The sequence below is a fragment of the Azoarcus sp. KH32C genome, from assembly GCF_000349945.1.
In the GTDB taxonomy this organism is placed as follows: domain Bacteria; phylum Pseudomonadota; class Gammaproteobacteria; order Burkholderiales; family Rhodocyclaceae; genus Aromatoleum.
Genome location: NC_020516.1, coordinates 3,314,630 through 3,766,740 on the forward strand (window position 1 = coordinate 3,314,630; position 452,111 = coordinate 3,766,740).

Annotated in this window: 427 protein-coding genes, 10 tRNA genes, 1 pseudogene and 1 other annotated feature (1 of these 439 cut by a window edge); of the genes and pseudogenes, 177 read left to right on the forward strand and 261 right to left on the reverse strand. The window is 63.9% G+C overall.

From position 1 onward, the window contains the following. Positions 1-71: 71 nt before the first annotated feature. Positions 72-959, reverse strand: a complete 888-nt coding sequence (locus AZKH_RS14605; protein ID WP_015436557.1) for a DMT family transporter — start codon at positions 957-959, stop codon at positions 72-74. 110 nt (positions 960-1,069) lie between these two features. Between AZKH_RS14605 and nadC the strand changes: the two genes are divergently transcribed. After that, entirely contained in the window at positions 1,070-1,918 is an 849-nt protein-coding gene (gene nadC / locus AZKH_RS14610) for a carboxylating nicotinate-nucleotide diphosphorylase (RefSeq protein ID WP_015436558.1), read from the forward strand. A 92-nt stretch (positions 1,919-2,010) separates the two neighbouring features. Here nadC and thrC read toward each other — a convergent pair whose 3' ends face one another. The 3 genes from thrC to AZKH_RS14625 all read right to left on the reverse strand — a co-directional run bounded on the left by thrC (position 2,011) and on the right by AZKH_RS14625 (position 6,211). Further along, complete coding sequence (gene thrC, locus AZKH_RS14615; protein WP_015436559.1) at positions 2,011-3,456, reverse strand: threonine synthase; 1,446 nt, start codon at positions 3,454-3,456, stop codon at positions 2,011-2,013. A gap of 97 nt (positions 3,457-3,553) precedes the next feature. Beyond that, positions 3,554-4,864, reverse strand: a complete 1,311-nt coding sequence (locus tag AZKH_RS14620) for a homoserine dehydrogenase (RefSeq protein WP_015436560.1) — start codon at positions 4,862-4,864, stop codon at positions 3,554-3,556. 45 nt (positions 4,865-4,909) lie between these two features. Next, on the reverse strand, positions 4,910-6,211 hold the full coding sequence (locus AZKH_RS14625; RefSeq protein WP_015436561.1) for a pyridoxal phosphate-dependent aminotransferase: 1,302 nt from the start codon (positions 6,209-6,211) through the stop codon (positions 4,910-4,912). Positions 6,212-6,387: 176 nt separating this feature from the next. Between AZKH_RS14625 and AZKH_RS14630 the strand changes: the two genes are divergently transcribed. From AZKH_RS14630 to AZKH_RS14665, 8 genes are all read left to right on the forward strand, one after another. Next, on the forward strand, positions 6,388-6,765 hold the full coding sequence (locus AZKH_RS14630) for an Mth938-like domain-containing protein (protein ID WP_015436562.1): 378 nt from the start codon (positions 6,388-6,390) through the stop codon (positions 6,763-6,765). Positions 6,766-6,868: 103 nt separating this feature from the next. Then, complete coding sequence (locus tag AZKH_RS14635) at positions 6,869-7,330, forward strand: peroxiredoxin (protein WP_015436563.1); 462 nt, start codon at positions 6,869-6,871, stop codon at positions 7,328-7,330. 51 nt (positions 7,331-7,381) lie between these two features. Further along, positions 7,382-8,788, forward strand: a complete 1,407-nt coding sequence (locus AZKH_RS14640) for a PhoH family protein (RefSeq protein ID WP_015436564.1) — start codon at positions 7,382-7,384, stop codon at positions 8,786-8,788. A gap of 124 nt (positions 8,789-8,912) precedes the next feature. Then, complete coding sequence (locus tag AZKH_RS14645) at positions 8,913-10,811, forward strand: DUF294 nucleotidyltransferase-like domain-containing protein (protein WP_015436565.1); 1,899 nt, start codon at positions 8,913-8,915, stop codon at positions 10,809-10,811. Beyond that, the gene (locus AZKH_RS14650; RefSeq protein WP_015436566.1) at positions 10,808-11,452 is read left to right on the forward strand and encodes a 3'-5' exonuclease; all 645 of its coding nucleotides are present in this window, start codon (positions 10,808-10,810) and stop codon (positions 11,450-11,452) included. Before AZKH_RS14645 ends, AZKH_RS14650 begins: the two co-directional genes overlap by 4 nt. A 17-nt stretch (positions 11,453-11,469) precedes the next feature. Further along, a complete protein-coding gene (locus AZKH_RS14655; protein ID WP_015436567.1) occupies positions 11,470-12,009 on the forward strand; it encodes a C40 family peptidase in 540 nt (179 codons plus the stop codon). A 180-nt stretch (positions 12,010-12,189) separates the two neighbouring features. Next, positions 12,190-15,690 carry a PAS-domain containing protein gene (locus tag AZKH_RS14660; RefSeq protein ID WP_015436568.1) on the forward strand — a complete coding sequence of 1,167 codons (3,501 nt, stop codon included), beginning with the start codon at positions 12,190-12,192 and terminating at the stop codon, positions 15,688-15,690. Further along, complete coding sequence (locus AZKH_RS14665; protein WP_015436569.1) at positions 15,683-17,287, forward strand: response regulator; 1,605 nt, start codon at positions 15,683-15,685, stop codon at positions 17,285-17,287. The genes AZKH_RS14660 and AZKH_RS14665 overlap by 8 nt, the downstream gene beginning before the upstream one ends. Before the next feature lie 9 nt (positions 17,288-17,296). Here AZKH_RS14665 and AZKH_RS14670 read toward each other — a convergent pair whose 3' ends face one another. The 3 genes from AZKH_RS14670 to ligD are packed head-to-tail and all read right to left on the reverse strand — an operon-like array spanning position 17,297 to position 21,891. Beyond that, entirely contained in the window at positions 17,297-18,130 is an 834-nt protein-coding gene (locus AZKH_RS14670; protein WP_015436570.1) for a tetratricopeptide repeat protein, read from the reverse strand. Between the two features lie 14 nt (positions 18,131-18,144). Next, positions 18,145-19,014, reverse strand: a complete 870-nt coding sequence (locus AZKH_RS14675) for a Ku protein (RefSeq protein ID WP_015436571.1) — start codon at positions 19,012-19,014, stop codon at positions 18,145-18,147. 15 nt (positions 19,015-19,029) lie between these two features. Beyond that, positions 19,030-21,891: a DNA ligase D gene (gene ligD, locus AZKH_RS14680; RefSeq protein WP_197538726.1), complete on the reverse strand. Its 2,862-nt coding sequence runs from the start codon at positions 21,889-21,891 to the stop codon at positions 19,030-19,032. On the opposite strand from ligD, the gene AZKH_RS14685 reads away from it, so the two are divergent. Next, positions 21,854-22,567, forward strand: coding sequence for a DUF72 domain-containing protein (locus AZKH_RS14685; RefSeq protein WP_015436573.1), 714 nt, complete (start codon positions 21,854-21,856; stop codon positions 22,565-22,567). The two genes, ligD and AZKH_RS14685, sit on opposite strands and share 38 nt — an antisense overlap. Positions 22,568-22,628: 61 nt before the next feature. Here the strand turns inward: AZKH_RS14685 and acnB are convergent, their stop codons facing one another. Then, on the reverse strand, positions 22,629-25,226 hold the full coding sequence (gene acnB, locus AZKH_RS14690) for a bifunctional aconitate hydratase 2/2-methylisocitrate dehydratase (RefSeq protein WP_015436574.1): 2,598 nt from the start codon (positions 25,224-25,226) through the stop codon (positions 22,629-22,631). A 313-nt stretch (positions 25,227-25,539) separates the two neighbouring features. Here acnB and AZKH_RS14695 point away from each other — a divergent pair, with 313 nt between their 5' ends. After that, positions 25,540-25,926, forward strand: a complete 387-nt coding sequence (locus tag AZKH_RS14695; protein WP_015436575.1) for a YchJ family protein — start codon at positions 25,540-25,542, stop codon at positions 25,924-25,926. A 30-nt stretch (positions 25,927-25,956) separates the two neighbouring features. On the opposite strand, the gene AZKH_RS14700 is transcribed toward AZKH_RS14695, so the two are convergent. Then, entirely contained in the window at positions 25,957-26,175 is a 219-nt protein-coding gene (locus AZKH_RS14700) for an RNA-binding S4 domain-containing protein (protein ID WP_015436576.1), read from the reverse strand. 108 nt (positions 26,176-26,283) lie between these two features. Here AZKH_RS14700 and AZKH_RS14705 point away from each other — a divergent pair, with 108 nt between their 5' ends. Further along, positions 26,284-27,123 carry a DUF4922 domain-containing protein gene (locus AZKH_RS14705; protein WP_015436577.1) on the forward strand — a complete coding sequence of 280 codons (840 nt, stop codon included), beginning with the start codon at positions 26,284-26,286 and terminating at the stop codon, positions 27,121-27,123. Positions 27,124-27,129: 6 nt separating this feature from the next. On the opposite strand, the gene AZKH_RS14710 is transcribed toward AZKH_RS14705, so the two are convergent. From AZKH_RS14710 to AZKH_RS14730, 5 genes are read right to left on the reverse strand one after another with little or no spacing between them, the layout of a single operon-like run. Beyond that, the gene (locus AZKH_RS14710) at positions 27,130-27,483 is read right to left on the reverse strand and encodes a YkgJ family cysteine cluster protein (protein WP_015436578.1); all 354 of its coding nucleotides are present in this window, start codon (positions 27,481-27,483) and stop codon (positions 27,130-27,132) included. Positions 27,484-27,494: 11 nt separating this feature from the next. Beyond that, positions 27,495-27,866, reverse strand: a complete 372-nt coding sequence (locus tag AZKH_RS14715; RefSeq protein WP_255345476.1) for a YkgJ family cysteine cluster protein — start codon at positions 27,864-27,866, stop codon at positions 27,495-27,497. A gap of 4 nt (positions 27,867-27,870) precedes the next feature. Then, positions 27,871-28,596, reverse strand: a complete 726-nt coding sequence (locus AZKH_RS14720; protein WP_041657376.1) for a UPF0149 family protein — start codon at positions 28,594-28,596, stop codon at positions 27,871-27,873. Positions 28,597-28,627: 31 nt separating this feature from the next. Beyond that, complete coding sequence (locus AZKH_RS14725) at positions 28,628-29,332, reverse strand: tRNA (guanosine(46)-N(7))-methyltransferase TrmB (RefSeq protein ID WP_015436581.1); 705 nt, start codon at positions 29,330-29,332, stop codon at positions 28,628-28,630. Between the two features lie 35 nt (positions 29,333-29,367). Next, positions 29,368-30,357, reverse strand: coding sequence for a tRNA-dihydrouridine synthase (locus AZKH_RS14730; RefSeq protein WP_015436582.1), 990 nt, complete (start codon positions 30,355-30,357; stop codon positions 29,368-29,370). 140 nt (positions 30,358-30,497) lie between these two features. On the opposite strand from AZKH_RS14730, the gene rpmE reads away from it, so the two are divergent. Together rpmE and AZKH_RS14740 are read left to right on the forward strand one after the other, a co-directional pair. Beyond that, positions 30,498-30,716 (forward strand): 50S ribosomal protein L31, encoded by a 219-nt coding sequence (rpmE, locus tag AZKH_RS14735; protein ID WP_015436583.1) that lies wholly within the window; start codon positions 30,498-30,500, stop codon positions 30,714-30,716. A gap of 207 nt (positions 30,717-30,923) precedes the next feature. Next, entirely contained in the window at positions 30,924-32,591 is a 1,668-nt protein-coding gene (locus AZKH_RS14740) for a glycosyltransferase family 39 protein (RefSeq protein WP_041656221.1), read from the forward strand. 35 nt (positions 32,592-32,626) lie between these two features. Here AZKH_RS14740 and orn read toward each other — a convergent pair whose 3' ends face one another. Continuing rightward, positions 32,627-33,178, reverse strand: coding sequence for an oligoribonuclease (orn, locus tag AZKH_RS14745; protein WP_015436585.1), 552 nt, complete (start codon positions 33,176-33,178; stop codon positions 32,627-32,629). A 77-nt stretch (positions 33,179-33,255) separates the two neighbouring features. On the opposite strand from orn, the gene AZKH_RS14750 reads away from it, so the two are divergent. Continuing rightward, positions 33,256-34,512 carry a M48 family metallopeptidase gene (locus tag AZKH_RS14750; RefSeq protein ID WP_015436586.1) on the forward strand — a complete coding sequence of 419 codons (1,257 nt, stop codon included), beginning with the start codon at positions 33,256-33,258 and terminating at the stop codon, positions 34,510-34,512. 52 nt (positions 34,513-34,564) lie between these two features. After that, the gene (gene rsgA, locus AZKH_RS14755; RefSeq protein WP_015436587.1) at positions 34,565-35,479 is read left to right on the forward strand and encodes a ribosome small subunit-dependent GTPase A; all 915 of its coding nucleotides are present in this window, start codon (positions 34,565-34,567) and stop codon (positions 35,477-35,479) included. Between the two features lie 93 nt (positions 35,480-35,572). On the opposite strand, the gene AZKH_RS14760 is transcribed toward rsgA, so the two are convergent. Both AZKH_RS14760 and AZKH_RS14765 read right to left on the reverse strand, forming a co-directional pair. After that, on the reverse strand, positions 35,573-36,754 hold the full coding sequence (locus AZKH_RS14760; RefSeq protein ID WP_015436588.1) for an acetyl-CoA C-acyltransferase family protein: 1,182 nt from the start codon (positions 36,752-36,754) through the stop codon (positions 35,573-35,575). A gap of 19 nt (positions 36,755-36,773) precedes the next feature. Then, the gene (locus tag AZKH_RS14765) at positions 36,774-37,700 is read right to left on the reverse strand and encodes a CobD/CbiB family protein (RefSeq protein WP_015436589.1); all 927 of its coding nucleotides are present in this window, start codon (positions 37,698-37,700) and stop codon (positions 36,774-36,776) included. Positions 37,701-37,914: 214 nt separating this feature from the next. Here AZKH_RS14765 and AZKH_RS14770 point away from each other — a divergent pair, with 214 nt between their 5' ends. The 6 genes from AZKH_RS14770 (at position 37,915) to AZKH_RS14795 (ending at position 41,642) form a co-directional block, all read left to right on the forward strand. Then, on the forward strand, positions 37,915-38,700 hold the full coding sequence (locus AZKH_RS14770) for a class III extradiol ring-cleavage dioxygenase (protein ID WP_015436590.1): 786 nt from the start codon (positions 37,915-37,917) through the stop codon (positions 38,698-38,700). A gap of 78 nt (positions 38,701-38,778) precedes the next feature. Next, the gene (locus AZKH_RS14775; RefSeq protein ID WP_015436591.1) at positions 38,779-38,982 is read left to right on the forward strand and encodes a hypothetical protein; all 204 of its coding nucleotides are present in this window, start codon (positions 38,779-38,781) and stop codon (positions 38,980-38,982) included. A 138-nt stretch (positions 38,983-39,120) separates the two neighbouring features. Then, positions 39,121-39,561 (forward strand): thioredoxin TrxC, encoded by a 441-nt coding sequence (gene trxC, locus AZKH_RS14780; RefSeq protein ID WP_015436592.1) that lies wholly within the window; start codon positions 39,121-39,123, stop codon positions 39,559-39,561. A gap of 108 nt (positions 39,562-39,669) precedes the next feature. Beyond that, positions 39,670-40,131: a D-aminoacyl-tRNA deacylase gene (dtd, locus tag AZKH_RS14785; protein WP_015436593.1), complete on the forward strand. Its 462-nt coding sequence runs from the start codon at positions 39,670-39,672 to the stop codon at positions 40,129-40,131. Positions 40,132-40,212: 81 nt separating this feature from the next. Beyond that, on the forward strand, positions 40,213-41,265 hold the full coding sequence (locus AZKH_RS14790; RefSeq protein ID WP_015436594.1) for an HD domain-containing phosphohydrolase: 1,053 nt from the start codon (positions 40,213-40,215) through the stop codon (positions 41,263-41,265). 26 nt (positions 41,266-41,291) lie between these two features. Next, a complete protein-coding gene (locus AZKH_RS14795; protein ID WP_015436595.1) occupies positions 41,292-41,642 on the forward strand; it encodes an Hpt domain-containing protein in 351 nt (116 codons plus the stop codon). Between the two features lie 6 nt (positions 41,643-41,648). Here the strand turns inward: AZKH_RS14795 and AZKH_RS14800 are convergent, their stop codons facing one another. Further along, positions 41,649-43,883: a PAS domain-containing hybrid sensor histidine kinase/response regulator gene (locus AZKH_RS14800; protein WP_015436596.1), complete on the reverse strand. Its 2,235-nt coding sequence runs from the start codon at positions 43,881-43,883 to the stop codon at positions 41,649-41,651. A 142-nt stretch (positions 43,884-44,025) separates the two neighbouring features. Between AZKH_RS14800 and AZKH_RS14805 the strand changes: the two genes are divergently transcribed. Further along, positions 44,026-44,337, forward strand: a complete 312-nt coding sequence (locus AZKH_RS14805; protein ID WP_015436597.1) for a hypothetical protein — start codon at positions 44,026-44,028, stop codon at positions 44,335-44,337. A gap of 50 nt (positions 44,338-44,387) precedes the next feature. Further along, positions 44,388-45,035 (forward strand): leucine efflux protein LeuE, encoded by a 648-nt coding sequence (gene leuE / locus AZKH_RS14810; protein ID WP_015436598.1) that lies wholly within the window; start codon positions 44,388-44,390, stop codon positions 45,033-45,035. Between the two features lie 9 nt (positions 45,036-45,044). On the opposite strand, the gene AZKH_RS14815 is transcribed toward leuE, so the two are convergent. After that, entirely contained in the window at positions 45,045-45,581 is a 537-nt protein-coding gene (locus AZKH_RS14815; protein WP_015436599.1) for an Lrp/AsnC family transcriptional regulator, read from the reverse strand. 121 nt (positions 45,582-45,702) lie between these two features. Here AZKH_RS14815 and ipdC point away from each other — a divergent pair, with 121 nt between their 5' ends. Then, positions 45,703-47,322 (forward strand): indolepyruvate/phenylpyruvate decarboxylase, encoded by a 1,620-nt coding sequence (ipdC, locus tag AZKH_RS14820; RefSeq protein WP_015436600.1) that lies wholly within the window; start codon positions 45,703-45,705, stop codon positions 47,320-47,322. Positions 47,323-47,370: 48 nt separating this feature from the next. On the opposite strand, the gene AZKH_RS14825 is transcribed toward ipdC, so the two are convergent. After that, positions 47,371-47,766 carry an Hsp20/alpha crystallin family protein gene (locus AZKH_RS14825; protein WP_015436601.1) on the reverse strand — a complete coding sequence of 132 codons (396 nt, stop codon included), beginning with the start codon at positions 47,764-47,766 and terminating at the stop codon, positions 47,371-47,373. Positions 47,767-47,783: 17 nt separating this feature from the next. Beyond that, the gene (locus AZKH_RS14830) at positions 47,784-48,227 is read right to left on the reverse strand and encodes an Hsp20/alpha crystallin family protein (protein WP_015436602.1); all 444 of its coding nucleotides are present in this window, start codon (positions 48,225-48,227) and stop codon (positions 47,784-47,786) included. Between the two features lie 149 nt (positions 48,228-48,376). On the opposite strand from AZKH_RS14830, the gene AZKH_RS14835 reads away from it, so the two are divergent. Genes AZKH_RS14835 through AZKH_RS14845 form a run of 3 tightly spaced genes read left to right on the forward strand, consistent with a single transcriptional unit; the run spans position 48,377 to position 50,637 of the window. After that, positions 48,377-49,360: a DnaJ C-terminal domain-containing protein gene (locus AZKH_RS14835; RefSeq protein ID WP_015436603.1), complete on the forward strand. Its 984-nt coding sequence runs from the start codon at positions 48,377-48,379 to the stop codon at positions 49,358-49,360. 3 nt (positions 49,361-49,363) lie between these two features. Further along, positions 49,364-49,672 carry a chaperone modulator CbpM gene (locus tag AZKH_RS14840; protein ID WP_015436604.1) on the forward strand — a complete coding sequence of 103 codons (309 nt, stop codon included), beginning with the start codon at positions 49,364-49,366 and terminating at the stop codon, positions 49,670-49,672. A gap of 8 nt (positions 49,673-49,680) precedes the next feature. Further along, a complete protein-coding gene (locus AZKH_RS14845; protein WP_015436605.1) occupies positions 49,681-50,637 on the forward strand; it encodes a zinc metalloprotease HtpX in 957 nt (318 codons plus the stop codon). A gap of 35 nt (positions 50,638-50,672) precedes the next feature. Here AZKH_RS14845 and AZKH_RS14850 read toward each other — a convergent pair whose 3' ends face one another. Continuing rightward, entirely contained in the window at positions 50,673-52,175 is a 1,503-nt protein-coding gene (locus AZKH_RS14850) for an NYN domain-containing protein (RefSeq protein WP_015436606.1), read from the reverse strand. 145 nt (positions 52,176-52,320) lie between these two features. Between AZKH_RS14850 and AZKH_RS14855 the strand changes: the two genes are divergently transcribed. The 3 genes from AZKH_RS14855 to AZKH_RS14865 all read left to right on the forward strand — a co-directional run bounded on the left by AZKH_RS14855 (position 52,321) and on the right by AZKH_RS14865 (position 55,124). After that, a complete protein-coding gene (locus AZKH_RS14855) occupies positions 52,321-53,436 on the forward strand; it encodes an NAD(P)/FAD-dependent oxidoreductase (RefSeq protein WP_015436607.1) in 1,116 nt (371 codons plus the stop codon). A gap of 92 nt (positions 53,437-53,528) precedes the next feature. After that, positions 53,529-54,350 (forward strand): ATP-binding cassette domain-containing protein, encoded by an 822-nt coding sequence (locus AZKH_RS14860; RefSeq protein ID WP_015436608.1) that lies wholly within the window; start codon positions 53,529-53,531, stop codon positions 54,348-54,350. 3 nt (positions 54,351-54,353) lie between these two features. Further along, on the forward strand, positions 54,354-55,124 hold the full coding sequence (locus AZKH_RS14865; protein WP_015436609.1) for an ABC transporter permease: 771 nt from the start codon (positions 54,354-54,356) through the stop codon (positions 55,122-55,124). 21 nt (positions 55,125-55,145) lie between these two features. Here the strand turns inward: AZKH_RS14865 and mgtA are convergent, their stop codons facing one another. Next, positions 55,146-57,707, reverse strand: a complete 2,562-nt coding sequence (mgtA, locus tag AZKH_RS14870; protein WP_015436610.1) for a magnesium-translocating P-type ATPase — start codon at positions 57,705-57,707, stop codon at positions 55,146-55,148. 213 nt (positions 57,708-57,920) lie between these two features. Between mgtA and AZKH_RS14875 the strand changes: the two genes are divergently transcribed. Then, positions 57,921-58,463, forward strand: a complete 543-nt coding sequence (locus tag AZKH_RS14875) for a M48 family metallopeptidase (RefSeq protein WP_015436611.1) — start codon at positions 57,921-57,923, stop codon at positions 58,461-58,463. 9 nt (positions 58,464-58,472) lie between these two features. Here the strand turns inward: AZKH_RS14875 and dbpA are convergent, their stop codons facing one another. Together dbpA and AZKH_RS14885 are read right to left on the reverse strand one after the other, a co-directional pair. After that, positions 58,473-59,930, reverse strand: a complete 1,458-nt coding sequence (gene dbpA, locus AZKH_RS14880; RefSeq protein WP_015436612.1) for an ATP-dependent RNA helicase DbpA — start codon at positions 59,928-59,930, stop codon at positions 58,473-58,475. Then, positions 59,927-60,412 carry a hypothetical protein gene (locus AZKH_RS14885; protein ID WP_015436613.1) on the reverse strand — a complete coding sequence of 162 codons (486 nt, stop codon included), beginning with the start codon at positions 60,410-60,412 and terminating at the stop codon, positions 59,927-59,929. The genes dbpA and AZKH_RS14885 overlap by 4 nt, the downstream gene beginning before the upstream one ends. A gap of 206 nt (positions 60,413-60,618) precedes the next feature. Here AZKH_RS14885 and fliD point away from each other — a divergent pair, with 206 nt between their 5' ends. Then, positions 60,619-61,458 (forward strand): flagellar filament capping protein FliD, encoded by an 840-nt coding sequence (gene fliD / locus AZKH_RS14890; protein ID WP_015436614.1) that lies wholly within the window; start codon positions 60,619-60,621, stop codon positions 61,456-61,458. Positions 61,459-61,727: 269 nt separating this feature from the next. Here fliD and AZKH_RS14895 read toward each other — a convergent pair whose 3' ends face one another. After that, positions 61,728-62,636, reverse strand: a complete 909-nt coding sequence (locus AZKH_RS14895; protein WP_015436615.1) for a LysR substrate-binding domain-containing protein — start codon at positions 62,634-62,636, stop codon at positions 61,728-61,730. A gap of 138 nt (positions 62,637-62,774) precedes the next feature. Between AZKH_RS14895 and aspA the strand changes: the two genes are divergently transcribed. The 4 genes from aspA to AZKH_RS14915 all read left to right on the forward strand — a co-directional run bounded on the left by aspA (position 62,775) and on the right by AZKH_RS14915 (position 68,393). Then, positions 62,775-64,205, forward strand: a complete 1,431-nt coding sequence (gene aspA, locus AZKH_RS14900) for an aspartate ammonia-lyase (RefSeq protein ID WP_015436616.1) — start codon at positions 62,775-62,777, stop codon at positions 64,203-64,205. A 61-nt stretch (positions 64,206-64,266) separates the two neighbouring features. Further along, positions 64,267-65,586 carry a dicarboxylate/amino acid:cation symporter gene (locus tag AZKH_RS14905; protein ID WP_015436617.1) on the forward strand — a complete coding sequence of 440 codons (1,320 nt, stop codon included), beginning with the start codon at positions 64,267-64,269 and terminating at the stop codon, positions 65,584-65,586. An 88-nt stretch (positions 65,587-65,674) separates the two neighbouring features. Then, complete coding sequence (locus AZKH_RS14910) at positions 65,675-67,129, forward strand: aspartate/glutamate racemase family protein (protein WP_015436618.1); 1,455 nt, start codon at positions 65,675-65,677, stop codon at positions 67,127-67,129. Between the two features lie 538 nt (positions 67,130-67,667). Beyond that, positions 67,668-68,393, forward strand: a complete 726-nt coding sequence (locus tag AZKH_RS14915) for a hypothetical protein (RefSeq protein WP_156822117.1) — start codon at positions 67,668-67,670, stop codon at positions 68,391-68,393. A 31-nt stretch (positions 68,394-68,424) separates the two neighbouring features. Here AZKH_RS14915 and AZKH_RS14920 read toward each other — a convergent pair whose 3' ends face one another. The 14 genes from AZKH_RS14920 to AZKH_RS14985 form a co-directional block, all read right to left on the reverse strand. Then, positions 68,425-69,462 carry a U32 family peptidase gene (locus tag AZKH_RS14920; protein WP_015436620.1) on the reverse strand — a complete coding sequence of 346 codons (1,038 nt, stop codon included), beginning with the start codon at positions 69,460-69,462 and terminating at the stop codon, positions 68,425-68,427. 1 nt (position 69,463) lies between these two features. Further along, on the reverse strand, positions 69,464-70,357 hold the full coding sequence (locus tag AZKH_RS14925) for a hypothetical protein (protein WP_015436621.1): 894 nt from the start codon (positions 70,355-70,357) through the stop codon (positions 69,464-69,466). Then, positions 70,354-71,049, reverse strand: a complete 696-nt coding sequence (locus AZKH_RS14930; protein ID WP_015436622.1) for a S8 family serine peptidase — start codon at positions 71,047-71,049, stop codon at positions 70,354-70,356. Before AZKH_RS14930 ends, AZKH_RS14925 begins: the two co-directional genes overlap by 4 nt. Then, positions 71,046-72,764, reverse strand: coding sequence for an ABC transporter ATP-binding protein (locus AZKH_RS14935; protein ID WP_041656227.1), 1,719 nt, complete (start codon positions 72,762-72,764; stop codon positions 71,046-71,048). The genes AZKH_RS14930 and AZKH_RS14935 overlap by 4 nt, the downstream gene beginning before the upstream one ends. A gap of 182 nt (positions 72,765-72,946) precedes the next feature. Then, positions 72,947-74,035 (reverse strand): quinohemoprotein amine dehydrogenase subunit beta, encoded by a 1,089-nt coding sequence (gene peaD, locus AZKH_RS14940; RefSeq protein WP_041656228.1) that lies wholly within the window; start codon positions 74,033-74,035, stop codon positions 72,947-72,949. A 3-nt stretch (positions 74,036-74,038) separates the two neighbouring features. Further along, a complete protein-coding gene (qhpC, locus tag AZKH_RS14945) occupies positions 74,039-74,359 on the reverse strand; it encodes a quinohemoprotein amine dehydrogenase subunit gamma (RefSeq protein ID WP_015436625.1) in 321 nt (106 codons plus the stop codon). Continuing rightward, the gene (peaB, locus tag AZKH_RS14950) at positions 74,356-75,783 is read right to left on the reverse strand and encodes a quinohemoprotein amine dehydrogenase maturation protein (RefSeq protein WP_015436626.1); all 1,428 of its coding nucleotides are present in this window, start codon (positions 75,781-75,783) and stop codon (positions 74,356-74,358) included. Before peaB ends, qhpC begins: the two co-directional genes overlap by 4 nt. Before the next feature lie 17 nt (positions 75,784-75,800). After that, positions 75,801-77,399: a quinohemoprotein amine dehydrogenase subunit alpha gene (peaA, locus tag AZKH_RS14955; RefSeq protein WP_015436627.1), complete on the reverse strand. Its 1,599-nt coding sequence runs from the start codon at positions 77,397-77,399 to the stop codon at positions 75,801-75,803. A 61-nt stretch (positions 77,400-77,460) separates the two neighbouring features. Further along, positions 77,461-78,963 (reverse strand): aldehyde dehydrogenase family protein, encoded by a 1,503-nt coding sequence (locus AZKH_RS14960; protein WP_015436628.1) that lies wholly within the window; start codon positions 78,961-78,963, stop codon positions 77,461-77,463. A 46-nt stretch (positions 78,964-79,009) separates the two neighbouring features. Beyond that, positions 79,010-79,495: a TerB family tellurite resistance protein gene (locus AZKH_RS14965; protein WP_015436629.1), complete on the reverse strand. Its 486-nt coding sequence runs from the start codon at positions 79,493-79,495 to the stop codon at positions 79,010-79,012. A gap of 16 nt (positions 79,496-79,511) precedes the next feature. Beyond that, positions 79,512-80,480 (reverse strand): YCF48-related protein, encoded by a 969-nt coding sequence (locus AZKH_RS14970; RefSeq protein ID WP_015436630.1) that lies wholly within the window; start codon positions 80,478-80,480, stop codon positions 79,512-79,514. A 12-nt stretch (positions 80,481-80,492) separates the two neighbouring features. Continuing rightward, positions 80,493-82,856 (reverse strand): RND family transporter, encoded by a 2,364-nt coding sequence (locus AZKH_RS14975; RefSeq protein WP_015436631.1) that lies wholly within the window; start codon positions 82,854-82,856, stop codon positions 80,493-80,495. Positions 82,857-82,929: 73 nt separating this feature from the next. After that, positions 82,930-84,738, reverse strand: a complete 1,809-nt coding sequence (locus AZKH_RS14980; RefSeq protein WP_015436632.1) for a DUF1302 domain-containing protein — start codon at positions 84,736-84,738, stop codon at positions 82,930-82,932. A 26-nt stretch (positions 84,739-84,764) separates the two neighbouring features. After that, positions 84,765-86,144, reverse strand: a complete 1,380-nt coding sequence (locus AZKH_RS14985) for a DUF1329 domain-containing protein (RefSeq protein ID WP_041656230.1) — start codon at positions 86,142-86,144, stop codon at positions 84,765-84,767. 278 nt (positions 86,145-86,422) lie between these two features. On the opposite strand from AZKH_RS14985, the gene AZKH_RS14990 reads away from it, so the two are divergent. Next, on the forward strand, positions 86,423-87,466 hold the full coding sequence (locus AZKH_RS14990) for a helix-turn-helix domain-containing protein (protein ID WP_015436634.1): 1,044 nt from the start codon (positions 86,423-86,425) through the stop codon (positions 87,464-87,466). 22 nt (positions 87,467-87,488) lie between these two features. Here AZKH_RS14990 and AZKH_RS14995 read toward each other — a convergent pair whose 3' ends face one another. After that, positions 87,489-89,591 (reverse strand): methyl-accepting chemotaxis protein, encoded by a 2,103-nt coding sequence (locus AZKH_RS14995; RefSeq protein WP_231874416.1) that lies wholly within the window; start codon positions 89,589-89,591, stop codon positions 87,489-87,491. Positions 89,592-89,778: 187 nt separating this feature from the next. Between AZKH_RS14995 and AZKH_RS15000 the strand changes: the two genes are divergently transcribed. The 7 genes from AZKH_RS15000 (at position 89,779) to AZKH_RS15030 (ending at position 96,204) form a co-directional block, all read left to right on the forward strand. After that, entirely contained in the window at positions 89,779-91,041 is a 1,263-nt protein-coding gene (locus AZKH_RS15000) for an HD-GYP domain-containing protein (protein WP_015436636.1), read from the forward strand. Positions 91,042-91,103: 62 nt separating this feature from the next. After that, positions 91,104-91,964, forward strand: coding sequence for an HDOD domain-containing protein (locus AZKH_RS15005; protein WP_015436637.1), 861 nt, complete (start codon positions 91,104-91,106; stop codon positions 91,962-91,964). Positions 91,965-92,091: 127 nt separating this feature from the next. Continuing rightward, positions 92,092-92,307, forward strand: a complete 216-nt coding sequence (locus AZKH_RS15010) for a YdcH family protein (protein ID WP_015436638.1) — start codon at positions 92,092-92,094, stop codon at positions 92,305-92,307. Positions 92,308-92,330: 23 nt separating this feature from the next. Further along, on the forward strand, positions 92,331-93,635 hold the full coding sequence (locus tag AZKH_RS15015) for an O-acetylhomoserine aminocarboxypropyltransferase (RefSeq protein ID WP_015436639.1): 1,305 nt from the start codon (positions 92,331-92,333) through the stop codon (positions 93,633-93,635). A 4-nt stretch (positions 93,636-93,639) separates the two neighbouring features. Continuing rightward, on the forward strand, positions 93,640-94,449 hold the full coding sequence (locus AZKH_RS15020; protein ID WP_015436640.1) for an alpha/beta fold hydrolase: 810 nt from the start codon (positions 93,640-93,642) through the stop codon (positions 94,447-94,449). 63 nt (positions 94,450-94,512) lie between these two features. After that, on the forward strand, positions 94,513-95,322 hold the full coding sequence (locus AZKH_RS15025) for a DUF2189 domain-containing protein (RefSeq protein WP_015436641.1): 810 nt from the start codon (positions 94,513-94,515) through the stop codon (positions 95,320-95,322). 12 nt (positions 95,323-95,334) lie between these two features. Next, complete coding sequence (locus AZKH_RS15030; RefSeq protein ID WP_015436642.1) at positions 95,335-96,204, forward strand: HDOD domain-containing protein; 870 nt, start codon at positions 95,335-95,337, stop codon at positions 96,202-96,204. On the opposite strand, the gene AZKH_RS15035 is transcribed toward AZKH_RS15030, so the two are convergent. The 5 genes from AZKH_RS15035 to AZKH_RS15055 are packed head-to-tail and all read right to left on the reverse strand — an operon-like array spanning position 96,198 to position 101,198. Continuing rightward, a complete protein-coding gene (locus tag AZKH_RS15035; protein WP_041657381.1) occupies positions 96,198-96,686 on the reverse strand; it encodes a hydrogenase maturation protease in 489 nt (162 codons plus the stop codon). The two genes, AZKH_RS15030 and AZKH_RS15035, sit on opposite strands and share 7 nt — an antisense overlap. Continuing rightward, positions 96,679-98,142, reverse strand: coding sequence for a Ni/Fe hydrogenase subunit alpha (locus AZKH_RS15040; protein ID WP_015436644.1), 1,464 nt, complete (start codon positions 98,140-98,142; stop codon positions 96,679-96,681). The genes AZKH_RS15035 and AZKH_RS15040 overlap by 8 nt, the downstream gene beginning before the upstream one ends. A gap of 7 nt (positions 98,143-98,149) precedes the next feature. After that, positions 98,150-98,704 carry a nickel-dependent hydrogenase small subunit/hydrogen dehydrogenase delta subunit gene (locus AZKH_RS15045; protein WP_015436645.1) on the reverse strand — a complete coding sequence of 185 codons (555 nt, stop codon included), beginning with the start codon at positions 98,702-98,704 and terminating at the stop codon, positions 98,150-98,152. Further along, entirely contained in the window at positions 98,701-99,405 is a 705-nt protein-coding gene (locus tag AZKH_RS15050; RefSeq protein ID WP_015436646.1) for a 2Fe-2S iron-sulfur cluster-binding protein, read from the reverse strand. Before AZKH_RS15050 ends, AZKH_RS15045 begins: the two co-directional genes overlap by 4 nt. Continuing rightward, positions 99,402-101,198: an NAD(P)H-dependent oxidoreductase subunit E gene (locus tag AZKH_RS15055; protein ID WP_015436647.1), complete on the reverse strand. Its 1,797-nt coding sequence runs from the start codon at positions 101,196-101,198 to the stop codon at positions 99,402-99,404. Before AZKH_RS15055 ends, AZKH_RS15050 begins: the two co-directional genes overlap by 4 nt. Positions 101,199-101,529: 331 nt before the next feature. On the opposite strand from AZKH_RS15055, the gene AZKH_RS15060 reads away from it, so the two are divergent. The 8 genes from AZKH_RS15060 (at position 101,530) to AZKH_RS15095 (ending at position 112,525) form a co-directional block, all read left to right on the forward strand. Further along, on the forward strand, positions 101,530-104,415 hold the full coding sequence (locus AZKH_RS15060; RefSeq protein WP_015436648.1) for an adenosylcobalamin-dependent ribonucleoside-diphosphate reductase: 2,886 nt from the start codon (positions 101,530-101,532) through the stop codon (positions 104,413-104,415). 330 nt (positions 104,416-104,745) lie between these two features. Then, the gene (locus AZKH_RS15065; protein WP_015436649.1) at positions 104,746-105,651 is read left to right on the forward strand and encodes a glutamate/aspartate ABC transporter substrate-binding protein; all 906 of its coding nucleotides are present in this window, start codon (positions 104,746-104,748) and stop codon (positions 105,649-105,651) included. A gap of 107 nt (positions 105,652-105,758) precedes the next feature. Beyond that, positions 105,759-106,841 (forward strand): type II asparaginase, encoded by a 1,083-nt coding sequence (locus AZKH_RS15070; protein WP_015436650.1) that lies wholly within the window; start codon positions 105,759-105,761, stop codon positions 106,839-106,841. Positions 106,842-106,929: 88 nt separating this feature from the next. Beyond that, positions 106,930-107,667, forward strand: a complete 738-nt coding sequence (locus AZKH_RS15075; protein ID WP_015436651.1) for an amino acid ABC transporter permease — start codon at positions 106,930-106,932, stop codon at positions 107,665-107,667. After that, complete coding sequence (gene gltK, locus AZKH_RS15080; RefSeq protein WP_015436652.1) at positions 107,668-108,357, forward strand: glutamate/aspartate ABC transporter permease GltK; 690 nt, start codon at positions 107,668-107,670, stop codon at positions 108,355-108,357. Positions 108,358-108,402: 45 nt separating this feature from the next. Further along, positions 108,403-109,131: an amino acid ABC transporter ATP-binding protein gene (locus AZKH_RS15085; RefSeq protein WP_015436653.1), complete on the forward strand. Its 729-nt coding sequence runs from the start codon at positions 108,403-108,405 to the stop codon at positions 109,129-109,131. Between the two features lie 173 nt (positions 109,132-109,304). Next, positions 109,305-111,182, forward strand: coding sequence for an ATP-binding protein (locus AZKH_RS15090; protein WP_015436654.1), 1,878 nt, complete (start codon positions 109,305-109,307; stop codon positions 111,180-111,182). Beyond that, on the forward strand, positions 111,179-112,525 hold the full coding sequence (locus AZKH_RS15095; protein WP_015436655.1) for a sigma-54 dependent transcriptional regulator: 1,347 nt from the start codon (positions 111,179-111,181) through the stop codon (positions 112,523-112,525). The genes AZKH_RS15090 and AZKH_RS15095 overlap by 4 nt, the downstream gene beginning before the upstream one ends. Positions 112,526-112,565: 40 nt before the next feature. Here the strand turns inward: AZKH_RS15095 and AZKH_RS15100 are convergent, their stop codons facing one another. The 26 genes from AZKH_RS15100 to AZKH_RS15225 form a co-directional block, all read right to left on the reverse strand. Beyond that, positions 112,566-113,162 (reverse strand): NUDIX domain-containing protein, encoded by a 597-nt coding sequence (locus tag AZKH_RS15100; protein ID WP_015436656.1) that lies wholly within the window; start codon positions 113,160-113,162, stop codon positions 112,566-112,568. Further along, complete coding sequence (gene nuoN / locus AZKH_RS15105; protein ID WP_015436657.1) at positions 113,140-114,708, reverse strand: NADH-quinone oxidoreductase subunit NuoN; 1,569 nt, start codon at positions 114,706-114,708, stop codon at positions 113,140-113,142. The genes AZKH_RS15100 and nuoN overlap by 23 nt, the downstream gene beginning before the upstream one ends. 35 nt (positions 114,709-114,743) lie before the next feature. Beyond that, positions 114,744-116,225: an NADH-quinone oxidoreductase subunit M gene (locus tag AZKH_RS15110; protein ID WP_015436658.1), complete on the reverse strand. Its 1,482-nt coding sequence runs from the start codon at positions 116,223-116,225 to the stop codon at positions 114,744-114,746. A 69-nt stretch (positions 116,226-116,294) separates the two neighbouring features. Further along, positions 116,295-118,319: an NADH-quinone oxidoreductase subunit L gene (gene nuoL / locus AZKH_RS15115; protein ID WP_015436659.1), complete on the reverse strand. Its 2,025-nt coding sequence runs from the start codon at positions 118,317-118,319 to the stop codon at positions 116,295-116,297. Positions 118,320-118,331: 12 nt separating this feature from the next. Continuing rightward, positions 118,332-118,640 (reverse strand): NADH-quinone oxidoreductase subunit NuoK, encoded by a 309-nt coding sequence (gene nuoK / locus AZKH_RS15120; RefSeq protein WP_015436660.1) that lies wholly within the window; start codon positions 118,638-118,640, stop codon positions 118,332-118,334. Between the two features lie 42 nt (positions 118,641-118,682). Further along, positions 118,683-119,285, reverse strand: a complete 603-nt coding sequence (locus tag AZKH_RS15125) for an NADH-quinone oxidoreductase subunit J (protein WP_041656232.1) — start codon at positions 119,283-119,285, stop codon at positions 118,683-118,685. A 31-nt stretch (positions 119,286-119,316) separates the two neighbouring features. Continuing rightward, entirely contained in the window at positions 119,317-119,802 is a 486-nt protein-coding gene (gene nuoI / locus AZKH_RS15130) for an NADH-quinone oxidoreductase subunit NuoI (RefSeq protein ID WP_015436662.1), read from the reverse strand. 10 nt (positions 119,803-119,812) lie between these two features. Further along, a complete protein-coding gene (nuoH, locus tag AZKH_RS15135) occupies positions 119,813-120,862 on the reverse strand; it encodes an NADH-quinone oxidoreductase subunit NuoH (protein WP_015436663.1) in 1,050 nt (349 codons plus the stop codon). Beyond that, on the reverse strand, positions 120,862-123,201 hold the full coding sequence (gene nuoG / locus AZKH_RS15140) for an NADH-quinone oxidoreductase subunit NuoG (RefSeq protein ID WP_015436664.1): 2,340 nt from the start codon (positions 123,199-123,201) through the stop codon (positions 120,862-120,864). The genes nuoH and nuoG overlap by 1 nt, the downstream gene beginning before the upstream one ends. Further along, positions 123,201-124,514: an NADH-quinone oxidoreductase subunit NuoF gene (gene nuoF, locus AZKH_RS15145; RefSeq protein ID WP_015436665.1), complete on the reverse strand. Its 1,314-nt coding sequence runs from the start codon at positions 124,512-124,514 to the stop codon at positions 123,201-123,203. The genes nuoG and nuoF overlap by 1 nt, the downstream gene beginning before the upstream one ends. Beyond that, a complete protein-coding gene (nuoE, locus tag AZKH_RS15150) occupies positions 124,511-124,990 on the reverse strand; it encodes an NADH-quinone oxidoreductase subunit NuoE (RefSeq protein WP_015436666.1) in 480 nt (159 codons plus the stop codon). The genes nuoF and nuoE overlap by 4 nt, the downstream gene beginning before the upstream one ends. A gap of 51 nt (positions 124,991-125,041) precedes the next feature. Next, positions 125,042-126,295 (reverse strand): NADH-quinone oxidoreductase subunit D, encoded by a 1,254-nt coding sequence (locus AZKH_RS15155; RefSeq protein ID WP_015436667.1) that lies wholly within the window; start codon positions 126,293-126,295, stop codon positions 125,042-125,044. Continuing rightward, the gene (locus AZKH_RS15160) at positions 126,288-126,893 is read right to left on the reverse strand and encodes an NADH-quinone oxidoreductase subunit C (RefSeq protein ID WP_041656234.1); all 606 of its coding nucleotides are present in this window, start codon (positions 126,891-126,893) and stop codon (positions 126,288-126,290) included. Before AZKH_RS15160 ends, AZKH_RS15155 begins: the two co-directional genes overlap by 8 nt. Positions 126,894-126,904: 11 nt before the next feature. Beyond that, positions 126,905-127,381 (reverse strand): NADH-quinone oxidoreductase subunit B family protein, encoded by a 477-nt coding sequence (locus tag AZKH_RS27310; protein ID WP_018992218.1) that lies wholly within the window; start codon positions 127,379-127,381, stop codon positions 126,905-126,907. A 3-nt stretch (positions 127,382-127,384) separates the two neighbouring features. Further along, positions 127,385-127,759, reverse strand: a complete 375-nt coding sequence (gene ndhC / locus AZKH_RS27315) for an NADH-quinone oxidoreductase subunit A (RefSeq protein WP_015436671.1) — start codon at positions 127,757-127,759, stop codon at positions 127,385-127,387. Positions 127,760-127,852: 93 nt separating this feature from the next. After that, positions 127,853-127,937 (reverse strand) — tRNA-Leu (locus tag AZKH_RS15175). 65 nt (positions 127,938-128,002) lie between these two features. Next, the gene (secG, locus tag AZKH_RS15180; RefSeq protein ID WP_015436672.1) at positions 128,003-128,365 is read right to left on the reverse strand and encodes a preprotein translocase subunit SecG; all 363 of its coding nucleotides are present in this window, start codon (positions 128,363-128,365) and stop codon (positions 128,003-128,005) included. A 13-nt stretch (positions 128,366-128,378) separates the two neighbouring features. Further along, entirely contained in the window at positions 128,379-129,146 is a 768-nt protein-coding gene (gene tpiA, locus AZKH_RS15185) for a triose-phosphate isomerase (protein ID WP_015436673.1), read from the reverse strand. 198 nt (positions 129,147-129,344) lie between these two features. Beyond that, positions 129,345-130,223, reverse strand: a complete 879-nt coding sequence (pstB, locus tag AZKH_RS15190) for a phosphate ABC transporter ATP-binding protein PstB (RefSeq protein ID WP_015436674.1) — start codon at positions 130,221-130,223, stop codon at positions 129,345-129,347. Continuing rightward, positions 130,217-131,140, reverse strand: coding sequence for a phosphate ABC transporter permease PstA (gene pstA / locus AZKH_RS15195; RefSeq protein ID WP_015436675.1), 924 nt, complete (start codon positions 131,138-131,140; stop codon positions 130,217-130,219). The genes pstB and pstA overlap by 7 nt, the downstream gene beginning before the upstream one ends. Positions 131,141-131,149: 9 nt before the next feature. Further along, entirely contained in the window at positions 131,150-132,109 is a 960-nt protein-coding gene (gene pstC, locus AZKH_RS15200) for a phosphate ABC transporter permease subunit PstC (RefSeq protein ID WP_041656240.1), read from the reverse strand. Positions 132,110-132,166: 57 nt separating this feature from the next. Further along, positions 132,167-133,159, reverse strand: coding sequence for a PstS family phosphate ABC transporter substrate-binding protein (locus tag AZKH_RS15205; RefSeq protein ID WP_015436677.1), 993 nt, complete (start codon positions 133,157-133,159; stop codon positions 132,167-132,169). A gap of 166 nt (positions 133,160-133,325) precedes the next feature. Beyond that, positions 133,326-134,687 (reverse strand): phosphoglucosamine mutase, encoded by a 1,362-nt coding sequence (gene glmM / locus AZKH_RS15210; RefSeq protein ID WP_015436678.1) that lies wholly within the window; start codon positions 134,685-134,687, stop codon positions 133,326-133,328. 51 nt (positions 134,688-134,738) lie between these two features. After that, positions 134,739-135,584, reverse strand: coding sequence for a dihydropteroate synthase (folP, locus tag AZKH_RS15215; RefSeq protein ID WP_015436679.1), 846 nt, complete (start codon positions 135,582-135,584; stop codon positions 134,739-134,741). Between the two features lie 69 nt (positions 135,585-135,653). Beyond that, positions 135,654-137,549: an ATP-dependent zinc metalloprotease FtsH gene (ftsH, locus tag AZKH_RS15220; protein WP_041656241.1), complete on the reverse strand. Its 1,896-nt coding sequence runs from the start codon at positions 137,547-137,549 to the stop codon at positions 135,654-135,656. 131 nt (positions 137,550-137,680) lie between these two features. Next, complete coding sequence (locus tag AZKH_RS15225; RefSeq protein WP_041656243.1) at positions 137,681-138,304, reverse strand: RlmE family RNA methyltransferase; 624 nt, start codon at positions 138,302-138,304, stop codon at positions 137,681-137,683. A gap of 39 nt (positions 138,305-138,343) precedes the next feature. Here AZKH_RS15225 and AZKH_RS15230 point away from each other — a divergent pair, with 39 nt between their 5' ends. Then, on the forward strand, positions 138,344-138,814 hold the full coding sequence (locus AZKH_RS15230) for a YhbY family RNA-binding protein (RefSeq protein WP_015436682.1): 471 nt from the start codon (positions 138,344-138,346) through the stop codon (positions 138,812-138,814). Between the two features lie 54 nt (positions 138,815-138,868). On the opposite strand, the gene greA is transcribed toward AZKH_RS15230, so the two are convergent. From greA to AZKH_RS15255, 5 genes are all read right to left on the reverse strand, one after another. Then, positions 138,869-139,345: a transcription elongation factor GreA gene (gene greA / locus AZKH_RS15235; RefSeq protein WP_015436683.1), complete on the reverse strand. Its 477-nt coding sequence runs from the start codon at positions 139,343-139,345 to the stop codon at positions 138,869-138,871. Then, the gene (gene carB, locus AZKH_RS15240) at positions 139,342-142,569 is read right to left on the reverse strand and encodes a carbamoyl-phosphate synthase large subunit (protein ID WP_015436684.1); all 3,228 of its coding nucleotides are present in this window, start codon (positions 142,567-142,569) and stop codon (positions 139,342-139,344) included. Before carB ends, greA begins: the two co-directional genes overlap by 4 nt. A 53-nt stretch (positions 142,570-142,622) precedes the next feature. Continuing rightward, positions 142,623-143,765 (reverse strand): glutamine-hydrolyzing carbamoyl-phosphate synthase small subunit, encoded by a 1,143-nt coding sequence (carA, locus tag AZKH_RS15245; protein WP_015436685.1) that lies wholly within the window; start codon positions 143,763-143,765, stop codon positions 142,623-142,625. Positions 143,766-143,929: 164 nt separating this feature from the next. Next, positions 143,930-144,736, reverse strand: a complete 807-nt coding sequence (gene dapB / locus AZKH_RS15250; protein WP_015436686.1) for a 4-hydroxy-tetrahydrodipicolinate reductase — start codon at positions 144,734-144,736, stop codon at positions 143,930-143,932. A 25-nt stretch (positions 144,737-144,761) separates the two neighbouring features. Beyond that, a complete protein-coding gene (locus AZKH_RS15255; protein ID WP_231874417.1) occupies positions 144,762-145,343 on the reverse strand; it encodes an outer membrane protein assembly factor BamE in 582 nt (193 codons plus the stop codon). Between AZKH_RS15255 and fur the strand changes: the two genes are divergently transcribed. Further along, positions 145,297-145,734 (forward strand): ferric iron uptake transcriptional regulator, encoded by a 438-nt coding sequence (gene fur / locus AZKH_RS15260; RefSeq protein WP_041656246.1) that lies wholly within the window; start codon positions 145,297-145,299, stop codon positions 145,732-145,734. The two genes, AZKH_RS15255 and fur, sit on opposite strands and share 47 nt — an antisense overlap. Before the next feature lie 32 nt (positions 145,735-145,766). Here fur and recN read toward each other — a convergent pair whose 3' ends face one another. Together recN and AZKH_RS15270 are read right to left on the reverse strand one after the other, a co-directional pair. Further along, the gene (recN, locus tag AZKH_RS15265) at positions 145,767-147,437 is read right to left on the reverse strand and encodes a DNA repair protein RecN (protein ID WP_015436689.1); all 1,671 of its coding nucleotides are present in this window, start codon (positions 147,435-147,437) and stop codon (positions 145,767-145,769) included. 22 nt (positions 147,438-147,459) lie between these two features. Further along, positions 147,460-148,344: an NAD kinase gene (locus AZKH_RS15270; RefSeq protein WP_015436690.1), complete on the reverse strand. Its 885-nt coding sequence runs from the start codon at positions 148,342-148,344 to the stop codon at positions 147,460-147,462. Between the two features lie 84 nt (positions 148,345-148,428). Between AZKH_RS15270 and hrcA the strand changes: the two genes are divergently transcribed. The 4 genes from hrcA (at position 148,429) to AZKH_RS15290 (ending at position 152,143) form a co-directional block, all read left to right on the forward strand. Further along, positions 148,429-149,457 carry a heat-inducible transcriptional repressor HrcA gene (gene hrcA, locus AZKH_RS15275; RefSeq protein ID WP_041657390.1) on the forward strand — a complete coding sequence of 343 codons (1,029 nt, stop codon included), beginning with the start codon at positions 148,429-148,431 and terminating at the stop codon, positions 149,455-149,457. Between the two features lie 32 nt (positions 149,458-149,489). Then, on the forward strand, positions 149,490-150,587 hold the full coding sequence (gene hemH / locus AZKH_RS15280) for a ferrochelatase (protein ID WP_015436692.1): 1,098 nt from the start codon (positions 149,490-149,492) through the stop codon (positions 150,585-150,587). Position 150,588: 1 nt separating this feature from the next. Then, complete coding sequence (locus AZKH_RS15285; protein ID WP_015436693.1) at positions 150,589-150,984, forward strand: phage holin family protein; 396 nt, start codon at positions 150,589-150,591, stop codon at positions 150,982-150,984. A 94-nt stretch (positions 150,985-151,078) separates the two neighbouring features. Further along, a complete protein-coding gene (locus AZKH_RS15290) occupies positions 151,079-152,143 on the forward strand; it encodes a hypothetical protein (RefSeq protein ID WP_015436694.1) in 1,065 nt (354 codons plus the stop codon). Between the two features lie 16 nt (positions 152,144-152,159). Here AZKH_RS15290 and AZKH_RS15295 read toward each other — a convergent pair whose 3' ends face one another. Further along, positions 152,160-153,524: a serine/threonine-protein kinase gene (locus tag AZKH_RS15295; RefSeq protein ID WP_041656247.1), complete on the reverse strand. Its 1,365-nt coding sequence runs from the start codon at positions 153,522-153,524 to the stop codon at positions 152,160-152,162. 172 nt (positions 153,525-153,696) lie between these two features. Here AZKH_RS15295 and grpE point away from each other — a divergent pair, with 172 nt between their 5' ends. The 3 genes from grpE to dnaJ all read left to right on the forward strand — a co-directional run bounded on the left by grpE (position 153,697) and on the right by dnaJ (position 157,569). Beyond that, a complete protein-coding gene (gene grpE / locus AZKH_RS15300) occupies positions 153,697-154,278 on the forward strand; it encodes a nucleotide exchange factor GrpE (protein WP_015436696.1) in 582 nt (193 codons plus the stop codon). A 115-nt stretch (positions 154,279-154,393) separates the two neighbouring features. After that, positions 154,394-156,331 carry a molecular chaperone DnaK gene (dnaK, locus tag AZKH_RS15305; protein ID WP_015436697.1) on the forward strand — a complete coding sequence of 646 codons (1,938 nt, stop codon included), beginning with the start codon at positions 154,394-154,396 and terminating at the stop codon, positions 156,329-156,331. Positions 156,332-156,444: 113 nt separating this feature from the next. Further along, positions 156,445-157,569: a molecular chaperone DnaJ gene (gene dnaJ, locus AZKH_RS15310; RefSeq protein ID WP_015436698.1), complete on the forward strand. Its 1,125-nt coding sequence runs from the start codon at positions 156,445-156,447 to the stop codon at positions 157,567-157,569. Between the two features lie 56 nt (positions 157,570-157,625). Here dnaJ and cysS read toward each other — a convergent pair whose 3' ends face one another. Beyond that, positions 157,626-159,011: a cysteine--tRNA ligase gene (gene cysS, locus AZKH_RS15315; RefSeq protein WP_041656249.1), complete on the reverse strand. Its 1,386-nt coding sequence runs from the start codon at positions 159,009-159,011 to the stop codon at positions 157,626-157,628. A 204-nt stretch (positions 159,012-159,215) separates the two neighbouring features. Between cysS and AZKH_RS15320 the strand changes: the two genes are divergently transcribed. The 5 genes from AZKH_RS15320 to AZKH_RS15340 are packed head-to-tail and all read left to right on the forward strand — an operon-like array spanning position 159,216 to position 163,420. Next, entirely contained in the window at positions 159,216-160,313 is a 1,098-nt protein-coding gene (locus AZKH_RS15320; protein WP_041656251.1) for a nuclear transport factor 2 family protein, read from the forward strand. Beyond that, entirely contained in the window at positions 160,310-161,521 is a 1,212-nt protein-coding gene (locus AZKH_RS15325; RefSeq protein WP_015436701.1) for a murein L,D-transpeptidase family protein, read from the forward strand. The genes AZKH_RS15320 and AZKH_RS15325 overlap by 4 nt, the downstream gene beginning before the upstream one ends. A 40-nt stretch (positions 161,522-161,561) precedes the next feature. Further along, positions 161,562-162,143 (forward strand): peptidylprolyl isomerase, encoded by a 582-nt coding sequence (locus AZKH_RS15330; RefSeq protein ID WP_015436702.1) that lies wholly within the window; start codon positions 161,562-161,564, stop codon positions 162,141-162,143. A gap of 16 nt (positions 162,144-162,159) precedes the next feature. After that, positions 162,160-162,654 carry a peptidylprolyl isomerase gene (locus AZKH_RS15335; protein WP_015436703.1) on the forward strand — a complete coding sequence of 165 codons (495 nt, stop codon included), beginning with the start codon at positions 162,160-162,162 and terminating at the stop codon, positions 162,652-162,654. A gap of 37 nt (positions 162,655-162,691) precedes the next feature. After that, complete coding sequence (locus AZKH_RS15340; RefSeq protein ID WP_015436704.1) at positions 162,692-163,420, forward strand: UDP-2,3-diacylglucosamine diphosphatase; 729 nt, start codon at positions 162,692-162,694, stop codon at positions 163,418-163,420. Between the two features lie 186 nt (positions 163,421-163,606). Here AZKH_RS15340 and purF read toward each other — a convergent pair whose 3' ends face one another. The 23 genes from purF to fdxA form a co-directional block, all read right to left on the reverse strand. Beyond that, positions 163,607-165,133, reverse strand: a complete 1,527-nt coding sequence (purF, locus tag AZKH_RS15345; RefSeq protein WP_015436705.1) for an amidophosphoribosyltransferase — start codon at positions 165,131-165,133, stop codon at positions 163,607-163,609. 10 nt (positions 165,134-165,143) lie between these two features. Then, positions 165,144-165,635 carry a CvpA family protein gene (locus tag AZKH_RS15350; RefSeq protein WP_015436706.1) on the reverse strand — a complete coding sequence of 164 codons (492 nt, stop codon included), beginning with the start codon at positions 165,633-165,635 and terminating at the stop codon, positions 165,144-165,146. 19 nt (positions 165,636-165,654) lie between these two features. Then, a complete protein-coding gene (locus tag AZKH_RS15355) occupies positions 165,655-166,443 on the reverse strand; it encodes an SPOR domain-containing protein (protein ID WP_015436707.1) in 789 nt (262 codons plus the stop codon). An 8-nt stretch (positions 166,444-166,451) separates the two neighbouring features. Then, entirely contained in the window at positions 166,452-167,729 is a 1,278-nt protein-coding gene (gene folC / locus AZKH_RS15360) for a bifunctional tetrahydrofolate synthase/dihydrofolate synthase (RefSeq protein WP_015436708.1), read from the reverse strand. A 17-nt stretch (positions 167,730-167,746) separates the two neighbouring features. After that, positions 167,747-168,616 (reverse strand): acetyl-CoA carboxylase, carboxyltransferase subunit beta, encoded by an 870-nt coding sequence (gene accD / locus AZKH_RS15365; RefSeq protein ID WP_015436709.1) that lies wholly within the window; start codon positions 168,614-168,616, stop codon positions 167,747-167,749. After that, positions 168,613-169,428: a tryptophan synthase subunit alpha gene (gene trpA, locus AZKH_RS15370; protein ID WP_041656253.1), complete on the reverse strand. Its 816-nt coding sequence runs from the start codon at positions 169,426-169,428 to the stop codon at positions 168,613-168,615. Before trpA ends, accD begins: the two co-directional genes overlap by 4 nt. A 41-nt stretch (positions 169,429-169,469) precedes the next feature. Next, on the reverse strand, positions 169,470-170,681 hold the full coding sequence (trpB, locus tag AZKH_RS15375; protein ID WP_015436711.1) for a tryptophan synthase subunit beta: 1,212 nt from the start codon (positions 170,679-170,681) through the stop codon (positions 169,470-169,472). Beyond that, complete coding sequence (locus tag AZKH_RS15380; protein ID WP_015436712.1) at positions 170,668-171,291, reverse strand: phosphoribosylanthranilate isomerase; 624 nt, start codon at positions 171,289-171,291, stop codon at positions 170,668-170,670. The genes trpB and AZKH_RS15380 overlap by 14 nt, the downstream gene beginning before the upstream one ends. After that, a complete protein-coding gene (truA, locus tag AZKH_RS15385; protein ID WP_015436713.1) occupies positions 171,292-172,086 on the reverse strand; it encodes a tRNA pseudouridine(38-40) synthase TruA in 795 nt (264 codons plus the stop codon). It lies immediately after the preceding gene. Beyond that, positions 172,083-172,682, reverse strand: a complete 600-nt coding sequence (locus tag AZKH_RS15390; protein WP_231874418.1) for an energy-coupling factor transporter transmembrane protein EcfT — start codon at positions 172,680-172,682, stop codon at positions 172,083-172,085. Before AZKH_RS15390 ends, truA begins: the two co-directional genes overlap by 4 nt. Before the next feature lie 83 nt (positions 172,683-172,765). After that, on the reverse strand, positions 172,766-175,576 hold the full coding sequence (locus tag AZKH_RS15395) for a FimV/HubP family polar landmark protein (RefSeq protein WP_015436715.1): 2,811 nt from the start codon (positions 175,574-175,576) through the stop codon (positions 172,766-172,768). 237 nt (positions 175,577-175,813) lie between these two features. After that, positions 175,814-176,947 carry an aspartate-semialdehyde dehydrogenase gene (asd, locus tag AZKH_RS15400; protein ID WP_015436716.1) on the reverse strand — a complete coding sequence of 378 codons (1,134 nt, stop codon included), beginning with the start codon at positions 176,945-176,947 and terminating at the stop codon, positions 175,814-175,816. A gap of 29 nt (positions 176,948-176,976) precedes the next feature. Then, positions 176,977-178,029, reverse strand: a complete 1,053-nt coding sequence (gene leuB / locus AZKH_RS15405) for a 3-isopropylmalate dehydrogenase (protein ID WP_015436717.1) — start codon at positions 178,027-178,029, stop codon at positions 176,977-176,979. 37 nt (positions 178,030-178,066) lie between these two features. Continuing rightward, entirely contained in the window at positions 178,067-178,705 is a 639-nt protein-coding gene (leuD, locus tag AZKH_RS15410) for a 3-isopropylmalate dehydratase small subunit (protein WP_015436718.1), read from the reverse strand. Between the two features lie 84 nt (positions 178,706-178,789). Then, positions 178,790-180,199 (reverse strand): 3-isopropylmalate dehydratase large subunit, encoded by a 1,410-nt coding sequence (gene leuC, locus AZKH_RS15415; protein ID WP_015436719.1) that lies wholly within the window; start codon positions 180,197-180,199, stop codon positions 178,790-178,792. Between the two features lie 90 nt (positions 180,200-180,289). Then, the gene (locus AZKH_RS15420) at positions 180,290-181,105 is read right to left on the reverse strand and encodes a M48 family metallopeptidase (RefSeq protein ID WP_015436720.1); all 816 of its coding nucleotides are present in this window, start codon (positions 181,103-181,105) and stop codon (positions 180,290-180,292) included. Beyond that, a complete protein-coding gene (locus AZKH_RS15425; protein WP_015436721.1) occupies positions 181,102-182,259 on the reverse strand; it encodes an MFS transporter in 1,158 nt (385 codons plus the stop codon). The genes AZKH_RS15420 and AZKH_RS15425 overlap by 4 nt, the downstream gene beginning before the upstream one ends. Positions 182,260-182,344: 85 nt before the next feature. Beyond that, the gene (gene aroC / locus AZKH_RS15430; protein ID WP_015436722.1) at positions 182,345-183,478 is read right to left on the reverse strand and encodes a chorismate synthase; all 1,134 of its coding nucleotides are present in this window, start codon (positions 183,476-183,478) and stop codon (positions 182,345-182,347) included. Between the two features lie 97 nt (positions 183,479-183,575). Continuing rightward, positions 183,576-183,890 carry an acetolactate synthase small subunit gene (gene ilvN, locus AZKH_RS15435; protein ID WP_015436723.1) on the reverse strand — a complete coding sequence of 105 codons (315 nt, stop codon included), beginning with the start codon at positions 183,888-183,890 and terminating at the stop codon, positions 183,576-183,578. A 3-nt stretch (positions 183,891-183,893) separates the two neighbouring features. Continuing rightward, a complete protein-coding gene (gene ilvB / locus AZKH_RS15440; RefSeq protein ID WP_015436724.1) occupies positions 183,894-185,561 on the reverse strand; it encodes an acetolactate synthase large subunit in 1,668 nt (555 codons plus the stop codon). A 266-nt stretch (positions 185,562-185,827) separates the two neighbouring features. After that, on the reverse strand, positions 185,828-187,495 hold the full coding sequence (locus AZKH_RS15445) for a long-chain-fatty-acid--CoA ligase (RefSeq protein WP_015436725.1): 1,668 nt from the start codon (positions 187,493-187,495) through the stop codon (positions 185,828-185,830). A gap of 212 nt (positions 187,496-187,707) precedes the next feature. Further along, positions 187,708-188,157, reverse strand: a complete 450-nt coding sequence (locus tag AZKH_RS15450) for a CBS domain-containing protein (protein WP_015436726.1) — start codon at positions 188,155-188,157, stop codon at positions 187,708-187,710. Between the two features lie 118 nt (positions 188,158-188,275). Continuing rightward, positions 188,276-188,599 (reverse strand): ferredoxin FdxA, encoded by a 324-nt coding sequence (gene fdxA / locus AZKH_RS15455; protein WP_015436727.1) that lies wholly within the window; start codon positions 188,597-188,599, stop codon positions 188,276-188,278. Positions 188,600-188,868: 269 nt separating this feature from the next. On the opposite strand from fdxA, the gene trxA reads away from it, so the two are divergent. Both trxA and rho read left to right on the forward strand, forming a co-directional pair. Continuing rightward, positions 188,869-189,195, forward strand: coding sequence for a thioredoxin TrxA (gene trxA / locus AZKH_RS15460; RefSeq protein WP_015436728.1), 327 nt, complete (start codon positions 188,869-188,871; stop codon positions 189,193-189,195). 141 nt (positions 189,196-189,336) lie between these two features. Further along, positions 189,337-190,596, forward strand: coding sequence for a transcription termination factor Rho (gene rho, locus AZKH_RS15465; RefSeq protein WP_015436729.1), 1,260 nt, complete (start codon positions 189,337-189,339; stop codon positions 190,594-190,596). A gap of 87 nt (positions 190,597-190,683) precedes the next feature. Here the strand turns inward: rho and AZKH_RS15470 are convergent, their stop codons facing one another. The 14 genes from AZKH_RS15470 to phaC form a co-directional block, all read right to left on the reverse strand. After that, positions 190,684-191,535 (reverse strand): 3-hydroxybutyryl-CoA dehydrogenase, encoded by an 852-nt coding sequence (locus AZKH_RS15470; protein ID WP_041657394.1) that lies wholly within the window; start codon positions 191,533-191,535, stop codon positions 190,684-190,686. 165 nt (positions 191,536-191,700) lie between these two features. Continuing rightward, a tRNA-Asp gene (locus AZKH_RS15475) sits at positions 191,701-191,777 on the reverse strand. Positions 191,778-191,840: 63 nt separating this feature from the next. After that, positions 191,841-191,916 (reverse strand) — tRNA-Glu (locus tag AZKH_RS15480). Positions 191,917-191,932: 16 nt separating this feature from the next. Further along, positions 191,933-192,008, reverse strand: a tRNA-Ala gene (locus AZKH_RS15485). Between the two features lie 96 nt (positions 192,009-192,104). Next, a tRNA-Asp gene (locus AZKH_RS15490) sits at positions 192,105-192,181 on the reverse strand. Between the two features lie 64 nt (positions 192,182-192,245). Further along, positions 192,246-192,321 (reverse strand) — tRNA-Glu (locus AZKH_RS15495). Positions 192,322-192,342: 21 nt separating this feature from the next. Continuing rightward, positions 192,343-192,418 (reverse strand) — tRNA-Ala (locus AZKH_RS15500). An 81-nt stretch (positions 192,419-192,499) separates the two neighbouring features. Continuing rightward, positions 192,500-193,906 carry an FAD-binding oxidoreductase gene (locus tag AZKH_RS15505; RefSeq protein WP_015436731.1) on the reverse strand — a complete coding sequence of 469 codons (1,407 nt, stop codon included), beginning with the start codon at positions 193,904-193,906 and terminating at the stop codon, positions 192,500-192,502. A gap of 15 nt (positions 193,907-193,921) precedes the next feature. Then, positions 193,922-194,869: a patatin-like phospholipase family protein gene (locus AZKH_RS15510; RefSeq protein ID WP_015436732.1), complete on the reverse strand. Its 948-nt coding sequence runs from the start codon at positions 194,867-194,869 to the stop codon at positions 193,922-193,924. Positions 194,870-194,887: 18 nt separating this feature from the next. Beyond that, positions 194,888-196,222 carry a 30S ribosomal protein S12 methylthiotransferase RimO gene (rimO, locus tag AZKH_RS15515; RefSeq protein WP_015436733.1) on the reverse strand — a complete coding sequence of 445 codons (1,335 nt, stop codon included), beginning with the start codon at positions 196,220-196,222 and terminating at the stop codon, positions 194,888-194,890. A gap of 48 nt (positions 196,223-196,270) precedes the next feature. Continuing rightward, a complete protein-coding gene (phaR, locus tag AZKH_RS15520) occupies positions 196,271-196,915 on the reverse strand; it encodes a polyhydroxyalkanoate synthesis repressor PhaR (RefSeq protein ID WP_015436734.1) in 645 nt (214 codons plus the stop codon). A 124-nt stretch (positions 196,916-197,039) separates the two neighbouring features. Further along, positions 197,040-197,780: a beta-ketoacyl-ACP reductase gene (locus AZKH_RS15525; RefSeq protein WP_015436735.1), complete on the reverse strand. Its 741-nt coding sequence runs from the start codon at positions 197,778-197,780 to the stop codon at positions 197,040-197,042. A 224-nt stretch (positions 197,781-198,004) separates the two neighbouring features. Beyond that, a complete protein-coding gene (locus AZKH_RS15530) occupies positions 198,005-198,745 on the reverse strand; it encodes a beta-ketoacyl-ACP reductase (protein WP_015436736.1) in 741 nt (246 codons plus the stop codon). A gap of 136 nt (positions 198,746-198,881) precedes the next feature. Then, positions 198,882-200,624: a class I poly(R)-hydroxyalkanoic acid synthase gene (gene phaC, locus AZKH_RS15535; RefSeq protein WP_015436737.1), complete on the reverse strand. Its 1,743-nt coding sequence runs from the start codon at positions 200,622-200,624 to the stop codon at positions 198,882-198,884. A 123-nt stretch (positions 200,625-200,747) separates the two neighbouring features. On the opposite strand from phaC, the gene AZKH_RS27695 reads away from it, so the two are divergent. Then, positions 200,748-200,972 carry a hypothetical protein gene (locus tag AZKH_RS27695; RefSeq protein WP_015436738.1) on the forward strand — a complete coding sequence of 75 codons (225 nt, stop codon included), beginning with the start codon at positions 200,748-200,750 and terminating at the stop codon, positions 200,970-200,972. 35 nt (positions 200,973-201,007) lie between these two features. On the opposite strand, the gene pgeF is transcribed toward AZKH_RS27695, so the two are convergent. Both pgeF and rluD read right to left on the reverse strand, forming a co-directional pair. Next, positions 201,008-201,745 carry a peptidoglycan editing factor PgeF gene (gene pgeF / locus AZKH_RS15545; RefSeq protein ID WP_015436739.1) on the reverse strand — a complete coding sequence of 246 codons (738 nt, stop codon included), beginning with the start codon at positions 201,743-201,745 and terminating at the stop codon, positions 201,008-201,010. After that, a complete protein-coding gene (rluD, locus tag AZKH_RS15550) occupies positions 201,742-202,704 on the reverse strand; it encodes a 23S rRNA pseudouridine(1911/1915/1917) synthase RluD (RefSeq protein ID WP_231874419.1) in 963 nt (320 codons plus the stop codon). The genes pgeF and rluD overlap by 4 nt, the downstream gene beginning before the upstream one ends. A 13-nt stretch (positions 202,705-202,717) precedes the next feature. Here rluD and AZKH_RS15555 point away from each other — a divergent pair, with 13 nt between their 5' ends. Next, a complete protein-coding gene (locus AZKH_RS15555) occupies positions 202,718-203,515 on the forward strand; it encodes an outer membrane protein assembly factor BamD (RefSeq protein WP_041656256.1) in 798 nt (265 codons plus the stop codon). Between the two features lie 19 nt (positions 203,516-203,534). Here the strand turns inward: AZKH_RS15555 and AZKH_RS15560 are convergent, their stop codons facing one another. From AZKH_RS15560 to AZKH_RS15615, 12 genes are all read right to left on the reverse strand, one after another. Then, positions 203,535-204,980: a mannose-1-phosphate guanylyltransferase/mannose-6-phosphate isomerase gene (locus tag AZKH_RS15560; RefSeq protein WP_015436742.1), complete on the reverse strand. Its 1,446-nt coding sequence runs from the start codon at positions 204,978-204,980 to the stop codon at positions 203,535-203,537. Positions 204,981-205,056: 76 nt separating this feature from the next. Further along, positions 205,057-205,518 carry a sigma factor-like helix-turn-helix DNA-binding protein gene (locus AZKH_RS15565; protein WP_015436743.1) on the reverse strand — a complete coding sequence of 154 codons (462 nt, stop codon included), beginning with the start codon at positions 205,516-205,518 and terminating at the stop codon, positions 205,057-205,059. A gap of 86 nt (positions 205,519-205,604) precedes the next feature. After that, positions 205,605-206,534, reverse strand: coding sequence for an ABC transporter permease subunit (locus AZKH_RS15570; RefSeq protein ID WP_015436744.1), 930 nt, complete (start codon positions 206,532-206,534; stop codon positions 205,605-205,607). Then, the gene (locus AZKH_RS15575; protein WP_015436745.1) at positions 206,524-207,342 is read right to left on the reverse strand and encodes a taurine ABC transporter ATP-binding protein; all 819 of its coding nucleotides are present in this window, start codon (positions 207,340-207,342) and stop codon (positions 206,524-206,526) included. The genes AZKH_RS15570 and AZKH_RS15575 overlap by 11 nt, the downstream gene beginning before the upstream one ends. A gap of 40 nt (positions 207,343-207,382) precedes the next feature. Continuing rightward, positions 207,383-208,411 (reverse strand): taurine ABC transporter substrate-binding protein, encoded by a 1,029-nt coding sequence (gene tauA / locus AZKH_RS15580; protein WP_015436746.1) that lies wholly within the window; start codon positions 208,409-208,411, stop codon positions 207,383-207,385. Between the two features lie 210 nt (positions 208,412-208,621). Next, positions 208,622-210,058: an FAD-binding oxidoreductase gene (locus tag AZKH_RS15585; protein WP_015436747.1), complete on the reverse strand. Its 1,437-nt coding sequence runs from the start codon at positions 210,056-210,058 to the stop codon at positions 208,622-208,624. Between the two features lie 32 nt (positions 210,059-210,090). Continuing rightward, positions 210,091-210,510, reverse strand: coding sequence for a nuclear transport factor 2 family protein (locus tag AZKH_RS15590; RefSeq protein WP_015436748.1), 420 nt, complete (start codon positions 210,508-210,510; stop codon positions 210,091-210,093). A gap of 166 nt (positions 210,511-210,676) precedes the next feature. Then, positions 210,677-211,483, reverse strand: a complete 807-nt coding sequence (locus tag AZKH_RS15595; protein ID WP_172642495.1) for a thiazole synthase — start codon at positions 211,481-211,483, stop codon at positions 210,677-210,679. Between the two features lie 34 nt (positions 211,484-211,517). Then, on the reverse strand, positions 211,518-211,727 hold the full coding sequence (thiS, locus tag AZKH_RS15600; RefSeq protein ID WP_015436750.1) for a sulfur carrier protein ThiS: 210 nt from the start codon (positions 211,725-211,727) through the stop codon (positions 211,518-211,520). A gap of 10 nt (positions 211,728-211,737) precedes the next feature. Continuing rightward, entirely contained in the window at positions 211,738-212,781 is a 1,044-nt protein-coding gene (locus AZKH_RS15605) for a YeiH family protein (protein WP_041656258.1), read from the reverse strand. An 80-nt stretch (positions 212,782-212,861) separates the two neighbouring features. After that, the gene (xsc, locus tag AZKH_RS15610; RefSeq protein ID WP_015436752.1) at positions 212,862-214,673 is read right to left on the reverse strand and encodes a sulfoacetaldehyde acetyltransferase; all 1,812 of its coding nucleotides are present in this window, start codon (positions 214,671-214,673) and stop codon (positions 212,862-212,864) included. Between the two features lie 264 nt (positions 214,674-214,937). After that, positions 214,938-216,365 (reverse strand): amino acid permease, encoded by a 1,428-nt coding sequence (locus tag AZKH_RS15615; RefSeq protein WP_041656260.1) that lies wholly within the window; start codon positions 216,363-216,365, stop codon positions 214,938-214,940. A 207-nt stretch (positions 216,366-216,572) separates the two neighbouring features. Here AZKH_RS15615 and AZKH_RS15620 point away from each other — a divergent pair, with 207 nt between their 5' ends. The 4 genes from AZKH_RS15620 to AZKH_RS15635 are packed head-to-tail and all read left to right on the forward strand — an operon-like array spanning position 216,573 to position 220,048. Beyond that, on the forward strand, positions 216,573-217,547 hold the full coding sequence (locus tag AZKH_RS15620) for an AAA family ATPase (protein ID WP_015436754.1): 975 nt from the start codon (positions 216,573-216,575) through the stop codon (positions 217,545-217,547). Further along, a complete protein-coding gene (locus tag AZKH_RS15625; protein WP_015436755.1) occupies positions 217,547-219,289 on the forward strand; it encodes a cobaltochelatase CobT subunit in 1,743 nt (580 codons plus the stop codon). The genes AZKH_RS15620 and AZKH_RS15625 overlap by 1 nt, the downstream gene beginning before the upstream one ends. Before the next feature lie 41 nt (positions 219,290-219,330). Further along, positions 219,331-219,684 carry a Lin0512 family protein gene (locus tag AZKH_RS15630; RefSeq protein ID WP_041656261.1) on the forward strand — a complete coding sequence of 118 codons (354 nt, stop codon included), beginning with the start codon at positions 219,331-219,333 and terminating at the stop codon, positions 219,682-219,684. Next, positions 219,677-220,048: a Lin0512 family protein gene (locus AZKH_RS15635; protein ID WP_015436757.1), complete on the forward strand. Its 372-nt coding sequence runs from the start codon at positions 219,677-219,679 to the stop codon at positions 220,046-220,048. Before AZKH_RS15630 ends, AZKH_RS15635 begins: the two co-directional genes overlap by 8 nt. Here the strand turns inward: AZKH_RS15635 and AZKH_RS15640 are convergent. Further along, on the reverse strand, positions 220,045-222,789 hold the full coding sequence (locus AZKH_RS15640; RefSeq protein WP_015436758.1) for an EAL domain-containing protein: 2,745 nt from the start codon (positions 222,787-222,789) through the stop codon (positions 220,045-220,047). The two genes, AZKH_RS15635 and AZKH_RS15640, sit on opposite strands and share 4 nt — an antisense overlap. Before the next feature lie 302 nt (positions 222,790-223,091). Between AZKH_RS15640 and AZKH_RS15645 the strand changes: the two genes are divergently transcribed. Then, positions 223,092-224,357 (forward strand): GTP-binding protein, encoded by a 1,266-nt coding sequence (locus AZKH_RS15645; protein ID WP_015436759.1) that lies wholly within the window; start codon positions 223,092-223,094, stop codon positions 224,355-224,357. An 80-nt stretch (positions 224,358-224,437) separates the two neighbouring features. Here the strand turns inward: AZKH_RS15645 and AZKH_RS15650 are convergent, their stop codons facing one another. The 11 genes from AZKH_RS15650 to AZKH_RS15700 all read right to left on the reverse strand — a co-directional run bounded on the left by AZKH_RS15650 (position 224,438) and on the right by AZKH_RS15700 (position 241,798). After that, the gene (locus AZKH_RS15650; protein ID WP_015436760.1) at positions 224,438-224,719 is read right to left on the reverse strand and encodes a hypothetical protein; all 282 of its coding nucleotides are present in this window, start codon (positions 224,717-224,719) and stop codon (positions 224,438-224,440) included. A 73-nt stretch (positions 224,720-224,792) separates the two neighbouring features. Beyond that, positions 224,793-225,665 carry a hypothetical protein gene (locus tag AZKH_RS15655; protein WP_015436761.1) on the reverse strand — a complete coding sequence of 291 codons (873 nt, stop codon included), beginning with the start codon at positions 225,663-225,665 and terminating at the stop codon, positions 224,793-224,795. After that, positions 225,662-227,938, reverse strand: coding sequence for a hydantoinase B/oxoprolinase family protein (locus tag AZKH_RS15660; protein ID WP_015436762.1), 2,277 nt, complete (start codon positions 227,936-227,938; stop codon positions 225,662-225,664). Before AZKH_RS15660 ends, AZKH_RS15655 begins: the two co-directional genes overlap by 4 nt. Before the next feature lie 45 nt (positions 227,939-227,983). Further along, complete coding sequence (locus tag AZKH_RS15665; protein ID WP_015436763.1) at positions 227,984-230,119, reverse strand: hydantoinase/oxoprolinase family protein; 2,136 nt, start codon at positions 230,117-230,119, stop codon at positions 227,984-227,986. A 53-nt stretch (positions 230,120-230,172) separates the two neighbouring features. Then, positions 230,173-230,574 carry an acetone carboxylase subunit gamma gene (locus AZKH_RS15670; RefSeq protein ID WP_015436764.1) on the reverse strand — a complete coding sequence of 134 codons (402 nt, stop codon included), beginning with the start codon at positions 230,572-230,574 and terminating at the stop codon, positions 230,173-230,175. A gap of 5 nt (positions 230,575-230,579) precedes the next feature. Further along, positions 230,580-232,517, reverse strand: a complete 1,938-nt coding sequence (locus AZKH_RS15675; RefSeq protein ID WP_015436765.1) for a hydantoinase/oxoprolinase family protein — start codon at positions 232,515-232,517, stop codon at positions 230,580-230,582. A gap of 414 nt (positions 232,518-232,931) precedes the next feature. Then, positions 232,932-234,971 (reverse strand): sigma-54-dependent Fis family transcriptional regulator, encoded by a 2,040-nt coding sequence (locus AZKH_RS15680; protein ID WP_015436766.1) that lies wholly within the window; start codon positions 234,969-234,971, stop codon positions 232,932-232,934. A 402-nt stretch (positions 234,972-235,373) separates the two neighbouring features. After that, positions 235,374-236,678 (reverse strand): DUF1329 domain-containing protein, encoded by a 1,305-nt coding sequence (locus AZKH_RS15685; RefSeq protein ID WP_015436767.1) that lies wholly within the window; start codon positions 236,676-236,678, stop codon positions 235,374-235,376. Positions 236,679-236,697: 19 nt separating this feature from the next. Further along, the gene (locus AZKH_RS15690) at positions 236,698-238,218 is read right to left on the reverse strand and encodes a DUF1302 family protein (protein WP_015436768.1); all 1,521 of its coding nucleotides are present in this window, start codon (positions 238,216-238,218) and stop codon (positions 236,698-236,700) included. A 122-nt stretch (positions 238,219-238,340) separates the two neighbouring features. Next, positions 238,341-240,749, reverse strand: coding sequence for an RND family transporter (locus tag AZKH_RS15695; protein ID WP_015436769.1), 2,409 nt, complete (start codon positions 240,747-240,749; stop codon positions 238,341-238,343). 32 nt (positions 240,750-240,781) lie between these two features. Continuing rightward, entirely contained in the window at positions 240,782-241,798 is a 1,017-nt protein-coding gene (locus AZKH_RS15700; protein WP_041657402.1) for a YCF48-related protein, read from the reverse strand. Positions 241,799-242,470: 672 nt separating this feature from the next. Between AZKH_RS15700 and AZKH_RS15705 the strand changes: the two genes are divergently transcribed. The 5 genes from AZKH_RS15705 (at position 242,471) to ggt (ending at position 248,670) form a co-directional block, all read left to right on the forward strand. Beyond that, a complete protein-coding gene (locus AZKH_RS15705) occupies positions 242,471-243,193 on the forward strand; it encodes a CoA transferase subunit A (RefSeq protein ID WP_015436771.1) in 723 nt (240 codons plus the stop codon). A gap of 3 nt (positions 243,194-243,196) precedes the next feature. Further along, positions 243,197-243,832, forward strand: a complete 636-nt coding sequence (locus tag AZKH_RS15710) for a 3-oxoacid CoA-transferase subunit B (protein ID WP_015436772.1) — start codon at positions 243,197-243,199, stop codon at positions 243,830-243,832. 157 nt (positions 243,833-243,989) lie between these two features. After that, a complete protein-coding gene (locus tag AZKH_RS15715; protein ID WP_015436773.1) occupies positions 243,990-245,153 on the forward strand; it encodes an acetyl-CoA acetyltransferase in 1,164 nt (387 codons plus the stop codon). Then, on the forward strand, positions 245,150-246,697 hold the full coding sequence (locus AZKH_RS15720) for a class I adenylate-forming enzyme family protein (RefSeq protein ID WP_015436774.1): 1,548 nt from the start codon (positions 245,150-245,152) through the stop codon (positions 246,695-246,697). Before AZKH_RS15715 ends, AZKH_RS15720 begins: the two co-directional genes overlap by 4 nt. A gap of 140 nt (positions 246,698-246,837) precedes the next feature. Beyond that, complete coding sequence (ggt, locus tag AZKH_RS15725) at positions 246,838-248,670, forward strand: gamma-glutamyltransferase (protein WP_015436775.1); 1,833 nt, start codon at positions 246,838-246,840, stop codon at positions 248,668-248,670. An 18-nt stretch (positions 248,671-248,688) separates the two neighbouring features. Here the strand turns inward: ggt and pta are convergent, their stop codons facing one another. Next, the gene (gene pta, locus AZKH_RS15730) at positions 248,689-249,729 is read right to left on the reverse strand and encodes a phosphate acetyltransferase (protein ID WP_015436776.1); all 1,041 of its coding nucleotides are present in this window, start codon (positions 249,727-249,729) and stop codon (positions 248,689-248,691) included. Positions 249,730-249,968: 239 nt separating this feature from the next. Here pta and AZKH_RS15735 point away from each other — a divergent pair, with 239 nt between their 5' ends. After that, on the forward strand, positions 249,969-250,808 hold the full coding sequence (locus AZKH_RS15735; protein ID WP_015436777.1) for an IclR family transcriptional regulator: 840 nt from the start codon (positions 249,969-249,971) through the stop codon (positions 250,806-250,808). 6 nt (positions 250,809-250,814) lie between these two features. After that, positions 250,815-252,026, forward strand: a complete 1,212-nt coding sequence (locus tag AZKH_RS15740; protein ID WP_015436778.1) for a lytic murein transglycosylase — start codon at positions 250,815-250,817, stop codon at positions 252,024-252,026. Positions 252,027-252,045: 19 nt separating this feature from the next. Here AZKH_RS15740 and AZKH_RS15745 read toward each other — a convergent pair whose 3' ends face one another. From AZKH_RS15745 to AZKH_RS15765, 5 genes are all read right to left on the reverse strand, one after another. Then, complete coding sequence (locus AZKH_RS15745) at positions 252,046-253,785, reverse strand: diguanylate cyclase domain-containing protein (protein WP_015436779.1); 1,740 nt, start codon at positions 253,783-253,785, stop codon at positions 252,046-252,048. A 7-nt stretch (positions 253,786-253,792) separates the two neighbouring features. After that, complete coding sequence (locus tag AZKH_RS15750; RefSeq protein WP_231874420.1) at positions 253,793-254,830, reverse strand: extracellular solute-binding protein; 1,038 nt, start codon at positions 254,828-254,830, stop codon at positions 253,793-253,795. Positions 254,831-255,171: 341 nt separating this feature from the next. Then, positions 255,172-255,248: transfer RNA gene (locus AZKH_RS15755), tRNA-Arg, on the reverse strand. A 133-nt stretch (positions 255,249-255,381) separates the two neighbouring features. Next, a tRNA-Arg gene (locus AZKH_RS15760) sits at positions 255,382-255,458 on the reverse strand. A gap of 3 nt (positions 255,459-255,461) precedes the next feature. Continuing rightward, a tRNA-Ser gene (locus tag AZKH_RS15765) sits at positions 255,462-255,551 on the reverse strand. Positions 255,552-255,756: 205 nt separating this feature from the next. Here AZKH_RS15765 and mltF point away from each other — a divergent pair. Continuing rightward, a complete protein-coding gene (mltF, locus tag AZKH_RS15770) occupies positions 255,757-257,163 on the forward strand; it encodes a membrane-bound lytic murein transglycosylase MltF (protein WP_231874421.1) in 1,407 nt (468 codons plus the stop codon). Between the two features lie 27 nt (positions 257,164-257,190). On the opposite strand, the gene serS is transcribed toward mltF, so the two are convergent. Beyond that, positions 257,191-258,474: a serine--tRNA ligase gene (gene serS / locus AZKH_RS15775; RefSeq protein ID WP_015436782.1), complete on the reverse strand. Its 1,284-nt coding sequence runs from the start codon at positions 258,472-258,474 to the stop codon at positions 257,191-257,193. Positions 258,475-258,740: 266 nt separating this feature from the next. Between serS and AZKH_RS15780 the strand changes: the two genes are divergently transcribed. Further along, a complete protein-coding gene (locus AZKH_RS15780; RefSeq protein ID WP_015436783.1) occupies positions 258,741-259,004 on the forward strand; it encodes a hypothetical protein in 264 nt (87 codons plus the stop codon). Between the two features lie 20 nt (positions 259,005-259,024). Here the strand turns inward: AZKH_RS15780 and AZKH_RS15785 are convergent, their stop codons facing one another. The 4 genes from AZKH_RS15785 to AZKH_RS15800 all read right to left on the reverse strand — a co-directional run bounded on the left by AZKH_RS15785 (position 259,025) and on the right by AZKH_RS15800 (position 264,121). Then, on the reverse strand, positions 259,025-260,353 hold the full coding sequence (locus tag AZKH_RS15785) for a replication-associated recombination protein A (RefSeq protein WP_015436784.1): 1,329 nt from the start codon (positions 260,351-260,353) through the stop codon (positions 259,025-259,027). Positions 260,354-260,366: 13 nt separating this feature from the next. Then, positions 260,367-261,008: an outer membrane lipoprotein chaperone LolA gene (gene lolA / locus AZKH_RS15790; RefSeq protein WP_015436785.1), complete on the reverse strand. Its 642-nt coding sequence runs from the start codon at positions 261,006-261,008 to the stop codon at positions 260,367-260,369. Then, complete coding sequence (locus AZKH_RS15795) at positions 261,005-263,329, reverse strand: DNA translocase FtsK (RefSeq protein ID WP_015436786.1); 2,325 nt, start codon at positions 263,327-263,329, stop codon at positions 261,005-261,007. The genes lolA and AZKH_RS15795 overlap by 4 nt, the downstream gene beginning before the upstream one ends. Before the next feature lie 120 nt (positions 263,330-263,449). Beyond that, positions 263,450-264,121: a Crp/Fnr family transcriptional regulator gene (locus AZKH_RS15800; RefSeq protein WP_015436787.1), complete on the reverse strand. Its 672-nt coding sequence runs from the start codon at positions 264,119-264,121 to the stop codon at positions 263,450-263,452. Positions 264,122-264,351: 230 nt separating this feature from the next. On the opposite strand from AZKH_RS15800, the gene trxB reads away from it, so the two are divergent. Next, positions 264,352-265,305: a thioredoxin-disulfide reductase gene (gene trxB, locus AZKH_RS15805; RefSeq protein ID WP_015436788.1), complete on the forward strand. Its 954-nt coding sequence runs from the start codon at positions 264,352-264,354 to the stop codon at positions 265,303-265,305. A gap of 7 nt (positions 265,306-265,312) precedes the next feature. After that, positions 265,313-266,377, forward strand: a complete 1,065-nt coding sequence (locus tag AZKH_RS15810; protein WP_041656267.1) for a Smr/MutS family protein — start codon at positions 265,313-265,315, stop codon at positions 266,375-266,377. 34 nt (positions 266,378-266,411) lie between these two features. On the opposite strand, the gene AZKH_RS15815 is transcribed toward AZKH_RS15810, so the two are convergent. Together AZKH_RS15815 and AZKH_RS15820 are read right to left on the reverse strand one after the other, a co-directional pair. Next, the gene (locus AZKH_RS15815; RefSeq protein ID WP_015436790.1) at positions 266,412-266,750 is read right to left on the reverse strand and encodes a P-II family nitrogen regulator; all 339 of its coding nucleotides are present in this window, start codon (positions 266,748-266,750) and stop codon (positions 266,412-266,414) included. Positions 266,751-266,824: 74 nt separating this feature from the next. After that, on the reverse strand, positions 266,825-268,450 hold the full coding sequence (locus tag AZKH_RS15820; protein ID WP_015436791.1) for an NAD+ synthase: 1,626 nt from the start codon (positions 268,448-268,450) through the stop codon (positions 266,825-266,827). A 166-nt stretch (positions 268,451-268,616) separates the two neighbouring features. On the opposite strand from AZKH_RS15820, the gene AZKH_RS15825 reads away from it, so the two are divergent. Then, positions 268,617-269,027, forward strand: coding sequence for a hypothetical protein (locus AZKH_RS15825; protein WP_015436792.1), 411 nt, complete (start codon positions 268,617-268,619; stop codon positions 269,025-269,027). A 72-nt stretch (positions 269,028-269,099) separates the two neighbouring features. Here AZKH_RS15825 and ppa read toward each other — a convergent pair whose 3' ends face one another. Next, a complete protein-coding gene (ppa, locus tag AZKH_RS15830) occupies positions 269,100-269,627 on the reverse strand; it encodes an inorganic diphosphatase (RefSeq protein ID WP_015436793.1) in 528 nt (175 codons plus the stop codon). Between the two features lie 633 nt (positions 269,628-270,260). Here ppa and AZKH_RS26375 point away from each other — a divergent pair. Beyond that, the gene (locus AZKH_RS26375) at positions 270,261-270,596 is read left to right on the forward strand and encodes an energy transducer TonB (RefSeq protein ID WP_015436794.1); all 336 of its coding nucleotides are present in this window, start codon (positions 270,261-270,263) and stop codon (positions 270,594-270,596) included. Positions 270,597-270,601: 5 nt separating this feature from the next. On the opposite strand, the gene AZKH_RS15840 is transcribed toward AZKH_RS26375, so the two are convergent. Both AZKH_RS15840 and AZKH_RS15845 read right to left on the reverse strand, forming a co-directional pair. Then, positions 270,602-270,811, reverse strand: a complete 210-nt coding sequence (locus AZKH_RS15840) for a heavy-metal-associated domain-containing protein (protein ID WP_015436795.1) — start codon at positions 270,809-270,811, stop codon at positions 270,602-270,604. Positions 270,812-270,847: 36 nt separating this feature from the next. Beyond that, positions 270,848-273,253: a heavy metal translocating P-type ATPase gene (locus tag AZKH_RS15845; protein WP_015436796.1), complete on the reverse strand. Its 2,406-nt coding sequence runs from the start codon at positions 273,251-273,253 to the stop codon at positions 270,848-270,850. Positions 273,254-273,370: 117 nt separating this feature from the next. On the opposite strand from AZKH_RS15845, the gene AZKH_RS15850 reads away from it, so the two are divergent. Continuing rightward, positions 273,371-273,826, forward strand: a complete 456-nt coding sequence (locus tag AZKH_RS15850) for a MerR family transcriptional regulator (protein ID WP_015436797.1) — start codon at positions 273,371-273,373, stop codon at positions 273,824-273,826. On the opposite strand, the gene AZKH_RS15855 is transcribed toward AZKH_RS15850, so the two are convergent. Further along, positions 273,827-274,534, reverse strand: coding sequence for a sulfite exporter TauE/SafE family protein (locus tag AZKH_RS15855; protein ID WP_015436798.1), 708 nt, complete (start codon positions 274,532-274,534; stop codon positions 273,827-273,829). It lies immediately after the preceding gene. 136 nt (positions 274,535-274,670) lie between these two features. Continuing rightward, positions 274,671-276,062 (reverse strand): oxygen-independent coproporphyrinogen III oxidase, encoded by a 1,392-nt coding sequence (gene hemN / locus AZKH_RS15860; protein ID WP_015436799.1) that lies wholly within the window; start codon positions 276,060-276,062, stop codon positions 274,671-274,673. Between the two features lie 133 nt (positions 276,063-276,195). Between hemN and fnr the strand changes: the two genes are divergently transcribed. Next, a complete protein-coding gene (fnr, locus tag AZKH_RS15865) occupies positions 276,196-276,933 on the forward strand; it encodes a fumarate/nitrate reduction transcriptional regulator Fnr (RefSeq protein WP_041656268.1) in 738 nt (245 codons plus the stop codon). 60 nt (positions 276,934-276,993) lie between these two features. On the opposite strand, the gene AZKH_RS15870 is transcribed toward fnr, so the two are convergent. Together AZKH_RS15870 and AZKH_RS15875 are read right to left on the reverse strand one after the other, a co-directional pair. Then, positions 276,994-277,389 carry a SirB2 family protein gene (locus tag AZKH_RS15870; RefSeq protein WP_015436801.1) on the reverse strand — a complete coding sequence of 132 codons (396 nt, stop codon included), beginning with the start codon at positions 277,387-277,389 and terminating at the stop codon, positions 276,994-276,996. 3 nt (positions 277,390-277,392) lie between these two features. Continuing rightward, positions 277,393-278,622: an NnrS family protein gene (locus tag AZKH_RS15875; protein ID WP_015436802.1), complete on the reverse strand. Its 1,230-nt coding sequence runs from the start codon at positions 278,620-278,622 to the stop codon at positions 277,393-277,395. Positions 278,623-278,727: 105 nt separating this feature from the next. Here AZKH_RS15875 and AZKH_RS15880 point away from each other — a divergent pair, with 105 nt between their 5' ends. Further along, the gene (locus AZKH_RS15880) at positions 278,728-279,417 is read left to right on the forward strand and encodes a Crp/Fnr family transcriptional regulator (protein WP_015436804.1); all 690 of its coding nucleotides are present in this window, start codon (positions 278,728-278,730) and stop codon (positions 279,415-279,417) included. 94 nt (positions 279,418-279,511) lie between these two features. Here the strand turns inward: AZKH_RS15880 and AZKH_RS15885 are convergent, their stop codons facing one another. Then, positions 279,512-281,149, reverse strand: coding sequence for an alpha/beta hydrolase (locus AZKH_RS15885; protein WP_015436805.1), 1,638 nt, complete (start codon positions 281,147-281,149; stop codon positions 279,512-279,514). A 489-nt stretch (positions 281,150-281,638) separates the two neighbouring features. Between AZKH_RS15885 and AZKH_RS15890 the strand changes: the two genes are divergently transcribed. Beyond that, the gene (locus AZKH_RS15890) at positions 281,639-282,082 is read left to right on the forward strand and encodes a universal stress protein (RefSeq protein ID WP_015436806.1); all 444 of its coding nucleotides are present in this window, start codon (positions 281,639-281,641) and stop codon (positions 282,080-282,082) included. An 18-nt stretch (positions 282,083-282,100) separates the two neighbouring features. Here the strand turns inward: AZKH_RS15890 and AZKH_RS15895 are convergent, their stop codons facing one another. From AZKH_RS15895 to AZKH_RS15950, 12 genes are all read right to left on the reverse strand, one after another. Then, positions 282,101-282,337, reverse strand: coding sequence for a hypothetical protein (locus AZKH_RS15895; protein ID WP_015436807.1), 237 nt, complete (start codon positions 282,335-282,337; stop codon positions 282,101-282,103). Between the two features lie 23 nt (positions 282,338-282,360). After that, entirely contained in the window at positions 282,361-282,873 is a 513-nt protein-coding gene (locus tag AZKH_RS15900; protein ID WP_041657416.1) for a FixH family protein, read from the reverse strand. A 14-nt stretch (positions 282,874-282,887) separates the two neighbouring features. Then, positions 282,888-284,318, reverse strand: a complete 1,431-nt coding sequence (ccoG, locus tag AZKH_RS15905; RefSeq protein WP_015436809.1) for a cytochrome c oxidase accessory protein CcoG — start codon at positions 284,316-284,318, stop codon at positions 282,888-282,890. A gap of 88 nt (positions 284,319-284,406) precedes the next feature. After that, positions 284,407-285,309: a cytochrome-c oxidase, cbb3-type subunit III gene (gene ccoP / locus AZKH_RS15910; protein ID WP_015436810.1), complete on the reverse strand. Its 903-nt coding sequence runs from the start codon at positions 285,307-285,309 to the stop codon at positions 284,407-284,409. A 3-nt stretch (positions 285,310-285,312) separates the two neighbouring features. Then, positions 285,313-285,492: a CcoQ/FixQ family Cbb3-type cytochrome c oxidase assembly chaperone gene (locus tag AZKH_RS15915; protein WP_015436811.1), complete on the reverse strand. Its 180-nt coding sequence runs from the start codon at positions 285,490-285,492 to the stop codon at positions 285,313-285,315. A gap of 17 nt (positions 285,493-285,509) precedes the next feature. After that, a complete protein-coding gene (gene ccoO / locus AZKH_RS15920; RefSeq protein WP_015436812.1) occupies positions 285,510-286,142 on the reverse strand; it encodes a cytochrome-c oxidase, cbb3-type subunit II in 633 nt (210 codons plus the stop codon). A gap of 15 nt (positions 286,143-286,157) precedes the next feature. Then, positions 286,158-287,582 (reverse strand): cytochrome-c oxidase, cbb3-type subunit I, encoded by a 1,425-nt coding sequence (gene ccoN, locus AZKH_RS15925; RefSeq protein WP_015436813.1) that lies wholly within the window; start codon positions 287,580-287,582, stop codon positions 286,158-286,160. A gap of 379 nt (positions 287,583-287,961) precedes the next feature. Then, the gene (gene ccoS, locus AZKH_RS15930; protein WP_015436814.1) at positions 287,962-288,168 is read right to left on the reverse strand and encodes a cbb3-type cytochrome oxidase assembly protein CcoS; all 207 of its coding nucleotides are present in this window, start codon (positions 288,166-288,168) and stop codon (positions 287,962-287,964) included. A gap of 7 nt (positions 288,169-288,175) precedes the next feature. Beyond that, positions 288,176-290,659 (reverse strand): heavy metal translocating P-type ATPase, encoded by a 2,484-nt coding sequence (locus AZKH_RS15935; protein WP_015436815.1) that lies wholly within the window; start codon positions 290,657-290,659, stop codon positions 288,176-288,178. A gap of 147 nt (positions 290,660-290,806) precedes the next feature. Further along, positions 290,807-291,574, reverse strand: a complete 768-nt coding sequence (locus AZKH_RS15940) for a 3-hydroxyacyl-CoA dehydrogenase (protein WP_015436816.1) — start codon at positions 291,572-291,574, stop codon at positions 290,807-290,809. 126 nt (positions 291,575-291,700) lie between these two features. Next, positions 291,701-292,306, reverse strand: coding sequence for a CoA pyrophosphatase (locus AZKH_RS15945; protein ID WP_015436817.1), 606 nt, complete (start codon positions 292,304-292,306; stop codon positions 291,701-291,703). Between the two features lie 9 nt (positions 292,307-292,315). Next, the gene (locus AZKH_RS15950; protein WP_041656270.1) at positions 292,316-292,984 is read right to left on the reverse strand and encodes a TIGR02281 family clan AA aspartic protease; all 669 of its coding nucleotides are present in this window, start codon (positions 292,982-292,984) and stop codon (positions 292,316-292,318) included. Between the two features lie 139 nt (positions 292,985-293,123). Here AZKH_RS15950 and AZKH_RS26940 point away from each other — a divergent pair, with 139 nt between their 5' ends. Then, entirely contained in the window at positions 293,124-293,678 is a 555-nt protein-coding gene (locus AZKH_RS26940) for a GspH/FimT family pseudopilin (RefSeq protein WP_083903087.1), read from the forward strand. Positions 293,679-293,686: 8 nt separating this feature from the next. Here the strand turns inward: AZKH_RS26940 and AZKH_RS26945 are convergent, their stop codons facing one another. Continuing rightward, a complete protein-coding gene (locus AZKH_RS26945; protein ID WP_083903089.1) occupies positions 293,687-294,745 on the reverse strand; it encodes a sensor histidine kinase in 1,059 nt (352 codons plus the stop codon). Positions 294,746-294,931: 186 nt separating this feature from the next. On the opposite strand from AZKH_RS26945, the gene AZKH_RS15965 reads away from it, so the two are divergent. Genes AZKH_RS15965 through AZKH_RS15980 form a run of 5 tightly spaced genes read left to right on the forward strand, consistent with a single transcriptional unit; the run spans position 294,932 to position 299,183 of the window. Next, positions 294,932-295,348: a type IV pilin protein gene (locus tag AZKH_RS15965; protein ID WP_015436820.1), complete on the forward strand. Its 417-nt coding sequence runs from the start codon at positions 294,932-294,934 to the stop codon at positions 295,346-295,348. 1 nt (position 295,349) lies between these two features. After that, a complete protein-coding gene (locus tag AZKH_RS26950) occupies positions 295,350-295,871 on the forward strand; it encodes a GspH/FimT family pseudopilin (protein WP_015436821.1) in 522 nt (173 codons plus the stop codon). Then, on the forward strand, positions 295,865-296,584 hold the full coding sequence (locus tag AZKH_RS15970; RefSeq protein ID WP_015436822.1) for a prepilin-type N-terminal cleavage/methylation domain-containing protein: 720 nt from the start codon (positions 295,865-295,867) through the stop codon (positions 296,582-296,584). The genes AZKH_RS26950 and AZKH_RS15970 overlap by 7 nt, the downstream gene beginning before the upstream one ends. 8 nt (positions 296,585-296,592) lie before the next feature. Then, positions 296,593-297,864: a hypothetical protein gene (locus AZKH_RS15975; protein ID WP_015436823.1), complete on the forward strand. Its 1,272-nt coding sequence runs from the start codon at positions 296,593-296,595 to the stop codon at positions 297,862-297,864. A 23-nt stretch (positions 297,865-297,887) separates the two neighbouring features. Further along, on the forward strand, positions 297,888-299,183 hold the full coding sequence (locus AZKH_RS15980) for a hypothetical protein (RefSeq protein WP_015436824.1): 1,296 nt from the start codon (positions 297,888-297,890) through the stop codon (positions 299,181-299,183). A gap of 79 nt (positions 299,184-299,262) precedes the next feature. Here the strand turns inward: AZKH_RS15980 and AZKH_RS15985 are convergent, their stop codons facing one another. From AZKH_RS15985 to AZKH_RS16015, 7 genes are all read right to left on the reverse strand, one after another. Continuing rightward, positions 299,263-299,460, reverse strand: a complete 198-nt coding sequence (locus tag AZKH_RS15985; protein ID WP_015436825.1) for a YjfB family protein — start codon at positions 299,458-299,460, stop codon at positions 299,263-299,265. An 18-nt stretch (positions 299,461-299,478) separates the two neighbouring features. After that, positions 299,479-299,964 carry a YajQ family cyclic di-GMP-binding protein gene (locus AZKH_RS15990; protein ID WP_015436826.1) on the reverse strand — a complete coding sequence of 162 codons (486 nt, stop codon included), beginning with the start codon at positions 299,962-299,964 and terminating at the stop codon, positions 299,479-299,481. Between the two features lie 12 nt (positions 299,965-299,976). After that, entirely contained in the window at positions 299,977-300,300 is a 324-nt protein-coding gene (locus AZKH_RS15995) for a pyrimidine/purine nucleoside phosphorylase (RefSeq protein ID WP_015436827.1), read from the reverse strand. A 14-nt stretch (positions 300,301-300,314) separates the two neighbouring features. Then, a complete protein-coding gene (locus AZKH_RS16000; protein WP_015436828.1) occupies positions 300,315-300,545 on the reverse strand; it encodes a DUF2788 domain-containing protein in 231 nt (76 codons plus the stop codon). An 11-nt stretch (positions 300,546-300,556) separates the two neighbouring features. Then, positions 300,557-301,786: an argininosuccinate synthase gene (locus AZKH_RS16005; protein WP_015436829.1), complete on the reverse strand. Its 1,230-nt coding sequence runs from the start codon at positions 301,784-301,786 to the stop codon at positions 300,557-300,559. A 76-nt stretch (positions 301,787-301,862) separates the two neighbouring features. Further along, a complete protein-coding gene (gene argF / locus AZKH_RS16010; RefSeq protein WP_041656276.1) occupies positions 301,863-302,786 on the reverse strand; it encodes an ornithine carbamoyltransferase in 924 nt (307 codons plus the stop codon). A gap of 10 nt (positions 302,787-302,796) precedes the next feature. Next, complete coding sequence (locus AZKH_RS16015) at positions 302,797-303,969, reverse strand: aspartate aminotransferase family protein (RefSeq protein WP_015436831.1); 1,173 nt, start codon at positions 303,967-303,969, stop codon at positions 302,797-302,799. A gap of 361 nt (positions 303,970-304,330) precedes the next feature. On the opposite strand from AZKH_RS16015, the gene AZKH_RS16020 reads away from it, so the two are divergent. Beyond that, a complete protein-coding gene (locus AZKH_RS16020; RefSeq protein WP_015436832.1) occupies positions 304,331-304,615 on the forward strand; it encodes a DUF3579 domain-containing protein in 285 nt (94 codons plus the stop codon). Between the two features lie 122 nt (positions 304,616-304,737). On the opposite strand, the gene rpsT is transcribed toward AZKH_RS16020, so the two are convergent. Further along, positions 304,738-305,004: a 30S ribosomal protein S20 gene (gene rpsT / locus AZKH_RS16025; RefSeq protein WP_041656278.1), complete on the reverse strand. Its 267-nt coding sequence runs from the start codon at positions 305,002-305,004 to the stop codon at positions 304,738-304,740. 112 nt (positions 305,005-305,116) lie between these two features. Between rpsT and murJ the strand changes: the two genes are divergently transcribed. After that, on the forward strand, positions 305,117-306,652 hold the full coding sequence (gene murJ, locus AZKH_RS16030; protein WP_015436834.1) for a murein biosynthesis integral membrane protein MurJ: 1,536 nt from the start codon (positions 305,117-305,119) through the stop codon (positions 306,650-306,652). 87 nt (positions 306,653-306,739) lie between these two features. Further along, entirely contained in the window at positions 306,740-307,369 is a 630-nt protein-coding gene (locus tag AZKH_RS16035) for a YbhB/YbcL family Raf kinase inhibitor-like protein (protein ID WP_015436835.1), read from the forward strand. A gap of 8 nt (positions 307,370-307,377) precedes the next feature. On the opposite strand, the gene AZKH_RS16040 is transcribed toward AZKH_RS16035, so the two are convergent. The 7 genes from AZKH_RS16040 to AZKH_RS16070 all read right to left on the reverse strand — a co-directional run bounded on the left by AZKH_RS16040 (position 307,378) and on the right by AZKH_RS16070 (position 312,479). After that, positions 307,378-308,634 carry a 6-phosphofructokinase gene (locus tag AZKH_RS16040; protein ID WP_015436836.1) on the reverse strand — a complete coding sequence of 419 codons (1,257 nt, stop codon included), beginning with the start codon at positions 308,632-308,634 and terminating at the stop codon, positions 307,378-307,380. A gap of 82 nt (positions 308,635-308,716) precedes the next feature. Then, entirely contained in the window at positions 308,717-309,370 is a 654-nt protein-coding gene (adk, locus tag AZKH_RS16045; RefSeq protein WP_015436837.1) for an adenylate kinase, read from the reverse strand. Positions 309,371-309,433: 63 nt separating this feature from the next. Beyond that, entirely contained in the window at positions 309,434-310,210 is a 777-nt protein-coding gene (gene kdsB / locus AZKH_RS16050) for a 3-deoxy-manno-octulosonate cytidylyltransferase (protein WP_015436838.1), read from the reverse strand. A 2-nt stretch (positions 310,211-310,212) separates the two neighbouring features. Further along, positions 310,213-310,404, reverse strand: coding sequence for a Trm112 family protein (locus tag AZKH_RS16055; RefSeq protein WP_015436839.1), 192 nt, complete (start codon positions 310,402-310,404; stop codon positions 310,213-310,215). Continuing rightward, on the reverse strand, positions 310,385-311,398 hold the full coding sequence (gene lpxK / locus AZKH_RS16060) for a tetraacyldisaccharide 4'-kinase (protein ID WP_015436840.1): 1,014 nt from the start codon (positions 311,396-311,398) through the stop codon (positions 310,385-310,387). The genes AZKH_RS16055 and lpxK overlap by 20 nt, the downstream gene beginning before the upstream one ends. Before the next feature lie 38 nt (positions 311,399-311,436). Beyond that, positions 311,437-311,856: a biopolymer transporter ExbD gene (locus AZKH_RS16065; RefSeq protein ID WP_015436841.1), complete on the reverse strand. Its 420-nt coding sequence runs from the start codon at positions 311,854-311,856 to the stop codon at positions 311,437-311,439. A gap of 11 nt (positions 311,857-311,867) precedes the next feature. Continuing rightward, positions 311,868-312,479, reverse strand: coding sequence for a MotA/TolQ/ExbB proton channel family protein (locus AZKH_RS16070; protein ID WP_015436842.1), 612 nt, complete (start codon positions 312,477-312,479; stop codon positions 311,868-311,870). Positions 312,480-312,783: 304 nt separating this feature from the next. Between AZKH_RS16070 and xseA the strand changes: the two genes are divergently transcribed. From xseA to AZKH_RS16100, 7 genes are all read left to right on the forward strand, one after another. Then, positions 312,784-314,160 carry an exodeoxyribonuclease VII large subunit gene (gene xseA / locus AZKH_RS16075; RefSeq protein ID WP_083903091.1) on the forward strand — a complete coding sequence of 459 codons (1,377 nt, stop codon included), beginning with the start codon at positions 312,784-312,786 and terminating at the stop codon, positions 314,158-314,160. A 156-nt stretch (positions 314,161-314,316) separates the two neighbouring features. Beyond that, positions 314,317-314,904, forward strand: coding sequence for a superoxide dismutase (locus AZKH_RS16080; protein WP_015436844.1), 588 nt, complete (start codon positions 314,317-314,319; stop codon positions 314,902-314,904). A 170-nt stretch (positions 314,905-315,074) separates the two neighbouring features. Then, positions 315,075-316,085, forward strand: a complete 1,011-nt coding sequence (locus AZKH_RS16085) for a sulfate ABC transporter substrate-binding protein (RefSeq protein WP_015436845.1) — start codon at positions 315,075-315,077, stop codon at positions 316,083-316,085. A 27-nt stretch (positions 316,086-316,112) separates the two neighbouring features. After that, on the forward strand, positions 316,113-316,796 hold the full coding sequence (locus AZKH_RS16090; RefSeq protein WP_015436846.1) for an alpha/beta hydrolase: 684 nt from the start codon (positions 316,113-316,115) through the stop codon (positions 316,794-316,796). Positions 316,797-316,925: 129 nt separating this feature from the next. Next, positions 316,926-317,105, forward strand: a complete 180-nt coding sequence (locus tag AZKH_RS27320; RefSeq protein WP_015436847.1) for a hypothetical protein — start codon at positions 316,926-316,928, stop codon at positions 317,103-317,105. 339 nt (positions 317,106-317,444) lie between these two features. Further along, positions 317,445-317,858, forward strand: a complete 414-nt coding sequence (locus AZKH_RS16095) for an FIST N-terminal domain-containing protein (RefSeq protein ID WP_015436848.1) — start codon at positions 317,445-317,447, stop codon at positions 317,856-317,858. A gap of 4 nt (positions 317,859-317,862) precedes the next feature. Then, complete coding sequence (locus tag AZKH_RS16100; RefSeq protein WP_015436849.1) at positions 317,863-320,163, forward strand: bifunctional diguanylate cyclase/phosphodiesterase; 2,301 nt, start codon at positions 317,863-317,865, stop codon at positions 320,161-320,163. Here the strand turns inward: AZKH_RS16100 and AZKH_RS26955 are convergent. Beyond that, on the reverse strand, positions 320,046-320,927 hold the full coding sequence (locus AZKH_RS26955) for an EAL domain-containing protein (protein ID WP_015436850.1): 882 nt from the start codon (positions 320,925-320,927) through the stop codon (positions 320,046-320,048). The two genes, AZKH_RS16100 and AZKH_RS26955, sit on opposite strands and share 118 nt — an antisense overlap. 219 nt (positions 320,928-321,146) lie before the next feature. Between AZKH_RS26955 and cysT the strand changes: the two genes are divergently transcribed. The 7 genes from cysT (at position 321,147) to tal (ending at position 327,955) form a co-directional block, all read left to right on the forward strand. Further along, positions 321,147-321,986 (forward strand): sulfate ABC transporter permease subunit CysT, encoded by an 840-nt coding sequence (gene cysT, locus AZKH_RS16110; RefSeq protein WP_041656282.1) that lies wholly within the window; start codon positions 321,147-321,149, stop codon positions 321,984-321,986. Further along, complete coding sequence (gene cysW / locus AZKH_RS16115) at positions 321,986-322,909, forward strand: sulfate ABC transporter permease subunit CysW (protein WP_015436852.1); 924 nt, start codon at positions 321,986-321,988, stop codon at positions 322,907-322,909. Before cysT ends, cysW begins: the two co-directional genes overlap by 1 nt. After that, the gene (locus AZKH_RS16120; RefSeq protein WP_015436853.1) at positions 322,906-323,994 is read left to right on the forward strand and encodes a sulfate/molybdate ABC transporter ATP-binding protein; all 1,089 of its coding nucleotides are present in this window, start codon (positions 322,906-322,908) and stop codon (positions 323,992-323,994) included. The genes cysW and AZKH_RS16120 overlap by 4 nt, the downstream gene beginning before the upstream one ends. Continuing rightward, positions 323,991-324,935, forward strand: coding sequence for a CysB family HTH-type transcriptional regulator (locus AZKH_RS16125; RefSeq protein ID WP_015436854.1), 945 nt, complete (start codon positions 323,991-323,993; stop codon positions 324,933-324,935). The genes AZKH_RS16120 and AZKH_RS16125 overlap by 4 nt, the downstream gene beginning before the upstream one ends. Positions 324,936-325,005: 70 nt before the next feature. Next, a complete protein-coding gene (gene cysK, locus AZKH_RS16130; protein WP_015436855.1) occupies positions 325,006-325,983 on the forward strand; it encodes a cysteine synthase A in 978 nt (325 codons plus the stop codon). A gap of 122 nt (positions 325,984-326,105) precedes the next feature. Further along, positions 326,106-326,771 (forward strand): pseudouridine synthase, encoded by a 666-nt coding sequence (locus AZKH_RS16135; RefSeq protein WP_015436856.1) that lies wholly within the window; start codon positions 326,106-326,108, stop codon positions 326,769-326,771. 104 nt (positions 326,772-326,875) lie between these two features. Further along, on the forward strand, positions 326,876-327,955 hold the full coding sequence (tal, locus tag AZKH_RS16140; protein ID WP_015436857.1) for a transaldolase: 1,080 nt from the start codon (positions 326,876-326,878) through the stop codon (positions 327,953-327,955). Positions 327,956-327,979: 24 nt separating this feature from the next. Here tal and AZKH_RS16145 read toward each other — a convergent pair whose 3' ends face one another. The 14 genes from AZKH_RS16145 to AZKH_RS16210 form a co-directional block, all read right to left on the reverse strand. Then, on the reverse strand, positions 327,980-328,279 hold the full coding sequence (locus AZKH_RS16145) for a DUF3135 domain-containing protein (RefSeq protein ID WP_015436858.1): 300 nt from the start codon (positions 328,277-328,279) through the stop codon (positions 327,980-327,982). A gap of 145 nt (positions 328,280-328,424) precedes the next feature. Next, positions 328,425-330,332, reverse strand: coding sequence for a chemotaxis protein CheA (locus AZKH_RS16150; RefSeq protein WP_015436859.1), 1,908 nt, complete (start codon positions 330,330-330,332; stop codon positions 328,425-328,427). A gap of 53 nt (positions 330,333-330,385) precedes the next feature. Beyond that, positions 330,386-331,249 carry a protein phosphatase CheZ gene (gene cheZ, locus AZKH_RS16155; RefSeq protein WP_041656283.1) on the reverse strand — a complete coding sequence of 288 codons (864 nt, stop codon included), beginning with the start codon at positions 331,247-331,249 and terminating at the stop codon, positions 330,386-330,388. Between the two features lie 35 nt (positions 331,250-331,284). Beyond that, the gene (cheY, locus tag AZKH_RS16160; protein ID WP_015436861.1) at positions 331,285-331,686 is read right to left on the reverse strand and encodes a chemotaxis response regulator CheY; all 402 of its coding nucleotides are present in this window, start codon (positions 331,684-331,686) and stop codon (positions 331,285-331,287) included. Between the two features lie 41 nt (positions 331,687-331,727). Further along, positions 331,728-332,678, reverse strand: coding sequence for a chemotaxis protein (locus tag AZKH_RS16165; protein ID WP_015436862.1), 951 nt, complete (start codon positions 332,676-332,678; stop codon positions 331,728-331,730). Between the two features lie 24 nt (positions 332,679-332,702). After that, positions 332,703-333,656, reverse strand: coding sequence for a chemotaxis protein (locus AZKH_RS16170; protein ID WP_015436863.1), 954 nt, complete (start codon positions 333,654-333,656; stop codon positions 332,703-332,705). Between the two features lie 172 nt (positions 333,657-333,828). After that, the gene (locus tag AZKH_RS16175; RefSeq protein WP_015436864.1) at positions 333,829-334,407 is read right to left on the reverse strand and encodes a CheB methylesterase domain-containing protein; all 579 of its coding nucleotides are present in this window, start codon (positions 334,405-334,407) and stop codon (positions 333,829-333,831) included. Between the two features lie 34 nt (positions 334,408-334,441). Beyond that, positions 334,442-335,416 carry a CheR family methyltransferase gene (locus AZKH_RS16180; RefSeq protein WP_015436865.1) on the reverse strand — a complete coding sequence of 325 codons (975 nt, stop codon included), beginning with the start codon at positions 335,414-335,416 and terminating at the stop codon, positions 334,442-334,444. A gap of 2 nt (positions 335,417-335,418) precedes the next feature. Continuing rightward, positions 335,419-336,153, reverse strand: coding sequence for an Hpt domain-containing protein (locus AZKH_RS16185; protein ID WP_015436866.1), 735 nt, complete (start codon positions 336,151-336,153; stop codon positions 335,419-335,421). 13 nt (positions 336,154-336,166) lie between these two features. Next, positions 336,167-337,228 carry a flagellar motor protein MotB gene (gene motB, locus AZKH_RS16190; protein ID WP_015436867.1) on the reverse strand — a complete coding sequence of 354 codons (1,062 nt, stop codon included), beginning with the start codon at positions 337,226-337,228 and terminating at the stop codon, positions 336,167-336,169. 52 nt (positions 337,229-337,280) lie between these two features. Then, positions 337,281-338,135, reverse strand: a complete 855-nt coding sequence (gene motA, locus AZKH_RS16195; RefSeq protein ID WP_015436868.1) for a flagellar motor stator protein MotA — start codon at positions 338,133-338,135, stop codon at positions 337,281-337,283. A 154-nt stretch (positions 338,136-338,289) separates the two neighbouring features. Then, complete coding sequence (flhC, locus tag AZKH_RS16200; RefSeq protein ID WP_041657432.1) at positions 338,290-338,835, reverse strand: flagellar transcriptional regulator FlhC; 546 nt, start codon at positions 338,833-338,835, stop codon at positions 338,290-338,292. Positions 338,836-338,885: 50 nt separating this feature from the next. Then, the gene (gene flhD / locus AZKH_RS16205) at positions 338,886-339,206 is read right to left on the reverse strand and encodes a flagellar transcriptional regulator FlhD (protein WP_015436870.1); all 321 of its coding nucleotides are present in this window, start codon (positions 339,204-339,206) and stop codon (positions 338,886-338,888) included. A gap of 194 nt (positions 339,207-339,400) precedes the next feature. Next, the gene (locus AZKH_RS16210) at positions 339,401-341,404 is read right to left on the reverse strand and encodes a diguanylate cyclase (protein ID WP_015436871.1); all 2,004 of its coding nucleotides are present in this window, start codon (positions 341,402-341,404) and stop codon (positions 339,401-339,403) included. 182 nt (positions 341,405-341,586) lie between these two features. Here AZKH_RS16210 and AZKH_RS16215 point away from each other — a divergent pair, with 182 nt between their 5' ends. Both AZKH_RS16215 and guaD read left to right on the forward strand, forming a co-directional pair. Further along, a complete protein-coding gene (locus AZKH_RS16215) occupies positions 341,587-342,138 on the forward strand; it encodes an NUDIX hydrolase (protein ID WP_015436872.1) in 552 nt (183 codons plus the stop codon). Between the two features lie 6 nt (positions 342,139-342,144). Then, positions 342,145-343,437 (forward strand): guanine deaminase, encoded by a 1,293-nt coding sequence (gene guaD, locus AZKH_RS16220; RefSeq protein WP_015436873.1) that lies wholly within the window; start codon positions 342,145-342,147, stop codon positions 343,435-343,437. Between the two features lie 18 nt (positions 343,438-343,455). Here the strand turns inward: guaD and AZKH_RS16225 are convergent, their stop codons facing one another. The 6 genes from AZKH_RS16225 to AZKH_RS16250 all read right to left on the reverse strand — a co-directional run bounded on the left by AZKH_RS16225 (position 343,456) and on the right by AZKH_RS16250 (position 352,779). Further along, complete coding sequence (locus tag AZKH_RS16225) at positions 343,456-345,444, reverse strand: acetoacetate--CoA ligase (protein ID WP_015436874.1); 1,989 nt, start codon at positions 345,442-345,444, stop codon at positions 343,456-343,458. A 19-nt stretch (positions 345,445-345,463) separates the two neighbouring features. Next, on the reverse strand, positions 345,464-346,138 hold the full coding sequence (locus tag AZKH_RS16230) for a glutathione S-transferase family protein (RefSeq protein WP_015436875.1): 675 nt from the start codon (positions 346,136-346,138) through the stop codon (positions 345,464-345,466). Between the two features lie 16 nt (positions 346,139-346,154). Then, positions 346,155-347,843 (reverse strand): AMP-binding protein, encoded by a 1,689-nt coding sequence (locus AZKH_RS16235; RefSeq protein ID WP_041656285.1) that lies wholly within the window; start codon positions 347,841-347,843, stop codon positions 346,155-346,157. A gap of 135 nt (positions 347,844-347,978) precedes the next feature. After that, positions 347,979-349,985, reverse strand: coding sequence for an acetyl/propionyl/methylcrotonyl-CoA carboxylase subunit alpha (locus AZKH_RS16240; RefSeq protein WP_015436877.1), 2,007 nt, complete (start codon positions 349,983-349,985; stop codon positions 347,979-347,981). A gap of 14 nt (positions 349,986-349,999) precedes the next feature. Beyond that, on the reverse strand, positions 350,000-351,607 hold the full coding sequence (locus AZKH_RS16245; protein WP_015436878.1) for a carboxyl transferase domain-containing protein: 1,608 nt from the start codon (positions 351,605-351,607) through the stop codon (positions 350,000-350,002). Beyond that, positions 351,607-352,779, reverse strand: coding sequence for an isovaleryl-CoA dehydrogenase (locus AZKH_RS16250; RefSeq protein ID WP_015436879.1), 1,173 nt, complete (start codon positions 352,777-352,779; stop codon positions 351,607-351,609). The genes AZKH_RS16245 and AZKH_RS16250 overlap by 1 nt, the downstream gene beginning before the upstream one ends. Positions 352,780-352,911: 132 nt before the next feature. On the opposite strand from AZKH_RS16250, the gene AZKH_RS16255 reads away from it, so the two are divergent. Continuing rightward, a complete protein-coding gene (locus AZKH_RS16255; protein ID WP_015436880.1) occupies positions 352,912-354,000 on the forward strand; it encodes an AraC family transcriptional regulator in 1,089 nt (362 codons plus the stop codon). Positions 354,001-354,026: 26 nt separating this feature from the next. Here the strand turns inward: AZKH_RS16255 and AZKH_RS16260 are convergent, their stop codons facing one another. The 3 genes from AZKH_RS16260 to AZKH_RS16270 all read right to left on the reverse strand — a co-directional run bounded on the left by AZKH_RS16260 (position 354,027) and on the right by AZKH_RS16270 (position 356,277). Continuing rightward, entirely contained in the window at positions 354,027-354,542 is a 516-nt protein-coding gene (locus AZKH_RS16260; RefSeq protein WP_015436881.1) for a lipocalin-like domain-containing protein, read from the reverse strand. Between the two features lie 131 nt (positions 354,543-354,673). Beyond that, complete coding sequence (locus AZKH_RS16265) at positions 354,674-356,005, reverse strand: DUF3422 family protein (RefSeq protein WP_015436882.1); 1,332 nt, start codon at positions 356,003-356,005, stop codon at positions 354,674-354,676. A gap of 74 nt (positions 356,006-356,079) precedes the next feature. Then, on the reverse strand, positions 356,080-356,277 hold the full coding sequence (locus AZKH_RS16270; RefSeq protein ID WP_041656286.1) for a hypothetical protein: 198 nt from the start codon (positions 356,275-356,277) through the stop codon (positions 356,080-356,082). A 13-nt stretch (positions 356,278-356,290) separates the two neighbouring features. Here AZKH_RS16270 and AZKH_RS27325 point away from each other — a divergent pair, with 13 nt between their 5' ends. Both AZKH_RS27325 and gcvA read left to right on the forward strand, forming a co-directional pair. Then, positions 356,291-356,458, forward strand: a complete 168-nt coding sequence (locus AZKH_RS27325; RefSeq protein WP_156822119.1) for a hypothetical protein — start codon at positions 356,291-356,293, stop codon at positions 356,456-356,458. Positions 356,459-356,474: 16 nt separating this feature from the next. Further along, positions 356,475-357,404 (forward strand): transcriptional regulator GcvA, encoded by a 930-nt coding sequence (gene gcvA, locus AZKH_RS16275; protein WP_015436883.1) that lies wholly within the window; start codon positions 356,475-356,477, stop codon positions 357,402-357,404. Between the two features lie 26 nt (positions 357,405-357,430). Here gcvA and AZKH_RS16280 read toward each other — a convergent pair whose 3' ends face one another. Continuing rightward, positions 357,431-358,507: an ornithine cyclodeaminase gene (locus AZKH_RS16280; RefSeq protein ID WP_015436884.1), complete on the reverse strand. Its 1,077-nt coding sequence runs from the start codon at positions 358,505-358,507 to the stop codon at positions 357,431-357,433. A gap of 138 nt (positions 358,508-358,645) precedes the next feature. Here AZKH_RS16280 and AZKH_RS16285 point away from each other — a divergent pair, with 138 nt between their 5' ends. The 12 genes from AZKH_RS16285 to AZKH_RS16340 all read left to right on the forward strand — a co-directional run bounded on the left by AZKH_RS16285 (position 358,646) and on the right by AZKH_RS16340 (position 373,935). After that, on the forward strand, positions 358,646-359,077 hold the full coding sequence (locus AZKH_RS16285; protein WP_015436885.1) for an Lrp/AsnC family transcriptional regulator: 432 nt from the start codon (positions 358,646-358,648) through the stop codon (positions 359,075-359,077). A 258-nt stretch (positions 359,078-359,335) separates the two neighbouring features. Then, positions 359,336-360,562, forward strand: coding sequence for an imidazolonepropionase (gene hutI, locus AZKH_RS16290; protein ID WP_015436886.1), 1,227 nt, complete (start codon positions 359,336-359,338; stop codon positions 360,560-360,562). Further along, the gene (gene hutG, locus AZKH_RS16295) at positions 360,552-361,499 is read left to right on the forward strand and encodes a formimidoylglutamase (protein WP_015436887.1); all 948 of its coding nucleotides are present in this window, start codon (positions 360,552-360,554) and stop codon (positions 361,497-361,499) included. Before hutI ends, hutG begins: the two co-directional genes overlap by 11 nt. A gap of 51 nt (positions 361,500-361,550) precedes the next feature. Further along, complete coding sequence (gene hutU, locus AZKH_RS16300; protein WP_015436888.1) at positions 361,551-363,242, forward strand: urocanate hydratase; 1,692 nt, start codon at positions 361,551-361,553, stop codon at positions 363,240-363,242. 1 nt (position 363,243) lies between these two features. Next, positions 363,244-364,815: a histidine ammonia-lyase gene (gene hutH / locus AZKH_RS16305; RefSeq protein WP_015436889.1), complete on the forward strand. Its 1,572-nt coding sequence runs from the start codon at positions 363,244-363,246 to the stop codon at positions 364,813-364,815. Positions 364,816-364,902: 87 nt separating this feature from the next. After that, complete coding sequence (locus AZKH_RS26960; protein ID WP_015436890.1) at positions 364,903-366,900, forward strand: ATP-binding protein; 1,998 nt, start codon at positions 364,903-364,905, stop codon at positions 366,898-366,900. A 169-nt stretch (positions 366,901-367,069) separates the two neighbouring features. Then, positions 367,070-368,224 (forward strand): amino acid ABC transporter substrate-binding protein, encoded by a 1,155-nt coding sequence (locus AZKH_RS16315; RefSeq protein WP_041656289.1) that lies wholly within the window; start codon positions 367,070-367,072, stop codon positions 368,222-368,224. 9 nt (positions 368,225-368,233) lie between these two features. Further along, entirely contained in the window at positions 368,234-369,871 is a 1,638-nt protein-coding gene (locus AZKH_RS16320; protein ID WP_015436892.1) for an ATP-binding protein, read from the forward strand. A gap of 51 nt (positions 369,872-369,922) precedes the next feature. After that, complete coding sequence (hutC, locus tag AZKH_RS16325) at positions 369,923-370,636, forward strand: histidine utilization repressor (protein WP_015436893.1); 714 nt, start codon at positions 369,923-369,925, stop codon at positions 370,634-370,636. Positions 370,637-370,779: 143 nt separating this feature from the next. Beyond that, on the forward strand, positions 370,780-371,865 hold the full coding sequence (pdhA, locus tag AZKH_RS16330) for a pyruvate dehydrogenase (acetyl-transferring) E1 component subunit alpha (RefSeq protein ID WP_015436894.1): 1,086 nt from the start codon (positions 370,780-370,782) through the stop codon (positions 371,863-371,865). Continuing rightward, positions 371,858-372,838 carry an alpha-ketoacid dehydrogenase subunit beta gene (locus AZKH_RS16335; RefSeq protein ID WP_041656290.1) on the forward strand — a complete coding sequence of 327 codons (981 nt, stop codon included), beginning with the start codon at positions 371,858-371,860 and terminating at the stop codon, positions 372,836-372,838. Before pdhA ends, AZKH_RS16335 begins: the two co-directional genes overlap by 8 nt. After that, a complete protein-coding gene (locus AZKH_RS16340) occupies positions 372,835-373,935 on the forward strand; it encodes a dihydrolipoamide acetyltransferase family protein (protein WP_015436896.1) in 1,101 nt (366 codons plus the stop codon). The genes AZKH_RS16335 and AZKH_RS16340 overlap by 4 nt, the downstream gene beginning before the upstream one ends. Before the next feature lie 167 nt (positions 373,936-374,102). Here the strand turns inward: AZKH_RS16340 and AZKH_RS16345 are convergent, their stop codons facing one another. Beyond that, positions 374,103-374,897, reverse strand: coding sequence for an alpha/beta hydrolase (locus tag AZKH_RS16345; RefSeq protein ID WP_197538727.1), 795 nt, complete (start codon positions 374,895-374,897; stop codon positions 374,103-374,105). 106 nt (positions 374,898-375,003) lie between these two features. Then, positions 375,004-375,207: a hypothetical protein gene (locus AZKH_RS16350; protein ID WP_015436898.1), complete on the reverse strand. Its 204-nt coding sequence runs from the start codon at positions 375,205-375,207 to the stop codon at positions 375,004-375,006. Between the two features lie 277 nt (positions 375,208-375,484). Between AZKH_RS16350 and AZKH_RS16355 the strand changes: the two genes are divergently transcribed. Then, positions 375,485-375,958, forward strand: a complete 474-nt coding sequence (locus AZKH_RS16355) for a C-GCAxxG-C-C family protein (RefSeq protein ID WP_015436899.1) — start codon at positions 375,485-375,487, stop codon at positions 375,956-375,958. An 8-nt stretch (positions 375,959-375,966) separates the two neighbouring features. On the opposite strand, the gene AZKH_RS16360 is transcribed toward AZKH_RS16355, so the two are convergent. Beyond that, the gene (locus AZKH_RS16360; RefSeq protein WP_015436900.1) at positions 375,967-376,380 is read right to left on the reverse strand and encodes a VOC family protein; all 414 of its coding nucleotides are present in this window, start codon (positions 376,378-376,380) and stop codon (positions 375,967-375,969) included. Positions 376,381-376,659: 279 nt separating this feature from the next. Here AZKH_RS16360 and AZKH_RS16365 point away from each other — a divergent pair, with 279 nt between their 5' ends. The 8 genes from AZKH_RS16365 (at position 376,660) to AZKH_RS16400 (ending at position 381,198) form a co-directional block, all read left to right on the forward strand. Continuing rightward, positions 376,660-377,286 carry a cytochrome b/b6 domain-containing protein gene (locus AZKH_RS16365; RefSeq protein ID WP_015436901.1) on the forward strand — a complete coding sequence of 209 codons (627 nt, stop codon included), beginning with the start codon at positions 376,660-376,662 and terminating at the stop codon, positions 377,284-377,286. Then, positions 377,283-378,044, forward strand: coding sequence for a molybdopterin-dependent oxidoreductase (locus AZKH_RS16370; RefSeq protein WP_015436902.1), 762 nt, complete (start codon positions 377,283-377,285; stop codon positions 378,042-378,044). Before AZKH_RS16365 ends, AZKH_RS16370 begins: the two co-directional genes overlap by 4 nt. A 36-nt stretch (positions 378,045-378,080) precedes the next feature. After that, positions 378,081-378,353 (forward strand): pentapeptide MXKDX repeat protein, encoded by a 273-nt coding sequence (locus AZKH_RS16375; RefSeq protein WP_041656292.1) that lies wholly within the window; start codon positions 378,081-378,083, stop codon positions 378,351-378,353. Between the two features lie 54 nt (positions 378,354-378,407). Beyond that, positions 378,408-378,680 (forward strand): hypothetical protein, encoded by a 273-nt coding sequence (locus AZKH_RS16380; RefSeq protein ID WP_015436903.1) that lies wholly within the window; start codon positions 378,408-378,410, stop codon positions 378,678-378,680. Positions 378,681-378,717: 37 nt separating this feature from the next. Then, a complete protein-coding gene (locus AZKH_RS16385; RefSeq protein WP_015436904.1) occupies positions 378,718-379,578 on the forward strand; it encodes a patatin-like phospholipase family protein in 861 nt (286 codons plus the stop codon). A gap of 181 nt (positions 379,579-379,759) precedes the next feature. Continuing rightward, positions 379,760-380,080 carry a type II toxin-antitoxin system RelE/ParE family toxin gene (locus AZKH_RS26965; RefSeq protein ID WP_015436905.1) on the forward strand — a complete coding sequence of 107 codons (321 nt, stop codon included), beginning with the start codon at positions 379,760-379,762 and terminating at the stop codon, positions 380,078-380,080. Next, on the forward strand, positions 380,077-380,406 hold the full coding sequence (locus AZKH_RS16395) for an addiction module antidote protein (RefSeq protein ID WP_041656293.1): 330 nt from the start codon (positions 380,077-380,079) through the stop codon (positions 380,404-380,406). The genes AZKH_RS26965 and AZKH_RS16395 overlap by 4 nt, the downstream gene beginning before the upstream one ends. A 15-nt stretch (positions 380,407-380,421) precedes the next feature. Then, positions 380,422-381,198: a hypothetical protein gene (locus AZKH_RS16400; RefSeq protein WP_015436907.1), complete on the forward strand. Its 777-nt coding sequence runs from the start codon at positions 380,422-380,424 to the stop codon at positions 381,196-381,198. 21 nt (positions 381,199-381,219) lie between these two features. On the opposite strand, the gene AZKH_RS16405 is transcribed toward AZKH_RS16400, so the two are convergent. The 8 genes from AZKH_RS16405 to AZKH_RS16440 form a co-directional block, all read right to left on the reverse strand. Further along, complete coding sequence (locus AZKH_RS16405) at positions 381,220-383,325, reverse strand: D-(-)-3-hydroxybutyrate oligomer hydrolase (RefSeq protein WP_156822120.1); 2,106 nt, start codon at positions 383,323-383,325, stop codon at positions 381,220-381,222. 167 nt (positions 383,326-383,492) lie between these two features. Beyond that, positions 383,493-384,506 (reverse strand): HD domain-containing phosphohydrolase, encoded by a 1,014-nt coding sequence (locus tag AZKH_RS16410; protein ID WP_015436909.1) that lies wholly within the window; start codon positions 384,504-384,506, stop codon positions 383,493-383,495. 3 nt (positions 384,507-384,509) lie between these two features. Beyond that, positions 384,510-387,935, reverse strand: a complete 3,426-nt coding sequence (locus AZKH_RS26380; protein WP_015436910.1) for a response regulator — start codon at positions 387,933-387,935, stop codon at positions 384,510-384,512. Beyond that, the gene (locus AZKH_RS16420) at positions 387,932-388,522 is read right to left on the reverse strand and encodes a YfiR family protein (RefSeq protein WP_015436911.1); all 591 of its coding nucleotides are present in this window, start codon (positions 388,520-388,522) and stop codon (positions 387,932-387,934) included. The genes AZKH_RS26380 and AZKH_RS16420 overlap by 4 nt, the downstream gene beginning before the upstream one ends. Beyond that, positions 388,522-390,393: a TonB-dependent siderophore receptor gene (locus AZKH_RS16425; protein WP_172642472.1), complete on the reverse strand. Its 1,872-nt coding sequence runs from the start codon at positions 390,391-390,393 to the stop codon at positions 388,522-388,524. Before AZKH_RS16425 ends, AZKH_RS16420 begins: the two co-directional genes overlap by 1 nt. Positions 390,394-390,452: 59 nt before the next feature. After that, positions 390,453-390,839: a hypothetical protein gene (locus AZKH_RS16430; RefSeq protein WP_015436913.1), complete on the reverse strand. Its 387-nt coding sequence runs from the start codon at positions 390,837-390,839 to the stop codon at positions 390,453-390,455. A 150-nt stretch (positions 390,840-390,989) separates the two neighbouring features. After that, complete coding sequence (locus AZKH_RS16435) at positions 390,990-391,628, reverse strand: response regulator transcription factor (protein WP_197538729.1); 639 nt, start codon at positions 391,626-391,628, stop codon at positions 390,990-390,992. A gap of 1 nt (position 391,629) precedes the next feature. Further along, complete coding sequence (locus AZKH_RS16440; protein ID WP_083903097.1) at positions 391,630-393,006, reverse strand: PAS domain-containing sensor histidine kinase; 1,377 nt, start codon at positions 393,004-393,006, stop codon at positions 391,630-391,632. 42 nt (positions 393,007-393,048) lie between these two features. On the opposite strand from AZKH_RS16440, the gene AZKH_RS16445 reads away from it, so the two are divergent. Further along, entirely contained in the window at positions 393,049-394,698 is a 1,650-nt protein-coding gene (locus AZKH_RS16445; protein ID WP_015436916.1) for a glycosyltransferase family 39 protein, read from the forward strand. Between the two features lie 22 nt (positions 394,699-394,720). Here AZKH_RS16445 and AZKH_RS16450 read toward each other — a convergent pair whose 3' ends face one another. Further along, positions 394,721-394,993 (reverse strand): hypothetical protein, encoded by a 273-nt coding sequence (locus AZKH_RS16450; protein ID WP_015436917.1) that lies wholly within the window; start codon positions 394,991-394,993, stop codon positions 394,721-394,723. A gap of 152 nt (positions 394,994-395,145) precedes the next feature. Between AZKH_RS16450 and AZKH_RS16455 the strand changes: the two genes are divergently transcribed. Genes AZKH_RS16455 through AZKH_RS16465 form a run of 3 tightly spaced genes read left to right on the forward strand, consistent with a single transcriptional unit; the run spans position 395,146 to position 400,354 of the window. Beyond that, complete coding sequence (locus AZKH_RS16455) at positions 395,146-395,982, forward strand: phosphate/phosphite/phosphonate ABC transporter substrate-binding protein (protein WP_015436918.1); 837 nt, start codon at positions 395,146-395,148, stop codon at positions 395,980-395,982. 30 nt (positions 395,983-396,012) lie between these two features. Further along, the gene (locus AZKH_RS16460) at positions 396,013-399,219 is read left to right on the forward strand and encodes a response regulator (protein ID WP_015436919.1); all 3,207 of its coding nucleotides are present in this window, start codon (positions 396,013-396,015) and stop codon (positions 399,217-399,219) included. Between the two features lie 34 nt (positions 399,220-399,253). After that, positions 399,254-400,354 carry an HD domain-containing phosphohydrolase gene (locus tag AZKH_RS16465; protein WP_015436920.1) on the forward strand — a complete coding sequence of 367 codons (1,101 nt, stop codon included), beginning with the start codon at positions 399,254-399,256 and terminating at the stop codon, positions 400,352-400,354. Here the strand turns inward: AZKH_RS16465 and AZKH_RS16470 are convergent. Genes AZKH_RS16470 through AZKH_RS16485 form a run of 4 tightly spaced genes read right to left on the reverse strand, consistent with a single transcriptional unit; the run spans position 400,302 to position 402,372 of the window. After that, a complete protein-coding gene (locus AZKH_RS16470; RefSeq protein WP_197538730.1) occupies positions 400,302-400,838 on the reverse strand; it encodes a hypothetical protein in 537 nt (178 codons plus the stop codon). The two genes, AZKH_RS16465 and AZKH_RS16470, sit on opposite strands and share 53 nt — an antisense overlap. A gap of 23 nt (positions 400,839-400,861) precedes the next feature. After that, positions 400,862-401,356, reverse strand: coding sequence for an SRPBCC family protein (locus tag AZKH_RS16475; RefSeq protein WP_015436922.1), 495 nt, complete (start codon positions 401,354-401,356; stop codon positions 400,862-400,864). 14 nt (positions 401,357-401,370) lie between these two features. Further along, on the reverse strand, positions 401,371-402,003 hold the full coding sequence (locus AZKH_RS16480; RefSeq protein WP_015436923.1) for a hypothetical protein: 633 nt from the start codon (positions 402,001-402,003) through the stop codon (positions 401,371-401,373). A gap of 3 nt (positions 402,004-402,006) precedes the next feature. Next, positions 402,007-402,372 (reverse strand): quinol oxidase, encoded by a 366-nt coding sequence (locus AZKH_RS16485; protein ID WP_197538731.1) that lies wholly within the window; start codon positions 402,370-402,372, stop codon positions 402,007-402,009. Positions 402,373-402,756: 384 nt separating this feature from the next. On the opposite strand from AZKH_RS16485, the gene AZKH_RS16490 reads away from it, so the two are divergent. Continuing rightward, positions 402,757-403,347 (forward strand): chromate transporter, encoded by a 591-nt coding sequence (locus AZKH_RS16490; protein WP_015436925.1) that lies wholly within the window; start codon positions 402,757-402,759, stop codon positions 403,345-403,347. Then, positions 403,344-403,892, forward strand: a complete 549-nt coding sequence (locus AZKH_RS16495; RefSeq protein WP_015436926.1) for a chromate transporter — start codon at positions 403,344-403,346, stop codon at positions 403,890-403,892. The genes AZKH_RS16490 and AZKH_RS16495 overlap by 4 nt, the downstream gene beginning before the upstream one ends. A gap of 7 nt (positions 403,893-403,899) precedes the next feature. Here the strand turns inward: AZKH_RS16495 and AZKH_RS16500 are convergent, their stop codons facing one another. Further along, positions 403,900-405,330 carry an aldehyde dehydrogenase family protein gene (locus AZKH_RS16500; RefSeq protein ID WP_015436927.1) on the reverse strand — a complete coding sequence of 477 codons (1,431 nt, stop codon included), beginning with the start codon at positions 405,328-405,330 and terminating at the stop codon, positions 403,900-403,902. Between the two features lie 193 nt (positions 405,331-405,523). Here AZKH_RS16500 and AZKH_RS16505 point away from each other — a divergent pair, with 193 nt between their 5' ends. The 3 genes from AZKH_RS16505 to AZKH_RS16515 are packed head-to-tail and all read left to right on the forward strand — an operon-like array spanning position 405,524 to position 406,788. Further along, complete coding sequence (locus AZKH_RS16505) at positions 405,524-405,787, forward strand: hypothetical protein (protein ID WP_015436928.1); 264 nt, start codon at positions 405,524-405,526, stop codon at positions 405,785-405,787. Between the two features lie 39 nt (positions 405,788-405,826). Further along, positions 405,827-406,225, forward strand: a complete 399-nt coding sequence (locus AZKH_RS16510) for a RidA family protein (protein ID WP_015436929.1) — start codon at positions 405,827-405,829, stop codon at positions 406,223-406,225. Positions 406,226-406,233: 8 nt separating this feature from the next. Then, positions 406,234-406,788, forward strand: a complete 555-nt coding sequence (locus AZKH_RS16515) for a dihydrofolate reductase family protein (protein ID WP_015436930.1) — start codon at positions 406,234-406,236, stop codon at positions 406,786-406,788. A 4-nt stretch (positions 406,789-406,792) separates the two neighbouring features. Here AZKH_RS16515 and puuE read toward each other — a convergent pair whose 3' ends face one another. The 5 genes from puuE to AZKH_RS16540 form a co-directional block, all read right to left on the reverse strand. Continuing rightward, the gene (gene puuE / locus AZKH_RS16520) at positions 406,793-407,722 is read right to left on the reverse strand and encodes an allantoinase PuuE (protein WP_041656301.1); all 930 of its coding nucleotides are present in this window, start codon (positions 407,720-407,722) and stop codon (positions 406,793-406,795) included. A gap of 27 nt (positions 407,723-407,749) precedes the next feature. Continuing rightward, a complete protein-coding gene (locus tag AZKH_RS16525; RefSeq protein WP_015436932.1) occupies positions 407,750-409,231 on the reverse strand; it encodes an NCS1 family nucleobase:cation symporter-1 in 1,482 nt (493 codons plus the stop codon). 64 nt (positions 409,232-409,295) lie between these two features. Then, positions 409,296-410,372, reverse strand: a complete 1,077-nt coding sequence (locus AZKH_RS16530) for a porin (RefSeq protein ID WP_015436933.1) — start codon at positions 410,370-410,372, stop codon at positions 409,296-409,298. Positions 410,373-410,525: 153 nt separating this feature from the next. Further along, positions 410,526-411,269, reverse strand: coding sequence for an aspartate/glutamate racemase family protein (locus AZKH_RS16535; RefSeq protein ID WP_015436934.1), 744 nt, complete (start codon positions 411,267-411,269; stop codon positions 410,526-410,528). 35 nt (positions 411,270-411,304) lie between these two features. Continuing rightward, positions 411,305-412,057: a GntR family transcriptional regulator gene (locus tag AZKH_RS16540; RefSeq protein ID WP_051071690.1), complete on the reverse strand. Its 753-nt coding sequence runs from the start codon at positions 412,055-412,057 to the stop codon at positions 411,305-411,307. Positions 412,058-412,398: 341 nt separating this feature from the next. Between AZKH_RS16540 and AZKH_RS16545 the strand changes: the two genes are divergently transcribed. The 8 genes from AZKH_RS16545 (at position 412,399) to AZKH_RS16580 (ending at position 419,458) form a co-directional block, all read left to right on the forward strand. After that, positions 412,399-413,859 carry an NCS1 family nucleobase:cation symporter-1 gene (locus AZKH_RS16545; protein WP_015436936.1) on the forward strand — a complete coding sequence of 487 codons (1,461 nt, stop codon included), beginning with the start codon at positions 412,399-412,401 and terminating at the stop codon, positions 413,857-413,859. Between the two features lie 61 nt (positions 413,860-413,920). Beyond that, positions 413,921-414,955 carry an allantoicase gene (gene alc / locus AZKH_RS16550; protein ID WP_015436937.1) on the forward strand — a complete coding sequence of 345 codons (1,035 nt, stop codon included), beginning with the start codon at positions 413,921-413,923 and terminating at the stop codon, positions 414,953-414,955. 8 nt (positions 414,956-414,963) lie between these two features. After that, positions 414,964-415,467, forward strand: a complete 504-nt coding sequence (locus AZKH_RS16555; RefSeq protein WP_041656302.1) for an ureidoglycolate lyase — start codon at positions 414,964-414,966, stop codon at positions 415,465-415,467. Positions 415,468-415,866: 399 nt separating this feature from the next. Then, positions 415,867-416,544, forward strand: coding sequence for a FadR/GntR family transcriptional regulator (locus AZKH_RS16560; protein WP_015436939.1), 678 nt, complete (start codon positions 415,867-415,869; stop codon positions 416,542-416,544). A gap of 25 nt (positions 416,545-416,569) precedes the next feature. Then, complete coding sequence (locus AZKH_RS16565) at positions 416,570-417,391, forward strand: transporter substrate-binding domain-containing protein (RefSeq protein WP_015436940.1); 822 nt, start codon at positions 416,570-416,572, stop codon at positions 417,389-417,391. Between the two features lie 24 nt (positions 417,392-417,415). After that, positions 417,416-418,084 carry an amino acid ABC transporter permease gene (locus AZKH_RS16570; RefSeq protein ID WP_015436941.1) on the forward strand — a complete coding sequence of 223 codons (669 nt, stop codon included), beginning with the start codon at positions 417,416-417,418 and terminating at the stop codon, positions 418,082-418,084. Then, positions 418,084-418,737: an amino acid ABC transporter permease gene (locus AZKH_RS16575; RefSeq protein WP_015436942.1), complete on the forward strand. Its 654-nt coding sequence runs from the start codon at positions 418,084-418,086 to the stop codon at positions 418,735-418,737. The genes AZKH_RS16570 and AZKH_RS16575 overlap by 1 nt, the downstream gene beginning before the upstream one ends. After that, positions 418,724-419,458: an amino acid ABC transporter ATP-binding protein gene (locus AZKH_RS16580; protein WP_015436943.1), complete on the forward strand. Its 735-nt coding sequence runs from the start codon at positions 418,724-418,726 to the stop codon at positions 419,456-419,458. Before AZKH_RS16575 ends, AZKH_RS16580 begins: the two co-directional genes overlap by 14 nt. Here the strand turns inward: AZKH_RS16580 and AZKH_RS16585 are convergent. Further along, positions 419,433-421,013, reverse strand: a complete 1,581-nt coding sequence (locus tag AZKH_RS16585) for an AarF/ABC1/UbiB kinase family protein (protein ID WP_015436944.1) — start codon at positions 421,011-421,013, stop codon at positions 419,433-419,435. The genes AZKH_RS16580 and AZKH_RS16585 overlap by 26 nt on opposite strands. A 358-nt stretch (positions 421,014-421,371) precedes the next feature. Next, positions 421,372-422,034: a GntR family transcriptional regulator gene (locus AZKH_RS16590; RefSeq protein WP_015436945.1), complete on the reverse strand. Its 663-nt coding sequence runs from the start codon at positions 422,032-422,034 to the stop codon at positions 421,372-421,374. Between the two features lie 288 nt (positions 422,035-422,322). Here AZKH_RS16590 and AZKH_RS16595 point away from each other — a divergent pair, with 288 nt between their 5' ends. The 4 genes from AZKH_RS16595 to AZKH_RS16610 all read left to right on the forward strand — a co-directional run bounded on the left by AZKH_RS16595 (position 422,323) and on the right by AZKH_RS16610 (position 426,010). Next, a complete protein-coding gene (locus AZKH_RS16595) occupies positions 422,323-423,675 on the forward strand; it encodes a C4-dicarboxylate transporter DctA (protein WP_015436946.1) in 1,353 nt (450 codons plus the stop codon). A gap of 45 nt (positions 423,676-423,720) precedes the next feature. Continuing rightward, positions 423,721-424,755, forward strand: a complete 1,035-nt coding sequence (alc, locus tag AZKH_RS16600) for an allantoicase (RefSeq protein WP_015436947.1) — start codon at positions 423,721-423,723, stop codon at positions 424,753-424,755. Positions 424,756-424,763: 8 nt separating this feature from the next. Next, positions 424,764-425,294 (forward strand): ureidoglycolate lyase, encoded by a 531-nt coding sequence (locus AZKH_RS16605; RefSeq protein WP_051071691.1) that lies wholly within the window; start codon positions 424,764-424,766, stop codon positions 425,292-425,294. A 200-nt stretch (positions 425,295-425,494) separates the two neighbouring features. Continuing rightward, entirely contained in the window at positions 425,495-426,010 is a 516-nt protein-coding gene (locus AZKH_RS16610; RefSeq protein WP_015436949.1) for an AmiS/UreI family transporter, read from the forward strand. A gap of 11 nt (positions 426,011-426,021) precedes the next feature. Here AZKH_RS16610 and AZKH_RS16615 read toward each other — a convergent pair whose 3' ends face one another. Together AZKH_RS16615 and AZKH_RS16620 are read right to left on the reverse strand one after the other, a co-directional pair. Beyond that, positions 426,022-426,372: a GFA family protein gene (locus tag AZKH_RS16615; RefSeq protein ID WP_015436950.1), complete on the reverse strand. Its 351-nt coding sequence runs from the start codon at positions 426,370-426,372 to the stop codon at positions 426,022-426,024. Positions 426,373-426,438: 66 nt separating this feature from the next. Continuing rightward, positions 426,439-427,518, reverse strand: coding sequence for a TrkA family potassium uptake protein (locus AZKH_RS16620; protein WP_015436951.1), 1,080 nt, complete (start codon positions 427,516-427,518; stop codon positions 426,439-426,441). Between the two features lie 307 nt (positions 427,519-427,825). Here AZKH_RS16620 and AZKH_RS28030 point away from each other — a divergent pair. Then, positions 427,826-427,969, forward strand: a pseudogene (locus AZKH_RS28030) (hypothetical protein); the annotation flags it as partial. A 10-nt stretch (positions 427,970-427,979) separates the two neighbouring features. After that, positions 427,980-428,342, forward strand: a complete 363-nt coding sequence (locus AZKH_RS16625; protein WP_015436953.1) for a hypothetical protein — start codon at positions 427,980-427,982, stop codon at positions 428,340-428,342. A 7-nt stretch (positions 428,343-428,349) separates the two neighbouring features. On the opposite strand, the gene AZKH_RS16630 is transcribed toward AZKH_RS16625, so the two are convergent. Next, positions 428,350-428,721 carry a hypothetical protein gene (locus tag AZKH_RS16630; RefSeq protein ID WP_015436954.1) on the reverse strand — a complete coding sequence of 124 codons (372 nt, stop codon included), beginning with the start codon at positions 428,719-428,721 and terminating at the stop codon, positions 428,350-428,352. A gap of 130 nt (positions 428,722-428,851) precedes the next feature. Here AZKH_RS16630 and AZKH_RS16635 point away from each other — a divergent pair, with 130 nt between their 5' ends. Beyond that, positions 428,852-430,483, forward strand: a complete 1,632-nt coding sequence (locus AZKH_RS16635) for an AAA family ATPase (protein ID WP_015436955.1) — start codon at positions 428,852-428,854, stop codon at positions 430,481-430,483. A gap of 2 nt (positions 430,484-430,485) precedes the next feature. Then, positions 430,486-431,259: a general secretion pathway protein GspB gene (locus AZKH_RS26975; protein WP_015436956.1), complete on the forward strand. Its 774-nt coding sequence runs from the start codon at positions 430,486-430,488 to the stop codon at positions 431,257-431,259. A 9-nt stretch (positions 431,260-431,268) separates the two neighbouring features. Here the strand turns inward: AZKH_RS26975 and AZKH_RS16650 are convergent, their stop codons facing one another. Then, positions 431,269-431,433, reverse strand: a complete 165-nt coding sequence (locus tag AZKH_RS16650) for an FmdB family zinc ribbon protein (RefSeq protein WP_015436957.1) — start codon at positions 431,431-431,433, stop codon at positions 431,269-431,271. 49 nt (positions 431,434-431,482) lie between these two features. Then, a complete protein-coding gene (locus AZKH_RS16655; protein ID WP_015436958.1) occupies positions 431,483-432,388 on the reverse strand; it encodes a LysR family transcriptional regulator in 906 nt (301 codons plus the stop codon). 101 nt (positions 432,389-432,489) lie between these two features. On the opposite strand from AZKH_RS16655, the gene AZKH_RS16660 reads away from it, so the two are divergent. After that, positions 432,490-432,963 carry a TerB family tellurite resistance protein gene (locus AZKH_RS16660; RefSeq protein ID WP_015436959.1) on the forward strand — a complete coding sequence of 158 codons (474 nt, stop codon included), beginning with the start codon at positions 432,490-432,492 and terminating at the stop codon, positions 432,961-432,963. 23 nt (positions 432,964-432,986) lie between these two features. Here AZKH_RS16660 and AZKH_RS16665 read toward each other — a convergent pair whose 3' ends face one another. Then, on the reverse strand, positions 432,987-433,313 hold the full coding sequence (locus tag AZKH_RS16665; protein WP_015436960.1) for a DUF2917 domain-containing protein: 327 nt from the start codon (positions 433,311-433,313) through the stop codon (positions 432,987-432,989). Positions 433,314-433,521: 208 nt separating this feature from the next. Between AZKH_RS16665 and AZKH_RS16670 the strand changes: the two genes are divergently transcribed. Further along, on the forward strand, positions 433,522-434,949 hold the full coding sequence (locus AZKH_RS16670; protein ID WP_015436961.1) for a PLP-dependent aminotransferase family protein: 1,428 nt from the start codon (positions 433,522-433,524) through the stop codon (positions 434,947-434,949). 25 nt (positions 434,950-434,974) lie between these two features. Here AZKH_RS16670 and AZKH_RS16675 read toward each other — a convergent pair whose 3' ends face one another. From AZKH_RS16675 to AZKH_RS16685, 4 genes are all read right to left on the reverse strand, one after another. Then, positions 434,975-435,355, reverse strand: a complete 381-nt coding sequence (locus AZKH_RS16675) for a VOC family protein (protein WP_015436962.1) — start codon at positions 435,353-435,355, stop codon at positions 434,975-434,977. Positions 435,356-435,371: 16 nt separating this feature from the next. Further along, on the reverse strand, positions 435,372-435,851 hold the full coding sequence (locus AZKH_RS26980; protein ID WP_015436963.1) for a GNAT family N-acetyltransferase: 480 nt from the start codon (positions 435,849-435,851) through the stop codon (positions 435,372-435,374). An 11-nt stretch (positions 435,852-435,862) separates the two neighbouring features. Beyond that, positions 435,863-436,462, reverse strand: a complete 600-nt coding sequence (locus AZKH_RS16680; protein ID WP_197538732.1) for an acyloxyacyl hydrolase — start codon at positions 436,460-436,462, stop codon at positions 435,863-435,865. Between the two features lie 85 nt (positions 436,463-436,547). Continuing rightward, positions 436,548-437,210 carry a dihydrofolate reductase family protein gene (locus AZKH_RS16685; RefSeq protein ID WP_015436965.1) on the reverse strand — a complete coding sequence of 221 codons (663 nt, stop codon included), beginning with the start codon at positions 437,208-437,210 and terminating at the stop codon, positions 436,548-436,550. Positions 437,211-437,432: 222 nt separating this feature from the next. Here AZKH_RS16685 and AZKH_RS16690 point away from each other — a divergent pair, with 222 nt between their 5' ends. After that, positions 437,433-437,627 (forward strand): type II toxin-antitoxin system VapB family antitoxin, encoded by a 195-nt coding sequence (locus AZKH_RS16690; RefSeq protein WP_015436966.1) that lies wholly within the window; start codon positions 437,433-437,435, stop codon positions 437,625-437,627. Next, positions 437,624-438,025 carry a PIN domain nuclease gene (locus AZKH_RS16695; protein WP_015436967.1) on the forward strand — a complete coding sequence of 134 codons (402 nt, stop codon included), beginning with the start codon at positions 437,624-437,626 and terminating at the stop codon, positions 438,023-438,025. The genes AZKH_RS16690 and AZKH_RS16695 overlap by 4 nt, the downstream gene beginning before the upstream one ends. A gap of 91 nt (positions 438,026-438,116) precedes the next feature. Here the strand turns inward: AZKH_RS16695 and AZKH_RS16700 are convergent, their stop codons facing one another. The 3 genes from AZKH_RS16700 to AZKH_RS16710 form a co-directional block, all read right to left on the reverse strand. Then, complete coding sequence (locus tag AZKH_RS16700; RefSeq protein ID WP_015436968.1) at positions 438,117-438,344, reverse strand: hypothetical protein; 228 nt, start codon at positions 438,342-438,344, stop codon at positions 438,117-438,119. A gap of 224 nt (positions 438,345-438,568) precedes the next feature. Next, the gene (locus tag AZKH_RS16705; protein WP_015436969.1) at positions 438,569-439,216 is read right to left on the reverse strand and encodes a hypothetical protein; all 648 of its coding nucleotides are present in this window, start codon (positions 439,214-439,216) and stop codon (positions 438,569-438,571) included. A 241-nt stretch (positions 439,217-439,457) separates the two neighbouring features. Beyond that, positions 439,458-440,069, reverse strand: coding sequence for a cold shock and DUF1294 domain-containing protein (locus AZKH_RS16710; protein ID WP_015436970.1), 612 nt, complete (start codon positions 440,067-440,069; stop codon positions 439,458-439,460). A gap of 198 nt (positions 440,070-440,267) precedes the next feature. Between AZKH_RS16710 and AZKH_RS16715 the strand changes: the two genes are divergently transcribed. Continuing rightward, positions 440,268-441,347 carry an IS110 family transposase gene (locus AZKH_RS16715; RefSeq protein ID WP_015435937.1) on the forward strand — a complete coding sequence of 360 codons (1,080 nt, stop codon included), beginning with the start codon at positions 440,268-440,270 and terminating at the stop codon, positions 441,345-441,347. A gap of 386 nt (positions 441,348-441,733) precedes the next feature. On the opposite strand, the gene AZKH_RS26990 is transcribed toward AZKH_RS16715, so the two are convergent. Further along, a complete protein-coding gene (locus tag AZKH_RS26990) occupies positions 441,734-442,333 on the reverse strand; it encodes a DUF4145 domain-containing protein (RefSeq protein ID WP_015436971.1) in 600 nt (199 codons plus the stop codon). A gap of 126 nt (positions 442,334-442,459) precedes the next feature. After that, positions 442,460-443,682, reverse strand: a protein-coding gene (locus tag AZKH_RS16720) for an IS3 family transposase (protein ID WP_156822060.1) whose coding sequence is annotated in 2 segments (ribosomal slippage) — positions 442,460-443,400 and positions 443,400-443,682 — 1,224 coding nt in all. Because the reading frame shifts where the segments join, the coding sequence is not laid out codon by codon here. Continuing rightward, positions 443,288-443,404 (reverse strand) — a sequence feature (AL1L pseudoknot). (Overlaps the previous gene by 117 nt.) A 154-nt stretch (positions 443,683-443,836) precedes the next feature. Here AZKH_RS16720 and AZKH_RS16730 point away from each other — a divergent pair. Beyond that, on the forward strand, positions 443,837-444,922 hold the full coding sequence (locus AZKH_RS16730) for an IS110 family transposase (protein WP_041656309.1): 1,086 nt from the start codon (positions 443,837-443,839) through the stop codon (positions 444,920-444,922). A 299-nt stretch (positions 444,923-445,221) separates the two neighbouring features. Here the strand turns inward: AZKH_RS16730 and AZKH_RS27330 are convergent, their stop codons facing one another. Further along, positions 445,222-445,500, reverse strand: a complete 279-nt coding sequence (locus tag AZKH_RS27330; RefSeq protein ID WP_156822121.1) for a hypothetical protein — start codon at positions 445,498-445,500, stop codon at positions 445,222-445,224. A 600-nt stretch (positions 445,501-446,100) separates the two neighbouring features. Here AZKH_RS27330 and AZKH_RS16735 point away from each other — a divergent pair. Then, on the forward strand, positions 446,101-447,186 hold the full coding sequence (locus AZKH_RS16735; protein WP_041656311.1) for an IS110 family transposase: 1,086 nt from the start codon (positions 446,101-446,103) through the stop codon (positions 447,184-447,186). 284 nt (positions 447,187-447,470) lie between these two features. Here AZKH_RS16735 and AZKH_RS27335 read toward each other — a convergent pair whose 3' ends face one another. Next, complete coding sequence (locus tag AZKH_RS27335) at positions 447,471-447,881, reverse strand: hypothetical protein (RefSeq protein ID WP_015436974.1); 411 nt, start codon at positions 447,879-447,881, stop codon at positions 447,471-447,473. Positions 447,882-447,997: 116 nt separating this feature from the next. After that, positions 447,998-448,393: a hypothetical protein gene (locus AZKH_RS27340; protein ID WP_015436975.1), complete on the reverse strand. Its 396-nt coding sequence runs from the start codon at positions 448,391-448,393 to the stop codon at positions 447,998-448,000. A gap of 129 nt (positions 448,394-448,522) precedes the next feature. Between AZKH_RS27340 and AZKH_RS16740 the strand changes: the two genes are divergently transcribed. Then, positions 448,523-449,539 (forward strand): integron integrase, encoded by a 1,017-nt coding sequence (locus AZKH_RS16740; protein ID WP_051071692.1) that lies wholly within the window; start codon positions 448,523-448,525, stop codon positions 449,537-449,539. Positions 449,540-449,581: 42 nt separating this feature from the next. Here the strand turns inward: AZKH_RS16740 and leuA are convergent, their stop codons facing one another. Beyond that, positions 449,582-451,279 (reverse strand): 2-isopropylmalate synthase, encoded by a 1,698-nt coding sequence (leuA, locus tag AZKH_RS16745; protein WP_015436977.1) that lies wholly within the window; start codon positions 451,277-451,279, stop codon positions 449,582-449,584. A 169-nt stretch (positions 451,280-451,448) separates the two neighbouring features. Between leuA and AZKH_RS16750 the strand changes: the two genes are divergently transcribed. Together AZKH_RS16750 and AZKH_RS16755 are read left to right on the forward strand one after the other, a co-directional pair. Further along, positions 451,449-451,919 (forward strand): Lrp/AsnC family transcriptional regulator, encoded by a 471-nt coding sequence (locus AZKH_RS16750; RefSeq protein WP_015436978.1) that lies wholly within the window; start codon positions 451,449-451,451, stop codon positions 451,917-451,919. Between the two features lie 58 nt (positions 451,920-451,977). Continuing rightward, on the forward strand, positions 451,978-452,111 hold the 5' portion of the coding sequence (locus AZKH_RS16755; RefSeq protein ID WP_015436979.1) for a response regulator transcription factor. 502 nt of this gene lie beyond the right edge of the window; the window shows 134 of its 636 coding nt (coding positions 1-134); the start codon lies at positions 451,978-451,980; its stop codon lies beyond the right edge, outside the window.

Here is a 452,111-nt window from a genome sequence, read left to right on the forward strand (position 1 = left end):
TAACAGGATACAATGGCCCCGCGACGGAAACACGTCTTTCCCGCCCCAGGAAGAAAATTAACCGTTCCAACTTAGCGGACACCCAGCGTACGCGGTCGCAGTTTCAGGAAACCGGTGGCAAGTCCGGTTCCCCCCAGGATGACCGCGCAGCCGGCGATCATGTTCGAGGTGACGACCTCGTCGAGAAGCAGAGCCCCCCACAACATGCCGAATACCGGGATGAGGAAGGTCACGGCGATCGCGCGGGCCGGACCGATGTTGGCGATGAGCCTGAAATACAGCACGTAGGCGATGCCGGTGCAGCCCACCGCCAACAGGATCACCGCCAGCCACGCCTCGCGGCCGGGATGGCCCGCAGGCCACAACCACACGGCGAAGGGCGCAAGCAACAACGCTGCGTAGAGCTGACTGCCGGTTGCGATCGCCATCGGATCGACACCGGTCAGATAGCGCTTCGTGAAATTCGCCGCGATCCCGTAGTTGAGCGTTGCCGCAAGGCAGGCGAGCACGGCCCAGCCCGAGCCGCCGGCACGAAACGATGCCTTACCCCATACCAGCAGGACCACGCCCAGAAGTCCCAACAGCAGGCCGACCATGGACGTCGGCGACAGCCTGTCCTTCAGCCACAGCCAGGCGACGAGTGCCGCGAACAGCGGCGAAGTGGCGTTCACGATCGAGGCGAAGCCCGCCGTCACCGACAAGGACGCCCAGGCGTACAGGACAAACGGCAGTGCCGAATTCGTCAGGCCGACGAACAGGAGCGCGCCGGCCCGCTCTTTCAGCAATCGTGTATGCCCGCGCCACGCGAGCACCGGCAGCAGCACGGCGGCGGCCAGTCCGACACGCAGCTCGATCAGCGGAACCGGCCCGAACAGCGGCGCCGCAATGCGCATGAACAGGAAGGAACCGCCCCACAGGGCGGCGAGGATCAACATTTCCGAGAAATCGCGGGTCTTCAACGGGGGCCGTCCGTGGGGAACTCGATGACCGGCGCAATCGTGCCAGATTCGCCCCGACGACGGGAGCGAACGGCTAAAATTCCACTTTTGCCAGACGCAGGCACGTCCTCATGAAACTCTCCCAGCAACTTCGCATCGAGATCCAGCGCAATGTAGCAAGCTCACTCGCCGAGGACGTCGGCACGGGCGACCTGACCGCCCGCCTCATCCCGGCCGAGACCGACGCGCGCGGCCGCGTCATCACCCGCGAGGAGGCCGTGATCTGCGGTACGGCCTGGTTCGACGCCACCTTCGCCGCGCTCAGCCCGTCTGCGACGATCATCTGGCATGTGCGCGACGGTGAGCGGGTGAGTGCCGGACAGGTACTGTGCGATGTGGTTGCAACGGCGCGCATCCTGCTGACCGCAGAGCGTACCGCGCTCAATTTCCTGCAGCTGCTGTCGGGTACCGCGACGGCGACGCGGCGCTTCGTCGATGCGGTGGCGGGCACGGGCGCGAAGATCGTCGACACGCGCAAGACCCTTCCCGGCCTGCGCCTCGCACAAAAGTACGCGGTCGCGGTTGGCGGCGGCACGAACCACCGAATTGGCCTCTATGACGGCATCCTGATCAAGGAAAACCACATCATCGCCGCCGGCAGCATTGCCAAGGTCATGGAACAGGCACGGGCGATCGCTCCGTCAAATGTCTTCATCGAAGTCGAAGTCGAAACGCTCGACGAACTCGAAGAGGCACTCGCCGCCGGCGCCAAGATGATCCTGCTCGACAACATGAGCCTCGAGCAAATGCGCAAGGCGGTCGAAATGACCGCGGGCCGCGCCGAACTCGAAGCCTCCGGGGGCGTGAATCTGGAAAAGGTTCGCGCGATCGCCGAGACCGGCGTGAACCGTATCTCGATCGGCAGCCTCACGAAGGACGTCCGGGCGCTGGATCTCTCTCTGCGCCACATCGAGGAATAAGCCGCAGGTTCTACAAAAAGCAGACGCCCCCGGGATTTCTCCACGGGGGCGTCGGACCGGGAAACAAAGGCGTCCGGCTGGACGCCTCACCTTTACCCGGCGACGTGCCGGACGACGAACTGCTTCACCGCGGCGACGTCCGGAGCCATCACTTCGACTCGCTGCGGCAAGGCCTCGATGCCTTCCAGCTGTGCAGGCCGCTCCGGCTCGCGTCCCAGGGCCTCGCGGATCGTCTCGGCGAACTTCACCGGCAGGGCCGTTTCAAGCACCAGCAGCGGCACCCCCGCCGGCACGCTCCCGGCGCAATCCCATGCCACCTTCACACCGTCCGCAGTGTGCGTATCGATCATCGCACCGTACTGCTCGAACACCTGACGGATGGTCGCCAGACGGTCGGCATGCGAGCTACGCCCGGACGTGAAGCCGAAGTTGTCGAGACGCGAAAACTCCGCAGAACCCGACAGGTCGAAAGCGCCGCCAGCATCGACGGACTTCCACAGCTCGGCGACTTTGGCCGGATCGCGGCCGACGAGATCGAAGATGAAGCGTTCGAAGTTCGACGCCTTGGAGATGTCCATCGACGGGCTCGACGTTACGTGCGTCTCGGCCGCCTTGCGCGGGCGATACACACCGGTACGGAAGAATTCGTCGAGCACGTCGTTCTCGTTCGTCGCCAGGATCAGGCGCGAGATCGGCAAGCCCATCTGGCGCGCAATGTGCCCGGCGCAGATGTTGCCGAAGTTGCCCGAGGGCACGCAGAACGCGATCTGCTGGTCGTTGGAGCTCGTGCCGGCGAAATAGCCCTTGAAGTAATAGACGATCTGCGCCGCGACGCGCGCCCAGTTGATCGAATTGACGGCGCCGATCTTGTACTTCGCCTTGAACGCCGCGTCGTTCGACACCGCCTTCACGATGTCCTGCGCATCGTCGAACATGCCGGTGACGGCGATGTTGTAGATGTTCTCGTCCTGCAGCGAGTACATCTGCGCGCGCTGAAATGCGCTCATCTTGCCGTGCGGCGACAGCATGAACACGCGCACGCCGTGCTTGCCGCGCATCGCGTATTCGGCCGCCGAGCCGGTGTCGCCGGAGGTCGCGCCGAGGATGTTGATCTGCTCGCCGCGCTTGTCGAGGACGTACTCGAACAGGTTGCCGAGCAACTGCATGGCCATGTCCTTGAACGCCAGCGTCGGGCCGTTCGAAAGCTCCAGCAGCCCGAAGCGGCCCTTTTCCAGCCAATGCACCGGCGTGATGTCGGCCGCATTGTCGCCGGGACGCGCGAAGCAGTAGACGTCGGCGGTGTAGGTCTTGTCGCAGATCGCTTTGAGGTCTGCCGGCGGAATGTCGGTGATGAACTTCGACAGGATCTCGAAGGACAGCTCGGCATAGGACAGCCCACGCCAGGCATCGAGCTCGGCGCGCGAGATCTGCGGATAGCTTTCCGGCAGATAGAGGCCGCCGTCGGGCGCGAGACCACCGAGCAGGATGTCGCAAAACTCGGGGCGAGCGGCATGGCCGCGGGTCGACAGGTACTTCACGGAATCTTCCTTCAACTGAGCGGGGACATTCCCCAAGGGGAAGCCGGGCAGCGTTCGGCCAGAGAAGCTCGGCGCGCCGCCCGGTCAGGCATGACGATTACTGCAGGCCTTCCATGCGCAGACGGACGATCTTGCCGGCGACCACCGGAAGCGCCTCGATGCTCGCAATCGCGGCGTTGGCGTTCTTTTCCAGCGTCGAATGCGTCAGCATGATGATGTCGGTCTGAGACGCACCTTCGGCCGCTTCCTTCTGCAGCAGCGCCTCGATCGAGATGTCGCTGTCGGCGAGAATGCGCGTGATGTCCGCGAGCACGCCCGGCTTGTCGTCGACGCGCATGCGAAGGTAGTAGGAGGTTTCGACCTCCTCGATCGGCAGGACCTTCAGGTCGCGCACCTGGTCCGGCTGGAACGCGAGGTGCGGCACGCGATGCTCGGGGTCGGCGGTGTGCAGGCGGGTAACGTCGACGAGGTCGGCGATCACGGCCGAAGCGGTCGGCTCGGCGCCGGCGCCCTTGCCGTAGTAGAGGGTCGTGCCGACGGCGTCGCCGTAGACCATGACCGCGTTCATCGCACCTTCGACGTTGGCGATCAGGCGCTTCTCGGGGATCAGGGTCGGGTGCACGCGCAGTTCGACGCCGTTGTCGCGCATCTTCGCGATACCCAGCAGCTTGATGCGGTAGCCCAGTTGCTCGGCGTAGGTGATGTCCTCGGCTTCGAGCTTGGTGATGCCCTCGACGTAGGCAGCGTCGAACTGCATCGGCACGCCGAACGCGATCGCGCTCATGATCGTCGCCTTGTGCGCCGCATCCACGCCTTCGATGTCGAAGGTCGGGTCCGCTTCGGCATAGCCCAGCGCCTGCGCTTCCTTGAGCACGTCGGCAAAGGGCAGACCCTTGTCGCGCATTTCGGACAGGATGAAGTTCGTCGTGCCGTTGATGATGCCGGCGAGCCACTGGATGCGGTTCGCGGACAGGCCTTCGCGCAACGCCTTGATGATGGGGATGCCGCCGGCGACCGCGGCCTCAAATGCGACCATCACGCCCTTCTTCTGCGCGGCAGCGAAGATCTCGTTGCCATGCACGGCGAGCAGCGCCTTGTTGGCGGTGACGACGTGCTTGCCGTTCTCGATCGCCTTCAGCACCAGTTCGCGCGCGACGCCGTAGCCGCCAATCAGTTCGACGACGATATCGATTTCCGGGTCGGCCACGACCGAAAACGCGTCGTCAGTCAGCGTGACGCCCTCGCCGGCGATGCGGCGGGCGAGCTCCAGATTCTTGTCGGCCACGGTGGTAATCCGAATCGGGCGACCGGCGCGACGGGTAATTTCTTCCTCGTTGCGCTTCAGAACGGTGAACGTACCGCCGCCGACGGTACCAATGCCCAGCAGGCCAACATTGATCGCTTTCATAAGAGCTCGTTGAGTAGTGACTACGTGGTTGAAACGGGGCACCGTTCAGGTGCCATGACGCTTTCGGTAATGCTCGAGGAAGCGGGCGATACGGCCGATCGCGTCGCGCAGGTCGTCCTCGTGCGGCAGGAACACCAGCCGGAAGTGGTCCGCATGCGGCCAGTTGAAGCCGGTGCCCTGCACGAGCAGCACGCGCTCCTCTTCCAGCAGTTCTGCGATAAAGGCCTGGTCGTCCTCGATCGGATAGACCTTCGGATCGAGCCGCGGGAACATGTACAGCGTCGCCTTCGGCTTCACGCAGCTGACGCCGGGGATCTCGGTGATCAGTTCGTACGCCAGATCGCGCTGGCGCCGCATCCGGCCGCCCTCACTGACGAGGTCGTCGATGCTCTGGTAGCCGCCGAGCGCGGTCTGGATCGCATACTGGCCGGGGACGTTCGCGCACAGGCGCATCGAGGCGAGCATGTTCAGTCCCTCGATGTAGTCCTGCGCATTGCGCTTGTCGCCGCATACGACCATCCAGCCGGCACGGTAGCCGCACGAACGGTAGTTCTTCGACAGGCCGTTGAACACGATCGTCAGGACGTCTTCAGACAGCGAGGCGAGCGAGGTGTGCTTCTCGCCGTCGTACAGCACCTTGTCGTAGACCTCGTCGGCATACAGGATCAGGCCATGCTCACGCGCGATCTCGACGATGCCGCGCAGGATGTGGTCCGGGTACAGCGCGCCGGTCGGGTTGTTCGGGTTGATGACGACGATCGCGCGCGTATTCGGCGTGATGCGTGCACGCATGTCCTCGAGGTCGGGCAGCCAGCCCTCGGCCTCGTTGCACAGGTAGTGCACGGGCGTGCCGCCGGAAAGGCTCACCGCCGCGGTCCACAGCGGATAGTCGGGCGCCGGCACCAGCACTTCGTCGCCGGCATTGAGCAGCGCGTTCATCGCCATCACGATCAGCTCGGACACGCCGTTGCCGATGTAGATATCCTCGATATCCACACCCTTGATGTGCTTCTGCTGGGTGTAGTGCATGATCGCCTTGCGCGCGGCGAAAATGCCCTTCGAATCGGAATAACCTGCCGAATTCGGCAGATTCCGGATCATGTCCATCTGGATTTCTTCGGGCGCGTCGAAGCCGAACGCGGCAAGATTGCCGATGTTCAGCTTCATGATCTTGTGCCCCTCGTCTTCCATCTGCTTGGCACGCGTCAGGACCGGGCCGCGGATGTCGTAGCAGACGTTGGCGAGCTTTGCGGACTTGCGGACTACGGCGCCGGCGCGCGCCGCTTCCGGCGCAGAATGCGTTTCGGGTAAAGGGGAAGCCACCCGTAGCTTGGGCTCGACGCTCATCGCAGTACGTCCTTTCTTTCGCATTATCGACACTCCGCACCGCGCCATCGACGCGCTGGGAAACTCATCCGCGCCGCCACATCCGCTCAAGGCGTCGGGTGGGCTGGGAATCCAAAAGAAGGTATCTTATCCAACCCTGTACCCCCCGGCAATTTCGCCGCCTACGCCGCGCCGCCATGAAACTGAATCTCGACGTCAATCCGAACCTCAATCTCGTAACCGGGTATGGGGCCGACCACCTGATGATCAACAAGGTCCGTCATGACGGCAACCTGCTGGTGACGAGCGACCGCATCGTCACCGGGTGGGCGCAGGGCGGATTCGATGCGCTCAGGCCCGAGGACTTCGAAGCCGTTCGCGCTCTGGCGGTCGAAATCGTGATCATCGGCACCGGCGCCCGCCAGCGCTTCCCGCGCCCCCAGATCATGCGCCCGCTGATCGACGCGCGCATCGGTTTCGAGGTCATGGACTTCGCTGCGGCCTGCCGCACGTACAACATCCTGGCATCCGAAGGGCGGTCAGTCGCCGCCGCCCTGCTCTTCGACCCCGCCTGAATCCGGCAATACGTCGCATTCGCGCGTCAATCGCACGCCGGCCGATTGTCAGCCGGCCGCGTCCTCCGCTACGCTGCGCATATGTCCTTATGCCGGAGAAGCGATGACTGCCGACAGCATGCCCAGCCCCGACTTCGAACTCCCCGCGACGGGCGGCCAATCCGTGTCGCTTGCCGGGTTGCGCGGCCGGAACGTGGTGTTCTACTTCTACCCGAAGGACAACACGCCCGGTTGCACCAACGAAACCATGGATTTCCGCGACCACCACGACGCCTTCCAGGCCGCCGGCTGTGCCGTCTTCGGCATCTCGCGCGACAGCCTGAAATCGCATGAAAACTTCAAGGCCAAGCTCGGCCTGCCCTTCGAACTGATTTCGGATACGGAGGAACTCGCCTGCAACGCCTTCGGCGTGATCAAGATGAAGAACATGTACGGCAAGCAGGTTCGCGGCATCGAACGAAGCACCTTCGTGATCGGTGCCGACGGCCGCATCCTGCGCGAATGGCGTGGCGTGAAGGTTCCGAGCCACGCCAAGGAAGTGCTGCAGTTCGTACAGAGTCTCTAAGAAAACCCGGCCGAAACGGCCGTCACCGAGGTCAATACGGAGGTTCACTTCATGGTCAAGCGCGCGCCCAGCTCAACGAAGACCAAACTCTTTGTCCTCGACACCAACGTGCTGATGCACGATCCGACCAGCCTGTTCCGCTTTGAAGAGCACGACGTCTACGTGCCGATCATGACGCTGGAGGAGCTCGACAACAACAAGAAGGGCATGTCGGAAGTGGCGCGCAATGCGCGTCAGGCCAGCCGAACGCTTGATGAAGTCGTGTCCTCCAGCGAGCACGACATCGCGACCGGGATCGATCTGGCTGCGCCCTCGCACGACCTTGCAACCGGCAAGCTGTTCCTGCAGACCGAGGCGATCAACGTGCAGCTGCCGGCTGCGCTGCCCACTGCCAAGGGCGACAACCAGATTCTCGGCGTGATGATGCATCTCGCCGAACGCACTCCCAAGCGTCCGGTGATTCTCGTCTCCAAGGACATCAACATGCGCATCAAGGCCCGCGCGCTGGGCCTGGACGCGCAGGACTACTTCAACGACAAGGTTCTCGAGGATACCGACCTCCTCTACACCGGCTGGCTGGAGCTGCCCGTCGACTTCTGGGACAAACATGCCAAGGGCATGAAATCATGGAAGGAGAACGGGCACACCTACTACCAGATCGAAGGCCCACAGAGCGCCGATCTGATGGTCAACGAGTTCATCTACCAGGACGGAGAGAACCCGCTCAACGCCTGGGTGAAAGAACGCAACGGCCGCAGCGTGCTGATCGAGACCGTTACCGACTACGGACACAACAAGAACAACGTGTGGGGGATCACGGCGCGCAACCGTGAGCAGAACTTCGCGTTGAACCTGCTGATGAACCCCGAGATCGACTTCGTCACCCTGCTCGGCCAGGCGGGCACCGGCAAGACGCTGTTGACGCTCGCGGCGGGCCTGACCCAGGTCCTCGAGACCAAGCGCTACTCCGAAATCATCATGACGCGCGTCACGGTGCCGGTCGGCGAGGACATCGGCTTCTTGCCGGGCACCGAGGAAGAAAAAATGGCGCCGTGGATGGGGGCGCTGGAAGACAACCTGGACGTCCTCAACGGCACCACCGGTGAAGGCGGCGACTGGGGCCGTGCGGCGACGCGCGACTTGATCCGCTCGCGGATCAAGGTGAAGAGCCTCAACTTCATGCGCGGGCGCACCTTCATCAACAAGTTCCTGATCATCGACGAGGCGCAGAACCTGACGCCGAAGCAGATGAAGACGCTGATCACGCGCGCGGGCCCCGGCACCAAGGTGGTATGCCTTGGCAACATCGCGCAGATCGACACGCCTTACCTTACAGAAGGCAGTTCGGGCCTGACTTTCGTCGTCGATCGCTTCAAGAGTTGGCCGCATTCGGGCCACATCACGCTCCAGCGCGGCGAGCGCTCGCGCCTCGCAGACCACGCGGCAGACGTGTTGTAGGCGTCGAGGGACGATTACGGGGCGTCGGCAGCATCGACGCTTCGTAACGAAACTTTGTTACAGGTCATACTGGAGGGAGGTTAGCGTCCTATAATAAAAAGGTTTTGTGCCAGAAAACCTTTTGATGACCGCCACCGCCCCCGAGATGCTGGTCGGAGCCAGCACCGAGTTTCTCAAGCGCTTTTCACCGTTCAACCGGATGGAAGCAGACGCGCTCGAGTTTCTCGCCGAGCGCGCGGTCCTCGCCTTTCACCCCAAGGGCCGGGAAATCCTGACGCCCGAGATGGGACAGCCGACGCACTTCCACATCGTGCAGCGTGGCCAGGTCCAGGCGAGGCAATCGGGCCCGACGAGCGTCACCGACTACACGCTGATGACGCTGGGCCCCGGCGAATGCTTCCCGATCGGCGCAATTTCCGCGCAACGCCCGTCGACGAATGCCTACGTCGCGATCGAGGACAGCTTCGTCTTCCAGATTCCCGCAGAAGATTTCCTGACGCTCATGCAGATGAGCCCGGTCTTCCATCTCTTCTGCACGCAATACATCGCGAGCCTGCTCAACCAGTCGCGCCAGCAGCTGCAGACCACGTTCTCGCAGCGTGCCGCCGAGCAGCAGACGATGACGACACTGCTCGGCCAGCTCGTCAAGACCGATCCCGTCTTCGTCGCGCCGGACGCGACGATCCGCTCGGCGCTGGAGAAGATGGCCGAGCGGCACATCGGCTGCATCGTCATCGTCGACGGCGAGCGGCGCCCGGTCGGCATCCTCACGCAGAGCGACCTGCTGCCGCGCGTGGTGCTTCCGGGCATCGACCTGACCCGTCCGATCAGCGACGTGATGACCCAGGCGCCGCACGTGATGTCGGCGACGGCGTCGGCCTATGACGCCGCACTCGACATGGCGACGCATGGCGTCCGGCACCTGCTCGTCATCGACAGCGAAGAGCGCCTAAAAGGCGTCGTGTCGGAACGCGACCTCTTCACGCTGCAGCGCATCAGCCTGCGCCAGATCCGCGCGAGCATCGAGGGCGCCGCGGACATCGAGGCGCTCAAGGGTGCGAGCCGCGACATCCGCCAGCTCGCACTGAACCTGATCGCCCAGGGGATCGGCGCCGAACAGCTCACGCAGTTCATCTCGGCGCTCAACGATGTACTGACCCGCCGCATCATCGACATCGCCGTCGGCAAGCACAAACTCTACGGCGTCGATTACGCGTGGCTCGCCTTCGGCTCCGAGGGTCGGCACGAGCAGACGCTGTCGTCGGATCAGGACAACGGCATCATCTTCGAGATCCCAGAAGGCGGCGACGGCGCGGCGCTGAAGCAGCGCCTGATGGCATTCGCCGGGGATGTCAATGACGACCTCGCCGCCTGCGGCTTCCCGCTGTGCAAGGGAGGCATCATGGCGCGAAATGCCGACCTCTGCCTGACGCTGGACGAGTGGAAAGGCCGCTTCGGCGACTGGATTCGCGAACCGGACCCGCAGGCGCTGCTCAACGCATCGATCTTCTTCGATTTCCGCGTCCTGTGCGGCAACGAACGGCTCGGGGATCAACTGCGCGGCTGGCTCAATCGCTCCGCCCGCTCGAATACCGCCTTCTTGCGCATGATGGCCGCCAACGCCCTGCAGGTCGCGCCCCCGCTCGGCCGCATCCGCGATTTCGTCGTCGAGGACGACGGCACGATCGATCTCAAGAAGTTCGGCACGCGTCTTTTCGTGGACGCCGCGCGCATCCTTGCGCTGCGCGCCGAGGTCAACTCCAGCAGCACCGTGCAGCGCCTGCGCCAGGCGGGCGCGAAAATCGGCATAGCGGCCGAGGAGCTCGCAGCGCTGATCGACGGCTTCCATTTCATCCAGTTGCTGCGCCTGCGCTCGCAACATCTCGACACCGAACATGACGCTCCGGGCGACAACCGCATCGACCCCGACGATCTCAACGAACTGGACCGCCGCATCCTGAAGGAAGCGTTCCGGCAGGCCCGCAAGCTGCAGTTGCGACTGAAGCTCGACTACCAGCTATGAACTGGCTCACGCGCCTGCTCGGCAACCGCCCCGACCTCGAATCGCTCGACGCGCCGTTGCGTGACGCCGTCCTGCGGTGGCAGGCGCTTCCGCCGCCGGACCTCGGAAAGCCGCACTTCGAGACCCGCTACGTCGTGCTGAATACCGAAGCGACCGGCCTGGATGTCGATCACGACCGCTTGCTCGCAGTCGGCGCGATCGGACTCGACGGCGCCTTGCTGTCTCCTCGCGACAGCTATTACGCCAAGCTGGATCCGGATCCGGCGAAGGCGCTCGCCGAACTGCTCACCTTCACCGGAAATGGTCCAGTTGTCGTTTATAATGCCGGGTTTAACCGCACGCTGATTGAGCGGGCGCTCGCCGAGACACTGGGTGTGGCGCCGGATTGGTGCTGGCTCGATCTCTACTGGCTGCTACCCTGCCTTTTCGAAGATCACTTCGACAGGCCCGCGCGGCTTGGCGACTGGATGAAGGTCTTCGGCATCGAGACCTTCCAGCGCCACCACGCGCTCGGCGATGCGTGGGTGATCGCCCAGCTGATGCTCGCCGCACAATCCCGTGCCCTCCAGGCAGGCACATCCTCCGCACGCAGCCTGGCCGACCTTGAACGCAACCGGCGGCAACTGAGCCGCCAGCCATGACCAGACGGGAGTTGATATTGACCCGGTATCCGAACTTTACCCTGACGCTCGCCTCCCTGGCCTTGTCACTCGCACTTGCATTCTCATCGGCAGCCGATGCCGCCGAAAACCCGTCGCAAACCGTCACCCAAAGCGCTCTCCAGTCGATCGAGGGCTACAGCAGCGCCGTCCAGAATCTCGTCAACGAGGGGATGGACTATCTCGGGATCCGCTACCGCTTCGGTGGCAATTCGCCTGAAACAGGGCTCGATTGCAGCGGATTGGTACAAAACGTCTTCCGCAATGCGCTCGGCCTCGATCTGCCTCGTGCGGCACGCGACATGGCGCGCCTCGGCGAGAAGGTCGGCATGCAGGATCTGAAGCCGGGCGACCTGGTCTTCTTCAACACGATGCGACGCGCGTTTTCGCACGTCGGCATCTATCTCGGCGACGGCCGCTTCCTCCACGCGCCTCATCGCGGCGCCGAGGTGCGCATCGAGGAAATGGACAAGACCTACTGGCTGAAGCGCTTCAATGGTGGCCGCCGTCTGCTGCAGGACGGCGCGGGCACCGAATAAGCCCTTCGACCGGGCCGAGCGCTGCTGCCTTCCGCCCGATACACGCTGCCACAAAGCCGGCTTGCCATGCGGTCCGGATCGCTTGAGTTGCACAGACTCTTTCGCTAGGGTGAATGGCAATCCCGCCTCGGCCGCCACCCACGGCTGAGATTCCCGGATCCGGAGCCGAGGAGATGGGGCATGAGTGCGAGCTGGGTGGTTCTTGCCTCCGCGGCTTACCTTGGTCTGCTCTTCGCGATCGCCTTCACGGTCGACCGCGGCGCTTCGCTGTTCCCGTCGCACACCTTCCCGGAACGCTGGACCTTTTCACTCTCGCTCGCCGTCTATAGCACCTCGTGGACGTTCTACGGCAACGTCGGGCAGGCGGCGACCTCCACGCTGGGATTCATCCCGCTTGATCTGGGCCCCATCCTCGTCTTCGTTTTCGGCCAACCGTTGCTGCGCAAGCTGCTGCGGGTGTGCAAGAACCAGCACATCACCTCGCTCGCGGACCTCATCGCGGCCCGCTACAGCAAGAAGCGCTCGCTCGCCGTGCTGACGACGCTGATCGTCGTCATCGGCATCATCCCGTACATCTCCTTGCAGCTGAAGGCGGTATCGACCACCTTCGACCTGCTCACTGCAGCGCCTCTCGGCCCGCCCGGGACGCCCGTTCCACCGATGCACACCGACACCGCGCTGTACGTCGCGCTGCTGATGGCCGGATTCGTGATGCTCTTCGGCACGCGTCGCGTCGATGCCACCGAACAGCATCGCGGCATGGTGACGACGATCGCATTCGAGTCGCTGGTCAAGCTCGCGGCAATGCTGGCAGTGGGGGCCTTCGTCACGTATGGGCTGTTCGACGGATTCGGCGACGTGATCGGGGACGCCTTGAGCCACAGCGAGACCGCTCGGCTGGTCGATCTCGGCGCCCAGATGCAGGTACCGGAGTTCTGGTCGATCGCCGTCCTGTCGGCGATGGTGATCATTTGCCTGCCGCGCCAATTCCAGGTGCTGGTCGTCGAAAACACGCAGACGGCCCACCTGCGGACCGCCGCCTGGCTCTTTCCGCTCTACCTGGTCGCCCTCAACGTCTTCATACTGCCGATCGCGCTGGCCGGCCGGTTGATCCCGGCGCTCGCGGGCGTCAGTCCGGACAGCTACGTACTGACGGTGCCGCTTGCGAGTGATGCGCCGTGGCTAGCCCTCTTCGCGTTCCTGGGCGGCTTTTCGGCAGCCACCAGCATGATCATCGTCGAAACCGTCGCCCTCGCGACGATGGTCAGCAATGCCTTGATCCTGCCCTCGCTGATCCGCGGACACCGTCTGCGCGACGCAAGTCAGCCCAGTCTCGTCGGCATGGTCAAGTGGGTCCGCCGGGTATCCATCCTCGGCATCCTCCTGCTCGCCTACACCTACGTTCGCCTGGTCGGCAATTCCTTCGCGCTCACCGGCATCGGACTGGTGTCCTTCGTCGCCGTGGCGCTCTTCGCTCCCGTCATCGTCGGTGGGCTCTACTGGCGCCGAGCGCACTGGCGTGGCGCCTTCTGGGCGCTCGTCGCGGGTTTCGGCGTCTGGTGCTACACGCTGCTGATCCCCTCCCTTGCCGAATCCGGCTGGCTCGGCCGCAGCCTGCTGGAGCATGGCCCTTTCGGTATCGCGGCCCTCAAACCCTACGCGCTGTTCGGCCTTGACGGGCTGGATCGCATCACGCACGGCTTGATTTGGAGCCTCGGAATCAGTCTCGGGATCTATGTCGGCGTGTCGCTGTTCTCGAGTCCGACGGAGGACGATCGCGCCGTGGCGGGGGCCTTCGTCGACAGCATTCAAACGGCGACCGAACGGGAGTTTTCCGCCTCCCTGCACTGGGGCGACCTTGCCCAGGTGCTAGCGCGATTCCTTGGCAACAACGTGGCGCGGCGCGAGATGGAAAGGCTCGCCGCAGCGCGTGGCATTCCGCTCGAACTCGAACGCGCCGTCGACACCGAGCTGGTCGGTGATGTGGAGAGGCTGATCGCGGGAGCGGTCGGCAGCAGCCTCGCCCGCGTCGTCATTGCGTCCGTCACGCGCGAACGGCAAGACAGCATCGCCGGCGTCCTGACGCTGCTTTCGGAAGCCTCGGAACAGATCGAGATGCAATGGGAACGACTGCGCGAAGCCGTCCAGAACATCGATCAGGGCCTCGCAATGTTCGACGCGGAGCTACGCCTGGTGGTATGGAACGACCGGTTCTTCGAGATGTTCGGGATCGACCCTGCCCTCGCGACCGTCGGCACTCCATTTGCCACCCTGGTCCGGGAAACAACGCGCGACGCGACCGAAGCCGATACCGATTCGCTGGTACGCAAAGCGCTCGAACGAGCCAAGCTCTCCGAACCCCAGACATTCGAGCACCAGCGCCCCAATGGGCGCGTCATCGATGTCTACCAGAAGCGATTGCCCGACGGCGGACTCTTGGCGACTTTCACGGACATCACCGACCGCAAGCTCGCCGAAAAGGCCTTGCGGGAAGCGAAAGCGAATCTCGAACAACAGGTCGAAGCGCGCACCGCGGAGGTCAGGGAAAGCGAACATCGCTTCCGCGATTTCGCCGAATCGGCATCCGACTGGTTCTGGGAATGCGACGACCGGCTGCAGTTGACCTATCTCTCCGAACGGGCGGCCGAGACGCTCGGCCACCCCGCGATCGCCGCCGTCGGTCAAGGCCTCACGAGCCTCGCGGCCACCCACGAAGTCTCTCCCGAGACGTGGAAGAAGCATTTGGACGACCTGGACGCTCGCCGGCCATTCAGCGGCATCGAATATCCGATTGAGACGGGGGATCGTGAACCTACGCATGTGCGGCTGAGCGGCAAGCCGGTCTTTGACGCGGGCGGCGTATTCCTCGGCTACCGCGGCACCGCAACGGACGTAACGGAGCTGGTGCGAGCTCAGCTCGAACTGATTCGCCAGGAAAAGATGGCGGCCCTGGGCGGACTCGTTGCGGGCGTGGCGCATGAGATCAATACGCCGGTGGGGATCGGCATTACCGCGACGAGCTTCCTGCGCGAACGGGCGAGCGAGTTCTCAGAACGCTACGCAAAGGGCCAGATGAAGCGATCGGATCTCGAAGCATTCCTTTCGACGCTCGACGAATCGCTCGCGTCGCTGGAAAACAACCTGCATCGGGCGGCAGGCCTCGTGCGCAGCTTCAAGCAGGTGGCGGTCGACCAGTCGAGCGATGCCCCCCGCCGCTTCAACGTCAAGGAATACCTGGGCGAGATTCTCGACAGCCTTCGGCCGCGACTGAAAAGGACGCCCCACACCGTTTCAGTCGAGTGTCCCGACGATCTCGAGATCCAAAGTTTTCCAGGAGCGTGGTCGCAGATCCTGACCAACCTGATCATCAATTCGCTCCAGCACGGCTTCACCGACGATGTAGCCGGCCACATCGAGATCGTGGTGCGCGAAGACGCCGGGACGCTCTGGCTCACGTATCGCGACGATGGTCGCGGAATGTCGGCGGATTTGGCGCGCCTCATCTTCGATCCCTTCTTCACGACGCGGCGCAGCGAAGGCGGCAGCGGGCTTGGGATGCATATCGTATACAACCTCGTCACGCAGCAGTTGCAGGGCCGGATCACCTGTATCACTGCTCCCGGAAAAGGCATAAGCTTCACGATAACCCTCCCTCTGACGACGGAGCCTCCAAATGGCTGATCCCGGCGTTTCCGCCAAGGCTGTCCCGGACGATGACGCGCTCTTGTTTGCCGACGAGGACACCTCAACCGAGACGGAAACGCCTGTCAGCCAGTCTTCCCCCTGGAAAATCCTCGTCGCCGACGACGACGACGAAGTGCATGCCGTCACGCAGATGGTGCTGCGCGACCTGGTGTTCGAGGGACGGCCGATCGAACTCATCTCCGCGCACTCCGGGCGGGAAACCCTCGAACAGCTCGCGACGCACCCGGACATCGCGGTGCTCCTGCTCGATGTCGTGATGGAAACCGATCACTCCGGCCTGGACGTCGCCCACCAGATCCGCGAGCAGCTCCACAACCACATGGTGCGGATCATCCTGCGCACGGGTCAGCCTGGACAGGCGCCGGAACGCAGCGTCGTGATCGACTACGACATCAACGACTACAAGGAAAAGACCGAGCTCACCGCACAGAAGCTCGTGACGACGGTGATCGCCGGCGTGCGTTCCTATCGCGATCTCATCACCATCGAGCGCAGCCGCCGCGGGCTGGCACAAATCATCGACGCGTCGCGCGACCTCTTCGCGCCACAGTCGCTGGCGCGGCTGTCGTCCGGCGTCCTCACGCAGCTGACGGCCCTGCTCCATCTCGGGGAAAACGGATTGCTGCTGCAGGACTCGGGCGTCGCGGCGCTCCGCGGCGACGAATCCCACGCGAACTACGAAATCCTCGCAGGCACCGGTCGCTTCGCCGGGACCGAAGGGCACAAGCTGAGCACTGAACTCGCGCCGGAAGAGATGGAACGCATGCTGAAGATCGGCCAGGGCGAGGTGGTCTTCTCGCGCGGCGAATTCATTGGCCGATTCAAGGCCCATACCGGCTCCGAGAACATCATCTTCGTCCAGACCACGCATCCCGGCGAGGAGATGGACCTCAACCTGATCCGGCTCTTCGCCTCGAACATCGGCCTCGCTTTCGACAATGTCCACCTGCAGGAAGAGCTCGCCTCCACGCAATCCGAGCTCGTGCACACCCTCAGCGAAGTCGTCGAGACGCGCTCGAACGAGACCGGGATGCACGTGGTCAGGGTCGGCGCGCTTTCGGCACTGCTCGCCCATCTTGCCGGACACGACGAGACGGAGTGCTCGATGCTGATACAGGCCGCGCCGATGCACGATCTGGGAAAGGTCGGCATCCCCGACTCGATCCTGCACAAGCCGGGCCCGCTGGCGCCGGACGAGTGGGAAATCATGAAGACCCACACCTCACTCGGCTACAACCTCCTCCATCGCTCCAAACGACGAACGCTGCAAACCGCCGCGATCATCGCCGAACAGCACCACGAATGGTGGGACGGCGGCGGTTACCCGAACCGACGCAAGGGCACCGACATCCACCCCTTCGGGCGCATCGTCGCCGTCATCGACGTCTTCGACGCGCTCTCGCATCCGCGCTGCTACAAGCGGGCGTGGGAACTCGACCAGATCATCGAATACATCCGGGCCAATCGTGCCCGCCAGTTCGATCCCAATTACACCGACGTCTTCCTTGACCACGCCGACCAGCTGATCGACTTGTGGCGTCAGTATCCGGACCCGGGCGACGAGAAGCCCTGAGCGCTCCGCCTATTCCTGCTTCGCCTCCACCAGCCTGCGATACTGCGCCATGTGGCGGATGGCTTCCCTCGGCCTTCTGAATTGTTCGCACAACAAGGCCAGGTTGTAGTGGCAATCGGCCAAACCGGGATCGCCGCGCAACGCCGCCTGATAGGCGTCCATCGCTTCGTGCTTGCGATCCATATCGTCGAGCAGGACCCCGAGGTTGTACATCAACGTCGCGTCGCTGCCGCAGGCCGCGATCGCCTCGCGGTACACGCGTTCGGCTTCCGCCAGGCATCCGGTCTCGTGCAGGAGCGATCCCAGATTGATACGGGCATCGAGCAGATTCGGCGCCGCGGCGATGGCCCGCTCATAGGCTCGCCGCGCGGTCTCGGGTTCGTCGCGCTCCAGCGCAAGCGCCTGCTCGAACCAGTGCGTGGCGTGCGCCGGTGCGTGGGCGGGAGGTTCCGCCGCCTTGTACTCCGCCACGTTCAGCGAGCCATCGGACGGATCGCCTTCGAACGCGAGCAGATACTGGCCCGATTCGGCCTGCCAGTGACTACCCCCTTCCTTCACCACGACACGATCGGCGATTACGCGGACGGATAGGCCCGATAAGGGCATCTCCTCCGGAAGCCGGCCGCGCAGCGCCTTCATCGACCGCAGGATGCGCTTGGACGGCACCCGCGCCTCCACGAGCGCTTGGGCGGTGCGCAGGACGACCAGATCCTGGAAGGAGAAGCGCCAGGCGTTGCGCGGGCCGCGCTCAGGCGAAACGAAGCCCGCCTCGATCAGTGCGCGGATCGTGCTGCGCCGCAGGCCCAGAAGCTTTTCGACCTCGCGCACGCCGTAGCGGTGCATGGGGGGAAACCTCGCTATTTCTTGGCCGTCTTGCGCACCGCAGGCTCGGCCGCGGACCGCGCCCGCTTCGGCGGCTTGCGCGCCTCCACCTGCGGCGCGGGCGTCGCGGGAGCCTTCTTCTCCAGGCTCGCGCGCAGCGCTTCCATGAGGTCGATCACCTGGCCGCGACCTTCGCCCTCCTCGGTCAGCGTGATTTCCTGGCCCTCGACCTTCTTCTGCACCGCCGCCTCGATGCGCGCGCGAACCGCGTCGGTATAGGCGTCGGGATCGAAGCGGTCGACCGCCTGCTGATCGATGAGCTGCTCCGCGAGCTTGAGCTCGGCGTCCTTGACTTCCGTGTGCGGGATGTCGAGATCCTTGATCGACCGAACGTCCGAGCCGTAGAGCAGTTGCTGCATGACGAGTCCATCCTCAACCGGCCGGATCATCACCACGTGCTGCTTGCCGTGCGACGCCCAGCGGCCGAGGGCGCAGCGCCCGGACGCGCGCAGCGCCTGAGCAAGCAGCGCGTACGGCTTGGCGCCCCCCTTGTCGGGAGCGAGGTAATAGGCCTTGTCGAAGTACACCGGATCGACGGACTCGATGGGCACGAACTCGCTGATCTCCGCACTGTGCGAGCCCGTCTCCTCGAGCGCCTTCAGCTCGTCGGGACTGAAGGTCACATACTGGTCCTTGGCGAATTCGTAGCCCTTGACGATGTCGTCGCGCGGCACCACCACCTCTTCCTTCAAGCACACATACTGCTGCTTGAGCCGCGATCCGCAGCCCTTGTGCAACATGTTGAACGAGACGGTCTTGCTCGTCTCGGTGGCCGAATAGAGCTTCACGGGGATGGCCACCATTCCGAACGAGATCGTGAGCGATGCGATCGATCGTGCCGCCATGCTTGTCTCCGGGGGTCAGGTTTTGGCGCCGGACAAAGCCCGTTCCAGGCTCAGCTTGCGCTTCAGGGCGTCGTGCCAGCGATCACCCGTCTGTGCCAGGCGCTGCGCGACGTTGGTGATCCTGAAATCGAGCGGGTGCGCGCTGGCCAGCTCGTCCCAAGTAAGCGGCATCGACACCGGTGCGCCGGGCACCCCTCGGGGCGAGTAGGCGACGTTCAGCGTCTTGCCGCGGACGTTCATATTGTAGTCAAGGAAGATCTTGCCGGTCCGCGACCGCACACTCCACTCCATCGTGATGTCCCGCGGATGCAGGCGCAGCAGGTGCCGCCCGACGAGCTCGCACACCTTGCGCGCGGCATCGAAATCGAGGGTGCGCCGGATGGGCACGAAGATGTGTAGCCCGGTCTTGCCCGAGGTCTTGACGATGGCGTCCAGCGCCATACTCTGCAGCAACTCGCGCAGCCAAAAGGCCACCTCCTTGCCCTTCTCGAAGGCGACCGTATTGAGTTCCGGCTCGTCTCCCGGCGCCTCCTTGCCGGAATAGATGTACGGATCGAGGTCGAACACCACGTAGTCGGGGTAGTTCAGCACCGACGCCTCGAGGGTGGCGAGCGAGCCGGCGTAGTCGGTTCCCTGGACCGCCGCATCCGGCCCGAGACGCGCACGCGAATGCCAGACATGCAACTCGATGGTCCCATACTGCGCCAGCCACAGCAGCGTGGCCAGGTTGTTGCAGATGAGCACTTCATGATTCTCGTCCTGATGCCCCGAATACACGTCGAGCATGTCCAAGAATTCCGGCCGCTCCTGCTCCCAGCGCTTCTGGAAAAACCGCTGTCCGAAGATGCCGTCGGGCATGCGAATCAGCGTCAGCGGGCGATCCGCGAGGTGAGGCAGGAGGAAGGGCGAGACTTGCGCGAAGTAGCGCAGCAGGTCGCGCTTGGTCACCGCCGGCTGCTTGAGGGCCTGATCCTCCGGCCAGTAGACGCGATCGAGATGCGTCAGCCGAATCCGGTGCGGACCGACCGCGAGCGAGAAGGCTGTCTTGCTGTTCTCCAGTTGCTGCAGGATGTCCTCGATCTCGCTGTTCCCACCCTCCGCGCTCGCCGACCCGCTGGCGGGCGGCTTATGCGGCACCGCGCCGTGCTTGCTACGGCGTACCGACTTGGGATCGATATCGTCGCGCATACGGAGAAAGATCGGCACACGCAGGCTGCCGTCCGCAGTCCATTCCTGGAACTGCACCTCGACCACCAATTCCGGTCTAACCCAAGTCGTCGGCCCATTCAGCTCCGGCTTCTCCACGAACGGGCACACGTCCGTTCGTAAGCCCTCCAGCCGCGCCCTGACCCGCTCCAGAGTTGCGGCATCGAAGCCGGACCCGACATGCGAGGCATAACGTAGCGCCCCCTCATCCCAGTACCCGAGCAGCAGCGCACCGAGCGGGCCCCGCGAGCCCTTTCCGCGGGTGTAGCCGCCAACCACGAACTCCCCGCTTTGAGTGGCCTTGATCTTGAGCCAGGATGCCGAGCGCCGCCCGGCCTCGTACCGGCTGTCCTTGCGCTTGCCGATGATCCCCTCGAAGCCGCTGGCGAGCGCAGCCCGCTGCAGCGCCTCCCCATCCTCCGCGACATGGACGAGTTGCAGCAGGGGCGAAGGCAGCAGGCATTGCGCGAGGTAGCGGCGACGGTCGCGATAAGGCGCTCCCCGCAGATCGATGCCGGCGAAGTGCAGCAGATCGAAGCAGTAAAAGACCACCGGTGTGCTCCGATCGGCCGCGGCAATATCCCGCTCGGCTTTCAGCTGAAAGCGATTCTGCAGCGCGTTGAACGAGGGCCGGCCGCTCGCATCGAAGGCCACGACCTCGCCGTCCAGGATCATGTCCGCCGCCTGGCCACGCAGCTCGTCGCTCAGCCGAGGGAAAGTGACGGTCAGGTCGAGGCCCCGGCGCGATTGCAGTTTCACCTCCTCCCCGGCGACGAAGGCCAGCACGCGATAGCCATCGAGCTTGGGCTCCCACAGCCAGTCGGGATCGCTAAACGGCGCCTCGCCAGTCTCCGCAAGCATGGGCGACAGCTTCGCGGGCATCGCCTCGTTCCGGCCGGTAGGCGCCAGCGTCGCCGCGGGCACCCGATGGGCCGGCAGGAACTTAAGCTCCTCGACCGCCAACCCGCTAAGCACCGAACGGTTCCTCGCCATGAGGTCCGCCGGTCCCGCGAAGCGGTCCTTGTGCTTGATCAGGAACCAGTTACGCGGCTCCCCGCTACGCACAAGGGCAAAAGAGCCCTTCAGCTTCTCCCCTCGCAGCGTAAAGCTGAGCTTGCCCTTCACAAGCCCCTCACGGATCCGGCGCTGCGCTTCGTCCCGATCATGGAACCAGTACTCCTGCCCCTCGTCGGGCGAATAGACACCGCAGTCCCAAACAATCACCTCCCCGGCGCCGTAATGACCGGGCGGGATGACCCCCTCGAAGGAGGCGTAGTCATAAGGGTGATCCTCGGTCTCGACCGCCAGCCGCTTGTCCGAAGGATCGAGCGACGGTCCCTTGGGAACTGCCCAGGATTTCAGCACTCCATCACATTCGAGCCGGAAGTCGAAGTGCAGCCGCCGGGCCGAGTGCTGCTGGATAACGAAGAGCAATGGCCCGCCCCCAGCCCGCAGCGCCGACGGTGCCGGCTCCGGTGTAGCAGCGAAAGTCCGCTTGGCCGAATACTCGCCGAGCGGGTCCGTCCCGGAAGCGGGCGGTCCCTTCGCCGGTTCTTTCACTTGGCGCGCCCCGCGCGAGAGAGAAGCAGCCTCAACCCGGCGCGGCATGAGGTAAATTCCCGGGAGAGATGCGATGCGATTGTCGACCGGAACGAGCGGCTTTTCGTACAAGGAGTGGCTCGGCTCCTTCTACCCGGAGAAGCTTCCGGCGAACGCGATGCTGCGCTACTACGCCGAGCGCTTCACGACGGTGGAGATCAACAACACCTTCTACCGCATGCCGGCCGAGTCGATGCTCGCGCACTGGGCGGAAGAAGTGCCGCCCGGCTTCTCCTTCACGCTCAAGGCGCCGCGCAGGATCACGCACGAGGAGCGGCTGCACGAGTCCGAAGCGAGCGTGGCCGAATTCCTGCGCCGCGCCGCCGTTCTCGGGGACAAGCTCGGCGTGCTCCTGTTCCAACTGCCGCCGTTTCTTAGAAAGGATCTTCATCGGCTGCGCGATTTCCTGGCGGGATTGCCGTCAGACAAACGCTACGCCTTCGAGTTTCGCCACGCCTCCTGGCAGGACGACGACGTCTACGACGCCCTGCGCTCCCACGGCGCCATGTATTGCGTCACCGACACCGACGAAGGGGAAACGCCCTTTGTATCCACGACGCAGTGCGCATACATCCGCCTGCGGCGAACCCACTACGACGACGGCGACCTGCGCGCCTGGGTCGAGCGCATCGCAGCTCAGCCCCTCGCCCGCGCCTACGTCTACTTCATGCACGAAGACGAAGCCCTCGGCACGCGCTTCGCCCAGCGCCTGGAAGAGCTGTGGCAGGAGGCCGGGGGAACGCGGTAAACGAAAAAAGCCCGCACCAGTGACGGTGCGGGCTTTCGACGTTTAAACGGATGCTTGGGACTTAGACCGTGACGGTCGCGGCCACCTCGCTGAACTCGGCGATCTGGTCGAAGTTCATGTAGCGATAGACCTCCGCAGCCTTGGCATTGACGGCCTGGACCTGCTCCATGTACTCGCCGACCGTCGGAATCTTGCCCATCAGCGCGCACACGGCGGCGAGTTCCGCCGAGCCGAGATATACGCGGGTGTCGATACCGAGGCGGTTCGGGAAGTTACGCGTCGAGGTCGACATTGCGGTCGAGCCCTTGCGGATCTGCGCCTGGTTACCCATGCACAACGAGCAGCCCGGCATTTCCATCCGGGCGCCGGACTTGCCGAGCACCGAGTAGTAGCCTTCCTCGTTGAGGATCATCGCGTCCATCTTGGTCGGCGGGGCGATCCACAGGCGGGTCGGGATGTCCGACTTGCCATCGAGCACCTTGCCGGCCGCGCGGAAGTGGCCGATGTTGGTCATGCACGAGCCGATGAAGACTTCGTCGATCTTGTCGCCGGCAACTTCGGACAGCAGCTTGACGTCGTCCGGGTCGTTCGGGCATGCGACGATCGGTTCCTTGACGTCGGCCAGATCGATCTCGATCACGGCGGCGTATTGGGCGTCGGCGTCGGCCTTCAGCAGTTCCGGCTTGGCGATCCAGGCTTCCATCGCCTTGATGCGGCGGCCCAGCGTGCGGGCGTCCGAGTAGCCGTTCGCGATCATCCACTTCATCAGCGTGATGTTCGAACGCATGTACTCGATGATCGGTTCCTTGTTCAGCTGGATCGCGCAGGCGGCAGCGGAACGCTCGGCAGCGGCGTCGGACAGTTCAAAGGCCTGTTCGACCTTCAGGTCCGGCAGACCTTCGATTTCGAGGATGCGGCCCGAGAAGACGTTCTTCTTGCCCTTCTTCTCGACGGTCAACAGGCCCTGCTTGATCGCGTAGTAGGGGATCGCGTTGACCAGGTCACGCAGCGTGACGCCGTTCTGCAGCTTGCCCTTGAAACGGACCAGCACCGATTCCGGCATGTCGAGCGGCATCACGCCGGTCGCCGCGGCGAAGGCCACGAGGCCAGAGCCGGCCGGGAAGGAGATGCCGATCGGGAAGCGGGTGTGCGAGTCGCCGCCGGTGCCGACGGTATCCGGCAGCAGCAGACGGTTCAGCCACGAGTGGATCACACCGTCGCCCGGACGCAGCGCAACGCCGCCGCGGGTCGAGATGAAGGACGGCAGCTCGCGGTGCATGCGAACGTCGACCAGCTTCGGATAGGCAGCGGTGTGGCAGAAGGACTGCATCACCATGTCGGCCGAGAAGCCGAGGCAGGCCAGATCCTTCAGCTCGTCGCGCGTCATCGGGCCGGTGGTGTCCTGCGAGCCGACGGTGGTCATCTTCGGTTCGCAGTAGGTGCCCGGCAGGATGCCCTTGCCTTCCGGCAGACCGCAGGCACGGCCGACCATCTTCTGCGCGAGCGAGTAGCCCTTGCCGGAGTCGGCCGGGTTCTGCGGCAGGCGGAACAGCGTGCTGGCCGGCAGGCCGAGGAATTCACGCGCCTTGGTGGTCAAGCCACGGCCGATGATCAACGGAATGCGGCCGCCGGCGCGCACTTCGTCGAGGATGACCAAGGTCTTCAGCTGCGACTCGGCGATCACGGCACCGTTCTTCAGCGCGGTAACCTTGCCGGTGGCGCCATCGACCTTCAGCTCGATCTCGTCGCCCATGTCCATCTGGCCGGCGTCGATTTCGATCGGCAGCGCGCCAGCGTCTTCCATGGTGTTGAAGAAGATCGGGGCGATCTTCGAGCCGATGCACACGCCACCGAAGCGCTTGTTCGGCACGAAGGGGATGTCTTCGCCGGTGAACCACAGCACCGAGTTGGTCGCGGACTTGCGCGAGGAGCCCGTGCCGACGACGTCACCGACGTAGGCGATCAGGTTGCCCTTCTTGGCCAGCGCTTCGAGTTGCTTGATCGGGCCACGCTCGCCAGCCTTGTCGGCTTCGATGCCCGGACGCGGGTTCTTCAGCATCGCCAGCGCATGCAGCGGGATGTCGGGACGCGACCAGGCGTCCGGAGCCGGCGACAGGTCGTCGGTGTTGGTCTCACCCGTGACCTTGAACACGGTCAGCTTTTGCGAGGCGGGGACTTCCGGACGCGAGGTGAACCACTCGGCATCGGCCCAGCTCTGCATGACGGCCTTGGCGTTCGCATTACCGCCCTTCGCGAGTTCGGCGACGTCATGGAAGTAGTCGAACACCAGCAGGGTCTTCTTCAGGCCTTCGGCGGCGACGGCGCCGACTTCGGCATCGGCCAGCAGGTCGATCAGCGGCTTGACGTTGTAGCCGCCCAGCATCGTGCCGAGCAGCTCGGTGGCCTTTGCGCGCGAAATCAGCACACAGGCTTCTTCACCCTTGGCGACTTTCGCCAGGAACTCGGCCTTGACCTTGGCGGCATCGTCAACGCCGGCCGGGACGCGGTAGGTGATCAGTTCAACGAGGAAGGCTTCCTCGCCAGCGGGGGGATTCTTCAGCAAGGCAACCAGGTCCTGGGTCTGCTGCTTCGACAGCGGCAGCGGCGGGATGCCGAGGGCGGCGCGCTCGGCGACATGGGCACGGTAGGCTTCAAGCACGGCGAATTCCTTCCTGTATCGTGAGGGTGGACGAGGCGTCCGGTCGGCGATGACCGGACGCGCGTTCGAATTATATGTCTTTTATAAGACTTGCGGTGCAATGCAGCACCGAGCGTTCCTGCGAGCGTGAATTCTACTCCCCGAAACGCTATCCGGCGTGTCCGCAAACGCCGGCCGAATCGATGATTTTCGCAGCAAATGAGGGGAAAGGCGCCAAGCCTTCGCAGGATGCGAATTGATTCCCGACCGCGGTTGACGGCACCATGTACCTGCTAGCGCCAAACGACAGGCGGAAACCCATCGAAGGAACATCATGGCCACCTCCCTCTGCCCCTGCCAATCCGGCAAATGCTTCGCCGACTGCTGCGCCCCGGTACTTGCCGGAGAATTGTCCGCGACGAATGCCGAGACCCTGATGCGCAGCCGCTACACGGCGTTCACGCTTGGCGACGAGGGGTACTTGCTCAGGAGCTGGCATCCCAGCACACGCCCAGGCTCCCTCGATCTCAACGCCGAGCCGCTGCCGAAATGGATCGGACTTCAGGTCCGCCAGCATGTCCAGACCGGCGAGAACTCCGCGATCGTCGAATTCGTCGCCCGCTACCGCGTCGGCGGGCGAGCCCAGCGCCTGCACGAAACGAGCCGCTTCCGCCGTGAAAACGGACAGTGGCTCTATGTCGACGGAGACATCGGCGACTGATTCGCGCAAACCGGCGACGTACGGCCGCCGCTACGCGTCCGGGACCAGCACGATCTCCTCACCGGCAAAACTGACGCGCGCACCCGGCCGCAGCTTCGCCCGCTTGCGCGACTCCACCTTGCCGTCGACGCGAACCTCCCCCGCCTCCACGGCGGCGTGCGCCTGCCCCCCCGTACCCACGAGACCGACCGCCTTCAGCAACTGGTCCAGCTGGATGTATTCGCCGCGCACGGCAAAGGAAACCGCCATTACTTGCTCCCGCAACCGCCGCGACACCGCGCGACGGCATTTGATCGATCAAATGATGTCAGCCTACACTGGCCGCCATCCCTTCTTTCATTATCGCCCGCCCCGGACATGACTGACGATCTGCTGCATCGCATCGACGATACACTTCGCCGCGCGACCGACTCCGGGGCGCTGCAGCCGATTCGCACCGAGCAAACGCATGTCCGGGATGCCGGCTTCGACTTCACCGTACGCTGGGTCTCCACGCTCGCACTGAAGGACGCCGCCCGCGTAAACGAAGCGGTCCGACGCGACCCGACTTTCAATCCCTTTCTCCCGCCCGATCCGCAGCTCACCGTCGGCCCGCTCGGAGAGCGCCACCTCGCCGTACTGAACAAGTTTCCGGTGATCGAGCGCCACTTGCTGATCGTGACGCGCGCCTTCGAAGAACAATGCGCGCCGCTGACCCTTGCCGATTTCGATGCGCTGGCGATAGTGATGCGCAAGCACGGCGGCCTCGGCTTCTACAATGGCGGGCCGGACGCCGGCGCAAGTCAGCGGCACAAGCACCTGCAATGGATTCCGGGAAGCGGTGAAGGCACAAAGCTGGATCCGTTTACCCGCGCACTGCCGACGGGAACCGGCCCGATCGTCCATCCGGCCCTGCCGTGGCGTCAGTGCTTCGTGCGCATCCGGCCGCACTTCGGCGGCGCCGCAATGCTGTCGGCGTTCGAAGCCGGCTGCCGCGCACTCGGCATCGACAGCGCGGCCGATCCCATGCCACCCTATAACTTTCTCGCCACACTCGACTGGATGGTGGTGATTCCGCGCAGCTGCGAACGCCACCACGAAATTTCAGTCAATGCGCTCGGCTTTGCCGGTTCGCTGTTCGTACGGCACCCCGAACAGATCGACACCGTGCGCGACATCGGCCCGCTCAGCCTGCTGACGGCCGTTGCCCAGGCCTGACACGGTTCAGGCTGTAGGCGACAGCGGCTCGAGCGGCGGCAGGCCGATCTGCGCGCGCAACTCGTTGCACTTCGGATTCGGCGCACCGTCTTCGAGGAAGGCCGGGAATTCACGGCACGGCGTCGGACGCTTCTCATAGATCGTGCAGTGCACCTGTCCGCCGGGCTCGCCCGCCAACGCCGTGCATCGACGCGGCACCTCGTTCGAGCCCTTCATGCAGCGCAAATGGTGATTGAGCTTCTCGGTCAGATGGACAGGCACGAATCCGCCGGGGGCATCGTCCGCTTCGGCCCAATAGAACGAGATCCGGAAATGGACGCAGCACATGCCGCATCCCAGGCAGGGATTCGGGTCACTCATCTTTCAGCACGTCACAAAGGCTTCAGCCCGTGCCGCGCCCGCGCTCGATCGCAGGCGTCTTCGCCGATGCCGATCGGCGCGTAGGGGGCAAAATCGCGGCACGGCGACGGCCTGCTGTCGTAAATCGTGCAACGGACCTCGACGCCGATCTCGCCGTCGAGAGCGATGCAGCGGGGCGATGCGGTGTCGGTGCCACGCATGCGCACCAGACGGCGTATCACCGGAACCGTCATCGCATCCGGCACGCCTCCCGGCATCGCGCTCGCGAGTTCCGAACGATGGAAATCCACGCGAAATGCCGCACAGCACGCGCCGCAACGGACGCAGTTGTCGCCGCTCACCGGGGCCCCCGCGACCGTCCCGTGCGAGCTGCCGACAAGCACAGATTCACAGCGCCGCCCCGCAACACTTCTTGTACTTCTTCCCGCTTCCGCACGGACAGGGGTCGTTGCGACCGACTGCCGCGGCCGCCGGCCGCGCGGGTTCGTCGATCGACAGGAGCTCGATCTCGCCTCGACCGACCTCGCGCCACTGCGCGATGATTCCACTGATTCCATCGACCGCAGACTGCAACCACGCGAGCCGCTGCTCCTCGTTGGCTTGCGCCGCGGCCTCGTCCATCCAGGGCGCGATCAGCGCGTCCAGATCGGCGCGCACCTTCTGCACCGTCACCTCGGGGATGCCGGCCTCCCAGTCCGCCGCCCACAGTTCCAGCCCCTGCGCGAAGCCGTCGATCCACTCCTCGCCGATCGCCGGCGAATCGCCCTCGCTCGACGCGTAGCAGAACGGCTCCCAGCCTTCGGGTTCGCCGATCGTCGTCGCCAGTTCGTTGTAATAGCGCCGCACAAGGCGAATCGCGCGCTGCATCTGGCTGCCGGAACCGAAGGACACTTCATCCCCGTGAGCCGACCACACGCACGGCAGCCAATCCTCCGGCTCGATGCGGTCTGGCGAACTCAGCACGGCGGCCAGAAAGCCGTCGAGCATTTCCAGGTTCATGCAGTCCTCGGGCACCACGTCCGAAGTCAGCAGCTCCTCCAGCGCCTCGAAATCCTCGTCATCGAGGATATGAGGATTGGTCTCGTCGTTCATCCCGGAATCTTCGGTCGTCATAGTCTTCTCGTCTTCTTTCATCATGCCAATATCAGCGTGCGCCAACCGGCGCGCCGGTGCAAGCGCCGTCTTCGAGATCGCACACCACACGATAGAGCGTCTGGCCGGAATCGCGATACTTGCGCTCGAACGGCGTCAGCGGCACGGGCGCCTCGAAGGTTTCGACGGCGATCTCGCGGCCGGTCACCAGCCTCAGCGCGAACGCGAACTCCTCGGCATACACCGACCAGTTGCTGCGGCACTCCAGCACCCCGCCCAGCTTCGGAATGAATGGGAAAACCGGGTGCCCGTGCCAGCGTCGCGCCACATGCCCGATCTTCGGCCAGGGGTTCGGATACAGGACATAATGCCTTGCCAGTCGCAGTCCGGCCTCGTGTGCGAGGCGCCAGTAATCGACGAGATCGGCGCGCACGAATACGAGATTGCGCGGCATCAGTGCCTCCGGATAGGGCTTGCGACGGGTCAGACGATCCTCCGACTGATCGACGCCGATCACCCAGTGGTCCGGATACGCCCGTGCGAGCTGGATGGTGCTGTGTCCGACGCCGCAGCCGGCGTCCAGGATCAGCGGCGCGACGCGGTCCCACCCGGCGAGGCTCGCCGCGAAGGCGTCGCGGTTGTAGTCGGCGTAGGGCTTGAGGAACGGCTCCGCGAGATGTCGCAGTACCCGTCGCTCGAGCTGCTCGTGGACGCCGCCCTGGGCGCTTGCGGGAATACGTGAATTTGCGTAGCTCATTGTCCAATCTTCAGTTTGGCTCCCTCGCAGCAAGCCTATGCGGCCAGTGCGACCGCCTCCACCGGTATGCCATATCTTCCGAGGGCCGCATCGATCTCTCCGACCCGGGGCAGTGCGCGGATCTCCTGAAAGAGGCCTTCGGCGCCCGGATGGTTCCGCCGCAAGAGGTTGAGCCACTGTTTCAGGCGACCCGGCGCAAACCGCGGTGCGAGCTTGCGCTGCACGCGCCACCAGAACAAGGCAAGCAAGGGCTTCAGAGCTTCCCACTCGGCTTCGCGATCGGGTTCTCCGGACGGCGTCCCCTCTGCCTTACGACGAATCCGCGTCGCGAGGAATGGGTCGGCGACCGCGCCGCGTCCGAGCATCACGTCCGCGACTCCGCTGACCTCGCGGCAGCGCATCCAGTCGGCCTCGCTCCACACCTCGCCGTTCGCAACGACTGGGATTGAAACCGCATCGGCGACCAGGCCGACCCATTCCCAATGAGCCGGCGGCCGATACCCCTCGGACTTGGTCCTGGCATGGACGATGAGCTCATCGACGCCCCCGGCAGCGAGCGCCCGCGCGCACTCGACGGCCCTGCCCTTGTCCGCAATGCCGAGCCGCATCTTGGCAGTGAACGGCAAGGAGCGCGGGACGACGGCGCGCACGGCGGCTGCGATGTCGTGCAGCAGATCGGGTTCATCCAGAAGCGCCGCGCCGCCGCGATGGCGATTCACGGTGGGCGCCGGACAGCCGAAATTCAGATCGATGCCCGGGGGCGCCAGCGCCAGCAGATGCGCCGCGTTTTCGGCGATGCAGGACGGATCGGAGCCGAGGAGCTGGAGCCGCACCGCAGTGCCGGCCGCCGTGCGTCCGCCGGTGAGCAACTCGGGACACAGGCGGCTGTAGAACCGATGCGGCAAGAGCGTGCCGGATACGCGCATGAATTCGCTGACCGCCCAATCGTAGACGGCCGCGCGCGTCAGAACGTCCCGCAGGACATCGTCGAGCAAGCCCTCCATCGGCGCGAGAATCAGGCGCAACAGCTACTCCCGGCAAAAGGGGTCGATTGTAAGGGTAATTGACAGCGCCCGCACTTGCCTTCCGGGTGGTCATAGTCGATAATTGCATGTTCTCACCCCTGGGCGGCCACATTCACCGCCCGCTTGTAAAAGGAATGACCATGAAAGCGGATATCCATCCCAATTACAAAGAAGTGGAAGTGACCTGCTCCTGCGGCAACACCTTCACGACCCGCTCGACGCTTGGCAAGCCCGCCCTGCACGTCGAAGTGTGCGCTTCGTGCCATCCTTTCTGGACTGGCAAGCAGAAGATCGTCGACACCGCCGGCCGTGTCGAGCGCTTCCGCCAGAAGTACGGCAACGTCCAGCGCGCCAGCTAAGACTGCGCACTGCTATCGCAAAAAGGCAGCTTCGGCTGCCTTTTTTGTTCCCTGCGGTTGTTCCGCGCTCTCGCCGCGCCAGCTCGCTGATTTTGACGGCGGCGAGGCTGTTTGCGCGACGCAACAACGGCGCCCGGCAGTCTCTTTGCCGGCTAGAATTCGCTCCTGACGATCGCTCCTGCTTGCCCTTGCGCGTGGGCAAATGACATGACTGGTGAAAACCGAACCCCTTCGCCGTTGCAACGCCACATTTTCGGACCGGCCGGACTCGCGCTGCTGATCGGCCTGTACCTACTCACCGGCCTGATCGGACACGATCCCTGGCGCGGCGACGATGCACGCTATTTCGGCCCCATCTTCGAGATGCTGCGGGGCGAGCACCTGCTGTTCCCGTCGATCGGCGGGCAGCCGTCAACGGACTTCCCCCCGCTCTACTATTGGACCGGCGCCCTTCTCGCACGCCTGGCCTCGCCCTTCCTTCCGCTTCACGACGGCGCACGCCTCGCCACCACGCTCTACACAGCCTTGGCGATCTTCTGGATCGCCCGGGCCGCGGCACGGCTATATGGACGCCAGACCCGCACTCCTGCCGCGCTGCTGACGCTCGGCACCTTGGGACTCGTGCTGCACGCCCATGAAACCCAGCCGATGATCGCACTGATGTCGATGCAGGCGATGACGCTCGCAGGCCTTTCGCTCGTCCCCGCCCGACCGGCACTGGGCAGCCTTCAGGCCGGCGCGGGCGCGACGCTCGCCTTCCTCGCCGGCGGCGCACCCGGTGTCATCCTGACGATCCCGCTGTTCCTCATCGTCGTGACGGCGAGCCCGGAGTGCCGCAACCCTCGCGCGAGCGGCGGTCTCATCCTTGGCCTGAGCATCGCCATCGTCACCTCGGCCCTGTGGCCGCTGCTGCTTCATTATCAGACTCAGGAACTCCTCGAGCTCTGGTGGCGCAATGAATGGCTGGATCTATTGTCCGATCCGCTGGGCGCCGCCGACATCGGTCGCTTCACCAAGGCTTTCAGTTGGTTTGCCTGGCCGCTGTGGCCGCTTGCCCTGTGGTCGCTGTGGCGCATGCGTCGACGGCTGCTGAGCATCCCCACACTCCTGCCGATCTGCGAACTCGCACTCGTCCTGCTGTGGATCGTCCTGAACGGCAACGTCAGCCCGACGGCATTGCTCCCCCTGATTCCGCCGCTGGCGTTGCTTGCGGCGGGCGGGATCCCGAGTCTGCGTAGAGGTGCCGCGAACGCGTTCGACTGGTTCGCCGTGATGACCTTCGGCGTCTTCGCGATCCTCGCGTGGATTGCCTGGAGTGCGCAGGTGTTTGCCTGGCCACCCGGGCTCGCGCGCCACCTGACGCGGGTCGCCCCCGATTTCACGCTCCGCGATCCGTCGGTGACTGCGCTCGCAGGCGGCGCGATTACCCTGCTGTGGATCCTCATCGTCTGGCGGCTGCCCCGCTCGATCGATCGCGCCCCGGCAAACTGGGCCATCGGCATGACGATGCTGTGGTGCCTGACGATTGCCCTGCTCAAGCCTTGGTTCGAGCACGACCGCAGCTACCGCCCGCTCGCCAACTCGCTGGCGATCGCGCTGGCCGGCGAGCGCACCAGCTGCGTCGCCGGTCTGAACGTGACGCCGAGTCAGCGGGCCTCGTTGCACTACTTCGCGAACATCGAGATCGAAAAAGTGACCGGCAATACGACACCCTGCAGCTTCCTGCTGGTCGTCGACGATCACCCCTCCAACGGCGTCCGACCGACGGCCGAATGGCAGCAGATCTGGGAATTCAGGCGCGGCGGAGGCAAGCAACTCGAGACCTTCCGCCTCTACCGACGCGAAAGAGACGCCGGCATTTCACATCTTGAATGACGCGGGCCGGCGCTACCGGCCCGCGCGCCTATCGATCAGCCCTGCAGGCGCAGGAAATTGTCCCGGTAGTGGCGCAGTTCGTTGATCGATTCGTAGATGTCGGACAGCGCTTCATGCTTGCCCGCCTTCTTGACCCCCTGGTAGACCTCGGGTCGCCAACGGCGGGCCAGCTCCTTCAGCGTCGAGACGTCGAGGTTGCGATAGTGGAACCAGGCCTCGAGCTGCGGCATGTAGCGGGCCATGAAGCGCCGATCCTGGCAGACCGAATTGCCACACATCGGCGAAGTGCGTGAAGGCACGTATTCTTGCAGGAATGCCAGCATCCGCGCCTCGACCTCCGCCTCGCCGAGGATCGAGGTCCGCACGCGCTCGGTCAACCCCGACTTGCCGTGGGTATTCTTGTTCCAGTCGTCCATGCCGTCGAGCACGGCATCGGGCTGGTGCACGGCCAGCACCTGCGCTTCGGCCACCGTGTTGAGCTGCGAATCGGTGATGACGATCGCAACTTCGATGATGCGGTCGCGATCCGGCTCGAGCCCGGTCATCTCCATGTCCAGCCAGATGAGGTGATTCTGATCCTGTGCCATAATCCTTCGATCCGCTCAAGCAAAGGCGCGATTGTGGCACAGATGGCCATGCCGACGCGCTCCCCCAGATCCCGCTGATGTCCCCCCAAGCCTTCTCGACTCTCTTCCTCTTCGCCGTCGCCGTGACGCTCCTGGTCAAGCTGACCCTGATGGTCCGCCAGTTCCGTCATGTGCGAGCCCATCGCGACCACGTCCCATCCCCGTTTGCCGAGACGATCAGCGCCGACGCGCACCGGAAGGCGGCGGATTACACTTGCGCCCGCATGCAGCTCGCGATGATCGACGTTCTTACCGGAGCCCTCTTCGCCGTCGCGCTAACCTGCGGCGGCCTGCTCCTCGCGATCCATCAAGGCCTGGGCAAACTGTTGGAAGCCGGCAGCCTCGCTCATGGCGTCGCGCTGCTGGCAGCCTTGGGGATACTCAGCTGGCTGGTCGAACTGCCGTTCTCGCTCTACCGCACGTTCGTCATCGAAAAGCGCTTCGGGTTCAATCGCATGACAGCTGCGCTATACGCCGCAGATGTAGCCCGTGAAGCGGCCCTTGCCGCAATCATCGGGCTGCCCGTGCTGGCCGCCGTGCTGTGGCTGATGCGCGCAACGGGGGCGAACTGGTGGCTCTGGGTGTGGCTCTTCTGGCTGGGCTTCAATCTGCTCGCACTGTTCGTCTGGCCGACCTTCATCGCCCCGCTCTTCAACAAGTTCACGCCGCTCGCCGACGAAGCACTGAAGACCCGGGTCGAGAACCTGCTCGCGCGCTGCGGCTTCCGCTCCCGCGGACTCTTCGTGATGGACGGCTCGCGCCGCTCCGCACACGGCAATGCCTACTTCACGGGCTTCGGCGCCGCGAAACGGATCGTGTTCTTCGATACCCTCCTCGACAAGCTCAGCGTGGAGGAAGTGGAAGCGGTGCTGGCCCACGAGCTCGGGCATTTCCACCACCGGCACATCTGGAAGCGGCTCGCCGCGCTCGCGGCAATGAGCCTTTCGATGCTCTGGCTGCTCGGCTGGCTGATGACCCAGCCCTGGTTCTTCGCCGGCCTCGGGGTCGCTCCGGACGCCGCCGATACCGCGACGGCGCTGGCACTCTTTGCCATCGCGCTGCCCTTTTTCACCTTCCCGGTCGGACCGCTGATGAGCCACTGGTCCCGCGTACACGAATTCCAGGCCGACGCCTATGCGGCACGCCAGACGCGCGCCGACGACCTCGCCCACGCGCTCGTCAAGCTCTACCGCGACAACGCGTCGACGCTGACCCCGGATCCGCTGTATTCGCAGTTCTTCGACTCCCACCCACCCGCCGCGCTGCGCCTCGCACGTCTGCTGCAGAACCATTGAAATCCATCCATCCGTGACTCGCCCCCATTCCGGCCACAAAAGTGACGTAACCTTGAATGGGGTCATCACAGCCGCATTCGGTCGCCAATACGAAGTCGAAGTCGCCGTCGGCGACAGCATCGCGGCAAAATCGGACCAGCCCGCAAGACTGCAGTGCTACCCGCGCGGCAAGAAGAGTGTGTTTGCCTGCGGCGACGAAGTGGAAATCGTCGCGAACGGCAAAGACCAAGGGGTCATTACACGACTCTGCGAACGCCAGAACCTGCTCTGGCGCTCGGACGCATTCCGCGAGAAGCTGATCGCGGCCAACCTGACCCAGATCGTGATCGTCACGGCGACCGAGCCGGACTTTTCCGATCTGCTCATTTCGCGCTGCGTTGCGGCAGCGGAGAGCCAGCACATCAAGGTGCTGATCGCCCTGAACAAGGCGGACCTCACCGGCCTGCTACCGGCCGCCCGCCGACGGCTCGAAACCTATTCGCGCCTGGGCTATCGCGTGATCGAACTCAGTGCGCGTGGAGGCGCCGGCGAATTGCGCCCCTTTTTGGCCGGGGAGCGGAGCATCTTCGTCGGACAGTCCGGCATGGGCAAGTCGACGCTCACGAATGCGCTGATCCCGGAAGCCCAGGCGGCGACGCGCGAGATCTCGGAAGCGTTGAACAGCGGCAAACACACGACGACCTTCGCCCGCCTCTATCGGCTCGACGGCGGCTGGCTGATCGACAGTCCCGGCCTGCAAGCCTTCGGGCTTGCACATCTGAAGCCCGACGAGTTGCTCGCGGGCTTCGTCGAATTCCACGATCACCTCGGAAAATGTCGCTTCCGCGACTGTATGCACGAAGCAGAGCCGGGCTGCGCCCTGCGCGCCGCCGTCGAGAGTGGCGCGATCGATGCGCGCCGATTCGAGCATTTCCGGCTGATCCGTGAGGAAATCCGCGCCGCGAAACGGGCGCAACAGGGCTGGTAGCGGCAGCCCTCAAAGACACCCGACGACATCGGCCGGCAAGGGACGAAAAAAAACCCGCCGAAGCGGGTTTTTCCATTGGGTGCGCGCAAAGGATCAGACGCGTTCCCAGATCGTCGTGATGCCCTGGCCGCCGCCGATACACATCGTGGCCATACCGTAACGGCCGTTGGTGCGGATCAGCTCGTGCAGCAGCTTGGTGATGATCACGCCGCCAGTGGCACCGACCGGGTGACCCAGGGCGATCGCGCCGCCGTTCGGGTTGGTCTTCTTCGGATCGAGCTCCAGACCCTTGCACACGGCGATCGACTGCGCGGCGAAGGCTTCGTTCGACTCGATCACGTCGATCTTGTCGAGCGACAGACCGGCGCGCTGCAGCGCGAGCTTCGAGGCCGGGATCGGGCCTTCGCCCATCAGGTCATTGGGCACACCGGCGATCGCGTACGACACCAGGCGGGCGATCGGCTTGTGACCACCGGCTGCGGCCTTGGCGGCGTCGGCCAGCACCAGGAACGCTGCCGCGTCGTTGATGCCCGAGGCGTTGCCGGCGGTGACCGAACCGTCCTTCTTGAACGCCGGCTTCATCTTCGCCAGCGCTTCCATCGTGGTCGCACGCGGATGCTCGTCCGTGTCGAACACGACCGGGCCCTTGCGGGTTTCGAGGGTGATCGGGGCGATCTGGTCCTTGAAATGGCCGGCAGCAATGGCTGCAGCAGCGCGGTTTTGCGATTCGAGCGCGAAGGCGTCCTGCTCTTCGCGGCTGATGCTCCACTTGGAGGCGAGATTCTCAGCCGTGACGCCCATGTGGCCGACGCCGAACGGGTCGGTCAGCACCGCGACCATTGCGTCGATGGCCTTAGCGTCACCCATACGGGCACCGTTGCGCAGCGCGGGCAGCAGGTAGGCGCCACGCGACATCACTTCGACACCGCCGCCGATCGCGAAATCGGCGTCGCCGAGCAGGATGGCCTGGGCCGAGTTGACGATCGCCTGTTGGGCGGAGCCGCACAGACGGTTGACGGCGAAGGCCACGGAATCCATCGACATGCCGCCCTGGATCGTCGCCACGCGGGCAACGTAGGGGTAGCGCGATTCGGTCGGGATGCAGTTGCCGACGGCGGCGAAGCTGATCTGCTTCCCGTCGACGCCGGCACGGGCGATCGCTTCCTTGACAACCATACCGCCCAGCTCAGCGGGTTCGAGATCCTTCAGCGAGCCGCCGAATCCGCCGACTGCGGAACGGACTGCGCTCAATACCACTACTTCACGATTCGCCATCTGTGCTCCCTCCTGGAAATTAAGCACCGACCCAGCTGGCGATCACCAGCAGGGCCAGCATCATCAGGCAAAGCAGCAGTGCGCGCCAGACGAGGCCCACCGTGCTTTGCATGTAATCGGCGTCGGCTTCCTCGCCGACACCCATTTCTGGTCGCTCAACGATCTCACCGGATTCGTGGACCGGCATGCCGAGACGCACCCCCAGGGCTCCACCGCCCGCAGCAATCAATATACCGGACGCCCTGTCTGCCCAAAGCATCGACTGCGTGCGCCAGCAGAACACCGCATCCTCGAAGTCGCCGACCACCGAAAAGGACGCAGCAGTCAGGCGCGCGGGCAGCCAGTCGATGATTTCGAAGGCCTTTTTCGCGAAGCGCCCGAATTCGCCGAACTCCACATCGCGGCGTTCGCCCCAGGCCTCGCCCAGAAAGCGTACCGCACGATACAGCACGGCGCCGCTGGGGCCGGGCATCAGGATGAACCAGAAGACGACCCCGAAGACGTTGCGGTGTGCTGCAACCAGGGCCTGCTCGATCGCAAGGCGGGCGACTTCGCCGGAACTCGCACCGTAGTATTGACCGCCCCGCCACTCGGCGAGCAGCGCGCGGGCGCGGTCGAGCTCGCCCATGCGCAGCGCAAGATGAATATCGGTGAAGAAGTGGCTTTCCTGGCGGAAACCCATCGTCAGGTACAGCACGGCGATATTGAATGCGAAGGCGACCAGCGGATGGACGAGCCACAGCAAGAAATACGCGAGCGCGCTGAGCACGACGAGCGGGATCACGACGAGCGCCCACGCGACCAGGCCATTGCGCGCCTGGCCATCGTTGAACCGCTCGACGAGTGAGGTGGAAAGCCGCGAAAGGGGATCCAGGACGATCTGCCTCACGGGCAGCGGACGGACCTGCTCGAGCAGCAGTGCAACGATCAGCGAGAAAAGCGTCATGCGAATTGCGTGTGGGGTGAAATGGCGCAAGGCCCAGTGTTTTCCGGCCAAGATACCATAAAACCTTGGCAACTTTGTGCATTGCGGAATATGCCGTTACCGAATACTGGGAATGCGGTAGCGACGCGGGCAGGTTCTTTGTTGCTGCCGTCAGAACAGTGTATGCAGTATTCGGCGGTTTTTCGACGCGGTTTGAAGCCATAGACTGACGCTCATGACCACGCTGCCTACTCTCTTCATTTCGCACGGCGCCCCCACCTTTGCCCTCGCGCCCGGTCTCGCCGGCGAGGCGCTCGCCGAACTCGGCCGCGAACTGCCACGGCCCGAAGCCATCCTCGTGCTGTCACCACACTGGATGACGCCGAACCTGCTTGTGACGACGAACGATCGGCCTGAGACGATCCACGACTTCGGAGGTTTTCCGGCGCCGCTCTATGAACTGAAGTATCCCGCTCCCGGCGCGTCGGGGCTTGCCGCACGGACGATCGCGCTACTGGAGCGAGCGAGTCTGCATGCAGCCCCCGAAGCGCGACGCGGCCTGGATCACGGAGCGTGGGTGCCGCTGATGCACCTGTACCCGGAGGCGGACATTCCGGTGATGCAGCTCTCGATGCCCTTCCGGCAGCCGCCGGCCTTCTTCCTTGAACTGGGCCGCGCGCTGGCTCCGTTGCGAAACGAAGGCGTGCTCATCGTCGGATCCGGCAGCATCACGCACAACCTTTACGAATTCTCAGGAGATGGGCGCCCGACGGAATCGTATGTCGACGCGTTCCGCGGCTGGATCGCGGAAACCCTCGCCGCGGATGACCTTGCCGCGCTGCTCGATTACCGTGTGCGCGCCCCCTTTGCCGAGCGTGCGCATCCGACCGACGAACATCTGCTGCCGCTGATGTTTGCGCGGGCTGCGGCCGGCGACAGCGCGACAGTAGCCAGGATCGCCGCCGAGGACGTGCGTTACGGCATCCTCGGAATGGATGCATATGTCTTCGGAAAAGACTGAAGTCATGCCTTATTTCCTTGCGGGCTGCGGTAGCGGGGGTCTTTAATCCCGCATACGCACAGAATGGGAGGGCCGCAAATGGATCGCTTGCTCGTCGTCGCAGGTCGCGCGCTAGGAATCATCGGGCTGCTCATGTGCCTGGCAGCGGGTCTGTACCGTCTCACCGGGCATTACCACCTTGGCGGTTTTCAGCTGGTGACGCTGCTTCAGGCAGGCGTCGCGGGCCTGGTCGGAGGGTCCTTCCTGATCCTGTGGGGCCTCTCCGCGAAAACCGGCTCCTGAAATGCTCGGGGGCGCCTGCCCCCTGCCTTGATATTTGCCGTGACCGCCCAGACATCGCATGTGGTACGGGCGGCGACGCACGCCTATCGCGGAGCCGCCCGTATCGTTCATGCCGTCGTCACGCGACCGGAGAAATCAATGAGTACCGATAACCTGACCCTTCCCTGCCCCCACTGCCATACCCTGAACCGTGTCCCGTCGGGGCGGCTGTCGGACGGCCCGACCTGCGGCAAGTGCCACGAATCGCTGTTCACAGCCCATCCGCTCCCGCTCGACGACCGGCTCTTCGATATCCACGCGAGCCGGAGCGACTTGCCCTTGCTCGTCGATTTCTGGGCCCCCTGGTGCGGCCCGTGTCAGACAATGGCACCGGCCTTCGAAGCGGCGGCCGCCACCCTCGAACCCACGATGCGCCTCGGAAAGGTCAATACCGACGAGCAACAAGGCTTGGCAGCGCGCTTCGGTATCCGCAGCATTCCAACCTTGATTCTGTTCCGGGGCGGCCGGGAGGTGGCGCGGCAATCGGGCGCAATGGGAACGGCCGCGGCGATCGTGCAGTGGGCGCGCGCTCACGCGTGAACGGTCCCTCCGAAGCCAGAAGACGATCCGCTATTGCCGTCGACATGGCAGGCGCGTAAGGTTGCGCGCCGGGCATCACGCTCTGCTCATGTGGGAGAACCGAAGGCAATGTTGGCGGTATTGCAGCGCGTCGCAGAGGCGCGTGTCGAGGTCGAAGGGAAGGTCATCGGCGAGATCGACGCCGGACTGCTGGTTCTGGTGTGCGCGGAGCGCGGCGACGGCGTTGCCGAAGCCGACCGGCTGCTCGCAAAGATCCTGAAACTCCGAATCTTTTCCGACGAAGCCGGAAAGATGAACCGCTCGGTGCAGGATGTGGGCGGCGCCTTGCTGGTAGTGAGCCAATTCACGCTCGCCGCGGACACCTCGGGCGGGAACCGGCCGAGTTTCACCGGAGCGGCCGCCCCCGAAGACGGACGAGCGCTTTACGAATATTTTGTCGAGCGGGCACGCAAAACACACCCGCATGTGCAAACCGGGGAGTTTGCGGCAGTCATGCAGGTGCATCTCGTCAATGACGGGCCGGTGACGATTCCGCTGCGGATGACGCCGACACCCGCCATTTCAGCCTGATCGTGAGCCATTCCGCGCGGCGAATACCGGCCGCTGCGTTAAGGTGAAACACATGAGGAGCTTGTCCGGAGGATTCTTCCCATGAGCGTCGTCATCGTCGACGACACGCCCACCACGCTTGAGCTGATGCGCGCGTTCGTGCTCCGCCTCGAAGGCCGCGAGCCGGTGACGTTCACCGACCCGGGCTCGGGGTTGGCCTGGTGCCTCGAAAACGATCCGGACCTGATCATCGTCGATTACATGATGCCGAACATCGACGGCCTTGAATTCATACGCCAGATCCGCCGCGAACCTCGTCACGACAGCTTGCCGATCCTGATGGTGACCGCGGACCACGAGAAGAGCATCCGCTACGCGGCCTTGAACGAGGGCGCGACGGACTTTCTCAACAAGCCGGTCGACCGCATGGAGTTCCTCGCCCGCGCGAAGAACATGCTCGCCTTGCGCCGCAGCCAGCAGGCGCTCGCGGATCGCGCGAGCTCGCTGGCCGAAGCCGTGAAGCGCGCCGTGGAGGAGATCCACGACCGAGAACACGAGACGATCGTTCGGCTGGCCCGCGCGGCCGAATGCCGCGACCCGGAAACCGGGGCGCACATCCTTCGCATGGCGCATTACGCGCAGCTCATCGCCGGACGCATGGGTCTGCCGCCGGACTTCCAGGAGATGCTGCTGCGTGCCGCGCCGATGCACGACGTGGGCAAGCTCGGAACGCCCGACCACATCCTGCTGAAGCCGGGCCGCCATACGCCTGAGGAATTCGAGGTGATGAAGCAGCACACGTTGATCGGCTACGAGATCCTCAGGGAAAGCAGTTCGCCGGCGGTGCAGTTGGCAGCCTCGATCGCCCTTCACCACCATGAGAAATTTGACGGCACCGGGTATCCACGCCGCCTGGCCGGGAACGAGATTCCGATCGAGGGCCGGATCGTCGCCGTGGCCGACGTGTTCGACGCACTGACTTCGGAGCGCCCGTATAAGAAGGCCTGGACCTTCGAGGCGGCTCGCGCTTATCTTCGCGAAAACCGCGGCAAGCATTTCGACCCGAGCTGCGTCGACGCTTTCCTCGCATTGTGGGAACGGGTGATCGAGATCAACCGGCGATTCCGCGATGAAGAGGATGCCGTTTCCACGTGACAGTCTGATCCGAGGAATGATAGACCATGTCGGATGAATCGCTGTTCGACCGCTCCGCCCTCCTCGATAACCTGGACAACGATCTCGATCTGCTGCGGCTGATGGCGAAGACCTTCGTCGACGACGTTCCGCGCCTGCTTACGGAACTGCGCACTGCCCTGCGGACCGGCGATGCTCCGGCAGCGGCCCGGGCGACCCACAACCTCAAGGGGTCGGCCGCGAACTTCGGCGCCGCGAGGCTGGTCACACACCTCGCGGCGATGGAACAGGCATGCCGGCGCGGTGAGCTCGCCGAGGCAAGTGCGGCGGCGAAGGATGCGGAACGCCTGGTTGCGGTGCTGGCCGTAGAGTTGCGCCGCGAGTTCAGCGCACACTGAGGACGGTCAGGTTTCCCACTGCTGCTCGATCAGATCGTTCAGCGGCGCCATCGGCGTGCGCCGGTGTTCGATGGCGCGCTTGAGCACTTCGTCGAGCGCCTTGCGCCGGATCGGTTTCGACAGGTAGTCGTCCATCCCCGCGGCGAGACAGCGTTCGCGATCCCCTTCCATCGCATGCGCCGTCATCGCCGCGATGTAGGAAACGCGCTGATGCTGGCCCATGGCCCAGCTGCGGTTCATTTCCCGCGCGCGGATTGCGGTGGTCGCTTCCATGCCGTCGAGAACCGGCATCTGTACATCCATCAGGATCAGGTCGAAGCGTTGTCGATCGAAGCGTTCGAGTGCCTCGCGACCGTTGGCTGCGACAGTCACGCGGTGTCCAGCCTTCGCCAGCAGTTTCACCGCCAAGGTCTGGTTAACGGGCGTGTCTTCGACCAGAAGGACGTTGAGCGGCTCGCCGTCGTCGTTCTGGAAGCGCACGTCGTCTAGACGGACATCGTCGAGCCGGAACGCATCGAGTTCATCGCGCACCACGCTCTGCACTCCGAGCGCGGCTCGGACCGCGTCGAGGAGTTCGGCGTCGAACACGGGTTTGACGAGACGGGCCTTGACCGCGGAATTCCTGGATTGCTGCAGCGTCTGCTGCTGTCCATGCTGAGCCAGCAGCACGATGATCGCTTCGCCACGACCCGGCGCATCCATGAGCGCGAAGCCGGCCGGTGGGGACATGCCGGCATCGACCACCAGGATATCGAAGGGATCGCGCGCCGAACGCATGACTTCGGCCTGAATCGGGTCACAGGCGATTTCTACGTGGGCGCCGAGGCGCTGCAGCAGCTTACCCAGGAGGTCAGCCGCATGCACGCAATCGTCTACGACGAGAACCCGGCGGCCTTGGAGCAGCGGCAGCGCAACCGGCGCGACGGGGATCGACGACGAAGTCTGATCTGCCGCGAAGCGCACCGTGAAGTAGAAAGAGGTGCCCTTGCCGGGCTCGCTTTCGAGCCAGATCTGCCCGTCGAGCAGCTTCACGAGTTGGTTGCTGATCGCCAGGCCCAGGCCCGTGCCGCCGAAACGCCGGGCCGTCGAAACATCGGCCTGCGTGAAGGCGTCGAAAATCTGCTCGTGATGGTCCGCTGCGATGCCGATGCCGGTGTCGCAGACGGCGAACTGGAGATACAGCGACATGCCGGCCCGGCGCAACACCCAGGCCTTCACGAGCACTTCGCCGCGTTCGGTGAACTTGATCGCGTTGCCGATGAGGTTGGCGAGGATCTGACGCAGGCGCGTCGGGTCGCCGAACAGGCGATCCGGCATTTCGGGCGCGACGTCGAGCATGATCTCGAGGCCCTTGCCGTGGGCCGAAACGGCGAAGGCGCGCACGACGTCGTTCAGGATCGTGCGCACCGACATCGGGACGCTTTCGAGTTCGACCTTGCCGGCCTCGATCTTCGAGAGGTCGAGCACATCGTTGATGATGTTGAGCAGCGACTCGGCGGACGACTTGACCGTCGTGAGATAGCTCCGCGGTTCTGCCTCGACGGTTGCATCGAGGGCGAGTTCCGTCATGCCGAGGATCGCGTTCATCGGCGTCCGGATTTCGTGACTCATGTTCGCGAGGAAGAAACCACGAGCACGATTGGCGCTCTCGGCCTGCTCCTTCGCACGCACCAGGGCGGCTTCGGCGGACTTCTGGTCGACGATATCGCGGTGCAGGACCAACAGCCGGACGGGTTTTCCGTCCGCATCGTGCCCGGTCACGCGGGCGCGCAGCAGCCAGTAGGTCCAGCGCTTGTCGCGTTCGAGGAAGCGGTGTTCGACCTCGATCAGCGGTGCCCGCCCCTGCAGCAGCGTGCCGATCCGTTCATCGACGAGCTTGCGATCGTCCGGATGGATCCTGTTCTTCCAATCCTTGATCCGGTTCACGTCGGCACTCGTCGCGCCGAAACGGCGATTCCACGCAACCGAGGCGCGAATGGTGCCGCCGACGAGGTTCCACTCGCAGAGGATGTCTTCGGTCAGGTCGAGGCAATCGACAAGGCGCCGTGCCTTGTTGGCGCGCCGCTGGATCGGCTCGAATTCAGTGTAGGAGTCATCGACGGCAGCCAGCAGGGTCGCGAACTTCGTCGCGATCTCGGACAGGCCGGCGGCCCTCAGGCTTTCCAGGCATTCCGCGAGCGCTGTCTCGCCAGACGGATCGAAATTGGCAACGAGTTGTTGGCGAAGGAGCGAGGATTTCATTCTTTGACACCATCGAAGATGCCATCGGCAAGGTCTTGCGATGATTCTAAAGCCTTCGTCCGTGACGAAATGTGTACTATTGCCGCAAAGGTCACGCCGCGAGCATGGCCCGAATGTTGAACGTCAAATTAGAGGCTTGCCGATGAAGAGGCTCGTGGTCGTTCTTGTAGCAAGTGTCGTTGCCGCCTGCTCGACGGTCCCGCGCAGCGAACCCGTGAAGATTGTCGACTACGTCTGCGACGGCGGAAAAGGCTTTGCCGTCACTTATCTTCCCGAACAGGACCGAGCGCTCATCGACATCGAGGGCAGCCGCTTCAGGCTGCAGGCGGAATCGGCTGACGGCGCGGAGCAGCGCTTCGGCTGCGACGTCCTGACCTTGTCGCGACGCGCAGCGCTGGCGCGCGTGGATATGCAGGGCGAACACCTCTATGAGAACTGCCGCGCGCGGAACTGAGGACGACCGGCGGTAGTAGAATCAACCTTTGCCTGAGCGGCGGAGGCCCCATGTTCTACGGCGTAACCGACCTGACGACTTTCATTCTCGGCACGATCTTCATCGTGCTGCTGCCTGGCCCTAACTCGATCTACGTGATGTCCGTGGCGTCGCGCTGGGGCATCGGCGCGGGCTATCGCGGGGCCTGCGGCATCTTCGTCGGCGACACGGTGCTGATGATTCTCTCCGCCACCGGCGTGGCGTCGCTGCTGCAGACGACACCGGCGCTCTTCATGGTGCTGAAGTATGCCGGCGCGGCCTATCTCGCCTGGGTCGGACTCGGATTGCTGCGCTCGGCCGTGCGCAACTGGAAGACGCCGGCGGCCGAGGCGCCGACGCCCAAGGCGGTCGACGCGAAGCGCCCATTCCGTACGGCGCTGGTGATCAGCCTGATGAACCCGAAGGCCATCCTCTTCTTCGTGTCCTTCTTCATCCAGTTCGTCGATCCAGCCTATGGCCATCCGGCACTGTCCTTCGGGATCCTCGGCACGATCGTGCAGATCTGCAGCGCGATCTACCTGTCGGCGCTGATCTTCGGCGGTGCCCACTTGGCCGATCAGTTCCGCCGCCGTCGTCGCCTCGCGGCCGCTGCGACCGGTGGCGTCGGAGGGCTGTTCATCGGCTTCGGTGCAAAGCTCGCAAACGCGACGCTGAGCTAACTCCCCGGCTCAATCGGCAGTACGCAGGCTTTCCGCGTACTGCACGCGCTGGCTCGTCCGCGGCGCGTGCATGATGTGGTCGAGCGGCAAGACGTTGGTCTGCTTGACCCGCTTCAGCGCGATGTTGGTCTTGATGTGGGCGAGCCCTGGCAGGCGCATGATGCGCTTCATCATCAGCTCCGAAAACGCGGCGAGGTCGGACGCGACGATGCGCAGCACGTAGTCCGCGTCGCCGCTCACCGAGAAACACTCCACCACTTCCGGCAGCGTCGCGACGGCACGCTCGAAGGCTTCGCTCGATCCTTCGCCGTGGCGTTCGAGGATCACGTTCGCGAAGGCCGACACACCCAGACCCACCGCTCCCGGATCGAGCAGCGCCGCGTAGGCCGCGATGATCCCGCTCTGCTCCAGCCGCGTAATGCGCCGGCTCACCTGCGACGGGGAAAGATGCACCTCCTCCCCGAGCGCGCTGTTGGTCGCGTTGCCGCGGCGCTGCAGGGCCTCAAGAATCTGGATATCGAATTTATCGACAACGATCTGCTGCATCGAATTGCTCCATCACGCACGTTTTGTGCATCGATTAGATCTATGAAGTCGCACAACGAACGCAACGTGCGCGATCTTCGCAAGACAATTATATGCACAACCATACCGAGAGGAGCACCCCATGAACCTGGTCGAATCCCTGCTGCACGCGCTGAAGGAGCACGGCGCCCGACAGATCTTCGGGTTGCCCGGCGACTTCGCCCTGCCCTATTTCCGCATCATCGAAGAGTCGGGCATCCTGCCGCTCTATACGCTGTCTCACGAACCGGGGATCGGCTTCGCAGCCGATGCGGCCGCGCGCATGAGCTGCGGCCTTGGCGTGGCGGCGGTGACCTACGGAGCGGGTGCGCTCAACATGGTCAATGCCGTTGCGGCGGCCTATGCGGAGAAGTCGCCCGTGGTGGTGCTGTCCGGCGGCCCCGGCAAACGCGAGTCGAACTGCGGGTTGCTGCTGCACCATCAGGCGAAGACGCTCGACTCCCAGCTCGAGATCTACCGCGAGATTACCTGCGACCAGGTGCGGCTCGACGATGCGGCGCGCGCGCCCACCGACATCGCGCGTGTGCTCGCGAGCTGCCTGCGCCATTCCGAGCCGGTCTACATCGAGATTCCGCGCGACATGGTGCAGGAGCCCTGCGAGCCGGTCGTACGCGCGGCACCGCGGCCGGTCGACACCGACGCGCTCGAGGCCTGTGTCGACGAGATCCTCGCCCGGCTGGAAGTGGCGAAGAGCCCGGTGCTGATGGCTGGCGTCGAAGTGCGGCGCTACGGGCTGGAGGAAAAGGTCGCGGAACTGTCGCGCCATCTGGGCGTGCCGGTGGTGACGGGCTTCATGGGACGCGGATTGCTCACCGACTGCGATGCGCCGCTGGTCGGCACCTACATGGGTGTCGCCGGCCTGCCGGAAGTCACGCAGCTCGTCGAAAACTCGGACGGCCTCTTCCTGCTCGGCGAGATCATCTCGGACACGAACTTCGCGGTTTCCGAGAAACGCATAGACCTGCGCAAGACGATTCAGGCGCACAACGGACGAGTCACGCTCGGCTACCACACGTACGCCGACATACCGCTGGCCGCGCTGGTTGATGGGATGCTGCAGCGAGTCGGAAAGGCGCAAGCGAGCTTCACCGTTGCAAAGCAGATCTACCCGAAAGGCCTCATCTGCGACGACGAAACCATCACGCCGACCGACATCGCGAAAGCGGTGAACGACCTCTTCGCCCGCCACGGCCGCCTGCCGATCGCGTCGGACATGGGCGACTGCCTCTTCACCGCAATGGAGATCGAGCAGACTGCACTGGTCGCGCCCGGTTATTACGCAACGATGGGCTACGGCGTACCCGGCGGGCTCGGCATCCAGGCGACGAGCGGGCAGCGGCCGCTGATCCTGGTCGGCGACGGCGCCTTCCAGATGACCGGGTGGGAGCTCGGCAATTGCCGACGCTATGGCTGGGATCCGATCGTGCTGCTCTTCAACAACGCGAGCTGGGAAATGCTTCGTACCTTCCAGCCGGAATCCGGTTTCAACGACCTCGGGCACTGGGGATTCGCGGAAATGGCGGGCCCGCTCGGCGGCGACGGCGTGCGCGTGAAGACGCGTGCCGAGCTGCAGCTCGCGCTGGAGAAGGCGGTCGCAACGCGCGGGCGCTTCCAGCTGATCGAGATCGCGATCCCGCGCGGCGTGCTGTCGGATACGCTGGCGCGTTTCGTTGCCGGAGTGAAGCGAATTTCCGCAAAGTAAGCCGCGCGCCCGGGGGGCGCATGCCTCGCGCTCCCCGGGCCGAAAGCCTCAATGGACGCTGATCTCGATGCGGCGCGGCTGGGCGAAGTCCGCCTTCGGGATGCGCAAGGTCAGCACGCCATTGACGAACTCGGCGCCGATCTTCTCGGTGTCGAGTTCCTTCGACAGCGTGAACACCCTGCGGTAGCGCGGCAGACTGACTTCGGCGTGGGTCGCCTCCATTCCCTCGGGAACGTCGAGTCTGACCTCGCCTTCAATCGTCAGCGTGTTGGCCTCGATCTGCAGCAGCAGTGCGTCCTTCGGCACTCCCGGCAGATCGGCGGTCAATATGATGCCGCGGCTATCCTCGACGACATTGACGGGTGGCAGCAGGGTCGCCTCCTCGGCGCCCCGTTCTCCCCTCGGTGTCCGGGGCTTGGTTTCGGAAGCCTTCACTTCGTTCATGGTCCTACCTCCTTCCATTATTCGACGGTGATGCGGCGGGGCTGAGCCGATTCGCGGCGCTTCACGCTGACGCGCAGCACGCCGTCCCGGTAATTGGCGGTCACGCCGTTGGGATCGATGTCGTCGGACAGACTCACGACGCGACGGAAGCGCCCGGCGAAGCGTTCGCGGATATGCACGCTCTGCTTCTTGTCCTCGGTCTGAGGGATGTCGGACGGCCGTTCGCCGCTGATGCTGAGTACTCCGCGATCGAGGTTCAGCTCGATACTCTTCGGATCGACACCCGGCGCGAACGCGAAGATCTCGATCGACTGGGGCGTTCCACCCACGTTCAGCGCGGGAAAACCGCCGCGCCCGGTTCCGCGGATGCTTGGGGAAATGTCGAACGACTCCTGCAGTTCGCGCTGCAGCCGATCCAGTTCGGAAAAGACGTCGCGCGGAAACAAGGTCCTGTACATCATGCAATCCTCCATGTTGCTCGGAATCGCCGCGTCTGCGGCCTGGCTCGAAGATAGGGATGAGACAAACGATTTCAAGGGCTTGAAATTTTCCGAGATGGAGTCAACATGCAAGAGAGGTAGCGACTTTCCTTTCTGCAGGAGGGCACGCGGTGGATTTTCGGGATTACTACAAGGTGCTCGGCGTCGAACGCGGCGCGTCGGCCGATGAGATCAAGAAGGCCTTTCGCAAGCTCGCACGCAAGTACCATCCGGACATCTCGCGCGAAAGCGACGCCGAGGCCCGGATGAAGGAAATCAACGAGGCCAACGCCGTGCTCTCCGACCCGGAACGGCGCGCAGCCTACGATCAGCTAGGCCGCAGCTATCAGGCGGGGCAGGACTTCCGTCCGCCGCCGGGCTGGGACAGCGGTTTCGAATTCACGAGCCACGGCTTTTCGCCCCACGAGGCAGGCGAGTTCAGCGATTTCTTCTCGCAGATCTTCGGCGGCATCGGCAGCGGCCCCCATGGCAGTCCTCATGGCGGACCCCGCCGCGGGCGGCACGGCTTCCAGGCACGTGGGGAAGACCATCACGCGAAGATCCAGCTCGACATCGAGGACAGCTTCAACGGCGCGACGCGCCAGGTCGCGCTGCGCATTCCGCGCATGGACGGCACGGGCCACGTCACGGTGGACATCCGTACGCTGAACGTGAAGATCCCTCGTGGGGTGTACGAAGGCCAGATCGTCCGTCTCGCCGGCCAGGGATCGCCGGGCATCGGCGGCGCGCCGCCGGGCGACCTGCTGCTGGAAGTGCACTTCCTTCCTCACAGCAGGCTGCGCGCGGACGGACGCGACCTGCACCTGACGCTGCCCGTGGCACCGTGGGAAGCGGCGCTCGGCGCGGTCATTCCCGTCGAGCTGCCGGACTCGTCGATCAAGGTCCGCATCCCGCCGGGAGCACGCGCCGGGCAACAGTTGCGCGTGCGCGGCAAGGGAATCCCGGGGCAGCCGCCGGGCGACCTCCTGCTCGACCTGACGATCGTGCTGCCGCCGGCGGACACGCCACGCGCAAAGGAGTTCTACGAAACGATGGCCCGGGAAATGGACTTCGATCCGCGCGCCCAGAACATTGGGTCACAAGGGAGGAGTTGAGCGATGCGCAAGGATGAAATCCTGATCGCCAGTCTGCTTGAGGAGAGCTGGATGACGCTCGAACAGCTCGCGGCGGCCTGCGCGGTCGAACCGGACTGGCTCCTCCGGCACATCGACGAAGGACTGTTCCCGCAGGTGAGTTGTGTGTCGGGCGTGTGGCGCTTTTCGACGGCAAATCTGCAGCGGGCCCGTCGAATGCGGGAACTCGAACGCAACTTCGATGCGGTGCCGGAACTCGCCGCCCTCGTGGCCGACCTGCTCGAAGAGATCGACGCCCTGCGCGAACATGCGCGGAGTCGGCGTGCCGGTTGAGTGCCCGCATGGCTGAGCCTCACCGCCACGCCTGGGCGAACCGTCTCCAGACGCTGCTGCTGGTCCTCACGCTGCTGGGCATCAGCGCGCTTGGGGGCGCCCTGCTGCTCGGCGAGGACGGCATGTGGATTGCGCTCGGCGCGAGCCTGCTCACACTGGTGCTGGAGCCGGCCGCCACTGGCCAACTGACCCTGCGCCTGTACGGGGCAAGCCCGATGGCCCGCAGCACCGCACCAGGACTGTGGCTCCTGATGGAGCGCATCAGCAAGCGTGCGGCGCTCCCCTCCGTGCCCCGGCTCTACTACGTCCCGAGCCCGATCATCAACGCGTTTGCCGTCGGACGGCGCAGGAACTCGGCCATCGCGGTGACCGACGGACTGCTGCGCAGCCTGGCCGACCGCGAGATCGCCGGCGTGCTGGCTCATGAAACGGCGCACATTGCCCACGACGACCTGCGCGTGATGGGACTCGCCGACTATGTGAGCCGCCTGACCGGTCTCTTTGCGCTGCTGGGGCAACTCATGCTGCTGCTGAGCCTCCCGTCGCTCGTGAGCGGCACCATCGATATCAACTGGGTGCTTCTTGCGCTGCTCGTCCTGTCGCCCCATCTCGCCTTGCTGGCGCAACTCGGACTGTCGCGCGTGCGCGAATTCGACGCCGACCGCGCCGCCGCCTCCTTCACGGGCGACCCTGAAGGACTCGCGTCCGCGCTTGCCCACATCGAACGCGTCAGCCGCTCGTGGCGGATGATCCTGATGCCCGGCTGGGGCAACCCGGAGCCGTCCTGGCTGCGCACGCATCCGGCTACCGAAGACCGCATCACGCGGCTACTCGAACTCAGTCGCACGGAATTCAGCCGTGATGAGACGGAGATGTCGTCGCACCATGCGCGGCGGCACGCCGATGCCTTCCCGGCCCCCCGTCACAATCGACCACGCTGGAGGCCCGGCGGCTTCTGGTGGTGAGCCGGCCGGAATCTCAGGACGGAACGAACTCCCGCTCAGGAAGCGTCGGGCGGCAGCTCGACCTTGCGCGGACGGCGACTACGGGTACCCGGTTTCTTGGTCGATTTCGCGGATTTCGCAGGCTTGGCCGTCGCCGCCTCGGTCGCGGCGGGCACCGCTTCATTCGTCATGACGGCCTCCTGGGTACCGGGCCGGACTTCGGCCGCCACCAGCGCGGCGGTCGGCTCCGGGACGGCCGGGGCCAGGGACGGCTGTTCGATTGCCGTCTCGGCCTTGCGTGCTGCCGGCTTGCGGCCGCCGCGGCTCTTCCGACGCGGCTCCTGGCGCACGGTCTCGCCGATGCCTGGCTCCGCAGGGCCGGCCTGCATCGGGCTGGTCTCCGCCGGCTGAGCCTCGACCGGGCGCGGCTCGACCGGTGGCGCGACCTCGACGACCGATGCCGCCGCAACATCGGGCTCGGGCTGCGCTGTCGGAACGACAGCCGGGCTCTCGGGCTTCTTGCCCGTCGTCTTGCGCCCGCCACGGCTCTTGCGGCGAGGCTCATGGCGCGTGCTCTCAGCAGGATGCGCTGCCTCCGCGGCCGGCTCGGCCGGCACATGTGCCATCGCGTCGACCGCGGCTTCGCCGACGAGCGCCCCGCCCGTCGACGGAGCCTCGACCATTGCCGCAGATCCAATGACCGGTTCGGCCACGGAGGCGCGCGCGGAGCCCGAATTGCTGCGATACACATAGGCGCCGGATTTCTCGTCGCGCCCGAATTCGAGCAGTCCGTGCGCCTGCGCCTCCTCCAGCAGGTTGCCGAAGGCGCGGAAGCCGTAGTAGGACTCGTTGAAGCCCGGGTTGCGGCGCTTGATCGCCTCCTTCAGCATCGACGCCCAGATGCGCACGCCGCTGTCGCCGCGCTCCGCCACCAGCGCATCGAAGGTTTCGACGGCGATCTCGATCGCACGCATCTTGCGCGCTTCGCTTTCCTCCTTGCGGCGCTTTTCCTCTTCGGGCGTGCGCTTCGCTTGCGGCTGGGCTTCGCGCGTATCGCTGCGCTTGGCCGCGGTGCGCTGGCTCTCGCGCACGAGGTCGTCGTAGAAGATGAATTCGTCGCAGTTCGCGATCAGCAGGTCGGAAGTCGATTGCTTGACGCCGACGCCGATCACCTGCTTCGCGTTCTCGCGCAACTTCGACACCAGCGGCGAGAAATCGGAATCGCCGCTGATGATGACGAAGGTATTGACGTGGGATTTGGTGTAGCAAAGGTCGAGCGCATCGACGACGAGGCGGATGTCGGCCGAATTCTTGCCCGACTGGCGCACGTGCGGGATTTCGATCAGCTCGAAGTTCGCCTCGTGCATCACCGCCTTGAAGCCCTTGTAGCGCTCCCAGTCGCAGTAGGCCTTCTTGACGACGATGCTGCCCTTGAGCAGCAGGCGCTCCAGCACCGGTTTGATGTCGAATTTCTCGTACTTGGCATCGCGCACGCCGAGCGCGACGTTCTCGAAGTCGCAGAACACTGCCATGCTGACGCTGTCGTGGGATGAAGCCATGCTCTTGTTCTCCTTTTGCTGCCGGGCCGATCGCCACACATTGAATTCAGCTGCTAATGATAGCGACTCTGGCACTGCGGCGCCCTAAATCTGGTAAAACCGGCTGCCATATTGACGACAACGAGTACCGGAAAGCGGAGGCAGGATGCAGGCGGTGGAATGCGTGGTGATCGGTGCGGGCGTCGTGGGCCTGGCGTGTGCGCGTGCGCTGGCGCAAGCCGGCCGCGAGGTCGTCATCCTCGAACGCGAGACGGCGATCGGCACCGGCATCAGCGCACGGAACAGCGAGGTGATCCACGCCGGCCTCTACTACCCGCCCGGCTCGCTGAAAGCCCGCCTGTGCGTCGAGGGCCGACAGGCCTTGTACCAGTACTGCGCCGAACATGGCGTCGCCCATGCGCGCTGCGGCAAGCTCTTGGTTGCGACCAAGCCGGAGCAGACGGAAGCCCTGCGCCAGATCGGCGCGCGCGCCGCAGCAAACGGCGTCGCAGACCTGGTCGAACTGGATCGCGCGCAGATTCGCGAGCTCGAACCGGCGCTCGACGCCCATGCCGCGCTGCTGTCGCCCTCGACCGGCATCGTCGACAGCCACGGGCTGATGCTCGCCCTGCTCGGCGACGCGGAGCGTCATGGCGCGATGCTGGCACTCGCAAGCCCGGTACTCGGCGGACGCCGCGACGGCAACGGCATCGTGCTGCGCGTCGGCGGCGAGGACGAGATGGAAATCCGGGCGCGCTGGGTGATCAACGCCGCCGGCCTCGATGCGGTCGCGCTCGGCCATACGATCGGCGGCGCGGCGCCGGAAGCGCTGCCCAAGGCGTGGTTCGCGCGCGGCGTCTATTTCACGCTGAACGGCAAGGCGCCGTTCTCGCGGCTGATCTACCCGATCCCCGAGCCGGGCGGCCTCGGCGTGCATCTCACGCTCGATCTCGGAGGACAGGCAAAGTTCGGCCCGGACGTCGAATGGATCGAGAAGCCGGACTACTCGGTCGATCCCGGCCGTGCCGAACGTTTCTACACTGCGATCCGCGCCTGGTGGCCGCAACTGGAGGACGGCCGCCTTTCGCCCGGCTATGCCGGCGTACGCCCGAAGATCGCCGGCCCGGGCATGCCGGATGCCGACTTCCGCATCGACGGGCCGGCGCAGCACGGTGTCGCCGGGCTGATCCACCTTTTCGGGATCGAATCGCCGGGACTGACGTCGGCGCTGGCGATCGCGCAGCACGTCGTAGCGATCCTTGCCGACCGGCAAGCAGCCTGAGATCCAAAGGCCACAACAACCCATTTCTTCCGCCCCCGCTGGCCAATAATGCCTGGGTCGTCTGATCGCGATTGTTGTGTAATGAAGGGGCCATGGACACCCTCGCCGCCACCGGATCCGAATATGCAATCGAGACGAGCGCACTGACCCGCAACTTCGGGACATTCTGCGCCTTGGACAGGCTCGATTTGCGGATATCGCATCGTTGCATCTTCGGGCTGCTGGGCCCGAATGGCGCCGGCAAGAGCACCACCATCAAGATCCTGACAACGCTGCTCGACGCGACCTCGGGCTCGGCCACCGTCGCGGGGTTCGATGTCGCACGCAAGCCGATGGAGGTGCGCCGCCGCATCGGCTACGTACCGCAACTGCTGTCCGCCGACGGCGGGCTGACGGCGATGGAAAACCTGGTGCTGTCGGCGAGCCTCTATGGCTTGCGCGGCGAGGTCCGGGATGAACGCATCCGCGAGGCGCTCGCCTTTTCGGACCTGGAGTCGGTGGCCGACAAGCTTGTCAGGATGTTCTCGGGAGGAATGATCCGACGCCTCGAAATCGCCCAGGCCACCCTGCACCGCCCCGAGGTGCTGTTTCTCGACGAGCCGACGATCGGGCTCGATCCCGTCGCGCGGCGGTCGGTTTGGGAGCGTCTGCTGGAACTCAAGGCGACCACCGGCATGACGATCCTGCTGACGACGCACGACATGGAAGAGGCCGATTACCTCTGCGACGAGCTCGCGATTCTTCACCGCGGGCGTCTCGCCGTGGTCGGCCGGCCCGCCGAGCTCAAGGGCCAGCTGGGCCCCGACGCGACCCTGAGCGACGTGTTCGTCGCACACAGCGGCGTGCGTATCGAAGAAGGCGGCCACTATCGCGAGATCCGCGAAACCCGGGGCACGGCCCGGCGGCTGGGCTAGACCATGAACGACTTTGCCTATGCGACGGCGGCCGTCGCGAACGCCGAAATCCGCAAGTTGATCCGCGACCCGACCGAGCTGGTGTCGCGCGCGCTCCAACCGGTCCTCTGGCTGGCGGTGTTCGGGCAGGTCTTCAGCAAGGTGCGCGGCATCCCGACCGGCGACATCGGCTACCTCGATTTCATGGCGCCCGGAATCCTCGCGCAGAGCATCCTGTTCTCGGCGATTTTCTACGGCATCGCCATCATCTGGGAACGCGACCTGGGGATCGTCCACAAGCTGCTCGTGACGCCGGCGTCGCGGACCGCACTGGTCCTGGGCAAGGCGATCGCCGCAGGCTTGCGCGGACTGATCCAGGCGGTCTTTGTCTATCTGGTCGCGCTGGCGCTGCACGTGGGTATCCGCTGGGACGCCCCGGCGATGATCGGCGTCGCGCTCGCCGTCTTCCTCGGCTCCTGCATCTTTGCGACCTTCTCGCTGATCATCGCGTGCATCGTCAAGACACGCGAACGCTTCATGGGCATCGGGCAAGTCCTGACCATGCCGTTGTTCTTCGCCTCGAACGCGATCTACCCGATCGAGCTGATGCCGGGCTGGCTCAAGGCGCTGGCGGTCGCGAATCCGCTGACCTACCTCGTGGATGCCCTGCGTCACTCGATGATCGTCGGCGGCCACAGCATGTACACGCAGGCGACGAGCTTCGGCGTGATGGCCGCGGTGTTCCTGCTGCTTCTGGCGGCTGCGACCCGGCTCTATCCGGGGCTCGTCCGCTGACGGACAAGCGCCGGACGGTCGCTAATTCCGGAGGGCTGGCCCGCGCCGCTGGCCGCGGCTCGCCCACCAGCGATAGAAGCCCTGCTTGGCCAGCTCCGCGACGCACAGGTACGCGACAACCATTCCCGCGAGGATGAGATAGAACCGGGCCGGCGGTGGCGTAAAGCCGAAATGCGTGCCCAGCGCAGTGAATGGCAGCAGCACCGCGCCCACCACGACCGCCAGCGAAGTCGCCACCAGCAGCGGATGAGGACGACTTCTCAGCGGGTTGCCACGGGTGCGGATGATGAAGATCACCAGCACCTGCGTGCACAGCGATTCGACGAACCATCCGGTCTGAAACAGTCTTTCGCCCGCCTGCAGCACGACCAGCATGACGTAGAAGGTCAGGACGTCGAACAGCGAGCTGATCGGCCCGATCACGAGCATGAAATTACGGATGAAATCGAGATCCAGCGCGCGCGGGCGGCGAATCTCCTCGGCATCCACCGCGTCGAGCGGAATCGGCACTTCGGAAACGTCGTACAGAATGTTGTTGAGCAGGATCTGCGTCGGCAGCATCGGCAGGAAAGGCAGGAACAGCGCCGCCCCGGCCATGCTGAACATGTTGCCGAAGTTGGAGCTGGTTCCCATCATGATGTACTTCATGATGTTGCCGAAGGTGCGCCGTCCTTCCAGTACCGCCGCGTGCAGCACATGCAAGTCGTGTTTCAGCAGAATCATGTCGGCCGCCTCCTTAGCGACGTCTACGGCCGACTCCACCGACAGCCCGACATCCGCCGAATGCAGCGGAGGCGCATCGTTGATGCCGTCGCCCAGATAGCCGACCACGTGGCCGCGCGCCTTCAGCGCCAGAATGACCCTGTCCTTCTGCGCGGGATTGACGCGGCAAAACAAGTTCGCCCCATCGACGCGGGCGCGCAGGGCGTGATCGTCCATCTGCGCGATCTCCTTGCCCGTCAGGAGACCCATGACCGAAATCTGCAACTGGGCGCAGACATGCCGGGTCACCAAGTCACTGTCGCCCGTGACAATCTTGATCGCGACGCCGAGTTTCTTGAGTGCCTCGAGCGCGGCGGCGGCGCTCGCCTTTGGAGGATCGAGAAACGCGGCGAACCCGGCGAGCACCAATCCCGTTTCGTCATCGACAAGGGCATGCGGGTGGTCCGGCGGCACCTCACGCCACGCAATGCCCAGCACGCGGAAACCTTCCTCCTCCAGTCCGTGATACCGGGCGTGGATCGCGGCCAGGGCCGCCTCGTCCGTCGGCCGCTGGATTTCGGCGCCGTCCGCTTCGAAATGGGTGCAAAAATTCACGATCTCGTCGGGAGCCCCCTTCACCACCAGCCAGCGCGACGTGCCGTTATCGACCAGCACGGAGACGCGACGTCGCTCGAAGTCGAACGGAACCTCATCGATCTTCTTCCAGCCGGCAACGTCGATGTGCTCGTGGTCGAGAATCGCCTCGTCGAGCGGGTTCTTCAAGCCGCTCTCGAAGAAGCTGTTGAGATAGGCCAGTTTGAGCACCCGCTCGCTGGAGCGGCCTTCGGCATCCACATGCCGCTCCATGCGGATTTTTGCCTCGGTCAGGGTGCCGGTCTTGTCGGTGCACAGGACATCCATCGAACCGAGGTCCTGGATGGCCGTCTGTCGTTTGACGATCACGTGCGCGTCTGCCATGCGCAGCGCCCCGCGCGACAGCGTCACCGAGATCACCATCGGCAGCAGTTCCGGCGTCAGGCCGACGGCAAGAGCGACTGCGAACAGGAAGGATTCGAGCAAGGGCTTGTGGAACAGGGTGTTCACCAGCAGCACGAACATTACCATCAGCACCGTCAGGCGCATGATCAGCATGCCGAAGCGACGGGTGCCGAGCTCGAAGGAACTCGGTGGCGAGGGGCGTGAAACGCTGTCGGCGATTTTCCCGATCGCGGTCGCTGTGCCGGTCCTGACCATCAGCACCCGCGCCTTGCCGCTGATGACCGATGTGCCCATGAACACCGCATTGCTGGCCTCATCGAGTTCCGTGGCGGAATCGGGGGGCGCCTTCGGCCGCTTTTCGACGGGGTAGGTTTCTCCCGTCAGCACCGCCTGCTTGACGAAGAAATCATCCGCTTCGAGCACCCTTCCGTCCGCCGGAATCAGATCTCCGGCCGCGAGCAACACGACGTCGCCGGGCACGAGCTCGGTCGCCGCCACCTCCTGCGGTTTGCCGTCGCGGATCACCGTGGTCCGCAGCGCGACCGATTGGCGCAGTTTCTCCGCAACCGCGCTGGCTCGATACTCCTGAACGAAATCCAGCGTGACACTCAGGAGAACGATGCAGGTGATGATCAGGAAGTTGGTAATCTCGCCGGTGAAGGCGGACACGACGCTCGCGACGAGCAGGATCAGCACCAGCGGATTCGTGAAGCGGCTCAGGTACTGCAGCAGCAGCGGCCGCTGATGGCGTTCGCGAAACAGGTTGGCACCGAAGCGTGTACGCCGCACCGCGGCCTCCTCGGTCGACAAACCCGCGCCCTCGTCGGCACCCGCCGATGGCGGCTCCAGCCACCACGACTGCGAAGAAGAATCCAGCGGCATCTCCGTCCCCTTGCCCGGCCACCAGTGCTGCCCGTGAAGCGCGTCGATTGTCGGGACATATCCTTACCGTGCGCCTTGCTGCCGGACCCAGTATATGCCTTCGAGATGCGCGAACGCTCGCCGGCGCGGTATCGGACTGGTTTAGCTCGCTTGAGGACGAAACCGGTGGCGAATGGCCGGTAAAATCACGCCATATTCAACACCCTGCACACTATGCGCCCAAGACCGTCGGCGGATTACCTTGCCGGATACCCACCCGCGCTCGCCGCACAGGTTCGACACCTGATCGAGCAGGACCGGCTTGCCGACTTGCTGCTGCGCAAGTACCCGCAAGCGCACACGGTCCGCACCGACCGCGCGCTCTATGACTACGTGCAGGAACTGAAGGGACGGTATCTGCGCAACGCCGGCCAGCTGAGCAAGGTCGCCTTCGACAACAAGATCCACGTGATCCAGCACGCGCTCGGCACCCATACGCGCATCTCGCGCGTGCAGGGCGGCAAGCTCAAGGCGAAATGCGAGATCCGCGTCGCGGCGGTCTTCCGCGAGATGCCGCCCGAATTCCTGCGCATGATCGTCGTGCACGAGCTCGCCCACATCCGCGAGCGCGAGCACGACAAGGCCTTCTACCAGCTATGCCGGCACATGGAGCCGGACTACCACCAGCTGGAGTTCGACCTGCGCAGCTACCTATGCCATCTCGAAGCCACCGGCCGGCCGCTGTGGCCCACTGCGGCCGAGGGCGCGAACTCCTGACGCACAGCATCAGTCCGCCAGCGCACGCACCTTCACTGGCCTGCCCTTGAGCCTGCCGGCGCCGAGCCTGCGGACGGCGTCGCGCGCGATTTCGCGCACGACTGCGACGTAGGTCGTCTGATCGGTCACGGTGATCTTCCCGACCTGTTCGCGCGTAAAGCCGGCCTCGCCGGTCAACGCGCCAAGCACGTCGCCGGGGCGGATCTTGTCCTTGCGGCCGCCCAAAATCTGCAAGGTCACCATCGGCGGCACCAATGGCGAGTCGTCGCCGCTTTGCAGCGAGCCGAGGCCATGCCACTCCGGATCGCTACCCATCATCTGCCCGATGACCGCGACCCGGCGCTTGTCCGCCGGGCTACACAGCGTCAGCGCCCAGCCGTCCTCGTCGGCACGGCCGGTACGGCCGATTCGGTGGATATGGACTTCGGGGTCGGGCGTCACGTCTACGTTGATGACCGCCTCGAGCTGCGCGATATCGAGCCCGCGCGCTGCGACGTCGGTCGCCACCAGCACCGAGCAGCTGCGATTGGCGAACTGGATCAGCACCTGGTCGCGCTCGCGCTGCTCCAGGTCGCCGTTCAGCGTCAGCGCATGGAAGCCCTCGGCTTGCAGCACGTCCCGGAGATTGCGGCACTGCTGTTTGGTGTTGCAGAAGGCGAGCGTGCTGACCGGGCGGTAGTGCTTGAGGAGCGTGCCAACTGCCTGCAGGCGCTCGTCGTGCTTGATCTCGTAAAAGCGCTGGCGGATCTTGCTGCCTTCGTGCTGCTCCAGCAGCTTCACTTCCTGCGGATTGCGCAGGAATTGCTGCGCCAGCCTTTCGATCCCCTCCGGGTAGGTCGCGGAGAACAGCAGCGTCTGGCGTCGGGTGGGGCACTGCTGCGCGACGAAGGCGATGTCGTCATAGAAGCCCATGTCGAGCATGCGGTCGGCCTCGTCAAGCACCAGGGTGTTGAGCGCATCGAGCTTGAGGCTGCCGCGATCGAGGTGATCCATGATGCGGCCGGGCGTGCCGACGACGATGTGTGCGCCATGCTCCAGGCTCGCCCGCTGCGGGCGCATCGTCGTGCCGCCGCACAGCGCGAGGATCTTGATATTGTCGGCCGCACGTGCCAAGCGCCGGATCTCCTGCGTCACCTGATCCGCGAGCTCGCGCGTCGGGCACAGCACCATTGCCTGCACGGCAAAGCGGCGCGGATTGAGGTTTGTCAGCAGCGCCAGCGCAAAGGCCGCGGTCTTGCCGCTACCGGTCTTGGCCTGCGCGATCAGATCGTGACCGGCGAGCGCCAGCGGTAGGCTGGCGGCCTGGATCGGCGTCATCGTGCGGTATTCGAGTTGCTGCAGCGTGGCCTGCAGCGCAGGGGACAACGGCAGCTCGCTGAAGGACGGTGCGGCGTTGCCGGTCGCACCCGGCAGCACGCCGAACGATTGCGGCGGAGTGGATTCGGTCGTGCTCACGTTTCGCCTCATGTGCGCCGGCGCGGGCCGGCCGGCTTGCGCCAGTGGCCGGGACGCTTGTGTTCCGTTTCCGCCGACTTGGGCTTGGGCATCAACAGGTTCTGCCCCGCCCCCTGGCCGGCAGCCCGATGGGCCGCGATCGCCGCACTCAGTTGCGCCACCGTCGGCACCGCGAGCACCTGTTCGCCATGCGCAAGATGCGCCGAGAGTCCCGCCTTGACGCCGAAAACGCGCTCCGCCGTATCGGCCTTCTTCGGCAACCCCGTGATGATCTTCTGTGCGTCCGGGGCGAGCGTGAAGCGGCCTTCCACCTCGCCGATCAGGCCATGCATGGAGAGCCGCTGAAATGCTTCGCAGAGTTTCCCTTCGGAAGGGATGGCACCCTGGATCAGGTCCACCGCCGCCATGATTTCGAAAAGTTCCGCGGGCTTGCGCTTGGAAGCGAGTGCCATGGCGAGGAGAAGGAGTGCGTCAATGTCGTGAACCGGGTGCATCAAATTCCTTTGAAACCTGTGAAAAAATAATAGCTTGAGGCGGGCGGAGCCAGCGCGGGTGAGAGTGTAAGCGCTGGCGGGGGCAATACGGCGTAGCAGCGCACAATATTGCGTTTCCGGCGGGTGCGCCCCCGTCGATGAAACCTCGGGACGGCGACACGGTTCTAACTTCCATCGACGGAGCATCCGGCTCCCCGGTGAAGGCAATGACCATCTCCCCTCTGATCTCCCCGATCAACCTCTTCGGGCTCGGCAGCATCAATCCTGTCAGCGCGACGCTGGCGCAGGGTAGTACGTCCAGCCTCGCCGCGCTCACCGGCAGTTCCACGGTCGTCCAGATCTCGGAACTCGGCCACCTGCTGTCGTCGATCGTGGCCTTCCAGGATAGCCTCTCGGCGCTGCACCCGGGTTCGACCGACAGCGGACTGGGCAACAATTTCGGCACGGATTTCGGCAGCCTTGCCGCCGAAGCCCAGAGCTTCGTCGACGCCTTCAACGGGCTGCAGACCGACATCAGTCCGTTCGGCGGCATCGATGGCGGAAGCGGCCTTTTCGGCATCCTGTCCGGTTCCTCGCAGACCACCCAGATCAACAACGCACTGAACGAACGTTTCGCGAGCACCTTCGATAACGGCAACTCCGGTCTCACGCACCTCGCCGATATCGGCATCCAACTTCAAGCCTCTCCGATACCCGGCCTCGGCGGGCGCGCGAGCATCGACCTCGCGAAGCTCAAATCGGCCTTCGACGGCGACCCGGCGGGCAGCTTTTCGCTGCTGTCGAAGGCGGTCGAATCTTTCGGCACGCTCGCGTCCGGCTTCACAGGCGACACGAGCAACGGCTCACTGATCGGCAGCCTGCTGAGGATCAACGCTGCCCAGCAGTCGCTCGGCCTGCTGGGCGCTTTCACCGGCTCGCAAACCGGACTGCAGGGCGCATCCGACCTGCTCGCGCTGGCTTCGCTGAGTGGCGGCACAACGAGTTCGCAAGCGCAGCTGCTGTCGGCGATGAACCAGTTCACGCTGGTTTCGTCATTGCTCGGCTGACACGGTACGCCGCAGCGCCGACGCCGTATGCTAAAGAGATGAAATCTACCGTCTTTAGCGCAGCGCACCATCCTGGCGTCCGGGTAATTTTGACTCGGAATGCCTTGTGCGGCCTAGATATATAAATGACTAATTGACCTATAAAAACATTTTTCCATAAATCATGTTGCATCGCACAAGCGCGACCACTATGATTTGAATTGTCTCCTCCACCCTCCTCCTTTGGTGTGGATTTAGCCCGGGCCGTCAAACGCTCGGGCTTTTTCTTTTCAGTTGCCGCTCGGTGCACTCAGCAACGTCCAGATGCGGTCGACCATCGGATTGCTGTTATCGGCGGCACGATGCAGGCGCACTTCCAGCGGGCAGCTCCATTGAGCCGGGCCGGCCGCAACAAGCCTCCCCTCGGCCATTTCACGTCCGACGCAGCTTTCGGGCAGCCAGCCGAGGCCATGGCCTTCGAGCACCATGGCCTTCAGCGCTTCCGACATGTGCGTGTCGAAGGAACGGTCGAAATGACAGCGCTCGTTGGCGCCGAGCAGGATCATCTCGACGACGTGCCCGAGATAGGTGCCTGAGGAATACGCGAGGAAGGGAACCGCCGCTTCCGCGCGTCCGGGAAGTTTGTAGCGCGGGCGGCCATCTTCGCGGGGCGCGGACAGCGGCAGCATACGATCGGTCGCGAGCGAGATGTAGGGAAAGCGCACCGGATCGAGCAGCATCGGCAGTTGCGGGTGATGGTAGGCGATCACGAGGTCGGTCGCGCCCTCGATCAGCGCGGAGGCGCCTTCCGGAACGTTGACGGCACCCACGCGTGCGACGACGTTGCCCAGCGCTTCCTTCAACTGCCCCAGCCAACGCGGAAAGAAGGTCAGCGACAAGGTGTGCGCAACCGAAAAGCGCACCGTGTCGATGTTACCCGGCGACTGGCCGCGCAGCACCGTGCGCATGTCGTAGGTGCGCCGCAGGATGTCGGCCGCGAAGCCGCGGAAGATCCGCCCCGCGGCCGTCAGATGCACGCCCTGCGAGCGGCGATCGATCAGCTCGACGCCAAGCCAATCCTCGAGCGCCTGGATGTGGCGGCTGAAGGTCGGCTGCGACACATTGCGGCGCTCCGCGGCACGCGAAAAGGCGCGTGCGTCGGTCAATGTGAGGAAATCCTCGATCCATTTGATTTGCATGTTCGGTCGACTCCTGTCCGGGTGCTATTCGGCTTTCTTGGGGATCTTATGCGTTTTTTGCATGGCATGACACGAAATCTCAGTGCCGTCCGTAGCATTCATTCACCCCCACCCCCACACCAGCCGATAGGAACAAGAATGACCTTCACCACTGCCCCCGCCGCCGAGCGCATCGAACACGACCTCCTAGGCGACCGCGCCGTGCCCGCCGACGTCTATTACGGCGTCCATACGCTGCGCGCCGTCGAGAACTTCCCGATCACCGGCACGCCGATTTCGATCTACCCCGAACTCGTCGGCGCACTCGCCGCGATCAAGCAAGCCGCTGCGCTGACCAACCAACAACTCGGCATGCTCGACGCCGAACGCACCGAAGCGATCGTCCGCGCCTGCGAGGAAGTGCGTGCCGGTGCGCTGCACGAGCAGTTCGTCGTCGACGTGATCCAGGGCGGCGCCGGCACCTCGACCAACATGAACGCCAACGAGGTGATCGCCAACCGCGCCCTCGAACTGCTCGGTCACACGAAAGGCGACTACGCCCGCCTGCACCCGAACGAGCACGTGAACATGAGTCAGAGCACCAACGACGTCTATCCGACGGCGCTCAAGCTCGCGGGCTACGAGGGCATCTTGCGCCTGATCGAGGCGATGGAAGTGCTGCGCGACGCCTTCCACGAAAAGGCGGTCGAGTTCGCCGACGTGCTGAAGATGGGCCGCACGCAGCTGCAGGACGCGGTGCCGATGACGGTCGGCCAGGAGTTCTCGACCTACGTCGTGATGCTCGGCGAGGACATCGAGCGCCTGAAGGAAGCCGTGCTGCTGATCCGCGAGATCAACCTCGGCGCCACCGCGATCGGCACCGGCATCAACGCCCACCCGGACTATGCGGGCATCGTCTGCCGCAATCTTGCCGAAATCACCGGCATCCCGGTTCTCACCGCTCCGAACCTCGTCGAGGCGACGCAGGACTGCGGCAGCTTCGTGCAGCTCTCCGGGGTGCTCAAGCGCGTCGCGGTGAAACTGTCGAAGGTCTGCAACGACCTGCGTCTGCTGTCCTCCGGCCCGCGCGCTGGCCTCGCCGAAATCAACCTGCCGCCGATGCAGGCCGGCTCGTCGATCATGCCGGGCAAGGTCAATCCGGTGATCCCGGAAGTCGTGAACCAGATCGCGTTCGAAGTGATCGGCAACGACGTGACGATCAGCTTCGCTGCCGAAGCCGGCCAGCTGCAGCTGAACGCCTTCGAGCCGATCATCGCGCACAGCCTGTTCAAGAGCGCGACGCACCTGCGCGCCGGTTGCCTGACGCTCGCCGAGCGCTGCGTGAAGGGCATCACCGTCAATCGCGAATTCCTGCGCAAGAGCGTCGAGAACTCGATCGGCCTCGTCACTGCGCTGAACCCCTACATCGGCTACGCCAACGCGACCGAAATCGCGCAGCAGGCGCTCGTCGGCGGACACAGCGTCTATGAGCTGGTGCTCGCCAAGGGCCTGCTGACGCAGGCGCAGCTCGACGAAATCCTCAAGCCCGAGGTGCTCACGCAGCCGCGCCCGCTGGTCGGCCTCGCCTGATCTGTACCCGACGCCACAAAACACTAATCACCCCAAAGGGGTCGTGTCGAGGAGACTCAAATTGAAATTCAATAAACTCACCACCTGGATCTTCATCAGCCTCGTGCTCGGGATCGTCGTCGGCTACGTCTGCAACACGACGGCTCCCGACGCCGCGGCGGCAAAGGAAGTCGCGAGCTACTTCTCGGCGCTCGCCGACATCTTCCTGCGCATGGTCAAGATGATCATTGCGCCGCTGGTGTTCGCGACCCTCGTGTCCGGCATCGCAAGCCTCGGCGACACCAAGGCGGTCGGTCGCATCGGCCTCAAGGCGATGGGCTGGTTCGTCACCGCGTCCTTCGTGTCGCTGCTGCTCGGCCTCGTCTGGGCCAACGTGCTGCATCCCGGCCAAAGCATGAATCTGCCGCTGCCGGACGCGGGCGCGGCGACGAACCTGAAGACCTCGGCGCTGAACTTCAAGGACTTCATCGTCAACGTCTTCCCGAAGAGCATCTTCGAGGCGATGGCGGGCAACTCGGTGCTGCAGATCGTGATCTTCTCGCTCTTCTTCGGCTTCGCGCTGAGCTCGCTGAAGGACGCGACCGGCAAGGCGATGGTGAGTACGATCGAAGAGTTGGTGCACGTGATGATCCGGATCACCGACTACGTGATGCGGTTCGCGCCGGTCGGCGTGTTCGCTGCGGTCGCCGCCGCGATCACCGTGCAGGGCCTGGGCGTGCTGTCGACCTACGCGACGCTGATCGGGAGCTTCTACCTCGGCCTCGCTTCGCTGTGGCTGGTGCTGATCGCGGCCGGCTACCTGGTGCTCAAAAAGCGCGTGTTCACGCTGCTCGGGCTGATCAAGGAACCGACGATCATCGCCTTCTCGACCGCCAGCAGCGAAGCGGCCTATCCGAAGACGATGGAGCAGCTCGAGAAGTTCGGCGTCAAGGACGAGGTCACGGGCTTCGTGCTGCCGATGGGCTACGCCTTCAACCTCGACGGTTCGATGATCTACCAGGCTTTCGCGATCCTCTTCATCGCCCAGGTGTATGGCGTCGAGATGTCCTTCATGACCCAGCTGTCGATGCTGCTGGTGCTGATGGTGAGCAGCAAGGGCATGGCCGGCGTGTCGCGGGCGTCGCTGGTGGTGGTCGCGGCGACGCTGCCGATGTTCAAGCTGCCTGAAGCCGGCCTGCTGCTGATCATGGGCATCGACGTCTTCCTCGACATGGGCCGCACCGCGACCAACGTGATCGGCAACAGCCTCGCGACCGCGGCGATCGCGAAGTGGGAAGGCAAGCTCGGACCGACCGTACTCGACGCGGACGAGGCGGAAGAAGCCGAGGCCGAACCCGCCTTCGCCCCGCAGGCGACCGCTGCGCAGGGCATCGAGGCCTGACAGGAAGCTCGCGGGTACACGCCGCCGCGTCGAGCCCCCGAGGCTCGCCCGGCGGCGTTTTCATTCCGCAATCGGACAGGAGAAATCCGTGCACGACAAGAACAGCCCACGCCGCTTCGGCATCGTCGGCGGGCTGGGCGCGCTGGGCGCGGCCGACGTCTTCTTCAAGCTGGTGAAAGCCCTTCCGGCGCGGAGCGGACAGCAGCAACCGGAACTGATCTTCGAGCAGCGCCCCTTCCGCGAGGACGACGAACCCGGCACGATCTCGGCGTCGCAGAACGGTCGCAAGCTCTATGTCTTCGAGATGCTGAGGCAGTTCGAGGCGCGCAAGGTCGATGCGGTGATCCTCCCCTGCTTCCTGAGCCACACCTTCCTCGACGAGCTCAAGACCGAGATCCGGCTCCCCGTCATCGACATCATGCTGGCCCTGCACCGGCACCTCGTGCATCGGCACGCCCGAGTGCGGAAACTGGGCATCCTGACCTCGGACTACGTCCGCGGAAAAGGTTTGTTCGAGCGTTATTTTCCGACCGCACAATGGGATCTCGTCTACCCGCAGGCCACGGTCCAGCGCGAGTGCGTGATGGCGGCGATCTACGGCGCGGACGGGATCAAGGCCGGACAGCTGCAAGGCCGCTCCGTCGAACGGCTCGCCGCGGCATGCGCCGATCTGGTCGAACAGGGCGCGGAACTGATCGTGCCCGGCTTCGCCGAGGTGCCGATCGTGAACGATGCGCTGCTCGAACGCGGTTTCCCGGTCCTCGACACGAACCAGATCTACGCCCGCCACGCGGTGTCACAGGACGCGCTGCCGGATCGACGGCCGTTCAAGATCGGTGTAGTCGGCGGCGTCGGGCCGGCGGCGACTGTCGACTTCGTCGCCAAGATCGTCCGCAACACGGAGGCGCGGCGGGACCAGGAGCACGTGAAGCTCGTCGTCGAGCAGAATCCGCAGATCCCGGACCGCACCGAACATCTCATCGGCGACGGCCCGGACCCGACGATCGCCCTCTACTCGACCTGCAAGAAGCTCGAAGCGGCCGACGCCGACATCATCGCGATCCCGTGCAACACCGCACACGCCTTCGTCGAGCGCATCCAGCCCTACCTGTCGATCCCGGTCGTGAACATGCTCGACGAGACGGTCGAGCACATCCGCCGGCGTTTCGGCGGCGATACGCTCGTCGGCCTGCTGGCGACCAGCGGAACGGTCGGGAGCGGCGTCTATCACGCTGCCGCCAAGAAGGCCGAACTGCGACTGCTCGTACCGGACGACGCGCACCAGGCCTTGGTGATGAACGCGATCTACGGCCCGAAAGGCGCGAAGGCCGGCTTCACCGAGGGAGAGTGCGTCGGCGAGCTGCGTCACGCGCTCGCATCGCTGGCGGAGCGCGGGGCGGAGGTCCTCATTCTGGGTTGCACCGAGCTGCCGTTGCTGCTTACGGCGGACCAGGCTTATGTCGTCCAAGGAAGAACGGTGGCCGTGCTCGATCCGACGGAGATTCTCGCGAAGCGATGCGTCGCCCTGAGCGGTCGCAATTGAGCATGAGAGTGTCGCATTTGCACTGGATGGTGCACTGCAAAATACAAGTCTTGTAGAAGACTTGGCCTTCTATCCGCACAAATACTGAAGCATTCGAAAACCTGATCGTCGAATAGAAAAATTTGTAGAACAACTTTATTGCGTCGCACAAGGCGGTTCGTTATGATTTGAACCGTCTCCTCCACCCTCCTCCTTTGGTGTGGATTTAGCCCGAGCCGTCAAACGCTCGGGCTTTTCTTTTGTCGCGCCAAAAAAAAGCGTCGTCGTCTCGTATCCGGCACTGACTCGTGGCTGCTCGCAAGGGCATTTGCCTGCCATCAGCGCGCGGCCCGCCATCCCCCTGCTATGTACCCGATTTGTTAAATAGCAAAAACTCGGGCGAGCATCGTCCCCAGGCCTTGATTGAGAGTCTAAGATTGAATCGTCTCCTCTTCAGCGTGGGTTTGGCCCGAGCCGCGTCATACGCGCTCGGGCCTCTTCTTTTGCCGCCCCGCATCCCGCGCCCCTGCGGGATTGCGCGCACTCCCGACGCGCAGCCATGCAACTCGAACAGCATGGAACTTCGGGCTCCGTCATTAGCGTTGATGTCGTATTGATATTCCGATCGATTTATCGGAGCATACCGCCCACGAACCGCATCACCGAATCGGGCGTTCGCTCGCCCCTCCCCTGTATGAAGAAAGTACTGCTTCTGCTCGTCCTGCTCGCCTGTCTTGTCTTCCTGGTCAAGACCGGATATGACTACACGCCCATGAACAGGCTGATCGCGAGCGTCAAGGTCTGGAACGAGATACGGATCGAGTTCGATCAGGTCCCCGGGAATCTGTCGGAAGTCGGCCTGCAGGCCAGGTACGGCGACATCCGCTGGAACTGTGGTTCGGAATCTTCGCGATTGGGCGACCGGTCCTGCTATGCGGACATGCGGACCGTGAACGGGGCGGACGCGTGGTTCGTCGTGTTCTTCTTCCAAAATGGTCGTCTCGCCCAGATCAAGATCGATACCACAAGGGATGGCTACGCGGAGCTTCTCGCTTTCGCGAAGGAAAAATACGGCTCGCCGCGGCGTATCGAGAAGGATGATCCGGATGCCCCTCAACTGATGGGTTGGACGCTCGCGAACGGCGTTCTCACCACCACCGAACTCGCCGACAGCGAAGGGACCAGCCAGTTTCTGTGGATCTCGAAAAATCGGCTGATGAATAGCGCAGTGCAGCGTCAGAGGGCGGTCAGAAGTGCGACGCTGCGCATGAGCGCTGACCTCTGAAGTCGATACAAGCCCTTCTCCCTGTGGCCCCCTATGCTGCCGCCGGCGTAGCCTCCAGGTCGGTGGCGCGGCTCCGCATCTCGGGGTAGTAGCACATGTAGCCGCTCGCGCAATGAGCGGGCGCGTCTCGCAGGCCGGCTGCGAACTCGCGGATCTCGTGTTCGGCCTCGCCCGCCTCGATCCGTCGCAGGACTTGCGCGACGAGTTCCACGCTCTTGATCTTGCGTTCGCTCGCCCCCTCGCGGCCGGCGATCTTCACCGAATGCACACCCGCCGCGTGCATCGCCGGCATCGCGCAGATGCCGCAGGGCCCCCAGGGATAGCCGTTCGGCGCGAGCGAGAAGCCGTTGCCGAAGCGGTACCAGAGCCAGCGCTTGTAATCCAGGTCGTTCTGTTCGAGGCGCCGCAGGGCGCGCTCCTGCGGCTTGCCGCCGCCGGTGGCCTCGTATTGAAACTGGTAGTTGTCGATACAGATCGGGCCGCCTTTGTTCATCGGCAGATGGACGGTGTGGCAGGTACCTTCTTCGAACACGCAGCCGTCGTTGAGGACGAAGGCTTCGATGTTGAGGTCGGGGAGCGCTGTCGCGATCGCGCTGATCTCGGCCACCGTGACGTCGCGCGGCAGGACGATGCGCTTCGCGCCAAGCGAGGCGAAAAAGCGCGCGGATTCGACGTTGCGGCAGGTTGCGACGGAGCTCACATGGATGTCGAGCTCCGGTACGTTGGCGGCAAGCGAGGCGATCAGCGAGAGGTCAGCCACGATCGCGGCCTTGCCGCCGATGCTGCGAAAGCGCGCGGCGATTTCGGTCAGCGCATCGAGGTGCTGTTCGCCGTACTGCTGCGCGTTAAGGACGAGGAAGACCTCGGCGTCGAGCGCGGAGGCCTTCTCGACGACGCGTTCGAGATCTGCGTAGCCGTTGAGGTTGCCGAACAGGCGGCGATTGACGCCCGAGGTGTTGAAGCGCTGGATCCAGTCCGGCGGCACGACCCCGCAGTAGAGCTCGCGGGCGCCGGCGCGAACGAGCGGCTCCACTTCGGCGGGGGTGCTGATGGGGGCGGTGATTTGCATCTCAGGCTCCCGAAAGGACGATGCGGCTGACCCAGCCCTTTGCGACGGCTTCGGCGACGGCATGGGCCATCCCCTTCGCATGACGGTAGTACATCGTGTTGCCGCGCTGCGTGGTATGGAGTTCGTTCGTGCCGGGCCTTGCGCCGACTTCGGAGAAGCCGAGGCATTCGCGGCGGCATTTATGTCCCGGCGAGAATTTTTTCGGGGTGTCGACGGACAGCGAACCGAGCTTGCAGATGCGGCCCTTCGCGACGTAGCCGTAGGGCGCGCGGACACCGACCGGGAAGTCGATGCCGGCGTACATGTCGGCCGCGCCGAAGGGCGGGAAGTCGAGCTCGAGGCGACCGATGCCGAGGCCGTCGAGGATGTCGCGAAAGGGGCCGGCGCGCAGGCCGTTCGGGTACATGCGTGCCCAAGTTGCGGACGGCAGGCGCGGGTCTTTCAGCATCTTGCCGAGCAGGCGTCCCGCGACCGGGCGCAGATCCGGGAATTCGCGCTGCACGAGGCGAGCGACGCCCCAGTCGTTGACGGTGACTTCGGAGCCGCCAGGCAGGCGCGCGAGTGCGGCGCGCAGCGGATCGAACAGCCCGTCGCAGGCGATCGGCGTCACGAGGCCGAAGATCAGGCCCCAGCGCTCGCATAGGGCAACGGCGCGGTCGATCGCATCCGTGCTTGGGAGCAGATGCTCGCAGAATTCGCTGCCGAGGAAGAAATGCGTGGGCTCGGCGTCGTCCGGCAGGTGCACACAGTCGCGGGCGTCGCCGAGGCGGTCGAGGTAGTCCTCCCGCGTCAGGCGATCATGGCGGGCGAAGGCCGCGAGTTCGCGTTCGTCAACGAGCGCGAAGCCGAGCTCGATGGGGCCCGAGGCCTTCGGGACGGTCTGGGCGTGAGTCATGAGACGATCTCCGCGATGCCTTTGTATTCCCGTCCGCGCCAGTTGGCGCAAGCGGCGAGGTATTCGGCCAGCCCGTTCCGGCCGGCGCAGGGAAATCGTGCGAGCAGGCGGGCGACGATCCCGGTAAAGCGCGCGGTGGCCATGCTTGCGCCGCCGCGTGCATCGTCCGGACCAGCGGGGCAGCAGCCGTACAGCGCGCGGCCGGCAGTCTCGCGGTTCAGGAGCGACCACTGTCCCATCGCGCAACGCGCGTCGCCGCTCACCGAGAGCACGCCGGGATACGCGGCGGGGAAGACCGGCGTGCCGCGCGCAGGCGCCGCGGCGACGAGCACGACACCGCGCGCGATCGCACGGTCGCAGGCATCACGCAGCACGGCGCGGTCTTCCAGAAGTCCGAGGCTCAGGTTGATGACGCGAGCGCCCTCACCCACGCACCAGTCGATCGCGGTCGCGACGGCGCGCGGCGTCGGCTGGTGGTCGGGCGAAGCGACGCGCGCGTCGATCAGACCTGCGGATGGTTCGGCGGCAAGTACGAGTGCGGCGACCGCTTCGCCGTGCGGCAGGGTGCGGCCGGTCGCTGGTTCTCGCCTTACGTGGCCCTCCCCGTCCGTGACGAAGGACGCGCCCGCCTGAAGCGCCGTGGCCGGCACCCGCCCGAAACCGCCATCGACGATGCCGACCGTAACGCTCATACCGCCCTCAGCAATGGTGCGGCCGCACGGGCCGGCGAGTGTTCGACCAGCCTTCCGTCGTGCAGCTCGACGATGCGGTCGAGCGGGCCGACGGATGCGAGGTTGTGCGTGATCACGATGCGGGTACGCCCCGCGAAGACGCGATCGACGGCGGCGACGATCTCCTGCGCAACCGGCAGGTCGAGACCGGAGGTCGTCTCGTCGAGGATCAGTACCGCCGGATCCTGCAGGATCGCCCGGGCGAGCGCGATACGCAGCCGCTCGCCGCGGGACAAGGCCGAAGCCGAGGCGCCGACGGGTTTCGCGAGGCCCTCGCCGTGCGCGTACTTCGCGAGACCGGCCAGCGTGAGCGCACGCTGCAGTGCGGCTTCGTCCGCGTCGGGAGCGACGAAACGCAGGTTGTCGCGGATGCTGCCCGGCATCAGCACCGGATCCTGGTCAACGACGACGACGCGACGGCGCAGTTCGACGAGATCGAGCAGATCAAGGCGCACGCCGTCGAACAGGACACGACCCGCCTGCGGATCGTAGTGGCGCTGCAAGAGGTCGATCAGCGTCGATTTGCCGGCTCCGGACGCACCGACGAGCGCAATCTTGCTGCCAGCTGCCATTTCAAGGGAAGCATCGTCGAGCACGGTCTGCTCGCCGTATCCGAAACGCACCGCATCGAGCCGAAGCTCGCCGCGCACCGGCTCGGCCAAGGCCACTGGCTGCGCCGGAGACATGACAGTCGGGCGTTCGGCGGCGAGTTCCTGGATGCGCTGCAGGCTGACCTTCGCCCGCTGCCATCCCATGAAGACGCCGGCCAGCGTCTGCAGCGGGCCGGCAGCGCGCGTCGTATAGGCGATGAAGGCGACGACCACGCCGACCGACATCTCGCCCGCCGCGGCCATCGAGCCGCCGACGGCGAACACGAGGAGCACGCCGAGCCCGGACAGGATGCGCTGCACGCCGCCCGCGCCGAGCGACGCGAGTTGCGAACGGCGCAGCGCCGCGAAGTAGTCGCCGTGGTGGGCGCGCAGGCCCGCTTCCTGACGTTTGGCCGCATTGGCGGCCTGGATGAACTTCATCGCGCGCAGCGATTCGACGAAGAAGCTCGACATTGCCGCGCTCTGCTTACGCAGCGCCTGCGTGCTCTTTTCGAGCCAGGGCCGCGTGAACATCAGTGCCGCGACCTGAAGCGGCACCAGTGCAAACACGACCGCCGTCAGCAAGGGACTCAACGACAGCATCAGCGCCATCGCGACGACGAGCGAAAAGGCGCCGTTGAGCAGCGCCATCGGTGCGTCGATCGCGAAACGCTGCACTTCCGCGACATCACCGTCGAGCCGCGACAGGATCTCGCCGCCGCGCGTGCGGGCGTAGTAGGTCGGGGCGAGCGTCTGAAGGTGACGATAAACCTGCTCGCGCAGGCCGAATAGCACGTGGGCCGAGAGCTTCAGGTAGGTGAGCCGGGACACCGTCTCGACGACCACACCCCCTATCATCAAGACCAGGAACGCCGCACAAAGCTGCAGCACCAGATCCGTCCGTCCGCCGACGATGCCGTCATCGACGAGGCGCTGGGTCAAATACGGCGGCAGCAACGCCGCCGCGGATCCGACGCAAGACAGCAGCACGACTCCGCCGACGGCCCCCGTGCGCTCGCGGATCATCGGCCAGGCCCATCGAAGCGCCTGAAGTGGCAACGAATTCCCTTCGCGAAACGAGATCACCCTGCCCTCCCTCCACGCAATACCACCCGCTCGCCAGCGGCACGAAGCCTCACCCACCTCCACGGCGGCCCCCGACGGGCGGAACTTCGCGCCGAGGCGTCCGCCACGCGTTCAACGAGGTGCGGAGTGCCGCCCGTCGGGGGCGGATTCGAGCTTCGACGACCCATCGCCCAAGCCCCGGCTCAGCGCTTCACCACCCGCATCCAACCGATTGACTGGTCGGCGCCGCCGGGCATCTTGATGTCGCCCTTCTTCTCGAGCGTCACCGCGTCGTAGATGGACACCTTGTCGAGTGCTCCCCCGACATAGACGTCCTTGCCATCGCCCGAGATGTTGACCGCGTAATAGGTCTGCGGCAGTTCGACGCGCTTGATCAGCTTGCCGGTGTCGGTGTCGACCTTGCTGAGCTGGTTCATCACCAGGAAGGCTTCGTTGTGCGCAGCCGGGTTGACCACCGACGAGAACATCACGGTTGTCGCGTTCTCGAACTCCTTGACCTTCAGCGTCTCGGCATCGAGATCGAAGGTCGCGATACCGGCCTTGAAGGCTTCGGGCGAATCGGGCGCGGCGTCGGTCTTGGCGACGAAGTAAGGCGTCGACAACACGCGGGCCTGCTCGAAAGTGCCCCACATCGCGAGCACGTCCGGCTCGCCCATGCCTGGGCGCTCCCAGTGCCGGATCGGGAAGGTCTTCTCGATCTTGCCGGTCTTGGTGTTGAAGAGATACATGTCCCAGCCGAGCGCCAGCAGGTGGTCCGGATTGCCGGTCGGCGCGAGCAGGCTGATGCGGCGCGGCGCCGGGAAGCTGCGGCGCGGCTTCGCGTTCATGCCATCGGCGGTGTCGAAGACGGCGATGTAGGTATCCTCGACCTTGTACTCGGAGCGTCCGAGCTGGACCGGCGCCTGGTGCGCGTAGAGTTCCTTGCCGTCCTCGCTGACCGCGACGGCGAAGAAGCCTTTCACCCGCCGTTGCGGCGTCGAGAAGTCGGCGCGGAACACCGGCTTGCCGGTGTCGAGATCGACGCCGACGACGCTCTCCATGCGATTCGTGAGCACGTAAGCGACCTTTCCGTCCTTCGGCACGGATATCGCGCCGGGGATGCCATCTCCCGGCAGCACAATCGTGCGGATCACCTCCCGCTTCTCGGGATCGACGATGTGCAGGTTGTTCGGGCGCGTGACGGTCAGGAGGTATTCCTTCGCGAACGCCGGCAGCGAAGCGGCGGCGCAGCACAGCACAACGAGCGCCTTCTTGATGGGCAGCATCCTCATCACTCAGTCTCCCGGGAAAAGCGTTTGGAGTTCGCGCCAGTCGCGCAGCGCCGAGTTCTTGCCGTCGGTCCAGTCGCGCGCCGTGTTGAGGCTGTCGGCGAGTTGGGCCGGCCACCAGCAGGGGTCGGTGCAGCCGTAGAGGTCGGCCTCCATCGGCTGGCACAGGCTCGCCAGGCCACCGAAGGCGTCGACTTCCCAGCCGGGGTCGAAGGTGGTGGTGCAGCCGACCACGCTGCTCATCAGTTGCACTTCCTCGCGGTGGCCGTCGGTGGCCGCCTGTTCGATCAGGTGCGCCTTATGGTTCAGGGCTCGCAGTCGTTTCATTGCAGGGCACTCCTTTGTTCGAGGGCGGCGTTGAAGAACGCCGGATTGGCGAGCGCGATCTCGCCGAAGGCCTCCAACCCGAAAGCCGTCCATTCGCGGATCTGGTCGCAGTATTCGAAGGTCGGCTGGAAGGGGTCGCCGCTCCGCGAATAGGACTCGTGGTAGCAACCGCCGGCGCAGAGGCTGCGCGCCGGGCAGACTTGGCAGGCGCTGTGCGGGGCCTGGGCGCGAGTCATGAAGGCGGACAGCGAATCGCGGGCTATGCCGCTCTCGACGTCGCCGAAGGTCTGCAATTCGGAGCCGGTGAAGCGGTGGCACAGCGAGATCTTGCCGCTGGTGCCGACCGCCAGCAGGCCGACGCCGGCACCGCAGGGCAGCACCTTGCGGGTGCCCATCCACAGGTCGGTCATCAGCTGCTGCATGTTGCCGAAGCCATGGCGGCGGCCACGCTTGGCCTCGCTGATGTACTCGCGGCCGAGCGCCTTGAAGGCTTCGAAGACCGTGTCGAGCTCTTCACGCGTCAGGCCGACCGGCGAATCCGGGCCAGCCGTCGCTGGGGCGAAACCGACTTCGAAGAAGCCCAGCTCGTCGTGCAGGTGCTTGTAGATACCGGCGACGTCGAGGTTGCCGCTTGCGAGCGTGACGCGCGCGCCGACTGGCTTCGACTTGTAGCGCTCCAGCAGCCGCTTCACACGCATCGCGACCGTCTTGTAGGTGCCGCCGCCCGCGATCGTGCGGCGATGGCGGTCGTGCTGCGCCTGGTCGCCGTCGATGCTGACGGTGATGCCGAAACGGTGTGCGTCGAGGAAGGCGATGACCTCGTCGGTGAGCAGCGTCGCGTTGGTCGTCAGCGAGAACTCGACGGTCTTGCCGACCACCGCGGCCTTTTCCTCGGCGTATTCGACGAGATCGCGGATCACCGCAATGCGGGTCAGCGGTTCGCCGCCGAAAAAGACGATGCCGACGCGCTCGTTCTCGCTCGCCTCTTCCATCAAGAGATCGATCGAGCGTGAGCCGGTCTGGAAGTCCATCACCGAGGAGTTCTTCGGCGAGGTCAGGTCTTCGCGATAGCAGTAACTGCAGCCGAGGTTGCAGCCGGTCGTCAGCGTCAGCACGAGCGTCTTCAGCGGCGAGCGCTCGACGACGCGCGCCGGGATCTCGTAGTGCTTCGGTTGCGGCGCGACGATGCCGAGGTCGATGAAGTCGCTCAGGCTGTCGCACAGCTCGGCCGGGGTGTAGCGGCCGTCGAAGCGGCTCTGGATGTCGTCCGGGCTGACCGCCGGGCTCGTCTCGAACAGTCCGAGCAGATCGGCTGCCGCCGGGTCGAGCTCGAAGATCGAGGTCGTCGGCACGTGCAGCAGCACCTGCCGGTCGCCCTTGCGGATCGCACGGTAATTGTGGGGTTGGATTTGAAGCGTTGCCATGTTCTCTCTCCTGACGCCTAGCGCAGCGCGGTGGGGTTCCAGCGCTGGACCGTGACCACCAGCTGGCCCTTTGCGTTGAGCTGACGATCGCCGTCCGCGACGCTCGCCACGACCGAAAGGTTGCCGACATTGTTGAGGCCGCGGCGATTCGGGTTCGGGCCCGCGAAAGCCGGCAGGAACTGACCGTGCGGCTCGAGGTGGCCGGCGTACTTGAGATCCTCGTCGTGCTTCGCCCGCTCATCGAAAGGCTCGGCCGACCAAGTCGCAGGCACGCTGCCGAGACGGATATCGTCCTCCGTGCCGGGTTTGCCGTCCGGCCCGTTGAGGAAGGCGACCGCGTCGAACTGCGCGGATACCGGAGGATTCGTGCCGCCGCCGAGTCGCGCAATGCCGAACGCGGGCTCGACGCGCACCGAATCGATCTGCCGGTACACCGCGAGCGCCTGCCCCGAGTCGCGGCCACCGACGGCGACCTTGTGCACGCCCTGCGGCGCATCGGCCGCGACCTTCACACGCAGCTTCAGCGCGTCGGCCGACTTACCGAGCCATTCGACGACTTCGACGCCCGGCCCGAGATCGACCTTGGGATCGAGCCCCGCGCCCGCGACCGTCACGGTCGCCGTCTCGCCCGCGCGCAGCATCTTCGGGCTGACCGAGACGACGGCATTCTTCGCCGCCTTGTCGGCCCGCACCGCCTCGAAGCTCGCGCCGATTTCCTCGGCATTCTTCAGGAACCAGCGGCCGGCGATCCGCGAACCGTCCTCGCTCATCGCAAACACCGAGCGCGTGTCCTCGTTGCCGAGCCGTGCCGAACCGCGCCACTCGTAACCGGTGTAGATCACCGCATCGCCGTGACCGCGCACGGTGTTGCCGGCGCCGAAGCGCAGCTCGTAGCGGACTTCGTACTTGTCCTTGCCCTTCGGCACGGCAGTCATCGTGCCCGTGTAGGCGCCCCAGCCCGGACGCTCACCGGCGACGACCCAGCGCCCGTCGGCCGGACGATGCTTCGTTCGCGCCCAGTCGCGCCACGCATCGGTGTTCTTCGGATACAGACCGGCAAGCTTGGACGGGAGCTGGTCGCGTGCGATCTCCCACCAGTTGCGGTCACGCCCAAGGGCCGAATATTCGGCGCTCGGAAACTGCCCGAGGTGGGTGTGCATGAGCTTGAGCCATTCGCCTTCGTCACGCCGCTGCAGGGCGACACGGCCGAAGCTGTGGCAGCGCCCGCACATCTGTGCGAATTCTTCGCTCGGAGGCGTGTCCTGCATGTTCGGCCGGCGCTCCATCAGGAAGCGGAACGCGGCGCTCTCGGACGGCGCGAGCCCCTGGCGGTCGGCGAGGTACTTCACGACCGCACGCCGCTCGTCGGGCGTCAGGTCCACCTTGTGCCAGACGCCCATCCGCACGACCGTCATGTCCCAGCCTTCGGGCGACTTGCGGATCTCAGGGATGCGCGTCAGCTTGCCGGCCTCGAGGTGGCAGCTCGCGCATTTCTTGTCGATAACGTCGCGACCGGGATCATCGGCCGCGTGCGCGATCATCGCACCGCTCATGCCAATCGCCATTGCAAGGGCACGGACGATGGGCAAACGCTTGTTCTTGGTCTCAGCCTTCACTTCTGTCTCCACTTTCCAGTTGCGCCGCCCCGTCGATTGCCACGAGGCGGCAGCAGGAGCCTCACAGCGCCATGATCACGGACTTGGATTCGGTGTACAGATCAAGCACCGCGCGCCCCATCTCGCGACCGATGCCGGACTGCTTGAAGCCGCCGAAAGGCATCGCGTTGTCGAGAATGTTGTGGCAGTTCACCCACACGGTGCCGGCCTGAATCTTCGGGATCAGGCGATGCACGCGCGCGAGGTCGTTCGACCAGATGCTCGCGGCGAGGCCGTAGGGCGTGTCGTTCGCGCGGCGCGCAACCTCGTCGAGATCGTCGTAAGGCATGGCGACGACAACCGGCCCGAAGATCTCTTCGCGCACGACCTTCATGTCGTCCGTCGTATCGACCAGCACCGTCGGCTTCACGAAGTAGCCCGCGCCCTCGCCCGCCGCGCCGCCGGTCGCCGCGCGCGCACCTTCCGCAAAGCCACTCTCGATGTAGCCGAGCACACGCTTTTGCTGCGTGGCCGACACGAGCGGCCCGATCTGCGTCGTCGGGTCGATACCGGCACCGATCTTCATGCTCGATGCGATGCCGGCCAGCCCTTCGACGACCTGCTCGAAGCGGCTCTTATGCACGAAGAGGCGCGAACCGGCCGTGCACACCTGGCCCTGGTTGAAGAAGATCGCCTGCGCCGCACCCGCGGCCGCCTGGCTGACGTCCGCGTCGTCGAGCACGATCACCGGGCTCTTGCCGCCCAGTTCCAGCGACACTCGCGTCATGTTGTCGAGTGCCGCCTTGCCAACGAGCTTGCCGATCTCGGTCGAGCCGGTGAAGGCGACCTTTTCGATACCCTTGTGCGACGCGAGCGCCGCTCCGGCCGTGTGGCCGAGGCCGGTGACGACGTTCAGCACGCCCGCCGGGTAGCCCGCCTCGAGCGCGAGCTCCGCGAAGCGCAGCGCGGAGAGCGGCGTCTCCTCGGCGGGCTTCAGCACCATCGTGCAGCCTGTCGCCAGCGCCGGCGCAACCTTCCACGCCGCCATCAGCAGCGGGAAGTTCCACGGGATGATCGCGCCGACGACGCCGACCGGCTCGCGCCGCGTGAAGCCGAAGAACTCGCGGTCGCGGATGATCGGCACCGACACATCCATTGTCGAACCTTCGATCTTCGTCGCCCAGCCCGCCATGTAGCGCAGGAAATCGATCACCAGCGCGACGTCGACGTGACGCGCCATCGTCACCGGCTTGCCGTTGTCGAGCGACTCGATCTCGGCCAGTTCCTGCGCGTTCGCCTCGACGAGGTCGGCAAATTTCAGCAACAGGCGCTCGCGGTCGACCGGACGCATCTTCGCCCAGTCGCCGGACTCGAAGGCACGCCGTGCGGCCGCGACAGCGCGGTCGATATCGGCCGTCCCGCCCGCCGGCACCTCGGTGAATTTTTCGCCACAGGCCGGATCGATCACCGGCAGCGTCTCGCCGCTCGCCGCATCGACCCATTCGCCACCGATCAGCATCCGCTGCTGCCGCTCCAGAAAACGACGCGTCCCTTCACCCAGCAGTTGTCCGTTGTAACGTTCCATCAGTCTGTCTCCGTTGTCGGTTGGTCTTCGTTATTCGTGCGGCGGCTCATTCGCCCGCCCGCGCGCTGTCGCGCAATAGATCCACGCGCGCGACGGCCTCGGCGCGCGCCGCATCCGCAGCCTCGCTCGTCAGCTCCAGCTGTTCGGTGAGACGGTTGATCAGCCTGTCCTCGAGCCGTGCGAGGTCGCCATCGACGTAGGCCACTTCCCACAGCATCGCGAGCACCTCCTGGCGCTCTTCGGGATCGAAGCCCGAGCGCACCGCCTCGGCGAACTCCCAGTCGTCGAGCACCTCCGCGAAACGCTCCTCGGCCACCGCGACCAACTCCTGCGCCATCTGCTCCGGCAGATGGAAGTGCTCGCGCAATAGCCGGATCACCGCGGCGTGTTCCGCGTCGCTCGCGCGGTGATCGACGTACATCGCCTCCAGCAGCAGGGCCGCGACCGCGATCTGGCGCCGTTCGAACGGGCCGGTCTCGATCCCCTCCGCGTGCACTTCACCTGCCAGCAGCGCCACCAGTTTCTTCAGCATGCGTCGGTCTCCCCGCTCAATGCGCGCCGTCCAGGCGCTCGACACCCAGTTGCCCGGCCACCACCGTTGCCCCCGCTGCGCTCGTCGCGATCGCCGCCAGGTTCTGCCGGTCCTGCCGGATCTCCAGCGCGAGCGGCGAACCGCTCTTGCCGCGCAACACCACCCCGCCCGCACCGACGACCACCAATCCGCCATCGGCCAGCGCGACCGCCGAGGTCAGCGACTGCTCGGTCCCGGTCGCAAGCGGATGCCAGCTTTGCCCGCCGTCGCGGCTGACGATCACCTTGCCGCTCATGCCTAGCAGCAAAATCTCGCCGTCCTTGCCTTCCAGTCCGCTCCACAGCGATCCGGAAACGCCCGTCGTAAGCTTCGTCCAGGTCTCCCCGCGGTCGGTCGAGCGGAAGGCGCCGCCGGACTCGGCCGCGATGAAGAGCTTCCCGTCCCGCGTGCCGAAGATCTGGTTAAGGTGCAGGTCGCCGTCGTGGCCGCTGCCGACCTTCATCGGCCGCCAGCTCTGACCGCCATCCGTCGTCAGCATCGCGGTACCGTAAGCGCCGGTGACGTAGCCGCGCTGCGCGTCACTGAAAAACACGGACAGCAGCACCGGATTGCCGTCGACCGCCCCCAGCGATTGCCAGTTAGCGCCACCGTCGCTGCTCGCGAGCACGATGCCCCCGTGACCGACCGCCCAGCCGTGCGTGTCATCGACGAAATACACCGCCGTCAGCAGCGTGCTCACCGGTACCGCCGCCTGCTTCCAGGTTTTGCCGTCGTCGGTCGAACGCACGACGGTGCCATAGTCGCCCACCGCCACCAGCGCATTGCCGGCACGCACGACGCCCGTCACGGGCACCTTAGCCGCGAGCCGCGCCGTCATCGCCGGCGTCGGCTGGCGCGATGCCTCGCTCGTCGCCGCCATCGCCAGCACCGCGCCGCACATCACCGCACCGAGCAGCAGCGGACGCACGAATCCTTTTCTTTTCATCGCCCTCTCCTCTCAGTGCGCCATCAGCGGCACGCGGACCGGGCCGCGCCGCGGGATCAGCATGTCGATCGTGATCGCGAGCGCCGGCAGCAGCGTGATCGCCATGATCATGTTCACCATGAACATGAAGGTCAGCAGCATCCCCATGTCGGCCTGGAACTTCAGCGCCGAGAACGACCAGGTCGCCACCCCCACCGACAGCGTCACCGCAGTGAAGACGGTCGCCACGCCGATCTCGCGCAGCGCCTGCTTGAAGGCGGTCACGATGTCCTCGCCGTGCGCGAGGTGCATTTGCAGCCGGTTGTAGATGTAGAAGGCGTAATCGACGCCGATCCCGACCGCCAGCACCATCACCGGCAGCGTCGCGACCGTCAGGCCGATGTCGAGCGACTTCATGAACCAGTAGCCGAGGAAGGTCGCCAGCGTCAGCGGCAGGCAGCACGCGACCATCGCGCGCCAGTCGCGATACACCGCGAACACCAGCACGAGGATCGTGGCGTACACATAGAGCATCATCGGCAGCTCCGAATGCTCGACCACCTCGTTGGTCGCCGCCTGCACGCCCGCGTTGCCGCTCGCAAGCCGCACCGTGACGCCCTCGAAAGGCTGGGTCTCGCGGAAGTGCTTCACCGCGGCGACGACTTCCTTGATCGTCGAAGCCTTGTGGTCGGCGAGATAGAGGTTCACCGGCAGCACCGTGCAGTCCGCGTTGAAGAGCCGCATCCCTTCCGGCACCTGGCGCACCGCTTCGCCCAGCGTCAGCTCCTCCGCGGGCAGCGCCGCCCACTTCGGATTGCCTTCATTGACGCCCGACGCGGCAAGCTTGGTCATGCTCGGCAGCGACTGCGCCGACAGCACGCCCGGCACGTTCGCGAGATACCAGGTCAGCCGATCGACGTGCGTCATGATGTCGTGGCGATAGCAGCCGTCGGCCGGCGACTCGACCACCACCGTCAGCATGTCCAGCCCCAGCGCGTAACGCGCGACCACCGCCTCGACGTCCTGGTTGTAGCGAGAATCGTTGTGCAGCTCCGGCGCCCCCGGCAGCACGTGGCCGACATGGCGTCCCTGGCTCTGCCACACTGCGACCGCCAACAGCACGAAGCACAGGATCGTGCCGATCGCCGCGTTGCGCGGGCTCGCCACATGCACGCCCAAGGACGCCATCATGCGATTGCGCAACGCCTCGACCTTGCTCGCGCGCTCGACGAAGCGGTCGTCGAAGCGGAAGTAGCTCGCCATCACCGGCAGCATGATCAGGTTCGTCACGATCTTGTACGCGACACCAACCGAAGCCGTGATCGCCAGCTCGCGGATCATCGGGATCGGCACCAGCACCAGCGTCGCGAAGCCGACGAAGGCCGTGATCAGCGCGAGCGTTCCCGGCACCAGCAGGCCGGTGAAGCTGCGGCTCGCGGCCGTATAGCCGTCGGCGCCGTTGATCACTTCCTTGGCGATGTAATTGACCTGCTGGATGCCATGCGACACCCCGATCGCGAACACCAGGAAAGGCACCAGGATCGCGAGCGGATCCAGCCCGAAGCCCAGCAGCGTGATCGTGCCGAACTGCCACACGACGGACACCAGCGAGCACGACAACGGCAGCAGCGTCAGCACGATCGAGCGGGTGTACCAGTACACCGCGCCGGCGGTCAGCACGAAGGCGAGCGCGAAGAACTCGATCACGCTCGTCGCGCCTTCCGAGATGTCGCCCATCTGCTTCGCGAAGCCGATGATGCGCACGCGCGTGTCGGCGTCGCTGAATGCGCCGCGGATCTCGCGCTCGAGGCGCTGGCTGAACTCCGAGTAATCCAGCCGCTCGCCCGTCTGAGGATCGGGGTCCGCCAGCTCTGCGACCACCATCGCCGACGACGAATCGTTCGCGACGAGGCTGCCGATGAAGCCGCCGACGATCGTGCGCTCGCGGATCGCCGTGATGTTCTCCGGCGTCAGCGCCTTCACCGTCACGTCGCCGCCGATCACGTCCTCGGCCTTCATGCCTTCCTCGGTGATCTGTACGGCCCGCGTGTTCGGCGTCCACAGGGACGTCACCGTCCGGCGGTCGACGCCCTTCATGAAGAACAGCGCCTGCGTGACGTCATACAGCTTCGTCAGCGCCTTCTCGTTCCAGATGTCGCCGTTCTTCGCCTCGACCGTGACGATGATGCGGTTCGCGCCGAACAGCACCTCGCGGTACTGGTTGAAGGTCTGGACGTACTCGTGGTTCTGCGGCAATTGTTTGTCGAAGCCCGCACTCATGTGCAGGCGTGAGGCGAACACCGCCATCACGGCAGTGAAGCCCAGCAACGCGAGCAGGATCAGCAAGCGATGCCGGAAGCAGACCCGCTGCAGGGTCAGCACCAGTTTCTCGATCATGTTGGGTATCCGGTTGGCCGGCCGCCGCGCGAGCGCACTCCCGCCGCGGCCGGCGTTCTTCTCTCTGGGCGAATCAGAACGAATAGGAGATGCTGGCCGACAGGAAGTCCCGGTCGCGCATCAGGTTGTTGCGCCCGCCGCCTTCGAAGGTGACCCACTGGATCGCACCCTTCCACGCATCGTGGTAGTTCGCGAACAGCGACAGCGTCAGCGCCTTGCGCCCCTCGACGAAGGGCAGCGCGTTCGGCGTCGTGCCGTGCACGTCGTGGTACCAGTCGATCTGCGGCGTCAGCGTGACCCCCGAACCCCACACGTTCGGGTAGTTCAGCGCGGCCTCGACGACGTAGCCCCACGACGTCTTGTCCGGCAGCGAGTAGTCGGGCAGGAAGTACGGCGTGCGGCCGCTGCGGTCGAGCCCCGGATAGTGCGCGACCGCCGCTTCCGCAAGGATGAAGCCGTCGCTCGCCCCCGCCGCCTTCGCGATGCCGCCGAGCGGATCGTTATGCGAGAAGGTGTAGAAGCCCGTCAGGTGGAACTGATACTTCTCCTCCTCGACGAAGCCCGGGTTGCTGCCGTGCTCATACACGCTGTACTTGTTTGACGGCCCGCCGAAGATGTTGCCGAAGGGCACCGTCGGGTCGATGCCGACGCTGTCCTTCGGCCGGTACGATAGCTCCGCCCCCACCGCGATGTTGGCGATCTTGGTGTTCGCCGAAATCGCGTACAGGTCCTTGTCCTCACCGTACGCGAGGAAGTAGCCCGTGACCGCCCCCGAGGTGTTGCCGGTGAAGCCCAGGAAGGGCAGCTTGTCGTGGTAGCGTTGGTAGGTGAAGGCGAACTCGGTATCGATCGGCTCGGCGGTATAACGGAAGTTCACGCCGTACTGGCCGCCGTGCTTCGGCTTGTTCACCCCACGGAACGGAATCGCCAACCCCGCAGCGACCGAGTCGGAATCCGACAGCCCCGAATTGTCGCCGCAGCGCCCGTTCGGCAGCCCCGCGCAGGCGCCCGGTCCGAAGAAGTCCTCGGCGATGCTGGTCGGCACGTAGGCCACGCGCCGTCCCTTGCCCAGCACGTCCGCAGTCGAGAAGAAAGTCCCCGACGGGTCGAACTTGAAGCCGTTCCACGCGAACTGGTAGTAGGCCTCCATGCCGAGGTTCTCGGTCAAGCCCAGCGAGCCCGACAGCATCGGCGCGGGCACGAAGATCTCCTTCAACTGCGTACCCGGCACGTGGAACTTCTGTAAGTCGATGGCGTTGATCTGGTTCACGCCGCCGATGATGAAGATGTCCTCGCCCCACGAGATCACCTGGTTGCCGAGCTTCACCTTGCCGCGCTGATCACCGACGGAGAATTCCTTCGCGATCCACAGATCCAGCATCGTCACGTCGCCCGACGCCTCGTTCGCGACCGAAGTGCGCCGCGTGTCGTCGGACTTCGTATCGGCAAACCAGTTGAAGCGCGCCAGCGCGCTCCAGCCGCCCGGATACTTCAGCGACAGGTCGTGCGTGCCCTTCAGCACGGCCGACACGATGTCGCCCTTCTTGTAGTTCAGGTCGCCATCATCGAAGTTCGTGAAGTTGAAGTCGGCGTTGGCGTAGCCCGTCCCGTTCGCGAGGTTGTAGGTCTTCGAGAGCTCGTTGTTGGTGCCGTTGTTGCAGCCGCCGCTGTCGTTGCCGATGATCTTGCAGTCACGCGACTGCAGGCGGCTCACCACGCCGTACGAGATCGTGCTGTCGAAGCTGCCCGACAACCCGTCCTCCGAACCGAAACGTACGGCCTGGCTGGCCGGGGACCACAACGCCGCGGCGATCGCCAGCGACAGCGTGGTCGGAGCAAGGGCGAGCGCGCCCCGACGATGCGAAATCGTCCTGGTCTTCATGGGGAAGTCTCCTGGTGGCTAGGGGGTCAGCGCTCGCCGCGGCGACGCATTTCGTCAGGCGTGAAGTTCGCGGCCGTCACGCGACCGTCCTTCCCTGCCGTCAGATCCAGCACCTCGCCCTCGGCCGTCCAGTTGTCGACCACGTAACGGCGCGCCACCAGGTCATACATCTGCGTCTCGTACGTGATGCACGCGCTCACGTCGGGAGCCGCCCACACGCTGCCTTCCTGCACGCGCCACAGGTTGCCCTTGGCGTCGTACATGTCCACCTGCAGCAACGCCCACGAATCCTCGTCGAAGTGGAAGACCCGCTTCGCGAAGGAATGCCGCTTGTCGCTCTTCACCGTCGCCTCGACGACCCACACTCGGTGGGGCTCGTAGCGCATGAGGTCGCGATTGACATACTCGGGTCCGAGCATGTCCTTGAACTTGTTCTTCTTGTCGATCAGCTTGTAGGAGTTGTACGGAACGAACATCTCCTTCTTGCCGACCAGCTTGTAGTCGTAGCGGTCGAGCGCGCCCGTGAACATATTGATCTGGTCGACGAAGTACAGGTTGTCGAAGCCGGCGATCGGATTGTCGTACGCGAAGGTCGGCGAGCGGCGCACACGGCGCTGGCCCGGGAAGTAGATCCACGCGTCTTGCGGCTTGTCGATGTAGGCGTGGATCAGGTAGCCCTCGCCTGCGCGGGACGGCGGCGTCAGCACGTCGTACAGCAGCTTCGACTCCACCCCGCCGACGTCGGCCGGCCCCGTCACCTTCGGGTCGTTGAACGGGTACAACTCGTACGACCACTGCTTGTTCTCGACGTAGCTGCCATCCTTTTCCGGCATCAGCGCCGAAATCTGCGCCCGCCGCCCGAGGCCCGTGTAGCGCAGCTTGTAGTTCCACATCGCCTCGGCGCCGCTCTTCGGGATCGGGAACGGAATGCCCGCCCCGAACACCTGCTCGAGCTGCCATCCGTCCGCACCGATCTTCGCGGCGGTCGCGTTTTTCTTCGTCTGCGTCGCGACGAAATCCGGCACCGGACAGCTGCGGTGCGTCGGATACACATCCATCCGATAACCCTTGTACGCCTTGATCAACGCGATCTGCCCCGCGGACAGCTTGTCGGCGTACTTGTCGACGTTCGACGCATCGATCGAGAACAACGGCTTGTCGTCCTTGAACGGATCGAGCCGCCCCGGCTTCCAGCCCGCGGGAGCCTGCGTCATTCCACCCTTCCATGCGGGAATCGCCCCGTCCTTGCTGCCCTCGGCCTCCGCGCCGATCGGCGTCAGGGCCTTGCCCAATGCCGCCGCTTCGCTCTCCGACACCGCAGCCCCCGCCGCGGCGCTGCCGAGCACCGCGGCGACGGCCAGACAGATCAGGCCGAGGCGCGGCAAATTCCTTGTAGTAACGCTCATGTTCCCAGTCTCCTAACTCACGTAGTAGCTGCCAAAACCACCGCAGCCGCTGCCACACACTCCTGTGTAGTCATGCGTGCGGACCTCTTTGTGTCCTTTCATCGCATGAGTCGGATTCTAGGAACGCTCCCCCGCTGACCGTTATCCGAAATCGGCAACGCCGACTCGATACACGCCCCCCCTGTCGCCGGACTGACTTTTGTATTAGTGTTAAAAAAGAAAAAGGCCCAAAACCACAATAATTTGTCGCTCATTCCGGTCAGGAGAGACCAACGGAAATGAACACCTCGGCCCACCCCGCGCACGAAACCCCCGTGCCAGCCGCGGGGGATGACGCCTTCTCCGTCGTGCGCCTCGACACGCGCGACGCGGACGACCATGCGTCCTGCCTGCAGCACTGGAAGCAGCGCTACGACCAGCTGTCGGCCGGCAGCTTCAACGGTCGTTTCGACGAATACTGGTTCGGCGACATCCAAGTTTTCCGCGAACGGACCAACCAGGTCATCCATGAAGTGGGTTCGTCGTGGCAAGGCTCGCTGACCGTCGGCGTCCCGGTCGAAGTCGATGGAACCGGCTCCTTCTGCGGCACCCCCTGCGGCCAGGATTCGATCGTCACCCTGACCTCAGACGACGAGCTCGACTATCGCACTCCGCGCCTGCATGACATCGTCGCGGTCACCACCGACACCCAATCCTTTCTGGATTACGCGATGCGCGTCGAACATCGCGATCTGTCAGCCGAAATCGGCAAGCAGCGGGTCATCGACGCGACACCGGAGCAAGCCGCCAACCTGCGCGGCTTCCTCCTGACGGTGCTCACGAGCCTCGAAGCGACCCCCGGACTGCTGCGTCACCACCAGATGCGCAAGGGTCTCGAACAAGCCATTTTCGGCAGCCTGATCGCCGCGATCACGCCCGCCGACGAAAGCGCTCGGAACACGCCGCACTCACGGGCGCGACAGCTCATCGTCGGCCGCGCCCGCGAATACATGAGCACGCACATCGACGAACCGATCACCGTCGCCGATTTGTGCACCGAGCTGCAGGTTTCGCGCCGCACGCTGCAGTACAGCTTCCAGGACATCCTCAATCTCAATCCCGTCAGCTTCCTGCGCGCCATGCGCTTGAACGGGGTCCGCCGCGAACTCAAGCGCGCCAATCCGGGCACGAACCACGTCGCCGACATCGCCGCGCGCTGGGGCTTCTGGCACCTGTCGCACTTCGCGGCCGACTATAAGGCCATGTTCGGCGAACTGCCCTCGGACACCCTGCGACAGTCCGCCCGCATTCATCCGGCTTCCGGCTTCCCGGTCACCGTCTGAGGCACTCAGCCGGGCTGGCGATTCAGGAAACCCTGAATCGCGCCACGTCGCCCTGCAGGCTCTCGGCCAGCTCTTCCAAGCGATTAGCCGTGTGCAGGCTGCCTGCGGCCGATGAAGTGTTCTCCTCGGCCATCCTGGCAATTGTTTCCACGTTCCGCGCGATCTCGGTCGACGCGGAACTCTGCTCGCGCAAGGCCTCCGAGATCTCCGCCACGGTATCCACCACCCGTCCGGCCTCCTCGCGAATCAGCGCCATCGCCTTGCCCGCCTGCTGCGCCCTCTCGACACCCTCGTTCACGCGCACGACGCCATGGTTCATGCTTTGTACAGCAGCGCGGGCGCCTTGCTGAATCGCCCCCACCATCCCGGCGATTTCTTGCGTCGAATGCGTCGTCCGCTCGGCGAGCTTGCGCACCTCGTCCGCGACCACTGCAAATCCCCGCCCCTGTTCGCCCGCGCGCGCGGCCTCGATCGCCGCGTTCAGCGCAAGGAGGTTGGTCTGATCCGCAATTTCCTTGATTACGCCGACAATTGCAGATATCTGCTCCGAACTCTGTCCAAGCTCCTCGATGGTACGTGCGGACCCCGAAACCGACTCCGCAATATCGCCGATCTCCCGAATCACGGATTCGACGATCTCCCCGCCTTCGCCCGACAGCCGGCCCGACTTGCGCGCCAATTCGTTCGCGTTGCCGGCATTGGTCGCGATGTGATCGATGCCCACCGTCATCTCCTCCACCGCCGCCGCCATGCTGGACGCCGCCTCGCTCTGCCTTTGCGAGGCCGTGTCGACCTGCCGTGCCGAATCCAGCATGCCCCGCGCAGCCTCGGCCAGTTCGCCGGAATTGCGCTGAATCGAAGCGATGAGCCGTCCCATCGTCGCCGCCATCTCGTTGAAACTCCTGCTCACCATGCCGAGCTCGTCGCGCGCCTGGACGTCGACGCGCGCCGTCAGATCTCCTGCCGCGAGCCGTGCGCTCTCGTTGGACAGCCTGGTCACCCCGCCGATGATCGAAACATAGCTCCCGACCGACAGGTAGCCGATCACCGCCAGCACGACGAGCAACACGCCGATGTTGAAGTACAGGATGCGCGAGGCATGAGCGATACGATCGTTCAGCACTTCGTCCAGCGTCGGCAGCATGATCTCGTACGCCTGCTCGTAGCCCACGGTCATCGCGCCGGTCGCAAGGTCCAAATACGAGCTCGACAAGGTGACGAAGAAGTCGCCGCCCAGAATTTCCTGCACCACGCGCAACACTTCCTCGAGCCGCGTTTCGAACCCGTTCAGCGACGTCTCCAGCCGATCCTTCAGGTCCGGCCTCTGCGCCGAGATCTTGGCTACGTTAACTTTCAGGTCACGCAAAGCCGCGCGCACCTCGTTCGTCAGCACGAACAGCTCGGTACGTGCCGCGTCGTCCATGCTGCCGCGCGCCAGCACCGCCGCCCCCTTCGCACGCAAACGCCCCAGCCGCTCCAGCACGAAGGGGGTACGCACCACCGCCGTCGCCATCAGGTAATAGCTCTCCGCCTCAGGATCGAACGTCAGTCCATACCTGTCCGACAGCACGATCTGGTAGCTCAGCAGCGCATCGACCAGGCGTGTGTGAGCGCTCGTGTTCTCGGGCTGGCTCCAGCTCAGCCCGTCGCGCTGCAGCGTCCCCCACTGCGCCCGCACATCCTTCCACGCCGGATCTGTGCGGTCCGCCTCGGGCAAGGCCTTGTCGAGCACCGCGAATGCCTCGTCGACCGCCTTTTCGGTCTCCTTGCGGCGATCGGACATTGCCGTCAGCCCACCCAGCAATGCCGCGGACAAGCCGCGATGCTGCTGCACGAGCTCCACCGTCTTAAGCAGCGGGCGCGCCAGGCCCGACGCAACCAACTCGCTGCGCGAACGCTCGATGGTCGTATTGAGCTGGTTCGCCAGCGTCACCATCAGAACCACGAAGGCGGCGAAGATGATCGAACCGATCAATCCGAATTTTGCCCGATAGGACAGCCGGTTCATTATCGCCACCGCGGGCAGGAACAATCCTTTCATAAGAGCCTCCATGGGCCGCCTCTCTCTGTGTTTTTTGGGGGAAGGAATGATGGCCGAAATGGTCGTCGGCGTCAGTCGCTCCACAGCACCCTACACGAAGAATAGTACAAAGGCCTTCGGATATTATTCCCATGGGATAAATCAAGAAACCGCCAGCCGGACCGGGTTCACGACCTCAGCGCCATGTGCCGCTCCCGAAATGCTAGTATTCCTGGTCCGCCACTCTGCGCATCAGCGTTTGGCCCGAGCCTCACCCCCACACAGCGACAACATGCTCTTCAATTCCGTCAACGAGCACTGCCTCAACAGCATCGTGGAACTCTCCGAGACCCGCACCGTCGAGGCCTCGGAAGACATCTACGACGAGCGCGGCATGAAGCTCTGGGCGAAGGGCAAGCCCGTTTCGGCCGAGCTCCAGGAAAAGCTGTTGCGCCGCAAGCTCGCTAAGCCGCTCGAGGCAACCCTCGCGGTCGACGGCGCAGTGGCGTTCGGCGACGTCGTCGGCGCTTGCCGCGCCCGGCTCGACGAAAACCCGCTATTCCGCCGCATCGTGAATCGCGATGCCATCTCCCTGATCAACAGCATGCGCAACACGGCGCTCCCGCAGCCGCTGCGCCTGCTGCTCACCTCGGCACACGCCAAGGGCAGCAACGCCTTCAAGCACGCCATCGGGACGATCCTGGTGAGTGCCGGCATCGCGGCACGGCTCTCGGTGAGCGAGCACGAGGCGCAGCACCTGCTGATGGCCGCGCTGCTGCATGACCTGGGGGAGATGTACATCAACCCCGATTACCTGCGCGACAGCTACCGCTTGCCGCCGGCAGAATGGAAGCACGTCGCCAGCCACCCGCGCATCGGGCAGTTGCTGATCGCCGAGCTCACGACGCTGCCCGCGATCGTCGGCCAGTGCGTCGCCCAGCACCACGAACGGCTCGACGGCAGCGGCTACCCCAATCAGCTCGAGCGCAGCAAGCACCACCGCCTCGGCAGCTGGCTTGCCGTCGCCGACTCCGTTGCAGCGATCCTGTCGCGCGGCGACGCGGGTGCACCGCTGCGTGCCGCGCTGGCGCTGCGCATCGTGCCCGAGGAATTCGACCACGACGCCGTTGCCGTCATCACCCAGGCACTGCGCCACGGCGACGACAGTTTCGGCACACCGGCCGACGGCGGCTTCGTCGCAGGGGTCAAGGCCAGCATGGGACGCGTCATTACCACGATCCGCCGCGCCGAATCGCTCCGGGCCACGGCCGCAACCCCCTTCCTGCGCCAGACTGCGGAAAGCGCGCTGCTGCTTCTCTACAACCTCGACAAGTCGCTACGCTCCACCGGCGTCGTCGAAGCAGCCACGTTGGGCGCCGACGTCCTCGACGCCGAAGTCGTCGCCGAGATCAACCTGGTGGTCCGCGAGGTCGACTGGCGCATGCGCAACCTCGCCCGCAACCTGCACCTGCGTGCGGAAGCCCACGACGACAAGAACTGCCTGCAGCAACTGTCTCCGCTGATCGGCACACTCGACGGCACCGCGCCAAGCTAGTCCGCCCCCTGCCCGGGCGGATGCGGGCTAAACTGTGACAGTGACATCCAGCGGAGATCGACATGCAGGAATTCGAATCCCAAGCGCAGGCATTCGCTGACCGGATCGAAGCTGAGCTCAACGATGGGCAACTCAGCTTTCCGACGTCGCTCGACATCTCCCTCCGCGTCAAACGACTCGCCGACAACCCTGATTCGTCGCTCGAGCAGATCGCGGCCGTCGTCAGGACCGAGCCTGTGCTGAGTGCCAAGGTCGTCCGCATGGCCAACGCGGTCGCGCTCAACCCGTACGGCTCGCCGATCACCAACGTCACCGATGCCGTTCAGCGCATCGGGCTCGCGTCCCTGCGCTGCCTCGCCTTCGCCGTCGCCGCCGAGCAACTCGCGCAGGACCACCGCTCTTCGAAGATGCGCGCGATCGCGTCCGGACTGTGGATGCATTCCGTGGACGTCGCCTCGTGGGCCTATGCGTTCGCGCACGAACTCAAGGTCGGCAGCCCGGATACAGCGATGTTCGCCGGCATGATGGTCGACATCGGGGAATTCCTCCTCGTGGCGCGGGCCGCCGACTACCCGGCACTCGAACACGACACGACGCGATTCGCCGAGTTCGTATCGGCCTGGAACGAACCGGTCGGCCGCGCGATCCTCGAAACCTTCGAACTTCCCGAATCGATCATCGACGCCTTCAACTACGACGACCCCTACGGCGGTTCGTGGCCGCCGAAGGATCTGTCGGACGTACTGTTCGTCGCCTCCCTGTCGGCGGAAATTCCCAACCCCTTCGACAAGTTGCTCGGAACCGACCGCCGCTTCGCCGTCACCGACACTGCGCCCGATGGCATCGCCAAGGAAGAACTGAGCGCCCTGCTCGATACCGCACGCAGCGCTCACCACGTGATCCTGAGCGCGATCAGCAATTGAGACGACGTCGCCATCCCATACTCCCGCGCGCGGCGCCGCAACAAGTTGTCATCTCCCGGCGCCCGCGCATAACATACTGCGGTCCAGCACCGAACCGGTGCCCACCTCAAACTCCTTTAGGTAAGCGATGAGCGAGGACTCCTTCGACGACGTCACCAGCCTGCAGATCCGGCTCACCGAACTTCGGACCGAGCATCGCGATCTCGACGACGCCATTTCGCGGCTCCAGGGCTCCCCGCAGGAAGACGAACTCCTCCTGCGCCGCCTGAAGAAGCGCAAGCTCGCGCTCAAGGACCGCATCACGGTCATCGAGCACATGCTCGAACCCGACGAATTCGCCTGAAACCGACACCCGACAACGACCCGATGACCCAGCCCAGGACCGCCGGCCCCGAGACGCTCGCCCTGCACGCAGGACAATCCCCCGACCCCCATTTCGGCGCCCGCGCGGCACCGATCTACTTCACGACGAGCTACGTCTTCGCGGACGCCGACCAGGCTGCGGCGCTCTTCAACCAGGAACGTCCGGGCCACGTCTATACGCGCATCTCGAACCCGACCAACGCGATGCTCGAAGAGCGCGTCGCGGCACTCGAAGGTGGAGTCGGCGCGGTCGCCGTGGCGAGCGGCCAGGCGGCACTGCACCTTGCGATCACCACGCTGATGGGCGCCGGCGGGCACATCGTCGCGTCGCGCGCGCTCTATGGCGGGTCGCACAATCTGCTGGCCTACACGCTGCCTCGATTCGGCATCCACACGACCTTCGTCGATCCGCACGACACCGCAGCCTGGCGCGCCGCCGTCCGGCCCGAAACACGCCTCTTCTTCGGTGAATCGCTCGGCAACCCCGGCCTCGACGTGCTCGACATCCCGGCCGTCGCCGACATCGCGCATGAGCACCGCGTGCCGCTGCTCGTCGACGCCACCCTCGTGACGCCCTGCCTGCAGCGCCCCTTCGATCTCGGCGCCGATCTCGTCATGCATTCCGCGACGAAATTCCTCGGCGGACACGGCGTCGCCGTCGGCGGCCTGCTCGTCGATGGCGGCCGCTTCGACTGGGAAGCATCGGGCCTCTTCCCGACGCTGACCGAGCCCTACGCCGGCTTCCACGGCATGGACTTCGCCGAGGAATCGCCCATCGCCGCCTTCCTGCTGCGCGCCCGTCGCGAAGGTCTGCGCGACTTCGGCGCCTGCCTGTCGCCGATGAACGCCTTCCAGATCCTCCAAGGCATCGAGACCCTGCCGCTGCGCATGCGCGCGCATGTCGCCAACGCCCGCACCGTGGCCGAACACCTCGCACAGCACCCGCTCGTCGAACGCGTCGCCTACCCGGGTCTGGCCAGCCACCCCGACCACGAACTCGCCGCCCGCCTGCTTCCGGAAGGCGCCGGCTCCGTGCTGTCCTTCGAACTCAAGGGCGGCCGCGCGGCGGGGCGCGCCTTCATCGAAGCCCTGCGCGTGTTCTCCCACCTCGCGAACGTCGGCGACGCGAAGTCGCTCGTGATCCACCCCGCCAGTACCACCCACTTCCGCATGTCTGCGGAAGACCTGCGTGCGGCGGGCATCGGCGAAGGCACGGTCCGACTGTCAGTGGGCCTGGAAAACGGCATCGACCTGATCGAAGACCTCAACCGCGGCCTTTACGCCGCCGGCCGTGCCGTTCAAGGGTGATGCGATGGAATTGACTCTCGACAACACCCCGATCTTCGCCTACACGGGCGGCAAGCCCTTCGATCGCCGCCTGCCCGTCGTCGTCCTGATCCACGGTGCCGGCCACGACCACAGCGTGTGGAACTACCAGGCCCGCAAGCTCGCCCATCACGGCTACGCCGTCCTCGCCCCGGACCTGCCGGGACACGGACGCTCCGGCGGTGCCCCCCTGGCCGGCATCGAAGCGCTCGCAAGCTGGATCGAAACCCTCCTCGACGCGGTCGGGGCCCCCCAGGCCGCCCTCGCCGGCCACAGCATGGGCTCCCTCGTGGCGCTGCAAGCCGCCGCACAACTGCAATCGCGCGCAACAAAGCTGCTGTTGATCGGCTGCGTCGCGCCGATGCCGGTCGCCGCACCGCTCCTCGAAGCGGCACGCCACGATCGCAGGACCGCGCACCTGATGATCAACCAGTGGTCCTACACGCCGACCTCGCAGCTCGGCGAAAGCCCGGTTCCGGGCGTCTCGCTCACCGGGCTCAATATACGGCTGATGGAGCGCCAGCGCGAAGGCGTCCTTGCGACCGATCTCGCCGCCTGCAACGCCTACCAGAACGGGCTGGAAGCGGCTCGCAGCATTCGTGTCCCGACGGCACTGATCTGCGCCGAGCGCGACCAGATGACTCCCCGCAAGGCAATAACACCACTACAAGAAGCATTAATTGACACGCCTTCCGGCGCGCATATGATTAGTATCAAAGGTGCAGGCCACGCCATGATGGCCGAAGCGCCGGATGCGGTGAGCGACGCGATTCGCGGCTTCCTCGAACGCGCATGACATAACAAAACGGGGCCCACCCCGTCGCTCGACCGATGGCAGTCACCACAACAGGAGAGAGCCATGTCGGAACAACTCGACAGCGAGGCGGCGACGGATGAACCGGTCTTTCCAACGATCCGCGAAGTGGACGCAATGGCGCCGCTGCGATGGATGCGCCAGGGAATCGGCGACTTCAAGGCCTGCCCCCTGCCAAGCCTGTTCTACGGTTTCTGCTTTGCCGCGATGGGCCTGCTCGTGACGGCCGTATTCGAGCACGCCTACGAGTACACGGCGGCGCTGACCTCCGGCTTCCTGCTGCTCGGCCCCTTCCTGGCGATGGGCCTGTACGAAATCAGCCGGAGGCGCGAAGAGGGTCAGCAGTGCGCCTTGAGTCCGACACTCACCGTGTGGACACGCAACGCCGGCAACATCGGCATCTTCGCCGTCGTCCTCGGCATCGTGTTTCTCGTCTGGGCGCGTGCGTCGCTCGTGGTCTTCGCGCTGTTCTACACCAACGAGATGCCGAACCTGTCCGGCTTCCTGACGGAGGTCCTGGCGATGGAAAACATCGAATTCCTGCTCGTGTACTTTGGCGTCGGCCTGCTGTTCGCGACGATCGTATTCGCCGCCAGCGTGATCTCCGTGCCGTTGATGCTCGACCGGGATCAGGACGCCATCTCGTCGATGCTCGCCAGCGTCGGCGCCTTGGCGCGCAATCCTGCGGCGATGGCGATCTGGGCCGCTTTGATCGTCACGCTCACCCTGCTCGGCTTTGCGAGCTTCCACCTCGGGCTGGTGGTCCTGATGCCGATCGTCGGCCATGCCACTTGGCATGCATACCGCGACCTCGTCGCCCCGGTGGACTCCCCGCCCGCCTCCGCCCCCGTCTGAAGCCGCCCCGCCATGCACTCCGCAGCCGAACTTGTCACGACTGTCGCATCCCTCGCCCCCCTGCCCACCGTTTATGTCCAGGTCAGGGACGAGATGGACAAACCGGCTGGATCATGTGCCGCGATCGCCCACGCGATCAGCGCAGATCCAGCCCTGACGGCGGGCCTGCTCCGTCTCGTCAATAGCGCGTTCTACGGCTATGGCGGAAAGATCGAAACGATCACCCGCGCGGTAACCATTCTCGGGATGCAGCAGGTCCACGACCTCGTACTGGCCATATCCGTCAGCGCGGCTTTCTCGGCCCTCAAGCCGCAGCGCTTCGATATGCCTGCCTTCTGGCGCAGCAGCGTCATGCGCGGCCTCGCCGCGCGCGAAATCGGTCGCAGCCACGGGATTCTGGGTGCCGAGCGCCTGTTCGTGATCGCGCTGCTGGCCGACATCGGCCATCTCGTCATGCACCAGTCCGTCCCGGAATTGACCCACGAGGCAGCGGATGCGTCGAAGCGCAACGCAGAACCGCTCCACGAGGCGGAACGCCGAATCGTGGGCTGCGACTACGTGGAGGTCGGCGCGACGCTGATGTCGCACTGGAAACTGCCGTCCTGCTTCGCGAAGATCATCGGCGCGCAACTCGTCCCCCGCCTCGCTGCGGAGAGCGCCTATGAGGCGGCGATCGTACACCTCGCAACGCGTATCGCAGAAGCCGATCAGAACAACGAATCCAGCACCTCGGCCGCCGAACGTGTCTCGCCCGTTATCTGGACGACCCTCGACATGCAGCCCCCCAGCTTCCGCAACATCCGTGAGTGCGCCGAACTCGACCTTGCCAATTACGTAACGCTACTCATCCCGGACGCCGGCAGAACGCATCACGGTCACTGAAGGGACAGACCGCGGGCGATAGCGCGCCAACGATTCACGTCCAGCTCACCGAGCAGGTCGCGAACAAAGGCCAGCGCGTCTTCGATGTCGCTGCGCGCCCGCTCGGACAGTCCTTCTCCGAGTTCGAAGGATTGGGCCCTGATGCCCAACACGAAGGCCGGAGGCGGCCTCGCATCCAGCCGGCGAGCCACCGCAAGGACCGCTTTCGGCTCCAGCGCATGCGAGAAAGTCGGACTCCTTCCGCTCGGAATTTCCTCGCGAAACGTGAAGGGCGCCTCGGAAATACAGCTTGCGTCGATGAACAAGGCGAGCTCTGCCCCCTCGAGTTCCAGCGCGTGCTCCACCTGCAGCTGAAAATCGACGATCAGCCTCGTTCCCTTCGGCAGGTAGGGCTCCATTCGCGACGCGAGCATCGGTCCCAGCGCGTCGTCGCCACGCGACTCGTTGCCGACGGCGAACACGACCAACCGACGGTCAGTCACGCACGAGCCTGCCGGCGACGCTGCCATCGGCTTCGATCAATTCGAGTGCGAGCGGCATCTTCCCCAACGCGTGCGTCGCGCAGGACAGACAGGGATCATAGGCCCGGATCGCCACTTCGATGTGGTTGAGCAAGCCTTCGGTCAGCTCGCGACCATCGAGGTAGCGACGCGCCACCTCACGCACTGCGGTGTTCATCGCCTGGTTGTTGTGGGTTGTCGAGACGATCAGGTTGCACATCGTCACCAGGTCATCGTCGCCCACCTCGTAGTGATGGATCAGCGTGCCGCGCGGAGCCTCGATGATGCCGATCCCTTCAAGCCGCCGCTCACCGCCCGCAAGCAGCGAACCGGCAAGGAGATCGCCGTCGTCGAGCAGATCCCGTAGGACCTCCGCCGCATGCAGCATCTCGATCATGCGCGCCCAATGATAGGCGAGCGTCGCGTGGACCGGGCTCCCGTTGCCGTGATCGATGAACTCGCGACGTTCGGCTTCGGCGAGCGGACTCGGAATGAAGTCGCAGTTCTGCACCCGCGCGAGCGGCCCGACCCGATACCAGCCATCGTCCGGACCGAGCTGCTGCAGGTAGGGGAACTTCATGTAGCTCCAGGGCTTGACCTGTTCGCGGATCACGCTGCGATACATGGCATCCGGAATGCCATCGAGAAGGATGTCGCCGTCTCCGTCGCGGAAACGCAGCGCGCCGTCATACAAATCCATTGCGCCGTCGTCGCGGACGAGGCTCATCATATTCGCGCGAAACGCGCCGAACTGGTCGTAGAGACCGGGATTCGACCGGTGCAGCCGCTTCACGAGTTCGACGGCAGCACGACTCCACTCGATCACTTGGCCGATGTCGGCCCGCAGCGCGTCGCGATCCTCCGCCGCCAGGTGTCGGTTCATGCCTCCCGGCACGGAGCCTGTCCCGTGGATGCGCTTGCCCGCGGTCGCCCGGATCACCTCCTGACCGAAACGCCTCAGCATCACACCTTGGCGCGCCACCTCCGGGTAGGTCTCCGCCACGCCGACCACATTGCGCCGCCCCACCTCCGACTCAAAACCGAAAAGCAGGTCCGGCGACGAGAGGTGGAAGAAATGCAACGCATGCGACTGCAGGATCTGCCCGTAATGCATCAGGCGACGCAGCTTTTTGGCCGTCGGTGTGATCGCGGCGGCGCCGACGACATGATCGAGCGCCTTCGATGCCGCCAAATGGTGGCTCACCGGACAGATGCCGCACAGCCGCTGCACCATCACGGGCACTTCCCAGTATGGACGTCCTTGGATGAAGACTTCGAACCCCCGGAACTCGACGATGTGCAGCCGCGCCTCGCGAACATGTCCCGCTTCGTCGAGCAGCAGCGTGACCTTCCCATGGCCTTCGACCCGCGATACCGGATCGATCACCACCCGGCGCAAGTCGCCCCGGTTTTCGGCGGTTTCAAGCGACGAAGCCATACCCACCTCAGTCAAAACGCAACAAGGGATGCGACAGTCGTGGCGTGCGCCCCCCGATCAGATCGGTCAGGAACTTCCAGATGACCGGCCCTGAAGGCGGGCAGCCCGGGATGAAATAATCGACCCGCACGATTTCGTGGATCGGGTGCACCTTGTCAAGCAGCAGCGGCAGTTCGGGGTCGTCCGGCACGCGGCCGCCCTCGATGCCGTCGCGCCCGACATAGACCTGCTGCAGGCAATCGCCGAGATCAAGATGATTCCGCTGAGCCGGCAAACCGCCATTGATCGCACACGCGCCGACCGCGATCAGCGTCTTGCAGTTCGCGCGGAATTCGCGCAGCACGTGGACATTCTCTGCGTTGCAGACGCCGCCTTCGATCAACCCGATGTCACAAGGTCCGCAATGCTTGATGTCCGTGAGCGGCGAGCGGTCGAACTCGACGATCTGGACGAGCTCGAACAGGTGCTCGTCAATGTCGAGAAAGGACATGTGGCATCCGAAACAACCCGCAAGCGACGTCGTCGCGACACGCAGTTTCGGCAAGGGCGCTTTGTCGGTCATTCGTCACGCTCCATCGCCACCTTGCTGATCGGCGCGACATCGTACTTGCGCTGCCCGATCGGAGCAGCGAAACCGACTCGCTTCCTCAGGATCACACCGACCGGGCAGATGTTGGCCGCGAGATCGGCCGCGGAGAAATCCGTATCCGCGAGCCGCCCGGACTCCGCATTGACGACCAGGTGTTTCCGGATGCCACGCCCGGTGAGCGCGAACACGGCCTTCCGGTCGACGTCGCGGGAAGCCCGGACGCAAAGCTCACAGAAGATACAGCGGTTGAAGTCGAGCAAGACGTCCGGATGAGAAGCGTCGACCGGGCGATCAGGAAAGAAATGCGCGAACCGCGCGCTGTTCATCTCCAGTTCGTACGCCAGCGCCTGCAACTGGCAGTTGCCGCTCTTCTCGCAGGACGGGCAGAAATGATTGCCCTCGACAAAGAGCATCTGCAGCAGCGCGCGCCGCTCGCCGTTGATCTCGGGCGTATTGCTCTCGACTTCCATGCCGTCGCGCGCCGGCAGCGCACAGGACGACACGTGCCGGCCTCCAACCTTGACGATGCAGAGCTTGCAGGACCCGTGCGCCGGGAAATCCGGATGCCAGCACAGATGAGGAATGTAATGCCCGGCGGAGCGGGCGGCCTGCAGGATCGTCTGTCCGTCCTCGAACGGAACGGGCTGGCCGTCGAACAGGAATTTTCCACTCATCGTGCCTCTCCGCTGGCGTCGAAATGCGCATTGGTGTCGTCTCGGCCGGTCAGGCGCCGTGCCGTGGCGAGCGACGCATCAAGATCGAAGGCCGGTTGGAACTCCAGCGACTGCAGACGCCGCTCATACGCCGGCCGGAACTTGACCAGCGTATCGATCACCGCGTTCGGCGCGCTCGAGCCGAGACCGCAGTGGCTCGCATTCTTCAACAGACGATCGATCCACTCGATGTCGGCGAGGTCCATCTTCGCCCCATGACCGCTGGCGAGTTTGTCCATGTAGCCCTTCAGCAGCGAAGTGCCGACCCGACACGGGGTGCAGAAGCCGCAGCTCTCGTGCGCAAAGAAATGGACAAAATTGCGCGCCACCTCGAACGGATCCCGCCGCGAATTGAAGACCATGAACGCCCCGGCGCTCGGCACGTCCTCGAACGCGATCCGACGGTGAAATTCATAGCTCGCCAGCGTCACGCCCGATGCCCCGCCGACCTGCACCATCTCGGTGTCCTGTGCTCCGCAATCCTCCAGCACTTGGGCGACGGTGACGCCGAAGGGGTATTCGTAGACACCGGGCGCCGCGCAGTCTCCTGAAATCGACAACAGCTTCGTACCCGTCGACTGCGCCGTGCCGGTCGCCGCGAACGCTGCTCCCCCCTCCAGCGCGATGAGCGTCGCCTTGGCGAGCGTCTCGACGTTATTCACCACGGTCGGACGCCCCAGATACCCCCGCGTCGCCGGGAATGGAGGACGGATGCGCGGCGTGCCGCGTTTGCCCTCCAGCGATTCGAGCAATGCCGTTTCCTCGCCGCAAACGTACGCGCCGGCGCCGAGATGGATCTCGATGTCGAAATCGAACCCCGGCTCGCCGAGGATCGTGCCACCGAGCAGGCCGGCCGCCCGTCGTACCGTCAGCACATCCTTCAAGTGCCGCAGCAAATAACGGTATTCACCCCGCAGGTACAACAGCCCCTGTCGCGCGCCGGTCGCCCACGCCGCCAGAGTCATCCCTTCGAACACCTCGTCCGCGTAGGTCGTCAGCAGCACCCGATCCTTGAAGGTGCCTGGTTCCCCCTCATCCGCATTGCACACGACCACCTTGTCGGCGCCCGGTGCGTCGCGGCACGACGTCCATTTCACGGCGGTCGTGAAACCCGCGCCACCCCGGCCTCGCAGATTGGAGACGCGCATCTCCTGCAGCCAGCCATCACGCCCGCGGCGCATCGCCGCACTCAAGGCCTCCCCCGGCCTGAACCGTCCGCCGAGCAACGCATCCCGCCGACGGATGTTGTCGTCGACGCGGAAATACTCCGACGGCCATGCGGCGACCGGTACCTGCTGCCGCACCAGTTCGGCGATCTCTGCGACGCGGTGCCGATCGAGCCGGGTAACAGCGATGCCGTTCGCCAGCACCGCCGGCCCCTGGTCGCCCATACCGGTGCAGGATGTGGTATCGACGCTCACCAAGCCATCCGACGACACTGTCCCCGGCGCGACTCCAAGGGAAGCACACAATTCCGCCAACAAGTCTCGATTACCGAGCATCCGGTCGGTGATGTTGTCGGAGAACAGAATGCGGTAGCGCCCGACCGGGCGGCCGTACAAGAAGCTGTAGAAGCCTGCGACGCCTTCGACACGCGCGCGCGGAAGATCCAGCAGTGCCGCGATATGAGTCAGGCTTCGCGCCGAAAGATGACCGAGCGCGTCCTGTGTCTCAATGAGGATCTGAAGCAGTTGCGATGGCTCGCGACGATGGCGCTCCACGACCTGCAGGGCGATTCGTTCCGGATCATCCATGGCTGCACTCAAGCAAGGACCATATGCCGTAATTCTATCAACAAAGGCCCGTGGACCGTTTTCGCCCGATGCCAAATTTTTTTTGCGTTACCGCCCATCGCTTCTTACTCGCGCGTCTTCGCGAACGGCCGGAAGAGCCTTGTGCGACGCGCCTTTCGGGAAAAACGGACCGCTCCGGAGCCTACTATATCTAGTCATACGCGCGCCGTTGACATACCGTTAAAAAAATTAACCATATGTTTTATATAACGTTTATTTTTTTGCCAAAACACGCTTCGCAAGCTATTCTTCACACCGAACGAACCAACACCAAGGGGCCAAGAAGAAGACCATGAGCACGACGATCCAGCACCAGCTTAAGGGCAAGGCCGACGCTTCGACGCTCGCGCCGCAGGAAATTTCCGGCGAGGTTCTCCTCGAGAAATATGCCAAGGGAGACGAGCAGTCGGTCTATGAGGTTCGCGCACGCGTCGCGCGCGCCCTCGCCGTCGTCGAAGCCGAAGACAAGCGCGCGCACTGGGAAGCCAAGTTCCTCGAAGCGCAGGAAAAGGGCTTCGTCCCGGCAGGCCGCATCAACAGCGCCGCCGGCACCAACCTTCAGGCGACGCTGATCAACTGCTTCGTGCAGCCGGTGGGCGACTCGGTGTCTGAAGCCGTCGACGGCCGTCCCGGCATCTACACTGCGCTGGCCCAGGCTGCCGAAACGATGCGCCGCGGTGGTGGCGTCGGCTACGACTTCTCGAGCATTCGTCCGAAGGGCGCGCTGGTGCGCGGCACCCTGTCGAACGCGTCCGGCCCCGTGTCCTACATGCGCGTGTTCGACCGCTCCTGCGAAACCGTCGAGTCCGCCGGCGCGCGCCGCGGCGCCCAGATGGGCGTGCTGCGCTGCGACCATCCGGACATCGAGGAATTCATCCACGCCAAGGATGAAGGCGACCTGACCAACTTCAACATCTCGGTCGGCGTCACCGACGCCTTCATGAAGGCTGTCGACACCGACACCGACGTCGAACTCGCGCACAAGGCCGAGCCGATCGAAGAGCTGAAGGAAGCCGGCGCCTACCAGCGCGACGACGGCATGTGGGTGTACCACAAGGTCCGCGCCCGCGAGCTGTGGGACCAGATCATGCGCTCGACGTACGACCACGCCGAGCCGGGCATCCTCTTCCTCGACCGCATGAATCAGGACAACAACCTGTATTACTGCGAAACCATCGAGGCCACGAACCCCTGCGCCGAGCAGCCGCTGCCGCCCTATGGCTGCTGCGACCTGGGTTCGATCAACCTGACGCCCTTCGTCAAGAACCCGTTCACCGACAAGGCCGAGTTCGACTACCCCGCCTTCGGCAAGATCGTCGACATCGCGATCCGCATGCTCGACAACGTGCTCGACGTGACCCACTGGCCGCTCGAGCAGCAAGCCAACGAAGCGCAGTCGAAGCGTCGCGTCGGCCTCGGCTTCACCGGCCTCGGCGACGCCCTGATCATGCTCGGCAAGCGCTACGATAGCGCCGAAGCGCGTGAAGTCGCGGCGAAGATCTCCGAATACCAGCGCAACCGCGCCTACCTCGCGTCGGTCGAGCTCGCCAAGGAACGCGGTGCCTTCCCGCTGTTCAATGCCGACATGTACCTTTCCGGCGGCAACTTCGCGTCGCGCCTGCCCGCCGACATCAAGGAAAAGATCCGCAAGCACGGCCTGCGCAACTCGCACCTGCTGTCGATCGCCCCGACCGGCACGATTTCGCTTGCCTTCGCCGACAATGCCTCGAACGGCATCGAACCCCCGTTCTCCTACACTTACACCCGTCGCAAGCGCATGGCGGACGGCACGTACAAGGAGTACTCGGTCGAAGACTACGCGTGGCGTCTGTACAAGCACCTCGGCGGCAACGTCGAACAGCTGCCGCCCTACTTCGTGACGGCGCTGGAAATCTCCGCCCAGGCTCACAAGGACATGGTCGCGGCGGTCGCGCCCTACGTCGACACCTCGATCTCGAAGACGGTGAACGTCCCCGAGGACTATCCCTACACCGAGTTCGAAGACCTCTACCTGTCCGCCTGGAAGGCCGGGCTGAAGGGCCTGGCCACCTACCGTCCCAACTCGGTGCTGGGTGCCGTGCTGTCGGTCACGCCGACCAACGAACAGAAGCAACCGCAGGACGTCGAGCTGTCGGGCCCCAACAAGCGCCTGTCGATCCACAGCCTGCCCGCGCCGGTGCTGTCCAGCCTGCGTTGGCCGGGCCGCCCGGACCTGCCGGACGGCAACCCCGCCTGGACCTACATGCTCAACACGCCGCAGGGCGAGTTCGCGCTATTCGTCGGCCACATCGAGACCAACGGCCTGAAGGGCTTCCCCTTCGAAGTGTGGGTCAACGGTGCCGACCAGCCGCGCGGCCTGGGCGCCGTCGCCAAGACGCTGTCGATGGACATGCGCGCCAACGACCACGGCTGGCTCAAGCTCAAGCTGGAGACGCTGGCCCGCACCATCGGCGAGAAGTCCTTCGAGATGCCCTTCCCGCCGCACGGCGAGAAGAAGCTCTTCCCGGGCGTCGTCTCCGCATTCTCCCAAGTCGTCCGCTACCGCTGCGAGAAGCTCGGCGCGCTCGAACTCGAAGGTGCGACCCCGGTGCTCGACTCCCTGTTCAGCCTGCAGGAACCGAAAACCGGTACCGACGGCACGCTGTCCTGGACCGTCGACATCCAGAACCCGGCCACCGGCGAAGACTTCGTGCTGGGCCTGAAGGAAATCACGCTACCCGCTCAGGACGGCCACGCCACCGGCGTCACCCGCCCCTACTCGGTGTGGCTGTCGGGCAACTACCCGCGCGCCCTGGACGGCCTGACCCGCATCCTGTCGCTCGATATGCGAGTCATGGACCCGGCCTGGATCGGTATGAAGCTGCGCAAGCTGCTGAATTATCCGGAACCGCTGGGCGATTTCATGGCATTCATCCCGGGTACCAAGCGCCAGCAAAACTACCCGAGCACGGTCGCCTACATCGCCCGCCTGATCATCCACCGCTACGCGATGTTGGGCGTACTCGACGAGGAAGGCTATCCCGTCCGTGAGATGGGCATCCTCGAAGCCCCTCGCGAAAACAGCGATCCGAAGGTGATGCAGGGCGGCCTCTGCACCGAGTGCGGTAATCACTCGGTCATCCGCAAGGACGGCTGCGACTTCTGCACCGCCTGCGGCGCAGTCGGCACCTGCGGCTAGCGCCCGCCCCCCCGGGCTTCCAAACGGAAGCCCGATCGAAGCCGCTTCGTTCCGAGCGGCAACGAAAGCCCACACGCTTGGCGTTGTGGGCTTTTTCTTTTCCCGGCGTCCTGCGCGCGAATCCCCGAAGCGTCGCGCGATGCCCGCGTTCGGAATTCCGAACGTTCCAAGTGACCCTTATTCGGATTCCCGAATAGCCGAGCAAGCCAGCAATAAACTTTATACGTTCAATCAATAACTTAATTTATCACGATCTCCTTACTCCTGCTGGCACGCGTAGTGCAATAGGAAAGCGTCGGAACAACGTTTCCGCGTACCAAAGGAGAGAAGATGAAGCTGCAACAGCCCCTGAAGGCCTCCGTCGCCGCCCTCGCGATCGCCGGTGCCATTTCCTTCGTGCCCGCTGCCGCGCAAGCCGGCACGCTCGACAAGATCAAGGAATCCGGCAGCATCACGCTGGGTCACCGCGAATCGTCGATCCCCTTCTCCTACTACGACCAGAACCAACAGGTCGTCGGCTACTCGCAGGAGATGATGCTGAAGGTCGTCGATGCGATCAAATCTGAGCTGAAGATGCCGAACCTGCAGGTCAAGCTGATGCCGGTGACCTCGCAGAACCGCATCCCGCTCGTGCAGAACGGCACCGTCGCGATCGAATGCGGCTCGACCACCAACAACTCCGAGCGCGCCAAGCAAGTCGCCTTCTCCAACAGCATTTTTGTCGTCGGTACCCGCCTGATGACCAAGAAGGACTCGGGCGTGCAGGACTTCGCCCAACTCACCGGCAAGAATGTCGTGACCACCGCCGGCACGACCTCCGAGCGCCTGCTGCGCAAGATGAACGAAGAAAAGCAGCTCGGCATGAACATCATCAGCGCCAAGGACCACGGCGAATCCTTCCTGACGCTGGAAACCGGCCGCGCGGTCGCGTTCATGATGGACGACGCACTGCTGTATGGCGAACTCGCCAAGGCCAAGCGCCCGGCAGACTGGGTCGTCACCGGCACCGCCCAATCGTATGAAGCCTATGGCTGCATGATGGCCAAGGACGACCCCGCGTTCAAGAAGATCGTCGACACCGCGATCGCCAAGACCATGAGCTCCGGCGAAGCCGAAACCATCTACAACAAGTGGTTCCTCGCCGCGATCCCGCCGAAGAACATCAACCTGAACTTCCCGATGTCGGACGCGATGAAGAAGCTCGTCAAAGAGCCGAACGACCGCCCCTTCGAATAAGCAGGCAGTTCACGCGAGGTCGGCCACAAGCGGTCGGCGCGACCTCGCTGCAATTCCATCACATCAACAAGCGGGAAACACCCGCAGAATAACCAGGAGACTTCCCCATGCAATCCCGTTCCCTTACGAACTGGCTCGCCCGCCGCACCCTGCCCCTGCTGGCCGCCCTCGCCTTCAGCGGCGCTGCCTTGGCTGATGCCCACAGCAACGTCGTGATTCTCGCCACCGGCGGCACCATTGCCGGCGCGGGTGCGTCCGCGGCCAACAGCGCCACCTATCAGGCCGCGAAGGTGCCGGTCGACAAGCTCATCGCAGGCATCCCCGAACTCAAGGACGTCGCGAACGTCCGCGGCGAACAAGTGTTCCAGATCGCCTCCGAGAGCTTCACCAACGAGCACCTGCTGGCTCTCGGCAAGCGCGTCTCTGCGCTCGCGAAGCAGAACGACGTCGACGGCATTGTCGTCACCCACAGCACGGACACGCTCGAGGAAACCGCCTTCTTCCTGAACCTCGTCGTGCACACCGACAAGCCGATCGTCGTCGTCGGCTCGATGCGCCCCGGCACGGCACTGTCGGCCGACGGTGCGCTCAACCTCTACGATGCCGTTGCGGTGGCCGCCGCAAAGGACGCCCGCGGCAAGGGCGTGCTGGTCGCGATGAACGACGAGATCCAGAGCGGTCGTGACGTCACGAAAGCCATCAATATCCGCACTGAGGCCTTCAAGAGCCCGTGGGGCTCTCTGGGCATGGTCGTCGAGGGCAAGACCTACTGGTTCCGTGCGCCGGTCAAGCGCCACACTGCCAACTCCGAGTTCGATATCGACGGCATCGAGAAGCTTGCTCCGGTCGAAGTCGCCTACGGCTACGGCAACATGAACGACTCGGCCTATCGCGCCTTCGCGAAAGATGGCGTCAAGGCGATCATCCACGCCGGCACCGGCAACGGATCGGTCGGCAAGCAGATCGTGCCGGTCCTGCAGGAACTGCGCGGTCAGGGCGTCCAGGTCATCCGCTCGGCGCGCGTCATCGGCGGTGGCTTCGTGGTCCGCAACGCGGAGCAACCCGACGACAAGTACGACTGGGTCGTCTCCCACGACCTGAACCCGCAAAAAGCCCGCATCCTCGCTGCCGTCGCGCTGACCAAGACGCAGGACAGCAAGGAACTGCAGCGCATCTTCTGGGAATACTGACCACCCGTCGGTACCAATGCGGCACCGGCAGGGCGGCACCATCGCCCTGCCGGAGCGGCCGCGGCCTCCATCACCTCGGAGTTCATGCATGGAATACCACTGGAATTGGGGCGTCTTCCTGCTGCCCACGACCACCGGCGACGGAACCTACCTCGACTGGATGTTCGCGGGCCTGAAGACGACCCTGGCCCTGTCCCTGACAGCCTGGCTGATCGCCCTGCTGTTCGGCGCCATCATCGGTGTGCTCCGCACGGTGCCCCACCGCGGACTGTCGATCGCCGCAACCACCTACGTCGAAATGTTCCGGAACGTGCCGCTGCTCGTGCAGCTGTTCTTCTGGTATTTCGTGCTACCCGAACTGCTGCCCCTGAGCATCGGTGACGCATTCAAGGCCATGAACCCCATCGCCCAGCAGTTCATCGCAGCGATGATCTGCCTCGGCTTCTTCACCAGCGCCCGCGTTGCCGAACAGGTCCGCTCCGGCATCAACGCCCTGCCGCGCGGCCAGAAAAATGCCGGTCTCGCGCTCGGCCTGACGCTTCCCCAGACCTATCGCCACGTGATGCTGCCGATGGCCTTCCGCTTGGTCGTCCCGCCGCTGACCTCCGAGTTCCTCAACATTTTCAAGAACTCCGCGGTGTGCTCGACCATCGGCCTGCTCGAACTCGCAGCGCAGGGACGACAGCTCGTGGACTACACCGCCCAGCCCTATGAGTCCTTCGTCGCGGTGACGGTCGCCTACCTCATGATCAACGTCGTCGTCATGCTGCTGATGCGCAAGGTCGAAACCCTCGTGCGCGTCCCCGGCTACCTCGGAGGCAAGTAAATGTTCGGTTCCTACGAATTCGACTGGACCTCGATCCCCGGCGCCATCCCCTTCCTGCGGCAAGGGATGACGACCTCGCTGGAGATCACCGGCCTTGCGATCGTCTCCGGCATCGTATGGGGCACCCTGCTCGCGATGGCGCGACTGTCGTCGGTGCGTGCTCTCGCGTGGGCCGCCGCCGGCTACGTGAACCTCTTCCGTGCGGTCCCGCTGGTCATGGTCCTGCTGTGGTTCTTCCTGATCGTGCCGAAGCTGCTCGAAAGCTTCCTCGGCCTGCCCTCCGGCTCGGACGTTCGCCTTGCCTCCGCAATGGTCGGCTTCGCCCTGTTCGAATCGGCCTACTACGCCGAGATCATTCGTGCCGGCATCCAGTCGGTCCCCAAGGGACAACTGGGCGCAGCAAGCGCGCTCGGCATGACTTACTCGCAAGCGATGTGCTACGTGATCCTGCCGCAGGCCTTCCGCAACATGGTCCCGCTGCTGCTCACGCAGGCGATCATCCTGTTCCAGGACACGTCGCTGGTTTACGTCTCGGCCCTCGCCGATTTCTTCGGCGCCGCCTACAAGGTCGGTGACCGCGACGGCCGTCTCGTCGAGCTCGTGCTCTTCGCCGGCGCCGTCTACTTCATCGTCTGCTTCTCCGCCTCCCAAGCCGTCCGCCACTTCCAGAAGCGCCTGCAGCGCGCCTGAGCGACGGCCCTCTCAGACAAACACCTCATCGACAAAGGCATCTTCATGATCACCATCGACAAGGTCAGCAAGCATTACGGCAACTTCCAGGTCCTCACCGACTGCTCCACCCATGTCAACAAGGGCGAAGTGGTCGTCGTCTGCGGCCCCTCGGGCTCCGGCAAATCCACCCTGATCAAGTGCGTCAACGGCCTTGAGCCCTTCCAGCAAGGCGACATCCGCGTCAATGGAACGTCCGTCGGCGACCCGAAGACCAACCTCTCGAAGCTGCGCTCGCACGTCGGCATGGTCTTCCAGCACTTCGAGCTCTTCCCGCACATGAGCATCACCGAGAACCTCGGCCTCGCCCAGGTCAAGGTCCTTAAGCGCAACCGCGACGAAGCGATGGAGAAAGGCCTCTACTTCCTCGACCGCGTAGGCCTCAAAGCGCATGCCCACAAGTTCCCCGGCCAACTCTCCGGCGGCCAGCAGCAGCGTGTCGCAATCGCGCGCGCGCTCGCGATGGATCCGATCTGCATGCTCTTCGACGAACCGACGTCGGCACTCGACCCCGAGATGATCAACGAAGTCCTGGACGTCATGACCGAGCTCGCGCAGGAAGGCATGACCATGATGTGCGTCACGCACGAAATGGGCTTCGCCAAGCGCGTCGCACACCGCGTGATCTTCATGGACCACGGCAAGATCGTCGAAGACGACAGCAAGGAGGCGTTCTTCGCCAACCCGCGTTCCGAACGCGCTCAGCAATTCCTCGCCAAGATTCTTCAGCACTGAGCATCGAACGCCGCGGAACAGACCCCCCGTGTTCCGCGGCCGCCCCCTATCACAATCCCCGTTCGGAAACCGGAAGGCGCACCGCTACAAACTCCCGTTGGAATCTGCAGCGCTCTCCCCCTAGAATCATTCAGGGACTCCCACCGCATCCCGACACCCGGCCGCTCTCCCCCGTGCGATCACGCCTGCTACTCGTTCTCCGTCTCACGATTTTCCTGGGCTTCCTGCTGACGGCAGCGGTCGCCGGTTACCATTTCAGCTCCCGCGCCGGATTGGCCGCCCTTCGCTCAGACACCTTGCACGACCTCGAGCTGCTCGCATCCTCGGTCGACGCTACCGTCACGCGCTATTCGCATGTCCCCAGTGCCGTCGGTCTTAATACAGAAGTCCTTGCCCTCCTTCGGGCCGACGACAGCCTGCGCACCCGGCACCAGGAATCGGCAAACCGCTACCTGGAGCAACTCAACGCCTTTCTCGGTGGACTCGCAATTTTCGTCGTCGACATGCGAGGACAGGTCGTCGCCTCCAGCGACTGGATCTACTCGGATAACCTCCTCGGGCAGGATCAGCGCAAACGTTCCTATTACCAGGCAGCCGCTCGCGGCGCCCCCGACCGCTACTACGCGGTCGATGAGCCGCGCGATGAAGCCGGCTACTTCTTCGCCCAGCCGATTCGCGACGAAATGCGCGACTGGAAGATCGTCGGCGTCGCAGTCGTCAAGGTCGGCCTCGCCGAGCTCGAACGCGGATGGATGCAGAAAGAGGAACCCGTCCTGCTCGCCGACGCCAACGGCGTCGTGATCCTGTCGTCCGTTCCCGAGTGGAAATACACAACACTCAAGCCGCTGAGCGGCGAAGTCGCGGCAGAAATCCAGGACACGAAACAGTTCGCCGGCCACGCGATACATTCATTCCCAATCAACATTCTCAGCGATGACAACGATGGGCCGCAGCTTGCCTCCTTCCCCAGTGCGCCGGCATTGAACGGCGGACGTCATCTGAAAGTCCGCGATTTCCTGGTCGAATCCCGGCGCCTCCCGGGCACCGGCTGGCAGCTGCTGACATTCGCCGACCTGCGCCCCGCACGCGCCGATGCGGCCACGCACGGGGCCTTGGCCGCAGCCGCGACAGGCTGCGTCATCCTGCTCGCGCTGTTTCTCATCCAGCGGCGGCGCACGCTCAGAAGCAGGGCCGAAGCCCAATTCCTCCTCGAACGGGCGAATGCAGAACTGGAACAAAACGTCGCTGCACGGACCGCCGATCTAACTGCGGCCAACGACCGCCTGCGCGCCGAAGTCATCGAGCGCCAGCGGGCCGAGCAAACCCTGCGATCTGCCCAGGACGAACTCGTGCAGGCCGCCAAGCTCGCGGTCCTGGGGCAACTCGCGACCGGCATCACCCACGAGCTCACTCAGCCGCTCGGCGCCCTCCGCACCCTTTCCGGCAACGCCATCGAATTCATGCGCCGCGGCGACGACAAGACAGCCCAAAAAAACCTGCAGATCATCGGCGAACTCGTCGATCGCATGGGCGAAATCATCGGCCCCCTCAAGACTTACGCGCGCAAGTCCCCTGCCCACCCCCAGACTGTCGACGTCGCCCATGCCCTCGGCAACGCACTCTTTCTCCTCGACCAGAAATTGCGACGGGCCGGCGTCGTCGTCGATAACCGCTGCACGAAGGGTTCCGCGCTCGCATGGTGCGATCAGAACCGCCTCGAGCAGGTGCTGGTCAACCTCATCGGCAATGCAGCCGACGCCATGGCGGATGCACCGCGGCGACAACTTCGCCTGGAGGCGGCCCCAGGCGACATCGGACGCCTCCTCGTCAAGGTGATCGACAGCGGCGCCGGAATTTCGCATGATGCCCTGCCGCACATCTTCGAACCCTTCTTCACCACCAAACCGGCAGGCGTCGGACTCGGTCTCGGCCTCGCGATTTCGCAAGATATCGTTCGCGACTTCGGTGGCGACCTCAGCGCCGCCAATCACCCAGACGGCGGAGCCGTCTTCACCCTCGACCTGCCGACACCCGCAACCCCAAACGCATGACATCCCTTTCCTCCCAGAGTCCAGACCTCAAGGTCCTGATCGTCGAAGACGATCCGAACGTCCGGCTGGGCTGCGAACAAGCCATTCAACTCGCCGGAATCCCGGTCGAAGGCGTCGCCTCAGCGGAAGCCGCGCTCCCGATGATCGGCCAGGATTTTCCCGGCATCCTGATCACCGACATGCGCCTTCCCGGCATGAACGGCCTTGAACTTCTCAAGAACGTCATCCTCAACGATCCCGCCCTGCCGGTAATCATGATCACCGGCCACGGCGATGTAACTCTTGCGGTCGAAGCGATGCGCGCCGGCGCATACGACTTCATCCCGAAGCCGTTCTCGCCCGAACATCTCGTCGAGGTCGTCCGCAGGGCATTGGAGAAGCGCAGCCTGACACTCGAGGTCGAGAGCCTTCGTCGCCGCCTGGCTCACCGCGAGGCCATCGAAGCCCGCCTCATCGGCCGCTCGCCACAGATTGAAAAGGTCCGCCGACTCCTGCTCGACGTCGCGGATACTGCCGTCGACGTCCTTATCCTTGGCGAAACGGGGACCGGCAAGGAAATGGTCGCCCGCTGCCTCCACGACCTCAGCAGTCGCCACGCGGCCAATTACGTTGCACTCAATTGCGGCGGGCTCCCCGACAACTTGATCGACAGCGAGTTGTTCGGCCACGAAGCGGGGGCCTTCACCGGAGCGCAGAAACGCCGTATCGGCAAGATCGAACATGCCAACGGCGGCACGCTTTTCCTCGACGAGGTCGAAAGCATGCCGATGGCGGTTCAGATCAAACTGCTGCGCGTGCTGCAGGAGAGAGTCATCGAGCGCCTCGGCTCCAATCAGCTCATCCCGGTCGCATGCCGGGTCATCGCCGCGACGAAGGAGAATCTGAAGGACCTTTCAGACAAGCAAAGATTTCGGGCGGACCTGTACTACCGGCTCAACGTCGTCACGATAGACCTGCCAGCACTGCGCGACCGCAGGGAAGACATCCCGCTGCTCTTCGAACACTTCATGCTCCATGCGGCGCAACAGCACGGGCGCCCGCTTCCCGAAGTCAGCCGCGAACAATTGCAGCAACTCATGGCCCACGACTGGCCCGGTAATGTGCGGGAACTACGGAATGCAGCGGAATGCCTCGTTCTGGGCCTCAGACGCGATTTCGGCAGGGCATCAACGGCCGAACCACGCGAGCAATCGCTTGCTGAAGCAGTCGAAAACTTTGAACGCTCCCTGATCGCCGCAGAATTGCGCCGCCAGAACGGAAATCTCGCACGGAGCAGCGAAGCCTTGCGAATTCCGAAAACGACGCTGCACGACAAGATCCGCAAATACGGACTGCAGGCCTAGACGAGGGCGTCTGCCGATCGCAGACGCGCCGTCCGCACGATCAAGCTTTGGGGGCCGGTCCGGCCGGCACGATACTCCAGCCCAGCAAGGGTATGGCCCGGAACAACGCGGTAATCGTCTTCGCGTCGGTAATCAAGCCGTCGAATATCGCCGCAATCGCCTCCTGAGGCTGCAGGCTCAGGACCTCGAGAAATTCTCCATGATCCAGCGCATCGCCGACATGCGCGAGATCGCGAGCGACAAAGATCTCTATCCGCTCGTCGGAGTAACCGATACACGGGTGCATCACGCCGGCGTACTCCCAGGCACCCGCCTCGTACCCGGTCTCCTCCCGCAATTCCCGCTGCGCACACTCGAGCAACTCCTCTCCCGCGTCGATCTTGCCTGCGGGCAACTCGAGAAACGCACGCCGCAGCGGATACCGGAACTGGCGCTCAAAAACCAGCGAGCCATCCGCTAGAACGGCGATCACAACGACCGCCCCCGGATGGCAAACGTACTCGCGGACGCTCTCCGCACCGTCTGGAAGGACCACCCGGTCCTGGCGTACCTTCAGCAGTACGCCATCGTAGACCGGGCGGGACTCGAGCTCGACTTCCTCGAGTGGATCTCGCTTAGAGGGAGGCGAGGAGCGCATAGGCGCACAGCGACATCAACCCCTGCGGCAGCAGGCCCAGGACCGCAATCGCGAGACCGTTGGCCGTCAGCAGCACACGCAATTCGCCGGGGGCGCTGATCGGCGCCGGATCCTGCGGCTCGTCGAAGTACATCACCTTCACGACGCGCAGGTAGTAGTACGCGCCGATCACCGACATCACCACCGCCAGGACCGCGAGCCACACATAACCGGCCGCGACAACGGCCTGGAGGACCGACAGTTTGGCGAAGAAGCCGATGAAGAACGGGATGCCGGCCATCGAGAACATCACCATCATCATCACGGCGGCGAACCAAGAGCTGCGCTTGTTGAGTCCCTTGAAGTCGTCGATGGTTTCGGCTTCGAAACCGGCGCGCGACAGCAAGATCACCATGCCGAACGACGCCAGGCTCATGATCACATAGGACACGGCGTAGAACATCGCCGAACTATAGGCATTCAGGGCGAAATTGCGATCGCCGTCGACCACCCCGGCCAGCATGCCGAGCAGCACGAAGCCCATGTGCGAGATACCCGAATAGGCCAGCATCCGCTTGATATTGGTTTGTGCGATCGCCGCGAGGTTGCCCAAGATGATCGACAGCACTGCCAGGAACATCAGCATCGACTGCCACTGATCGGCAAGTTCGAACAGGCCATACACCAGCACGCGCATTGTCATCGCGAAGGCAGCCAGCTTCGGCGCGGTCGAGATCACCAGCGTCACAGCGGTCGGTGCGCCCTGATACACGTCCGGCACCCACATATGGAACGGAACGACGCCAAGCTTGAACGCCAGACCGGCCAGGATGAACACCAGACCGAACACGAGAACGGTCTTGTTGGCCGCCTGCTGGTAGATCGACTGTGCGATCGCCGACAGTTCCAGGCTGCCCGTCGCGCCGTAGATCATCGAGATGCCATAGAGCAGAAGACCAGATGCCAGTGCGCCGAGCGCAAAGTACTTCATCGCCGCTTCGGTCGAACGGGCAGAATCGCGATCGAACGCCACCATGCCATACAGCGACAGGGACATCATTTCGAGGCCCATGTAGAGCGACAGCAGATGATTGGCACTGATCATCACCATCATGCCAAGGCTCATGAGCAACGACAGCAGGTAATACTCGGCGCGTTCGATCTTGCGGTCAGCCATATATCCGCGCCCGTACAGCAGCGCAATCGCAACGGCCAGCAGAGAGAAGACCTTCAACAGCCCGCCGAGCATGTCACCGATGAACATGCCGTTGAACGTCGCAACGACTTCATTGGCCGCATAGCCCTGGGCCAAGCCCATCACGCCTTCGGCGAGTTGATTGCCGAACAGAGGCACTTCCGCAATCACGGCCGCGACGGCCGCGAGCAGGTTGGGGCTCACCAGGATCGTCAAGGCAGCGGCAAACAACAGCGTGAGCTGCGTCAGGCCGTAGGCAAGATCGCTCGCGATGCGACGCGCAAACGTCGCGCTGAGCATGATCACGAGCGCCATCACGGCGACGAATATCTCGGCCGTTGCGGGGTAGAAGTCCGGGACAACGAAATTCATCTTCTGACCAGTCCGAAAAAGTGTCTCGCCCGCTCTTAGAGCTTGCTCACGGCAACATGCCGCAGGAGTTCATTAACCGAAGAATGCATCACCTCGGTGAAGGGAAGCGGATACACCCCCATCGCCAGGACACATGCACCAAGGAGCGCCAGGAAGGCAAATTCACGGGCATTGATGTCCGCAAGTTCGGCCACATGGCTGTTACCCACCACACCGAAGACCACGCGCTTGTACATCCACAGGGTGTACGCAGCGCCCATGATCAGGGTCGTCGCCGCAGCGAAAGCCACCCAGAAGTTGAACTGAACGGCGCCCAACACCACCATGAATTCACCGATGAAGCCGCTCGTGCCCGGCAGACCCGCATTGGCCATCGAGAACAGCATGAAGAAGGCGGCGAACTTCGGCATCGTGTTCACAACACCGCCGTAATCGGCGATGTTGCGCGAATGCACGCGGTCATACAGCACGCCGATGCAAAGGAACATTGCGCCGGACACGAAGCCGTGCGAGATCATCTGCACCAGAGCGCCTTCGATCCCGACCGGGTTGAACATGAAGAACCCAAGCGTCACGAAGCCCATGTGCGAGATCGAAGAGTACGCAACCAGCTTCTTCATATCGGTCTGGACCAGCGCGACGAAGCCAATGTAGATCACGGCGATCAACGACAGCGTGATCATCATCGGAGCCATTGCCTGCGATGCATCGGGAACGATCGGCAGCGAGAAGCGCAGGAAGCCGTATGCGCCAAGCTTCAGGGCAATCGCAGCCAGCACGACGGAACCACCGGTCGGAGCCTCGACGTGTGCATCCGGCAACCAGGTATGCACCGGCCACATCGGCACCTTCACGGCAAATGCCAGCAGGAACGCCCAGAAGATCAGATGTTGCGCCGAGCTTCCGAGCGGAAGATTGTGCCACTCGAGAATATTGAAGCTGCCACCCGCTTCCATGAATAGATACAGCAGTGCAATCAGCATCATCAGCGAGCCGATCAGCGTGTAAAGGAAGAACTTGATTGCGGCATAAACCCGATTCGGGCCGCCCCACACACCGATCACGAGGTACAGCGGAATCAGGGACGCTTCGAAGAAGACATAGAACAGGATGCCGTCGAGTGCCGAGAAGATCCCGTTCATGAGGCCGGACATGATTAGGAAGGCTGCCATGTACTGGGCAACCTTCTCTTGGATCACCTGCCATCCGGCCATCACGACCATGATCGTGATGAACGCGTTCAGCAATACGAAGAGGACAGAGATCCCATCAACGCCGAGGTGGTAATTGATGTTGAAGCGCGGGATCCAGGGCATGAACTCGGAAAACTGCATCGCGCTGGACGAGCTGTCGAACAGCACGAACAGCGGGATCGAGACAGCGAACCCGGCGAGCGCAACGAGTATCGAAAGGAATCGCGCGAGCGGCGCGTTGCGATCCGAGCCGGTTGCTAGCACGAGCAACCCGCCCAGGATCGGTATCCAGATCGCGAGGCTGAGGAATGGCATACCCGTCATCGTTACTTTCCGTTCAGTGCGCGTGACATCAAAGCGCGTTTATCGTTATTCACCAATCGCCCCCGCTGATCAACCTACGTTGAACCAGAAGGTCAGCAGGATGAAGACCCCAATGATCATTGCAAAGGCGTACTGATAGAGGTGCCCAGTCTGGAACAGACGGCTGACCTGTGCGACCCACCCCACCAGCCTTGCCGTGCCATTGACCGCCATGCCGTCGATCACCGCCTGGTCGCCGGCCTTCCAAAGGCCACGGCCCAGAAGACGCGCACCGCCCGCGAAGAACACCTCGTTGAACCGGTCGAAGAAGTACTTGTTCTCGAGCAGCGTATGCACCGGGCTGAATGCGCGTTGAATCTTCGCCGGGATATCCGGCCGGACCATGTAAAAGAACCAGGCGACAGCAACACCACTCATGGCCAGCATGAACGGTAGCGACGTAACACCATGCAGCGCCATCGCAACCGGTCCATCAAATTCGTGAGCCAGTTCCGCCATCGCTTCATGCGACTCGGCAATGTGGATCACACCTTTGAACCAAGATCCAAACAGCATCGGTTCGATGGTGAAGAAACCGATCACGACAGAAGGAATTGCGAGCAGCACCAGCGGCAACGTCACGACCCATGGCGACTCGTGCGGCTTTTGCCCGGGAGCCAGACCGTGATGGTGATCGGCCGACACCTCCTCGTCGTCGTGGTCACCCTCGTGATCGTGATGTGCGCCGTGAGCCTTGCCGAACCGTTCCTCGCCATGGAACACAAGGAAGTACATCCGGAACGAGTAGAACGCAGTGACGAAAACCCCGAGCATCACACAGAAGAACGCGTAGCTCGAACCGGGAATATGGGACGCGTGGACCGCCTCGATAATCGAGTCCTTCGAGTAGAAGCCTGCGAAGAACGGGAAACCGATCAACGCGAGCGAACCGAGCAGCGACGTGACCCAGGTGATCGGCATGTACTTCCACAGCCCCCCCATGTTGCGCATATCCTGATCATGGTGCATGCCGATGATCACCGAGCCGGCGCCAAGAAACAGCAGCGCCTTGAAGAACGCGTGCGTCATCAGGTGGAACACCGCCGCGGAATACGCCGACGCACCAAGCGCAACAGTCATGTAGCCGAGCTGCGAAAGCGTCGAATACGCAACGACGCGCTTGATGTCGTTCTGGACGATGCCGAGGAAACCCATGAACAGAGCGGTCGTGGCGCCGATGACCAACACGAACGACAGCGCGACGTCCGACAGTTCGAACAGCGGCGACATCCGCGCCACCATGAAGATGCCTGCGGTAACCATGGTCGCCGCGTGAATCAGTGCCGAAATCGGCGTCGGACCTTCCATCGAGTCCGGCAGCCACACGTGAAGCGGAACCTGCGCCGACTTGCCCATCGCACCGATGAACAGGCAGATACAGATCGCCGTGATCAAGGGCCAGCCCGTCGCTGCCATTTCTTGCGCAGCCAGCTCACCGCCCTTCGCGAACACCTCTGCGTAGTTCAGGCTTCCCGCGTACGCTGCAATGAGACCGATTCCAAGCAGAAAACCGAAGTCGCCGACGCGGTTGACCAGAAAGGCCTTCAGGTTCGCGTAGATGGCGGTCGGACGTTCGTACCAGAAACCGATCAGCAGGTAGGACACCAAACCGACGGCTTCCCAGCCGAAGAACAATTGCATGAAATTGTTCGCCATGACGAGCATCAGCATGGAGAACGTGAACAACGAGATGTAGCTGAAGAAGCGCTGATATCCAGGATCTTCATGCATGTAGCCGATCGTGTAGATATGCACCATCAGCGACACGAAGGTCACGACCAACATCATCATGACCGTAAGCGAATCAACCAGGAAACCAACCTCGAACGTGAGGTTCCCGCTCTTCATCCACGTGTATACCGTCCCGTTGAACGTATTACCGGCCTGGACGTCCTGGAAGATCACGACCGATGCCGCGAAGGCGATCGCGACCCCCAGAATCGTGGCGATATGGGCGCCGGCGCGACCGATGATCTTGCCGAACAACCCCGCCAGAATTGCTCCCGCCAACGGCGCTAGCGGTACAACGAGATAGAGCTTTTGCATGTCCGTCATCGCGACGCTTCCTTAACCCTTGAGGCTGTCCAGATCATCCACATGAATCGTCCGCAGATTGCGGAACAGCACCACCAAAATCGCGAGACCGATCGCCGATTCAGCTGCTGCCACCGTGAGAATGAAGAAAACGAAAATCTGCCCGCCAAGATCACCCAGATAATGGGAGAACGCGACGAAATTCAGGTTGACCGCGAGCAACATCAGTTCGATGGCCATCAGCAGCACGATCAGATTCTTTCGGTTCAGGAAAATCCCGACCACGCTGATCGCGAAGAGGATCGCGCCCAGGATGAGGTAATGGGAAAGCGAAAGCATCATTAACTCCCTCGTTGCGCCGGGTGAAAGCCACCCGGCACGTTCTTATTCTTTTTCGACCGGAATCGAAACCAGTTCGACGCAATCAGCACGCTTGACTGCCACTTGCACCGCCGGATCCACCCGACGGATACCCTTGCGCGTACGCAGCGTCAGCGTGACTGCCACTACCATCGCGACGAGCAGCAGCAACGAGGCAAGTTCGAACGGGTACGCATAGTCCGTGTACAGCAAGCGCCCCAGTTCGCGGGTATTGCTGTAGCCGGCTAGCGCGGCCGGCGGTTCCGGCATGGCTTCGAGACCGAAATAGCGCCCTCCCAGCACAAGTGCCATTTCGACCACCAGCAGGGCCCCAATCAACGCACCGACCGGCAGATAACTCCAGAAGCCTTCACGCAGTCTGTCGATGTTGATGTCGAGCATCATGACGACAAACAGGAACAGGACCATCACTGCCCCGACATAGACCATCACCAGCACGATGGCGAGGAACTCGGCAGCCAGAAGCAGCCAGATCCCGCCCGCAGTGAAGAAGGCGAGCACAAGGAACAACGCGGCATGCACCGGGTTCCTCGCAGTAATGACTCTCAGCCCGGCGAAGACCATGATTGCCGAGAGTACGTAAAAGACAAAGGTTTTGAATTCCATGCTCTTTCCCGTGGCGCCCTAAGGCTTTCCCTTAGCGATACTTGGCATCGGCTTCGCGGTCGGCGGCAATCTGCGCCTCGTGCCGGTCACCGACCGCAAGCAGCATCTGCTTCGTGTAGTAAAGGTCGCCGCGCTGCTCGCCGTGATACTCGAACACACGCGTCTCGACGATCGCATCCACCGGGCAAGCCTCTTCGCAGAAGCCGCAGAAGATGCATTTCGTCAGATCGATGTCATACCGTGTCGTACGCCGCGAACCGTCGTCCCGCTGATCCGATTCGATCGTGATGGCCATCGCCGGACAAATCGCTTCGCACAGCTTGCACGCGATGCAGCGCTCCTCGCCGTTCGGGTAGCGACGCAAGGCGTGCAGCCCACGGAAACGAGAACTCTGAGGAGTCTTCTCTTCCGGAAACTGGACCGTAATTTTTCGCGCAAACAGGTGTCGCCCCGTAAGCGCCATGCCCTTAATCAGTTCCTTGAGGAACAGGCTACCGATGTAATCCTTCGCACCCATCAAAGGCCCCTCACTTCCAGATCGACAGCGGGGACATCATCCACACCGTCACCACGAGCACCCAAACCAGGGTGATAGGAATGAATACCTTCCAGCCCAACCGCATGATGTGGTCGTACCGGAAACGCGGAAATGTCGCTCGAGCCCACAGAAACAGGAACAAGATGAACGCAGTCTTGAGCGCCAGCCACAGGAACCCGTCGGGGAATGCGCTGAACGGCGACAGCCACCCGCCCAGGAAGAGCGTCGAGGTCATTGCCGACACGAGGAACATATTCGCGTACTCGGCGAGGAAGAACAGCGCGAACGCCATTCCCGAATACTCGACCATGTGGCCGGCAACGATTTCGGATTCGCCTTCGACGACGTCGAACGGCGCACGGTTGGTCTCGGCGATACCCGAGATCAGATAAACCACGAACATCGGGAACATCGGCAGCCAGTTCCACGACAGGATCGAAAAACCCATGTCGGCGAATCGGCCATGCCCTTGCGAATTCACTATGTCGGAGAGATTGAGACTCGCGGAGACCATCAGCACGCAAATCAGTGCGAAGCCCATCGCCACTTCGTACGACACCATTTGTGCCGCCGCGCGCATCGACCCGAGAAACGCGTACTTCGAGTTCGACGCCCACCCGGCGATGATGACGCCGTAGACTTCCATCGACGTGATCGCCATCAGGAACAACAAGCCGGCGTTAAGATTCGAAAGCACCAGCCCGTCACCGAACGGAACCACAACCCAAGCAGCCAGCGACGGGGCAATGGCCATGATCGGCCCGACAATGAACAAGCCCTTGCTCGCGCCCGACGGAACGATGATTTCCTTAAGGAGCAGCTTGATGCCGTCCGCCATCGGCTGCAGCAGCCCTTTCGGACCAACTCGGTTTGGACCGATCCGGACCTGCATGTAGCCGATCACCTTTCGCTCGGCAAGGGTCAGATACGCGACGCCGATCATCAGCGGAGCGACAACGGCCACGATCTTGGCGAGGGTCCACACCAGCGGCCAGGTTGGGCCGAAAAACTGTGATACCGGTTCAAGCAACGCTTCCATTAGATTCGCTCCAGGCTGATCTGGCCGCACATCGCGCCCAGCGCAACAGTCTCAGGATGAGCAGCAGCGATTCGGACGCAGTTGGCAGCAACCGAATCATCGGCAACGACCTTGCACTCCACGGCCGCACCACCTTGCCTCACACGAACGCGCGCGCCAGCGTCGATACCCAGTGCGCTCAACGTCGAAGCGCTCGCGCGAACCGGGGCGGCCTTGGCATCTCTGGTCTTCTGCAACGAGACTGCGCGGCGGACCAGGGGGTCGGCGGCATACATCGGCACGTCACTGACGCGCTCCAGCCCGGCAGAAGCGGAGGCAGCGGGCGCTAACGACAAACCGGAGATGCGGCTCGACAAGCGCGAAGCGATTTCTTCACCAAGGACCTCGGCGGCGACGGCTTCGGAGTCGTTCTGCTCGAACCCGTCGAACTTGAACAGGTTGCCGAGCACACGAAGGACCTTCCATGCCGGTCGGGTCTCGCCAAGGGGACGAGCAACCGCGTGGAAATTCTGGGCACGGCCTTCGCAATTCACAAATGTGCCCGACGTTTCGGTGAAAGGAGCCACCGGGAGCAGAACGTCCGCCGTCGCGAGCAGCGAAGCCGACTTGAACGCCGTCATCGCCACAACCAAGGGCGCCGAGCCAAGGGCCGCCATCGCTGCAACGGGGTCCGCGAAATCCATGTCCGGTTCGGCGTTCAAAAGCAGGTAGGCCTTCCGGGGCTGTTCCAGCATTTGGCGCGCATTCAGCCCGCCGACAAGCGGATGAGCCTTAACCAAATATCCACCCACGCTGTTCGCAGCCTCGCCGATCACGCCATAACTCGCACCAGCAACGCGCGCAATCTCCTGCGCGACCAGCTGGATGTCGGCTGCATTCTCACTCTGCACCACCAGATTGCCGAGCCAAACAGCAGACTTGCGACCGCTGGACAGACTGCGTGCGATTGCGCGCGCTTCGTCGCCGATTACCGACGGCAACTGTCCGGCAAACTCCTCGGAGACCGGCACGCCCTTTTCGCTCGCAAGCGCGGAAAGAACCTCGAGAAGCGTCGTAACGATTGCAGACGGAGCGACCACAGCACGATTCCGGACCGGTAGCTTCCAATCATCAGCCGCCGAATCGACCGCACTCACTTCGAGCCCACGCTTCGCGGCTTGTCGAACACGCTGACAGAGGAGCGGCGCGTCCTTGCGCAGGAAACTTCCAATGACCAGCAAGCGACTCAGGCTCGAGACGTCTGCGATCGACATGCCGAGCGACGGGACGCCTTCGCGGTATCCGTCCGCGCGGAAATCACTCTGGCGCAGACGGAAATCCACGTGGTCCGAGCCGATCGCGCGAGTAAACTTCTGCAGGAGATGCAGTTCCTCAAGCGTGGAATGCGGCGATGCCAACGCACCGATTGCGCCAGGTCCATTTTCCTTGCTGGTCTTCCGCAGCCCGTTTGCAACGAACTCGAGCGCAGTCTGCCAATCGGTCTGCTTCCACGCCCCACCTTCCTTGAGCATGGGAACAGTCAGCCGGTCGTCGCTGCTAAGCCCTTCATACGAAAAGCGATCCTTGTCCGTGAGCCAGCACTCGTTCACCTCTTCGTTTTCGAGAGGCAGAACGCGTTTCACCGCATCGTGCTTAACCTGAACGATCAGATTCGCCCCCAGCGAATCATGCGGGCTGACAGACTTGCGGCGGGACAACTCCCACGTCCGCGCGGCGAAGCGGAACGGCTTCGACGTCAGTGCACCGACCGGGCACAGATCGATGATATTTCCGGAAAGTTCGGAATCGACCGTCCGCTCGACGAACGGCATGATTTCCGCATGCTCTCCGCGAAACGCCTGGCCCAGTTCCATTTCACCGGCGATTTCTGTCGTGAAACGAACACAGCGCGTGCAATTGATGCAGCGAGTCATGTCCGTGGCGACGAGCGGCCCCAAGTTCTTACTGAGAACGACGCGCTTCTCTTCCTGGTAACGCGACTGGCTGCCACCGTAGCCAACTGCCAAATCCTGAAGCTGGCACTCACCACCTTGGTCACAGATCGGACAGTCGAGCGGATGGTTGACCAGCAGAAACTCCATGACGCCCTTTTGTGCCTTGATCGCCTGTTCCGACCTCGTCCAGACCTTCATGCCATTGGTGACGGGGGTCGCGCAGGCCGGCAGCGGCTTCGGCGCCTTCTCAACCTGCACCAAGCACATACGGCAATTGGCGGCAATCGAGAGTTTCTTGTGATAACAGAAGTGCGGGATGAAAGCACCGGTCTTGGTAGCAGCATCCATGATGGTGCTGCCATCCTCGACCGTCACCTGCTTGCCGTCGATTTCGATCTCTAGCATCACGGTCTCACGTAGATTTGGCTGCCCGAATGTTGAACTTCGGGAGGCACTAGACATTTCTTGTTTTCGATGTGGTACTGGAATTCGTCGCCGAAATGCTTCACGAAGCTCTGGACGGGCATCGACGCAGCGTCACCGAGCGCGCAAATCGTGCGACCCATGATGTTTCCAGTAACGGAATTCAGAAGATCCAGATCGTCGGAACGGCCAAGACCGTTCTCGATCCGATGGACGACGCGGTACAGCCAGCCGGTGCCCTCACGGCAAGGCGTACATTGTCCGCAGGATTCTTCGAAGTAGAAATACGACAGCCGTTCGAGCGCCTTCACCATGCAGGTGGTCTCGTCCATGACGATGACCGCTCCGGAGCCAAGCATCGACCCAGCTTTCGAGATCGAGTCGTAGTCCATCGTACAGTCCATCATGACGCTACCGGGAACCACGGGCGCAGACGAACCACCGGGAATGACCGCCTTCAACTTGCGGCCGCCACGCATGCCGCCTGCCATTTCGAGCAGCTCGGCAAAGGGAGTACCCATCGCCACTTCGTAATTCCCGGGTCGATTGACGTGACCGGAAACGGAGAAAAGCTTGGTACCGCCGTTATTCGGCTTGCCGAGATTCAGGAAGCCTTCGCCACCCATATTCACGATGAACGGCACCGACGCAAAAGTCTCGGTGTTGTTGATCGTGGTCGGCTTGCCATACAGACCATAGCTCGCGGGGAACGGGGGCTTGAATCGCGGCTGTCCCTTCTTGCCTTCGATCGACTCCAGCAACGCGGTTTCTTCGCCGCAGATATATGCGCCGTAACCGTGGTGTGCAAACAGATCAAAGGAGAATTCGGAACCCAGGATATTCTTTCCGAGCAACCCGGCTTCGCGCGCCTCAGCGAGCGCCTCTTCGAAGCGTTGGTAAACTTCGAAAATTTCGCCGTGAATGTAGTTGTATCCGCGCTCGCAGCCCATTGCATAGGCCGCGATCGTCATCCCCTCGATAACCGTATGGGGGTTGTAGCGCAGGATATCTCGGTCCTTGAACGTGCCCGGTTCACCTTCGTCGGAGTTACAGCAAAGGTACTTCGCCCCGGGGAAGGAACGCGGCATGAAGCTCCACTTGAGGCCGGTGGGAAACCCGGCGCCACCGCGCCCGCGCAGCGACGACGCCTTCAGTTCCGCAATGATGGCTTCCGGCGCAATCTTTTCGTCGATTATCTTGCGCAGCGCCGAATAGCCCCCGCGCGCAACATAATCCTGAAGCCCCCAAGTACGATCGCCGTCCAGTCCGGCGAGAATCAGTCCGCCTGCGCTCATTTGCTTTCCAGCTCCGCCAGCATCTGGTCGATCTTTTCCTTAGTCATCCAGCTGCACATGCGATGGTTATTGACCAGCAACACCGGCGCATCGCCACAGGCCCCCATGCACTCGCCTTCTTTCAGCGTAAACATGCCGTCGGCCGTCGTCTCGTTGAAATCGATACCCAGCTTTTCCTTGAGATACGTTGCCGCATGCACCCCGCCCGATAGCGCACAGGGCAAATTGGTGCACACCGTGATCTTGTGGCGGCCGACGGGTTCGAGGTCGTACATGTTGTAGAAACTGGCGACTTCGAACGCAGCAATCGCAGGCATCCCGAGATACCCGGCGACAAATTCGATGACGTCCTTCGGAAGCCAGCCTTTTTCGACCTGCGCAATGCGCAGCGCTGACATGCACGCAGACTGCTTTTGATCCGGTGGATACTTGGCGATCTCGCGATCAATCTGTTGTAGCGATTCCTGACTCAGCATTTCGTACTCGTCTTCCCGCGTTGCCTGCCGATGTTCTTAAGTTCGCTGCGTTCAGCGATCGATTTCGCCGAACACGATATCCATCGTTCCGATGATGGCGACCACGTCGGCGATCATGTGGCCCCGTGCCATTTCGTCCATCGCTGCCAGGTGCGCAAATCCAGGCGCACGCAACTTCAGGCGATACGGCTTGTTCGCGCCATCGGAAACCGCATAAACACCGAATTCACCCTTCGGATGCTCCACTGCCGAATAGACCTCGCCCTTCGGCACATGCATCCCTTCGGTGAAGAGCTTGAAGTGGTGAATCAGCTCTTCCATGTTGGCTTTCATGCGTTCGCGCGGCGGCGGTGCAACCTTGTGATTATCGGCAATAACCGGCCCGGGATTCGCGCGCAACCAAGCGATGCATTGCTTGATGATGCGGTTCGATTGACGCATCTCTTCCATACGGCACAGATAGCGGTCGTAGCAGTCCCCGTTTTTGCCGAGGGGCACATCGAAATCTACCTGATCGTAAACTTCGTACGGCTGCTTGCGACGCAGATCCCAGGCCACGCCCGAACCCCGAAGCATGACTCCGGTGAAACCGAGCGCCTTCGCCTGCTCCGGCGAAACGACACCGATCCCGACCGTACGCTGCTTCCAGATCCGGTTGTCGGTGAGCAGAGTTTCATACTCGTCGCAATAGCCGTCGAAACGGTTGGTGAAGTCCTCAAGAAAATCCAGCATGGAACCCTGCCGGCTTTCATTGAGTTCTTGAACCGTCTTCGCGTTCTTGAACTTGTTGACCTGATACTGCGGCATGCGGTCCGGCAAATCGCGATATACACCGCCCGGCCGGTAATAAGCGGCATGCAAACGCGCCCCGGAAACGGCCTCGTACACGTCGAGCAGATCCTCGCGCTCGCGGAAGGTGTAAAGCACCATCGTCATCGCACCGATATCGAGCGCGTGCGTACCGATACCGAGAAGGTGATTCAGGATCCGCGTGATTTCATCGAACATCACGCGAATGTATTGCGCGCGGATTGGCACCTCGAGACCGAGCAATTTCTCGATTGCCATGCAATAGGCGTGCTCGTTGCACATCATCGAGACGTAGTCGAGTCGATCCATATACGGGACCGACTGGATCCAGGTACGCGTCTCGGCGAGTTTTTCGGTACCACGATGCAGCAGCCCGATATGCGGGTCTGCACGCTCGACGACTTCGCCATCGAGTTCCAGCACCAGACGGAGCACGCCGTGCGCGGACGGGTGCTGCGGACCAAAGTTGATGGTGTAATTGCGAATCTCAGCCATGGCCGACATCCCCGTAATTGTCTTCGCGAACAATGCGCGGCGTGTTTTCACGCGGCTCGATCGTCACAGGCTGATAAACGACACGCCCCTGCTCAGGGTCGTAACGCATTTCCACGTAACCAGAAATCGGAAAATCCTTGCGGAACGGATGACCGACGAAACCATAGTCCGTCAAGATCCGACGCAGATCGGGGTGACCGCTGAACATGATGCCGTACAAATCGAAGGTTTCGCGCTCATACCAGTTCGCACTGGGCCAGATACCGACTAGTGACTCCAGCACGGGAAACTCGTCTTCGTCGGCAAAGGCACGCAAACGCACGCGCCAGTTCTTGGAAACCGAGAGCAAATGCGCAGCCGCGGCAAAACGCCGACCTTCCCAAGGCGCATTTCCGTAAGCGGAATAATCCAGACCAGAGAGATCGACCAGCTGCTCGAAGGCGAGCTCCGGATGATTCTTCAGCTCCTGCGCAACGGCAAGATAATCACCGGCAGACACCTCGATCGTGACTTCACCGCGATCGAGAACAAGGGAGCGCAGCCGGTCACCAAAGACTTCCTGAAGGACCTGACCGAGACGTTCTAGCTTCGCACTCATAAATCCACCCATCACCGCGCTATGGTGTTCGTGCGCTTGATCTTGTTTTGCAGCTGGATAATGCCGTAGAGCAGCGCTTCGGCCGTCGGGGGGCAGCCCGGCACATAGACATCAACCGGAACGATCCGGTCGCAGCCCCGAACCACCGAATACGAGTAGTGGTAATAGCCGCCACCATTGGCGCAGGAGCCCATCGAGATCACCCAACGGGGTTCCGCCATCTGCTCGTAAACCTTGCGCAATGCAGGCGCCATCTTGTTACAGAGCGTGCCTGCTACGATCATCAGATCGGACTGACGCGGACTGGGCCGGAAGACAACGCCGAAACGGTCAAGATCATAACGCGAACAGCCTGCATGAATCATTTCGACCGCACAGCACGCAAGACCGAAAGTCATTGGCCACAGCGAGCCAGTACGCGTCCAGTTAATCACTGCATCCAGGGATGTAGTGACAAATCCTTCGCGAAAGACGCCCTCAATACTCATGCATCACTCCCAGTCGAGCGCACCGTTTTTCCACTCGACGATATAGCCGATAACCAGAACGGCAAGAAAAACCATTACCGAACCGAATACGAACCAGGCGACCTGACCGGCCGCAATGAATTCCTGGAAGACTGTCGCCCACGGAAACAGAAAGGCGATCTCGAGATCGAACAGAATGAAAAGAATCGCGATGAGGTAATAGCGCACGTCGAACTTCATGCGCGCGTCTTCGAACGCCTCGAAACCGCACTCGTACGGAGACAGCTTTTCGCTATCCGGGCGATAGGGCGCAAGAACGCGCCCAAGAATGAGAGGCACTATGCCCACACCAAGACCCACGAGGATGAACATCAGAACAGGAAAGTAGTTTTCCAGCATTGCGTGACACCCCGTCAATTGTCGGTTTGTTTTAGTTTTACTTCCTGCCTCTCGGCATGAAAACGCCCGCATGCGCGGGCGATTCAGATATGCTGGTGCCGACGGTGAGACTCGAACTCACACGGCTTGCGCCACCACCCCCTCAAGATGGCGTGTCTACCAATTTCACCACGTCGGCACGTCGTTCGTTACAGCTCGAAAATTATACGACTTTTTCCGCGCTGCGCAAAGGCAAAAGTGTGCTTACTTTGGAATCGACTGAGCCTTCGAATCCTGACCGCTTTCGCTCGATGGAGCCTCGCCGGCAGCCGGCGCGGGCGCCGGTGCAACACCCTGCATGATGCTCGTCGGCTGCTGCTTCGGCTTACTGCTTGCCAGATAGCTGAGACCCAAACTCGTCATGAAGAACACGGCCGCGAGGACCGCAGTGGTTCGACTGAGGAAGTTAGCGGACCCTGAAGCACCAAACACACTTCCTGAAGCACCACTACCGAATGCCGCACCCGCATCAGCTCCCTTGCCATGCTGCATCAGCACAAGCCCAATAACACCTAGGCCTACCAGCACGTGGATCGTCAACACGATTGAAAAAATATAATTACCCATTACAAATCCTTATTTAATCGACCACCCGTTGCGAGGCGCCCGCAGCCGCCCTGCAGATTTCAAGAAACTGAGACGCGTCGAGAGAAGCTCCGCCAATCAATCCGCCATCGACATCGGGCAATCTGAACAAAGCGCCCGCACCGTCGGCTTTGACGCTCCCACCATAGAGAATGGCGATACTGGATGCATCATGCACGTGAGCAGCAAGCCAACGACGAATAAAGGCGAGAACGTCTTGAATTTGGTCGCCGGAAGCCGCCCTTCCCGTCCCAATTGCCCAGACTGGCTCATATGCGATGACCACTTTTTGCAACAGCTCCGGATCAAGAGCCGCACGGACGGCATCCAGTTGGCGCATAAGAACGGCTTCGACCGCACCCGCGTCGCGCTCGCCCAAAGTCTCCCCGACGCAAATAATTGGCGTCAAACCGGAACGAACAACGGCGAGCGCCTTGCGCGCCACGACTTCGTCGCTCTCACCAAACATGCTACGCCGCTCAGAATGCCCAACGATGACGTACTTCACCGAAAAATCGGCGAGCATCGAACAACTGACCTCACCGGTGTACGCTCCACCGCTGAACTCACTAACGTTCTGTGCCGCAAGCGCAATCCCACTTCCTTCCAGCAGTCCTTCGGCCTGCTCCAGAAACGGGAACGGCACGCTGACGGCACATGCAAGCCCTGAAGGCATCGCGCCGACAATCTGCTCCAGCAATGAGCGGTTGCCGCTTCGGTCGCCGTTCATCTTCCAATTGCCGACGACAAGCTTGCCCTTCATCCCTTAGCCCCAGCAAATTCTTTTATTCTATCCTGAGGCGTGGATTTCGGCAAAAGCCATGCAGCCACTCACACTCTTGCAGTGCAAGCGTCGCAGCGGGAAGAGGCTGAGCTCCTCCCGCCACAGGAGACGTAGGGTTCGACATCCAACGCGCTAGCATCACCTTCGGCAGCCGGCATTGAACAGCCGTGGCGCCGATTAGCCGAAGCGACCGGTAATATAGTCTTCCGTTTCTTTCCGGCGAGGATTCACAAAAATCTGACTGGTTTCCCCGAACTCCATCAGCTCACCGAGATACATGTATGCAGTGAAGTCCGACACGCGAGCGGCCTGCTGCATGTTGTGGGTGACGATGAGGATCGTGACCTTTTCGCGCAGCTCGTGAATGAGGTCTTCGATACTTGCGGTAGCGATGGGATCGAGCGCGGACGTCGGTTCGTCGAAGAGCAGCACTTCCGGATCGGTCGCCAGACAACGCGCGATGCACAAGCGCTGCTGCTGGCCGCCAGACAGGGCGGTTGCGGGCTCATGGAGGCGGCGCTCCACCTCAGTCCACAGGGCCGCACCCTTCAGCGCTTCCTGAACGCGGTCATCGATTGCGGATTTACTACGCTCTCCCCGGATTCTGAGACCGTAGGCGACGTTCTCGTAGATCGACTTCGGGAACGGATTCGGCTTCTGGAACACCATCCCGATTCGCATACGCACTTCGATCGGATCGACGGCGGCGTCAAGCAAATTCGTGTTGTCCGGGTGCAGGCGAATCACGCCTTCGTACCGATTGCCCGGATAAAGGTCGTGCATGCGATTGAAGGATCGTAACAGAGTCGACTTGCCGCATCCCGACGGGCCGATCAGGGCCGTGACTCGCTTCTCGAACACGGGAAGCGAGATCGATTTGAGCGCCTTGAAGTCACTGTAATAGAAGCTAAAATCCTCCACGATCGCTTTGACGGGCAGCACCTTCTCCCGGGCAGCGTTGGCTACCGAAGGCTGCCCTATCGACCCACGCACATTGCCACCTCTCCCTGCACCACCGGTCGGCTTGCCAACTTGCTCTTCCACGCTGCTCACCATTTGATGTCCTTACGCAAGCGATAACGGATCCAGATCGACACTGCATTCATCGCCAAGGTCATCAAGACCAGGATGAAGCCTGCTGCTGCCGCATTTTGCTGGAATGCCTCTTCCGGCCTCGACGTCCAGTTGAACATCTGGATCGGCATGACCGTAAAACCGGACTTCAACCAAGCGAAGTTGATCCAAGGGAAGTCCGGGCCGATCGGGGCCTCGGGTAGAAACGCGATAAACGTCAGGGCGCCGATCGTAATGATCGGAGCAGTCTCACCGATGGCACGCGACATGCCGATGATTACGCCGGTGAGGATGCCCGGCAGCGAATAAGGCACGATATGGTCGCGGGTCACCTGCCAGCGCGTCGCACCGAGGCCGTAGGCGGCTTCCCGAATATGCTGCGGAATGCCCCGGATCGCTTCGCGGGTCGCGACGACAACGACGGGAAGGATCAGCAAACCGAGCGTCAGCCCCGCAGAGAGGATGCTTTGACCAAACCCGAATCCGTAAACGAACACCCCGAGGGCGAGCAGTCCGTAAACGATGGACGGTACGCCTGCGAGATTGGTGACATTGATTTCGATGATGTCCGTGACGATGTTCTTCCGTGCGTATTCTTCGAGGTAGACGCCTGCCGCCACGCCCAGCGGGACAGCGGAAATGGCCGTGACGAGCATCACCAGCAGCGATCCGACCCACGCAGACAGGATGCCTGCCTGAGACGCCCGCCGGGACGGGAAGTTGGTGAAGAACTCCGGGGTCAGGCGATCCCAACCAGCGTAGGCCATCTGGGCAAACAGTCCCACAAACGTCAGCACACCCAGCATTAGCGCAAGAAAGCCGGCAACCGCGAACACGATGTCCCAGCGCTTGTTGCGCCGAATAATGCGCCTGATAAGCGAAATTTCAGCAAAATTCATGTCGCCTCCTCAGTAGGCCTCGCGGAAGCGGCGGCGCAAAATGTGGCCGACAAGATTGAGTGCCAGCGTCATCAGCATCAGGCTCAGACCTGCTGCGAAAATCGACTGGTAGCCGATCGATCCATGGGGCAAGTCCCCAAGAGCGACCTGAACGATGTAAGCCGAAATGGTTTGCGCCGACTCCAGCGGATTGATCGTGAAATTCGGCTGCATTCCTGCAGCCACCGCGACGATCATCGTTTCACCCACGGCACGGGAAATGCCGAGGATGTAGGCGGAAAGGATGCCGGACAGCGCAGCAGGAAGAACAACACGGAGGGCGGTCTGGAGCTTCGTCGCACCCATTGCGTAGGAACCTTCGCGCATGCTCATCGGCACTGCGCGCATGGCGTCCTCGGCGAGGGAACTGACGTAGGGAATGATGGCAATACCCATGACGATGCCGGCGCCGAGCATGTTGAATCCGGCAAGATCCTGAATCAACAGCTGCAACATCGGGATGACGACGACAAGCGCAAAATAGCCGTAAATGATCGTCGGGATGCTGCCGAGCAACTCAAGGAAAGGCTTGACGATCTCACGAACGGCAGGCTTGGCAAACTCCGACAGATAGATTGCGATCGTCGTACCAAGGGGAATCGCGACGAGCAGCGCGACCATCGACGTCGTCAGCGTCCCGGACAGCAGCGGGAGAATGCCATAGCGCGGCTCAGCAAAAAGCGGCGTCCACATGGTGTCCGTCAGGAACGACCAGACCGACACACTCTCGAAAAACCGAAGGGATTCGGCGACAAGGATCCAAACGATCCCCAGGGTAGTAACGACGGAAACGCTAGCGGCGCAAAACAGCAGCGCCTCGATGACGCGCTCGCGGCTATTGCGCAAAGCCTTCCGTGCCAATCGATCGCTGACGACCAAAGGCACAGGCGGTACGGCCACAGAGGAATTCACTGGATTGATATCTCGCATGCTTCGGATCGGTCACATCGATGGGGTACAGGATTGTCCCGTACCCCATCCACTGCATCACAGCTTCGATTCGCGGCTCAGGAGTGCATCGATGGTCACGCCCACTTCGGCCTCGCCACCAAAAACGGTACCCAGCTTCTTCTTGCTCACATGCTCCAGCGCAGTGTCATACGCCTTGGCGGGCAATGGAACGTACTTGACCTCGGTAGCCAGCTTGGCGGCATTCTTCATGTAGAAAGTGACAAATTCGCGCACTTCCTGCTTTTGCATCGCCTTCTCGCTGACGTAGATGAAGATCGGCCGCGACAGCGGATTGTAGGAGCCGTCGATCACCGCCTTCGGGCCCGGCTCAACCGCCTGACCAGCCTTGTTCACGATCGGAACGGCCTTCAGCTTGCCCTGGTTTTCAACGTAATACGCGTAACCGAAGTAGCCGATCGCGTTCACGTCGCGCGACACACCCTGCACGAGGACATTATCGTCCTCCGATGCCGTGTAATCGCCACGCGAAGACTTGGCCTTGCCAACCGTCGCTTCGGTAAAGTAGTCAAAGGTACCCGAATCCGCACCCGGCCCGAAGAGCTTCAACGGAACATCGGGGAATGATGCGTCCACCTGCTTCCAGGTCGTTACCTTGCCCTGGGCGGCCGGCTCCCACATCTTTTTGAGCTGCTCGGCATTGAGTTGCTTGATAAACGTGTTCTTGGGGTTGATGACGACGGTGAGGGCATCGAAGGCGACCGGGAGTTCAAAATACTTGATACCGGCCTGGGCGCACGCCTCCATTTCCTGCTTCAGGATCGGGCGCGATGCGTCGGAAATATCCGTCTCGCCCCGGCAGAATTTCTTGAAACCGCCCCCGGTTCCCGAAATGCCGACAGTGACCTTCACGGCGCCCTTCGTGGACTTCTGGAAGTCTTCGGCAACAGCCTCCGTTATCGGGAATACGGTGCTCGAACCGTCAATCTTTACGACCGCCTGCGCGTGCGCAGCAGTCTGAATCCCGGAGAAGAGGATTGCGACTGCGGCAGCGAGTTTGAAACTGGGCATCTTGATTCTCCTGGGAAATGATCGCACCCGACTTGCAGGTGGGTGCTCTTCGACCAGGCTGTGAAACCGATCCTGAGACCAAGCCTCATCAGCCTGCCCCATCTTTGGGACGAGGCATACTGTAGACGGCGGACATTTCAGCAATGTGACAGTTCATATTTCGGCTTCAGCAAAGCCCTTCCGTCGCTCCCCGCACGCAATCCGCAATTTTCCCGGCAAGCAAATCCACCTCCGCCCCATCGGCGCCTTCGACCATCACACGCAGTAGCGGCTCGGTGCCCGACGGCCGCAACAGCACGCGCCCACGCTCTCCCAGTTGACGCTCCGCCGCCTCCCGCGCGGCGTCTATGCCCTTATCCGACCGCCAGTCGAACCCTGCGGGAAGGCGCACGTTGATCAGCTTCTGCGGATAGAAGACGAGGTCGGCACATGCCTCGTCGAGCGTCTGCCGGTGCTGCTTGAGTGCTGCGAGTACTTGTAGAGCCGAGATGATGCCGTCGCCGGTAGAGTGCCTGTCGAGGCAAATAATATGCCCTGAATTCTCGCCACCGAGCTTCCATCCCTGTTGATGCATCAACTCAAGCACGTATCGGTCACCGACCTTCGCGCGAGCGAATGGCACGCCGAGTCGCAACACCGCGTGCTCGAAGCCGAGATTGCTCATCAGGGTGCCAACCACGCCATCCAGGGACCCGGTCGCCTTACGCGCCGCCGCGATTACGTACAACAGCTTGTCGCCGTCGTAGATATCGCCCCGACTGTCGACCATCATCACGCGATCTCCGTCACCGTCGAGTGCGATACCGATGTCCGCCCCTTGCTCGAGTACGGCCGCTCGCAGCGCTTCGGGATGCGTCGCACCACAACGGTCGTTGATATTCAGACCGTTGGGCTCGACGCCGACGGTGACGACCTCTGCGCCCAGTTCGTGGAACACGCTCGGTGCGATGTGGTAGGCGGCGCCGTGGGCGCAGTCGACGGCAATCCGCAGGCCGCGCAGATCCAGTTCGTTCGGAAACGTACTCTTGCAAAATTCGATATAGCGCCCGGCAGCATCTCCGATGCGCCGGGCGCGCCCCAGCCGCGCCGCCTCGACACAGGACATCGGCTGATCGACCCGAGCTTCGATCTCCTCTTCGACCGCGTCGGGCAGCTTGGTCCCGCTAGCGGAAAAAAATTTGATGCCGTTGTCGAAATACGGATTGTGGGAGGCCGAAATCACGACGCCAGCCTGCAGGCGCAAAGCCCGCGTCAGATAGGCTACCGCCGGGGTGGGCACGGGACCGGCAAGCAGCACATCCACTCCGGCAGCCGCAAATCCAGCTTCCAGGGCGGCTTCGAGCATATATCCTGAGACACGAGTGTCCTTGCCGATCAGGATGGAGGGACGTTCGCCACGAGGCAATTGCTCACGCCCCACGAGCGTAATTCCCGCGGCGTAGCCCAACCGCATGACAAACTCAGGAGTAATCGTAGAGTCGCCGACACGCCCACGCACACCGTCAGTACCGAAATATTTGCGCGCCATCGCACTTTCCGCATCAGTTTAGAAACGTGAATTATCTCATCAACGATTGATTCAAGGCTCTGCGCTGATGCGAGGCTGCCGGACCGCTTGCCACACCTCGAGGGCATCGCGAGTCTGGGCGACATCATGAACACGCACGATTCTCGCGCCCAGTTCCACGCATATCATGGCGGCCGCTACGCTGCCAGTGACGCGCTCGGCGGTGGGCCTCCCGGTAATCGTACCGATCATGGTCTTGCGCGAGACGCCGATCAGCTGCGGGTAGCCTGTCGCGACGAAGCGGTCCAAGGCGCGCATCAGCGCGAGGTTGTGGTCCAGCGTCTTGCCAAAACCAAACCCGGGATCAAGCACCAAGCGTTCGCGCGCAATGCCCGCCTCGAGCAACACGCCGACACGCTCCTCGAGGAAATTCAGCACCTCCGAGACGACATCATCGTATTGCGGGTCTTTCTGCATGTTGCGAGGCTCGCCCTTCATGTGCATGACACAGAGAGCGGCATCCGAGTCGTGGACCGCCTCGACCGCTCCAGCGGCCCGGAATCCGTTGATGTCGTTGACGAGGCTGGCGCCCGCTGCCAGCACGGCGCGCATGACTTCAGGCTTGAACGTATCGACCGACACGGGAACCGGCCAGTCCGCCAATCGTTCGACGAGTGGAACCACGCGGTCCAGCTCTTCCTGCTCGGAAACCGGATCCGCACCGGGGCGGCTTGATTCGCCGCCGAGATCGAGCAAATGGGCCCCCTCCGCGACGGCCAACTCCGCTCTTCGCAAGGCCAAGTCCAGGTCCCGTCCGACGCCGTCACCGGAAAATGAATCCGGCGTCGTATTGATGATCGCCATGATGCGCGGTTGCTCGAGGTCGAGCCTGAAACGACCACATTGCAGGAATTGCATTCAAGTCTCCCGAAAAGCATCAGGCCGGCTTGCGCCGGCCTGATTTACATACAGAGCTGCCAGAGGGGATCACGCAACCGGGGCTGCAGCAGTCGGCGCAGCGCCCGGGGCATCGTCTCCACGCGACCGACGAAGCGGAAGCGACGTCGGCTTTGGCGCCCGCGGCGAGCGGCCGGCCATGATATCGTCGATCTGGTCCGCGTCGAGCGTTTCCCACTCAAGCAGGGCGTGGGTCATGGCCTCGATCTTATCCTTGTTCTCTTCAATCAGGCGCCGCGCCAAGGCGTACTGCTGATCGATGATCCGACGAATCTCCGCATCCACCTTTTGCATCGTCGCTTCCGATACGTTGCGGTGGGTCGTCACTTGGCGGCCGAGGAAGATTTCTCCCTCTTCTTCGCCATACACCATCGGTCCGAGGTTATCCGACATCCCCCACTGCGTAACCATGCGCCGGGCAAGATCGGTGGCTCGCTGGAAGTCATTGGACGCGCCAGTGGTCATCTGATTCATGAAGATTTCTTCACAGATCCGGCCGCCAAACAGCACGGCAATCGTCTGCAGCAGGCGTTCGCGGTCCTGACTGTAACGGTCCTGCTCGGGAAGCTGCATGGTGACACCGAGAGCGCGCCCACGCGGAATGATCGTGACCTTGTGGACCGGATCGGTGCGATCGAGGAGCTTGGCGACGACAGCATGGCCGGACTCGTGGTAGGCCGTGTTGCGGCGCTCTTCCTCGGGCATCACCATCGAACGGCGCTCCGCCCCCATCATGATCTTGTCCTTGGCTCGTTCGAAATCCTCCATGTCGACAAGACGCTTGTTACCGCGAGCGGCAAAGAGAGCCGCCTCATTGACCAGGTTGGCGAGATCCGCACCCGAAAATCCAGGAGTCCCGCGCGCAAGCACGATCGGTTCGACGTCCGGAGCGATCGGGACCTTGCGCATGTGGACCTTGAGAATTTGTTCGCGACCACGGATATCGGGCAACGGCACAACCACCTGACGGTCGAATCGTCCCGGGCGAAGCAACGCAGGGTCGAGCACGTCCGGTCGGTTGGTCGCAGCGATGACAATCACGCCGGTCTGACCTTCGAAGCCGTCCATTTCGACGAGCAACTGGTTGAGCGTCTGCTCACGCTCATCATTGCCCCCGCCCATCCCAGCACCGCGCTGGCGACCGACCGCGTCGATCTCGTCGATGAAGATGATGCAAGGGGCGTGCTTCTTGGCCTGCTCAAACATGTCGCGCACGCGCGCCGCACCGACACCGACGAACATCTCGACGAAATCCGAGCCGGAAATCGAGAAGAACGGCACCTTGGCCTCGCCGGCAATAGCCTTGGCGAGCAGCGTCTTACCCGTACCAGGCGAACCAACCATCAGGACGCCCTTCGGAATATGTCCGCCCAGCTTCTGGAACTTCGACGGGTCGCGTAGGAAGTCGACCAGTTCAGAGACTTCCTCTTTGGCCTCGTCGCAACCGGCGACGTCAACGAAAGTGACCGAGTTAGCAGACTCGTCGAGCATGCGCGCCTTGGACTTGCCGAACGAGAATGCGCCGCCGCGTCCTCCGCCCTGCATCTGGCGCATGAAGAAGATCCACACGCCGATGAGCAGCAGCATCGGGAACCACGAGACGAAGATGCTCATCAGGAAGGACTGCTCTTCCTCGGGCTTGGTCGCGTTGACTGCGACACCGGCCCGGATGAGATCCGACACCATCCAGATATCTTGCACTCCGGGCGTGTAGACCGTCACCTGCCGGCCTTCCTGCGTGACCGCACGCACAACGCGCCCGTCGATCGTGGCCTTCGCAACGCGGCCAGCCTTCGCCTCCTCGAGGAACTGCGAATACTCCATGGTATTGGTCGCAGCCTGGCGCGAATTGAACTGGTTGAATACCGTCATCAGCACGACGCCGATAACCATCCAGATCGCAAGATTCTTGAAGAGATTATTCAACTTCTTTCCTTGTCAGCCCGTCCGGGACTCGGGGCTCAATATGGACCCATTCTAGTGGCGAACGTTCCGCGACGTAAACCAATCAACGTCATCAACGGCGCCAATCGCTGGCACGCGCGTCGCTCCTGCACTCATTCTGCCTTTCGCCGCAGACCCAACAAATACACTTCCGGACTACGGTCCCGGGACGCTTTTGGCTTCCGCACCTGAAGCGTCGAGAAGTGTCTCGCTACTTCGTTACGAAACTCCATGAATCCGGCACCCTGGAAAACCTTGATCAGGAAGCTCCCCCCTATCTTGAGGTGGCGGGTCGAAAAATCCAGTGCCAACTCGCCGAGATAAATCGAGCGCGCCTGATCGGCGGTGTCGATCCCGGACATGTTCGGCGCCATATCGGACAACACGATGTCGACAGGCTGACCGGCGAGCCGTGCCTCCAGTTCCTCAAGCACGGCATCGTCCTGAAAATCGCCCTGGATGAAATCGACGCCTGCCATGGGCTCCACTGGCAACAGATCCAGCGCGAACACCTTGCCGGCGGCGCCAACGCGCCTCGTTGCCACTTGGCACCAGGAACCGGGGGCCGCTCCCAGATCCACGACAACCATGCCGGGCTTCAGGAGGTGATCCCGTTCGTCGATCTCCATCAACTTGTAGGCAGCCCGCGAGCGATACCCCTCGCTCTTCGCACGCTGCACATAAGCATCGTTGACGTGCTCCTGCATCCATGCCTTGCTGGTCTTGGTCCGCTTCATGGGAGTAAAATCCATGTCCCTGAAAATTTTGAGAAAAACATGATCGAGCTGTCTCCAACCCGTCGGCGGGAGCTGCGTGCCGCCGCCCACCACCTGAATCCTGTCGTTACGGTCGCCGGAAACGGACTGACGCCGACAGTGCTGAGTGAGATCGAGCGCTCATTGCAGGCACACGAACTCATCAAGATCAAGGTTCAAGGGGCGGAACGCAAGGTTCGTGACGAACTGATGCAGTCGATCTGCCATGCCGTCGAAGCATCGCCAGTACAGCACATCGGTAACATTCTTGTCGTGTGGCGCGATCGCCGGGAGGAGGAATCTTCCGCTCGCCCTGGTGTGGAAACAACAACCGCCAAATCCGGCGGCGGCGCCAAGGCAAAATCGGCCAGCGCCTTTGCGGCAGCGGCCCGCCGCGCGGCGATGATCAAGGCTTCCGCCGACAAGCGCCGCAGCGCCGAGAAGTTCAAACGCAAACTGAACCGCCCTGCAGGCCCTGGCCGCGGCAAGTAACTCCCGCGTCGGGAATTCTGGCGGACCGCTGCATGTCAGCGATCCGCCAGAGCCTCATTCGTAACGTACGTCGATGACTTCGTACTCACGAACGCCGCCGGGCGCCTGAACCTCGGCGATATCTCCCGCATACTTTCCGATCAGCGCACGTGCGATGGGCGAGCTGATGGAAATCTTGTTTTCCTTCACATCCGCCTCATCGTCGCCGACGATTTGGTAAGTCACAGTGGAGCTCGATTCCATATCCTCGAGTTCCACCGTGGCACCGAATACGCAGCGCCCGTCGGCATCGAGCAGGCGCGGATCGATGATCTGTGCGTTGGAGAGCTTCGCCTCGAGCTCCTTGATCCGCCCTTCGAGAAAGCCCTGACGCTCCTTGGCCGCGTCGTATTCGGCATTCTCCGAAAGGTCCCCATGCGAACGCGCCTCTGCGATCGCCGCAATCACGTTCGGCCGCTCGACGGTCTTCAGTCGGTGTAGTTCGACGCGGAGTTGCTCCGCGCCATTTACGGTAAGAGGTGTCTTGATCATGATGCAGGATTGAGTTCGGCGTGCAGTGATTGCAGGCCATAGACTTCGAGTTCGTCGATGTGGCGCATGCCCATGCAGGCAGCCCGCGCGCCTTCGATCGTCGTGAAGAGCGTCAGCTTGGCGGCTAGCGCGCTCGTACGGATCGAGCGCGAATCCACGATCGCCTGACGCTTTTCCTCGACCGTATTGATGACGAAGCTCAGCTCGTTGTTCTTGATCATGTCGACAATATGCGGCCGACCTTCGTTGACCTTATTGACGACCGTGACCGGGATGTTCGCCGCGTCGATTGCAGATGCGGTACCGCGCGTGGCAACGAGGCTGAAGCCGAGCTCGTGCAGCTCACGTGCGACCTCGACGGCAACGCCACGGTCCGCCGGCTTGACACTAATGAATGCCGTGCCGGACTTGGGCAGCCTGACGCCGGCGGCAAGCTGCGCCTTCACGAAGGCCTCGGCGAAGCTCCGGCCCACGCCCATGACCTCGCCCGTCGACTTCATTTCCGGCCCGAGAATGGTGTCGACGCCGGGGAACTTGACGAACGGGAAGACGGCTTCCTTGACGGAATAATAGGGCGGCACGATTTCGCCCGTGACACCTTGGCTGGCGAGGCTTTGCCCGGCCATGCAGCGAGCCGCAATCTTTGCCAGGGGCAGGCCGCATGCCTTCGAGACAAAGGGAACCGTACGCGACGCGCGGGGATTGACTTCGAGGACGTAAACCGTCGCATCGTTGCCTTCGCCCTGAATCGCGAACTGGACGTTCATCAGGCCGCAGACGTTCAGCGCACGCGCCATTGCCTCGGTTTGGCGGCGCAGCTCATCCTGCAGACGCGGAGACAGCGTGTACGGGGGCAGCGAGCATGCCGAGTCACCGGAGTGAACACCAGCCTGTTCGATGTGTTCCATGATGCCGCCGATGATGACCTGCTGACCATCGGACAGCGCATCGACGTCGATTTCGGTGGCGTCGTTCAGGAAGCGGTCGAGCAGAACCGGCGATTCGTTCGAAACCTTGACGGCTTCGCGCATGTAGCGCTCGAGGTCCTTCTGCTCATGCACGATTTCCATCGCGCGGCCGCCAAGCACGTAGCTCGGGCGCACCACCAGCGGGTAACCGATTTCGGCCGCGAGGCGCACCGCCTGCTCGGGCGTGCGCGCCGTCCGGTTGGGGGGCTGCTTGAGGCCGAGATCGTTGAGCAGCTTCTGGAAGCGCTCGCGGTCCTCTGCCGCGTCGATCATGTCGGGGCTGGTGCCGATGATGGGCACGCCGTTCTCTTCGAGTGCCTGAGCACGCTTGAGCGGGGTTTGGCCACCAAACTGGACGATCACGCCAACCGGCTTCTCGATGTGCACGATCTCCAGGATATCCTCGAGCGTAATCGGCTCGAAGTATAGGCGGTCGGAGGTGTCGTAGTCGGTCGACACGGTTTCCGGGTTGCAGTTGACCATGATGGTCTCGTAGCCGTCTTCGCGCAGCGCGAGCGCAGCATGGACGCAGCAATAGTCGAACTCGATGCCCTGGCCGATCCGGTTTGGACCGCCGCCGAGGACCATGATCTTCTTCTTGTCGGTCGGACGCGCTTCGCACTCGTCTTCGTACGAGGAGTACATGTACGCGGTCGAGGTCGAGAACTCCGCCGCGCAGGTATCGACGCGCTTGAATACCGGGCGCACGCCCTGCGCCTGACGGTGCAAACGGACCGCAGTCTCATCGACGCCGAGGAGCTTGGCAAGACGACGGTCGGAGAAGCCCTTGCGCTTCAGACCACGCATTTCGGCTGCCGGCATCGCCTTCAGCGAACGACCCGTCAGCGCCTTCTCGGTCAACACGATATCCTCGATCTGGGCGAGGAACCACGGGTCGATCTTGGTCAGGTTGAAAACCTGCTCCTGCGTGTAGCCTTCGCGGAACGCCTGGCCGACGTACCAGATGCGTTGGGCACCCGGGTTGGCGAGTTCATGCTCAAGGTCTTCGCGATCGGCTTCGACTTCGTCCAAGCCATAGACCCCGACTTCGAGGCCGCGCAGCGCCTTCTGGAACGACTCCTGGAAGGTGCGACCCATCGCCATCACTTCGCCGACCGACTTCATCTGGGTCGTGAGGCGGTCGTTGGCTTGCGGGAACTTTTCGAACGCGAAACGCGGGATCTTGGTAACGACATAGTCGATCGAGGGCTCGAAGGACGCAGGCGTGGCGCCGCCGGTGATGTCGTTCTTGAGTTCGTCGAGCGTGTAGCCGATGGCGAGCTTGGCGGCGACCTTGGCGATCGGGAAGCCGGTCGCCTTCGAGGCGAGCGCCGACGAGCGCGACACACGCGGGTTCATCTCGATCACGATCATGCGACCGTCCTTCGGGCTGATCGCGAACTGGACGTTCGAGCCGCCGGTGTCGACGCCGATCTCGCGCAGCACTGCGATCGAGGCGTTACGCAGGATCTGGTATTCCTTGTCGGTGAGCGTCTGCGAGGGCGCGACCGTGATCGAGTCGCCGGTGTGGACACCCATCGGATCGAGGTTCTCGATCGAGCACACGATGATGCAGTTGTCCGCGCGGTCGCGGACGACTTCCATCTCGTACTCCTTCCAGCCGATCAGCGATTCTTCGATCAGGAGTTCATTGGTCGGGCTCGCCTCGAGCCCGCGCTTGCAGATCTCGTCGAACTCTTCCATGTTGTAGGCGATGCCGCCGCCGGTGCCGCCGAGCGTGAAGGACGGGCGGATGATGACCGGGAAGCCGATGCCGCCCTGCACCTGCAGGGCTTCTTCCATGCTGTGGGCGATGCCGGAACGGGCCGAACCGAGGCCGATCTTGGTCATCGCGTCCTTGAACTTGAGGCGATCCTCGGCCTTGTCGATCGCGTCGCGCGACGCGCCGATCAATTCGACACCGTACTTCTCGAGCACGCCATTCTTCGCGAGGTCGAGCGCGCAATTGAGCGCAGTCTGACCACCCATCGTCGGCAGCAATGCGTCGGGGCGCTCCTTTTCGATGATGCGCTCGACGACCTGCCACGTGATCGGCTCGATGTAGGTGACGTCGGCCGTGCCCGGATCGGTCATGATCGTGGCCGGGTTGGAGTTCACGAGAACGACGCGATAGCCCTCTTCGCGCAGCGCTTTGCAAGCTTGCGCGCCGGAATAGTCGAACTCGCACGCCTGGCCGATGATGATCGGGCCGGCGCCAATGATGAGAATGCTTTGTATGTCTGTACGCTTAGGCATTGCCTAACCTCGGTATTGCGTTGAAGGGCGACAGCAAGGCTGCCGCCTGCGAATCATTTGCGCGCTTCGAGCAACTTGATGAAGCGGTCGAACAGGTAGGCGACATCGTGCGGCCCGGGGCTCGCTTCCGGGTGCCCCTGGAAGCAGAACGCGGGCACGTCGGTCCGCTCCATCCCCTGCAGGCTACCGTCGAAGAGCGATACGTGCGTCGGGCGCAGGTTCGCGGGCAGCGTGTCGGCATCAACCGCGAAGCCGTGGTTCTGGCTCGTGATCAGCACCTGACCGGAGTCCAGGTCCTTGACCGGATGGTTCGCGCCGTGGTGACCAAACTTCATCTTGACGGTGCGCGCGCCGGAGGCGAGCGCCATCAACTGGTGGCCAAGACAGATGCCGAAGGTCGGTATGCCGCGCGACAGGAACTCGCGGATCGCTGCGATCGCGTAATCACAGGGCTCCGGATCTCCAGGACCGTTGGACAGGAAGATCCCGTCCGGATTGAGGGCAAGCACTTCGACGGCGGGGGTCTGAGCCGGCACGACGGTCAGGCGGCAGCCGCGGCTCGCCAGCATCCGCAGGATATTTGCCTTGACGCCGAAGTCGTAGGCGACGACGTGGAACCGCGCGTTCGCCTGCGCTTCGTAGCCGGCGCCGAGCTTCCATTCGCCTTCGGTCCAGGGGAAGGACCGGTCGGTGCTGACGACCTTTGCGAGGTCCATGCCAGCAAGCCCGGGGAAGTCGCGCGCCTGAGCGACAGCCGCTTCCGGGTTGAGCGCCTGCCCTTCCCCGGCGGTGACGATGCAGCCCGCCTGAGCGCCCTTCTCGCGCAGGATACGGGTCAGTTTTCGGGTATCGATCCCGGCGATGGCCACGACGTTTTCCGCCTTCAGATAGGCGTCCAGCGTCTGCTCCATGCGGAAATTGGAAGGCAGAATGGGAAGGTCGCGGATGACGAGGCCCGCGGCATGCACGCGGGTCGCCTCGACGTCTTCGCGATTGATGCCGGTATTGCCGATATGGGGATAGGTCAGCGTTACGATCTGCCGGCAGTAGCTCGGGTCGGTAAGGATCTCCTGGTAACCGGACATCGAGGTGTTGAAAACGACCTCACCAACCGTGCTGCCGGCCGCGCCAATTCCCTTGCCAAAAAATACCGTCCCGTCGGCAAGTGCTAGTAGAGCGGGCGGGGAAGCAGTCACGACAAACTCCTGAGTTCAGCCGAAAAGACAGGGGCAACCTGTAGGCCAGCCCCCGTTTGTGAAAAAAGCGGGACGAGCCGATCGGCTAATCCCGCTATCTAATCGACGAATTGTAGCGTTTGGCGGAGCCAGAGGCAACGCTGCGGATCCCGTACCCGCCGACCTCAGTTCAGGCCAAGGACCGCCTGCATGTCGAACAAGCCGCTCGACCGCCCCGCGAGGAAGCGCGCTGCGCGGACTGCGCCGAGCGCGTAAGGCATGCGGCTGCCGGACTTGTGCGTGATCTCGATGCGTTCGCCGATGCCTGCGAACAGAACCGTATGGTCGCCGACGACGTCACCGCCGCGAATCGTCGAAAAACCGATCGTCTCGGCTTTGCGCTCGCCGGTAACCCCCTCCCGACCGTAGATCGCGCAGGTCTCGAGATCCCGGCCGAGCTCGCGCGCAACAACCTCGCCCATACGCAGCGCAGTGCCTGACGGGGCATCCACCTTGAAACGATGGTGGGCCTCAATGACCTCGACGTCGTAGCCCTCGTTGAGGATGCGCGCCGCAACCTCGAGCAACTTGAACACGGCGTTCACTCCGACGGCCATGTTCGGCGCGAATACGACCGGAATTTCTTGGGCAGCAGCGTTGATGACTTCCTTCTCGGCCGTCGAAAACCCCGTCGTGCCAATCACGATGGACTTACGCAGTTCGCGTGCCAGCTGGAGATGGGACAGCGTGCCTTCGGGACGCGTGAAATCGATGATGCAATCCGCTGCCGCGATCGCGGCACGAGGGTCGTCGGTGATAGCCACACCACAGGCCGCACCCACAAGTTCGCCGGCATCGCGACCGATGAACGGCGTGCCGGGCCGGTCGAACGCCGAGGCCAGCACGACTCCGTCGTCCTCGAGCGTCGCCTCGATCAGCATCCGCCCCATTCTGCCGGATGCACCGGCAATCGCAATTCGCAACACACTCATCTCAACACTTCCTGGATTGGCGGAATCAATTCTTCGCAGGCGCGGGCTCGATCTCGATCACCCTGCTGCGCTCGGCCTGCACGGCCGGCGCTGACGAATCCCCAGGAGTGACATCCCCTTCGACATGATCAAGCTTGTCACCATCGAAGAAAACGCTTAGGACCCGCTGCTGCGGTTCGCCGCGGCCGGGACGAAATGAATAGACGTAATCCCAGCGCGTTGCGTGAAAGACGTCCGTTACGAGTGGAGTACCCAGGGCAAAGCGCACCTGGTCGCGCGTCATGCCTTTCTTGAGCCGCGCGACCATCTCCTGATCGACGTAGTTGCCTTGTCGCACGTCGATACGGTAGGGGTTGATGCGATCGGTGATCGTGGTGAAGGAACATCCGACCAACAGGCCGGCGGCGGCCATCGCGGCCGCAAATGTCTTTAAACGCATGTATAGAGTCTTGGTCATTGGCGCCGAACGGCGAATCGTTCTCAGGCACAGCCGAAAAAATATATCATAGGCAGACAGCGGCCATGTGCTGCCGGCACGCTCGCGACCCAACGGGGCCATCATGTCTGAGAATTCGCAAAACCTCAAAAATATCGGCTTGAAAGCCACTTACCCCCGCCTGAAGATTCTTGACCTCTTCCAGACGTCCGACGTGCGTCACTTGACGGCGGAGGATGTCTATCGTCTGTTGACAGCGGAAGGCATGGACATCGGACTGGCGACTGTCTATCGCGTCTTGACTCAGTTCGAACAAGCCGGCCTCCTCGAACGTCACTACTTCGAGTCCGGCAAGGCGGTTTTCGAACTCAAGGAAGGCGGTCACCACGACCACCTGGTCTGCATCCAATGCGGGAAGGTCGAGGAATTCTTCGACCCGGAAATCGAGCGCAAGCAAAACAAGGTCGCGGAAGAACGCGGCTTTGCCGTCCGCGAGCATGCGCTCTATCTTTACGCCGATTGCCTGCGCAAGGATTGTCCTAACCGGAAGCTGGGCGAATAAGGTCGCAGGCGGCAACCTGGCGCCGTTTTAACTCAAACGGCGCCGGCGCGGTCCGCCGCAAGCATCTCCGCCGCATGGCGGCGCGTGGTGTCCGTGATGTTCACACCGCCCAGCATTCGGGCAATTTCCTCGATACGCGCGGACACGTCCAGTGGCGTGACGGCACTGAGGACCTCCTCTCCGTGCTTTGCCTTTGCGATATTCCACTGCCAGTCTGCGCAGGCAGCGACCTGGGGCAAGTGCGTCACGCACAATACCTGCCGCGACTGCCCGAGGCGGTGAAGCAGGCGTCCGACGATCTCGGCGACACCGCCCCCGATGCCGACGTCGACCTCGTCAAAAATGAGTGTCGGCGTTGCCGATTCGCGGCTGGTGATCACCTGGATCGCCAAGCCGATACGTGACAGTTCGCCCCCCGACGCAACCTTTGCGAGGGGCCGCAGCGGCTGATTGAGGTTGGCCGCGACGCGGAATTCGACGGATTCGACACCATGCGCCGTGGGGGCACAAGGCTCCAGCGCCACCTCGAAGCGTCCGCCGGCCATGGCGAGGGTCTGCATCGCGTCCGATATTTCCTGCGACAAGGCTTTCGCTGCAGGACGACGGGCGACGGAGAGGCGCTCCGCAGCGGCTTCGTACTCACGCCGGGCCGACTCTTCCTGCTCCGCGAGTCGCACCGGGTCGGCGTCGGCAACGAGGGATTCGAGCCTGCGCTGCCAGCCTGCCAGCAGCCCGGGCAGTTCTTCGGGCACGACGCGATGTTTGCGCGCGATATCGGTCACCCGCCCGATCTGCTGCTCGATCTGCGCAAGCCGGGAGGGGTCCAAGTCGAGACGATCCCGGTAGCGCCTCAAGCTGTGCAAGGCTTCGTCGGCCTGAATTGCCGCGCCGGATAGCAGCTCCCGCACCTCCTCGAGTCCGCTGTCGATACCCGACATCGACTCTATCCGTACGTGAATCTGGCGCAGCAAGGTCGCCACGGAGAGATCGCCGTCGCCGAGCGTTGCGACCACCTCGTCGGCGCCCTCCATCAGCCCGGCTGCATGGGCCAAGCGCGAGTGCTCGGTATTCAGTTCATCCCACGCCGCAGGTTCGAACGCGAGTTCTTCGACCTCGCTGATCTGCCACGCAAGGAGCTCGCGCTCTCGTTCGGACGCTGCCGAGTCGTGCTCGGCCGCCCTGCGTCTTTCGGCGAGCAGCTGCCAGGCGCGAAAGCGGGCTGCGACTTCGCCCGCCTGGTCCGCCGCTCCCGCGTGACCATCCACGAGGGCTCGCTGGGCATCCGCCTTGAGCAGGGCATGATGGGCATGCTGACCATGAATATCGGCGAGCCAGTCCCCGGCTTCGCGCAACTGCGTCTGAGTGACGGGCACGCCGTTGATCCAGGCCCGCGAACGGCCACCGGACTCGACGACGCGCCGCAGGATCACGACGCCCTCGTCGTCCGGCAGATCGTGCTCGGATAGCCACCGCATCAGTTCGCCAGTCGGCGGCAAGTCGAACTCCGCCGAAATATCCGCCTTGTCGCGGCCCACGCGGACAGCACCCGGCTCCGCCCGACCTCCCAGCGCCAGCCCGAGCGCATCGAGCAGAATCGACTTGCCCGCACCGGTTTCGCCGGTCAAGGCACCAAAACCGTCCTGAAAATCAAGTTCCAGACGATCGACGATGACAAAATCCCGTATGGTCAGACGGCGGAGCATGAACGTCGCAATTCGTGGTTGTTCAGGGAAGGCGGGGGGTCGCGCTCCAGTGGAGCTTTTCCCGCAACATGGCGAAGTAGCTGTATCCCTCGGGATGCAAGAGCCGGACCGCCTTGGGGGAACGCGTGACGCGCACGAGGTCGCCGGCATGCGCATCAAAGCGGCTCTGCCCATCGACGTGCACGCTTGCGTCGTGCGGCGGCAGAAGCGCGATCTCGATGCGACAGGTGTCCGGCAGCGTTATCGGCCGCGCCGTCAGTGCGTGCGGACACAGCGGAACGAGCGCAATTCCCCCGACCGTCGGGTGGAGGATGGGGCCGTTAGCAGAAAGTGCATAGGCCGTCGAGCCGGTGGGCGTCGTCAGAATCATCCCGTCGGACCGCTGCCTATAGACGAACTCGCCGTCGATCGACAGATCGAATTCGATCATCCTGCCGAGGTCGCCCTTGTTGACGACCACATCGTTGAGCGCCAGCGTATGAAACACACGGCGCCCGCCGCGAAGAACCTCGGCGTCGAGCATCGCGCGCAATTCTTCCGAATATCGGCCCTCGAGCATCTCCGAGAGTTTCGTCAATGCGTCGTTGCGCCCGATATCGGTGAGGAACCCGAGCCGCCCCTGGTTGATCCCTACCAGCGGAACAGAATGCTCACACAGGCGCCGCGCGGTGTTGAGCATCGTACCGTCCCCGCCGAGGACGACCGCCAGATCCGCCTGAACTCCGATCTCGTCGTAGGTTGCGGTGGCAAACTCGCCGACGAGGCCGATGGAACTCGCCGTTCCCTGCTCGATCCATACCGCTAAGCCCTTCTCGCGAAGGAAGCCCGCGATGGACAAGACGGCTCCGGCTACGTCTGGACTCTGGTACTTGCCGATCAGGGCAACGGTATGAAATTTATGCGCCATGCCTTAGATTAAACCACAACCTTCCAGGCCCTTGGCAGAGGTGGTGCCACTTCCCTAGAATCGTCGGAAATGGCCCCAAACATCATGACGAAGCTTGACCCCAGATCCAAGATCCTGCTCAAGACCCTGATCGAACATTACATTGTCGAGGGGCAGCCCGTCGGTTCGCGTGCGCTATCGCGCTTTTCGGGACTCGAACTATCCCCCGCGACCGTGCGCAACGTAATGAGCGATCTCGAGGAGATGGGCTTCATTACCAGCCCGCATACATCGGCCGGACGCATTCCGACGGCGATGGGATACCGCTTCTTTGTCGACTCGCTGCTGACCGTGCAGCCGCTCGAACAACAGCAGGTACGCGAGCTGAAAGGTCAGTTGCAGCCCGACCAGCCCCAACGGCTTCTGAGTGCAGCATCCCACCTCCTCTCCGAGCTGACCCAGTTTGCGGGGGTCGTGGTGTCGCCGCGCCGCGACACGCTGAAGATTCGCCAGATCGAATTCATCCGCCTGTCGGAGAACCGCATCCTGCTGATCATCGTGTCGATGAGTGGAGAAGTGCAGAACCGTATCCTGATCACGCAACATTCGTATTCGCCCGCCGAGCTGACGATGGCGGCAAACTATCTGACGGAGCACTTTGCCGGACTCGGCTTCAACGACATCCGCGCCCGGATCCGCGACGAACTCCGGCAATTGCGGGCCGACATGAGCGAACTTCTGAACGCCACGGTCGAGGCCGGTACGGCCGCAGCGCACGACGACACCAGCAGCTACGTGCTGTCCGGCGAGACGAATCTTCTGGATGTCGAAGAGCTGTCCTCCAACGTCGCGCATCTACGCGAGCTCTTCAAGCTGTTCGAACAAAAGACCGGGCTGATGCAGCTGCTCGACCTGTCCAATCGGGCACAAGGGGTACAGATCTTCATCGGCGACGAATCCGGCCTCGCGCAACTCGATGGTTGCAGCGTCGTGACGTCCGGCTACGAGGTCAATGGCCAGGTCGTAGGCTCCGTAGGCGTCATCGGACCGACCCGAATGGCTTATGATCGCGTAATTCCGATCGTCGATATCACGGCACGCCTTCTCTCGAACGCCTTGTCGAGCGTCAACTGAGCGCGTCCCACTCTCCCCGCACAAGGAAGCCCATGGCCCGTTACTGGACCGAACCCGCCTATTCCCACGGCACGCCCACGCGCACGGGCATCCTGCTCGTGAATCTGGGCACGCCCACCAGCCCGACAGCCGCCTCCGTTCGCCCCTACCTCAAGGAATTTCTCTCCGACCCACGCGTTGTCGAGATTCCGAAACTCGTCTGGTGGCCGATTCTGAACGGCATCATCCTGAACGTCCGCCCGAAAAAGTCTGCCGAAAAATACGCCAGCATCTGGATGGATGAGGGCTCCCCGCTGAAGGTGCACACACAGAAACAGGCAAAACTGCTCGCGGGCTACCTGGGTCATGCCGGCGCGGCCGGCTTGCAGGTTGAATGGGCGATGCGCTATGGCGAACCGTCGGTCGCGAGCGTGCTGAACCGGATGAAAGCCAACGGGTGCACAAGGATTCTGGTCGTTCCCCTCTACCCCCAATATGCCGCGAGCACCACCGCCAGCGTGATGGACGAAGTCGCGCGCTGCATGACTCGCTGGCGGAATCTGCCCGAAATCCGTTACGTGCGTAACTTCCACGACCAACCCGGCTACATCGCCGCCTTGGCGCAAAGCGTCCGCGACCACTGGATGCGCAACGGTCAAGGCGACAAGCTGATCATGAGTTTTCACGGTATCCCACGTCGATCGCTCGACCTCGGGGACCCCTACCACTGCGAATGCCAGAAGACCGCTCGTCTGCTGGCAGCGGCGCTCCAGTTGCCCGACGACCGCTGGCAGCTCACCTTTCAATCCCGCTTCGGCAAGGCGGAATGGCTCAAGCCCTACACCCAGCCGACTCTCGAAGCACTCGCCCGACAAGGAACGGAGCGGGTGGACGTGATGTGCCCCGGTTTCCCCGCAGACTGTCTCGAAACGTTGGAAGAGATTGCGATGGAATGTCGGACAGCCTTCCTCGGCGCCGGGGGCAAGAGTTTTCACTACATTCCCTGCCTCAACGAGCGGGACGACTGGATCGCGGCACTTTCCGCTCTCGTGCGCGATCATCTGGGCAATTGGCTTTCGATCCCCACCGCGAGCGGCGACGCATTGGCGGCGACTGCCGAGCGGGCACGCATGGCCGGCGCGGAATGCTGATATGAGCCCCGGCATCCGCCTTCTGCTGCGTTGGCTGCTCAATGCGGTCGCACTACTGCTCCTGCCAGAGGTCCTCGGCGGCCTGCGCGTCGACAGCTACGCCGCAGCGCTGGTGACGGCACTCCTGCTTGCGCTCATCAACGCACTGATCCGGCCTATCCTCATTCTGATCACCCTACCGATCACGGTGCTGACGGTTGGGCTGTTTACGCTGATCATCAACGCGCTGCTTTTTTGGGCAGCGACCGGACTGGTAAGTGGCGTGCAGGTGGCGGATTTCTGGACCGCCTTCTGGGGCGCCCTCCTCTACAGCCTGCTGACGTGGCTGGTCAGCATCGCCTTGTCGGACGGAACCGATTCGCGGATCGAAATCACGATGCGCCGTGGAAGGCGCTGATTCGACGAGCCGCCGAGACGAAATTTAGAGCCGCTCAAGTTTCGCACGGCCCGGCCGTTAATACCTGTGGGCAACTGGATCACAGGGGACGGCCATGAAGATCGCGTCAGCAAGCGTGCAACTGCAGTCGTCCCACGTTGCGACCAGCAGCTTCGAATCGAACGAGCGCCTCGAAATGTGGGTCGGGAACCGCCGCGGCGGCGCAAACGGCGGTAACGACATTGGCACCGTCGTACGCGAGGCGGCGCGTGCCCAGGTTGAAGTTTCGAAGGAAGCCCGCGCCCTGCAGGAAGCCGGGGCGACGGACAACGATGACGACACGATCGATGCCGACCCGCGCATGCGCTTCCTGAAGCAACTCATCGAAGCCCTGACCGGAAAATCGGTCAAGACCGTCGACGCGAAGGACCTGCGCCCGGACGCAGCCCCCGCCGCCCCCACGGTGCCCGACGCGCCAGCGCCGGCACAGCAACAAGGGCCGCGCCGAGCCAGATTCGGCGTCGATTACCAGTACCACGCCAAGTATCAGGAACACGAACAGACACGATTCGCTGCGCAAGGCACCGTCAAGACGGCCGACGGGCAGGAGATCCGCTTCAAGCTCGACCTTTCCATGGAGCGCAACTACAGCGAAACCAAGGATGTACAGATGCGTCTGGGCGACGCGCAGATGAAGGATCCGCTCGTACTCGACTTCGCAGGTCCCGCCGCCGCGCTCTCGGATACACGCTTTTCCTTCGACCTCGACGCCGACGGCACTGCCGAATCCCTCCCGATGCTCGCAGGCGGCACCGGTTATCTCGCAATCGATCGTAACGACAACGGGCGCATCGACGACGGCGGCGAATTGTTTGGCCCCTCGACCGGCAGCGGCTTCGGTGAACTCGCCGCGCTCGACAGCGATAAGAACGGCTGGATCGACGAGTCCGATGCCGCTTTTGGCCAACTGCGCGTATGGTCACCCGCGACGGAAGGCGCAGGAAGCCTCAAGACTGCCGCCGAAGCCGGCGTGGGCGCGCTCTATCTGGGCAATGTGGCAACGCCGTTTTCCTTGCGCGGGGCGGCCAACAACAGCCTTGGCGAAATGCGCACCAGCGGCGTCTATCTCCATGAAGATGGAAGCGCGGGAACCGTCAACCAGATCGATCTGAGCGTCTAGCGACAGCCGGCCCCGCTCAATCCTCGACCAGTTGCAGGTCGAGAATCGTGGTCGCGGTGATTTGCCCGGCCGCAGCCGGTTCGCCATGCTGAGCGAGTGCCCGCGCCGCGGCGCCGAGACGTTTGGCCACGACCGTCGACAAGGTCGTACGGAACAACTCCCGCAGTTCGTCGGTCGCCAGTGCAAGCGCAGCGGGATGGATTTCGGCATACGCGCAGCGGGCAGTGGCAACGATCGACATCGGATGCCGGTGATCGATATTGTCGAGCCAGGCCAGTTCACCGAATACTTCACCCGGACCAAGACAGGACACCCGCCGCCCCTCAACGGAGACTTCCACCTCGCCCTCGATGAGGATCCCGAAACGCTGATCGGCATCCCCTTCGCGGATCAGCAGCGCGCCAGGCTCGGCGGCACGCCAGGAGCAGATTCTCAGCACTTCCCACAGCTCGACATCACCGAACTCGGTGAAGAAACTGAGCTTGCGCAGTTGCGAAAAGCGCGTGGTATCGGGCGGAACGTAACGATCGTCGACGATCTGGAAACGTACCGCGGTGAGGTCCTTGGCGAACTCCGCCCCGTTCTTGTAACGGGAATACAGATCCTTCTCGAGTGCCTTGCGGATCACGGCGTCCATCTGCTCGGGCAGTTCCGGATTGAGCTGCGACACCCGCGGAGGATCAGCATTGATGATCTTGTAGATCAGCTGCGCCGGATTGCTCGCCCGGAACGGCAAGCGTCCCGTCAGGAGGTGGAAGAGCACCACTCCGAGCGAATACAGGTCCGTCTTCTGGTTCAGCGGATAGCCCTTGATCTGCTCAGGGCTCATATAGGCAGGCGAGCCCACCCCCATGATGAAGGTCGAGTCCGCCTCCACTTTCTTGTTGATGTTGAGCGCCAAACCGAAATCGGTGATCTTCACGTTGTCGCGATCATCGACCAGGATGTTCGCCGGCTTGATGTCACGATGCACGATCCCCTGACGATATGCGTAATCCAGCGCCATGCAGCACTTGAACACGATGCCGATCGCGCGGTGGACGGGCAACATCCGCTCGAAACCGCAGAACCGCTCCAGCGACTCGCCGGGAAAATACTCCATCACCACGTAAGCCTGGGATGGCTCCACTTCGGCCTCGTGGATGCGGATGATGTGGGGGTGGTCCAGACGGCTTGCGACCGCCTTCTCCGCCTTCAGCAACTTGAGCAGGCGCCGGTTCCACTTTGCCTCGTCGCGGCTCCGGTCCTGGAAGCGGATCAGCTTGATCGCCACGGGCTCCGGCCAATCCGGCGATTCGCCCATGTAGACGACCGCCGTCGCACCGCGCCCGACCTCCTTCACGATGCGGTACTTGCCGATTGTCCGGGGAATATCGCTCATCGCCGATCCGTACGTTCCCGCAATCATGCTCAATGAGTTATGAGGATTGGTCAATCCTGACACAGCCGCCCCGGCATCGGCAACACACGAAACATTTTTTTGGATCTCCCCTTGAAAAAGGCGACCCCGTCCCCACTTCGCAAACGTTAATGAAGACAGGGAGTTTCGACCCATGCAGGAAAACAAGCCGTCCGCCGACATCCAGGGCGAACTGCCGGAGAATGTCGCGACCTCGCAATCCGCCCCCCCCCAGTCGAACGATCAGGGCGCCGCAACCCAGCCGGATACGATGCCGAGCATTGAGGAAACCCTGCGCCAGGCCGAATTGAAGGCTACCGAACACTACGACGCCTGGCTTCGCGCCAAGGCCGAAGGCGAAAACATTCGTCGCCGCGCTCAGGAAGACATCGCCAAGGCCTCGAAGTTTGCCGCCGAAAAATTTGCTAACGCGATGCTGCCCGTCAAGGACAGCCTCGAAGCCGCCCTTGCAGTCGAGAACCAGACGCTCGAGAGCCTGCGCGCTGGCGTAGACCTCACCCTGAAGCAACTCACCTCCGCGTTCCAGGCTGCTGGCGTCGCCGACGAAAATCCGGTCGGCAGCCGCTTCGACCCTAACCGCCACCAGGCCATTGGCATGGAAGAGGCCGACGTCGAGCCGAACACCGTGATCAAGGTCCTGCAAAAGGGCTACATGCTCAACGAGCGCGTGTTGCGTCCCGCGATGGTCGTGGTCTCGAAGGCAAAAAGCGCCTGACGACACCTTGAAAACGCGGAGCCAACCCGCATCTAACGAACAACCGAACTTCCGGTGAGGCGTAAAGGTCGCGAACCGCGACAACACCTTCGCCACAGACTGAAAAGGAACAGATATGGGCAAGATCATTGGCATCGACCTGGGCACCACCAACAGCTGCGTCTCCGTGATGGAAGGCGGCAAGCCCAAGGTCATCGAAAACTCGGAAGGTGCGCGCACCACCCCCTCCGTCGTCGCCTACGCCGAAGACGGCGAGATCCTCACCGGTGCCCCCGCGAAGCGTCAGGCCGTCACCAACGCCAAGAACACCCTGTTCGCCGTCAAGCGCCTGATCGGCCGCCGCTTCGAAGAGAAGGAAGTGCAGAAGGACATCGACCTGATGCCCTTCACAATCGCGAAGGCCGACAACGGCGACGCCTGGGTCGAAGTGCGCGGCAAGAAGATCGCCCCCCCGCAGGTCTCGGCCGAAGTGCTGCGCAAGATGAAGAAGACCGCGGAAGACTACCTCGGCGAGGAAGTCACCGAGGCCGTCATCACCGTTCCCGCCTACTTCAACGACAGCCAGCGCCAAGCCACCAAGGACGCAGGCCGCATCGCCGGCCTCGAAGTCAAGCGCATCATTAATGAGCCGACCGCGGCCGCCCTCGCCTTCGGCATGGACAAGAAGCCGGGCGACTCCAAGATCGCCGTGTATGACCTCGGCGGCGGCACCTTCGACATCTCGATCATCGAGATCGCCGACATCGACGGCGAACACCAGTTCGAAGTGCTCGCGACCAACGGCGACACCTTCCTCGGCGGCGAAGACTTCGACCAGCGCCTGATTGACTACATCGTCACCGAGTTCAAGAAGGACCAGGGCGTCGACCTCAAGAACGACGTGCTCGCGCTGCAGCGCCTGAAGGAAGCCGCCGAAAAGGCCAAGATCGAGCTCTCGTCGTCGCAGCAGACCGAAGTGAATCTGCCCTACATCACGGCCGACGCGACTGGCCCGAAGCACCTGGCGATCAAGATCACCCGCGCCAAGTTCGAATCGCTGGTCGACGACCTCATTGAGCGTACGATCGAACCCTGCCGCATCGCACTGAAGGACGCCGGCATCAAGGTCTCGGACATTGACGACGTGATCCTCGTCGGCGGCCAGACGCGCATGCCGAAGGTTCAAGACAAGGTCAAGGAGTTCTTCGGCAAGGATCCGCGCAAGGACGTGAACCCGGACGAAGCCGTCGCTGTCGGCGCCTCGATCCAGGGCGGCGTGCTGCAAGGTGAAGTCAAGGACGTGCTGCTGCTTGACGTCACCCCGCTGTCGCTGGGCATCGAAACCCTGGGCGGAGTGATGACCAAGCTGATCCAGAAAAACACCACGATCCCGACCAAGGCCTCGCAAGTGTTCTCGACCGCCGACGACAACCAGAGCGCGGTCACTATCCACGTGCTGCAGGGCGAACGCGAAATGGCCGCCGGCAACAAGAGCCTGGGCCAGTTCAACCTGTCGGACATCCCGCCCGCCCCGCGCGGCATGCCGCAAATCGAAGTCACCTTTGACATCGACGCCAACGGCATCCTGCACGTGTCGGCCAAGGACAAGGCGACCGGCAAGGAAAACAAGATCAAGATCCAGGCGAACTCCGGCCTCTCGGACGACGAGATCCAGCGCATGGTGCAGGACGCCGCCGCGCACGCTGAAGAGGACAAGAAGGCCCACGAGCTGGTTGACGCTCGCAATCAGTGCGACGCGCTGGTGCACTCGGTGAAGAAGTCGCTGACCGAATACGGCGACAAGATCGGCGCCGACGAAAAGGCGAAGATCGAAGCCGCCATGAAGGAAGCGGAAGAATCACTGAAGGGTAACGACAAGGCGACCATCGAGGCCAAGACGCAGGCGCTCGCGATGGCCAGCCAGAAACTCGGCGAGCAGATGTATGCCCAGACCCAGGGCGCCGCCGAAGGCGCGGCAGGAGCATCAGCAGGCGGCAACTCGCCGGGCGGCTCGAAGGCTGCCGACGCCGATGTCGTCGATGCCGAGTTCACCGAAGTCAAAGACAAGAAGTAATCGTTCGCCGAACGGCGAGATGTCGGCCGAGCCTTCGCCAGTGCCCTCACTGGCCGGCTCGGCCTTTGCATGATCGGGGATCTCGGGATCTCCCTGGCAGAGCGAACAGCAAGATGGCAAAACGGGATTATTACGACGTTCTAGGCGTCAACCGCGACGCGTCGGACGACGAAATCAAGAAGGCCTACCGCAAACTGGCCATGAAGCACCACCCGGACCGCAATCCGGATAGCAAGGACGCCGAGGACAAGTTCAAGGAGGCGAAGGAAGCCTACGAGATCCTCTCCGACGGCCAGAAGCGCGGCGCCTATGATCGCTACGGTCACGCCGGCGTCGATCCATCTGCGGGCGCGGGTCCCGGCGCACAGGGTTTCGAAGGCTTCGCCGACGCCTTCTCCGACATCTTCGGCGACATCTTCGGAGGCGGCGGCGCACGCGGTCGCTCCAACGTCTATCGCGGCGCAGACCTGCGCTACAACCTCGAGATCTCGCTCGAGGAAGCCGCGCGCGGCGCCGACAAGACGATCCGCATCCCGACCGTCGAAGAGTGCGACACCTGCCATGGCAGCGGCGCCAAGCCCGGCACCCAGCCCAAGCCCTGCCCCACCTGCGGCGGCGCGGGCCAGGTTCGCATCCAGCAAGGCTTCTTTTCGATCCAGCAGACCTGCCCGAAGTGTCACGGCACCGGACGCATCATCCCCGACCCCTGCCGCGACTGCGGCGGCGCCGGTCGCGTGAAGCGACAGAAGACGCTCGAAGTGAAGATCCCGGCGGGTATCGACGAAGGCATGCGCCTGCGCCACGCCGGACACGGCGAACCCGGCGTCAACGGCGGCCCAGCCGGCGACCTTTACGTCGAAATCCACATTCGCGCCCACCCGGTATTCCAGCGCGACCGCGACGATCTGCACTGCGAGATGCCGATCAGCTTCACGACGGCCGCACTCGGCGGCGAGATCGAAATCCCGACCCTCGACGGCATGGCGCGCCTGCGCATCCCCGCCGAAACGCAAAGCGGCAAAGTGTTCCGTCTCCGAGGCAAGGGCATCCGCAACGTCCGCTCGCAAGTCCATGGCGACCTGCTGTGCCACGTCGTTGTGGAAACGCCGGTCAACCTGACCGATCGTCAGAAGGAACTGCTGCGCGAATTCGAGGAAGTGTCGAGCGGCGACGCCGAGCGTCACAACCCGAAGGCCAAGTCCTGGATGGACAAGGTGAAAGAGTTCTTCAGCGGCTAAGCGCCGAAGGATCAGGGACAGCGCCAGACTTCCGGCGTGTCCCTGAGCCCATCATCTCAGGCCCGGCGCCAGATCGTTCCCTGCGCCGAATCCTCGAGCACCACACCCTGCGCCAGCAACTCGGCGCGAATGCGGTCGGCCTCCGCAAAGTTCCTGGCCTTCTTGGCCTCGGCCCGCTGCGCAATCTGCGCTTCGATCGCAGCCGTGTCGGCGTCCCCGCCTTGACCGCCAATGCCGCCCTGCAGGAAGACTTGCGGCTCCCGCTCCAGCAGCCCCAGCACGCCCGCCAAGCCCTTCAACTGGGCCGCGGTTGACTCCGAACCCGTGCGATTGACCTCGTTGGCCAAGTCGAATAGCACCGCCACCGCCTCGGCCGTGTTGAAGTCGTCATCCATCGCGGCGCGGAAGCGCTGCGCATGGCTTTCCGTCCAGTCGACGCCCCCACCCGCGGTCTTGACGTTGCGCAAAGCAGTGTAGAGACGCGTCAACGACTGCCGCGCGTCGTCGAGGTGGGCATCCGAATAGTTCAGAGGACTGCGGTAGTGCGCGCGCAGAATGAAGAAGCGCACCACCTCGGGGTCGTACTGCTTGAGCACGTCGCGGATCGTGAAGAAGTTGCCGAGCGACTTCGACATCTTCTCGTTGTCGACGCGAACGAAGCCGTTATGCATCCAATAGTTAACGAAAGCGTGTCCGTGCGCCCCTTCCGACTGCGCCACCTCGTTCTCGTGGTGCGGAAACTGCAGATCCTGACCGCCGCCATGGATGTCGAAGTGTTCGCCGAGCAACTGCGAACTCATTGCCGAGCACTCGATGTGCCACCCCGGCCTGCCGTCGCCCCATGGCGAATTCCACTTCACTTCCGCCGGCTCTTCGACTCGCGCGTGCTTCCACAACACGAAATCGAGCGGATCGCGCTTCTCGCCGACGATCTCGACACGCTCACCGGCTCGCAGTTCGTCGAGAGTCTTGCCGGACAGCTTTCCATAGCCCTCGAACTTCCGCACCGCGTAGCACACGTCCCGATTTTCCGCGACGTAGGCCAAGCCCTTGTCGTACAGCCGCCCAATGAGCGACTGCATCTGCGGCACGAATTCCGTCGCCCGCGGCTCGTGATTCGGCCGTTGCACCCCCAGCGCGTCGGCATCCTCGTGCATCGCCGCGATAAAGCGATCGGTCAAATCTCGGATCGACTCTCCGTTCTCCTGCGCCCGACGAATGATTTTGTCATCGATATCGGTAATGTTGCGGACATAGGTCAGGTCATATCCGCTGGCGCGCAACCAACGCGCAACCATATCAAACACAACCATGACTCTAGCATGACCGAGATGACAATAGTCATAGACAGTCATGCCACATACATACATTCGAACCTTCCCCTCATCGATGGGGGTAAAGATTTCTTTCTTTCGTGTCAGAGTGTTGTGAATATGAAGCATGGCGTTTCCGGCGGAATTGCAGAGCGACTTGCCATCAGAGGATCGACCACCGCCTCCACTAGGCAAGAGGAAGGCGAGGTGGCGCCAACGCGTATCTGCAGAAGCCGCATCACGGGGCACCCAAATGTGATGCGGGCCTGGTTATTTGCTAGAATATCGCGTTAATCCGCGTGGATTAAGGTGAAACCGAGCGATTCTAACACAATGAAGATGCGCCCAAATTCCGCACTCGCCCTTACGGCTCTGGTCCTGGCCCTCGGCTCGAACCCTTCGGCTCATGCCGCCGATACCCTTTCCCAGGTTCAATCGCTCGTGAACCAGGGGCAACACTCTCAAGCGCTCGCAATGGCGGACCGCCTGCTTGCCGCCAACGCCAAGGATCCTCAGACCCGCTTCCTGAAGGGCATTGCCCTGACCGAGTTGAATCGGCCGGATGAAGCGATCAGCGTCTTCCAGAAGCTCACCGAAGATTTCCCCGAACTCCCGGAACCCTACAACAACCTCGCCGTCTTGTACGCGCAGCAGCGCCAATACGACAAGGCCCGCGCCGCGCTCGAAATGGCGATCCGGACTCATCCGAGCTACGCGACTGCGCACGAAAACCTGGGTGACGTGTATGCCCGCCTCGCCAGCCAGGCCTACGACAAGGCCCTGCAGCTCGACTCCGCGAACGCTGCGGCCCAGTCGAAGCTTGCCCTGATTCGCGAGATCACCTCCGGCAAGGGTCAGAGCGCCCCGCGCGCTCCTGCAGCGACCGCGGCATCGCGTCCGGTCGCAACGGCATCTGCCGCACCCGCCCCGACTCCGCAGCCAGCGCCGGCTCCGGCCGCAGCCCCGGCGGCGACACCAGCCGCTCCGGCCATCGCATCCACCGCACCGACCGCCAGCCCGGCACCCGCGGCAACCAACAACCACGCCGCCGCGCCCGCGCCGGCAGCCCACGCGGCCAGCGCGACATCGACCGCCGAACACGACGCCATCCAGGCGGTCGAAGCATGGGCGAAGGCATGGTCCCGCAAGGACGTGAAGGCGTACCTGGGCTTCTACGACAAGGATTTCCGGCCGCCCGGCGGCCAGTCACGCAGGGCATGGGAAAACGAGCGCGAACAACGCGTTGCAAAACCGGGCAAGATCGCTGTCGAGATCGAGAAGCCGAAGGCGACCGTCGATGGCGACGTCGCGGTTGTACGCTTCCGCCAGAACTACGATTCGGTCGGCTTCAATGCCAGCTCGAACAAGACGATCGAGCTCGTCAAGCGTAACGGCACCTGGCGGATTCGCGAGGAGCGTGTTGGAGGATGAAGTGCATGATTGCCGGACGAAAGTTTCTCGTCCGACTGTTGTTCGCCCTACTGGCAATTGCCCCGGCATTTGCCCAGCCGCCTATCGCGCCGCAACGGGGCATCTCCGACTCGGGCCCCGATGCCTCGCTTGAATACGTATTCACGGAGATTGAGGCCAACCGCCTCGACTCCGCTCTTGAGCGAACCGAAGCACTCATTCGCGCTTATCCGAACTTCCGTCTCGCCCACCTGATCAAGGGCGACCTCCTGCTCGCCCGCGCCAAGCCGCTTACCACCTTCGGGAACGCTCAAGCGCCGGCCGAGCGGGTCCGGGATCTTCGCGAAGAAGCCATCGCACGATTGCGGGCGTACCGGGAACGCCCCACGACGTCAAAATACATCCCGCGCTACCTACTGCAGATGAGCCCGGACCAGCGGTACGCGATCGTCGTCGACAGCAAGCGCGCGCGGCTTTACGTGTACGCCAACGAAGCCGGGAAGCCTCGCTTTGTCGCGGATTACTATGTGAGCCACGGCAAGGGTGGCGTGGACAAGCGGAATGAAGGCGACAACAAGACCCCGCTCGGCGTCTATCAGGTCACCTCTTTCATCGAACAAGCAAAGCTCCCCGACCTGTATGGCAGCGGCGCATTTCCCATCAACTATCCGAACGAGTGGGACCGCCGGCAGGGTCGCACCGGGCATGGCATCTGGCTCCACGGCACTCAGAGCGACACCTATTCGCGGGCACCGCTGGCCTCCGAAGGCTGCGTGACGATGTCGAACCAGGATTTCCTGCAGATCTCCAATTTCGTGCAGGTGGGCCTGACCCCAGTCATCATCAGCAACGAAATCGAATGGCTTTCGCTCGACAACTGGCAGTCGGAACGCAAGAACCTGCAAGAAACCATCGAGCATTGGCGCCGCGATTGGGAAAGCGTCGATGTGGACCGCTATCTGTCCCATTATTCCAAGGACTTCCGCAGCGATCAGCAGGATCTGGCTGCTTGGGCCGCGCAAAAGCGTAACGTGGCCCAGAGCCGCAAATGGATCAAGGTCAATCTCGACAAGCTCAGCATGTTCCGCAACCCGGGACGCGAAGACATGGTCGTGGTCACCTTTGAACAAGACTATCGAAGCGACGGCATCTCAGACCGCATTCGCAAGCGCCAGTATTGGCTGAAGGAAGGCGGCCGCTGGAAGATCGTCTACGAAGGCAAGGCCTGAGCCGTCTTCATCCTTTCCCTCCCTCTCAATGGTCAGAACAATGAAACGCTTCCTCATTTCGTTTTTTCTCACAGCGTGGCTCGCCAACGCCTTCGGAGCCAATCCGGTGGTCGAGATGCGTACCAACCAGGGTACGATCACGATCGAACTGTTCGCTGACAAAGCCCCGAAGTCCGTCGCAAACTTCCTTGAATACGTGCAGGGCGGCCAATACAACGGGACGATCTTCCATCGCGTCATCGATGGCTTCATGATCCAGGGTGGCGGCTTCGACGCGGACATGCGGGAGAAGTCGACCCGCGCCCCGATCGAAAACGAGGCTCGCAACGGACTGCGCAACCAGGTGGGCACGCTGGCGATGGCGCGCACCGCAAACCCGCACTCGGCAACCGCCCAATTCTTCATCAACCTGGCCGACAATCAGTTCCTCGACTACCCTTCGCGTGACGGCTGGGGCTATGCCGTCTTCGGCAAGGTCACCAAGGGGCTCGACGTCGTCCAAAAGATCGGAAAGGTCCCGACCGGCAACCTCAAGGGTTTCCAAGACGTTCCGCAACAATCGGTCACGATCGAATCGGTCCGTGTCATCCAAGGCGACAAAGCCGCCAACACCAAACAGTAAGCCCCAGGAGACAGTCATGGCAGTCAAGCTGCACACCAACTTCGGAATCATCACTCTCGAACTCGATGCCGACAAGGCTCCAGTGACGGTTCAGAACTTTCTCGATTACGTCAGCGCCGGTCACTACGACAACACCGTATTCCACCGCGTCATCAACGGCTTCATGATCCAGGGCGGCGGCTTCGAGCCTGGCATGAAGCAAAAGCCGACCGGCGAACAGATCAAGAACGAGGCTGACAACGGCCTGAAGAACAAGAAGGGTACGATCGCCATGGCCCGCACCCAGGCCCCTCACTCGGCGACCGCCCAGTTCTTCATCAACGTCGCTGACAACGATTTCCTCGACTTCCGGTCGCCGGACATCCAAGGCTGGGGGTATTGCGTATTCGGCCGCGTCACCGAGGGCATGGACGTCGTAGACGCGATCCGGGCGGTGCGCACCGGCTCCAGCGGCTTTCATCAGGACGTCCCGGTCGAGGACGTGCTGATCCAACGCGCCGAAATCATCTAAGCAACGTTTCAACGGATCGCCATCGCTTGGTCATCTCATGACGGTCCTGTTCATCTCCGACCTTCATCTATCGGAGCAAGAGCCCGGCAACGTCCGGGCTTTTCTATCCTTCCTCGGTTCGACGGCCCGAGACGCAGAAGCGCTCTACATCCTCGGCGACCTCTTTGAGTACTGGGCAGGCGACGACGACGAAACACCGCTCAGTCACGCCGTCGGTACGGCATTGGCAACCCTGAGGACGCAAGGGATTCGCATCGGATTCATCCCCGGCAACCGCGATTTCCTGCTCGGGGCGACCTTCGCTGCTTCAGCGGGAATGGAGATACTGCCCGATCCGACGACGATCCGTCTGGGCGATCAGGATGTACTCCTCAGCCACGGTGATGCGCTCTGCACCGACGACGCTGCTTATCAGAATTATCGCCAGATGGTACGCACACCTGACTGGCAAATGTCCTTCCTGCAACGCCCCCTCGCCGAAAGACGCCAGCTCATCGAACAGCTGCGACAACACAGCGAACAGGCGAAACAGGAAAAGTCCATGGAAATCATGGACGTCAATTCGACGGCAGTTGAAAACCTGCTACGCGCGAAAGGCTATCCGACCTTGATCCACGGACACACCCACCGTCCCGCCGTGCATATCCATGAGGTGGATGGGCACCGCTGCGAACGATGGGTACTCTCGGACTGGCATTCGGAAGCCACATACCTCGAGTGGGCCGGAGAAGCGTTCCGCCTTCACGTTCCAAGGAAGCCGGCCTGACCGACGTCGGCACCGCCGGCACCGCCGGCACGGTGCAAGCTTCTTACACGTTCATTCTGCGAGCAAGATCAGCCTGCAAGAACTTTGGCCCGCCGCAATCTGCAGCGGGCCTTCGGCAATCCGACCTTAGCGTACGCGCGAGCCAAAGCCGGCTCGTGCTGCGCTTACCAATCCGCCCCTTGCCGATCAGTTGTCGTGATTCGCCAGAAGGTTCAGATCGAGCTGCCCGTCCTCGCCGTCTTCCTGGCTGCCCTTGCTTTGACCCCGCTGGTTCTCGACCCCGTGGAGGTACTCGGCAGTAATGTCGCCGGTCACATAGCAGCCGTCAAAACAGGAGGTCTCGAAGAAGTTGATCGAAGGATTGACAGCACGCACCGCGGCCTTGAGATCGTCCAGATCCTGGTAGATCAGCCCGTCGGCGCCGATTTCGCGGCAAATCTCGTCCTCGTCACGACCCGCTGCAATCAACTCGGAACGGGTTGGCATGTCGATGCCGTAGACGTTCGCGTAGCGAACTGGAGGAGCCGCAGACGCCAGATAAACCTTTTCGGCACCCGCTTCCCGCGCCATCAACACGATCTCGCGACTGGTCGTCCCGCGGACGATCGAATCGTCGACAAGCAGAACCCGCTTGCCCTTGAACTCCTGGGAAATAGTGTTGAGCTTCTGCCGCACCGATTTCCGGCGAACAGCCTGCCCCGGCATGATGAAGGTACGGCCGATGTAGCGATTCTTCACGAAACCTTCGCGGTACGGCAAATTCAGCTTGTGCGCCATCTCCATCGCCGACGGACGGCTTGAGTCCGGGATCGGAATGACCACGTCGATACCGGCATGGGGCAACACCCGCTTCAGCTTGTCGGCGAGGAATTCCCCCATCTTGACGCGCGATTCGTAGACCGAGACGCCGTCGATCACCGAATCCGGCCGGGCCAGATAGACGAACTCGAACATGCACGGTGCCTCGACGGTGCGGTCGGCGCACTGCCGGCTGCGGAAATTGCCGTCGGTGTCGATCAGGATCGCCTCACCCGGGGCCACATCCCGAAGCATGCGGAAGCCAAGCACGTCCATCGCCACCGACTCGGACGCCACCAACCATTCATGCTTGCCGCCAACGTCGTTGCGGCCGATCGCCAGCGGCCGGATACCGTAGGGATCACGGAAGGCCAGCAGGCCGTAGCCCGCGATCATCACGACTGCGGCATACGCGCCGCGACAGCGGCGATGCACACCCGCGACGGCGCGGAACACAGCGTCGTCGTCGAGCTTGAAACCCTTGGCCGCCGCTTGCAGCTCATGGGCCAGCACGTTGAGCAGCACTTCGGAGTCGGAATTCGTGTTGATGTGCCGCAGGTCCGAAAGGAACATCTCACGCTTGAGTTCCTCCGAATTCGTCAGGTTGCCGTTATGCGCGAGCAGGAGCCCAAACGGCGAATTGACGTAGAACGGCTGGGCCTCGGCCGGATTGCAGGCCGAACCGGCAGTCGGGTAGCGAACGTGCCCGATGCCCCAGTTGCCGACGAGGTTGCGCATGTTGCGGGTCCTGAACGCATCCCGCACCAGACCGGAGCCCTTGTGCATGTAGAAGCGCCCATCGTCTGACGTAGCGATACCCGCCGCATCCTGGCCCCGATGCTGAAGCACCAGAAGACCGTCGTAGAGCAACTGATTGACCGGCGAGGTTGCAACAACCCCAATGATTCCGCACATGGAAGGACACCTATCTGAAACGAATCCGAGTGGCTACCGCTTCCGGTAACCACGGCTTGGCGGCCACGACCGCCGTCTCCAATGGAGGCGCGAACATCGCATTGGCCCACCAGGGCTCTCGTGCGATACCGACGAGTCCTCCAAGCAATACAACCGCTACAGCAATCGCTATTCCGCGCGCCAGCCCGAACAAGGCGCCGAAGAACCGATCCGCGGCACCCAAGCCGACCGCCTTGAGCAATTCACGCAGCAGAAAACGCAAGAACGCCGCGAGCAAGAGAACCGCTACGAATACCAGCGCAAACGCCGCGATCTGCCGCCATACGGGTTCCATGACGAACCCCGTCAGCAGCCCCGCAACCTGCGCCGAAAAACGCCACGCCGCCAATGCCGCGACCACCCACGCGAGCATCGAAATCACCTCGCTGACCAGCCCGCGCCACATGCCTACTGCAGCCGACAACGCCAAGCTGGTCAGGAATACGTAGTCGAATACTGTCATCGGCACATCTATTCGGGCGTCAGCGCGGCATCACTGTGCCGCCCATCCCGCTCGCCTTCGCGCGCTGCGCCGCCTTATCGGCTTCGTCGCGACCTCTGAACGGGCCGAGACGCACACGAGTCATCGCACCGACTTTTTCAGTGTAGGCCGCAAAGCCGTGTTTCTTCAGGTCCGTGGCGATCGATGCGGCCTTTGCAGCATCGGAAAACGCGCCGATCTGAACAACGAAGGCATCACCCGTCGCGGCAGCCGGGGCAGCAGCTGCCGGCGCCTTGCCTTCGAGGATATCCTTGGCTCGCGCACCTTCTTCATGGGTCGGCGCACGAGACTGAACGGCAATCTTCGGCGTCTCTGGTTTCGGAAGTTCGAGTTTGGCCGCTTCGGGCTTTGAAGGTTCCGGTTTATGCAGTTCCGGCTTGGCTGCCGACTCCGGTTTCACTGCCGGAGGTCTGGACGGCGAAGCCTCGACCACCTTAGCAGGCGGATTCGCCCCGGGGGCCTGACGCACAGGCGCTGCTTCGACAGCCTCGCGCGGAGTGTCCGAAGGTAGCGGGCCGGGCGGTTGCTCTTCCGGTGCCGGGGCGATTTGCGGTTCGGCAGCAGAAGTCTGACGATTGGCGCTCGGGCGCACGACCCCGCTGTCGGAATCGCGCTCGGGAATCGACACCTGGATATCCTGCACCGCGGTAATCGGCTCCTGATCCATGACCATCGGCAGCACGATCGCGGCAAGCAGCGCCAGCGCGGCCGCACCGACCAATCTTCGCCGCGATCGCTTCTTGAGTTCGACGTTATCGATTTCGGCCACGCGAAACCTCAGTGACGGGGACCGCGGAGGGTATCGAGAACGTCCGCGACCGTCAGGAATGATCCAAAGACGACGATTCTATCACCCTCCTGGGCGCATTGTTTCGCTTCGGAGAACGCCTCGGCCGGTCGATCGAAGCACCGGACATCGCCTTTCACACCCGCAGCCCGCATCCGCTCGGCGAGCGCATCGGCAGTCAGACCGCGCGATCCGGGCAAGGACGTGACGAGCCAGTGGTCGACACGATCCTGGATCAAACGAACGACGCCTTCCACATCCTTGTCTGCGAGCATCCCCAACACCGCCCACGTCTCAGGGAAGAATCCCATGTTCGAGAGGTTTTCGGACAGCACGCCGGCGGCCTGAGGGTTGTGGGCGACATCAAGAACTACCGACGGCTTTCCGGGGAGAACCTGGAACCGCCCGGGGAGTTCGACGAGCATCATCCCCTGGCGCACCGCCTGCATCGACACCGGAATCCGATTGCGGAGAGTCTCCAGGGCCATCATTACAGCCGATGCATTCAGCAATTGGTTGGCACCGCGCAAGGCCGGATACGCGAGACCGCCACGACGCGTTCCGCTCCGGCTCCACCAGACCCACTGCGTCCGATCGCCGGAGAACCCGAAATCCTCGGTGACAAGGCGCAAGTCGGCCCGGATCTCGCGCGCGTGGGCGACCAGCGACGCTGGCGGCAGCGGGTCCGAACAGATCGCGGGACGCTCCGATCGAAAGATCCCCGCCTTCTCGAAACCGATCTTCTCGCGCGTATCTCCGAGGTAGTCCATGTGATCCATAGCCACACCGGTGACGATTGCGCAGTCGGGATCGATCGCATTGACGGCGTCGAGCCGTCCGCCAAGGCCAACCTCGAGAATCAGTACGTCAAGCGGTTCCCGACAGAAGCAATGCCACGCCGCGAGCGTACCATGTTCGAAATAGGTCAGCGGCACCGCCCCGCGCACAGCCTCGACCGCGGCGAAGCCCTCAACAAGACGCTCGTCGGACAGTTCCACCCCATTGATGCGGACGCGTTCGTTGTAGCGCACGAGATGCGGGGATGTATAGCAGCCGACGCGGTAGCCGGCAGCCAGCAGGATCGCCTCGAGCATTGCGCAGGTCGACCCCTTGCCGTTCGTCCCGCCGACCGTGATGACCACGGCGTCGCTGACTGACTTGAGTGCATCCCGCACTTGCAGGACGCGCTCCAAACCGAGCTGGATGAACTGCGCATGCCTGCTTTCAAGCAGTTCGAGCCAACCGCTCAACGTATCAGGAAATTCCATGTGACGCGATGAAAAGATCAGACGCCGATCGCAGGCTGCCGCGTCAGCAGCGTAAGAACCTGAGCCAGCTTCGCGCGCATTTCGCGCCGATCGACGATCATGTCGATCGCCCCCTTCTCGAGCAGAAACTCGGATCGCTGGAAGCCCTCAGGCAGCGTTTCACGCACGGTCTGCTCGATCACGCGCGGCCCGGCAAAGCCGATCAGCGCGCCCGGCTCGGCGATCACTACGTCGCCCATGAACGCAAAGCTCGCGGACACTCCCCCCATCGTCGGATCGGTAAGGATCGTCAGGAAAGGCAGCTTGCGCTGCGTCAGTTGCGTCAGGACCGCGGTCGTCTTCGCCATCTGCATCAGCGAGAACAAACCTTCCTGCATCCGTGCTCCACCCGTTGCCGTGATGCAGATGAAAGGCAGGCGTTGCTCCAATGCGGCTTTCGCCCCCCGCACGAAGCGTTCGCCGACGACGGAGCCCATGGAGCCGCCGAGAAATTCGAACTCGAAACACGCGACCACCACCGGCACGGTAAGGATGGAACCTTGCATGACGACCATCGCGTCGGCTTCGCCCGTGTCGTCGATCGCGGTGGAGAGGCGTTCGGTATAGCGGCGCGAATCCTTGAACTTGAGCGGATCGACCGGAAGCACCTCGTTCCCGATTTCGAAGCGCCCCTCGGCATCGAGCAGAAGATCGAGGCGTGCCCGCGCGCGCAGGCGCTGATGGTGACCACACTTGGGGCAAACGCTCTGATTGCTTTCAAGATCGGAACGATAAAGCACCGCCTCACAGGCGGGACACTTGCTCCACAGGCCTTCCGGAATGGACTTGCGTGCTGCGGATTCCGCCCGCTTGATCTTGGGCGGCAGAAGTTTCTGAAGCCAACTCATCGCGGCGCTCCCTGAATCTGATCGAGTGCGGAACGGATACCGCTCACGAACGAGCGCACGTTTTCAACCGCCTGGTCCCGCGGACTTTTTTCGATTTCTTCGATGATCCGACTGCCGATCACCACCGCATCGGCCACCTCGCCAATCCGGCGTGCCGATTCGGCATCCCGGATTCCAAACCCGACGCCGACCGGCATCCCTACCCGGGCACGGATGTGCGGCAGACGTGCCGCCACCTCGTCAAAGTCGAGCGCCGCCGAGCCGGTCACCCCCTTCAGCGACACGTAGTAGATGTAGCCACTGCCAGCGCGGGCAACGTCGTCGAAACGCTGCTCGGTCGAGGTCGGGGCCAGCAGGAAGATCGGATCGAGTCCAGCCTTTCGCACTGCCGCCGAGAACGCCTCGCACTCCTCCGGCGGATAGTCGACAACGAGCACGCCGTCGACTCCCGCGTCGCGGGCAGCTTCGACGAAACGCTCGACGCCCATCGCCTCAATCGGGTTGGCGTATCCCATCAAGACGACCGGCGTCACCTGGTTCCCACCCCGGAATGCGCTCACAACCTCGAGCACTTTGCGGAGGTTCATGCCATTCGCCAGGGCGCGCTCCGATGCGCGCTGGATGGTCGGCCCATCGGCCATCGGATCCGAAAACGGCACGCCAAGCTCGATGATGTCCGCCCCCCCTTCGACGAGTGCCTGCATCAAGGGCAGGGTCAAATCGGGCGCCGGATCTCCGGCGGTGATGAACGGAATCAGCGCCCGCCGCCCGTTGGCCTGCAAACGCTGAAATACTGACTGGATTCTTGACATAGGGATTTCGCACAGGCGCGGGCCGCAGCGGCCCGCGGAAATCAGAACTGGATGCCGGAACGCTCGGCGACCGTATGCATGTCCTTGTCGCCACGACCGGACAGATTGACCAGCAGAACCTTGTCGCGAGGCAAGGTCGGCGCAAGCTTTGCCGCATAGGCCAGCGCGTGGGACGACTCCAGCGCCGGGATGATGCCTTCCAGGCGGCACAGATCGTGGAACGCCTTCAGCGCCTCGGCATCGGTCACCCCAACGTATTCGGCCCGTTCGCTGTCCTTCAGCCACGCATGCTCGGGACCGACGCCCGGATAGTCGAGACCGGCGGAAATCGAATGCGTCTCGATGATCTGGCCGTCGTCATCCTGCAGCAGATAGGTGCGGTTGCCGTGAAGCACGCCCGGCCGACCGGCCGTCAGGCTGGCCGCATGATGACCGGTCTCGACACCTTCGCCGGCCGCCTCGACGCCGACGAGGCGCACGCCGGCAATGTCGATGTAGGGATAGAAGATCCCCATGGCGTTCGAACCGCCACCGACGCAGGCAATCACATAGTCCGGCTGGCGCCCCACCATCTCAGGCATCTGTGTGAGGCACTCGGTACCGATCACGGCCTGGAAATCACGCACCATCATCGGGTACGGATGGGGACCGGCGACGGTTCCGATGATGTAGAAGGTGTCGTGGATGTTGGTCACCCAATCGCGCATCGCCTCATTGAGCGCGTCCTTCAGCGTCTTGGAGCCCGATTCGACCGGAACGACACGTGCGCCGAGCAGCTTCATCCGATAGACGTTGGCGGCCTGGCGCTTGATGTCTTCGGCGCCCATGTAGACGACGCATTCCATGCCGTAGCGGGCGGCCACGGTCGCCGTCGCGACCCCATGCTGCCCGGCTCCGGTTTCGGCAATCACGCGCGGCTTGCCCATATAGCGGGCAACCAGCGCCTGGCCGATGCAGTTGTTTACCTTGTGCGCGCCGGTATGGTTGAGATCCTCGCGCTTCAGGTAGATCTGCGCGCCGCCCAGCAATTCGGACCAGCGGCGTGCGTGGTAGACGGGGCTCGGACGACCGACATAGTGTTTGAGTTCGTACTCGAACTCCGCCACGAATGCCGGATTCTGCCGGCATGTGTCATACGCAGCCTTGAGTTCCTCAAGCGCCGGGATCAGCGTCTCTGCGACAAACACCCCGCCGTAAGGACCGAAATGACCGCTCGAGTCGGGAAACTGGTAAGGCTTGTCAGCCATCTGCATGTCGAACTCCAGCGATGAATGCGGCGATCAGCGCCGCATCCTTGATGCCCTTGCCCGTTTCCACGCCACTGGACACGTCGACCGCCCAAGGCCTGACGCGGCGCACTGCCTCGCCGACATTGTCGGGATCGAGACCGCCGGACAGGATTAGACGCTTGCCGAGATCAGCGGGAATCAGGGACCAATCGAATACCTTGCCCCCGCCGCCGTAGCCCTCGACGAATGCATCGAGAAGAAGGCCAGCCGCCGATGGGTAGCAAGCCGAGAATTCTACCAGATCGACCCCCGGACGTACGCGCGCCGCCTTGATCCAGGGTCTACCGTAGCGGGCACAGTCGGCCTCAGGCTCGTCCCCGTGAAATTGCAGCAACTGAAGAGGCACGTGCCGCAGTGCATCTTCTACGAACGAGGGCTCGGGATTCACGAAAAGCCCCACCGTCGTGACAAATGGCGGAATCACCGCCGCAAGCTCGGCAGCGCGCTCGAACGAGACGAAGCGCGGGCTGGGCGGATAGAACACCAGCCCGATCGCATCGGCGCCGGCCTCGACGGCGGCGACAACATCGTCGACGCGAGTCAGGCCGCAGATCTTTACTCGGGTCCTGGTCACTCAAGAAAGTGGGATACGCGGGACCGCGATGATACGCCCTTCATTGGGCAGGGGCCAGTGCGGCTGGTACTCGACGCCACACAGATACAGGCCGTCTGCCGGAAAGGTCGGCGCAGCATGGACCCTGTCCCGCGCATGAAGCAACTCTTCCACCCAGGCGGGAGGGTAAGTGCCTTTCCCGACGTACACGAGGGCACCGACAAGGTTTCTAACCATGTGGTGCAAGAAAGCGTTGGCCCAGAAATCGAAAATCACGTATTCGCCTTGGCGATGAACGCGCGCTTCATGCATCACCTTGAGCGGCGATTTGGCTTGGCATCCGGCAGCACGGAAAGAGGAGAAGTCATGGAGGCCTTCCAGCCGCGCGGCGGCATCGCTCATTGCATGTTCATTGAGCGGCAGATGAAACCAGCCGACTCGGCCAGAAAGGATGGCCGGCCTTACAGGCGCGTTGTGAAGCACGTACCGGTAGCGGCGGGAAACGGCGCTGAAACGCGCATGAAAGGTCTCACTCACCTCCGCCGCCCAGCGAACGGCGACGCTCCGCGGCAGCTTGTTATTGACGCCGCGCACCCATGCCCCAAGGGGCCGCACCACCGACACGTCGAAATGCGCGACCTGCGCCGTCGCATGGACGCCCGCATCGGTGCGTCCGGCGCAGTGCAGGCGCACTGACTGCCCTGCTATCCCGGCCAGGGCCGCTTCCAGATGATCCTGGACGGTCAACGCGTTGGCCTGGCTTTGCCAACCGCGAAACGCATCCCCGGCGTACTCGACTCCCAGCGCGATCCTCATGCCCGGAATTCCAGGAGGGCAAGGAGGACCACACCGACAAGGACTGCAATCGTCAACTGACCGTAGCCGAGCGGTTCCCGAACGATCGAGATCGATGTCGCGCCCTTGTGATGTAGCGGCGTGGTGTCGTCTTCCAGCCACGAACGCCAGCCCCCCGAAGGCGTTGCCTCAACGTAGCTCAGTACCAGCATCAGGCGCACCGCAAGCCGGTCGGCCGGAAGACCGACCCGCTCGAAGGGATGAAACAAGGCATACAGGCCTCCGACCAACCGCGGCACGGAGAGATACTCAAGTAGGCCTGCGACGCACAGCACCACGCCGACCAGACGCCCCAGGTGATCCGCTGCCAAGGCAAGCCCTTCGCGGGTGGGACTCAGGACTGGAAGCGCGGCCCAGAGCGACTCGCCAGGAGTGAACCAGGCAAAGAAAATCACAAGCGCAAGCACCAGGAAGCGGATTCTCCGCAACAATCGAAAGCTGCGTTCTTTGGCGAAACGAAACGCGAGAAGGCTCCCGGCGACAACTGACACAATCAGCCAGGTCGGCGAAACAAACTGCAGGGCCGCCACCCCTGCAATCCAAGAAGCGATCAGCAAACCTGCATGCATCAAAACAAGGGCCGTCCGGTTGCCCCGACGGCCTTCCAACTCCTCAGTTACGCAGAATGGGCGGAATGGATTCAGCCGAGACGACCGAGCAATTCGGCCGCTGCCTGCCGCTGTTCGGCGGATCCTTCGCGCTGCACTTCTTCGAGCAGTTCTCGCGCGCCCTCGCTATCACCCATTTCTTCGTAGGCTCGCGCCAACTCGAGCTTGGTGTTGACCTCCTCGAGCACATCGGCGGGAATCCCTTCATCGCCGGACAAAGGCCCAACTCCCCCCGTCGCCAGCGCAACCTCCTCGAACTTGGGAGACGCGAGCGTCTCCGACTGCGCGATGGCTTCCGCCGGCGCTTCAAGTTCCAGATCGATACTTGAAAGATCGATCGCCGGGCCCGACGCAATCCCGCTCACCGGCGCGACTTCACCGGCATCCTCGAGATTGAAGTCGAAATCCAGCAAGCTACTGTCAAAGCTGGTCTTTTCGAGATCGACAGGCTCAGACGCCGACGTCAGGCTTTCCTCTCCACCGACGACGGTTGCATCCAGGTTGAACTCTCGCGCTTCTTCCTCATCGACCGCGACCGTTGGCGTCGCGACACCGAGATCGAACTCCAGCCCCTGATCGGCCGCCGCAAATTCGAGCCCCTCGCCAATCACCGTTTCGTTGAGCTGCGCGCTTTCCGCTTCCCGTTCCGGAGCCTTCGTCACCTCAACAGGCGTTTCAGCCGACGCTCCCGCGATATCCAGGTCGAGCTCGAATTCGCCGCCATTCAACTCCGGCACCTCTGGCAACGGCGACGACTGAGCGTCACCGAGGCCCAAGCCTGCATCGAGATCGAAATCGAGCGCATTCGAGTCGATCTCGGGCAAGGCTTCGAGTTCGACTTCATCCGCGGGAAGCGGCTCGGAAGGTTCCGACGTTGGCAGGAAAGGCGCCTCATCCGCTCGCTGCGTCGCAGCGTCGAACGACGGACCGCCAAAGTCCATGGCCGGCGCCTCGGCCGCCGCCAGAGCGCCCCCTGCGAGGGCCCCGGCTGCCACCCCACCCAGTGCGGACGCGGCCGCCCGTCCGACCGGGGTGGCGCCGCGGTACAAGGGATTGTCCGGGTCAATTCGGCGACCCATTTCCGCCGCCTTTGCCCATTCCGGACCTTCGCCACCGGTACGGCCATACAAGTCCGTGGCCGTTGTCTCGAACGCTTTGGCATTGTTGCGCTGGGCGTAGATTTCCAGCAACTTTACGTAGATCGCCAGACGCGCTCCATCGGTCTTCAAGGCGTCGAGCAGAATCTCTTCTGCCTGGGCGTCCCGCCCGTAAGCCATATACACGTCGGCTTCGGCCACCGGATCGACGCCTTCATCGGTGTCGATCGCGGACAGCCCCGACTGGCTGAAATCAGTGTGAAGTACGCTGCTTTCACCGGTATTGACGCTCTGCCCCCCCGTCTTGCCAAAGACCGAGTTGGTCTCGACGGGGAATTCGCTCGCCGGCGCAGCCCCAGCCGATGCCGCCTGCTGGCGGCGCTGGCGCACCTTCAGGCCGGCATAGGCGAGGAGCAGCGCGAGAACACCGCCTCCACCTGCCAGCATCGACGGATTGTCCAGCAGGCTCTGCAGAAAGCTAGGCTCTTCTGTCGTTACAGGGGGCGTTGCAGGAACCGGAGGTTTCGGTGCCGGCTTCGGCGCCTCGGCGGGAGGCGTCGTCGGTACAGCGGCAGGTGGAGCCGCTTCGGCAGGCTTCTCGGGCGCAGGTGCGCTGGGGGCAGCAGGCGATGCCGCGCCGCTCGGTCCCTGCTGCTGCATCTGCGCAAGCCCTTGATTACGCACTTCGATCAACTGCTGCATCTTGCGGATGCTGTCCTCGAGTGCCACGAGACGGCTATTCGCCTCGTCAAGCGCCTTTCCTCGTGCGGTCACCTCTTCTTCGAGCGCCTGAAGGCGCGCCAACCGCGCATCCTCCACGTTGCCCTTTGCCGGAGCGGCGGATCCCGCCCCACCCGACACCTTGACCTGGTCGCCGGAAGCCGAGTGCGCGGACTCACTAACCTTCGGCACGATAGAACCCGCGTCGCCTCGCGACGGCGCCTGTTCCGCGGCCGCAGGCCGGGACGCCACCGTCGACGCCAACGTACGGCGATAAGACTGAAAATCAGCCGACTGCGTCAGCACTTCGCGGCGAGCCTGGCCAGGATCGATCGCGCGAACTTCTGTCTCAGGCGGCACGTTGAGAATCGCGCCGGCACGGAGTCGATTGACGTTGCCATCATCGAACGCCCCCGGATTCGCGCGGAATAACGCCAACAGCATCTGTTCGAGACTCGTCCCGGACGGCCGGTTCGATTCCGCGATGCGTCGCAAGGTGTCGCCGCGCTGGACACGGTAACGATCGCCGCCCGAACCTTCACGGTCTGCGGCTGGAGTCACGGCCGCTGCAGGCCGCGCGCTACTGGACGCTGCCGCCGGACGTGCGGCAACGGGAGCCGGCAGCTGCGCGGCAACCGGCACCGGATCGAGCAGGAAGGTGTATTCCCGCACCATCCGGCCTGCGGACCAATTCAGCTCAAGCAGCAGCTCGACGAAGGGCTCGCTGAAGGGCCGATCACTCGAAATCTTAACGACGGACCGGGCTCCACGACGCTCCACCGCGAAGCGCAGCGATGCGATTGCCGGCGAGTACTGCAAGCTCGCCTGCTTGAACGCATCGGCCGGCGCCACGTTTGCCGACATCGACTGCAGCTCTTCCGCCGTTGCATTCAACTCGATTTCGGCCCGGAGCGGCTGCCCGATACCGCTGAAAACATGGATCGAACCGAGTCCGGCGGCATGGCTGCCAAAGGGAAGCATTGCGATCGCGGTCGCGATCAGTGAGGCCTTGATCGATGTTTTCATGGTTGTCATATCATCCGCACCCTAGCATGGGCAGCAAACTGCGTGGATTTTGGACGTGGCGGATCGGTCCGTGCAAACGGCATGCCGGGCAATCTAGCATTTTGTTTAAATTTGCGCAGCAATTCTTTAATTGCCAACGCAATTTGCTGGCGATCCACCGGCCGAGCCCGGAGCCGAAGGCGCGTATCGCCAAACCACGGGGAAGGCGTCAGGCCCTCCCCGTGCGTCTGCTCGACCTCAGCGGTCAAGCAAGATCCGCAGCATGCGACGCAGGGGTTCGGCGGCGCCCCACAGCAGTTGATCGCCAACGGTGAAGGCGCCTAGGTATTCCGGCCCCATCGCCATTTTGTGCAGGCGGCCGACGGGGACCGTCAGCGTGCCGGTAACGGCAGTCGGGGTCAGCTCACGTTCGCTGATTTCGCGCTGATTCGGCACGACCTTCACCCAGTCGTTCGCACCGGCGATGATGTCGCTGACCTCGTCGAGCGGAACGTCCTTGCGCAGCTTGATCGTCAGCCCCTGGGAATGGCAGCGCATTGCGCCGATGCGCACGCAAAGGCCGTCGATCGGGATGCTGCCCGGCGAACGGAAGGCCGGCTTGCCGAGGATCTTGTTGCACTCGGCGCCGCCCTTCCACTCTTCCTTGGACTGACCATTGTCGACGGGCACGTCGATCCACGGAATCAGGCTGCCGGCGAGCGGCACGCCGCGGAAGTTCTTCACGGGGAAATCAGCCGAGCGCATGGTTTCCGCAACCTTGCGATCGATGTCGAGGATGGCCGAGGCCGGATCGGCCAGCTCGGTCTTCACGGCATCGTGGAGCGTGCCCATCTGCGACAGCAGTTCACGCATGTTCTGCGCGCCGGCGCCCGAAGCGGCTTGGTAGGTCATTGCCGACACCCATTCGACGAGGTCGTGCTTGAAAAGACCACCGAGGCCCATGAGCATCAGCGAGACGGTGCAGTTGCCGCCGATCCAGTCACGGCCGCCCTTCGCCAGCGCGTCCTTGATGACGTGCATGTTCACCGGATCGAGGACGATCACGGCATTGTCTTCCATACGCAGCGCACTCGCAGCGTCGATCCAGTGCCCCTTCCAGCCGGCCGCGCGCAGCTGCGGATAGACGGCCTTCGTGTAATCGCCGCCCTGGCAGGTGATGATGATATCCATCTGCTTGAGCACGTCGACGTTGGACGCATCCTGCAGCGGAAGCGGAGCTTCCTTGCCGCCGAACGCCGGGGCCTTGCCCCCCGCCGCCGAGGTGGAGAAGTACACCGGTTCGATGTGGGCGAAGTCACCCTCTTCCACCATGCGCTGCATTAGCACGGAACCGACCATGCCACGCCAACCGACCAGACCTACCTTGTTCATTTGCCTTACCTCGAATTACAAGAAATCTCTTAGAGCGCCGCCAGGACGGCATCTCCCATCTGCCGCGTCCCGACCCGGCTCGTTCCCGGCTCGTAGATGTCGCCGGTCCGATACCCTTGAGCCAGCACTTTTTTGACGGCAGTTTCGATCCGAACTGCCGCTTCTTCGTTGTTGAAGGTATAGCGGAGCATCATCGCCGCGGACAGGATCGTCGCCAGCGGATTCGCGACACCCTTGCCAGCGATATCCGGCGCCGAACCATGGGACGGTTCGTAGAGGCCCTTGTTGTTGGCGTCCAGCGAAGCCGACGGCAGCATGCCGATCGACCCCGTGAGCATCGAGGCCTCGTCCGACAGGATGTCGCCGAACATGTTGCCGGTCACCATCACGTCGAACTGCTTCGGTGCACGCACGAGCTGCATTGCGGCGTTGTCGACGAGCATGTGGGAGAGCTCGACGTCCGGATATTCGGGCGCAAGCTCGATCATGACGTCGCGCCAGAGCTGCGTCGTCTCTAGCACGTTCATCTTGTCGACCGAGCACAGGCGCTTGTTGCGCTTGCGAGCGGCATCGAACGCCACACGTCCGATGCGGCGGATTTCCGACTCCGTGTAATGCATCGTGTTGAAGCCGTAACGCTCGCCGTCCCGCAGTTCGATGCCGCGGGGCTGACCGAAGTAGATGTCGCCTGTGAGTTCGCGCACGATCAGGATGTCCAGGCCGGCCACGATCTCGGGTTTCAGGGTCGATGCATTGGCCAGCTCCGGATAGAGGATCGCCGGACGCAGGTTGGCAAACAGACCGAGGTCCTTGCGGATGCCGAGCAGGCCGCGTTCGGGGCGCTGCTCTCGCGGCAGCGAGTCCCACTTGGGACCGCCGACCGCCCCGAGCAGAACGGCATCGGCCTCGCGCGCGAGCTTGCGCGTCGCCTCCGGGTAGGGATCGCCCGTCGCATCGACTGCGGCGCCGCCCAGAAGCCCTTCTTCGAACTCGAATTTCAGGTCCAGCGCATCGATGACACGGAGGGCCTCGGCCATGATTTCCGGACCGATTCCGTCGCCCGGCAGAACGCAAATCTTCATCAGCTATCGTCTCCTGGTAAGCCTTGCGCCGAGGGCGTCAGGCAAAGTAGTACGGGTGTTGGGCTCGACGTTGCTCTTCGAACGCGCGGATCTTGTCGGCATGGCGCAACGTCAGTCCGATATCATCCCAGCCATTGAGCAGGCATTCCTTACGGAAGGCATCGACCTCGAACGGCATCACCCGTCCGCTCGGAGAGGTAATGGTCTGGGCTGCCAGATCGACAGTAAGCCGATAACCTTCATTCGCTTCGCACTCGCGGAACAGATCGTCAACCTGGGCCGCAGGCAGCACGATCGGCAGCAGACCGTTCTTGAAGCAGTTATTGAAGAAGATGTCGGCAAAGCTCGGGCCGATCAGGACACGAAAACCGTAGTCTTCGAGCGCCCACGGCGCGTGCTCGCGCGAGCTGCCGCAGCCGAAGTTGTCGCGCGTGAGTAGGACCTGCGCGCCGGCGTAGCGCGGCTGATTGAGCACGAAGTCAGCATTTTTCGGCCGGTTCGTGCAGTCCTGGCCCGGTTCGCCGTGGTCGGTATAGCGCCATTCGTCGAACAGGTTCGGACCGAAGCCGCTGCGCTTGATCGACTTCAGGAACTGCTTCGGGATGATGGCATCGGTATCGACGTTGGCACGATCCAGCGGCGCCACCAGGCCATCGAGTACGGAAAACGGGTTCATTCTCTCTGTATCCCCCGGGGCGATTTGCGCACCCCATTCAATATCGCATCGCCGCCCGCGCAGGACAGCACCTTCATCACTCGATCACGCCAGCGTGCGCACGTCGACGAAGCGACCGGTCACGGCGGCAGCCGCGGCCATTGCCGGACTCACCAGATGGGTGCGTCCACCGGCGCCCTGACGGCCTTCGAAATTCCGGTTCGAGGTCGAAGCGCAATGCTCGCCCGGCTCCAGACGGTCCGCGTTCATCGCCAGGCACATCGAGCAACCTGGCTCACGCCATTCGAAGCCGGCAGCAACGAAGATCTTGTCGAGCCCTTCGGCTTCGGCCTGGCGCTTCACGATTCCCGACCCGGGAACGACGAGCACTCGCTTGACGCTGGCCGCCTTGGTGCGACCCTTCGCAACGGCCGCAGCCTCACGCAGATCCTCGATCCGGGAATTGGTACAGGAACCGATGAACACCTGATCCACGGGGATCTCGCCGATCGGCGTATTCGGCGCGAGCCCCATGTAGCGCAGGGCGCGCTCCATGCCTTCACGCTTGACGGGATCGCTCACCTGCTCGGGATCCGGAACACGTCCGCCGACGGTCGCGACCATCTCGGGCGACGTGCCCCAGGTGACCTGCGGCTCGATTGCGGCGCCGTCGATTTCGACGATCTTGTCGAACTGCGCGCCGTCGTCGGACTTCAGCGTACGCCAGTACTGAATTGCCCTGTCCCAGGCCTCGCCTTGCGGCGCCAGCGGCTTGCCACGCAGGTAGTCGATCGTGACTTCGTCGACGCCCACGAGGCCCGCACGGGCGCCGGCTTCGATCGCCATGTTGCACAAGGTCATGCGTCCTTCCATGGACAAGGCGCGAATCGCGCTGCCACCGAATTCGATCGCATACCCCGTACCGCCGGCGGTGCCGATGCGGCCGATCACGGCAAGTGCGATGTCCTTGGCGGAGACGCCCGCCCCAAGCGTGCCATCGACGCGAACGAGCATCGTCTTGGACTTCTTCTGCAGCAGGCACTGCGTCGCGAGGACGTGCTCGACCTCGGACGTACCGATGCCGTGCGCCAGACAGGCGAAAGCGCCATGGGTCGACGTGTGCGAATCGCCGCACACGACTGTCATACCGGGGAGCGTCGCGCCATTCTCGGGCCCGATGACGTGAACGATGCCTTGCCGTTCATTCTTGAACGGGAAGTAAGCCAGTGCGCCGACTTCGCGGATATTGGCATCGAGCGTCTCGACCTGCTGCCGCGAGATGGGGTCGAGTATGCCCCGCTCCCAGTGGTCCGTCGGCGTGTTGTGGTCTGCGGTCGCGACGATGGAGCTCACGCGCCACGGCTTGCGGCCGGCGAGCTTGAGGCCTTCGAACGCCTGCGGGCTGGTGACTTCATGCACCAGATGGCGGTCGATATAAATGAGCGCAGTGCCGTCGGCTTCCTGATGCACGACATGACTGGACCAGAGCTTTTCGTACAGCGTTTGGGCTTCCATCCAATTGTTTCCGCGGGGAGAAAGGTTTTCGATTATTTCACACGGGGCGCCGACTGAATAGCAGGCGCGACGACCACGCCGTCCAGGCGATCAGCGGCGTGCGCGCTCATAAAGCGGCTCGACACGTTCAGCATATTCCGCGAGATCCCGACGTCGGCTTTCATGAGCCGGGTGCGTCGAAAGCCACTGCGGCGGAGAGCCGTTCGCACGAGCCGACATCTTGTCCCACAGGCTCACCGCGGCGTGCGGATCGTAGCCGGCCCGCGCCGCGAGTTCCACGCCGATGCGGTCCGCCTCGGTTTCGTGAAGACGCGAATTCGGCAGCTGGAAGGTCACCTTCCCGACCATGCCCATCAGGTCCTGCCCCAACTCGCCGACACCGAGCAACACTCCCGCAACCGAGATTCCCATGTTGGCCGCCATCTGCCGCGAGATCTGCTCGCGCACATGCTCCCTCAGCGCGTGGGCGATCTCGTGCCCCATCACTGCCGCCAATTCGGCGTCGGTCAGCCGCAGCTCGTCAATCAGGCCGGAATAGACGGCCATCTTGCCGCCGGCCATGCACCATGCATTGAGTTCATCGGATGAAATCACGTTGACTTCCCATTGCCAGCGACGCGAATCCTCACGGAACGCGACGGCCTGCGCGATGAGGCGAGTCGAGATCGCCCGTATGCGTCCCACCTGGGCCGGATCGCGATTGAGAGTACCCTTGCGCCGGGCATCGGCAATCACTTCGTCGTACTGTCGATCGGACGCCTGCTCGACCTCTCGCTCCGAGACCATCATCATTTGGGAGCGATCGACGCCAACAGCGCCCGCGCTGGTCGTATGCACCGTCTGGCACGCGCTCGCAACGGCAGTGAGCGCCAGAGCCACGGCGAATCTTGCGATTGATTTCTTCACGTCTTGCCTCCTGCGCCCGCCTCGTCTCTGCGCCAGCCGCTCAGCAACCAGACGAGCCCGAGGAGGGCAAAAACAGAGCCTAGAGTATAGGTCCAGGCCGGGCCGATCACGTCCCACACGACCCCGCTCAACAACCCGCCGAGCATACCGCCGCCGCCGAAGGACACACTGCCGTATAGCGCCTGCCCACGCGACTGCAGCCTGCCGTCGAACCACCGATTGACCGTTGCGATCGCAGCGGCGTGATAGGCGCCGAAGGTGGCGCCATGCAGCAGTTGCGCGAGCACCAGCACAATCAGCGAGTCGACGCCCCATCCGATCATTGCAAACCGAAGCACGGCACAGACGAACGCGACCGCCAGGATCGTGCGCATCGAGTAGCGGCGCGCCATCCGTGGAATCAGCATGAACACTCCGATCTCGGCGAACACGCCCAGCGCCCACATCCACCCCACGAAGGCCTTGCCGTAACCGTGCCCGACAAGAAAGATCGAATAGAAGACATACAGCGCGCCGTGCGCCGCCGACATGCAGAAACAGGCTCCAAGCAAGGCGCGGACCTCGGGGCGGCGCAAGGTCTCCCGCATGCCGACGCTGTTGTGCGGAGTGGGCACGCCACGCGCCTCGGGAAGCGTCAGTGCGCAGGCGAGAATTCCCGCGAGTTGCAATGCGGTAAGCCAGAGCACGGAGTCGATCGGCAGGAAGTCGAGCGCGTGGCCGATGCCCAGCACGGCGACGATAAAACCCACCGACCCCCAGACCCGGATACTTCCGTAACGCGCCGCTTCTCCACGAAGATGAGAAAAGGTCAGGCTTTCGACCAACGGCAGTGCGGCGCTCCAGAAGAAGGCCATCAAGGCCATTGCGACAAACAGCCCCTCGAACCGAGTCGTGAGGAAGAACGGCAGGAATCCCACCAGGGACGCAATGCCTGACAGGCGGACAATGGCGACGCGTCGCCCGGAATGCTCGGCGAGCCATCCCCACAGGTTCGGCGCGAGCACCCTCATCACCTGCATCAGCGACATCAGGACGGCGATGTCAGCCGCCGAGAGGGAAATAGACTGCAGATAAAGCGTGAAGTACGGCGAAAACGCACCGACGAACGCGAAATAGAAGAAGTAATAGGCCGACAGGGGCCAATAAGCGAGCACTATGACGTCAGGCTAGGGAGCCAGCCGCGACAACGAGGCCAGCGCCGTCCCGACGTCTTTCCGACACCATTAGGACAATGTCCCTTCAGCGCCCAGGCGACGGAACGCGCTGCCGCCCCTCGGGAGCGAGGCCCGCAATCCTTGGCGTTTCGGTTTTGACGTCGCCGCACTGCGCGCGATGGCGTAGCGCGTGATCCATAAGGACGAGCCCAAGCATCGCTTCCGCAATCGGTGTCGCACGAATGCCGACGCACGGGTCGTGCCGTCCATGCGTATTCACGATCACGGGCTGGCCCTGCTTGTCGATCGAGCGACGGTCGAGACGGATGCTTGAAGTCGGCTTGATCGCCATACTGACCAGGATGTCCTGGCCACTGGAAATCCCGCCCAGGACACCGCCCGCATTGTTCGACAGATAGCCCTCAGGCGTCATCTCGTCGGAATGTTCGGTCCCACGCTGTGCGACGCTTGCAAACCCGGCCCCGATCTCCACGCCTTTCACGGCATTGATGCCCATCATCGCATAGGCAATGTCGGCATCGAGCCGATCGTAGACCGGCTCGCCCCAGCCGACCGGCACTCCCGTCGCGACCACGTCGATACGCGCACCCACGGAATCGCCGGACTTGCGCAGCTCATCCATGTACGCTTCAAGCTCGGGAACGATAGCTGCGTTGGGCGCAAAGAACGGATTCCGATTCACCTCATCCCAGTTTTCGAAGGGAATGGAAATCGGCCCGAGTTGCGACATGAAGCCACGAATCACGACTCCATAGCGCTCCTGCAGCCATTTACGCGCGATGGCGCCCGCTGCAACCCTTACCGCCGTCTCACGCGCCGAAGAGCGGCCGCCACCGCGATAATCCCGAATCCCGTATTTCTGCCAGTACTCGTAATCCGCGTGACCGGGACGGAAAGTCTCGGAGATGTTGCCGTAATCGCGCGAACGCTGGTCCTGGTTACGGATCAGCAACGCAATTGGCGTTCCGGTCGTCACCCCTTCGAAAACGCCGGACAGTATCTCGACCTCGTCAGGCTCGCGCCGCTGGGTCACATGCCGTGAGGTGCCGGGCTTGCGCCGGTCGAGCTCCGCCTGGATTTCTTCGGTCGAAATCGCCAATCCCGGAGGACACCCATCGACTACACACCCGATCGCGGGACCGTGCGACTCGCCGAAGGATGTGACGCAGAACAGTTTGCCAAGGGTATTGCCGGACATTGGAATCTCGACTGGTAATGCTGAGCGGGGGCTTGCGAGTTTAGCACAGTGCGCACGGGGCCCCGCCCGCCTGGGCGCGGCCCCGCTTCACGTCCCGTCAGTGGAAGAATTTCTCCAGGCGCTCGAAGACCTCGTGATCGGCCGCGTGTCGATGCACCGACAGCACGTCGACCAGCTTCTCGACCTGCAGCACCATCTGTTCCAGGCGCTGATCTTCGAATACCAGCAGCCAGATGCGGCTCTTGCTGGAATCCGACATCGGCATGCACAGAATCCCCTCCACGTTGAAAGCCCTCCGCGCGAAGAGATTACAGATGTGGCTCATCACGCCCGGGTGATTATTCACCTCGAGCTCAAGCACGACCTTTGCAAAACCCGCTTGCGCCAACGGCTCGGCAACCTGTTCGATCATCTTTCAGCCTCCGATCATTTCAGTGTTCGCGGCGCCCGGCGGCACCATGGGATAGACGAATTCTTCGCGGTCGATCGACACGTGAATCAGGCAAGGACCCTTCGCCTGCAGCGCTTGGGCGAGAGCTTGACGGGGATTGGTTGCGACATCGAGATCGACAGCAGGAATGCCAAAGCCTTCCGCAATCTTCACGAAATCGGGGGCGCCACGGTACTTCGACGCAAACACGCGCTTGCCGTAGAAGAGGTTCTGCTGTTGATACACGAGCCCCAGCGAATTGTTGTTCATCAACACGATCTTCACGTTAAGCCCTTCCTCGGCAAGCGTCGCAAGCTCCTGGATATTCATCTTGAAGCTGCCGTCGCCGCTGAAACACACCACCGTGCGTTCCGGTTCGGCAAGCGCCGCGCCGATGGCGGCCGGCATCCCGAAGCCCATCGTCCCGAGGCCACCCGAGGTCAGCCATTGGCGCGGACGCCGGAAGGGATACGCCTGCGCAACCCACATCTGGTGCTGCCCGACGTCCGTCGAAATGATCGCTTCATCGTCCAGCGCAGCCGCGACCGCGTGCACCAGGCCGTAATGCGAACGCGGATCGTCCAGTGCGGGCATCTGCAGCGGGAAGCGGCTCTTGAGACTCTCCACGTGTGACAGCCAGCGCTTGCGCAGCGCCACCTTAACGCGTGGCAACAGCGCCTCGAGCGCCTCGCTCACGTCACCGTTGATGGCGACATGGGCAGTCTTGATCTTGTGCAGCTCGGAGGGATCGATGTCGATGTGCACGATCTTCGCATTGGGACAGAACTGCGCCGCCTTGCCGATCGCCCGATCGTCGAAACGCGCTCCGACGCACACCAGCAGGTCCGCTTCTTCGAGAACGAAATTCGTGTAACGGGCGCCATGCATGCCGAGCATCCCGATCGACAAGGGATGATCAATGGGCATCGCTCCCAACGCCATCAGCGTCATCGTCGTCGGCAAACCGGCCTGCTCCGCGAGCGTCACGGCCTGCTGCGCAGCACCCGAATGGATGACGCCGCCCCCGAGATAAAGCACGGGCTGTTCGGCTTCGTTGATCATCTGTGCGGCCTTCTCGATGGCCGCCATGTCGAGCTTCGGCGCCTTTTCCGCGACTGCAGGCTCAGGGAACGCCTCGAAAGTCACCAGTTGATTCTGGACATCCTTGGGCACGTCCACCAGCACCGGACCCGGCCGCCCCGACATCGCGATGCGGAACGCCGCCGGAATCACTTCCAGCAGCTCTGCCGCCGAACGGACGAGAAAGTTATGCTTGGTGATCGGAACCGTCATCCCGTAGATGTCGACTTCCTGGAACGCGTCCGTCCCGATCATCGACAAAGGAACCTGACCGGTAATCGCCACCATCGGAATCGAATCCAGGCGCGCATCGGCGATTGCCGTCACGAGGTTGGTCGCGCCCGGCCCGCTCGAAGCGAAACACACTTCAGGACGACCGGACACCCGCGCCATCCCCTGCGCCATGAAGCCGGCGCCCTGCTCGTGCCTAGCCAGCACGTGATGGATGATCTCGCTCCCCGACAAGGCGTCGTACAGGGGGAGAATTGCGCCGCCGGGAATACCGGCAATGGTGCGGACACCTTGCCGCTCAAGCAGGCGCACTATCAACTCGGCGCCGGTCATCTGATTCATCGTTTTGCTCCTTTGGTCTAGAGCTGGCACGCTGACCGACGGAGCAAAAACAAAACCCCCGCCGGGCTCACGCGCCGGCGGGGGTTGGAATTCGTATCTACTGTTTTCCTGTGACCCTTACGACGCGCGACTGCCTACGCCTACTACTACGCGTACGGACAGTACTACAGCGAGGGACAGGGCCAGACGGATCATTTCGTCGTCAACAGTAATCGTTCTCGAATATAACCATGCGTGCCAAAAAAACGCAAGCGCCGCCGCTTCGGTCAAGCCTTCCCGTCACGCAGCAGGCGTCTGAGGATCTTGCCGACGTTCGTCTTCGGAAGCTCCTCACGAAACTCGACGAGATGCGGCACCTTGTAAGCAGTCAGATTGGCACGACAGTATGCGATCAGATCCTCCTTCGTCAGCGAAGGATCCTTGCGCACGACGAACACCTTGACGGCCTCGCCGGTCCGCTCGTCCGGCACCCCCACCGCGGCCACCTCGAGCACGCCGGGATGCGCGGCGATCACATCTTCGACCTCGTTCGGGAACACATTGAAGCCCGACACCAGGATCATGTCCTTCTTGCGATCGACGATCCGGACGAACCCCTGCTCGTCAACCGTCGCAATGTCGCCGGTCCGTAAGTATCCGTCCGCCGTGAACACGTTGGCGGTTTCCTCGGGCCGCTGCCAATAGCCTCGCATCACCTGCGGCCCGCGAACGCACAATTCGCCCGCTTCCCCGATCGGCATTTCGTGTCCGTCATCACCGCGGATACTGATGTCCGTGGACGGAACCGGCAAGCCGATCGAATGATTGAAGGCGGGGAGATCGAATGGATTGATCGTCACGGCAGGCGACGTTTCCGTCAGACCATAGGCTTCGACCAGCGGCTTGCCCGTCACGCGCTTCCACTTTTCTGCGACCGCCTGCTGCACCGCCATGCCTCCGCCGAGCGCAATGTGCAGGTTCGAGAAATCGAGCTTCGCGAACTCTGGATTGTTCAGCAAGGCATTGAAAAGCGTGTTAACACCGGTGATCGCAGTGAACTTGTGCTTTGCAAGCTCCTTGACGAATCCCGGAATGTCGCGCGGGTTGGTGATCAACACGTTCGTCGCGCCGATCTTGAAGAAAGTCAGGCAATTCGCCGTCAAGGAAAAGATGTGATACAGCGGCAGCGCAGTGATGATCACTTCATCGCCAGCATGCAGATACGGGCGGACCCACGCATGCGCCTGCTGCAGATTGGCGACGATGTTGCCATGCGTGAGAATCGCGCCCTTCGCCACACCCGTCGTACCGCCCGTGTATTGCAGGTAGGCGACGTCCTCGTGCCCCACGGCAACGGGGACGAACGCATGAGCGGAGCCTTGCGCCAGCGCCTCGGAAAATCGGATGTAGCCAGGCAGATCCCACGGGGGCACCATCTTTTTGACGCGGCGCACGACGAAATTGACCAGCATGCTCCTTGGGAACCCGAGCAATTCCCCGAGGCTGGTCACGACGATGTTGCGCACCGGAACCTGCGGCAATACCTGCTGCAGCGTGTGGGCGAAATTCTCGACGATGACGATGGTTTCGGCACCCGCGTCGCGCAACTGATGCTGCAGCTCCCGCGCCGTGTAGAGCGGATTGACGTTCACGACGGTGTAACCGGCACGTAGCGCGCCGAACATCGCGATCGGATATTGCAACAGATTGGGCATCATCAGCGCGACGCGCGAACCGCGCGGCAGCTTCAGCACCCCTTGCAGGTAGGCCGCAAACTGCGCAGACAAGCGGTCGAGCTCGGCATACGTGATCGCCTTGCCCATATTGATAAAGGCGGCACGATCACCGAATTGCGCGACACCCTTCGCGAACAAATCGCCAAGGGACGCGAATTCATCGACGTCGATTTCTGCAGGTACTCCGGGGGGGTAGCTTTTCAGCCATATTCTTTCCACAGTGTCTCCTCCAACAGCTGGAAATTTCACCGGACGAAAACATCCGGCAAAGGCCCTCCCGAGGCACTAACGGCACGCCCGAAGCGCACGTACCGGCTTCCAAACTGAGACCTTCGCAGTAAAGCGAAAGCTTTATTGTTGTGGTGTTCGTTGACGGCCCCCTGCCGTCGCATCGGCGGGCGCCTGCAGTCGCGGACGCACACGCCGGGATGTCATTCTTCGTCCGACTCTTGCGGCCAGTTGCGAATGTAATTCTTGAGCATCCGATTCTCGAAACTCTGCTCCTCGAGAACTGCCTTGGCGACGTCGTGGAACGACACGACCCCGAGCAGCGTCGTGCCATCCATGACAGGCAGGTAGCGCTGGGGATGTTCGACCATCAGCCGACGCAACTCGTCCATTTCCATGTTCGGCGACGCCGCAATCGGCCCCGCGAGCATGGCCTCCTCAACCGGCATCCGGCCCCAGTCGGCCCCGCCCTTGTGAACTGCCTTCAGCACTTCGCGGAAGGTCAGCAAGCCGACCATCTGCCCATGCGAGAAGACGACCACAGAACCGACGTCCTGCTCGGTCATGATCTCCACAGCCTCGGCCAAGCTCTTGCCAGGCGCAATGGTGTAAAGCACCTTGCCCTTGATAGCAAGAATCTCGCTCACCAGCATGTCAATCCCCTTACCGTGATGATCACGTCAAAATACGCATGCGCCATGTTAGTGCATTGCTCCGGACAACAAAAGTCCGGGTCCCGCATGGAGGGCGCTCCCCTACAGGCCTTGTTTCTCAGCGCTTCAGTTCGTCCAGCTTGCCGGTACGCTTCGCCCATTCCTCCGCGTCCGACAGAGGCTCCTTGCGCTCGACGATCGGCTTCCAGACCGAGGCCAGCTCGGCGTTCAGCGCGATGAAATGGCGCTGCGTCTCCGGCACATCGTCCTCCGCAAAGATCGCCTCGACCGGGCACTCCGCGACGCACAGCGTGCAATCGATGCATTCCGCCGGATCGATGACGAGGAAATTGGGCCCTTCACGGAAACAGTCGACCGGACACACGTCGACACAGTCCGTGTACTTGCACCGGATGCAGGATTCCGTCACAACGTAAGCCATCGTATCAACTCCCTTTGGTCCAAGCGCCGGACGCCGCGGCGGCCGGCCGTTCCGACAATATAGCCGAGAGCTCCGCCGATTTGTTGTACACACGGGCAAACCCGTATCCCATGGACAGCGCCGCTGGGATTAAATCTTGACGCGCGCCACGGCTTGGCATAACTTTTCGGAAACATTCAGATGTGGCGGAGATTCTCCGACCTGTCTACTGGGCCAGCCGGCCCATCTCCCAATCCGAAGAACTATCGCTACCCTTGATGCGAGGAACCATGAGCGAGCATATCCATTACGTCACCGACAGCAATTTCGAAGCTGAGGTGCTGCAGGCACAGACCCCCGTGCTGGTTGATTACTGGGCCGAATGGTGTGGTCCGTGCAAGATGATCGCCCCGATCCTTGACGACGTCGCCAAGGAGTACGCCGGCAAGCTGAAAGTGGCCAAGCTCAACATCGACGAGAATCAGGAAACTCCGGCCAAGTTCGGCATCCGCGGTATCCCGACCCTGATGCTGTTCAAAGGCGGCAACGTCGAAGCGACCAAGGTCGGCGCGCTTTCCAAGTCGCAACTGACGGCCTTCATTGACAGCAATCTCTGACCGGCGCTAAAGTCCCGGTCCATCTGCGCGGCGCCCCTGCTCCCAAAGCAGGTTTCCCGGCGCCGCCGCAGCGCAGCTCGCTGCACCTCTCACTTCCCTCCATAAGCTTCATCCAACTGCGCCCCGTTGCGCCCTCCTGCCATGCATCTATCGGAGCTCAAGTCTCTCCACGTCAGCCAACTGCTTGAAATGGCTGTGGCCAACGAAATCGAAGGCGCCAACCGCCTGCGCAAGCAGGAACTCGTTTTTGCCCTGCTGAAAAACCGCGCCAAGAAGGGCGAACCGATCTACGGCGACGGCGCCCTCGAAGTGCTGCCCGACGGATTCGGCTTCCTCCGTTCCCCCGACATCTCCTACCTCGCGGGAACGGACGACATCTACGTTTCGCCGTCCCAGATCCGCCGCTTCAACCTGCACACGGGCGACACGATCGAAGGCGAGATCCGTACCCCGAAGGATGGCGAACGCTATTTCGCGCTAGTGAAGCTCGACAAGATCAACGGCGAAGCGCCCGAGAACTGCAAGCACAAGATCCTGTTCGAGAACCTCACGCCACTGCATCCGAACGAGTGCCTGAAGCTCGAACGCGACATTCGCGGCGAGGAGAATGTGACGAGCCGCATCGTCGACATGATTGCCCCGATCGGCAAGGGTCAGCGCGGCCTGCTTGTCGCCCCGCCGAAGAGCGGCAAGACCGTGATGCTGCAGCACATCGCGCACGCGATCACGGCCAATCACCCCGACGTCTCGCTGATCGTGCTGCTGATCGACGAACGCCCGGAAGAAGTCACCGAGATGCAGCGTTCGGTCAAGGGCGAAGTCGTGGCCTCGACCTTCGACGAACCTGCGTCGCGCCACGTGCAGGTTGCCGAGATGGTGATCGAGAAGGCCAAGCGCCTGACCGAGCACAAGAAGGACGTCGTGATCCTGCTCGACTCGCTGACCCGCCTCGCACGCGCCTACAACACGGTGGTACCCGCCTCCGGCAAGGTCCTCACCGGCGGCGTGGACGCCAACGCGCTGCAAAAGCCGAAGCGCTTCTTCGGCGCGGCGCGGAATCTTGAAGAAGGCGGTTCGCTGACGATCATCGCGACCGCGCTGATCGACACGGGCAGCCGGATGGACGACGTGATCTACGAGGAGTTCAAGGGCACCGGCAACATGGAACTGCACCTCGACCGCCGCATGGCCGAGAAGCGGGTGTACCCGGCGATCAACGTCAATCGCTCCGGCACGCGTCGCGAAGAACTGCTGATGAAGGCGGACGTGCTGCAGAAAGTGTGGGTGCTGCGCAAACTGCTGTACGGCATGGACGACATCGACGCAATGGAATTCCTGCTCGACAAAGTCAAGGCGACGAAGAACAACGCCGAGTTCTTCGACGCCATGCGTCGCGGCTGACCACACCGCAAGTCATGAAAAAACGCCACCCTCGGGTGGCGTTCTTGTTTGTGTGGCAGAAGCGCCGACTCGGCGCCTCGCTCGCGATTACTGATATTCGAAAAAGCCCTTGCCCGTCTTGCGCCCAAGGTAGCCCGCCTCGACCATCTCGACGAGAAGCGGCGCGGGGCGATACTTCGGATCCTTGAAGCCTTCGAACAGCACCTGCATCACGGCCAGCTGCACGTCCAGACCGATCATGTCGCACAGCGCGAGCGGGCCGATCGGGTGATTGCAACCAAGCTTCATCGCCTCATCAATCTCGGCCGCCGACGCCAGCCCTTCTCCGAGCGCGAAGATCGCCTCATTGATCATCGGGCACAGCATCCGATTCACCACGAATCCCGGGCTGTTACGCACCTGGACGGGCGTCTTGCCGAGCGCCTTGGTCGCAGCCTCGACGGCCGCATAGGTCGCGTCCGAGGTCTGCAGGCCGCGAATAAGCTCCACCAGCGCCATCATCGGGACGGGGTTGAAGAAGTGCATGCCGATCACCCGGTCGGAACGACGCACGGAGGCAGCGAGCTTCGTGACCGAAATCGAGGACGTATTCGTCGCGATGATTGCCTCTTCCTTCAGGAGACCGTCGAGCTGCTCGAAAATCTTGAGCTTGAGCGCCAGATTTTCCGTCGCCGCTTCGATCACCAGATCGCAGTCCGCGAGGGCCGCGGCATCAGTCGTCGTCGTCACTCGCGACAGCGCCTCGTCCTTCTGCGCGGCCGTGAGCTTTTCCTTCTTGACCAAACGCTCCAGACTGCCCGCGAGGGTCGCCAGACCGCGCTGCACCGCGGCTTCGGCCACGTCCATCATAACGACCTTGAAACCCGAAACTGCAAACGCCTGGGTAATTCCGTTACCCATCGTACCCGCGCCGACCACCCCGATCTTGGTGAAGCTCATCGTCATCCCCACTGTTGTCATGAAGAGACGCACCGGCGCAATAAATGGTTACCATACCGGTGCGTATGGTCGAACTATAACGCAGAGAGTCTTCCCGACGCTAGATGCAAGGGATTGAATGGACGAAAAAAAAGGGAGCCCGAAGGCTCCCATTTCTTTTGCTACTGGCGGAGTGGACGGGGCTCGAACCCGCGACCCCCGGCGTGACAGGCCGGTATTCTAACCAACTGAACTACCACTCCGCGCAAACTGTTACCGGATCACCATCCGGCTAACGATTCGTCATTTCGACGCCTCGTACAATTTGGCGTCCCCACGGGGATTCGAACCCCGGTTATCGCCGTGAAAGGGCGGTGTCCTAGGCCTCTAGACGATGGGGACAACGTCTTTACTACTGTGGTGGAGGTAAGCGGGATCGAACCGCTGACCTCTTGCATGCCATGCAAGCGCTCTCCCAGCTGAGCTATACCCCCTGAACCGAGCTGCGCATTCTAGCTTTATTTTCGAGGCCGCGCAAGCCTTTTCACCACATTTACTTCTTGCTGCTTTAGGCATTGCCTGCTTGTTGTTGGCGGAGTGGACGGGGCTCGAACCCGCGACCCCCGGCGTGACAGGCCGGTATTCTAACCAACTGAACTACCACTCCGCGCAAACCTTTAACCGGATCTACCTTCCGGCCAGCGACTCGTTATTCAACGCTTCGCCAAATTTGGCGTCCCCACGGGGATTCGAACCCCGGTTATCGCCGTGAAAGGGCGGTGTCCTAGGCCTCTAGACGATGGGGACCGGACTAATTTCTCTTTCGGCTGGTGGAGGTAAGCGGGATCGAACCGCTGACCTCTTGCATGCCATGCAAGCGCTCTCCCAGCTGAGCTATACCCCCGACGTCGAAAGAGCGCGCATTATAGGGCGCCCTAAGGACCCTGTAAACCCCTTTCTTTCATCGGGCGCATTTTTTTCGTGATTACAGGACTTTTCCCGGGTTCATCAAACCATGCGGGTCGAGGGCCGACTTCACCGCGCGCATGAGATCCAGCTCCACCTCCGACTTGTAGCGGGCGTTTTCGCCACGCTTCAACTGCCCTAGACCGTGCTCCGCCGAAATCGATCCGTGGAGTTCGACGACCAGGTCATGCACGATCCGATTCACTTCTCCCGTCCGGCCGATGAATGCCTTGTTATCCAAGGCATCGGGTTTCGAAAGATTGTAGTGCAGGTTCCCGTCCCCAATGTGGCCGAATGCGACGATCCTGACGTCCGGCCAGCGGGCCAGCAAGGCCGCCCTCGCACGTGAGAGGAATTCGGGAATGCTGCTTATGGGCACGGACACGTCGTGCTTGATGCTGACGCCTTCCACCTTCTGAGCTTCGGAGATATTCTCCCGCAGCGCCCACAAGGCGTTCTCCTGGGCTTCCGACGCCGCCAGGACGGCATTGTCCATCAGCCCCACCTCGGTCGCGGCGCCCAGCGCCTGCTCCAGCAACTGGCGCACTTCGGTCGCACCGACGAAGTCGGCCAGCTCGATCAGGACGGACCACTCCCCTGCCCCGCTCAATGGCGCCCGGGCGCCCGGGATGTGCTGCAACACAAGTTCCAGCGCCGGGCGACCGATGATCTCGAAGGCGTTGATTCGATCGCCGCAATGGTCGCGCAGAAATCCGAGCAGAGAAATTGCACGCTCGGCGTCCGCAACCGCCGCCCACGCGACAGCGCGCGCGCGCGGACGCGGAAATAGCTTCAGACAGGCCGCCGTGACGACGCCGAGAGTTCCTTCGGCCCCGACGAAGAGCTGCTTGAGGTCGTACCCGGTATTGTCCTTGCGCAGGCCACGCAGGCCCTCCCAGACACGCCCGTCGGGCAGCACGACCTCGAGTCCCAGCACCAGGTCGCGCATGTTGCCGTAGCGCAGCACATGCACCCCGCCAGCGTTGGTCGAGATATTGCCGCCGACCTGGCAGCTCCCCTCGGACGCGAGCGACAGCGGGAACAGGCGATTCGCGTCGGCAGCGGCTTGCTGCACGGCGGCCAAGGTGCAGCCCGCTTCGGCGACAAGCGCGTTGTTGGCCGCATCGACGCCTCGAATCCGATTCATGCGCGACAGGCTGAGCACCACGGACTGGCCATCCTCCAGCGGGGTGGCACCGCCGCAGAGGCCCGTATTGCCGCCTTGGGGGACGATCGCGACGCCGGACGCCACACAAGCGCGCACGACCGCGGAAACTTGGTCGACGTCGGTTGGCCGAACGACGGCGATGGCATTGCCGCGGTAGCGGCCCCGCCAGTCGTTCAGATAGGGACCCATCGCGTCCGCCCCAGTCAAGACCTGTGGCTCTCCGACAGTGTCGATCAGCGCCTGGATGAATTCAGTCATGTCTCGCGAACCGTTTCAGTACTGCTTCAAGGCGTAGCGCAAGGCGGGCAGCATATGCGTCGCGGCGGCCTCGCCTTCGGCGATGGCTTCACGCGCGCGATGGAAATCCAAAGGGCCGAGATGGCCGAGACGAGGGGCGATCAGGACTTCCGCGGGCTCTCCGGCCAGACGGCTACGTGCAATGCGCACCTGCATGATGCTGATGCTTGAGGCGAGGACCGTGATCAGCGACGGGGCGTCCGCGACGTCCGCCGCCGCCGGGCGCGGCTCCTTCGGCTCGGCACCGTTGCCGCCGGTAACGGTGCGCCCGAAGCGCGCGAGGACGCGCTCGGTCCAGCCGGCCTCGCTCTCCGGTTCGGCTGCCGGCCGAACGGCCTTCCCGACGAGATCGGACCCGAGATCCACAGCAATCACGAGATCAGCGCCCATCGCCCGGCACAGCGACACGGGCACCGGATTGACGAGGCCGCCGTCAACAAGGACACGACCGTGCCGGATGACGGGTGTCAGCAAACCAGGCATTGCGATCGAGGCACGCACCGCCGCGGCAACGCTCCCTTCGCGCAACCAGAGTTCGCGCCCCGTTTCCAGCTCAGTGGCAACACAGGCAAAACGGCGGTCGAGTTCGGAGAAGTCGCGATCGACGAAATTGCGCTCGAAGAAGCGGATAAGCTTCTGGCCCTTGATCAGCCCGCCGCGCAGACTCACATCGAGGAGGGAGACGACGTCCTTCCATTTGAGGGATTCGGCCCAATCGGTGAGCTTGACCAGATCACCCGAGGCAAGCGCGGCACCGACGAATGCCCCGACCGAGGCACCGCAGACGACGTGCGGCTCGATTCCTTCCTGGGCGAGCACCCGCAGGACACCCAGGTGAGCCCAGCCCCGCGCTGCGCCGCTCCCCAAGGCAATCCCGATCGTCGGGCCTGTCGTGGCGGGCGGGTGCGGGGCTGACTCGAACATGTCAGGCGATCAGTCGACTCATGAGCTTATCGGCTCGGCATACAGGTCGTGGACGTCGCAGTCCGTGATCCTGACTCGCGCGAACTCCCCGGGTTCGAGGTGTTCGCCGTTCGGGATGATGACCAGGCCGTCGATCTCGGGGGCATCAGCCGGCGAGCGCGCGATCGCGCCCTCTTCGTCGATTTCGTCGACGAGCACCGTCACCTCGCGGTCGATCCAGCGCTCGAGCCGCTGCGTGGAAATGTCTTCCTGGAACTCCATCAGACGCAAGCGGCGCTCCTCGCGGACTTCATCCGGAACCGGATCGGCGAGCTGATTGGCTTCCGCCCCCTCGACCGGCGAATAGGCGAACGCACCGACGCGATCGAGCTGAGCCTCTTCGAGGAAGTTGAGCAGCATCTCGAAATCTTCGTCTGTCTCGCCCGGGAAGCCGGTGATGAAGGTCGAGCGGATCGTCAGGTCCGGGCAGATGCAGCGCCATTTGCGCACACGCTCGAGCACATTCTCGGCGTTGGCAGGCCGCTTCATCGCTTTGAGGATGCGCGGGCTGGCGTGCTGGAAGGGGACGTCGAGGTAAGGCAGGATCTTGCCTTCGGCCATCAGCGGGATCAGCTCGTCGACGCTCGGATAGGGATACACGTAGTGCATCCGCACCCAGACGCCGAGCTCACCCAGCGCCTTCGCGAGGTCGTACAGGCGCGTCTTGAGCGGGCGGCCGTTCCAGAAGCCAGTCCGGTACTTGGTGTCGACGCCGTAGGCACTGGTGTCCTGCGAGACGATCAGCAGTTCCTTCACGCCGGCATCGACCAGCGCTTCGGCCTCGCGCATCACTTCGTGAATCGGACGCGAGACGAGGTCGCCACGCATCGACGGAATGATGCAGAAGGTGCAGCGGTGATTGCAGCCCTCGGAAATCTTGAGATAGGCGTAATGCCCCGGCGTCAGCCGGATCCCCTGAGGCGGCACGAGGTCGGTGAACGGGTCGTGCGGCTTGGGCAGGTGCTGATGCACGGCCTTCATCACGGCATCGGTCGCGTGCGGGCCGGTGACGGCGAGCACCTGAGGATGCGCGGCGAGGACGACGTCGTCCTTGGCTCCGAGGCAGCCCGTGACAATCACCTTGCCGTTCTCGGCGAGCGCCTCGCCAATTGCGTCGAGCGACTCTTCGACCGCGGCATCGATGAAGCCGCAGGTATTTACGACCACGAGGTCTGCGTCGTCGTAGCTGCCGGAGATATCGTAGCCCTCGGCGCGCAGGCGCGTGAGGATGTGTTCGGAATCGACTGTCGCCTTCGGACAGCCAAGGGAAACGAAGCCGACACGCGGCACGTCGAGTTTTTTCGTCGGGGTCATGCTCTCTACTGCGATACGCGCGGCACCCGGTCAGGCCCGCGCGCCGTCTTATTTCTGGTTGGAACGACCAGTCTTGGTCGTCGAAGCTGCATCGCCCTTCTCCGTGGCCTGACCCGAAGAGGACGACGTGCCACCACCCTGAGGTTCCCGGGCGGCGGGGCTGTAGTTGGGGAACTGGAAGCCAGTGAACATGTTACGCGTCTGATTCTCGATCTGCTCCTGCATCTGCGAGAACATTTTCTTGCTCTGGTCGACGTAGGTTCCCATCACGCTCTGCAGCGCCGGTCCCTGGAAATTCAGGAACTGGGCCCAGAGGTCCTGGCTGACCGTGCTGTTCTCGCCGTAGATCGCCTTCGACTGCTCCTGCAGCTTGGCCTGCATTTCGGTGAATGCCTTGATGTTGTTTTCAAGGTACTTGCCCATCATGCCCTGCGTGGCATTGCCGTAGAACCGGATCATGTGGGCCAGCAGATCGCTGGTGAACATCGGGGCGCCGCCGGCTTCCTCTTCGAGGATGATCTGAAGCAGGATGCTGCGGGTCAGGTCCTCACCGGTCTTCGCATCGACGACCTGGAATTCCTCGCGGCTCAATACCAACTCCTTCACATCGGCCAGCGTGATGTAGGAACTCGTGCGGGTGTCGTAAAGACGACGGTTGGGATACTTCTTGATAAGACGTGCCTGGTCAACCATCACTACCTCTCCTCGGCGGCGGTGAATTCCGCTCTGCATGTATGAAAATTATACCGCGGTGCGGAAATAAAAACCCCGCCGTTCGGCGGGGTCGAGCAACCACGGGCCGCGCGCGGATTGCGCATCAGCACATATGGAGGCCACCGTTGATGTTGATGGTGGCGCCGGTCACATAGCCGGCCAGTTCGGAGGAGAGGTAGGAGCACAGGGCGCCGATTTCTTCCGGCTTTCCCAGACGCTTCATCGGAACGGTGTCGATGATGCCTTGGCGGATGTCGTCGCGGATCGCCATGACCATCTCGGTGCCGATGTAGCCCGGGGCGATGGCGTTGACGGTGACGCCCTTGGTCGCGAGCTCGGCCGCCAGCGCCTTCGTGAAGCCCAGCACGCCCGCCTTGGCGGTCGAGTAGTTGGTCTGGCCGGCCTGACCCTTGACGCCGTTAACCGACGAGATATTGATGATGCGCCCCCAGCCACGCTCGGCCATCTTCGGCGACACGTGATGGGTGACGTTGAACAGGCTGTTGAGGTTGGTGTTGATCACCGCATCCCACTGGCCCTTCTCCATCTTCGGGAAGAACTTGTCACGCGTGATGCCGGCGTTGTTCACCAGGATCTCGATCGGGCCGACTTCGGCTTCGATCTTGGCAACCATGGCCTTGCAGGATTCGTAGTCGGACACGTCACCTTCAGCGGCGACGAAGTCAAAGCCGAGTTCCTTCTGTTTGGCGAGCCACTCGTCCTTCTGAGGAAAACCGGGCAGACAGTTGGCGACGACCTTGAGGCCATCCTGGGCCAGCGATTGACAGATCGCGGTGCCCAAACCACCCATTGCGCCGGTAACGAGTGCGACTTTCTGACTCATAGTGCAATCCTCTTGCAGATTCGGGATGAGGAAGCACGATCAGTCTCACCCTTGTGATTCGCCGCGTGCCTCCCCCTGGCAACCATGCGGCAATGCATTACCGCAAAGTTCTCGGATTATAGGCACTTTTCGGCATATGTGCTGCACTGCAAAAAACGGGCCCGAAAGAAAACGGCGCGGCCCCAATCGGGAACGCGCCGTTGGCAGATCCAGGCGAAGCTGGATCAGAACATGTGCTGACCGCCGTTGATCGAGATGTTGGCGCCGGTCACGAAGGCCGCTTCTTCCGATGCCAGGTAAGCTACCAGTCCGGCGATCTCTTCCGGTTTGCCGAGGCGCGAGACCGGAATCTGCGGCAGGATCTTGGATTCGAGGATTTCCTGGGGAATCGCCATGACCATCTTCGTGCCGATGTAGCCCGGAGAAATGGTGTTCACAGTGACGCCGGAACGTGCGACTTCCAGTGCGAGGGCCTTGGTAAAGCCGTGCATGCCCGCCTTGGCGGCGGAGTAGTTGGTCTGACCGAAGGCGCCCTTCTGGCCATTCACCGACGAGACGTTGATCACGCGGCCCCACTTGCGCTCGACCATGCCGTCCATGACCTGCTTAGTCATGTTGAAGACGCTGTCGAGGTTGGTGCTGATGACGGCGTCCCAGTCCGCCTTGGTCATCTTCTTGAAGGTCATGTCGCGGGTGATACCGGCGTTATTGACCAGGACATCGATCGGGCCGACTTCGCTCGTCACGGTGTCGACACACGCCTTGCAGGCATCGAAATCAGATACGTCGCACGGATAGGCCTTGAAACCGTACCCCATGTTGTTCATGGTCTGCAGCCATTCGGCCGCCTTGTTGTTGCCCGGCGAATGGGTGGTAACGACGCGGTATCCCAGCGCCGACAGCTTGATGCAAATTGCTTCGCCCAGACCACCCATACCTCCCGTCACAAGCGCAACTCGTGCCATGCTATTTCCTCTCCCGTGTTTCGTCTCTCGAAGGGTTTCCAGCAATACCGGCAGCGCCCCCCGTATCCGCTGCCGCTGGTAGATTCTTGTTGCTTATTGTTCCCTATTCTCTCCGCCGGGCGAGAGCGAGGTTGTATCAGGCTTTCTCCTTGACGTAGCGCCCGGGCGCCGGTTCGATCGGCGCGTACTTGGCATTGCCGAGCCGGCCGCGCGCCGCGACCTGCTTGCCGCCGAACTGCGCGAGCCACTTGCTCCAGTGCAGCCACCAACTGCCCTTGTTCTCGACGGCGCTGTCGAGCCATTCGTCGGGGTCCGCGGCCTTCACGTCGTTGACCCAGTAGCTGCGCCGGTTCTTCGACGCCGGGTTGATCGCACCGGCGATGTGGCCGCTCGCACCGAGAACGAAAGTCGTATCGCCGCCGAGCAGGCCGCGCGACAGGTAAGCCCCCTTCCATGGCACGATGTGGTCTTCACGTGTCGCCAGGAGATAGGCCGGGGCATTGACTTTGCCGAGATCCACCTTGACGCCGAGCATCTTGAGCTTGCCCGGCACGCGCAGATTGTTCTCGAGATACATGTTGCGCAAATACCACGTCAGGAAGGGCCCGGCGAGGTTCGTGCTGTCGGAATTCCAGTACAGGAGGTCGAAGGCCTGCGGCTTGTTGCCCTTGAGGTAGTTGCCGACGACGTACTGCCACACGAGGTCGTTCGCGCGCAGAGAGGAGAACACGTTCGCCAGCTCCTGCCCGGGCATGAGGCCGCCCTTGCCGATCGCCGCTTCGCGTGCCGCGATGCTCGCCTCGTCGACGAGGCAGGCGAGTTCGCCGGCATCGGCGAAATCCAGCAGGGTGGTCATCAACGTCACGCTCGCGACCGGATCCTCGCCGCGCGCCCTGGCCACCGCGAGCGCAGAGGTGAGGATGGTGCCGCCGACGCAGAAGCCCAGCACGTTCGGTTTCTTGACCCGCGTGACGGCGCGCACGATGTCGAGAGCCGTGAGCGGGCCCTTTTCGATGTAGTCGTCCCAAGTGAAGGCGGCCTCGTCCGCCTTCGGGTTCTTCCACGAGACGAGGAAGACGGTGTAGCCCTTCTCGACGACGAAGCGCACCAGGGAGTTTTCCGGCTGGAGATCCAAGATGTAGAACTTGTTGATGCAGGGCGGCACGATCAGCAGCGGCGCCTGGGCGACCTTGTCGGTCAGCGGCGCGTACTGGATGAGCTGCATCAGCTCGTTTTCGTAGATGACCGAACCCGGTGTCAGGGCCATGTTGCGGCCGACTTCGAAGGCCGCGTCGTCGGTCATCGAGATGCGGCCCTTCTCGAGGTCGGCAAGCAGGTTTTCGAGGCCGCGGGTGATGCTCTCGCCCTTGGACTCGAGCGCGGCTTTGATGAACTCGGGATTCGTCGCGGCGAAGTTCGAGGGGGCGAGCGCGTCGATGTATTGGCGCGTCAGGAACTGGACGCGGGATTTGGCGCGTCCGTCGGCCATCGGCAGCTCTTCGGCGACGCGCTTGAGGAAATCAGCGTTGAGCAGGTAAGCCTGGCGCACGTAATCGAAGACCGGGCTTTCGGCCCATTCAACGGAGGTGAAGCGACGGTCGCCCGCTTCCGGCCTGATCACCGGCTCGCTGGTTTCACCGGGGTTTCGCTGCAGCAGCGTGTTCCAGAGCGTGATATGCCGCTCGGCGAACGAATTCTGCAGGCGTGTGAAGGCTTCGGTTTCGGGGAGCGGGACGCTGGCGGCGGCGGCCCCGCTGCTGTCCTGAATCGCTGCGTGCTGGCGAGCGACCCCCTCGAAGAAGTTCTGGGCCATCGTCTGGCCGAATTGAAGCATTACCTGAAACGCAGCTGTCGACTGCTTGTTGTCTGATTCGGACATCAACTACTCCTGGGGCGAGACTCCGGAGCAAGCCGTGCTCCGCGCATTGGTACTTTCGTCCATTATCTTGCCATCGGCAGGCCGCTGTGCCGAGCCAAATTTGCGCGGATAAAATCGCACCCCATGTACATTGTCGCAATTGCCTGGTTATACGTAGCCGTGATGGCGGCCGCATCCGATACCACCGTCATCGGCGGAATTCTCACGTTCGTGTTCTGGGGGATCGCGCCGCTCGCCCTGTTCCTGTGGCTCACGGGCACTCCCGCCCGTCATCGGAGCACTCGCCGAAGAGCACCCGAAGAGGGTACAGGGGCAGAAGATAGAGCCGATTCCCATGACAAGCAATAGTGAATAGCGGGTAGATATTCCCGAATCAGGTAGTTTCAGTCCGCGAGCCAGACGAGCGAGGCCATGCGACCGGTGACGCCGTCGCGGCGGTAGGAGAAGTAGCGCAGCGGGTCGGACCAGGTGCATTCGCCGCCGCCGAAGATGCGCGTCACGCCGAGCGCAGCAAGGCGGAGTCGGGCGAGGAGGAAGAGATCGGCCATCCACTTGCCGCGTTGCGCGGCGGGGCGGAACGCGTCGGTGGCGGCCGGGTTGCCGGCACAGAATGCCTGGCGCACCTCGTCGCCGACTTCGAAGGCGTCGGGACCGATCGCCGGCCCCATCCATGCCAGGATCCTGCCGGGTGGGACCGCCATGCGTGCGACGGCGGCATCGAGGACGCCTGCGGCAAGACCGCGCCAGCCGGCGTGCGCGGCGGCGACGACCGTGCCCATGTCGTCACAGAAGAGCACCGGCAGGCAGTCGGCCGTCATGATCGCGCAGACGGCGGAAGGCCGGGTTGCGACCGAGGCGTCGGCCTTCGGGGTGCCCTCTGCGACTGCATCGGCATCGGCGATCTCGATGCCATGAACCTGTTCGAGCCACAGCGGCTCAGCGGGGAGGCAGCTTCGCAGCAGCCACCGATTCTGCGCCACCGCCGACGGCGAATCGCCGACGTGGGTGCCGAGATTCATGCTGGCGTATGGGCCGGAACTCACGCCCCCGTGCCGCGTCGTGACGAAGGCGCGGACGTTGGACGGAGCGGGCCAGTCGGGTTGGATCCAGTCCGGACTCATCGCGACACCTCCTGCCTGAGCATTGCGATCAGGTCGGCGAAATCGGTGGGAGGATTGGCCTGCCAGGACATTTCGTCCCCGCTCGATGGGTGGATCAGGCCGAGACGGTAGGCGTGCAGCGCCTGCCGCGGGAAGCCGTCGAGGATGGGGTTGCCGCAACGGCGCAGGCCGTAGGTCGCATCGCCGACGAGCGGATGGCCGATGTGGGCCATATGCACGCGGATCTGGTGCGTGCGCCCGGTTTCGAGCTGGCATTCGACGAGCGTCGAGCGAGCGAACTGCTCGCGGACGAAGTAGCGCGTGACGGCCGGGCGGCCGGATTGCACCACGGCCATGCGGGTGCGGTTCGTCGGGTGGCGCCCGATGGGCTCGTCGACGATGCCCGGGCCGGTGATGAGCCGATGCACGAGCGCGAGGTAGTGGCGCTTGACGGTGCGCGCCTGCAACTGGCGGACGAGGTCGGTCTGGGCTTCGAGGGTCTTGGCGACGACGAGCAGGCCGCTGGTGTCCTTGTCGAGGCGATGCACGATCCCGGCACGCGGGACAGACGCGACCGCGGGCGCGTGGTGCAGCAGCGCGTTGAGCAGGGTCCCGCTCCAGTTGCCGCTGCCCGGATGGACGACGAGGCCGACCGGCTTGTTGATCACGAGCAGCGTGTCGTCCTCGAAGACGACGTCGAGCGGGATGTCTTCGGGCGCCTCGGCGACCTCCTCGGGGGTGGGCAGCGCGCTGACTTCGAGCGTCTCGCCACCCCAGACCTTGAGCTTCGCGTCCTGCTGACCGCCATTGAGCAGCACACGCCCGGCCTTCAGCCAGCCCTGCAAGCGGCTGCGCGAGTGCGCAGGGAAGAGCTGGGCGAGCGCCTGATCGAGGCGCAATCCGGCACACTCGGCCGGAATCGTCAGCTGGTGGTACAAAGCGGGGTCGTCCTGTGGGCTATAATCGTCCGGTTCATTCACGCGAGTGTTTTCGATGGCTAGGTTCACCCTTCGAAGTTTAGCGGTTATCGGGGCGTTGCTGCTCGGCGGCTGCGGCCTGTTGCCCGAACAGGTTGATGAAACGGCGGGCTGGAGTGCGCAGCGGCTTTATACCGAAGCCAAGCAGTTCATGACTGACGGGTATTACGACCAGGCGATCAAGCTCTACGAGAAGCTTGAAGCGCGCTATCCGTACGGGCGTTTCGCACAGCAGGCGCAGATCGAAACGGCCTACGCGCAGTACAAGTCGAGCGAGCCGGCGCTGGCGATCGCGGCCGCGGATCGCTTCATCAAGCTGCATCCGAACCATCCGAACGTCGACTACGTGTATTACCTGAAGGGGCTGGCCACCTTCAACGAGGATTTGGGCCTGCTCGCGGGGCTGTCGAACCAGGATCTGTCCGAGCGCGACCCGAAGGCCGCCCAGGAGTCGTTCGACACGTTCAGCCAGTTGGTAACGCGCTTCCCGGAGAGCAAGTACGCCGACGACGCCCGTCTGCGCATGCAGTACCTGGTGAATGCGCTGGCGCAGCACGAGGTGCACGTTGCGCGTTACTACTTCCGTCGGGGCGCGTACGTGGCGGCGATCAACCGCGCCCAGGCGGCGCTGAAGACCTACCCGCAGACGCCGGCGATCGAAGAGGCGCTGGTGGTGCTGGTGAAGAGCTACGACGCGCTGGGCATGACCGATCTGCGCGACGATGCGGAACGGGTGCTGCAGAAGAACTTCCCGAACAGCGTGTACATGGCGGGCGGCCCGAAGGTCGACCGCCCGTGGTGGCAGCTCTGGTAATCCCCTCCCCGGCCGCCCTTCAGCGGCGGCCGTAGGTATCCTCGAAGCGGACGATATCGTCCTCGCCGAGATAGCTCCCCGACTGGACCTCGATGATTTCCAGCGTGAGCTTGCCCGGGTTTTCGAGGCGGTGCGTGACGCCGAGCGGGATGTAGGTCGACTGGTTTTCGGTGAGCAGGAAGGTTTCTTCGCCGCGCGTCACCTTCGCGGTGCCGCGGACGACGACCCAGTGTTCGGCGCGATGGTGATGCATCTGCAGGCTCAGCGACGCGCCGGGCTTGACCTCGATGCGCTTGACCTGGAAGCGCCCGCCGCCGTCGATCGCGTCGTAACAGCCCCAAGGACGATGGATCTTGCGGTGGGCGAAGGCCTGCGGACGCTTCTCGGCCTTGAGGCGTGCGACGATCTTCTTCACGTCCTGGGTGCTGGCCTTGCGCGCGACCATCACGGCGTCCGCGGTTTCCACGATCACCAGATCCTCGACGCCGAGGCAGGCGACCATGCGACTCGTGGCGTGGACCAGGGTATCGCGGGTGGCTTCGAGCAGGACGTCGCCGCGCGCGGAGTTGCCGGCGTCGTCGCGCTCGGCCAGCGCCCACAGGGCGTCCCAGGCGCCGACATCGGACCAGCCGACCGACATCGGTACCACGCGCGGAGGGATGCCGAGTTCGGGCGTTTGCGCCAGGCGCTCCATCACGGCGTAGTCGATCGAATCCGACGGGCAGGCTTCGAAGGCCTCACGGCCGACGCGGACGAAATCCGCGTCTCGCGTTTCGGCATCGATGCCGGCCGAGCAGGCGGCAAGCATCTCCGGATTGAAATGCCCGATGGCTTTCAGCCAGACGTCCGAGCGAACCATGAAGAGGCCGCTGTTCCAGAGGTAGTCGCCGCTCGCGAGGTATTGGGCTGCCGTGTCCGCATCGGGCTTTTCGACGAAGGCCGAGACGTCGTGTACGCCCGGCGCCGTCTCGTCTCCGATGCGGATGTAGCCGTAACCGATTTCGGCGCGCTCGGGGACAATGCCGAAGGTCACCATCGCCCCCTCCACCGCGGCGTCGAGCCCAAGGGCAACGGCGCGGTGAAAGGCTTCGATGTCGCGGATCACATGATCGGCCGGCATCACGAGCAACACGCCTTCACCGAACTCACGCTGCACGGTCAATGCGGCAAGAGTCAGGGCTGGCGCGGTGTTGCGACCGACAGGCTCCAGGATGATGTGGTGCGAGGGACAACCGGCGGCACGCATTTGTTCGGCCGTGATGAAGCGGTATTCCTCGTTGCAGACGACGATGGACTCGGAGGCGACCTGCAGCGCGCCGGTAAAACCGCTGAGCCGCGTCGCGGTCTGTTGCAGCATGGTCTCGTCGCCGGTCAGGGCGAGCAGTTGTTTGGGATATTGCTCGCGGGACAGCGGCCACAGCCGGGTTCCGGAACCGCCGGAAAGAATGACGGGGTGAAGGTACATGCTCGGGTTCCTTGAGGATTCAGGGCTCGTAGCAGTGAGCGCCCATGACAACGGGACACTCTTCTGAAACGATAGCCTACGGGAGGGAAGCCCGGGCAGCCGTATCCAACTGTGTGCGCAGTTTGTCGCGGCCGAGCGACAGCGAGCCGATGACCGAGGCCACAGACCACCCGATCACGCTCGCCACTTCCTCGCAGGTCATGCGCTCAAGGACGATAAGCAGCAGGATTGCCCGCTGCTCATCGGGCAAGGCCTGGAGTGCTGCGTCGACGGGGCTGGCTTCGGATGTTCTGACGGGGCTTCCGCCGGAAACCTCGCGACCGCCCCCCGCAAAATAGCGCTGGTGCATGATGCCGAGAAGGCAGGGACGGATGTCCTGCGGACACGGGCGTGTGGCCGTCCGAGAGCAGGCGTATTCGAGGGTGTCCCGGACCAAGTCGTCCGCCCGCGATCGATTGCCGATGAGGGCGCGCGCATAGCGGCGCAGGTTCGGGACAGCGGCCATCAGCCGGTCTTGTTGGTCTTCGAGGGCTGGCATCCGGCTGCGTTGCCGCTTTGAGAACTAATCGACGGGACTGGACGGCCCCGCCCCGGGGAGTGAATCCGGGGCGGGGCCGCGATGCATCACACCTTGCCTTTCCAGGGCACCAGCAGGCGCTCGACGTAGCGCATCATCACGTCGAAGGCGAAGGCGAAGAGGCCGATGACGAGGATGCCCATGATCACGATGTCGCTGGCGAGGAACTCGGCGGCATTGAGGACCATGAAGCCGAGGCCCTTGGTGGAAGCCACCATCTCGCCGGCGACGAGGGTCGACCAGCCGACGCCGATGCCGATGCGCATGCCGGTGAAGACCTCGGGGATCGCCGCCTTGAGGATCACATGGAAGATCACCTGCGTTCGGCTCGCGCCCATCGAGTAGGCGGCGTGGATTTGCTCCATCGACACCGAGCGCACGCCGGAGCGGGCAGCGATCGCCATCGGCGCGAAGATCGCGAGGAAGATCAGGTAGACCTTCGAGAACTCGCCGATGCCGAACCAGATGATGACCATCGGCAGGTAGGCGAGCGGCGGCAGCGGGCGGTAGAGCTCGATCGGGGGATCGAACACGCCGCGCGCGACGCGGTTGACGCCCATCAGCACGCCGATCGGGATCGCCGTGCTGCAGGCGAGCAGGAAGGCGCCCATCACGCGGGCGAGGCTCGTCAGCGCGTGTTCGAGCAGCGTCGCGCCGGCGAAGCCTTCGGTCGAGACGGCGACGAACTTGTCGATCACCGCGCCGGGCGACGGCAGGAAGAGCGGCTTCACCCAACCCGCGGACGTGACGAGGAACCACAGCCCGAGGAGCATGGCGATCGTGACGGAGCTGATCATCGAGCTGCCGCCCTGCCCCGGCGCGCCGAAGGCCTGGCCGGGCTTGACCGAGCGCGTCGCGAAGAGCCGGGAGAGCAGTCCGGGCGAGGCGACGCTTTCGTTCGGAATGTGCATGGCGATCGCGCCCCCCTGTCCTGCCGACGGCGCGAGACGCGTGGCAGTGTTCGATTTACGCGGCATGGGCCACCTCTTGTTCTGCGGCATTGCCGCGTTCGTCGCCGTAGATGATGCCGAGCACCTTCTCGCGCATCTTGATGAAGTCCGGACTGGACTTCACCGCGCGGGCATCGCGGGATTCGAGGAATCGACGGTTAAAGTCGAGATCGTAGGTGTGCGTGATGCGCCCGGGGCGCGGAGACATGACGATCAGGCGGCTGGCGAGGAAGAGCGCCTCTTCGACACTGTGGGTGATGAAGAAGAACATCTTGTTCGTCTTCTGCCAGACGTCGAGCAGCAGCTCCTGGATGGTCTCCCGGGTCAGCGCGTCGAGCGCCGCCATCGGTTCGTCCATCAGCAGCATCGCGGGGTTGCAGGTGAGCGCGCGGGCGATGCCGACGCGCTGCTGCATGCCACCCGAGAGGTGGTAGATCATGTGCCGGTGGAAGTCCTGCAGGCCGACGAGCTTGAGGTTGCGCGCGGCGCGCTCGCGACGCTCGGCCTTGGGCACGCCCTGCAGCTTGAGGCCGAACTCGGTGTTCTCCATGACGTTGAGCCAGGGCAGCAGCGCGTGCTTCTGGAACACGACGCCGCGGTCCGAGCCGGGGCCTTGCACGCGTCGGCCGCCGAGCTGGATCTGGCCGGAGGACGGCGAGATGAAGCCCGCCATCAGGCTCAGCAGCGTGGTCTTGCCGCAGCCCGAGGCGCCGAGAGCGACGACGAAGTCGCCGCTGTCGATGCTGAGGTTGATGTTGTCGAGCGCATGTACCTGCTCCCCGGGGCGATGCCCCGGGTAGACCACGCTGACGCCCTGGATGTGGAGGCTGTCCATGGGATTTCTCCTGTTGCTCTGTGGGGCGGGGGCCGACGGCTCAGTGCAGCTTCAGCGCCGCTTCGACGTATTTCGGCGTCACGTACTTGCCGTAGTCGGGCGCGAGCGTGTCGATGCGCTTCTGGTCCTTGAGGAATTCGGCGGTCGCCTTGAGCGCCTTGCCGACCCCGCCCTGCTGGCCGCCACCGAGCCAGGCGCTGGAGGCCTGCTCTTCCAGTGACGGGTAGCGGTAGAGTTTCAGCGCTGCCGCGGCTTCGCTGGCGTCGCCGCCGATAGCCTTGACGATGGCCTTCACCTGCGGGGAGTCGGCGGTCCAGGACTGCGGGTTGTTGCGGTAGGAGGCGTCGGCATCGGCGATGGCCTTGACGAATTTCGCCATGAACTCGGGGTTGGCCTCGGCCCAGGCGCGGTTCGCGGCCATGCCGTCGAAGGTCGCCTTGCCTTTCTTGCTCAGTTCGCCGGAGGTGATCATGACCTTGCCGGACTGCTTGATGCGGGCGAGCGCGGGATCCCAGACGTAGGCGGCGTCGATGTCACCGCGTTCCCAGGCGGCGGCGATCTGGTTGGGCTGCATGTTGAGCACCTGCACGTCGGAAGGCTTCAGGCCCCACTGCTCGAGGGCGTACATGGTGTGGAAGTGCGTGGTGGAGACGAAGGGGGTACCGAGCTTCTTGCCCTTGAGGTCTTGCGGCTTGTCGATGCCGGAGCCGTTGCGTACGACCAGGGCTTCCGCTTCGTTGATGTCGTCGAGGATCCAGAAGAGCTGGATGTCGACATCGCGGCTCACCGCAGCGGTCACCGGACTGGAGCCGATGACGCCGATCTGCACGTCGCCGGAGGTCATCGCGGTCGCGACCTTGGCGCCGGATTCGAACTGCCGCCACTTGACCTTGTAGCCGGTGGCCTTCTCGACGCTGCCGTCGGCGATCGCGACGAGCAGCGGGCCGACGATCTGCTGGTAGGCGATGGTGACTTCCTTCTGCTCGGCAAACGCGCTTCCGGCGACGACGGTGGTGCCTACGAGTACCGACCCTACGATGCGTCCAACAATACGCTTGATGCTGTTCATGGCTTGTCTCCTTCGATGGTGTGTCTTCGGCTGCCGCGCACGCTCTCGTGGGCGCTATGGATCGCAGCGGCCGGGCTGCTTGAAACTTCGCTATGCGGTAGGCAACTCCCTCCCTCGGACTGCAAGATTCGGATGGACCGGGGCCCTGGCGGCGCGGAAATCCGCGTCACCACAGGCTGGATGTGAGCCGGAACGGAAAAGCCGACTGGCTTAGAGGACTTCGTCCTTGAAGTGGTACCAGCGGTAGAGCCACCACTGGCCGAAGCGTCGGAACGGGGCGAAGAGTTCCGATTCGACCATCTCGCGCACGTTCGGGAACGGGAGCCTGGAGCGGAAGATCGGGAGTTCCGGCGTGCGGATGCCGGCGATGTTCTCGGCGAGGCGCCGCCCGGCCTGCGCCGAGTACATGACGCCGTTGCCGCCGTAGCCGAGGGCGTAGTAGATGGTCTGCCTCGGGTCCGGCTGGTAGATGCGCGGCATCATGTCGTGGCTGACATCCACCCAGCCCCACCACGAGTAGTCGATCTGGATGCCTTCGAGCGCCGGAAACTTGCGGTGCAGGTCGCGGATGAGGAACTGCTTGTACTTGTCATCGGGCGCGTCGCGGCCTGTGATCGCGCTGCGGCTGCCGATCTGCACGCGGCCGTCGGGCAGCAGCCGGTAGTAGTGGCGCAGGATGCGGGTGTCGGTGATGACCTGGGTCGTGCGAAAGTTGCAGGCGTCGATCTCGGCCTTGGTCAGCGGGCGCGTGACGATGGAGTTCGACAGGATCGGCAGCAGGCGATTCTTGAGTTCGCGGTGGAGGCCATTCGAGGTGTAGCCGCCGGTCGCGATGCCGACCGCGCGGGCGCGTACGATGCCGCCCGGCGTCTTCAGGTAATGCACGCCGTTCTTCGTTTCCCAGCCCATCACGGGGCTCGCGGGATGGACCTTGACGCCCAGCGCGCGCGCCTTCTTCAGGTAGCCGAAGGCGAGCTTGCCGGCGTGGATGCCGATGCCTTCCGGTTCGTGCATCGCACCTGCGGCTTCCTTGTCGTCGACGTATTGGCGCTTGACGGTGTCGGCGTCGAGGATGCGGGCGTCGTAGTTGAAGACCTCGCGCAGGATCTTCGCTTCCTTCTCCAGCACCGGCATCACGCGCGGCTTGTGGGCGATGTAGAGATGGCCGCCGGGCTGCGGGTCGCAGTCGATGTCCTTGATCATCTCCTTGAAGTTCTGCATCGCGTCGCAGATTTCCTCATGCAGGCGCAGCGCGGTGTCGAGGCCGTAGCGCTCGATCCACTGCGAGCGTTTGAGCCGCCCGGAGGCGCACTGGGCCTGGCCACCGTTGCGCGTGCTGCAGCCCCAGGCCGTGCGATTGGCTTCGAGCACGGTCGCCTTGATGCCGTACTTCTCGGCGAGCGAGATCGCGGCGGTGAGGCCGGTGAAGCCGGAGCCGATGATCGCGACGTCGACGTCGATGTCGTGCGTGACCGGGCCGTCGTCGGCAGGCGGCTCGCCGGCGGTGCCGATCCAGTAGGTCGGCGCGTAGTCGCGGCCCTGTCCCGGCGTCGCCGCTACCAGCGGGTCGTAGGCGGGATCGTAGGGGCGCGCGGCGGGCGTTGCGCCTGCGTTCGTTACGATCCGCTTCTCTGCAATGGCTTCCATGTCCCGACTCCTGATGTGTCCGGCGAGGGTGCTCAGTTGCTTCCCTTGGCGACCGGCGGGCGGTCCTTGCGGTAGGCGTTCTTGACCGCGATCTTGCCGTCGCGGAAGGTGAAGACGTCGACCATGCGCGCCTCGATGCGGGTGCCGTCGGCCTTGGTGCCCGCGAAGGTCGATTCCGATACGCCGCGGTCGCCGCAGACGAAGTGTTCGCCGTCGAGCCAGGCCGCGTCCGGGAAGGTCTGCCACGCGAGCTGGAAGCCGGCGCGTACGGCATCGCGGCCTTCGAAACTCTTGCCGAAGAGCCCGGGGCCGGCGACGGCGTGGAAGACGCAGTCTTCGGCCATGAAGCTCATCAGGGCTTCGATGTCATGACGGTTCCAGGCGTCCGCGAAGGCTTTGAGGGTGTCGGCGGTGACTTCGTTGCGGATCGGGGTGGCGGCGAGGTTGCTCATGGGAATCTGTCTCCTGCGATCTAAATTCTAGTTAATACGATACGATTTGTACCGATTTTTGAAACTTGATTTACATTAGGACGGCGTCGCTGAAGTGTCAAGATAAAGTTTCAAATATCGAAACGTTTTTATTTATTTTTCGGAATTTATCTCGATTGTTCTCCGTTCACGCGATGCGGCCGGCCATCGGCGACGACGGCGAGGCGGCGAAGCGGCGCGGGATTCGGCCGGCGAGAAAGGCTTCCCTGCCCGCCTCGACCGCGAGGCGCATTGCGCGGGCCATGCGGATCGGCTCACGGGCGCCGGCGATGGCGGTATTCATCAGCACGCCGTCGCAGCCTAGTTCCATCGCGATCGCGGCATCCGACGCCGTGCCGACGCCCGCGTCGACGATCACCGGCACCCGCGCCTGCTCGATGATCAGCGACAGGTTCCACGGGTTGAGGATGCCCATGCCGGAGCCGATCAGGCTCGCGAGCGGCATCACCGCGACGCAGCCGATGTCTTCGAGGATGCGCGCCTGGATCGGGTCGTCGCTGCAATAGACCATCACGTCGAAGCCGTCCTTGACGAGCGTTTCGGCGGCTTTGAGCGTCTCGGGCATGTTCGGGAAGAGCGTCTTCTCGTCGCCGAGCACTTCGAGCTTGCACAGGGGGTGGCCGTCGAGTAGTTCGCGGGCGAGTTGCAGCGTGTAGACGGCATCCTTCGCGGTGTAGCAGCCGCCGGTGTTGGGCAAGATCGTGAAGCGGTCGGGCGGCACGGCGTCGAGCAGGCTCGGTTCGTTCGCGTGCTGGCCGATGTTTACGCGGCGGATCGTGACCGTGACGATGTCCGTGCCGCTCGCATCGACCGCGGCCCGCGTCTCGTCGAAGTCGCGGTATTTCCCGGTGCCGACCAGCAGGCGCGACGCGTAGGTCTTGCCGGCGATCGTCAGGCCCTCGTCCGCCGTGACGCACGGTGCTTGACCAGGCATGTCGTGCAGTTTCATGTCGTCTCCTCTTTGGTATTCAACCGCCGCCGATCGCGACGACGACTTCGACGCGATCAGACGGAAACAGGATCTGCTTGCGCCAGCGCGGCGACGGAATCACCTCGCGATTGACCGCGACCGCGACGCGCTTGCCGAGCAGGCCGAGCGTCCCGATCAGGTCGTGCAGCGTTTCGCCCTGGCGCATGTCGTGCGGGGCGCCGTTGAGTTCGATCGTGAGGGAATCCATTTTCAGCCCCTCAATGCGCCGCGATCAGGCGGCTCGCGTACACCACCAGCAGCATGTAGCCGGCGACGAAGAGCGCTTCGCCGGACATCAGCACGATGGGCTTCCAGCCGAGGGCGGCCAGCTTTTCGAGCGAGGTCTTGACGCCGAGCGCGGCGATCGAGATCACGAGGCACCAGCGCGACAGCGTCGAACTCGCCTCGACGAATCCATGCGACAGCAGGCCCAGGCTGTTCAGCGCCGCGAGCGCGGCGAAGGCGACGAGGAAGAGCGGCAGGACGGGCGTCTTCTTGCCGTCGCCGCCGTTCTGCTTCTTGCGCTCGCCGTGGAAGACGAGCGCGAGCACGACGACGACCGGCATCAGCATCGCGACGCGGAACATCTTCGCGAGCGTCGCGGCGTCGCCGACCTCGGGCGAGATGATCAGGCCCGCGCCGACGACCTGGGCGACGTCATGGATCGAGCCGCCGAGGAAGAGGCCGGCTTCGCTCGTCGAAAGCCCACAGGCCTTGACGACCAGCGGATAGAGCACCATCGCCACGGTAGAGAAGATCGCGATGCCGATCGCCGTGAGCAGCGTGTAGCGTTCGGTCTCGCGGGTCTGCGGCAACGTCGAGGAGATCGCGAGCGTCGCGGAGATGCCGCAGATGCCGGTGCCGCCGCCGGACAGCAGGCCCAGCATCGGAGGCAGGCCGAGGATGCGGGCGAGCAGGATGCCGAAGCTGATCGTCAGCACGACCGCGCCGACCAGTGCGCCGACGCCGACGAGGCCGAGGTCGCTGACGTCGCTCGCGACGATGCGCGCCCCGAGCAGCGCGACGCCGAAGCGCACGAGCTTCTTCGCAGAGGCTTCGATGCCCGGCATGCATTTTTCGGTGTCGGACAGGAAATGGAAGGCGATGCCCATCAGCAGCGCGTAGAGGAACTGGGGGCCGCCGTAGTGTTCGGAGATGAAGGTCGCCGCGACGGCGATCACGGCGCACAGCATGAAGCCCGGCATCAGCACGCGCACCTCGCTGAACATCGCAGGCGGCGCATATGTTGTTTGAGTGGTCATTGGGATCGGGGTCCGGTGAGGATGTCGGGTGGCGGCGGAGCGACCTCGTGGGCCGCCCCGCCTTCTTCAGGCACTACGGATCAGACGTAGTCCTTGTACTTGTCGAGGTGACGCACCGGCTTCGACAGCGCATCGCGGCGGAAGGGGTCGCCCAGTTCGCGCGTGCACATGATCTCGATGATGCAGGTCTTGCCGTGGTTCATCTGCAGGTCGATGGCCTTCTTCAGCGCCGGGCCCACGTCCTCCAGCCGATCCACCGTGATGCCCTCCGCGCCCATCGCGCGCGCGATCTCCGCGAAGCTCTGGTTGTCAAGCTCGCCGGCGACGAAGCGGCGGTTGTAGAAGTCCACCTGGTTCTTCTTCTCGGCGCCCCATTGGCGGTTGTGGAAGACCACCGCCGTCACCGGGATGTTGTGGCGCACGCAGGTCATCGTCTCCATCAGGCTCATGCCCCAGGCGCCATCGCCGGCATAGGACACTGCCGGGCGATGCGGCGCGGCGACCTTGGCGCCGATGATCGTCGGGAAGGCGTAGCCGCAGTTGCCGAAGCTCATCGCGGCGAAGAAGCTGCGGGGCTTCTCGAAGCGCAGATAGCTGTTGGCGACCGAGTTGATGTTGCCGATGTCGGTCGACACCATCACGTCGGGCGGCATCGCCTTTTCGAGTTCGCGCAGGACCTGGCGGGGATGCAGGTAATGACCGCCGTTGAAGGTCTTTTCCTTCGCGTTCTCTTCGATCATGTCGAGGCTGAACGGGTCACGCTCGTGCGTCCATTCGTCGAGCTCACGCTCCCAGGCGGCTTTCTCGGCGGCGATCTTCTCGGCGCGCTGCGCCTTGGTGGCGTCGCATTCGAGGGCGCGGTTCGCGAGACGCTGGGTCAGCGCGATGGCCGCGGCCTTGGCGTCGCCGCAGATGCCCACCGAGATCTTCTTCACGAGGCCGAGCATCTTGTTGTCGGCGTCGATCTGGATGATCTTGGCGTTCTTCGGCCAATAGTCCATGCCGTGCTGCGGCAGCGTGCCGAAGGGGCCGAGGCGCGAGCCGAGCGCGATGACCACGTCGGCCTGGCTCATGAGCTTCATCGCCGCCTTCGAGCCCTGATAGCCGAGCGGGCCGCACCACAGCGGATGGCTCGCGGGGAAGGAGTCGTTGTGCAGGTAGCTATTCACGACCGGCGCGCCCAAGCGTTCGGCGAGCGCCTTGCACTCCTCGACCGCATCGGCCATCACGACGCCGCCGCCGGAGATGATCACCGGGAACTTGGCGGTCGCCAGCAGCTCGGCCGCTTCGTTCAGGCTCGCCTCCCCGCCCGCGCCGCGGTCGAGGCGGCTGGGCTTGGGGATCTCGCAGGTGATCTCGCCGTAGAAGTAGTCGCGCGGGATGTTGAGCTGGGTCGGGCCCATCTCGCTCATCGCGCGGTCGAAGCAGCGGCCGGTGTATTCGGCCATCCGGGCGGGATGCGTCACGTGGCCCTGGTACTTGGTGAATTCCTGGAACATCGGCAGCTGCTTGCATTCCTGGAAGCCGCCGAGGCCCATCGTCATCGTGCCGGTCTCGGGCGTCACGATCACCACCGGGCTGTGCGCCCAGTAGGCCGCCGCGATCGAGGTCACGCAGTTGCTGATGCCGGGGCCGTTCTGGCCGATCACGACACCGTGGCGGCCGGAAACGCGCGAAAAGCCGTCGGCCATGTGGCCGGCGCCCTGCTCATGCACCACCGGGATCAGCCGGATGCCGGCCGGGGCGAAGATGTCCATCGCGTCCATGAACGCGGAACCCATGATCCCGAACATGTCGGTCACGCCATTGGCGACCATGGTTTCCACGAAGGCTTCCGAGGGGGTCATCTTGTGCGGGCCGCTGACGACCGTGCGGCGGTCTTGATCGCTCATTGGTGCTGTCTCCTTGTCGAGAATTCTGGATATTTCAAATATCGATTTCGGTATGATTTGTTCCGGAATTCGATACTTGACTGAAATGTACGTCGACGAATTTCAGACGTCAACCATAATTTCGTATTTCTGAACTATTTGTCTCTTTATTTGAAATTCCGAAATGAAAACGCCGCTGCGCGTGATGCACAGCGGCGCACTGGGCAGAGCCGGAGTGAAGTCGCGGAGCAGGCCCCGATCCGGCTCCGCGAGCGGGCAGAGGCGTTACAGCTTCCTGAAAGCCGGGACTTCGGGCGAGATCGGGGCAAGCTCAGGCTTTCCCCGCCACAGGCCCCTCAGGCCATACACCGCGAGGAGAATGCCCAGGCTGACCACGCCGAGCAGCAAGGGCGTGCGCTGGTCGGGGATGAAGGCCATCGCGACGACGATCGCGAGCATGCCGACGATCGCGACCCAGGTGAGGTACGGGTAGGCCCACATCTTTACGCGCAGGCGGGCCGGATCTTCGCGCTCGAGACGGGCGCGCAGGCGCAGCTGCGATACGGCGATCGACACGTAGACGAAGATCGCGACGGTGCCGTAGGAATTGACGAGGAAGGCGAAGACCGTGTCGGGCGAGACGTAGGACATCACGACCGCGACGTAGCCGAAGAGCGTGCCGAGCAGGATCGCGCGGACCGGTACGCCGTTGCGGCTCAGCTTCGCAAGCCCCTTCGGCGCGTCGCCGCGACGGGTGAGCGCGAAGAGCATGCGCGAAGACGCATACAGGCCGGAGTTCAGCGCGGACAGCACGGCCGTCAGTACGATCGCGTTCATGATCTGCGCCGCGGCAGGAATGCCCATCGCGTTAAGCGCGCTGACGTAGGGTGTCGCCATGCCTGTCGAGTTCCACGGTACGAGGCATACGACGAGCAAGATCGAACCGACGTAGAAGAACAGCACGCGCGTGATCACGGAGCTGGTCGCCTTCGCGACGGCACGCTCGGGCTCGGCCGTTTCCGCCGCGGCAACGGTCACGATCTCGGCGCCGAAGTAGAAGCCGGTCGCCGCAACCGCACCGGTCAGTACCGGTACGATGCCGTTGGGCATGAAGCCCCCGTGCTCGGTGAGGTTGGCGACGCTGGCCGGCACGTCCGGCCACAGGCCGCAGACGTAGAGCCCGCCGAGGAACAGGAAGACGACGATCGCCGCGACCTTGATCGACGCGAACCAGAACTCGAACTCACCGAAGGACTTCACCGAGATCAGGTTCGTGAGCGTCAGCGTCACCAGCAGCCCGAGGCTGATCGTCCAGGACGGCACGTCGGGCAACCAGAAGCGCACCAGATCGGCGCCGGCAACTGCTTCGAGCGCGACGACGATCACCCAGAAGTACCAATACATCCAGCCGGTGAGGAAGCCGGCGAGGTCACCGACGGCCGGCCGGTCGGACCACGCCGTGCGCGCGAACTCGTAGAAGGCGCCCACCCCGGGCATTGCGACCGCCATCTCGCCGAGCATGCGCATCACCAGCACGACCAGCCCGCCGGTGAGCAGAAAGGACAACACTGCCGCGGGGCCGGCCGACTTGATCACCACCCCGCTGCCGACGAACAACCCGGCGCCGATCACGCCGCCGAGCGCGATCATCGTCATATGGCGCTGTTTAAGGCTGTGCTGCAGCCCTTTCGAATGCCCTACTTCACTTTTCACGGCTCTTCTCCTCCGGATTCGATGCATTTTCAGAAGCAATGGTCTTGGTCTTTATTTTTGGAATCTTATGTTCCGATTTATTTTTCTTATCCAACTCTAGGACGCGTTTCGACCCAAGTCAAGTTGATGTTTCGTTTTCCGGAACTTGTTGTACCTTTTATTTGAATATCGCTATCATGATTTCGCCTTGACCTCCAGGAGACTGCCGTGACCGAACCCGCCCCCGACACCCCCGACCAGCTCGTCCCGGTCCATTCGCTGTTCGGGATCGACTCCGATCTCAAGGTGCCGGCCTTCAGCAGCCGCGACGACCACGTGCCGGAGATCGACGAGGCCTATCGCTTCAACCCGGACGTGACGCTCGCGATCCTCGCCGGCTTCACGCGCGACCGACGTGTGATGGTCCAGGGCCTGCACGGCACCGGGAAATCAACGCACATCGAGCAGGTCGCGGCGCGGCTCAACTGGCCCTGCGTGCGCGTGAATCTCGACGGCCACATCAGCCGGCTCGATCTCGTCGGCAAGGACGCGATCGTCGTGCGCGACGGGCAGCAGGTGACCGAATTCCAGGAAGGCATCGTGCCCTGGGCACTGCAGCGTCCGGTCGCGCTGATCTTCGACGAATACGACGCGGGGCGGCCGGACGTGATGTTCGTGATCCAGCGCATCCTCGAGCGCGACGGCAAGTTCACGCTGCTCGACCAGAACCGGGTGATCCGCCCGCATCCCTTCTTCCGCCTGTTCGCGACCTCGAACACCGTCGGACTCGGCAACCAGACGGGCCTCTATCACGGCACGCAGGTGCTCAACCACGCGCAGATCGACCGCTGGAACATCGTCGCGACGCTGAACTACCTGCCGCGCGACGAGGAAGTCGCGATCGTGCTCGCGCGCGTGCCGGCGAAGGCCAACGCGCAGGGGCGTCGTCTCGTCGAAGCGATGGTCGCGGTCGCGGATCTCACGCGGAAGGGCTTCGCCGCCGGCGACCTGTCGACGCTGATGTCGCCGCGCACGGTGATCACCTGGGCCGAGAACTGCGAGATCTTCCGCAATCCGGCGCTGGCCTTCCGGCTGTCCTTCCTCAACAAGTGCGACGAGGTCGAGCGGCCCATCGTCGCGGAGTACTACCAGCGATGCTTCGGCGAGGAGCTCGACGAATCCTGGATGCGCGAGGCGGCGTAATGTCCACCACACAACAGCGGCCGACCGCCCAGCAGCGCGCGAAGCGCCAGCAGAAGGTCGAAGAGTTGTGCGCGGCGACGCTGCGCGCGCTGACCGGCGACGCGCGCCTGCATTACCGTGGACGGCGCCTCTACGCAGGCGAGCGCGCCCTGCCCCAGCACGCGCCGCACCTGCGCGTCGATCCGGCCGAGGACGATTTCGGAGACTGCCGTGCGGCGGCCGACGGTGCGGCGCTGCACCTGCTGCATTCCGACGCGGCACAGCATCACAGCCTCTGCCCCGAAGATCCAGTCGAGCGCCTTGTCTTCGAGTTGCTCGAGCAACTGCGCGTCGAGACGCTAGTTCCCGCCGACATGCCGGGCATGGCCGAAAACCTGCACCGGCGCTTCGAGAACTGGTCGCGCGCCTTCTACCGTTCGGGCCTCACCGAAGGCAGCGTCGGCATCCTGCTCTACACGGTCGCGCAGATGTGCTGGTCGCGGCTGACGACCCGCCGCGTGCTCGAAGAGACCGAGGACTATATCGAGAGCACCCGGATGTCGCTGGTGTCCGCGATGGGGACGGCGCTCGCCGGCATCCGGCGCCATCGTGCCGACCAAGCCGCCTTCGCGCCGCATGCGTTGGCGATCGCGCGCATCGTCGGCGACCAGGTCCGCGCCGAACTCGCGGCGACCGATGAGAACTCCGACGAGGAAGCGGACGAGGCGAAGGCCGGCTTCGCGCTGCTGCTTGATTTCGACGACGGCGACGATACCGGCGACGGCATCGCCGCCGCGACGACCGGCACGAGCAAGGTCTTCGAGGACGCCGCCCTCGCCTACCGCGTCTACACGAACCGTTTCGACACAGAAGTCGCGGCGGGCTCGCTCGTGCGCCGGGCCTTGCTGTGCGAATACCGCGAGCGGATCGACCGGCGCATCGCCGAACAGGGCATCAACCTGCCCCGCCTCGCCCGCATGCTCGCGGCCACGCTGACCCGGCCTGCGCGCGACGGCTGGCGCTTCGGCGAGGAAGAGGGCCATATCGACGGCCGCCGGCTCGCGCAGGTGATCAGTTCACCCGCCGAACGTCGCGTGTTCCGTCAAGAGCGTTTCATCCTGCAGGCGGACTGCGTCGTGAGTTTCCTCGTCGACTGCTCCGGCTCGATGAAGACCCATGTCGAGTCCGTCGCGGTGATGCTCGACGTGCTGATCCGCGCGCTGGAGACGATTGGCGCGCGCACCGAACTACTGGGCTTCACGACCGGCGCGTGGAACGGCGGCCGCGCCTATCGCGAGTGGATGGGCCGCGGACGGCCGCCCCGGCCCGGCCGGCTCAACGAGGTCTGCCACATGGTCTTCAAGGAAGCGGATCGCGGCTGGCGGCGCGCGCGGACCGACATCGCGGCCTTGCTGAAGGCCGACCTCTTCCGCGAAGGCATCGACGGCGAGGCGGTCGAGTGGGCGTGCAGTCGGCTGCTTGCGCGGTCCGAGGCGCGTCGCATGCTGGTCGTGATCTCGGACGGCTGTCCGTCGGACAGTGCGACCGGTCTCGCCAACGACGCCTTCTATCTGGACAATCACCTCAAGGACGTCGTCGGACGCCACGAGCGGCAAGGCGCGGTGGAGATCCTCGGGCTCGGCGTCGGGCTGGACCTCAGTCCCTTCTATCGCCGCTGCCTCGCGACCGACATGACACAGGGCCTGGAAAATGGGCTGTTCGCCGAGATCGTACAGCTGATCGGCGGCCGGCATCGGCGCTAAGGCGCTAAACCAACGGACTTTCGACAGGAGATACGACAGACATGGCAAAGACCCGGATGGCCGTGCAGTTCGGCATGGGGACTTCGATCCGCAGCCAGGACTACACGCAGGCCGCCGCGCGCGCGATCCGCGACGCGCTGTGGCACAACTCGCTCAACATCGCCTCGGCCTTCGGCTTCCCGAAGGAAGAAATGCTGATCGACGTCGAAATCGGCATCCAGAAGCCGGAGGCGGTCGACACCTCAGCGCTCGTAGGCATCTTTCCATATGGCAAGCCAAGCTTCAAGGTCGTGGCGGGCGGGCTGGACGTCCCCAAGGCCGACGGCAGCGGCGTCACCGTGATCGCCAACGCCGCGATCGTCGTTTCCTTCGACCTGGAGCGCAGCGATGCCTGAAAAGCGACTGATCCTCGAAATGGGCACCGGCAACGATCTCTTCGGCGGCGACTACACGAAGGCCGCGTGCCGCGCAGTGCAGGACGCGCTCCACCACTCCGTGCTGTCGCTCTTCCGCTCGCTCGGCTACGACACGCGCGACATGCGCGTGCAGGTCACGATCGGCGTGCAGCAGCCCGACAAGGTCGACGCCGAAATCGTGCGCGCCGAACTACCGCGTGGCAAACCGGAGGTCCGGGTGGTGTTCGGCGGCCTAGACGTCCACGACCCCGAGCAGGACACGACGCACGTCATCGCGACCGCCGCCATCGAAGCCTTCCTGCCGATCGAGTCCGGCGTGTGGCACCTGCGGGAGAGCTCCTAATTGCAGGCTGAATGAGCAGCGGGCGACGCGCCCCTTGTGGCAGGGGCAGCGATCAGCTTCTCGAATTCGTCCACGCCGAGCGGACGATGGAACAGGTAGCCCTGCCCCATCTCGCAGTGCCGCTCCTTCAGGAAGGCGAGCTGCGACTCGGTCTCGATGCCTTCGGCCAGCACCTCGATGCCCATCGCGTGGGCCATGTCGACAATTGCGGTGATGATCGAGCATTTCCCCGATTCGCTCGCAATGCCCTGCACGAAGCTCTGGTCCACTTTCAGTTCGTGGATGGGCAGACGGCTGAGGTAGGACAGCGACGAATAGCCCGTGCCGAAGTCGTCGATGCTTACCGCGATGCCGCGCTGCTTGAGGTGCGAGAATTTTTCCGCGGTGCCGTCGACGTCCTCCAGCAGCGTACCTTCGGTGAGCTCCAGGCAGATCGCCGCGGCGGGCACGCCCTGGCTCGCGAGCTGCTCGCACAACTGGTCGACGAAGTCCGGGTCGCGCAACTGCTGGGCGGCGACATTGATCGAGATGCGCGGGGGGTCGAGGCCGCGCATCCGCCACAACGCGATCTGCGCGAGCACCTTGGCCATCACCATCCGGTTGATCGCGACGATCAAGCCCGCCTCCTCGGCGGCGGGGATGAAGCGCGCCGGGGGCACGTCGCCGAGGGCGGGGTCGTGCCAGCGCAACAGGGCTTCGGCGCCGACCAGGGCACCGCCTTCGAGCGCATGTTGGGGCTGGTAGACGACGCGGAAGCGATCGCCGTCGAGCGCGGCGCGCAGTCCCGTCTCGAGGCTCATCCGCGACTGCACCTCCGCCTGCATTGCGGCGGCAAAGAACTGGCTGCGGTTGCGCCCGAGCTGCTTCGCCTCATGCAGCGCCGTATCGGCGTTCTTCAACAAGACGGACGCCGTATCGCCGTCGACGGGGAAGACGCTGATGCCGATGCTGGCCGCGCCGAACACTTCCTGCTCGCGGATGCAGAACGACGCGGTCAGGTACTCCAGCGTCTGCGCGACGAGCGGCCGAACCTCGTCGCGACCCACGCCACGCAGGATCGCCGCGAATTCGTCGCCGCCCACGCGGGCCAGCGTATGGGCGGAGCACAGGCAGCGACGCAGCCGGTCCGCGACCTGCTCGAGCAGCATGTCGCCGGACTCGTGGCCGAGCGTGTCGTTGATGTGCTTGAAGTTGTCGAGATCGATCAGCAGCACCGCGAGACTTTCGCCGGTCCGCGCCGCCTCGGGGAGGATGTCCGCGAGGCGATCGCACAGCTGCTTGCGGTTCGCGAGCCCCGTCAAACCGTCATGAGTGCTCATGAACTCCAGCCGGCGCTGCAGCTTGTCCACGGCACCGCTGTCGCCGAAGATCCCGATGTAGCCCTGCGCCTCGCCACCAGCGCCCTTGACGACGTGGATCGTGAGCCAGACCGGCAGGATCTCCCCATCCTTGCGCCGGTTTTCGATCTCGCCCTCCCAGAACCCCTCCTCGACGAGGCTGCGCCACATGCGCTCGAAGAACTCGCGCGGATGGCGGCCTGACTGCAGGATGCTCGGTCGCTGGCCGACCAGATCGGCGGCGCCGTAACCGGTCATCGCCGTGAAGGCCTCGTTGACCGTGACGATCAGGCCCTGTGCGTCCGTCACCATCACGCCCTCGCCCGCCCGGTCGCGAATCTCGCGCACGCTGCGGACCGGCGGCGCGCCGGGCACGACGATCGCGGCCGACGGCGACAGCGCCTTCACCGCGGCCTCGACGTCGCCCACGACCGGACCCGCCAGCGCTGCCCCCACAGCCGGCTCCGGAACCGACACGACATGGCCCAACAACCTGCGCCCGCGGAACACCGGCTCGATGTGCCCCTCCAGCAGCGGCTCGGGCAACATGTTTGGTGCATTCGATTCATCACCTCGATGGCCCGCCATGGGAATGCAGGAATCGACCGACAGCACGATGCCCCTCGCGGCCAGGGCCGGCGCCGCCCGGTCGTTCGCCTTGACGAGACGACCGCGCACATCGAAGACCATCACGCCGCCGGCCTCGCCGAGTCTCGCGACGCTCGCTTCCAGGAGCTGGAAACGCTCCTCCAGCTCCATTTGCGCAAGGCGGTTTTCGATGCTGTTCGCAGTGGTCGCTACCAGCGCCAGTGAATGCGACGAATAGTTGCGGCTCAGGCCGGAGACGTCGAGTACGCCGACGACACTGCCATCCAGCGGATCGCGAATCACCGCCGCTGAACAGGTCCAGCGCTGGATCGGCTCGCAAAAATGCTCGGCGGCGTGGACCTGAATCGTTTGCGCGAGCGCCAGCGCCGTACCGATCGCATTGGTGCCGATGCTCGATTCGCTCCAGTTGCTGCCCGGAATCATCCCGAAGCTCCGGGCCAAATCGCGTATGTGTGGATCGCCTTCGACGTCGAGGACGACGCCTTCCGGGTCGACAAGAACCATGACCGTGCCGGTCTGGGCAAGGAAGTCACGCGACTGGACGAAGAACGGCGCGCTCGCCGATATCAGCCGTTCGTTGCGGTCGCGCAGCCCATCCAGCCCTTCCCGCTCGATCTGCGACGGCGCTTCACCGCGCCCCGGATCGACATGTCCGAGCAGACAACGGCGCCACGACGCGTCGATGACGCCGCGCAGCACGCCATCGGCGGCATAACGCTCGCCCCCCAGGAAATGCTCCCACGCGCTCTTTACCTGGGGATTGTTCTCCGGACGCGACAACCAACTGGCTCGCACTTGCCTCCTCCTCGTGGCTCCCGGGCTCACCGGCCCTTTCCCCTGCTGACTGCGCTCCCGCTCTTATCACCAAGGTCGTACTTCGGAATAGCATCAAGCGCGCCAGAAGGCGAGCCGGGCGCATCACGACTGGCGACGCACGCCACACGTCCGCTCCGCCGTTCGATTGCGCGACTCACCATGTCCGGTTCCCGGACGCAGGCAGCGAGACACTTTGCGCCGGCTGGCGCGGCACGTGGGACAGCGGGATCGGTGCAGGACTTGCTAAGGAGACTGACAGTCCACGCCATCGAGGTATCGCCATGGAATCCTTGCATCCGGCAGCGGCCGGCTCCCGCACGAAGACGATCGACCGAATCCCCGTCACCCTCCTGACCGGCTTCCTCGGCGCCGGCAAGACGACGCTGCTCAACCATCTGATGAAGCAGCCCGAGATGGCGGGCGCAGCCGTGTTGATCAACGAATTCGGCGAGGTCGGCATCGACCATCACCTCGTCGAGCGGGTCGACGAAACGTTGATGATCCTCGACTCCGGCTGTCTATGCTGCAGCATGCAGGGGGATCTCGCGAAGGCGCTGAAGAATCTCTCCACCCGCAGTTCGCGCCGCGAGATTCCGCCGGTGACGCGGGTGCTGATCGAAACGACCGGGCTGGCCGATCCGGTGCCAGTGATCTACACGCTGATGGAACATCCCTTCGTCGCGCCCCGCTACGTCTGCGACGGCGTCGTGACGGTGGTCGACGCGACGCATGGTGTCCGGCAGCTGGCCGAGCATTCCGAGGCGATGCGACAAGTCGCGATGGCCGACCGGCTGCTGATCAGCAAGAGCGATCTGTGCGACCGCACGTCGCGCGACGCCCTCGATGAAACCCTCGCCACCCTGAACCCGGCGGCGCCGCGCATCGCGATTCGACACGGGCGGGTCGAACCCGGAGTCGTGTTCGGCGGTGGAGTTTATACGTCGGACGGCAAGTTGCCGGACGTCGCCGCCTGGCTCGGAGAGGAAGCCGCGCGCGACCTGCAGGCACGTGCCGCGACGGCGCCTGTCGCGTGGCGTAAGGGGGTCGCCGCGCCGGTCCACGCACCCGCGCGGCGGCACGACGAGCGTGTGCGCAGTTTCGTCGTGGATTTCGGCGAGCCGGTCGGCTGGTACGGTTTCGCCGCGGCGATGGGCCGCATCCTGACGAACCACGGCGCGCATGTCCTCCGAGTCAAAGGCTTGATGAGCGTCGCCGGGGCGGAAGACACGCCGATGGTGGTCCACTGCGTTCAGGACGTCGCCTACCCGCCGCTGCGGCTGCCCGCCTGGCCAGCGCAAAGCCCCTTCGAAGACCGCCGCGGGCGGCTGGTGTTCATCGTGCGGGATTTGACGGAGGCGGACGAAGCCGCGATCCGCGCTTCGCTCGCCGACCTGCCGCGGACCGCCGCAGCCGTGCGCGCCGTCGCCGCGACGCCGCTGCTGCCGACGCGCTGCTGGCTCAACGAACGCATGCCGACACCGGCATCGTCGGCAATCACAGTCGATGGCTGGGTCGTGCAGCCCAAGCGGTTTAAAGCCGCCTCGTAGGGCGGAATGAAATCCCGCCGTCGGCATCCACGACGGCACCTCGGCATTCCCGCTCGCCCGGTCGGCGGGATCATCCCGCCCTACGACGCCGCGACCTCTTCGGCGCTCAGCCAACCGCTTGCACGCATCCGCTGCATCGTCGGCAGGCAGGCCGGATCCTTCGTGAAGACGTGGACGAGGTCCGGCCGCGCGGCATCCCAGTAGGCATGATCGACCGTCAGCGGATCGGCAGGTCCGTCCACTTTCAGCACCGCCCCGGCCTGCGGCACGAAGGGCAGATCGACGTCGAGGCACACTTCCTCCGCCTCGAAGCACCCGTCGTCGATCGCCGGCCGCGCGAGGTGCCAGATCCTGATTTTCATTCCATTCCCGCAAAAAAAAAGCGGCCGGCGCACACCACCGCGCGCCGGCCGACAAGGGAGGACCAGCAAATTACTAAGCCTGCGCCCGGAGCCTCGCCAGGTTTTCGAGCACCGACTCCGGCTTCTGCTCGCGCGGGATCTCGGCGAACCAGAACTGCCGCGCACCGCGTGCCGGAATCTCCTGCCCGGCCCACAGCGCCTCGCTCACGTCGAGCCCCGTCGCGACGTCCGCCCCGTGGATCGCAGCGGCCGGGCCGATCAGCGCCTGCACATCCTCGATCGCCGGCTGCGCGGCAAGCGGCGCGTCACCGAGCCGCAGCGCGACCGACCAGCGATAGTGGCGTGCGACGTTGAGCACCGGCCGGTAGCGCTCGACTTCGAGCGGGCCGAAGCGCGCGTCGTCGTCGCGCTCCTCGAACAGCAGGCCGGCCACGTCCAGGTGCGACACCGAGCGCAGCACGTCGGCGACATACATCGCCGCGTCCTCGATGCCGTCCCCGTCGAGCTCGACGTCTTCGCGGCCCGCGAGCACGTTCGCGCGATACAGCCAGTGGCGCGGCGACGGCATCGCCAGCACGAGCGGCACCTGCCCGCGCAGATGCGCGACGACCGCCGCCAGCACCTCGGCGAGAATCGCGCGCGGCGGCTCGGCTTCCAGCCACTTGCGTAGCGGCCACGCGAGGCGCCGCTTGGCGCCCAGCTCGGCCTTCAGCTCGGGGTGGCGGACGAGCCAGGAGTCGTACAGCCCTCCCACCTCGACCACCGCGACGTCCGGGCGCAGCAGGCCATGGGCCTGCGAGAAGTAGGCCAGGTACTGCGCCGCGCCGGCCCAGGGGTCGCCCCCGTTGCCGAGCAGGCGCAGCGTGTAGTCGGCCGACTTCAGCCACACCCGGACGCCCCCACCGCCCGCGCCACCGGGCAACAGGTCGGCGAGGGGCTGGGTCATTGCTTTTCCTCGGCCAGGGCACCCAGTGCCGCCAGCCGGGCCTCCAGCTCTTCGATGCGCACGTCCTTGGGGTGGCGCATGTAGTTCGGACGCGGGGTGTCGGCGTCGCGGAAGGTGTCGACGCTGCCCATGTAGAGCTTCGCGACGTCGTCGCCCCAGCAGCCGAAGTACTGCAGATGCGTCGGCGGCGTGTCGCGGTTCCAGCCCTTCACGAACTCGGCGTAAGGCACGCCGCGCGCCTTGCGGGCCTTGCGCTCGGCGTCGCGCGCAGCCTGGGTCGCGTCGTGATTGATCGCGAGCGTCACCGGGTCGAACTTGACCTTGTAGAGGCGCTCGGCAACTTCGGGCGAGATCAAGCCTTCCTCGATGTCCCGGATGACGCCGGCCGGATCGCGCTCCAACAGGTCGCCGTAACCCGCCCCCGCGCCCTGCGAGATCATGAACAATTCGCCGCGCTTCGATATCTCGAAGCCCATGCCCATGTGGTGGGTCGTGTAGGTCGCTCCGTCGAAGGGCCGCTCGTTCATGATCTCCTCGATCGAGTGCTTGAACTTCTCCGGCTCGTTGAGCAGCACGTCATAGACATCGACACCCTTCACCTTCGACAGCGGATAGGCGCCGCAGGCGTAGCCGCCGAACAGGCCCTGCAGCGGCGGGAACTTCGCGCCCTGGCAGACCGTCATGAAGCCCCACTGCTCGCTGTCCTTGGTCGCGACGATCATCGTGTAACCCTGGCCGCCGCGGTACTTGCCCGGGGCGATCGCGTCGCGCGTCATCTTCTTCGACACGAGCTGCAGGAAGGGCACGTCCTCCTCGTTGAGCTCCTGCTCGCCGATGTCGGCCATCGTCGCGAAGATCGGCGCCAGCGCGTGCTCGCCGTCGCGGTCGACGGTGGCGCCAGCGCCCATGCCGTTCAAGTCCGCGCACAGGTTGCCGAGCGTCTCGCCGTGCTGGCTCACGCCGCCCCAGATGAAGGTGTTGATCATGTTGAAGGTCGGCGCATGCACCTTCGTGTACTTCTCCGGGCAGCTGTAGAGGAACTTCGCGACCGCGTGCTGGCCGGCGGTGAAGCCGGTGAAGATCGACATCAGGCTCTGAGAGTTCGGCGCCGCGTACGAGCAGTTCACGATCGACGCGGGATCGGTGATCACCTCGATCGGCGCGAACGCCGCCTGGCCGCGCGGCAGGTCCGGCCACACGTAGCACAGGAAGACCTGCGCGAGCATGCCCTTGAGGCCCGCGACGATGGTGTTGGTCGGACGGTTGGTGAACTCCGGCGCGGAGCCGCGGAAGTCGAAGATCAGCCGGTCGCCGGTCTTCGTGAGCTTGCAGTTGATCTTCACCAGGCAGTTCTCGCGCAACGTCGAGTCCTGCATGATGTAAGTGCGCACCGTCATGTCCGGCCATTCGCTGATGCGGCGCTTCACTTCGGCGCGCACGTTCTCCATCGTCAGGCGCAGCGTCGAGACCAGCGCCTCGGGGCCGTCGGACTTCAGCGTCTCCTCGATACGCTGCTTGATGCGCAGGCAGGCGAAGAGCTTGACCTTCATGTCCTCGTACTGCAGCTTGGGCTCGCGCACCGAGTTCTGCAGGAAGGTCAGGATGTCGCGCTTGATCTCGTAGTTCTCGACGACCTTGAAGGGGCTCATCTTCAGGCCTTCGTCGCACGGGCTCTCGGCCATCGAAGGCATGCCGCCGGGCTCGATTGCTCCGTTCTCGCCCTCATGCACGGTCGAGGCGACCCAGCACACCAGCTTCCCTTCGTGGAAGATCGGCAGGATCATGCTCTGATCGGTGTTGTGCACGTTGCCGTAGCGCGAGTCGTTGTGGATGAAGCCGTCACCGTCGCGCACGCCGACCGTCGGGTCGTTGATCCAGTTCTTGATGATGAACTTGATCGGGTGGTGGACCAGCGCCGAGAAGATCAGCACGCCACCGGCACTGGCGATCGCGAGGTCGCCCGACGCGGAATACACGCCGGTGATCACGTCGCCCCACTTTGCGCCGGGCGCCGCACCCATCTGCTCGACCATCTCGTAGCCTTCGTCGCAGCCGGCCTGGATGCGGTCGCGGATCTTCGCGATGGTGTGCGCGTCGCTGACCTTGCGGATGCATTCGTCCTCGGCCTCGCTGCGCGGCATCAGGTCGTGGTTCTGCATGATCTCGGGATCGGGCCCGAGGAAGAGCGTGTTGTCGCTGAGGAATTTCTTGATCAGCGCCAGTTCCTCGGCGCTGGGGGTCTTGGCCCGGACGGGCGTTGCAATGTCGTTCATGTTCAATCCTGTCTGATAGGTGGGTCGTTGGATGTCCGGCTACCCTCAGGTGCGCAGGAACCAGGAGGCACCCTGCTTCGCCGCGACGAACTTCCAGCCCGGATTCACGAGGAAGGTGGTCACTTCGGAGGCGACGATCGCGGGGCCCTCGATCTGCACGCCCGGCTCGATCGCCGAGCGGCTCCACACCGGCGTCTCGAACGCGCCGTCGTGGCCGACGAAGTAACACTTGCGGGTGCTCGCGGGCTTGGGCGGCGAGCGGCGCTGGTCCTCGGGCACCGGCTTGATGTCCTCGAACTGCACGGTCTCGTGGCGCACGAAGGCGGCGACGCGGATCGTGTTGATGCGGATGCCCGCTTCCGGCGCCTGCGAGCCTTCGCCGAAGCGCTTGCCGTAGTCGTTGGCGAACTGCTCGATGATCGCGAGCACGTCGGCGACACCGTGCATCTCGTGCTTCGGGATGACCGCGGTGGTCTGCACGAGCTGGTTGCCATAGCGCAGGTCGAGCTCGAGGTTGTGGCAGATCTCCTCGCGCGGCACGCCCTGGCGGATCAGATCCTGGGTGCCCTGTTCCTTCAGGTCGGCGACGATCTCGTTGAAGCGCTCATAGTCGTCGAAGAGCTTCAGCGAGTTCGAGTCGTACAGCACCATGTACAGCGAGGTCTCGTGGATGTGCAGCTGGTGCATGTTGCCGGCGCCGACGGCCGAGAACACCGAGCTCAACGGCGGCGCGAGGATCTTGTCGATGCTGAGGTTCTGCGCGATGCCGCAGCAATGCAGCGGGCCGTTGCCTCCATAGGCCAGCATCGTGAAGTCCTTCGGGTCGTAGCCGCGCGCGCGCAGCTCCGTGAAGAGACCGTTCGCCATGTTGTCGTCGACCTTCTCGCGGATCAGCAGCGCCGCCTCGATCACCGAGCAGTCGAGGTCGTCGCACAGCGCGTCCTCGATCGCCGCCGACGCGCGCCGCGGATTGAGCGGAATCGAGCCGCCGGCGTAGTTCTGCGGATCGAGGTAGCCGAGCAGCAGGTCGGCGTCGGTCACGGTCGGCTTCATGCCGCCGCGGTCGTAGCAGGCCGGGCCGGGGTCGGAACCCGCCGACTCGGGGCCGCATTTCACGGTGTCGTACATGCGGTCGTAGCTCGCGATCGAGCCTCCGCCGGCACCCAGCGTGACGAGGTGCACCATCGGCACCGACACCAGCCAGCGGTCGATGACCGGGTTGAAGTCGTAGTGCTTGATGCCGCCATCGACGACGATGCCGATGTCGTAGCTCGTGCCGCCCATGTCGGTCGCGACGACGTTGCCGAGGCCCGCCATCGCGGCGAGGTGCTCGGAGGCGCCGATGCCGGACACCGGCCCCGAGTGGATGGTCTGCAGCGCATCGGTCGAGTTCAACTGCGCCATGCCACCCGAGTTGTGGATGACCAGCATCGGCTTCTCGTAGCGGTGCGCGCGCAGGTTCTGCTCCAGCGCCGACAGCGCGTGGTACATCGTCGAGTGCAGGTAGCCGTCGACAATCGCCGAGGTCGCCCGCACGTACTCGCCCTTACGCCCCGCGACCTGGTGCGACAGGATCACCGGGATCGCGCCCAGCAGGTGCGAGGGGTATTCCTCGAGCAGGATCTCCTCGATGCGCTGCTCGTGCGCGGGATTCACGACCGCATTGACCAGCGCGACGACGATGATCTCCGCGCCGCGGTCGACCAGCGAGCGGATCTGCGTGCGCACGTCGTCCTCGTCGAGCGCCATCACCAGCTCGCCCTGGAAGTCCACGCGCTCGCGCACGCCGCGGATCATGTGCGGCAGCACCAGCGGATCGGGGCGCTGCGCGTTGGGCATGTCCTGCTGGCCCATGTTGTCCAGCCCTTCGCCGTAGCCGCGGGCACGGGACAGCGGCACGGTCGCCTCGTAGCCGGCGGTGACCAGCATGCCGATCTTGGGTCCCTTGTGCTCGATCAGCGCGTTGGTGCCGAGCGTGGTCGCGTAGCGCACCGAGTCGACCTGCGACAGGATCTCCTCGAGCTCCAGCCCCAGGACGTGGTAGGCCTTGCTCAGGGCTTCGTTGAAGCCCAGCGCCAGGTTGTGATGGGTGGTCAGGGCCTTGGCTTCGATGTACTTGCCGTCCCACACCACGAAACAATCGGTGAAGGTGCCACCGATATCAACTGATACTCGCCTCATGCTATCTCCTCGATTCCTTTGGAGCCCCGGCCGGGGCTCGGTGGCTTAGTGGCTCAGTGGCCGTGATTGCCCTTGCCGGCCGTGACGGCGGGACCGGTGACGGGCTCCGCCAGCTCTTCGCGCTTCGCCCATTGCGCCTTCAGCGCGGGCAGGTCGGGCTGCATGTCGTGAAGCGGCGGATGGCCGGGGATCGCATACTCGGTCTCGACCATCGTTCCGCAGCTCGGGCAGTAGTACTCGAGGATGCGCACCCACTCGGGATCGGGGCTGAACGTGAAGCGGTACTTTTCCGGGTCGATGATGGGCGGATGGATTTCGCGCGGGTCGCGGTTGTGGACCAGCATCCCCTCCTTGTAGCCCTTGGTCGCGGGCCCGACCACGTGGTCGCAGACGCGGCATTCCCACTGCTCGGAGTCGAGGTCGATGCGCAGGTATTCGGTCATCTGTACTTTCATGATCTTTACGCCTTTCTCTTCAGCAAAATGTCGCCCGCATCGCTGATGACGAAGCTCCAGCCATCCAGCACGCGGCAGGTAAAGTAGTCTTCCTCGAGGATCGCCGGCCCCGTCGCGTGGTCACCCGCCGCGAGCTGCGAGAGCTTGTAGACCGGGACGTCAATGCGGCCCTGGCCGCGCGTGAGCACGTTGCGCACCCCGTCCGCCTTCGCCGCGGCGCCCTCGATGAACTTCGCGGTCTTGCCGGCTTCCTCGCGCAGCGGCTTCACCGCGGTCAGCTCCAGCTCGACCGAGCGCGCCTTCTTGAACTCGGCCGGGAAGGCGGGGTGATCGCCGACCGGGCGCGACACTTCCTCGCCCTCCGCGATCTCGGCGACGAGCCGGGCATGCACTTCGTACTCGCCCTCGCCGAAGCCCTCCGCGAACATGTCGCGGCCGGCCTTGACTTTCAGCTCCGCCAGCGCGTCGGCGACGCCCTGGTCGCTGCGCTCGTCGATCGCCACCGCATAGCGCTGCGACACGTCGCAGGAGCCGATGCCGAAGGCGCTGAACACGGCGGCGAGCTGGGGCACGGCGACCGTGTCGATGCCGGCCTTTTCAGCGACACCGCACGCATTGAGCGGACCGGCGCCGCCGAAGGCGAGCAGCACCGTTTCGGGCGAGATCTTCGTGAAGCGGTGCAGCTCGACGGCGATCTTGTCCTCGTAGGCGTGCTCCATCTGCAGCAGCGCCTCGTCGAGCCCGACGCCGAGCGGCTGCGCGATGTTCAGCGTCACTGCGGTCGCGGCGCGGTCGAGGTCGAGCGCCATGCCGCCGCCGAAGTAGGACTTCGGATCGAAGATGCCGGAGAGCAGGCTCGCGTCGGTAATCGTCGCTTCCTTGCCGCCGCGGCCGAAGGCAGCCGGGCCGGGCACGGCACCGACGCTCTCGGGGCCGATCGCAATGCGGTTATTCACCACCTTGAAGATCGAACTGCCGCCCGCACCCGCGCTCATGATTTCGCACAGCGGGAAGGACACGCTGATACCTTCCACGTGGCCGCGGCGCACCTCGGCGACCTTGCCGTGCAGGCACTGGCCGATGTCGGTCGTCGTGCCGCCGACGTCGATCGCGACGACGTCCGGCAGGTCGTACAGGCGTGCGAAGGACTTCATTCCCTCCATGCCGCCGCGCGGACCCGAGCTGTAGGTCTTGATCGCGACGGTCTTCGCCACCCGCGACGCGTCGCCATCGTTGCGGAAGATCAGCAGCGGGTTCTTCGTGCGATAGGCGCGCAGGCGGTTCTCGGCGTTGAACAGGAAGGCCTCCATCGCCGGATGCAGGAAGGAGTTGATCAGCGCCGTCCAGGTGCGGCGCACGACGTCGCGGTCGGTGGTCAGGTCGCTGCCGTAGAGCACCGGCACGGCCCCCAGCAGATGGCGCGGGTAGCGGCGCAGCACGACCTTCTTGAAGCGGGTCTCGATGTCGAGGAAGTCCGCGCCGTCGAAACTCACGACCAGGCGGTTCGCCCCGGCGGCCGTCAGCTGGTTGATGGCCTTGACGACTTCGAGGTCGGCATCGCCGCTCTTCACCGCCTCGCCGTCGAGCATCACGATGCGGTCGCCGACGAGCGCCTCGTACACTTCCGGATCGTGCTCGGCGAGGCGAACCGGCAGGTCGCGCGCCGCCTTGTCGAGGATCAGCCCCAGCCGCGGGCCCTTGCGCTCGCAGATCGCGTTGGTGCCCTGGGTGGTCGAGTAGCGGATCAGATCCACTTCCTCGAGCAGCCGGCTCACGTTCTGCTCTCCGTAAATCACGCCGGATGCCTTTTGCAGGCCGTCGAAGAAGCACTTGCTCAGGTCATACGGTGTCGTAAGAACCTTCGTCTTCTTCACGACGCCGTCGTGATTGATACAGATATCGGTGAGCGTGCCACCGTTATCGATGTTTATTTGCAATCCCATATTGCGTTACCTCCTTTCCAACGGGCGCGGATAATCTCGGTTTAACCATTTTTTCGGGACGCAAATGGCGTTTTGAAACTCGCGCCATTAATCCTTCCGATGTCATCGAGGAAATCCGCTGCGCCATCGGAGGAGTCTCCGAGGGATAAATAGCAACCGGTGTGCCAGTCAGTCGCAAGACCCGAATTAACGCGTATATTATTGTTTTTATTGATTTATTAATTTATCAAAGCTTAATTTCGGCGCGTATCGCATTAATTACCGTCCGATTTCCGGATCATCGTCCGAATGTAGGAAGACGGCGATCGGACCCGTTGACAATTCGGCACGAAAACCATGGAAATAAAATGGGGCGGTCAGCCATTGCTGAACCGCCCCATTCGGGATAACAGCCGGCCGCGAGGCCGGATCGATTTAATTGCGGATGCTGCGCACCGAATCCACCAGGGAATCGAGATCGAAACGCTTGAGCTTCAGATAAAGCGTGCTCTTGGCGATCCCCAATGCCCGGGCGACCGCCGCCATGTTGCCGCCGTGGTTGCGGATCGCTTTCAGGATCGCGTCGCGCTCGGCGTCTTCGAGCCGGTTGCCTTCGCTCGCCACCTGCGGTTGCGCAAACGGGCGTGATGGCGATTCGACGGGTGCAGCGCCTCTGCCGAGGATTTCCGGGGGCAGGCATTCGTCGCCGAGGATGTGATCGGGCGCCGTCAGCAGCATGCTTTCCATGATGTTGCGGAATTCGCGGATATTGCCCGGCCACGCATACGCCTGCAGCGCTTCGAGCGTGCCGGGCAGCAGCACGCCCTTACGCACGCCATGCTGCTGCGCGAGCCGCTCGAGGTAATAATCGGCGAGCAGCGGAATGTCTCCGATCCGTTCGCGCAAGGGCGGAATATGCACGCTCGTGACGGCGACGCGGTAGAAGAGATCCATGCGGAAGCGCCCCTCTTCGACTTCCTTGCGCAGGTCGCGGTTCGTCGCCGCGATCAGGCGGAATTTGACCTTGCGCGGCTTGTTTTCGCCCAGGCGATAGACCTCGCCCTCTTCCAGCACGCGCAGGAAATGCGGCTGCAGGTCGAGCGGCATCTCGCCGATCTCGTCGAGGAAGAGCGTGCCGCCGTCGGCTGCCTCGACCTTCCCGATCATGCCGCCGCGGCGCGCGCCGGTGAAGGCGCCGTCGGTGTAGCCGAAAAGCTCGCTCGTCAGCAGTTCGCGCGAGAAGCCACCGCAGTTCAACGCGACGAAGGGGCCGTCTTTCGCGCTACCCCCTTCGTGCATGCAGCGCGCGAAGACGTCCTTGCCGACACCGGTTTCGCCGAGCATCAGCACCGGCACGTTGGAACGCGCGAGCTGACGCGCACGGGCCACCGCTTCCAGCGTATTCCGGCTCTGGCCGATGACGCGCGCGAAGGCTCCCTTGTCGGATGCCAAACCCGTTTCTCCTTCCTGCATTCCTCCCGCGACGAAGCTCGCGGGGGAACGGTTCGGCAGCGTCAGCAAGGTGCCGATGCGTTGCCCGTTGTGCATCACCGGCGCGAGCCACTCGGGTCTGATCCAGTCGGGCAGATGGTCCGGCAGCGCGTCGCCGCGCGCGACGCCGAGCGACACGTCGTTGAGCGTCAGGCCGCGACGACCGGCGACATCCTCGCCCAGGCCCGCCAGCACGGCCGAAGCGCGCTCGTTGGCCTTGATCGGCAGTCCGCGACGGTCGAGCACGATCAGGCCATCCGCCGTGCTCGTCGCCAGGTTGCGCATGCATTGTTCGAGCAGCCGATAGCGATAGTCCATCTCGATGCGTGCGAGCCGGTTCTCGATGCGGCCCGCGGTCGTCACGACCAGTGCGAGGCTGTGGCGGTTGTAGGTGCCGTTCAGGCCGGATACGTCGATCACGCCAAGGATGCGATTGTCGTAGGGGTCCCGAATCACCGTCGCCGAGCACGTCCAACGCTTGATGCCCGCGCAGAAGTGCTCCGCGGAGTGGATCTGCACCGGCTGGCCCAAGGTCAGCGCGGTGCCGATCGCATTGGTGCCGCAGGCGTTCTCGCTCCAGTCGCTGCCCGGCAGCAGATGCACGTTCTCGGTCGCCCCGCGGGTCGAAGTCGAGGAATCGCCTTCCAGGCTCAGGATCGTGCCTTGATGGTCGGTGAGGACCATCACGGTCCCGGTCTCGGACAGGAACTCGCGCGCCTCGGCCATCACCGGCGTGCTCGCGGTCAACAGTTCATGATGTTCGGTGCGCAGCGAGTACAGCGAGTTCTCGCCGAGCGGCTCGGGAGCCTGGTAACGGCTCGGGTCGACGCTTGCATCGAGGCAGCGTTGCCACGAATCGTCGATCAGGCGCCGCAGCGCATTGCCGTGAGCCCGTTCGCCGTTCAGAAAACGCTCCCACGACGCCATGATGTGTCCGTCGTTCTCGGGGCGCGGGAACAACTGGCTAGGCTGCATGACTTGCATCGACACTCCTCCTTCGTCTCTCTTCGTATCGACCGATGCCTGCCGCTGGAGGCGGCAGCTCCGTCGATCTCTTTTGATTTTTTTGCTTCTACCGGCATTCCGTCGCCAGAACCCCGCGCGGAATGGTTCGCAATCATCGTGCCAAGCGCTTCGACGCCGGCAAAAGACGCCATTTACCACTTTAGCACTAGGATTTGCCGGCCGCGCCGAAGATCGGAGCGTCCGATCGAGTCGGACAGCTGACCGAAAATCGGACGGTGGGCGTCCGATTTTCGGACGACGGAATCCGGATCGGACGCCCCTTCTCCATCCGAGCGAGATTCATGCCGGACGAGGCCCCGGACGACGGCGCTCCGCTGCCCCCCTGTTGGCAGACGGAGCGCCGCCCCGCTTCATGCGGGCTTACTTGGCCCCGCCCGTGGCCACCTCTTCGAGCTTGCTCAAGGACACGTCCTTCTCCTTGACCCCCTTCGGGTTCGCCTTCATGTTCGACGACCAGGTCGTCGAGTGATTGCGCTTGACGTCGATGACGTGGCCGACGACCGGCATCACCGCCTTGTAGCCGTCCTCGCCGATGTCCGGGCGGTTCTGGAAGATCATGAATTTCCAGAATTCGCCCTTCTGGTCATACATCTCACCGAGGTAGGGACGCGGGAAGTCGACTTCCATGTACACCACCTTCTTGCTATACGGATGCTCGGCCGGCGGCGTGCCTTCGACGACGTAGACTTCGCGCGGCTCCCACTCGATGTTCTTCGCAGGGAAGAAATACGGCGCCTCGGTCAGGCCGACCGACGGGAACTCCGCTGGCGTGCCTTCCTTGCTCTTGTCGACGCTGACGTTGGGGCTGTGCGCGATCGCGAACACCCAGCGCTTGGCGACAAGCTTGTTGGCGCGGTACTTCGTCGGGAAGGCGTCCCAGATATCCCAATCGTCATAGAGCTGATCGGTGCCGCCGATGGGGTCCATCCACGCGCCACCGGACAGGCGCCGGGTGCGCCGCACCGACTTCAGATAGGCCCAGGTGTCGTCCGGCTTGGCCGAAGTCGGTTCGTTGTAGCGGATCGAGAAGGTGCCGAGGCCGCGGATGTCCTGCGGGCTGGTCGCGAAGAGGTAGGTCTTCTGCGCGATGTCGCCATCGCCCTCGGCGATCGGCCCGCCGTCCAGACGCCCTTCCATGTAGTAGCGGCGCGACTGCCAGCGCTGCACGCGCTCGACGCCGGTCGAACCGCTGATGAAGACGAAGGAAATGTCGCGCAGGTCCATCGTCGCGCCGTAGGTCGCGGCGCGCAGGTTCCAGATCACCTTGTCGCCGGCATTCGGGTCGTCGAGCTTGATCGACTCGGGCGGGAACAACATGCCCGCCTTCCAGCCGCTGACGGTGCGCGTCGCCGGGTCGAACTTCACGTCCTTGGCGTATTCCTTGGTCGCCTGGACGTACTTCGGGTCCATCTCGATCTTCTTCGAGTGCGCGATCTTCATCGTCAGCCCGAAGTTCTTGATCATGTACTCGAGCTTCTCGGGGACCATGCTGGCGACGGTCTTGCCCTCGAAGGTCTCGTTCTTGATCTTGTCGTAGTTGTCCTTCGTGATCACGAAGCCGGGCTGCAGTTCGCCCGCGGCGGCGCTGCCCGCGAGCAAGGCGAGCCCGCCCGCGATGCCGAGCGCGCCGGCCGAGCGGCGCACGGTGCTGGATGATGCGTTCATCTCATGTCTCCTTTGGTGATTAGAACTGACGGGTCAGGCGGAAAGTCAGCTGGTTGTTGTTGGCGAAGTAGCCGAAGAGCTGGGTCGAGCGGTTCGGATCGAGCAGGACAGTCGACTTGCCCGTGTTCCAGAAGAGGTCCGCCTCGATCTTGGCGCGCCAGTTGTCGCCGAGGACGAGGTCCACCGCCGGGATCGCGAAACCGCCGCCGTGCGTCAGGTCGAAGCCGACCGCGAAGCTCGGGTTGATCGTGTCGCTCTTGTAGTTGAGGACCGTGAAGGCCGTGAGGATCGTGTTGTGCTCGGTGAGCGGCGCGCCGTAGGCGAAGAGCCGCGCAAGGTCCTCGCGCTCGCGGAAGTCTTGGATCCACGTATCAAAGAGCTGCACCGACGAGAACGACGGCCGGTTGGTGCCGAGCAGCTTCTCGAAGTGGATGTTCTTGTCGGCGCGCAGCATCACCGTGACGACATCCTTCTGCTTGATGCCGTTCAGGCCCAGCAGCGGTCCGGTGCCGACGTTGTAGGCCTGGTTGATGGTGTAGGCGAGTTCCGCGCTCAGCACCGAATCGATCGGCGCCGAGTAGCCGCTGACGGTCGCGCCGATCACGTCGATCATCGGATGGATCAGGTCGAAGACCGGGCCCGTCGGCGCCTTCTTCCACGGATTCGCCACCGAGTTCGCGACCGGGTCGGCCGAGAAGGACTTGATGTAGGCGAGCGAGTAGTTCACCGGCCCGGCCGTGCCCGCCCAACGGATGCCACCGGTCACCTGGTCCTGGTCGCCCTTCGGATGGCTGCAGTCCTTCTTCGTGATCGCCGTCAGGTCGAAGCCGCGGTAGGGCTGGAAGAACCAGCGCCCGCCCTGGATATCGTAGGTGTTGCCGATGTCCTCGCAGCCGTCGAGACCCGGGCGCACGAAGGCATGCAGCTCGCCGTCAGCTTCCGGCACATCGACCTTCACCGACGCGAGCCACAGCGGCTTGCGCCACTCCTCGTTCTCGCCTTCGAAGAAGAGCCGCCACGACAGGTCGTAGCCATGCACGACATCCATCGCGTGGAAGAAGTCCGACTCGCCCCACACGATCTGCTGCCGGCCGAGGCGGAAGGTCGAGCGGTCGCCGACTTTGAACTCCCCCCAGAACTCGCGCATGTCGAGGCGGTTGTAGTTGTCGAGGATGTCGTGGTCGTCGCCGCCGGTCGTGCCGTTGGTCTTGCGCAAGCGCTCGAGGTCGCGCAGGTAGTCGGTCTTCGCCTCCTGGTCGGCGCGCGCGATCGCCTTCCACTTGATCGGTCCGGTCTGCGCGTCGGCGTCCAGCAGCAGCGAGCCGCGCAGCATCGACGCCTTGCCGCTGTCGTTGGCCTTGGTCTCGGGGATGTTCTGCAGGTTGAACGCCGCCCAGCCGCGGACGTAGCCGCCGAGGTGGAAGCTGTTGCCTGAGGAATCGCCTGACGCATCCGGTTCCTCGGCGAACGCGGCGCCCGCGTGGATCGCCGACAGCACGGCAGCGCTGACGGCCAGCCTGCGGACCTTGTGGTTTTTCATGAGTCTCCCTCCTGTTGTAGTGAGTGTGGGCACGGCATGTCTCCTCCGCGCGGCCGCAGGGGTCTGCGGCCGACGGTCGTTGAAACGCTTGTAGGGATTGGTAATCCGGGTCGGGATTGGGGTCAGGCGACGCTGGCGACCAGCGCGGGCTCCGATTCAACGGGCGCGGGTTCGTCGGCGAGTTCGATCGGGTGGCGCTTGGAGCCGACGATGAACTCGGGGCGGAAGATGTAGACCAGGGCCGGCATCAGGAACAGCGCGGACGTCGCCGAGATGAAGAGCCAGATCGCGATCAACACGCCCATGTCGGCCTGCAGCCGCAGCGAGGACATACTCCACAGGATCACGCTGGTGATCAGCGTCAGTGCCGTGATCAGCACGCCCTTGCCGGCGCTCGCGATCGACTTCGCGATTGCGCGGCCGACGTCGCGATGATGGTGCAGCTCCTCGCGGATGCCATCGACGATGTAGAAGGTGTAATCAACGCCCAAGCCGATGCCGAGCGCGACGACCGGCAGCGTGTTGATGTTCATGCCGATGCCCTTCCAGGCCATGTAGCTGAAGGTCAGCGTGTTCGACAGCAGCACCGGGATCATGAAGAACACGCCTGCGACCAGCGACCGGTAGGTCACCATGCAGCACACGACCAGCACTAGCAGCGCGAAGGCGATCGCCTCGATCTGGCCGTTGAGGATCACCTCATTGACCGCCGCCAGCACGCCGACGAGACCGCCCGCCAGCATGAACTGCGCGTTCTCCAGTGGATGCTGCGCGATGTAGTCCTTCACGCGTGCAATCGCGGTACGGATCGTCTCGCCTTGGTGATCGCGGAAGAACAGCGTCACCGCGCCGTTGAGCGCCTGCGCGTCGGCAAAGCGGTCCATGTCGCCGGGATCCGCGCCCGACACGAACATATAGACCAGCTCGCCGTTCTCGTTGGCGGTGTTGCCAAGCTCCTGGTAGCGCGCATTGCCTTCGCGGATCACGCGCTTGACCGCCGGCAGGATGTCCGCGAGCGAGATGCTGCCGCCGACCTCGGGCTGCGCCTCCATGTACTTCTGGAAGCGTTCCATGCCTTCGAGCACTGCCGGCTCCTTCAGCGCGCCTTCCTGCTTGCCGCCGACGACGACGAACATCCGGTCCGAGCCCTGGAACTTCTTGTTGATCGCGGTGGCGTCCTGGTTGTAGGTCGAATCCGGCCACAGGATCGGCGAACCCGGGTTCGCGTCGCCGACCTTGAGCTTGAACGCATACAGCCCGGACACGGCGAAGATCACCAGCGCCCCGAGCGCCACGCCGAAGCGCGCCTTTGACGTCACGATCGACGAGCACAGGTTCAGAATCCAGCGCAGCACCGGCATGATGTTGATCGGATGCGCGTGACGCTTCTTCAGCCCGCACCACGACAGCAGCACCGGCGTCAGCACCAGCGCGCTGACCATGATCGACAGGATCCACACCGTGCCGATGTAGGAGATCTTCTCCAGCATCGGGATCGGCGTCAGCGCGACGACCAGCACGCAGCCCGCGTCGGCGACCACCGCCAGCATCCCGGGCTTGAAGAGATTCAGCAGGCTCGCCTTGGCCGCCGCGGCGGTGCTCGACGCGCCCGCCGCGACCTCGTCGTCGAAGCGCGACACGAGTTGCACCGAGTTCGACACCGCCTGCGCGGTGATCAGGAAGGCCACGACGATCACCAGCGGATCGAGGTGGAAGCCCATCAGCTTGGCCGCACCGAGCGCCCAGGTCGCGCTGACGATACCGGTCACGAGCGGCAGCAGCGTACCGTGCCAGGTGCGCGTAATCAGCAACAGCAACAGCACCAGCGACGCGACCGTGATGAGGAAGATCTGGACCGTCTCGGTCAGGTAGTAATTGACGAGCCCGTACAGGATCGGCTCGCCGACCACGCGCACCAGCACCCCGTCGCCGCGCGCCTGGTCGGCAATCTCGGCGATCTGGCGATAGGCCTTCAGGTAATCGACCGCGCCATCGGTGAAGTCCGCCGTGATCAGCGTCGCCTTCATGTCGATCGAGACATACGGTCCGTAGACCAACGGATTGTTCAACACCGCCTCGCGCAGCACGCCGATCGCCGCGTCGTTCTTCGGCAGGTTCGGCCACATCAGCGGCCGCGACTCGATGCCCTCGGTCGACGCGCGCACCTCCTTCATCTTCTTCGACGCGAGCGAGACGATCTGGTAGTTATCGACGCCCTCGACCTTCTGCAGCGCCTGCGTGATCTGCTGCACCTTGCGCAGCAGCGTCATGTTGAACACGTCGCCCTGCTCCACCTCGAGCATGATGCTGACCATGTTCGAGCCGCCGAAGGTCTGCTTGAAGCGGTTGTTCACCTCGACGTAGGGATGGTTCTTCGGCAGCAAGTCGCTGAAGACCGTCTTCACCTCGATGTGCGCGGCGAGATAGCCCATCGCCGCCGTGATGCCGGCGATCACGAACAGCACCGACACCCGCCGTCGCAGGATGAGGTCGATGAAGCGTTCGAGCGCCCTGAACGTTGCGTTTTTCATAGTTGATTCCTCTGACGCATGGAAGGGAGGGCTTACTCGCGCCCGTAGATGCTGAGGCGGCCGTCGTCGATCACCGCGAGGTTCGCGCCGGCCAGGAAGAAGCGCTCACCGGACTTCACGATCTGCGTGCGCCACGACAGGTCCTGCTCGGAGATGCGGCCACCTTTCCAGCTGCCGCCGTCGGCCGTGCCTTCGACGCGCACGCCCTTGTCGCCCACCGCGAGCCAGCGCGCTCCGTCCCAGACGACACCGTTCAGGTGCTCCACCGTCACGCGCGGCGCCTGCTTCCAGCTCGCTCCGCCGTCCGCGGTCACCAGCACCACGCCCGACAGACCCACTGCGACGCCGTGCTGCGCATCGCGGAACTGCACGGACATCAGGCTCGACTTCACCGGGCTCGCCATCGGCGCCCAGCTCGCACCGCCGTCCCGCGTGCGCAGCATCTGGCCAAACTCACCGACCATCCAGCCGTCCTCGCCGAGGAAGAACACGTCGTTCCAGGCCTGATCCTTCTCCGGCATCGCCCGCGTCCAGGTTTCCCCGAAGTCGCGCGTCAGCAGCACCGCGCCGACTTCGCCGACCGCCCAAGCGACGCCGCCCGGATAGGCGCGGACCTGCAGCAGTTTGTTTGCGACATCCGAGCGCGGCACCTGCACTTCGTGCCAGCTCGCGCCGCCGTCGGAGGTGACGATCACCGTCCCCGCATTACCGACGGCAACCGCCCGCTTGTCGTCCCACGCCGAGATCGCCTGAAGGTGCGCCAACGCCTTGTTCGGCTGGATCGTCCAGGTCTTGCCGCCGTCGTCGCTGCGCACGATCTTGCCGTAGTAGCCGACCGCCCAGGCAACCGAAGGCGACGGCGTCGCGACGCCGTAGAACACGTCGCGACGCTCGATCGCCGGCGCCTGCAGCATGGCGATCTGGGGCTCCCATTTGACGAAGAACGCTGCATACATGAGGCCGCCGATGATCAGCAGCGGCAGCGTCGACAGGACGGCCCCCGAAATACCGCGGGCACTGCGATTGAGAGAAAGGGTCGCGCTAGTCATGACAGCTTTCCGCCAGATCATGCCGAAACCCTCCGCGGCACCACCCCACCGCCCCCTGCGCCGGCACTCGCCGACACCGCGATCGACCGTTGTCTCCAAGCATTTCTCTTCCTTTTGTCCGGGGAGCCCGTACCGCGCGGCGGACGGCGTCCGATGCGCGCGCAGCAAGTCCCGCATTTCGTTTTTTACGGGGTGCAAACACCCCTGCTTCGCGTCGCGACGGAAGACCGACATCCGCCAGCGGGCCGCGACGAGCGTTCAGCAAAATGGGTGCCAGCAAAAATAAGCAAATAAACAGCTGATTTTTATGAATATTTTATGAGACAGAAATTGCTGCGTAGCAGCAAGAAATAGCGAGGCGTCCGGATATCCTCCTGCGCAGCGGCCGGCTATCGGACTGAAAGACATCCGGGCGACGGACGTCATGCGGCCAATGAACGGACGATTCCGATGGATTACTGCGATCCGGACGAGGCGCCCGATATTCGAACCCGCGCCGTCCGCCGTCGTCCGATCTCGCGACTCGCACGCCGGACGGGGCTGGCCGTCCGCCAATCCGGCCACACCATCAAATCATTGAATAGACGGGATAAATTTCGAACCCTTCCCGATGGCATCGTATTTGCTGAATGGGGGGACGACTCAGCCACCGATCAATGAGGAGGATTCGCAGTGTCATTCAACAAAATATTCCTGACGCCCGAGGCGGCGCTCGCGGACATCCTCCGCGACGACCTCGTGCTCATGGCGGGGGGGTTCGGCGTGTGCGGCATTCCGTCCGCGCTGATCGACGTGATCCTGGATTCGGGCGTCAAGGGCCTGACAGTCATCTCGAACAACCCCGGCGCGGACGGCCACGGCCTCGGCAAACTCTTCAAGAGCCGCCAGGTGCGCAAGCTGATCTGCTCCTATGCCGGCGACAACGCCCTCTTCGCGCAGCAATATATGGCGGGCGAAGTCGAAGTCGAGTTCAACCCGCAGGGCACGCTCGCGGAACGCATCCGCGCGGGCGGCGCCGGCATCCCGGCCTTCTACACCCGTACCGGCGTCGGCACGGTCATCGCGCGAGGCAAGCCGACCGCCGAGTTCGACGGCAAGACCTATCTCATGGAGCGCGGCCTGCGCGCGGACCTCGCACTGATCCATGCGTGGAAGGGCGACACTGAAGGCAATCTGCAGTACCGGATGACCGCGCGGAACTTCAACCCGCCGATGGCGACGGCCGCCGCGATGACGGTCGCCGAGGTCGAGAACCTCGTGTCGCCCGGTCTGCTCGACCCGGACCACATCGTCACGCCTGGCATCTTCGTCAACCGCATCGTCGCCGTCCCCGGTGCCTCCAAACACATCGAACAACGCACCGTGCGTCCGCGCCCGATGCACATCGAGGAGTAAGCCATGCCCTGGACCCGAGAAGAAATGGCCGCACGCGCGGCCGCCGAACTGCGCAACGGCTTCTACGTGAACCTCGGCATCGGCATCCCGACGCTCGTCGCCAACTGCGTGCCCAAAGGCATGTCGGTCCAGTTCCAGAGCGAAAACGGCATGCTCGGCATGGGCCCCTTCCCGTTCGAAGGCGAGGAAGACGCCGACCTCATCAACGCCGGCAAGCAGACCATCACGACCCTGCCCACGACCAGCTTCTTCGACAGCGCCGCCTCCTTCGGCATGATCCGCGGCGGCCACATCCAGCTCGCGATCCTCGGCGCGCTGCAGGTGTCGGCGAAAGGCGACCTCGCGAACTGGACCGTGCCGGGCAAGATGGTCAAAGGCATCGGCGGCGCGATGGACCTCGTCGCCGGCGTCGAGCGCGTGATCGTGCTGATGGAGCACACCGCCAAGGGCGAACCGAAAATCCTCGAGGAATGCACGCTGCCGCTGACCGGCGCACGCGTCGTCAACAAGATCGTCACCGACCTGTGCGTCTTCGACGTCGGTCCACAGGGGCTGACGCTCACGGAGCTCGCGCCCGACACAACGATCGACGAGATCCACGAGCGCACCGCCGCGCCCTTCCGGGTCGCACTGCAATAAGACGGCCTCTAATCCCTTTTTTCCGCGGAAACGCGCGGTATCCGGTGCAGGATCTCGCAGATCTCCTCCAACCTCTCCTCTTCACCGGAAGCGTTTCCGCGCTTTTTACACCCGACGGCGGACACCCCGTCCGCATCGAAAATAACGGAGACATTTCATGAGCGTATGCATCGTCGGCTGGTCCCACACGCCGTTCGGCCGCCTCGATCTCGATTTCGAACAGCTCGTCACGACCGCCGCGTCCGATGCGATCGCCCACGCCGGCATCGACGCCGCAGCGGTCGACGGCGTCTGGCTCGGTCACCTCAACGGCGGGTTGATTCCCGAGATCTTCTGCTCGTCGCTCCCCTCGCAGGGCAACGCCGGACTGCGCTGGAAGCCCGCCACCCGCGTCGAGAACGCCTGCGCCTCCGGTGCGGCCGCCATCGCGTCGGCCTGCGACGCGATCGAGGCCGGACGCGCGCGCATCGCCCTCGTCGTCGGCGCCGAGAAGATGACGGCCTTGTCCGGCCAGATGGTCACCGACATCCTCGCCCGCGCCTCCTACTATCGCGACGAAGGCGCCCACGGCCTGAGCTTTCCCGGCATCTTCGCGAAACTCGTCGACGCCTACGGCCGGCAATACGGCTGTCCCCTGGAAGCGATGGCCCGCATCGCCGCCAAGAACCACGCCAACGGCACCCGCAACCCCTACGCCCACATGCGCAAGGACGTCGGATTCGACTTCTGCAACACGGTCTCCGCCGCCAACCCGCTGATTCACCCCGGACTGCGCAAGACCGACTGCTCGCTCGTGTCCGACGGCGCCGCCGCGCTGATCCTCGCCGACAGCGCCCTCGCCAGGGATTTCGACCGAGCCGTCGCCTTCCGCGCCCGCGCGCACGTGAATGACCTGTTGCCGATCGCCAAGCGCAACATCCTCGGCTTCGAAGGCCCGCGCCGCGCCTGGGCGCAGGCGCTGTCGGCAGCGCGCTGCAACGTCCGCGATCTTTCCTTCGCCGAGATCCACGACTGCTTCACGATCGCCGAGCTGCTGACCTACGAGGCGATGGGCCTCACCGAGCCGGGTGCCGGCGCGCGAGCCCTGCTCGACGGCATCGTCTACCCCGGCGGCGCGCTGCCGATCAACGTTTCCGGCGGACTCAAGGCCAAGGGTCATCCGATCGGCGCGACCGGCGTGTCGATGCACGTCCTCACCGCAATGCAGCTCACCGGCGCCGCGGGCGACATGCAGTTGCCAAATGCAAATCTCGCCGCGGTATTCAACATGGGCGGCATGGCAGTGGCAAACTACGTGAACATTCTCGAGCGCGTCCAATGAACATCGCCGAACTCCTCGTACGCACCGCCCGCAGCTTCCCGGACCGCACGGCGGTCCTGCGCGGCACGACAGCGCTGCACGATTACGCGGAGTTCGCGGCGCGCTGTGCCCGCCTCGCGCATCACCTGCGCAACGACCACCACCTCGAGGCCGGCGACCGCGTCACGCTCTACATGAGCAACCGCCCCGAATATCTCGAGTCCCTGTACGCCACCCTGTGGGCGGGGCTCGTCGCGGTGCCCGTCAACGCCAAGCTGCACCCGCGCGAAATCCTCCACATCCTCGCCGACTCGGAGTCGCGCGTCGCCATCGTCTCGCCGGAACTCGCCGACGAGCTGCTGCCCGTGCTGCACGAGGTCGGCAAGCGCACCCACGTCATCGTCGCGGGCGACGCCCACTACGCGAAAGCCGTCGCCGGCCGGCCGCTCGCGCCCGTCCCGCGCGCCCCGACCGATCTCGCGTGGCTCTTCTATACGTCGGGAACGACCGGCCGCCCGAAGGGCGTGATGCTCACGCACCGCAACCTCCTGACGATGACCCACGGCTACTTCTCCGACGTCGAGTCCCTCGACGGCAGCGAAGCCGCCGTCTACGCCGCCCCGATGTCCCACGGCGCGGGGCTGTACAACTTCGCCTTCACGCTGCGCGGCTGCCGCCACGTCGTGCCTGCCTCGGGCGGCTTCGATGCGCAGGAGCTCGTCGAACTCTCGCGGGACGTCGGCAATCTCTCGATGTTCGCCGCGCCGACGATGGTCAAGCGCCTCGTCGCCCACCTCCGCAGTACGGAAGCCAGGCCCGACGGTTTCAAGACCATCGTCTATGGCGGCGGCCCGATGTACCTCGAAGACATCCGCGACGCGCTCGACACCCTGGGCAACCGCTTCGTCCAGATCTACGGCCAGGGCGAGTCGCCGATGAGCATCACCGTCCTGCCGCGCGAACTGCTCGCCGATCGCACGAATCCCGCCTGGGAGGCGCACGCGGCTTCGGTCGGCATCTGCCAGTCAAGCGTCGAAGTCATCGTCGCCGACGCGGACGGCCACCCGGTACGGCCCGGCGAGACCGGTGAAGTGCTGGTGCGCGGCGACACGGTGATGGCCGGCTACTGGAACAACCCCGCCGCGACCGACAAGACGCTGCGCCACGGCTGGTTGTGGACCGGCGATCTCGGCTCGATGGACACCCACGGCTTCCTGACCCTGAAGGACCGCTCCAAGGACGTCATCATCTCGGGCGGCTCGAACATCTATCCGCGCGAAGTCGAGGAGGTCCTCATCCGCCACCCCGACGTAATGGAAGTGTCCGTCGTCGGCCGGCCCGATTCCGAATGGGGCGAGATCCCGGTCGCCTTCATCGTCGGCCGCGGCGTCACCGCCAGCGACCTCGACGCGCTGTGCCTGCACGAGATCGCCCGCTTCAAGCGCCCGCGCGAATACCACTTCGTCGAGGCCTTGCCCAAAAACAACTACGGCAAGATCCTCAAGACGACGCTCCGCGAAATGCTGAAGACCCTCCCTTCCGGCCCGGCCTCAACCAACGGTTGATTAAGCAAATCTTTCATTCCCGGCACACGAGAGCAGAAGCGATTAGGATCGAGGCTCCTTGAACCCGCGTGTTCCGGCCTTGCCGGAACGCGCGCCGTCCGTGGCGCGAACTTCCTGCCACCCCGCCAGGAGAGTGATCGATGAAGATGCCCGTCCGCGCACTTGCGCTCTCGCTGCTGCTCGGCGCCTGCGCCAGCAACATCCCGGCACCGACCCAGTCCTTCACCTACACGCTGCTTCCCCAACAGCCGGAAATGGCCTCCGGCTACCAGGAGAAGCCCGGATGGGCGCTGCGGCAGTATGCCGTCGCAGCCGCCAACCCGCTCGCTACCGACGCCGGGCGCCAGGTGCTCGCCGCCGGCGGCTCCGCGCTCGATGCCGCGATCGCGGTACAGATGGTACTGGGCCTCGTCGAGCCTCAAAGCAGCGGCATCGGCGGCGGAGCCTTCCTGCTGTATTACGACGGCAAACAGGTGAGCGCCTACGATGGGCGCGAGACGGCACCGGCCGCCGCGGACGAAAACCTCTTCATGGGCACGGACGGCAAGCCGATGGCGTTCAACGACGCCGTCGTCGGCGGGCGTTCGGTTGGCGTGCCCGGCGCCGTCGCGATGCTCGAAATGGCCCACCGCGAACACGGCAAGCTGGCCTGGGCCGACCTGTTCCAGCCCGCGATCCAGCTCGCGGAAAAGGGCTTCGCCATCAGCCCGCGTCTCTACACGCTGCTCAAGGCCGACACCTTCCTCAAACAGGACCCGGTCGCCGCCGCCTATTTCTATCAGCCCGACGGCGCCCCCTATCCCGTCGGCCACGTACTCAAGAACCAACCCTACGCCGACGTCCTCAAGCAGATCGCCGCCAAGGGCAGCAAGGCCTTGCTGACAGGCCCGGTCGCGGAATCCATCGTCGCGAAGGTCCAAGCCCACGCAACGAACCCTGGCAAACTGACGGCGGCCGACCTGAAGAACTACCAACCGAAGAAACGCGAAGCCCTCTGCACCGACTATCGCGCCGTGCAACGCGAATACCGCCTATGCGGCTTCCCGCCCCCGAGCAGCGGCGCCATCGCGGTCGCCCAGATCCTCGGCATCCTGAACAACACCGACGCCGCGAAGCTCCCACCGCAGGGCGGAGTCGATGGCAAGACCCTGCCCTCGCCGCAGTGGCTGCACCTTTACACTGAAGCCTCGCGCCTCGCCTTCGCCGATCGCGCCAAGTACGTCGGCGACCCGGACTTCGTCGCCCCGCCGGGAGGCAGCTGGCAGACGATGGTCGCGCCCGACTACCTCGCGTCGCGGGCCAGGATGATCGGCGAAAACAGCATGAAGACCGCCGAACCCGGTGCCCCCGGCCCGCTCAAGACCACGTGGGCGATGCCCGCCGAACAGCCCGAATACGGCACGAGCCACATCAGCATCATCGACCGACACGGCCACGCGCTCAGCATGACCACCACGATCGAAGCGCAGTTCGGCGCGCGCCAGATGGTGAATCCGACCGGAGCCGGCAACGGCGGCTTCCTGCTCAACAACGAGCTCACCGATTTCAATTTCGCGCCCAACGACGCCGCGGGCCAGCCGACGGCGAATCGCGTCGAACCGGGCAAGCGGCCGCGCAGCTCGATGAGCCCCACCCTCGTATTCGACAAGAACAGCGGCCAGGTGCTCATCACCGCCGGCAGCCCCGGCGGCGCGCTGATCATCCACTACACCGCCAAGACGCTCTACGGCATGTTGAACTGGGGCATGAACGCGCAGACGGCGATCAATCTCCCCAACTTCGGCGCCACCGGAGCCCCGACCCTGCTGGAAGAAAAGCGCTTCCCCGCGACGACGGTCGATTGGCTCAAGGCCCACAACCATGAAGTGCGCGAGACCGAAATGACCAGCGGCCTGCAAGCGATCGGCCGCACGCCGACCGGCTTCTTCGGCGGCGCCGACCCGCGCCGCGAAGGCGTCGTGATGGGCGAGTGAGGGCTCGCGCCGGGGGACTCACATCGCGGCCACGGCGGCCGGCGCCGACACCGCGCACCGTTCCGCCGCCTGCGCCTGCACCACCGTCACCGCGATCACGTAGAACACATCGTCCGCACTGCAGCCGCGCGACAGATCGTTCGCCGGCTTCGCGAGCCCCTGCAGCAAAGGGCCGATCGCCACCGCCCCGCCGACCCGCTCGGCAAGTTTGTAGCCGATGTTGCCTGCTTCCAGGTTCGGAAACACCAACACGTTGGCCCGTCCCTTCACCTGCGAATCCGGCAGCTTGCGATTCGCGATCTCCGCGACGATCGCCGCATCGAGCTGCACGTCGCCATCGATCGCCAGATCCGGCCGCCGCGCCCTCACCCGCCCTGCGGCCTCTACGACCTTGTCGACGGCCGCATGCTTCGCGCTGCCACTCGTCGAAAACGACAGCATCGCCACGCGCGGGTCCTCCATCAGCAGGCTGCGCGCACTGTCCGCCGCCGCGATCGCGATCTCGGACAACGCCTCCGCGTCCGGATCGACCACCAGCCCGCAGTCGGAAAAGATCAGCCCGCCCTTCAGGCTATGGAAGGGCTCGCACAGCATCATCAGGAAGAAGCTCGAAACCAGCTTGAAGGACTTGTTCACGCCGATGATCTGGATCGCGTTGCGCACCACATCCGCGGTCGTACGCACCGCACCCGACACCGATCCGTCGGCGTGGCCCAAGCGCACCATCAGATTCGCGAAACACAGCGGATCGAGCACCTCGCGCTGCGCCTGCTCCCGCGTCATGCCCTTGTGGCCGCGCAGCCTCACCAGCTCCTCCACGAAGCCCGGCGTCAGATGCGAACGGGCGGGATCGACCACCTCCATCCCCGCCAGCGAAATCTCCTCGCGGTACGCGCAGCTCTCGATCGCCGCCCGATCCCCCGCGAGGACCATCTTCGCCGTCCCTTCGCGCACCGCCCGTTCGGCCGCCCGCAACACGCGCGGGTCGTCGCCCTCGCTGAGCACGATGCGCCGCGGGTTAGTCCGCGCAAAGTCGATGATCCGGTTGATCGCTTTCATTCTGTTCACCCAAAAAAATTGCCGGAACCGAAGGGGTTGGGGAGAGTTCGGTTCCGGCGCAATCACAACACCCGTGACAGCGGGGTTGAGGAGGGAGGTTTAAATATTTTTTGATATTTTATGTTCCGTTTTTCGGAATTTGTCTAAACTTTAGGGGGAGTCGGCCGAAAGGTCAACACACAAAACTCAGAAAACGGTACGATTTGTACCTAAAATGCAAAATCCATGAGGAGTCCGTGATGAACGAGTCCAACGCCCTTCGGTCCGAAACCGCGAAAATCGACGGGGACACGCCGACGCTGCGCTTGTTCGCCCTTCTCGAAGTCATCGCCGAAAAGGACCAGTTCTTCTCGCTGCAAAGCCTGGTCGAAGAGATCGGGCTGCCCAAACCGACCCTGCATCGCATGCTCCAGCAGCTCGAAAGCGCCGGCATGCTCCAGCGCGACGGCGACGGCCGCCAATACAGCACCGGCGTGCGCCTGCGGCGGCTCGCGGAAAAGCTGCTGCTCAACAATACGATGCATGGCGCGCGGCGCATCGTCCTGCGCCAGCTCGTCGAGGAAGTCGGCGAAAGCGGCAACATCACCGCCTTCAACGGCAGCGAAGTCGTCTATCTCGACCGCGTCGAAACCGCCGCGCCGCTGCGCTTCTACCTCCATCCCGGCTCGCACGTGCCGGCCCACTGCTCCGCCACCGGCAAGCTCTTCCTCGCGCAGATGAGCCCTGCACAACGCCGCCGCCTCCTCGCCCACGTCCCGCTCGAACGTTTTACCGCAAACACCATCACCGACTACGACGCGCTCGAACGTGAAATCGAGATCGTCAAGCGCAACGGCTACGCCCTCGACAACGAGGAATTCCTGCCCGGCCTGCTGTGCGTCGCGGTCCTCGTACCGGGCAAGCCGGGACACTCGAACATGGGCGTCGCCATCCAGGCCCCGATCATGCGCCTCACCGTCGACAAGGCCCTGCACTTCCTGCCCGCACTGCAACGCGCGGCGCAGGCGCTCGCCAACATCGAACGCGAAGCCGAACAGTCCATGCCTGCACAGGTCGCCACCCTTGCGCGACAGGCCTGAGCCCCGATGCCGAAGCAGCTCGCGGCCGCAATCGCTCTTCTCGGTCTCCTGACCCCGGCAGCCGGCATCGCCGACGAGGCCTTCGACCGCTGCGTCGAAGAGCTGCGCGCAAGCGCCCCGGCCAAGGGCGTCAGCGCAGAGGTCTTCGACCGCAACATCCGCGGCCTGCAGCCCGACATGGCGGTCGTCGCCTCCCTCGACTACCAGCCCGAATTCAAGACGCCGATCTGGGACTACCTCTCCGGCCTCGTCGACGACGAACGGATCGCGGACGGCCGCGCGATGCTCGACAAGTGGGCACCGGCCCTTACCGCCATCCAATCGCGCTACGCCGTCGATCCGGCCACGGTCGTCGCCGTCTGGGGCGTTGAAAGCAACTTCGGCCGCAACGTCGGCAAGCGCCCGATCCTCACCTCGCTCGCCACGCTCTCGTGTTTCGGCCGCAGGCAGGACTACTTCCGCAGCGAACTCTTCACGGCCCTGCAGATCGTCGAACACGGTGACGTCGAGCCGGGTCGCCTCACCGGCTCCTGGGCAGGAGCTTTCGGCCAGACGCAGTTCATGCCCTCGACTTTCGCCCGCGTCGCGGTCGATTTCGACGGCGACGGGCGCCGCGATCTCGTCGGCAGCGCCCCGGACGCACTCGCCTCCACCGCCAACTTCCTCGCCGACGCAGGCTGGTCGCCGGATCTCCCGTGGGGCTTCGAAGTCGCCCTTCCCGCCGGAATCGACGATTCCCTGATCGGACGACGGAAGAAACGCCCGCTCGCCGAATGGGCCACGCTCGGCGTCAAGCGGATCGACGGCAAAGCACTCGAGCCGGCCACGACGCCTGCCGGCCTGATCCTGCCCGCCGGCGAAGGCGGCCCCGCCTTCCTCGTGACCTCGAATTTCGACGCGATATACGCCTACAACGCGGCCGAGAGCTACGCCCTTGCGATCGCCCACCTCTCCGACCGCCTGCACGGCGGCAAGCCCTTCGCGACGCCTTGGCCGACCGACGACCCCGGCCTGTCGCGCGCCGAGCGGCGCGAAGTGCAAGCCCTGCTGCTCCAACGCGGCTACACGATCGGCGAAATCGACGGCGTCATCGGCAGCGCGACGCGCCAGGCGATCGAGGACATCCAGCGCCAGGCCGGCCTCGAAGTCGACGGCCGCGCCGGACGCCGAATGCTCGAACTCCTGCGCACATCGGCGCCCCCGAAGCCCGCCGAATGACGCGACGCGCCCGCGACGCTTACTCCGGCTCGACCTCGCTCAAGGAATAACTGTTCCGGCCGGCGTTCTTGGCCCTGTACATCGCCCGGTCGGCGCGCACCAGCAAATCGTTCGCACTCTGTCCGTGGGTGGGAAACACGCTGATGCCGATGCTCGCCTCGATCGTCAGCCGGTGGCCCTCGAACTCGATCGGCTCGACCACCGTCACCAGGAGCTTCTCCGCGATCTGCGGCACATGGTCCAGCTCCATCACACTGTCGATCAGGATCACGAACTCATCGCCCCCCAGTCGCGCAACGGTGTCGATTTCGCGCACATTGCGCAGCAGGCGCAGACTCGTCGCCTTCAGCACCGCGTCGCCCGCCGAATGGCCGCAGGTATCGTTCACTTCCTTGAAGCGGTCCAGGTCGACGTACAGCAGCGCCAGGGGCAAGCCCGACCGCCGACTGCGCGCGAGCGACTGCTCCAGCCGCTCGAAGAACATCATGCGGTTCGGCAGCCCGGTCAGCGGGTCATGTCGCGCGAGATGCTCCAGCTCCTCGTGCCGCGCATGCAACTCCTTCATCTGACTCTGGATCTGCAACTGCATTTCGTGGAAATTGCGCGCGAGCACCCCGATCTCGTCATAGCGTCCGGTGGGCAGTTCCGTGATTTCCCGGTGACGCGAGAAGCGGCGCACGGCACGCGCCATCTGGCGCAAGGGATGCGTCACCGTGGTCGACACGCCGATCGCCGTCACCAGCGCCAGCACGCTCGCCCCGATCACGATGTACAGCGTCGTCCAGGCCAAGGTATCCGCCTCCGCCGTCACGACCGCCGTCGGCTTGCTCAGGCCGAGCAGCAGGAAAGGCTCGCCGTCGCTCCGGTCGAGTTGAACCCGCAGGAAGGAACCCACCACGCGGTCTGCGCCATTGCCGCTTCCAGCGTCGTCGTTCCCCCGGACGATCACCTTCTTGCCATTGCCGTTCACCAGCACCGCGGTCGCGGGAAACTCATCCTGCACCAGCTCCCGGCCGCCCACATCGAATACGAAGGCCCGGTCCGGATCCGGATGCAGCAGGAAATCGCCCCAGCGATTCGCCAGATACAAAGAGGTCTCCGCCGGCAGATCCGCCTTCAGCAGGTTGAACACACTATTGAGGTCCACGTTGATCACCACGACCCCTACCGCATTCTCCCCGCCATCGATGATCGGCGTCGCCACCTGTATGGTCGGCTGTCCCAGCGCCGCATGCGCACCCCGTTCGTGGTTGATCACGATGCGCGAAAGATAGATCTCCTCGCGGCCCAGCCTCAGCGTGCGGAAGACGTAGGGAAAATGTCCCTTCTCCTGCAGATCGGCTTCCTGGACCCGCTGCAAGGCGTTCTTCTCCGACTCGACACGGTCGATACGTACCCGCTCCAGCCCATGGCGGTCCGCCTCGATGACACGGATCTGGAAGTACTCCGGGTGCACCGCGAGCGTGGCCGTCAGGATGTCGGCCATTGCAGCTTCCGCCGTGCTTCCGGACCGCGTGCCGGAACAGATCGTCGCCGCCAGCGGATGACGCGCAATCATCCGCGCATCCCGCGCAATTTCTCCCACCGCCACCGCAAGCTTCCGCCCCAGCGCCTGATTGGCCGCCGTCAGCTCGTTCTCGGCGGCGCCGATCAGCAATTCGCGGCTCTTCAGATACGACGCATACCCCGCCAGGCTCGACGACAAGACGCCGAAGACCGCAAGCAGCAACATCAGGTAGAAGGTGATGCCGCGCCTCATCGCCCCCTCATTTCAGGCCGACGGCCCGCTCGCCGGAGATGATCCGGTGCCACAACTCGGCTCGCCGTACCGAATCCTCGACCGGCTCGAGCCACACCAGACGCCCACTATTGGCCCCCTCGTCCGCCGGCGCCTGCAGCGTGTTGTTCAGCCCGTGGCGTGTCGTCAGCGCATGGCTCGCCTCCGGCTCCAGCATGAAGCTGATCCACTTCATCGCCAGCGCCGGGCTCTTCCCCCCCGTCGTCACCGCCCAGCAATCGAGCCACGCGAGCGCCCCTTCGCGCGGGATCACATAACCCACGTCCGCGCCCGCGGCCCGCAACAGCTGCAACTGCTGCGTCCCATAGTTCGCAAAGAGAATGCTCACGCTGTTGTCCCGAAAGAGTTCGACCGACTCCTCAGGCAAACTATAGAAGGTCAACACGTTCCGGCGTAGCGCGATCAGTTGCTCGATCGCGGCAGTCCAGTCGCCCGCCCGGTAGCGAAAGGGCGACGGCTTGCCGAGACGCATCGCCGCAAGCGAGAAATTGTGCGTCCCGCCGTCATAAGCCAGCACCCGCCCCCGATAGCGCGGATCCCACAACACCGAAATCGAATCCGGCGGCGACGTGACCGTGCGGCGATCGTAGATCAGGCCCATCTCCGCGTACGCGTACGGAACAGCGAACAGGCGCCCATCACGCAGTAGACCCGGAATACGATCCCTCGCCTGGAACTGCGGCAATTGCCGCTTCACATTCGGAATCCCCGCCGGGTCGATCGCCCGCACGAGCCCGGCGTCGATATAGCGCTGCAACTCCGCCGTGTTGACGGCGAATACGTCAAAGGGATGCTCCCCGGGCTGTGAAATCTTGTCCCACAGCGCGTCGTCCGTGCCGACAAAAGTCACCTCGACGCGCGCTCCGGTCCGCTCCTCGAACCGTCTTACGAAGTCTTCGTCGGCATAACCCGGCCACGCCAGCACGCGCAGCGTCTCCATGGCTATCGAATGCCCCGGCACGAACCCCGCCAGCGAGGCCATCGTCAGGACCAGAATCCGCAGCACTCGGCACAACACCGGCACGCACTCCCCTCTGAAAAGCCCCGCCCGGCAAATCGCTCTTCGCCGATCAATGGATTAGCTGATCCAAATCAAGATCACCCCACAGCCGTTCATGCTATAGGGAAAAATTGGGCAACGCCATGCAACGAAATTGGTAGGCGTGGCCGGGCGGCAGAAATTTGGGGCGGCCGATTCATCGCTGCCGGTGCCCTGATCGGAGCGTGGAGTCGCCGCAACACGAAGGGTGATATCGGAAGGCGAAGGCCGATGCGGACAAGGCGTCCTCTTTCCGACGCGCAAAGCAAAAAGGGCATCTCGATCGAGATGCCCTTTCCACTGAAACTTGGCGCGCCCGGAGAGATTCGAACTCCCTACCCCTTGGTTCGTAGCCAAGTACTCTATCCAGATGAGCTACGGGCGCGCTGCTAAAGAAGCAAGATTATAGACGAAAATTCAGCTTCGTCAACCACTACTTTCCAAGACCCACGCAAGGACGCCGAGCGTGTATCCGGAAGCAAAAAGGCCAGTCATCGACTGGCCTTTTCACATTTATTTGGCGCGCCCGGAGAGATTCGAACTCCCTACCCCTTGGTTCGTAGCCAAGTACTCTATCCAGATGAGCTACGGGCGCATATGGCGGAGAGGGTGGGATTCGAACCCACGGTAGGCTTGCACCTACGCCTGATTTCGAGTCAGGTACATTCGACCACTCTGCCACCTCTCCATTCCCGCTTGGCCTAGCCTTGCGGGAGGCCGAATTATACGCACAAGATTTTTTGGAAACAACAACCCACCTAAAAAAAATTTATCGACCTCGCGCCGGCCATCGCAGGCGCGCATCCTTCCCGCCGCACCGCTCTGCCCCAAATCATTGCCGCCTCACCCGAACTCAAGCAGAATCATGCGCTTATGAAAAAATGGACACCCGCTTGCGCACGCTTCTCCTGATCCTCGGGCTGTTGATCCTCGGCGGCTGCACGCCGCCCGACGCCGGACGGATCGCGGACTATCGCACTCTGGGCGAGCTGCGGGTCGCCACGCGTCAGGATCCGGTGTCGTACCGGATCGACGAAACCGGGACCGCGTCCGGTTTCGAACACGACCTCCTGGTCCGGCTCGGGGAGCGGCTCGGCGTGCCGGTGCGCTTCGACGTCTATCCCGATTCTGCCGCCGCACTCGACGCGGTCCTGTCGGGCCAGGCCCACCTTGCCGCCGCCGGCTTGGGCCGCAACGACAAGCTCCCCCTACTTTGGTCGGCGCCCCTGCGCGAAGTCGAATACGTGCTCGTCGGCCGCTCCGACCGTCCCGAAATCAACGGCGAATCCGATCTCGCCGGGCGAACGATCAGTGCGCGCCGGGGGTCTCCGACGACCGAGGCCCTGCAGCGCTTGCGCAAGCGCATACCTGAACTCAACCTGCACTTCACGGCGGGCGGCAGCGGCGATCAGTTGCTCGCCGAACTCGCGCGCGACCAGCTGGACCTCGTCGCGACCGACCGCGTCCATTACGCGATCGCCGCTCAGACGGCGCCCGAGCTCATCGTCGTGAACGACTTGCCGGTGCAGTCGACCATCTCCTGGGCGCTGCCCCACGATGCGCACGACGGGCTGGCGCATGAAGTCACGGAGTTCCTCCAGGAAGCGACCGCGACGGAGCTGCTCGCCCGCATCGCCGACCGCTACTTCGGGCACGTCCGTCGTCTCAACGAAACCGACATCACGACCTTCCTCGCGCGTATCCGCGCCCGCCTGCCGCGATTCCGGCAGTTCTTCCAGGAAGCCCAGGCGCGTACCGGCATCGACTGGCGCTTTCTCGCCGCACTTGCCTATCAGGAATCGCAGTGGGATCCGCTCGCGACCTCATGGTCTGGCGTGCGCGGCATCATGATGCTGACTTCGGAGACGGCCGACCGCCTCGGCGTGAACGACCGCCTCGATCCGCGCGCGAGCATCCTCGGCGGCGCGCGGTACTTCGTGATGCTGCGCGAACAGCTCGCAGACAGCATCCCGGAGCCCGATCGCTCCTGGATGGCCGCAGCCGCCTACAACCTGGGAATGGGGCACCTCAACGGCGCCCGTCAGATCGCCTCGCGCATCGGCAAGGACAACACCAGCTGGCTCGACATGAAGGCGGTGCTGCCGCTGATGTCGAAACCCGAATACGCGAGCCGCCTCAAGGCGGGAGCAGCCCGCGGCGGCGAGGCGGTGATCATGGCGGAGAACATCCGCAACTACCACGACATCCTAATGCGCCTCGAGCCGGCATTCGCGCCGCCGCTGCAACCGCTCGGACTGAAACTCGGCACTGGGGCGAAACCCCTGGGCGCCGGCTTCTGAGCCCGCGCCCAGCGGGAGTACGCCCGTTCAGCGAGCCGGCGTAAGGACTTCCAGACCGCCCATGTAGGGCACCAGCGCCTTCGGCACGATCACCGAACCGTCAGCCTGCTGATAGTTCTCCAGCACCGCGACGAGCGTACGGCCGACCGCGAGACCCGAGCCGTTGAGCGTATGCACGAGCTCGTTCTTGCCCTGCGCATTCTTGAAGCGCGCCTGCATGCGCCGCGCCTGGAAGGCCTCGAAGCAGGAGCACGAGGAGATTTCGCGGTAGGTCTTCTGGGCCGGCAACCACACTTCGAGATCGTAAGTCTTGGCCGACGAGAAGCCCATGTCCCCGGTACACAGCACGATCTTGCGGTACGGCAGCTCGAGCTTCTGCAGGATTGCCTCGGCATGCGAGGTCAGTTCCTCGAGCGCCGCCCAAGAGTTGTCCGGATGCTCGATGCGCACGAGCTCGACCTTGTCGAACTGGTGCTGCCGGATCATCCCACGCGTATCGCGACCGTAGCTGCCCGCTTCAGAGCGGAAACACGGTGTGTGGCTGACGAACTTGAGCGGCAGCGTATCGCCCGCAAGCAGCTCGCCGCGCACCATGTTCGTCACCGGCACCTCTGCCGTCGGGATCAGGAAGAAGCGGCCATCGTCCTTCGGCACGACAAAGAGATCGGCCTCGAACTTCGGTAGCTGGCCCGTCCCGAACATGCTGTCCGGATTGACCAGGTAAGGCACATACACCTCGGTGTAGCCATGCTCGCGCGTGTGCACGTCGAGCATGAACTGGGCGAGCGCACGATGCAGCCGCGCGATTTCGCCACGCATCACGGCAAAGCGCGAACCGGAAATCTTCACCGCGGTTTCGAAATCCAGCCCGCCGAGCCGCGCACCGACGTCGACGTGATCGGAGACTTCGAAATCGAACTCCCGCGGCTGCCCCCAGCGCGACACCTCGACGTTGGCGGTCTCGTCGCTCCCGACCGGCACGCTCTCGTGCGGCAGGTTGGGCAGACCGGCGACGAGCGCGTCGATGCGCTGCAGCAGATCGGCCAACGCTTGCTCGTTCGCCTTCAATTCGTCGCCGATGCCCGCGACCTCGGCCATCACAGTCGAAGCATCCTCGCCTTTGCCCTTGAGCATGCCGATCTGCTTCGACAGCGCATTGCGCCGCGCCTGCAGCTCCTGGGTGCGCGTCTGCAGGCCTTTGCGCTCATTCTCGAGTGCCTGGAAGGCGGCAGGATCGAAACTCATGCCACGGGCCGAAAGTGCGGCGGTAATGACGTCGATCTGATTGCGAAGCAGTTGGATATCAAGCATGGCGTTTCCGGAAGTCTTTCAATTCAATGAGTAGGCGTTTATTGTTCGCACGGCGTCGAAGATCGGACGCCAAGTAATTCAGATTGCAGAGATTCTACCGCGTGTCGACGGCATTGCCGCGCCGCACAATAAAATTAATGAAATCAAGCGCTTATAAATAAAATGAAAGGAAACTCCGCTTGAAATCATCTCCGCTTGCAGTACACTTTACAGTCTACAAAACGCCGCAACAGATGGCGATCACCTGAGCATCGGAGGAGACTTGCATGTTGTCCATTAGAGACTGCCTTGATTATTGCGATCTGACCGACGACGAAGTGGCACTGATTGCCGAACACGAGGGCATCCCCGAAGCGGCTGCCGCACAAATCGCTTGCGGCATGGTTCAGACTCGAGAGGGCGTGCTCGTGTTGACTGGCTACATGCAGGACTTGATCGAAGAGGCTTCGCGCCGCGGAGACGTCGATTGGGCCGAACGGGCAAAGTCCATCTGCGCACGCTTCATGGCGGACCACCCCACGGCTCACTAAGCCGCCGCCTCGCCTGCCCCCTAGCCGGGAGAGTCCTCCCGGCCTTGCGTCGCCGCCTCATCAAGCTCGCGCAAATGGTCGAGCTTGGCGGCGATGCGGGCTTCGAGTCCGTATGACGTCGGACGATACCATCCGGGCGGTGACATCCCGTCGGGAAGGTAGCTTTCGCCTGCGGCATACGCTTCCGGTTCGTCGTGGGCGTAACGATAGGTCTTGCCGTACCCCAGTTGCTTCATCAGCTTCGTCGGTGCGTTCCGTAAATGCAGCGGGACCGGTCGCGATACGTCCCCGGCGACGAACTTGCGGGCGGCGTTGTAGGCGTTGTAAACGGCGTTCGATTTGGCGGCACACGCCAGGAACACTGTGGCTTGGGCGAGCGCCAGCTCCCCTTCCGGCGATCCGAGCCGTTCGTAGGTCGTGCACGCGTTAAGCGCGAGTTCCAGCGCTCGCGGGTCGGCGAGCCCGATGTCCTCGACCGCCATGCGCACGAGGCGCCGGCCGAGATACAGCGCGTCGGCGCCACCGTCGAGCATCCGGCACAGCCAATAAAGCGCCGCATCGGGGTTCGATCCGCGCACCGACTTGTGCAGCGCGGAGATCTGGTCGTAAAAGGCCTCGCCGCCCTTGTCGAAGCGCCGCAGCTTCGTCGACAGCGCTTCGTCGACGAACTCCGGCGTCACCGGATTGACGCCGGCCGTTTCCGCCGCGATCTGCACCTGCTCCACAAGATTCATCAGCCGGCGCGCGTCACCGTCCGCAAAGCCCACCATACGCTCGCGCGCCTGCTCGTCGAAGACCAGCGTCGGGCATGCGAGCGCCCTGGCGCGTTCGAACAGACCGATCATGTCGTCCTGACCGAGCGGCTCCAGGACATACACGGCCGCACGCGAAAGCAACGCGGAATTGACCTCGAAGGACGGATTCTCGGTGGTGGCCCCGATGAAGGTCAGCAAACCCTGCTCGACGTAGGGCAGGAAAGCGTCCTGCTGGGCCTTGTTGAAGCGATGAACTTCGTCGACGAAGAGGATCGTCTGCCGGCCGCGCGCCTTCGCCGCCTGCGCCTGGCTCACCGCTTCGCGAATCTCCTTGACTCCGGACAGCACCGCCGACACGGCGATGAAGTCCGCATCGAAAGCCTGCGCCATCAGCCGCGCGAGCGTCGTCTTGCCGACGCCAGGCGGCCCCCAGAGGATCATCGAATGAAGCTTGCCCGACTCGAACGCGAGGCGAAGCGGCTTGCCCGGACCCACCAAGTGACGCTGGCCCGCCACGTCCTCGAGGCGTGCCGGACGCATCAGCTCGGCAAGCGGCACGCGTGGCGGCTGGAGCGAGTCGAACAGATCCGCCATCGCAGGAAACCGTCTACTCGCCGATCACGTCGGCGCCCGCCGGCGGCGTGAAGCGGAAGAGGCCGGCGTCGGGATGCACATTGCTCGACATCGCGCGGAACTCGATGAGCGTCGTCTGCCCGAAATTGTCCTTGAGCTCCATGCGCTTCAACATGCCACCCGAAAGGCCCAGGCGCACGGATTCGAAACTGCTTTCCGCTTGCCGCGGCTTCGCGTTGACCCACTCGAGGCCATCCGCCGCCCCCCCTTCGGCCAGTTCGAAATTGCGCTCCAGCGCCTCATCGCCGGCGAGAATCGCCGCGGGCGTACTTCCCAGCGCGTCGCCGATGCGCTTGACCGTCACCTGGTTCAGATCGCGATCCCAGGACCACAGCTTCTGGCCGTCGCTGACGAGCACCTGCTGGTAGGGCTTTTCGTAGCTCCAGCGAAATTTTCCGGGACGCGAAAACACGAGCGTGCCGTTGGCGCGCTGAGGCTTGCGTCCGGAAGCCGACATCACCACCTGGTCGAACTCGCCCTGCACGGTGCGTGCGGACTCGACGAACTGCTTGAGCTGAGCGATACCCGCGGCTGCAGCGTCCGTCGCCGTCAGGCAGCCGAAAGCAGCAACGAGGCACGCCCGCCAGACGCCGGCGCGCACATCGAGCGAAATCATTCTCCCTCCTTGGCCGGGACGATGACCTCCCGGTTACCGTTGGTGCCCATCGCGGACACGAGGCCTGCGCGCTCCATCTGCTCGATCAGGCGCGCGGCGCGGTTGTAGCCGATGCGCAAATGGCGCTGCACGAGCGAGATCGACGGGCGACGCGTCTTGATCACGACCTCGACGGCCTGGTCGTACAGCGGATCCGCTTCACCATCGCCGCCCTCGCCGCCTCCTCCGCCCCCGCCGAGCGCGGCGTCAAGCCCGTCTTCAGGCACATCCAGGATACCCTCGACATAATCCGGCGGACCGCTGCGCTTGAGGCATTCGACGACCTTATGCACTTCCTCGTCGGCAACGAAAGCGCCGTGGACGCGGATCGGCAGCCCCGTACCCGGTGCCAGATACAGCATGTCGCCCATCCCCAGCAAGGCTTCGGCGCCCATCTGGTCGAGAATGGTGCGCGAGTCGATCTTGCTCGAAACCTGGAAGGCGATCCGCGTCGGCACGTTGGCCTTGATCAGGCCCGTGATGACGTCAACGGACGGCCGCTGCGTCGCAAGGATCAGGTGGATGCCCGCCGCCCGCGCCTTCTGCGCGAGCCGCGCGATCAGCTCTTCGACCTTCTTGCCGACCACCATCATCATGTCGGCGAGTTCGTCGACGATCACGACGATATGCGGCAATTGCTCAAGCGGCTCGGGATTGTCCGGGTTGATCGCGAACGGGTTCGTCAGCGGCTTCTCCGCCTTCTGCGCCTCGATCACGGCCTTGTTGAAGCCGGCGAGGTTACGCACTCCGACCGCGGCCATCAGCTTGTAGCGCTTGTCCATCTCGACCACGCACCAATTGAGCGCGTTGGCCGCGTGCTTCATGTCGGTGACGACCGGTGCGAGCAGATGCGGGATGCCCTCGTAGATCGAGAGCTCCAGCATCTTCGGGTCGACCATGATCAGGCGCACCTTCTCCGGCCCCGACTTGTACAACAGCGACAGGATCATCGCATTGACGCCGACCGACTTGCCCGAGCCGGTCGTACCGGCAACGAGCAGGTGCGGCATCTTGCCGAGGTCGGCCACCACCGGCAGGCCGCCGATATCCTTGCCGAGCGCGACGGTCAGCGGCGACTGCATGTCGTGGTACGCCTTGGAGCCGAGGATTTCCGACAGGCGGACAGTCTGACGCCGCACGTTCGGCAACTCCAGCGCCATGCAGGACTTGCCCGGAACCGTCTCCACGACCCGGATCGACACCAACGACAGCGCGCGGGCGAGGTCCTTCGCGAGATTGACGACCTGACTGCCCTTCACCCCCGTCGCCGGTTCGATTTCATAGCGCGTGACGACCGGGCCCGGATAGGCGGCAAGGACCTTCACCTCGACACCGAAATCGGCGAGCTTGGTTTCGATGACGCGCGACGTGAACTCAAGCGACTCGGCCGATGGCGGCTCGACGTCGCCCGACGGCTGATCGAGCAGGCTCAACGGAGGCAGCGAACCCGAGGGTAGATCCGCAAACGAGAACAGCGGCTTCTGGCGCTCCTGGTTGCGCTCTTTCTCGACACGCTCGGAGCGTGGCACCTCGACGACCGCCGGCTCGATGCGCAGCTGAGGTGCCGCCGGTGCGGTTTCAGCCGCCCGTTTGCGCTTGGTCTCGACAACCGCCTCGCGCTTCTGCGCCACCTGCTGTCCGGCCTTGCGGTCCTGCCAATTGCCCCAGGCGCCGATGGTGCCGAACCACAGCTGTTCGAGCCCAAGGCCGACGCGTTCGATCAGCGACAACCACGAGATTCCGGTGAAGAGGCTGAGGCCCGAGGCCAGCAAGGCCAGGAGCAACAGCGTACCGCCCGTGAAGCCGAGATAGCGCTGCACCGTCTGGCCAAGTTCCATCCCGACCAGCCCACCGGGCGCCAGGGGAACGCTGGCGCCATGCGAATAGAAGCGCAGCGACTCCAGCGCGCTGCTGGCGAGCAGCAACACGATGAAGCCGCACAGCACGATGAAGAAGGACCGTCGGTCGAGGTGCAGGTTGTGCCGCAGGCGACGGAAGCCCAGGATCAGGCCGTAACCGAGAAAGACCACCCACCACCAGGCCGACACGCCGAAAAGATAGAACAGCAGATCGGCAAGCCAGGCACCGAAGCGGCCGCCGGGATTGCTCACCCGCGCAACCTGCGCGGCATGGGACCAGCCGGGGTCGGCCTTGCTGTAGCCGAGGAGGACGAGGCCGACGTACAGCGACATCACGCCGAGGATCAGCCAGCGGGCCTCCTGCAGAAGCAGGGAGATCTTTTCCGGCAGGGGCTGGGAACGGGAAGACTGGCGGGATGACATCTGCTCAGGAACCGGAGTCCTGGTGAAACGAACGACCTGTGATTATATGCGAACCCGAGCCCTCGCCGCGCCCGGTTGCGAAACGAAACAGGCGCTGCGCAAATCTGTCGCCCGCCAGCGTCAAAGCTCGTTCAAACGGTCGCGCAACACGATGCCGTGATCGGTTTCCTCGATCAGCCCCTGGTTGCCGAGATCCTTCATCACCCGGCTGACCATTTCGCGCGACGCCCCGATCATCTTGGCGATATCCTGCTTCGTGACCTTGCGCACGACCACGGTCTCGCCGTTCAGGTCCTCGGACATCTCGAGCAGCAGGCGCGCGACGCGGCCATACACGTCCATCAGTGCGAGGCTTTCGATCTTGCGGTCGGCGTTGCGCAGTCGATCGGCGAGGTTGCACATGATGCGCCACGCCACCTCGAAATTGCCCTGCATGATCGAACGGAAGTCGTTCTTCGCGATCAAGACCAGATCGGCGGGCGTCACGGCAACGACCGATGCCGAGCGCGGTTGCTCGCCGAACATCCCCATTTCGCCGAACAGCTCGCCTTGCCCGAGGATGCTCAGGATCACCTCCCGGCCGTCCTCGTCGCTGACCACCACCTTCAGCGTCCCGGTCAGGACGAAATAGACGAAATCTGTACGGTCCCCCGCGTGGACGACACTCTGGCCGCGCGGAATGCGGCGCATCACGGCGGAATGCGCAACCGCGACGAGAGTCTCGTCCGACAAGCCGTGAAATAGCGGGAAGGTCCTCAGTGCAACGGTCGAAACGGCGGTGGCCTGGGTCATGAGAACTCCGGAATGTCGAAACATCGGGCGCAAACCATGAAACTGCGCACTTAACGAAGAAATGACGCACAGAGTATAGACGATTCGCCCATTATGGTGCGTTGCGGCGGCGACGCCTCATTATCTGAGCATTTCGCCCTTATTGGATGACGCTATCACGCTCATTGGATCGGCACGCCATAGGGCTCGGCTATAATCCGCGCATTGCCAACCAGACAGTAGAAACCGCCATGACGACGAAGCATGCCCGCCTGCTCATTCTCGGTTCCGGCCCCGCCGGGTACACCGCCGCGGTGTACGCCGCCCGTGCGAACCTGAACCCCGTCCTCATCACCGGCCTCGCCCAAGGCGGCCAACTGATGACGACGACCGACGTCGACAACTGGCCGGCCGACGCCGAGGGCGTCATGGGCCCCGACCTGATGGCGCGCTTCCAGAAGCATGCGGAACGCTTCAACACCGAGATGATCTTCGACCACATCCATACGGCGAAGCTCGACGAACGCCCCTTCCGCCTGATCGGCGATTCGGGCGAGTACACGTGCGACGCGCTGATCATCTCGACCGGCGCCACCGCCAAGTATCTCGGCATCCCCTCGGAAGAGAAGTTCTCCGGCCGAGGCGTATCGGCCTGCGCGACCTGCGACGGCTTCTTCTACAAGAATCAGGACGTCGCGGTCATCGGCGGCGGCAACACGGCCGTCGAGGAAGCGCTGTATCTTGCGAACATCGCGAAGAAGGTCACCCTAGTCCATCGTCGCGAGAAGTTCCGCGCAGAAAAGATCCTGATCGACAAGCTGATGGAGCGCGTTGCAGCCGGCAAGATCGAGTTGGCGCTCAACTCGACGCTCGACGAAGTGCTCGGCGACAACACCGGGGTTACCGGCATGCGCGTCCGCAACATCAATAATGACGAGACCCGCGACGTGGCCTTGCAGGGCGTGTTCATCGCGATCGGGCACAAGCCGAATACCGACATCTTCGAAGGCCAGCTCGCGATGGAGGGCGGCTACATCGTCACGAAGGGCGGTCGCGAAGGCGATGCCACGTCGACGAGCATCCCCGGTATCTTCGCGGCGGGCGACGTGCAGGATCACATCTACCGCCAGGCAGTGACCTCGGCCGGTACGGGCTGCATGGCGGCCCTCGACGCGGAACGCTACCTCGACAGCCTGGGCAAGTGATCGCACCATGAGTCGCAAGCCACGCTCGGCATCGCCAGGGCCGCAAGGCCCAGGGAAAGCCGCGCGTGGCGCCTTCGATGGGCTGGCAGCCTTGCGTGGCAAGCTCGGCCCGGCAAGCGCACACAGTCTCCAAAAGGCCGGCCGCAGCGCTCGCCCGGCGACGCCCGCTGCTGACGACGCAGACCTCGACCGGCAACTTCTGCGCGCCGCGCTCGGCGACGTGAAACCGCTCGCCGACAAGGCGCACCGCGCAGTCATCGAAGCGCCGAAGCCGTCAGCCGTGCCGCGCGCCCACCCCGAGGCGGTGGACGACGAACCGCTGGCAAGGCCGCTACGGCGCCCACCTCCACAGGACGGCGCCGAACTCTTCCGCTTCGAGATGCAGGATGTGACGCCCATCGGCCATACGGACCGCGTCGACATCGGCATCGATCGCCGCCCTGCCTCGCGGCGCAGCCCTTGGTCGCAGTCGGGGCGACAACCGCTGGGTGAACTCCCCGTCGCGTCGCAGCTTCCACCCGACCCGGACCGAGCCCCCGCGGCGGACCTCTTTCAGTACGCCGTGCGCGGCGTCCAACCGATCGACTCGCGCAATCGAGTCGAGATCGAGCAGCCGGCGCCGCACCCCCACCCGATCAAGCGCGCGGAAGACGAACGCGAGGCCCTGCGCGAATCGCTGGAAGCGCCGCTGAGCCTGGAGGACAGGTTGGAAATGGGCGACGAGGCGAGCTTCCTGCGCCCCGGCCTGCCGCGCCGCGTGCTCACCGACCTGCGTCGGGGGCGCTGGGTGCTGCAGGGGCAACTCGACCTGCACGGATTCAACCGCGAAGAAGCGCGCGAAGAGCTGTCCCGGTTTCTCGCCGGATGCCTGCAGCAAGGACATCGCTGCGTGCGGGTGATCCACGGAAAAGGCCTCGGCTCGCCGGGCAAGGAATCGATCCTGAAGCAGCTCTCGCGTGGATGGCTCGCGCAACGCGAGGAGATCCTGGCCTTCTGCCAGGCGGGACCACATGATGGCGGTTCGGGAGCGCTGCTGGTGTTGCTGCGGGCCGGAAACCGGCCACGCAGCTGATACTGGAGCGGGACGTCGTGACGTCCCGCAGGCCTCAGATGGCCGCTTCGTTGGTTTCGCCGGTGCGGATACGCACGACTTGCTCGACCGGCATCACGAAAATCTTGCCGTCGCCGATCTTGCCGGTATGGGCGGCCTTGATGATCGCTTCGACAGCCTGCTCGGCCAGGTCGTCGCCGACGACGATCTCGACCTTGATCTTGGGCAGGAAGTCCACGACGTACTCGGCACCGCGATAGAGCTCCGTGTGTCCCTTCTGGCGGCCAAAGCCCTTCACTTCGGATACGGTCAGCCCGGCAATACCGACATCCGACAGCGCTTCGCGCACTTCGTCGAGCTTGAACGGCTTGATGATCGCTTCGATTTTCTTCATGTTGATCTCCTCGATGGGTTGGCGGGCGCGTCGACCCGGGCTGGCCGACGTGCCGCCTTCAGTATTCGCTCAGCTCAGAATTCGTCCTGATAGCGCGATGTTATCGGATAACGCCAATCCCTGCCGAACCCGCGCTGCGTGACACGGATCCCGACCGGCGACTGCCGGCGCTTGTATTCATTGCGCTTGAGCATCGCGACGGTGCGACGCACTTCGACTTCGGGGAAGCCTTGCGCGACGATCTCGCGCGGCGACTCATCGCGCTCCATATAGGCTTCGATGATCGCATCGAGTACCTCGTAGGGCGGCAGCGAGTCCTGGTCCTTCTGGTCCGGCTTCAGCTCGGCCGAGGGCGGTCGAGTGATGATGTTCTCGGGAATCACCGGGCTGACGCTGTTGCGCCAGTTGGCCAGCCGGTACACGAAAGTCTTGTACAAGTCCTTCAGTACGGCAAAGCCGCCGGCCATATCTCCATACAACGTCGCATAGCCGGTCGCCATTTCGCTCTTGTTGCCGGTCGTCAGCACAATCGCGCCCGTCTTGTTCGACAGGGCCATCAGGATCATCCCGCGGATCCGGCTTTGCAGGTTCTCCTCGGTGGTGTCGGCGGCGAGCCCGCGGAACTGATCCGCGAGCAAGGCCGAGAACGTCTCCATCGCGGGAGCAATCGCGATCTCGTCGTAGCGCACGCCGAGGCGCTCGACCATTTCACGCGAATCGTCGAGGCTCATCTGCGCCGTATAGGGCGACGGCATCATCACCGCGCGCACGCGCTCCGCCCCCAGCGCATCGACGGCCACGGCCAGCGTCAGCGCCGAATCGATGCCGCCCGACAAGCCGATGATCGCTCCCGGAAAGCGATTCTTCCCCAGATAGTCGCGCACGCCAATCTTGAGCGCCTCGTAAACCTCGGCCTCGATCGGACGCACCTCTGCCATCTCGGAGGACACCCAGCGACCGTCACGCAGATGAACGAGGTCGATGCGTTCCTCGAAGGACGGGGCCTGGTAGGCCAGCACTCCGTCGGCATCGAGGGCGAAGGAGGCACCGTCGAATACGAGTTCGTCCTGGCCGCCGACCATGTTGCAGTAGATCACCGGTAGCCCGGTATCCTTGACGCGATCGCGCAGCACTTCGTAGCGGCGCTGCAGCTTGTTCATGTGGTAGGGCGACGCGTTCAGCCCCAGCAGAACCTGCGCGCCATCGGTACGGGCGAGCTCCGCGGGACCGCTCTCCCACAGGTCGGCACAGATATTCACGCCAAGCTTCAGACCCTTCATCTCGAACACGCAGGCCGCAAGACCGCGGTCGAAATAGCGCTCCTCGTCGAAAACCTCGTAATTGGGCAGCAGATGCTTGTGGTAGGACGCGACGAGCTCTCCGTCGCGAATCACCGACGCGGCGTTGTAGCGCCAGTTGTGCCGCTCCTCCGGGTGCCCGAGCACGAGCGTGATGCCCTGCGTATGGGCCGAGATACGCGCCACTTCCCGCGAGCAAGCGCGGTAGAAGTCCGGGCGCAGCAGCAAGTCTTCGGGCGGATACCCGGAAAGCGCAAGTTCAGGTGTAAGCAGAAGATCGGCGCCGAGACCGCGTGCCTCTTCGAGGGCACGAATGATCCGGTCCGCATTGGCCGTCAGGTCGCCCACGGTGAAATTGAGCTGTGCGACGGCAATCGAAAACGATGAGGTATCTGGTTTCATGAGCACAACTATACCGCGTCGGCCCCCATGCGCGCTCGCCCCGAAAGCCAGCGGCCACGCCATGTAGGGGTAGAAATGATCTCTTACCTTAATCAGGGTCCGCCGGGGAGACGGCCAGCGCAAACGCCCTAGAATGAATTATCGAAGTACTTCGTGAGCCTCGAAAATGATGCTGTTCCGCCTGACCCTGATTGCTACGGGGGCGACGCTGGCCGCCTGCTCGACCCCCGGCCCAATGACCCGCGTAGAACCCGAGCCTGCCCCGAGCGTCCTCGCGGCCCCTGAAACCGCACCAATGTTGCCTGGCGGCCAACTCGAATTCAAACTCACCAGCGGAGTCTACAACTGCGACATGGGCCAGCGTGTCAATGTAGTCCGTCCTGCAGGGGAGGCCATTGCGATCGAAATAGGATGGACGGGCAGACGCTATCAGCTTGCCCGCAACATCTCGTCATCCGGCCTGCCTCGCTACGAAGACAAGGCAAACGGCCTCGTATGGATCGACCTGCCGTGGAAAGGGATGCTGCTCGACGCCAAAACGAACAAACCTCTCGCAAGCGACTGCATCACCAGCTGAGATCCCCCGCCCAAGAAAGAAGGCCCGCGGCAAGCGGGCCTTTTCATTGATCCCGGACGGATCCGGCAGAACTTACTTCGCGGCGTTCTTCAGGCCGTCGAGGATTTCCTGCTTCGCGTCCTCGACCGTGCCCCAGCCCAGAACCTTGACCCACTTGCCCGGCTCGAGATCCTTGTAGTGCTCGAAGAAGTGCACGGTCTGCTTCATCAGCAGTTCGGGCAGATCGTCGGTGCTCTGCACCTTGTCGTACAGCGGAGTCAGCTTGGCGACCGGAACCGCGACGACCTTCGCGTCGACGCCCGACTCGTCTTCCATCTTCAGCACGCCGACCGGACGGCAGCGGATCACGACGCCCGGCAGCAGCGGGAAGGGCGTCACGACCAGAACGTCGACCGGATCGCCGTCACCGGCGACGGTGTGCGGCACGTAGCCGTAGTTGATCGGATAACGCATCGAGGTGCCCATGAAGCGGTCGACGAAAACCGCGCCGCTATCCTTGTCGACCTCGAACTTGATCGGATCGGCTTGCGCCGGGATCTCGATGATGACATTGATGTCGTTCGGCACGTCCTTGCCGGCCTTGACCTGGTCGAAACCCATATCTTCCTCCCGTTAAAAAATTTGGCCTGAATTATATGTGGAAATAGCCTCTTTTCGCTGCCCTCTTCCCATTCTCCGTTGACAGGACAGCGCGCATTCGGGCAGGTTCGCGGGCAGGCGTCCATATATAATCCGGCCTCCGACGGCACAAACCCGCTGCAGCAACGGATGCCCCCCATTTCGCCTCGACGCTTCCCCGCTCCGGGATCCCCCCTCCGAAGGGGCTCGATCCATTGGGGATGGCTGACCTTCGTCGCCGGGGCACATGCGGCAGGACTGCTGGCGCTTTCGGGGCTGAACGGCGCCGCTCTGCCGGAACCCCGACCCGACACACAAACGATAAGCGTTCAGCTCATCGCCCCCGAACGCCGGACGGCGATCGCTCCGCGTCCCGACCCGACGCCCACCCCCATCCCCGCGCCCACCGCGGCCGAAGCACGTCCACCTGCGCCCACGACGCCACCGCGAATGGCGCAACAAAGAGCAGGCGGCACTCCCCAAGCGCCACATCCGCCGGTCGCGGCACGGCTCGAGACTCCTGCGGCGCCGGCCCCGCAGGGCAACTTGCCGCCTCCGCTGCCCGACCAACAGCCGCCGCAGCCCGTCGCGCCCCCTCCGACGAGCCCCACGGCGATGGCCAGCGCTCGAAGCGAAGTCAAATCCGCCTCGGAGTCACAAACCCCAACGGTCAGCGCACGCTTCGACGCAGCCTACCTGCAGAACCCATCACCGAGCTACCCGCGCATGTCGCGGCGGGCGGGCGAGGAAGGCACGGTCATGCTGCGGGTCCGCGTGCTTGCCGACGGACGCCCGTCCAACATCGACGTCGCGGAAAGCAGTGGGCACCCGCGACTCGACGAGGCAGCCCGGGAAACGGTACGCAATTGGCGCTTCGTCCCTGCCCGTCAGGGCGACACCCCCATCGACAGCTGGCTACGCGTCCCGATCGCCTTCCGGCTGCAGGACTAGACGTTTCAAGCCGGGCAGCTGAAGCCGGCCTCCTCGACCGCCGCTCGCATCACGTCAACGCTCACTTGCGCCGGATCGTAGCGGACCACGGCCTGCGCCGCCTCGAGCGAAACCTGGGCGTCCTCCACACCGGACAAGCCCTTCAACACGGTGGTCACGTTGCGCACGCAGCCACCGCAGCTCATGTCCCCGACCTTCAATGTCACTTCCGCCATGATTCGAGTCCTCCTGGAAAACCTTATCGTCCGCCCCTATCGCCCCGCCGTCCAACGCCGCAGCAGCAAGGAATTGGTGACGACCGACACCGAGCTCATCGCCATCGCGGCGCCTGCGATCACCGGATTGAGCAAGCCAAACGCCGCGAGCGGGATGCCCAATACGTTGTAGATGAACGCAAAGAAGAGATTTTGACGGATCTTCGACAAGGTCGCGCGCGACAGGTCGATCGCATCCGCGACGCCGTGCAGACTGTTCCGGACCAGCGTAATGTCAGCCGCCTCCACGGCGACGTCCGCGCCCACCCCGATCGCGAACGAAACGTCGGCCGCGGCAAGCGCCGGCGCGTCGTTGATCCCGTCACCGGCCATGCCGACCCGAATGCCGTCCCGCGCCAGCGACTGGACGACCTCCGCCTTGTCGCCCGGCAACACCCCCGCACGCCATTCGTCGATCCCGGTCTGGGCGGCAATCGCCGCGGCGGTGGCCGCATGGTCGCCGGTCAACATGACCACACGCAGGCCGCGAGCCTTTAGCCGCGCCACAGCCGCCGCCGAATCCGCCCGGACACGATCCGCGACGCCGATCAGGCCTGCAAAGGCGCCATCCGCCGCCACTGCCACCAAGGTCCTGCCCGCCCCGGCAAGCTCATCACAGGCTGCCTGCGGAACGACCACGCCCTGCTCCGCGAGCAAACCAGGACTCCCGACGAGCACCTGGCGCCCCCCGACGACGCCTCTGACGCCTTTCCCGGCCACGGCACTCACGGCGGTCGACACCGGCACCATGGCGCCCTCCGAGCCGGCTGCAGCGACAATTGCCGTCGCGATGGGATGGGCACTCGTTTGCTCGAGCGCCGCTGCGATCGACAGCAGACTTGTACGATCCCAGCCTTCCGCCGGCACGACTTCGCTGACAGCAGGAGTCCCTTCGGTCAGGGTGCCGGTCTTGTCGACCACCAGAACGCCGATCTTTTCGGCCAGTTCGAGTGCCGCGGCGTTCTTCACCAGCATCCCGGCGCGCGCCCCCTGCCCCGTCCCGACCATGATCGCCGTCGGAGTGGCAAGCCCGAGCGCACACGGACACGCGATGACGAGCACGGCGACCGCGCAGATCAACGCCTGCGCAAAATCTCCGGCCAGCCACCACCAACCGACAAAGGTCACAGCCGCGATCGCGACCACCACCGGCACGAACACGCCCGCAATGCGATCCGCGAGCCGCTGCACCGGCGCCTTCGAACCCTGCGCCTGTTCGACGAGGCGGATGATGCCGGCGAGCAGCGTATGCGCCCCGACGCCCGTCGCACGGCAGCGCAACACCCCCTGGCCGTTGATCGTCGCCGCGAAGACCTTGTCCCCGGGACGCTTGTCGACCGGCATGCTCTCCCCAGTCAGCATCGCCTCGTTGAGCGACGACTCACCAGCCTCCACCTCGCCATCGACCGGCACTGCATCGCCCGGCCTCACGACGAAGCCATCCCCCGGGCGCAGACTGTCGACCGGCACCGCGACGATCTCGGTTCCGCGCTCGACATACGCCATCCTCGGCTGCAGACGCAGCAGCGCATCGAGCGCAGCCGTCGTGCGGGCCTTGGCCCTCGCCTCCAACAGCTTGCCGAGCAGGATCAGGGTCACGATCGTCGCCGAGGCCTCGAAGTAGAGGTGCAGATCGTGTCGTCCAAGCACCGTCACGACAGCACTGTAGATCCACGCCATCGACGTCCCGAGCGCGACGAGCACGTCCATATTCGCTCCGCCGCCCCGAAGGGACGACCACGCGCCGCGATAGAACCGCGCGCCGATCCAGAATTGCACCGGCGTCGCCAGCGCAAACTGCAACCAGCGCGGCAGGATGTCGTGCGCCATCGCCCAGCCGCCATCGAACATCGCCCCCATTTGCACCAGCAAGGGCAAGGTGAGAAGCGCCGAAATCCAGAAGCGCCGGAACTCCGCTCTCCATGCCCGGGCCTGGCGCTCGCGATCGCGTTCCCGCGTCGTCGCCCCGGTCTCAGTGCCCTCGAAGCCCGCACGCCGCACCGCCTGTCCGATGTCGTCGGCGCTCACGAGGCCCGGCTGATACCTCAGGACCGCCCGCTCGGTCGCAAAATTGACGCTCGCCTCGATTCCAGGGAGCCGGTTGAGCACCTTTTCCAAACGCGCCGCACAGGCGGCACATGTCATTCCCGAAATCGCCAACTCGAGTTGCGCCGGCGGCACGTCGAACCCCGCCTTCCGGATCGCCCCGATCACCTGTCCGGGCGTACCCTCGGGCCCATCGAACACGACCCGCGCCTTCTCCGCGGCGAAGTTCACGTTCGCGCTGACGCCCGGCAGGCGATTGACGACCTTTTCGATGCGGGCCGCACACGCGGCACAAGTCATTCCTGAAATCGGCAGTTCGATCGCGGGATGACTCAGTTTCGGTACGGGACTGTTCATGATCGGCTCACAGACTGAGTTCATTGTCGCACCGACAACCGACCTTATCGGCATTGCCCGGCGCCCAGATTGATGGCAGTCTAAACCCCGTACCAAAGTACGGAGTCAAGCCCCGCCATGAACAATCTGACGATCGGTGCCTTGGCGCGCGCCGCTGGAGTCGGCGTCGAAACGGTCCGCTATTACCAGCGCCGAGGTCTGCTACCGGAACCGCAGTCGCGCAAGGGAGCGTTTCGGACCTACGGCGGCGACGAGTTGGCGCGCCTGCACTTCATCCGGCGCGCACAGGCGCTCGGCTTCAGCCTCGACGAAATCTCCGAATTGCTGGATCTCGACGAAATGACGGACCGCGAAAACGCGCGCGTGTTCGCGAAGGCGAAGATTGCCGACATCGAATCGCGCGTCCGCCAGCTGGAAGAAATCCGGACTGCGCTCGAGAGCCTCGTCAGATGCTGCGAACACTCGGATGCAGAAACGCCCTGCCCGATCCTGCATGCCCTTGCGACACCCCAGCCCCCGTTACAACCTGCGCAAGCTGCGGCCAAACGCGCGAGCCGCAAGACGCACCGCTGATCACACCTCGCAGACCACGCCGCGCCACAGGGCGCCACCCAGCGTCGGGGCGTTGAAGAGCCCGAAAACGCCAAACCCGAGGACGAGCAGACCCGCCGCGAGGCGCACCCTGCCGTTGCGCGTGACGTCGCGGAAACGCTTGAACAACATCCCCGCCAACATCAGATTCGGTAACGTACCCAGACCGAAGGCCAGCATCAGTCCAGCGCCGCGGCCCGCAGACCCGGTCACCAACGCAGTCGTCAGCGCGCTGTACACGAGACCGCAGGGAAGGAGGCCCCACAGCAAGCCCAAGGGCAGAGCCTGGCGCACCGAGCGTGCGGGAAGGAAGCGTGCCGTAAAAGGCTGGACATGGCGCCACAGATGCATTCCAGCGCGCTCAATCGGGGTCAGCAGCCGCGTAAAACCAGTCAGATACAGGCCCAGCGCAACGAGCATCAGGTTCGCGAGCACATAGAGGCCCAACTGCACCGGCAGGAAGTTATTGAACAACAAGCCGACCGTTCCCAGCGCTCCCAACAATCCGCCGAGCACCGTGTAAGTCACGACACGACCGACGTTGTACGCGAGATGAATCGGCCATTGAGCTCGGCCACGCCCCGGAAGATTCACGGTGAGCGCCCCGACAATGCCGCCGCACATGCTTACGCAGTGCGTCCCTCCGAGGAGGCCGATCAGAAAAGCTGCGACGTAGCCGGTTTCAGGCATGCGAAATTACACGACTCGATGACTGCCGGGAGCGTGAGGCCGCGGCGGCAAAAGCAATGCGGGCGTTGAAAAACGCCCGCACTTTAACACCTTCACGCCTGGCACGCAGCCACCCGAACCAGGGCAGCAGACAAAGTCAGATCACGCGGGAGTAACGAGCCCGCTCGCGGTCGGCACGCAGGTAGCGGTCAAAGACCATCGCGATGCCGCGCACCAGCAAGCGCCCCGGAGGCAGCACGCTGATCCACTTGTCGCTGACCTTGAGCAGTCCGGCCTCTTCCATCGCACGCAGATCCTGAAGCTCCTCGGCGAAATACTCGTCGAACTTGATCAGGTGGGCGATTTCGAAGGACTCGATCGACAGCTCGAAATGGCACATCAGCGCCTGGATGATCGAGCGGCGCAGCAGGTCGTCCGCCGTCAGCTCGATGCCGCGCAGCACCGGCAGTTCGTCGCGATCGAGTATGTCGTAGTACTCGTCGAGCGTCTTCACGTTCTGCGAGTACACCGGCCCGATCTTGCCGATCGCCGACACGCCGAAGGCAAGCAGATCGCACTCGGCCTGCGTCGAATAGCCCTGGAAATTGCGGTGCAACCGCCCCTGGCGTTGCGCGACGGTGAGCTCGTCGTCGGGCTTCGCGAAGTGGTCCATGCCGATATAGACGTAACCCGCCTCGGTCAGCCGGCGAATCGCCAACTGGAGGATCTGAAGCTTGGTGTCGGACGTCGGCATGTCCTCGACCGCGATGCGGCGCTGCGGCTTGAACAAGCCCGGCAGGTGCGCATAGCTGTACAGCGAAATACGGTCCGGCGACAGCTCCAGCACCTGTTCCAGCGTGCGATTGAAGCTGATCATGTTCTGGCGCGGCAGACCGTAGATCAGGTCCATGCTGATGGACTTGAAGCCGGTGGCACGCGCCGAATCGATAACGAGCTTGGTTTCATCGAAGCTCTGGATGCGGTTGACCGCAGCCTGCACATCCTCGTTGAAATCCTGCACCCCGACGCTCATGCGGTTGAAGCCGAGGTCAGCGAGCAGCTTCACGGTTTCGAAATCGACCTTTCGCGGATCGACCTCGATCGAGTACTCGCCGTTCGGCACCAGCGTGAAACGCTTGCGCACCGACTCCATCAGCTCGCGCATTTCGTCGTGCGACAGGAAGGTCGGGGTACCACCGCCCAGGTGCAGCTGGGTGACCTGCCGGCTGCCGCCGAGCGAAGCCGCCACGAGATCCATTTCCTTCTCGAGGTACTTGAGGTACTTCGCCGAGCGTGCGTGATCCTTGGTGATGATCTTGTTGCACGCGCAGTAGTAGCAGATCGTGTTACAGAAGGGGATGTGGAAGTATAATGAAAGCGGCTTACTGACCCCTCCGACCCCGCGCTGAGCCAGCCAGTCGCGCAAGGCACGTGCGTCGAACGCTTCCACGAAGCGGTCGGCCGTCGGATAGGAGGTGTAACGCGGCCCGTTGATGTCGAAGCGACGAATCAACTGCTGATCGAAGACTAGATCTTTCTGACTGGTCATGGTTGTGTCGGTAGAGTGCATTTCGTACGATCTCAAAAAGCAGCACTTTTGTGGTTGACGTGGATCAACTTAGCATTTCACAGCTTATCCGCATCCACCGCATCTCTGTAGAGGAAACCAGATTATCGTGCAAATGAAGGCGACGGTGCCGATTACGGTTGCCGGTCTCAAGGTGGCATGCTCGCAATGCAACCTCGTCGAGTTGTGCCTGCCGTTCGGGATGTCGGAAAACGAAATCGACCGTCTCGACGAACTGGTCGGTGCGCGCCGCAAGATTAAGCGGCAGCAGCACCTGTATCGCGCAGGGGATCCGTTCGAGGCGATCTACGCGATCCGGACGGGTTCGTTCAAGACCGACGTGCTTCTCGAGGACGGGCGCGAGCAGGTCACCGGCTTCCAGATGACAGGCGAGATCATCGGATTGGATGGTATCAGCACCGAGCAGCACTCGTGCAACGCCGTGGCGCTGGAAGACAGCGAAGTCTGCGTGATCGCCTACAGCAAGCTGGAAGAACTCTCGCGGGTCGTCGAAGGCCTGCAGTTGCAGTTCCACAAGGTAATGAGCCGGGAGATCGTGCGCGATCACGGCGTCATGACGCTGCTCGGATCGATGCGCGCCGAAGAACGGCTTGCGGCCTTCCTGCTGAACATGTCGCAGCGCTTCACGGCGCGGGGCTTTTCGGCGGCCGAATTCCACCTGCGGATGACCCGGGAGGAAATCGGCTCCTATCTCGGACTCAAGCTGGAAACCGTTTCCCGTGCGTTCTCGCGCTTCCAGGAAGAAGGGCTGATTGCCGTTCAGCAGAAGCACATCCGCATCCTCGACAGCGCCGGCCTGAAGAAGCTGATCCAGCATCCTCACCGGAGTTGAGCGTTTTCGGGCAGGTGCGTCCTGCCGTCGCTCGCCATCCGGAATCGCCCGAAAGCGGGATCACGAACCAGCGACGAACGCCAGATAGCCCACCGGATTCTTGGTAACGGCAACCGACACGATCCACAGAAAGGTCACGACGGCCGCAGCGAATGCTGCGACACGGATACGCATCGTCGCGCCGCGCCGCAACGCGACAGCCCCGAGCAGGACGTAGACGACCAGGCCAAAGACCTTGGCGGTCACCCAGGGAGAAAGGAAGGGATACTGCCCGCTCATCGTCGCCAGCGCGATCGCGCTGCCGAGGAACACCGTGTCGATCACGTGCGGCAAAGTACGCGTCACCCTGTGATTGGCCAACGGGCTGCGACGCATCATCCACACACCCTGCAGCAGGAAGCCGCAGCCGCTCAGGGCGGCGCAGAACATGTGCAAGTGCTTGACGGCAAGATACATCGCTCACCCCGGACGGCCGTCGGCGCGCGGACGCAGGTAGATCGGCACATAGCGGACCGCCCATGAGCCGAACACGCCGACCCACCCGAGAACGGAGACCAGCATCGCCCACGGCGCCCATCCTGCGGGCACCAATTCAGCGAACACCCGCGTTACCGCCACCAACTCGAGCGTCAGAAAGAGGCCCCAGGTGAGCCGGTCTGCGGTCAGCTTCCGGCCGGAATGGCCCAAGGTCACGCGCGACACCATCCCCATCAATACGGAACCGAAGAAACCGACCCCCAACGCATGAAGCGGTGCCAGCCCCAGGATCTGCACTCCGCCCAACGCGGCCGTCGACTGGATGGCGAACAACGACCAGGCAATGCCGAGCCACAGGAAACCGATGTGGAGCATCGCGAGCAGAGGCACCTTCAGCGCCGACAGGAGTCGCCATTGACGGGACAACCACAACGACGCGACGGCCGCGGGCAAGTCGACGATCCAACTGAACGCAGACGCCCCGGCCATCGACAGTCCACCATGAACGACGCTCGCTCCGACGACGAGCCAGAGCGCCCACACCGGCCGCACGACCTGATATCCGGGGATCGGCCCTGTCGAGAAGAACGGAATCATGCGATGGCACACGCTGAAGAATACCGGCAGCAGACACCACCAGACGGCTGCATTGATGGCCACGCGTGCCGCAATGGGACCCGCCCCGATGGCGACGCCCATCCACGCCAGCGGCGCTAGCGCGCCCGCCGTCACTGCGTAGCAGATCGCCCGCGCGTGCAAAGCCTCCAGATCGCCGTGATGGGCGACCTGCCACAACACCCATAGCACGCCGATCCACCCGGCCAGCACCAGTATGAGGCCCGCTGTCAGCAGTCCCGGCACCACCATTCCAATCGCGGCAATTACCCAGCCCGCCGCAAGAAGACGCCATGCGCCTAGCCAACGAGCTTGCGGAATTTCGTCGAACGCCTGCCAACGTGGCATCGCCGTCAGCAAGAAGCCGAACATGAAAAGCGGGAACATCCCACAGGTCACCAGCAACGCATGCATCCATACGGGCGGAAGGGTCCATGGCATCGACGGTGCCAGTCCTGCACGCGCCGCGATTTCGACGGTCCAAAGCGTGAAGGCCGTCAGCAGCATGACCGCGCCGGACAGGAACATGGAGCGGTGCGGCGCAGCGAAGACAATATGTCGCTCGCTTCCCGATTCGTTGCCGTTGCGTCGCTGCATTCCTTCCTGCTCCTCAAGCCCATTTAGCCGACGGCGCGTTGCACGCATAAAGTCATGCAAGCCGTCGACACGGTAAAATCACCGAGTTTCCTGCCGGAGTCCGTAATGTCCACACCCCCAACCGACATACCAACCCAGCTGCGTCATATTTCGTTCTTCGGTCAGCTTTCCGACGAAGACCTTGCACACATCGCTCGCTACACTCGCGAGCGCCACCTCGAAAAAGGCGAAGTCCTTTTCCAACGGGGCGATGCCGTCCATGGCTTCTACTTCGTCGTATCGGGACAGATGAAGCTCGCCGTGTCATCCCCCCAGGGCAATGAAAAGGTCGTCGAGATCATCAGCCCGATGCAGACCTTCGGCGAGGCGGTGATGTTTCTGAACCGTCCCTACCCCGTCTTCGCCGAAGCGCTTTCTCCAACCCACCTGCTTCACATCGGTCAGGCCGTGGTGTCCGAACTGATCGATCAGGACGTAGGCTTCGCCCGCAAGCTCCTGGCCGGCATGGCAATCCGTCTCCACGGCATGATCCAGGACGTCGAAACCTACTCCCTGCGCTCGAGCATGCAGCGCGTGATCGGCTACCTGCTGCAGCAGGCGGAAACCGCGGGCGGCAACACCAGCCGCGACATCGAGCTCCCCACAAGCAAGCAGGTCATCGCCTCACGGCTCAATCTCACGCCCGAGACCCTTTCGCGGATCTTCCACGACCTGAACAACGCCGGCCTGATCACGGTACACGGCAAGCACATCACCCTGCACGACCCGAACCGCCTCGCCCGCCATCAGGGGTAGAAGCGTCTCTGTTCTGAAGGTGCGGGATCATTGTCCGCGACACCTTCAGGCAGACGCCTTGACTCGTATCAACCGGCGAAGACGGCCTTCCCGCTCAACGTTCCAGGACGTATGTGCCGGGAGCGGCGGCCAGAGCCGGGAAGTCGGCTGATGCAGCAGGACGCGCGTCGACAAGCTCGCCGCAGCGGGGCTTAAGCCATGCCATCCAGTCGGTCCACCAGCTGCCGGCATGTTCTTCGGCGTGATTGCGCCAATCCTCCGCCTTATCGGAACGATGTGGGTCGGCCACCCAGTACGTCCTTTTGGGGGGATTTACCGGCGGATTGACGATGCCGAGGATGTGTCCGGAGCTCGACAGGACGAAACGTTTCGGGCCGGTCACGAAGTTATTGATGCGGAAGGTCTGCACCCAGGGCGCAATGTGATCATCCTCCGCCGACACTGCGTACAGCGGCTGCGTGATCTTCGACAGATCAATCTGTTCTCCCGCCACCGTCAGTCCTCCCGGCTCGATGAGGCGGTTCTTCAGATAGAGTTCGCGCAAATACCACGCATGCATCGCAAACGGCATGCGCGTCGTGTCCATGTTCCAGTAAAGGACGTCGAAGGGCTGCGGGGCTTCGCCATAGAGCCAGCTGTGCTCCACGTAATGCCAGATCAGGCTGTTCGAGCGCAAGAGCCGGAAGGCAGAAGCCATCTCCTTGCCGTCGAGGTAGCCCTTACGCGCCATGCCCTCGGTCAGGTACCGAACACTAGCGTCATCGATGAACACCTCGATGTCGCCCGGTTTGTGGAAATCCACAAGGGTCGTGAAGAGCGTCCAGTCGGCAACTGGCACCTCCTCGGGGCCGAAGCGCCGGTTCGCCCACGCCATGTACATCGCCAGAGCCGTCCCGCCGATGCAGTAGCCGGCAGCATGCACACGACGCGCGCCGGTCAAGCGACGGGCGGTTTCCACGATCGCGTGCACGCCGTCCTCCAGGTAGCGGTCGAAGGTGACGTCCCGCATTGCCCCATCCGGGTTTTTCCAGCTGGTGATGAAGACGTCGAGTCCCTGGTCGAGCAGGAAGCGCACCATGCTCTTCTTGGGCACGAGATCGAGGATGTAGAACTTGTTGATCCACGGCGTGACGATCACCACGGGCTCGGCATGGACCTTCGCCGACGTCGCCGAATAATGGATCACTTCGAGCAGGTCATTTCGGAACACCACGGCACCGGGAGCCGTTCCCAGCGTTTCCCCGACCTTGAAGTCCCCGGGGCTGCTCATCCTGATCTCGCCCGCCTCGACGTCGGCCATGAAGTTCTGCCACCCCTGTGCCAAGCTGTCACCGCGACTCTCGACCGCTTTACGGATGGCAACCGGATTCGTCCAGAAAAAGTTCGTCGGCGCCACCGCATTGAGCCATTTCCGCCACCAGAACGCGGCACGACGACGTTCCTTGCTGGACAAACCGGGTGTGTCGTAAAGCATGTCCTGCACGTGCCGCGTCACGGCCAGGTACCATTCCTTCGTCAGATCCCAGCTCGCCGCCTCGGTCCATGCCGGATCGACAAAGCGCGCATCGTCGCTATTGGGGCTGATCGGGTCCCTACTCCGCATACCGACAGCACGCAGCATCGAGTGCCACTGCAAACGGGACAGGTCGCTCGACAGACTCAGGAAGTGCTCCATCAATTCCTGCGGATGCGCCAGCCACGCCAGTTGCGCGTGCACGATCGGCGCTGCCATACCTAGCGGGTCTACAGTTCCTTCGACCGTATCATGCAATTCCCGCAAGGTACGTTTGACCGTCTTCCCCGGATCGATCGGCTCAACGGTCTTTGCAGTTTTCCTCGTTGCCACGATGTTTGACTCCTGCTCCTGGATTCGCTTTCCTTCGCGCGCCACATCATCGTGCGCTCGATCACTGGAAGGCAAGGTGACCTCCGGGGACATTTCTGCCCGCGCCTGCAATCGTTCGTACAGAAGTTCAAATAATACGCCCACCACCCGCGGACTTCCGCCCGCGGAAGTTACGCACCCGCAGCGACGCGTATGGATGACTCGGTTGGCCGCGAACCTCCAGAGATGCCACATCCATACGCATCCCTTCATGCCGACGACGCTCCTGACATTCTGTCATCGCCTGTTGACGTGTATCAACGAGAACACACCGGATTAACCTGCACGGAAGCGGCTGGCTATAATTAAGCGACGGTCCTAACAAGGGGAAGCACGATGTTCAAGCACATACTCGTCCCGACTGATGGCTCACCGCTGTCCGAGGGGACGGTTTCACGCGCGGTATTGTTCGCCAAGGACGCCGGCGCCCGGATCACATTCTTCTACGCCCAGCCCGATTTCCCGATGCCAATCTACGGAGAGGGAGCACTGATCGATCCGACAACGCCGGAGCAGTTCAGCAAGGCCGCTGCCGACGAGGCGAAACGGATCCTGGACGCCGCCAAGTCGATCGCCGACGCGGCCGGAGTCAACTCCGATACCGACACGGTAGTCAATGAAGTCCCGTACGAAGCGGTAATCGACGCTGCCGAGCGCCACGGGTGCGACCTGATCTTCATGGCGTCCCATGGCCGCCGCGGCATCGCAGGACTACTACTGGGCAGCGAAACCCAGAAAGTCCTCACGCACACGTCGATCCCTGTGCTGGTGTATCGCTAGATCCAGAAGGCAGCAAACTCAGTGCGGCGCGTTGATCTGCGCCGCACTGCGTTGGAAGAACAGGGTCAGAAGGCTGGAAGCCGCTCCGACCAGCCAGAAGCCGAAGAATCCGATCGAATAGGTCGCAGTCGCTGAATAATCGACAGGCTCCCCGAAGAGGTAGAGTGTCTGCGGATCAATGACCGTAAAGAACAGGGCCTCGGCTCCTGCCGCGACCAAAAAGGACGGCCATAGGACCTGCATCAATTTCAGCATCGCCAACCTCCTTACAGTTCAATTTACCCCGCTGACGGAACCATCCTTACGGGCCCGCTGACCGGCACGCTGATCGTCGTCGTCATGCGCCAGTTTCGCGAGTCGTCCTCCAGTTGCAGCAACCAGTGTCCGGAAACCAAAGGAGCAAGCGGGGCCACGTAGGCGCCGTCGCGCTTGCGCAGCGTCAGCGCTTGGTCCATTCCCGAACGGGTAGGATGCGCAATCGTGAGCAGCAGAGTTTCGGGCAAGGCAACGCCGTCAGCAGCAGAGAGTTGCAGACTCACCTCGTCCGCGCGCATCGTCACCTCTGCAGCAAGGCCAAGCTCCGCCGCCCGCGTCGTGCGCGCGATCGTCTTCTGGATAGTCTTCCCTTCCTGGTAGTAATCGTCGACCACCAAGCCATCGGCAGTGCGGACCGCAAGCCACAGCGTCACGAGCCCGGTCACGACCGCAACGGCAGGAATCGAAATGAGGAACCAGAGCCACCCATGCCGATACCAGGGCTCAGAAGTCTCAAATGTTTTTGCCAACCGCATGCTTGCGCCCCGCATTAGTGTGGAATGATGAAAGTGGTGCGCTCGTGCACTGCAAGCCGAGGATCATCCGGAACAGTGATATTGAACGTGATCTCATGCGAACCCTCCGCCACGTCATGCTCGGGCACGCGAACCCTGACGGTTACGGCTTCGGTGCTCGCAGGTTGAAGTTCAATCTGGCTCAGGCCATCGATACGAATACCCTCGAGCCCGGAAACCTTGACGTCCACCGTGCGCCGGGTTTCAAGCATGTTCATGATCTGAAGTTGATAGACGTTTTCGACCATTTCTCCCGGGACCTCCCGCGCAAGCGTGGCGCGGTCGCGGATGATGTCCACTCTCAAATCCGAGCGGGTAGCCAGCCCCCAGATCATTGCAAGAGAGACTAGCGCCAGGATGCTGCCGTAGATCAAGGTACGCGGGCGCAGTACGTGAGCGATGATGTCTCGCCGCCCCCAGTGCTGCTTGACCGCATTCTCGGTCGAATAGCGGATGAGTCCGCGGGGATAACCCATCTTGTCCATGACCTGATCGCATCCGTCGATGCAGGCCGAACAGCCGATACATTCGTACTGGAGACCGTCGCGGATATCGATGCCCGTCGGGCAGACCTGAACGCAGATCCCGCAATCGATACAGTCTCCAAGTCCCACCGCGCGAGGGTCGACGCCCTTCTTGCGCGAGCCCCGCGGATTGCCGCGATCCGCGTCGTAGGTGATCACGAGCGTATCGGGATCGAACATAACGCTCTGGAAGCGTGCATAGGGGCACATGTACTTGCACACCTGTTCGCGCATCACGCCGGCAAAAAGATAGGTGAAGCCGCCGTAGAACAGGATCCAGAAAAGCTCCCAGGGTCCGAAACTGAAGCTCGCAGCCGAGCGCAGCAACTCGTCAACCGGGGTGAAATAAGCGACAAGCGTAAACCCGGTCCAGAGCGAGAGCAGCGCCCAGGCAGTGTATTTGGCGCCTCGCAAGGCCAATTTGCGCCCATCGAGCGGGGCCGCCTCGAGCTTGCGTCGTCGAATGTGGTCGCCCTCGATCTTCTCTTCGATCCACATGAAGATCTCGGTGTAGACCGTCTGCGGACAGGCATAGCCGCACCACAGTCGCCCTGCGATCGCTGTGAAGAAGAACAGCGCATAAGCCGAAATGATCAGCAGGATCGCGAGATAGAAGACGTCCTGCGGCCAAAAAATCCAGTCGAACAGATAGAACTTCCGTTCGGTGAGGTGGAACAGGACGGCCTGCCGATCATTCCATCTCAACCACGGCAAGCCGTAGTACAAGAGCTGAGTAGCCCAAACGAGGACCCACCGCCAGGTTGCGAAGCGCCCGGTAACCGATCGCACATGGAGCTTTTGCCGAGCGGCATAAAGCCCCTCGGACTTCGTCGCACGAACCAGAGGTACGACGACTTTCTTCTTCGGCAGCGGATCGCCCATATCGCTATATGTACATCTACTTATGTTCAGTCTACAAATTCCCCGGGGCGAACCCCGGGGACTTGTGCTTCGTCAAGACGCAGCAGTTCTACTTCGCCGGATTATTCGACAAGCTATACACGTACGAGGCCAGCAGGTGGACCTTCGCCTCGCCGAGGAATTCCCCGAAACCAGGCATCCGGTTCGTGCGTCCCTTGGTGATCGTCTCGATCACGGTCGTCTCGTTCGACGCATATAGCCAATCCTCGTCGGTCAGATTGGGAGCGCCCATCGCCGGAGTGCCCTTCGCTTCCGGCCCATGGCATGCGACGCAGTTTTGCTGGAACAGTTCCGCACCCCGTTGCGCACGCAGCGAATCGTGCGCGAGACCCGACAGCGAACGAACGTAATTGGCAACGTCCTTCACCCCTTCGGCACCGAGGATCGGTCCGAACGCGGGCATCATCGCCATGCGACCGCCAGTGATCGTCGTCTTGATGGTGGCCGGATCGCCGCCCCAGTTCCACACCTTGTCGGTGAGGTTCGGGAATCCCTTGGCCCCGTGCGCATCCGAGCCGTGGCATTGCGCGCAGTAGGTGACGAACAGGCGCTTGCCCGCCGCACGAGCTTCTGGATCCGCCGCAACCGCCGGAATCTCCATCCCCTTGTACTTGTCGAATATCGGCGCGTAACGCTCCTCAGCGGCCTTCATCTCGGCCGCATACTGTCCGGCCGAACTCCAGCCCAGTATGCCCTTCTTGTTGCCGAAGCCGGGGTAAATGACGAGGTACACCGCTGAAAACACCAGGGTGGCCCAGAACAGGTACAGCCACCAGCGTGGCAGCGGGTTGTTGTACTCGGCCAGGTTTTCGTCCCAAACATGGCCATGCAGTTCAACTGGCCCCGTTTCCCGCTTGTTGTTCGACATCAGCACGAACAAGCAGAACAACAGGCTCAGTCCCACCAGGCCCATCACATACATGTTCCAGAAGCCGCTTACAAAGTCAGCCATTTTTTATCCTTTCTCGCCGTTCCGGCCACCCGCGGAGGCCGGCGCATCATCGTCGGTGAAGGGCAGCCGCGCCGCCTCCTCGAATCCGGACTTGGCGGTCTTGCTATAGGCCCAGAGACAAATCCCCAGGAAGCAAGCAAGCCCGAGAACAGTGAGAAGGGAACGGAAATCATTGAGATCCACGGCGCGTCTCCCGCTTGTCACTTGAAGTTCGAAAGCGCAGTACCAAGACCCTGCAGGTACGCAACGACAGCGTCCATTTCGGACTTGCCCTCGAGCGCAGCCCGCGCACCGGCGATTTCCTCGTCGGTGTAGGGATGGCCAAGCTTGCGCAACGCGCGCATCTTGTCTTCGATGTCGTCCGACTTCAGCGGGCGGTTAAGCCACGTGAAGGCCGGCATATTCGACTCCGGTACGACGTCGCGCGGATTGTTCAGGTGCACCTGATGCCACTGGTCGGAATAGCGACCACCAACGCGCGCGAGATCCGGACCGGTGCGCTTGGAGCCCCACTGGAACGGGCGATCGTAGATGAATTCGCCAGCTACCGAGTAGTGCCCGTAGCGCTCGGTTTCGGCGCGGAACGGACGGATCATCTGCGAATGGCAGTTGTAGCAACCTTCACGGATGTAGATGTCGCGCCCCGCGAGGCGCAGCGGGTCATAAGGCTTGATGTTGAGCGAGTTGCCGTCACCGTCGATCGCGGTCGTCGTGCTCGTCTGGAAGAAAAGCGGCACGATTTCGACCAGTCCGCCTACGCTCACCGTCAGCAAGGTGAGTACGATCAGCCAGCCGACACTGCGCTCGATGAATTCGTGTTTCGATTGAGCCATGTTTTTATTCTCCGATTAAGCGTGACCAGCAGCCGGCACGACCACCGGGGCGCTGTATGCCTTCTCCCCTGCAATCGTTTTGATCATGTTGTAGAACATGATGAGCATGCCCGTGAGAAAGAGCACGCCCCCCGCCAGACGGATCGTCCAGAACGGGTAGCTGGCCTTCACGCCTTCAACAAACGAATAAGTCAACGTGCCGTCCGGGTTGGTCGCACGCCACATCAGCCCCTGCATCACACCGGCAATCCACATCGAGGCGATATAGAGAACGATCCCGATCGTCGCAATCCAGAAGTGGGTGTTGATCAGGCCAACGGAGTACATCTGGGTCTTGCCGTACATGCGCGGGAGCAGGTAGTAGATCGAGCCGATTGAAATCATCGCCACCCAACCCAGGGCACCCGAGTGCACGTGGCCGATCGTCCAGTCGGTATAGTGGGACAGCGCGTTCACGGTCTTGATCGCCATCATCGGACCTTCGAAGGTCGACATGCCGTAGAAGGACAAAGCGGTGATCAGGAACTTGAGAATCGGGTCGGTACGCAGCTTGTGCCATGCGCCCGACAGCGTCATCACGCCGTTGATCATGCCGCCCCAGGACGGCGCCAGCAGGATCAGCGAGAACAGCATACCGACCGACTGGGTCCAGTCAGGCAGAGCCGTGTAATGCAGGTGGTGCGGACCCGCCCACATGTAGGTGAAGATCAGCGCCCAGAAGTGGACGACCGACAGTCGATACGAATAGACAGGGCGCTCGGCCTGCTTCGGCACGAAGTAATACATCATCCCGAGGAAGCCGGCGGTCAGGAAGAAGCCCACCGCGTTGTGGCCATACCACCACTGGACCATCGCGTCCTGGACACCTGCATAGGCGGAGTAAGATTTGATCAGAGTGACCGGGATGGCGGCGCTATTGACGATGTGCAGCAGCGCGACAGCCAGGATGAAGCCGCCGAAGAACCAGTTCGCCACATAGATGTGTGACGTCTTGCGCTTGGCTATCGTCCCGAAGAACACGATGGCGTAAGAGACCCACACGACTGCGATCAGGATGTCGATCGGCCATTCCAGCTCGGCGTATTCCTTCCCCTGGGTGATGCCCAGCGGCAGGGTGATCGCGGCCAGCACGATCACAAGTTGCCACCCCCAGAACGTGAAGGCTGCCAACCCCGGCGCGAACAGCGGGGTGTGGCAAGTGCGTTGAACCACGAAATACGACGTCGCGAACAGCGCACAGCCGCCAAACGCGAAGATCACTGCGTTGGTGTGCAACGGACGCAGCCTGCCAAAGTGAAACCATTCGCTCAGATTGAGCGACGGCCACACCAGCTGAGCCGCGATGATCACGCCCACCAGCATGCCCACAATTCCCCACACGACAGCCATGATGGAGAACTGGCGCACGACTTTGTAGTTATAAGTCGCCTGCGATTGCATGAAACTCCCCTTGAGATGAAGAAACTCTTGCACGAGGCGCAGCTACGTGTCCGCCAGCTTGCCGGTCACACCTCGTGACATCGACCGCCATTGTATTGCACTGCGACAGTGGGTGAAAATACCCACTTCAAAAATATGGGATAAATAATTACTGGATCATAGTCGAAAAGCACAAACAAAAAAAAAGGGTGCGCATCTAGCGCACCCCCAACCCCAACAGAGAGACAAAAATTCCTATGCAGAAGTCATCGTCCGACAGCCTTCGGACGCCAACCGTGAAAACTTGTGTGAAGTATGCCGCCCCCCAATACCGGGTACTTTGACGAAAATCAAAGGAAGTGGCTTGAGCGGGAAATTGAAGCACCCGATTGGCAATACGTCACACTTGTTTGCGTTCTGACCCCTCTTTCGACGGGTCTTCCTTTTCACGCGCCGGCTCGGCCGCGTCGCGGTCGTCCATCAGGAGCCGATACGCCGGCCCCTCCAGGTCGTCGTACTGCCCCGAACGGAGAGACCACCAGAAGACAGCCCCGATCACGAACACAAGCAGCACCGACAGGGGAACGAGTATGTACAGGCTTTCCATGGCGTAATCAGGTCCGGGAAGGCAGGCGCTGCAGGCGCAACGCGTTGAGAACCACGAGCAGCGAGCTGCCAGCCATTCCGATTCCCGCCATCCACGGGGTGATCAGACCGGCCATCGCCAATGGGACGCAAGTGAAGTTATAGGCAAAGGACCACCACAGATTTTGGCGAATGATGCGCAGAGTACGGCGCGCGACATCAATACCGTCACCGAGCGCGGCGAGACTCTCGTTGAGGAGCACGATGTCCCCCTGGTTGCGCGCCAACTCCGTCCCCCCGCCCATCGCAATTGAAACGTGCGCCTGGGCCAATACCGGCGCATCGTTAACTCCGTCGCCGACCATGGCGACCACCAACTCGGGGCGCCGTTGCAAGGCGGCGATGTGATCGCGCTTCCCCTGCGGCGTCATGCCACCGACCGCATCCGCGAGGCGGAGCTGCCGCCCGACCGCGCTCGCAACCGACGGCGTATCCCCGCTGAGCAACGTCGCGGGAATCATGTCCGCGGCAAGCTTCGCAATAAGACCGGCTGCTTCGTCACGCGGCTGGTCGTCGAGACGGAAAAGCGCGAGCCACCCATCCTCGTTCGCAAGCGACACGATCGAGCCACCACGCTGCTCGAGCTCCGCCAACCCGGACGGAACGGCCTGCCCGAGCTTTTCGGCGACGAGATCCGGGCGCCCGATCCAGTATCGCTTCTCGCCTAGACGCGCCTCGATGCCGAAACCGGTCTGAGCGACAATCGATTCCACGTCGGGCAACGGCAGTCCCTGTGCGGCCCGCGTCAGACCTGCGGCTACCGGATGCTCGGAACCTTGCTCGAGCGCGGCAGCGAGCGCCAGCAATTCCTCGTTCGGCGTTCCGGCAATCGACCGAATTTCCTGCAAGACCATCTTTCCCTGCGTGAGCGTGCCGGTCTTGTCGAAGACAAAGTGATTGGCCCGCGCCAATGTTTCAATCGCGTGCCCACGTGTAACCAGCACACCTCTGCGGGCCATCACATCCGTAGCAACGGTCAAAGCCGTTGGAGTCGCAAGCGAGAGCGCACACGGGCAGGCCACGACCAGCACCGAAACGAAGACCCAAAGAGCACGTCCCGGATCGATGAAGTGCCAGGCAATCCCCGTGGCGGCAGCAAGCACGAGCAGAACAACGATGAACGTCGCGGCAAAGCGGTCGGACTGTTGGGCCATCCGCGGTTTTTCCCCCGCGGCACGCTCCATCAGACGCCGAATTGCAGCGAGCCGCGTCGAATCCCCGACCTGCTCGACACGAATCGCCAGCGGACTCGACACGTTGATGCTCCCGCCGGTGACAGGACTTCCGGGCACCTTTGCGACAGGAAGACTTTCCCCGGTCAGCAGCGCTTCGTTCGCCTCACTGCGCCCGTCGATCACGATGCCGTCTGCCGGCACAACCTCACCAGGTCGCACCCTGAGCACATCCCCGGGTATCACTTGCGATGCCGGAACGCGCTCGCTTTCCAACTGCGGCCACGAATACAGGCGTTCGACGAAAGCGGGCAGCACCTTCCCCAACTCCTCGACGCCGCGCACGGCCTTTTGCCTGGCGACCATTTCCAGATATCGGCCACACAACAAGAAGAACACGAACATTGCGACTGAATCGAAATACACCTCGCCTGAGCCGCTCAATGTCGCCCAAACGCTCGCGCCAAAAGCGCTCCCGACCCCCAAGGCAACCGGCACATCCATGCCGAGATGACGCAGACGGATATCGCGCAACGCGCGCTGGAAAAACGGCGCAGCCGAGTACAGCACGACGGGCAAGGTCAGCAGCAGACTGGACCAGCGCATCAGCGCCTCGATACCGGCCGTCATCTCCCCCTCGCGAGCAAGATAGGCAGGGAAGGCGTACATCATCACCTGCATCATTCCGAAACCGGCGACGAACAGCCGCCAAAGCATCGAGCGGCGCTCCCGGTGCGCGATCTGCTCCGACCGCTCAGCGTCGTATGGATAGGCCCGATAGCCTATCGCCTGTATGGCCGCGAGAATGCCGGACAGTTTGATCTGCCGCTCGTCCCAACGGACACGCGCACGCCGCGTCGCATAATTGATTTCGACCAGCGACACGCCCGGCTGGCGGGCCACATGCTGCTCGTTGAGCCAGACGCACGCGGCGCAGGTAATCCCCTCGAGGATCAACGATGCTTCGCGCTCGTTCTCGCCGATCGGTTGGACGAAGCCCTTCTGGAAATCCGGATGATCGAACAGACCGAGTTCTTGCAGGGCTTCCGGCAGTGCTTCTTTCCGAGGCTCGGGCATCGCATCCCGATGACGGTAATAGTCGACCAGACCATTCCCGACAATGGCCCGTGCAACGGCCTCGCACCCGGCACAGCACATATGGCGGTCGGCGCCGTCGATCGCAACATGATGATCCGACTGCGCCGGAACCGGCAGGCCACAGTGGTAGCACTCTTCACCGGAATCGGAAGCAGGATGGGTGACGGCGGGGGAAGAAGTCATTCGGGCAGCAGGACCGGCGAAAGCGCACTTTTAACACACTTCCCGGACCCCGCCTACTGCGGCGCAGCATGGTCACGACAAAACGGAAACGGGGCACGACCGTCACGATCGCACCCCGTCCGAAAAACCAATGACGAAGCCTTCTGCTTACTTTGCAGTCATCCGGATAGCGCCATCCAGTCGAATCGTCTCTCCGTTCAGGTAGGCGTTTTCGATGATATGGCGAACCAACGCTGCGTATTCGGCCGGACGGCCCATGCGGGACGGGAACGGCACCGTCTTCCCGAGCGAATCCTGCACCTCCTGGGGCATGCCCATCAACATCGGAGTCTCCATGATTCCTGGAGCAATCGTCATCACACGAACGCCGAAGCGCGCCATCTCGCGCGCAACGGGCAAAGTCAGCCCGACGATACCTGCCTTCGACGCTGCGTAAGCAGCTTGGCCGATCTGCCCATCGTAAGCAGCGACCGACGCGGTATTGACGATCACGCCCCGCTCGCCCTCCTCGTTCGGCGTCGCCTTGGTCATCACATCTGCCGCGAGACGCAACATGTTGAAGCTGCCGACCAGGTTTACGCTCACCGTACGCGCAAACGACTCGAGCCGGTGCGGCCCTTCGCGCCCGACAACCTTTTCGGCCGGCGCAATCCCTGCGCAATTGACGAGACCGTTCAGCCCACCAAAACCGGATACAGCACGATCAATCGCCGCCTTTGCGCTTTCTTCGTTCGTAACGTCCGTCGCGACGAACGCCGCGGCCGGCCCGAGTTCTGCAGCGAGAGTCTCGCCAGCCTCCCGATTGACGTCCGCGAGAACGACCTTTGCACCACCGGCCACCAGCATTCGGGCCGTCGCAGCGCCCAGCCCGGAACCACCGCCCGTCACCACAAATACACTGTTTTCGATCTTCATTCGGAACTCTCCGTCGCTACCGTCCATACGCGGTCGTACGGGACGAAAATTAGCGACAGTTTACGTCAACGTCAACTACCCGAGGGCAACGTTCGCACGACGAGCAACTCTGGACGACTTGCTCACTCACTTGTGGACGAGGTAACGATAAAGGGACACCAACATCCCGGCCGTCGCCCCCCAAATGAAGTGGCCTGCGTATGGCATCGCATAGTACTGCCGCATCCGTCCCTGATATTCCCGGCTATGTCGTTGATGGTTTGCGGGATCCAGAAAGTATGAAAGCGGCACTTCGAACGCCTCAGCCACCTCGAACGTGTCGAGCTTCAGCTCAAATGGTGGATGGACAAGACCGACCACGGGCGTGATGCGGAACCCGGTGCCGGTGACATACTCCGGCAACTCCCCAAGCAATTCGACCTTGTCCGGAGGGAGTCCGATTTCCTCTTCGGTCTCCCGGAGCGCGGTCATTACCGAGGAGACATCCGTCTCTTCAACACGGCCGCCGGGAAAGCTAATCTGCCCGGGGTGGTGATGGAGGTGGTCCGTGCGACGGGTCAGAAGAACCGTAACGTCGCCCAACCGCGCAACGAGCGGCACGAGGACGGCGGCCGGCCGCAGCCCAACATGTTGTGCGTCGTCCTCCCGCACCGGATCGATCTCCGGGTCAGTCAGGAAACGCCGTCGGATCCAGTCCGCATCGCACCTCGCACCATCGTCCCGCTCAGCCACGCGTCCTCCTCAAAACCGCTTGCGGAGCACGAGACGATCACCTTCGCGCTGTATGTCCATACGCTTCAGAAAACTCATACCCAGCAATACGTAAGGAAGCTCACCTTCGTGAACAAGTCCCTCGACTCCATTTGCAACGATCGAGCCTACTCGCACAGTATCAAGACGCACTAGCCATACCCGGACCGGTCCATTTGCCGTTTCCGTCATTGCTAGCTTTCCTCGTCGGTAGTCGATGCCCGCCCTGGCAGCGTCGGATCGGCCTATCGAAACCATCGTCGCCCCAGTATCCACGATGAACCTCACCATCGCCCCGTTGACGCTCCCGCTGGCAATATGGTGGCCACTCGAATCAGCGACTAACGTTACTCCGCCGTCCCGCCCCTCTTCTTCTCCGGCCGATTTTTCGAGCTTCAACGGCCCCACACCCAAGGCCAACCTCTGCCGGCGCCCGTCGACATCAACCACGGCAGCCCCGCTTCCAACTTCAACCAAACGCACGCCACCGGCCGTTCGCTCGCCGACCGCCAGCGTTAGCGGCGCCCTCCCGTCGATTACCAGAACGGCCTTATTGCCAAACACCCCCACGAGCTCCGTCGTCGTCGCCGACGAACTATCGCCAACAAGAGCAAGAAACCATCCCACAAGTACGATCCGCCTTCGCAGCAAAGGGATCACTCCTTCTGCATTCCCGCCAGTCGCCACATCAAGCTCTCCCCCCGATCCAAAGCTTACGGCGCCCCGGCACCTTCGTCCACTCTACCGTGGGCCGACGAGATACAATCGAACAACCCAATGTCCTATTTATTCATCATACATGAGCCACCTCACCGTCCAGCGCGGAGCGACCTTGGTCGAGTTAATGAGCGCCGCCACCATCACGGCTACACTCATTGCTCTCGCCATGCCGGAGCTCTCAGCAGCCATCGAGTCTCGGCGGGTTGCCGGGGCAGCAGAACAAGTGCGCCTTTTCCTCCAGTTCGTCCGAAGCGAGGCAATCACACGCATGACTCCAATAGTCGTGACGTATGCGATGAACGAGAGCACCAACTGGTATGTCGGAGCGAACGAGAACTCACAGTGTGACCCCTCCATAAGCGCCGACGCTCCAAACGCATGCTCACTGTCCTCAGAGACCGGCGCCGCCCTTCTTGTCATTCAAGGTACGCAATACCCCAACATTTCCGCAATCGCCGACCGACCCACCACCACCTTCGATCCGGTTCTCGGTACAGCCGGCGGCTCGAATGCAACAATTACGTTCTCGGGCCGCAACGGCAAAGAAGCAAGGGTCATTGTGAGTAATATTGGAAGAATCAGAACTTGCTCCCCCGCGGGAGCCGCACACGTAACCAATTTTTCGACCTGTTGAGAAAACCCCTATTCGAATGTCGCTTTCCTGAAGCTTCCCCTTTGGATGGGGATTCGCATTCGAACCAGAAACTTGCCTTTATCGACCTCCGTCGTCAGGGATCCTGCCACATCAAATTGGAGATTCAATCGTTCTCTGATATTTTCAAGCGCGATCCTATTGCCGGACGGCGGCATACTTCCGACGTCTGGCACGCTATTACTGACCTCGATCGTCAAATCTTTACCATCGGCCGCAATTACGACCGCCACCTCCGCTCCGGAAGAAAACGGTTCAACTCCATACCGAACGGCATTTTCGAGCAGAGGTTGAAGGATCAAGAGAGGGACGTATTCTTGCCGAAGAATAAGATCATCACAACGATCCTCCCACAGGACCCGAAGCCGCTCCCCCAACCTAAGCTGCTCGATATCCAGGTAGCACTTAGCAAGACGAACTTCGTCCGCGAGCACTACAAGCCTCCCTGTTTCAGACAGCAAGGCACGAAAGAGATCCGCCATGTCAAGCAAGACGCGCTCTGCAAGCTGCGGTTCCTGGCGCGCGAGTGACGCCGCAGTATTCAGCGAATTGAAGAGAAAATGTGGGCGAATCCTTGCCTGCAAGGCGGCAAGTTTGGCTTCCGCCAACACGGGCGACAATGCACGTTGTCGCCAGCTGAAATAGCGAAGAAGTAACGCCGCCATTACGGCTGCAACAACGGCTGCCCGCACCGCTCCCTGCGAAAACACCAAGGCACCCCAAAGCCCCGCGGCTACCTGCAAAGCTGCCGCCACGGCACCGGACATGACAATCACGAAACATACACCTTGCCGATAACCAATTCCCTGCAACAGGGGTGAAGCTAGGTACAGAACAAGGACTATACAAAGGAGCGACGCTTCGAACACTAGGCCATATTCGCCCGGTCGTAGAAGGGCTAGAAAGCCGTCCGGTGCGTAACTGATCAAAGCAATCAGGCTTGCAAACTCCGAAAGCACAAGCACCCGCAACAGAACGGCGGGATTCCGAAAATCCGGCACTTTCAAGTCATCTCCCGGGCGCTTGCCCGCACCAGGCAGTTCAGTCATCCCGCCTCCCAAGCTCTCGCCTCTGCCACACGTATAGGCACCTGCCGGCCATCGCACTAGGCAAACCACTCGTCCCCTGGACCTCGCCTAGAAGAGGCGGGCAACGGAGAATCACATCGAACCGATCTTCAAATTTCACGCCCAACGTCCACATGCGGGCAAGCTGCTCGCTCCGGAGAAACAGAGATGAAAACCAAGCAATCCGGTTTCACGTTGATCGAACTGATGATTGCCATGGTCGTCGTAGCAATCCTCGCTGCAGTGGCGATCCCTTCCTATATGGACTCGATCCGGAAATCCCGGCGCGCCGACGCGACCACGTCGCTCACGAAGTTGCAGCTCGCTCAAGAAACATGGCGCCTCAACCACAGCACGTACACCGGGACGCTTTCAGACCTCGGTCTAACCTCAACATCCAGTGATGGATACTACACGATCGGAATTACGTCCGGCACGGCGAGCGCTACCGGCTATACCGCTACCGCCGCCGCCGTCAGCGGAAAGTCGCAGGCCAACGATAGTGGCTGTACCACCATCACGCTGACTGTCTCGAGCGGCGGCAATACTATCAGCAACACTCCTGCAACATGCTGGAGTAAATAGCATGATTTCGAGAACAAGGCTCCGCGGCGTAACGCTGATTGAACTACTCACGGCAATTGCGATAATGGCGGTTCTAGTAACGATGGCCGCCCCCTCACTAAATAATTTCATCCTAAAATCTCGACTAAAGGGTGCCGGCGAAGCACTTCATTCTGATCTTGTCTATGCGCGCACCGAAGCTGTGACGCGCAACCAGACGATCACCGTGTCATTCTCGACCGGAACCGACTGGTGCTACGGGATCAGTACGGGCGGAACCTGCAATTGTGCAACGGCCGGGTCGTGCTCGATTAAAGCCGTGTCCGGGACGTCCTACACAGGTACTACCCTTGCAACAAGTTTCACCGCGCTGACATTCGACGGGGTTCAGGGGACGATTGGCGGGGCTGGAGGGACCGTTGGAACGGATACCGTACTCATTCAGAACTCCATCGGGCAGGCAGGTGTCCGCCCTGCCATGGTTTCCCTCAAACTCTGCTCCCCATCAAGCTATACAGCAGTTACGGGGTATCCATCATGCTGAATCCCTCGAAGGCGACTCAGAGAGGTTTCTCTCTCATAGAACTGATGGTCGGCATCACGGTTGGACTCTTCGTCATGGCAGCGGTCGGAAGCTTTTTTGTCGACTATCTTTCGAGCAACCGGCAAATGATTCAGATCGCGAGACTCGATCAGGAGCTGCGTGCCGCTACCGATATATTGGTCCGTGACCTGAAGCGCGCAGGATACAAGCAGGATATCCATATGGATATCCTGAACTTAAGCCAGTCATCGACGTCGCGCGCCGCCACGATGCCAATTCTCGATAGCGGCGAAACGGTCATTACCGGCTCGCAACTCGAATTCTGGTACGACGAAAATTCCGACAATACATTGAATACCGCCTCCAACACTGAGGAACATGGTTACCGGGTCAGCGGAAACGCACTTCAACGGTACGCAGGCAACAGCGGATGGCAAAACGTTACGGACCCGAGCGTCATCCAGATTTCCGGCTTGACTATAACCCGCACGTATCACTGCATTGACATCGACGGAAGCACCGGTCCCGCTACTTGCGCGGGCACTCCGATCGCACCTTCCGCGAGCGACGACGGCGCTTATTTCGTAACCGAAATTCGGTTAGCCCTGACCGGCTCGCTTCCGAGTACGGCGATCACTCGTACCCTCAACGAACGGGTCCGCATACGTGCTGACATCTATCGAGACGGTCCGGGCGGAAGTTCAACTTATTGAGGCCAGTCATGAACACTCCGAAACTTCTTCGCCCGCTCGTTAACAAGCAGCGCGGAGCGGTAATGGTCGTTGCCCTCGTGCTTTTGGTTGCAGTGACATTGACGGCGCTATTTACGAACCGGAATCTCATCTTCGGCGTCAAGAGTCAAGGCAATCAAATCAAATCGATCATGGCCCAAGAAGCTGCGATGGGTGGTCTTGACACCGCGCTGGCCGTTCTGACGACCAAGGAAAATCGTGACTTGCTGCTCGTCGGCAGTCCGGCAGTGGGCGCCTGGTACAACGGACGTTTGTATGGATTCTTCCTCGACACGAACGGCGACGGCAAAGCAGACTCACTCTCGCTGGTCAGTACGACGAGTGCGACTGCTCCTGCGGTTCCGACGACGGGTGTTGTCACGTCATTTCAAGTTCGCTTTCGGAGGCTCGCCACCCCCGCATCAATCACCGAGGAAAATCGGGTGGTCCGGATTGATGTACTCGGATGCGCAGATGGACAACCTCCTAATGCATCGAACAGCGCATGCACCGCGCGCTCGATTGTCACGCAGTCGACAATCTACAAACCTGGGTTAGCCTCCGCTCCCGCGGCGGCATTAACTGCAAAAGGCGATGTGACTCTCAGCGGAAACGTCCAGATTTCCAACACCGATACAGCGACAAATGGTACGACCGTGCACTCGGGCGGGGACGTATCAGGACTCGGCAGCTCTCAGCTCGTAACTATCCCCGGAACACCGGAAGGGGCAAGCGTCGCGCCGAATGATACGACGCTGAACAATCTGAGTGACGACCAGTTTTTTCAGGGATTCTTTGGTGCCAGCAAAGAATCCGTCCAAGCCGACGCGACTCAAATCAGTTGTAGCGGATCCGCATGCGGCGGCGCCATCAAGACTCAGGAATCTAGCCCAAGAGTGTTGTGGGTCAATTCATCAGATGCTCAGATCACTGCGAGTGGAACCGGCGGGCAAATCGGGTCGGCAAGTGCGCCGGTTATCCTAATTGTCAATGGCCCACTACAAATCACCGGCAACGTAACGATCTATGGGCTCGTTTACTGCACTGCGATCACCTGGGACAACACCGGCGGCGGCACATCGGCAATCATCGGAGCAGCAATTGCCGAAGGCGATTTCACCGCCACGGGGACGCCGAATCCAACCTACGATCCCGCGGTCCTCTCCAACCTGGGGCTCCGCCTCGGCACTTATGTACGCGTTGCTGGCGGCTGGAAAGACTGGTGTAAGGATGCGAACGACTGCAGCTTTACTTCGTGGTGAAGCGTGCCAAACGGAGACCTATCATGAAATTTCGCTCGCCAACGAAATCACGGGGTTTAGTGGCCGACGCGCGCGGTAGCAGCCTGCTTGAAGCACTGCTTGCAGTTGTAATCCTCGGCTTCGGGCTTCTGGCAGTGGCAAAACTGCAAGTTACCATTGGAGACGCCCTCTCGACAGGCAGGGATCGCGTTCAAGCATTATTGTTGGCCGAAGAGGAAATGGATCGACTGAGATCGTTCGATTTGATCGATAATGCCGCCGGCTCCCCGGACTACGCCTTGCATCTCGGTTACAACCAAGTCGCGGCACAATCCGTTTCAGCCCTCAGCAGCACGGATTATCCGAACTACGTTACGTCCTTCAGCCGCGCGGTCTCGGTGTCTACGAATCCCGTGACCTTCAACTCCCAAGTTCCGGACTTCAAACTGACGACAGTCGACCTGAGTTGGAGCGACAAGAAGGGCACAGCACAAACCTTCAGCCTCCCCTCGGTGATTGCTAAACACGACCCCTCTGACGCAGCTTGGCTTATAGCTTGTCAAACCGACGAGGATATTCGCTGCGGAACTAAGGACAAAATTAAGACACCTTACAACCGGAACCTCCGGATTCCCTATCCAGCAAAAGATTTGGGTGGAGGGAAGAGTGCATTTGCGCCCCCTGGATTTGGATCCAAGCGAATCGTCTTCGACAACGATACAGGCACAATTCAATATCTTTGCAACGACGCGGACGGCGTTATCAGCAACGACGTTGTCGCCAACCTGACAAATGGCGCGTACACTGATTGCCAATCACTGAATGGCTACCTGATTTCGGGCTTCATTACGGCGGGAGTCAGCCCCAGAACGCCGCCCGATTTCCTGAATATTGGGACGACGGCGGACCTGACCGATACGACCACAATCAATGGGCAAACGAGCATTTCAATGCTGCCGTCGATCACGGCGCCAGCATCGTTGGTCCAATGCTTTGACGACAGTGAGACTGCCACGAAGCAATATGCGAGTACGATCTCTTACGTGTGCATAGTCACCCCGAATGATTCAGACGGCAATCCGGACACGCCATCGGTGTGGTCAGGCACACTGGGGATTGATCTTACGGGTACAGGCGTGGCAATAGGGACGGGAAGTTCGGACGTGAAGGTCTGCAGATTCGGTGCCTCGGGTACGAGCGATGGCACCACCACGTCCAACCGCGCCCACCACTCCAATTACGTGGATGTAACCGAGACCCTTGAAAATCAGAATTTCATCTTGATCCAAGGAAATAGGAACTGCGACTCCTCTTTGAGCGAAGTGCAGCATCAGCCCTGACATTGGAGGCGGGCAACAAAGCCCGCCCGTTTCGCTGCAGCAACGCTGTCCGATGACAATCAGATAAACGAAAGGTCAGTCAGGCAAACGTATCAATATTGCCGCCGACGACCGCACCGGGAGTGGGACCAGTCGGCTGTGGGAGCATCTGCAGCAACAATGCAGCCTGGGTTTGCTGCATTTCCATCGCCTTTTTCAGGACCAATAGGGATGCTTGGCTCTGCAGCTGCGTCGAGGCGTTTGCGGAGGCAGCGGATGCGATAGCTGTGATGTCCATGCTGCCCCCTTTGTCCCACTAGTCGCGGAAGTTGCCGTATTGGAGCGGGAAGTCGTCGATGCTCTTCTTTACCAGCGCGATGGCTTCCTGGAGGATGTCGCGCTTGGCGCCAGAAACGCGGACGGCATCGCCCTGGATCGCGGCCTGGACCTTCAATTTGCTGTCCTTGAGCAGGCGAACGATCTTCTTGGCGAGCTCCTGTTCGACGCCGACACGGACCTTCAGTTCCTGCTTGACCTTATTGCCGCTGACCTTTTGGACGTCGCCGTATTCGAGGCAGCGCACATCGATCTTCTTGGCAGTCATCTCGGGCAGGAGGATCGCGGTGATCTGCTCCAACTGAAATTCGCTGTCGCCGTGCAGGGTGAGCAGCTTATCGCTCTGCTCGACTCGCGCATCCGTGCCCTTGAAATCGTAGCGGCCGGTGATCTTGCGGTTGGCGACGTCGACGGCGTTGCGCAGCGACGGCAGGTCGACTTCGGACATGATGTCGAACGATGGCATCGCTGGCTCCGATCAGCCGAAGTGGCAGACGTAGTGGTAGGGCTCGCCAGTGACTTCGATGTCGAAGCTGGAGTTGCCGGGAACGTTGAAGGACTGCCCTGCCCCCCAGGTCTTCCACTCGGTCTCGCCTTTCAGGCGCACACGGCAGGAGCCGGCAACGCCTTCCATGATTTCTGGAGCGCCGGTATTGAAGGTCAGCGACGCCGGGAGGATCACGCCGACGGACTTGCGGGTACCGTCCGCGAGGGTGATGGTGTGGCTGACGCACCTGCCGTCGAAGTAGACATTGGCCTTGGTGGCGACGGCGACGCCGTCGAACTGTTCGGTAACGCTCATGAGAAGGCTCTTCCTTATTCGATACCCATGAATTTCTGGATGAAGCTCTTGGCGATGAAGCCCACGAATCCGAGCCCAAGCGCGACGAACAGCCAGATGGTGCCGTAGCGCCCAGCCTTCGATTGGCGGGCCAGATTGCCGATGATGAACAGCATGTATACGATCAGCGCGGAAACGAGGATCTTGAGCGACCAGTCCTCGAATTCCGCAACCGTCAGCCCGAAGATTATCGGGTCACCTTCCATCCGCCCGCCTCTTAACCGCGCTTGTTACGCGCGTTCGCGGCGATGCGCATGCGCAGCGCGTTGAGACGAATGAAGCCATGCGCGTCCTTCTGGTTGTATGCACCCTGGTCGTCCTCGAAGGTCGCGATCGTCGGGTCGAACAACGAATCGGTCTTCGAATCGCGACCGGTGACGATGACGTTGCCCTTGTAGAGCTTGAGGCGGACCCAGCCGTTGACGGTCTGCTGGGTGTGGTCGATCAGTGCCTGCATCGCTTGGCGCTCGGGGCTCCACCAGTAGCCGTTGTAAATCAGGCTGGCGTATCGGGCGAGCAAGTCGTCCTTCAGGTGGGCGACTTCGCGGTCGAGCGTGATCGATTCGATCGCGCGGTGCGCGCGCAGCAGGATCGTGCCCCCCGGGGTTTCGTAGCAGCCGCGGCTCTTCATGCCGACGTAGCGGTTCTCGACGAGGTCGAGGCGGCCGATGCCGTGCTTGCCGCCGAGCTTGTTCAGTTCGCCGAGCAGTTCGTGCGCCTTCATGCGCTTGCCGTTGATCGCGACGAGGTCACCCTTCTCGAACTCGAGGTCGACGTACTCGGCTGCGTCCGGCGCCGCTTCGGGCGACACGGTCCAGCGCCACATCGACTCTTCGGCTTCCGCAGCCGGGTTTTCGAGGTGACGGCCTTCGAAGGAGATGTGCAGCAGGTTGGCGTCCATCGAGTATGGCGAGCCGCCCTGCTTATGCTTCATCTCGATCGGAATGCCATGCTTCTCGGCATAGGCAAGGAGCTTCTCGCGGGACAGCAGATCCCATTCGCGCCACGGGGCGATGACCTTCACGCCGGGCATCAGCGCGTAGTAGCCGAGTTCGAAGCGGACCTGATCGTTGCCCTTGCCGGTCGCGCCGTGAGACACGGCGTCGGCGCCGGTAGCGCGTGCGATCTCGATCTGGCGCTTGGCGATCAGCGGACGGGCGATCGAGGTACCGAGCAGGTACTCGCCTTCGTAAACGGTATTGCAGCGGAACATCGGGAAGACGAAATCGCGCACGAACTCTTCGCGCAGGTCGTCGATGAAGATGTTTTCGGGCTTGATGCCGAACTTGAGCGCCTTCTGGCGTGCCGGCTCGAGCTCTTCGCCCTGGCCCAGGTCAGCCGTGAAGGTGACCACTTCACACTGATAGGTGTCCTGCAGCCACTTCAGGATGACCGAGGTATCGAGGCCGCCCGAGTAGGCGAGCACTACTTTATTGACGTCGCTCATTTGGATTTCCGTTCTTCCGATTTCAGCTTGGTGGCCGCCGGGATTGCACGACCGGGGTTCGCAACGACGGGCTCGATCAGTCTTCGACCTTGCCGAGCACCAGGTATTCCATCAACGCCTTCTGCGCGTGCAGTCGGTTCTCCGCCTCATCCCAGACGACCGACTGCGGTCCGTCGATGACTTCGGCGGTGACCTCCTCGCCGCGGTGCGCGGGCAGGCAATGCATAAAGAGGGCATCGGGACGTGCTGCGGCCATCATTTCCGCGTCAACGCACCAGTCCGCGAAAGCCTTCATGCGTGCTTCGTTCTCCGCCTCGAAGCCCATCGACGTCCACACGTCCGTCGTGACCAGGTCGGCGTCGCGACAGGCCTCGATCGGGTCGGCAAACTGCCGGAAGTGATCGGTGCCATATAGGCCCGCAACTTTCGGCTCGATCTCGTAGCCCGGAGGCGTGGAGACGTGCACATTGAAGTCCAACAACTCGGCAGCCTGCAGCCAGGTGTTGCACATGTTGTTGGAGTCACCGACCCACGCGACGGTCTTCCCCTGGATCGAGCCGCGGTGCTCGATGAAGGTATAGATGTCCGCCAGGATCTGGCAGGGGTGATATTCATTGGTGAGGCCGTTGATCACCGGCACGCGCGAGTGCGCGGCGAAGCGCTCGATGATGTCCTGCTCGAAGGTGCGGATCATCACGACGTCACTCATGCGCGAGATCACCTGGGCGGCATCCTCGACGGGCTCGCCGCGGCCGAGTTGCGAGTCGCGCGTATTGAGGTAGATCGCCGAGCCGCCGAGCTGCTGGATACCGGCCTCGAAAGACAGGCGCGTGCGCGTGCTGGCCTTTTCGAAGATCATCACCAGCGTGCGGTCGAACAGGGGATGGTAGGGCTCGTAGCGCTTGTACTTGTCCTTGATCCAGCGGGTGCGTTCGAAGATGTGCTGGTATTCGTCGCGCGTGAAGTCCTTGAATTGCAGGTAGTGCCTGGGTGGATTCATCGGGCGCTCCTTATTGACCCAGGTGCTTGCGCACCAGCGGAGCCAGCAGCGAAACGAGCGCAGCGGCATCCTGCTCGCTGAAGGTCAGCGCCGGCAGCAGCCGGATCACACGCTCCGCGGTGACATTGATCAGCAGACCGGCATCGAGCGCCTGCCGCACGAGATCACCGCAGGGGCGATCGAGTTCGATGCCGATCATCAGGCCGCGGCCGCGGATATCGACCACGCCGGAAACGCCTGCGAGCGCTTCGCGCATGCCGTTGCAAATCGCATCGCCGACGCTGACGGCGCTGGCCATCAGACCTTCCTCTTCGATGGCCGAAAGGGTTGCGAGGCCGGCAGCACACGCGAGCGGATTGCCGCCGAAGGTCGAGCCGTGGTTGCCCGGACCGAATAGTCCGGCGGCGCGACCGGTGGTCACGCAAGCGCCGATCGGCACGCCGGAACCCAGCCCCTTGGCGAGCGTCATGACGTCGGGCTTGACTCCGGCCTGCTGGAAGCCGAACCACTGCCCGGTACGACCGATGCCGCACTGCACCTCGTCGCAGATCATCAGCCAACCGCGCTCGTCGCAGATCGCACGTAGTTCGCGCTGGAACTGGTCGTCGGCAATGTTGATGCCGCCTTCGCCCTGGATCATTTCGAGCATCACGGCGACGACGTTGTGGTTGTGCTCCCCGACGGCGCGGATCGCACCGATGTCCTTGTACGGCACGCGCAGGAAACCGGAGACGAGGGGCTCGAAGCCGGCCTGCGTCTTGCGGTTACCGGTCGCCGACAGGGTCGCGAGCGTGCGTCCGTGGAAGGCGTTTTCCATCACGATGACGGCAGGCTGTTCGACGCCGATCTTGTGGCCGTAAAAGCGCGCAAGCTTGATCGCAGCCTCATTCGCTTCGCAACCCGAGTTGCAGAAGAACACTTCATCCATTCCCGACAAGGCGGCAATCCGGTCGGAGAGCTCTTCCTGCAGAGGGATGCGATAGAGATTCGATGTATGGAGCACGCTGGCGGCCTGCTGGGCGATCGCGCGCACCAAGCGCGGATGGTTGTGCCCGAGCGTCGACACGGCAATGCCCGAAAGGGCATCGAGATAGCGCTTGCCCGTCTCATCGAAGAGCCAGACGCCCTCGCCGTGCGTGAAGGCCACCGGCAGTCTGGCGTAGGTATTCATGAGATGCGACATGGGAGACCCCGATCAGGATGAAGCCAAAATGCACACGGCGGCAGGCGCCGCCGTGGAGGATTGAGGGAACGATGTTAAGCGAAAGCGCCCGGATTGTATAGGCTGCAGCCCCACTTGCGCGGAACAGGCAGAACCTTCCTGGAGACCGCAAACGGCATTACGCCATCCGGGCTCGCAACAAACGCTCGACCCCGCGCGCACCCGCATTCCGGAATAGTCGACCGCATACTGAAATCCGGCAGGGCTTTTCTGCTAGAATTCAGCCCGTTTTGTGCGACGCGCTCACAAGAAGAATAGAGACACACCCCACCCAAAGCGCCGCATCCCGGAAACATCCCCCGCAGCTTGCATTTCGCGACATATGAGCCAATTGATCGAAAGCTTCGTCATCATCGGGGTCACGCGAGAAGGAAAGACCTTTCGTCCCAGCGACTGGGCCGACAGGCTGTGCGGCATCATGTCCGCGTTCGGCTCGGACCACCGGATGATGTATTCGCCGTATGTGCGTCCGGGCTGCACATTGAAGGGGGAGAAGACGGTTGTCGTCGATGCACGCCTCTACGACATCGAGCCGCTCGCATACAAATTCCTGATCAATTTCGCGAACGACAACAACCTGAAGATGGAGCCGATCGACAACGTCTGATCGACGACGCCTGATCGGCGCTACTACGCGCCGCACGCATCGGGCAACGAACTTCCCGGCATCCAAAAAAACAAAACGGCGACCTAGGTCGCCGTTTTAACTTGCCACCCAACGCCGGCAGATCAGGCAGCCATCGACTTGACCGCGGCCGACAGGCGGCTCTTGTGGCGAGCAGCCTTGTTCTTGTGGATGATCTTCTTGTCCGCGACGCTGTCGATGGTGCTCATCGAGGTGCGGAAAACGGACTGAGCCGCGACCTTGTCGCCACCCGCGATAGCCTTTCGCACAGCCTTGATCGCGGTACGCAGACGGGAACGCAGGCTGCCGTTGTGAGCGCGAGCCACGACCGCCTGACGGGCGCGCTTGCGGGCTTGTGCCGAATTGGCCATATGTGTTCTTCCGTTGGTTAGTTCTAGAGAGCGCGCGAGTGTACCGCTTTGCATCGTCACGCGCAAGTGGGCAGCAACGGCTATCATTGCGTCCTTTGCCCGGAACGCCAAGATGAATTTGTTGCGCGCCCTCGTAACCGTCAGCGGCATGACCATGCTGTCGCGCATCCTCGGCTTCGTGCGCGACTTCGTGATTGCCCGCGCCTTTGGGGCAGGACTGGCAACCGACGCCTTTTTTGTCGCATTCCGCCTACCCAATCTCCTGCGAAGAATGTTCGCCGAAGGCGCCTTTTCACAGGCCTTCGTTCCCATCCTCGCGGAATACAAGAACCGGCGCGGCCCCGACGAGACGCATCATCTCCTCAATCGCGTCGCGACCGCCCTGTCGCTGGTCGTGGCACTGGTGTCGCTCGCCGGAATCGTCGCGACGCCACTGATCATCCAGGTGACGGCGCCCGGCTACACGGACGAGCCGAACAAGTTCGCACTGACGGTCGAACTCACGCGCATCATGTTCCCGTACATCCTGTTCATGTCGCTCGTGGCCCTGGCCGGCGGCGTACTCAATACATGGAGCCGATTCGCGATTCCGGCTGTCACGCCGGTGCTGCTCAACCTTTCGTTCATCGTAATGGCGCTGTTCGCGGTGCCCTACTTCGACCCGCCGGTGATTGCACTCGCTTGGGCGGTGATCATAGGCGGAGCGCTGCAACTCGCCCTCCAGCTATGGCCCCTCGCCCGCATCGGCATGATGCCGCGCTTCGAGCTGAAGTTGGACGACCCCGGCGTCCGCCGCGTCGGCAAGTTGATGCTGCCGGCCATCCTGGGCGTTTCGGTGAGCCAGATCTCGCTGATCATCAATACGATCTTTGCGTCTTTCCTTCCGACGGGAAGCGTGTCCTGGCTGTACTACGCCGACCGACTGATGGAATTCCCCTCCGGACTGCTGGGCGCGGCCCTCGGGACGATCCTGCTGCCGAGCCTGTCGAAGCTCCATGCGGACGAGCAGCCCGAGGCATTTTCGTCGCTGCTCGACTGGGGCATGCGCCTGACCTTGATGTTGACGCTGCCGGCAGCCCTGGCACTGGCGATCCTTGCAGTGCCGCTGATCTCGACGCTATTCCAGCACGGAGCCTTCGGCGCCGACGACGTACTCCAGACACGGACCGCGCTGGTCGCCTACAGTGTCGGGCTGACGGGATTGATCATGGTGAAGATCCTGGCGCCAGGCTTCTACGCCCGCCAAGACATTCGCACGCCGGTCAAGATCGCCCTCGTCACACTCGCCGCCACGCAGACGATGAACCTCGCGTTCGTCGGTCCGCTGAAGCATGCGGGACTGGCCCTGTCGATCGGGTTGGCGTCGATGCTCAATGCGGGCCTGCTATTCCGAGGGCTGCGACGACGCGGGGTATATCGGCCGATGGCGGGATGGGGCGCCTTCGGCCTGCGCCTGTTCGCTGCACTGACCGTGCTTGCGGCCGTGCTCTGGTTCGGCATGGGCAGCGAGGCGTCCTGGCTCGACCAGGGATCGATGGCGCGCGTGCTACGACTGTCGGCGATCGTCGCCGCCGGTATCGGAGCCTACTTCGCCATGCTGTATGCAACGGGATTCCGGCCCGGGGATTTCCGCCGTCGCGCAGCCTGAATAACGGCGGCGCAAGCCGCGCCGCCGCACTACAATTGAAGCCGATTCGAACACCTTCACGGACGGACACTAGAGGAGTCGAGCGGCATGAAATTGACCAGTCAAAGCTTCGTCGACGGCGCGCGCATTCCCGGCGAGTTCGCATTCTGCATCCCGGCATCCGAGGGACATGTTTGCCTCGGCAGCAATCGCAATCCGCATCTCGCCTGGTCCGGCGCACCCGAGGGGACACGTTCGTTCGCGCTCGTCTGCCATGACCCGGACGTGCCGAGCCGAGGGGACGACGTGAATCAGGAGGGCCGCAGCGTGCCGACGAGCCTGCCGCGCGTGGATTTCTTCCACTGGGTAGCCGTCAATCTGCCGGCGGATCTGCGGGAAATCGGCGCCGGCAGCTTTTCGCAGGAAGTCGTTCCGGCAGGGAAACCCGGCCCTGAAGGCCCGCTCGGCAGTTGCCAAGGGATCAACGATTACACGGCCTGGTTTGCCAACGACGAGTCAATGCGCGGCAACTATTACGGTTACGACGGCCCCTGCCCGCCGTGGAACGACGAACTGCTCCACCATTACGTCTTCACGCTGTACGCGCTGGACATCGATCACTGTGCACTGGAGGCACCGTTCACCGGCGCACAGGTGCGAAATGCGATCGCCGGACACGTGCTCGCCGAAGCGCACCTGACCGGGACCTACACACTGAATCCGGCCCTCGCCGACTGACGCAGACGTCAAGGGCGATACGGCGGCAACGCGCGCTTCACGCCCGGTAGCTCGAAGCGCGCGTAATCCGGCAGACCGGCGCGAAAGGCCGGGGAGATTTCGCCCTCGATCAGCGGCCTCAAGTACGTCAGGGCCGCATCGGTGACATGCAGGCCGTCGGCACGGATGAATGCCGGCGGCACGCATCGCTCCAGGTTCGCGATCGCGCTAACCGGGACGAGCACGACATCCCACGTGTAAGGCGCGTCGCCCAGGCGCCGTATCGCGGGCATTACACAGTCCTGACCCTGCAGTGCGAAATCCACGGCCGCGGCGCCCACTGCCATCGCGTGAGCGTAATCGGTCGCGGAGACGAGATGCCCGGCTGCGCGCTGCAGGTAGTCCGGGATTGCCCAGTGATGCTTGTAGCCGAGGCGCGCCTGGATCAGCCGAGCGATGCATTGCCCCGCCCCGCCGAGCTGGACGTGGCCCTTGCTGTCATGGTCCTGCTCCATCAACAGCGAACCGTCGCCGCGCCGAATGCCTTCCGAAACCGTGATCGCGCAGTAGCCCAGACGCTCGACCGTCGCCCTCACCGCATCGAGGAAGACATCCTCGTCGAAGGGCACCTCGGGCATCAGAATGATGTGCGGCGGCTCATCCGGGCCGCGGGCAGCGAGCGCGGTCGCCGCGGCAATCCACCCCGCGTTGCGCCCCATGACCTCGAGTACGAACGCGCGCCCTACCCGGCTGGACATCGCGGCCAGATCGAGCCCGGCCTCGAGCATCGCGGTGGCGGCATACTTCGCGGCCGAGCCGAAGCCCGGCGAGCAGTCGCTACCTTCGAGATCGTTGTCGACCGTCTTCGGAATGCCGACACAGACGAGCGGATACCCTCGCGCCCGCGCCGCCGCGGAAATCTTGGCGACGGTATCCATCGAACCGTTGCCGCCGTTGTAGAGAAAGTAGCGAATGTCGTGGGCAGCCAGGACTGCGAAGAGCCGGTCGTATTGCGCAGGGTTGTCCTGTGGCGGATCGAGATCGAAGCGGCAGGAGCCGAAAGCGCCGCCGGGCGTATGGGCAAGCGCCTGCAGGGCATCGGGGGCAAGCCCGGCAGTGTCGACCAGATCCTCGGCCAGCACGCCGAGAATGCCGTGGCGGGCGGCGAGGACCGTTCCGACGACATCCGGACGCCCGCGGGCGGCTTCAATCACGGCCGCGGCACTCGCGTTGATCACCGCAGTGACTCCGCCCGATTGCGCGTAGAGCAGGTTCGCCTTGCTCATCTGGTTCTTCCTGGCAAAAACAAAACGCGGCGAGCAAACGGGGACACCCCGTCGCTCGCCGCGTGATCGCGACGATGCGTACTTACTTCAGCGCGTCGAAGGCGCGGGCGGTGATTTCGTCCACCGCACCGAGGCCCGCAATCTTGCGAACTTTCGGCGCAGCCGCGGCACCCGAGGCAGCCCACTTCGTGTAGTACTCAACCAGCGGCTTGGTCTGCGCGTGGTAAACCTCGAGGCGCTTCTTCACGGTCTCCTCGCTGTCGTCATCACGCTGGATCAGGTCTTCGCCCGTTACGTCATCCTTGCCCGCAACCTTCGGCGGGTTGTACTTGACGTGATAGGTGCGACCGGATGCAACGTGAACACGGCGACCGCTCATGCGCTCGACGATCTCGCTGTCGGGCACGTCGATTTCGAGCACGAAATCGATCGGCACGCCGGCTTCCTTCATCGCGTCGGCCTGCGGGATCGTGCGCGGGAAGCCATCGAACATGTAGCCGGACTTGCAGTCGTCCTGCTGCAGGCGATCCTTCACCAGGCCGATGATGATGTCGTCGGACACGAGGCCACCCGCGTCCATGACCTTCTTGGCCTCGATGCCCAGCGGTGTGCCGGCCTTGACGGCGGCGCGCAGCATGTCACCGGTGGAAATCTGCGGAATACCGAATTTTTCCTTGATGAAGTTGGCTTGCGTGCCCTTACCGGCCCCCGGCGGCCCCAACAGAATCAGTCTCATTTTAGAACCCTCCCGTTATGCGGCCAGCAAGCCGCATCGTTATGTGAAATCAAAGACTAAAACTTACTCGACTCGTTCCTGACGGTCAAACACCGCCCTGACGCGCGCAAGGTCTTCCGGCGTATCGACACCCGCGGCAGGTGCTTCGGCCACCGACAGGACGCGGATGCGGTAGCCGTGCCACAACGCCCGCAGTTGCTCGAGCGCCTCCCATCCCTCCAGCGGCGAAGGCGCGAGCTCGGCGTAACGGCGCAGGAACGCGACCCGGTAAGCGTAGATCCCAATATGCCGCTGCACGGGCAAGCCTTCCGGCACGGAACCGCGATCCGCCGCAAACGCGTCTCTCGGCCAGGGGATCGGTGCCCGGGAAAAATACAGCGCGTGAGCGCGCGCATCGCACACGACTTTCACGACGTTCGCGTTGAAGAACTCGCCCGCGTCGGTGATCAGATGGGCGGCCGTGGCAATCGCCGCATCGGGGTCCGCTGCCAGTGCCTCGGCGACCGCCCGAATCAAGTCCGGATCGATCAGCGGTTCGTCGCCCTGCACGTTTACGACGATTGCATCGTCGGACCACTCGAGCGCCTCAACGACTTCCGCGAGACGGTCCGTTCCGCTCGGGTGGTCGGCACGCGTCATCAGCACATCGGCGCCGGCGACGCGCACGGCGTCGAGCACCCGCTCGTCATCGCTCGCCACCCACACGGACGCTGCACCGGACTTGCGCGCCTGCTCAAGCACCCGCACGACCATCGGCTTGCCGCCGATGTCGGCGAGCGGCTTCCCCGGCAAACGCGTCGAGGCGTAGCGCGCAGGAATGACGACGTTGAAGTCCGCCATGATCAGCGACGCAGCGCGTCCACTTCCTCAGCGGAGAGCTGGCGCGCTTCTTCCGCCAGCATCACGGGGATGCCGTCGCGAATCGCGAATCCGAGGCGATCAGCCTTGCAGACCAACTCCTGCTTGTCCTTGACGAAGTCGAGAGGCCCCTTGCAGAGCGGGCACACGAGGATTTCAAGCAGTCTGGCGTCCATGCGACAGTTTCTCCAGGATGATTTCGGCGGCGCCCGCGGCGATGGTCGCCGTCACGGGAAATTCCCAAGTGTCGGCGGGCGCAAAGGAGGCGCATTTTACCGCATCCTTGCTTGTCAGGATCTTCGCCTCGTCCGGCGCGAAATCGAGATCCGACGAAACGAAGACGTGATGGTCCGGGAAGGGATGCGGCACGACATCGAGACCCATTTCGCCGAGCTGCGCAAAGAACCGTTCGGGACGCCCGATTCCGGCGATCGCGTGAACGCGCTTGCCGACGAACTCCCGCGGAGCGCGACGCTCCCCGGGCTTCCCCAGCATGAGCAGCTCGTGCCCTTCGAGGCGCATCTGGAATGTCGGGCGTTCGTCGATCTGCGCCGCAAGCGACGGGGAAAGCGGCCCGTGAGCGATCACGAGGTCGACCGAGCGCAGGCGCGATACGGGCTCGCGCAAGGGCCCGGCGGGCAGCAGCCGGCAATTGCCGAGAGTGACTTCGTCGACGACGGCAATCTCGATATCCCGCGCCAGCCGGTAATGCTGCAGGCCGTCGTCGGCGACGATCACGTTGCAGTCCGGATGGGCGCGCAGCAATGCCTGCGCCGCCGCGGGACGATCCCGACCCACCGCAAGTGGGCAGCCGGTAATGCGGGCGAGGAGAACCGGCTCGTCGCCATAGAGGGCCGGATCGCCGTCGGGCGGAACAAGGGTGACCCCCTCCACACGTCCGCCGTAGCCGCGACTAACGATACCCGGTGTGTAGCCCGATTCGCGCAGGCGCCGTACGAGCCAGTCCACGACCGGCGTCTTGCCGCTACCGCCGACGGCGATGTTGCCGACGACGATGACCGGAACGGGCAGGCGCACCGAAGCCACGGCGCGCAGACGGAACAAGGCGCGCCGCGCGGCTGCGATCAGTCCGAAAAGCGCGGCAAGCGGCAGCAGTGCGGCCGACGCGAAGCTGCGCGACTGCCAGAACGCGGGGGCCCTGCGGGACATGCCGGAGAACTAGCGCCGCCGCGTGCGCGACGCGGGGCTCACTGCGGAGCCTGGGTGGCGAAGGTGATATGCGGCAGCCCGGCCCGCTGGGCAGCCTGCATCACATCGATGACGCTCTGGTGCGGCGACTTGGCGTCCGCATTGATGACCACGACCGGATCCTTGACTCCGGGAGACGTGGCCTTGCCGAGTGCAGTCGCGATCAGGTTGATGTCCCGCGACCCTACCGGTACACGATTGACGATGACGTCGCCCGCGGCGCTGACCGCGACGATCACCTCGTTCGGTGCTTCTTGCGCGCCGGCCGATTCGGCGGTCGGAAGGTTGATTTCAAGCCCGGCAACCTTGGAATACGAGGTCGTCAGCACCAGAAAGATGATGAGGACCAACATGACGTCGATCAGCGGGATCAGGTTGATCTCGGGCGCCTCGTTACGCCGGTCGCGCTGGAAATTCACGCTGCCCCCGATCAGCTACGGCGTTCGCCGTGGACGACTTCCACCAGCTTGATCGCCTGCTGTTCCATATCGATGACGAAACTGTCGATCAGGGCGCGGAAGTGCCGCCAGAAGATCGTCGACGGGATCGCGATGATCAGTCCGAGACCGGTGCTGTTGAGCGCCGTCGAAATACCCTGGGCCAGGAGCTGCGGGCTGGAGCCGGCCGTTGCGCCCTGCGCAGCGAAGATGTCGATCATGCCGACGATGGTGCCGAAGAGCCCCATCAGCGGGCTGATCGATGCGATGGTGCCGAGCGTCGTCAGGAAGCGCTCCAGTTCGTGGGCGACGGCGCGACCGGTCTCTTCGATCGCCTCCTTCATGACTTCACGGGAGCTGCTGACATTGCGGAGCCCTGCGGCGAGAACGCGGCCCAGCGGGGAATGTGCCTCGACGCGCCCGGCCATGTCGGCGGTGACGCCCTTTTGGCGCAGATCTGTGAGTACCTTGTCGAGCAGGCCGGAGGGAACTACCTTGGACCTGCGCAGAGTCACCGAACGTTCGATGATAAGGGCAACGGCGATGACAGACGCCAGCAGCAGCGGCCAGATCGGCCAGCCAACAGCCTGGATGAGCGCAAACACGCGACAAGACTCCGCAGAGGGAAAAGCGGAACTTTAGCGCCCCGTGTCTTGCAGGGCAATAGGGCACGCAAATGTCATCGCCTCCAGCAAGAATCCACAAAAGCTGTGGATAAGTTTGTGGATTGCTCGTCAAAAAATCCCTAACTCTCTGGCGCAACAAGCATTCCGACGCTTCGATGAAAAATTAGGCAACAAATTAGTTGCATAAAAACAGATACTTATAAAATACCATCGCGAATGAGCGGTTTTCGTCGGAAACAATTGACAAGCCGCCCCGCTTGTGGATTCCGTTACAATCGCGGCCATGCAAAACGACGTATCGATAACTGCCGGCGGAGATTTCGAAGGGCGCGAATTTCAGCGTCCGCTCAGCGTTTCCGCATTGAATCGCCTCGCCCGAGAGACTCTCGAGCGGCGTTTTCCGCTGTTATGGGTGAGCGGAGAAATTTCCAACCTCACGCGCGCTCCATCGGGCCATCTTTACTTCACGTTGAAGGACGAAAACGCGCAGGTTCGCTGCACGATGTGGCGCAACAGGGCCCAGTTGCTGCCCTTCCGTCCGGAAAACGGCATGCATGTCGAGGCACGCGTGCTGGTGTCCCTGTACGAGGTGCGCGGGGACTTCCAGCTCAGCGTCGAGGGCCTGCGGCAGGCCGGCCAGGGAAACCTGTTCGAGGCCTTCCTGCGCTTGAAGGAAAAGCTTGCGGCAGAGGGCCTGTTCGATGTCGCGGCCAAACGCGAGGTGCCCCGTTATCCGCGCCGTATTGGCGTGGTGACGTCGCCCGCGGCCGCAGCCTGGCGCGACGTCCTTGCCGCGCTTTACCGGCGTGCGCCCCAGCTCGAAATCGTGCTGTACCCGGCACCCGTGCAGGGCGACGGGGCCGGTGCCCGGCTTGCCGACGCCCTGCTCGCGGCCTCCGCACGCGCCGCCGGCGACGGCATCGACTTGGTGCTGCTGGTGCGTGGCGGCGGAAGCATCGAGGATCTGTGCGCCTTCAATGACGAGGGCCTGGCGCGCGCGATTCGGGCTTGCGCGGTGCCAGTGATCAGCGGCGTAGGACACGAAACGGATTTCACGATTGCGGACTTCGTCGCAGACGTCCGGGCGGCGACGCCGACGGGCGCCGCAGAGCTTGCCAGTGCGGGGTTTCACGCGGCCGAGGCTCGGCTGGCGGAACTGGAGCGCATCCTTGGTGGCGCGATGCGGCGCCAGCTCAACTCTCATGCGCAGCGTCTGGACCGTGCGGCGCTGCGCTTGCTCCATCCGCGCGAACGGCTGCAACAGGCGCGGGAAAGGCATGAACGGCTGGCAGCACGGCTGAGTGCGGCGATGCATCGCCGGCTGGAACGGCTGCGCGCGCGCCAGGAGATTCTGCGCTTGCGTCTGACGGCCCGGCGACCCGATCTTCGGCGTGACATGGAACGTTGCGCGCGGGCGGCGTCGCGGCTGGCTCAGGCACGCGAAATGCATCTGCGTTTGCGGACGGAGCGACTCGCCACTCTCGCCGCCCATCTGCAGCACCTCGCCCCACAGGCGGTGTTGGCACGGGGCTACAGCATCACACGCGACGCCGAGGGGCGAATCCTGCGTTCAGCTGACGATACCGCCGCGGGCGCGGAGGTTTCGGTGGAACTCGCATCCGGACGGCTCCATGCTATTGTGAATAGCACGGAAGCATGATTGTGCCGACTGCCGTCCGGTTCGCCGGATGGCCTCGGCACGGCTTTACCGTCGCTTCGTCTTCGTTGCGGGATTGCATGGGGAGTTAAAGCCCGACTAGAATGGTCAAGCTTTGACCCCCAACAAACCTACCTCAAACGGAAGGAGAGATAAAAAATGGAACACACGCTGCCCCCCCTGCCCTATTCCAAGGACGCGCTCGCGCCGCACATCTCGGCCGAGACGATGGAATTCCACTACGGCAAGCACCACCAAGCTTACGTCACGAACCTGAACAACCTGATCAAGGGGACCGAGTACGAAAACCTCGACCTCGAAGCGATCGTCAAGAAGGCGCCGGCCGGCGGCGTGTATAACAACTCCGCGCAGGTCTGGAACCACACCTTCTTCTGGAACAGCATGAAGCCGAACGGCGGCGGCGAGCCGACGGGCGCGCTGGGCGATGCGATCAAGGCGAAGTGGGGTTCGTTCGAGGACTTCAAGAAGGCCTTCACGGCCTCCGCTGTCGGCAACTTCGGCTCGGGCTGGACCTGGCTGGTGAAGAAGGCCGACGGCGCCGTCGATATCGTCAACATGGGCGCCGCAGGCACCCCGCTGACGACCGGCGACAAGGCTCTGCTCTGTATCGATGTCTGGGAACACGCCTACTACATCGACTATCGCAATCGTCGTCCTGATTTCGTCGCGACCTTCCTGAACAGCCTGGCAAACTGGGACTTCGCCGCGAAGAATTTCGCCGGCTGAGTCGCAGCACGCTGAGCCGGATCACACGGATCCGGCAGCAAGAACCTCCGCGTCGAAAGACCGGAGGTTTTGTATTTTGTGAATATGCTTTTCTGTTTTTCTTCGTTCAGGTTATAAGCGCGCAACGGTAGATTTTCTCCATCGAATTGCATTCAACGGAGAAAATCAAGATGAAATTCAATCCTCTGCGCCGCGCCCTGCTCGCCGTGGCCCTCACCGCGGGCCTCGCCGGCTTCGCTCACGCCGAAACGACGCTGCTGAACGTCTCGTACGATCCGACGCGCGAGCTCTATCAGGCCTACAATCCCGAATTCGCGAAGTACTGGAAGGCCAAGACCGGCCAGGACGTCACAATCAAGCAGTCGCATGGCGGCTCGGGCAAGCAGGCGCGCGCGGTGATCGACGGACTGGAGGCGGACGTCGTGACGCTCGCGCTCGCCTACGACATCGACGTCATCGCCGAGAAGACGGGGAAGATCCCGGCGAACTGGCAGAAGCGGCTGTCGAACAACAGCGCGCCCTATACCTCGACGATCGTCTTCCTCGTACGCAAGGGCAATCCGAAGGGCATCAAGGACTGGGGCGACCTGGTGAAGCCGGGCGTCGAGGTGATCACGCCGAATCCGAAGACGTCCGGCGGCGCACGCTGGAACTACTTGGCGGCTTGGGGCTATGCGCTGCAGAAACCGGGCGGCAACGACGCGAAGGCGAAGGAGTTCGTGACGGAACTCTTCAAGCATGTGCCGGTGCTCGACTCGGGGGCTCGCGGCGCAACGAACACGTTCGTGCAGCGTGGCATCGGCGATGTGCTGCTCGCGTGGGAGAACGAGGCGATCCTGTCGGTGAACGAGCTCGGGCCGGAGAACTTCGAGATCGTCGTGCCGTCGGTGTCGATTCTCGCCGAGCCGCCGGTGACGGTGGTCGACGGCGTTGCAGCGAAGCGCGGGACGGCGGAGATCGCGAAAGCCTATGTCGATTATCTGTATTCGCCCGCCGGCCAGAAGATCGCCGCGCAGCACTACTACCGTCCGGCAAAGCCTGAACTGGCCGATCCGAAGGACGTGGCGCGCTTCCCGAAGGTGAAGACCTTCACGATCGACAGCCTGTTCGGCGGTTGGGCGAAGACGCAAAAGGCGCACTTCGACGACGGCGGCGTGTTCGACCAGATCTTCGCAAGATAATGGCTAAGGGCACCGGGGAGGACTTCGATGCGACACACGACGCTGATCGTTCCGGGCTTTCATGGCAGCGGCCCCGACCACTGGCAGACCTGGCTGGAGGCGCAGTTGCCGAATGCGCGGCGCGTCGGCGGCATCGACTGGGAGGCGCCGGTGCTGGCGCGCTGGGCGGGCGCCGTGCGTCGGGAGATCGACGAAGCGTCGCACGCGGTGTGGATCGTTGCGCACAGTTTCGGCTGCCTCGCGAGCGTCGTCGCGGCAGCCGATCGCCCCGAGCGGGTCGCAGGAGCGCTGCTGGTGGCCCCCGCCGACCCGGCGCGCTTCGGACCGCTGGGGCTCGCCGAGGAGGCAGCGCACCACGGAGACACGCTCGGCCCATGGCTGCCCTCGGGACAGCTCGGATTCCCATGTGCGGTGATCGCAAGCACCAACGATCCATGGGTGCGGCTGACCGTCGCCGCGTATTGGGCGGATCGCTGGGGGAGCCGTTTCATCAGCATCGGTGCGGCCGGTCACATCAACGTCGATTCCGGCTTCGGGCCGTGGCCGTACTGCCTCGAACTGCTGCAAGGCATGCAGCAGGCGCACGAGGACTTGCCGCTGGGCGCGATCGGCGGTGCCAAGGTGTCGCACAAGGGGCGCCGCAGCGCACTGGCGCGGCTGCGGCACCATACGCGCGCGTCGCTCGAGTCGCAGCGGAATGATGTGGCATAGGACATCCTCTCCCAGGGCTCCGACGACAATCGCGTTCTGGCGAGTCGCAGAACTGCCCGGCGCGAACGCCGGCCTCGGTCGCTTCGTCCAATATCACACGGACTTCGGCTGCGCTGACGGGAAAGCGCGATGAAGACTTTTCTCCGTACCAGTCATGTTTTAGAGGAATCCACCGTGCCCGCGGCACCCGATCCACGCGACGAGGAGGAAAAGGAACGTTACGTGACGCGCCAGTTATGGTGGGCGCTGATCGGACTGATCCTGTTCGCTCTGGTGATGTTCTTGGGTTGGGGCGGCGCGCACGTCTGATTCGCCTTCGCCCGCGAACCAGTTCGCTTCAGTCGGGTCCCCCCCGGCGATGGCTTACCGGAGTTACATCGTGAGCATCGTGCCGCGAAGCGTACGGGAAGCTTCTTGGCCTGGTCGGCTTCGACGGGCGAAAGCTCTTCCTGAGTCCCGCCTCAACCGCGCAGTTTCCGCACAATGCCCCTTCCGGGCCGCCAAGTCGGCCCGATACGGTACGCATAATTACACGCCTCCCGGTATTTCCGTGCACTAGGCACGATGGATATTCTCGTCGGCAATCTAGCGGCCCAAGCCATCGACTGGTAAAGCTGCCAAGAAGAACGCGCCACAGGGAGTTCGCCCATGGAAATCCACCAGTTGCGCTGGACCTCTAATGACGGATGGGAGACGTCGCCGACCTCCTCGGGCGCCGCGGATCTCGTGTTCGCCTTCGCAGACGCTGCCTATTTTCGGGAATCCGCCTGTTACGCAGACCTCCGCCGAATGTTCCCGGTGGCCCACATTGTCGGCTGCAGTTCCTCGGGCAACATCAACAACATCGAGATCTCCGACGGCGATATCGTCGTCACCGCGGTGGACCGGCGGCTCGTGCTCGGCCAAGTGACCGAGGAGGAGCTCGACATCGTGCCGGAACGCCTCGGCCCGATCGCCACGATCACGGGCTTCTATTCCTACGGCGAGCTCGCCCCACTCAACAAGGTGGTCCGCTGCCAGCTCCATAACCAGTCGATGACGCTGACAACGCTGAGCGAGTAACCGGATGGAGCCCGCCCCTTCGCCTGCGGCGCCCCATGCGACGCATCGTTTGCTCCGGCGCCAGCTGCGACACATCTTTGGTGCCGAGATCGCAGCCGAAGGCGACTGGGGTGCGCTGCTGCAGGCGGTCGACGACGCCTACCACGACGCCGATTGCGAACGGCGGCTGCTCGAGACTGCGCTCGAGGTCAGCGCGCAGGAATTGACCGAAGCCAACAACAAGCTGCGTCTGTTCATCGACAACGCCCCCGCAGGCATCGTGATGTTCGACCGCGAGCTGCGCTACCTCTTCGCCAGCCGCCGCTGGCTTCAGGAGCGCCAGGTCAAGCTCCACGACGTCGTCGGCCGGAACTACCGCGAGATCCGGCTCACGACAACCGACCGCTGGGAAGAGATCCTGCTCCGCTGCGTCGCCGAAGACACCGGACGTTGCGACGACGAGGCACTCCCTCTGCCCGATGGTGGCACGTGCTGGATGCGCCGCGAGATCCATCCCTGGCACGATGCCGACGGCGTCGTCGGCGGCATCATCGTGATGATCGAGGACATCACGGACCGCAAACGGGCCGAGGAGCAGATGCGCATCGCGGCCGTGGCCTTCCAGTCGCGCGACGGGATGATCGTGACCGATGCCGAGGGCACGATCATGCAGGTCAACCAGGCCTTCACCGACGTCACCGGCTACACCGCGGAAGACGCCATCGGCAAGCGGGTGGCGCTGCTGCATTCCGGCCGTCAGGACGCCACCTTCTACCGCAACATGTGGGAGGCGATCGCCCACGAAGGCCGCTGGGAAGGCGAAATCTGGAACCGGCGCAAGGATGGCGGCATCTTTCCCGGATGGTTGACGATCTCCGGCATCGGCGACGCCGGCGGCAAGATCACGCATTACCTCGGCACTTACGCCGACATCAGCGAACCCCGCGAAGCCACACGCAAGCTCCTCGAGCTCGCGTTCTACGATCCGCTCACGGCCCTACCCAACCGGCGCCTGCTGCTCGACCGGTTGCACAAGGCTATTGCGGCCAGTGCCCGTTCGGGCCAATTCGGCGCCGTGCTGCTGATCGACCTCGACCACTTCAAGACGCTCAACGACACTCGCGGTCACGACATTGGCGACGAGTTGTTGATCCACGTCGCGCGGCGGCTGCGCGAATTGATCCGGGGAGCCGACTCCGCAGCAAGGCTCGGCGGCGACGAATTCGTCGTCCTGCTCGAAGGCCTCAACGAAGAACAACTCACCGCCGCCAACGTCGCCGAAACGATCGCGGCAAAGCTCAGCATCGCGATCTCGCGGCCGGTGATCCTGAAAGGAGAAATCCACCACGTCACGCCCAGCATCGGCGTCACGCTCTTCCATCATGCGACGCAAGACGCCGAGGCCCTGCTCAAACAGGCCGACCTCGCCCTCTACCAGGCCAAGGACGCCGGCCGCAACGCGGTCCGCTTCTACAACCCGGCGATGCAGGCCGCGGTCGAAGCGCGCGTCAGACTGGAGGCCGGGCTGCGGCGGGCGTTGACCGCAGACGAATTCGTTCTGCACTACCAGCCCCAGGTGGACGCTGCCGGTCGCCTGATCGGCGCAGAGGCCCTGCTGCGCTGGCGGCCTCCGGGACAGCCGATGATCTTGCCGGCGGACTTTATCCCCGTCGCCGAAGACAGCGGCCTGATCGTGCCGATCGGGCGCTGGGTCCTCGACACGGCGTGCCGGCAACTCGCCGCGTGGTCCGACGCCCCCGAGACCCGCGACCTGCAACTGGCCGTCAACATCAGCGCCCGCCAGTTCCGCCAGCCCGACTTCGTCGAACATGTACGCATGGCCGTGCGGAGCAGCGGTGCGAATCCCGCGCGTCTGAAGCTGGAACTGACCGAACGCTACGTCCTGGAAGACATCGAACATGTGGTCAGGACGATGCAGATGCTGAAGCAGGATGGCGTCGGCTTTTCGATTGACGACTTCGGCACCGGGTATTCGTCGCTCGCCTACCTCAAACGGCTGGCGCTGGATCAACTCAAGATCGACCAGAGCTTCGTGCGCGACATCGCCGACGATGCAGACGACCGCGCCATCGTCCATGCCATCATCTCCCTTGCCGAAAGCCTGGGCCTGCAAGTGATCGCCGAAGGGGTCGAAACCGCTGCCCAGTTCGACTTCCTCGCCGCCCACAACTGCCAGGGCTACCAGGGCTATCTATTCGGACGCCCGGGCCCCGTCGAGCAAATGGACACTCGGCCTCGCGGCGGGACAGGGTCGTCCGCATGCCCCGGTGCTGCCTTTGACGGCCGCGCGGATGGCAAACCGTAGCCAAAGCCCTGGACCAGCACGCCCGCCGGCCACTCGCCGTCGCCGACGGACTCCATTCGCTTCACAATGACGGTCGGCGGCACCACCGATTCATGCAGACGGTCGAACAAGCGCTGCGCAGCGCTATCCTCCAGCAGCGTCGCCGCGTCGATCTTGACGAACTGCGCCGGCACGACTGCCGACAGCCTTTGCCACTGCGCGACCGATTCGACGTTCACAGCGACCTGGAAGCCGTTGTGACGGTAGTTGCGCAGCACGAAGGACAGCAAGTCGATCTGTCGGCTCGCCACCGCCGGCGCCTCGATGACGATCCGCTCGGGCGGCAGCCCCAGCGCATCGATCACCTTGCGAAAGGCCGCGCCGTGGTCGCCCGCCACGGCCGCCAGCAGCCGTCCGTGCACATTGAGGAACAGCAAGCCGTCGCCGCCTACCGACGCGATGTAATTGAGCGCATGCACCGTGCGGGCCAAGCGATCGAGCGCCACGAGGCGGTCGTCGTCCGCATTTGCCGAAAACAGCACCCAGGGCGACAGGTCCCGTTCGCCACTTCCCAGGCAACGCAGGAAAGCCTCGTGGCCGATGGCGACGTGCCGCTGCGGATCGACGATCGGCTGGAACACGCTCGACAACTCGCATCCGAACCAGTCTCCGACCACCCCGCCGTCGGCGAGACGGCGCAACTGCTTGCCCGCCTGCCGTTCGAGCGGCAGACGATCGAGGAATTCGCGTACGCGGTCCGGTGCCTGCAATGTCGTTTTTGTCATGTCCCGCTCCCGTTGCTGCTACATCTAAATGGATGCGGAGAACTCTATGACGCACCAGCTGCGAAACGAACCAAGAAATCCTGCAGAACATTGCAGCGATCCGGGATTCGCCGGCGTACGCCTTAGCAGAAATTCGAATAACCAGCCCGTTTTTTATTATTTACGGAGCACAAGGCCGCGCAATTAGACTTCATTCAACAAAAGCATATGGAGCTCGACATGAGCGCCGCGACACAAACCTTTCGCGTGCTACCGGGCTTCCGCCTGACGCTCGGCTACACCCTCTTCTACCTCTCGCTGATCGTGCTCTTGCCGCTCGGCGCGGTGTTCCTGAAGACTGCGAGCCTCAGCCTCGACGAGTTCTGGCATGTCATCAGCGCGCCGCGCGTGGTTGCGAGCTACAAGCTGTCCTTCGGGATGTCGCTGGCCGCCGCGGCGATCAACGCCGTGTTCGGCCTGATGCTCGCCTGGTCGCTCGTGCGCTACAGCTTTCCAGGCAAACGGCTGATCGACGCACTGGTCGACCTCCCCTTCGCGCTGCCCACCGCCGTGGCCGGCATCGCGCTCACCGCGCTCTACGCCAAGAACGGCTGGATCGGACAGTTCCTCGAACCGCTGGGCATCAAGGTCGCCTTCAAGCCGCTCGGCGTGCTCGTCGCGCTCGTCTTCATCGGCCTGCCCTTCGTCGTGCGCACCGTGCAGCCGATCCTCGAAGACCTCGACACCGAAATCGAGGAAGCCGCCGCGAGCCTCGGCGCACAGCGCTGGCAGACCTTCCGTCACGTGATCCTGCCGGTGATCCTGCCGGCGCTGATGACCGGCTTCGCGCTCGCCTTCGCCCGCGCGGTCGGCGAATACGGTTCGGTGATCTTCATCGCCGGCAACATCCCGATGGTTTCCGAGATCACGCCGCTGATGATCATCACCAAGCTCGAACAATACGATTACGCCGGCGCCACCGCGATCGCCGTCGTGATGCTGCTGCTGTCCTTCGCCCTGCTGCTCCTCATCAACACCCTGCAGGCGTGGACTGCCAAACGTACCGGGAGGAACCGCTGATGGCCGGCGCGAGCACCATGAGCTGGGGCGGGCCCGTCGACGCCGCCGCCCGCTTTGAATCGAAGGCCGCGACACGCGAGACACCATTCGTCAAATGGCTGATCCTCGGCATCTCGCTCACCTTCTTCGCAGTCTTCCTGCTGTTGCCGCTCGTCGCCGTCTTCGTCGAGGCGCTGCGCAAGGGTTGGAGCACCTACCTGTCGGCACTCGCGCATGAAGATGCGCTTTCCGCAGTCAAGCTCACGTTGATCGCGGCGGTCATCGCCGTGCCGCTCAACCTCGTCTTCGGCGTCTGCGCCGCGTGGGCAATCGCGAAGTTCGAGTTCCCTGGCAAACACTTCCTGATCACGCTGATCGACCTGCCCTTCTCGGTGTCGCCGGTGATCGCGGGCCTGATCTACGTGCTGCTGTTCGGCGCACAGGGCTGGTTCGGGCCGTGGCTCGCGGAGCACGACCTGAAGATCATCTTCGCTGTGCCGGGCATCGTGCTCGCAACCGTGTTCGTGACCTTCCCCTTCGTCGCCCGCGAACTGATCCCGCTGATGCAGGCGCAGGGGCGCGAGGAGGAGGAAGCCGCGATCGTGCTCGGCGCCAACGGCTGGCAGACCTTCTGGTACGTCACGCTGCCGAACATCAAGTGGGGCCTGCTGTACGGCGTGATCCTGTGCAACGCCCGCGCGATGGGCGAGTTCGGCGCGGTGTCGGTCGTCTCCGGCCACATCCGCGGTCAGACGAACACGCTGCCGCTGCACGTCGAGATTCTCTACAACGAATACCAGTTCGCCGCAGCCTTCGCCGTGGCCTCGCTGCTGGCCCTGCTCGCGCTCGCGACCCTCGCGATCAAGACCTGGGTCGAGCACCGCGCGGCCCACACCGACACGGACGACATCACCACCGAAACCCCACAGGACGCCGCATCATGAGTATCCAGGTTAAGGACATCAGCAAAGCTTTCGGCAACTTCGTCGCGCTCGACAAGGTCTCGCTCGACTTCCCCACGGGCGAACTCGTCGCGCTGCTGGGCCCCTCGGGCTGTGGCAAGACGACGCTGCTGCGCATCATCGCGGGACTGGAGGCGGCCGACGCTGGCCAGGTGCTGCTCGACGGCGAAGACGCGTCAGGCACTAATGTGCGCGAACGCCAGGTCGGATTCGTGTTCCAGCACTACGCGCTGTTCCGCCACATGACGGTCTTCGACAACGTCGCCTTCGGCATGCGCATGAAGCCGCGCGGCCAGCGGCCGAGCGAGAAACAGATCGCCGCGAAGGTGCATGAACTGCTGCAGCTCGTGCAGCTCGACTGGCTCGCCGACCGCTTCCCGGCGCAACTCTCGGGCGGCCAGCGCCAACGGATTGCGCTCGCCCGCGCGCTCGCCGTCGAACCGCGCGTGCTGCTCCTCGACGAACCCTTCGGCGCGCTCGATGCCAAGGTGCGCAAGGAACTGCGCCGCTGGCTGCGCAAGCTTCACGACGAACTGCATATCACGTCGATCTTCGTCACGCACGATCAGGAAGAGGCGCTCGAAGTCGCCGACCGCGTGGTGCTGATGGATCGCGGCCACATCGAGCAGGTCGGTACGCCCGGAGAAGTCTATCGCCAACCAGCGACACCGTTCGTCTACGGCTTCCTCGGATCGGTGAACCTCTTCCACGGCCGCGTCGACGGCAGTTCGGTCGTCGTCGGCAACGACGTACTGCCCCACACCGTCGCCGATGTCGGCCACGGAGCCGAAGTCCTCGCCTTCGCCCGTCCGCACGAACTCGACATCGTGCCCGAAGAACATGGGGAGGCCGGGGTCGCCGCTCGCATTACCCGCGTGCTTGCCTTCGGCGTCACTGCGCGCATCGAACTCGAAGGGCTGAACGGCGCCGGCGGCGAACATTTCGAAGTCGAACTCACCCAACAACGCGTCGCCGACCTCAATCTCGCCGAAGGGCAGGCCGTGCGCCTGATACCCTCCCGACTCAAGATCTTCGAGCGCAACGGTACCACTGGAGCATCGGCATGAATTTTCAGCAATTGCGCATCATCCGCGAAACGGTGCGGCGCAACTTCAACCTGACCGAAGTCGCCAACGCGCTCTTCACCTCGCAGTCGGGGGTCTCCAAACACATCAAGGACCTCGAGGACGAACTCGGCGTCGAGCTTTTCGTGCGCAAGGGCAAGCGGCTGCTGGGCCTCACGGATCCGGGCAAGGAACTCGTCGTGATGGTCGAGCGGATGCTGCTCGACGCGGGCAACATCAAGCGCCTGGCCGAGCAATACAGCAACCGCGACGAAGGCCGGCTCACGGTCGTCACGACGCACACCCAGGCCCGCTATGCGCTGCCCAAGGTCGTCACCGCGTTCAAGAAGGCTTTCCCGAAGGTTTACCTCAAGCTGCATCAGGGCAGCCCGGAAGAGATCGTGTCGATGCTGCTCGACGGCCAAGCCGATATCGGCATCGCAACCGAAGCCGTTGCGGCGGTCGCAGAGCTCGCATCCTTTCCGTACTACACGTGGCACCACTCGATCATCGTTCCGGCCGGTCATCCCTTGGAGAATGTCCGACCGCTGACCCTCGAGGCGGTCGCCGAATACCCGCTCATTACGTATCACGAAGGCTTTACCGGACGCTCGAACATCGACAAGAGCTTTGCAGCGGCAGGACTCTCGCCCGAAGTCGTGATGTCCGCCATGGACGCCGATGTCATCAAGACCTACGTCGAACTGGGGCTCGGCGTCGGCATCGTCGCTTCGATGGCCTTTCAGCCCGAGCGTGAAGGCGAACTGCGCCTGCTCGATAGCCGCCATCTCTTCCCCGTCAACACGACGAGTATCGCCGTCCGCCGCGGCCATTACCTGCGCGGCTTCGCCTACCGCTTCATCGAGATGTGCTCGCCGACGCTGACTGAAGCAGCCATCCGCAGCAGCGTCGCACCCGCGGGCAATGCCAACGGAGACGACTAGCCTTACGTCGTAGAGCTATTCGCCGCGCAGGCCTGCTATCCTCGCATTTCCGGTCCAAGGAGCCCCTTACATGTCGAACTGGTATTCCGATAACGCAGAATCGATTGGCAAGACGCCGCTGGTCAAACTGAATCGCATCACCGACGGCGCCGCCGCAACGGTTTACGCGAAGATCGAGGGACGCAACCCCGCCTATTCGGTCAAGTGCCGCATCGGCGCTGCAATGATATGGGATGCCGAAAAGCGCGGCGTACTCGGACCAGGCAAGGAAATCGTCGAACCCACCAGCGGCAACACCGGCATCGCGCTCGCCTTCGTCGCCGCTGCGCGCGGCATTCCGATCACGCTCACGATGCCGGACACGATGAGCGTCGAGCGCCGCAAACTGCTCGTCGCCTATGGCGCAAAGCTCGTCCTGACGGAAGGCGCGAAGGGCATGAACGGGGCGATCGCGAAGGCCGAGGAAATCGCCGCCAGCGCCCCGGACAAGTACGTACTGCTGCAACAGTTCAAGAACCCGGCGAACCCGGCGATTCACGAAGCGACGACCGGCCCCGAAATCTGGAACGACACCGACGGCAAGATCGACATCCTCGTCTCGGGCGTCGGCACCGGCGGCACGATCACCGGCATCAGCCGCTACATCAAACAGAAGCAGGGCAAGGCCATCACCTCGATCGCCGTCGAACCCACGGCGAGCCCGGTGCTTACGCAGACCCGGGCGGGCGAAGCGCTGAAACCCGCTCCGCACAAGATCCAGGGCATCGGCGCCGGCTTCGTGCCGCAAGTGCTCGATCTGTCGCTGATCGATGCCGTCGAAACGGTCACGAACGAAGACGCGATCCTGTATGCGCGTCGCCTCGCCCGCGAGGAAGGCATCCTGTCCGGCATCTCCTGCGGCGCCGCGGCGGCCGTCGCAGCCCGCGTTGCCCAACGTCCGGAGAACGCTGGCAAGACCATCGTCGTCATCCTGCCCGACTCCGGCGAACGCTACCTGAGCTCGATCCTCTTCGAAGGCCTCTTCGACGCGAGCGGAGCCGCACTCTGAGTCACGCAGCAGCACAAGACGCGGAGGCTCCGGCCTCCGCGCCCGAAACCCTCCCCATTCTCTACCGCGACGACTGGCTGATCGCCGTCGACAAACCCTCGGGCCTGCTCGTCCATCGCTCGGTGCTTGACGTCCACGAGGAGCGCTTCGCCGTCCAGATCCTACGGGACCAGATCGGGCAGCACGTGCACCCCGTGCATCGCCTCGACAAGGGCACCTCCGGCGTCCTGCTCTTCGCGCTCGACCGCGAAACCGCCGCGCTCGTCTCCGGCGCCTTCGAACGCCAGGAAGTGCTGAAGCGCTATCTCGCAGTCGTGCGCGGCCACCCGGCCGAAGAAGGCATCATCGACCACCCGCTCACGCGCCGCTTCGACGACGCCGAACGCCGTTCGACGACGCCTGACACGCCGCCCCAGGACGCCGTCACGCACTTCCGCCGCCTCGCCACGACCGAACTACCCTACCAGGTCGACCGCTATCCGACGAGTCGCTACGCGCTCGTCGAACTCGCCCCGGAAACGGGCCGGCGCCACCAGATCCGGCGCCACCTCAAGCACATCTCCCACCCCATCATCGGGGATGCCACCTTCGGCAAGGGCCGGCACAATCGCCTCTTCACCGAGCTCTTTGGCGTCTCGCGCATGCTGCTCGCCTGCACATCGATGCGCCTCACACATCCGCATACCGGCGAAGAACTGGCGCTTGCCGTTCCGCCCGCTGAAGACTTCATGCGCGTTGTTACGACGTTCGGCTGGACCGACGCGCTGGCCAGCCTGTCGCGCGCCTGATCCCATGCGGGCGACATTCGCCGGGGGCGATTCCCCAACGAGCTACCGGTCCTGACGGATTCATTGCACAATAGGTCGTTCACACAACAGCCAATCCGCCACAAATGAATCCGCTGCTCCAGGTCCGCGACCAAGGCCAGCAAGTCTGGCTCGACAACCTCTCCCGCACGCTCCTCAACGACGGCCACCTCGCGCGCTTCATCGCCGAAGACGGCGTCGACGGCGTGACCACCAACCCGGCCATCTTCCACAAGGCGATCGCCGGCGGGCGCTATTACGAGGACGATCTCGCCGCGCTGAAGCAGCAGCCCCTGAGCGCCGAAGCGCGCTACGAACAGCTCGTGGTCCCCGACGTGCAGCGCGCCTGCGATCTGCTGCGGCCGACCTTCGAGCGCAGTGGCGGCAACGCCGGTTATGTCAGCCTCGAAGTCTCCCCCGCCCTCGCGCACGACGCTGCCGGCACCGTCGCCGCGGGTCTACGCCTCAAGCAGGCCGTGGGCCGCGACAACCTGCTGATCAAGGTACCCGCGACGACCGAAGGGCTGAAAGCCATCGAGGAATTGATCGCCAACGGCGTCAGCGTCAACGTCACGCTGATGTTCTCGCTCGCCCACGTGGACGGCGTCGCGGACGCCTACGTGCGCGGCCTCGAACGTCTGCGGGCCTCCGGCGGCAAGGTCGGCAGCGTGATGTCGGTCGCGAGCCTCTTCCTCAGCCGCGTCGACACGCTGATCGACAAGCAGCTCGAAGAGTTGGGCGGCGACGCGTTGGCGCTCCGCGGCCGCAGCGCCGTCGCGATGGCCAAGCTCGCCTACCAGCGCTACCTGGAACGCTTCCACGGCCCTGCCTTCGCCGCGCTGCGTAGCGCCGGCGCGCGTCCGCAGTTCATGCTGTGGGCGAGCACCGGCACCAAGAATCCGGCCTACAACGACCTGCTCTACGTCGAACCGCTGGTCGGGAAGGAGACCGTCAATACGCTGCCGGACGCCACCCTCGCCGCGCTGCGGGATCACGGCAAAATCGTCGGGGACGCCCTCACGCAGGACGTCGCCGCCGTACGCGAGCAGGTCGCCGCGCTGGCCGCGCTCGGCATCGATCTCAATGCAACCGGGGAAAGACTGCAGCGCGAAGGGCTGGCGCAGTTCGAGGACGCATTCGCTCAACTGCTGCAGCTGACCGCCTGATGCCGTAATCGCAGGCCGGCTCCTTCAATGGACGCCGGCCGCTACGAGCAGCTTGCGCGATAGCTCGCGCAACTCCCGATTCTGGCGGTCCAGCTCGACCAGTCGCTCATGCATCATCGCGGCGAGGCATTTCATCGCGCGTTCGGGCGTTCCGGCGCGCGCCCGCTCGCAATCGATACAGTACTGCAAGGCACGCAGACGCTCGCGGACGGCGGGGGGATGACTCTCGATCAGTGCGCAGATTTCGCGATTGCGCGCGGCGAAGAATGCCTCGGGGTCGGCTTTCGCCAACGCACACCAGCGGTCGAAATCGAACTCGCCCATGATCCATCCCCCGCGCGAGGTCCATCACACATCCTTGGTTTAATCGTAGGAGTGGAACAAGGCGGAGGCAAGACGAGCCTCCGGCGGACCGTGTATTCGGTCTCGCCGGAGCAAAACCGGTTTGCGTAACCGGCTGGCGAAGAGGTCAAGCGACCTGGGCAGCTCTCCTGGACATCAGCGAGAAGCGGCTCACCCAGCGCTGGTCACCAGCGCTGCCGAGCAGTTCCTTCATGTCGATGATCAGTACGATCTGGCCGTTGGACAGCGTCGTGACACCGGCCACGCCCTTCGGACGGAAGTCGTCGAGCGACTTGATGACGGCGTCTTCGCGGCCGGCGAAGCTGTCGATGCCGAGGATGAAGGACATTTCCGCCGTCTGCATCAGCACACCGTAGCATGGCGAACGTTCCAGCGGCCAGCCGAGCAGGCTTGCGAGCGGCAGGATCGGCAACACTTCGCCCCGCACCACCATCGTCGCGCGACCGCCCACTTCCTGCACTTCTCCCGCCTCGATCGGCAGGATCTCGCGCACCATCGACAGCGGCACGGCAAACGGCTGATCGCCCAAGCGCACCAGCAGCACCGGCAGAATCGCCAGCGTCAGCGGCAGGCTGATCACGAAGGTCGTGCCCTTGCCCAGCTGCGACTGGATCTCGATGCTGCCATTGAGCTTCTGGATGTTCGTCCGCACGACGTCCATGCCGACGCCGCGGCCGGACACGTCCGACACCTTCGCCGCCATCGAGAAGCCGGGCAGGAAGATCAGGTTGAAGCTCTGGCGCTCGTCCAGCGCACTCGCTTCTTCCTCGCTGAGCAGCCCCTTCTCGACCGCCTTCGCGCGCAGGCGTTCGGCGTTCATACCGTGGCCGTCGTCGGCGACCAGGATCACGATGTGATCGCCTTCCTGGCGCGCTTCCAGGCGGACGATGGATTTTTCGGGCTTGCCGACGGCGATCCGCTCCTGCGAGTCCTCGACGCCGTGATCGACCGCGTTGCGGATCAGGTGGATGATCGGATCGGCGAGGTCCTCGATCATCGTCTTGTCGATCTCGGTTTCCTCTCCGGCGAGCACGAGTTCGACGTCCTTGCCCATGCTGCGCGCCAGATCGCGCGCGATCCGCGGATACTTCTGGAACAGGCGCCCGATCGGCTGCATACGGGTCTTCATGACCGCGTTCTGCAGGTCCGAGACGAGCAGGTCGAGCTGGCTTACGGCCAGATCGAGGGAATGCAGGGTTTCGGTGTCGTTGCGGCCGCTCAGGATGTCGCTGCGCAGCGCGTTCAGGCGGTTCTTCGTCAGGCCGATTTCGCCCGACAGGTTGAGTACCTGGTCGAGCCGCGAGGTGTCGACGCGGATCGAGTTGTCGCGCTGCTTTTCGCCCTCACGCCGCCCGGTCGTCGCCATCGCGCCTGGCTTGTCGCTCGCGCGCCGCCCGGTCGCCGCCTTGATGATCTCATCAGGCGAGACCGTGGGGCCCGACGCGACGGGAGCATGTACCGAAGCCGACGCCGGCGGCGCCGACCTGACTTCGTTGATCGTCTTCATCGGCACGCCGGTGACGGCACTGTGGAGCAGCTCCCAGTTCGGCCCGCCCGGAGCGGCGGACGATGCAGCCGCCTGCGGTTGGGCGGCCGCCGCTTGCGCCCGACCGCCGACGAGTTCGCCGGCGATCGCCTGGCGCAGACGTGCAATCAGGTCGGGGTCCGCCGGAGCGGGCTGCATCGCCTGCTCGAGGCTGCCGAACATGTCACGTACGGATGCGGTCGCTTCCATGATGACGTCCATCACTTCGGGCGTCACGTCGAGCTGGCCGTTGCGCAGGTTGTCGAAGAGATTCTCCGTCAGGTGGCACAAGGTGACCAGCTCGGTCGCATTGAGGAAGCCTGCGCCGCCCTTGATGGTATGGAAGCCCCGGAAGATCTCGTTCAGCAGTCCGCGGTCGCCTGGCGCACGTTCGAGGTCCACCAGTTTGTTGTCGACCCCGGATAGCAGGTCACCCGCTTCCATCAGGAAATCCTGAAGCAGCTCTTCCATTCCGGCGAAGTCACTCATCACGTTCTCGCTTTATTGTTCCCGGCAGACCCGCGCCTGCCTTCTTGCTGCAGTCAGAATCCCAGGCTACCGAGCAGATCGTCGACCTGCTCCTGCGTCGTAACGACGTCGTCACGGCCTTCCGAATTGATGACCGGACCGTTCATCAGACCGCCCTGCACTTCGCTGCGCATGCCCGGCGGCGCGACCTCCAGCAGAACCTGCAGCAGCTCCGTTTCGAGCTTCTGGGCGAGTTCGACGACCTTCTTGATGACCTGGCCGGTGAGATCCTGGAAATCCTGGGCCATCATGATTTCCATCAGCTGCTCGTTGGTCGCGCGGCTCCCCTGCTCCACCTGGCCAAGAAATCCGTGCGTTTCCTGCGACAGCGCCTTGAATTCCTCGATCGACAACTGGTTCGCGAACAGCTTGTCCCACTTCGCCTGCAAGCCCTTGGCGTCAGCACCCAGCTTGTTCTGGATCGGCTGGGCGATGTCGGTCGCGTTAAGCACCCGGCTCGCCGCCTGCTCCGTCATCTGCGCGATGTAGGTCAGGCGCTGGCGCGCATCGGGAATCGCCTGCACCGCCTCCTGCAGACCGTCGTCGGAGCTGAGCGAACAAAGGGTGTTATGAACTTGTCGCGTCATCTGTCCGATCCGGGTAAACACCGCTTCGCAGCTATGCTCGGACTGAGCAGCATCGGCCGGCTGCGCTGCGGCGGCCGGAGCAGCCTCCTGGACAGAAGCGGCTTCGAACTGCGCCGCCACGGAGTCGAACAGAGCCTGCAGGTCGTCGTTATCGCCGGCGGAATCCTGCTTGGGTTTCGGTTCCGCCTTGGGCGCAACCACCTGCGGTGCCGCGCCACTCGCGATGCTGTCGAACAAGGCTTGCAGTTCGTCCGAATCCCCTGCCTCATCGACCTTGAGCTTTTTCGCCATCATCGGCCTCCCTAATGTCATTCCGCACCGACTGCTCAGGCGGCCGCTGTCTTGCCCAGCTTTTCAAAGATTTTTTCTAGTTTTTCGGCCATCGTCGCAGCCGTAAACGGCTTGACGATGTAGCCGCTCGCCCCGGCCTGCGCCGCAGCAATGATGTTTTCCTTCTTGGCTTCGGCCGTCACCATCAGCACCGGCAGGTGCTTCAGATGCGGCGTCTGGCGGATCGTCTGCAGCAGCGTCAGACCATCCATGTTCGGCATGTTCCAGTCGGTGACGACGAAGTCGAACGGGCCGCTGTTGAGCTTCTGCAGCGCCACCGCACCGTCCTCGGCCTCGTCGACGTTGGTGTAGCCAAGCTCCTTGAGCAGGTTGCGCACGATGCGACGCATCGTCGAAAAGTCATCAACGACCAGAAATCTTGTCTTGGGATCGGCCATGTTGTATTTCTCCGTAATTCTCTCGGCGAGCCTGGCCCGGTTCAGTGGCCCCGTGTGAGCAGGGGACGAAGGGTGTCCGCCAGCGCGTCGGCGTCGAATTTTGCCACGTATGCGTCAACTCCGACCCGCTTTCCCATCGCCCGGTTGGCTTCGGACGAGAGCGACGAGTGCATCACCACCGGGATGCCGTCGAAACGGGTGTCGGCCTTGATGTTGCGAGTAAGTACGTAGCCATCCATCTCCGGCATCTCGGCATCGACCAGGATCAGGTCGAGCTCGTCGCTGACGTGGCGACCGAGTTGCTGAGCGTGGCTCGCCATGCCCTGCAGGCGCGTCCACGCTTCGAGGCCATTGACGGCGTGCTTGTGCTTCACGGCGAGCTTGTCGAGCACCTCGGCGATCTTGCGCCGCGCAACGCCCGAATCGTCGACGAAGAACACTTCATAGTCCTGCCCGTCGATGATCGGCGAGATGTTGCCGACCACGGCGTCGCCGAAGGTCGAGGCGAGTACCGTTTCGACATCGACAATCGAGACCAGCTTGCCGTCGGGCAGCTCTGTAATCGCGGTGATGTAGTTGTGCACATTGCCTGAAACGTTATCGGGCGCCCGCACCTTGTCCCAGTCCACGCGAATGATGCGATCGACACCCTGCACGAGAAAGCCGAGCGTCCGCTTGCTGTACTCGGTCACCATCATCGATCCGCCAAGCGGGTCGCCAGGCTGGGCCAGGCCGAGGATCTTGGAAAGCGACAGGACCGGAATGACGTTGCCGCGCAGCGAGATGAGCCCTTCGACGCCCGCCGGCATGTTGGGCGCACGTGTGATGAAGGGCGTCGTGCTGACTTCCTTCACCTTGAACACGTTGATCCCGAAGACTTCCGTGGTGCCGAGATTGAACAGCAGAATCTCCATCCGGTTCGAACCGGCAAGGCTGGTGCGGCCGTCGACGACGTTGAGCAGGCCGGATTCGTCGGTATCGTAGATCGACATGAGAGCTTCCTATGGACTCGCGAATTACTGCGCGCCGCGCTTGATCAGCCGGCGCAGGGTCTCGGCCAGACGCTGGGGCTCGAACTTGGGAACGTATTCGTCGACGCCGACCGACTTGCCCAGTTGCTGATTGGACATGCCTGACAGCGAGGAATGCATGATCACAGGGATCCCGGTAAAGCGCGGATCGGACTTGATCGACTTGGTCAGGATGTAGCCGTCCATCTCGGGCATTTCGACGTCGGTCAGCACGAGGCTGACGAGATCGCTCACCTGGCGCCCGGTCGACTGGGCGTGATGCGCCACCCGCTGCAGTTCCTCCCACGCGGCGCGCCCGTTGATCGAGCCCACGCCATGCACGCCCATTGCCTCAAGCGTGCGCTCGATCTGCTTGCGGGCGATCGATGAATCGTCGGCGAAATAGACGGCGGGCACGTCGCCTTCGATGGGCACGATGCTGCGGTAGAGATGCTGGTCTTCCTGAGGGGTCGTTTCGGCGAGGACCTTCTCGACGTCGAGCATCATGACGAGTTTGTTGTCGGCGAGTTCCGTTACCGCCGTCACCAGCCCGCCCATGTTCGCAGTGAGCATTTCGGGCGGCACGCGCATTTGCGACCAGTCAAGGCGCAGGATGGTGTCGACGGCCTCGACGAGGAAGCCCTGAGTGTGTCCGTTGTATTCGGTCACGATCATGATGTCGCGCTTCACATCGGAGCCGACCCCGACATAGCGGCCGAGATCGACGACCGGAACCAGGACACCGCGCAGGCTCACCATGCCTTCGACCGATGAGGGCATCTCGGGTGCTGCGGTGATCGCGGGTGTGCGCATGACCTCGCGCACCTTGAACACATTGATCCCGAAGGTTTCGCGGCGCCCCGTGCGCTGATCCACGCCAAGCGTGAATAGCAGGATCTCCAGCTTGTTGGTGCCGGCGAGGCGTGTGCGGGCATCGATGTTCTTCAGCAGTTCCGACATTTCACTCTCCGCTGCGCGCGGCTGCATGTTGTTCCGGGCGGCGCAGGCGCGCCGCAGTGTCAATCCTGATAACGTCTGCGCCGGGAAATACTTGAGGCGCGATGCGGCAAATACCGACGTATGACCATTTTCGCATTATGGCGCAGTGGCGGATACCGTTTTCACACGGCGGCTAGCCATTACGCGTAGCGCCATGGCCCAGGTGCCGCAGAATCTGCTGCGCCACATCCTTGAGCGTAACGACCTCGCATGCTGCGCCGAGCAGCGCCGCTTCGCGCGGCATGCCGTACACGACGCAGGAATCGTGGTCCTGGGCGATCGTCCAGCCCCCCGCCTCGCGCATCTCCAACAGACCCCGGGCACCATCCTTGCCCATCCCGGTGAGCAATACTCCCACGGCCCCCGCCCCAACCGTTCGCGCCGCCGACGAAAACAGCACGTCGACCGAAGGGCGATGGCGGTTTACCGGCTCGGCGCGAGACAAGGAACACTGCAATCCGGTGGGCGACCGGACGATCGAAAGGTGGGAATGCCCAGGGGCAATATAGACCGTGCCACCCTGGATCGACTCGCCGTCCTCGGCCTCCTTGACCTTCACGCTGCATAGGCCATCCAGGCGGCGGGCAAAGGCGCCTGTGAACATTTCGGGCATGTGCTGCACGATCAGCACCGGCGGAACGCTCGCCGGCAGGTCCGCGAGGACTTGCTTGATCGCCTCGGTTCCGCCGGTCGACGCACCGATGAAGATCACGCGACCTCCCCATGCGCCGCCATGCGCCGGACTCTTATACGTTCCCGGCATCGCTGCGTTGATAGACGGTCCGCCCCATCGAGCGGAACAGGTCGGCGGCGTGCATAAAGCTCTCGGAATGCCCCGCGAACAGGGCCCCTTCCTTGCGCAGGAGCGGCACGAAACGCTTGAGGATCGCGTACTGCGTCGTCTTGTCGAAGTAGATCATCACGTTGCGGCAGAAAATCGCATCCAGCGGCCCCTGTACCGGCCAGCTCGAATCCAGCAGGTTGATGCGACGAAAGCTGATCAGCCGCTGCAACTCGGGACGCACGCGAACCTCGCCGTCTGGCACGCCGGCGCCGCGCACGAAGTAGCGCCGCACGCGCTCGGGCGACAGGCGCAGGATCCGGTCGTCGCGATAGATGCCGCGTTCGCCATGCGACAGCACGCTGGTGTCGATGTCGCTTGCGAGGATCTGCACCGGAGGCGTCAGCGTGTCGAACGCCTCGCAGGCGGTGATCGCCAGCGAGTACGGTTCCTCGCCGGTCGAAGCCGCGCTGCACCAGATGCGGATCGTGCGCTTCTCCGCGATCTGCCGCATGCGTTCGGCCAGGATGTCGAAATGGTGCGCCTCGCGGAAGAAGGAGGTGAGATTGGTCGTCAGCGAATTGACGAAGGTTTCCCACTCCGCGCGGTCGCGCTCCAGCCGCGCCAGGTATTCGGCAAAGGTGCGGTCACCGCAGACGCGCAGACGGCGGGCCAGCCGGCTATACACCATGTCCTGCTTCGCCGGCGAAAGCACGATGCCGGCGTGTTCGTAGATCAGCTTGCGGATGCGTTCGAAATCGGCGCTCGTGAGTTCGAATTCGCGCACGCGATCTCCGGCGAGCGCGGCAGCGGCCGCAGAGGCCGCCATTGCCGCGAAGGTCAGCTCCGATGCCGTTCGCGGCGGCGTCGCCGTCTTGGGCCGCGCCGGCGTTTCCGGTGTGACGCTTTTCCCAAAGCGAGGGGGATCTCCCACAGCCATGCTCAGATTTCCTCCCATTCCTGCTCAAGGCTGCGCCGTCCCGTTCCTGCGGACTTCACCTTCGGCAACGGGGCGCCTTCGCCCCGTCGCACGCGTCCCGCGCGCTCCAGGCCGGTTGCCAGTCCATGCGATCGTTCGGCGAGTGCCGGATCGTTGAGCAATTCAGCCATCTGCCGCTCGAACTGCAGCGCCGTCGACGCCGCGCGATCAGCGAGTTCCGCATGTTCGCGCGACAGTTGTTCCAGTCTCGTCATCATCTGCTGCATATGCGCGGCAGTCTGCTGCAAGTTCACGACAGCGGTCTCGATCCGCCCTGCGGCCGCCTCCCCGCCCGTATCCGGGTGGCCGGCATCGAGCTTCAAGCCGTTCGGGTCTGCCGCGCAGGTTTGCACGGTCACGCCCATCATCTCCGTACCACAACGTCGCGCCGCAAGCTGTGCAGCCAGCACGGCCTGTGCATCGCAGCAAGTATCGAGTGCTGCAGCATCGAGCACGAGACGGCCCTGCCGGGCGAGGTCCAGTACGCCCGCCAAGGAACCCGCGCGGTCGCGCATTTCGTCGAAACCGAAAGTCGCACTGCCGCCCTTGATCGAGTGCGCACAACGGTAAGCTTCGGCAATGACATGCGCCCCGGCCTTGCCGCTGGCGATCTCGCGCAGGCAACGCTGGATGATGGCGAGGTGTTCGGCGACTTCGTCGAAGAACACTTCGCGGAATTCAGTCAGATCCAGGCCCATATCGAACGCTCATTCACCGGGGGGACGTGTCGTCCGCCCCATTCGGACGGGCGCCCCCCGGAAGGGGACGAATCTGCGGCCGCGCGCCTCCCGGCGGCGGCACAGCCGTTTGGCTCTCGATCTTGCCGCGCAAGGCCTCTTCGTCTAGGGGTGCATTTGCGCCGACGTCGATCAGGCCGCCTTGGGCACGTAGGGCCTCTTCGGTCTTGCGGTTCATCACGACGATGCTGATCCGCCGGTTCGACGCGTCGTACAGGTCCTCTTTCTTGAACGGCACCGTTTCGGCGAGCCCGACGACGCGCGCCACGCGGGCAGGATCGAGCCCGCCCGCGATCAGCTCCCGCCGCGATGCGTTGGCGCGATTCGCGGAGAGCTCCCAGTTCGAGAAACCCCGCTCGCCACCCGCGTAACGCGCGGCATCGGTATGTCCGGACAGGCTGAGACGATTCGGCACGTCGTTGAGCGCCCGCCCGATCGCTCGCAACAGATCGCGCGTGTAGGGCAACAGTTCGTCGCTCGCGGAGTTGAACATCGGACGGTTCTTTTCGTCGACGATCTGGATGCGCAGGCCTTCGGAGGTGATGTCGATCAGGATCTGGTTACGGAAGGAGCGCAATTTCGGATCGGCCTCGACGATCGCCTCGATGCGCCCCTTCAGGTCTTCCAGGCGGGCACGCTCGCGCGCCGCGTCCATGCCTTCCTTGTCGCCGACATCGCGAAAGATTTCGCGCCCCTTCGCCGCGTCGAGGTTGATTGACCGCTTACCCTCGACTTCGCCGCGCTTGCGCTGCCCGAGCGAGCGCGTCAGATCCTCGCCACCCCCCTGGATGATGCTCGAACTATCGCCCGAGCCGGTCCCGCCCTGGAACGACACCTTCAGCGGGTTCTGGAAATGGTCCGCAATGCCCTCGAGGTCGCCCTGTGCGGTCGAGCCGAGCAGCCACATCAGCAGGAAGAACGCCATCATCGCCGTCACGAAGTCGGCATAAGCGATCTTCCACGCGCCCCCATGGGCCGCCGCGGCGACCTTGTTGACGCGTTTGACGACGATTGGCTGCTGGGTATCGTCGCTCATCGCCGCGTGGGCTCCATTTCAGATGCGAATATCACGTGCATCGATCGAACCGTCAGCCCTTACGGCTCTTGATGTCCTGCTCGAGTTCCGAGAAGGTCGGACGTTCGGTCGAATACAGGACCTTGCGCCCGAATTCGACGGCGACCTGCGGCGCATAGCCGTTCATGCTCGCGAGCAGCACGAGCTTGATACATTCGAACACCTTGCCGCTTTCCTCGACCCGCTGTTCGAGCTGGCCTGCGATCGGCTGCACGAAACCGTACGACAGCAGAATACCGAGGAAGGTGCCGACCAGGGCGCCGCCGATCATCTTGCCGAGCACCGCCGGCGGTTGGCCCACGGAGCCCATCACGTTCACAACGCCCATGACCGCAACGACGATACCGAAGGCCGGCAGCGCATCGCCGGTCTTGGCCATGACGTGCGGCGCAATGTGGGCTTCCTGGTGGTGCGTATCGATCTCCTTGTCCATCAGGCCTTCGATCTCGAAGGCATTGAGGTTGCCGCCGACCATCATTCGCAGGTAGTCGGTGAGGAACTCGACCGCGTGGTGATTCGAGGTCACGGTCGGATACTTGGAGAAGATCGGACTGGAGTCGGGATTGTCGACGTCGTTTTCGATCGACATCAGACCTTCCTTGCGGACCTTCGCGAGGATCTCGTAGAGCAGGCCAAGCAGATCCATGTACATCGCCTTGGTGTAGGGAGAGCCCTTGAACACCGACGGCAAGGCGCCCATGGTCGCCTTCACGGCCTTGGGTCCGTTGCCGGCAACGAAACCGCCGATCATCAGGCCGACGATGGCGAGATATTCCATCGGCACCCACAAGGCGCCGAGACTGCCGTGGACGGAATAGGTACCGACCGAAGCCGCAAGGATGACCAGATAGCCAATGATCAAAAACACCGGGTAGCCCCTGTCGATTCATCGATGCTCGGTGCAACGTGCAGAGCAAAGTTCCGTGATTGTAACGTCACCGGATCGGGAAACTTGAATGCCAAAAAGGACAAAGGCCGCCTGCTTCCGCAGGCGGCCCCCTGAAACCGGAAACGGTGGAAAATCAGCCGGCCGTTGCGAGCGCAGCCTTTGCGGCCCGCTTCGTCTTGCCCGCGCGAGACGGCATGTTGCACAGGCCGCAGACGAATTCGTGCGTCGGGTCGTAGGCATGCGCGACAAACTTGCCGCCGCAGGTCTTGCACGGAGCAAGCTGCAGCAGGTCGGCGTCGAAGAAGCGTACCAGCGTCCATGCGCGCGTCAGGCTGAGAACGGGTTCCGTGTCCTCGGCCTCGATGTGATCGAGGTAGAGGTGATAGGCCTTGAGGATGGACTCGAGCCCCTTGAGCGCGGTTTGCGTCTGGAAGAACGAGAAGAACGCCATGAACAACGACGCATGGACGTTCGGCTGCCAGGTCATGAACCAGTCGGTGGAAAACGGCAGCATCCCCTTCGGGGGCGACATGCCGCGGATTTCCTTGTAGATCTTCAGCAGACGTTCGCGGCTGAGCTTGGTCTCGGCCTCCAGCATCTGCATGCGCGCGCCCAGGCGCACCATCTCGGCTGCGCGTTGGATGTCTTCCGCTTCTTCGATGATGCTCTTGTTCTTCATCTTCATCTCCTTTACGCCGGTGCGACGGCACGGCGCGCCCGCAGCGCGGGCTATCCGGCCAGCCCCTTCACGGGTTTGCCCGCTGCGATGATGGCCGCATGCAGGCTGGAGCTGGTCGCATCCCTGCCTTTGCCGGCCAGCAGGCCGGTAAGCAGGGTGTCATCGAACCTGAACGTGGGCAGCAACATCTGGCTGTTGGCCATCTTGACCAGCTTGGCCGACGTCAGCCCTTCGATCAGGTCGGCAATCTCATTGCCAATGCCAAGGCGGAACATCGCGGTTTCGCGGTCGCTGCGCAGCATCTGCTGCGCCAGCATCAGATAGGCGAGGTTCAGTTCCTGGATTTCTGCCTGAAAATCGGGCCGTTTCATTAATGCTCCCATTCAGGGACAAGCGCGCCAAAGTTAAAGTTATTTGTTAGGAAATGCAAGTAAAGCGCCGTAAACTATTGTTGCGTCGGCACAACGGGCTATCCCTTACTGCTAGCAAGGTTTTGTTGTCAAACGAGTAAACCGGATTCATATACTCGTTTGTCATCCATGCTGATTTCAGGCGTCTCGCGCGTTCACGCGTCGCGCGGAGCAAGCTCCTGCGTCTTTTCGAGCGACTGGACAGAGGCGATGCAGTTGCGTCCGCGCTGCTTCGCGAGGTAGGCGCCGCGGTCGGCTTCCTTGATCAGCGCATCGACGTCGACCATGCCCCGCACCCGCATTGCGACCCCGATGCTCCCACTGATCGGCAGCCGGTCTTCGCCCGCCTTCAGCGCGAGACTATCCAGCGCCATGCGAAGCCGCTCGGCGCAGCTCAGGGCGCGAGCAAGATCGGTTTCGGGGCAGATCGCCAGGAATTCGTCACCGCCGGTACGACAGATCACATCCTGTCCCCGGAGTGCGCCGCGCAATGCTTCGGCGGCACGCCGCAGCACCTCGTCGCCGACGTCGTGGCCGTAGGTGTCGTTGATCTGCTTGAAATTGTCGATGTCGATGATCATGCACGACAGCGGCCGCCCCCAGCGGCTCGCCGACGCCCATTCCTGCTGCACACGATCGAGCGCGTAGCGGCGGTTCGGGAATCCGGTCAGCGCGTCGGTGAGGGCCGCCTCCTGCAGACGGCGGTTGGTCACCGCGAGCTGGGCGGCGAAGTGGCGGATTTCCTCGCGTTCGCGCTCGAGCTCCTGCTGCAGGCGCACCACGCGCAGCCCGGCGCGCAGCCGCGCGGAGAGCACGCGCGGCCTGACGGGCTTGGTGACGAAGTCGTCGGCACCGGCATCGAAGGCTTCAATGAGGCGCTCGTCATCGCCCTGATGGGTGAGCAATACGATGTAGATCGCCTGCCCCACGCGCGTCTGCCGCAGCGCGCGCGTGAGCTCGGGACCGCTCATCCCGGGCATGTCCCAGTCGAGGATCATCATCTGCGGCTGCAGTTCGAGCGCGAGCTCCATGCCCTGCCGACCGTCGCCAGCCTCGAAGACTTCGAAGCTGCCTTGCTCGAGCACACCCCGCAGGCTGGTGCGCGTGCGGGGCTCGTCATCGACAATCAGTATCCGCGGATGAGCCGGATCGATGTGCCGCACCGGCTCGGGGTCCTCAGCCGGGGCTTGGGCAGCGGGCGCCGGATCGCTCGCTCCAAGCTCGCCGGGTAGCTCCCCTGGATCACCTTGGGCAAGCTCCGAAAAACTCGGTGCCTTCTTCTGCTCGAGTTGCAGCAGCGTCCCCCACTCGACCCACAGCCGGATGATGCGGTCGCAGTCGAAAAGAAGGTTCTCGCGATTGAAGCGCAGGCGTGCGCCGGCAGCGAGGAGCCGCGGCATCATCGCGCTGCGCGCGCTTTCGTCGGCGAGGCAGATGGCGGCGATGCAGCGGGCCGCCGCCATGCATTCGACGAGCAGGCGCAGCCGGGCCGCCTCCGGATACTCCGCGCCCTCGCGAATCTCCGCATGGCCGGCGGCATCGACGAAAACCGTCGGCAGCCCCCAGTCCGCCAGCATCGCCCCGGTCAGTTCGACGTGGCTCAGCGCGAACTCTTCCTGCTCCAGCACGACGAGCGGGAGCGCATTGGCTTGGCGCGCCGCGTCGAGGACGCGGGCGTAGTCGAAGGGGTAAAGGGTCGCGAGCGACAACTCCCCGACGCGGCTCAGCAGTCCGAGGCTGAATAGTTCGTCGGGGGCACCGCAGCGGGTGCGCTCGGCGAACACCTGCATCGCCAAGCCGATCGCGAGCGAGGAATTCCAGAACGCGTTGTAGTCGAAGCCGCGGCAGTTGCCGTGCCGATGGTTCGACAGCAGCGAGAAGCCGAGCACCATGGTCCGTACGGCTGGCAAGCCGAGGATCATCAGCGCATCCTGAACGGAGGCGACGGGACGGCGGCTGCTCGCGAGGAGTCCGTTGGCGGCCTTGATGATGCGGCCGACGAAGGCGGGGTCCCCGCTGATGACGCGCGCGAGTTCGGCGATCGACACGTCCTGTTGCCGCGTGAGCCGGATCACGGCGAGCGCGACGCCCTTCGGCGAAGGCAGGTCGCCCGAGGCGCGGATCTGCTCGAAACGGTTCATGTCGATCGGAGGAGGCATGAAGACGATACCTTTGCCGGATGTCTGCGCTCCCTGCGGTGCAGCATCACGGACAGCGCAAATTCAAGACCGCGCACTGTACCGCGTCGCGGCGACGGATGTCACGGCACTGCGCCACTCTGGCGAGTGAATAGTGCCTGCAGAGGTTAAAATCGCAATTCACGAAGAATTCGGTCCCCAAGATGAAGTTCTGCTCAAACTGCGGCGCCCCGGTCACACTACGCATCCCGCCCGGCGATACGCTGCCGCGCCATGTCTGCACGAATTGCGGCAGCATCCATTATCAGAACCCGAAGATCGTGGTCGGCGCCGTGCCCGAATGGGAGGACCGCATCCTGCTGTGCCGCCGCGCGATCGAGCCGCGGCACGGCTTCTGGACGCTGCCCGCCGGCTTCATGGAAAACGCCGAGACCACGGCCGAAGGGGCCGCACGCGAGACGCTCGAGGAAGCCTGCGCACGCGTCGAGGTGGGCGACATGTTCACACTGATCAACGTGCCGCACATCAGCCAGGTGCATATCGTCTACCGCGCCCGCCTGCTCGATCTCGATTTTCGGCCCGGCGAGGAGTCGCTGGACGTGGCCCTGTTCGAGGAGAAGGACATCCCCTGGGACGACATCGCCTTCCGCACGATCTCGATGACGCTGCGCCATTACTTCGAGGATCGGAGGAAGGGCAGTTTCGGATTCCACACCGGCAGCATCCCGCCGATTGCCGAACCCCACCTCCCCTGACCCATCGTGCGAGCGATCCGCGGCGAAATCCTCCACTTCCTCGATGATCCGGCCGACCGCGGCGTCGAGGCGCTGGAGTATTTTGCGGACGGACTGCTGATCATTCGCGATGGACGTGTCGCCGAAGCGGGGCCGGCGGAGGAACTGCTCGCGAAGCTGCCGGCGGGGACACCGGTCGACGACCGTCGCGGGAAGCTGATCCTGCCGGGATTCATCGACACGCACATCCATTTTGCGCAGGCGGACATCATCGCGAGCCACGGGGAGCAGTTGCTCGAATGGCTCGGCAAGTACACCTACCCGGCCGAACGGCGCTTCGCCGACCCGGGCCATGCCGCCGCGGTCGCGGATTTTTTTTGCGACGAGCTGCTGCGCAATGGCACGACGACCGCGATGGCCTTCCCGACGGTACATGCGGCCTCGGTCGATGCGCTGTTCGCGGCGGCGGCCGAACGACGGATGCGGCTGATCACGGGCAAGGTGCTGATGGACCGCAATTGCCCAGACTTCCTGCGCGACACGGCGGCGCGCGGCTATGCGGAATCGCACGCGCTGATCGAGAAGTGGCATGGCCGCGACCGGCTGCTGTATGCCGTGACACCGCGCTTCGCGGCGACCTCGACGCCGGAGCAGATGGCGCTCGCCGGGCGCCTGTTCGTCGAGCACCCTGGGGTCTATCTGCAGTCCCATGTGGCCGAGAACCGGCGCGAGGTGGCGTGGGTGGCCGAGCTTTATCCCGAAGCTCGGAGCTATCTCGACGTCTATGACCGCTTCGGCCATGTCGGGCCGCGCAGCGTGTTCGCGCACTGCCTGTGGCTCGACGATGCGGATCGCGCGCGAATGGCCACGGCCGGCGCGGCGATGAGTTTCTGCCCGACCTCGAATCTCTTTCTCGGGTCGGGGCTCTTCGATCTCGATCGCGCCCATGCCGCAGGTGTGCGGGTCGGGATCGGCAGCGATGTCGGCGCGGGGACGAGCTTTTCGATGCTGCAGACGCTCAACGAGGCCTACAAGGTGCTGCAGTTGAACGGACAGTCGTTGTCGGCGGAGCGGGCCTTCTACCTCGCGACCTTGGGTGGCGCGCGCAGCCTGTATCTGGACGACAGGATCGGCAGTTTCGCGCCGGGGCGGGAGGCGGATTTCGTCGTGCTAGACCCGGCGGCGACGCCGCTCCTCGCGCGGCGAAATGCCACCTGCCACACGCTCGCCGAGCGCCTCTTCGTGCTGATGATGCTGGGCGACGATCGCGCGGTCGCGGAAACCTGGGTGATGGGCGAGCCGGCGTGGCGCCGGCCGTAAGCTCGCGACGGTTTCTTCCTACGAGGCCAGTTCCGGCCGATTCTCGAACAGAGCCAGGGCCTCGGGGTTCGCGAGGGCCTCGATGTTCTTCACCGGCTTGCCGTGCACCACATTGCGCACCGCGAGTTCGACGAGCTTGCCGCTCTTCGTGCGCGGAATGTCCGTGACCTGGACGATCCGGGCGGGCACATGGCGCGGCGTCGCGTTGTCGCGGATCGCCTGCTTGAGGCGGGTGGCGAGCGCGTCGTCGAGCGTGAGCCCTTCGCGCAGGCGCACGAAGAGGATCACGCGGACGTCGGTCGGGTCCTGCGGCGGCCAGTCCTGGCCGATCACGATCGACTCGAGGATCTCGGGCAGCTTCTCGACCTGGCGATAGATCTCCGCGGTGCCGATGCGCACGCCGCCGGGGTTGAGCGTCGCATCTGAACGGCCGTGGATGATCAGGCCGCCGTGCTCGGTGATTTCACAGAAGTCGCCATGGCACCAGACGTTCGGGAAGCGCTCGAAGTAGGCTGCATGGTACTTGGCGCCGTCCGGGTCGTTCCAGAAGCCGATCGGCATGCACGGGAAGGGTTTCGTGCAGACGAGTTCGCCCTTGTCTGCCGTGATCGGATGGCCTTCGTCGTCCCACACTTCGACCGCCATGCCGAGGCCGCGGCACTGGATCTCGCCGCGCCACACGGGCATGGCCGGATTACCGAGGACGAAGCACGAGACGATGTCGGTGCCGCCGGAGATCGATGCAAGCTGGACGTCGCGCTTGATCGAGTCATAGACGAAGTCGAAGCCTTGTGGCGCGAGCGGGCTGCCGGTGGAGAGGACGGCGCGCAGCGCGGAGAGGTCGTAGGACTGCGCGGGCCTCAGTTCGCTCTTGCCGAGGGTCTCGATGTACTTGGCGGACGTGCCGAAGTGGGTGATGCGCTCCTTCTCGGCGTAGTCCCACAGCACCCTGCCGTCGTCGACGAAGGGATTGCCGTCGTAGAGCATCAGCGTCGCGCCCGCGGCGAGGCCGGAGACAAGCCAGTTCCACATCATCCAGCCGCAGGTCGTGAAGTAGAACAGGCGGTCGCCTTCGCGGACGTCGGCGTGGAGCTTGTGCTCCTTGAGGTGCTGGAGCAGCGTGCCGCCCGCGCCGTGGACGATGCACTTCGGCACGCCGGTCGTGCCGGACGAGTACATGACGTAGAGCGGGTGGTTGAACGGCAGGCGGAAGTATTGCGGGACGGTCGCGGCGGCGTGGGGGGCGAGGAAGTCGGCATACGTCGTTGCGCGGGGCACGTCGGACAGTTTGAGCGCGCCGTCGCCGGCGAGATACGGGACGACGACCACGCGCGAGACGGACGGCAGCTGACGCACGATGTCCCCGAGCTTGCCGAGCACGTCGATCGCCTTGCCGTTGTACCAGTAGCCGTCGCAGGCGATCAGCACCTTGGGCGCGGTCTGGCCGAAGCGGTCGAGCACGCCCTGAACGCCGAAGTCGGGCGAGGCGCTGGTGAAGGTGGCGCCGAGGCTCGCTGCCGCGAGCATTGCGACGAGCGTTTCGGGGAGGTTCGGCATGTAGCCGGCGACGCGGTCGCCCCGCTCCACGCCGGCCTCACGCAAGGCGGCGGCGAAGCGGGCGACTTCGGCGCGCAGTTCCGCGCGCGTCATGCTGCGCTTGACCTTGTCTTCGCCCCAGAAGACGAGCGCCTGAGGGTTGCCGCTGTCGCGCAGCAGGTTCTCGGCGAAGTTCAGGCGCGCGTCCGGAAACCAGGTGGCGCCGGGCATGCGGTCGCCGTCGACGAGGTCACGCGCACCGCGTTCGCCGATCACACCGCCGAAATCCCAGACTTCGCGCCAGAAGTCGGTCGAATGCTGCACCGACCAGTCGTGCAGTGCGGCGTAGTCGGCAAGCTGCAAGCCCGAGACGCGGCGTGCGCGGTCGGTGAAGGCGGCGATGCCGGTGGCGGCGATCTGCTCGGGGCGCGGGGTCCAGAGAGGCCGGTCGTCGAATTGAGTCTTGTCCATAGCTGTCTTGTCTCTTCGTTCAGAACGAGCCCTGCACGTTCGGCGCAGGGACGGGCGATACGCCTTGCTCGATCGCGGCGCGTTCCTGTGCCGCGAGTGCGCGTTTGAATCCCTCGCGGCACAGGAGACGCTCCCAGTAGGCGAGCGCCGCCGGCTTGAATCGGGACTTGAGGCCGATCAGCTCGCCGAGCATCAGCGCGTAGCCGACGGAGACGTCGGCCGCCGTGAAGCGACCGGCGCACAGGAAGTCCTGCGTCTCCAGCAACGGCTCGAGTGTACGCAGCCGCGAGAGGAACCACTTGGCGTAGTCCTCGGCGACCTGCGGCTGACGCCGTTCCGGCGGCTCCAAGCGGGAGTAGCGGAGAACGAGGGTTTGCGGGAAGGTCAGCGTCGCCTCGCCGAAGTGCAGGTAATTCAGATAGGCGCCGAAATCGGGCTCGCCGGTTTCGACGTTAAGTCCGCCCGGCGAGTGCCGGGCTGCGAGGTATTGGCAGATTGCGGCGGACTCGGTCATGCGCGCCGCGCCGTCGAAGAACGCCGGAATCGTGCCGAGGGCGTTGATCTCCAGATACTGCGGCGCGTCGACCCGCGGCGGGAACGGCAGCACCTTGAGCTCGTAGGGCAGACCGAGTTCCTCGAGCATCCACAAGGGCCGGAACGAGCGCGCGCTGACGCAGTGATACAGGGTGATCATGTGCCCTCTCTCCTCGTCAGGCGGTCTTCGACTCGGCCAGCCCCAGTTCGCGCTTCATCTGCTCGCGGATCTGGAATTTCTGGATCTTGCCGGTCACCGTCATCGGGAAGGTGTCGACGAAGCGGATGTAGCGCGGCACCTTGTAGTGCGCGATCTGCCCCTTGCAGAACTCGCGAACCTCGTCCTCGGAGAGCGTCTGGCCTTCGCGGACGATGACCCAGGCGCACAGTTCCTCGCCGTATTTCTGGTCCGGCACGCCGACGACCTGCACGTCGAGGATCTTCGGGTGGCGGTAGAGGAATTCCTCGATCTCGCGCGGGTAGAGGTTCTCGCCGCCGCGGATCACCATGTCCTTGATGCGGCCGACGATATTGCAGAAGCCTTCGTCGTCGATCGTCGCGAGGTCGCCCGTGTGCATCCAGCGGCCGGCGTCGACCGCTTCGCGCGTCTTCGCTTCGTCGCCCCAGTAGCCGAGCATCACCGAGTAGCCGCGCGTGCACAGCTCACCCGGCGTGCCGCGCGGGACGATGCGGCCTTCGTTGTCGACGATCTTCACTTCGAGATGCGGCTGGACGCGGCCGACGGTGGAGACGCGGCGGTCGATCGGGTCGTCGGTGCCGCTCTGGAAGCTCACCGGCGAGGTCTCGGTCATGCCGTAGGCGATGGTGACTTCGCGCATGTGCATCTTGTCGATGACGCGCTTCATCACTTCGATCGGGCACGGGCTGCCGGCCATGATGCCGGTGCGCAGGGCCGACAGGTCGAATTCATTGAACTTCGGGTGGTCGAGCATCGCGATGAACATCGTCGGCACGCCGTAGCTCGCGGTGCAGCGTTCCTCGGCGAGGGTTTCGAGCGTCGCGAGGGGCTCGAAGGATTCGGCCGGGTAGATCATCGTCGCGCCGTGCGTGAGGCAGCCGAGGTTGCCCATCACCATGCCGAAGCAGTGGTAGAGCGGCACGGGGATGCACAGGCGGTCGCCCTCGACGAGGCGGATCGCCTCGCCGACGAAGAAGCCGTTGTTGAGGATGTTGTGATGCGACAGCGTCGCGCCTTTCGGCTGGCCGGTCGTGCCGGACGTGAACTGGATGTTAATCGGGTCGTCGAACTGGAGCTCGTCGCCGAGGGTTTCGAGCGCGTCGAGCTCGTCGCGCGACGGGGCGTGCAGCAGCTCGTCGAAATTGAGCATGCCGTGCGTCTTGTCGGCGCCCATACGGATGACGATTTCGAGCGTCGGCAGCTTCGCGGCCTTCAGCTTGCCCGGTTCGGCCTGCGCGAGTTCCGGCGCGAGGTCGCCGATCATTTCGAGGTAGTTGCTGGACTTGAAGGCGGGCGACAGGACCAGCGCGCGGCAGCCGACCTTGTTCAGCGCGTATTCGAGCTCGGCGCGTCGGTAGGCGGGGTTGATGTTGACGAGCACGAGGCCGGCCTTGGCGGTCGCGAACTGGGTCAGCGCCCATTCGGTGTTGTTCTGCGACCAGATGCCGATGCGATCGCCGCGCTTGAGGCCCAGGCGCATCAGGCTGCACGCGAGGGCATCGACGCGCTGCTTGAGCGCGGCGTAGGTCAGGCGGACGTTCTGGTGGCGCACGACCAGCGCTTCGCGCGCGGCATGGCGGGCGCAGGCCTCGTCGAAGAAGTGCCCGATGGTCTGGCCGATCAGGCGCTTCTCGGAGGCGCCGTGGACGTAGCTCAACTGGGTCATGATGTCTCTCTCCACTCTGTTCGATTCGATGTCTTCTTTTGCGTTTCGCGGCGAAGCGCCGGCCACGCGGGACACGGGAAAGCGCATACCGGCCGGAGCGCGACGCGCCGGCCAGTGTGTTGGCAATGGCTGCCGTCAGCCCTTGGCGGGCTCGAACTCGACGAGTTCCGCGCCGTCGCCGACCTGGTCGCCGACCGCGAAGCGGAAGGCCTTCAGCGTGCCGGTCGCGGGGGCGGTGATGGTATGTTCCATCTTCATCGCCTCGAGGATCAGCAGCGGTGCGCCCTTCTCGACCTGGGTGCCGGCTTCGGCGAGCAGCGCGATGACCTTGCCGGGCATCGGCGCGAGCAAGCCGCCTTCGGCGCCGCCCCCCTCGCCCGCGTGATGCAGCGGATCGACGTTGGAAAGCTGCCAGGTGCGGCCGTGCAGGAAGACATGGCGCTTTTCGCCGGCGACGATCATGGTCGCGGCCATGCGCGTGCCGTCGAACTCGACGCGCATGCCGCCGCGATCGTCGAGCTTGCCACGCGCTTCGGTGCTGCGGCCGTCGACGCCGAGCGTGTAGCGGTCACGCCCGCGGTAGGCGACCTGCACACTCTTCTGCGTCTCGCCGAAGCGGAACAGCAGTTCGCGGCGCGCGGTGGCGTTCAGGCGCCAGCCGTCGCGGGCGTGCCAGGGCGAGCCGGCATCGGTCCCGCGCTCGGCTTCTTGTTCGGCCCACGCAGCCTCACGCAGCAGTTCGCCGAGGGCCGCGACGAAGTAGACCTCGGCCGGAGGCACTTCGCCTTCGGGGAAGAGATAAGCCTTCTCGCGCTCGATCAGGCCCGTGTCGAGATCCGCCCCCGCGAAGGCCGGGCAGTTCGTCAGGCGCGACAGGAACTCGATGTTGTTCGCGACGCCGACGACGCGGTAGTCCGCGAGCGCCTGCAGCATGCGCGCGAGCGCCTGGTCGCGGTTCTCGTCCCACACGATCAGCTTCGCGATCATCGGGTCGTAGAAGGGGCTGATTTCGTCGCCCTCCTCGACGCCGGTATCGACGCGCACATGCAGCCCTTCGGCCGGCGGCGCGAGGTGCAGGAGCTTGCCGGTCGAGGGCAGGAAGCCCTTCGCGGGATCTTCGGCGTAGATGCGCGCTTCAAGCGCGTGGCCGCGGATCTGCAGCTGTTCCTGCGCGAGCGGCAGCGGTTCGCCCGAGGCGACGCGCAGTTGCCATTCGACGAGGTCCAGCCCGGTAATCATCTCGGTGACCGGGTGCTCGACCTGCAGGCGCGTGTTCATCTCCATGAAGTAGAACGAGCCGTCCTGGTTCGCGATGAATTCCACGGTGCCGGCGCCGACGTAGCCGACTGCCTTCGCGGCCTCGACGGCGGCCTTGCCCATCGCGGCGCGGCGCTCGGGCGTCATCCCGGGCGCGGGCGCTTCTTCCAGCACCTTCTGGTGGCGGCGCTGCACCGAGCAGTCGCGCTCGAAGAGATACACGCAGTTGCCGTGCGTGTCGCCGAAGACCTGGATCTCGATATGGCGCGGGCGGATGATGTACTTCTCGACCAGCACATGCTCGTCGCCGAAGGACGATGCGGCTTCGCGCTTGCACGACGCGAGCGCGGCAATGAAGTCGTCGGACTTCTCGACGAGGCGCATGCCCTTGCCGCCGCCGCCGGCCGCAGCCTTGATCAGCACCGGGTAGCCGATCTTGTCGGCCTGCTCGTGCAGATAGGTCGGCTCCTGGTTGTCACCGTGGTAGCCGGGGGTCAGCGGCACGCGGGCCGCTTCCATCAGTTTCTTCGCTTCGGACTTCGAGCCCATCGCGCGGATCGCCGACACCGGCGGCCCGATGAAGACGATGCCTTCGCGTTCGCAGGCGTCGCAGAAGTCCTCGTTCTCGGACAGGAAGCCGTAGCCGGGGTGGATTGCCTGCGCGCCGGTCTGCTTCGCGGCGGCGATGATGCGGTCGATGACGAGGTAGCTTTCCTTGACGGCGGCCGGACCGATCAGCACGGCCTCGTCGGCGAGGCGCACGTGGCGGGCGTTGGCGTCGGCTTCGGAATAGACGGCGACGGTCTTGATGCCCATGCGGCGTGCGGTCTTGATCACGCGGCAGGCAATTTCACCGCGGTTTGCGATCAGGATCTTTTCGAACATTTCTTATCTCCCCCTTACATCCGGAACACGCCGAACTTCGTCTGCGGGATCGGCGCGTTGAGCGTCGCGGACAGCGACAGGCCCAGCACACGGCGGCTCTGCGCCGGGTCGATCACGCCGTCGTCCCACAGGCGCGCGGTGGCGTAGTAGGGGTGGCCCTGCACTTCATATTGTTCGCGGATCGGCGCCTTGAACGCCTCCTCGTCTTCCTTGCTCCAGCTGCCGCCCTTGGCCTCGATGCCGTCGCGGCGCACCGTCGAGAGCACGCTCGCGGCCTGCTCGCCGCCCATCACGGAGATGCGCGAGTTCGGCCACATCCACAGGAAGCGCGGGCTGTAGGCGCGGCCGCACATGCCGTAGTTGCCGGCGCCGAACGAGCCGCCGATGATCATCGTGAGCTTCGGCACCTGGGCGGTCGCGACCGCCGTCACCATCTTCGCGCCGTCCTTGGCGATGCCGCCGTTCTCGTACTTGCGGCCGACCATGAAGCCGGTGATGTTCTGCAGGAAGACGAGCGGAATGCCGCGCTGCGCGCACAGTTCGACGAAGTGCGCGCCCTTCTGCGCGGATTCACCGAACAGGATGCCGTTGTTCGCGACGATGCCGACCGGGTAGCCGTAGAGCTGGGCGAAGCCGGTGACGAGCGTCGTGCCGTAGCGCGACTTGAATTCGTCGAAGCGCGAGCCGTCGACGACGCGGGCGATGACTTCGCGCACGTCGTAGGGCTTGCGGGGGTCGGCCGGAATGATGCCGTAAAGCTCTTCGGGGTCGTACAGCGGCTCTTCGCCGGCGCCGACCTTGAGCGACACGGGTTTCTGGCGATTTAGGTTCGACACGATGCGGCGCGCGATGTAGAGCGCGTGGGCGTCGTTCTCGGCGAGGTGGTCCGCGACGCCCGAGATGCGCGTATGCACGTCGCCGCCGCCGAGGTCTTCCGCGCTGACGACTTCACCGGTCGCAGCCTTCACCAGCGGAGGCCCGCCGAGGAAGATCGTGCCCTGATTCTTGACGATCACCGCCTCGTCGCTCATCGCCGGCACGTAGGCGCCGCCGGCGGTGCAGGAGCCCATCACGACCGCGATCTGCGGGATGCCCTGCGCGCTCATGTTGGCCTGGTTGAAGAAGATGCGGCCAAAGTGCTCGCGGTCGGGAAAGACTTCGTCCTGCGTCGGCAGGTTCGCGCCGCCCGAATCGACGAGATAGACACAGGGCAGATTGTTCATCTGCGCGATTTCCTGCGCGCGCAGGTGCTTCTTGACCGTCATCGGGAAGTAGCTGCCGCCCTTCACCGTCGCGTCGTTGGCGACGATCATGCATTCGACGCCTTTCACGCGGCCGATGCCGGTGATGACGCCGGCCGAGGGCGCATCGCCGTCGTACATGCCGTAGGCCGCCATCTGGCCGACTTCGAGGAAGGGCGTGCCGGGGTCGAGCAGGTGATTGACGCGATCGCGCGGCAGCAGTTTTCCACGCGCGGTGTGCTTCTGCCGCGCGGATTCACCGCCGCCGAGCGCGACTTCCGCAGCCTTGTCGCGCAGGTCGCCGACGAGCTTGCGCATCGCCTCGGCGTTGCCCGCGAAGTCCGGGCTGCGCGTGTTGATGGAGGACTTGATCACACTCATCACATCGTCTCCGCGAAGAGTTCGCGACCGATCAGCATGCGGCGGATCTCGCTCGTGCCGGCGCCGATCTCGTACAGCTTGGCATCGCGCCACAGGCGGCCGGTGGCGTATTCGTTGGTGTAACCGACGCCGCCGAGAGTCTGGATAGACTCACCCGCCATCCAGGTCGCCTTTTCGGCCGAGTACAGGATCGCGCCGGCGGCGTCCTTGCGCAGCGTCCGGGCGTGATCGGCGCGGTCGCAGGCCTGACCGACGGCATACACGTAGGCGCGGGTCGCGTTCCACACCGAGTACATGTCGGCGACCTTGCCCTGCATCAGCTGGAACTCGCCGATCGCCTGGCCGAACTGCTTGCGCCCGTGCAGGTAGGGCACGACCACGTCCATGCACGCCGCCATGATGCCCAGCGGGCCGCCGCACAGGACCGTGCGCTCGTAGTCGAGGCCGCTCATCAGCACCTTCACGCCGTTGCCGACGCCACCGAGCACGTTCTCTTCCGGCACCTCGACATCGTCGAAGAACAGCGGGAAGGTGTTCGAACCGCGCATGCCGAGCTTGTCGAGGTGGGTGCCGTGGCTGAAGCCCTTCATGCCCTTTTCGATGATGAAGGCAGTGATGCCCTTCGGGCCGGCGTTGATGTCGGTCTTCGCATACACGACCAGCGTGTCGGCGTCGCCGCCGTTGGTGATCCACATCTTCGAGCCGTTCAGCACGTAGCGGTCGCCCTTCTTGTCGGCGCGCAGCTTCATCGACACGACGTCGGAGCCGGCATTCGGCTCGCTCATCGCCAGCGCGCCGACATGGTCGCCCGAGATCAGCTTCGGCAGGTACTTGTCCTTCTGCGCCGCGTTGCCGTTGCGGCGGATCTGGTTCACGCACAGGTTCGAATGCGCGCCGTAGGATAGGCCGACCGATGCGGACGCGCGCGAAATCTCTTCCATCGCGATGATGTGCGCGAGGTAGCCCATGCCGGTGCCGCCGTATTCCTCTTCGACGGTCATCCCCAGCAGGCCCATGTCGCCGAACTTCTTCCACAGGTCGGCGGGGAATTCGTTCTCGCGGTCGATGTCGGCGGCGCGCGGGGCGATTTCGGCCTCGGCGAACTGGCGCACGGCGTCGCGCAGCGCGTCGATGGTTTCGCCGTGATGGAAGTTCAGGCTGGGAATGTTCATGGTCGGTCTCCTCGTCCCTGCAAAACGTTGGATTGATGTGTTTTCGTGACTTCGGAAGATTAGGCGCGGGATCGGTGCAGCGGGCGCCAAGGTGGTTGCAAATCCTGCCAAGCAATTTATGCTTTATAGACCATGTCCGCAGTCCTTACTCCTCCCCTCGATCCTTTGCGCGGCCCGGCGGCTACGCCGATCGCCTTCATCCGCACGATCGTCGCGGCCTACCGCCATTACGGGATCAATCCTGCCAATGCGCTGCGCGAGGCGCAGATTGCGCCGGAAGCGCTGGCGAATCCGGATGCACGGGTGACCGCGGGGCAGATGGAGATCATGTCGGGCGTCGCGATGCAGGAGCTCGACGACGAGGCGCTGGGCTGGTTTTCGCGGCGCCTGCCGTGGGGAAGCTACGGCATGCTGTGCCGGGCCTCGATCACCGCGCCCGACCTCGGCATCGCACTGAAGCGCTGGTGCCGCCATCATCGGCTGCTGACCGACGACGTCGTGTTCCACCTCGACAGCGACGGTGCGGTCGCGAACATCCGCATCGAGGTGCGACGCTACCTCGGCGAGATGCAGGAATTCTGCCTCGTGACGCTGCTGCGCTACCTGCTCGGCTATGCCTGCTGGGCGATCGACTCGCGGATCTCGCTGCTCGCGGCGCGCTTCCCGTTTCCGGCGCCACCGCATCGGAGCGTCTATCCGCTGCTCTTCCAGGGGCCGGTCTCCTTCGATGCGCGGCAGGCGGAAATCAGCTTCGATGCACAGTATTTGCGACTGCCGCTACGACGCGATGAAGCGGCACTACAGCAGATGCTCAGGCGCGCGCTGCCGCTGACGGTGCTGCAATACCGCCGTGATCGTCTGCTGGTGCAGCGCGTGCGTCACCTGCTGCGCGAACGTCTCGACGAGGCGGCGACGGCTGAAACCTTGGCCGAGCGGCTGCATCTGTCGCCACGCACGCTGCATCGCCAGCTCGACGAGGAAGGGGCGTCCCTGCAGCAACTGAAGGACGAGGCGCGGCGCGAGCGGGCGATCGAGTTGCTGAACCGGACCAACCGGCCGATCAAACAAATCGCCCAGGCGGTGGGATTCAGCAACGAGAAGAGCTTTTCGCGGGCGTTCCGGCAGTGGACGGGGGAATCGCCGAGCGCATTCCGCGAGCGCCGGCCCGGCATGTCAGTCTCGCGCGGCGACGAGCGGGCGAGCACCGACGCCGTCGCGTAAGTCACGCTCCAATCGCCGGCCCGAACCTACCTCGCGCGCTTCAGCACCACCTCTCCCGAGCCGCCACCCGACGCAGTCGCAGTCACCCATTTCAACTCGTCGCCATTGATCGAAAGCGGCCGCTTTTGCTCGAGCCCGTTCCAGTTCGGGAAGGTGCTGGCCTCGATGTAGAACGTGATCGTCTTGTCGGCCTCATTGACCGTGTAGCGACCGAAATGCGAGATCGATCCCTGCGCGATGGACTTGTACTCGTCAGGCGTGCCATCCATGCGATTGCCGGACGCGAAGCGAGGCAGGTCGGAACGGATGGTCACAAGGGCATAGTGCCCGTTGCCGTCGAAGATCGCGACGCCGTTGGGTGCGGATCCGTACATCGGCGAACGGCTGCCGTCCGGGCGTACCGTGTCGACCGAAACGTAGGTCCAGGCGCCGACCAATTGCGATTGCAGCGACGGCTCGGCGAGCGCGGCACCAGACAATAGCATCGCGCCAAACGGAAGCGGCGCAATGAGCGCCCGCGTCAGACAATACGATTTCGCCATGATTGCCCTCCAACGGCGTCCCCTTCATCCCGGCCGGAGCACGTGGTCTCCCCTGCGAACTGGCCGGCATCCAAACCGAAGGATAGACGCCGCTCCGGGACATTGCCATATGACATTGCCCCGGATCCGACTCAGCCGTCGGAACGGCCCTGCGGCAGAGGAGCGGCTGCGACTGATCGGTGTGCGCCAAGCTTGTGCAATTTCCCGTGCAGGCGTCGCGTGCCGTACCAAGTCGCCGCGCAGACGAGCGGAAGCGCGACGCCGACAGCCTGGTCGACCGGGACATCAAGGCCCCAGCTCTTCAGCGCCTTCAGCCCATACGCGGCAAGCCCGATACCGTAATACGAGATTGCCACGACCGACAGCCCTTCCACCGCCTGCTGCAGCTTGAGCTGGAGCTTCGCACTGCGGCTGAGGCTTTCGAGCACGCTCTGGTTCTGCCGCTCCTGAGCGAGATTGACGCGCGTGCGCAACATGTCGTTCGAACGGCTCACCTTGTTCGCGAGCGCTTCCTGGCGCGTCGCGACCGAGACGCAGGTGTCCATCGCCGGCGCAAGCCGACGCTCCATGAATTCGCCGATCGTCGGCACGCCTTCGATCCGTTGCTCGCGCAACTCGCCGATCCGCGCCTGAACGATCCGGTAGTAGGCCTGAGCGGCGCCGAACCGATAACCCGTATGGAGCGACATCGCGCGCATCTGGCCGTCGAGTCGCGAGATCTCGCGCAGCAGTTGCTCGGCGTCACCGTCGATGTCGAGTGCGCTCATTTGCGCGCCGAGACCGCTCAGATCTTCCTCGATGCGGTCCAGGCGTGCCGTGCTTTCGCGTGCGAGCGGCAGCGCGAGGAGCGCCATCATCAGGTAGGTCTCGATCTCGCAGATACGCTGCACGAGGCGACCCATCTGTGCTTCCCTCAGGCCCGTGTCGCGGACGAGGAAGCGCGAGAAGCCGTCCGGCCCGACCTGGAAATCAGTCCAGATCTCGCCTCCCGAAAGCACGCGGCTGCCGACCAGCGGCGGCTTGGGGAACAACGCCTGCAGGCGCGCGTCGGCGATGTCCAGAGGCTCTCCGTGCTCGGCGTGGATGTGCGAAGCGACGATCACCGCGGAGCCGAGCGACTCGAGCCAGTCCGCCGGGACGTGGCGGATTGCCGGCTCGGCAAAGCTTTCAGCGCCGCCCGGTTCGACGAAGGTGAAGGTCGAGAACTCGCTGTGACGCTCCCACTTGATGCGGAAGTGGCCGAAGTCGTGGAAGAAATGCTGTGCACCCGCCTTGGGACCGGCGACGCCGAAACGCGCGCACAAGGATCCGAGGAGATGCTCCTGGCGCTCGCAGCCCTCGTCGTCATGGATCGCGAGGTGCGAGATGCGGGCGGGCGCCCCGATCGCCATGAAGGGGCGCGAGTGGATTTCTGCGGCAAGCGTAAGCCGCAGCGGATGGTTCAAGCTGCTGGGGAGATTCATCGTCGCGGGAGCATCGCAGGGCGCCGATCACGCCTTGCAACGCTCGGCGCGACGGGCCGGCGTGCTGCTTCTTGTTAGTTGTATCCGAGCACGACGACGGTGGTGACGTCGCGGCGTTCGACTTCGAGCTGTGAGGCCAGGTCCTCGTTGCGGGTATCGACACGGCGCGTGAGGAGGTTCAGGACTTCGCCCGCTGCGGCACGCTCGTTCTGTGCGCTCGCGAATTGACCACCGATGAATTGCTTGTTCGTCGTCTGCTGCTGGTTAATCATTTGCTGTCTCCAAATGGATGAACTGAAAAGAAGAGAAACAAAATCGGCCGTTCCGGCTAAAGATTTCGTCTCCCTGCGCGCCAATTCGCGTCCTTTATTGTTTTTTGATGCCGATTTGCTGGGGCGGATTTTCCGCAGGATGCCAATCACCTTCAAACGAAATAAACTACGAAGATCATGAGTCGGAGGAAGTATCCATGCGCAGGCGCATCCCCAGTATCGAAGCCCTGGTTGCTTTCGAGGCTGCAGCGCGCCACCTGAACTTCACGCGCGCGGCCGATGCCCTGTCGCTGACGCAAAGTGCCGTGTGCAAGCAGATCGCAGCGCTCGAGGATTACCTGGGCGTCCCGCTCTTCAACCGGGTCAAGAAACGCATCTCGTTGACCGAAGCCGGCGCGGTCTACGCAAAACGCGTTTCCGAAGATTTGGACCGTCTCGAACGCAGTACGATTTCGCTAATGTCTCATCGCGGGGAACGCAATGTTCTCGAACTCGCGGTGATCCCGACTTTCGGCTCCCGCTGGCTGATTCCGCGCCTCGCGCAATTCCATGCGGCCAATCCGGGAATTACCGTTAACCTGACGACGCGCTCGGATCCATTCGTGTTTACCGAGACGTCTTTCGACGCGGCAATTCATTTCGGGGCGCCGGTCTGGCCGGGTGCTGTTTCGCATCCGCTATTCGGCGAGGAACTGGTGCCGGTGGGCAGCCCGCAATTGCTGGCGACACACCCGTGCAAGGAACCGCGCGACCTGATCGGACTCCCGCTGCTGCATCAGTCGAACCGGCACGCCGCGTGGCAGCGCTGGTTCGAGGCGGCCGGCGTGAAGGACGTGGACGTGATGGGCGGCCCGCGCTTCGACCTCTTCTCGATGCTCGTCGAAGCGGCGTCGGCGGGCCTCGGCGTCGCGCTGGTGCCACGCTTCCTGGCGCTGAGCGAGCTCGAATCGGGTCAGCTGATCATTCCCTTCGACCGCTCGCTGCGCTCGGAGATGGGCTATCACCTCGTCTATCCCGATTCGCCGAGCACGAACCCGGCGCTGGCGCGCTTCACGGCCTGGCTGCTCGCCGAGGCAGCGGCGTATCGTGAAACGATGAGCCCCGCCGAGACTGCACGGGCAGCCTGAGCGGGGCGGGTTCGACGAGCTACGGCTTACGCGGCCTGCAGGACCGGTGCCGCCGACGGCACGGGCGCGCTCATCGGAAGGCAGCCGAACAGGTTCTTCGGGTTCGCGAGTTCCGGGATCAGCGAAATTTGGTCCTCGACGCCCTCTTCGATCGCGAGATCGCGCATGTAGCGCAGCGCCGAGAAATCCTCCAGCGCGAAGCCCACGGAATCGAAGATCGTCACTTCGCCCGCCGATTGACGGCCGGAAAGTTTGCCTGCGAGCACGTTCCACAGTTCGACGACGGGGAAATCCGCCGGCATCTGCTGCATGTCGCCCTCGATGCGCGACTGCGGCTCGAATTCGCAGAACACGCGGCCCTTGGTCAGCACTTCAGGATGCAGCTCGGTCTTGCCCGGGCAGTCGCCGCCGACGCCGTTGATGTGCATGCCGGGCTCGATCATGTCCGGTGTGAGGATCGTCGCGTTGGTCTTGTCGGCGGTCACGGTCGTGACGATGTCGCAGCCTCTCACCGCTTCGCGGGTGCTCGCGAAACGCTTGGCGGACAGGCCCATGCGCTCGAGGTTGGCGACGAGCTTGTCGGTTGCGGCCGGATCGACGTCGAAGAGGTGGAACTCGGTGATGCCGACCAGGTGATGGAAGGCGAGCGCTTGGAATTCGCTCTGCGCGCCATTGCCGATCAGCGCCATGCGCTTGCTGTCAGGACGGGCGAGCGCGCGGGCGGCGACGGCGGACATTGCTGCGGTGCGCAGCGCGGTGGTCAGCGTCAGCTCGCTGACGAGGGTCGGCACGCCGGTATCGACATCAGCGAGCACTCCGAAAGCCATCACCGTGGTCAGGCCAAAGCGATGGTTCTTGGGGTGCCCGTTGACGTACTTGAAGGAATACAGCGAATGATCCGAGATTGGCATCAGCTCAATGACGCCATCGTGCGAGTGGTTCGCGACGCGGGCGCTCTTCTCGAATTCGTTCCAGCGCAGGAAGTCCTGTGTGATGTATTCGGCCATGCCTTTTAAGCACTCGGCGATGCCCTTCTCGGCGACGATGGCGGCAGCACGCTCGGCGCTTAGGAATCGGGTCGCAACGCGTTTCGCGACATTCATGATCTGGCTCCTCTCATTTGTTGTGCGATTTCTGTGAGGAAATGATCGACGAATTGCGTGGCAGGCAAAATACCAACTTGTGTGCTATTTTGATAAAAACTTGATCAAACTGACAGCAAAAATTGGCTTTTTGAAAAAATGGACACTTTGGACCAGCAACTCATCGGCCTGCTGCGCAGCAACGCGCGAATGAGCGTCGCCGACCTCGCGCACAAATTGAAGGTCTCGCGCGGAACGGTCACCAACCGGATGAAGAAGCTCGAAGACGATGGGATCATCGTGGGCTACACGGCGCAGTTGCGTCCGGATTCGCAACCAAACGAGATCCGCGCGTGGATGAGCATCGTCGTCGCCGGCAACGAGACGCGCTCGGTGATCGCGAGCCTGCTCGGCGAGCCGGGCGTCGCGTCGCTGCATGACACCAACGGGCGCTGGGACCTGCTCGCGGAACTTCGCGCGGAGAACCTGACCGAACTCTCGAACGTGCTCGAACGCATCCGCCTGATCCGGAGCATCCAGCAGACCGAGACGAGCATCCACCTCGCGAGCTATCGCGTCGATACGCATTGAGCGGCCCCGGATTCTGTATATACATTTTCTCGCATCCGGCACAAAACAGGGCGGCTGAGAGCCCGCATCGATTGCCCGGACAGGCCCGCGACCATCTGCACCTGTCGATCCGGCGAAGAAGACCTAAACTATCTCAGACAGCCTCTCGGTGCCTGCAGCATGAATCCTGAACGGACGCTGCAGTCCGGATTCGCCGCGCGTCGTTGACGCCTTTCGACACGCCCTTTATTGTATATACAACTTCATCAGGAGCCTCCCATGGCCGACAAGCGCTCTCGCCTCCTGTGGCGCGATATCACCGTCTTCGATGGGCAGCACGAGCTGGCCGATCCGATGGCGGTGCTCGTTGCGGACGGTCGCGTCGCGAAGCTATGTCGCGATGCCGAACTCGATGCGGCCGACCTCGCCGGCGTCACCGACATGGGGCATGGCGGCGTGATGACGCCGGGCCTCGTCGATTGCCACACGCACCTCGTCTTTGCCGGCTCCCGCGCGGGCGAGTTCGCGCTGCGTCTCGAAGGGGCGAGTTATGCCGAAGTCGCGCAGGCGGGCGGCGGGATCCTGAGCACGGTTCGCGCGACCCGCGACGCGAGCGAGGACGAGCTGGTTGCCGCCACGCTGCCCCGTCTCGACGCACTCCTCGCAGACGGCGTGACAACGGTCGAGATCAAGTCCGGCTACGGGCTGACGGTCGCAGACGAGTTGAAGATGCTGCGTGCCGCGCGCCGGCTCGGCGAAATCCGGCCGGTCCGCGTCGTCACGACGCTGCTGGGCGCCCACGCCCTGCCCCTCGAATACCAGGACGACAGCGACGCCTATATCCGCCTCGTCTGCAACGAGATGATCCCGGCCGCGGCGGCGGATGGTCTCGCCGATGCCGTCGACGTGTTCTGCGAGGGCATCGCGTTCAGCCCGGCCCAGTGCGAGCGCGTCTTCTCGGCGGCGGCGCGTCATGGCCTGCGCGTCAAGGCGCACGCGGAGCAGCTCTCCAATCTCGGCGGCGCCGCGCTCGCGGCCCGTCACGGCGCGCTGTCGGCAGACCACATCGATTATCTCGACGACGCAGGTGTCGAATCGATGGCGGAGGCCGGCACGGTCGCCACCTTGCTGCCGGGCGCCTACCTCACGCTGCGGGAATCGCAGCAGCCCCCGATCGACGCGCTGCGTCGCCACGGCGTGCCGATCGCCGTCGCGACCGACGCGAACCCGGGAAGCTCGCCGATGTTCATGCCGACGCTGATGCTGAACCTCGCCTGCACGCTGTTTCGCCTGACGCCGCGCGAAGCGCTCGCCGGCATGACGACCAATGGCGCACGCGCGCTGAACCTCGCGGACGTCGGACGCATCGCCGAAGGCCTGCGCGCGGACCTGTGCGTGTGGGACGTCGAGCGCTCGAACGAACTCGCGTACGCCGTACAGGCCGGCCGGCTGCGGCAGCGCATTTTCGATGGAGAGATCACGCAGGAGCGAACCCATGAGCGCTGATCGTCCCACTTTCGATTCCTGGACCGGGCGCATCGACCCCGAACCCGACACGCTGCGCTGGCACCAGGTCATCCGTCCGATCGAAGACGCCGACCGTCCCGGTGTCGCGCTCATCGGTTTCGCCTGCGACGAAGGCGTGCGGCGCAACCAGGGCCGCCCGGGCGCAGCGCACGCCCCCGCGGCGATCCGCAAGGCGCTCGCGAACGTCGCGTGGCATCGCGAAGGCCCGGCCTTCGACGCCGGCGACATCGTCTGCACCGAGGGCGGGCTCGAAGCGGCGCAGGCGCGCCTCTCCGAAAACGTGACCGAGCTACTCGCCGCCGGGCATTTCCCCATCGTGATGGGCGGAGGGCACGAAGTCGCGTACGGCAGCTGGGAAGGCCTCGCCGGTCACCTCGCGCGGAAAGCAGGCCGCACACCGCGGATCGGGATCGTCAATTTCGACGCGCATTTCGACCTGCGCGACCCCGCGCCGGTGACTTCGTCGGGCACGCCCTTCACGCAGATCGCCGAGGCCTGCGCCATCCGCGGCTGGCCCTTCCGCTATGCCTGCATCGGCGTGAGCCGCGCCTCGAACACGCGGGCGCTCTTCCGGCGCGCCGCCGACCTCGACGTGCTGGTCCGGGAGGATCGCGAGGTCACCCCTGCGAGTCTCGCGGACATCGGCAAGGCGCTGGATGCCTTCATCGCCGGCTGCGACCACGTGCATCTGACGATAGACCTCGACGTGCTGCCCGCCTGGGAAGCCCCGGGCGTCAGCGCACCGGCCGCGCACGGCGTGCCGCTCGCACTGCTCGAACCGCTCGTCGAACGCGTGCGCGACAGCGGCAAGGTCCGCCTCGCCGAGCTCGCCGAGCTGAACCCCGAATTCGATCTCGACCACCGCACGGCCCGCGTCGCCGCGCGGCTGATCCACACCCTGACGCTGAACGGCTGACGCCAAGGCCGTCACCCAACGACACCAAGAAGGACACCGGAGGAGAACACGATGACGAGTCCCGATCCCCGCCACGACCCGAGCCGCAGGATTGCTGCACCGACCGGCACCGAGCGCAGCGCGAAGAGCTGGCTCACCGAAGCGCCGCTGCGCATGCTGATGAACAATCTCGACCCGGCCGTCGCCGAGCGTCCCGAGGATCTCGTCGTCTATGGCGGCATCGGCCGTGCGGCGCGCGACTGGCAGTGCTTCGACAAGATCGTCGAAGTGCTGTGCCGCCTCGAGGAAAACCAGACCCTGCTGATCCAGTCCGGCAAGCCCGTCGGCGTCTTCGAAACTCATCGCGATGCGCCGCGCGTGCTGCTCGCGAATTCCAACCTCGTGCCGGCGTGGGCGAACTGGGAGCACTTCAACGAGCTCGACCGCAAGGGCCTGATGATGTACGGCCAGATGACCGCCGGCTCGTGGATCTACATCGGCTCCCAGGGCATCGTGCAGGGCACTTTTGAAACCTTCGCCGAGGCTGGGCGCCAGCACTATGGCGGCGACCTCAAGGGCCGCTGGGTGCTCACCGCCGGCCTCGGCGGCATGGGGGGCGCGCAACCGCTTGCGGCGACGCTGGCCGGTGCGTGCTCGCTGAACATCGAATGTCAGCAGTCGCGCATCGACTTCCGCCTGCGTACCCGTTACCTCGACGAACAGGCGGCCGACCTCGACGACGCCCTCGCCCGCATCGAGCGCTACACTCGCCAAGGCGCGGCAGTGTCGATCGGCCTGTGCGGCAACGCCGCCGAAATCCTGCCCGAACTCGTGCGCCGCGGCGTGCGCCCGGACATGGTCACGGACCAGACCAGCGCCCACGATCCGCTGCACGGCTACCTGCCGATCGGCTGGACCTGGGACGACTACGTCGCGCGCGGCCAACGCGAGCCCGAAGCCGTCGTCGCCGCCGCGAAGCGTTCGATGGTCCAGCACGTGCGCGCGATGCTCGCCTACCACGCGATGGGCGTGCCGACCTTCGACTACGGCAACAACATCCGGCAGATGGCGCTCGACGAAGGGGTGGCCGATGCCTTCGCCTTCCCCGGCTTCGTCCCGGCCTACATCCGACCGCTCTTCTGCCAAGGCATCGGCCCCTTCCGCTGGGTCGCGCTCTCAGGCGACCCGGAGGACATCTACAAGACCGATGCAAAGGTCAAAGAGCTGATCCCCGACAATCCGCACCTGCATCGCTGGCTCGACATGGCTCGCGAACGCATCAGCTTCCAGGGCCTGCCGGCGCGCATCTGCTGGGTCGGCCTCAAGGACCGCGCCCGCCTCGGCCAAGCCTTCAACGAGATGGTCGCGAAGGGCGAATTGAAGGCCCCGATCGTCATCGGCCGCGACCACCTCGACTCGGGCTCGGTCGCGAGCCCCAACCGCGAAACCGAGAGCATGATGGACGGCTCGGACGCGGTGTCCGACTGGCCGCTGTTGAATGCACTCCTCAACACCGCCGGCGGCGCGACATGGGTGTCGCTGCACCATGGCGGCGGTGTCGGCATGGGCTACTCCCAGCATGCGGGCGTCGTGATCGTCGCCGACGGCACGCCGGAGGCCCACGCCCGGCTCGGCCGCGTGCTGCGCAACGACCCGGGCACCGGCGTGATGCGCCATGCGGATGCCGGCTACGAGTCCGCCCGCGACTGCGCGCGCGAGAACGGCCTCGATCTGCCAATGCTCGACGCCGCGAAAGGAGCCTGATGTGACCGAACTGAATCTCGACCCGCGCATCGACCCAAGCACCGACCTGACGCTCGTTCCAGGCCAGCTCACGCTCGCGCAACTGCGCCTCGCATGGCAGCACTCGCTGCGCGTGACGCTGCCCGAAGCCGCTTCGCCGGCCATCGAGCGCAGCGTCGCCTGCGTGCGCCGCGTCATCGACGAGGACCGCGTCGCCTACGGCATCAACACCGGCTTCGGCCTCCTCGCCCAAACGCACATCGCGCACGAGGACCTCGAAACCCTGCAACGCTCGCTCGTGCTGTCGCACGCCTGCGGGGTCGGCGAGGCGCTCGACGACGCGACGGTGCGCCTGATCCTGCTGCTGAAGGCGAACAGCCTCGCCCGCGGCTTCTCCGGCATCCGCCGGCAAGTCATCGACGCGCTGATCGCGTTGATCAACGCCGACGTCTATCCCGAGATTCCGGCCAAGGGCTCCGTCGGCGCCTCGGGCGACCTCGCCCCGCTCGCCCACATGTCGCTCACGCTCCTCGGCGAAGGCCGCGCGCGCCATCGCGGCAAGTGGCTGCCCGCGCGCGAGGCGCTCGCGATTGCGGGCCTCGAACCGCTGACGCTCGCCGCAAAAGAAGGCCTCGCGCTCTTGAACGGCACGCAGGTCTCGACCGCCTACGCGCTGCGCGGCCTCTTCGACGCCGAAGACCTCTACGCCGCCGCCACCGTCTGCGGCAGCCTCACGATCGAAGCCGCGCTCGGCTCGCGCGTGCCCTTCGACGCCCGCATCCACGCCGCACGCGGCCAGCGCGGCCAGATCGACGCGGCCGCGGCCTACCGTCTTCTTCTCGAAGACACGAGCGAGATCGCGCAGTCCCACGTCGCCTGCGGCAAGGTGCAGGACCCCTACTCGCTGCGCTGCCAGCCGCAGGTCATGGGCGCCTGCCTGACGCAGATCCGTCAGGCTGCCGAGGTGCTCGCGGTCGAAGCGAACGCCGTCTCGGATAATCCGCTCGTCTTCCCCGACGAGGACGACATCCTCTCGGGCGGCAACTTCCACGCCGAACCCGTCGCGATGGCCGCCGACAACCTCGCACTCGCAATCGCCGAAATCGGCGCACTCGCCGAACGGCGCATCTCGCTGATGATGGACAAGAACATGTCCCAGCTCCCGGCCTTCCTCGTCGCCAACGGCGGCGTCAATTCCGGCTTCATGATCGCGCAGGTTACCGCCGCCGCGCTCGCGAGCGACAACAAGGCGCTGGCCCACCCCGCCAGCGTCGACAGCCTGCCGACCTCGGCCAACCAGGAAGACCATGTCTCGATGGCCCCGAACGCCGGCCGCCGTCTATGGGCGATGGCTGACAACGTGCGCGGCATCCTCGCCGTCGAATGGCTCGCCGCGTGCCAGGGTCTCGACTTCCGTAACGGCCGCAAGAGCTCGCCGAAGCTGGAGGAAGCGCGCGCCGCACTGCGCGCGAAAGTGCCGTTCTATGACGTCGACCGCTTCTTCGCGCCCGACATCGCCGCTGCAACCGCTCTGCTCACCGAACGGACGCTATCTTCATTAATGCCAATCGGATTACTTCCTTCGCAACAATAAGAACATAAGCATTTCCGGATTCGCCTCGCGCGAAACAAGATTTTCGCTTATGATTCAAGCTCATGTGACCTCTCTGCCAGACATCCGATGACGATCGCCGCGAAGCTCCGATTCAGCTACCTTGTTCTGGGTATGCTCGCGCTCGTCATCGGGGTACTAGGCCACCGCGAGATCATGCGCGTCGGGGATGAGTTCGACTACGCAGTCAATCGCACCCAGCCGGTGGTGTCCACTCTGCAGGAAATTCGATACCAGGCCATGCGCGTCGAGGCGGCAGCGCATGGCCATCATTGGAACGAAGCGGCCAGCGACGAAGGGCCTGCCGCAAACGCGGCAATTCCACCGCTCGACGCATTGGTCAAGGCCGATGAACGTTATCGCGAACTGATGAATCGTTATTTCGCGAACGAGCAGGACATGGCCAAACCGGTCCATGCCAGCGTTGCGAATTTGCATGCGCTCGCGCGCAAGCACGAACAGGCCGGTGCAACGAGCACGCGGCAGGCGGACGTGGAGCGGGACAAGGCGCTGAACGCCCTCCTCCTTGCCGTCGACACCGCCCTGCAGTGCGAATCCGCCGAGCTCGAGGAATATCAGGAAACCGTCACGACGACGGTCGCCGAGCATGCGCGGACGGTCGCGGTCGGCACGGCCCTCGCCATGCTCGCCACCTTGCTGGGCGGGATCTACTTCAGCCGGCGCCTGACCCGGCCGATCGTGACGCTGCGCAACGTTGCCATCGGGCTGGGCGGCGGCAATCTCGAATTGCGTGCACCGATCACATCGCGGGACGAAATCGGCGAACTCGCCGGCGCCTTCAACGACATGGCCCAAGCGCTGGACAACACGATGGTGTCGCGCCAGCACCTCGAAGCGATCATCGACTCGATGAGCGAAGGCGTACTGGTGATCGGCGCGAGCGGCCGGATCAAGCGCGCCAACCGGAGGGCCCGCGAGCTATTCCACGCGCCTGGAGAGACCCTCGCCGGGAAGTCCGCCGCCGAATTGCTGCCGGCGATCGCCGACTGGTTCGCGTCGCCGGCAGGGATCCCCGACACGGCAATCCGGGAAATCGAACTGCCGGGGACAAGCGGCACACCCCTGTCGCTCTTGCTTGCCGTATCGCCGATCCTCGACGGCAATACGATGAGCGGCAAGGTCCTGACTCTGGTCGACATCGGCGAGCGCAAGCGTGCCGAAGCCGAAATCCGCGCTCGCGCTGAGGAATTCCATCGCCTGAACCGGCGCCTCGAACAGACCACGGCCCAATTGCTGCAATCCGAGAAGCTTGCAGCCGTCGGCCAACTTGCCGCGGGCATTGCCGACGAAATCGATAGCCCGATCGGTTTCGTCAACGGCAATCTCGGCACGGTTCACAAGCACCTGCGCAAGCTTTTGCAAGTATTGGCGGTCTATGAGCGGCATGAAGCCGTGATGCGGCACGACGCAGGCGCCGCGCGGGAAATCAACGATGTGCGGAAGGGGGTCGATGTCGACCAGCTGAAAGAGGACTCGGTGGCCCTGCTCCGCGAATCCCGGGACGGGCTCACACACGTGCGCAGGATCGTCCAGGACCTGGAGGAATTCTCCCATCCCGCCAACGACGATTGGCAGTTCGCTGATCTGCACAAAGGCATCGACTCCACGCTCAACATCGTGTGGAACGAGATCAAGTGCAAGGCCACCCTGGTCAAGGACTTCGGCCTGCTACCCGAGATCGAATGCCTGCCGTCCGAACTCAACCAGGTGTTCATGCACCTGCTGGTTAATGCGGCCCACGCCATCGGCGATAAAGGCACGATCACCATCCGCACCGCAGCGATCGGGTCCGACCGCGTCGCGATCGAGATCGCCGACGACGGCAAGGGGATCGCTCCCGGACACCTCTCGCGGCTTTTCGAGCCCTTCTTCACGACCAAGCCCGCGGGCCAGGGATCCGGCCTTGGACTTTCGCTCAGCTACGGCATCGTCCGCAAGCATCGGGGCACGATCGAGGTCGACAGCACCCTCGGCAAAGGCACGCGCTTCCGCATCTGCCTGCCCGTCCGTCAGGCGCCCGAGGCCGTGCTTAATGAGAGCGCCTGAGCCGCCGCCATCGATCGTACCGCATGCCAACTGCACTATCTCCCGGCATATTTCACAAGGCGTAACGGAAGCACCTTGCGACAAATCGACCCACAATGTCATATTGTGGCGCAAAGCCGCATAGGGAGCTGCGAAAATGTTGTGCGACGAGAAAGGCAGGAGGCGCGCCTTGCAGCTCCTGGCCGGCGCAGTGCTCGCCCCGATCGGGGTCGGTCGGGCGGCGGACTCCGTCGGCCCGCCACTGCGAATCGGAGTCTCGCTCAGTCTCAGCGGCGCCTACGCCAACAACGGCGACATGCAGCACAAGGCATATCAGCTGTGGATGGCCCAGGTCAACCGGCGCGGCGGGCTGCTCGGCCGCCCCGTCGAACTGCTCGTCCGGGATGACCGCAGCAGTCCGGACGCGGCGCGCGCGATCTACGAGGATCTGATCCAGCACAACCGGGTCGACCTCCTGTTCTCGCCATTCTCCAGCGGCATCACCTATGCCGTCGCTCCGATCGCGGACCGCTACGGCTATCCGCTGCTCGCCGCCGGCGCCGCCTCCGATGAGATCTGGAAACAGGGTTACCGCTACATCTTCGCCACGATTCCCCCCGCCAGCCGACAAACGGTGGGTTTCCTGACGCTGTTGGCCGACGCGGGAATCAGCACGCTGGCCATCGTCAGTACGCCGGACGTTTACGCAGTAACCCTCGTCGACGGAACCCGCAAATGGGCCTCCGAATACGGGATCCGCATCGTCTCGACGCAGGGAATTGCCGCAGGAACCCCCGATCTGGAGCCCGCGGCCCGCATCGCGCGCGAGTCGGGCGCCTCGGCCCTGCTGATGGCCGGGCAATTCGACGAATCCGTCAGGATGACTCAGGCATTGAAGCGCATCGGCTGGCGCCCTGCCGCGTTCTACGCCTCGGTCGGGCCGACGCTCGACAAATTTGGCGACGAGCTCGCCGGCGACGCGGATCGAGTCCTGGCGACGTCGACCTGGGAACCTCGCAGCGAATTGCCCTTCGCCGGTTCGGCCGATTTCATCCGCCAGTTCAACTCCCGCTTCAACCAGCAGCCCTCCTTCCTCGCGGCCCAGGCCTATGCCGCGGGGCAGCTGCTGGAGGAGGCCTTGAAGCGCGTCGGCCGCCTCGACCGCCGGTTGCTGCGCGACACCTTGGCAAGCCTTGACTGCAACGTCATCATCGGCCGTTATACCGTCGATCAGGCGGGCATGCTGACGCGACGCCCGCCGCTGATCATCCAGTGGCAGCGCGGTCGCCGCGAGATCGTCTGGCCGCCCGAGGTCCGCACTTCCATCGCCCGGCTCGGTCTTTAGGGGGCACCGTTGTTCTTCCACCGCTACCTGACCTTCCGCATCCTCGCACCGATCATCGGCATCACGCTCCTGGTCGGAGCGGCGACGATCGGGTTCGCGCTCTATGTGACCCAGCGCTTCGCCGACAAGCAGGCCGACACCAACCTGCGCTGGCGCGCCTTCATGGTGCGGCAGATCGCGGAAGACAATCTGCGGAACATGCTGCCGCCCGGACCGGACGGCGGCGACAGGGAAATCCGGGAAAGCCGGATCAACACGATGCTCAGCATCGAGGACTTCGCCCGCAGCCAGGGCCTGCAGGTCGCCGTCTACGACGAAGCGCGCGAAGTTCAGACAAATCTCGGCGACCTGAACATCGCCCCGCCGACACCCCCCGCAATCGATGAAGTGCTGCACCTGGAAATGGACGGCGAGCGCTTTCACACCTATACCGTCGAGTTCTCGCCATGGCGATGGCGCATCACGGTGATGCAGGACAACCGCGCCTATGAACACCTGCGCCACGAACTGACGCTGGGCGCCTGGGTGGCCGGGGGTTTCCTCGGTGGCACCGCATTCCTCTTCATGATCTACCTCACCGCACTGATGCGGCACCCGATCCAGTCCATGATCGCCGATCTGAAGGAGGGCCGACCGCCCCGCTACACCGGCGTCGCCGAACTGGAGTACCTGAGCACGTCGATCAGCAAGATGATGGCCGACCTCGGGGATAAGTCCGCCGCGCTCGAACGCTACCGCGACGAACTCGAAGAACGCGTCGAGGAACGCACGCGCGAGCTGACCGAAGCCAACACGCGCTTGCAGCAGACCAACGAGGAGCTCGTCCGGACGCACCAACAACTGCTGCAATCGGAAAAGATGGCCTCGATCGGCCAGCTTGCTGCAGGCGTCGCGCACGAGATCAACAATCCGATCGGTTTCGTGACTTCCAATCTCGGCACGCTCGACGAATACCTGCGCGATCTGCTGCGCGTGCTGGACACCTACGAGCGCCATGAACCCCTCGTGCGCAGCGATCAAACCGCGGCGCAGGACATCGACAGCGTCCGCCGCGAGATCGATATCGAGTACGTCAGGCAGGACGTCGTGCCGCTGCTCAATGAATCGAAGGAAGGCCTGGCCCGCGTGCGCAAGATCGTCCAGGACCTGAAGGAGTTCTCGCACGTCGGCACCGGCACCTGGCAGCTGGCCGACCTGCACAAAGGCATCGAAACGACCCTCAACATCGTCTGGAACGAAATCAAGTACAAGGCCACGGTCGTCAAGGAATTCGGCGATCTGCCTGAGGTGCAGTGCCTGCCGTCCGAGCTCAATCAGGTCTTCATGAACATGCTCGTCAACGCGGCGCAGGCCATCTCCGAAAAGGGCACCATCACGATCCGTACCGCGGCGACCGAGCGCGACGTCACGATCGAATTCGTCGATACCGGCAAGGGCATCGCCCCGGAACACCTGCCCAAACTGTTCGAACCCTTCTTCACCACCAAGCCGGTCGGACAAGGCACCGGCCTCGGGCTATCGCTGAGCTATGGCATCGTGCGCAAGCACCAGGGCATCATCGAGGTCGAGAGCGCGCCGGGACAAGGCGCCCTCTTCCGCATCCGGCTGCCGATCCGTCAGCCCGAGAAAGCCGAAGCCGTGGCCTGATACGTCGGCGTCTGTATCATTGGTCGATTGCAGCCCGCCCCAAGGACCTCCGTGGACAGCCCCTCTCCCCGCTACCAGCAGATCAAGGATTTCCTGCTCGAACGGATACGCGGCGGCACCTGGCCGGCCCATCACCAGATCCCGCCCGAGGAGCAGCTCGCGCGCGATTTCGGCGTGAGCCGCATGACCGCCAACAAGGCGATCCGCGACCTCGTGCATACCGGCCACCTCGTCCGCCAGCCCGGGCTCGGCACCTTCGTCACCGACCGCAAGGCCGAATCCCCGCTGCATGAAGTGCTCAACATCGCCGCCGAAGTGCGCGCGCGCGGCAACGAGTACAGCAACGACGTCCTCTGCCGCGACGCCATCGACGCCGACGACGAGGTCGCGCTGCACCTGGGCGTGCGGGTCGGCACGCGCGTCTTCCATACCTTGATCGTGCATCGCGAAAACGGCCGTCCGATCCAGCTCGAAGAGCGCTTCGTCAATCCCAAGTGGGTGCCGCACTACCTCGACACCGACTTCTCGCAGCACACGCCCAACGAAGTCCTCGTCGCCGCCTGCCCGATCTCGGACGTCGAGCACGTCGTCGAAGCCGTCCTCGCGGACGCACAGACCGCCGCCTGGCTCGATACGACGACCGCAACGCCCTGCCTCTTGATGATCCGCCGCACCTGGTCGGACGAACATCTCGTCAGCTACGCGCGCCTCATGCATCCAGGCGACCGCTACAAGTTACGCTCGACGATGCGCAGCCAACGCTGACGCCAGGCCGCTGCATCGCGATACACGCGAGCATGAAAATTCGCACGCCCGAGTAACAATTTTCCCCACCTACGGGAAGCCGGCGAACCGATACCCGCCAGTCGTGGTCTAGACTGCAGCAAACCGGGAGCGAGGAGCTAGCCATGACTACCGTCGGTCAGTTCCAGGTCGAGTACACCCGATTTCTCGACCCTCAAGGCGAGGCGACGCAGGCCCTACCGGACTTCGCGCTGGACCCCGCAAACCTGATCCCGCTCTACCGGGCGATGCAACTCACGCGCGTCTTCGACACCAAGGCGATCGCGATGCAGCGCACCGGCAAGATCGGAACCTTCGCCTCCGCCCTCGGGCAGGAGGCGATCGGCGTCGGCACGGCGAGCGCGATGCGCCCCGAAGACGTCCTCGTCCCCTCCTACCGCGACCACGCGGCGCAGTTCGTCCGCGGCGTCACGATGACCGAAAGCCTGCTCTACTGGGGCGGCGACGAGACCGGCAGCAACTTCGCCGTGCCGCGCCTGGACTTCCCGATCTGCGTGCCGATCGCAACCCAGGTCTGCCATGCGGCGGGCGTCGCCTACGCCTTCAAGCTGCGCAAGGAAGCCCGCGTCGCGGCCTGTTTCCTCGGCGACGGCGCGACCTCGAAGGGCGACTTCTACGAGGGGCTCAACCTCGCCGCGGTGTGGAAGGCGCCGCTGGTCGTCGTCGTGAACAACAACCAGTGGGCGATCTCGGTGCCGCGCACGCTGCAGACCGTCACCCCGACGCTTGCGCAGAAGGCCATCGCGGCCGGCGTCGAAGGCTGGCAGGTCGACGGCAACGACATCATCGCGATGTACGACGCCGCACGCCGCGCAATCGACAAGGCCCGCAGCGGCGGAGGGCCGACGCTGATCGAGGCGTTGAGCTACCGCCTCGGCGACCACACCACCGCCGACGACGCGAGCCGCTACCGCGATGCGGCGACCGTCGAGGAACAATGGACCAACGAGCCGATCCGCCGCCTGCGCAACTACCTCGTCCGCATCAAGGCCTGGGGCCCGCAGCAGGAAGAACAGCTGCTGAAGGAATGCGGCGACGCGGTCGCGAAGGCCGTCGACGACTACCTCGCGGCGCCACCGCCCACGACCGACGACATGTTCCGCAACCTGTACGCGACCCTGCCTGCGGCGATGCAGTCGCAACTCGACGACGCGCTCCATGCGGCAGCGGAAGGAGGCGATCATGTCTGAGCTCAACCTCGTCGAAGCGCTCAATCACGCAATGGCCTACGAGCTGGAGCATGACCCCTCGGTCGTGCTGCTGGGCGAAGATATCGGGGTCAACGGTGGCGTGTTCCGCGCAACAGTCGGCCTACAGCAACGCTTCGGCACCGAGCGCGTGATCGACACCTCGCTCGCCGAAACCGCGATCGCCGGCACCGCGATCGGCATGGCGGCGATGGGGCTGAAACCTGTCGCGGAGATCCAGTTCTCGGGCTTCATCTACCCGACCGTCGACCACATCATCAACCACGCGGGACGCCTGCGTAACCGCACGCGCGGGCGGCTGACCTGCCCCATGGTTCTGCGCGCACCCTCCGGTGCCGGCATCCACGCCCCCGAGCATCACTCCGAAAGCCCCGAGGCGATGTTCGCGCACATGCCGGGCCTGCGCGTCGTGATGCCTTCGTCGCCGTCGCGCGCCTACGGCCTGCTGCTCGCCGCGATCCGCGATCCCGACCCGGTGATCTTCCTCGAACCGACGCGCCTCTACCGCCTCTACAAGCAGGAGGTCGCCGACGACGGCGAAGCGCTGCCGCTGGACGTCTGCTTCACGCTGCGCGCGGGGACCGACGTGACGCTCGTGAGCTGGGGCGCGATGGTGCATGAGACGCTCGCCGCCGCCGACGCACTCGAGCAGGAAGGCATCTCCGCCGAAGTGATCGACATCGCCACACTCAAGCCGCTCGACATGACGACGATCCTTGATTCGGTGAGCCGCACGGGCCGCTGCGTGATCGTTCAGGAGGCGCCGCGCACCGCCGGCTTTGGCGCCGAAGTCGCCGCGAACCTCGCCGAACACGGGCTCTATTCGCTCCTCGCGCCGGTGCAGCGCGTCACCGGCTACGATGTCGTCGTGCCGCTCTCGCGCCTCGAACATCAGTACATGCCGAGCGTCGCCCGCATCGTCGCCGGCGTCAGGAAAACGATGGAGGCCGCATGAAAATCTTCAAACTGCCCGATCTGGGCGAAGGTCTGCAGGAAGCGGAAGTCGTCGAGTGGCACGTCAAGGTCGGCGACGAGATCAAGGCCGATCAGCCGCTGATCTCGGTCGAAACCGCCAAGGCGATCGTCGAGATCCCCTCGCCTCAGGCGGGTCGCATCGAGAAGCTCTTCGCCGACGTCGGTCAGCTCGTCCATGTCGGCGCACCGCTGGTCGGCTTCGAAGGCGCGGCCGATGCCGATGCCGGCACCGTGGTCGGCGCGATGCAGGTCGGCCATCAGGTGAAGCAGGAGGCGCCGGCGGCAGTGGGAGCGCGCGGTGCGACGATCAAGGCGACGCCGGCCGTACGCGCAATGGCCCAGAAGCTCAACGTCGAACTCGCGATGGTCACCCCTTCCGGGCCGGACGGCGTCATCACCGCAGGGGACGTGCAACGCGTCGCGAAGATCCTCTCCGAGCTCGGCCCGCCCGAGATCCTGCGCGGCGTGCGGCGCGCGATGGCGCAGAACATGGCCCTCGCCCAGGACGAAGTCGCGGCAGCGACCGTCATCGACGACGCGGACATCGACGCGTGGAAGAAGGGCGAGGACATCACGATCCGCCTCGTGCGTGCGCTCGTCGCCGGCTGCCGCGCCGAGCCCGGGCTCAACGCCTGGTACGAAGGCCACACGATGGCGCGCCGGGTGCTGACGAAGATCGACGTCGGCATCGCGGTCGACCTTCCCGACGGGCTCTTCGTGCCGGTACTGCGCGACGTCGCGAATCGTGATGCGGCCGACCTGCGCCGCGGCCTCGACAACATGCGCGCCGCGATCGCCTCCCGCAAGATGCCGCCCGAGGAGCTGCGCGGCAACACGATCACGCTGTCGAACTTCGGCATGCTCGGCGCGAAATACGCCGCGCCGATCGTCATGCCGCCGACGGTCGCGATCCTCGGCGCCGGGCGCGTGCACGATCAGGTGATAGCCATCGACCGCAAGCCCGTCGTCCATCGCGTGCTGCCACTGAGCCTGACCTTCGACCACCGCGTCGTCACCGGCGGGGAGGCGGCGAGGTTCCTCGCGGCGGTGATCGCGGATCTGAGCCGATCCGACTAGTGTCGACTCCCTGCCCCGACGGCCGTCCCGATTCGCGGACGGCCGTTTTGCATCCGGCGAGCGGACGGCTTTCTGGCGTCCGGCGACGCATGGGGAAGACTGTCCGGGCGAAACTGCTGCGGAACGACGACGGACGCCCTTCGTGGCGGGTCCGCCCGATGCGCTGGTCAGCGCCCCAAAGCCTCGAGCCTTTCGCCGAGCACGTTAGCATAATCTGGATATTCGTGGATGTCGTCGTGCGTCGCGCCGTCGATTACCAGCAGCTGCGCCGGGGAGCGTATAAGGGAGCGCAAGCGCTCCGCGTGTGCGAGCGGCGTGAGCGTGTCGCGCGTGCCGTGGATCAGCAACACAGGACTCCTGACATCGCCGATCAGCGCGTCGCTGCGTAACGGATATTTCAGCAGCCAGGTCGGCGCGAGCGGCTCGTGCAACCGCGCGAGATCGAGAAGGCTCGTAAACGGCGTCACCAGCACCAGCAGCGCCGGATTCACGTCACGCGCGAGCCGTGTCGCGAGCGCAGTTCCCAACGAGCGGCCGAGGATCACGACCGGTTTGCCGGCATAGGCCGGCGCAATGCGATCCCATGCGGCACGCACGTCTGCGTGTAGTTGCGCCTCGCTCGTGATCGTCCCGCGGCTCTTGCCGAAGCCCCGGTAATCGATCATGAAGAGGTCGTAATTGATACGGCGGTAGAAATCAATGTGCGTCGTCCAGGTCGCCAGATTGCCGCTGTTGCCGTGCAGATAGAACACCAGCCCTCGCGGCGCAGGCTGGCGGAAATGGAGTGCATCGATCTCGCCGCCCGGCACGGCGATCCGTACTTCGTCGACGCGCTGTTCGCGCGGATCGAACGCGAAGCGGAAATCCGCAGGCAGCGGCTCCGGATGAAAGATCAAGCTTTCCTGACCGACATAGAAGTATGCGAGCAAGGCACCGTGGGCAATGCCAATCGCCGCCAGCACGCCGAGCGCGCGGCGGCGGGTCAGGATGCGCGGACGAGACGCCGCCGGCAGAGGCGATCTGCCGGTAGCTAAGGCCCCTGCGGGCGCAGCTGGATCGTCGCGCGGCTCAGGCACCAAAACTCAGCGCCTTTGCAGGCTCCGCCTGCGCCAGCACATCGGACAGTGCTGTCCAGTGCATCGTCTCGTCCGCCGCAAGCCGCGCCGCAAACACGAGCACCTCGGCCTGGTTCTTCAGTGTGTCGGCCTTGAGCGCCTTTGCAGGCAGCTGGAGGACCAAACGGAGGGCGAAGAGGTCGTCAGAGATTTTCATGGCTGGGCTCCAATTATCGCGCAGCAGTGAATTCTCACAACTATGCCATTGCGCTAACATGTCATCGTATTGCGCGACTGCGCACGACCTGAAAGTCCACAACCGAGGGGCTCAATGCGATGCCACGGACCGACTTCCCGCTCGAAAAAAACGACGACACGCGCCCCCACATGCGAATTCCTCAGGCGCCCTCCTCGACCTTGTCCCGTGTCGGCGGCAATTCCGTCTTGGCACCCCATGCGAAAGTAATCAACTTCTGATGCTGCACTTTTCTCCTATGGAAGACCGACCGACGTCCATCCCCTCTTCAGAAAGTGTCCGGCAAGCCGCGGAGGACGCGTTTGCCTCCGGGCTCTATTGCGCCGAGAGCGTGCTGTCCGCATTGGCAGCCGCCCAAGGCGTGAAGTCCGAACTCCTGCCCAAGGTCGCGACGGCGTTTTGCAGTGGCATGGCCCGTAGTTGCGGCCCGTGCGGAGCGCTCACCGGCGCGCTGATGGGAGTCGGTCTTGCGTTGGGCCGTGACGACAGCTCGAAATCGGTCCAATCCGCTTACGCCGTGACACAGGAGCTCATCCGGGCCTTCGAGCATGAGTTCGGCGCCCGGAACTGCGACGAACTGCTCGGCTGCGACCTCGGGACGGCCGAAGGCCAGACGAAATTCAAGGACGAACGGCTGTACGAGCGCTGCCGCCTTTATACGGGGCGAACAGCCGAAATGGCGGCACAGTTGCTCGCTCCCGCACTCTCGTGATCCAGCAATCACGCCGCGGCCATCACCATCCAAGACACGCCGAACTTGTCGGCGACCATGCCGAAGCTGGGCGACCAGAAGGTCTTCGTGAGCGGCATCTGGACTTGACCGCCCTGGCTTAGCTCGGCGAAGACGCGTTCGGCCTCGGCGGCACTCGCGACCGCGGCAGCGAGCGAGAAGCCCTGGAAAGCTGGCTGACCGGTGCAGCGGCCGTCGGAGGCCATGACTTCCGTGTCACCAATGCGCAGGTTGGCGTGCATGATCTTGTCCTCGGTACCCGGCGGCATCGTGCCGGGCGGAGGCGGTTCAGGGCTTTCGCGGTTGCGCATCATCATCGTGACCTCCGCACCGAGCACCTTGCGGTAGAACTCGAGCGCCTCTTCGCAGCGACCGTCGAAGAACAGGTAGGGCTGGACTTTCATGGTTCGACTCCTCTCTCTGTGGGCGGGCGACCGGAAGCCGGTTTGCCGCGTGAGCTACCGTTATAGCAGCGGCAACGATGAGCTAAGCCACGCATCCGCAGGTCCAAAGAATTCTTACCACCTCGTGTAAGAAATCGCCGCCCTCCTCCGACCAAATCACCAGGAAGCCACTTTGCGGGCTGTTGAGAAGGAGGGATGGACATGGAAAACGCGCGAAGTCGTGCAAGCCCTGTCCCGCCAGGTTTGCGCTTGAACGGGACGTCCGCCGAGGAGCCAACCGTGAACGCTGAACAGCAATCGAAATGGGTGCGGGTTCATCCGCTGGTGGTGCGCATCACGCACTGGATCAACGCCATCGCGATACTCGTGATGGTGACGAGCGGATGGCGCATCTACGACGCCTCGCCGATCTTTCCCTTCCGCATTCCGTCAGGCATCACGCTCGGAGGCTGGCTGGGCGGGGCGCTGCAATGGCACTTTGCGGGGATGTGGCTGCTGGCGATCAACGGGCTCGTGTATCTCGCCTACGGCATCTTCTCGGGCCACTTCCATCGGAAGTTCTGGCCGATCTCGCCCGCTGCGGTAATCGCCGACGTGCTGGCGGCGCTGCGCGGCAAGCTGTCTCACGACGACCTTTCCGTCTACAACGCGGCCCAGCGTGCCGCATATGCGACGCTGATCATCGCGATCGTCGTGCTCGTGCTGTCGGGCCTCGCAATCTGGAAGCCCGTTCAGCTGCAGAGCCTGGCTGCGCTGATGGGCGGCTATGAGGGGGCGCGCATCGTGCATTTCGCCGCGATGGCGCTCACCGTCCTCGTCGTCATCGTGCATGTCGTGATGGTGGCGTTGGTGCCGCGCACCTTGCACGCGATGATCACCGGAAACGTTCGGAGGGTCCGCACATGAAACCGCGCAACGCCCTGGGCCAGGCGCTGGCCGCCATCCCCAAACGCGAGATCGAGAGCATCGAACGCCGTCTCTTCCTGCGCCACGGCCTGTCGCTGGGTGCGCTGGCGATGCTCACCGGCTGCAATATCACCGACCAGGAAAGCGTCGAGCAGGCGCTGATGGCGATGTCGCGCTGGAACGACCGCGTGCAGGGCTGGCTTTTTGACCCGACGCGACTCGCGCCGGAATACCCGGAGTCGGCGATCACCGTGCCCTTCCCGTTCAACGCTTACTACGGCGAGGACGAGGCGCCCGAGGTCGATGGCGAGGACTACCGGCTGGAGCTCGGCGGTCTGATCCGCGAGCGCAAGCCGTGGAGCCTGCCCGAGCTGTACGCGCTGCCGCAGGTATCGCAGGTCACGCGCCACATATGCGTCGAAGGCTGGAGCGCGATCGGCAAGTGGAGCGGCACGCCCTTCCGCAGCTTCCTCGAACGGGTCGGCGCCGACACCACGGCGAAGTTCGTCGGCTTCAAGTGCGACGACGACTACTACTCGAGCATCGACATGCCGACGGCACTGCATCCGCAGACAATCCTCGCCTTCCGCTATGCCGACCAGATCCTGCCGAAAAAGTACGGTTTCCCGATGAAGCTGCGGGTACCGACCAAGCTCGGCTTCAAGAACCCGAAACACATCCGGGCGATCTTCGTCACCAACGAATACCCGGGTGGCTATTGGGAGGACCAGGGCTATAACTGGTTCAGTGGGTCCTGAGCACTTTACAATCCAACCGCCAATCCGGAGACGACCATGAAAAAAATCATCACCACCACCATCGCCGCGCTCATGTGCCTCGGGCTCTCCAGCGCCTACGCCGCCGATGAAATGATGAAGAAGGACGACATGTCCAAGGACGGCGCGATGATGAAGCGCGACGACATGGCGAAGGATGCGATGAAGAAGCCCGCCAAGAAGACCATGGCGAAGAAGGATGAGATGAAGAAGGATGGCATGGGCAAGGATCAAATGATGAAGGACGAAATGAAGAAGGACGCAATGGGCAAGGACCAGATGTCGAAGTAAGCGGGTGGCCGGCGCGCCCTCCGCGCGCCGGCCCGACCACCTCCGGAACGGAAGATGATGCGCGCGCGAACATCCGCCCTGATCGTCGCCCTCCTCGTGGCATGTCAGACCGGCATCGTCCATGCGGGAGACCTGTCTCCAGCCGAACCGGTGCATGAGCTCAGGAAGAAGAAAATGAAGACGGATGAGCCGATGGAAACCGGCATGATGAAGAAGGGCATGACGAAAGGCGACGTCAAGAAGGCCGCCGACGAGAAAGCCCGCGAACTGCAGCCGATGATGGAGCAGGAAGAGAAGACGATGCCGGCCGGCCCCGAGAAGCGGTAGGCGCCGCGCCTCGCGCACCTGCCGCCGGGAGGAAGCGATGAACACGACCACCACGGAAAGAACGGCCTTCGTGCTCGCCGGCGGCGGCAGCTTCGGTTCGATCCAGGTCGGCATGCTGCGCGCACTCGTCGCGCACGGCGTCATGGCCGATCTGGTGGTGGGCACCTCGGTCGGCGCGATCAACGGCGCCTATTTCGCCGGAGACCCGACCGCAACGGGCGTCGCGCGGCTCGAAGCGCTGTGGCGCCGTCTCAGGCGTCGCGACGTGTTCCCGCTCTCCCTGCCCCGGCTGGGCGCCTTCTTCTCGCGCTCCCCGGCGCTGGGCGATCCGAGCGGACTGCGACGCATCATCGAACGGGAACTGCCATACCGCGACCTCGAATCGGCGGCGATCCCGATCCACATCTGCGCGGCCGAGTTGCTGAGCGGCGGCTCCGTGTGTCTATCGAGCGGACCCGCTGTCGACGCGATCCTCGCGAGCTCTGCCGTGCCGGCCGTGTTCCCGCCGGTGAGCATCGACGGCGTCATGCTCATCGACGGCGCGATCGCCAGCAACACGCCGATCACGATGGCGATCGAACTCGGCGCGACGCGCCTGATCGTACTGCCGACAGGTTTCGCCTGCGCGCTTGAAACCCCGCCGACGAGCACCATCGCCAGCGCCTTGCACGCCCTCAACCTGCTGATCGCCCACCAGATGGTGCGCGACCTCGCCCATGTCGCCGGCCGCGCGAACGTCGTCACCGTACCGCCGCTATGCCCGCTCGCGGTCTCCCCCTACGATTTCTCGCGTGCTGACGAGCTCATCGAGCGCGCAGCGAAGACCACGACCGTTTGGCTCGAAAGCGGCGGGCTCGACGAACACGCGATCCCACACGCATTGCTGCCGCACGATTGATTGATGGCGCCGTTCTCGCCACCGCGCGATGACCAGCGGCTGATCGCGTCTCACGCGCCGACGTCCAGAACCCCCTCAATCAAGTACAATTGCATATTGTAATGAAAAATGAGTAGCCCAACAGGCACTTCCGGTGCGCGAACGGTCACTCAGATGTAGCTTTTAAGCTACAAACTCGACTATGATTGAACTCCTGCGGTACCAGCGCGAAGACGGGCGAGAACCGTTTACAGAATGGCTTAGCGCGATACGTGACAAGACTGCTCAAGCTCGGATCCGCATTCGCCTCCGCCAGCTACAGGCCGGAAATTTCGGTGATTGCGAGCCGGTGGGCGAAGGCGTCATCGAACTTCGCATCCATGTAGGCGCCGGATACCGCGTGTATTGCAGCCGCCACGGCAAGGCTGTACTCCTGCTATGCGGCGGCGACAAGCATTCACAGGCCGCGGACATCAAGCAGGCCAGGAAGATGTGGGTGGAATGGAAACGGAGGCAGACATGAGCAAATTGAAAGGCGTCGTATCGCATCATGAAGCCGAACTCGCGGAGCTGCGTGCCGACCGTGAACTGGCCATCGAATATCTCAAGGCAGCCATGGAATCGCTCGACGATCCGGACAACCGCGCCGCAGGATTGCTGGCGCTGCGCACCGTCGCGGAGGCCTATGGAGGGCTGGGCGCGGTCGCCGAACAGGCGGGCATCAGCCGCGAATCGCTGTATCGTGCCCTCTCCCCAAAAGGGAACCCCACGCTCAGAACCCTGCTGGCCGTGCTGAAAACCGTAGGCCTGCGCCTGTCCGTCGAGCCGGAAAACCACGCGCACGCGTGACCCGCACGACAAGCTATGTTCCGCAAACTCCGCATCGCCATCCTGCTCATGATTCTCGCCACCGTCGGCCTCGAAGGCTGGCGGTCGACATCGCGGCTGACCTCGTGGGAGCAAACGGTCCACGTCGCGATCTACCCGATTGCGGGCGACGATTCGCCGAATACGGCGCGCTTTATCGCTGACCTGGAGCGCGAGCAGTTCGCGGACATCGGCGATTGGCTGCAGGAGCAGAGCCGGGAATACGGGCGGACGGTGCTGCAGCCGGTGTCGCTGCAGGTTGCACCGGCGGTGAATGAGCGGCCGCCGACGGCGCCACCCCGGGCCGGCATGATGGATGCGATCCTATGGAGCCTGAAGCTGCGCTGGTGGGCGTCGCAGCACGATGCGATCGGCGGGCCGAAGCCCGACGTTCGGCTCTTCGTGCTGTTCCATGACGCCGGACGAAATGCAGTGCTCCCGCATTCGACCGGGCTCGAAAAGGGACGGATCGGCGTGATCCACGCCTTCGCCAACCGCCTGCAACGGCGGCAGAACGCCGTCGTGATCGCCCACGAATTGCTGCACACCTTCGGCGCGACGGACAAGTACGACCTCGCCTCCTTGCAGCCGATCTTTCCGCAAGGCTATGCGGAACCGAACCGTGACCCGCGCCTGCCGCAACGCTTCGCGGAGATCATGGGAGGCCGTACGCCGATCGACGCAGGACACGCCGAGATGCCCGACGGCCTGGCCGATACCGTGATCGGCCAGGAGACGGCGCAGGAAATCGGCCTGTTGCGACCGGCGCGCTGAAGCCGGCCGCAACATCCCGGGTCAATCCGGCACGAAGACTTCGTTACCGGTGACGGTGATGCGGTCGGAGGCGGCAGGCGTGGCGCTGATCGGCGGCACGTTCGTCGCAGTGAGCGGTGCCGCGGCACCCGGCGTGCCCGTACGCGGCGTTGTGCGCACGACCTGCGACGGCGGCAACGGGCTGTGCGACGCCAGGTGGCCGTACATCAGGTCGAGCGCGCGGCGGAAGTACACGTGCAGCGGGACGAAACGCGTATCGTAGCCGGCGAGCAACGCGTTGCCGATGAAGGCGTCGAAGTGCTGCGCGTTCGTGACCTCGATATAGCGCAGGCGGCTGCGGGCGCCCTCCTCGGCGCGGTTCATGCCCAGGTAGGGCCGCGACGTGAAGCCCACCGGCACGAGCGCGTCGGAGCGGCCATGGACGATGATCGCGGGCTTGCCGTTGAGATCGGCCCGCACGCGTACGGCTTCGACGTTTTCATGGACCCGCTGCGCTTCGACGCTGTTGTCCGTCCACAACGAACGCAGGCACAGCGCGCCATCGACGTTGAAGTCGAACTTGCCGGTGGAAGGCGAGATCGATGCCCCGTCGCGCCGCGGTCCGCCGACCGATGCATCGTTGATGATCTGCAGGCCGGATGCGGGCGGAATGCCGTTGCCGGTGCCGAAGCTCGTCGCCGCCAGCGCAGGGAGCCACGGGGCGGGAACGCCCGAACTGTCGACCGCGGCAAAACTGAAGTTGCAGGCCCGCTCCTCGACGCCGAAGCGGCCGTAGGTATTGGCGTAGGTCACTGCAATCGGCGGCACCGCGAACGCGTAATGCGAGGCCGCGAGCGGAGTCGATTCGGGCTCCCAGCCATAGGCGAGCAATGCATCGAGCGCGCTGTCGCCCTGTTCGGCCGGCGTCGCCCCGCTGATCAGCCCATGGGCCACCAGGGCTTCGCAGCGGTTCGTCGCCAGCGCCGCCGGGACGAAGGCCGCGCCGGGGGAGCCGGCCGCGCGCGGCGACAAGGTTGCGCAGGGCTGCAGCAGGTTGGCGTAGGTCGTGTAGTCGTAGAGCGTGCGGCCGCTGCCGGTGCGGATCTGGCTGCCGCGGCGGACAACGAGATGGTTGTTCTCGCGCAGCTGGATTTGCGGTTCGCCGACCGCGACGCCGTCGATCAGGTCTTCGTCATCCTGCTCGGCCGCGGCCAGCGCGGCACCGGCGCCATTGGACACACTGGCCGCGATCACGACGGTTTTCTGCTTGACGATCGTGCGCACCACGCCCTGCGGGGTATGAACGCCATACTTTTCGTTGAGCACGTAGAAGGCGAAACGCACCGCATCGAGCGTGTCGCGCCCCCAGTCGGCCTCCGGATTCAGCTTGGAATGCGCGTGCTTGACGGCGACGCGGTTGGGCCACGCGGCGAGGAAGGCGGCGCGCTCGGACTCGGATAGATCGGCGGTGAAGTGGGACGCGTCGCCCGCGGTCGCGGCGTCGGCGCGCGTACCGTCGATCAGGCCGACGGTATTCGTCGCGAGGTCGTGCATGCCGTTGCCGGTGCCCTTGTCGGCGTAGGCGACGGCGCAGCCTTTCTGCAGGCCCCACTCGCCCGAGGTTCCGATCGCGCCGTAGATGCCGCGCGAGCCGCTGGAAGTGGCGGTGACGATGCAGGGCTTCTTCGGGTTGAAGTGGGCCGGCACCTGCACCATCAGCGTGACGTTGCCGCGCTCCCCGCCGTGGTTCGCATAGGCGAGATATTCGCTGCCGGCGATCTTGCCGTCGCCGGAGCTGCTGACGACACCCGTCGCACTGACGCTCGTGAGCGGCCCGAACAGGGTCCCGTAGCCACCGTTCGGCGAGGTGTCGATCAGTGCGCGGTAATTGTTGTAGATCGCCAGTCGACGCAGTTCATCGGCCGTCGGCACCGCGGACACAACCGGTGCGGTTCCCGACTGGATGCCGGCGCGGCCGAGCCCCGCCGTGAGGAGATCGTCGGATATGCCGTCCGTGTCGCGTGAGATGACGTCGCCCAGAAACGCCGGCTTCTGGTTGAAGCCGAATCCGCTTCCGGAAAAAGCAAGGGCCGGCATCGCTGCCAGGGCCAGTACGATCGGGGTGACGCTGCGCATGCTGGGGTACATGGGGCTCCTCCATTATTGATCTTGCTTGCGCCCGCCAGCATGGAGAAAGCACATCGTCTTATGCCGTCCGCGCGCAAGTCTACGTTATTGGCAGCGGACGGCCCGGCCGAAATGAGGGTTTACCCTCATTTCGGCCAAATTGGTCACGCCGGGAATCACGCGCGGATTCAAGCCCTGAGACCGACCTCCCTCGCGCGTCCCTCCTGTGCGTCCCAGTGGGCCTTGATCTCGAGAATCTCGGGCATGGCCCCCTTGAACGCACTCACCAGGCGCGCTTCCAGATGGCTGCCGGCGGACTCGTCGAGCTGGTCGATCACGCGCTCCAGCGGCCACGCCTCCTTGTAGGGGCGCCGCGTCGTGAGCGCGTCGAAGACATCCGCAATGGCGACAATGCGCGCGGACTCGGGAATCTCCTCCCCGACCAGTCCGTCCGGATAGCCGGTGCCGTCCCATCGTTCGTGGTGATACAGGGACACTTTGGCTGCCAACTGAAACAGGGGCGCGTCCCCACGACACAGGATGTCGTAGCCAATGCGGGAATGCGTCTTCATGACGGTCCATTCGTCCGCATCGAGCTTGGCCGGCTTCTTGAGGATCGCGTCGGGGATGCCGATCTTGCCCGTGTCGTGCATCGGGGCCGCGAGCTCCAGCAGGCCGGCGTCTTCGGCCTCCCATCCGACGATCTCGGCCAGCCGGCGACAGTACGCGGCCATGCGCCAGACGTGCATGCCCGTATCGGTATCGTTGTAGTGGCCGGCCTCGCCGAGCATGTGGATGGCGGCACGGTGACTGGCCGCCAGCTCGGCGGCGTTCACGAGCGAGAGATGCGTGCGTACGCGGGCCCGGACGACGGGAGGAGAAATCGGCTTGGTGATGTAATCCACTCCGCCGACGTCGAATCCGGTCTGCTCGTCGACCGCCTCGGTGAGACTGGTGACGAAGATGATCGGGATGCGGCTGGTCGCCGGATCGGCCTTGAGGTGGCGGGCGACATCGAAACCGTTCATGTCCGGCATGACCACGTCGAGCAGGATCAACGACGGCTGGTGCTTTGCCGTCGCCCGGATGGCCTCGGCGCCGCTGCGCGCATAGACCAGGCGGTAGTCCTGCTCCAGGACTGCTCGCAGCAAACCAAGGTTGAGGGGATCGTCATCGACGCAAAGAATCGGATGGTGGTACATGGCTCACTCCTCTTCCGTCATTCCGTGCGACTCGGAGAAGGCTTGGATGAGCGCTTCGGCCCCACGGAAGTCGAAAGCGTTGATGCATTGCCGCAACTGCTGCATGAAATCGGCGGGGATGAAGGTCGACAAGGTGGGCAGCAAGGGTTCGATGCGTCCCGGATCGTCGCTGTCCAACGCCGCACGCACGCGTTCGAGGATTGCGCGCGCCTCGGCAGGGTTCGCGCCGGCGGCAGGCGCGTGGGCACCAGGCGTGGCGGCTTCGATTGCCTCGCCGAGATAGTCCTCGATCGCCGCAGCCGTCCGTTTCAGCGCGGACATCAGTTCTGCGATCGGGCCGGCGTCGTCGCGGCCCTCACGCAATTGTTCTTCGACGGCGCCGGCGAGTTCCGCCGCCTGCAACAGCGCGAGAGCGCCGGCGCTGCCGCGCAGCCGGTGCGCGAGGAAGGCCGCTTGCGAGGTGTCGCCGGCCTGGATGGCCTCGACAATCCGCTGCCCCTCTTCGACGAAGTCCATCGACCGCAGCCGATCGCGATACACGGCCTCGTCCCGCCAGTTGCGCAGCCCGGCCTGCACGTCGAGCAGGGCCTGCGATGCGGCGGCGTCCCGCGCCGCGCCCGGCGCCGCCGATTCACCGCCTCCCGTGTAGCGCTGAACGGTCGCGATGAGCTCGTCGACGTCGAAAGGCTTGGCCACGAAGTCGTTCATCCCCGACTCGATGGCCGCCAGCTGCTGCTTCTTGAAGGCGCCCGCGGTCAGGGCGATGACCGGCAGATGCGCGAGGCTCGGCGTGGCGCGGATCTGCCGGGTCGTCTCGTAGCCGTCCATCACCGGCATCTGCACATCCATCAACACGAGGTCGAAGCCCTCGGGATGGCTCTGCAGCATCGTCAGCGCAGTGCTTCCTTCGGGGGCGAGCTCCACCTCGGCCCCCTCGCCGACCAGGATCTGCTGCGCGACGTCGCGGTTCATCTCGTTGTCGTCGACCACCAGGATGCGCCGTCCTGCGAGGGCCTGCCCGCCCGTGCGCGGCACCTCCTGGATCGGCAGTTCGCCACGGCGGCTCTTGGCGTCGAGCAAGGCGTTGTACAGGCCGGAACACGTCACCGGCTTCGTCAGTACGGCATCCACCTGCTCGCTGCCGGGCTGCTCCCGCAGCTGTTCGCGATCCATCGCCGTGACCATGATGATGATCGGCGCGCTTCCATCTTCCCGTATGTTCCTCCGGATGGCCGTCGCCGCGGCGAGCCCGTCGACCTCGGGCATGCGCCAGTCGAGAAGCAGCACGTCGTAGGGATTGCGCCCGGCATTCGCGACCGCTGCGATCGCCTTCTTGCCGGAGTCGACCGCTTCGACGCTCCAGCCGAGACTCGCCGCCGTCGCGCTCAGCACGACCCGCGCGGTGGCGTTGTCGTCGGCGACGAGCACCCGCTGGAACATCATCGCCGGAGTCGCGTTGCCGACCGGGTCGCTGAGCTCGAGCGCGATCTCGAAGGCGAATTCGCTGCCTTTCCCCGGCTCGCTGGCGACGCTCAGTTCGCCCCCCATGAGCTCGACCAGGCGTCGGCTGATTGCGAGGCCCAGGCCCGTGCCGCCGAAGCTGCGCGAAGTCGAGCTGTCGCCCTGAGTGAAGGCATTGAAGATCGCCTGCTGCTTGTCCTTGGCGATGCCGATGCCCGTATCTCGCACGGCGAAGCGCAAGCGCACCATGCCGGTGGAGCGGTCTTCGGCGACCTGGGCGACGCTGACGACGACCTCACCCTCGTTGGTGAACTTGATCGCGTTGCCGGCCAGGTTGATCAGCACCTGTCCCAGGCGCAGCGCGTCGCCCTTCAGGAAGTTGGCCCCTTCGGGCGCCGGCCCGACAACGACTTCGACCGGCTTTTCGCCCACGGCCGAAGACATGATGCTGGCAATGTTGTCCAGCACGTCCGCCAGGCGGAAGGGGATGTGCTCGATCTCCAGGCGCTGCGCATCGATCTTCGAAAAATCGAGGATGTCGTTGATGATGCCCAGCAGCGAGCGACCCGCGATGTGGATCTTCTGCACCATGCCGCGCGCGACCGGCGTCAGCTCGTGCTTCTCGAGCAGGTAGGCGAGGCTGAGGATCGCGTTCATCGGCGTCCGGATCTCGTGGCTCATGTTGGCGACGAAGTCCGCCTTGGCGCGGTTCGCAGCCTCCGCCTCCTCGGTGCGGCTCACCAGCGCGCGGTTGGCGATCTCGAGCTGGGCGGTGCGCTCGGCCACGCGCCGCTCGAGCTGCGCATTCAGTTCGAGCACCTCCCGCTCGGCCGCGCGGCGGTCATCGACGTCGTACAGCGCGCCAATCCACTCCACGACGCGGTCCTGGTCGTCGAGGACCGGCGCATTGCGCATGATGACGATACGGTATCGCGCGCTTGCCGGGTGCCACAGCCGGGCTTCCAGCTCGAACGAGACATGCTCGTGCAGCGCGAGCGCCCAGGCGCGATCGAGGGCGGCCTGGTCCTCCGGATGGAAAGCGCGGCGCCAGCCCAGGCCCCGGTATTCGTCGCGGGACTGGCCGGTGTGGGCGGCCCATGCGGGCTGCTCGTCGATGAAGCCTCCGGAGGGCCCGCAGGTCCAGATCACCGACGACATCGCCGAGATCAGCGTGCGGTTGCGCCGCTCGCTCGCCTGCAGCGACTTCTGGATCTCGCCCCGTTCGGCGATTTCGCGTTCCAGTTCGCGCTTCGAGGATTCGATGGCATCGGTACGCTGACCGATTTCGGCCAGCATGTCGTTGAAGACGTCGACCAGGTAGCCGACCTCGTCGTCGGTGGTCTTCGTCGCCCGCAGCGCAAAGTTGCGTTGTTCCATGACTTGGCGCGCGACGTTGCTCACCGACTGGATCGGTCCCGCGATCCATCGCTGCGCGCGGGTCGAAATCGCCAGTCCCACGCCCATGCTGCCCACGATCGCGACCGCGAGGACGGTGACGAATTCCCACAGGCGCTCCGTCAGGTCGTACCGCGCGACGAGGTAGACCGTGCCGAGCACCTCCTGCTGGCTCGCGACCCGGCGCGCGAGTGTCAGCGTTCCGCCCGCCGTCTGCACCCCCTGGATGTCGAGCAAGGGCGGAAAGGGCTTCGCCTCGGCGTCCTCGCGGCGATACGTGGCAAAGACGGTGCCGCGCGAGGTATAGAGCGCCGCTGCCAGCACCTTCGGCTGGGCCGTGAGCTGGGCCAGGCTTTCCCGCGCGGCCACGGGATCGTTGAACTGCAGTGCCGCCGTGCTCGCATAGGCGAGGATGTCGGCCTGCGTGTTCAACTCGTCGAGCAAAGTCTGGCGGAAAACGAGCGATTCGTAATAGACGAGCGCGCCGCCGGCAACCAGCAGCGCACCCAGGTTGCCGATCAGCGCCATCAGCAGCAATTTGTGGCGGATCGAGCGCAGGAAGCCGGAGATCATGGCGCCCCCTTTTCGACCCGGCGGGCGACGGCGAGCAGACGCGAACTCAGCTTCAGACCGTTGCGTTCCGCCGTGCCGAGCGAAATCTCGAAACCGATGCGGTTGTCGAAGGGCACGAAATTCACGACGCTGCCGCTGTCGAGACCGCCCGGGATTTCCGTGATGGTCAGGACGGGCCGGGACTTGAGGCCACTGAGCAACTTCTTCACGGACGCCGCATCCCGCCGCGCGACGAAGAGGATGTGGGCGCGTTCCACTTCATCGCCGCCTGCCGAAGGCTCGACGACAAAGCTCCGATCGTTGGCCTTGCGGCCCGCCAGCATCGTAACGAGGATTTCCACCAAGGGATCCGAGCCCACGACAGCAATGCGGATCGGCTCGCCCGGCCCGGTGAAGGCCGAGTTCGGCCACTCGACATATTCGGCCATGCGGAACAGGTACGCGGCCTTGACCTGGTATTCGACAACGGCCGGATCGGTCGCCGCGAACGCACCGGCTGCGCACGAGAGCACAAGGCACATCACGATGCGCCGCCGCACCGCTGACGGCGAGGTGCTGCAGGGAAGGAACAAGGCTCGCGCGAACATCAGAAAGCCACCCTGACGGAGAGGAAGGCGGACCGTCTTACCGACACCACACCGGCCGACGATGCGGCGAACTCCTCGTGCCTGCGATCGAGCAGGTTCGCGACCGTCAGCGTCAGGGCGAGCGATGGAGACAGCTGCCAGCCATAACGCACATCGACGGCCGTGTATGCCGGCACCGGCGGCGTCGGCAACGCGCCCACGCGGCGCACCGCGATGTCGAGACTCCGGTCTCCTGCCAGTTGCCAGCCGGAAGTGAGCGACCACTGGACAGGCGGGTCGTCGCCCGGCGGGGTGCGCGCAACCGCGTCCCCCTCGAACCGGTCGTGCATCGCAAGGATGCCGGCGGCGAGCCGCCACTGCGGGGTGATGCGGTAGCTGCCCCAGGCTTCCACGCCGTAGACACGTCCGTCGATGTGATTGCCGAGCACAAAGATTCCGCTCGGCAAGAGGTCGAGGCTGCGCAGACGCTCGTAAGTGCTGTGGAAGAGCGTGGCCGACAGCGAGACCGCTTCGCCGAACTGGCCGCGGTAGCCGACTTCCGTCGTCCGCGCGATTTCGGACTCGAAGTCACGCCCTCCCGCGAGCAGGAAGGGAGGATTGGCCGGAAAGAAGAATTCACGGTCAATGCGCGACGGAGCCCGGACCGAGCGCGACCAGGCTGTCCACAGCAGATGATCGGGCGCCACTTTCCATGCAAGCCGCACATTCGGCATGAACTCGAGGCCGGAGAAGCTGTTGTTCCCGACGCGCCCACCCACCGTCAGTCGCAACTCCGGTGTCAGTGCGCGCTCGTGCTGCGCGAACATGTTGGCCCAATGCATACGGCGGTCCGCGGGCAGGAAGGCGAACAGCGGGCTGCGATTGTCGACACGATCGTCGGCCCAACGGTACCCGCCGCCCCAAACCGTCTTGTGGCCTCCGTCGTGGGGGATCGTATGCTGGACGTTTACGCTGCCGGTATCGAGCTGTTCCCCGAACAGCCCGGGCACGCTGCGCGATGTGTGGTCCCAGTAGGCCTGGACCATCAGTTCCGCACCATCCTCGAGAGACCGGACCCATCTCGACAGCAGGTTCGCGCCGTCGGCGCGCTGGCGCCCGGGCGCGTCCTGATCGATCGAAACGGTGTAGGCATCCCCCTGCACCGTGACGCTGTTCGAGCCCTCGGCGCGATCAGCGCGGAATCCGGCCTGCTGGCGCTGCCAGGCGTCCGACACGGCCGACCCGTCGCTACGCTCCGAGTGATCGAAGTACTGCGTCTTCGCATACACCCGGTAATGCCCGTTCTCCCCGAAATCCCCGCCGTGGCGGGCGGCGAAACCGCGTTCGAGGTTACCAGCGCCGACGGAGACGAGGTTCCCGGTCGTCTCCGCGCTGGATCGCGTGATCACGTTGATGACGCCATTGACGGCATTGGCGCCCCACAGCGTGCTCGCGGGCCCGCTGATAACCTCGATGCGGTCCACATCTTCCAGCATCACGTCCTGGACGTCCCAGAACACGCCGGAAAAGAGGGGCGTATAGACGATGCGTCCGTCGATCAATACCTGGAGTTTGTTGGCAGTGTTCGAATTGAAGCCACGCGCGGAGATGGCGTACCGGTTCGAATCGATCCGCGCCACCTGCAGGTTCGGCGCGAGCCGCAGCGCCTCGGGCAAAGTAGTCGCACCGGACCGCCGGATGGCATCGGCGGTGATCACATAGACCGACGCCGGTGCATCCTGCAGCCGCTCGGGGGCACGAGACACGGTGGTGACTTCGATGTTGCCGAGTTGCTCGAGCGTGAGGTCCGCCAGATTCGCGGCGACGAGGTCGGCCGCCTCGGAGGTACCCGAGATCAGCGCGAACAGCAGCGGTCCGATCGCAAGGCGCACGAGACCGCCTTTTCCCGGCACGCCGGCAACGATTTTCGGTATGCGCTTCCCTATCCTTGCTATCGGCATATGGCCGTCCGCACATGTCGCACCAGACGTCGCAGCCGTTCATGCTGCAGCGGCAGCGGAAGATGTCCGAGATAACGCAGCCCGAGGCGCCGGCACACGGTCTCCGCGTGAGCCGGGTCTTCGAGCGGACCATAAATCACCACGGCAGCCGGCTGCGGCTGATCGGCGATGCGACGCAGGATGTGCGTCGCCGCGCTGTCGCCTCCGTCGAGACCGCAAAACACCACGTCCGCCAGCCCCGGCAAGCGCTCCATCACCGGAGCTTCCCGTTCCGGGACCACCTGGACGTGTTCGACGCCAAGTTCGCGCAAGTGCCCGGTCAATCCGGCCACCTCGTACCCGTCGCTTTCCACAACCAGCACTCGGAGCTCATGCACGGCGCGACTCCCCCGGGGCGGTTCGTCGTCACCTGTCCGGCGCACGACGAACCGAAATCGATTGGGCTAAGAGCTGCTAACAGCGTAGGCCGGCCGTGTGACTCCCCAAATCAGGGAATCGGTAATTCCACCTCAGGAAATCCCTTACAACTAAAGACCTATGACACCGGTACGGATGGCATACCGCACGAGGGAAGGAACATCGTGCAGCTTGAGCCGCTCCATGATCTGCGCGCGATAGGTTTCGACCGTCTTCGCGCTGAGATCCAGCTCGAAGGCGATCTCCTTCACGCTGGCGCCTTCGGCCAGGCGCTTGAGCACCTCCCGTTGGCGGGGAGTCAGCAAGGCCTCCGCCCCCTCGGGCGGCAGTTGCCCGGGTCGGCCCTGGGTCGCCGACGAGACGGCGGCAGAAAGCCAGACGTTGCCGTTGGCCACCGTCCTGACCGCGAGTTCGAGTTCGGCCGGGGCGGCATCCTTCAACAGATAGCCGTGCGCCCCCAGGCTCAGCGCACGCGCAACGTGCTCGCTGTTGGCATGCATCGACAGCATCAGCACGCGCGTGTCGGGCAATTCCGCCCGGATCAGCTCCAGACAATCGAGCCCGGAGAGCCCCGGCATCTGGATGTCCATGATGACCAGGTCCGGCTTCAGCCTGCGGGCCTGTTCCATCGCCTCGATACCATTGCAGGCCGAGGCGACGACCTCATAACCCTCGATCTCGCCGATCAGCATCGCCAGCCCCGCCGACAGCAGCTGGTGATCGTCTGCGATTTGGACGCGTACCGTCACGTCAGGACTCCTGGGCATGCAAACCGGTCGGGATGGATGCGGAAATCCGGCACCCTTTGCCCGGCATCGAGACGACCTCGAAGCTGCCGCCCAAACCGCAGACCCGTTCCTGCATGCCGAGCAGCCCGAGGCGGTCGCTGCGGGCCGGCGGGCGCAGGCCCGCGGCCGTGTCGAAGCCGATCCCGTCGTCGGCGATGCTGAGGTCGATCAGCTCCGGCCCGAGCCTCACTTCGACGTCCACCCGCGTCGCACTCGCGTGCCGAAGCACGTTGGTAACGGATTCCTGCACGATGCGGAAACAGGCGAGCTCGATTTCCGGCGGCAGACGGGTGGCTCCGAGATCCTCCGACAAGGTCGGGGCGAGAAAGGAGGTCTGGCGGACCCGCTCCAGGTGCCAGCGCAGCGCCGCCGCGAGCCCCAGGTCGTCCAGCTGCGGCGGCCGTAGCTGATGCACGATGTCGCGCACGCCCTGCATGATGCTGTCGGCGATCTGCAGCGCGTTGTTGAGAGGAATCCGGACCTCCGGGGCAGTGCACTTGCGCCGCACCATTTCCAGGTTGAGGCACAGCGCGGCGAGCATCTGGCCGATGTCGTCATGCAGTTCCTGGCTCAGGCGCCGGCGCTCCTGCTCCACCTTGCGGCGCTCCGCTTCCGACAACCGGCGCAGTGCCGCGGCCAGCTCCTCGGTGCGGGCCTGCAGGGCCCGGTTCTTATCCTGCAGCTCCGTCGTCCTGACCGCCAGCAGTTCCGAGAGCCGTTCGTTTCGATGGAGCATCGCCTGCTGCACTCGCCGGCGTTCGCTCGCGTCCGTGATCGAGACCACGACGCATTGCCCCTCCCCGGTCGGCATCGGCCCCAGCCCCACCTCGACCGGAAACTCGCTGCCGTTCTTGCGCAGGCCGCGAAGGTCGCGGTTGTTCCCCATCATGCGCGGCGCGGGTTCGTCCGTGAATGCGGCCCGCAACGTGACGTGTCCCCGACGGTAGCGCTCGGGCATCAGGGTCTCGATGGGCATGCCCGCGAATTCGTCCGCGGAATATCCGAAGATCTCGGAGGCATGCGCATTCGCGCTCAAAATTCGGCCATCGGGACCGATCACCAGGATCGCTTCCGGGGCGGTCTCGATGATTCTGGCGGCAAGCGTAGAGAGCTGTCTTGTCATCGATGCAATACCAATGACGTCCACTGAATGGCACAGCGATACGGCATCGCTGGGGCGGGGGATTCCTGATCTTTGTAGCATACTATAAAGATCCCAGTAGCAATCCGCCCTCCCCGGACGGACTCCGGCGACGAAATCTTCGAATGGTCCCTCGTCAACGACCACGTGGGCCGAAACGTTTAGTTGCGTATCCGTGACCCGCTCGAGCCTCCCCATGAGGAATCCCTGCAAGAACCATCATCGCCGCGAGACCATCGCATGCTCGACGTAGTCACGCAGCCCACCACCGAGGAAGCGCTGCCGGCAGTCGCACCGGCACGCATCAGGCGCCTTGCCTTTGCGCTGCTGATCGCACTGGGCTTGTTTGCGCTCCTCGCATTCCGTCAGTACGGAATCAGCAACGACGAAGAGGTTCAACACACCTATGGTCGGATGCTGCTCGATTTCTATATCTCGGGCTTCGCAGACCACAGCGCGTTCGCCTACAAGAATCTGTACCTATACGGCGGTCTCTTCGACCTGATCGCGGCGACACTCGAACGTGTCGTTCCGATGAACGTCTGGGACCTTCGCCACCTGCTGTCGGCCGCCTTCGGCCTGCTCGGCCTCGCCGGCACCTGGCTGCTCGCGCGCCGGCTGATGGGCGAGGCGGCCGGCCTGGCCGCCCTCGCGCTACTGGCCCTCACCGGTGCCTGGACGGGCGCGATGTTCACCCACACCAAGGACGTGCCGTTCGCGGCCATGATGATTTGGGCGCTGTATTTCACGACCCGCTTTGCGGCACGACTGCCGCAAGTGCGGGCGCGGGACGTGGCGGGACTCGGGCTGGCGATCGGCTGTGCGTTCGGCCTGCGGGTGGGCGCGGTGTTCGCCGTCCTCTACCTCGGCGTCGCCGTTACGGCCGCTGCGTGGATGTGCGGTCACGACCTCGCGTCACGTAGCGCCGTGTTGGGCCGCGCAGCGCTCGGACTCGTTCCGGCGGGCCTGCTCGCCGCGGCCCTGACGATCCTGTTCTGGCCATGGGTGGTCATGGCGCCGGACAACCTCATCCTCGCGATGCGCACCTTTTCGCACTTCGCCTTCAACCTCGACACGATCCTCGACGGCGTCGTGATGAAGATCGGTGCCGTGCCCGGCACCTATCTGCTCGACTATCTCCTCGTACGCTTGCCCGAGCTTTTCCTGCTCGGCATCGTGCTGGCGCTCGTCGTCGGCGTTCGCGCGCTGCCTTCGCTATTCGCCGGGCATCGGGAACGTGTGGAGGCGCTCCCGTGGCTACCGGTCGTACTCGCTACGGCGGTCCCGCTCGGCTACGCGCTGATCGCGGCGCCGCCGCTCTACAACGGCATCCGCCACTTCACCTTCCTCTTGCCGCCCCTGGCGGTCATTGCCGCAGCGGGGCTGCAGGCGGCATGGCGAATCAGCCAGCGCTGGCCGGGAGCGAACGCGGTCGCGCTCGGAGCCTGTCTGCTGCTGGCTTTCGTTCATCTCGCCACGCTCATCGACCTGCATCCCTACGAATACCTCGCATACAACGACCTGATCGGCGGTCTGCGCGGCGCCGAAGGGCGCTGGGAGGAGGACTATTGGGCAAGCAGCCTGCGGGAAGCGACGGGTCTGCTGAATGCCTACGTCCATGGCGCCGGCCCGTTGCCGCACCCCTACACCGTGGCGGCCTGCGCCGAACCGGTGCAGGCCGCGGCCTGGTTGGCGCCTGGGCTGACGATGACGACAGACTGGCTTGCCGCGGACTTCTTCGTTTCGCCGACGCAGATGAACTGCCACCTCGCCGTGACCGGGCGCATCGTCGCGGAAGTGGTTCGAGACGGAGTGACGATCGCGGTGGTACGCGACCGCCGGGGAGTCAACAGCGCACAACCGAATCTGAAGCCCTCGGGTCCCGGTTAGAGGGACGGCGCCTGGCCGGCCGTCAGAACGTCGTGCAGTTGAAGAAGCCGCGGTGGCCGATGCAGCTCGTCGTGGTGGGCATGCGGCTGTAACGGTCGAAGTGATCGCGCGCGTTCAGCCGCATGATGCAATCGCGCCACGGATCTGAGTCGGACGCGTAGCCCAGCTTTTCGCACGCCGGGCCATACACCGCGATCATTTCATCGACTTCGCGCTCGATCTGCGCTGCACGTTGGGCGGGGGTGGTGCAGCCGACGAGAACGGCGACGCACGCAAGGGTAAGAGCTTTACGCATCACGGACTCCGTATCGAGAGACTTCTTTTCCCCTCTGTTCCGTACAGTTAGAGAAGCGTTGCGTCCGGTGGTTTCCGCCGCCGGATCGGGCCGGGCAAATGCCGGAACGCTACCTATAATTGCGGATAGAAATCATTACCGGGGAGCATTGCATGATCCACCGCGTGATGTTTGGCCTCGCCGCCCTGTGCATCGCATTCGCGGCCCATGCGCAGCCGGCCGTCTACCGCTTTTCGCCGGTCAACCAATGGGACATCAACAAGACGGTCGCGTACTGGAACCCGATCATCAACTATGTCTCGGAAAAGAGCGGCCTCCAGCTCGAACTCAAGATCGGCCGGACCTCGGCGGACACGACGGCATATGTTCTCGCGCAGGAGGTCGAGTTCGTCTTCAGCAACCACCTTTTCAGCCCGGAACGTCGCCGGCTCGGGTGGAAGGTGTTCGGCCGGCGCCAGCCCTCGGAGATCCGCGGCGCGATCGCGGTGCCGGCCGACTCCCCGATCACCAAGCTCGAAGAACTCCGGGACCAGGAGGTCGCGTTTGCCGGGCCGGAAGCCTTCATCGGCTACAAGGTGCCCTATCCCTACCTGTTGTCGAAGGGCATCGACGTCAAGGTCGTCTTCGGCGGGAACCAGAACGCCGCCTTTGCGCAGTTGTTCGCGGGCAAAGCCAAGGCCGTCGGCAGCAACTCCTTCCTGACTGACGCCTACACGGTGAAGGAGAACAAGAACTTTCGCGTGCTATGGACCTCCGAGCCCTATCACGACCTTGCCCTGATGGCGTCGTCCAAGGTCCCGGACAAGGACCTGAAGGCGATTGCCGATGCGTTCATCTCGATGCATCAGGATCCGCGCGGCCGCGAGATCCTGCACCGGGCGTCGATGGAGGTGGGGATTGCGGCCGATTCGTACTTCATCCCGGCCACCGAGGCCGATTTCGCGAACTATCGCCGCTTCTACGATTCGGCGCCGGCCTTGCTGCGCTGAACGGCAGTCGGGGCCTCGCGGGGGACTGCGATGTCGCTGATGAACCGCCTGCTCCCGAAATCGCTGGTCGCGCGCGTCTATGCGCTGACCTTGCTGACGCTGCTGCTGTTCGTGAGCCTGGGCGTCGGCGTCTTCTACCGCTACCAGTTCCGCGGCAATATCCAGGATGCACAGGACTCCGCCACGATGATCGTCGAGGTCGTCGCACAGGTGATCGGCGAAAGTGCCGCCATCGGCGACTACGACACGATCAAGCGCACGCTGGACAAGGCGATCCTGCGCTCGCCCTTCGAATCCGGAGCCTTCATCGATCTGCAGGGTGGAGTCATTCGTACACGAAAGTCCCAACCGCCTGACGTGCCTCCTCCACACTGGCTACGGCAGGAAGTGGCCGAGCAGTTGTACGAGGTAAACCGAAATATCGTCGTCGGCGGGGTGGATTTTGGTGTATTGCGCCTGACTTTTGCCGTCGACCAGATCGCGGGAGATCTATGGGAGCTGTTTCGCGCAGCGCTCGGGGTCGCGGCGGCGAGCGTGACCGGCGGCCTGCTGCTGATCTGGCTTCCGTTGAAGCGCTGGCTGGGCACGCTCGAACGCGTGCAGAGCTTCGAACGCGATCAAGCACAGGGGGTCGATTCGAGCGCTGAACTCATCGACGAAGTCCCGGCCGAGTTCCGTCACATGTTCGAAGTCCTGGCGAACACTTCAAACACGCTGCGCAAGGAACTGGCGACGCGCGAAAACGCAATGAATTCGCTGCGCTCGCTCCTCGAATCGATCCTGCCGGCAAATGCCGGCGCAAACGGCAATGTCCCCGACGACATCGAGGCGGTGTCGAACCTGATCCGGGATCTCGTCACCGAGCGGGAAGCGAGCCGCCGGGCGCTCGACAACCAGAAATTCGCCCTCGACCAGCACGCCATCGTCAGCATCACGGATCGAAGCGGCCTCATCACCTACGCCAACGACCGCTTCTGCGAGATCTCCGGCTATTCGCGCGAGGAATTGGTCGGGACGAATCACCGCCTGGTCAATTCCGGCTATCACCCGCCGGAATTTTTCGCCGACCTGTGGCGCACGATCCTGTCGGGCCGGGTATGGCACGGGGAAATCAAGAATCGGGCTAAGGGCGGATCGTCGTTCTGGGTGAACGCGACCATCGTTCCGCTCGCCGATGCGGACGGCAAGCTGTCCCAGTTCATCGCCATCCGGACCGACATCACCGAGCGCAAACGCGTCGAGCAGGAATTGCAGGATGCGAAGCTCGCGGCCGAAGCGGCGAATCAGGCGAAAAGCGACTTCCTCGCCAACATGAGCCACGAGATCCGCACACCAATGAACGGCATCATCGGCATGACCGAGCTGGTCCTCGATACCGCCCTCGACACCGGGCAGCGAGAGCATCTCGAGATCGTCCGCTCCTCGGCCGAGTCACTGCTCGTGATCCTCAACGATATCCTCGACTTCTCCAAGATCGAAGCCGGGAAACTTGTCGTCGAGCACATTTCCTTCAACCTTCCGCTGGCGATTTCCGAAACGCTCAAGTGCCTCGCCGTCCGAGCGGGCAAGAAGGGCCTGCAACTCCACTGCGAACTGTCCGAGGACCTACCCGCCTACGTTTCGGGGGACCCGGGCCGGCTGCGGCAGGTCCTGACCAATCTGTGCGACAACGCGATCAAGTTCACAGACACCGGATCGATCACGGTGCGCGCGACGACCGAAGCCGGCGACGATCGGCATTGCGTCATCCACGTCTCGGTGGCGGACACCGGCATCGGTATCGGGCACGACCAGCAGAAGAAGGTCTTCGCGGCCTTTGATCAAGCAGACACGTCGACGACCCGGAAATTCGGTGGCAGCGGCCTGGGCCTGACGATCTGCTCACGGCTGGTCGGCCTGATGGGCGGGAGGATCTGGCTTGAGAGCGAAATCGGACGCGGCAGCACCTTCCACTTCACCGTGGACATGCAGCGTGTCGCGGGCGAAGGCGCGGTTGGCGAAGCCCTGCCGCCGCTCTCGACCTGGCCGGACGTGCCGGCGCTCGTCGCAGACGGCGACCCTGCCCAGCGTCGCAGCCTCGCGCAGTGGCTGCGCGCGTGGAGCTTCACCGTGGATGAAGCGGCCGACGGCCACCAGGCGCTGGGGAAATGCCGCGCCGCGCCGCCCGGCGAATGTCCCTACCGCGTCATCCTGATCGACTCCGCCCTGCCCGCGCTGGATGGATTCGGCTTCGCCGAGGCGATGCGGAATGAAGGTCGGAGCGCCGACGTGCAGATGGTCATGCTGTCGGCCAGGGGAGAAAAAGGAGACGCCCGACGCTGCCGCGAGCTCGGCCTGGCGGCCTACCTGAGCAAGCCGACGACGCCGCTCGAACTCCGCGACACGCTGACGCGCGTGCTCGCCGCGCGGGAACCGGACGCAGTGGCCGGCACCGAACCGGATCTCGTCACCCGGCACACGCTGAAGGAACATCAGCGTCACCTGTCGATCCTGCTCGTCGAAGACCATCCGATCAACCAGAAGCTCGCCGCCGAGCTGTTCGAAATGTGGGGCCACCGGGTCACGCTGGCCGCGAACGGGCACGAGGCCGTCGACCTCTTCCCGACGATGCATTGGGACATCGTGTTCATGGACATGCAGATGCCGGTGATGGGCGGCGTCGAGGCGACGCGCCTCATCCGCGCCTCGGAGCCTCCGGGACGGCGAACGCCGATCATCGCGATGACGGCCAGCGCGATGAGCGAAGACCGCAAGCGCTGCCTCGAAGCCGGCATGGACGACCACATCGCCAAGCCGATCGACCGCCAGGCGGTCCATCGCCTGCTCGAACAGTACGGAGCGCGGGGAGGCGTCGCACTGGCGGCCGCCCCGCCGCCCGTGGTCAGCGTCTCCCCCGCAACGATCGAAGCGGCGCTCGACGGATTGGACCCGGAACTCGTCGGCGTGGTCGGGAAGGTGATTGCAGTGCATCTGCCGATGGACCTCGCCGGCGCGCGCGAGGCGTCGCGGCGGCGCAGCTGGCCGGAGCTGCGCCACGCGGCACACAACATGAAGAGCACCTTTGGGCTCCTGGGCATGACCGACCTTGCCAACATTGCCCAGTGGATCGAGTCCAATCCCGAGGGGACAGACAAGAGGACCCTGGACGAACTCCAGGTGACCGTGGACGTGATCGTGAACGCGCTGTCCAGAAAGCCCGGGCCTGCGGTCAGGCAGGACGGCATCAAAGCACATTAGCCACCCACGCGGATCGATCCGCACCGGAAGGCACATGGATATGACCGGACAAAGCGACGGGCCCGCGCAGCGGGCCAGCGTCGTCATCATCGATGACCATGCGGTCAACCTGACGCTGTTGCAGCATTTGCTCGCGCGAGGCGACCTGTGCGACCCGAAAGCGTTTTCGGATCCGGGCGAGGGGCTGGCCTACTGCCTGGACAATACGCCCGACTTGGTGGTCGTCGATTACATGATGCCGACGATCAGCGGCATCGACATCATCCATCGACTTCGCGCCCATGAAGCGACGAGCGAGGTACCGATCCTCATGGTCACTGCGAACCACGAACGCGCAGTGCGGCACGCGGCACTCGAAGCCGGCGCGACCGACTTCCTGATCAAGCCCATCGACGGCAAGGAACTCACGGTGCGCACGCGCAACATGCTGAAGCTGCGCAACGCGACCAAGCGTGAGGCGAACCGCGCGGAGTGGCTCGCCGGCGAGATCCGTAAAGCCACGGCGACCATCCTCGAGCGCGAACAGGAACTGGTGTGCCGCATGTCGCGTGCGGCCGAGTTCCGCGACCCCGAGACCGGCGGCCACATCCAGCGGATGGCGCACTACTCGCGCCTCATCGCGCGTATGCTCGGACTACCCGCGACCGACCAGGAAACGCTTTTCGTCGCCGCGCCGATGCACGACGTCGGCAAGATCGCAATCCCCGATGCCATCCTCCTGAAACCCGGCAGGCTGACCGAGGCCGAGTTCGAGATCATGAAGATGCATGCCCGCCATGGCTACGACCTGCTGTGCGACAGCAATGCGCCGGTCCTGCGCGTCGGCGCCGAGGTCGCGCACACGCACCACGAGAAGTACGACGGCACCGGCTACCCGCGCAAACTCGCGGGCGAGGACATTCCAATCTTCGGCCGCATCGTCGCCGTCGCAGACGTCTTTGATGCGCTGACCTCGGCCCGCCCCTACAAGCGGCCCTGGACCTTCGAAGCCTCTCGTGAGCTGCTCGAAAAAGGCCGCGGCTCGCATTTCGACCCGGCCTGCATCGACGCTTTCCTTTCGGCCTGGGACGAGGTGCAGGTCATCAGCCGGCAATTCCAGGACCCCGATGAGTTCGCGGATCCGATAGTCCCTTGAGCGCTTCCTGTGGCAAGTCGAACCAACGACACGCGGCCACCAGCGAGACGCCGAACGCCAGGTGCGCCGCGATCGTGACCCAGCCTCGGGCCACCGCGAACCAGGGAAACACTTCGGTAAAGCCGTACAGGTTGACGGCATAGATCGCCAGCCCGTACCCCGCCCCGGCAAGCATCGCCGGCACGCGGCCCAGTTCCTTCGCGACCGGGAGCGCGATTGCCGCGCAGATGAAGCTGATGCCGAAATGGATCAGCGTCGCGATCAGCAGCACGTCGCCGCGCCACACCGGCTCTCCGGCGAGCACCCCCTGCCCCATGATGATCGCCGCCGTCAGCCGGGCGTCGCGGAGCAGAGTCTCGAACACCGGGGTCGCACTCAGCAACCACAACAAGACTTGCACCCCCGTCGCCACCGTGCCCGCGAAAATCGCCGCCACCGCGGCCTGCACCGGCAGGCATTGGACCTGCCTCAGTTTTGCCAGCAATCGCTGTCCCACAGAAGACTCCCTCAAGAAGACGCCTGCGAACGCAGGCGGGCGTGCATGTAGCGGGCGAGGCCGAGACCGCCTTCGCGCATCAGCGCGTGGTGGTTCCAGCGAAAAATCGGCTTGGCGAACGGAGCGAGAAGATTCATCCACCGCCGCGTCGTGCGCACCTTCCACTCGTAGCGCACGACCGTCTGGCCGTTGTCGCGATCGAAGTGCCAGCAGCCGATCCCTTCCAGCTCGCCCTCGACACAGCCTTCGAGCAGCCGCTGGTGTTCGACGCGCGTCACGCGGCTGACGAAGGTCAGGCGATAGGGCAGCACGCTCTTCCACGTATAACGCTGGCTCGCGCCGACGCCGCTTTCGTCGCCCTCCGCCAGCCGCACGACGCATTCCGCGCCCTCCCACCAGTCCGGCCAGCATTCGGGGTGCGTGATCGCATCCCATACCGCTTCAAGCGGCGCATCCACGCGCCACAGCGTGACAAGGTGATAGTGATTGCTGTTGTTGTTGCGCATATCCCCTCTCCGGCTCACGGCGCGAAGAAGCGCTCGGGAAACGCGACGTCGAGTGCGGCGTCGCTCATGTCCACGGTCTCCATCAAGGCGTTGTTCACATCGAAACTCTGCACTTTCAGCGGGAACAGCGATTCCTGTGCGAACCAGACGCGGTAGCGATGCACGCCCAACACGCTGACTCCGGAACCGCCTTCGATCTCGACCACGCTCACCGCCCGGCCGGCCAGTTCGCCGTCGGCGGGCTCCGACAATCGGCCCTTTGCATGCAGTTCTTGAAGGTTCGCGAGCAGCGCGCCGACATCCGACTGGTCGACACGATGGCCGCGCGGGCTCAGAATCAGCCGGTTGTCCGGCGCGAGGTTGAGGGACGGCAGATGGTCCGGGCCGAAGGGCCACAAGTGCACGCGATGGGCCCCGGGGTCGTAGATCAACGCCGCGCCGTGGTGGGGCTCGATGAAATCCATCCGGATCCAGCCCGGCCGCCGCCATGCGTAGCGGATGACCTGCGGCTCGCCCTCGGCGGGGTGCGAGTGCAGCGTCACACGGTAGGTCTGGACAGTCTGGAAGCGCGTGGCAGCCTCGGCGAGCAGATCGGCCGCCATTGCGTCACCGACGAACAGCGCAAACGCAAGGACGAACCATGGCACGCGTCACTCCCGCACCTGCAGCACACCCGTCATCCCGCGTTCGCGATGGCTCTTGAACATCAGCAAGCGGTTCGAGCAGTAGAACTGATACTCGCCCGGCGGCAATTCGACGCGCACTGTCCTCGGAGCCTCGCTGAGATCCACCTCCGCCGCAGGCTTGCCGTTCGGCCCGTCGAGCACGAAGCGGTGCGGCACGATCCCCTGCTCCATGCGGACGCTGATTTCCAGCGGCTGCCCCGCTTTCGCGACGATCTTCGAAGGTTTGAAGAAGTAGCTGCCGCCGAGGATCCCGACACGCTGGACGCCGTCGGCGTCGACCGTCGCCTGCTGCGGCGGCGCATCGTCCGCGAACGCAGCGGAGCCAGACATAAACAAGATCGCAATCAGCGACCACGACGACAAGGCGCGGCACATCACGCGCACGCCGCCAGGGGCTTTGGAACCGCATCCCGAATCGGAGCTTGCATGAGTCATCGCTAGATTCTTGTCGAAACGATTGTTGCCGCGATGGCGACGCCGGCGTCGTGGGGAGAACGGCTTCGGCAGGCGGACCAAGCCACCTCTGCCAATTCCCTGCTGCAGCCCGCTGCTGCGGAAATGCGGTCAGCAACCCCGGTCCCACGCCACCGGCTGTAACGTTGACCGTGCACCCCAAAAAAATATCCCGGCCAGCACGTTTCAACGTATTCCGGATAAGCTTTCCGACCGACCGCAGCCCGCCGCTGCCCGTCCCACGAAAAAGAACCGAACACCGTGACAAACCCGACCGCAGACCGCCCCGTCCCCCGCTCCCCGCTCGACCTCTTCATCGCCTTTACCGTGCTTGCGCTGCAAGGCTTCGGCGGCGTGCTCGCGGTCGCCCAGCGCGAACTCGTCGACCGCCGCCGATGGATGACGCGCGAGGAATTCGTCGACGCCTACTCCGTCGCGCAATTGCTGCCGGGGCCCAACGTCGTCAACCTGTCGCTGATGCTCGGCGACCGTTTCTTCGGCTGGCGCGGCGCGCTTGCGGCCATCACCGGCATGCTGCTCGCGCCGATGCTCATCGTCATCGCGCTTGCCGCGAGCTACGAGCAACTGGCGGTCTATCCCGCCATCGCAGGCGCCCTGCGCGGGATGGGCGCGGTCGCCGCGGGCCTGATCCTCGCGATGGCGCTCAAGATGCTCGGCACGCTGCGCAAAAACGTGATGGGACGCTGGCTCTGCGCCGCGCTCGGGCTGACGACGCTGGTCGCGGTGATCGTCTTCCGCGTACCGCTGGCGTGGGTCGTGATCGGGCTCGGCGCCACCGGCTGGAGCCTCGCGCGCTGGTGCATCGCCCGCAAGGAAGGAGGCAAGGCATGACCCAGCTGCCGCTGCACGACTTCGTCGATCTCTTCCTGCACTTCCTGATGCTGTCGCTGCTGTCGATCGGCGGCGCGATGGCGACGGCACCGGAAATGCACCGCTTTCTCGTCGACGAACGGGGCTGGATGAGCGACGCTGATTTCACGACCGCGATCGCGCTGGCGCAGGCGGCGCCGGGGCCCAACGTGCTTTTCGTGCCGGTGCTCGGCTACCAGGCGGCCGGCGTGCTCGGTGCCGTCGCGGCGCTCGTCGGCATCCTGTTGCCCTCGACGCTGCTCTCGCTGGGCGTCAGCCGCTGGGGCGCGCAACGCCGCGATACGCCTGGCGTACGCGCCTTCACGGCCGGCCTCGCGCCCGTCACCGTCGGGCTGGTGTTCGCGACGGGCTGGCTGCTGGCGCTCCCCTTCATCGGCGAACCGTCCCACCGCATCGGCGCCCTCGTGCTGATCGCCGCAACGATCGCCGTCACGCTGAAGACGCGTCTCGCGCCGATGTGGATGATCGCGGTCGGCGCAGTGGTCGGAGCCCTGGGCTTCGTTTGATCCGCAATCACTTCTTCTGCGGCATCTGGATCGCCTTGTACTCGAGGTATTCCTCCAGTCCATAAACCCCGTTCTCGCGACCGAGGCCGGACTGGCGGTAGCCGCCGAAGGGCGCGCGCGGATTCCACGGGGCCCCGTTGACATCGACCTGCCCGGTACGCAGGCGCCGCGCGACCGCGAACGCATGCTCATCGCTGCCCGCCCACACGCCGCCGGCGAGCCCGTAGATCGTGTCGTTCGCGAGCGCGATTGCGTCCTCGTCGCCGTCGTGCGGCAGGATCACCAGCACCGGCCCGAAGATCTCCTCCTGCGCGACGGTGGCCTTGCGGTCCTCGACGACCAGCACCGTCGGCGCGACGAAGAAGCCCGGTCCCGGCGGCGCCGCATCCGGCCCGCCGGTGACGACTTCCGCCCCCTCCTCGATCGCGCGATGGATGTAACCGATCACCCGCGCCTGCTGCACCTCGGACACCAGCGGCCCGAGCTTGCTGTCCTCTGCGAAAGCGGGTCCCACCTTGAACGCCGAGGCCGCGTCGGCCGCAAGCTTCGCCGCCTCGCCGAGCTTCGCGCGCGGCACCAGCATGCGCGTGTGCGCCGAGCAGGTCTGGCCGGAGTTCAGCAGGCAACTCGACACCGTGCCCTTCACCGCCGTCGCGAGATCCGCATCGTCGAGCACGATGGAGGCCGACTTGCCGCCGAGTTCCAGTGCCACCTTCTTCACGGTCGCCGCGGCGAGTTCCGCCACGCGCCGTCCGGCCCGCGTCGAACCGGTGAAGGACACCATGTCCACCCGCCGGTCGGACGCCAGCACCTCGCCGACGACCGGCCCGTAGCCGCTCACAAGGTTGAACACCCCCGCCGGCAGACCCGCCGCCTCGATGATCTCCGCGAGAATGAAGGCGTTGATCGGCGCCACTTCCGAGGGTTTCAGCACTACCGTGCAACCCGCCGCGAGCGCCGGCGCAACCTTCAGCGTGACCTGGTTGAGCGGGAAGTTCCACGGCGTGATCGCCCCGACCACGCCCACCGGCTCGCGCACGACGACCGAGTGGCCGACCTGCTCCTCCCACTGGAACTCGCGGGCAAGCTTTGCGTAATGCTTCCAACTATTCACGGGCCCAGCAACCTGAAAGCGCCCCGCCAGCTTCAGCGGCATCCCGACCTCGTGTGCAATCGCCTCGGCCAGCTCCTCGCGCCGCGCCTCGACGCCGGCCGCGATCCGTTCGATGTAATTCGCCCGCTCCGCGGGAGCGGTGCGCGACCAGCCGTCGAAGGCAGTATGCGCGGCCGCGACCGCAGCCTCCGCATCCGCGGCGACGCCTTCCGGAATCTGTGCATAGACCGAGGCGTCGCTCGGATCGATCACGTCGATCAGGCCGGTCCCGGCCGGGGCGACCCAACGGCCGCCGATAAAGAGTTTGTCACGTACGATCGTCATGGCTTTATTCCCTCGTCACTCGCCAACAAGCAGAAGAGCATTCTAGCCACCACTCGCCGGCAAGCGCGCGCTCAAGCCGTAACCGCGTGCGCAGCGGGAACGGCGCGTAAGCCGTCAGGCAGTCGGGCTGCGCATCGACTATTCTATGCAGGCGAGGCCGCACGGCTGAGCGGGGATTTGCGGGGGGTGCATCGTGGCAAACAAATACTTTTGCCTTGTCCTTACGTCGGACGGGCTGGACGAGCTGGTGCCGATCCTGAAGGACTACCTGCAGGAAGGCCCGATCGGTAGGTATCTCTACTGCAGGGAAGCGGAGCCGGATCGCAGCTATTTTCGTGTGGTTGCGGAATTTTCCAAGGACGACGGCTCTACGATGGAATCGGAGGCCTTCATTCCGCACCGCTTCATCAAGATCGTGATCTCGAGCCCGGATCGCAAGCACATCGGTTTTCTCTGACGGAACGTCATCGCGCCGTGCGTCTTTACGGAGGTGCACATGAGCAAGACGATCATCCTCATCAAGGACGCCCCCGCTCCTGTGGGCCCGTATTCTCAAGGCGTCGTCATGGACGGCTGGGTCTGGACATCCGGGCAGGTGGGCCTGGATCCGGCGACCGGGGCGATGGCCGGATCGGACGTCGCCATCCAGGCCAATCAGGCGCTGCGCAATATCGAAGCCATTCTCCGACAGGGCGGCTCCAGTCTCGCCCAAGTCGTTCGCGTGACCGTCTACCTGACCAACATGGATGACTTTTCGGCGGTCAATGCGGTGTATGCGAACTACTTCCCGAACAACTTTCCGGCACGCTCGTGCGTGGAGGTATCGCGCCTGCCACTCGGTGCGCTGATCGAAATCGACGCCATGGCCAGATCAACCCGCCTGCCCTCTTACTAAGCGACGACATGAAAACCCAGTACTACACGGCCGCAAGCCTCGACGGCTTCATCGCGACACCGGACGACTCGCTCGACTGGCTGTTTCCCTTGGCCGACATCAACGAGACGAGCTACCCGGAATTCATCAAGGAGGTCGGGGCCCTGGCGATGGGCTCCGCGACTTACGAATGGCTGCTGCGTCATGTGGTGAAGCCGGAATCGGCGACCAAGACCTGGCCGTACGAACAGCCGGCATGGGTCTTCTCCGGCCGCGAGCTGCCCGGCGTACCGGGGGCCGACATCCGCTTCGTGAAGGGCGATGTCCGCCCGATCCACGAAGAGATGCAGGCGGCGGCGAACGGGAAGAACGTCTGGCTGGTCGGCGGCGGCGACTTCGTCGGACAGTTTCATGATGCAGGACTGCTCGACGAGTTGATCGTGCAGATCGGCTCGGTCACGCTAGGTTCCGGCAAGCAGTTGCTCCCGCGCAAGATCACCTCGCCGCCGCTCAAGCTCGTCGGCGTCCGCCAATATGGCTCTGGGATGGTGGAGCTTAGGTACGAGGTTCCGAAGCGCGCATGAGCCATCAGGGCCGGTACGGGTGATGCTCGCGCCAGTGACGCGCGATATCGACACGCCGGCACACCCACACGCGGTCGTGCTTCTCGATGTGGTCGAGGAAGCGCTGCAGCGCGCGGAAACGCCCCGGGCGTCCGAGCAGGCGGCAGTGCATGCCGACGGACATCATCGCCGGACGCTCGTCGCCTTCGGCGTACATCACGTCGAAGGCGTCGCGCAGGTATTCGAAGAACTCGTCGCCGTGCGAGAAACCCTGTGGCAGCGCGAAGCGCATGTCGTTGGTGTCGAGGGTATAGGGGACGATCAGCTGCGGCACGGTCTCGCCGTCGGTCTTCTGCACCTCCATCCAGAACGGCAGGTCGTCGCCGTAGTAGTCCGAGTCGTAGAGGAAACCGCCGTAGTCGGCGACGAGGCGCCGCGTGTTGGGGGAGTCGCGGCCCGTGTACCAGCCCAGGGCGCGCTGCCCGGTCAGACGTTCGATGATCTCCATGCCGATGCGCAGATGCTCGCGCTCGGTGGCCTCGTCGACGTTCTGGTAGTGGATCCAGCGCCAGCCGTGGCCAGCGATCTCGTGGCCGAGTTCGCGGAAGGCCGCGGTGACTTCGGGGTGGCGTTCGAGCGCCATTGACACGCCGAAGACTGTCAGCGGCAGGCCACGGCGCTCGAATTCGCGCAGAAAACGCCAGACGCCGACGCGCGATCCGTATTCGTAGACGCCTTCCATCGACAGGTGGCGGTCCGGAATCGCGGGCGGATTGAAGAGTTCGGACAGGAACTGTTCGCTCGCCGGGTCGCCATGCAGCACGCAGTTCTCGCCGCCTTCCTCGTAGTTCAGCACGAACTGGACGGCGACGCGGGCACGGCCGGGCCAGTTGGCGTACGGAGGGTTGCGGCCGTAGCCGACGAGGTCTCGGGGGTAGTCTTTCGTGATTGGCATGTGTTTCTCCTGCATGTGGGGTTGGATTCAGCTTCGCCGTGCGGCACGCATGAAGGCGAGGTAGATCGACGCGCCGGCAACGGCGCCGATCACCCAACCGAAGTTGTTTTCGGGCAGCAGATGGAAGAACTGGGTCGCGAGCTCCCAGCCGATCGAGATCGCGCCGGACAGGGCAAGCGCGGCGAGGCCGACCTTGTTCCAGCCGCCGTCGTAGTGGTAGCGCCCGTCCGGCGACATCGTGTACAGCTCGGCCGGTTTCACGACCTGTTTCTTGACGAGATAGAAGTCGCCCATCATCACGCCGTAGAGCGGCGCGAGGATGGCGCCGAAGACGCTGACGAAGACGGTGATCGCCTTCGGGCTGTCGACGAAGATCCACGGGCAGACGAGCACCGCGAGGATCGACGCGATCAGGCCGCCGCGCTTGAAATCGACGTGCTTCGGAAAGAGGTTTGCGATGTCGTAGGCGGGCGAGACGAAGTTCGCGACGATGTTGATGCCCATCGTCGCGATGACGAAGGTGAGGCTACCGAGCACGACGGCAAACTTGTTGTCGATGCGCGCGACGATCTCGACGGGGTCCATGATCATCGCCCCGAAAACGGTCGTGCTGCCGGCGGTGACGATCACGGTGATGATCGAGAAGACGATGAAATTGACCGGCAGGCCGAGGAAGTTGCCGATCCTCATCTGGCGCTCGCTCTTGCCGAAGCGCGAGAAGTCGCCAAAGTTGAGCAGCAGCGCGGCGAAGTAGCTGACGACGAGCAGGATCGCGCTGCCCATCGCGCCGACCGATTCGGCGCCCGTCAGCACCTTGTCGCCGAGCGTGAGGTCCAGTGCGCCGAGGCCCGCCTTCGACAGGATCCACGCCATCAGAGCGAACATCACGACATAGACGGCGGGACCGCAGAAATCGATGAACTTGCGGATCGCCTCCATGCCACGCTGGAAGATCACGAGCTGGAAGAACCACATGAACAGGAAACAGCCCCAGCCGAGAAAGTCGAGCCGCAGGAAGCTCGTCTCGCGCAGCACCACGGCCGCGGGGACGAAGAGCAGCACCAGCGTCGCAACGGCCTTCGACGCGAAATAGGTCTGGACGCCGTACCAGACGATCCCGACGATGCCGCGGATCGTCGCGGCGAGGTTCGCGCCCATCACGCCCATGCTGACGCGCGCCATCACCGGGAAGGGAATGCCATGCACGAGGCTGGGCTTGCCGACCCAGTTCATCAGGATATTGACGAGGACGATGCCGATCGTCAGCGCGGCGAGCACCTGCCAGCCGGAGAGGCCGAGCAGGAAGAGGCTCGCGGCAAAGGTGTAGCCGCCGACGCTATGCACGTCGGACATCCACATCGCAAAGATGCTGTAGCCGTTCCACGTGCGCTTGTCTTGCGGCACGGGGGCGAGGTCGTGGTTGTAGAGGCGCGGGTCGACGCCCCCGATGCCGACGGGCGCGCTCGTGGCGGCGTCGCTGCCGTAGCCGGTACTCGTTGTCGTGCTCATCGGATCCTCCTCGCCACACCCGTGGAACGTCGCGTACGCCCCAAGGGCGCACGCGTCTACCGTCTTAGTAGTAGTGGATCATCCCCAGCGCAAAGCCCTTAAGGTCCGCGCCTGCGGCGACGTTGCCGACTGCGGCGTCGAAGTCGTTGCTCGCGGCGGCGCCGTTCGTCAGATGCGCGTACTGCGCATACAGCTCGGTGCGCTTCGAAGCGTGATAGGCATAGCCGAACGCCCAGTGACTGCTGCGCGTGTCGCTGCTGCTGAGAGGGCCGTTCTTCACGCCGGAATCGCGCGCGTAGTTGGCGCGCAGTTCATGAGCGCCGAATGGCCAGGAGGCGGTGAGCGCCCAGTCGCTGATCTTCAGCTCACGCCCGGTGTAGTCCGCCTTGTGGTCTTCGTAGATCGCGCCGAGCTTCGGCCCGCCCGCGATCGCGTAGGTCGCCGCAAGGCCCAGCGATTGGCCGCTGCCGCGCAGCGCGCCCTTTTGGTAGCGGTAGCCGAGCGCCGTGTGCAGGCCGCCGACGTCGTAGGTGCCGGCGAGCGAATACTCGTCGGTCGCGCGCGTCGTCGGGGTCTCGTTCTCGCCCGCGCTGTACTGCGCCCGCAGGCGCAGGCCGTTAATGACCGGTGACCAGTAGTTGATGCTGTTCGTCGCCTGGAATCCGCTCGGCGGTGCACCGAGCTTGAGCGGCGCGACATAGACGACGGCGTCGATCGAGCCGAGCGTGAGGATGTCCCACGGGTCGGCACTTAGGCTCGAGATGTAGAACGGACGATGACGTTTGCCGAGCATGACGTCGCCCCAGCCGCCGCCGAGGCCGACGTAGGTCTCGGCGCCACCCGTACCGAAAAGCCCGCCCTCGCCATTGACCGGCGTATTGCCTTCGACCCAGAAGAACGCGCGGTTGCCGCCGCCCAGATCTTCCGTGCCGCTGAAGCGGATGCGGCTCGCGACGTCGGTGACCCGCGTCTCGCGGTCGATGTCCGCCGACGAACCGGCGGTCGCGCCGCGTGCGGACACGCTGTCGATCTGGGCCGCGATCCGCCCGGAGATTGTCACGCCCTGGGCTTGGGCCGCGCCCGCCAGCGCGAGGCCCCCTATGCCGATCGCTGCGGCGATCTTCTTGTAATGTGCTGCCATGCTGTCTCCTCGATATTTGTGTGTTTTAGGTGCTGCATTGGCGCGCTCCGCATGAAAACGGAGGCGCAGCGGTGCCCGCCGGCAGCCGCGGACGGCTGACGGGGAGTCACTCGGGAGCCGGACGCCTCTGCCGGGCGTCTCAGCAGAACTTGATCAGGAAGCCGGGCGGCTGCTCAGGTATTCGAACTGCCCGGTGAAGCGCTTCGGCGGCGGGAAGGCGAGGTCGCCATGCTTGCTGGTGCCGAGCTTGAGGCTCGCGAGGGTTTCGGCGAGCTTCACGGCGGCGGTCACGCCTTCGACAATCGGCAGGCCAACCGCGTCGCGGATCTCATCCGCGAGGTCCGCCATGCCGCCGCAGCCGAGCACGATCGCGCCGATGTTGTCCTCGGCCTTCGCGCGGCGGCATTCTTCGACGATGCGGTCGAGCGCGCAGGCGCCGTCGTCCTCAAGGTCCAGCACGGGGATTTCGGCGGCGCGCACGCGGCGGCAGTGGTGCGCAAAACCGTAGGACTGCAGCAGATGCTCGGCGATGATGCCGGTGCGCGAGAGCGTCGTGACGATCGAGAAACGCGTCGCAATCATCGTCGCCAGGTGAAAGGCGGCTTCGGCAATCCCGATCACCGGGGCACGGGTGAGCTCGCGCGCGGCGAGCAGGCCCGGATCGCCGAAGCACGCGATCACGTACGCGTCCGTCCCCTCCTTTTCGCCCTTGCACACTTCGTCCGCGACGCCGACAGCGCTGATCGCCTCGTCGAAGTGGCTCTCGATCGACACCGGTCCGCTATCCGGGTTGGTCGCGACGATGCGCGTGCCGGGCGCGGCGACGCGCTGCGCCGAGGCGCCGATCTTCTCGGTCATGCTGCGGGTGGTGTTGGGATTGATGACGCGTATCAGCATTGCTGTCTCCTCGTTGTATACAGAGGGGTCGCTTCCTAACGCAGCTTCGTGCGGCGTTGGGCGACCTCCTCGAGAATCTTCTTCAGGTCCGGTGCGGCGGGTTCTTCCTCGACCAGCACGACGCTGCGCTCGACGTCGCGCAGGTGGCGGTCCATCCAGCGCGTTGCGGCTTCGACGTCGCCCGCGGCGAGGATCTCGATCACGTCGTCGTGCTCGGAATGGCGGCAGCTCGCCGTCTGCAGCGAGCCGTAGGTCGCAATCACAAGCGACGAGCGCGACACGAGCTGGGTCAGGAAATCGGTGAGCGTCTCGTTGCCCGAAATGCGGATCAGCGCGACGTGGAAGGCGCCCGACAGGTAGATCGACTCGCGCCAATCGCCGCGTTCCTGCGCAGCATGCTCGCGGCGCACCAGCTCACGCAGTTCCTCCAGCGCGGCGGGCGTCGCCTTCGCGACGACCTGCGGGATCGCGCCACATTCGATGATCCGGCGCGCGGAAAAGATGTCACGCGCATCGCTCACCGAAGGCTGGGCGACCGATGCGCCGCGATTCAGCCGCACATCGACGAGGCGCTCGTGCGCGAGCCGCTGCAGCACCTTGCGGATGCTGGTGCGGCTGACGCCATAGGTTTCGGCCAGCGTGTCCTCGGGCAACTTGGTGCCGGGCGCGAGGTGGTTCTCGACGATCGCGACGAACAGGTTGCGATAGATCGCTTCGTCACGCCCGTTGCCGCCCATGCCGTCATCGGCGCGGCCCGTTTCGAGTTCGGTGGAAGCACGTTTTCCCATCTCAGTCTCCATGCGGGCACGACCACGGCCGGCCCGTCGTTGAAATCAGTCTAGAACCACTTTGGACACAATTCAATATTTTTTTGTGTACGTTTTAAAAACTTTATCGCCAATTTTGTATCCATCCCTTCCCTCAATGAAATCGCGGACTCCGAACAAAAAGTCGAAGCGAAGCCATAAAATATTCTTGACTTCGTCGATTGGATACACTTTTATATCGTTACGGATACAGTTTATGGGTGCATAAAAAATTATACGCCCGCATCCATGGACCGTAGGACCGCTCGATCCAACACAAAAGGCAGCTACCGCGGCTCGACCGCGGAGACGAGGAGACAAGCATGGCAGAGCACCTTCCGGCGGGTTACAGCGACCGCCTGTACAACGAGGACCTCGGTCCGCTGAAGGACAAGGACTGGAACTGGTACAACATCTTCGCGTTCTGGATGTCCGATGTTCACAGCGTCGGTGGATACGTTTTCGCCGGCAGTTTGTTCGCACTCGGCCTGAGCAGTTGGCAGGTCCTGGTATCGCTGATCATCGGCATCTGCCTGGTGAATCTCTTCTGCAACTGGGTCGCGCGCCCCAGCCAGCAGGCCGGCATCCCCTACCCGGTCGCCTGCCGCCTGGCCTTCGGCGTCTGGGGGGCGAACGTACCGGCGATCATCCGCGGCCTGATCGCGGTCGCGTGGTACGGCATCCAGACCTTCCTCGCCTCGTCGGCGCTGACGATCGTGCTGCTGCGCTTCTTCCCCGGACTTGAAAGCCTCACGCACCACAGCTTCGCCGGCCTGTCCTACCTCGGCTGGCTCGGCTTCATGACGATGTGGGTGCTACAGGCGATCGTGTTCTGGCATGGCATGGAAGCGATCAAGCGCTTCATCGACTGGGCCGGTCCCGCGGTCTACCTCGTGATGTTCCTGCTCGCCGGATGGATCGTGTGGAAGGCGGGCGTCGACAACATCAGCCTCAACCTCGGCGAAGTGAAGTACGAAGGCCTGGGCGTCATCGGCCCGATGATCACCGCGATCGCGCTGGTCGTGTCCTACTTCTCCGGCCCGATGCTGAACTTCGGCGACTTCTCGCGCTACGGCAAGCACTTTGATGAGGTGAAGCGCGGCAACTTCTGGGGCCTGCCGGTCAATTTCCTGGCCTTCTCGATCGTCACCGTCGTCATCACCTCCGGCACGATCCCCGTGTTCGGCCACATGATCACCGACCCGATCGAGACCGTCAGCAAGATCGACAACACGCTGGCCGCGGTACTCGGCGCCTTCACCTTCGTGACCGCCACGATCGGCATCAACATCGTCGCCAACTTCGTGTCACCGGCCTTCGACTTCTCCAACGTCGCACCGAAGCACATCAGCTTCCGCACCGGCGGCTTCATTGCCGCGGTCGGCTCGATCTTCATCACGCCGTGGAACCTGTTCAACTCGCCGGAAGTGATCCACTACACGCTCGACATGCTCGCCGCCTTCATCGGCCCGCTGTTCGGCATCCTGCTGGTCGACTTCTACTTCGTGCGCAACAAGAAAATCGTCGTCGACGACCTCTACAGCGACAAGCCGGGCGGCGCGTACTGGTATGACAACGGCGTGAACAAGCGCGCGATCTGGGCGCTCGCCCCGGCGGTGATCGCCGGCGTCGTGATCACCCTGTCGGGCGTGAAGGTGCTCGCCGACTTCAACTGGTTCATCGGCTGCGCACTCGGCGCGCTGTTCTACCACTTCGCGATGAAGGGCCAGACGGTGTCCGAAGGTGAGCTGGCCCCGACCCTCGCCGCCCAGTCGGCGCACTGATCCACCGGGCGGGAGCTGCTCCCGCCCTTTCCCTTCCCTCCCACGAACACGAGAGTCCCCGATGAGTCACAACACCGGCAGCATCCGCATCGCTGAACCCGCCGTCCTGCCCGAGTGGGCCACACGCTCGGTCGATCTCGCCAACCCGAGGATCGGCGCGAAAGCGCTCTACGCCTCGGACGACTTCTTCGCCGAAGTCTCGCGCATGTTGAACCCCGAGCCCGCCCAGTTCATCCCCGGCAAGTACGACGACAACGGCAAGTGGATGGACGGCTGGGAGACCCGCCGCAAGCGCACCACCGGCCACGACTGGTGCTTCGTCAAACTCGGCCGCAAGGGCACGATCCGTGGGTTCGACGTCGACACCAGCCACTTCACCGGCAACTACGCCCCGGCCGTGTCGATCGAGGCGACCGTGTCGGACAGTGACGACACCGCCGCGCTGAAGGACGCGAAGTGGGTCGAGATCCTGCCCTCGACCTCGCTCTCCGGGAACAGCCACCATCTCTTGCGCGCGAACTCCGACGAAGCCTTCACCCATCTGCGCGTAAACATCTACCCGGACGGCGGCATCGCGCGACTGCGGGTCTACGGCCAACCGGTCGGCGTCTTCGAGAACGTCGGCGACGCGCTCGTCGATCTCGTCGCGCTCGAAAACGGCGGCCGCCCCGTCGCATGGAACGACGCCCACTTCGGCACCGCGTCGAACCTGATCCTGCCGGGCCGCGGCATCAACATGGGCGACGGCTGGGAAACCCGCCGCCGCCGCGAACCGGGCAGCGACTGGTGCATCCTGCAACTGGGTGCGGCCGGCACGATCGAGAAGATCGACGTCGACACCGCCCACTTCAAAGGCAACTACCCCGACCGCTGCTCGATCCAGGCCGCCTTCGTCGAGGGCGGCACCGACCAGTCGGTCATCACCCAGAGCATGTTCTGGCCCGTGCTGCTGCCCGAGCAGAAGCTCTCGATGGACGCGATCCACAGCTTCACCGAACAGATCGCCAAGCTCGGCCCCGTCACCCACGTGCGCCTCAACATCATCCCGGACGGCGGCGTCTCACGCCTGCGCCTGTGGGGCAGGGTGGAAAAATGAGTGAAGAAATGAGCGAAACCATGACCCGCCTCACCGTCGAACCGCTCACCGCCGAAGCCTTCGCCCCCTTCGGCGACGTGATCGCCGCGGCGAGTGCGCAGCGCCAATTCACCATCAACGGCGGCAACACCGAGCGCTACCACGACCTCGCGAACATCGACCCCGGCCCCGACGGCCGCGCCATCGTGTCGATCTTCCGCGGCCAACCCCGGCCCCTGCCCTTCACCGTCGAGATGATGGAATGCCACCCGCTGGGCAGCCAGGCCTTCGTGCCGTTGTCCGGGGGCAATTACCTCGTCGTCGTCGCAGAAGCAGGCGACTCACCGGGAGTCGAAGACCTGCGCGTCTTCCTCGCCCGCGGCGACCAGGGCGTCAATTACGCACGCGGCGTCTGGCATCACCCGCTGCTCGCACTCGATGGGGTGTCGGACTTCCTGGTCATCGACCGGGCGGGCGAAGGCCCGAACTGCGACGAGGTGCGGCTCGAGGAGGCCGGCATGATCGAGCTCTAGCAAGAACATGGCGGATTACGACTTCCTCTAATCCGCCACACAAAGTAGCCGGGGACGTGCGGGGTGTTCGCGGCGCGGCGAGGACTGTCTGAGCGCAGGCGCGGAAGCGCGCCGCACCGCGAGTTCCGCAGCCGCAGAGCGAATACCCCGCACGGCGCCGGCGGGTTAGCAGCACGTACGCCCCGCCCGACAACACGCCCCAAGCTGGTTCGCAATGGGCTCCCAATGCACCCGCTTGAGGCACGCAAGCGAGCCGGCCGCTGACTCGCCTGTCCCCTGAAATCAGCCGAAACCTCCGTCAGCAGCCCCTTCCGAAGATTCTCATCTTACCTGGCATGTTTCCTGCGGATCATGGCCTGACCGGTCTGACCAGTCAGATCAGACGAACCAGGAACCAACATGCCGAGCATCGCCAACGTCGCCGCCCAGGCGCTCCAGCGCCGCATCATCGATGGGGAATTCCCCACCGGCTCCGCCCTGCCCTCGCAGCGCGAACTCGCCGAACAACTCTCCATCAGCCGCGCCTCGCTGCGCGAAGCCATCTCCACGCTCGAAGCACTCGGCCTCGTCCGTAGCCAGCCTAGCAAAGGCGTCTTCGTCACCGCCGGCAAACAACTCGACCCCGCCCGGCTCCCGCGTGGCACCGCCTCGATGACCCCGCAGGCGCTGTTCGAATTCCGTGCCGTACTGGAGCCGGCCTGGACCGCACTCGCCGCCCGCCGCATCGACGCCGCCGGCCGCGAGCGCCTCGAAGCCATCCAGCGCGGCATGGAAGAAGCCCTCAAAGTCTGCGACCTCGTCATGGCGTCCGACTGGGACCTGCAGTTCCACCTATGCCTCGCCGAACTCTCCGGCAACGCCGGCCTCGCCACCGTCGCCGCACAGTTCCGCGACCAGATCGGCCACAGCCTGCGCCTGCCCTTCTCCAACCCCTCAGGCATCTGGGAACCCGCCGACGAACACCGCCGCATCATCGACGCCATTTTCGCCGGCGACAGCCCCGCCGCCGAAGCCGCCATGCGCGCCCACCTTTCCGCCGCCGCCAGACGCGCCGGTATCACCTCCCCCGCCCTCTGACCCCGCCCCTGCCAGGAGATCCCCAATGACTTCCGCCCACACGATCACCACCCGCCGCCCCTTCCTCCGCAGCCTCTGCGCCCTCGCCGCCGGCATCGCCGTTGCCAGCACTATGGGACTGTCGCACGCGCGCGCCGACGTCCTCACCGACATCCAGAAAGCCGGCACCCTGCGCGTCGCCGTCCCGCAGGACTTCCCGCCCTTCGGCAGCGTCGGCACCGATCTCAAGCCGCGCGGCTACGACATCGACGTGGCGAGTTTGATCGCCAAGGAACTCGGCGTGAAAGTCGAACTGATCCCGGTGACCAGCACCAACCGCATCCCCTACCTCACCACGGGCAAGGCCGACCTCGTGATCTCCAGCCTCGGCAAGAACCCCGACCGCGAGAAAGTGATCGACTTCTCCGAAGCCTACGCCCCCTTCTTCAACGGCGTGTTCGGCCCCGAGGACGTCAAGCTCACCAAGGCCGAAGAACTCGCCGGCAAGACCATCGGCGTCACGCGCGGCTCGGTCGAGGATCTGGAACTGACTAAGATCGCGCCCGCCACCGCAACGATTAAGCGCTTCGAGGACAACAACGCAACGATCTCGGCCTACCTCACCGGCCAGGTTCAGTTCGTCGCGACCGGCAACGTCGTCGCCGCGGCCGTCAACGACATGACCAAGCTGCGCCGCCTCGGCTCCAAGTTCCTGATCAAGAACTCGCCCTGCTACGTCGGCGTCGCCAAGGGCGAGGCCGCGCTCGCGACCAAGGTCAACGCGATCATCGCCAAGGCCAAAAAGGACGGCTCGCTCAACGACATCGCCCAGCGCTGGCTGCACGCGCCGCTGCCGAAGGACCTGTAAGTCGAATCCGCCAAGACAGCCACCATGGCCTATCGATTCGACTTCGCGCCGGTATTCGAGCACGCCGGCCTACTGCTGTCGGGCGCCGGCTTCACGCTGGCGCTCACTGCGGTGGGCGCGGTGCTCGGGATCGGGCTCGGCATTACGGGCGCGGTCTGTCGCGCCTGGAAGCTGCGCCCCTTCGACCGGCTCTTCGGCGTGTACGTTGAGGCGATCCGCAACACACCCTTCCTCGTGCAGCTCTTCTTCATCTTCTTCGGCCTGCCCGCGCTCGGCGTCAGGATGAGCGAGTGGCAGGCGGCCGTGCTCGCGATGGTCGTAAACCTCGGCGCCTACTCCACCGAGATCATTCGCGCCGGTATCCAGGCGACGCCGCGCGGCCAGATCGAAGCCGCCGAATCGCTCGCGATGACACGTCCGCAGATTTTCCGCCACGTCGTGCTGCGTCCCGCGCTCGCCAAGGTGTGGCCGGCTCTGACAAGCCAGGTGATCATCGTGATGCTCGGTTCGGCCGTGTGCTCGCAGATAGCCACGGAGGAGCTGACCTTCGCCGCGAACTTCATCCAGTCCCGCAACTTCCGCGCCTTCGAGACCTACTTCGTCACGACCGCGCTGTACTTTGCGATGGCGCTGCTAATCCGCCAGCTGCTGAAGCGGCTCGGCCAGCGCTATGTCGTCGGGAGGGCCCGCTGATGCTCGTCCAGTTCTCGACCTGGGACATCGTTCGCAACCTGCTCGACGCCGGCAAATGGACGCTTGCGCTGTCGCTGATCGCCTTCGTGCTCGGCGGCATCGTCGGCATGGCGATCCTGTTCGCACGGATCTCGCAGCACCGCGCGCTGCAGACCGCGACCAAGGCCTACATCGAAGTCTTCCAGGGGACGCCGCTGCTGATGCAGCTCTTCGTCGTGTTCTTCGGCCTGTCGCTCGTCGGCATCGACGTCTCGCCCTGGCTCGCTGCGGCGGCCGGTCTGACGCTCTTCACCAGCGCCTACCTCGCCGAAATCTGGCGCGGCTGCGTCGAGGCGGTGCCGAAGGGCCAGTGGGAGGCCTCCGCGAGCCTCGCGATGAGCTACGCCGAGCAGATGCGCCACGTGATCCTGCCGCAAGCGCTGCGCATCGCGATCGCCCCGACCGTCGGCTTCTCGGTGCAGGTCGTCAAGGGCACCGCGGTGACCTCGATCATCGGCTTCGCCGAACTCACCAAGACCGGCTCGATGCTCGCCAATGCCACCTTTGAACCCTTCCTCGTGTTCGGGCTCGTGGCCGCCGGCTACTTCGCGCTGTGCTACCCGCTCTCGCTGTATGCGAAAAGCCTTGAGAGGAAATTCCATGTCGCTCGTTAAGATCGCCGGCCTGCATAAGCATTTCGGCACCAACCACGTCCTCAAGGGCATCGACCTCGAAGTCGCGCCCGGCGACGTCGTAGCGCTGATCGGGCGCAGCGGCTCGGGCAAGAGCACGCTGCTGCGCACAATCAACGGGCTCGAGTCCATCGACAAGGGCGAACTCGTCGTCGACGGCACCGCACTGCACGACGGCAAGGGCGACCTGCGCGCGCTGCGCCAGAAGGTCGGCATGGTGTTCCAGCAGTTCAACCTCTTCCCGCATCTCACCGCCGGCCAGAACGTGATGCTCGCGCCGACCGTCGTGAAGGGCACGACCAAGGCGGCAGCCCGCGACATCGCGAAGGAGGTGCTGCTAAAGGTCGGCCTCTCGGACAAGTTCGACAGCTACCCCGACCAGCTCTCCGGCGGCCAGCAGCAGCGCGTTGCGATCGCCCGTGCGCTGGCGATGCGGCCCAAGGTGCTGCTGTGCGACGAGATCACCTCGGCGCTCGACCCCGAGCTCGTCAGCGAAGTGCTCGCCGTCGTGCGTCAGCTCGCGGCCGAGGGCATGACGCTGATCATGGTCACGCACGAGATGCGCTTCGCGCGCGACGTCGGCAACAAGCTGATCTTCATGCACCACGGCCGCATCCACGAAAGCGGCGACCCGAAGACGGTATTCGCCGATCCGCAGACGCCGGAACTCGCGAACTTCATCGGCGCGGTGCAGCCGGCGTGAGACGGGGCCGAAGAGCGCGCGCGCCCTGAACCTGTCGATCGCCGAGCCGCTGGAGGCCGAGAGCCTGCACGCGAGCGCCCAATCGCATCGCAGCAAGCCAGGGCGCAACGCAAAGATCGAGGAGATCCATGGCCGAGACGTGGGTCGAGAAGTCGCGCGTGTGCGGCGACGTGAACCAGCGCGACGGCAGTTCGGCGAGGAATCTCCGCAGGCCAACGTCGATCAAGGGCAGATCGGCCGGCACATTGCCCGCGAGGTCCCGCACGACGCCCGACAGCGCGAGCCAGCTCTTGCGGAACAGCCCAAGGTCCCCACGAAAGCCGGCTGCCTGCGTCAACGCGAGTTCGTCGAGGAGCGCGAGCAGCCAGTCGAATCCCGGCATGCGAGCTTCGGACACGAGCCGGTCGAGCGCATCCTCCACGATGCGTATCAGCGCCGGATCGTCCGGCCCGCAGCTTCCGAGCGCGGCAATCGCATGACGGATCTTAGGCGCATCAAGCGCAAATGCGCCCAGAGCTGCCGCGAGCAGCGCTTCGCGGTCCGCTTTCGATACGTGCGCGACGAGGCTCCAGTCGAGCACCGCAAGCCGTCCGTCGGGGGTGACGAACAGGTTTCCGCCATGCAGGTCGCCGTGGAAGATCGCGGGATCGGCGCGCGTCCAGAACGGCTTCGCAAGCAGCGCGCGCACCACCGTCTCCGCGAGTTCCTCCCGCTGCCGCGCCGACAGTTCGGCGTCGTTCAACTTGCTGCCGAAGACGCGCTCCATGGCGGTCACCTGCGGCGTGCACCAGGGCAACAAGCGCGGGATAAGGATGTCCCGCTCGTCGGCATAGAACTTCCGCGCCGCGACGAGATGCCGCTGCTCCTCGTCAAGGCGGATTTCCTGCATCAACAGACGGCCGATGCTCTCCAAAGTGTCGCGGTAATCGAGGGCCGGCAAGCCGAGTTCGCCCGCGCGCCGTTCGATGAGATCGGCGAGATCCGGAAGGATCGCCAGCTCCTCCGCGAGGCGCACCTCCACCCCCGGCCGCAGCACCTTGAAGACGCCATCACGCGGCCGGCCATCCTCCTCGTAAGTGAAGGGCACCACGATCGCGACGCTTCCCTCGGCCAGCGCAGCGGACGCGACTTCCACGGCCAGCGACTCACCGAGTTCCGATCGAAGCTGCGCCAGGACGTCCTCCAGCGACGTCGTCGCCGGCATCGACTCGAGCGACTGCAGCTGGCGGCACAGTTCCGGATCGAGGCGCGGCTGTCGGGCGAGCACCTGGCCGAGCTTGTGCAGCGTCGGGCACTGCGCGAGCAGCGTGACGAGGCGCTGCGCGGGTCCCGCATCCACGTCCAGCGCGAGCTGCCCGAGCAGGATCGCGTTCAGCCGGTCCGGCGGCAAGGCCGCAAGGAAGAACAGCGCCGCCTCCTCGACGAGGGGCCGCCAGCGTTGCAGCGAGGGCGGCAGCAATGCGTACAGCCCGATCGCTTCCAGCCACGCCGCGTCCGGCATGTCATCGCTGTCCGCTTTCCCGCCCAGGTCCCGGCGATCGCTCAATTCCCTCATGTTTCCTCCCTTCCGGCGATGATGCCTTCATCATCGAGACATCACGCTTTGGAATGCTTTTCCGCATTGTGCTCCGGGCCACATGCAAGACGAATGCTGCATTGGCAACAAAACCTTATTGGCATTGAGGCTTCCGGCGCACGCACCATCTCTTCATGTTGTACCGACTCGACAACACTCCTGGAAAAAACGGGGGCTGGACGTGATCGCATCGACAAGAAACGTCCTCGGCGTCGAGATCCCCGCCATCCTGGTCATCGGCGATACGGACCCGAAACTCGTGCGCAGCATGGCAGACTGCGGGATCGTCGTGCGGCACAAACCGGTGCCATGGACGACCTCGCGGCCTTCCGACTTCTCAGCCGAAAATGCCCCACCAGCGTAGCGTCTGCGCGAAGTGGCGGCGCACCGCCTCGGCCGCGACCTGCTCGTCGCCGCCGAGGATCCCGTCGATGATAGCGAGATGCTCCTCCATTGCCGGCACGATGCGGTCCGGCAGCAGCGGGCGCGAGTGCTGCATCACCGAGATGCGGTCGCGGTTCTGCGCGTAAATCTCGCGCACGGTCGCATTGCCGAGCGCATCCGACAGCGTCGAATGCAGCGACCAGTCCACTGCCATCGCTTCGCGCTGCAAGGAGGGCGTGATCCCGTTGCGCGCCGCCTCCACGAGGCGCACATGCACGTCGCGCAACGCGGCCAGGCGCTCGCCGTGTCCACCACGCACGAGCCGGCGCGCCCCTTCCTGGTCGAAGATGAGGCGCAGGTCGAAATATTCGCGGATCAGATCCGGCGTCGCTTCCATCACCGCGACGCCGCGCTTGGGCAGCACGTTGAGCAGCCCCGCGGACTCCGCGCGCTTGACCGCCTCGCGCACGGGCGCGAGCGGCAGATCGACCATCCGCGCCAGGTCGGGCATGGATACGAACTGTCCCGCACGCAGCTGCCCGCCGGTCAGCATCGCCTTCAGCGCATTGAAGGCCTTCTCCGCAAGCAGCAAACCTTCGCCGTCCGGCATGTTCATATTGTTGCCCTCCTGCAGTTCCCGAGATGTTACACGTGGCCGAACACCGGGAGAATGTTGGCTGAGATGTGACGCGAGTCCATAAAGAAATTTTTTATTGACTTATAAGTGACACACTAACTAACATGTCAGTACACATTTGAGAACGCATTCGGGGCAGACACCTTCATCCGGTGCCCGCTCAACGGATGGCCGAAGCCGGGGAAACGCCACGACCTTTCCCAGCGAAGCGGCAAACAAGCGGCTGCGAGACACAGCCTTCTTTATCCAGGTTCGCGAGGTGAACCCATGCATAAACGTTTTCACAAGACCCTCTTCGGCCAGGTCGTCATCGCACTGATCCTTGGCATCCTTGTCGGCTTCATGTGGCCGGATTTCGCGACTCAACTCAAGCCGCTCGGCGACGGCTTCATCAAGCTGATCAAGGTCATCGTCGCACCGCTGGTGTTCTGCGTCGTCGTCCATGGGATTTCGAGCACCGGCGACCTGAAGAAGGTCGGGCGCGTCGGCGTCAAGGCGCTGGTGTACTTCGAGGTCGTCACGACCTTCGCGCTCGCGCTCGGCGTACTGCTCGCCTTCGTGCTGCAGCCTGGCGTCGGCATGAATGTGGACACGAATACGCTCGACGCATCGCAGATCAGCGGCATGTCCGAGCGCGTCCATCAGGTCCACGGCACCGTCGACTTCCTGATGAAGCTGATCCCGTCGACCTTCATCGACGCCTTCGCGAAAGGCGACATCCTGCAAGTGCTGCTCGTCGCGATCCTCTTCGGCTGCGCGGTCGCGGCGCTGGGCGAGCGGGGACGGCCGGTGACGCAGGGCATCGACGCGCTCGCCCACGTCTTCTTCAAGGTGATCGGCTTCATCGTCAAGCTCGCGCCACTCGGCGTGCTCGGCGCGGTCGCCTTCACCGTCGGCAAGTACGGCATCGGTTCGCTCAAGCAGCTCGGCATGCTGGTCGCGCTGTTCTACCTGACCTGCACGATCTTCGTCGTCGCCATCCTCGGCACCATCCTGCGCCTCGCAGGCTTCAACATCTTCAAGCTGCTGAACTACCTGCGCGAGGAACTCCTCGTCGTGCTCGGCACCGCCTCGTCGGACGCCGTCCTGCCGCAGGTGATGCGCAAGCTGGAGCTGATGGGCATCAAGGATTCGACCGTCGGCCTCGTGATCCCGACCGGCTACTCCTTCAACCTCGACGGCTTCTCGATCTACCTGACGCTCGCCGCGGTCTTCATCGCCCAGGCCACCAACACCCCGCTGTCCATGACCGACCTGCTGACGATCCTCGCGATCTCGCTCGTGACCTCAAAGGGCGCCCACGGCGTTCCCGGCTCCGCGATCGTGATCCTCGCCGCGACGCTGTCGGCGATCCCCGCGATCCCGGCGATCGGCCTCGTGCTCGTGCTGTCGGTCGACTGGTTCATGGGCATGGCCCGCGCACTGACCAACATGATCGGCAACTGCGTCGCCACCGTCGTCGTCGGCGTCTGGGAAAAGGACATCGACCGCCAGCGTGCCCGCCAGGTGCTCAACGGCGAAGTCACGATCGACATCAACGCGATCGCCGCCCAGCCCCTGCCCGAAGCCGTCGTCGCCGGCCCGCTCGCCGCACAAGTGCCGGCCCAAGCGCATGCTTGAAGACTAAGATTTCATCATCCCCTGACCCCAACACAGGAAACCATCATGAGTCACAACACCGGCAGCATCCGCATCGCTGAACCCGCCGTCCTGCCCGAGTGGGCCACACGCTCGGTCGATCTCGCCAACCCGAGGATCGGCGCCAAGGCACTCTACGCCTCGGACGACTTCTTCGCCGAAGTCTCGCGCATGTTGAACCCCGAACCGGCCCAGTTCATCCCCGGCAAGTACGACGACAACGGCAAATGGATGGACGGCTGGGAAACCCGCCGCAAGCGCACCACCGGCCACGACTGGTGCTTCGTCAAACTCGGCCGCAAAGGCACGATCCGCGGCTTCGACGTCGACACCAGCCACTTCACCGGCAACTACGCCCCGGCGGTCTCGATCGAGGCGACGATCTCGAACTCGGACGACGTCGCGGCACTCAAGGACGCGAAATGGACCGAGATCCTGCCCTCGACCTCGCTCTCCGGGAACAGCCACCACCTGCTGCAGGCGAACTCCGACGCCCCCTTCACCCATCTGCGCATCAACATCTACCCCGACGGCGGCATCGCCCGGCTGCGCGTCTACGGCCAGCCGGTCGGCGTCTTCGAGAACGTCGGCGATGAACTGGTGGACCTCGTCGCACTCGAAAACGGCGGCCGCCCCGTCGCGTGGAACGACGCGCACTTCGGCACCGCCTCGAACCTGATCCTGCCGGGGCGCGGCATCAACATGGGCGACGGCTGGGAAACCCGCCGCCGCCGCGAGCCGGGCAGCGACTGGTGCATCCTGCAACTGGGTGCTGCCGGCACGATCGAGAAGATCGACGTCGACACCGCCCACTTCAAAGGCAACTACCCCGACCGCTGCTCGATCCAGGCCGCCTTCGTCGAGGGCGGCACCGACCAGTCGGTCATCACGCAGAGCATGTTCTGGCCCGTCCTGCTGCCCGAGCAGAAGCTCTCGATGGACGCGATCCACAGCTTCGCCGAACAGATCGCTAAGCTCGGCCCCGTCACCCACGTGCGCCTCAACATCATCCCGGACGGCGGCGTCTCGCGCCTGCGCCTGTGGGGCAAAGTGAAGAAATGAGTGCTGCGATGATCGCCCTCTCCGCAGCGACCGTGTCTCCGCCGAAGACCATCCTCGCCGAGCCGCTGACGCACGAAGCCTTCGCCCCCTTCGGCGACGTCATCGAGGCCGGCGACGCGGTCCGCCAGTTCCCGATCAACGGCGGCAACACGACGCGCTACCACGACCTCGCGAAAATCGACCCGGGCCCGGACGGGCACGCCATCGTGTCGATCTTCCGCGGCGAACCGCGCGCCCTGCCCTTCCCGATCGAGATGATGGAACGCCACCCCCTCGGCAGCCAAGCCTTCGTGCCGATGTCGGGCCGGCCGTATCTGGTCGTCGTTGCCCCCGCCGGCCATCCGCCGACCGCCGACGACCTACGCGTATTCATCGCGCGCGGCGATCAGGGCGTGAACTACGCTCGCGGCGTCTGGCACCACCCGCTGCTCGCGCTGGACACCGTGTGCGACTTCGTCGTCATCGACCGTGCAGGCAACGGCCACAACTGCGACGAGGTGACGCTCACCGACCCGGTCCTCATCGACGTGGATCGCTGAAAGCCCGCACCACGCGACATAAACAGAGCCTTCCAGGCCTTCCCGACGCAGCCGGGGACGTATGGGGTATTCGCGGCGCGGCGAGGACTGTCTGAGCGGACAGCGCGGAAGCGCGCTGCACTGCGAGTTCCGCAGCCGCAGAGCGGACACCCCATGCGGCCCCGGCGGCTTAGCAGCACTGTTAACACACCCAACCGACCATGCTCCTCGGCCTTGCCCTCTTCTACGTCGGCGCCGTCCTCATCCTCAACGGCCTGTGGATGCTCGGACGCATCGGCGACCGCGAGATCCCGCTGATCAACTTCTTCACCGGCGGCGTCACCCTGCTCGTCTCGCTCAAGCTCGCCTTCGGCGCCGATGCCGACGCCGCATCGATCAAGGCCGCCGCCTTCTCGCTGCTCTTCTCCTTCACCTACCTGTGGGTCGCCTTCAACCGCCACAACGGCGCAGACGGCCGCGGACTCGGCTGGTTCAGCCTCTTCGTCGCCATTTCCGCCGTCCCGGTCGCCATCGAAACGCTGGCCGGTGCGAAAAGCAACTGGGACCTCTGGCTAGGAACCTCCTGGGCGGCGTGGAGCGGCCTCTGGCTACTGTTCTTCCTGCTGCTCGCGCTGCAGAAACCGCTCACGCGCCTCGCCGCCTGGACCTCGATCGTCCAGGGCATCTTCACCGGCTGGGTTCCGGGCTACCTGCTGCTCAACGGCACCATCCGCTGAGCCGGCTCAATTCAGCGCGAGCGGCCGTCGAAGTGCTTCACCGGCAAGGAGGCGAGCTTCACGCCTTCGAGGCAGCGCACATTGATCGCCGCCATGGCCTTACCGGACGGGTCGGTCCCCTCGCCGAAGGGGTGAATGCCGCACACCGCGCAGAAGCGATGCTTGATCGTGTGCGTGTTGAAGGTATAGGTGCTGAGGTTTGCTTCCGGCGTCAGCAGACGCAGCTTCTCGCGAGGCACGAACCACATCAGCGCGCCCTTCCGGACGCAGATCGAGCAATTGCAGTCGACAACCTGAGTCAGTTGTTCGCCCTCGACCTCGAAGGCAATCCGACCGCAATGGCAGCTTCCCTTGTAGATCATCACCTTGCTCCTTTCAGGGGAATCGGCAACGAAAGTGCGTACAAATCGCTTTCATCATAGCGCGGCTCAGCCGACGAGGAACTCCGCCAGATGAGCCTCGATTTCGGCGCGTCCGGCGGGGCTCGCCATCGCGATCAGCACGTTGCCCGGGTAAAGCAGCAGTTCACCGGGCGGGTTGAAGGTCCAGTCCTTTTCGTCGCGCACCGCCAGCAGAATGTACTCGGGACTGCGCAACTGCAACGACGACAGCGGCGTCGCGGGGAAATTATCGGGGAGCGGGAATTCCTCGACGCGCAGCTTCTTCTCCGACTTCAGCATCTCGTTGAGGAAGCCCACGACGTGCGGACGGACCATCGCCGACGCCATCCGCATGCCGCCGGTGAAGTCCGGCGAGATCACCGCGTCCGCCCCCGCCTTGTACATCTTGGCCATGTTCCGCGTTTCTTGCGCGCGCGCGACGATGCGCACGTTCGGATTGAGCTGCTTCGCGGTGATGATGATCATCAGGTTGCGCGAATCATCGCCCGTCACCGCAAAGACGCCCTTCGCATCCTCGATGTCGGCGGCAAGCAGGAGGTCGTCGTCCGATCCGTCGCCGTGCAGGTAGAGCAGTCCGGGGTACTTCTCCTGGTTCTCGTCGAATCGCGCCTGTTCGACGTCGATGGCGACAAAATGCCGACCTGTCCCATGCAGCTCGTAGGCGACGTTCCGGCCCACCCGGCCGAAGCCGCAGATGATGTAGTGCTGGCGCAGTTTCTTGATCCGCTTCTCCATGCGGCGCCTCCTGAGTGTCTGGTCGAAGTCCTTTTCCATGAACAACATGGTCAGACTGGTAAAAAGGAAGGTCAGCACGCCGAAACCGCTGATCGCGACGAGGCCGGCGAACAGGCGGTCGCCGAGCGAATCGATGCGTACCACCTCACCATAACCGACGGTCGTGATCGTGATCAGCGTCATATGAATCGCGTCGGACCAGGTCGCCTCCCCATCGCCGATATGATGGAAAGCCAGCGTTGCCAACACGACGATCGTGAGCAGGATCCCGATCGCAAAGTAGATCCGCACCACGATGCGGGGCAGCGCGGAGTTCCTGAGCGGCGGCGGGCTGACACGGCGCGTCGTTGTCTTTTTGATTCGGGCCGTCATCGTGGCGGGCAGGTGAAACGTCAACAAAGGTGAATTCGCGATTGTAGCGATCGCCCCCCACCCGCGGGCGACGGCGCACGAGAATTCGACACGGCGAGCGGGTCTTCCGCCTTGCGGCGGAAACAGTGGGATACAAAACGATCGGAAATTGGGCCTATATTGCAGTCGCCGGTCCGGAGAACCCGCGCCAAGAGTTTTCGACGACCGCGAGGGCCGGGAACTGCACGGTGCCCGGCTCGCGCTGCTGGTCCTGTGTGTCGCCCACATTGCGCTGTGGACGCTCGTTCCGGCGCTCACCTACCCCTCCATGCCACAGGACACCGTCGAAGGGATCGCGTGGGGCAACCTCTGGCAGCTCGGCTACGACAAGCACCCCTTCCTCGCCGCATGGGTTTCGGCCTTGGTAACCGACCTCTTCGGCACCGTCGGCTGGCCCGTGTATCTGGCGTCGCAACTTTGCGTTGCGCTCACCTTCTGGGCCGTGTGGTCGCTGGCGCGCGAAATCCTCGTCGCCGCTGCGCATCGTCGCCGGCGACCGCTGGACCGTCGCCGGCTTGATCGCCTACTCCCAGCGCGGCCTGATCCCGTATTTCAGTTGGGATTCGAAGCGCAACCCCTGGCTGCATGCCGACGAAGTCGAGAAAGACGGCGCCGTGTTCGTCCACCGGCTGAAGGACGACACCTACGACACCGCACTGATCCGGGACCTGAAGGCCCGCTATCCGACACTCGCACACGAGCAGACCGTCGCCCTCCCGCCGCTGTCGACGGCCTCGCTCGCGCCGATCCGCTTCTGGATCGCCTATCTGCCGCCGCAGGGATAGCCGGGGCTCAGCGATTGCAGCTTGCGCGCACCTTCGACGGAAAGAGCAGGATCAGGAACACCAGCAGTAAGCCGGCAACGAGCAGCGGACCAAAGGCCGACGGCCGCGAGAAGCTGAAGCGCTCGACCATCGGTGCGGAAACGCGGAAAAGCTGGTACCCGCCGGCCACCATCCCAAGCCACCACGCCCACTTGTACTGCCGCCACAGGCCCCACGCGACGAGCCCCGCCAGCAGCGCCGCCAGCCAGACTGCGGGCTGGCTCAGGCTGAAACGCAAGGTGAAGGCACCGCCGCCGAGCGCAAACTGAACCAGGGTGCCGCCGAACACGACGACGATGTAGGCCACGGCAGTGGCGGAAGCAAGACGCAAACGGGTCATGGGAGCAAATTGCGCCGAACGGCGAAAACACGGATCCGCCGCATTATGCCCGACCGTTTGCGCATCGCAGCCCGTAATGTGAAACTAGCGCAGCGCGCCGACCGTACGGCGCGCTCCACGAGACGCACGCATGTACAACGAGTATTTCGGGTTTTCGGCGGCGCCCTTCTCCATCGCGCCCGATCCGCGCTACCTCTTCATGAGTGAACGTCATCGCGAGGCGCTGGCGCACCTGTTGTACGGGCTCAGGGTGGACGGCGGCTTCGTGCTGCTCACCGGCGAGGTCGGCACGGGCAAGACGACGGTGTGCCGTTGCCTGCTGGAGCAGGTGCCGGACGACTGCGACGTCGCGTTCATCCTGAATCCCAAGCTCGACACCGTGGAACTGCTCGCGACGCTGTGCGACGAACTCCACATTCCGGCGCCGGCCGGCGAGCACTCGATCAAGGTGCTGGTCGACCTGATCAATCGTTATCTGCTGGAGGCCAACGCGCGCGGGCGGAAGACGGTGCTGATCGTGGACGAGGCGCAGAACCTCTCCAACGAGGTGCTGGAGCAGTTGCGGCTGCTGACCAACCTCGAAACCAACGAGCGCAAGCTGCTGCAGATCATCCTGCTCGGCCAGCCGGAGCTTCGCGAACGACTCGCGCAGCCGGACATGCGCCAGCTCGCGCAGCGGATCGTCGCGCGCTACCACCTCGAGCCGCTGTCGCGGCCGGACGTCGCGGCCTACGTGAATCACCGGCTTTCGGTCGCAGGCGCACGACAAGCGCTTTTCCCCGATAAGGTGATCGACCGGCTGTATCGACTGAGCGGCGGCACGCCGCGGCTGATCAACGTGATCTGCGATCGCGCCCTGCTCGGCGCCTACGTCGAAGGCAAGACCGCGGTCGGCATCGCGACCCTGAACCGGGCCGCGGGCGAGGTGCTCGGCGGCGTTCCGCAGCGATCGGGGCTAAAGCAGGTCGCACTGGCCTCGCTGCTCGCGGTGGCGCTCGCCGGTGGTGCTGCCGCCGCTTGGCGCTACAACGCTTCGGCCCCCGCCGTGGAAGCCGGCTCGACTTCGGCAACGTCCACCGCCGGGCCGAATCCAGTCCCCGTCGGCACGCCGCCCGCGGAAACGCCTGCCCCGCCGCCCCAAGAGATTGCCTGGCCCGCGCCGACCGAGCAGTGGCTGCACGAAGTAATGGCCGTACGCAGTCTCTTCTTGCTCTGGAACATCGAGACCCCTACCGTCGGCATCGACGAAGCCTGCCGCCTCATCGCCGCGCGAGGCATCGGCTGCCTGCGTCGGGACGGCGATCTCGAAGCGCTGCGGGCGATGAACGCACCGGCAATACTGGAATTGAGCCAGGCCGGCGGGCCGAATTTCTTCGCCACGTTGATCGCAATCGACGCCGAGCATGCGCGGCTCGCTTTCGCGGGCACCACGCGCGAGGTTTCGCTCGACAGCCTCCAGCGGCAATGGCGCGGCAACTATGTGCTGCTGTGGCGCACCCCGCCCGGGTGGTACCGCAGCGTCGGACCGGGCATGCGCGGTGCCGACGTCGCGTGGGTCGTGCGCCAGCTCGGCCGTTGGGAAGGCTCGCCCGACGCCGCAGCAAGCGGCAACACCTATAACGCGGTCGTCGAGCAGCGCATGCGCGCCTTCCAGCGCGGCAATGGCCTGCCCGAAGACGGCGTGGTCGGCCCCATGACCCTGGTTCGTCTCGCCGCCGTGGCCGACAGCGAGGCGCCCGTTCTCGCGAGGCAGGGGCAATAGCAATGTCCTACATACTCGAAGCGCTACAGAAGTCCGAACACGCGCGGCAACGCGGCAAGGTGCCGGACCTGAGCACGATCCCCGCAACAACGACCGGCACGCGCGTGGAGAGGTCGCCGCGGCATCAGCCATACGTCTTGGCCGGCTTCGCCGTGACCCTGCTCGCGGCCGTGCTCGGATGGTGGCGGCCGTGGCAGCAGGCAAGCACCGAAGCGCGCGAAGACCAGAAGATAGCGGTTGCGGTGCCGCGGGTACAGGAGCCCGAACCGTCGCAAGCCAGACCGACAGAACAGATCCAGCCCTCCCCGACCCCGTCGAGCCCACCGACCATACCCCCGTCGAGCCCAGCTGCTGCCACAAGTCGGCCGCCGGTCACGTCGGCAGACACGCCATCGCCTGCTGCGACCACCCGGCCCGCACAGCGCATCGACAAGACGCCGGCAAACGCAGAGATCGCTGCTCCGGCGGCTTCCCGGCCCGCGCCCGTCGCGACGGCTCCGCTCGCGCCGCCCTCGCCCGCACCCACCTCCGCGCGCCCGCCATCCGGCCGCATCCTGAACCTCCAGGAATTGCCGCCAGCGGTCCGCAACACCGTGCCGCGCCTGACGATCTCCGGCTATGCGTCGGCCGGCGATTCCGGCAAACGGATGGTCGTCGTCAACGATCGGCTGGTGCAGGAAGGCGAAGAGGCCGGCCCCGGCGTGACCGTGGTGACGGTCGGCGACGACGGCGTCGTGTTCGACTTCCAGGGCTACCGCTTCCGGGCGCAGCAGTAAGAGCTCGGTTCAGCTCTTCTTGCTGGTCTTCAGGAAAGCGGGCATTGGCACGGGCTCGATCTGCCTGCTCTGGCACTGCGGGCAGACGGGGTGCGACTCGGCGTGCTCCGCCACGTGTTCGACGAGGTCGAATACATGGCCGCAATCCTTGCAACGATATTCATAGGTGGGCATAGGACCTCCGCGCTAACGACAGCAGCCATGCAAACGAAGGGCCCGGAGGTTACCTCTCCCAATACCCCGGGGTGTTGTAGACGCCCTTCAGATACTCGATGAAGTGGCGCACCTTGGCCGGCAGGTAGCGCTGCTGCGGATAGACGGCCTGGATGTCATAGGCGGGTGCCGCGAATTCGTCGAGCACTGTGACAAGCTCGCCGCGCTTGAGTTCAGCCTGGATCTCCCAGGTCGAACGCCATCCGATGCCGAGCCCCTGCTTGACCCAACTGTACAGAAGTTCGCCGTCGTTGCAGTCGAGATCACCTTCGACGCGCACCGCAACAAGCTTGCCGTCGCGCAGAAAGCTCCAGCCCCGCTGCTGGCCGCCCTGCAGGTTGAAGGCGAGGCAGTTGTGGCGGGCGAGGTCTTCGAGCGTGCGCGGTTCCCCGTGTCGGGCGAAATACTCGGGAGCGCCGCAGACCACGCGGCGGTTCGGGAAGAGTTTCAGCGCAACGTAGTTCGGATCCGTGACCTCGCCGATGCGGATCGCCATGTCATAGCCCTCGCGCACGAGGTCGACGACGCTGTCCGTGAGGTTGAACGACAGCTTCAGCTCCGGGTAGCGCGCCTTGAAGGCCGGCGCGTGCGGCGCGACGTGGCGGCGCCCGAAGGCGGCCGGCGCGGAGACGACGAGGTGGCCGCGCACGACGTCGCGCCCGGCGCTGACGCTGGTCTCGGCCTCGTCGAACTCGTGGATCAGGTGGCGACACTGTTCGAGGAACTGCTCGCCGAGGTCGGTCAGTGTCAGGCCGCGCGTCGAACGGTGCATCAGGCGCACGCCGAGACGCTTTTCGAGTCCGTCCAGGCGCCGCCCCATCACGACCGGCGTGACGCCCTCGACGAGCGCCGCCGAGGCGAAGCTCCCCTTTTCGGCGACGAGGACGAAGCTACGGATTTCGGTGTATCGGTCCATGCACCGAGTTTAGCGCGATCGGGCAAGCATTCTTCCTTTTGCACCTTCTCGCGACCGAGCTGTCATTATTGTCACTGACGCCCTTTCAGGAGACCCACCCGATGCTTCGCACCCTCAACGATCTGTTCCGCTCACTGTTCGACGCCTCGCCGGAAGACGAAGCGTTCGGCGAGCACCAGCTGCGACTGGCAACGGCGGTGCTGCTCGTCGAAGTGATGCGCAGCGATTCCGAGGTTCTTGCGGAGGAGCGCGAGGCCGTGCTCGCGGCGCTGCGCGACAAGTTCGCGCTGAACGATGACGAAGTAGCGCGACTCTTCGAGCTCGCACAGGCCAAGTCCGACGAGGCAATCGACCTGCACCAATTCACGTCGCAGCTCAACAAGTCCTTCAGCCCCGAACAGAAACTGCACGTGATCGAACTGCTATGGCGCGTCGCCCTCGCCGACGACCACCTGAGCGCGCACGAAAACCACCTCATGCGCCGGCTCGGCGACCTGCTGTATATCCCCCACGCGGACTACATCGCGGCAAAGCAGCGCGCGCGCGAAGCGCTCAAGGCGCAGGTCGCCCCCTGAGGCGACCTGCCGATCAGATTCAATCAGACTGCGGCGCCCGCTGCACCCGTGCTATCCATCGGGCGGCGACGATAAAGACGGTTCAGCATGCGGCCGGCCAGCCGCACCGGCCACGGCGCCGCCGCGACGATTCGCACGTTCCCGCGCGGCACGCCTTCGATCAGCACGAGCCCCTTGCTGTCGATGCGCATGCTTTCGCCCGCGACGAGAAAGAAGTCGCCGGCCTGACCTTCAACCGTCACCCAGATGCGCCCATGCGTGCATTGCACGCGCAGTCCGCGAGCGTCGCGAAAGGCGAGCGGACTCCATTCGTCCAGTTGGATGGTTCCGTTGCTCGATAACATCCGCATGATCGCTCTCCTCAAATCGTCATTGAACGCGCAATGACAGTCTAGGAATCGCGAGCAATCCAGTACAGACACACGGAATCGAAATTGACATCGATACAGATCCGCATTTTGGAAAGTGTACCGGTCAAAATCGGGAGCAACTGTACCTTTCGTGCACGTAAGACTGGCGGGACAATGCAACACAGGGCACAAGCGGGAATGCACAGACATGGACCAACGCACGCTGCGCTATGAACAGCTCGCCGACGAGCTGGGCGGCATGATCGCGGAACGCATCCTGCGCCCGGGCGACCGTCTGCCTTCGGTTCGCACGATGGCGCGGGAGAAGAAGCTCTCGATTTCGACCGTCGTGCAGGCCTTGCGCCAGCTCGAAGAACGCGGCCAGATCGAGGCGCGGCCGCAGTCCGGCTTCTTCGTGCGCCCGCCCCCCGCCTGCCAGAACGCCCAACTCGAACCGCAGCCCCGCCCCCGCCGGACACGCCCGGTCGCCGTCGATATCAGCAGCCGCATGATGCGCGTCGTCACGCTCAACAACCGTCCGGACATGGTGCCGCTCGGCGCCGCCCTGCCCGCGCCAGAACTCTTGCCGATCGCTACGCTGCAGCGACTGTACGGACAGATCGGGCGCCACGCCGAGCATCTCCTCGACGCCGCCAGCCACGCAATGATCAATCGCCCCGAGCTCGTGCGCCAGCTCGTGCGGCACTCGCTGACCTGGGGCCAGGCGCTCGCCGCCGACGAGATCGTCGTCACCAACTCCTGCACCGAGGCCCTGCTGCTGTGCCTGCGCGCCGTGACCAAGCCCGGCGACACCGTCGCGGTCGAATCGCCGTCCTACTACCTGATGCTGCAGCTGCTGGAACAGCTGGGCCTGAAGGCGCTGGAGATCCCGACGCATCCGCGTAACGGCCTGTCGGTCGATGCGCTGGACATCGCGAGCCGCGAACGACGCATCGCCGCCTGCCTCCTCGTCACCAACTTCAACAACCCGCTGTGCAGCCTGATGCCCGACGAGGAAAAGCGCCGCCTCGCCGCGCTGACCGCCGAGCGCGGCATCCCGGTGATCGAGGACGACATCTTCGGCGAGCTCTACTACGGACCGCAGCGCCCTTGGCCACTGAAGTCCTTCGACACCACCGGCAACGTCATGATGTGCTCGTCACTGTCGAAGACGCTGATCCCGTCTCTGCGCCTCGGCTACGTCGCGGCCGGCCGCTACCACGCCGACGTGCTGCTACAGAAGACCCTGACCTCCGGCGCCACGAACCCGATCACCCAGGCCGTCGCCGCCCGCTACCTGGAATCGACCGCCTCGGACCGCCATCTGCGCTTCCTGCGCCGCGCCTTCCAGAAGCAAGTGATGCAAATGTCGGAAGCCGTACTGCGCTACTTCCCCGCCGGCACGCGCATCTCGCAGCCACAAGGCGGCTTCGTGCTGTGGGTCGAACTACCGGCGGGAGGCGACGCCATGGCGCTCTTCGAGAAAGCGGCTGAAGCCGGCATCGCGATCGTCCCCGGCGAACTCTTCTCGCCCGGAGGCCACTTCAAGAACTGCCTGCGCCTCAACTGCGGCAACCCGTGGTCACCGCGGATCGAGGATGCGATCCGGCGCCTCGGGGCCTTCGCCGCCGGATAATCGCCGATCAGCAAAGTCGTTGGGCTCAGGACTCCGCGCCGCGCTGGCAAACCACCTCGATGTTGTGCCCGTCCGGACCGATGACGAAAGCTGCATAGTAGTTCGCGTGGTACTGCGGGCGCAGACCCGGCGCGCCATTGTCTTTGCCGCCCGCCTCCAGAGCCGCGCGATAGAAAGCTTCGACTTGCTGGCGATTCTCGGCCGCGAACGCCAGGTGAAGATGCGCCGGCTTCTCCTCGGTCTGGTACAGGCACAACGAAGCCTTACCCCCCGGCACGCCGAGCTCGACACCATATGCGGGGGCTCCCTCCGAGATGACAGTTACGCCGAGCGGTGCGAGTGCCTCGAGGAAGAACGCTTTGCTCGCCGCGTAGTCGCTGACTCCGAATTTGACGTGGTCAAACATGCGTTCTCCTCAATTCTTATAATACTTTTTGCCAGAACTCTTGATCAAATGATTGACCATACATCTTAACCGCCACGTTCTTGGTTGAAAGTGTAAACCCGTATTTTCTGTACAACTCCCGAGCAGCCTTTAAGCAGCTATACGTTTCAAGACACAATAAGCGTATACCGTGATCTTTACAGTGCGAAACGACTCTGTCCATCAGTGTCTTGGCAACTCCGCAACCTCGATATTCGGTTTCGACCAGCAAGAAATTTATGAATGCGGTTTGATCAGGCCTTAATGACACAGCAATTGAACCAATAGGCTCATTGTTTACAGCAGCCACCCAGAGCATGTTGAAGGGATCTTGTTTCTCCAGAAACGCCATGACCTTTTTGGCAATATCCCTTTCAAAATTCGAATCAAATTCAAACTGCTCCGCATAAATTCTCCCATGCATTGATATCAGCCAGCCGATATCACCCGGAATTGGATTTCTCAGAACAATTTCCATGAAGAGTTTGCCTAGCGGAAAGACCAGACCACGCCAAAATTCACCCCCAGCACATCAATCCCGGGGTTCGGATCGGTCATACCCAGATTGGAGTGATGCGTGAAATACAGCGCGGTCGTGAGCGCGAGGTCGTCGTCAAGCTGGCGCCGCACACCGCCCTGCGTGTACCAGTTGAACGCGAGGTCCTGCCCCTGGCCGCCGGACACATCCTTGGAATTAGTGAAGCCGAAGCCGCCCCCGATCTCGAAGAATCCAGCCGTCCTGCGGTCGGCCGACCATAGCTCCAACGATGGCGCAGCGCTGAACGCGACGTAGTGATGCTCCGGACCACGCATGATCGCCTCCGTCACCAGGGCGACGCGGTGGCGCAGGACAAGCCGCCCACCGTCCGGCGATTGCCATAGATCCCGCGTCGCGGGGCTGCGCCAGGCAAGGTTCACCGGTGCGATGCGGTAATCGAACGGGGAATTATTGCGGATCTTGGCCAGGTAGCCCGCCTCCAGCGCGAACTCCCAGCTGTCCGCGGGATGCGGCACTTGCGCCCGCGCCTGCCCGCCGGCAAGAAGAGCCAGAGCGGCCGCGCCATACGCGACCCAACGGGTCCTCGTCATTCTCATTCATCTTCCTTCTTCACGCGCCACAGACAAGGCATCTGTGATGCGGATTCTAGCGAAGACCGTCCGCTGCAACCGATTGCTAGTCGTCCGTGTGCGCTTGGCGCCGCAGGACGACATGGGTGGCCTTCTCCGACGCTACAAATTCAACGCATTCGTACCCCAGAGCCCGCATATCAACCCCTTCGAACAGCGATTCTCCCCGGCCGAGCAGGACCGGCGAGATAGCGATGTGCAGTTCATCAATGAGGCCCTCACGAAGATACTGCCGGATTGTGGCCGGCCCGCCGCCGATCCGCACGTCCATTCCGGCAGCCGCCTCGCGCGCACGATCGAGCGCCTCGCGAATGCCTCCCGTTATGAAGTGGAACGTCGTGCCGCCTTCCATCTCGATGGTGGGACGAGCATGATGGGTCAAGATGAAGGCTGGAACGTGATACGGTGGATTGTCTCCCCACCAGCCTTTCCAGTTTGTGTCCGGCCAGTCCCCGCGAACGGGTCCGAACATGTTCCTCCCAAGAATCCAGGCCCCAACATTCTGAAAGCCACGGGCGGCGAAATCATCGTCAATCCCGGTCGTACCGTCGTCCTTGCCGAACAAGGCCCGCTGGAACGTGCGTGTTGGAAGTAGCCACTGGTGCAGTTCCGTCCCGCCGACGCCCAACGGATTGTCGATGTCTTGATTCGGACCTGCTCCGTATCCGTCGAGCGAGATCGTGAAGCCCTCAACGCGAACTCGTGTCATTGCTTGCCTCCGTTTAGACGTCCAAACGAATCCTCAGCGGTCTTTCCAACATCGATAGGTGGAAAAAGCCTTTTCGACTTCCTCAATTCCGTGAAGTTTGCAGCCGCTGGACTCTGTGTTCCCTGCCTCTCTGTATAGATGGGCCTCATGCCTAAGCAAAGTCATTGCGCGGTGGGTCGCCGAAGACTACGATGTGTATATATCGATTAAAAGATACACATCATGCGTACCAACATTGTGATTGACGACAAACTCATGGACGAAGCGCTTCGCGCGACCGGATTGAAGACCAAGCGTGAGGCGGTAGAACTTGGCCTTCGGACGTTGCTTCGCCTCCGGCAGCAGGAAGAGATTCGCCAGTTTCGCGGCAAGCTTGACTGGCAGGGTGATCTCGACAAGATGAGGACTGACAAGTGATTTTGGTCGATTCCAGCGTTTGGATCGACTATTTCCGAGGAACCGTGACGCCGCAGACTGAAAAGCTGGACTCCCTGCTTGGAGTAGAGCCCGTTGCAACGGGCGATCTGATTTTGGCCGAGGTGCTGCAGGGTTTCTCGAGTGAGCGCGACTTCAACCAAGCTAAGAAACTGATGACCTCGTTGGTCATTATTGATCTGGGCGGGCAAGAGATGGCCATTCAAGCTGCCAGGAATTTTCGTTCGCTGCGGGCATTGGGTGTGACGGTGCGAAAGACCATCGACACCGTGATTGCGACTCGATGCATAGAAAGCGGATTGGCTCTGCTCTACAGCGACAGGGATTTTGATCCGTTTGTAGAGCATCTTGGCCTCCGATCCGCGCTCACCGAAACCTGATCGGGATAGGAAACCGCCTCACGGCGCCTCACTCCCACACCACCGGGTATACGGATCACGTATCCGGCGGTTCAATGAATAACGGATCATCTCACGCTGCCAGTTCAGGCAGCCCCATGTGCTGGAAGGTACGCCGCGGCAATGCCGCCGTCAATGCAGATGTCTTGCTGATGCGCCAAGGGCCGTGCGCCGTTTTGCTGGCGTTCCAGACTCCGGTCAGTGCTCGAACGCGGGCTTTGAGCTTGTCGATGGCCTGGTCGGCCACTTTCAGTCTTGCCCCCGCGCGGCTCACGGTAAAGCCCAGGAAGCTGCGCCTCATAGGGCACTCAGCATGACTTCAAGACGCCCAACGCGTAGGTAGCCTGCAACCGCGCGAGGCGGAACGTTCGAAGAGCACCCCGCTTTCGGTTGTCAGGTTGACTGATGATCGGGCGCTCAACTTGCGTGCGCTAGAACCTCGGCCGCCCATGGCCGCTGTTTACCAATAAACGTGGCGTTATCAAACCTCGGTACGCTTGAACAGACTGCCGCTGGTAGTCGGGATCATTGGTTCGACAAGACGGCTGGGTAACGCCACCAAACGCTGCCAACCCAGCGCGCGTGGCTCCCGATCAAGACACCTGTGAAGAAGACGCGATTGGTCCGGTAGTTGACGATCAGAGAGCCATCCCGCCCTTTGGACAGAAACACGAAGTTTTCGTCGTCTTCCGCGAACAGGTACGGTATGGCGAAGATGCGTTTCCGAGACCCATCAAATCCCAACGCTGGGCCCAACTCCAATTCCAGGCACTGATACATGGCGTCGGAACCGTCCGTGGCACCGCCCCACCAATTCTTCCGCTTAAATTTCAAGACGCTCTCGCCCTTGGCAGCGTCGCGAACGCGGACGTACAGCCAGTCTCCACGTGCCGTGAACGTCGCCGTCGTGGCGCCAGGCGATGTTGGCCAAGGGCGGTCTCGTTCTTCGGCGTCCCGAAGCGTGGCCGGACCGAGTATTTCGTTCAACGGCGGATAATTTTCAACTCTTGCAGGATAGGCACCGGTCGCGCGAACGGCATATGTTCCCGACAAGTCCGGACAACCGTTCGGTAGGACCGTGCCTGGGCTCGACTCCCATTCGTGCGGATAATCGAGAGGTTCGAGGCTGGCACAGCCGGCCAGCAGTAACTTCGCCGAGGCCAACGGTGCCATGAGCCAAGATCGGAAGGGGAAACCCATTTGCGGCGGCCTAATCGGGATAGGAAGAAGCCTCACGGCCCCTCCCTCCCACACCACCGGACGTACGGGTCACGTATCCGGCGGTTCGATGAATTGAATTGCTACCGTGGTGCAAGATTCGGTAGTCCCAAGTTTGTGAAGAAGCGCAATGGTAGCGCGATTGCCAATGCCAGCGTCTTCGACAGCCGCCACGGACCATGGGCCGACTTGCTGGTCACGCCAATAGCATCGCCCGCAGCGGCGAGCTGAGGGCGATGAACCCTAGAACGTTTGCGATCACAGTTGCCCAAAATTTGGCCCGGAAGGAGGCTTTGTTGGATTTGTGGCGCAAGACCTGTTGGGCTACGATCGCACCAGGCCAACCGGCAATAAGCCCCAACCCCAGCAAAGTGTCTTCACTGACGCGCCAGCGGTCGGCAGCGGCAGCTGATTTATCTACAGCGTATACGACGAAGCACACCACGCTCGCTCCGAGATAGAGTCCGGCGACCCAACCCGGAACCTTCCAGAGGAAAGCGGCGATGGTGAAGAGAACAAAAAACGCCGGAATGGCGAACAGGGTCGCTGTGCCCCACTGCGCCGGATTGTCATTTCGCCCTCTGACACTCGGGCGTTTGGGTCTGACAACCTCGACACGCTTCGCGCGTTTTTTTCCATCTGGGGCCATTTCGACCTCAAATGTCACTCGCTGACCAACCTCAGGTCGCCCGGAGCGTGACGCAAAAGCTTTGATGTGAACAAAGATCTCTTGGCCTCCGTGCAGAGGCTCGATGAAGCCGAAGCCCCGGTCATCGTTCCACGTTTTCACAGCGCCTTCGATTCGCATGATGATTGATTGAGTTCTAACGTAGAGCTAACCGGCAGCCAAAAGCGCAGCTTTTGGCTGTCCAGCGACCGAAGGGAGCGGGGTTGAGCGACTACAAAGGGACTTCCCACTTCCGCCCGCGGCATTGGCCGCCCGGCATCGAAGTGCCAAGATTGAATTGCTGAAGTTCAATCTGAGGTCGCGAAAGGGGAAGTCCAAATGAATACTACGACGGTCGGTGTGGATCTGGCAAAGAACGTGTTCGTCACCTGCGTGGCGGACGGCGCGGGCCGGGTGATCGAGACGCGCGAGTTCAACCGGAGCGGATTCCTCGCGTGGTTGTCGACCTTGCCTCGTGGCACGCTCGTCGGCATGGAAGCCTGCGGCGGTGCGCATTGCTGGGGACGAACGATGCAGTCGCTGGGGCTCGAGCCGCGGCTGATGGCACCGGAATTCGTGCGCCCGTACCGCAAGCGCCAGGCGGTCAAGAACGACCGGGCGGATGCGGTGGCAATTGTCGCGGCACTGCTCGCGCCGGGAATGCGCTTCATCCCGGTGAAGACCGAGGCCCAGCAACAACGGCTCGCCTGGCACAGCTTGAGGCTCGGCTGGATCGAGGAGCGCACGGCGCTCTTGAACCGCATCCGTGGCCTGCTCGCCGAATTCGGGATGGTCGTCGACACCGGCGCGATGCGGCTGCGGCGTAAGCTTGCCGAGCATGAATTCGACACCGCGCAGCCGGCGCCGATCCGCCAACTGATTCAAGGCGTGCGCGACCAACTCGACGCGCTCGATGCCCGTATTGCCGAGTGCGACCGGCAGATTGCCACCCAACAAGCGGATGACGCCGCCGCCCGGCGGGTGCGCGATTTGCCCGGCGTGGGGCTCCTCACTGCGGATGCGGTGGTCGCCAGCGTCGGCGACGCGACCATGTTCCACAACGGCCGTCAGTTCGCCGCGTGGCTCGGTCTCACGCCGAGCCAGTATTCCAGCGGCGGAAAGCCGAAACTCGGGCGCATCACCCGACGCGGCGACGATTACCTGCGAACGCTGCTCGTGCAGGGGGCGCGCAGCGTGCTCGCCGCCGCCCTGCGCAAGGCTCGCAACACCCGCGAAGCGCTCACGCGACTGCAGCAATGGATCGTGACGCTGCACGCACGCGTCGGTTACCACAAGACGCTCGTCGCCATCGCCAACAAGCACGCTCGCCAGTTGTGGGCGGTGCTTGCCAAGGGCGAAACCTACAATCCCGAGGCGTGGCGTCAGCGGCCCGACTCGGCCACGGAACCGGCGCGCTGAAACCAACGTATCACCCGAAGGTGTTCGCATGACTGCACGCACGCGATAGACAAACAGGTCAGACCGACCGGCTGAGAGCCTGGCTAACCTGAGGGCCGACCACACGGGGTGTCGCGGCTGATCCCCGCGCCCCGGTCGCGCCGATGAACGATCGAGGCCAGCCGGTGCGGTTAATCGCAGGGCCCCGGCACGACCGTGCCGAACAAGGCCGATTAGGGAAAGGCAGTCTGCTCTGTCTTTGTCCATGGCGATGTCGGCAGTCGAAAAGGCCGGTCACGCGTATGCGTGATCGCGGAGGGCTGAAAATGAGTACGTGATCGACGTCAGGATCGGCCTGTGGCCGGTCTGCAAGGAACTGGGTTGACGGGAAGTCCCTTAGGGCCATGTTAGGACTTTGCGCGACGCTTCTGAAATTGCTCAAACTTGGCATTCAGTACGAAGACATACTCGCATATGGCGATACTGAAATCGAGGAGGTCTCGTGCGTCGTCTCGTGATACTTTTTCGGTCGTTGCATGGGCACCCAAGTTTCGATTCTCGCGAAGGGCCTCGCCCCATCCGAAAATTCGATCATCGATTACTCCGTCTTCGCGGAGCTTCTTGAGACCAGCAGCAAGATTCTTTGTTTTTGGATCGTGATGCTTGCAGACCCCTTCGATAGAACGTCCGCACATAACAGCACAAGCGCTGTATGCCTTGGCTTTGAAACAAATCTTCGCTTCGACGAGCGAATTGCGAGCAATTTCAGGAATGTCCCAATCAATCGCTGTGTCGGGTGCTGGCCACAGTCGAGACGCAGGTTCCCACTCCCAATCATCCTCTCCTGTTTGGATTAGCTCGGTAATGCCAAGCAATGGGCTATGACAAACCTTACATTCAAGTAGGACGTACTTGGTCGGGATGTGTGTGTTTTCAATGTCGATGTCGACTGCCCCTCTTTCGTCGCAGTCGACCTTGGATTCCCAGTGCGGGCATTCAGTAATCATGACTATCTTCGGAAGACCTAACGTGGAAGTGAGGGGCAGCCGGAGCGCGTAGCGCGGAGGGAACCAAAAGCGTAGCTTTTGGCTGTCTGAATCGCCCCGGGTTTCGCGGAGGCCGTTTTGTTTGAGTCAGGCGGCGACCGCCTGCTCGCTGAGGTTGCGGTAGTAGTTTGCCTCGGCTTCGGCGGGAGGAATGTACCCGATCGGCTCAAGCAAGCGGTGATGGTTGAACCATGAGACCCATTCGAGGGTGGCCAACTCGACCGCTTCAACGCTCTTCCAAGGCCCTCGCCGGTGGATGACTTCGGCCTTGTACAGGCCGTTGATGGTTTCGGCCAGGGCATTGTCGTAGCTATCACCACGGCTGCCGACCGACGGCTCGATGCCCGCTTCTGCCAAACGTTCGCTGTATCGGATCGAGACGTACTGGGAACCGCGATCGCTGTGATGGACCAAGGCATTACGTTCAGGCTGACGAGCCCACAGGGCCTGCTCCAGGGCGTCGAGGACGAACTCGGTCTGCATGGATCGACTGACGCGCCAACCCACGATGTAGCGGGCGAAGACGTCGACCACAAAGGCGACGTACACGAACCCCTGCCAGGTCGAGACATACGTAAAGTCGGACACCCACAATTGGTTTGGGCGCTGGGCGACGAACTGGCGATTGACGCGATCGAGCGGACACGGCGCAATCGAATCCGGGCGGGTGGTCCGCAGCGCCTTTCCGCGCATTGCACCGCGCAAACCCTGGGCACGCATCAGCCGTTCAACCGTGCAGCGGGCGACCTCGACGCCTTCCCGCTGCAACTGCCGCCATACCTTGCGCGCTCCATACACCTGCAGATTTGCCTCCCAGATCCGCTCGATGTGCCCCTCCAGCACCTCGTCGCGACGGGCTCGCAGACAGCGCAAGGCGGGATCACGCCGACGGGCTACCGCGCGACGATAGGCCGACGGGGCAACCTGCAGCACCCTGCAGATCGGCTCGACCCCGAAGCGCTCGCGGTGCGTGTCGATGAAACTGTTCATCACTTGTTGCGGCGGTCGAGCTCCGCCTGCGCGAAATACGCGCTGGCAAGGCGCAGAATCTCGTTGGCCTTCTTCAGCTCGCGGACCTCGCGCTCGAGCTCCTTGATGCGGGCCGCCTCTGCAGTGCTGACCCCATCACGCTGCCCGGTGTCCCGCTCGTACCGGCGCACCCAGTTCGACAGCGTCTGCGCGCTGCAACCGATCTTGGCCGCGATCGATTCGATCGCCGCCCACTGTGATCCATGCTGGTCGCGCTGCTCGAACACCATGCGCACGGCCCGCTCGCGCACTTCGGGGGAGAACTTCGTCGTCTTCTTCATGGCTCCATCTTCTCAAGAGTTGGAGCCTCCGCGAAACCCGGGGCGATTCAGGCCCCTCGACTGATGGGATGGACTCCCCCGTCTTTTCGGCGCCGAATAAGCGCCACCGGTGCTCATGGGGATGGGGATCGGTCTTCGACGAAAGGAGTCCGAAATGCATGCTACTACCGTTGCCGTTGATCTAGCCAAGAGTGTATTCCAGATTGCCGTTGCCGATGACAACTGGAAGGTCGTCGAGCAGCATCGCCTGACCCGGTCGCAATTCGAACGCTGGTTCGGCAACCGCGAGGTCGCGCTCGTGATCATGGAAGCGTGCGGTTCGGCCCACCACTGGGGCCGCAGGCTCCGCGAGCGGGGCATCGAGGTCAAGCTGTTGCCCGCCGCCTATATCCGGGCCTATGTGAAACGCAACAAGACGGACCGGGCCGATGCCTGCGCACTGCTCGAAGCCGCACGCTGCGCCGATATCGTGCCGGTGCGCGTGAAGTCGGTCGAGCAGCAAGCCCTGCAGGGCCTGCACCGCATCCGCTCGCTGTGGATGACCACTCGCACCTCGCGCATCAATGCGCTGCGCGGCTTCTGCCGCGAATTCGGCGAGGAGATTCCGCAAGGCGCCCGCACCGGGGTGGAGGCGATCAGCCGCGTGCTGGCCGATCCGCATTCGCCGGTGCCGTCGCTGATTCGCGAAACCATGCGCCTGCTCGTCGAGGAGATCCGCCTGCTTGAACAGCGCATCGCACAACTCGAACGGGAACTCACCGAAGTCGCGCGGCACAGCCCCGCGTGCACACACTTGATGTCGGTGCCCGGCATCGGACTGCTCACCGCCACGGCGATGGTGGCCGCCACCGGCGGGAACGTTACGCACTTCAAGGATGCCCGGCATTTCGCGAGCTGGTTCGGCATCACGCCCAAGGAATACTCGTCCGGCAACAACCGAAAGCTCGGTCGCATCTCCAAGCGCGGGGACCGCTACCTGCGCATGCTGCTCACGCATGGCGCCAGGGCCGTCCTGCGCGCTGCGGCCTTGGCGCGCAGCGCCGGTCGCAACCTGGATGGCCTACGCCTCTGGGCAACCGAGATTCAAGCGCGCGCCAACCACAACAAGGCCGCCTGTGCGCTCGCCAACAAGCTCGCCCGCCTCTGCTTCGCCGTGCTGCGCGATCACGCCCCGTATGGCAATCCGCAGCCATGTCCAATGAAGAAACTCGAACGCACCGCTTTTGCTATCGCCGCCTGACCGCCTTATCGCTTCACCTCTCACCCTTGCGCCGAGACTGATCGCTCATCATGGCAAACCGGGTCACACCCACGCGAATTGACGCCGATAACTCTGCCGGCTCTCCCGTAGCCGCTTGCAACGATTGGCGCATCGCGGGCAGATTCCATGTCGGCACGGGCCACAACGAGCCCACTCAAGATGCCGGATATACGACTGCAGGTGATGTCCCCGAACACGCCAACCTATCGGTCAGTTTCCTTGCTTTCCGGGGGAGTCCATATATGCAGGGTTAGAGCTACGGACGCAAAAGTGGGGATTCATACGGCGCCCCCGAAGTAGGATGACAAGTTGAACGCAAGACTAAAAAGCCCAGAGGCAACGCACAGTAAAGCCCCGACCAGCAGAAGCGCTGCAAAGAACCCTGGGCCGCCACTGCCGGCAATTGCGTTAAGTAGCATTTCAATAGACAACGCGGCTCGTGGATTTGCGCGAAATACTTTTTTATATTCGCTGATAAGAGAAAGCGCTGTAAAGGCGAGCCCGCCTGCTAGCAAGAACGAAACGAATGGACCTTCGAGTAGCGACCAGATGGCCATTTGTTGTAGCTCTAACGTGAAGGTGAGGGGCGACGGGCCGGCCCCGCCGGCACGGCGCCCCAGCGGCGAAGCCGCGCCGCGACCGAAGGGTTAAAGCGCTTCACGGTGGTAATGCCTTTCGGTTAGATTGAAATGCAGGCCACGCGGCGATTTAAACCCGCAGCACCCGCAAGTGGCGCACCCTTCAGGGAAGGATAATGGGCTGCCGCAGTTTGGACAGCCATAGGTGAAAGCCGGTAGGCGTTCTTCACAAATCGCTACAGGGCGCGCCGAGGCAAGACCGCTTTCGATTAGACCTGTGACGTGCTTAGAAAACCCGCAATCGCCTGGCTCGCAGAACAACTCACCGTCGCGGAATTCAAGCGGGGACCGGCAAAACGGACAAAGTAGTGTTTTGTTCATGACGAGGCGATTGATTGTGGGCCACATAGCGCTCTAACGTAGAGGTGACCGGCGCTGCGCGGCTTTATCGCGCAGCGTCCAGCGACCGAAGGGAGCGAGGTCGACTGATGGGATGGACTCCCCCGTCTTTTCGGCGCCGAATAAGCGCCACCGGTGCTCATGGGGATGGGGATCGGTCTTCGACGAAAGGAGTCCGAAATGCATGCTACTACCGTTGCCGTTGATCTAGCCAAGAGTGTATTCCAGATTGCCGTTGCCGATGACAACTGGAAGGTCGTCGAGCAGCATCGCCTGACCCGGTCGCAATTCGAACGCTGGTTCGGCAACCGCGAGGTCGCGCTCGTGATCATGGAAGCGTGCGGTTCGGCCCACCACTGGGGCCGCAGGCTCCGCGAGCGGGGCATCGAGGTCAAGCTGTTGCCCGCCGCCTATATCCGGGCCTATGTGAAACGCAACAAGACGGACCGGGCCGATGCCTGCGCACTGCTCGAAGCCGCACGCTGCGCCGATATCGTGCCGGTGCGCGTGAAGTCGGTCGAGCAGCAAGCCCTGCAGGGCCTGCACCGCATCCGCTCGCTGTGGATGACCACTCGCACCTCGCGCATCAATGCGCTGCGCGGCTTCTGCCGCGAATTCGGCGAGGAGATTCCGCAAGGCGCCCGCACCGGGGTGGAGGCGATCAGCCGCGTGCTGGCCGATCCGCATTCGCCGGTGCCGTCGCTGATTCGCGAAACCATGCGCCTGCTCGTCGAGGAGATCCGCCTGCTTGAACAGCGCATCGCACAACTCGAACGGGAACTCACCGAAGTCGCGCGGCACAGCCCCGCGTGCACACACTTGATGTCGGTGCCCGGCATCGGACTGCTCACCGCCACGGCGATGGTGGCCGCCACCGGCGGGAACGTTACGCACTTCAAGGATGCCCGGCATTTCGCGAGCTGGTTCGGCATCACGCCCAAGGAATACTCGTCCGGCAACAACCGAAAGCTCGGTCGCATCTCCAAGCGCGGGGACCGCTACCTGCGCATGCTGCTCACGCATGGCGCCAGGGCCGTCCTGCGCGCTGCGGCCTTGGCGCGCAGCGCCGGTCGCAACCTGGATGGCCTACGCCTCTGGGCAACCGAGATTCAAGCGCGCGCCAACCACAACAAGGCCGCCTGTGCGCTCGCCAACAAGCTCGCCCGCATCTGCTTCGCCGTGCTGCGCGATCACGCCCCGTATGGCAATCCGCAGCCATGTCCAATGAAGAAACTCGAACGCACCGCTTTTGCTATCGCCGCCTGACCGCCTTATCGCTTCACCTCTCACCCTTGCGCCGAGACTGATCGCTCATCATGGCAAACCGGGTCACACCCACGCGAATTGACGCCGATAACTCTGCCGGCTCTCCCGTAGCCGCTTGCAACGATTGGCGCATCGCGGGCAGATTCCATGTCGGCACGGGCCACAACGAGCCCACTCAAGATGCCGGATATACGACTGCAGGTGATGTCCCCGAACACGCCAACCTATCGGTCAGTTTCCTTGCTTTCCGGGGGAGTCCATATACGCCATGTTAGAAGGCAATTTCAGTTACTCCTCTCGGTGAGTTGGGCTGAGTAGGTGCGACCGTCTTGGGTTGTGAGTGAGCAGGTGCAGTCATATGTGGGTTGATGAAACAGTAAGTCGGTGCGGTTTACATCAAAGTTGTATTCGAGTGTAGCGGCGATAACTGTTTCAACGGGATAGCCCTCTTTTTCGAGCAAGACCTCAAGCGCCGGTTTCAGTTTTGAAATGATCTCTGGCAAATACCCAATTTCGATTTCACGCGGCGATGCTTTCCCGGCCAATACGTTGATACCGACCTTTGGAATGTTGAGTGATTTTGAAGCCTTCGCCAGATGGCAAATGGCGTAATCGTCATGCCAATAGTTCAGAGTGCTCGCGAACTGATGCGCGAGGCTGTGTGCGACTGACTTCAAGCGCTTGAGCGAGGCCACGGGTCTTGCCTTCTAACGTGGAGCTAACCTGCGCCGGAGCAGCGTAGCTGCGGAGGGAACCCAACGGCCGTGCGCAGCGCGGCTGTTGGGCGTCAGGTTGAGCGCAGGGTTGGGCGTCATTTTTCGATAGCTCCATGCATGACTTTAGTGAAGCCGCCGGAGTGCGCATAAATTACCTGTGGTCCTGCAAATTGGGCGATGCCGCCAACGACAATTTCGATGAGTTCACTTTCGCCGCCACGAAAATGAAACTCACATGGGTTGGTGCCGTCACACCCGGGGTCGCCAATAATGAGCGTAGTGTTCATGCCTGATGTTGAACTGACTACGGCATCGAAGAACTCCGGGCCGGTGCCCCACTCGGCGGAAATGCCTTGTAGGCCCGAGACTATGTCCTTCAACTCTTGGAGAGTGATTGGTTTTCCATCATTCGCAGGCGTTTCGATTCCCTCGCTTTGTAGCCAGGCACGAACCTCGTGTGTGATTGGAAGAACTGCGTAAGAGTCGCTCATGCGCTATGACGCCCAACGTGTTGTCGACAGCAGCAGTGCCGGATATGCTATTAGCATGCTGCATATATTGGATGAGACGTCACACATTAATGACATTGTAATCATACCCTTATCGGCTATACTGTATTTATGAACAGTATATATACAGCCCCCAAACACGCCGCGATCCCCTCGTTCGACCAGCCAAGGCCTGTGAAGCTGCTCGACCAGGTGCGGGAGCGCATCCGGTACAAGCATTACAGCATACGAACCGAGCAGGCGTATGTCTATTGGATCAGGCTATTTGTTCGGCACAATGGGCTGCGTCACCCGCGCGACATGGGCGTGCCGGAGGTCGAAGGCTTTCTGAGATGGCTTGCCAGCGAGCGCGCGGTGGCGCCCTCGACGCACGCTCAGGCGCTATCTGCGGTGCTGTTCCTGTACCGGGAGGTTCTCGGGATCGATTTGCCGTGGATGAACGAGATTGGCCGGCCGAAGCAGCGTGAACGCGTTCCGGTCGTGCTGTCCCGCGCCGAAGTGTCGCGCCTGCTCGCCGCCCTGGACGGGGCTGAGCATGACCTGGCGCAACTCCTTTACGGAACGGGCATGCGTCTCATGGAAGCGTTGCGGTTGCGCGTGAAGGATGTCGACTTCGATCGGAACGAGATTACCGTGCGCGAAGGCAAGGGCGGGAAAGACAGGCGTGTGATGCTGCCGGTGGTGCTGGCGCCCACCTTGGCGCGGAGGCTGGAACTTGCGCGCGGGGTGTGGAAGCAGGATCGCCTGGCACAGGTCCCGGGCGTGTCGATGCCGGATGCGCTGGCGCGGAAATATCCGCGGGCGGCCGAATCCTGGCCGTGGTTCTGGGTGTGGCCATCGGACAGGCTCTCCACGGACCCGGTGTCCGGAATCGTGCGCCGCCATCATTTATATGAACAGCGTCTGCAACGCGCGGTGCGGCGGGCGGTTCAAGTGTCGCAGATCAACAAGCCTGTGACCGTACACACGCTACGCCATTCATTCGCGACGCATTTGCTCGAACGCGGCTACGACATCCGTACGGTTCAAGAACTACTGGGACATTCGGACGTTTCCACGACCATGATCTACACGCACGTCCTCAACCGAGGCGGGCATGGCGTCGTCAGCCCGCTCGACAGCCTGTAGACGCCACTGCGCGGACGCCGGAGCGCCCGCGCTTAGGTGCAATCAGGCTGCGTGCGGCGTCTCGGTCGCGAGTGCGGCACCGCCGGCGCGGTTCAGCGCGCTGACCATCGCCTTGATCGACGCGGTGACGATGTTCTCGTCGATGCCGACGCCGTAGCAGTCGCCGCCGGCACCCGGCTTGGCCACTTCGATCAGCGCGTAGGCGCGGGCGTCGCCACATTGGGCGCTGCTGCCGAAGGAACGCTCTTCGTAGCTCCTGACCTGCAACTCGATGCCGAGGCTATGCAGTGCGCGGACTGCGGCATCGATCGGGCCGTTGCCTTCGGCGACGAGCGTCTGCGCCTGGCCGTTCACTTCGAGGGTGAGGCGGATGCCTTGCGCTTCGCCGTGCTCGAAGAGGTGATGCTCGACGTAGCGCACCGACTTGTCGTTGGCGAGGTAGGTGTCGGAGAAGAGGCGCCAGATGTCGGCGGCCACGACTTCGCCCTTGTGGGTGTCGGCGTGCTTCTGCACGACGGTCGCGAATTCAACCTGCAAGCGCCGCGGCAGGACGATGCCGTATTCGGTCTCGAGCAGGTAAGCGATCCCGCCCTTCCCGGACTGGCTGTTGACCCGGATCACCGAGTCGTAGCTGCGGCCGACGTCCGCCGGGTCGATTGGGAGGTAAGGCACGTTCCACGGCTGATCCGCCTTGTGAGCGGCAAAGCCCTTCTTGATGGCGTCCTGGTGGGAGCCGGAGAAGGCCGTGAAGACGAGGTCCCCGACGTATGGGTGGCGCGGGGAGATCGGGAGCTGGGTACAGTGCTCCACGGTTCTGGCGACGGCGTTGATGTCCGAGAAGTCGAGTCCCGGATTCACGCCTTGCGTGTAGAGGTTGAGCGCGAGCGTCACGATGTCGACGTTGCCGGTGCGCTCGCCGTTGCCGAAGAGGCAGCCTTCGACGCGGTCTGCACCGGCCATGAGCGCAAGCTCGGCGGCGGCCACCGCCGTGCCGCGGTCGTTGTGCGGATGGACGCTGATGAGGACGCTGTCGCGGCGGGCGACGTTGCGGTGCATCCATTCGATCTGGTCGGCATGGATGTTGGGCGTCGCGACTTCGACCGTCGCGGGGAGGTTGAGGATGACCTTGTTGTCGGGGGTCGCGCCCCAGGCTTCGGTGACTGCGTTGCAGACTTCGAGCGCGAAGTCGAGCTCGGTCGCGGTGAAGGTCTCGGGACTGTACTGGAGCGTGATCTTCGTTTCGGGCTGCTCGGCGGCGAGCTGCTTGATGAGCTTCACGGTCTTGACGGCCAATTCGACGATCTGCGGCTTGGTCATGCCGAAGACCATGTCGCGGAAGGGCTCGGAGGTGGCGTTATAGACGTGCACGATCGCGCGCTTGGCGCCGCGGATCGATTCCATCGTGCGGCGGATGAGCTCTTCGCGCGCCTGGGTCAAGACTTCGATCGTGACGTCTTCGGGGATGTGATTGCCCTCGATGAGTTCGCGCACGAAGCCGAATTCGATCTGCGACGCGGATGGGAAGGCGACTTCGATCTCCTTGAAGCCGATGTCGCAGAGCGTGTGGAAGAGCTGCATCTTCTTCGCGGCATCCATCGGCTCGAAGATCGACTGGTTGCCGTCGCGCAGGTCCGTGCTCATCCAGATCGGATGCTTGTCGATGACGCGGCTCGGCCACTGGCGGTCCGGGAGATTCACCGGCGGGAACGGGCGGTACTTGCGGGACGGGTCGGTCAACATGGCTCTTTCCGTTGCGTTCGTTGTTGTGCGATGGGATGCATCTTACGCAAAACGCGTCGGCAGAGGCTTGCGTTGTTGAGGCAAAATCGGGTTGTTTTTGGCAGATTATTGCGTTGCATCCGCCACTCACGCGATAATACATCCTGTCAAACAAAATAACGGCAATCCCATGGAAGTCGATCGTTACGACCGCGAGATCCTGCGCGTCCTCCAGCAGGACGGACGCATCAGTAACCAGGACCTCGCCGACCGCATCGGCCTGTCGCCCTCCCCCTGCCTGCGTCGCGTGCGGGCGCTGGAGGAAGCGGGCTTCATCTCGGGCTACCGCGCGCAGGTCGACGCGAAGGCGCTCGGCCTGTCGCTGATGGCGCTGATCCAGATTTCGATGGACCAGCACACGCCGGAGCGCTTCAAGGACTTCGAGGCGGCGGTGCGGGACATCCCGGATGTCGTTGAATGTCTGCTGATCACGGGGCAATCCGCGGACTACCTGCTGAAAGTGGTCGTCAAGGACATGGACGCTTACCAGGAATTGCTGCTGAACCGCATCACCCGCATCTCGGGCGTGACGGGCGTGCATTCGAGCTTCGTGCTGCGGCGGGTCGTGGATAAGGGGGTGCTGCCGGTCGGAGATGCATAGGGGCGAACCGATCGGCAACGCCGGGGACTAATTGGCGGGACCCTTACCGGAGCCATCCATGCTGCAGATCGCGATCGTCGACGACCACGAGATTGTCCGCACCGGCTTCCGCGAGATCCTCTCGGAGGAGCTCGACATGCAGATCGCGTTCGAGGCGGCTTCGGGCGAGGATGCGCTGGAACGGCTGCGCGA

Excerpts from the sequence above, each read along its gene's own strand:
- AZKH_RS15660 (WP_015436762.1), bottom strand. The coding sequence starts at position 227,938 with ATGAACGACATTGCAACGCCCGTCCGGGCCAAGACCCCCAGCGCCGAG.
- AZKH_RS16605 (WP_051071691.1), top strand. The coding sequence starts at position 424,764 with ATGATCGCCCTCTCCGCAGCGACCGTGTCTCCGCCGAAGACCATCCTC.
- AZKH_RS15575 (WP_015436745.1), bottom strand. The coding sequence starts at position 207,342 with ATGGACAGCCTCCACATCCAGGGCGTCAGCGTGGTCTACCCGGGGCAT.
- AZKH_RS16380 (WP_015436903.1), top strand. The coding sequence starts at position 378,408 with ATGATGCGCGCGCGAACATCCGCCCTGATCGTCGCCCTCCTCGTGGCA.
- AZKH_RS15875 (WP_015436802.1), bottom strand. The coding sequence starts at position 278,622 with ATGCAGCGACGCAACGGCAACGAATCGGGAAGCGAGCGACATATTGTC.
- AZKH_RS16700 (WP_015436968.1), bottom strand. The coding sequence starts at position 438,344 with ATGAGGCGCAGCTTCCTGGGCTTTACCGTGAGCCGCGCGGGGGCAAGA.
- trpA (WP_041656253.1), bottom strand. The coding sequence starts at position 169,428 with ATGTCAAGAATCCAGTCAGTATTTCAGCGTTTGCAGGCCAACGGGCGG.
- AZKH_RS16450 (WP_015436917.1), bottom strand. The coding sequence starts at position 394,993 with ATGCGTAAAGCTCTTACCCTTGCGTGCGTCGCCGTTCTCGTCGGCTGC.
- AZKH_RS15395 (WP_015436715.1), bottom strand. The coding sequence starts at position 175,576 with ATGAAAACATCGATCAAGGCCTCACTGATCGCGACCGCGATCGCAATG.
- AZKH_RS16730 (WP_041656309.1), top strand. The coding sequence starts at position 443,837 with ATGCATGCTACTACCGTTGCCGTTGATCTAGCCAAGAGTGTATTCCAG.
- AZKH_RS16530 (WP_015436933.1), bottom strand. The coding sequence starts at position 410,372 with ATGGCAGCACATTACAAGAAGATCGCCGCAGCGATCGGCATAGGGGGC.
- AZKH_RS15665 (WP_015436763.1), bottom strand. The coding sequence starts at position 230,119 with ATGAGGCGAGTATCAGTTGATATCGGTGGCACCTTCACCGATTGTTTC.
- cysW (WP_015436852.1), top strand. The coding sequence starts at position 321,986 with ATGGCCGGCGCGAGCACCATGAGCTGGGGCGGGCCCGTCGACGCCGCC.
- serS (WP_015436782.1), bottom strand. The coding sequence starts at position 258,474 with ATGCTTGATATCCAACTGCTTCGCAATCAGATCGACGTCATTACCGCC.
- fnr (WP_041656268.1), top strand. The coding sequence starts at position 276,196 with ATGAAGGCGACGGTGCCGATTACGGTTGCCGGTCTCAAGGTGGCATGC.
- AZKH_RS16440 (WP_083903097.1), bottom strand. The coding sequence starts at position 393,006 with ATGGGGAGGCTCGAGCGGGTCACGGATACGCAACTAAACGTTTCGGCC.
- AZKH_RS15990 (WP_015436826.1), bottom strand. The coding sequence starts at position 299,964 with ATGCCATCGTTCGACATCATGTCCGAAGTCGACCTGCCGTCGCTGCGC.
- AZKH_RS15815 (WP_015436790.1), bottom strand. The coding sequence starts at position 266,750 with ATGAAGAAAATCGAAGCGATCATCAAGCCGTTCAAGCTCGACGAAGTG.
- AZKH_RS15825 (WP_015436792.1), top strand. The coding sequence starts at position 268,617 with ATGATGCTGTTCCGCCTGACCCTGATTGCTACGGGGGCGACGCTGGCC.
- AZKH_RS15470 (WP_041657394.1), bottom strand. The coding sequence starts at position 191,535 with ATGAGCTTCACCAAGATCGGGGTGGTCGGCGCGGGTACGATGGGTAAC.
- AZKH_RS15350 (WP_015436706.1), bottom strand. The coding sequence starts at position 165,635 with ATGACAGTATTCGACTACGTATTCCTGACCAGCTTGGCGTTGTCGGCT.
- AZKH_RS15020 (WP_015436640.1), top strand. The coding sequence starts at position 93,640 with ATGGAATTGACTCTCGACAACACCCCGATCTTCGCCTACACGGGCGGC.
- AZKH_RS15505 (WP_015436731.1), bottom strand. The coding sequence starts at position 193,906 with ATGACTGAATTCATCCAGGCGCTGATCGACACTGTCGGAGAGCCACAG.
- AZKH_RS26960 (WP_015436890.1), top strand. The coding sequence starts at position 364,903 with ATGACGATCGCCGCGAAGCTCCGATTCAGCTACCTTGTTCTGGGTATG.
- rpsT (WP_041656278.1), bottom strand. The coding sequence starts at position 305,004 with ATGGCCAATTCGGCACAAGCCCGCAAGCGCGCCCGTCAGGCGGTCGTG.
- AZKH_RS15700 (WP_041657402.1), bottom strand. The coding sequence starts at position 241,798 with ATGACTAGCGCGACCCTTTCTCTCAATCGCAGTGCCCGCGGTATTTCG.
- AZKH_RS16750 (WP_015436978.1), top strand. The coding sequence starts at position 451,449 with ATGGAAGTCGATCGTTACGACCGCGAGATCCTGCGCGTCCTCCAGCAG.
- AZKH_RS16420 (WP_015436911.1), bottom strand. The coding sequence starts at position 388,522 with ATGTTCGCGCGAGCCTTGTTCCTTCCCTGCAGCACCTCGCCGTCAGCG.
- AZKH_RS15635 (WP_015436757.1), top strand. The coding sequence starts at position 219,677 with ATGCCTGAAAAGCGACTGATCCTCGAAATGGGCACCGGCAACGATCTC.
- AZKH_RS16705 (WP_015436969.1), bottom strand. The coding sequence starts at position 439,216 with ATGGCACCGTTGGCCTCGGCGAAGTTACTGCTGGCCGGCTGTGCCAGC.
- tpiA (WP_015436673.1), bottom strand. The coding sequence starts at position 129,146 with ATGAAGGGCAAGCTTGTCGTCGGCAATTGGAAGATGAACGGCGACCGA.
- AZKH_RS14800 (WP_015436596.1), bottom strand. The coding sequence starts at position 43,883 with ATGAAATCCTCGCTCCTTCGCCAACAACTCGTTGCCAATTTCGATCCG.
- fliD (WP_015436614.1), top strand. The coding sequence starts at position 60,619 with ATGACCATCTCCCCTCTGATCTCCCCGATCAACCTCTTCGGGCTCGGC.
- AZKH_RS16145 (WP_015436858.1), bottom strand. The coding sequence starts at position 328,279 with ATGGGCGAGTTCGATTTCGACCGCTGGTGTGCGTTGGCGAAAGCCGAC.
- AZKH_RS16360 (WP_015436900.1), bottom strand. The coding sequence starts at position 376,380 with ATGAAAGTCCAGCCCTACCTGTTCTTCGACGGTCGCTGCGAAGAGGCG.
- alc (WP_015436937.1), top strand. The coding sequence starts at position 413,921 with ATGAGTCACAACACCGGCAGCATCCGCATCGCTGAACCCGCCGTCCTG.
- kdsB (WP_015436838.1), bottom strand. The coding sequence starts at position 310,210 with ATGGCGGACTTCAACGTCGTCATTCCTGCGCGCTACGCCTCGACGCGT.
- AZKH_RS16590 (WP_015436945.1), bottom strand. The coding sequence starts at position 422,034 with ATGAACATGCCGGACGGCGAAGGTTTGCTGCTTGCGGAGAAGGCCTTC.
- AZKH_RS26950 (WP_015436821.1), top strand. The coding sequence starts at position 295,350 with ATGATTTCGAGAACAAGGCTCCGCGGCGTAACGCTGATTGAACTACTC.
- AZKH_RS15645 (WP_015436759.1), top strand. The coding sequence starts at position 223,092 with ATGGAATCCTTGCATCCGGCAGCGGCCGGCTCCCGCACGAAGACGATC.
- AZKH_RS16610 (WP_015436949.1), top strand. The coding sequence starts at position 425,495 with ATGCTCCTCGGCCTTGCCCTCTTCTACGTCGGCGCCGTCCTCATCCTC.
- AZKH_RS16255 (WP_015436880.1), top strand. The coding sequence starts at position 352,912 with ATGTCCGCAGTCCTTACTCCTCCCCTCGATCCTTTGCGCGGCCCGGCG.
- AZKH_RS16370 (WP_015436902.1), top strand. The coding sequence starts at position 377,283 with ATGAAACCGCGCAACGCCCTGGGCCAGGCGCTGGCCGCCATCCCCAAA.
- AZKH_RS14805 (WP_015436597.1), top strand. The coding sequence starts at position 44,026 with ATGAAGAGGCTCGTGGTCGTTCTTGTAGCAAGTGTCGTTGCCGCCTGC.
- rimO (WP_015436733.1), bottom strand. The coding sequence starts at position 196,222 with ATGACCCCGACGAAAAAACTCGACGTGCCGCGTGTCGGCTTCGTTTCC.
- AZKH_RS15940 (WP_015436816.1), bottom strand. The coding sequence starts at position 291,574 with ATGAAGATCGAAAACAGTGTATTTGTGGTGACGGGCGGTGGTTCCGGG.
- AZKH_RS16630 (WP_015436954.1), bottom strand. The coding sequence starts at position 428,721 with ATGACCCGTTTGCGTCTTGCTTCCGCCACTGCCGTGGCCTACATCGTC.
- motB (WP_015436867.1), bottom strand. The coding sequence starts at position 337,228 with ATGAGCGACGATACCCAGCAGCCAATCGTCGTCAAACGCGTCAACAAG.
- AZKH_RS16710 (WP_015436970.1), bottom strand. The coding sequence starts at position 440,069 with ATGCGAATCGAAGGCGCTGTGAAAACGTGGAACGATGACCGGGGCTTC.
- AZKH_RS27695 (WP_015436738.1), top strand. The coding sequence starts at position 200,748 with ATGTACATTGTCGCAATTGCCTGGTTATACGTAGCCGTGATGGCGGCC.
- AZKH_RS14720 (WP_041657376.1), bottom strand. The coding sequence starts at position 28,596 with ATGACGACCGAAGATTCCGGGATGAACGACGAGACCAATCCTCATATC.
- AZKH_RS16270 (WP_041656286.1), bottom strand. The coding sequence starts at position 356,277 with ATGATTAACCAGCAGCAGACGACGAACAAGCAATTCATCGGTGGTCAA.
- AZKH_RS15045 (WP_015436645.1), bottom strand. The coding sequence starts at position 98,704 with ATGACCGACAAAGCGCCCTTGCCGAAACTGCGTGTCGCGACGACGTCG.
- AZKH_RS16405 (WP_156822120.1), bottom strand. The coding sequence starts at position 383,325 with ATGTACCCCAGCATGCGCAGCGTCACCCCGATCGTACTGGCCCTGGCA.
- phaR (WP_015436734.1), bottom strand. The coding sequence starts at position 196,915 with ATGGTTGACCAGGCACGTCTTATCAAGAAGTATCCCAACCGTCGTCTT.
- AZKH_RS16535 (WP_015436934.1), bottom strand. The coding sequence starts at position 411,269 with ATGCTGATACGCGTCATCAATCCCAACACCACCCGCAGCATGACCGAG.
- pdhA (WP_015436894.1), top strand. The coding sequence starts at position 370,780 with ATGACTACCGTCGGTCAGTTCCAGGTCGAGTACACCCGATTTCTCGAC.
- grpE (WP_015436696.1), top strand. The coding sequence starts at position 153,697 with ATGCAGGAAAACAAGCCGTCCGCCGACATCCAGGGCGAACTGCCGGAG.
- AZKH_RS26375 (WP_015436794.1), top strand. The coding sequence starts at position 270,261 with ATGGCCAGCGCTCGAAGCGAAGTCAAATCCGCCTCGGAGTCACAAACC.
- AZKH_RS14920 (WP_015436620.1), bottom strand. The coding sequence starts at position 69,462 with ATGCAAATCACCGCCCCCATCAGCACCCCCGCCGAAGTGGAGCCGCTC.
- trxA (WP_015436728.1), top strand. The coding sequence starts at position 188,869 with ATGAGCGAGCATATCCATTACGTCACCGACAGCAATTTCGAAGCTGAG.
- asd (WP_015436716.1), bottom strand. The coding sequence starts at position 176,947 with ATGAACAAGGTAGGTCTGGTCGGTTGGCGTGGCATGGTCGGTTCCGTG.
- AZKH_RS16375 (WP_041656292.1), top strand. The coding sequence starts at position 378,081 with ATGAAAAAAATCATCACCACCACCATCGCCGCGCTCATGTGCCTCGGG.
- cysS (WP_041656249.1), bottom strand. The coding sequence starts at position 159,011 with ATGCTTCATATTCACAACACTCTGACACGAAAGAAAGAAATCTTTACC.
- AZKH_RS15780 (WP_015436783.1), top strand. The coding sequence starts at position 258,741 with ATGTTGTCCATTAGAGACTGCCTTGATTATTGCGATCTGACCGACGAC.
- AZKH_RS15795 (WP_015436786.1), bottom strand. The coding sequence starts at position 263,329 with ATGTCATCCCGCCAGTCTTCCCGTTCCCAGCCCCTGCCGGAAAAGATC.
- AZKH_RS15335 (WP_015436703.1), top strand. The coding sequence starts at position 162,160 with ATGGCAGTCAAGCTGCACACCAACTTCGGAATCATCACTCTCGAACTC.
- hemH (WP_015436692.1), top strand. The coding sequence starts at position 149,490 with ATGGCCCGTTACTGGACCGAACCCGCCTATTCCCACGGCACGCCCACG.
- ipdC (WP_015436600.1), top strand. The coding sequence starts at position 45,703 with ATGAACCTGGTCGAATCCCTGCTGCACGCGCTGAAGGAGCACGGCGCC.
- AZKH_RS16585 (WP_015436944.1), bottom strand. The coding sequence starts at position 421,013 with ATGAGGGAATTGAGCGATCGCCGGGACCTGGGCGGGAAAGCGGACAGC.
- AZKH_RS15205 (WP_015436677.1), bottom strand. The coding sequence starts at position 133,159 with ATGCCCAGTTTCAAACTCGCTGCCGCAGTCGCAATCCTCTTCTCCGGG.
- AZKH_RS26955 (WP_015436850.1), bottom strand. The coding sequence starts at position 320,927 with ATGACAAAAACGACATTGCAGGCACCGGACCGCGTACGCGAATTCCTC.
- fdxA (WP_015436727.1), bottom strand. The coding sequence starts at position 188,599 with ATGGCTTACGTTGTGACGGAATCCTGCATCCGGTGCAAGTACACGGAC.
- trxB (WP_015436788.1), top strand. The coding sequence starts at position 264,352 with ATGACGACGAAGCATGCCCGCCTGCTCATTCTCGGTTCCGGCCCCGCC.
- nadC (WP_015436558.1), top strand. The coding sequence starts at position 1,070 with ATGAAACTCTCCCAGCAACTTCGCATCGAGATCCAGCGCAATGTAGCA.
- AZKH_RS16500 (WP_015436927.1), bottom strand. The coding sequence starts at position 405,330 with ATGACGATCGTACGTGACAAACTCTTTATCGGCGGCCGTTGGGTCGCC.
- tal (WP_015436857.1), top strand. The coding sequence starts at position 326,876 with ATGAATCCGCTGCTCCAGGTCCGCGACCAAGGCCAGCAAGTCTGGCTC.
- AZKH_RS15625 (WP_015436755.1), top strand. The coding sequence starts at position 217,547 with ATGTCCACCACACAACAGCGGCCGACCGCCCAGCAGCGCGCGAAGCGC.
- AZKH_RS15810 (WP_041656267.1), top strand. The coding sequence starts at position 265,313 with ATGAGTCGCAAGCCACGCTCGGCATCGCCAGGGCCGCAAGGCCCAGGG.
- ccoG (WP_015436809.1), bottom strand. The coding sequence starts at position 284,318 with ATGGGCGATCCGCTGCCGAAGAAGAAAGTCGTCGTACCTCTGGTTCGT.
- AZKH_RS15005 (WP_015436637.1), top strand. The coding sequence starts at position 91,104 with ATGCAGGAATTCGAATCCCAAGCGCAGGCATTCGCTGACCGGATCGAA.
- AZKH_RS15055 (WP_015436647.1), bottom strand. The coding sequence starts at position 101,198 with ATGGATGATCCGGAACGAATCGCCCTGCAGGTCGTGGAGCGCCATCGT.
- alc (WP_015436947.1), top strand. The coding sequence starts at position 423,721 with ATGAGTCACAACACCGGCAGCATCCGCATCGCTGAACCCGCCGTCCTG.
- AZKH_RS15040 (WP_015436644.1), bottom strand. The coding sequence starts at position 98,142 with ATGGCTTCGTCGCTTGAAACCGCCGAAAACCGGGGCGACTTGCGCCGG.
- AZKH_RS14710 (WP_015436578.1), bottom strand. The coding sequence starts at position 27,483 with ATGAGTGACCCGAATCCCTGCCTGGGATGCGGCATGTGCTGCGTCCAT.
- AZKH_RS16215 (WP_015436872.1), top strand. The coding sequence starts at position 341,587 with ATGAAGTTCTGCTCAAACTGCGGCGCCCCGGTCACACTACGCATCCCG.
- AZKH_RS14830 (WP_015436602.1), bottom strand. The coding sequence starts at position 48,227 with ATGATGTACAGGACCTTGTTTCCGCGCGACGTCTTTTCCGAACTGGAT.
- nuoE (WP_015436666.1), bottom strand. The coding sequence starts at position 124,990 with ATGCTGAGTCAGGAATCGCTACAACAGATTGATCGCGAGATCGCCAAG.
- AZKH_RS15325 (WP_015436701.1), top strand. The coding sequence starts at position 160,310 with ATGAAGTGCATGATTGCCGGACGAAAGTTTCTCGTCCGACTGTTGTTC.
- AZKH_RS16335 (WP_041656290.1), top strand. The coding sequence starts at position 371,858 with ATGTCTGAGCTCAACCTCGTCGAAGCGCTCAATCACGCAATGGCCTAC.
- flhD (WP_015436870.1), bottom strand. The coding sequence starts at position 339,206 with ATGAAACGGCCCGATTTTCAGGCAGAAATCCAGGAACTGAACCTCGCC.
- folC (WP_015436708.1), bottom strand. The coding sequence starts at position 167,729 with ATGGAATTTCCTGATACGTTGAGCGGTTGGCTCGAACTGCTTGAAAGC.
- AZKH_RS16180 (WP_015436865.1), bottom strand. The coding sequence starts at position 335,416 with ATGGCTGTGGGAGATCCCCCTCGCTTTGGGAAAAGCGTCACACCGGAA.
- AZKH_RS14875 (WP_015436611.1), top strand. The coding sequence starts at position 57,921 with ATGCGCCCAAGACCGTCGGCGGATTACCTTGCCGGATACCCACCCGCG.
- puuE (WP_041656301.1), bottom strand. The coding sequence starts at position 407,722 with ATGCCAATCACGAAAGACTACCCCCGAGACCTCGTCGGCTACGGCCGC.
- AZKH_RS16670 (WP_015436961.1), top strand. The coding sequence starts at position 433,522 with ATGGACCAACGCACGCTGCGCTATGAACAGCTCGCCGACGAGCTGGGC.
- AZKH_RS27330 (WP_156822121.1), bottom strand. The coding sequence starts at position 445,500 with ATGGCCATCTGGTCGCTACTCGAAGGTCCATTCGTTTCGTTCTTGCTA.
- AZKH_RS16485 (WP_197538731.1), bottom strand. The coding sequence starts at position 402,372 with ATGTCTGGCTCCGCTGCGTTCGCGGACGATGCGCCGCCGCAGCAGGCG.
- nuoH (WP_015436663.1), bottom strand. The coding sequence starts at position 120,862 with ATGGAAGCGTTGCTTGAACCGGTATCACAGTTTTTCGGCCCAACCTGG.
- AZKH_RS15110 (WP_015436658.1), bottom strand. The coding sequence starts at position 116,225 with ATGACGGGTATGCCATTCCTCAGCCTCGCGATCTGGATACCGATCCTG.
- AZKH_RS14980 (WP_015436632.1), bottom strand. The coding sequence starts at position 84,738 with ATGAAGACCAGGACGATTTCGCATCGTCGGGGCGCGCTCGCCCTTGCT.
- AZKH_RS15125 (WP_041656232.1), bottom strand. The coding sequence starts at position 119,285 with ATGGAATTCAAAACCTTTGTCTTTTACGTACTCTCGGCAATCATGGTC.
- AZKH_RS16230 (WP_015436875.1), bottom strand. The coding sequence starts at position 346,138 with ATGATCACCCTGTATCACTGCGTCAGCGCGCGCTCGTTCCGGCCCTTG.
- dbpA (WP_015436612.1), bottom strand. The coding sequence starts at position 59,930 with ATGAGGCGAAACGTGAGCACGACCGAATCCACTCCGCCGCAATCGTTC.
- AZKH_RS15885 (WP_015436805.1), bottom strand. The coding sequence starts at position 281,149 with ATGGCAGCGCCGATCGTGCACGCGCAACTGGCGTGGCTGGCGCATCCG.
- AZKH_RS16085 (WP_015436845.1), top strand. The coding sequence starts at position 315,075 with ATGAAATTCAATCCTCTGCGCCGCGCCCTGCTCGCCGTGGCCCTCACC.
- AZKH_RS16265 (WP_015436882.1), bottom strand. The coding sequence starts at position 356,005 with ATGAATCTCCCCAGCAGCTTGAACCATCCGCTGCGGCTTACGCTTGCC.
- AZKH_RS15000 (WP_015436636.1), top strand. The coding sequence starts at position 89,779 with ATGCTCTTCAATTCCGTCAACGAGCACTGCCTCAACAGCATCGTGGAA.
- AZKH_RS27320 (WP_015436847.1), top strand. The coding sequence starts at position 316,926 with ATGAAGACTTTTCTCCGTACCAGTCATGTTTTAGAGGAATCCACCGTG.
- AZKH_RS15680 (WP_015436766.1), bottom strand. The coding sequence starts at position 234,971 with ATGCAAGTCATGCAGCCTAGCCAGTTGTTCCCGCGCCCCGAGAACGAC.
- AZKH_RS15450 (WP_015436726.1), bottom strand. The coding sequence starts at position 188,157 with ATGCTGGTGAGCGAGATTCTTGCTATCAAGGGCAAGGTGCTTTACACC.
- AZKH_RS15160 (WP_041656234.1), bottom strand. The coding sequence starts at position 126,893 with ATGAGTGCGAAGCTAGAACGTCTCGGTCAGGTCCTTCAGGAAGTCTTT.
- AZKH_RS15025 (WP_015436641.1), top strand. The coding sequence starts at position 94,513 with ATGTCGGAACAACTCGACAGCGAGGCGGCGACGGATGAACCGGTCTTT.
- AZKH_RS15295 (WP_041656247.1), bottom strand. The coding sequence starts at position 153,524 with ATGAGCGATATTCCCCGGACAATCGGCAAGTACCGCATCGTGAAGGAG.
- AZKH_RS15840 (WP_015436795.1), bottom strand. The coding sequence starts at position 270,811 with ATGGCGGAAGTGACATTGAAGGTCGGGGACATGAGCTGCGGTGGCTGC.
- hutI (WP_015436886.1), top strand. The coding sequence starts at position 359,336 with ATGGCCGACAAGCGCTCTCGCCTCCTGTGGCGCGATATCACCGTCTTC.
- AZKH_RS15715 (WP_015436773.1), top strand. The coding sequence starts at position 243,990 with ATGAGCGTATGCATCGTCGGCTGGTCCCACACGCCGTTCGGCCGCCTC.
- hemN (WP_015436799.1), bottom strand. The coding sequence starts at position 276,062 with ATGACCAGTCAGAAAGATCTAGTCTTCGATCAGCAGTTGATTCGTCGC.
- AZKH_RS14790 (WP_015436594.1), top strand. The coding sequence starts at position 40,213 with ATGAGCGTCGTCATCGTCGACGACACGCCCACCACGCTTGAGCTGATG.
- cysT (WP_041656282.1), top strand. The coding sequence starts at position 321,147 with ATGAGCGCCGCGACACAAACCTTTCGCGTGCTACCGGGCTTCCGCCTG.
- AZKH_RS26940 (WP_083903087.1), top strand. The coding sequence starts at position 293,124 with ATGAGCCACCTCACCGTCCAGCGCGGAGCGACCTTGGTCGAGTTAATG.
- AZKH_RS16495 (WP_015436926.1), top strand. The coding sequence starts at position 403,344 with ATGACCCAGCTGCCGCTGCACGACTTCGTCGATCTCTTCCTGCACTTC.
- AZKH_RS16555 (WP_041656302.1), top strand. The coding sequence starts at position 414,964 with ATGAGCGAAACCATGACCCGCCTCACCGTCGAACCGCTCACCGCCGAA.
- AZKH_RS15100 (WP_015436656.1), bottom strand. The coding sequence starts at position 113,162 with ATGCGCTCCTCGCCTCCCTCTAAGCGAGATCCACTCGAGGAAGTCGAG.
- AZKH_RS16125 (WP_015436854.1), top strand. The coding sequence starts at position 323,991 with ATGAATTTTCAGCAATTGCGCATCATCCGCGAAACGGTGCGGCGCAAC.
- AZKH_RS16650 (WP_015436957.1), bottom strand. The coding sequence starts at position 431,433 with ATGCCCACCTATGAATATCGTTGCAAGGATTGCGGCCATGTATTCGAC.
- AZKH_RS15890 (WP_015436806.1), top strand. The coding sequence starts at position 281,639 with ATGTTCAAGCACATACTCGTCCCGACTGATGGCTCACCGCTGTCCGAG.
- cheZ (WP_041656283.1), bottom strand. The coding sequence starts at position 331,249 with ATGGCGAAAAAGCTCAAGGTCGATGAGGCAGGGGATTCGGACGAACTG.
- ggt (WP_015436775.1), top strand. The coding sequence starts at position 246,838 with ATGAAGATGCCCGTCCGCGCACTTGCGCTCTCGCTGCTGCTCGGCGCC.
- AZKH_RS15560 (WP_015436742.1), bottom strand. The coding sequence starts at position 204,980 with ATGTACCTTCACCCCGTCATTCTTTCCGGCGGTTCCGGAACCCGGCTG.
- AZKH_RS15270 (WP_015436690.1), bottom strand. The coding sequence starts at position 148,344 with ATGGCGCATAAATTTCATACCGTTGCCCTGATCGGCAAGTACCAGAGT.
- AZKH_RS16565 (WP_015436940.1), top strand. The coding sequence starts at position 416,570 with ATGACTTCCGCCCACACGATCACCACCCGCCGCCCCTTCCTCCGCAGC.
- AZKH_RS14825 (WP_015436601.1), bottom strand. The coding sequence starts at position 47,766 with ATGAACGAAGTGAAGGCTTCCGAAACCAAGCCCCGGACACCGAGGGGA.
- AZKH_RS14775 (WP_015436591.1), top strand. The coding sequence starts at position 38,779 with ATGGATCGCTTGCTCGTCGTCGCAGGTCGCGCGCTAGGAATCATCGGG.
- AZKH_RS16100 (WP_015436849.1), top strand. The coding sequence starts at position 317,863 with ATGGAGCCCGCCCCTTCGCCTGCGGCGCCCCATGCGACGCATCGTTTG.
- AZKH_RS14795 (WP_015436595.1), top strand. The coding sequence starts at position 41,292 with ATGTCGGATGAATCGCTGTTCGACCGCTCCGCCCTCCTCGATAACCTG.
- AZKH_RS15225 (WP_041656243.1), bottom strand. The coding sequence starts at position 138,304 with ATGAAGCGGACCAAGACCAGCAAGGCATGGATGCAGGAGCACGTCAAC.
- AZKH_RS15985 (WP_015436825.1), bottom strand. The coding sequence starts at position 299,460 with ATGGACATCACAGCTATCGCATCCGCTGCCTCCGCAAACGCCTCGACG.
- AZKH_RS16090 (WP_015436846.1), top strand. The coding sequence starts at position 316,113 with ATGCGACACACGACGCTGATCGTTCCGGGCTTTCATGGCAGCGGCCCC.
- AZKH_RS26380 (WP_015436910.1), bottom strand. The coding sequence starts at position 387,935 with ATGATCTCCGGCTTCCTGCGCTCGATCCGCCACAAATTGCTGCTGATG.
- AZKH_RS14990 (WP_015436634.1), top strand. The coding sequence starts at position 86,423 with ATGAACACCTCGGCCCACCCCGCGCACGAAACCCCCGTGCCAGCCGCG.
- AZKH_RS16540 (WP_051071690.1), bottom strand. The coding sequence starts at position 412,057 with ATGGGAAAACGTGCTTCCACCGAACTCGAAACGGGCCGCGCCGATGAC.
- AZKH_RS16250 (WP_015436879.1), bottom strand. The coding sequence starts at position 352,779 with ATGAACATTCCCAGCCTGAACTTCCATCACGGCGAAACCATCGACGCG.
- nuoI (WP_015436662.1), bottom strand. The coding sequence starts at position 119,802 with ATGGGTGCGAAGGATTACATCGGTAGCCTGTTCCTCAAGGAACTGATT.
- ndhC (WP_015436671.1), bottom strand. The coding sequence starts at position 127,759 with ATGCTGGAAAACTACTTTCCTGTTCTGATGTTCATCCTCGTGGGTCTT.
- AZKH_RS15630 (WP_041656261.1), top strand. The coding sequence starts at position 219,331 with ATGGCAAAGACCCGGATGGCCGTGCAGTTCGGCATGGGGACTTCGATC.
- AZKH_RS15690 (WP_015436768.1), bottom strand. The coding sequence starts at position 238,218 with ATGAAAAACCACAAGGTCCGCAGGCTGGCCGTCAGCGCTGCCGTGCTG.
- AZKH_RS14675 (WP_015436571.1), bottom strand. The coding sequence starts at position 19,014 with ATGGCGGCACGATCGATCGCATCGCTCACGATCTCGTTCGGAATGGTG.
- xseA (WP_083903091.1), top strand. The coding sequence starts at position 312,784 with ATGCAAAACGACGTATCGATAACTGCCGGCGGAGATTTCGAAGGGCGC.
- AZKH_RS14740 (WP_041656221.1), top strand. The coding sequence starts at position 30,924 with ATGACTGGTGAAAACCGAACCCCTTCGCCGTTGCAACGCCACATTTTC.
- AZKH_RS16465 (WP_015436920.1), top strand. The coding sequence starts at position 399,254 with ATGGATATGACCGGACAAAGCGACGGGCCCGCGCAGCGGGCCAGCGTC.
- AZKH_RS16455 (WP_015436918.1), top strand. The coding sequence starts at position 395,146 with ATGATCCACCGCGTGATGTTTGGCCTCGCCGCCCTGTGCATCGCATTC.
- nuoN (WP_015436657.1), bottom strand. The coding sequence starts at position 114,708 with ATGAATTTCGTTGTCCCGGACTTCTACCCCGCAACGGCCGAGATATTC.
- AZKH_RS16580 (WP_015436943.1), top strand. The coding sequence starts at position 418,724 with ATGTCGCTCGTTAAGATCGCCGGCCTGCATAAGCATTTCGGCACCAAC.
- ccoN (WP_015436813.1), bottom strand. The coding sequence starts at position 287,582 with ATGCAATCGCAGGCGACTTATAACTACAAAGTCGTGCGCCAGTTCTCC.
- AZKH_RS16285 (WP_015436885.1), top strand. The coding sequence starts at position 358,646 with ATGGACACTTTGGACCAGCAACTCATCGGCCTGCTGCGCAGCAACGCG.
- AZKH_RS15650 (WP_015436760.1), bottom strand. The coding sequence starts at position 224,719 with ATGAAAATCAGGATCTGGCACCTCGCGCGGCCGGCGATCGACGACGGG.
- AZKH_RS16660 (WP_015436959.1), top strand. The coding sequence starts at position 432,490 with ATGCTTCGCACCCTCAACGATCTGTTCCGCTCACTGTTCGACGCCTCG.
- AZKH_RS16560 (WP_015436939.1), top strand. The coding sequence starts at position 415,867 with ATGCCGAGCATCGCCAACGTCGCCGCCCAGGCGCTCCAGCGCCGCATC.
- AZKH_RS16515 (WP_015436930.1), top strand. The coding sequence starts at position 406,234 with ATGAAAACCCAGTACTACACGGCCGCAAGCCTCGACGGCTTCATCGCG.
- AZKH_RS14855 (WP_015436607.1), top strand. The coding sequence starts at position 52,321 with ATGCAGGCGGTGGAATGCGTGGTGATCGGTGCGGGCGTCGTGGGCCTG.
- AZKH_RS15010 (WP_015436638.1), top strand. The coding sequence starts at position 92,092 with ATGAGCGAGGACTCCTTCGACGACGTCACCAGCCTGCAGATCCGGCTC.
- folP (WP_015436679.1), bottom strand. The coding sequence starts at position 135,584 with ATGCAATTCCTGCAATGTGGTCGTTTCAGGCTCGACCTCGAGCAACCG.
- AZKH_RS14930 (WP_015436622.1), bottom strand. The coding sequence starts at position 71,049 with ATGAGCGTTACGGTCGGCATCGTCGATGGCGGTTTCGGGCGGGTGCCG.
- AZKH_RS15510 (WP_015436732.1), bottom strand. The coding sequence starts at position 194,869 with ATGTTCGAGTCAGCCCCGCACCCGCCCGCCACGACAGGCCCGACGATC.
- AZKH_RS15855 (WP_015436798.1), bottom strand. The coding sequence starts at position 274,534 with ATGCCTGAAACCGGCTACGTCGCAGCTTTTCTGATCGGCCTCCTCGGA.
- leuB (WP_015436717.1), bottom strand. The coding sequence starts at position 178,029 with ATGAAGATTTGCGTTCTGCCGGGCGACGGAATCGGTCCGGAAATCATG.
- AZKH_RS16095 (WP_015436848.1), top strand. The coding sequence starts at position 317,445 with ATGGAAATCCACCAGTTGCGCTGGACCTCTAATGACGGATGGGAGACG.
- AZKH_RS14815 (WP_015436599.1), bottom strand. The coding sequence starts at position 45,581 with ATGCAGCAGATCGTTGTCGATAAATTCGATATCCAGATTCTTGAGGCC.
- tauA (WP_015436746.1), bottom strand. The coding sequence starts at position 208,411 with ATGAACAGCATCAAGCGTATTGTTGGACGCATCGTAGGGTCGGTACTC.
- qhpC (WP_015436625.1), bottom strand. The coding sequence starts at position 74,359 with ATGAAACGACTGCGAGCCCTGAACCATAAGGCGCACCTGATCGAACAG.
- thiS (WP_015436750.1), bottom strand. The coding sequence starts at position 211,727 with ATGGATTCCCTCACGATCGAACTCAACGGCGCCCCGCACGACATGCGC.
- nuoK (WP_015436660.1), bottom strand. The coding sequence starts at position 118,640 with ATGATGCTTTCGCTTTCCCATTACCTCATCCTGGGCGCGATCCTCTTC.
- AZKH_RS15820 (WP_015436791.1), bottom strand. The coding sequence starts at position 268,450 with ATGAAACCAGATACCTCATCGTTTTCGATTGCCGTCGCACAGCTCAAT.
- AZKH_RS26990 (WP_015436971.1), bottom strand. The coding sequence starts at position 442,333 with ATGATTACTGAATGCCCGCACTGGGAATCCAAGGTCGACTGCGACGAA.
- AZKH_RS16165 (WP_015436862.1), bottom strand. The coding sequence starts at position 332,678 with ATGTCGATCTACGATACCGACGAATCCGGCCTGCTCAACGTCGTCGAC.
- AZKH_RS15980 (WP_015436824.1), top strand. The coding sequence starts at position 297,888 with ATGAAATTTCGCTCGCCAACGAAATCACGGGGTTTAGTGGCCGACGCG.
- AZKH_RS15095 (WP_015436655.1), top strand. The coding sequence starts at position 111,179 with ATGACATCCCTTTCCTCCCAGAGTCCAGACCTCAAGGTCCTGATCGTC.
- AZKH_RS16280 (WP_015436884.1), bottom strand. The coding sequence starts at position 358,507 with ATGAATGTCGCGAAACGCGTTGCGACCCGATTCCTAAGCGCCGAGCGT.
- AZKH_RS16680 (WP_197538732.1), bottom strand. The coding sequence starts at position 436,462 with ATGACGAGGACCCGTTGGGTCGCGTATGGCGCGGCCGCTCTGGCTCTT.
- AZKH_RS14645 (WP_015436565.1), top strand. The coding sequence starts at position 8,913 with ATGACCGCCACCGCCCCCGAGATGCTGGTCGGAGCCAGCACCGAGTTT.
- AZKH_RS14750 (WP_015436586.1), top strand. The coding sequence starts at position 33,256 with ATGTCCCCCCAAGCCTTCTCGACTCTCTTCCTCTTCGCCGTCGCCGTG.
- AZKH_RS26975 (WP_015436956.1), top strand. The coding sequence starts at position 430,486 with ATGTCCTACATACTCGAAGCGCTACAGAAGTCCGAACACGCGCGGCAA.
- AZKH_RS15605 (WP_041656258.1), bottom strand. The coding sequence starts at position 212,781 with ATGACCACTCAAACAACATATGCGCCGCCTGCGATGTTCAGCGAGGTG.
- AZKH_RS14695 (WP_015436575.1), top strand. The coding sequence starts at position 25,540 with ATGGCCACCTCCCTCTGCCCCTGCCAATCCGGCAAATGCTTCGCCGAC.
- AZKH_RS14965 (WP_015436629.1), bottom strand. The coding sequence starts at position 79,495 with ATGCTGAAGAAACTGGTGGCGCTGCTGGCAGGTGAAGTGCACGCGGAG.
- dnaJ (WP_015436698.1), top strand. The coding sequence starts at position 156,445 with ATGGCAAAACGGGATTATTACGACGTTCTAGGCGTCAACCGCGACGCG.
- nuoF (WP_015436665.1), bottom strand. The coding sequence starts at position 124,514 with ATGAGCGCAGGCGGACTGATTCTCGCCGGACTGGACGGCGATCGTACT.
- AZKH_RS16055 (WP_015436839.1), bottom strand. The coding sequence starts at position 310,404 with ATGGACGCCAGACTGCTTGAAATCCTCGTGTGCCCGCTCTGCAAGGGG.
- flhC (WP_041657432.1), bottom strand. The coding sequence starts at position 338,835 with ATGAAGAACAAGAGCATCATCGAAGAAGCGGAAGACATCCAACGCGCA.
- AZKH_RS15845 (WP_015436796.1), bottom strand. The coding sequence starts at position 273,253 with ATGAACAGTCCCGTACCGAAACTGAGTCATCCCGCGATCGAACTGCCG.
- greA (WP_015436683.1), bottom strand. The coding sequence starts at position 139,345 with ATGATCAAGACACCTCTTACCGTAAATGGCGCGGAGCAACTCCGCGTC.
- AZKH_RS14925 (WP_015436621.1), bottom strand. The coding sequence starts at position 70,357 with ATGACTCACGCCCAGACCGTCCCGAAGGCCTCGGGCCCCATCGAGCTC.
- AZKH_RS14685 (WP_015436573.1), top strand. The coding sequence starts at position 21,854 with ATGCGATTGTCGACCGGAACGAGCGGCTTTTCGTACAAGGAGTGGCTC.
- AZKH_RS14985 (WP_041656230.1), bottom strand. The coding sequence starts at position 86,144 with ATGAGCGTTACTACAAGGAATTTGCCGCGCCTCGGCCTGATCTGTCTG.
- AZKH_RS15880 (WP_015436804.1), top strand. The coding sequence starts at position 278,728 with ATGTCCACACCCCCAACCGACATACCAACCCAGCTGCGTCATATTTCG.
- AZKH_RS14705 (WP_015436577.1), top strand. The coding sequence starts at position 26,284 with ATGACTGACGATCTGCTGCATCGCATCGACGATACACTTCGCCGCGCG.
- AZKH_RS16385 (WP_015436904.1), top strand. The coding sequence starts at position 378,718 with ATGAACACGACCACCACGGAAAGAACGGCCTTCGTGCTCGCCGGCGGC.
- AZKH_RS15230 (WP_015436682.1), top strand. The coding sequence starts at position 138,344 with ATGATCGAGCTGTCTCCAACCCGTCGGCGGGAGCTGCGTGCCGCCGCC.
- AZKH_RS14625 (WP_015436561.1), bottom strand. The coding sequence starts at position 6,211 with ATGAGCGTCGAGCCCAAGCTACGGGTGGCTTCCCCTTTACCCGAAACG.
- AZKH_RS15900 (WP_041657416.1), bottom strand. The coding sequence starts at position 282,873 with ATGCGGTTGGCAAAAACATTTGAGACTTCTGAGCCCTGGTATCGGCAT.
- pstC (WP_041656240.1), bottom strand. The coding sequence starts at position 132,109 with ATGCGAGATATCAATCCAGTGAATTCCTCTGTGGCCGTACCGCCTGTG.
- dtd (WP_015436593.1), top strand. The coding sequence starts at position 39,670 with ATGTTGGCGGTATTGCAGCGCGTCGCAGAGGCGCGTGTCGAGGTCGAA.
- AZKH_RS14765 (WP_015436589.1), bottom strand. The coding sequence starts at position 37,700 with ATGACGCTTTTCTCGCTGATCGTTGCACTGCTGCTCGAGCAGGTCCGT.
- AZKH_RS15745 (WP_015436779.1), bottom strand. The coding sequence starts at position 253,785 with ATGAGGCGCGGCATCACCTTCTACCTGATGTTGCTGCTTGCGGTCTTC.
- AZKH_RS16185 (WP_015436866.1), bottom strand. The coding sequence starts at position 336,153 with ATGGGCCTGGATCTGACTGAATTCCGCGAAGTGTTCTTCGACGAAGTC.
- AZKH_RS15965 (WP_015436820.1), top strand. The coding sequence starts at position 294,932 with ATGAAAACCAAGCAATCCGGTTTCACGTTGATCGAACTGATGATTGCC.
- AZKH_RS16400 (WP_015436907.1), top strand. The coding sequence starts at position 380,422 with ATGTTCCGCAAACTCCGCATCGCCATCCTGCTCATGATTCTCGCCACC.
- AZKH_RS14630 (WP_015436562.1), top strand. The coding sequence starts at position 6,388 with ATGAAACTGAATCTCGACGTCAATCCGAACCTCAATCTCGTAACCGGG.
- gltK (WP_015436652.1), top strand. The coding sequence starts at position 107,668 with ATGTTCGGTTCCTACGAATTCGACTGGACCTCGATCCCCGGCGCCATC.
- AZKH_RS14660 (WP_015436568.1), top strand. The coding sequence starts at position 12,190 with ATGAGTGCGAGCTGGGTGGTTCTTGCCTCCGCGGCTTACCTTGGTCTG.
- nuoL (WP_015436659.1), bottom strand. The coding sequence starts at position 118,319 with ATGACGGACATGCAAAAGCTCTATCTCGTTGTACCGCTAGCGCCGTTG.
- xsc (WP_015436752.1), bottom strand. The coding sequence starts at position 214,673 with ATGAGCGATCAAGACCGCCGCACGGTCGTCAGCGGCCCGCACAAGATG.
- glmM (WP_015436678.1), bottom strand. The coding sequence starts at position 134,687 with ATGGCGCGCAAATATTTCGGTACTGACGGTGTGCGTGGGCGTGTCGGC.
- AZKH_RS14860 (WP_015436608.1), top strand. The coding sequence starts at position 53,529 with ATGGACACCCTCGCCGCCACCGGATCCGAATATGCAATCGAGACGAGC.
- AZKH_RS15155 (WP_015436667.1), bottom strand. The coding sequence starts at position 126,295 with ATGGCTGAGATTCGCAATTACACCATCAACTTTGGTCCGCAGCACCCG.
- AZKH_RS16005 (WP_015436829.1), bottom strand. The coding sequence starts at position 301,786 with ATGAGCGACGTCAATAAAGTAGTGCTCGCCTACTCGGGCGGCCTCGAT.
- pta (WP_015436776.1), bottom strand. The coding sequence starts at position 249,729 with ATGAAAGCGATCAACCGGATCATCGACTTTGCGCGGACTAACCCGCGG.
- AZKH_RS16545 (WP_015436936.1), top strand. The coding sequence starts at position 412,399 with ATGGCAGAGCACCTTCCGGCGGGTTACAGCGACCGCCTGTACAACGAG.
- orn (WP_015436585.1), bottom strand. The coding sequence starts at position 33,178 with ATGGCACAGGATCAGAATCACCTCATCTGGCTGGACATGGAGATGACC.
- AZKH_RS16015 (WP_015436831.1), bottom strand. The coding sequence starts at position 303,969 with ATGTCGCATCTCATGAATACCTACGCCAGACTGCCGGTGGCCTTCACG.
- hrcA (WP_041657390.1), top strand. The coding sequence starts at position 148,429 with ATGACGAAGCTTGACCCCAGATCCAAGATCCTGCTCAAGACCCTGATC.
- AZKH_RS16040 (WP_015436836.1), bottom strand. The coding sequence starts at position 308,634 with ATGAGCAAGGCGAACCTGCTCTACGCGCAATCGGGCGGAGTCACTGCG.
- rho (WP_015436729.1), top strand. The coding sequence starts at position 189,337 with ATGCATCTATCGGAGCTCAAGTCTCTCCACGTCAGCCAACTGCTTGAA.
- AZKH_RS15595 (WP_172642495.1), bottom strand. The coding sequence starts at position 211,483 with ATGCCTGGTCAAGCACCGTGCGTCACGGCGGACGAGGGCCTGACGATC.
- lolA (WP_015436785.1), bottom strand. The coding sequence starts at position 261,008 with ATGATTTCGCTCGATGTGCGCGCCGGCGTCTGGCGGGCGTGCCTCGTT.
- AZKH_RS14895 (WP_015436615.1), bottom strand. The coding sequence starts at position 62,636 with ATGCAAATCAAATGGATCGAGGATTTCCTCACATTGACCGACGCACGC.
- AZKH_RS14845 (WP_015436605.1), top strand. The coding sequence starts at position 49,681 with ATGGCTGAGCCTCACCGCCACGCCTGGGCGAACCGTCTCCAGACGCTG.
- AZKH_RS15735 (WP_015436777.1), top strand. The coding sequence starts at position 249,969 with ATGAACGAGTCCAACGCCCTTCGGTCCGAAACCGCGAAAATCGACGGG.
- AZKH_RS14635 (WP_015436563.1), top strand. The coding sequence starts at position 6,869 with ATGACTGCCGACAGCATGCCCAGCCCCGACTTCGAACTCCCCGCGACG.
- AZKH_RS27310 (WP_018992218.1), bottom strand. The coding sequence starts at position 127,381 with ATGAGTATTGAGGGCGTCTTTCGCGAAGGATTTGTCACTACATCCCTG.
- AZKH_RS15030 (WP_015436642.1), top strand. The coding sequence starts at position 95,335 with ATGCACTCCGCAGCCGAACTTGTCACGACTGTCGCATCCCTCGCCCCC.
- AZKH_RS16245 (WP_015436878.1), bottom strand. The coding sequence starts at position 351,607 with ATGAGTGTGATCAAGTCCTCCATCAACACGCGCAGCCCGGACTTCGCG.
- AZKH_RS15085 (WP_015436653.1), top strand. The coding sequence starts at position 108,403 with ATGATCACCATCGACAAGGTCAGCAAGCATTACGGCAACTTCCAGGTC.
- AZKH_RS14960 (WP_015436628.1), bottom strand. The coding sequence starts at position 78,963 with ATGGAACGTTACAACGGACAACTGCTGGGTGAAGGGACGCGTCGTTTT.
- peaB (WP_015436626.1), bottom strand. The coding sequence starts at position 75,783 with ATGGCAACGCTTCAAATCCAACCCCACAATTACCGTGCGATCCGCAAG.
- AZKH_RS16240 (WP_015436877.1), bottom strand. The coding sequence starts at position 349,985 with ATGTTCGAAAAGATCCTGATCGCAAACCGCGGTGAAATTGCCTGCCGC.
- aroC (WP_015436722.1), bottom strand. The coding sequence starts at position 183,478 with ATGTCCGGCAATACCCTTGGCAAACTGTTCTGCGTCACATCCTTCGGC.
- AZKH_RS16685 (WP_015436965.1), bottom strand. The coding sequence starts at position 437,210 with ATGACACGAGTTCGCGTTGAGGGCTTCACGATCTCGCTCGACGGATAC.
- ccoO (WP_015436812.1), bottom strand. The coding sequence starts at position 286,142 with ATGGCTCAATCGAAACACGAATTCATCGAGCGCAGTGTCGGCTGGCTG.
- AZKH_RS16235 (WP_041656285.1), bottom strand. The coding sequence starts at position 347,843 with ATGACCCAGTTGAGCTACGTCCACGGCGCCTCCGAGAAGCGCCTGATC.
- ccoP (WP_015436810.1), bottom strand. The coding sequence starts at position 285,309 with ATGGCTGACTTTGTAAGCGGCTTCTGGAACATGTATGTGATGGGCCTG.
- AZKH_RS15895 (WP_015436807.1), bottom strand. The coding sequence starts at position 282,337 with ATGCTGAAATTGATGCAGGTCCTATGGCCGTCCTTTTTGGTCGCGGCA.
- phaC (WP_015436737.1), bottom strand. The coding sequence starts at position 200,624 with ATGTCCGAATCAGACAACAAGCAGTCGACAGCTGCGTTTCAGGTAATG.
- AZKH_RS15740 (WP_015436778.1), top strand. The coding sequence starts at position 250,815 with ATGCCGAAGCAGCTCGCGGCCGCAATCGCTCTTCTCGGTCTCCTGACC.
- AZKH_RS15555 (WP_041656256.1), top strand. The coding sequence starts at position 202,718 with ATGGCTAGGTTCACCCTTCGAAGTTTAGCGGTTATCGGGGCGTTGCTG.
- AZKH_RS16665 (WP_015436960.1), bottom strand. The coding sequence starts at position 433,313 with ATGCGGATGTTATCGAGCAACGGAACCATCCAACTGGACGAATGGAGT.
- AZKH_RS16340 (WP_015436896.1), top strand. The coding sequence starts at position 372,835 with ATGAAAATCTTCAAACTGCCCGATCTGGGCGAAGGTCTGCAGGAAGCG.
- AZKH_RS26945 (WP_083903089.1), bottom strand. The coding sequence starts at position 294,745 with ATGACTGAACTGCCTGGTGCGGGCAAGCGCCCGGGAGATGACTTGAAA.
- trpB (WP_015436711.1), bottom strand. The coding sequence starts at position 170,681 with ATGCAGATGGCTGACAAGCCTTACCAGTTTCCCGACTCGAGCGGTCAT.
- AZKH_RS27325 (WP_156822119.1), top strand. The coding sequence starts at position 356,291 with ATGGATGAACTGAAAAGAAGAGAAACAAAATCGGCCGTTCCGGCTAAA.
- AZKH_RS15785 (WP_015436784.1), bottom strand. The coding sequence starts at position 260,353 with ATGGCGGATCTGTTCGACTCGCTCCAGCCGCCACGCGTGCCGCTTGCC.
- AZKH_RS15015 (WP_015436639.1), top strand. The coding sequence starts at position 92,331 with ATGACCCAGCCCAGGACCGCCGGCCCCGAGACGCTCGCCCTGCACGCA.
- AZKH_RS16715 (WP_015435937.1), top strand. The coding sequence starts at position 440,268 with ATGAATACTACGACGGTCGGTGTGGATCTGGCAAAGAACGTGTTCGTC.
- hutG (WP_015436887.1), top strand. The coding sequence starts at position 360,552 with ATGAGCGCTGATCGTCCCACTTTCGATTCCTGGACCGGGCGCATCGAC.
- AZKH_RS14650 (WP_015436566.1), top strand. The coding sequence starts at position 10,808 with ATGAACTGGCTCACGCGCCTGCTCGGCAACCGCCCCGACCTCGAATCG.
- AZKH_RS16460 (WP_015436919.1), top strand. The coding sequence starts at position 396,013 with ATGTCGCTGATGAACCGCCTGCTCCCGAAATCGCTGGTCGCGCGCGTC.
- AZKH_RS16170 (WP_015436863.1), bottom strand. The coding sequence starts at position 333,656 with ATGTCGGAACTGCTGAAGAACATCGATGCCCGCACACGCCTCGCCGGC.
- AZKH_RS15585 (WP_015436747.1), bottom strand. The coding sequence starts at position 210,058 with ATGGAAGCCATTGCAGAGAAGCGGATCGTAACGAACGCAGGCGCAACG.
- AZKH_RS14725 (WP_015436581.1), bottom strand. The coding sequence starts at position 29,332 with ATGAGCTACGCAAATTCACGTATTCCCGCAAGCGCCCAGGGCGGCGTC.
- AZKH_RS15570 (WP_015436744.1), bottom strand. The coding sequence starts at position 206,534 with ATGCCGCGTAAATCGAACACTGCCACGCGTCTCGCGCCGTCGGCAGGA.
- leuC (WP_015436719.1), bottom strand. The coding sequence starts at position 180,199 with ATGGAAGCCCAAACGCTGTACGAAAAGCTCTGGTCCAGTCATGTCGTG.
- AZKH_RS14840 (WP_015436604.1), top strand. The coding sequence starts at position 49,364 with ATGCGCAAGGATGAAATCCTGATCGCCAGTCTGCTTGAGGAGAGCTGG.
- ilvB (WP_015436724.1), bottom strand. The coding sequence starts at position 185,561 with ATGAATCAGATGACCGGCGCCGAGTTGATAGTGCGCCTGCTTGAGCGG.
- cheY (WP_015436861.1), bottom strand. The coding sequence starts at position 331,686 with ATGGCCGATCCCAAGACAAGATTTCTGGTCGTTGATGACTTTTCGACG.
- AZKH_RS14975 (WP_015436631.1), bottom strand. The coding sequence starts at position 82,856 with ATGATCGAGAAACTGGTGCTGACCCTGCAGCGGGTCTGCTTCCGGCAT.
- fur (WP_041656246.1), top strand. The coding sequence starts at position 145,297 with ATGTCTGAGAATTCGCAAAACCTCAAAAATATCGGCTTGAAAGCCACT.
- argF (WP_041656276.1), bottom strand. The coding sequence starts at position 302,786 with ATGAATCCACCCAGGCACTACCTGCAATTCAAGGACTTCACGCGCGAC.
- AZKH_RS16740 (WP_051071692.1), top strand. The coding sequence starts at position 448,523 with ATGAACAGTATATATACAGCCCCCAAACACGCCGCGATCCCCTCGTTC.
- cysK (WP_015436855.1), top strand. The coding sequence starts at position 325,006 with ATGTCGAACTGGTATTCCGATAACGCAGAATCGATTGGCAAGACGCCG.
- AZKH_RS15870 (WP_015436801.1), bottom strand. The coding sequence starts at position 277,389 with ATGTATCTTGCCGTCAAGCACTTGCACATGTTCTGCGCCGCCCTGAGC.
- nuoG (WP_015436664.1), bottom strand. The coding sequence starts at position 123,201 with ATGCTAGAGATCGAAATCGACGGCAAGCAGGTGACGGTCGAGGATGGC.
- AZKH_RS16445 (WP_015436916.1), top strand. The coding sequence starts at position 393,049 with ATGCTCGACGTAGTCACGCAGCCCACCACCGAGGAAGCGCTGCCGGCA.
- AZKH_RS16120 (WP_015436853.1), top strand. The coding sequence starts at position 322,906 with ATGAGTATCCAGGTTAAGGACATCAGCAAAGCTTTCGGCAACTTCGTC.
- AZKH_RS16080 (WP_015436844.1), top strand. The coding sequence starts at position 314,317 with ATGGAACACACGCTGCCCCCCCTGCCCTATTCCAAGGACGCGCTCGCG.
- truA (WP_015436713.1), bottom strand. The coding sequence starts at position 172,086 with ATGAGGATCGCGCTGGGAGTCGAGTACGCCGGGGATGCGTTTCGCGGT.
- AZKH_RS15710 (WP_015436772.1), top strand. The coding sequence starts at position 243,197 with ATGCCCTGGACCCGAGAAGAAATGGCCGCACGCGCGGCCGCCGAACTG.
- AZKH_RS15670 (WP_015436764.1), bottom strand. The coding sequence starts at position 230,574 with ATGAAAGTACAGATGACCGAATACCTGCGCATCGACCTCGACTCCGAG.
- murJ (WP_015436834.1), top strand. The coding sequence starts at position 305,117 with ATGAATTTGTTGCGCGCCCTCGTAACCGTCAGCGGCATGACCATGCTG.
- AZKH_RS14760 (WP_015436588.1), bottom strand. The coding sequence starts at position 36,754 with ATGGCGAATCGTGAAGTAGTGGTATTGAGCGCAGTCCGTTCCGCAGTC.
- AZKH_RS16000 (WP_015436828.1), bottom strand. The coding sequence starts at position 300,545 with ATGGAAGGTGACCCGATAATCTTCGGGCTGACGGTTGCGGAATTCGAG.
- dnaK (WP_015436697.1), top strand. The coding sequence starts at position 154,394 with ATGGGCAAGATCATTGGCATCGACCTGGGCACCACCAACAGCTGCGTC.
- hutU (WP_015436888.1), top strand. The coding sequence starts at position 361,551 with ATGACGAGTCCCGATCCCCGCCACGACCCGAGCCGCAGGATTGCTGCA.
- AZKH_RS16615 (WP_015436950.1), bottom strand. The coding sequence starts at position 426,372 with ATGATCTACAAGGGAAGCTGCCATTGCGGTCGGATTGCCTTCGAGGTC.
- AZKH_RS16150 (WP_015436859.1), bottom strand. The coding sequence starts at position 330,332 with ATGAGTGACTTCGCCGGAATGGAAGAGCTGCTTCAGGATTTCCTGATG.
- pstA (WP_015436675.1), bottom strand. The coding sequence starts at position 131,140 with ATGAATTTTGCTGAAATTTCGCTTATCAGGCGCATTATTCGGCGCAAC.
- recN (WP_015436689.1), bottom strand. The coding sequence starts at position 147,437 with ATGCTCCGCCGTCTGACCATACGGGATTTTGTCATCGTCGATCGTCTG.
- AZKH_RS16735 (WP_041656311.1), top strand. The coding sequence starts at position 446,101 with ATGCATGCTACTACCGTTGCCGTTGATCTAGCCAAGAGTGTATTCCAG.
- AZKH_RS15070 (WP_015436650.1), top strand. The coding sequence starts at position 105,759 with ATGCAATCCCGTTCCCTTACGAACTGGCTCGCCCGCCGCACCCTGCCC.
- AZKH_RS15935 (WP_015436815.1), bottom strand. The coding sequence starts at position 290,659 with ATGACTTCTTCCCCCGCCGTCACCCATCCTGCTTCCGATTCCGGTGAA.
- AZKH_RS15530 (WP_015436736.1), bottom strand. The coding sequence starts at position 198,745 with ATGGCACGAGTTGCGCTTGTGACGGGAGGTATGGGTGGTCTGGGCGAA.
- AZKH_RS15655 (WP_015436761.1), bottom strand. The coding sequence starts at position 225,665 with ATGACCCAGCCCCTCGCCGACCTGTTGCCCGGTGGCGCGGGCGGTGGG.
- AZKH_RS15995 (WP_015436827.1), bottom strand. The coding sequence starts at position 300,300 with ATGAGCGTTACCGAACAGTTCGACGGCGTCGCCGTCGCCACCAAGGCC.
- carB (WP_015436684.1), bottom strand. The coding sequence starts at position 142,569 with ATGCCTAAGCGTACAGACATACAAAGCATTCTCATCATTGGCGCCGGC.
- AZKH_RS16395 (WP_041656293.1), top strand. The coding sequence starts at position 380,077 with ATGAGCAAATTGAAAGGCGTCGTATCGCATCATGAAGCCGAACTCGCG.
- AZKH_RS27340 (WP_015436975.1), bottom strand. The coding sequence starts at position 448,393 with ATGAGCGACTCTTACGCAGTTCTTCCAATCACACACGAGGTTCGTGCC.
- AZKH_RS15065 (WP_015436649.1), top strand. The coding sequence starts at position 104,746 with ATGAAGCTGCAACAGCCCCTGAAGGCCTCCGTCGCCGCCCTCGCGATC.
- AZKH_RS16475 (WP_015436922.1), bottom strand. The coding sequence starts at position 401,356 with ATGCGCAACAACAACAGCAATCACTATCACCTTGTCACGCTGTGGCGC.
- pgeF (WP_015436739.1), bottom strand. The coding sequence starts at position 201,745 with ATGAGTCCGGACTGGATCCAACCCGACTGGCCCGCTCCGTCCAACGTC.
- AZKH_RS14640 (WP_015436564.1), top strand. The coding sequence starts at position 7,382 with ATGGTCAAGCGCGCGCCCAGCTCAACGAAGACCAAACTCTTTGTCCTC.
- dapB (WP_015436686.1), bottom strand. The coding sequence starts at position 144,736 with ATGAGTGTGTTGCGAATTGCGATTGCCGGTGCATCCGGCAGAATGGGG.
- purF (WP_015436705.1), bottom strand. The coding sequence starts at position 165,133 with ATGTGCGGAATCATTGGGGTTGTTGCAACCTCGCCGGTCAATCAGTTG.
- AZKH_RS15290 (WP_015436694.1), top strand. The coding sequence starts at position 151,079 with ATGAAGATCGCGTCAGCAAGCGTGCAACTGCAGTCGTCCCACGTTGCG.
- AZKH_RS15285 (WP_015436693.1), top strand. The coding sequence starts at position 150,589 with ATGAGCCCCGGCATCCGCCTTCTGCTGCGTTGGCTGCTCAATGCGGTC.
- AZKH_RS16410 (WP_015436909.1), bottom strand. The coding sequence starts at position 384,506 with ATGTACCACCATCCGATTCTTTGCGTCGATGACGATCCCCTCAACCTT.
- AZKH_RS16035 (WP_015436835.1), top strand. The coding sequence starts at position 306,740 with ATGAAATTGACCAGTCAAAGCTTCGTCGACGGCGCGCGCATTCCCGGC.
- AZKH_RS16525 (WP_015436932.1), bottom strand. The coding sequence starts at position 409,231 with ATGAGCACGACAACGAGTACCGGCTACGGCAGCGACGCCGCCACGAGC.
- AZKH_RS16510 (WP_015436929.1), top strand. The coding sequence starts at position 405,827 with ATGAGCAAGACGATCATCCTCATCAAGGACGCCCCCGCTCCTGTGGGC.
- AZKH_RS14885 (WP_015436613.1), bottom strand. The coding sequence starts at position 60,412 with ATGCACCCGGTTCACGACATTGACGCACTCCTTCTCCTCGCCATGGCA.
- AZKH_RS15675 (WP_015436765.1), bottom strand. The coding sequence starts at position 232,517 with ATGGGATTGCAAATAAACATCGATAACGGTGGCACGCTCACCGATATC.
- AZKH_RS15970 (WP_015436822.1), top strand. The coding sequence starts at position 295,865 with ATGCTGAATCCCTCGAAGGCGACTCAGAGAGGTTTCTCTCTCATAGAA.
- ccoS (WP_015436814.1), bottom strand. The coding sequence starts at position 288,168 with ATGGAAAGCCTGTACATACTCGTTCCCCTGTCGGTGCTGCTTGTGTTC.
- AZKH_RS16575 (WP_015436942.1), top strand. The coding sequence starts at position 418,084 with ATGCTCGTCCAGTTCTCGACCTGGGACATCGTTCGCAACCTGCTCGAC.
- AZKH_RS15850 (WP_015436797.1), top strand. The coding sequence starts at position 273,371 with ATGAACAATCTGACGATCGGTGCCTTGGCGCGCGCCGCTGGAGTCGGC.
- leuE (WP_015436598.1), top strand. The coding sequence starts at position 44,388 with ATGTTCTACGGCGTAACCGACCTGACGACTTTCATTCTCGGCACGATC.
- leuD (WP_015436718.1), bottom strand. The coding sequence starts at position 178,705 with ATGAACCCGTTTTCCGTACTCGATGGCCTGGTGGCGCCGCTGGATCGT.
- AZKH_RS16655 (WP_015436958.1), bottom strand. The coding sequence starts at position 432,388 with ATGGACCGATACACCGAAATCCGTAGCTTCGTCCTCGTCGCCGAAAAG.
- accD (WP_015436709.1), bottom strand. The coding sequence starts at position 168,616 with ATGAGTTGGCTTCAGAAACTTCTGCCGCCCAAGATCAAGCGGGCGGAA.
- ilvN (WP_015436723.1), bottom strand. The coding sequence starts at position 183,890 with ATGATCGAACAGGTTGCCGAGCCGTTGGCGCAAGCGGGTTTTGCAAAG.
- trxC (WP_015436592.1), top strand. The coding sequence starts at position 39,121 with ATGAGTACCGATAACCTGACCCTTCCCTGCCCCCACTGCCATACCCTG.
- AZKH_RS16225 (WP_015436874.1), bottom strand. The coding sequence starts at position 345,444 with ATGGACAAGACTCAATTCGACGACCGGCCTCTCTGGACCCCGCGCCCC.
- AZKH_RS15050 (WP_015436646.1), bottom strand. The coding sequence starts at position 99,405 with ATGAGTGGAAAATTCCTGTTCGACGGCCAGCCCGTTCCGTTCGAGGAC.
- AZKH_RS14700 (WP_015436576.1), bottom strand. The coding sequence starts at position 26,175 with ATGGCGGTTTCCTTTGCCGTGCGCGGCGAATACATCCAGCTGGACCAG.
- AZKH_RS16675 (WP_015436962.1), bottom strand. The coding sequence starts at position 435,355 with ATGTTTGACCACGTCAAATTCGGAGTCAGCGACTACGCGGCGAGCAAA.
- mgtA (WP_015436610.1), bottom strand. The coding sequence starts at position 57,707 with ATGCCGCTGGATTCTTCTTCGCAGTCGTGGTGGCTGGAGCCGCCATCG.
- AZKH_RS14620 (WP_015436560.1), bottom strand. The coding sequence starts at position 4,864 with ATGAAAGCGATCAATGTTGGCCTGCTGGGCATTGGTACCGTCGGCGGC.
- AZKH_RS15800 (WP_015436787.1), bottom strand. The coding sequence starts at position 264,121 with ATGACCCAGGCCACCGCCGTTTCGACCGTTGCACTGAGGACCTTCCCG.
- AZKH_RS15075 (WP_015436651.1), top strand. The coding sequence starts at position 106,930 with ATGGAATACCACTGGAATTGGGGCGTCTTCCTGCTGCCCACGACCACC.
- AZKH_RS16020 (WP_015436832.1), top strand. The coding sequence starts at position 304,331 with ATGAGCCAATTGATCGAAAGCTTCGTCATCATCGGGGTCACGCGAGAA.
- AZKH_RS15060 (WP_015436648.1), top strand. The coding sequence starts at position 101,530 with ATGAGCACGACGATCCAGCACCAGCTTAAGGGCAAGGCCGACGCTTCG.
- AZKH_RS15685 (WP_015436767.1), bottom strand. The coding sequence starts at position 236,678 with ATGAACGCATCATCCAGCACCGTGCGCCGCTCGGCCGGCGCGCTCGGC.
- AZKH_RS15525 (WP_015436735.1), bottom strand. The coding sequence starts at position 197,780 with ATGAGTCAGAAAGTCGCACTCGTTACCGGCGCAATGGGTGGTTTGGGC.
- AZKH_RS15720 (WP_015436774.1), top strand. The coding sequence starts at position 245,150 with ATGAACATCGCCGAACTCCTCGTACGCACCGCCCGCAGCTTCCCGGAC.
- AZKH_RS16690 (WP_015436966.1), top strand. The coding sequence starts at position 437,433 with ATGCGTACCAACATTGTGATTGACGACAAACTCATGGACGAAGCGCTT.
- AZKH_RS16210 (WP_015436871.1), bottom strand. The coding sequence starts at position 341,404 with ATGCCTCCTCCGATCGACATGAACCGTTTCGAGCAGATCCGCGCCTCG.
- gcvA (WP_015436883.1), top strand. The coding sequence starts at position 356,475 with ATGCGCAGGCGCATCCCCAGTATCGAAGCCCTGGTTGCTTTCGAGGCT.
- AZKH_RS15975 (WP_015436823.1), top strand. The coding sequence starts at position 296,593 with ATGAACACTCCGAAACTTCTTCGCCCGCTCGTTAACAAGCAGCGCGGA.
- AZKH_RS15565 (WP_015436743.1), bottom strand. The coding sequence starts at position 205,518 with ATGCCAGCCCTCGAAGACCAACAAGACCGGCTGATGGCCGCTGTCCCG.
- peaD (WP_041656228.1), bottom strand. The coding sequence starts at position 74,035 with ATGAGGATGCTGCCCATCAAGAAGGCGCTCGTTGTGCTGTGCTGCGCC.
- AZKH_RS14915 (WP_156822117.1), top strand. The coding sequence starts at position 67,668 with ATGCAACTCGAACAGCATGGAACTTCGGGCTCCGTCATTAGCGTTGAT.
- AZKH_RS15590 (WP_015436748.1), bottom strand. The coding sequence starts at position 210,510 with ATGAGCAACCTCGCCGCCACCCCGATCCGCAACGAAGTCACCGCCGAC.
- AZKH_RS16635 (WP_015436955.1), top strand. The coding sequence starts at position 428,852 with ATGTACAACGAGTATTTCGGGTTTTCGGCGGCGCCCTTCTCCATCGCG.
- AZKH_RS15340 (WP_015436704.1), top strand. The coding sequence starts at position 162,692 with ATGACGGTCCTGTTCATCTCCGACCTTCATCTATCGGAGCAAGAGCCC.
- AZKH_RS16260 (WP_015436881.1), bottom strand. The coding sequence starts at position 354,542 with ATGGCGAAATCGTATTGTCTGACGCGGGCGCTCATTGCGCCGCTTCCG.
- AZKH_RS14670 (WP_015436570.1), bottom strand. The coding sequence starts at position 18,130 with ATGCACCGCTACGGCGTGCGCGAGGTCGAAAAGCTTCTGGGCCTGCGG.
- AZKH_RS26980 (WP_015436963.1), bottom strand. The coding sequence starts at position 435,851 with ATGGAAATTGTTCTGAGAAATCCAATTCCGGGTGATATCGGCTGGCTG.
- AZKH_RS14850 (WP_015436606.1), bottom strand. The coding sequence starts at position 52,175 with ATGGCTTCATCCCACGACAGCGTCAGCATGGCAGTGTTCTGCGACTTC.
- aspA (WP_015436616.1), top strand. The coding sequence starts at position 62,775 with ATGACCTTCACCACTGCCCCCGCCGCCGAGCGCATCGAACACGACCTC.
- AZKH_RS15695 (WP_015436769.1), bottom strand. The coding sequence starts at position 240,749 with ATGAAAAACGCAACGTTCAGGGCGCTCGAACGCTTCATCGACCTCATC.
- AZKH_RS16350 (WP_015436898.1), bottom strand. The coding sequence starts at position 375,207 with ATGAAAATCTCTGACGACCTCTTCGCCCTCCGTTTGGTCCTCCAGCTG.
- rpmE (WP_015436583.1), top strand. The coding sequence starts at position 30,498 with ATGAAAGCGGATATCCATCCCAATTACAAAGAAGTGGAAGTGACCTGC.
- pstB (WP_015436674.1), bottom strand. The coding sequence starts at position 130,223 with ATGGTGAGCAGCGTGGAAGAGCAAGTTGGCAAGCCGACCGGTGGTGCA.
- AZKH_RS14970 (WP_015436630.1), bottom strand. The coding sequence starts at position 80,480 with ATGAAAAGAAAAGGATTCGTGCGTCCGCTGCTGCTCGGTGCGGTGATG.
- adk (WP_015436837.1), bottom strand. The coding sequence starts at position 309,370 with ATGAGACTGATTCTGTTGGGGCCGCCGGGGGCCGGTAAGGGCACGCAA.
- AZKH_RS16620 (WP_015436951.1), bottom strand. The coding sequence starts at position 427,518 with ATGACGGCCCGAATCAAAAAGACAACGACGCGCCGTGTCAGCCCGCCG.
- secG (WP_015436672.1), bottom strand. The coding sequence starts at position 128,365 with ATGGGTAATTATATTTTTTCAATCGTGTTGACGATCCACGTGCTGGTA.
- AZKH_RS15330 (WP_015436702.1), top strand. The coding sequence starts at position 161,562 with ATGAAACGCTTCCTCATTTCGTTTTTTCTCACAGCGTGGCTCGCCAAC.
- AZKH_RS14665 (WP_015436569.1), top strand. The coding sequence starts at position 15,683 with ATGGCTGATCCCGGCGTTTCCGCCAAGGCTGTCCCGGACGATGACGCG.
- AZKH_RS14770 (WP_015436590.1), top strand. The coding sequence starts at position 37,915 with ATGACCACGCTGCCTACTCTCTTCATTTCGCACGGCGCCCCCACCTTT.
- AZKH_RS26965 (WP_015436905.1), top strand. The coding sequence starts at position 379,760 with ATGATTGAACTCCTGCGGTACCAGCGCGAAGACGGGCGAGAACCGTTT.
- AZKH_RS14865 (WP_015436609.1), top strand. The coding sequence starts at position 54,354 with ATGAACGACTTTGCCTATGCGACGGCGGCCGTCGCGAACGCCGAAATC.
- AZKH_RS16595 (WP_015436946.1), top strand. The coding sequence starts at position 422,323 with ATGCATAAACGTTTTCACAAGACCCTCTTCGGCCAGGTCGTCATCGCA.
- AZKH_RS16355 (WP_015436899.1), top strand. The coding sequence starts at position 375,485 with ATGGAAGACCGACCGACGTCCATCCCCTCTTCAGAAAGTGTCCGGCAA.
- lpxK (WP_015436840.1), bottom strand. The coding sequence starts at position 311,398 with ATGTCCCGCAGGGCCCCCGCGTTCTGGCAGTCGCGCAGCTTCGCGTCG.
- AZKH_RS15320 (WP_041656251.1), top strand. The coding sequence starts at position 159,216 with ATGAAGATGCGCCCAAATTCCGCACTCGCCCTTACGGCTCTGGTCCTG.
- AZKH_RS16570 (WP_015436941.1), top strand. The coding sequence starts at position 417,416 with ATGGCCTATCGATTCGACTTCGCGCCGGTATTCGAGCACGCCGGCCTA.
- ppa (WP_015436793.1), bottom strand. The coding sequence starts at position 269,627 with ATGGGTTTCGACCAGGTCAAGGCCGGCAAGGACGTGCCGAACGACATC.
- leuA (WP_015436977.1), bottom strand. The coding sequence starts at position 451,279 with ATGTTGACCGACCCGTCCCGCAAGTACCGCCCGTTCCCGCCGGTGAAT.